This window comes from Flavobacterium hungaricum, assembly GCF_015182285.1.
Taxonomy (GTDB): Bacteria; Bacteroidota; Bacteroidia; order Flavobacteriales; family Flavobacteriaceae; genus Flavobacterium; species Flavobacterium hungaricum.
In genome coordinates this window covers 1-461,373 of record NZ_PRDM01000003.1, presented here as the reverse complement: position 1 = coordinate 461,373, position 461,373 = coordinate 1, and the positions used below count along the sequence as shown (strand labels likewise).

Annotated in this window: 349 protein-coding genes, 3 tRNA genes, 3 rRNA genes and 2 pseudogenes (1 of these 357 only partly in view); 151 read left to right on the top strand and 206 right to left on the bottom strand. The window is 36.2% G+C overall.

Annotation, left to right across the window (positions count from 1 at the left end):
• From C4F50_RS15075 to C4F50_RS15040, 8 genes are all read right to left on the bottom strand, one after another.
• A protein-coding gene (locus C4F50_RS15075) for a beta-galactosidase (protein ID WP_194139481.1) crosses the window boundary here: on the bottom strand, nt 1–831 show its 5' portion. 1,020 nt of this gene lie to the left of the window's left edge; the window shows 831 of its 1,851 coding nt (coding positions 1–831); it begins with the start codon at nt 829–831; its stop codon lies off the left edge, out of view.
• A gap of 10 nt (nt 832–841) precedes the next feature.
• Nucleotides 842–3,154, bottom strand: coding sequence for a beta-N-acetylhexosaminidase (locus tag C4F50_RS15070; protein WP_194139480.1), 2,313 nt, complete (start codon nt 3,152–3,154; stop codon nt 842–844).
• Nucleotides 3,155–3,393: 239 nt separating this feature from the next.
• Nucleotides 3,394–4,413: a glycosylasparaginase gene (locus tag C4F50_RS15065; protein ID WP_194139479.1), complete on the bottom strand. Its 1,020-nt coding sequence runs from the start codon at nt 4,411–4,413 to the stop codon at nt 3,394–3,396.
• A gap of 93 nt (nt 4,414–4,506) precedes the next feature.
• Nucleotides 4,507–5,625 carry a putative glycoside hydrolase gene (locus C4F50_RS15060; protein WP_194139478.1) on the bottom strand — a complete coding sequence of 373 codons (1,119 nt, stop codon included), beginning with the start codon at nt 5,623–5,625 and terminating at the stop codon, nt 4,507–4,509.
• Entirely contained in the window at nt 5,600–6,667 is a 1,068-nt protein-coding gene (locus C4F50_RS15055; protein WP_194139477.1) for a carbohydrate-binding family 9-like protein, read from the bottom strand. Before C4F50_RS15055 ends, C4F50_RS15060 begins: the two co-directional genes overlap by 26 nt.
• Nucleotides 6,668–6,674: 7 nt before the next feature.
• Nucleotides 6,675–7,640, bottom strand: a complete 966-nt coding sequence (locus C4F50_RS15050; protein ID WP_194139476.1) for a glycoside hydrolase family 130 protein — start codon at nt 7,638–7,640, stop codon at nt 6,675–6,677.
• 133 nt (nt 7,641–7,773) lie between these two features.
• Nucleotides 7,774–9,651, bottom strand: coding sequence for a sodium:solute symporter family protein (locus tag C4F50_RS15045; RefSeq protein ID WP_194139475.1), 1,878 nt, complete (start codon nt 9,649–9,651; stop codon nt 7,774–7,776).
• A 44-nt stretch (nt 9,652–9,695) separates the two neighbouring features.
• On the bottom strand, nt 9,696–11,921 hold the full coding sequence (locus C4F50_RS15040; protein ID WP_194139474.1) for a GH92 family glycosyl hydrolase: 2,226 nt from the start codon (nt 11,919–11,921) through the stop codon (nt 9,696–9,698).
• Between the two features lie 130 nt (nt 11,922–12,051).
• On the opposite strand from C4F50_RS15040, the gene C4F50_RS15035 reads away from it, so the two are divergent.
• The gene (locus tag C4F50_RS15035; protein ID WP_194139473.1) at nt 12,052–13,110 is read left to right on the top strand and encodes a sensor histidine kinase; all 1,059 of its coding nucleotides are present in this window, start codon (nt 12,052–12,054) and stop codon (nt 13,108–13,110) included.
• A 69-nt stretch (nt 13,111–13,179) separates the two neighbouring features.
• A complete protein-coding gene (locus C4F50_RS15030) occupies nt 13,180–13,893 on the top strand; it encodes a LytR/AlgR family response regulator transcription factor (RefSeq protein WP_194139472.1) in 714 nt (237 codons plus the stop codon).
• Between the two features lie 231 nt (nt 13,894–14,124).
• Here the strand turns inward: C4F50_RS15030 and nagB are convergent, their stop codons facing one another.
• From nagB to C4F50_RS14840, 38 genes are all read right to left on the bottom strand, one after another.
• Nucleotides 14,125–16,038 (bottom strand): glucosamine-6-phosphate deaminase, encoded by a 1,914-nt coding sequence (gene nagB, locus C4F50_RS15025; protein WP_194139471.1) that lies wholly within the window; start codon nt 16,036–16,038, stop codon nt 14,125–14,127.
• A gap of 144 nt (nt 16,039–16,182) precedes the next feature.
• The gene (locus C4F50_RS15020) at nt 16,183–18,276 is read right to left on the bottom strand and encodes an alpha-L-fucosidase (protein ID WP_194139470.1); all 2,094 of its coding nucleotides are present in this window, start codon (nt 18,274–18,276) and stop codon (nt 16,183–16,185) included.
• A gap of 118 nt (nt 18,277–18,394) precedes the next feature.
• Nucleotides 18,395–19,060 (bottom strand): Pr6Pr family membrane protein, encoded by a 666-nt coding sequence (locus tag C4F50_RS15015; RefSeq protein WP_194139469.1) that lies wholly within the window; start codon nt 19,058–19,060, stop codon nt 18,395–18,397.
• Nucleotides 19,061–19,107: 47 nt separating this feature from the next.
• Complete coding sequence (locus tag C4F50_RS15010) at nt 19,108–19,665, bottom strand: YdeI/OmpD-associated family protein (protein ID WP_194139468.1); 558 nt, start codon at nt 19,663–19,665, stop codon at nt 19,108–19,110.
• Nucleotides 19,666–19,805: 140 nt separating this feature from the next.
• Nucleotides 19,806–21,200, bottom strand: coding sequence for a hypothetical protein (locus C4F50_RS15005; RefSeq protein ID WP_194139467.1), 1,395 nt, complete (start codon nt 21,198–21,200; stop codon nt 19,806–19,808).
• Nucleotides 21,201–22,087: 887 nt separating this feature from the next.
• The gene (locus C4F50_RS15000) at nt 22,088–24,499 is read right to left on the bottom strand and encodes a glycoside hydrolase family 2 TIM barrel-domain containing protein (RefSeq protein WP_194139466.1); all 2,412 of its coding nucleotides are present in this window, start codon (nt 24,497–24,499) and stop codon (nt 22,088–22,090) included.
• Between the two features lie 672 nt (nt 24,500–25,171).
• On the bottom strand, nt 25,172–28,693 hold the full coding sequence (locus C4F50_RS14995; protein WP_194139465.1) for a malectin domain-containing carbohydrate-binding protein: 3,522 nt from the start codon (nt 28,691–28,693) through the stop codon (nt 25,172–25,174).
• 341 nt (nt 28,694–29,034) lie between these two features.
• Nucleotides 29,035–31,764 carry an alpha-d-galacturonidase gene (locus C4F50_RS14990; protein WP_194139464.1) on the bottom strand — a complete coding sequence of 910 codons (2,730 nt, stop codon included), beginning with the start codon at nt 31,762–31,764 and terminating at the stop codon, nt 29,035–29,037.
• A gap of 202 nt (nt 31,765–31,966) precedes the next feature.
• Entirely contained in the window at nt 31,967–32,854 is an 888-nt protein-coding gene (locus tag C4F50_RS14985; protein ID WP_194139463.1) for a sugar phosphate isomerase/epimerase family protein, read from the bottom strand.
• Nucleotides 32,855–32,944: 90 nt separating this feature from the next.
• Nucleotides 32,945–34,090 (bottom strand): sialidase family protein, encoded by a 1,146-nt coding sequence (locus C4F50_RS14980; RefSeq protein ID WP_194139462.1) that lies wholly within the window; start codon nt 34,088–34,090, stop codon nt 32,945–32,947.
• Nucleotides 34,091–34,327: 237 nt separating this feature from the next.
• Nucleotides 34,328–35,338 carry a virulence RhuM family protein gene (locus tag C4F50_RS14975; RefSeq protein WP_194139461.1) on the bottom strand — a complete coding sequence of 337 codons (1,011 nt, stop codon included), beginning with the start codon at nt 35,336–35,338 and terminating at the stop codon, nt 34,328–34,330.
• A 220-nt stretch (nt 35,339–35,558) separates the two neighbouring features.
• Complete coding sequence (locus C4F50_RS14970; protein ID WP_194139460.1) at nt 35,559–38,309, bottom strand: glycoside hydrolase family 78 protein; 2,751 nt, start codon at nt 38,307–38,309, stop codon at nt 35,559–35,561.
• 207 nt (nt 38,310–38,516) lie between these two features.
• Nucleotides 38,517–40,085 carry an MGH1-like glycoside hydrolase domain-containing protein gene (locus C4F50_RS14965; RefSeq protein WP_194139459.1) on the bottom strand — a complete coding sequence of 523 codons (1,569 nt, stop codon included), beginning with the start codon at nt 40,083–40,085 and terminating at the stop codon, nt 38,517–38,519.
• A 372-nt stretch (nt 40,086–40,457) separates the two neighbouring features.
• Nucleotides 40,458–42,908: a glycoside hydrolase family 95 protein gene (locus tag C4F50_RS14960; protein ID WP_194139458.1), complete on the bottom strand. Its 2,451-nt coding sequence runs from the start codon at nt 42,906–42,908 to the stop codon at nt 40,458–40,460.
• A gap of 254 nt (nt 42,909–43,162) precedes the next feature.
• Nucleotides 43,163–44,581, bottom strand: coding sequence for an acetylxylan esterase (locus C4F50_RS14955; protein ID WP_194139457.1), 1,419 nt, complete (start codon nt 44,579–44,581; stop codon nt 43,163–43,165).
• Nucleotides 44,582–44,724: 143 nt separating this feature from the next.
• The gene (locus C4F50_RS14950; RefSeq protein ID WP_194139456.1) at nt 44,725–47,499 is read right to left on the bottom strand and encodes a family 78 glycoside hydrolase catalytic domain; all 2,775 of its coding nucleotides are present in this window, start codon (nt 47,497–47,499) and stop codon (nt 44,725–44,727) included.
• A gap of 150 nt (nt 47,500–47,649) precedes the next feature.
• The gene (locus C4F50_RS14945; protein ID WP_194139455.1) at nt 47,650–49,512 is read right to left on the bottom strand and encodes a sialidase/neuraminidase family protein; all 1,863 of its coding nucleotides are present in this window, start codon (nt 49,510–49,512) and stop codon (nt 47,650–47,652) included.
• Nucleotides 49,513–49,717: 205 nt separating this feature from the next.
• Nucleotides 49,718–50,635 carry a glycoside hydrolase family 43 protein gene (locus tag C4F50_RS14940; protein ID WP_194139454.1) on the bottom strand — a complete coding sequence of 306 codons (918 nt, stop codon included), beginning with the start codon at nt 50,633–50,635 and terminating at the stop codon, nt 49,718–49,720.
• Nucleotides 50,636–50,723: 88 nt separating this feature from the next.
• A complete protein-coding gene (locus C4F50_RS14935) occupies nt 50,724–52,292 on the bottom strand; it encodes a glycoside hydrolase family 28 protein (protein WP_194139453.1) in 1,569 nt (522 codons plus the stop codon).
• Between the two features lie 385 nt (nt 52,293–52,677).
• Nucleotides 52,678–54,084: a glycoside hydrolase family 140 protein gene (locus C4F50_RS14930; protein WP_194139452.1), complete on the bottom strand. Its 1,407-nt coding sequence runs from the start codon at nt 54,082–54,084 to the stop codon at nt 52,678–52,680.
• Nucleotides 54,085–54,354: 270 nt separating this feature from the next.
• Nucleotides 54,355–57,513 carry a DUF6298 domain-containing protein gene (locus C4F50_RS14925; RefSeq protein ID WP_194139451.1) on the bottom strand — a complete coding sequence of 1,053 codons (3,159 nt, stop codon included), beginning with the start codon at nt 57,511–57,513 and terminating at the stop codon, nt 54,355–54,357.
• Between the two features lie 211 nt (nt 57,514–57,724).
• The gene (locus C4F50_RS14920) at nt 57,725–59,431 is read right to left on the bottom strand and encodes a polysaccharide lyase (RefSeq protein WP_194139450.1); all 1,707 of its coding nucleotides are present in this window, start codon (nt 59,429–59,431) and stop codon (nt 57,725–57,727) included.
• Between the two features lie 54 nt (nt 59,432–59,485).
• The gene (locus tag C4F50_RS14915; RefSeq protein ID WP_194139449.1) at nt 59,486–60,175 is read right to left on the bottom strand and encodes a DUF3826 domain-containing protein; all 690 of its coding nucleotides are present in this window, start codon (nt 60,173–60,175) and stop codon (nt 59,486–59,488) included.
• A 72-nt stretch (nt 60,176–60,247) separates the two neighbouring features.
• Nucleotides 60,248–61,960, bottom strand: coding sequence for a polysaccharide lyase (locus C4F50_RS14910; protein WP_194139448.1), 1,713 nt, complete (start codon nt 61,958–61,960; stop codon nt 60,248–60,250).
• A gap of 123 nt (nt 61,961–62,083) precedes the next feature.
• Nucleotides 62,084–64,048 carry a RagB/SusD family nutrient uptake outer membrane protein gene (locus C4F50_RS14905; RefSeq protein ID WP_194139447.1) on the bottom strand — a complete coding sequence of 655 codons (1,965 nt, stop codon included), beginning with the start codon at nt 64,046–64,048 and terminating at the stop codon, nt 62,084–62,086.
• An 11-nt stretch (nt 64,049–64,059) separates the two neighbouring features.
• Nucleotides 64,060–67,431, bottom strand: a complete 3,372-nt coding sequence (locus tag C4F50_RS14900; RefSeq protein ID WP_194139446.1) for a SusC/RagA family TonB-linked outer membrane protein — start codon at nt 67,429–67,431, stop codon at nt 64,060–64,062.
• 657 nt (nt 67,432–68,088) lie between these two features.
• Nucleotides 68,089–68,871 (bottom strand): rhamnogalacturonan acetylesterase, encoded by a 783-nt coding sequence (locus C4F50_RS14895; RefSeq protein ID WP_194139445.1) that lies wholly within the window; start codon nt 68,869–68,871, stop codon nt 68,089–68,091.
• A 4-nt stretch (nt 68,872–68,875) separates the two neighbouring features.
• Nucleotides 68,876–69,862, bottom strand: a complete 987-nt coding sequence (locus tag C4F50_RS14890) for a pectinesterase family protein (protein ID WP_194139444.1) — start codon at nt 69,860–69,862, stop codon at nt 68,876–68,878.
• A 161-nt stretch (nt 69,863–70,023) separates the two neighbouring features.
• Entirely contained in the window at nt 70,024–72,042 is a 2,019-nt protein-coding gene (locus C4F50_RS14885; RefSeq protein ID WP_194139443.1) for an aceric acid hydrolase, read from the bottom strand.
• Nucleotides 72,043–72,249: 207 nt separating this feature from the next.
• Nucleotides 72,250–74,709, bottom strand: coding sequence for a pectate lyase family protein (locus C4F50_RS14880; protein WP_194139442.1), 2,460 nt, complete (start codon nt 74,707–74,709; stop codon nt 72,250–72,252).
• A 16-nt stretch (nt 74,710–74,725) separates the two neighbouring features.
• Nucleotides 74,726–77,053, bottom strand: a complete 2,328-nt coding sequence (locus C4F50_RS14875) for a DUF5703 domain-containing protein (RefSeq protein ID WP_194139441.1) — start codon at nt 77,051–77,053, stop codon at nt 74,726–74,728.
• A 214-nt stretch (nt 77,054–77,267) separates the two neighbouring features.
• On the bottom strand, nt 77,268–78,701 hold the full coding sequence (locus C4F50_RS14870; RefSeq protein ID WP_194139440.1) for a sialate O-acetylesterase: 1,434 nt from the start codon (nt 78,699–78,701) through the stop codon (nt 77,268–77,270).
• A gap of 432 nt (nt 78,702–79,133) precedes the next feature.
• On the bottom strand, nt 79,134–82,535 hold the full coding sequence (locus tag C4F50_RS14865; RefSeq protein ID WP_194139439.1) for a glycosyl hydrolase: 3,402 nt from the start codon (nt 82,533–82,535) through the stop codon (nt 79,134–79,136).
• 250 nt (nt 82,536–82,785) lie between these two features.
• The gene (locus tag C4F50_RS14860; protein WP_228012039.1) at nt 82,786–86,130 is read right to left on the bottom strand and encodes a glycoside hydrolase family 2 TIM barrel-domain containing protein; all 3,345 of its coding nucleotides are present in this window, start codon (nt 86,128–86,130) and stop codon (nt 82,786–82,788) included.
• A 148-nt stretch (nt 86,131–86,278) separates the two neighbouring features.
• Nucleotides 86,279–87,400 (bottom strand): glycoside hydrolase family protein, encoded by a 1,122-nt coding sequence (locus C4F50_RS14855; RefSeq protein ID WP_194139438.1) that lies wholly within the window; start codon nt 87,398–87,400, stop codon nt 86,279–86,281.
• Between the two features lie 153 nt (nt 87,401–87,553).
• Nucleotides 87,554–89,212: a glycoside hydrolase family protein gene (locus C4F50_RS14850; protein WP_194139437.1), complete on the bottom strand. Its 1,659-nt coding sequence runs from the start codon at nt 89,210–89,212 to the stop codon at nt 87,554–87,556.
• A 319-nt stretch (nt 89,213–89,531) separates the two neighbouring features.
• Entirely contained in the window at nt 89,532–91,718 is a 2,187-nt protein-coding gene (locus C4F50_RS14845) for an alpha-L-rhamnosidase-related protein (RefSeq protein ID WP_194139436.1), read from the bottom strand.
• 342 nt (nt 91,719–92,060) lie between these two features.
• On the bottom strand, nt 92,061–92,879 hold the full coding sequence (locus C4F50_RS14840) for an AraC family transcriptional regulator (protein WP_194139435.1): 819 nt from the start codon (nt 92,877–92,879) through the stop codon (nt 92,061–92,063).
• A 101-nt stretch (nt 92,880–92,980) separates the two neighbouring features.
• Between C4F50_RS14840 and C4F50_RS14835 the strand changes: the two genes are divergently transcribed.
• On the top strand, nt 92,981–94,195 hold the full coding sequence (locus C4F50_RS14835; protein ID WP_194139434.1) for an MFS transporter: 1,215 nt from the start codon (nt 92,981–92,983) through the stop codon (nt 94,193–94,195).
• Nucleotides 94,196–94,576: 381 nt separating this feature from the next.
• Nucleotides 94,577–95,947, top strand: coding sequence for a phosphatidylserine decarboxylase family protein (locus tag C4F50_RS14830; RefSeq protein WP_194139433.1), 1,371 nt, complete (start codon nt 94,577–94,579; stop codon nt 95,945–95,947).
• A gap of 58 nt (nt 95,948–96,005) precedes the next feature.
• Here C4F50_RS14830 and C4F50_RS14825 read toward each other — a convergent pair whose 3' ends face one another.
• Nucleotides 96,006–96,209 (bottom strand): SymE family type I addiction module toxin, encoded by a 204-nt coding sequence (locus C4F50_RS14825; protein WP_194139432.1) that lies wholly within the window; start codon nt 96,207–96,209, stop codon nt 96,006–96,008.
• Between the two features lie 163 nt (nt 96,210–96,372).
• Here C4F50_RS14825 and C4F50_RS14820 point away from each other — a divergent pair, with 163 nt between their 5' ends.
• Complete coding sequence (locus tag C4F50_RS14820; protein WP_228012038.1) at nt 96,373–96,582, top strand: helix-turn-helix transcriptional regulator; 210 nt, start codon at nt 96,373–96,375, stop codon at nt 96,580–96,582.
• Between the two features lie 38 nt (nt 96,583–96,620).
• On the opposite strand, the gene C4F50_RS14815 is transcribed toward C4F50_RS14820, so the two are convergent.
• The 5 genes from C4F50_RS14815 to C4F50_RS14795 all read right to left on the bottom strand — a co-directional run bounded on the left by C4F50_RS14815 (nt 96,621) and on the right by C4F50_RS14795 (nt 104,566).
• Nucleotides 96,621–98,540: a DUF4365 domain-containing protein gene (locus C4F50_RS14815; RefSeq protein ID WP_194139431.1), complete on the bottom strand. Its 1,920-nt coding sequence runs from the start codon at nt 98,538–98,540 to the stop codon at nt 96,621–96,623.
• 263 nt (nt 98,541–98,803) lie between these two features.
• The gene (locus tag C4F50_RS14810; protein WP_194139430.1) at nt 98,804–99,112 is read right to left on the bottom strand and encodes a hypothetical protein; all 309 of its coding nucleotides are present in this window, start codon (nt 99,110–99,112) and stop codon (nt 98,804–98,806) included.
• Between the two features lie 149 nt (nt 99,113–99,261).
• Nucleotides 99,262–100,842: a sodium:solute symporter gene (locus C4F50_RS14805; RefSeq protein ID WP_194139429.1), complete on the bottom strand. Its 1,581-nt coding sequence runs from the start codon at nt 100,840–100,842 to the stop codon at nt 99,262–99,264.
• The gene (locus tag C4F50_RS14800) at nt 100,839–101,903 is read right to left on the bottom strand and encodes a Gfo/Idh/MocA family protein (RefSeq protein ID WP_194139428.1); all 1,065 of its coding nucleotides are present in this window, start codon (nt 101,901–101,903) and stop codon (nt 100,839–100,841) included. Before C4F50_RS14800 ends, C4F50_RS14805 begins: the two co-directional genes overlap by 4 nt.
• A 158-nt stretch (nt 101,904–102,061) precedes the next feature.
• Complete coding sequence (locus tag C4F50_RS14795; RefSeq protein WP_194139427.1) at nt 102,062–104,566, bottom strand: L-rhamnose mutarotase; 2,505 nt, start codon at nt 104,564–104,566, stop codon at nt 102,062–102,064.
• Nucleotides 104,567–105,082: 516 nt separating this feature from the next.
• Here C4F50_RS14795 and C4F50_RS14790 point away from each other — a divergent pair.
• Nucleotides 105,083–106,759, top strand: a complete 1,677-nt coding sequence (locus C4F50_RS14790) for a glycoside hydrolase family 28 protein (RefSeq protein WP_194139426.1) — start codon at nt 105,083–105,085, stop codon at nt 106,757–106,759.
• A gap of 241 nt (nt 106,760–107,000) precedes the next feature.
• Here C4F50_RS14790 and C4F50_RS14785 read toward each other — a convergent pair whose 3' ends face one another.
• The 3 genes from C4F50_RS14785 to C4F50_RS14775 all read right to left on the bottom strand — a co-directional run bounded on the left by C4F50_RS14785 (nt 107,001) and on the right by C4F50_RS14775 (nt 109,890).
• Entirely contained in the window at nt 107,001–107,831 is an 831-nt protein-coding gene (locus tag C4F50_RS14785; RefSeq protein WP_194139425.1) for an amidohydrolase family protein, read from the bottom strand.
• A 6-nt stretch (nt 107,832–107,837) separates the two neighbouring features.
• Entirely contained in the window at nt 107,838–108,635 is a 798-nt protein-coding gene (locus C4F50_RS14780; RefSeq protein WP_194139424.1) for an SDR family oxidoreductase, read from the bottom strand.
• A 241-nt stretch (nt 108,636–108,876) separates the two neighbouring features.
• A complete protein-coding gene (locus C4F50_RS14775; RefSeq protein WP_194139423.1) occupies nt 108,877–109,890 on the bottom strand; it encodes a zinc-binding alcohol dehydrogenase family protein in 1,014 nt (337 codons plus the stop codon).
• A 363-nt stretch (nt 109,891–110,253) separates the two neighbouring features.
• Between C4F50_RS14775 and C4F50_RS14770 the strand changes: the two genes are divergently transcribed.
• The 7 genes from C4F50_RS14770 (at nt 110,254) to fucP (ending at nt 118,070) form a co-directional block, all read left to right on the top strand.
• Nucleotides 110,254–111,402 carry an ABC transporter substrate-binding protein gene (locus C4F50_RS14770; protein ID WP_194139422.1) on the top strand — a complete coding sequence of 383 codons (1,149 nt, stop codon included), beginning with the start codon at nt 110,254–110,256 and terminating at the stop codon, nt 111,400–111,402.
• Nucleotides 111,399–112,544, top strand: coding sequence for a CaiB/BaiF CoA transferase family protein (locus tag C4F50_RS14765; RefSeq protein ID WP_194139421.1), 1,146 nt, complete (start codon nt 111,399–111,401; stop codon nt 112,542–112,544). Before C4F50_RS14770 ends, C4F50_RS14765 begins: the two co-directional genes overlap by 4 nt.
• A 4-nt stretch (nt 112,545–112,548) precedes the next feature.
• Nucleotides 112,549–113,688 carry a CoA transferase gene (locus C4F50_RS14760; protein ID WP_194139420.1) on the top strand — a complete coding sequence of 380 codons (1,140 nt, stop codon included), beginning with the start codon at nt 112,549–112,551 and terminating at the stop codon, nt 113,686–113,688.
• Nucleotides 113,688–114,911, top strand: coding sequence for an extracellular solute-binding protein (locus C4F50_RS14755; protein ID WP_194139419.1), 1,224 nt, complete (start codon nt 113,688–113,690; stop codon nt 114,909–114,911). Before C4F50_RS14760 ends, C4F50_RS14755 begins: the two co-directional genes overlap by 1 nt.
• A gap of 62 nt (nt 114,912–114,973) precedes the next feature.
• The gene (locus tag C4F50_RS14750) at nt 114,974–116,047 is read left to right on the top strand and encodes a Gfo/Idh/MocA family protein (RefSeq protein WP_194139418.1); all 1,074 of its coding nucleotides are present in this window, start codon (nt 114,974–114,976) and stop codon (nt 116,045–116,047) included.
• Between the two features lie 114 nt (nt 116,048–116,161).
• A complete protein-coding gene (locus C4F50_RS14745) occupies nt 116,162–116,605 on the top strand; it encodes a MaoC/PaaZ C-terminal domain-containing protein (protein WP_194139417.1) in 444 nt (147 codons plus the stop codon).
• 160 nt (nt 116,606–116,765) lie between these two features.
• Complete coding sequence (gene fucP, locus C4F50_RS14740; RefSeq protein ID WP_194139416.1) at nt 116,766–118,070, top strand: L-fucose:H+ symporter permease; 1,305 nt, start codon at nt 116,766–116,768, stop codon at nt 118,068–118,070.
• Nucleotides 118,071–118,482: 412 nt separating this feature from the next.
• On the opposite strand, the gene C4F50_RS14735 is transcribed toward fucP, so the two are convergent.
• The 4 genes from C4F50_RS14735 to C4F50_RS14720 form a co-directional block, all read right to left on the bottom strand.
• Nucleotides 118,483–118,983, bottom strand: a complete 501-nt coding sequence (locus C4F50_RS14735; RefSeq protein ID WP_194139415.1) for a hypothetical protein — start codon at nt 118,981–118,983, stop codon at nt 118,483–118,485.
• 224 nt (nt 118,984–119,207) lie between these two features.
• A complete protein-coding gene (locus tag C4F50_RS14730; RefSeq protein WP_194139414.1) occupies nt 119,208–120,614 on the bottom strand; it encodes an efflux transporter outer membrane subunit in 1,407 nt (468 codons plus the stop codon).
• An 18-nt stretch (nt 120,615–120,632) separates the two neighbouring features.
• On the bottom strand, nt 120,633–123,803 hold the full coding sequence (locus tag C4F50_RS14725; protein ID WP_194139413.1) for an efflux RND transporter permease subunit: 3,171 nt from the start codon (nt 123,801–123,803) through the stop codon (nt 120,633–120,635).
• 6 nt (nt 123,804–123,809) lie between these two features.
• On the bottom strand, nt 123,810–124,970 hold the full coding sequence (locus tag C4F50_RS14720) for an efflux RND transporter periplasmic adaptor subunit (protein WP_194139412.1): 1,161 nt from the start codon (nt 124,968–124,970) through the stop codon (nt 123,810–123,812).
• Between the two features lie 265 nt (nt 124,971–125,235).
• Here C4F50_RS14720 and C4F50_RS14715 point away from each other — a divergent pair, with 265 nt between their 5' ends.
• The 4 genes from C4F50_RS14715 (at nt 125,236) to C4F50_RS14700 (ending at nt 128,975) form a co-directional block, all read left to right on the top strand.
• Complete coding sequence (locus tag C4F50_RS14715; RefSeq protein WP_194139411.1) at nt 125,236–126,285, top strand: sensor histidine kinase; 1,050 nt, start codon at nt 125,236–125,238, stop codon at nt 126,283–126,285.
• Nucleotides 126,282–127,016: a LytR/AlgR family response regulator transcription factor gene (locus tag C4F50_RS14710; protein ID WP_194139410.1), complete on the top strand. Its 735-nt coding sequence runs from the start codon at nt 126,282–126,284 to the stop codon at nt 127,014–127,016. Before C4F50_RS14715 ends, C4F50_RS14710 begins: the two co-directional genes overlap by 4 nt.
• Before the next feature lie 88 nt (nt 127,017–127,104).
• Nucleotides 127,105–127,398 carry a DUF3861 domain-containing protein gene (locus C4F50_RS14705; protein WP_194139409.1) on the top strand — a complete coding sequence of 98 codons (294 nt, stop codon included), beginning with the start codon at nt 127,105–127,107 and terminating at the stop codon, nt 127,396–127,398.
• A 350-nt stretch (nt 127,399–127,748) separates the two neighbouring features.
• Nucleotides 127,749–128,975 carry a PQQ-dependent sugar dehydrogenase gene (locus tag C4F50_RS14700; RefSeq protein ID WP_194139408.1) on the top strand — a complete coding sequence of 409 codons (1,227 nt, stop codon included), beginning with the start codon at nt 127,749–127,751 and terminating at the stop codon, nt 128,973–128,975.
• 201 nt (nt 128,976–129,176) lie between these two features.
• On the opposite strand, the gene C4F50_RS14695 is transcribed toward C4F50_RS14700, so the two are convergent.
• The 6 genes from C4F50_RS14695 to C4F50_RS14670 all read right to left on the bottom strand — a co-directional run bounded on the left by C4F50_RS14695 (nt 129,177) and on the right by C4F50_RS14670 (nt 134,230).
• A complete protein-coding gene (locus C4F50_RS14695; protein ID WP_194139407.1) occupies nt 129,177–129,791 on the bottom strand; it encodes a thioredoxin family protein in 615 nt (204 codons plus the stop codon).
• Nucleotides 129,792–129,797: 6 nt separating this feature from the next.
• Complete coding sequence (locus C4F50_RS14690; protein WP_194139406.1) at nt 129,798–130,277, bottom strand: TlpA family protein disulfide reductase; 480 nt, start codon at nt 130,275–130,277, stop codon at nt 129,798–129,800.
• Between the two features lie 112 nt (nt 130,278–130,389).
• A complete protein-coding gene (locus C4F50_RS14685) occupies nt 130,390–131,046 on the bottom strand; it encodes an Imm19 family immunity protein (RefSeq protein WP_194139405.1) in 657 nt (218 codons plus the stop codon).
• Between the two features lie 27 nt (nt 131,047–131,073).
• Entirely contained in the window at nt 131,074–131,661 is a 588-nt protein-coding gene (locus tag C4F50_RS14680; RefSeq protein ID WP_194139404.1) for a hypothetical protein, read from the bottom strand.
• 8 nt (nt 131,662–131,669) lie between these two features.
• Nucleotides 131,670–132,419: a DKNYY domain-containing protein gene (locus C4F50_RS14675; protein WP_194139403.1), complete on the bottom strand. Its 750-nt coding sequence runs from the start codon at nt 132,417–132,419 to the stop codon at nt 131,670–131,672.
• A 1,127-nt stretch (nt 132,420–133,546) separates the two neighbouring features.
• On the bottom strand, nt 133,547–134,230 hold the full coding sequence (locus C4F50_RS14670; RefSeq protein WP_194139402.1) for an SMI1/KNR4 family protein: 684 nt from the start codon (nt 134,228–134,230) through the stop codon (nt 133,547–133,549).
• Nucleotides 134,231–134,476: 246 nt separating this feature from the next.
• Here C4F50_RS14670 and C4F50_RS14665 point away from each other — a divergent pair, with 246 nt between their 5' ends.
• Nucleotides 134,477–135,394 carry a DsbA family protein gene (locus C4F50_RS14665; protein ID WP_194139401.1) on the top strand — a complete coding sequence of 306 codons (918 nt, stop codon included), beginning with the start codon at nt 134,477–134,479 and terminating at the stop codon, nt 135,392–135,394.
• A gap of 229 nt (nt 135,395–135,623) precedes the next feature.
• On the opposite strand, the gene tnpA is transcribed toward C4F50_RS14665, so the two are convergent.
• Nucleotides 135,624–136,085, bottom strand: coding sequence for an IS200/IS605 family transposase (tnpA, locus tag C4F50_RS14660; protein ID WP_194139400.1), 462 nt, complete (start codon nt 136,083–136,085; stop codon nt 135,624–135,626).
• 511 nt (nt 136,086–136,596) lie between these two features.
• Complete coding sequence (locus C4F50_RS14655; protein ID WP_194139399.1) at nt 136,597–137,076, bottom strand: CinA family protein; 480 nt, start codon at nt 137,074–137,076, stop codon at nt 136,597–136,599.
• A 343-nt stretch (nt 137,077–137,419) separates the two neighbouring features.
• Here C4F50_RS14655 and C4F50_RS14650 point away from each other — a divergent pair, with 343 nt between their 5' ends.
• The 3 genes from C4F50_RS14650 to C4F50_RS14640 are packed head-to-tail and all read left to right on the top strand — an operon-like array spanning nt 137,420 to nt 138,638.
• A complete protein-coding gene (locus tag C4F50_RS14650; RefSeq protein WP_194139398.1) occupies nt 137,420–137,923 on the top strand; it encodes a hypothetical protein in 504 nt (167 codons plus the stop codon).
• An 11-nt stretch (nt 137,924–137,934) separates the two neighbouring features.
• A complete protein-coding gene (locus C4F50_RS14645) occupies nt 137,935–138,327 on the top strand; it encodes a hypothetical protein (RefSeq protein ID WP_194139397.1) in 393 nt (130 codons plus the stop codon).
• Nucleotides 138,328–138,365: 38 nt separating this feature from the next.
• A complete protein-coding gene (locus C4F50_RS14640; RefSeq protein WP_194139396.1) occupies nt 138,366–138,638 on the top strand; it encodes a PrgI family protein in 273 nt (90 codons plus the stop codon).
• Nucleotides 138,639–138,708: 70 nt separating this feature from the next.
• Here C4F50_RS14640 and C4F50_RS14635 read toward each other — a convergent pair whose 3' ends face one another.
• The 12 genes from C4F50_RS14635 to C4F50_RS14580 form a co-directional block, all read right to left on the bottom strand.
• Nucleotides 138,709–139,077, bottom strand: coding sequence for a SpoIIAA family protein (locus tag C4F50_RS14635; protein ID WP_194139395.1), 369 nt, complete (start codon nt 139,075–139,077; stop codon nt 138,709–138,711).
• Between the two features lie 243 nt (nt 139,078–139,320).
• Entirely contained in the window at nt 139,321–141,237 is a 1,917-nt protein-coding gene (locus C4F50_RS14630; RefSeq protein WP_194139394.1) for a metallophosphoesterase family protein, read from the bottom strand.
• 319 nt (nt 141,238–141,556) lie between these two features.
• The gene (locus C4F50_RS25655) at nt 141,557–144,424 is read right to left on the bottom strand and encodes an RICIN domain-containing protein (protein WP_228012037.1); all 2,868 of its coding nucleotides are present in this window, start codon (nt 144,422–144,424) and stop codon (nt 141,557–141,559) included.
• Between the two features lie 224 nt (nt 144,425–144,648).
• Nucleotides 144,649–146,274: a glycosyl hydrolase family 18 protein gene (locus tag C4F50_RS14620; protein ID WP_194139393.1), complete on the bottom strand. Its 1,626-nt coding sequence runs from the start codon at nt 146,272–146,274 to the stop codon at nt 144,649–144,651.
• A gap of 151 nt (nt 146,275–146,425) precedes the next feature.
• Nucleotides 146,426–149,077 carry a beta-1,3-glucanase family protein gene (locus C4F50_RS14615; protein ID WP_194139392.1) on the bottom strand — a complete coding sequence of 884 codons (2,652 nt, stop codon included), beginning with the start codon at nt 149,075–149,077 and terminating at the stop codon, nt 146,426–146,428.
• Nucleotides 149,078–149,251: 174 nt separating this feature from the next.
• Nucleotides 149,252–153,214, bottom strand: a complete 3,963-nt coding sequence (locus tag C4F50_RS14610; RefSeq protein WP_194139391.1) for a family 16 glycosylhydrolase — start codon at nt 153,212–153,214, stop codon at nt 149,252–149,254.
• Nucleotides 153,215–153,760: 546 nt separating this feature from the next.
• Nucleotides 153,761–156,685 (bottom strand): triple tyrosine motif-containing protein, encoded by a 2,925-nt coding sequence (locus tag C4F50_RS14605; RefSeq protein WP_194139390.1) that lies wholly within the window; start codon nt 156,683–156,685, stop codon nt 153,761–153,763.
• 573 nt (nt 156,686–157,258) lie between these two features.
• On the bottom strand, nt 157,259–157,897 hold the full coding sequence (locus C4F50_RS14600; RefSeq protein WP_194139389.1) for an HAD family hydrolase: 639 nt from the start codon (nt 157,895–157,897) through the stop codon (nt 157,259–157,261).
• 91 nt (nt 157,898–157,988) lie between these two features.
• A complete protein-coding gene (locus tag C4F50_RS14595; protein ID WP_194139388.1) occupies nt 157,989–158,453 on the bottom strand; it encodes an NUDIX hydrolase in 465 nt (154 codons plus the stop codon).
• Nucleotides 158,454–158,516: 63 nt separating this feature from the next.
• The gene (locus tag C4F50_RS14590) at nt 158,517–159,440 is read right to left on the bottom strand and encodes a DUF4440 domain-containing protein (protein WP_194139387.1); all 924 of its coding nucleotides are present in this window, start codon (nt 159,438–159,440) and stop codon (nt 158,517–158,519) included.
• A 96-nt stretch (nt 159,441–159,536) separates the two neighbouring features.
• Nucleotides 159,537–160,616, bottom strand: coding sequence for a hypothetical protein (locus tag C4F50_RS14585; RefSeq protein ID WP_194139386.1), 1,080 nt, complete (start codon nt 160,614–160,616; stop codon nt 159,537–159,539).
• 2 nt (nt 160,617–160,618) lie between these two features.
• Nucleotides 160,619–161,554 carry a hypothetical protein gene (locus C4F50_RS14580; protein WP_194139385.1) on the bottom strand — a complete coding sequence of 312 codons (936 nt, stop codon included), beginning with the start codon at nt 161,552–161,554 and terminating at the stop codon, nt 160,619–160,621.
• A 229-nt stretch (nt 161,555–161,783) separates the two neighbouring features.
• Between C4F50_RS14580 and C4F50_RS14575 the strand changes: the two genes are divergently transcribed.
• Complete coding sequence (locus tag C4F50_RS14575) at nt 161,784–162,947, top strand: BT3233 family polysaccharide utilization protein (RefSeq protein ID WP_228012036.1); 1,164 nt, start codon at nt 161,784–161,786, stop codon at nt 162,945–162,947.
• Nucleotides 162,948–163,063: 116 nt separating this feature from the next.
• Here the strand turns inward: C4F50_RS14575 and C4F50_RS14570 are convergent, their stop codons facing one another.
• Nucleotides 163,064–164,071 carry a substrate-binding domain-containing protein gene (locus C4F50_RS14570; protein WP_194139706.1) on the bottom strand — a complete coding sequence of 336 codons (1,008 nt, stop codon included), beginning with the start codon at nt 164,069–164,071 and terminating at the stop codon, nt 163,064–163,066.
• Nucleotides 164,072–164,256: 185 nt separating this feature from the next.
• Between C4F50_RS14570 and C4F50_RS14565 the strand changes: the two genes are divergently transcribed.
• From C4F50_RS14565 to C4F50_RS14510, 12 genes are all read left to right on the top strand, one after another.
• Nucleotides 164,257–164,706, top strand: coding sequence for a NanQ anomerase/TabA/YiaL family protein (locus C4F50_RS14565; RefSeq protein ID WP_194139384.1), 450 nt, complete (start codon nt 164,257–164,259; stop codon nt 164,704–164,706).
• A 4-nt stretch (nt 164,707–164,710) separates the two neighbouring features.
• On the top strand, nt 164,711–165,376 hold the full coding sequence (locus C4F50_RS14560; protein ID WP_194139383.1) for a bifunctional 4-hydroxy-2-oxoglutarate aldolase/2-dehydro-3-deoxy-phosphogluconate aldolase: 666 nt from the start codon (nt 164,711–164,713) through the stop codon (nt 165,374–165,376).
• A 64-nt stretch (nt 165,377–165,440) separates the two neighbouring features.
• A complete protein-coding gene (locus C4F50_RS14555) occupies nt 165,441–166,253 on the top strand; it encodes an SDR family oxidoreductase (RefSeq protein ID WP_194139382.1) in 813 nt (270 codons plus the stop codon).
• A 120-nt stretch (nt 166,254–166,373) separates the two neighbouring features.
• Nucleotides 166,374–167,558 carry a mannonate dehydratase gene (gene uxuA, locus C4F50_RS14550; RefSeq protein WP_194139381.1) on the top strand — a complete coding sequence of 395 codons (1,185 nt, stop codon included), beginning with the start codon at nt 166,374–166,376 and terminating at the stop codon, nt 167,556–167,558.
• A 273-nt stretch (nt 167,559–167,831) separates the two neighbouring features.
• Nucleotides 167,832–169,460, top strand: coding sequence for a hypothetical protein (locus C4F50_RS14545; RefSeq protein ID WP_194139380.1), 1,629 nt, complete (start codon nt 167,832–167,834; stop codon nt 169,458–169,460).
• Between the two features lie 116 nt (nt 169,461–169,576).
• Entirely contained in the window at nt 169,577–173,671 is a 4,095-nt protein-coding gene (locus C4F50_RS14540) for a two-component regulator propeller domain-containing protein (protein WP_194139379.1), read from the top strand.
• Nucleotides 173,672–174,237: 566 nt separating this feature from the next.
• Nucleotides 174,238–177,240 carry a SusC/RagA family TonB-linked outer membrane protein gene (locus tag C4F50_RS14535; RefSeq protein WP_194139378.1) on the top strand — a complete coding sequence of 1,001 codons (3,003 nt, stop codon included), beginning with the start codon at nt 174,238–174,240 and terminating at the stop codon, nt 177,238–177,240.
• Between the two features lie 12 nt (nt 177,241–177,252).
• Complete coding sequence (locus C4F50_RS14530; RefSeq protein WP_194139377.1) at nt 177,253–178,773, top strand: RagB/SusD family nutrient uptake outer membrane protein; 1,521 nt, start codon at nt 177,253–177,255, stop codon at nt 178,771–178,773.
• Nucleotides 178,774–179,123: 350 nt separating this feature from the next.
• Nucleotides 179,124–180,296 (top strand): glycoside hydrolase family 88 protein, encoded by a 1,173-nt coding sequence (locus tag C4F50_RS14525; protein ID WP_194139376.1) that lies wholly within the window; start codon nt 179,124–179,126, stop codon nt 180,294–180,296.
• A 277-nt stretch (nt 180,297–180,573) separates the two neighbouring features.
• Entirely contained in the window at nt 180,574–182,982 is a 2,409-nt protein-coding gene (locus C4F50_RS14520; protein ID WP_194139375.1) for a glycoside hydrolase family 2 protein, read from the top strand.
• Between the two features lie 584 nt (nt 182,983–183,566).
• Nucleotides 183,567–185,390: a glycoside hydrolase family 2 protein gene (locus C4F50_RS14515; RefSeq protein WP_194139374.1), complete on the top strand. Its 1,824-nt coding sequence runs from the start codon at nt 183,567–183,569 to the stop codon at nt 185,388–185,390.
• A gap of 1,204 nt (nt 185,391–186,594) precedes the next feature.
• A complete protein-coding gene (locus C4F50_RS14510; protein ID WP_194139373.1) occupies nt 186,595–187,158 on the top strand; it encodes a DUF2911 domain-containing protein in 564 nt (187 codons plus the stop codon).
• Nucleotides 187,159–187,393: 235 nt separating this feature from the next.
• Here the strand turns inward: C4F50_RS14510 and C4F50_RS14505 are convergent, their stop codons facing one another.
• From C4F50_RS14505 to C4F50_RS14495, 3 genes are read right to left on the bottom strand one after another with little or no spacing between them, the layout of a single operon-like run.
• Nucleotides 187,394–189,598 (bottom strand): xanthine dehydrogenase family protein molybdopterin-binding subunit, encoded by a 2,205-nt coding sequence (locus C4F50_RS14505; RefSeq protein ID WP_194139372.1) that lies wholly within the window; start codon nt 189,596–189,598, stop codon nt 187,394–187,396.
• A gap of 8 nt (nt 189,599–189,606) precedes the next feature.
• On the bottom strand, nt 189,607–190,587 hold the full coding sequence (locus tag C4F50_RS14500; protein ID WP_194139371.1) for an FAD binding domain-containing protein: 981 nt from the start codon (nt 190,585–190,587) through the stop codon (nt 189,607–189,609).
• Nucleotides 190,584–191,222 (bottom strand): 2Fe-2S iron-sulfur cluster-binding protein, encoded by a 639-nt coding sequence (locus tag C4F50_RS14495; RefSeq protein WP_194139370.1) that lies wholly within the window; start codon nt 191,220–191,222, stop codon nt 190,584–190,586. The genes C4F50_RS14500 and C4F50_RS14495 overlap by 4 nt, the downstream gene beginning before the upstream one ends.
• 228 nt (nt 191,223–191,450) lie before the next feature.
• Between C4F50_RS14495 and C4F50_RS14490 the strand changes: the two genes are divergently transcribed.
• Nucleotides 191,451–192,590, top strand: coding sequence for a cysteine desulfurase family protein (locus tag C4F50_RS14490; RefSeq protein WP_194139369.1), 1,140 nt, complete (start codon nt 191,451–191,453; stop codon nt 192,588–192,590).
• 141 nt (nt 192,591–192,731) lie between these two features.
• Here the strand turns inward: C4F50_RS14490 and C4F50_RS14485 are convergent, their stop codons facing one another.
• Genes C4F50_RS14485 through C4F50_RS14475 form a run of 3 tightly spaced genes read right to left on the bottom strand, consistent with a single transcriptional unit; the run spans nt 192,732 to nt 195,257 of the window.
• The gene (locus tag C4F50_RS14485) at nt 192,732–193,334 is read right to left on the bottom strand and encodes a nucleotidyltransferase family protein (RefSeq protein WP_194139368.1); all 603 of its coding nucleotides are present in this window, start codon (nt 193,332–193,334) and stop codon (nt 192,732–192,734) included.
• The gene (locus tag C4F50_RS14480; protein WP_194139367.1) at nt 193,327–194,445 is read right to left on the bottom strand and encodes an XdhC family protein; all 1,119 of its coding nucleotides are present in this window, start codon (nt 194,443–194,445) and stop codon (nt 193,327–193,329) included. Before C4F50_RS14480 ends, C4F50_RS14485 begins: the two co-directional genes overlap by 8 nt.
• Nucleotides 194,446–194,480: 35 nt before the next feature.
• A complete protein-coding gene (locus C4F50_RS14475) occupies nt 194,481–195,257 on the bottom strand; it encodes a response regulator transcription factor (protein WP_194139366.1) in 777 nt (258 codons plus the stop codon).
• Between the two features lie 101 nt (nt 195,258–195,358).
• On the opposite strand from C4F50_RS14475, the gene C4F50_RS14470 reads away from it, so the two are divergent.
• On the top strand, nt 195,359–196,105 hold the full coding sequence (locus tag C4F50_RS14470; RefSeq protein WP_194139365.1) for a DUF1349 domain-containing protein: 747 nt from the start codon (nt 195,359–195,361) through the stop codon (nt 196,103–196,105).
• A gap of 340 nt (nt 196,106–196,445) precedes the next feature.
• On the top strand, nt 196,446–196,778 hold the full coding sequence (locus C4F50_RS14465; protein WP_194139364.1) for a YegP family protein: 333 nt from the start codon (nt 196,446–196,448) through the stop codon (nt 196,776–196,778).
• A gap of 55 nt (nt 196,779–196,833) precedes the next feature.
• Here C4F50_RS14465 and C4F50_RS14460 read toward each other — a convergent pair whose 3' ends face one another.
• The 8 genes from C4F50_RS14460 to rhaT form a co-directional block, all read right to left on the bottom strand.
• Complete coding sequence (locus C4F50_RS14460) at nt 196,834–197,328, bottom strand: hypothetical protein (RefSeq protein ID WP_194139363.1); 495 nt, start codon at nt 197,326–197,328, stop codon at nt 196,834–196,836.
• Between the two features lie 41 nt (nt 197,329–197,369).
• On the bottom strand, nt 197,370–197,957 hold the full coding sequence (locus C4F50_RS14455; protein WP_194139362.1) for a LutC/YkgG family protein: 588 nt from the start codon (nt 197,955–197,957) through the stop codon (nt 197,370–197,372).
• On the bottom strand, nt 197,947–199,350 hold the full coding sequence (locus C4F50_RS14450) for a lactate utilization protein B (protein WP_194139361.1): 1,404 nt from the start codon (nt 199,348–199,350) through the stop codon (nt 197,947–197,949). The genes C4F50_RS14455 and C4F50_RS14450 overlap by 11 nt, the downstream gene beginning before the upstream one ends.
• A gap of 173 nt (nt 199,351–199,523) precedes the next feature.
• On the bottom strand, nt 199,524–200,264 hold the full coding sequence (locus C4F50_RS14445; protein ID WP_194139360.1) for a (Fe-S)-binding protein: 741 nt from the start codon (nt 200,262–200,264) through the stop codon (nt 199,524–199,526).
• 94 nt (nt 200,265–200,358) lie between these two features.
• On the bottom strand, nt 200,359–201,720 hold the full coding sequence (locus C4F50_RS14440; protein WP_194139359.1) for an FGGY-family carbohydrate kinase: 1,362 nt from the start codon (nt 201,718–201,720) through the stop codon (nt 200,359–200,361).
• A 403-nt stretch (nt 201,721–202,123) separates the two neighbouring features.
• A complete protein-coding gene (locus C4F50_RS14435; RefSeq protein ID WP_194139358.1) occupies nt 202,124–203,398 on the bottom strand; it encodes a sugar isomerase in 1,275 nt (424 codons plus the stop codon).
• Between the two features lie 465 nt (nt 203,399–203,863).
• Nucleotides 203,864–206,005 (bottom strand): bifunctional aldolase/short-chain dehydrogenase, encoded by a 2,142-nt coding sequence (locus C4F50_RS14430; RefSeq protein WP_194139357.1) that lies wholly within the window; start codon nt 206,003–206,005, stop codon nt 203,864–203,866.
• A 29-nt stretch (nt 206,006–206,034) separates the two neighbouring features.
• Nucleotides 206,035–207,084: an L-rhamnose/proton symporter RhaT gene (rhaT, locus tag C4F50_RS14425; protein WP_194139356.1), complete on the bottom strand. Its 1,050-nt coding sequence runs from the start codon at nt 207,082–207,084 to the stop codon at nt 206,035–206,037.
• 388 nt (nt 207,085–207,472) lie between these two features.
• On the opposite strand from rhaT, the gene C4F50_RS14420 reads away from it, so the two are divergent.
• Nucleotides 207,473–208,513: a GntR family transcriptional regulator gene (locus C4F50_RS14420; protein WP_194139355.1), complete on the top strand. Its 1,041-nt coding sequence runs from the start codon at nt 207,473–207,475 to the stop codon at nt 208,511–208,513.
• A gap of 1,543 nt (nt 208,514–210,056) precedes the next feature.
• Here the strand turns inward: C4F50_RS14420 and C4F50_RS14415 are convergent.
• The 3 genes from C4F50_RS14415 to C4F50_RS14405 all read right to left on the bottom strand — a co-directional run bounded on the left by C4F50_RS14415 (nt 210,057) and on the right by C4F50_RS14405 (nt 219,522).
• A complete protein-coding gene (locus C4F50_RS14415; protein WP_026729959.1) occupies nt 210,057–210,233 on the bottom strand; it encodes a histone H1 in 177 nt (58 codons plus the stop codon).
• A gap of 307 nt (nt 210,234–210,540) precedes the next feature.
• Entirely contained in the window at nt 210,541–211,863 is a 1,323-nt protein-coding gene (locus C4F50_RS14410; protein WP_194139354.1) for a rhamnogalacturonidase, read from the bottom strand.
• A gap of 6 nt (nt 211,864–211,869) precedes the next feature.
• On the bottom strand, nt 211,870–219,522 hold the full coding sequence (locus C4F50_RS14405) for a DUF8202 domain-containing protein (RefSeq protein WP_194139353.1): 7,653 nt from the start codon (nt 219,520–219,522) through the stop codon (nt 211,870–211,872).
• 37 nt (nt 219,523–219,559) lie between these two features.
• Between C4F50_RS14405 and C4F50_RS25650 the strand changes: the two genes are divergently transcribed.
• Nucleotides 219,560–219,769: a hypothetical protein gene (locus C4F50_RS25650; protein WP_228012035.1), complete on the top strand. Its 210-nt coding sequence runs from the start codon at nt 219,560–219,562 to the stop codon at nt 219,767–219,769.
• A gap of 407 nt (nt 219,770–220,176) precedes the next feature.
• On the opposite strand, the gene C4F50_RS14400 is transcribed toward C4F50_RS25650, so the two are convergent.
• From C4F50_RS14400 to C4F50_RS14345, 12 genes are all read right to left on the bottom strand, one after another.
• Nucleotides 220,177–220,920, bottom strand: a complete 744-nt coding sequence (locus tag C4F50_RS14400) for a rhamnogalacturonan acetylesterase (RefSeq protein ID WP_194139352.1) — start codon at nt 220,918–220,920, stop codon at nt 220,177–220,179.
• Nucleotides 220,921–221,107: 187 nt separating this feature from the next.
• The gene (locus tag C4F50_RS14395) at nt 221,108–222,460 is read right to left on the bottom strand and encodes a glycoside hydrolase family 28 protein (RefSeq protein ID WP_194139351.1); all 1,353 of its coding nucleotides are present in this window, start codon (nt 222,458–222,460) and stop codon (nt 221,108–221,110) included.
• A 224-nt stretch (nt 222,461–222,684) separates the two neighbouring features.
• Nucleotides 222,685–224,685 carry a pectate lyase gene (pelA, locus tag C4F50_RS14390; protein WP_194139350.1) on the bottom strand — a complete coding sequence of 667 codons (2,001 nt, stop codon included), beginning with the start codon at nt 224,683–224,685 and terminating at the stop codon, nt 222,685–222,687.
• A 6-nt stretch (nt 224,686–224,691) separates the two neighbouring features.
• Nucleotides 224,692–226,287: a glycoside hydrolase family 43 protein gene (locus C4F50_RS14385; RefSeq protein ID WP_194139349.1), complete on the bottom strand. Its 1,596-nt coding sequence runs from the start codon at nt 226,285–226,287 to the stop codon at nt 224,692–224,694.
• A gap of 97 nt (nt 226,288–226,384) precedes the next feature.
• Complete coding sequence (locus tag C4F50_RS14380) at nt 226,385–227,611, bottom strand: glycoside hydrolase family 88/105 protein (protein ID WP_194139348.1); 1,227 nt, start codon at nt 227,609–227,611, stop codon at nt 226,385–226,387.
• A gap of 182 nt (nt 227,612–227,793) precedes the next feature.
• A complete protein-coding gene (locus C4F50_RS14375) occupies nt 227,794–229,011 on the bottom strand; it encodes a glycoside hydrolase family 88/105 protein (RefSeq protein WP_228012034.1) in 1,218 nt (405 codons plus the stop codon).
• An 18-nt stretch (nt 229,012–229,029) separates the two neighbouring features.
• Nucleotides 229,030–230,163, bottom strand: a complete 1,134-nt coding sequence (locus tag C4F50_RS14370) for a glycoside hydrolase family 88/105 protein (protein ID WP_228012033.1) — start codon at nt 230,161–230,163, stop codon at nt 229,030–229,032.
• A gap of 127 nt (nt 230,164–230,290) precedes the next feature.
• On the bottom strand, nt 230,291–231,256 hold the full coding sequence (locus C4F50_RS14365) for a DUF4861 family protein (RefSeq protein WP_194139346.1): 966 nt from the start codon (nt 231,254–231,256) through the stop codon (nt 230,291–230,293).
• A gap of 11 nt (nt 231,257–231,267) precedes the next feature.
• Nucleotides 231,268–232,206, bottom strand: coding sequence for an alpha/beta hydrolase (locus tag C4F50_RS14360; protein WP_194139345.1), 939 nt, complete (start codon nt 232,204–232,206; stop codon nt 231,268–231,270).
• 97 nt (nt 232,207–232,303) lie between these two features.
• The gene (locus C4F50_RS14355; protein WP_194139344.1) at nt 232,304–233,977 is read right to left on the bottom strand and encodes a RagB/SusD family nutrient uptake outer membrane protein; all 1,674 of its coding nucleotides are present in this window, start codon (nt 233,975–233,977) and stop codon (nt 232,304–232,306) included.
• A 15-nt stretch (nt 233,978–233,992) separates the two neighbouring features.
• Entirely contained in the window at nt 233,993–237,124 is a 3,132-nt protein-coding gene (locus C4F50_RS14350) for a SusC/RagA family TonB-linked outer membrane protein (protein ID WP_194139343.1), read from the bottom strand.
• 35 nt (nt 237,125–237,159) lie between these two features.
• Nucleotides 237,160–238,596 carry a glycoside hydrolase family 28 protein gene (locus C4F50_RS14345; RefSeq protein ID WP_194139342.1) on the bottom strand — a complete coding sequence of 479 codons (1,437 nt, stop codon included), beginning with the start codon at nt 238,594–238,596 and terminating at the stop codon, nt 237,160–237,162.
• A 284-nt stretch (nt 238,597–238,880) separates the two neighbouring features.
• On the opposite strand from C4F50_RS14345, the gene C4F50_RS14340 reads away from it, so the two are divergent.
• The gene (locus C4F50_RS14340; RefSeq protein ID WP_194139341.1) at nt 238,881–239,909 is read left to right on the top strand and encodes a LacI family DNA-binding transcriptional regulator; all 1,029 of its coding nucleotides are present in this window, start codon (nt 238,881–238,883) and stop codon (nt 239,907–239,909) included.
• 327 nt (nt 239,910–240,236) lie between these two features.
• Here the strand turns inward: C4F50_RS14340 and C4F50_RS14335 are convergent, their stop codons facing one another.
• The 9 genes from C4F50_RS14335 to C4F50_RS14295 form a co-directional block, all read right to left on the bottom strand.
• Complete coding sequence (locus tag C4F50_RS14335) at nt 240,237–241,859, bottom strand: UxaA family hydrolase (RefSeq protein WP_194139340.1); 1,623 nt, start codon at nt 241,857–241,859, stop codon at nt 240,237–240,239.
• A 36-nt stretch (nt 241,860–241,895) separates the two neighbouring features.
• Nucleotides 241,896–243,341, bottom strand: coding sequence for a tagaturonate reductase (locus C4F50_RS14330; RefSeq protein WP_194139339.1), 1,446 nt, complete (start codon nt 243,339–243,341; stop codon nt 241,896–241,898).
• A gap of 219 nt (nt 243,342–243,560) precedes the next feature.
• Nucleotides 243,561–244,229 carry a bifunctional 4-hydroxy-2-oxoglutarate aldolase/2-dehydro-3-deoxy-phosphogluconate aldolase gene (locus C4F50_RS14325; protein WP_194139338.1) on the bottom strand — a complete coding sequence of 223 codons (669 nt, stop codon included), beginning with the start codon at nt 244,227–244,229 and terminating at the stop codon, nt 243,561–243,563.
• Nucleotides 244,230–244,242: 13 nt separating this feature from the next.
• Entirely contained in the window at nt 244,243–245,265 is a 1,023-nt protein-coding gene (locus tag C4F50_RS14320) for a sugar kinase (RefSeq protein ID WP_194139337.1), read from the bottom strand.
• A gap of 153 nt (nt 245,266–245,418) precedes the next feature.
• Complete coding sequence (gene uxaC, locus C4F50_RS14315; protein ID WP_194139336.1) at nt 245,419–246,819, bottom strand: glucuronate isomerase; 1,401 nt, start codon at nt 246,817–246,819, stop codon at nt 245,419–245,421.
• A gap of 24 nt (nt 246,820–246,843) precedes the next feature.
• Nucleotides 246,844–247,635: a gluconate 5-dehydrogenase gene (locus C4F50_RS14310; RefSeq protein ID WP_194139335.1), complete on the bottom strand. Its 792-nt coding sequence runs from the start codon at nt 247,633–247,635 to the stop codon at nt 246,844–246,846.
• A gap of 4 nt (nt 247,636–247,639) precedes the next feature.
• A complete protein-coding gene (gene kduI, locus C4F50_RS14305) occupies nt 247,640–248,479 on the bottom strand; it encodes a 5-dehydro-4-deoxy-D-glucuronate isomerase (RefSeq protein ID WP_194139334.1) in 840 nt (279 codons plus the stop codon).
• A 100-nt stretch (nt 248,480–248,579) separates the two neighbouring features.
• The gene (locus C4F50_RS14300; protein WP_194139333.1) at nt 248,580–249,902 is read right to left on the bottom strand and encodes an MFS transporter; all 1,323 of its coding nucleotides are present in this window, start codon (nt 249,900–249,902) and stop codon (nt 248,580–248,582) included.
• 44 nt (nt 249,903–249,946) lie between these two features.
• Nucleotides 249,947–251,542 carry an MFS transporter gene (locus C4F50_RS14295; protein ID WP_194139332.1) on the bottom strand — a complete coding sequence of 532 codons (1,596 nt, stop codon included), beginning with the start codon at nt 251,540–251,542 and terminating at the stop codon, nt 249,947–249,949.
• A gap of 406 nt (nt 251,543–251,948) precedes the next feature.
• Here C4F50_RS14295 and C4F50_RS14290 point away from each other — a divergent pair, with 406 nt between their 5' ends.
• The 4 genes from C4F50_RS14290 (at nt 251,949) to C4F50_RS14275 (ending at nt 254,974) form a co-directional block, all read left to right on the top strand.
• Nucleotides 251,949–252,887: an alpha/beta hydrolase gene (locus tag C4F50_RS14290; RefSeq protein ID WP_194139331.1), complete on the top strand. Its 939-nt coding sequence runs from the start codon at nt 251,949–251,951 to the stop codon at nt 252,885–252,887.
• 598 nt (nt 252,888–253,485) lie between these two features.
• Nucleotides 253,486–253,800: a hypothetical protein gene (locus tag C4F50_RS14285; protein ID WP_194139330.1), complete on the top strand. Its 315-nt coding sequence runs from the start codon at nt 253,486–253,488 to the stop codon at nt 253,798–253,800.
• Between the two features lie 138 nt (nt 253,801–253,938).
• Entirely contained in the window at nt 253,939–254,364 is a 426-nt protein-coding gene (locus tag C4F50_RS14280) for a hypothetical protein (protein WP_194139329.1), read from the top strand.
• A 46-nt stretch (nt 254,365–254,410) separates the two neighbouring features.
• Nucleotides 254,411–254,974: a 2'-5' RNA ligase family protein gene (locus C4F50_RS14275; protein ID WP_194139328.1), complete on the top strand. Its 564-nt coding sequence runs from the start codon at nt 254,411–254,413 to the stop codon at nt 254,972–254,974.
• 37 nt (nt 254,975–255,011) lie between these two features.
• On the opposite strand, the gene C4F50_RS25645 is transcribed toward C4F50_RS14275, so the two are convergent.
• Complete coding sequence (locus C4F50_RS25645; protein WP_228012032.1) at nt 255,012–255,287, bottom strand: hypothetical protein; 276 nt, start codon at nt 255,285–255,287, stop codon at nt 255,012–255,014.
• A gap of 4 nt (nt 255,288–255,291) precedes the next feature.
• Between C4F50_RS25645 and C4F50_RS14270 the strand changes: the two genes are divergently transcribed.
• The 3 genes from C4F50_RS14270 (at nt 255,292) to C4F50_RS14260 (ending at nt 258,103) form a co-directional block, all read left to right on the top strand.
• Complete coding sequence (locus C4F50_RS14270) at nt 255,292–256,215, top strand: helix-turn-helix domain-containing protein (protein WP_194139327.1); 924 nt, start codon at nt 255,292–255,294, stop codon at nt 256,213–256,215.
• A 320-nt stretch (nt 256,216–256,535) separates the two neighbouring features.
• The gene (locus C4F50_RS14265; protein WP_194139326.1) at nt 256,536–257,258 is read left to right on the top strand and encodes an SDR family oxidoreductase; all 723 of its coding nucleotides are present in this window, start codon (nt 256,536–256,538) and stop codon (nt 257,256–257,258) included.
• Between the two features lie 80 nt (nt 257,259–257,338).
• On the top strand, nt 257,339–258,103 hold the full coding sequence (locus tag C4F50_RS14260; protein ID WP_194139325.1) for an SDR family oxidoreductase: 765 nt from the start codon (nt 257,339–257,341) through the stop codon (nt 258,101–258,103).
• Between the two features lie 111 nt (nt 258,104–258,214).
• Here C4F50_RS14260 and C4F50_RS14255 read toward each other — a convergent pair whose 3' ends face one another.
• The 4 genes from C4F50_RS14255 to C4F50_RS14240 all read right to left on the bottom strand — a co-directional run bounded on the left by C4F50_RS14255 (nt 258,215) and on the right by C4F50_RS14240 (nt 261,272).
• Entirely contained in the window at nt 258,215–258,688 is a 474-nt protein-coding gene (locus C4F50_RS14255) for a PepSY-like domain-containing protein (protein WP_228012031.1), read from the bottom strand.
• A 146-nt stretch (nt 258,689–258,834) separates the two neighbouring features.
• A complete protein-coding gene (locus C4F50_RS14250; protein ID WP_194139323.1) occupies nt 258,835–259,308 on the bottom strand; it encodes a hypothetical protein in 474 nt (157 codons plus the stop codon).
• Between the two features lie 234 nt (nt 259,309–259,542).
• Complete coding sequence (locus C4F50_RS14245) at nt 259,543–260,238, bottom strand: LytR/AlgR family response regulator transcription factor (RefSeq protein WP_194139322.1); 696 nt, start codon at nt 260,236–260,238, stop codon at nt 259,543–259,545.
• On the bottom strand, nt 260,235–261,272 hold the full coding sequence (locus C4F50_RS14240) for a sensor histidine kinase (protein WP_194139321.1): 1,038 nt from the start codon (nt 261,270–261,272) through the stop codon (nt 260,235–260,237). Before C4F50_RS14240 ends, C4F50_RS14245 begins: the two co-directional genes overlap by 4 nt.
• A gap of 174 nt (nt 261,273–261,446) precedes the next feature.
• Between C4F50_RS14240 and C4F50_RS14235 the strand changes: the two genes are divergently transcribed.
• The 5 genes from C4F50_RS14235 to C4F50_RS14215 all read left to right on the top strand — a co-directional run bounded on the left by C4F50_RS14235 (nt 261,447) and on the right by C4F50_RS14215 (nt 269,691).
• Nucleotides 261,447–262,832, top strand: coding sequence for a TolC family protein (locus C4F50_RS14235; RefSeq protein WP_194139320.1), 1,386 nt, complete (start codon nt 261,447–261,449; stop codon nt 262,830–262,832).
• A 12-nt stretch (nt 262,833–262,844) separates the two neighbouring features.
• Entirely contained in the window at nt 262,845–266,129 is a 3,285-nt protein-coding gene (locus tag C4F50_RS14230) for an efflux RND transporter permease subunit (RefSeq protein ID WP_194139319.1), read from the top strand.
• Entirely contained in the window at nt 266,119–267,207 is a 1,089-nt protein-coding gene (locus tag C4F50_RS14225; RefSeq protein ID WP_194139318.1) for an efflux RND transporter periplasmic adaptor subunit, read from the top strand. The genes C4F50_RS14230 and C4F50_RS14225 overlap by 11 nt, the downstream gene beginning before the upstream one ends.
• A gap of 238 nt (nt 267,208–267,445) precedes the next feature.
• The gene (locus tag C4F50_RS14220; protein ID WP_194139317.1) at nt 267,446–269,308 is read left to right on the top strand and encodes an AIPR family protein; all 1,863 of its coding nucleotides are present in this window, start codon (nt 267,446–267,448) and stop codon (nt 269,306–269,308) included.
• A gap of 14 nt (nt 269,309–269,322) precedes the next feature.
• Nucleotides 269,323–269,691, top strand: a complete 369-nt coding sequence (locus C4F50_RS14215; protein ID WP_194139316.1) for a hypothetical protein — start codon at nt 269,323–269,325, stop codon at nt 269,689–269,691.
• A 293-nt stretch (nt 269,692–269,984) separates the two neighbouring features.
• On the opposite strand, the gene C4F50_RS14210 is transcribed toward C4F50_RS14215, so the two are convergent.
• Nucleotides 269,985–272,621, bottom strand: coding sequence for a rhoptry family protein (locus tag C4F50_RS14210; RefSeq protein WP_194139315.1), 2,637 nt, complete (start codon nt 272,619–272,621; stop codon nt 269,985–269,987).
• A 4-nt stretch (nt 272,622–272,625) separates the two neighbouring features.
• Complete coding sequence (locus C4F50_RS14205; RefSeq protein ID WP_194139314.1) at nt 272,626–273,393, bottom strand: hypothetical protein; 768 nt, start codon at nt 273,391–273,393, stop codon at nt 272,626–272,628.
• Between the two features lie 554 nt (nt 273,394–273,947).
• Between C4F50_RS14205 and C4F50_RS14200 the strand changes: the two genes are divergently transcribed.
• Entirely contained in the window at nt 273,948–274,487 is a 540-nt protein-coding gene (locus tag C4F50_RS14200) for a hypothetical protein (RefSeq protein WP_194139313.1), read from the top strand.
• A 64-nt stretch (nt 274,488–274,551) separates the two neighbouring features.
• Here the strand turns inward: C4F50_RS14200 and C4F50_RS14195 are convergent, their stop codons facing one another.
• Nucleotides 274,552–274,785 carry a hypothetical protein gene (locus tag C4F50_RS14195; protein ID WP_194139312.1) on the bottom strand — a complete coding sequence of 78 codons (234 nt, stop codon included), beginning with the start codon at nt 274,783–274,785 and terminating at the stop codon, nt 274,552–274,554.
• Between the two features lie 926 nt (nt 274,786–275,711).
• Between C4F50_RS14195 and C4F50_RS14190 the strand changes: the two genes are divergently transcribed.
• Complete coding sequence (locus C4F50_RS14190) at nt 275,712–275,939, top strand: DUF2683 family protein (protein WP_194139311.1); 228 nt, start codon at nt 275,712–275,714, stop codon at nt 275,937–275,939.
• The gene (locus C4F50_RS14185) at nt 275,929–276,225 is read left to right on the top strand and encodes a type II toxin-antitoxin system RelE/ParE family toxin (protein WP_194139310.1); all 297 of its coding nucleotides are present in this window, start codon (nt 275,929–275,931) and stop codon (nt 276,223–276,225) included. Before C4F50_RS14190 ends, C4F50_RS14185 begins: the two co-directional genes overlap by 11 nt.
• 100 nt (nt 276,226–276,325) lie before the next feature.
• Here the strand turns inward: C4F50_RS14185 and C4F50_RS14180 are convergent, their stop codons facing one another.
• Nucleotides 276,326–276,874, bottom strand: coding sequence for a type 1 glutamine amidotransferase domain-containing protein (locus C4F50_RS14180; RefSeq protein ID WP_194139309.1), 549 nt, complete (start codon nt 276,872–276,874; stop codon nt 276,326–276,328).
• 909 nt (nt 276,875–277,783) lie between these two features.
• Here C4F50_RS14180 and C4F50_RS14175 point away from each other — a divergent pair.
• The 3 genes from C4F50_RS14175 to C4F50_RS14165 all read left to right on the top strand — a co-directional run bounded on the left by C4F50_RS14175 (nt 277,784) and on the right by C4F50_RS14165 (nt 279,617).
• Complete coding sequence (locus tag C4F50_RS14175; RefSeq protein ID WP_194139308.1) at nt 277,784–278,575, top strand: helix-turn-helix domain-containing protein; 792 nt, start codon at nt 277,784–277,786, stop codon at nt 278,573–278,575.
• Nucleotides 278,576–278,672: 97 nt separating this feature from the next.
• Nucleotides 278,673–279,017, top strand: coding sequence for a cupin domain-containing protein (locus tag C4F50_RS14170; protein ID WP_194139307.1), 345 nt, complete (start codon nt 278,673–278,675; stop codon nt 279,015–279,017).
• 72 nt (nt 279,018–279,089) lie between these two features.
• Nucleotides 279,090–279,617, top strand: coding sequence for a DUF1877 family protein (locus C4F50_RS14165; protein WP_194139306.1), 528 nt, complete (start codon nt 279,090–279,092; stop codon nt 279,615–279,617).
• Between the two features lie 9 nt (nt 279,618–279,626).
• On the opposite strand, the gene C4F50_RS14160 is transcribed toward C4F50_RS14165, so the two are convergent.
• From C4F50_RS14160 to C4F50_RS14150, 3 genes are all read right to left on the bottom strand, one after another.
• Entirely contained in the window at nt 279,627–280,064 is a 438-nt protein-coding gene (locus C4F50_RS14160; protein WP_194139305.1) for a cupin domain-containing protein, read from the bottom strand.
• Between the two features lie 323 nt (nt 280,065–280,387).
• Nucleotides 280,388–280,783: a type II toxin-antitoxin system HicB family antitoxin gene (locus C4F50_RS14155; protein ID WP_194139304.1), complete on the bottom strand. Its 396-nt coding sequence runs from the start codon at nt 280,781–280,783 to the stop codon at nt 280,388–280,390.
• 20 nt (nt 280,784–280,803) lie between these two features.
• A complete protein-coding gene (locus C4F50_RS14150; protein WP_194139303.1) occupies nt 280,804–280,983 on the bottom strand; it encodes a type II toxin-antitoxin system HicA family toxin in 180 nt (59 codons plus the stop codon).
• A 431-nt stretch (nt 280,984–281,414) separates the two neighbouring features.
• Between C4F50_RS14150 and C4F50_RS14145 the strand changes: the two genes are divergently transcribed.
• The 11 genes from C4F50_RS14145 (at nt 281,415) to C4F50_RS14095 (ending at nt 293,040) form a co-directional block, all read left to right on the top strand.
• Nucleotides 281,415–282,008, top strand: coding sequence for a TetR/AcrR family transcriptional regulator (locus C4F50_RS14145; RefSeq protein ID WP_194139302.1), 594 nt, complete (start codon nt 281,415–281,417; stop codon nt 282,006–282,008).
• Between the two features lie 249 nt (nt 282,009–282,257).
• On the top strand, nt 282,258–283,475 hold the full coding sequence (locus C4F50_RS14140) for an efflux RND transporter periplasmic adaptor subunit (RefSeq protein ID WP_194139301.1): 1,218 nt from the start codon (nt 282,258–282,260) through the stop codon (nt 283,473–283,475).
• A gap of 12 nt (nt 283,476–283,487) precedes the next feature.
• A complete protein-coding gene (locus C4F50_RS14135) occupies nt 283,488–286,652 on the top strand; it encodes an efflux RND transporter permease subunit (protein ID WP_194139300.1) in 3,165 nt (1,054 codons plus the stop codon).
• 127 nt (nt 286,653–286,779) lie between these two features.
• Nucleotides 286,780–288,198: a TolC family protein gene (locus tag C4F50_RS14130; RefSeq protein WP_194139299.1), complete on the top strand. Its 1,419-nt coding sequence runs from the start codon at nt 286,780–286,782 to the stop codon at nt 288,196–288,198.
• 1,057 nt (nt 288,199–289,255) lie between these two features.
• A complete protein-coding gene (locus C4F50_RS14125) occupies nt 289,256–289,861 on the top strand; it encodes a Crp/Fnr family transcriptional regulator (protein ID WP_194139298.1) in 606 nt (201 codons plus the stop codon).
• A gap of 72 nt (nt 289,862–289,933) precedes the next feature.
• Nucleotides 289,934–290,668, top strand: a complete 735-nt coding sequence (locus tag C4F50_RS14120) for a GNAT family N-acetyltransferase (protein ID WP_194139297.1) — start codon at nt 289,934–289,936, stop codon at nt 290,666–290,668.
• 246 nt (nt 290,669–290,914) lie between these two features.
• Entirely contained in the window at nt 290,915–291,295 is a 381-nt protein-coding gene (locus C4F50_RS14115; protein WP_194139296.1) for a DoxX family protein, read from the top strand.
• An 11-nt stretch (nt 291,296–291,306) separates the two neighbouring features.
• Nucleotides 291,307–291,516: a hypothetical protein gene (locus C4F50_RS14110; RefSeq protein ID WP_194139295.1), complete on the top strand. Its 210-nt coding sequence runs from the start codon at nt 291,307–291,309 to the stop codon at nt 291,514–291,516.
• A gap of 85 nt (nt 291,517–291,601) precedes the next feature.
• Complete coding sequence (locus C4F50_RS14105; RefSeq protein WP_194139294.1) at nt 291,602–291,979, top strand: VOC family protein; 378 nt, start codon at nt 291,602–291,604, stop codon at nt 291,977–291,979.
• 49 nt (nt 291,980–292,028) lie between these two features.
• Nucleotides 292,029–292,538 carry a DinB family protein gene (locus C4F50_RS14100; protein ID WP_194139293.1) on the top strand — a complete coding sequence of 170 codons (510 nt, stop codon included), beginning with the start codon at nt 292,029–292,031 and terminating at the stop codon, nt 292,536–292,538.
• Between the two features lie 34 nt (nt 292,539–292,572).
• The gene (locus C4F50_RS14095; protein ID WP_194139292.1) at nt 292,573–293,040 is read left to right on the top strand and encodes a DUF1440 domain-containing protein; all 468 of its coding nucleotides are present in this window, start codon (nt 292,573–292,575) and stop codon (nt 293,038–293,040) included.
• Between the two features lie 154 nt (nt 293,041–293,194).
• On the opposite strand, the gene C4F50_RS14090 is transcribed toward C4F50_RS14095, so the two are convergent.
• Nucleotides 293,195–293,356, bottom strand: coding sequence for a DUF1328 family protein (locus C4F50_RS14090; RefSeq protein ID WP_008467744.1), 162 nt, complete (start codon nt 293,354–293,356; stop codon nt 293,195–293,197).
• A gap of 375 nt (nt 293,357–293,731) precedes the next feature.
• On the opposite strand from C4F50_RS14090, the gene C4F50_RS14085 reads away from it, so the two are divergent.
• The 7 genes from C4F50_RS14085 (at nt 293,732) to C4F50_RS14055 (ending at nt 303,393) form a co-directional block, all read left to right on the top strand.
• Nucleotides 293,732–296,002, top strand: coding sequence for a glycosyltransferase (locus C4F50_RS14085; protein WP_194139291.1), 2,271 nt, complete (start codon nt 293,732–293,734; stop codon nt 296,000–296,002).
• A 274-nt stretch (nt 296,003–296,276) separates the two neighbouring features.
• Complete coding sequence (locus C4F50_RS14080) at nt 296,277–297,035, top strand: MlaE family ABC transporter permease (protein WP_194139290.1); 759 nt, start codon at nt 296,277–296,279, stop codon at nt 297,033–297,035.
• Nucleotide 297,036: 1 nt separating this feature from the next.
• Nucleotides 297,037–297,816, top strand: a complete 780-nt coding sequence (locus C4F50_RS14075) for an ABC transporter ATP-binding protein (protein ID WP_194139289.1) — start codon at nt 297,037–297,039, stop codon at nt 297,814–297,816.
• A 23-nt stretch (nt 297,817–297,839) separates the two neighbouring features.
• Complete coding sequence (locus C4F50_RS14070) at nt 297,840–298,664, top strand: MlaD family protein (protein ID WP_194139288.1); 825 nt, start codon at nt 297,840–297,842, stop codon at nt 298,662–298,664.
• A 194-nt stretch (nt 298,665–298,858) separates the two neighbouring features.
• The gene (locus C4F50_RS14065; RefSeq protein ID WP_194139287.1) at nt 298,859–301,672 is read left to right on the top strand and encodes an AsmA family protein; all 2,814 of its coding nucleotides are present in this window, start codon (nt 298,859–298,861) and stop codon (nt 301,670–301,672) included.
• Between the two features lie 6 nt (nt 301,673–301,678).
• Nucleotides 301,679–302,197 carry a low affinity iron permease family protein gene (locus tag C4F50_RS14060; RefSeq protein WP_194139286.1) on the top strand — a complete coding sequence of 173 codons (519 nt, stop codon included), beginning with the start codon at nt 301,679–301,681 and terminating at the stop codon, nt 302,195–302,197.
• A complete protein-coding gene (locus C4F50_RS14055; protein WP_194139285.1) occupies nt 302,194–303,393 on the top strand; it encodes an NAD(P)/FAD-dependent oxidoreductase in 1,200 nt (399 codons plus the stop codon). Before C4F50_RS14060 ends, C4F50_RS14055 begins: the two co-directional genes overlap by 4 nt.
• A gap of 63 nt (nt 303,394–303,456) precedes the next feature.
• On the opposite strand, the gene C4F50_RS14050 is transcribed toward C4F50_RS14055, so the two are convergent.
• The 3 genes from C4F50_RS14050 to C4F50_RS14040 form a co-directional block, all read right to left on the bottom strand.
• Nucleotides 303,457–303,681 carry a cupin domain-containing protein gene (locus C4F50_RS14050; protein WP_228012030.1) on the bottom strand — a complete coding sequence of 75 codons (225 nt, stop codon included), beginning with the start codon at nt 303,679–303,681 and terminating at the stop codon, nt 303,457–303,459.
• A gap of 92 nt (nt 303,682–303,773) precedes the next feature.
• Nucleotides 303,774–304,727 carry a bifunctional helix-turn-helix transcriptional regulator/GNAT family N-acetyltransferase gene (locus tag C4F50_RS14045; protein WP_194139284.1) on the bottom strand — a complete coding sequence of 318 codons (954 nt, stop codon included), beginning with the start codon at nt 304,725–304,727 and terminating at the stop codon, nt 303,774–303,776.
• Between the two features lie 237 nt (nt 304,728–304,964).
• On the bottom strand, nt 304,965–305,990 hold the full coding sequence (locus C4F50_RS14040) for a helix-turn-helix domain-containing protein (RefSeq protein ID WP_194139283.1): 1,026 nt from the start codon (nt 305,988–305,990) through the stop codon (nt 304,965–304,967).
• 202 nt (nt 305,991–306,192) lie between these two features.
• Here C4F50_RS14040 and C4F50_RS14035 point away from each other — a divergent pair, with 202 nt between their 5' ends.
• Nucleotides 306,193–306,678: a DNA-deoxyinosine glycosylase gene (locus tag C4F50_RS14035; protein WP_194139282.1), complete on the top strand. Its 486-nt coding sequence runs from the start codon at nt 306,193–306,195 to the stop codon at nt 306,676–306,678.
• 300 nt (nt 306,679–306,978) lie between these two features.
• Complete coding sequence (locus C4F50_RS14030; protein ID WP_194139281.1) at nt 306,979–307,413, top strand: DUF6526 family protein; 435 nt, start codon at nt 306,979–306,981, stop codon at nt 307,411–307,413.
• A gap of 774 nt (nt 307,414–308,187) precedes the next feature.
• Here the strand turns inward: C4F50_RS14030 and C4F50_RS14025 are convergent.
• Together C4F50_RS14025 and C4F50_RS14020 are read right to left on the bottom strand one after the other, a co-directional pair.
• Nucleotides 308,188–309,603 (bottom strand): MATE family efflux transporter, encoded by a 1,416-nt coding sequence (locus tag C4F50_RS14025; protein WP_194139280.1) that lies wholly within the window; start codon nt 309,601–309,603, stop codon nt 308,188–308,190.
• A gap of 62 nt (nt 309,604–309,665) precedes the next feature.
• Entirely contained in the window at nt 309,666–310,142 is a 477-nt protein-coding gene (locus C4F50_RS14020; protein ID WP_194139279.1) for a MarR family winged helix-turn-helix transcriptional regulator, read from the bottom strand.
• Between the two features lie 176 nt (nt 310,143–310,318).
• Here C4F50_RS14020 and C4F50_RS14015 point away from each other — a divergent pair, with 176 nt between their 5' ends.
• Nucleotides 310,319–311,230, top strand: coding sequence for a hypothetical protein (locus tag C4F50_RS14015; protein ID WP_194139278.1), 912 nt, complete (start codon nt 310,319–310,321; stop codon nt 311,228–311,230).
• A gap of 310 nt (nt 311,231–311,540) precedes the next feature.
• Here the strand turns inward: C4F50_RS14015 and C4F50_RS14010 are convergent, their stop codons facing one another.
• From C4F50_RS14010 to C4F50_RS13985, 6 genes are all read right to left on the bottom strand, one after another.
• Nucleotides 311,541–313,559: a glycoside hydrolase family 97 protein gene (locus tag C4F50_RS14010; RefSeq protein ID WP_194139277.1), complete on the bottom strand. Its 2,019-nt coding sequence runs from the start codon at nt 313,557–313,559 to the stop codon at nt 311,541–311,543.
• A 25-nt stretch (nt 313,560–313,584) separates the two neighbouring features.
• Complete coding sequence (locus C4F50_RS14005) at nt 313,585–314,829, bottom strand: glycoside hydrolase family 99 protein (RefSeq protein ID WP_194139276.1); 1,245 nt, start codon at nt 314,827–314,829, stop codon at nt 313,585–313,587.
• A 299-nt stretch (nt 314,830–315,128) separates the two neighbouring features.
• Nucleotides 315,129–316,631, bottom strand: coding sequence for a RagB/SusD family nutrient uptake outer membrane protein (locus tag C4F50_RS14000; RefSeq protein WP_194139275.1), 1,503 nt, complete (start codon nt 316,629–316,631; stop codon nt 315,129–315,131).
• A 29-nt stretch (nt 316,632–316,660) separates the two neighbouring features.
• Nucleotides 316,661–319,678, bottom strand: a complete 3,018-nt coding sequence (locus tag C4F50_RS13995) for a SusC/RagA family TonB-linked outer membrane protein (RefSeq protein ID WP_228012029.1) — start codon at nt 319,676–319,678, stop codon at nt 316,661–316,663.
• A 32-nt stretch (nt 319,679–319,710) separates the two neighbouring features.
• Nucleotides 319,711–320,790, bottom strand: a complete 1,080-nt coding sequence (locus C4F50_RS13990) for a hypothetical protein (protein ID WP_194139274.1) — start codon at nt 320,788–320,790, stop codon at nt 319,711–319,713.
• Between the two features lie 8 nt (nt 320,791–320,798).
• Entirely contained in the window at nt 320,799–321,320 is a 522-nt protein-coding gene (locus tag C4F50_RS13985) for a DUF5004 domain-containing protein (protein ID WP_194139273.1), read from the bottom strand.
• Between the two features lie 475 nt (nt 321,321–321,795).
• Here C4F50_RS13985 and susR point away from each other — a divergent pair, with 475 nt between their 5' ends.
• Complete coding sequence (susR, locus tag C4F50_RS13980) at nt 321,796–323,394, top strand: SusR family glycan utilization regulator (RefSeq protein WP_194139272.1); 1,599 nt, start codon at nt 321,796–321,798, stop codon at nt 323,392–323,394.
• 1,034 nt (nt 323,395–324,428) lie between these two features.
• Here the strand turns inward: susR and C4F50_RS13975 are convergent.
• The 9 genes from C4F50_RS13975 to C4F50_RS13935 form a co-directional block, all read right to left on the bottom strand.
• On the bottom strand, nt 324,429–325,652 hold the full coding sequence (locus tag C4F50_RS13975; RefSeq protein WP_194139271.1) for a sterol desaturase family protein: 1,224 nt from the start codon (nt 325,650–325,652) through the stop codon (nt 324,429–324,431).
• A 133-nt stretch (nt 325,653–325,785) separates the two neighbouring features.
• A complete protein-coding gene (locus tag C4F50_RS13970; protein ID WP_194139270.1) occupies nt 325,786–327,072 on the bottom strand; it encodes a Glu/Leu/Phe/Val family dehydrogenase in 1,287 nt (428 codons plus the stop codon).
• Nucleotides 327,073–327,505: 433 nt separating this feature from the next.
• Nucleotides 327,506–328,360 (bottom strand): DMT family transporter, encoded by an 855-nt coding sequence (locus C4F50_RS13965; RefSeq protein WP_194139269.1) that lies wholly within the window; start codon nt 328,358–328,360, stop codon nt 327,506–327,508.
• A gap of 225 nt (nt 328,361–328,585) precedes the next feature.
• A complete protein-coding gene (locus C4F50_RS13960) occupies nt 328,586–330,049 on the bottom strand; it encodes an AAA family ATPase (RefSeq protein WP_194139268.1) in 1,464 nt (487 codons plus the stop codon).
• Between the two features lie 103 nt (nt 330,050–330,152).
• Nucleotides 330,153–331,271 (bottom strand): vWA domain-containing protein, encoded by a 1,119-nt coding sequence (locus tag C4F50_RS13955; protein WP_194139267.1) that lies wholly within the window; start codon nt 331,269–331,271, stop codon nt 330,153–330,155.
• A gap of 106 nt (nt 331,272–331,377) precedes the next feature.
• Nucleotides 331,378–331,776 (bottom strand): YchJ family protein, encoded by a 399-nt coding sequence (locus tag C4F50_RS13950; protein ID WP_228012028.1) that lies wholly within the window; start codon nt 331,774–331,776, stop codon nt 331,378–331,380.
• Nucleotides 331,748–331,981, bottom strand: coding sequence for a hypothetical protein (locus C4F50_RS13945; RefSeq protein WP_194139266.1), 234 nt, complete (start codon nt 331,979–331,981; stop codon nt 331,748–331,750). Before C4F50_RS13945 ends, C4F50_RS13950 begins: the two co-directional genes overlap by 29 nt.
• A 143-nt stretch (nt 331,982–332,124) precedes the next feature.
• On the bottom strand, nt 332,125–332,265 hold the full coding sequence (locus C4F50_RS13940; protein WP_167511672.1) for a hypothetical protein: 141 nt from the start codon (nt 332,263–332,265) through the stop codon (nt 332,125–332,127).
• A complete protein-coding gene (locus tag C4F50_RS13935; protein WP_194139265.1) occupies nt 332,265–332,807 on the bottom strand; it encodes a hypothetical protein in 543 nt (180 codons plus the stop codon). The genes C4F50_RS13940 and C4F50_RS13935 overlap by 1 nt, the downstream gene beginning before the upstream one ends.
• An 85-nt stretch (nt 332,808–332,892) precedes the next feature.
• Between C4F50_RS13935 and C4F50_RS13930 the strand changes: the two genes are divergently transcribed.
• The 7 genes and pseudogenes from C4F50_RS13930 to C4F50_RS13900 all read left to right on the top strand — a co-directional run bounded on the left by C4F50_RS13930 (nt 332,893) and on the right by C4F50_RS13900 (nt 337,461).
• Nucleotides 332,893–333,138 carry a hypothetical protein gene (locus C4F50_RS13930; RefSeq protein WP_194139264.1) on the top strand — a complete coding sequence of 82 codons (246 nt, stop codon included), beginning with the start codon at nt 332,893–332,895 and terminating at the stop codon, nt 333,136–333,138.
• A gap of 427 nt (nt 333,139–333,565) precedes the next feature.
• Nucleotides 333,566–334,006, top strand: coding sequence for a KTSC domain-containing protein (locus C4F50_RS13925; RefSeq protein ID WP_053474414.1), 441 nt, complete (start codon nt 333,566–333,568; stop codon nt 334,004–334,006).
• Nucleotides 334,007–334,266: 260 nt separating this feature from the next.
• On the top strand, nt 334,267–335,028 hold the full coding sequence (locus tag C4F50_RS13920; RefSeq protein ID WP_194139263.1) for a DUF4369 domain-containing protein: 762 nt from the start codon (nt 334,267–334,269) through the stop codon (nt 335,026–335,028).
• 18 nt (nt 335,029–335,046) lie between these two features.
• Nucleotides 335,047–335,433, top strand: a pseudogene (locus tag C4F50_RS13915) (TlpA family protein disulfide reductase); the annotation flags it as partial.
• A 486-nt stretch (nt 335,434–335,919) separates the two neighbouring features.
• Nucleotides 335,920–336,000, top strand: a tRNA-Tyr gene (locus C4F50_RS13910).
• A 302-nt stretch (nt 336,001–336,302) separates the two neighbouring features.
• Nucleotides 336,303–336,593, top strand: coding sequence for a transposase (locus C4F50_RS13905; RefSeq protein WP_194139262.1), 291 nt, complete (start codon nt 336,303–336,305; stop codon nt 336,591–336,593).
• Between the two features lie 328 nt (nt 336,594–336,921).
• Nucleotides 336,922–337,461 (top strand): IS3 family transposase, encoded by a 540-nt coding sequence (locus C4F50_RS13900; protein WP_194139702.1) that lies wholly within the window; start codon nt 336,922–336,924, stop codon nt 337,459–337,461.
• A gap of 261 nt (nt 337,462–337,722) precedes the next feature.
• Here C4F50_RS13900 and C4F50_RS13895 read toward each other — a convergent pair whose 3' ends face one another.
• Entirely contained in the window at nt 337,723–340,167 is a 2,445-nt protein-coding gene (locus C4F50_RS13895) for an arylsulfatase (protein ID WP_228012027.1), read from the bottom strand.
• 910 nt (nt 340,168–341,077) lie between these two features.
• On the opposite strand from C4F50_RS13895, the gene C4F50_RS13890 reads away from it, so the two are divergent.
• From C4F50_RS13890 to C4F50_RS13875, 4 genes are all read left to right on the top strand, one after another.
• On the top strand, nt 341,078–342,787 hold the full coding sequence (locus C4F50_RS13890; RefSeq protein ID WP_194139260.1) for an amidohydrolase: 1,710 nt from the start codon (nt 341,078–341,080) through the stop codon (nt 342,785–342,787).
• A gap of 73 nt (nt 342,788–342,860) precedes the next feature.
• Entirely contained in the window at nt 342,861–343,982 is a 1,122-nt protein-coding gene (locus C4F50_RS13885; protein WP_194139259.1) for a DUF1214 domain-containing protein, read from the top strand.
• A 39-nt stretch (nt 343,983–344,021) separates the two neighbouring features.
• Nucleotides 344,022–345,761 (top strand): amidohydrolase, encoded by a 1,740-nt coding sequence (locus C4F50_RS13880; protein WP_194139258.1) that lies wholly within the window; start codon nt 344,022–344,024, stop codon nt 345,759–345,761.
• 10 nt (nt 345,762–345,771) lie between these two features.
• Nucleotides 345,772–346,680 (top strand): alpha/beta fold hydrolase, encoded by a 909-nt coding sequence (locus C4F50_RS13875; protein ID WP_194139257.1) that lies wholly within the window; start codon nt 345,772–345,774, stop codon nt 346,678–346,680.
• A gap of 335 nt (nt 346,681–347,015) precedes the next feature.
• On the opposite strand, the gene C4F50_RS13870 is transcribed toward C4F50_RS13875, so the two are convergent.
• Nucleotides 347,016–347,456 (bottom strand): hypothetical protein, encoded by a 441-nt coding sequence (locus tag C4F50_RS13870; RefSeq protein WP_194139256.1) that lies wholly within the window; start codon nt 347,454–347,456, stop codon nt 347,016–347,018.
• A 651-nt stretch (nt 347,457–348,107) separates the two neighbouring features.
• Between C4F50_RS13870 and C4F50_RS13865 the strand changes: the two genes are divergently transcribed.
• The 5 genes from C4F50_RS13865 to C4F50_RS13845 all read left to right on the top strand — a co-directional run bounded on the left by C4F50_RS13865 (nt 348,108) and on the right by C4F50_RS13845 (nt 353,864).
• Nucleotides 348,108–349,115, top strand: coding sequence for a PEP/pyruvate-binding domain-containing protein (locus tag C4F50_RS13865; protein ID WP_194139255.1), 1,008 nt, complete (start codon nt 348,108–348,110; stop codon nt 349,113–349,115).
• 205 nt (nt 349,116–349,320) lie between these two features.
• Nucleotides 349,321–350,508, top strand: a complete 1,188-nt coding sequence (locus C4F50_RS13860; RefSeq protein ID WP_194139254.1) for a PAS domain-containing sensor histidine kinase — start codon at nt 349,321–349,323, stop codon at nt 350,506–350,508.
• Complete coding sequence (locus C4F50_RS13855) at nt 350,505–351,554, top strand: response regulator (RefSeq protein WP_194139253.1); 1,050 nt, start codon at nt 350,505–350,507, stop codon at nt 351,552–351,554. The genes C4F50_RS13860 and C4F50_RS13855 overlap by 4 nt, the downstream gene beginning before the upstream one ends.
• Nucleotides 351,555–351,676: 122 nt before the next feature.
• Complete coding sequence (locus tag C4F50_RS13850; RefSeq protein WP_194139252.1) at nt 351,677–352,507, top strand: ATP cone domain-containing protein; 831 nt, start codon at nt 351,677–351,679, stop codon at nt 352,505–352,507.
• Between the two features lies 1 nt (nt 352,508).
• Nucleotides 352,509–353,864 carry an MBL fold metallo-hydrolase gene (locus C4F50_RS13845; RefSeq protein WP_194139251.1) on the top strand — a complete coding sequence of 452 codons (1,356 nt, stop codon included), beginning with the start codon at nt 352,509–352,511 and terminating at the stop codon, nt 353,862–353,864.
• Between the two features lie 3 nt (nt 353,865–353,867).
• Here C4F50_RS13845 and C4F50_RS13840 read toward each other — a convergent pair whose 3' ends face one another.
• Together C4F50_RS13840 and C4F50_RS13835 are read right to left on the bottom strand one after the other, a co-directional pair.
• Nucleotides 353,868–356,363 carry a cation-translocating P-type ATPase gene (locus C4F50_RS13840; RefSeq protein ID WP_194139250.1) on the bottom strand — a complete coding sequence of 832 codons (2,496 nt, stop codon included), beginning with the start codon at nt 356,361–356,363 and terminating at the stop codon, nt 353,868–353,870.
• A gap of 79 nt (nt 356,364–356,442) precedes the next feature.
• Nucleotides 356,443–356,880 (bottom strand): OsmC family protein, encoded by a 438-nt coding sequence (locus tag C4F50_RS13835; protein WP_194139249.1) that lies wholly within the window; start codon nt 356,878–356,880, stop codon nt 356,443–356,445.
• 292 nt (nt 356,881–357,172) lie between these two features.
• Between C4F50_RS13835 and C4F50_RS13830 the strand changes: the two genes are divergently transcribed.
• The 5 genes from C4F50_RS13830 (at nt 357,173) to C4F50_RS13810 (ending at nt 360,088) form a co-directional block, all read left to right on the top strand.
• The gene (locus C4F50_RS13830; RefSeq protein WP_194139248.1) at nt 357,173–357,703 is read left to right on the top strand and encodes a hypothetical protein; all 531 of its coding nucleotides are present in this window, start codon (nt 357,173–357,175) and stop codon (nt 357,701–357,703) included.
• A 39-nt stretch (nt 357,704–357,742) separates the two neighbouring features.
• Nucleotides 357,743–358,411 carry a BON domain-containing protein gene (locus C4F50_RS13825; protein ID WP_194139247.1) on the top strand — a complete coding sequence of 223 codons (669 nt, stop codon included), beginning with the start codon at nt 357,743–357,745 and terminating at the stop codon, nt 358,409–358,411.
• 131 nt (nt 358,412–358,542) lie between these two features.
• The gene (locus C4F50_RS13820) at nt 358,543–358,707 is read left to right on the top strand and encodes a hypothetical protein (RefSeq protein ID WP_194139246.1); all 165 of its coding nucleotides are present in this window, start codon (nt 358,543–358,545) and stop codon (nt 358,705–358,707) included.
• 52 nt (nt 358,708–358,759) lie between these two features.
• Entirely contained in the window at nt 358,760–359,236 is a 477-nt protein-coding gene (locus C4F50_RS13815) for a hypothetical protein (RefSeq protein ID WP_194139245.1), read from the top strand.
• A gap of 21 nt (nt 359,237–359,257) precedes the next feature.
• Nucleotides 359,258–360,088, top strand: coding sequence for a universal stress protein (locus C4F50_RS13810; RefSeq protein WP_194139244.1), 831 nt, complete (start codon nt 359,258–359,260; stop codon nt 360,086–360,088).
• A 62-nt stretch (nt 360,089–360,150) separates the two neighbouring features.
• Here the strand turns inward: C4F50_RS13810 and C4F50_RS13805 are convergent, their stop codons facing one another.
• Nucleotides 360,151–360,600: a hypothetical protein gene (locus C4F50_RS13805; RefSeq protein ID WP_194139243.1), complete on the bottom strand. Its 450-nt coding sequence runs from the start codon at nt 360,598–360,600 to the stop codon at nt 360,151–360,153.
• Nucleotides 360,601–360,753: 153 nt separating this feature from the next.
• Here C4F50_RS13805 and C4F50_RS13800 point away from each other — a divergent pair, with 153 nt between their 5' ends.
• Nucleotides 360,754–361,410, top strand: coding sequence for a hypothetical protein (locus C4F50_RS13800; protein WP_194139242.1), 657 nt, complete (start codon nt 360,754–360,756; stop codon nt 361,408–361,410).
• A 63-nt stretch (nt 361,411–361,473) separates the two neighbouring features.
• Here C4F50_RS13800 and C4F50_RS13795 read toward each other — a convergent pair whose 3' ends face one another.
• Genes C4F50_RS13795 through C4F50_RS13785 form a run of 3 tightly spaced genes read right to left on the bottom strand, consistent with a single transcriptional unit; the run spans nt 361,474 to nt 363,561 of the window.
• Nucleotides 361,474–362,184 carry an LOG family protein gene (locus C4F50_RS13795; RefSeq protein ID WP_194139241.1) on the bottom strand — a complete coding sequence of 237 codons (711 nt, stop codon included), beginning with the start codon at nt 362,182–362,184 and terminating at the stop codon, nt 361,474–361,476.
• A 20-nt stretch (nt 362,185–362,204) separates the two neighbouring features.
• Nucleotides 362,205–362,876, bottom strand: coding sequence for a BON domain-containing protein (locus C4F50_RS13790; RefSeq protein ID WP_194139240.1), 672 nt, complete (start codon nt 362,874–362,876; stop codon nt 362,205–362,207).
• 25 nt (nt 362,877–362,901) lie between these two features.
• Nucleotides 362,902–363,561, bottom strand: coding sequence for a BON domain-containing protein (locus tag C4F50_RS13785; protein WP_194139239.1), 660 nt, complete (start codon nt 363,559–363,561; stop codon nt 362,902–362,904).
• Between the two features lie 294 nt (nt 363,562–363,855).
• On the opposite strand from C4F50_RS13785, the gene C4F50_RS13780 reads away from it, so the two are divergent.
• The 9 genes from C4F50_RS13780 to C4F50_RS13740 all read left to right on the top strand — a co-directional run bounded on the left by C4F50_RS13780 (nt 363,856) and on the right by C4F50_RS13740 (nt 369,636).
• Entirely contained in the window at nt 363,856–364,290 is a 435-nt protein-coding gene (locus C4F50_RS13780) for a thioredoxin family protein (protein ID WP_194139238.1), read from the top strand.
• A 40-nt stretch (nt 364,291–364,330) separates the two neighbouring features.
• Nucleotides 364,331–365,224: an FAD:protein FMN transferase gene (locus C4F50_RS13775; protein ID WP_194139237.1), complete on the top strand. Its 894-nt coding sequence runs from the start codon at nt 364,331–364,333 to the stop codon at nt 365,222–365,224.
• Nucleotides 365,221–365,454, top strand: coding sequence for a DUF4266 domain-containing protein (locus C4F50_RS13770; protein ID WP_194139236.1), 234 nt, complete (start codon nt 365,221–365,223; stop codon nt 365,452–365,454). Before C4F50_RS13775 ends, C4F50_RS13770 begins: the two co-directional genes overlap by 4 nt.
• An 18-nt stretch (nt 365,455–365,472) precedes the next feature.
• Nucleotides 365,473–366,657, top strand: coding sequence for a DUF3570 domain-containing protein (locus tag C4F50_RS13765; protein ID WP_194139235.1), 1,185 nt, complete (start codon nt 365,473–365,475; stop codon nt 366,655–366,657).
• Between the two features lie 86 nt (nt 366,658–366,743).
• Nucleotides 366,744–367,220 carry a hypothetical protein gene (locus tag C4F50_RS13760; RefSeq protein ID WP_194139234.1) on the top strand — a complete coding sequence of 159 codons (477 nt, stop codon included), beginning with the start codon at nt 366,744–366,746 and terminating at the stop codon, nt 367,218–367,220.
• A 338-nt stretch (nt 367,221–367,558) separates the two neighbouring features.
• Nucleotides 367,559–368,125 (top strand): Crp/Fnr family transcriptional regulator, encoded by a 567-nt coding sequence (locus tag C4F50_RS13755; protein ID WP_194139233.1) that lies wholly within the window; start codon nt 367,559–367,561, stop codon nt 368,123–368,125.
• A 57-nt stretch (nt 368,126–368,182) separates the two neighbouring features.
• Nucleotides 368,183–368,635, top strand: coding sequence for a DoxX family protein (locus C4F50_RS13750; RefSeq protein WP_194139232.1), 453 nt, complete (start codon nt 368,183–368,185; stop codon nt 368,633–368,635).
• 484 nt (nt 368,636–369,119) lie between these two features.
• The gene (locus C4F50_RS13745; RefSeq protein ID WP_194139231.1) at nt 369,120–369,365 is read left to right on the top strand and encodes a ribbon-helix-helix domain-containing protein; all 246 of its coding nucleotides are present in this window, start codon (nt 369,120–369,122) and stop codon (nt 369,363–369,365) included.
• A complete protein-coding gene (locus C4F50_RS13740; protein ID WP_113679293.1) occupies nt 369,358–369,636 on the top strand; it encodes a type II toxin-antitoxin system RelE/ParE family toxin in 279 nt (92 codons plus the stop codon). Before C4F50_RS13745 ends, C4F50_RS13740 begins: the two co-directional genes overlap by 8 nt.
• Before the next feature lie 1,081 nt (nt 369,637–370,717).
• Here the strand turns inward: C4F50_RS13740 and C4F50_RS13735 are convergent.
• From C4F50_RS13735 to C4F50_RS13685, 11 genes are all read right to left on the bottom strand, one after another.
• A complete protein-coding gene (locus tag C4F50_RS13735; protein ID WP_194139230.1) occupies nt 370,718–371,344 on the bottom strand; it encodes a hypothetical protein in 627 nt (208 codons plus the stop codon).
• A gap of 408 nt (nt 371,345–371,752) precedes the next feature.
• Nucleotides 371,753–373,906, bottom strand: a complete 2,154-nt coding sequence (locus C4F50_RS13730; RefSeq protein WP_194139229.1) for a xanthine dehydrogenase family protein molybdopterin-binding subunit — start codon at nt 373,904–373,906, stop codon at nt 371,753–371,755.
• A 22-nt stretch (nt 373,907–373,928) separates the two neighbouring features.
• A complete protein-coding gene (locus tag C4F50_RS13725) occupies nt 373,929–374,573 on the bottom strand; it encodes a hypothetical protein (RefSeq protein ID WP_228012026.1) in 645 nt (214 codons plus the stop codon).
• 11 nt (nt 374,574–374,584) lie between these two features.
• A complete protein-coding gene (locus C4F50_RS13720) occupies nt 374,585–375,055 on the bottom strand; it encodes a (2Fe-2S)-binding protein (protein ID WP_194139228.1) in 471 nt (156 codons plus the stop codon).
• 134 nt (nt 375,056–375,189) lie between these two features.
• Nucleotides 375,190–375,945: an NUDIX hydrolase gene (locus C4F50_RS13715; protein WP_194139227.1), complete on the bottom strand. Its 756-nt coding sequence runs from the start codon at nt 375,943–375,945 to the stop codon at nt 375,190–375,192.
• Between the two features lie 48 nt (nt 375,946–375,993).
• Nucleotides 375,994–376,485, bottom strand: a complete 492-nt coding sequence (locus C4F50_RS13710; RefSeq protein ID WP_194139226.1) for a cupin domain-containing protein — start codon at nt 376,483–376,485, stop codon at nt 375,994–375,996.
• Between the two features lie 16 nt (nt 376,486–376,501).
• Nucleotides 376,502–377,212: a carboxymuconolactone decarboxylase family protein gene (locus C4F50_RS13705; protein ID WP_194139225.1), complete on the bottom strand. Its 711-nt coding sequence runs from the start codon at nt 377,210–377,212 to the stop codon at nt 376,502–376,504.
• Nucleotides 377,213–377,222: 10 nt separating this feature from the next.
• Nucleotides 377,223–377,849 carry a flavodoxin family protein gene (locus C4F50_RS13700; RefSeq protein ID WP_194139224.1) on the bottom strand — a complete coding sequence of 209 codons (627 nt, stop codon included), beginning with the start codon at nt 377,847–377,849 and terminating at the stop codon, nt 377,223–377,225.
• A gap of 18 nt (nt 377,850–377,867) precedes the next feature.
• Nucleotides 377,868–378,956, bottom strand: a complete 1,089-nt coding sequence (locus tag C4F50_RS13695; RefSeq protein ID WP_194139223.1) for an alpha/beta hydrolase — start codon at nt 378,954–378,956, stop codon at nt 377,868–377,870.
• Nucleotides 378,957–378,967: 11 nt separating this feature from the next.
• A complete protein-coding gene (locus tag C4F50_RS13690; protein ID WP_194139222.1) occupies nt 378,968–379,411 on the bottom strand; it encodes a nuclear transport factor 2 family protein in 444 nt (147 codons plus the stop codon).
• 106 nt (nt 379,412–379,517) lie between these two features.
• Nucleotides 379,518–380,369, bottom strand: a complete 852-nt coding sequence (locus tag C4F50_RS13685; protein ID WP_194139221.1) for an aldo/keto reductase — start codon at nt 380,367–380,369, stop codon at nt 379,518–379,520.
• A 164-nt stretch (nt 380,370–380,533) separates the two neighbouring features.
• Here C4F50_RS13685 and C4F50_RS13680 point away from each other — a divergent pair, with 164 nt between their 5' ends.
• On the top strand, nt 380,534–381,430 hold the full coding sequence (locus C4F50_RS13680) for a helix-turn-helix domain-containing protein (protein WP_194139220.1): 897 nt from the start codon (nt 380,534–380,536) through the stop codon (nt 381,428–381,430).
• Between the two features lie 51 nt (nt 381,431–381,481).
• On the opposite strand, the gene C4F50_RS13675 is transcribed toward C4F50_RS13680, so the two are convergent.
• The 3 genes from C4F50_RS13675 to C4F50_RS13665 form a co-directional block, all read right to left on the bottom strand.
• On the bottom strand, nt 381,482–381,895 hold the full coding sequence (locus tag C4F50_RS13675) for a hypothetical protein (protein ID WP_194139219.1): 414 nt from the start codon (nt 381,893–381,895) through the stop codon (nt 381,482–381,484).
• 176 nt (nt 381,896–382,071) lie between these two features.
• Nucleotides 382,072–382,566, bottom strand: coding sequence for a hypothetical protein (locus tag C4F50_RS13670; protein WP_194139218.1), 495 nt, complete (start codon nt 382,564–382,566; stop codon nt 382,072–382,074).
• A gap of 30 nt (nt 382,567–382,596) precedes the next feature.
• On the bottom strand, nt 382,597–383,316 hold the full coding sequence (locus tag C4F50_RS13665) for a hypothetical protein (protein ID WP_194139217.1): 720 nt from the start codon (nt 383,314–383,316) through the stop codon (nt 382,597–382,599).
• A 234-nt stretch (nt 383,317–383,550) separates the two neighbouring features.
• Between C4F50_RS13665 and C4F50_RS13660 the strand changes: the two genes are divergently transcribed.
• The gene (locus C4F50_RS13660) at nt 383,551–384,369 is read left to right on the top strand and encodes an SDR family NAD(P)-dependent oxidoreductase (protein WP_194139216.1); all 819 of its coding nucleotides are present in this window, start codon (nt 383,551–383,553) and stop codon (nt 384,367–384,369) included.
• A gap of 59 nt (nt 384,370–384,428) precedes the next feature.
• Nucleotides 384,429–385,325 (top strand): helix-turn-helix domain-containing protein, encoded by an 897-nt coding sequence (locus C4F50_RS13655; RefSeq protein ID WP_194139215.1) that lies wholly within the window; start codon nt 384,429–384,431, stop codon nt 385,323–385,325.
• 308 nt (nt 385,326–385,633) lie between these two features.
• On the opposite strand, the gene C4F50_RS13650 is transcribed toward C4F50_RS13655, so the two are convergent.
• On the bottom strand, nt 385,634–386,749 hold the full coding sequence (locus C4F50_RS13650; protein ID WP_194139214.1) for a ligand-binding sensor domain-containing protein: 1,116 nt from the start codon (nt 386,747–386,749) through the stop codon (nt 385,634–385,636).
• A 285-nt stretch (nt 386,750–387,034) separates the two neighbouring features.
• On the opposite strand from C4F50_RS13650, the gene C4F50_RS13645 reads away from it, so the two are divergent.
• From C4F50_RS13645 to C4F50_RS13635, 3 genes are all read left to right on the top strand, one after another.
• Nucleotides 387,035–389,317, top strand: a complete 2,283-nt coding sequence (locus tag C4F50_RS13645; protein WP_194139213.1) for a cation:proton antiporter domain-containing protein — start codon at nt 387,035–387,037, stop codon at nt 389,315–389,317.
• Between the two features lie 213 nt (nt 389,318–389,530).
• The gene (locus C4F50_RS13640) at nt 389,531–391,975 is read left to right on the top strand and encodes a TonB-dependent receptor (protein ID WP_194139212.1); all 2,445 of its coding nucleotides are present in this window, start codon (nt 389,531–389,533) and stop codon (nt 391,973–391,975) included.
• 38 nt (nt 391,976–392,013) lie between these two features.
• Nucleotides 392,014–393,120 carry a PepSY-associated TM helix domain-containing protein gene (locus tag C4F50_RS13635; protein WP_194139211.1) on the top strand — a complete coding sequence of 369 codons (1,107 nt, stop codon included), beginning with the start codon at nt 392,014–392,016 and terminating at the stop codon, nt 393,118–393,120.
• Nucleotides 393,121–393,314: 194 nt separating this feature from the next.
• Here C4F50_RS13635 and C4F50_RS13630 read toward each other — a convergent pair whose 3' ends face one another.
• Nucleotides 393,315–394,337, bottom strand: coding sequence for a hypothetical protein (locus C4F50_RS13630; protein WP_194139210.1), 1,023 nt, complete (start codon nt 394,335–394,337; stop codon nt 393,315–393,317).
• 197 nt (nt 394,338–394,534) lie between these two features.
• On the opposite strand from C4F50_RS13630, the gene C4F50_RS13625 reads away from it, so the two are divergent.
• From C4F50_RS13625 to C4F50_RS13585, 9 genes are all read left to right on the top strand, one after another.
• The gene (locus C4F50_RS13625) at nt 394,535–395,050 is read left to right on the top strand and encodes an RNA polymerase sigma factor (protein ID WP_194139209.1); all 516 of its coding nucleotides are present in this window, start codon (nt 394,535–394,537) and stop codon (nt 395,048–395,050) included.
• A 50-nt stretch (nt 395,051–395,100) separates the two neighbouring features.
• Nucleotides 395,101–396,000, top strand: a complete 900-nt coding sequence (locus tag C4F50_RS13620) for a FecR family protein (RefSeq protein ID WP_194139208.1) — start codon at nt 395,101–395,103, stop codon at nt 395,998–396,000.
• Nucleotides 396,001–396,084: 84 nt separating this feature from the next.
• On the top strand, nt 396,085–398,532 hold the full coding sequence (locus C4F50_RS13615; RefSeq protein ID WP_228012025.1) for a TonB-dependent receptor: 2,448 nt from the start codon (nt 396,085–396,087) through the stop codon (nt 398,530–398,532).
• A 127-nt stretch (nt 398,533–398,659) separates the two neighbouring features.
• Complete coding sequence (locus C4F50_RS13610) at nt 398,660–399,532, top strand: COG4315 family predicted lipoprotein (protein ID WP_194139206.1); 873 nt, start codon at nt 398,660–398,662, stop codon at nt 399,530–399,532.
• Between the two features lie 56 nt (nt 399,533–399,588).
• A complete protein-coding gene (locus C4F50_RS13605) occupies nt 399,589–399,993 on the top strand; it encodes an OB-fold protein (RefSeq protein WP_194139205.1) in 405 nt (134 codons plus the stop codon).
• Between the two features lie 8 nt (nt 399,994–400,001).
• Complete coding sequence (locus tag C4F50_RS13600) at nt 400,002–400,844, top strand: DUF5777 family beta-barrel protein (RefSeq protein ID WP_194139204.1); 843 nt, start codon at nt 400,002–400,004, stop codon at nt 400,842–400,844.
• An 11-nt stretch (nt 400,845–400,855) separates the two neighbouring features.
• On the top strand, nt 400,856–401,251 hold the full coding sequence (locus C4F50_RS13595; RefSeq protein ID WP_194139203.1) for a cytochrome c: 396 nt from the start codon (nt 400,856–400,858) through the stop codon (nt 401,249–401,251).
• Between the two features lie 5 nt (nt 401,252–401,256).
• On the top strand, nt 401,257–401,811 hold the full coding sequence (locus tag C4F50_RS13590) for a YceI family protein (protein ID WP_228012024.1): 555 nt from the start codon (nt 401,257–401,259) through the stop codon (nt 401,809–401,811).
• 161 nt (nt 401,812–401,972) lie between these two features.
• Nucleotides 401,973–402,350 carry a hypothetical protein gene (locus C4F50_RS13585; RefSeq protein WP_194139201.1) on the top strand — a complete coding sequence of 126 codons (378 nt, stop codon included), beginning with the start codon at nt 401,973–401,975 and terminating at the stop codon, nt 402,348–402,350.
• A 37-nt stretch (nt 402,351–402,387) separates the two neighbouring features.
• On the opposite strand, the gene C4F50_RS13580 is transcribed toward C4F50_RS13585, so the two are convergent.
• The 7 genes from C4F50_RS13580 to C4F50_RS13550 form a co-directional block, all read right to left on the bottom strand.
• Nucleotides 402,388–404,019, bottom strand: a complete 1,632-nt coding sequence (locus C4F50_RS13580) for a sensor histidine kinase (RefSeq protein WP_194139200.1) — start codon at nt 404,017–404,019, stop codon at nt 402,388–402,390.
• A gap of 6 nt (nt 404,020–404,025) precedes the next feature.
• Entirely contained in the window at nt 404,026–405,039 is a 1,014-nt protein-coding gene (locus tag C4F50_RS13575) for a SpoIIE family protein phosphatase (protein WP_194139199.1), read from the bottom strand.
• On the bottom strand, nt 405,032–405,445 hold the full coding sequence (locus tag C4F50_RS13570) for an anti-sigma regulatory factor (protein ID WP_194139198.1): 414 nt from the start codon (nt 405,443–405,445) through the stop codon (nt 405,032–405,034). Before C4F50_RS13570 ends, C4F50_RS13575 begins: the two co-directional genes overlap by 8 nt.
• Nucleotides 405,426–405,824: an STAS domain-containing protein gene (locus C4F50_RS13565; RefSeq protein WP_194139197.1), complete on the bottom strand. Its 399-nt coding sequence runs from the start codon at nt 405,822–405,824 to the stop codon at nt 405,426–405,428. Before C4F50_RS13565 ends, C4F50_RS13570 begins: the two co-directional genes overlap by 20 nt.
• Nucleotides 405,825–405,842: 18 nt before the next feature.
• Nucleotides 405,843–406,670, bottom strand: a complete 828-nt coding sequence (locus C4F50_RS13560; protein WP_194139196.1) for an STAS domain-containing protein — start codon at nt 406,668–406,670, stop codon at nt 405,843–405,845.
• A 130-nt stretch (nt 406,671–406,800) separates the two neighbouring features.
• On the bottom strand, nt 406,801–407,457 hold the full coding sequence (locus C4F50_RS13555; RefSeq protein WP_194139195.1) for a DUF6766 family protein: 657 nt from the start codon (nt 407,455–407,457) through the stop codon (nt 406,801–406,803).
• Between the two features lie 25 nt (nt 407,458–407,482).
• On the bottom strand, nt 407,483–407,668 hold the full coding sequence (locus C4F50_RS13550) for a hypothetical protein (protein ID WP_194139194.1): 186 nt from the start codon (nt 407,666–407,668) through the stop codon (nt 407,483–407,485).
• Nucleotides 407,669–408,154: 486 nt separating this feature from the next.
• On the opposite strand from C4F50_RS13550, the gene C4F50_RS13545 reads away from it, so the two are divergent.
• The 8 genes from C4F50_RS13545 (at nt 408,155) to C4F50_RS13510 (ending at nt 418,583) form a co-directional block, all read left to right on the top strand.
• A complete protein-coding gene (locus C4F50_RS13545; RefSeq protein ID WP_194139193.1) occupies nt 408,155–411,397 on the top strand; it encodes a CheR family methyltransferase in 3,243 nt (1,080 codons plus the stop codon).
• Nucleotides 411,398–411,613: 216 nt separating this feature from the next.
• A complete protein-coding gene (locus C4F50_RS13540) occupies nt 411,614–413,755 on the top strand; it encodes a catalase (protein WP_194139192.1) in 2,142 nt (713 codons plus the stop codon).
• A 12-nt stretch (nt 413,756–413,767) separates the two neighbouring features.
• The gene (locus C4F50_RS13535; RefSeq protein WP_194139191.1) at nt 413,768–414,337 is read left to right on the top strand and encodes a YciE/YciF ferroxidase family protein; all 570 of its coding nucleotides are present in this window, start codon (nt 413,768–413,770) and stop codon (nt 414,335–414,337) included.
• 228 nt (nt 414,338–414,565) lie between these two features.
• A complete protein-coding gene (locus C4F50_RS13530; RefSeq protein ID WP_194139190.1) occupies nt 414,566–415,702 on the top strand; it encodes a glycosyltransferase in 1,137 nt (378 codons plus the stop codon).
• Nucleotides 415,699–416,838 (top strand): UDP-galactopyranose mutase, encoded by a 1,140-nt coding sequence (gene glf / locus C4F50_RS13525; protein ID WP_194139189.1) that lies wholly within the window; start codon nt 415,699–415,701, stop codon nt 416,836–416,838. The genes C4F50_RS13530 and glf overlap by 4 nt, the downstream gene beginning before the upstream one ends.
• Entirely contained in the window at nt 416,838–417,977 is a 1,140-nt protein-coding gene (locus C4F50_RS13520) for a glycoside hydrolase family 5 protein (RefSeq protein WP_194139188.1), read from the top strand. Before glf ends, C4F50_RS13520 begins: the two co-directional genes overlap by 1 nt.
• A 166-nt stretch (nt 417,978–418,143) precedes the next feature.
• Nucleotides 418,144–418,299 carry a hypothetical protein gene (locus C4F50_RS13515; RefSeq protein ID WP_194139187.1) on the top strand — a complete coding sequence of 52 codons (156 nt, stop codon included), beginning with the start codon at nt 418,144–418,146 and terminating at the stop codon, nt 418,297–418,299.
• A gap of 5 nt (nt 418,300–418,304) precedes the next feature.
• Nucleotides 418,305–418,583 (top strand): hypothetical protein, encoded by a 279-nt coding sequence (locus tag C4F50_RS13510; protein WP_194139186.1) that lies wholly within the window; start codon nt 418,305–418,307, stop codon nt 418,581–418,583.
• Nucleotides 418,584–418,703: 120 nt separating this feature from the next.
• Here C4F50_RS13510 and C4F50_RS13505 read toward each other — a convergent pair whose 3' ends face one another.
• The 9 genes and pseudogenes from C4F50_RS13505 to C4F50_RS13465 form a co-directional block, all read right to left on the bottom strand.
• On the bottom strand, nt 418,704–418,943 hold the full coding sequence (locus C4F50_RS13505; RefSeq protein ID WP_194139185.1) for a hypothetical protein: 240 nt from the start codon (nt 418,941–418,943) through the stop codon (nt 418,704–418,706).
• A 377-nt stretch (nt 418,944–419,320) separates the two neighbouring features.
• Nucleotides 419,321–419,659: pseudogene (locus C4F50_RS13500) on the bottom strand (DUF1016 N-terminal domain-containing protein); the annotation flags it as partial.
• A gap of 133 nt (nt 419,660–419,792) precedes the next feature.
• Nucleotides 419,793–423,038 carry an AsmA family protein gene (locus tag C4F50_RS13495; protein ID WP_194139184.1) on the bottom strand — a complete coding sequence of 1,082 codons (3,246 nt, stop codon included), beginning with the start codon at nt 423,036–423,038 and terminating at the stop codon, nt 419,793–419,795.
• 235 nt (nt 423,039–423,273) lie between these two features.
• On the bottom strand, nt 423,274–424,896 hold the full coding sequence (locus C4F50_RS13490) for a sensor histidine kinase (protein ID WP_194139183.1): 1,623 nt from the start codon (nt 424,894–424,896) through the stop codon (nt 423,274–423,276).
• Between the two features lie 4 nt (nt 424,897–424,900).
• On the bottom strand, nt 424,901–425,911 hold the full coding sequence (locus tag C4F50_RS13485; RefSeq protein WP_194139182.1) for a SpoIIE family protein phosphatase: 1,011 nt from the start codon (nt 425,909–425,911) through the stop codon (nt 424,901–424,903).
• The gene (locus C4F50_RS13480) at nt 425,904–426,320 is read right to left on the bottom strand and encodes an anti-sigma regulatory factor (RefSeq protein ID WP_228012022.1); all 417 of its coding nucleotides are present in this window, start codon (nt 426,318–426,320) and stop codon (nt 425,904–425,906) included. The genes C4F50_RS13485 and C4F50_RS13480 overlap by 8 nt, the downstream gene beginning before the upstream one ends.
• Complete coding sequence (locus C4F50_RS13475) at nt 426,298–426,699, bottom strand: STAS domain-containing protein (RefSeq protein WP_194139181.1); 402 nt, start codon at nt 426,697–426,699, stop codon at nt 426,298–426,300. Before C4F50_RS13475 ends, C4F50_RS13480 begins: the two co-directional genes overlap by 23 nt.
• Nucleotides 426,700–426,720: 21 nt before the next feature.
• Nucleotides 426,721–427,554 (bottom strand): STAS domain-containing protein, encoded by an 834-nt coding sequence (locus C4F50_RS13470; protein WP_194139180.1) that lies wholly within the window; start codon nt 427,552–427,554, stop codon nt 426,721–426,723.
• A 328-nt stretch (nt 427,555–427,882) separates the two neighbouring features.
• Nucleotides 427,883–428,320: a hypothetical protein gene (locus tag C4F50_RS13465; RefSeq protein ID WP_194139179.1), complete on the bottom strand. Its 438-nt coding sequence runs from the start codon at nt 428,318–428,320 to the stop codon at nt 427,883–427,885.
• Between the two features lie 281 nt (nt 428,321–428,601).
• Here C4F50_RS13465 and C4F50_RS13460 point away from each other — a divergent pair, with 281 nt between their 5' ends.
• Nucleotides 428,602–429,240, top strand: a complete 639-nt coding sequence (locus tag C4F50_RS13460; RefSeq protein ID WP_194139178.1) for a DNA-3-methyladenine glycosylase — start codon at nt 428,602–428,604, stop codon at nt 429,238–429,240.
• A 95-nt stretch (nt 429,241–429,335) separates the two neighbouring features.
• Here the strand turns inward: C4F50_RS13460 and C4F50_RS13455 are convergent, their stop codons facing one another.
• Nucleotides 429,336–429,629 (bottom strand): hypothetical protein, encoded by a 294-nt coding sequence (locus C4F50_RS13455; protein ID WP_194139177.1) that lies wholly within the window; start codon nt 429,627–429,629, stop codon nt 429,336–429,338.
• Between the two features lie 246 nt (nt 429,630–429,875).
• Here C4F50_RS13455 and C4F50_RS13450 point away from each other — a divergent pair, with 246 nt between their 5' ends.
• Nucleotides 429,876–430,556, top strand: coding sequence for an SRPBCC family protein (locus tag C4F50_RS13450; protein WP_194139176.1), 681 nt, complete (start codon nt 429,876–429,878; stop codon nt 430,554–430,556).
• A gap of 261 nt (nt 430,557–430,817) precedes the next feature.
• On the opposite strand, the gene C4F50_RS13445 is transcribed toward C4F50_RS13450, so the two are convergent.
• Complete coding sequence (locus C4F50_RS13445; protein WP_194139175.1) at nt 430,818–433,049, bottom strand: DUF6055 domain-containing protein; 2,232 nt, start codon at nt 433,047–433,049, stop codon at nt 430,818–430,820.
• A gap of 592 nt (nt 433,050–433,641) precedes the next feature.
• Between C4F50_RS13445 and C4F50_RS13440 the strand changes: the two genes are divergently transcribed.
• From C4F50_RS13440 to C4F50_RS13405, 8 genes are all read left to right on the top strand, one after another.
• Nucleotides 433,642–434,769 (top strand): NAD(P)/FAD-dependent oxidoreductase, encoded by a 1,128-nt coding sequence (locus C4F50_RS13440; protein ID WP_194139174.1) that lies wholly within the window; start codon nt 433,642–433,644, stop codon nt 434,767–434,769.
• Entirely contained in the window at nt 434,770–435,483 is a 714-nt protein-coding gene (locus tag C4F50_RS13435) for a methyltransferase domain-containing protein (protein ID WP_194139173.1), read from the top strand.
• Entirely contained in the window at nt 435,480–436,532 is a 1,053-nt protein-coding gene (locus C4F50_RS13430; RefSeq protein WP_194139172.1) for a type III polyketide synthase, read from the top strand. The genes C4F50_RS13435 and C4F50_RS13430 overlap by 4 nt, the downstream gene beginning before the upstream one ends.
• Nucleotides 436,533–436,543: 11 nt before the next feature.
• Nucleotides 436,544–436,981 (top strand): 3-hydroxyacyl-ACP dehydratase FabZ family protein, encoded by a 438-nt coding sequence (locus C4F50_RS13425; RefSeq protein ID WP_194139171.1) that lies wholly within the window; start codon nt 436,544–436,546, stop codon nt 436,979–436,981.
• Nucleotides 436,978–438,246: a beta-ketoacyl-[acyl-carrier-protein] synthase family protein gene (locus C4F50_RS13420; RefSeq protein WP_194139170.1), complete on the top strand. Its 1,269-nt coding sequence runs from the start codon at nt 436,978–436,980 to the stop codon at nt 438,244–438,246. Before C4F50_RS13425 ends, C4F50_RS13420 begins: the two co-directional genes overlap by 4 nt.
• A gap of 1 nt (nt 438,247) precedes the next feature.
• On the top strand, nt 438,248–438,502 hold the full coding sequence (locus C4F50_RS13415) for an acyl carrier protein (RefSeq protein WP_194139169.1): 255 nt from the start codon (nt 438,248–438,250) through the stop codon (nt 438,500–438,502).
• Complete coding sequence (locus C4F50_RS13410) at nt 438,499–439,002, top strand: 4'-phosphopantetheinyl transferase superfamily protein (RefSeq protein WP_194139168.1); 504 nt, start codon at nt 438,499–438,501, stop codon at nt 439,000–439,002. Before C4F50_RS13415 ends, C4F50_RS13410 begins: the two co-directional genes overlap by 4 nt.
• 137 nt (nt 439,003–439,139) lie before the next feature.
• Entirely contained in the window at nt 439,140–439,403 is a 264-nt protein-coding gene (locus tag C4F50_RS13405; RefSeq protein ID WP_194139167.1) for a hypothetical protein, read from the top strand.
• An 88-nt stretch (nt 439,404–439,491) separates the two neighbouring features.
• On the opposite strand, the gene C4F50_RS13400 is transcribed toward C4F50_RS13405, so the two are convergent.
• The 5 genes from C4F50_RS13400 to C4F50_RS13380 all read right to left on the bottom strand — a co-directional run bounded on the left by C4F50_RS13400 (nt 439,492) and on the right by C4F50_RS13380 (nt 449,289).
• A complete protein-coding gene (locus tag C4F50_RS13400; protein ID WP_194139166.1) occupies nt 439,492–440,907 on the bottom strand; it encodes a sugar MFS transporter in 1,416 nt (471 codons plus the stop codon).
• A gap of 299 nt (nt 440,908–441,206) precedes the next feature.
• Complete coding sequence (locus C4F50_RS13395; RefSeq protein ID WP_194139165.1) at nt 441,207–443,654, bottom strand: glycoside hydrolase family 3 C-terminal domain-containing protein; 2,448 nt, start codon at nt 443,652–443,654, stop codon at nt 441,207–441,209.
• A 22-nt stretch (nt 443,655–443,676) separates the two neighbouring features.
• Entirely contained in the window at nt 443,677–444,564 is an 888-nt protein-coding gene (locus C4F50_RS13390) for an alpha/beta hydrolase (RefSeq protein ID WP_194139164.1), read from the bottom strand.
• Between the two features lie 144 nt (nt 444,565–444,708).
• Nucleotides 444,709–447,018, bottom strand: coding sequence for a glycoside hydrolase family 3 protein (locus C4F50_RS13385; protein ID WP_194139163.1), 2,310 nt, complete (start codon nt 447,016–447,018; stop codon nt 444,709–444,711).
• 12 nt (nt 447,019–447,030) lie between these two features.
• Complete coding sequence (locus tag C4F50_RS13380) at nt 447,031–449,289, bottom strand: TonB-dependent receptor (RefSeq protein ID WP_194139162.1); 2,259 nt, start codon at nt 449,287–449,289, stop codon at nt 447,031–447,033.
• 391 nt (nt 449,290–449,680) lie between these two features.
• On the opposite strand from C4F50_RS13380, the gene C4F50_RS13375 reads away from it, so the two are divergent.
• Both C4F50_RS13375 and C4F50_RS13370 read left to right on the top strand, forming a co-directional pair.
• On the top strand, nt 449,681–450,427 hold the full coding sequence (locus C4F50_RS13375; RefSeq protein WP_194139161.1) for an NUDIX hydrolase: 747 nt from the start codon (nt 449,681–449,683) through the stop codon (nt 450,425–450,427).
• 164 nt (nt 450,428–450,591) lie between these two features.
• Nucleotides 450,592–451,545: a hypothetical protein gene (locus tag C4F50_RS13370; RefSeq protein WP_194139160.1), complete on the top strand. Its 954-nt coding sequence runs from the start codon at nt 450,592–450,594 to the stop codon at nt 451,543–451,545.
• Nucleotides 451,546–451,669: 124 nt separating this feature from the next.
• On the opposite strand, the gene C4F50_RS13365 is transcribed toward C4F50_RS13370, so the two are convergent.
• Nucleotides 451,670–452,182, bottom strand: a complete 513-nt coding sequence (locus C4F50_RS13365; protein ID WP_194139159.1) for a PRC-barrel domain-containing protein — start codon at nt 452,180–452,182, stop codon at nt 451,670–451,672.
• Between the two features lie 62 nt (nt 452,183–452,244).
• On the bottom strand, nt 452,245–452,415 hold the full coding sequence (locus C4F50_RS13360) for a hypothetical protein (RefSeq protein ID WP_194139158.1): 171 nt from the start codon (nt 452,413–452,415) through the stop codon (nt 452,245–452,247).
• A 346-nt stretch (nt 452,416–452,761) separates the two neighbouring features.
• Here C4F50_RS13360 and kaiC point away from each other — a divergent pair, with 346 nt between their 5' ends.
• Genes kaiC through C4F50_RS13335 form a run of 5 tightly spaced genes read left to right on the top strand, consistent with a single transcriptional unit; the run spans nt 452,762 to nt 456,691 of the window.
• Nucleotides 452,762–454,438, top strand: a complete 1,677-nt coding sequence (kaiC, locus tag C4F50_RS13355; protein WP_194139157.1) for a circadian clock protein KaiC — start codon at nt 452,762–452,764, stop codon at nt 454,436–454,438.
• 3 nt (nt 454,439–454,441) lie between these two features.
• On the top strand, nt 454,442–454,735 hold the full coding sequence (locus C4F50_RS13350) for a circadian clock KaiB family protein (protein ID WP_194139156.1): 294 nt from the start codon (nt 454,442–454,444) through the stop codon (nt 454,733–454,735).
• Nucleotides 454,735–455,037: a circadian clock KaiB family protein gene (locus tag C4F50_RS13345; RefSeq protein ID WP_228012021.1), complete on the top strand. Its 303-nt coding sequence runs from the start codon at nt 454,735–454,737 to the stop codon at nt 455,035–455,037. The genes C4F50_RS13350 and C4F50_RS13345 overlap by 1 nt, the downstream gene beginning before the upstream one ends.
• Complete coding sequence (locus C4F50_RS13340) at nt 455,037–456,290, top strand: sensor histidine kinase (protein WP_194139155.1); 1,254 nt, start codon at nt 455,037–455,039, stop codon at nt 456,288–456,290. The genes C4F50_RS13345 and C4F50_RS13340 overlap by 1 nt, the downstream gene beginning before the upstream one ends.
• Entirely contained in the window at nt 456,287–456,691 is a 405-nt protein-coding gene (locus C4F50_RS13335; RefSeq protein ID WP_194139154.1) for a response regulator, read from the top strand. The genes C4F50_RS13340 and C4F50_RS13335 overlap by 4 nt, the downstream gene beginning before the upstream one ends.
• Nucleotides 456,692–456,697: 6 nt before the next feature.
• On the opposite strand, the gene C4F50_RS13330 is transcribed toward C4F50_RS13335, so the two are convergent.
• The 6 genes from C4F50_RS13330 to C4F50_RS13305 all read right to left on the bottom strand — a co-directional run.
• Nucleotides 456,698–457,273 (bottom strand): NAD(P)-binding domain-containing protein, encoded by a 576-nt coding sequence (locus C4F50_RS13330; protein ID WP_194139153.1) that lies wholly within the window; start codon nt 457,271–457,273, stop codon nt 456,698–456,700.
• Nucleotides 457,274–457,578: 305 nt separating this feature from the next.
• Nucleotides 457,579–457,688 (bottom strand): 5S ribosomal RNA (rrf, locus tag C4F50_RS13325).
• Between the two features lie 154 nt (nt 457,689–457,842).
• Nucleotides 457,843–460,723: ribosomal RNA gene (locus C4F50_RS13320) — 23S ribosomal RNA — on the bottom strand.
• 137 nt (nt 460,724–460,860) lie between these two features.
• Nucleotides 460,861–460,934, bottom strand: a tRNA-Ala gene (locus C4F50_RS13315).
• Between the two features lie 158 nt (nt 460,935–461,092).
• Nucleotides 461,093–461,166, bottom strand: a tRNA-Ile gene (locus C4F50_RS13310).
• 125 nt (nt 461,167–461,291) lie between these two features.
• Nucleotides 461,292–461,373 (bottom strand): 16S ribosomal RNA (locus C4F50_RS13305); the annotation flags it as partial.

Below are 461,373 nucleotides of genomic sequence, written 5' to 3'. Positions count from 1 at the left end.
TTCTGCCCAATGATCCAACCAGCCAGAATAAAACTCTGCGACCATATAAGGTCCTTGTCCTTTATGGTATTTATCAACCTGTTTTTTTAGATTATCTATATTGGATTCTCCATTTGCAGTCGGTAACGCGCCTTCTACCATACCACCTTCAAACAGCCAAGTACCGTCAGATGTAAAAAAAGGCTCTGGGAATCCCGTTTGTTTAAGCATATTGTAAATTGCAGTTTTGTAGGCTTTATGATCATCAGCACTAATATCGGTTCTTTGAGAAACATAAGAACCAAATTCATTTTCGGCCTGAACCATGATAATAGGTCCTCCTTGATTGGCAAAATTTCCTTTTACAGCTGCATACAAATGTTCTAGGTACGTTTTACAAGCTTCTAAAAATGCTTTGTTATTGGTACGAATTACTAAATCTGGATTATTTTGCAGCCACCACGGGTATCCTCCAAATTCCCATTCGCCACATGCATACGGACCTGGTCTAAGAATCACATATAGTCCTTCACTTTTAGCTATACGTAAAAACTCTGCTAAATCTCTATTTTCTGTTTTAAAATCCCATACACCTGGTGCTACTTCGTGATAATTCCAAAATACATAGGTTGCCACGGTGTTCATTCCCATCGCTTTAAGCATCTGCAATCGATGTCTCCAATACTCTTTAGGAATACGTGCATAATGCATTTCTCCCGAATGTATTTTAATTATCTTCCCGTCTTGCTGAAATTCTCCCTTAGATATAGAAAATCCTTTGGTTTGCGCCTTAGCCAAAAACGGCATCAAGCAAATCAATAATATCCCGAGCTTAAATAGTACCTTCTTCATTTTTTAATAATTAATCAATTAAAATTTCATCTACAAACAACCAAGAGCTTTCTCCTTTTGGACTTTTCTTTAAGTTGCCTGCAATAACTTTTACAAAACGTGCATTTTGTTTTTGAAAATTGATTTTGAAATCTTTCAATTCCGGAACCGCATTCACTGCATAAGGACGTGTTATTTTCCCTACCTGAGTATATTTAACTCCATCTGTAGAAATCAACACTTTAACTTGAATTGGGAAATTAACTCCTGCTCCTTGACTCTCTAAAGCTCCAACTTTTACTTGCTCGATACTTTCTTCTTTTTCAAGATCGATAACCAATTCCATATCGTTTACCAACCACGCCTGCCACTGTCCGTCATGGAAATTTTTGCTGCCGCGAATGGTGTTAATCATGGTATTTGCATCTCCTTTATAATTAGAATTATAAGGCGTCAAATATTTTACTTTCTTCGCTACTGCCTTGTGAAAAATAATCGTATCTGTAAATGTTTTTCCAACTGGTTTTTCATCTTGAAACAACGAAGCTTTTAAAATTGTAGTTTCTTTAATCTCAATCGGACTCACATACTTCACTGCATGGTGATCGATATTTTTATCTCCTAAAACATAACGAATATCCGGATTTGGAAACTCATTTTTCAATTCTACTTTTACTTGTTTATTGGCTAAATCTGCTGTAGAAGAAGCTGTTACCAAATAAGCGCTTTTCGCATAATTGATTCCAATATAATCGTAACGTTTTAATAAAGAAAATAATCTCGTTGTAAAATCATTCCAGTTGCGTTTGTCTTTCGGACTCCATAAAGTTTCTGATAATGCTGCCAATCTTGGAAAAATCATGTATTCTGAATCTTTTGGCCCTGCAATATGTTCTGCCCACAAATTCGCTTGTCCTCCTAAAACGTGTCCCGCTTCCTGAGGTGTCATTGTTGCCACTACAGGATCAAATTTGTACACTTCACTTAACGGATTATAAGCATCAAAAGCTAAAGGTTCTTCGTTTTGCGGTCCTTGATAAAAGTTGAAATAACAAGGCGTTTCCGGTGTCATAATTACGTCATGTCCTTGATCTGCAGCTTCGATTCCGCCTTTCATTCCTCTCCAGCTCATTACCGTCGCATCTGGAGCCAAACCGCCTTCTAAAATTTCGTCCCAGCCGATCACTCTTTTACCTTTTGAGTTGATGTATTTTTCCATACGTTTTACAAAGTAGCTTTGCAATTCGTTGACATCTTTTAATTTCTCGTCTTTTATTCTTTTTTGGCAGTGCGGACATTTAGCCCAATTGGTTTTAGTCGCTTCGTCGCCGCCAATATGAATGTATTTTGAAGGAAAAATCGTGATTACTTCATCAATTACATTTTGCAAAAATTCAAAAGTCGTTTCTTTTCCTGCACAATAGATATCAGTCAAAGGCCAAACTCCGCCTGACGGAACACCAATTCTCTGATTAAAGCAAGCCAATTCTGGATACGCCGCAATCGCACTGCTCACGTGTGCCGGCATTTCAATTTCAGGAATAATTTCAATTCCTTTTGTCGAAGCATATTTTACAATTTCTCTTAATTCATCTTGCGTAAAGAAGCCTCCGTAAGTTCCTTTTTCGTCAGGATTTGTCGTCAATCTGGCATTCCAGCTAGTGTTTTCTTGATCGACTCTCCAAGCGCCGACTTCTGTAAGTTTTGGATATTTTTTAATTTCAATTCTCCAGCCTTGATCGTCAACCAAATGCATGTGCAGTACATTCATTTTGTGCATCGCCAAACGATCGATTGTAGCCAGAACATAATTTTTATCAAAGAAATGACGCGATAAATCGAGCATTAAACCTCTCCATTTAAAACGCGGCTCGTCTGTAATAGTCAAACTAGGAATCTCCCATTTTTCTGTAGAAATAGAAAATTTACTTTCAATCGCTTCTGGAAGTAATTGGCGAACGCTTTCTAATCCATATAGAAATCCAACATTTCCTTTTGCAGAAATCACAATATTTGTTGGATTTACATCTAAAATATACGCTTCATTTTTTAGGTTCGAATCTACTTTAAACTGCACAAAATTTCCAGCTGGAATTGTATTTGAGATTTCTGGACGAAATCCTGCTGCAAGTTCAAATTTAGAAATCAAAGCATTGGCAGCATCTTTCTGAAAATCACCATTTACAACAAACTTTGTGTCTTTTGTAAAAGTAAAAACACCACTTTTAATAAAAGTCTGACTCGGTTTCGGAATGATGCGAATATCACTTTCTGTGTACACTTTCTGCGCATGAGCCGAAAAAATTGAAGTGATTAGGGTTAATAGGAATACTAATTTTTTCATTCTTTGTTTTTTGGTTTCTTTAATTGTTTGTTCAAACATTTAAAGATGTAGTTTTTAGGTTTAGTTTGTCATTTCGATCCCGACTCTTCGGGAGAGAAATCTCCGTAAGTAGCTCCTCATAGTGACTCGCCAATCTTTATAGAGTTTCTTGTGGAGATTTGCTTCGCCTGTTCGCTATCGCTCGGGTCTCCTTCGTCGAAATGACAAATATTGCGTTTAATCTCTTCAACGGATTAATACTATTTATCCCAAGACATTTTAAATTTGGCATCTTCCATTCTGTGGCCTTTTACGTCATCAGAAACGGCAAAATTGAAACCAGATCTTAAACTATACCCTGCATATTCTCCGTTTTTATTTAAAGCAATAAAACCAACCTGCAGGTATTCCATGTCTTTGTGATTTTTGTGTTTGTTGTAAATACGCTCTGTAATTTCTTTACAGGCATCAAAAGGCGATTTTCCCTGACGCATTAATTCGACTACCATTGCGCTTCCAGCAGTTCTGATAACTGCTTCGCCTAAACCAGTAGCTGCAGCAGCTCCTACTTCGTTATCAAGAAAAAGACCCGCGCCGATTATTGGGGAGTCACCGACGCGGCCGTGCATCTTCCAGGCAGCACCACTAGTGGTACACCCTCCCGAAAGGTTTCCGTCTTTATCTAACATTAGCATACTTATGGTATCGTGATTTTCTATATTGATAACTGGTTTGTATTTGGATTCTTCCAGCCATTTTTTCCAGTCTTTTTCAGATTCGGGAGTCAATAAATTTTCTTCTTTAAAACCTTCTGATAAAGCAAATTGTAATGCTCCTTGTCCCGCTAACATAACGTGAGGGGTGTTTTGAAGTACTTTTTTGGCAACAGAAATCGGGTGTTTGATTCCCTGCAGAAAACAAACAGAACCGCAGTTGCTGTTATGATCCATAATACAGGCATCAAGGGTTACTTTTCCTTCGCGGTCAGGATAACCTCCATAACCCACGCTGCGGACATTAGGATCGGCTTCTGGTATTTTCATTCCGGCTTCGATAGCATCCAAAGCTGGTTTTCCTTCTTGTAAATTTTTCCAAGATTCTTTATTGGCAGGCAGACCATGATTCCATGTCGAAATAATGACGGGTTTCTGCTGTTTTTTCTCTTTTACTTCTTCAACTTCATTTTCATGATTTGCAGCAAATCCGCTTACGCCCAAAACAGAACTTACGGCTAGCGTACCTAAGGCTGTTTTCTTGATAAAATCTCTTCTATTTGACATGTGGTTTTTGTTTTTTGGTTCAACATTAAGAATTCAATTTGTTCTTGATGCTGCAATTTACTTAGTAAAAAAATTTAATCCGAGTAAAATCGGTTATAAGCTTGCTTTTACTGCTTTTATTGTCTTTAAATTACTATCTGATAAAGCATTTCCGTCAAAAAATGACACGCCTTTTGCTCCGTTTTTCTTAGCTTGAAGAATTGCTTCTTTCAATTCTGCATCCGATTTTAATCCCGGAATATAAATTCCTGTATTTACTTTTGTTTCTTTTCCTTCTAAATCGGCAACGCCTTGTTTGGTCGCATAACCTACCCAGTCAATTTCTTCATCGTAAAAACTATGGTAAATCATTGGATAAACTTCGTCAATAGTCCATTTATCCCAGCGCTGGCGCACCATGTGATCTGCCATTTCTGGATAAGGAAAAACCGCTGCTGTTAATTTTACATTGTGTTTATGAGCAATTTTATAAGCATCATCTACAACTGCTTTTACGGCATTTAATCTGAAGTTTTTCCACTCCATATCGATAGAAGTGTTATGGCTTTTCTTTGGATTTTTATGATGTTCTTTTTCGAATTTAGAAACGCAGGCATCGCAATAGCAGAAGTCAAATTGCGGTAATTCTGTATCCTGAACTAAATTGTATTTTGGCAATAAACTGATTGGCAAAAAGATATCCGGGAAACGAATGTAATCTAAATGTACACTTTCGATTCCTTCTACTTTTGCCAAACCTTCTACCAAACCTAAAACGTGATTTCTAGATTCTTCTTTAGTCGGGCAAAGCCATTGGTAATAATCTACATACGGACGATTGTCAAAACAAGATTTTCCTTCTTTACTAACTTGGTACCAATCTGGATGCTGTAACGCTACTGAATCGTTCGGGCGGTTCATTGCCATAATCCAAGCATGTACTTTTAAACCTTCTTTTTTAGCTAAAGGCACTAATCTTCCTAAAAGTTTCGGATCGGTATTGGTGTTGATTAAAACTTCATCAATCCCGCCGTCTTTGTATTTTTTGAATTCTTTGGTATAATCTGCATCCGATTTTTTCGCGTCAGCAGTTGTCCAAACGCCGAAATTGAATTTTCCATTTTCTTCTGTTTTATTTTCTTTTTGTCCACATGAAAATAAAGTCAGCGAAAGCGCGAGAACTAAAATTTTCGATAGTTTTTGAAACTTATTCGTTCGTAATAATCTTACCATCTTCTTTAATTATTAAGGTTTTGTTTGAAAAAGGACTTTTTACTGCGATATTAAATCCTGATAAATGATTCTCTAATATCGGCTTTAAAACTTTTCCATCAACAATTATATTTTTTTTACTGATATTCTGAAGGGATTTTGCCCAGGTTTTGTTCTTGTCAAAATATCTTTTTTGAGCTCTGTATAAAGTATACAATTCCCATTTTACTTTTTCTTCCTGCGGAATTGTGAATTTATCTTCGTTTTCTTTTGAAGAGAAGTATACATAAGCCCATTTTTCGGGCTCATGCATATTTATGACTCCCATAGGCGACCAAACCCAATTGTATTCAGGGAGAAATTTTCCTTCTTTATCTTTTTTACGTTCGTATTTACCGTCAACAATATCGTGCTGCCAATTCACTCGAGAGAAATTGACTTTCCAAAATTTATCTTTTGGAACAATATCGTCAAAATATGATGTTTTATAAACCGACCACGGAATGGCGATTTCTAAAGTCCAGCCTTTATCAATATCCGAAGCATTATTTAAAGTTCCGTTTACTTTCACTGCCGATTTTAGTCCGTCGATATTCCAATCGTTTAAAACCGTATTTTTTTCGCGGTACGGTTTATTAATAAATAAATCCCAAGCGGTGTTTAAAGCATTTATTTCTAATTCATAATAATTGTGTGTATCATTATCCGGATCGATAAAAACCTCAAAATCATTATTATAAAAAATAATGGTATCGCGTTGTTTTAGGTTTGCCCAAACGTGGGGCTCTTCCATTTTAGCAAGAATATAGTAGTAATTATCGTCCCAGAGCATTTTGACCTGAGTTTTGTATTTTGGAGTTTCAACGCCTTCTATGTCGACAAAAGGTGTTGTCCAAGATGCTTTTTCCCAAGCTTTATCTGCTTCATCGCCGTCGATAACAATTTCTTTTGACGTTTTATACGCAATATAACTTTTTGGTGTAACCTCTTTTTCAGATTGCGCATACCCTGTCAAACCAACAAAAAATACGGCAAGGGACAATAATTTACTTCTACTATGCATCTTCTTATTATAAACTATTCTCTTTTGTAAACTGAATCACTTCACTTAATTTTCCGAATGCAATTGCAACCGCAGTATCTGCAGCTCCATAATAAACTGCCAGTTTATCTTCTTCAATATCGTGTAAAGCAGCACATGGGAAAACAACGTTTGGTACGTCACCTACCATTTCATACGTCTCAGCAGGTCCTAATAAATAAGGCTGTGTTCTGTATTTTACCTGATCTGGCGCGTCCGTTTCTAACAAAGCGGATCCCATTGCATAACGGAAACCGTTGCAGGTATTGATAACTCCGTGGTAAATCATTAACCAGCCTTCGTCAGTTAAAATCGGAATTGGTCCAGCTCCTACTTTGGTACACTGCCAAGCACTTTGCTCAAACGGAGACGGTTTCATCACCAATCTGTGTTCTCCCCAGTATTTCATGTCTGGGCTGTAGCTGATCCAGATATCTCCAAAAGGTGTATGCCCGTTATCACTTGGACGGCTTAACATCGCGTATTTTCCGTTGATTTTCTGCGGGAACAAAACTCCGTTTCTGTTGAAAGGAAGGAATGCATTTTCGCATTGAAAAAACTCTTTAAAATCAAAAGTATATCCAATACCAATTGTGGGCCCGTTGTAACCATTACACCATGTAATCCAGTAACGGTCTTCGATCCAAACGACACGCGGATCGTATTTATAAGCAGATTCGATCATTTCTGTATTTCCAGCTTTCATCTCGATTGGTTCGTGGTTGATGTCCCAATTGATACCATCTTTACTGAAACCAGCAAAAATATTCATCTGAACTGCTTTATTATCACATCTAAAAACCCCAGCATATCCGTCTCCAAAAGGTACTACTGCACTATTGAATATACTGTTTGAAGTAGGAATCGCATATCTGTCGATAATTGGATTCTCAGAATATCTCCACATTACATCTTTACTGTTTTCGGGTCTGTCTTGCCAAGGAATAGTACTCATTTTTTATTCTTTTTATTTATTAGTTTTTTTGTGTTTTTATTTGTTTTGAGGCTTTCTATTAAAATTCCCTCTCAGTTTTTGAGGAAATTCTCTATTCTAAAATCCTGTTTCTATTATCTTGCTTCTATTTTCTCTACTCTTCTATCTTCCTAACTCGGTCTAACCAAGTAAATTTCAATATTGTCGTGGTCACTAAAAAGATAACCAAAGCCACTGCTGCTTTTGGATAATCTCTGATAATGAAATAAATCGGAAGCAGAATCATGCTTGACTGCCAAACAATTCCGATAATACAATTCATCATATCTAAATAGAAATCATTATTTTTTTGGAAAGATTGATCTTCGGCTTTTAATTGTTTGTAAACCGGACCCCAGAATCCCCAAGGTCTTACATTAGTGTAGAACGATTTTAAAACTTCTATGTCTGTTGGTTTGCTTAAATACGTTCCGAGAAGACAGCCTAAAATCGACATTCCGAAAATTAATGGGAATAAGTAAATCGATGGTACTTGTGAAAGGTCGTGCAGGAACGTTCCCGCTTCTAAACTTCCTTTACTCTGATCTAAAACAAATTGAAGAGAAGCTGCGATAAGTCCGCCTACCATTCCCCAGAAATATCCCCAGCCGTTAAAACGCCACCAGATCCATTTTAAGAAATTGGCTGCAACGTAACCTCCATAAAGAGCACTTGTAATCCAAAGTGTCAGTGAGTTGATAGAATCTGCAAAGAATCCCATAAAAACTCCAAGACCAACTACTAAGAAAGAAGAAATCTGGCTTACCTTAATATAATGCTGATTGGTTGCAACTGGTTTGAAGTATTTTTTATAAATATCATTTACGATATAAGCTGGTCCTGCGTTTACGAAAGCAGAGAATCCAGACATAAAAGCGGCTAAAAGTCCTGCCAAAAGAATTCCTTTTATTCCAACCGGAATATAAAGATTCACTACTTTAGGCATTAATAATTCCAGATCCGCGCCTGTTAAGTTTACGTTTGCATTTAATTCTGGAGCAAGATTTACTAAAGCAATAACCACGATTCCTGTAATTAGTAAATATCTTGGTATAAATAAAATCAAGTTAGTAAAACCGCTCATGTAAGCTGCTTCTTTAACCGACTTTGTAGACAAAACTCTTTGTAAATCATAACTTGGAGTTGGTCCTGCAACACTCGCGAAGAATCCTTTGAACAAAGTCATCCCGATAAAAGCACCAAACATTTTATAGCCCTCTGTATCGATTAATTTATTGAACGTTTCGAATTTATCGCCCCATTGTGTTTCAAATTCCCAGCCGAAGAAAACATTTTTCCATTCTGGTGTAATAACCGAATTGATTTGAATATCAGTATAATTAATGAATGCATAACCCGCGATTAAAACACCCGCAACAATCATAATAATGTATTGCACTACTTCTGTCGCAACTACCGAAAACATACCGCCTTTTACGGTATAAATTGTAGTTAAGAAAATGATTAACAATGCATAAGCCTGCTCTGATGTTAAGAAAACAGAACCATTTAAATGAACTGTCAAATCCCAAGGAAGAATAATGGTTACAAATTTTCCGATTCCGACGAAGAAATAAGCAATGAAACCAATTGTAGAGATTATGGCAAAAATGGCCACAATAATATGAGATGCTTTACCCGCTTTGTCGCTTCCAAAACGCGTTAGAATCCATTCAGATCCCGTCATTACCTTGGATCTTCTGATCCAGACTGCGAGGAACATCATCACGAAAATCTGGTTCCAAATCGGCCAAAGCCACATAAACATAAAGCTTTTTACTCCATATAAAAACAGAACACCAATCATCCAGGAAGTCCCAGAAACATCAAACATTCCAGAGCCGTTACTCAACCCTAAAAAATACCATTTGATTGATTTTCCTCCCAAGAAATAGTCATCTAAGCCTTTGGATGCTTTTCTTGAAATCCAGATTCCGATACCGACCGAGAGGACGATATAAATTAAAATGATTGATACGTCGATAATGTTCATTAATACTTATTTATTATTAGTTAGTTACGCTATGTTTAGTTTTTTTATAATCCCCAGTTTTTGTTTGGAGCTGCTCCCATTACAAAATGCAATACACCGCCGTTAAGCATTTCTTGGTGTTTGATTGCTGTTTTATTGAATGGTTTTCCGTTTAAAGTTGCAGATTGGATGTAGAAATTCTTTTTCGAAACATTCTCTGCTTCAATTACAAAAGTTTTTCCGTTTGGAAGATTTAAGGTCGCTTTCTCAAAAATCGGACTTCCAATTTCGTATTCGCCAGAAGCTGGATTCATTGGGTATAATCCCATAGAGCTGAACACATACCAAGCCGACATTTGGCCGCAGTCTTCGTTTCCGCTCAATCCGTTTGCTGTTGTATTGTATTGTGTATCTAAAATATGTCGTACCCAATATTGTGTTCTCCAAGGCTGTTTGGCATGGTTGAACATATAAGCAATGTGGTGACTTGGCTCGTTTCCGTGCGCATATTGTCCAATCAATCCAGAAATATCTGCCGAAACATTGTTTCCTGTAATCTCAGAACTTTCGGTAAATAACTGCTCCAAACGTTTGGTAAAGATTTCGTTACTACCGTGAAGTTTAATAAAATCATCTACATTATGAGGTACAAACCAGCTGTGCTGCCAAGCATTTCCTTCTGTATAATCGGTATGTTCTCTGTGGTTCGAGTGTTTCGGATCAAAAGGTTCGTTCCAAGATTTACCATCTTGAGATTTTCCTCTCATAAAACCAGATTTCGAATCAAATAAATGTTCGTACGCTTTAGATCGTTTAGAGAAAAACTCATAATCGGCTTGTTTTCCTAAAGCTTTTGCCATTTGCGCTACGCACCAATCGTCGTATGCATATTCTAAAGTAATTGTAACCGACTCATCTAATAAATTGTATGGAATAAAACCGTATTGTTTGTAGAAATTCAAGCCGCGTTCGTCCTGCATCATCGTTGCTTTCATGGCTTCAAAAGCTTTTTCGGCATCAAAACCTTTTATACCTTTTAAATACGCATCTGCAATAACTGGAATCGAGTGATATCCCGTCATCGTATTGGTTTCATTTGCATACAATGTCCAAACGGGAAGTATTTTTTTTGTTTCGTAATAAGCCAGCATTGAGTTGACTAAATCTGAAACTTTTGTTGGTTCTAAAATTGTCAGTAAAGGATTTTCTGCTCTAAAAGTATCCCAAAGCGATAATGTAGAATAGGCCGTATAATCTTTTGCAGTGACAATTTTGTCGTCTTCAGTTCTAAATTGTCCGTTTTTATCGCTGTAGGTTACAGGCGCAACTTGAGCGTGATACAATGCTGTGTAGAAAATAGTTTTTAAAGAATCTACTGGAGTTTCAATAGTAATTTTGCTTAAAGCTTTGTCCCAAAGTGCTGCTGCATTAGATTTTACTTCTTCAAAATCTTGCTTTTCGGTATCTAAATTGCCTTTTGCATTTTCTACGCTTACAGACGAAAGTGCTACTTTTACGTTTAATTCATTAGAATCTTTCGAATCAAAAAACAATTGTAACGCTGTATTTTCGCCCTCGGCATTTTTGCCTGAAACTACTTTTTTATCATTCGTTAAGATAGATTCTGTAATCGGTTTCGAAAATTTAGCCACAAAAAATACTTTCTGATTTTTTGCCCAGCCTGTGCTGTAACGAAAACCGCTTATTGTAAATTCATCTTCAATTTTGATGGCTGTTTTGGTCGCTTTGTCCCAATTAATAGCAAAACCTAAATCGACAATCAAAGATTGTGTGTCGTTACTATTATAGGTATACTTGTGGTAGGCGGTTCTTTGCGTAGATGTTAATTCTACATTGATTTTAGGATCTTCAAGAAAAACTTGGTAATAACCCGGTACTGCTTTTTCGTTAGCATGACTATATTTTGATTTATACGGAAGGAAATCGCGTGAAGCGGCTTTGGCGGTTAAGTCTAATTTTTTGTTTGTCGGCATAAATAAAATATCTGCCAAATCACCGATTCCTGTTCCGCTTAAATGTAAGTGACTAAATCCAGAAACTATAGAGTCCGAATAATGATAACCAGAACACCAGTCCCAGTCTGAAACTCCATTATCAGGGCTCACCTGCAGCATCCCAAACGGAACTGTCGCACCAGGATACGTATGTCCGTGACCGCCAGTACCTATAAAAGGATCTACATAATTTGTTGCAAAACTTTGTTGCTCTTTGTTTATTTTGCAACTTGCAATAAAAATTACCGTTAGAGAGAGCAGTGTAATTTTCCTCATATCAAAACAATATTAATTTAACTTTAAATTTAGATAAATTCAACTTTTACCAAAATATTTTTAGACGGACGACATTTAAACAGCCCTAAACATCAAAAAACAGTAACAAACGACATATTAAAATAGCCTTATGATTTTTAATACCAACAAACCTTACAGCCTGCCTATACGTTATCATGTATATTTCTGGCTTACCTATTTTTTGTTTAATACTTTCCGCTGGGGAAGCTATTTTAACGACTATGTCTATTCCTTAAAAACCACTTTATTAGGCTTTCCCATTCACATGGCTTTATGTTATCTTAATATTTTGGTTTTAATGCCCCATTTGGTTTACCGAAAAAAATACTTCTTATATATTATAAGTGTATTGTCGGCTATATTTATAATGGTGGTCATCAAATTTAATTTGACTTATTTATTAATCACCCACAACGTCTGGCCAGAAGGCCCGCAAACAATCAACACACTCACTCTAAATTATACGATAGACATGATGATGGGCGAATTGTATGTGATGACATTTGTTACGGCGATTAAAATTACTTTAGATTTCTTAAAAGAACAAAGACGTGTAACCGATTTGGAAAAATCACAATTAGAAACAGAATTATTGTTTTTGAAGTCGCAGATTTCACCGCACTTTTTCTTTAATACCTTAAATAATATCTATTCGCTTTCTGTCGAAAAATCGAACAAAACCCCAAAAATAGTTTTAAAGCTATCAGAATTAATGCGTTATATGCTGTATGAAACCAAAGGCAAAAAGCAGAGTTTGGAGAATGAAATCATGTGCATTCAGAACTATCTTGATTTGGAACGCATTCGAAACGGAGAACGGCTTGAAGTTAATATGGGAATTTCGGGAGATATTCACGATAAAGAAATCTCCCCTGTTTTATTATTAACTTTTATTGAAAATGCTTTTAAGCACGGGGTCAATAAAAACACTGGAAATGTAGTCATTGACATCAACTTTAAAGTAAAAGGAGATTTTTTACATTTCACAGTTTCAAACCCAACACCAGAAATTACCGTACATAAAGATAATTTTAACAAGTCAAGTGGTATAGGTATAGAAAACGTGAAAAAAAGACTCGAATTAGGATACAATAAAAGCGACTATAAGCTTTCATTTAAAAATAAAAAGAATATTTTTGTTGTCAAACTAGTCATAAAAGTCACTTAGCTGCAGCTTTAAACTTTTTCTCAAACTATACCTACAAAAACATATCGGCCTAAATAATACAGATAAAAAATGAAAATAAAGTGTTTAATTATCGATGATGAGCCATTGGCGATTAATGTTATTAAGAATTATATTGAGCAGATTGAAGAATTAGAATTAATAAACACTTTCAGCAATTCTATTGAAGGTCTTAATTTTTTAAAGAACAATACTATTGATGTAATTTTCCTTGACATTAATATGCCTGTTTTAGACGGTATTAATTTTATCAAAAGTTTAGACAATCCGCCGCTCTTAATTATTACAAGTGCGTATGATCAATTTGCTATAGAAACTTACGAGCTGGATGTTTTAGATTATCTGGTAAAACCAATTGAGTTTCCGAGGCTGATGAAAGCTGTGAATAAAATAAGCAAACGCTTAAATAACAACACTAAAACGCCGATAGAAAATAACAAAGAAAATCCTTTTATATTCGTTAAGATTGATAAAAAGAAAATGAAGAAAATTTTCTTGAACGAAATTTTAGTGATCGAAAGTTTAAAGGATTATTTAAAAATAAGCACCACTTCTGGTAAATTTATCATTCACAGCACTTTATCCGATTTTACAAATTTGCTCCCAGAACGAGATTTTATCAGAATACATCGATCCTACACGATTGCCATTGATAAAATTGACGCTGTAGAAGGAAACAGCATTGAAATTGAAGGACTTAGATACGTAATCGGCAGATCTTATATTGATGAAGTAAAACAGAAAATTTTGAATTCTTCGATTTAGTGAGAAGAGATTAGTGAAAAGTAAGAATTAGTGAAAAGTAAGAAGTAAGAAGTTAGATGTAAAATGTCTGACTTTTTTCATTTCTCAAATAACATTTCACCTTTTACAATTAACATTTCACAAAACAATAAAAAACAAAAATGCAGCCAACCACGGCTGCATTTTCCTCAATTATAGGTAACTAACCAAATAAACCATGAAATAGTCTATTATCTTTATTGCTGCAAAAAACTAGAAATAATAACGCTTAAAAGCTTCTATAGCCGAATAATCTGCTAAGCCCAGGTTGTGATATTTTTCTGCAGTCAATCTATTTCTGTCTTCTACGCGTACCCAAAACTCCCTGCTGTCATCACCTTGAAACATTACGCCGTCTTTTTGAGACTGGTGATAAAAAATTGCATGTCGTTTTTTAAGAACCTGGTCTGGACTCATTGGTACAGCCATTTCAATTTGGTACGATTCCCACTCATGCCAAGCGCCTCGGTAAAGCCAAACCCAGCAGTCATCCATATAAGATTGGTGTTTTAGTCGTTTCAAAGCTTCGAACAAACTATCTAAACACACTTTATGAGTTCCGTGCGGATCTGCCAAATCTCCAGCAGCATAAATTTGATGGGGTTTTATTCTCTCAATGATATTGCACATAATTTCAATATCTGCTTCACCAAGATTATTTTTCTTTACTGTTCCTGTTTCATAAAAAGGAAGATCTAAAAAATTAACATTAGAATCCGGAAGACCTAAATAACGTGTCGCCGCCAAAGATTCACTTCTTCTAATTAATCCTTTCAATTTTCTAACTTCTAATGAGTCAATCTCATTTCCAGTTCTATTTTTAAGAAAATCAATTATTTCTTGCGATTTAACCGAATCTCCATTCAATGCTTTTGAAATTTCAGCAAACTTTAAAGCTTCTTCATTAGAAACTGCAATGTTCCCAGAAGTTTGATAAGCAATATGAACATCGTGACCCTGCTCTACTAATCGGTCAAATGTTCCTCCCATCGAGATAACGTCATCATCTGGGTGCGGGCTGAAAATAATGATTCTCTTTCTCTCCGGCGTGGAACGCTCCGGTCTATAAGTATCATCAGCGTTTGGTTTTCCGCCCGGCCAGCCAGTGATTGTTTGCTGCATTTTATTAAACATCTTGATATTTAAATCATAAGCAGTTCCTTCTTCTGTCAATAAACTTGACATGCCGCTATCATTGTAATCTTTGTCAGTAAGCTTAAGGAAAGGTTTTTTCGTCAATTCGCTCAACCAAGCTACTGCTTTCAATTTTAATTCGTCTGTCCAAATTACAGATTTAACCAGCCAAGGCGTTTTAACTCTAGTTAATTCAGACGATGCTTCTGTGTCCAGAACAAATGTTGTGTTGTTATGCTCCTGCAGATACGTCGCAGGCACTCGTGAAGAAACTTCTCCTTCAATAGTTTTTTTTATGATTCCCGCCTTACTGATTCCCCAGCCTAACAAAACGATTCTTTTGGCATTTCTAACGGTTCCGATTCCCATTGTGATGGCTTTTCTCGGAACATTATCAATACCTAAAAACGAAGATGCTGCATCAATACGCGTTAAATGATCCAGTGTAATACTTCTGGTTCCAGAATTTACGTGAGAACCTGGTTCGTTAAAACCGATATGTCCCGTTCTTCCTATTCCCAAAAGCTGAAAATCCAATCCGCCGTAAGACTTGATTTTCATTTCATAATCAATGCAATATTGTTGTAATTCCTCGGCACTCACCTGCCCATCTGGAATATTAATGTTTGCCGGAACAATATTGACGTGATTGAATAAATGCTCGTGCATAAAATGATAATAACTCTGAATGTCATTTTTATCCATCGGATAATATTCATCCAAGTTAAAGGTTACTACGTTTTCAAAACTAAGTCCTTCTTCTTTATGCATTCTTACAAGTTCCTCATAAACCTTTATCGGCGAAGAACCTGTAGCCAAACCTAAAACACAAGGTTCGTTCAGCTCATTTTTTCTCTGAATTAAATTGGCAATTTCCTGCGCTACCAAAAAAGACGCCTCTTCCGACGATTCGAAAATTACATTGTGAATTTTCTCAAAACGAGTTTCTTCAAACTTTCCTGCTTCTCTAAAACCAATGTCTTCTCTAATCATTTTTGGCTGGCCATTTAATTAATGTAAGATAAAAGTAGAATTTATAAATCTCCAAACATCAAAAATTCGACTAATAACGACTGCGCTTCGGCAAAAGACAAAATAGCAGCTATAAGTCATTTTAAGAAGCTGTCAAAAAAACCTTTATTCTACTATACCAATTTCGGCAATCGAAACACTTTGTGATTTTCCTACGCCGCCTGTTGCAACAAATTTTAAAAATTTTGCTTTTACTGCATTAAAACTCTTAAATTGTTCAATTGGATTATGTTTGATATTTGAAAACTCTCCCTCAGACTGTTTAACCCAGGTACTATTATCTTCGCTGGTAAAGAATTCGTAATTAGAAATCAGATTTAAATTATTTCCCACTTGCTGCGGAATATAAGTAAACCCTTTTATCTCAACGATTTCCCCCATATCGATCACAACTTCTTGCGGCAGTTTGTTTTTATCGTTTCCAAATCCCCAATCCGTATTGGCATCGCCGTCAATAATTCGTTCTACTGTTTTAGCATCCCCGCTTGAAACAGAGATTACTTTCCATTTTTCTTTAGAAACACCGTATTTAGCCGATTTGATTCCGCTGTTGATTTTTTCTTTTGTATCTCTTGAAATAGCTTTAATTTCTACCGCTTTATTATAAACAAATGGATTCTTGTATAAAATACTTTTCTCCGAAGGATTTTTTCCGTCAAGCGAATAGTAAACTGCATTTCCCGCTTCCGATTTGATTGTAACCAAACCATTTTTATCTCGCGAAATCTGTGGTTCTTTTACAAAAGTTGGTGCGTTGTAAGCTTGAATTGTGCTGATTACAAAACCAGCCTTAGCATCCAAAATATTAATTCGAAGCGCCGAAGCCGTAACACGATCCAAACGAAGAATTCTTTTGTAACCTATTGTGGTTTCATTGGCAATTGTTTTCCAATTCCCGTCAACTTTAGCTTCAACAGAAAAAGATTTCACTCTTTGACCTAATTTGATATATTCCTGAAGTAAGATTCTATTTAAGGCTTTAGGCTTTTTGAATGTAAATTCTATAGTAGCTTGTTTTACTTTATCGTCTGTTGCCCAATACGTATTTTTATTTCCGTCAGTTACATTCTGAGGCCCAAAATTAGAATCTGAAGACCTAGTATTTGAAGCCTGAATTTTAGAATCTGCCAAAAGTTCTGTCTTAAAATCGGCTTTTATTACAGCAACTAATTCTTTTAATCTCGCTTCATCATTTTCATGAACCAAGCCGCGTCTGTCAACCGGAAGATTCAATAGTAAAGTTGCATTTCTTCCTATAGATTCATAATAGATATCAACCATTTCGTCCAGCGAACGCACCTTATCATCTTCAACAGAATGGTAAAACCAACCTGGTCTAATCGAAACATCTGCTTCTCCCGGAACCCATTTTTCGCCGTCTTCATGCCCTGACATAAATTCAGAATAATGTACTTTTCCGGCCAATTCATCTTTCTGGCGAAGGAGCGACCAGTTGGTTTTTCCGGCACGTCCCTCTTCATTTCCAATCCATCTCGCTTCAGAAGGTCCAACACCCCAGACCAACGTTTTTGGAGCCAGATTATAAATTAATTTATAAGTCTCGTCCCAATTATAATATGTCAGTGTGTTTATTTTTCTAGTTTCGTTTGCACCGCCGTAATAACCGTCGCCGCCGTTGGCTCCATCAAACCACATCTCGAAAACATCGCCGTAATTGGTTAACAATTCTTTTAACTGATTTCTGAAATAAGTTACATACTCTAGTTTTCCGTATTGCGGATGATTTCTGTCCCAAGGCGAAAGATACAATCCTAATTTTAAATTGTATTCTTTACAAGCTGCTGCCAATTCTTTTACCAAATCCCCTTTTCCGTTTTCCCAAGGCGAATTCTTTACCGAACGTTCTGTATAAGCCGACGGCCATAAGCAGAAACCATCGTGATGTTTTGCAACCAGAATAATACCTTTCATGCCGGCTTCTTTGACCACGCGCGCCCATTGACGCACATCTAATTGCGATGGATTAAAAAGTTCTGCTGATTCGTCTCCATAACCCCATTCTTTATTGGTAAATGTGTTTAATGAAAAATGCACAAAAGCATAGAATTCCATTTCCTGCCAATCCACTTGTTTCTGCGTTGGAAGCGGTCCAAAAGGTTTGGGCGCATTGGGAAATTCTTGACTAATACTGCTTGAAACTGCACCGAAAAGACAAAGCGAAAGGAAAATATTTTTCATTATGGTTACTTTAAAATAGTCTGAACCATAAATGTAATAGAATTAAAGATTGAAAATGATAGAAATTCGACCAATGACAAATTTCGAAGTGCTTTGGAGAAAATCTCATTTTTAGCTCTCAAAGCAGTTTGAAGTGTAACCTCCTAACTCTAGTTCTAATTTTTACAACAGCTATTAAAACAGAAGAAAGAATTACAAACGCCAATAAAACCAATAAACCATTTTCGATCGCTGTCGGAAATCCTAGTTTGGTAACATCTATAAAAGGGTAAGGATAAAAGTCGGTAAAAATACCGTGAAGTAAAGTATAGATTATATAAACAATTGGATAAATCAACCAGACCCCAATGAGTGTAAAAGACAGTCTTTCGACTTTTGCATAAAAAAACCAAAAGAACAAAAACAACACTGGCACTATACTGTGAAAAATTTCACTAACAATTAAATGCAGTCCTTGTAAATTAACAATCTTACGAAGGAAAAAATTAAATACGATTCCGACAATTAGAATGTAAACTGTAATTGCTGTAATAGTAGCCGTTTTATTAAAAAAATAAGTAAGTTTAAATTTTCCGCCAAACAAAATAACAGCACTGGCAAAAGCGACCAAAGTATTGGTCAGAATAGTAAAGAAACTGAAAAACCGAATTGCAGCGCCAAAAAAAGAAAATTCGGATTCATTAATGAGTAAGTAAAACTGCATTGGCAGTGCATACAATTCAAGAGCGAAAATAATACCCAGTAGAATCTCGCCTCCTATTTTTGTGGTATTTTCCTTTTCCATAGTTTACTAAAAATCAGCACACTAATATAGGAATTTTATTTCAAACATTACAATACTCTTTTTTGTTTTTCGCTTTCCAAAATTGTTTTTGCAAGACGCGATTGTCTTGTTTTTTCCTGTTTGGCACTCATAATCCAATGTATCATGACTTTTTTGTAGGATGGTGCTTGTTTTTCGAAAAATTCCCAAGCTATGGTATTGCTTTTAAATTCTTTTTCATAAACCAAATCTAAAGGAACGGGTTCTTTTTCGTGCGAGTAAATTTTGGATTTATTTTCGGTTCTAAAACTAAAAGCTTTTAAACCTTCTTCTTTCATTAAACCTGCTTTTGTGAGGTCTTCCATTTTTTGAATATTAATCGCGCTCCAAATACTCGATTTTTTTCTAGGGGTAAACCGAATCGTATAACTCTCTGTATCAATTGACTTGCGGACACCGTCTATCCATCCAAAACAGAGTGCCTGATCTACAGATTCTGACCAGCTCATAGAGGCTTTCTTACTTGTAACTTTGTAGAAACCAACCAAAAGCTCTTTTTCGTTTTTGTGGTTTTTCTCCAGCCAAATCCTGAAGTCCTTTTGATCTGCGAAAAAAGTGGGGTTCATCTTCTTAAAAGTTTTAAAACAATCTCGCAGACGCGAAATCACAAAGTTTAAAATTAAAAAAAATAAACCATATAACTTCCTATAAGCTTAATTAAGCAAAAACTTAAATTGACTTAGATAACTTAAATGGTTCAGAAAAATTAATCCCCGCCACAGCCACCGCAGGAACTTCCGCACGAAGATCCGCAGGAACTGCCACACGAACTGCCTCCCGAGGAACCGCAAGAGCTAACATCACTCGAGCTAAAATAACTTCCCGATGATGTCGCTGGTGCATGATTTATTATTGGAACAAAAGAATTCGCTAGAACAAGATTTCCGTATAAAAAATAATCCCATTCCCAATGCCTCCTACTTTCTCCTTTATTCAGAACATTCTCTTTAACTATAGAAGGGATTATGTTTACAAACATTAATTGCATTACCTGATTAATATAATAGAATGCTACTGCAACAAGCGGAACCATTGCAAACAACAAGAATATTACAGGTTTACCCCTCCAGATTCCTGTTATAAATCTGCTGAATCCAATACTTAATAAAAATCCTAAAACAACCATCACCACGATTATGACTCGGGTAAACTCTTTTGAATTAAAAATCCTGCTTTTTATTCTATACATAGCTTTTTGCAGTTGTTCAAAAATGGGTTTCTGCATCGCGGTTCTGCAGAGTTCTTTATAACCCATTGGATCTAAACCTTTCATGATTTCGACAATACAATTCTCATATCGATTTTCAACAAATTTATCGTCAATTAGTTCTAACCTGTCATTTATAAGAACCTTAATTTTGTGATTTAAGATCAAATTATTCACCACACCATGAATAACAACTTCCAGTTTTTCTTCTTTAAAAAACACCAATTCCAGCGCAGTAAGATTTTGCAAAATTGGGTTAGCTTTTATTTTATTGTATAATGAAATAAAACTTCTTCCAACATAAAATTTCAAGAACAATATTCCGAGAACAAAAAGCAGCAGATATCCTATAAGGAAATAGGGATTTCTAATCTTTATTAAAAGGGAATAAAGCACCAGACAGACCGGAAAAGAGAGTAAAATGGTATACGTTAAAAAGTTTTTGGTAAGTTTTGAAACTTCATATTTACTTTTCTCCAGCGGTAAAGAATCTAATTCATCTTTATAATGCCAGATTTCCGCCGGCTGTGTTCCGAAATTAATTTCATACAATTCTTTCGTTCGTTCTTTTGCGGTTTGAAATTTATCAAATTCCGACCGATTATGAGTTGACGGAATATGTTCGATTTTCTTTCCTAACAAATCACAGAAATCAGAATAGGAATTCGTAAAAATTAAATGCTGATGCCAGACAATATCGACAATTTCTGAAGGTGAAACCATTTCACTATTTGTCGCTGCCAAGAAAAGGAACTTCTTGTATTCGAGTATGGCATTCTGGGTAAAATTTATGGTCCAATGATTTTCAAGAGCTAATCTGGTTGAAAATCCATATTGATCATTTGGATGATCAAAACTAAATGCTAAAGCTTTTTCCCAAAGTGTTTTATTCATAAAATCACTTATATTTAGTTATATTATTGTCGGCTAAAATCTATTAATTAACACGACAAATCTTCAGCTAAAATAGTATTATTTCTTTCACAAAAAACATGTTTACAAAAAATTAAACTATATAAGTTATATAAATTCAGTTGAGTTTTTTTACGTCGTTCTCAAAATGCGCCTCAACAAACTTTACGAGCAAAATAATAAGTCCTATAAGTACATTTAAGCAAAAATAAAATGACCGTATAAAAACTTAAACTTTCGCTCCTCTGGAGCTTTTTATTTGTGTGTACATTATTTTCTATAAATATTTAGCTCTTCCAGAGATGCACTCTTTTTCTATATTTCGCGAAAAGCATTTTCCATAAAAAAAGCTCTAACGGAGTTTAATATTTATTGAAAAATAAGTTGTTAATCAAAAGTTCCAGCTTGAAAAACTATTTAATTTCTCTACCTATTTTCCATAAAAAAAGCTCCAGCGGAGCTTAATATTTATAGAAAAAATAAGGTGTTAATCAAAAGCCCCAGCAGTATGCTCTTCCAGAACTGAAACCTATATAATTTCTCTATCCATTTCCCAATAAAAAAAGCTCCAGCGGAGCTTAATATTTATAGAAAAAATAAGGTGTTAATCAAAAGCCCAGCAGTATGCTCTTCCGGAGCTGAAAACCTATTTAATTTCTTTATCCATTTTCCATAAAAAAAGCTCCAGCGGAGCTTAATATTTATAGAAAAAACGAGATGTTAATCAAAAGCCCCATAGAGATCTCTTTTAGAACTGAAAAACTATTTAATTCTCTATACATTTCCCAATAAAAAAGCTCCAGAGGAGCTTAATATTTATAGAAAAAAATGAGCTGTTAATCAAAAGCCCCAGCGGGGCGGCATATAAATTAATCCACCTTTATCTGAATCGACGAAACCGGAATTCCATTTCCTGTCGTCGCTTTTAACTGAATATTTTCTTTCTTACCGTTTGATTGAATAATCGCAATACATTTTCCGTTAAACAACTTACAGGAATTCGCTTTAAACGAATCCAAATTAGCCTGATAACCATTATCAACCCCAACTAATTTTCCGCCGCCAATAACTTCAAAATTGATTAAATCCATTGCATTTGGAAGAAGATTTCCATCTTTATCAACAATTGAAACGGTTACGTAAACCAAATCGTACGTATCGTTTTTGATTGTCGTTTTTTCTGCTTTCAAATCTATTTTTGAAGCTTCTCCCGCTGTGCGAATTTCCTTTTCTAAAACTACTTTTCCGTTCTTTCTTGAAATCGCTTTTAATGTTCCCGGTTCAAATTTCACTTTCCATGAAATATGCAGATCATCATTTTGTTTTGATTTTGTTCCGAGAGATTTTCCGTTTAAGAATAATTCTACTTCATCGGCATTATTGTAATATGCCCAAACTTCTACATCCTGATTTTTTTTCCAGTTCCAATGCGGAAAAATATGCAGCATTGTTTTGTTCAACCATTCACTTTGGTACATATAATACACATCTTTTGGAAGTCCAGCCAAATCCACAATTCCGAAATAAGAACTTCTCGCCGGATACGGATACGGATCTGGTTCGCCGATATAATCAAAACCGGTCCAGATAAAAGTTCCCGCCATGAAATCCTGTTTTTTAATAGTTTTCCAATTTTCTTCGTGCGTTGCGCCCCAGTACGATTTCACCTGATCGTAAGCCGAAACCGTCCAATCTGCGTTACCGTCAAACGGAGCGCCGTGTTTGGTTGGCCACGCTTTAATTCCGTCTGGAAAATCATAATGACCGCGCGTTTCTAAAGCCGAAACACTCTCTGAAGCTAATATTTTTTGTCCTTTAAAACGAGTTGGAAAATCTTTATAATCTTCGTGTTTGTAATTGAATCCCAAAAGATCCAAAGCACCCGATTGGTAAATAAAATTCTTCTCAATAACATTTTCGGTCAAAGCCGAAGTTACTGGACGAGTCGTATCTAACGATTTCACGATTTTAGCCAATTCTTTGGTAATCGCAATTCCTGTCGAATCAAATTGTTCTCTAATTTCATTCCCAATACTCCACATCATAACCGATGGGTGATTGCGGTCTCTTTTAATAAAATCTTCTAAATCCTGTTTGTGCCACGCATCCCAATCTTTGTGATAGTCATTGGTTACTTTTTTCTTTTTCCAAACGTCAAAAGCTTCGTCCTGAACAATGAAACCCATTTCGTCGCACAATTGCATCATTTCTAAAGAATGCGGATTATGTGACATTCTAATGGCATTTGCACCCATTTCTTTCATCAAAGTCAGTTTTCTTCTCACCGCATGAATATTTTCAACTGCTCCCAAAGCGCCGTTATCATGATGCAGGCAGACTCCCAGAATCTTCGTTGGTTTTCCGTTTAAAGAAAATCCTTTCTCTGAATCAAAACTAAAGAAACGGAAACCCAGCGGTGTTTCGTAATTGTCAACTAATTTCGATTTCTCATAAATTTTAGTAACCACTTTATACAAATACGGGTTTTCAGTATCCCACAATTTTGGCTGATTTAAAACCAAATCGTGAATCTTTTTCTCTGAAGTTTTAGCCGATATTTTTTCTGTTGAAGTGAAATTAGCAACCTCTTTATTATCCCCATTTAAAACTGATGTAACAAGTTTAAATTCTTTCGGAGTCTCATTGTCATTATCAATCGTAACTTCTAAACAAATCTTAGATTTTGCTGCAGAAACTTCAGGCGTGGTTACAAAAGTTCCCCACTTCCCAACATGCAATTTTTCAGTCGCAACCAAGCGTACATTCCTGTAAATTCCAGAACCTGTGTACCACCTTGAATTGGGTTGTGCATCGTTATCGACTTTTACCGCGATTACATTCTCTTTTCCAAAGTTGATATATCTTGATAAATCATACCCAAATGAAATATACCCGTTTGGACGCATTCCCAATGCTTTGCCATTTATGAAAACTTCACTGTTCTTAAAAACACCGTCAAATTCTATTGAAACTGTTTTGTTTTTCCAATTTGTAGGAACAGTGAATACTTTACGATACCAGCCTTTCCCAGCTGGCAGAAATCCCTGCGCTTGTTTGGTTTTAGCATCTTTGTCAAAAGCACCTTCAATACTCCAGTCATGAGGCAGTTGAAGCATTCTCCAATCAGAAGTACCGAAACCAGCTTGCGGAGCCGATGGATAATCTCCTAATTTGAAGTTCCAGTTTTTATTGAAATCTTCGACAATTCTGGCTTGTTTTTGCGCAAAAATTGAAACCGAAAACAGTATTGTTAAAGCAATTATTATCTTTTTTAAAATCATAATATATTTAAATAATCATTTTTAAAAATTAGCATTTTCTCCAATCTTGTCATTTCGACGAAGGAGACTCGAGCGACAGCGAATAGGCGAAGCAAATCTTCGCTAGTAACTCCACAACGTTAATTACCAATCTTTGTCGAGCTTCTTGCGAAGATTTCTCTCCCGAAGCATCGGGATCGAAATGACAAACTGGACGTATAACATTGATCTTGTTTATTTGCGTGGGCTTCGACTCCGCTCAGCCTGACAATTGCAACGTAGACGCACTGCTGTGCGCCTCTACAATGAAATCCTAAAAAAAAACCTCTGTCCCTTTGCGCCTCTGCCTCTTTGAACCTCAAAAAACTAATATGTTTTTTAATCTAATAAAATTTCTACACGTTTCTTCTGTAGAGGCGCACTGCAGTGCGTCTAACACACAGTATGGAAAATTGGAACGTAGACGCACTGCTGTGCGCCTCTACAATGAAATCCTGAAAAAAAACTGTGTCCCTTTGAACCTCTGCCTCTTTGAACCTCAAAAAACTAATATGTTTTTTTTAAAAATCTAATAAAATTTTTCCGCACGTTTCAATTGGAACGTAGACGCACTGCTGTGCACCTCTACAATGAAATCCTGAAAAAAAATCTCTGTCCCTCTGCACCTCTGCCCCTTTGAACCTCCAAAAAAACCTATTGAAATTCAAAATTATCCAGCATCAATCCTTTCAAATCATCGCCTTCTAATGTAATTTTATACGTTCCCGCATTAATATAACCACCGGATGTTGTATTTAAAATCTTCCATTTTTCTGGTGCTGTAAAAAACTCAATGGTATCGTTTCGCATTAAAATTCCGTATGCATCTTCCATTTTAAATTTGACTTTTAAAGGCGTTTCATTTCTGTTCATGAATTTAAAACGCATCAAATAAATTCCCGCAACACCAGGTTTTACTTCAAACTGAATGCTGTTTGCTGTTTTTTTGGTAAACTCAATATAATCGGCTTTTTTGAAATTTCCTTTTTCAATTCCCGTTCCTGTAGTTTTAGCATTTTCAGCTTCAATGATTACAACAGGCCTTGAATCGTCTTTTTCGCCCATATCGTAAACCGGAACAACTGCAATTGTGCTTATCGACTCAGCATTATCAAAAAGAACTTTTTCACCTTTTTTCACCTTTTTATTGAAGACCGTAAACGAAACTTCATTGCTGTTTTTCGCTTTTTCGTCTATTTTTTTATAATCAGAAAACGAAGCCGATTCTTTGATTTTACTGTCAACTAAAACATAAATATTCGAATCTTCTTTGGCAGTAAACGAACCTTTATTTTTAGAAGCAACTGAAAATTGTAAATAATCAGCACCAAATAATTCAGAAGGCAATTCGGTAAAAACAACATCAGAATCTGAAAATTGTTTTGAATTGATGTCCATCCACGAAGCTATTCTGTTGGTTTTCTCATAAGAATCTAAAACTAGATTCTGAATATTTTTTGGAGATGCATCTGCAGGTCTTAGTTTTCGATCTTTAGTTCCGATGGCAATTGCAGAAATGATAGCCTGCCCTGCTTTTACATTCGGAAAGGAAATCACAATTTTTCCGTCTTTGCTTTTTACTGTAAAAGTTTTCTTTAAAGCTTTATCATGTCCCGCTTCTGCCCAAATATCAAAATCTTTTAAAACGACATTTTCGTTGATGGCAACGTCAAACAAACGCCAGCCTTTACAATCCATTCCGCCTCCCGTTCCGTACCACGGTTCTGTGAAGTATAATTCTACTAAATATTCTCCGTCGGGAACAGGAAATTCGTAACGCAATTTGTCAACACCATATCTAAAACTTTGGAATAATTCGGGATCTTTTGTACCGTTTATCGGATCAAAAGTCGTTCTCTGACTCGCGAAGAAATCCGGAAGTTTTTCAAAATTATCTGTCCATGATGACGAACCCCAAGTATATTTTCCACTTTTGTGTATATCTGTAAACCAAGTATTTCCTGAACTATCAGTGAATTCAGATCCACCGCAATTTACTCTGTAGATGTAATTGTATCCTTTTTTATCTTTTACTAAATCTGTTTTTTCAGGAGTTAAATCGGCTAAATTTGGCGCTTTCGGCAGGGTGTTTAAAACCACATAATCTTTAGCAACCGTCACTCCGTTTACATATCCAACAGCGTATAAAACATTGTATTGTATATTGACATTGTTGAACTGAAAATGTTTTCCGATTCCCGGATTTTTTAATTTTCCTAAAGAAGATTTATTCACGTCATTAAACAATTCTACTTCGTCACAATTGGAATAAATATCGATTCCGTTTTTGATTCCGGGTTTATCCCAACGGCTTGGCCAGGTATGCGAAACGATATACACCATCGGATTGGTTTTGTTCGAAACGTAATTGGCGCGGTACAAATAAAACGCATCCAAAGGTTCGCCCCAAATTGTAAAAAGTCCTTTGTAATTTACTGGACCGACTTTGTCAATATCTCGAAATCCTTCTCCGTTTTGTACTCGTCCCGGATTTTCGTGCGAAGCAAAAAGCCAGTTGAACTGCCCCGCAATTTTATCTTTAACCGATTCGGCTTCGCGGACTTTAATTTCCATTAATTGAGAAAAACGGTTTTCGCTCAAAGTTCCTTTTTGGTCAAACTCGCCTTCGGTATGTAAATCGGCTGAACGCCAAGCACCGTATTCACCGTTTAATAACTGCGTGCTCATTTCCAAATGATATTTTAACGGGTCTCCGCCATACGTTCCTGACCAGTTTTGAACGACATTCCAATCTGTTCCTTCTCCTCCGTTACAAGTCGTCACGATTCGTTGAGAAGCTGATAACGGATCCATTTCACGGATAATCTGAGTACATTCTTCTGCAAATTCCTTCGGAATGGTACTTTCGTTCTGTAAGCCCCACATCACCACCGACGGACTGTTTCTGCGTTCCTTAATCCATTCGCGTAATAAGGTTTTGAAGTTTTCTTTAAACTCCGGCGTGTCGTACCAAATATGTGCTGAAAACTGACTCCAAAATAAAATTCCGTTTTCGTCTAATTCTTTTTGGTACAATAAATTATGAGGCTGATGCGCTTCTCTAAAAGCGTTAAATCCGCCTGCTTTGATTTGCTCGATTCTCGAATGAATCATTTCGTCTGAAAACGAATGACTGTTTCCAATTAAATGCTCGTATTCGCAGGTTCCGTTGATGAATAAGGGTTCGTCATTGATAAAAAAACGATTGTCTTTTCCGTCACGGCTAACCGGCCAGCTCACCCAGCGGATTCCGTAAGGCGTTGTTAACTGATCAATTATTTTTCCGTTTTCATAAACTGAAGTCACCAATTTGTACAAATACGGATTGGACGGCGACCATAATTTCGGATTTACAATCTCTGGAAGTGTTTGTGTTATTTCTTTTGTTTCTCCTGAAACGTATTTGATATCGCTTTTTGTAATGACAGTTTTCTTTCCAGAAGCATCAAAAAGGATGTTTTCGATCGTTAAATTTCGGTTTAAAGTGCCGTAATTCTTGATTTCTGTTGCAGTATGCAGAATCGCTTTTTGTTTGGAAACCGATTTATCATTCCAGATATGAACGCCAAATGGCTGAATTCTGACATCCTTTGTTACAACTAAAGAAACTGGCCTGAAAATCCCCATTGGCTGAGAACCTTCTGAAAATCCCCATTCTCCGGAACAGCCTCCACAAACCCACGGAAGATCTGCAATAAAAGAGGGATGCGCAGCTTTAATCAAAATCTGGTTTTCTTTATCGAAAGAAACGGCTTTTGTTATGTTTAATGTGAAAGTGGTTCTGCCGCCTTTGTGTTCGCCGACTTTTTGGCCGTTTACCCAAACGGTCGCATATGAACTTACGCCTTCAAAATATAGAAAAAGCTGTTTTGAAACGTCTTTTTTATCGAGTTTTAAAGTTTTTTTATACCAGGCGGTACCGTGTAAATTTCCATGTTTTGTTCTTCTGAAACCATAATACTGATCCCAATTGTGAGGCACACTTACCTTTTGCCAATTGGAATCAGTTTTTGGATTTTCTACAAAATCTTCTTCTTTCAGCGGAAGATTATCCAGCATTACGGTCTCCCAAGATGAATTCAGCGAAATTTCTTTACGTACTGAACTTTTGCCCTGACTCCAAACAGTGCAAAAACTTGAGAAAAAACAAAAAATAAAAAAAACTATTCTTTTCATATTTTTAAACCATATAAGTGATATAAGGCTGTTTCTTATTTAATTATTATGAAAGCCTTTATTCGACTTTTTTGTCATTTCGACGAAGGAGAAATCTCCGCGAGTAGCTCTACAAAGTATGTCGCCAATCTTTGTCGAGTTTCTTGTGGAGATCCCTCGTTCCTCGGGATGACAAGATTGTGTTTATAATCTTCAGTTTTGAAAACCTTGCAGGAGACGAAACGTTCTTGTAAACCCGTTCGCGTGAGGGATGGTAGTGGAGCTCTTTTTTGAGGCGATTTTTCTTCGCCTCAAAAAAAGCGGGAACGTACAGCCCGACCCGGAGGGACACGCCCAAATTATTAATAAAACAACCAGTCAATAGCAGCTTTTTCTCCTGCATCGATATACCCAACATCGCGCGGTGTGATGGTTTGATCTGCATCGATGAAACCTAAAATCAATACTTTTCCTTTTCCTAAATCTAATTTATTTTCGCCTGGCTGGAAAGTATAGGTATGAATATTTACACGTGGCAGCTCTTTTAAATTCATGGCACTTGCCAGAATTACTTCGGCCTGACCGTGCGCATTTCCTGCTGCATCTGTTTCTAAACTTGGCGGTAACAAAAATCTCTTTTGATCTGAATTGAAATAACCAACTACTAATTTAACCGCTTTTGTGTTTCTAAACTTCAAATGCGTTCCTTTTTCGTTTTGGTCATTTTCTACAAACGAAAATCCTCTTAAGTTTTGAAGTTCAGGAGCAATTTTGGTTAATTCAGAAATATCGGTTCCGTAAACTTTTGTTCCTGTTTTTACTAAATACGTTCCCGGTTTTTCGTCTATGAAAGTAACTTCGGCCGGTTTCCACGGTTTTCCTTCTTTGGTTTCTATTTTACCGTCTTTTGAAGCTTTTAATTTCTCCAGATTTCTTTTGAAATTCGCCAATTCACGTTCGTAATGCGGCAATAATTCAGCCCAAGTTTTGTTATTTCCGTCATCGCCTCCAATTGGAATTCGGCGTTGAGCGGTTTGCATACTGTTGGCATAATAGTATGTGTCTTTTGTCAGTTTTACCAATAATTCGTAATACTCGATACTTTTTTCTAAATGAGGCATTGCTTTGTCTAAATCGCTGATATCGTTTGAATAACTGTATCTTAAAACTAACAACGCTGCTTTTACTTTTTCTGAAAAGAAATCGGCGAACGCTTTATAGGCATGCATATCGTTTTTAAGGCGTGCAAATTCTTCTTTGTCTTTGGTTACGCTCGCTTCGGCTTTGTCGATGGCTTCAACTGCTAATCTTCCGTGTTCCGTTATTTCAGCAATAATCTGCGTTGGAAGTTCGCCCGAATGCGGTTCTTTATTCCATTCTTTTTTAGCATATTCTAAAAGCAATTCGCCTGCAGGACCACACGATTCGTGGAAACCTGGATACACACGCCATTTCGACGGATTGACCAATTGGCTTTCGAACATTCCTAATAATAAGGTTTGACGGTTTCCTTCGGTAATTCCGAAACGTCTTAATGTTTTTGGAGCAATTTCTCCTGTTTCTTCGTAAGCTTTTAAAATGTTATTGGCAGCTTCCTGACTAGTTCCAAATTTAGCAGCTAAATCATTATCCCAGAATTTCACCTCTTCATTTCGGTCTCTTTTGCTGTCCCACGCATATCTTGCCCATGCTTTGTACCAGATCCAATCGCGATCCATTTCTAATAAACGCTCGCCTGATTTAGTTTTATCTGCCGAATAAGGCCAATCCCAATAGGATGCCTGCGGATACAAGTGTAATGCATTGGCACCGTGAACGCTGTGCATGGCTTTAACCGTTTTTTGGATGAAGTCCGGCGAACCGTATCTGAAAGGTTCTAAGTTGGCCAAAATATGCACGTTTTCAATATGAATTGACTTTAAAGCGCTCAATTGTTTATGCGTTTCGCCCCAAGGTCCTCCCGGCGTATAAGTCGTTAAAGATTCTCCCGTATATTTACTTTCTGTATATAAATTTTTGTATAATGGAAGTGATTTTTCCATAACCAAAGGACCGTCTGTATCGTGAGAACGTAGAATAATTGGCGGTTCGTCTGTTCTTCCCAAAGCTTTTAATCCATCCTGAACGCCTGGAATAATCGTTTTGGTAAACCATTCTACGTCATCATCAATGGTGTTGATGGCTTCTCCTAAACAAACTAATAATCCAACATTTGGGTATTTTTCGATAAAAGCAGCGATCGATTTTCTGGTATAATCTGAAAGTAATGGCGTAATTGGACGCGAACGATCCTGTGTTTTTATGTTGTAATGTTCTGCAAAAGGCTTAGAAACGATAATATTATAGAACATCTGAATGACCCAGATTCCTCTTTTGTTTGCTTCAACGGTTAGGAATTTATAGATTTCTTCGTTTTTTTTGAAATCTTCATCGCTTACTTCTACAGCAAACGGATATTCTTTTAGTTTTACTAAAGAAGCAAATGGGTGTCCGTTCCATAAATACAAAGAATTCATGCGGTTTTCAACCAGCATATCCAAATACTTTATCCATAAAGCTTTATCATAAAACCAAGGAAAAGTTTCTGGTGTGTACGGATATTCGTAAACGTCACGACCCGGAAGATAAACCGGTTTCTGCATTCCGATACAGGCTCCTCTTAAAACCATTTCCGGACTGTCATCCAAATTAATTTCTGACGGAAGTTTTCCTGAACTTTTAATACGGTCTGCTAACTCTAAAGCACCATACAAAGCTCCAGAAGCATCTGTTCCTTCAATATAAATGATATTTTTTTGTGTGCGAATTTGAAAACCTTCTTTTTTAGTCAGTTTACTATCGTCGATTTTGGCGCTTTTAGCATTTTGTTTCCAGAAATCGGTTCCTTTTTCTCCAATAACAATTACCTGATCTTTTGATTTTGTAATTTTATTAGAAGAAGTGATTTTTAAACCTTTTGAAGTAAGGGTTTCTGATAGTTTTTCAGCTCCAAATTTTGCTCTTGGCGAATTGGCATCACTAACAATTGTGACATTCTGCGCTGTCGCAAAAGTGACGTAGAAACCTAAAAAAAGTAAGCTTAAATATTTCATTACATTATAATTTTATACTGGAAAATTTCCCGATTTAATCTGCTAAATCTGCTAAATCTGCGAGAGTTTATTTTTCACGCAGATTTAGCAGATCAAGCAGATTTATTTTGCTTTTTTGGCACAGATTAAAAAATTTCCACAGATTGAAAAAATCTTTTTAATCCTTTATCCCGATAGCTATCGAGAGTGGCTAAATATTTTTTTAATTCTGAAAAATCTTTTTCAAGTACGCCACATTCGCACCGTAATTGGCTTTTACATTATGCACCTGCGTCACGTCGCGTGAACGCTCTACAATTAACCAGCCGCTCCACTTCATTTCATCAAGCGTTTTTTTGATTGCAGGCATATTGATTGCGGTGTCATTTTCCAGCCAGACTTTATCAGTATTTGAAGCGTGAATTTGTGCTAAATGTTTCTTTCCTAAAATCTTTAATTCAGATACGATATCTCTTCCGTTATCAACCGCATTTGCAAAATTGAAAGAGCTTTTGATGTATTTTGAATCGATTTCTTCTAAAAGTTTTTTCTCTTCTGTCGCGCTCAATGAAGTTTCAATCGCTATAACGCCGCCAATTTTCCCGACTTGTTTTCCCGCCCATTTTAAACGTTCAACAACCACGGGACGTAATTCTGGATTTTTAACTAAATCGCTTTCTGTTCCCAAAGGCAGGTAAGCCATTTTTACCTTCATGTCTTTCATTGCTTTTACGCAATCTTCGATCATCGGTACTATCGTTTCTCTTTTCGCAAAAGACTGTGCGTAAAATCCAGACATGGCGATAGAACTGATTCCAATGCCGGTTTCTTTTGATTTATCTAGGAATTTTTGTCTCTCAACTGGATCGCCTAATTTGCTGTCAAAAGTGGGTCTGTTTCCTAGACCTCCCATGTCCAGTTCGATTCCGTCTGCTTTTAATTCGGCTGCTAGACCAAAAGCGCCCAGTTTTTGTCTTTTTAAAATCATCCAATCGCAAACTGCTACTTTGTATTTTTGCTTTTTATTGGAAGACTGAGCTGTTGCACAACTGTTGAATGTTGTTGATACTGCAACGAACATAGCAATTAATAAATGTTTATTATATATCATGTGTATATTTTTTTGCCACGAATTACACGAATTCACACTAATTTTTTAATCTTAATTCGTGGAAATTGGTGCAATTCGTGGCGAAATATTTTACTCTTCTTCAGCCTTAACAGCTGTTACTACTTTTCCTTCTTCGCCCGGCCAGATTCCGTTTTTGATTGGAAGTGCTTTTAACTTACTTGGATCGATTTTTACGTATTTCAGTTTTTCTCTTCTCCAAGTGTAAACGATATGCACCATTCCATCAGAACTCTGAATCATAGATGGATACGAATACTGGCTGATTTTTGAATCTTCTAAAACTAAAGTTGCTTTCCAGTTAATTCCGTCATCCGAAATCGAAACATTCAAAGGCGTTCTTGGGCCTTTTGCTTCTTTCCCTGGAGGTAAAACGTGATTGTAAACTAATAAATGTTTGCCGTTTTTAAGGGTTACGGCATCTGTTCCTGAGTTGTTATTTGGAAGTCCGATTAATTCTACATCCGACCAGGTTTTTCCGTTGTCTTTTGAGAAAGTACTGAAAATAGCTCTGTTTCTGGTTCTTCCGATGGCCTGAATACTTCCGTCTTTATGAAATAAAATACTGGGCTGAATCGCATTGATTTTTTGTTTCCCTCTTGGAAGCGTGTCGCCCATTACCCAGGTTTTTCCGAAGTCAGGAGTCGATTCCATACGCAATCTCCAGCCATCGCCTTCGATACTTGACGGACATAATAATGTTCCGTTGCTTAATAAAACAGGTTTATTTTTGATTGGTCCTAAGAAACCATCAGGCATTTTTTGTGCCTCAGACCAGGTTTTTCCGCCGTCAGATGAAGTTCTGATTACGCCCCACCATTCTGATGGTTTTGGTCCGATTTTGTAGAAAAGCATTAAATCGCCACCCGGAATTTGGTACAAAACCGGATTCCATGTTGGTAATCTCGGGCCTTCTTTCATTACGCCGTCGGCCACTTTTACGCCTTCACCCCACTTATCACTTCCTTTCGGTTTAATGCTTACATAAATACAAACATCAGGATGTCTTTCGTGAGTTCCTCCAAACCAAGATGAAACTAAATCACCATTTGTCGCTTCGACAATTGTAACAGCGTGGCAAGACGGATAAGGCGCTTTATCATAAATAAATTCATCTACTAAAATACCTTCTTTCCAAGTCTTTTTTTCTAAAGCCGACTTACAACTTCCTAAAAGGAAAAGTCCAAACAAGACAAATGCTAATTTTGTTATTTTCATTCTCAATTTTATTATGAATTAAAATTTTCGATTATAAATACATACCTAACATTTTTTTAGGCAAAAATATTTATTAAGTGTAAAAATAACACTAAAAAATCAACAATGTATCCTGTACTGTCCCGAATTATTAAAAATGCAGCTTATTTAACGTTTAAAATATAGGTTCCTGATGAAAGTGTAATAGCAAGATTACTTTTATGTTATAAATAAAATGGTAATTTTTATTCAAATCAATTAACTGTTTAATCTTTTGTTCAATTCTTTATCAAAATCTGAAATAAAGTTTTCGTCTTGTATAACTCTAAATTTATCATATTCAGATTCGGCTTTTAATTTTGCCTCCAGCATTGTTACTTTTCCAGTATTAGTAAGAATTGGATAATCTGCTAACTCTAAAAATTGGTTCAAAAATTTTTCCCAATCTTCCATATTCATAACTTTTTTATTTATGGCCCTGCTTTCAGCCAAGTCTAAATACGCAGTCACAATACGCTGCAACGCCTTGATATGTTCTTCGTTGAGATAATTCTTAGCAATAACAACATCACTTTTTAATATTTTTCCGTCAGGTGCATGTTTCCACGCTTTTAGTCCCATAAATAATTTTGCAGCATCCGCTTCGGTATAAATTATTTCAGCAGCCGTTTTTCCTGTAATTGCCCAATGCAATTTATTTTGAACTGTAGCAAAAAAATGTTGTGTGATAGTCGATTGATTATTATAATCAGCCGAAAGAGCAAAAATATCTGTTACTTTTTGATAGAGTCTTCTTTCGCTCAATCTAATTTCTCGCACGCGTTCCAACATTTCGTCAAAATAATCCTGACCAAAATGTTTCATTTGCTTTAAGCGATCATCATCCATAGCAAAACCTTTGATGATGTATTCGTGCAAAATTTCTGTCGCCCATTTTCTAAATTCAATAGCACGCTCTGAATTTACTCTATAACCAACAGCTGTTATTACCCTTAAATTATAAAATTTAGAAGTATATACTTTTCCATCTTCCGCAGTATGTCGGAAATTCCGACATACTGAATTTTCTTCTAATTCTGCATCTGAAAAAATATTTTTTAGATGTTCTGTAATTGTAGAACGACCTTTCTGAAATAGTTCGGCTATTCTTTTTTGTGATAGCCAAAGTGTTTGATCTTGAAAATAAACATCGATATTTACTTTACCGTTTCCTGTTTTGAAAATAACAAAATTAGAAAGTAACTGAAGATTTTGTTCCTGATTCTCCATAACTTAATATTCTTTACTCGTTTTATTTTCTTTTTGCAACAAATCATTTTCAGTTGTCATTCTCATATCCTTTTTAAACAAATACTCTAAATCAATTACCATTTTGCATCCTTAAAGTTTAGCATTTGAATCTTGCTTTTTTATTAAAAATAGTCTTTCAAATCTACTATTTTAAAACAGTTCTCACAACAAATCGAAGATTTACAAATACAAAACTTTTTTATTTAACGTTTAAAGTATAAGTTCCTGATGAAAGTGTAATAGCAAGATTACTTTTTTCAATTTTATGCGAATACGAAGTTTTATCTAATTTTATTTTATTGATTGAAACCCCAGAAATTTCTGTTGCTGGCAGGTACACAACAGCAGAAGTATTCGCTGGAATTGTAATATTCCAAACCAAAGCTTTCTTATCTTTTTTCCAATCACTTTTAATTGTTCCATAAATCGATTCGTAAGAAGCATTTACATAAGTTAATCCCGCATTAAAATCTGGTTTCATAATAACTTGTTTGAAACCCGGAGTTTCAGGATTGCTTTTGATTCCGGCCATATTTTCGTAATACCAAATCAGTAAATCACCCAAAAGCATTACGTGATTTTGCGAATTCATAGCTGGATCTGCAGTGTTACCGTTCCAAAGTTCCCAAATGGTGGTTGCACCGTTTTCGACCATATAACCCCAGCTAGGATAGGTTTTATTGGATGCCAATTTAAAAGCCAAATCACCTCGCCCGAAGTTAGTTAATGTTCGCATTAAAAACTGCGTTCCGATAACTCCTGTGCTTACATGACCATTTTTAGTGACTTCAACCTCGTGCACCAGATTTTCAAATACTTTTTGCTGTAATTCTTCTGGAACCATTCCGAAAGTCAACGGCAAAAGATTGGCTGTTACGGTATTGTTGGCGTAAGTTTTTTGTGATGCATTAAAATATTTCGCATTAAACGCTTTTTTGATTCTTGAAGCCAGATCCTCATAATGTGCAATGTCTTTTTCAGCATTAGCAATTACCGCAAACTTTTTCATCGTATTTAAAAGCTGGTAGAAAAAGGCACTCGAGATCAATTCTCCATCTGTTAAACGAGCAGGATCTTTAGAACGAATTAACTCCAAAGATTCTGGCGGAACACACCAATCTCCGTATTTATCTTTGGTCATGATGTCATCAACCAAATAATTTTCTTCCATATAATCCATCCATTTTTTCATAGACGGATATTGTTTTTCAATTACTTTTTTGTCTCCAAACTGATTATATAGCATATCTGCCACCGTAATATACGTTCCCGGCCAAGTTACATTATCCCCGTAATAACGCCAAAATGCAGGCGCAACATCCGGAATTCCGCCGTCGATAGTCTGTGCGTTTTTAATATCGTCGAGCCATTTTGCATATAAAGTCTGATTATCAAATAAAAAACTTTCTCCATAAGCTCCCGTTGTTCTGTCTCCCAACCAAGGCTGACGCTCGTTTCGTTGCGGACAGTCAATTGGCATTCCTTTATAATTTCCGCTGATTCCCCACCACGCATTCTTAAAAATCTGATTCATTATCGAGTTGGAAGAATCAAAAGTTCCTGTCGTCGCAATATCATCATAAACCACTTTTCCAACAAAATTCTCTAAACTTGGTTTGGTTTTAAAACCTGAAATTTCAACAAATCTAAAACCGTGAAAAATAAAACGAGGTTCCCAAACTTCTTCTCCTTCACCTTTTAAAATGTAAATATCTGTCGTTTTAGCATCGCGCAGATTGGCAATATATAAAGAACCATCCGGCTGTAAAGATTCTGCAAACTTCATCGTGATTTTATCACCCGCATTTCCTTTCACTTTCAATTGCAGCCAGCCTACCATATTCTGTCCCATATCTAAGATATAAGTTCCTTTTGGTGTCTGTTTAATCGAAATAGGTTTTACTTCGCGTTTAATTTTCATATTCGCCGACATCTGTCCTTCATAGAATCCGCCTGGTTCCTGAACATATTCTGCCGAAAACCATTTTTTATCATCAAAATTAATGGTATTCCAGCCTTTCATTTCTTTACGCGCATCGTATTCCTCTCCGTCGTATTCGTTGTTCGACAAGATTGGTCCGTCTGTTGCTATTTTCCAGGTATCGTCTGTGCGAATAACGTCTTTGCTTCCATCGGTATATTCTACAAACAACTGCAAAGCCATTTTCGGATACCCAAAAGTTTTAATTTTATAAGGTTTATAATCCTGACGCATCGTAAAAAAACGTCCGTTTCCTAAAATCGTCCCCAATGCATTTTTCCCTTCTTTCAATTGCGAAGTAACATCAAAAACATTGTATTTCACATTCTTCGTGTAATCCGTAGGAACGGGAGCCAAAACCTGATCGCCAATTTTATTTCCGTTAATGTACAGCTCGTACAAGCCCATTCCCATGATATAAACTTTGGCATTTTTGACTTTCTTTTTCAAGTCAATTTCTTTTCTTAAATATCTGGCTGATAATCGAGAATACTGCGAAATACTATCGCCCGGAGAAGTTTTTTCATACCCAATCCAACGAGTCGATTTCCAGTCGGCATAAGTCAAAATCCCGATGCTGAAATGAGCCGATTCTACTGATTTTACTTCACCTTTATTGGTAGAAACAATTATTTTCCAGTAAACATCTTGTCTGTCTTTTAGCTTTTTTCCGTTGTAAATTACGTTTACAGATTCGTCACTTTGTACTTTTCCGCTATCCCATAAATCACCGGTTCCAGCGTTTAGTTTCTCTAAAGTTGAAGCTGCTAAAATTTGATAATGGCTTTGTCTGACATCATTTACGTTTGCTTTTATTTTCCAGCTCAATCTTGGCTGTAAAACGTCAATTCCTTCCGGATTCGTCAGCATTTCGCATTTTAAATCCACAACACTTATTTTATTTTGGGCTTTCGCCGAAAGTGTAAAAAGTGAGAGGATTATGGTTAGATGTAAAAAAAACTTTTTCATGATTTTTTATTAAAGTCAATGTTGGAAGTCCCAAAGGGACGATATATTTATAGATCTTATAAAGTACGTTCATTAAGCCCCAGCGGGGCGGCATAATTTACAATATGTATCGCTCCGCTGGAGCTTTAAATAATACGGGATCTAATCTGGCTATAAATATTATGCTTCTCCGAAGCATTTTTAGACAAGATATTTATTCTAATTTATTTACTCAGAAACCAACTTCTCCAATCTCTCAGAAAAAGCAATTTCCTTTCCGTTTTTAAAGATCCTGAAGCCTTTTCCTTTTTTATATTTTTCTCCTGTTTTATCCCAAAGAATCGTAATAATATTGCCGTGATACAAAACATTATCCAGACAAAACCAATCCCATTTTTCCTGCGGAATCAACGGATTCACTTCAATCTTTTCATCTGCTCTCGGGCGCAAACCAACCAATCCTGTAATCATCAAATCGTTAAAAGTCGAGTGATTATAATAACGGCTTCTTTCTCTGTCGCCCATTAGCCAATAACCTGTCGTTTCGTCCAAATACTCACCAACATACGGCTTCCCTCTGTAATATTGTGACTGCACATACAAATCCATTTGTTTGAAATAATCCGTCTTAGCCACAAAATTCTGATCATAATTATTCAAAACATTCGCTAATGCCGTTAACGTCTGCGAACTTGCAAAAGGCCATATCGCTCCGTCCCACTCGCAGGTTCCGGTTCCGTGAGTTCTAAAACGCGGACTTCTTCTTTCGGCCGTTGTCAAACCAAATGGTGCCGAAAATCCTTTTTCGTCCTTAATTTGTTCCCACGCTTTTTCAAAACCTTTCCCTTTTTCAGGAAGATTAAAATACCACGGAATAAATCCGATCGCTTCTCTAACCTGTGCTAATGTATCTTTTTCTGTTAAAGTTTCGAAGAACTCGCTTTTAGCGTTCCATAATTTGGTTTCGACTAATTGCTGCAAAACAGCAGCTCTAGCTTTGAATACTATTTCTCCTGCTTTATCGCCTTTCATAGCCGCCATTTTAGACAACGCTACTGCATTTCCAAACATATAACTATTAATTGTTGGGCGGGCATTTCTAAATTTTCTAGCTCCGCTAAGCGATTCTTCCATTCCATCTTTTACATCATATTGCCAAAACAAACCATCTTTTCGTTGTCTGTCTTCTTCCCAAGCTATATATTCTGCAAATAAATCAGGATACATATCCAATAAAAACTTTTCGTCTTTATTTACTAAATATCTATTATACAAAGCATCAGCCGTCCAACTGCTAAAAGTTCGCAATTTTTTCATTGGTTTACCATCATTCCCTCTAAACCATAAATGAACGTCCTGCTCAATATATTTAGGATCATGAACCCATCTGAATTCGTTAATATGATGCCCCAAAGCACAACTGATCATGTTGTATTTATCTGCATACGAACGATCTACCAAAAACTCGGTAATCGCAAATCCCTGTGGCGTTTTTTTAATATGCTTTCTCGCACTCCACCAACGGAAATAATAAATCTCCTCAAAATTCTGCTGCGGACATTCAAACAACGGAATATTCTTTTCCATCCAAGTCCACGCACTGTCATTCGGAATCGCAAATTTCAAATTTTCATCTTCCATCGTGTTGAAATAATCAACATAATGTTTGAAGTTTTTTTCTTTTAAAATAACTGCATTTCCTTTTTGAGAATGCTCTGCACCCGATTTACAACTTATATTTAAAGTTGAGACTAAGATAAATAAAGCAATTATTTTGTATTTAAAATGATGTAACATATTTAAAATCTAATTATAAAATTCATTATTTGGGCGTGTCCCTCCGGGCCGGGCTGTCCGTTCCCGCTTCCCGATGAAAAATCGGGAGAGCTCCACTTCCATCCCTCACGCGAGAGAACTTTGCGGTTTCCCACTCCTCCAAGGTTTTCAGGTTTCTCACTCCCGCAAGGTTTCCAAGACCTTGTAGGTATTTCTGATAATTCAATTTTCCTCATTTTTGTCATTTCGACGAAGGAGAAATCTTCGTTAGAGGCTCGACAAAGATTGGCGATTCTCTTTAAGGAGTTACTCGCGGAGATTCCTCGTTCCTCGGAATGACAAAACTGACGTAATAGTTGTAAAACTTATATTACTTATATGGTTTCAAAAAAATCAATTCCCCGTAAAAGTATACGTCTGCCCTGCTTTCATATTCACATCGTAAATAGTGTAATTTGGCAGTTTTACTTTTCCTAGTTTCGCCTCATCAGAAATAATCGGTTTCTTTACTTCCACATCATAAAACAGCGGATTTCGATTTTTGCCTTTTGCTTTTTTAAGCGAATTTCCTTTTAAAGTATTTTCAACTTTCAATCTACAGTTTCCTCCAATTTTCGAATAGATTTTCAACTCCGAAACCTTATTGTTTTTCCAAGTCATATCAATTACAAATCCGCCTCTGGCCACCAGACCTTTTATACTTCCGTCTTTCCACACGTTTGGTAAAGCCGGCAATAAATGTATCGCATCTTCCTGACTCTGCATTAACATTTCTGCAAAACCGGCTGTGCATCCAAAGTTACCATCAATTTGAAACGGCTGATGTGCATCTAACATATTCGGATACGTTCCGCCGCCTTTTCTTTGATCGGCTGTTACCAAATGTAATTGATCCTGAATTAATTTATAAGCGTGATTTCCGTCTAAAAGTCGGGCCCACAAATTTACTTTCCATCCCATCGACCAGCCTGTAGATTCGTCTGTTCTGTAAATCAACGATTGTTTGGCTGCTTCAAACAATTCAGGCGTTTTAATCGCCGAAATCTGATTACTCGGATACAATCCGTATAAATGCGAAACGTGTCGGTGATTGTCTTTTGGATTATCCCAATCCTCCTGCCATTCTTGTAACTGACTGTGTTTTCCAATTTTCATTGGAGGCATTTTTGCCAAAGCATCACTTACTTTTTTCACATAAGCTGCATCCGGAGAAACCAATTTTGAAGCCTCAATAACATGCGTAAACAAATCAAAAATCAGCTGATTGTCCATTGTAGTTCCAGAGGCAATTGTCGCTTTTCCTGTTCCGCCTGCATGTGTGTTTTCGGGAGAACTTGAAGGAACAACCACCAAATATTTTGTATTCGGATCGATCACCATAAAATCAAGGAAGAAATCGGCAGCACCTTTCATAATAGGATAAATTTCTGCCAGATATTTTTTATCACCTGTATACAAATATCTTTCCCATAAATCCTGACAAACCCACGCACCGCCTGTCGGCCACATTCCCGATGCCGCAGAATCTACCGGAGCCGTTACACGCCAGATATCGGTATTGTGGTGTAAAACCCAACCGCTGGCATTGTACATCATTTTCGCAGTTTCTGCGCCCGTAATACTTAATTCTTTTGCCATTTGAACAAAAGGTTCGTGCATTTCCTGAAGATTGGTTACCTGTGCAGGCCAGTAATTCATTTCGGCATTGATGTTTGTCGTGTATTTACTATCCCAGGGCGGCGTCACCATATCATTCCAAATTCCCTGCAAATTCGCCGGCTGACCGCCCGGCTGTGAACTCGAAATTAAAAGATAACGTCCAAACTGAAAATACAATGCAGCCAATTGCGGATCAAATTGTTTCGAGAAGTCGCGGATTCTTTCGTTTGTTGGCTGCTTCACTAAATCATTCGAGCCTAAATTTAAAGACACTCTGTTGAAGAACTTTTGATAAAAATCAACGTGGGCTTTCTTTATCCTTTCAAAATCTTTTGCTTCGGCTTTGGCCAAATAGTCTTTGCTTTTTGCAATTTCATCACCCGATATATCCTGATAATTTTTAAAATTAGTTGCAATCGAAATATACAAAGTCACTTCATCGGCTTTGTTAATACTTAAGATTCCGTTGCTGGCGTTAATTTCGCCGCCTTTATTTTTAGCGGTTAAACGGCCCTGAAATTTTACTTTTCCTTTTACACCTTCAAAATTAGTCCCTAAACCCGAAAGTATAATTTGGTTCCCTTCTGTCGAAGCCACTGTTTTATCAATCGGACTGTTCATGAAAACATTGCAGGTAATCTGTCCCGGCTGACTCGCCGAAAGTTTTACCACAATAACCTGATCTGAAAATGCGGTTAGAATTTCTCTTGTAAATTCGACACCGTTTACCTTGTATTTTACTTTTGCAGTTGCGTTGCTGATATCTAAATCACGGTAATAATCGGTATATTTTTGATGTCCTGCGAATGAAATATAAACGCTCCCAAAAGTTTGGTACGGCATTCCGTCATTGGTTTGCGACATAATATCTCTTGTTGCCAAATCCTGCGCTTCATCAAATTTGCCGTCAAAAATAAGCTGTCTTACTTTTGGCAAAGCCTCGATTGATTTGGAATGTGCATTGCTGTTTGGAGAACCTGCCCAAATAGTTTCTTCATTCAATTGCAAACGCTCCACCGCCGGATCACCAAAAACCATCGCCCCCAAACGACCATTTCCTAATGGCAAAGCTTCGTTCCAGATTGCAGCCGGTTTATCGTACCATAATTTGAGATCGCTTTGCGCTGTTGCTGTAAGCGAAAAAATCCCAAAACAAATCGCCGTAATTTTAATTTTTAATTTCATCTTGATATATTTTTTGCCACGAATTACACGAATTGGCACTAATTTCTTTTTTAATTTTTATTTCAATTTCTCTAATTTTTTGCCACAGATCAAAACGATTAAAATGATTTTTTTATCTGCATAATCTGCTAAATCTGCAAGAGTAATTTTTTCCCGCAGATTTAGCAGATCGGGCAGATTTTTAATCTATGGAAATCACATTAATCTGTGGCAAAAAAATTCGTGCCAATTAGTGAAATTCGTGGCAACTTATTTTACTTCTTAACCTCGTAAACTTTCAGATTTTTTTCTCCGAACATTTCATATAATTTGTTGATGTCTTTCAAAGCATTTTTAGGCAGATTTTCGCCTTTATCTCCAAAAACAAACAGCTTTTCTTTTGGCTCAATCACACAAGTCGATTCGTCGATTTCGCCTTTATCATTCTTCACTTTATTCAAATCTAGATTTAAATATTTCGCCATAAACGGATACAAAGCCATACGTTTTGAAACTCCAAAATCATGTCCTTCTTTTGCAAAATGAGCATTTTCGACTAAATCTTTCTTACCGTACAATTCATACGTTCTTTGGATAAAAGGAAATTCCAGTTCTGGAACTGCCAAGGTCCAGTCTTTTCCATCTGAAACAATTAATTGTGGTTTTGGCGCCATCATTGCTGAGATCTCAGCATTGTTTGTTCCGTTGCCGCATAAGTGAATCCCGCGACCGCTTTCACAAGGACAACCGCCTGAGAAATGAGATGAAACCATTACAACAGGAGCAGAAACTTTTACCCTGTCATCAATTGCAGCTAAAAACATCGTATGCGAACCTCCGCCAGAACCACCTGTAACACCAACTCTTGACATATCAGCATTTTTTACCGTTGCCAAATAATCCAGAAAACGTATTCCGGTTAAAACCTGAACTGTCGATGCAATACTGTTTCTGTGCGTTTCTTCCGGAAATTGAAGCAATGATTCTCCCCATGCAAATAAATCATACGCCACAACAATTGCGCCCATTTTAGCCATAATTGCACAACGGTACTGCTCGTCTTTTCTATATCTTCCGTCGCCAAAATGTCCGTCAGGAGTTAAAATAACTGCTGCTTTTTTATTTAGCGGATACGGTTTGTATATCGAACCCGTTGCATAAACACCCGGCAAGATTTCCAAAGCGATATTTTCTACGCTGTAATCTTTATAAATTCTCTTTGGAGTTAAAAGTGGTTTAGATTTTGGCATTGGGGGAGCCTTTTCTAATCCAAATGAGGTTATCATACAAGCTTTTAACTCCGTTTTACGTTTTTCCCATTGTTCTTTAGTCGAATAAAGGCTTTCTAAGTAGAACAAACGTTCTTTTCCTTTATCAACTGAAACTTTATGGTTTTCATATTTACGAATAATGTAGGTTCCATCCGGCTGTTTGAAATACATCAATTCAAACGGAGCCAGAATGTTAGTTAACGAAATAGCTAGATTTCCGGGTTCAATTCTCCAGTCGGCATAATCGAGTTCTTTTCCTTTTAACAGACCTCGGTCGTCGTTAATCGTGACATTAAAAACGGTTTCGATTTTCTTTAAAGTTTCTGAAACCGGTTTTCTAAAATTAGTATCAGAAGTGCTTTGTGCATTGGCAAATGTCAAAGCAAAAATGGAAACTAAGAAGATGTATTTTATTCTTTTCATTTTGATATTGTTGTAATTGGCACACGGATGACACGGATTCGCTATCGCGAAAACGCTGATTTAAGCGGATTTTTTTTTATTTTCTTTCAAAATAATCCGTTTTTATCCGCGTCTTTACGAAGTAAATCCGTTTCATCCGCGTTCTATAGTGTGCATTCTATTGTATATTTTCCTGAACCTAATTCTAAAGTCGGTTTCGTTCCATCAAAACCTGCTCTAACTTTTTTATTATCAATCTTTATTTCCGAATTTTTAGAAACGGGTAATTTTATTGTTGCCGTTGTATTCACCGGAATTTCAACATTCAGAATAAATTTACCATCTTTCTTTTCCCAAGACGAAACAATTTTTCCGTAAACCGATTGATAATCCGCTTTCGCGAAAGTCATATCGCCCACTACTTCCGGCTGAATAAAGAAATGTTTGAAGCCCGGTTTTTCTGGATCGGCCATAATTCCGGCTAAACTTTGATAAAACCATTCTTCAATCTGACCCAGCATAAAATGATTCCACGAATTTCCTTTTCTCGGATCCCATTGTTCCGTTAAAGTCGTTAAACCAAATTTAATCTGAAAACCATAACCCGGCGCATCGTAATGATTGTGCATTTTGTACATGGTTTCGTTCTCGCCGTTTCTCGCCAGAGTCTGGAATAAATAACGATTTCCAACATCTCCTGTTGTCAAACGATCCCCTTTTTCTTTGATGTCAGCCAATAAATTCTGCATTACAGCCTCTTTATATTGCGATTCTACGATATTCATAAAAACCGGAACAGCATTACTAAACTGACTGTTTGTGCCGTATTGTTTGGTTTCTGGATTGAAAAATTTTGCATTAAAAGCCGTTTTGATTTCAGAAGCCAAGGTTTCGTATTTAGATATATCTTCTGTTTTTCCCAACATTTTAGCTGCTTTTGCCACTAAATAAGCGCCATAATAATAATGCGAAGTAGCCGAAAGCGCAATCGGACTGTTTTTTGAATATCCCGCTGCATGCGTTCCGTAATCGTACCAGTCGCCTAATCCGTGCGATACAATATGATTTTCTGCTTTTGTTCCTAGATAATCTACATACTTTTTCATTACAGGAAAATATTTTTCCAATAAAGAAGCATCGCCGTAATATTCATAATACATCCAAGGGAGAATTACGCCTGTTACGCCCCATTCCGGTGAATCGGTAAAGTCACCGCCAAAAATTACATATTCAGGAACGATGGTCGGAATTAATCCGTTATCGCGTTGTGAATCAGAAATATTGTGCATCGTTGCAGGAATGAAAGTCTGCAAATTATAATTGAACATTAAACCCGGACCATTTAAATGAATTTCTTCCAGCCAGCCTAATTTTTCACGCTGCGGACAATCGGTAAAAACGCTTTGGAAATTACTTTTTATCGAATTATTAATCAGCTCGTGTGTTTTATTGAAAATCTCATTCGAACAGGCAAAACTTCCTGCTTCTCCCGCCGAATTATAAATGAAATTCGATTTTAACTCTACTAAAGTTGGAAGTTCCTTATTCTTATCTTCTTTATAATTAATGTTTTCAATCTGAACATATTGATAACCGTAGAAACTGAATTTTGGTGTCCATTCTTCTACGTCTTTTCCTTTTAAAGTATAATCGTAATAGTATGGTTTTCCGGATCTTCCCTGAGCAATTGTTCCTTCTTCATTTAAACCTTCGGCAACCCAAACCCGAATCGTCTGTCCTTTTTTTCCTTTTACTTTGATAGTTGGAAATCCAGAAAGATTCTGTCCCATATCAAAAACATAGAAATTCGGTTTTAACTCTTTTACGGTTTTTACTTCGTATTGCTTCTGAATTGTAACCGGCCGTGCTGTCTGCGGTATTAAAACTCCTTTTGGGGCTTCCTGAATTACAACTTTTTTCCAGTCTGCATCTTTGAAACCTTTTCTGTTCCAGCCTTTTTGTTCTAAATTGGCGTTGTAATCTTCTCCCCCAAAAATACTGTTGTAGGTAATCGGACTTTTACTGTATTTCCAGCTTCTGTCTGAATTTATAATTTCTTCTGAACCATCATTATAACTAATTTTCATTTTGAAGAATAAAGTAGGCGGGCCAAAACTCACGAAGAATTTGGTATATCTTTCGGCAAGTGTATTGTACATTCCGTTTCCTAACAAAACACCAATTACGTTATCGCCTTTTTGAAATTCTTTTGCGCTTAATTCGTAAACATTGTAATTGATCGTTTTATCATAATCTGTCCATAAAGGTGCAAATTGGCTGTTTCCAACTTTTTTACCATTGATAGTCAATTCATAATGTCCTAAACCTGAAATATAAACAACCGCTTCCTTGATTTCTTTTTTTACTTCAAAAGGTTTACGAAGCATGATACTTCTGCGCGACAGCGAATCTGAAGCATTGATAAACGAATTCTTTTTTTCTCTGTTGAAAGTGGCTGTGTGGTAATTTCTTCCTTCCGGTAAATGACTGTCGGCTTTGGTAATCGCACCAATCCAAATCGGATTCAAATCTGATTCTAATGAAGCGGTTCTAAAAGAAGCCGTTCTACTCCATTTTGAAACTTTTCCTGATTGATTCCAAACTTTCACTTTCCAGAAATATTTGGTTTCGCTTTTTAATGGCTTTCCGCTATAAATAATATGCAGATTTTTATCTGTATTTACTCTTCCCGTATTCCAGATATCTCCATCATCATTATTTAGTTTTTCCTCCGAAGAAGCAACCAAAATCAAATAAGCAATCTGTGATGCATCGGATTCTTTTGAAACCAGCTTCCAGCTCAATCTCGGCTGATTCTGAATTACGGCTAATGGATTGTCAGCCATTTCTGTTGTTAAATGTACAGGCAAAATTTGTCCTTTAGAAACTAAGGTTACTAAAAGACAAATTGCTAATACTATATTTTTAAAAAACTTCACTTTATATATTTTTTTGCCACGAATTCACAAATTAACTCTAATTTATCTTTGTGTTTAATAATTCGAATTATCAGTGAAATCATATCAACCTGCTGCAAATAAATTACACCCACATTGATAAATAATTCGTGAATTCGTGGCTATTTTGTTTTATAACTTTTTCGTTATCAACGATTCAATATTGAATACAGCTTCCGGGATTAATTTTCCCGTTTGAGGCAGATCGTCGTAATCATCTGTATCTGGTGCTGTGTCCGGATTTGGCGTATATCTTTGCTCGCCTGTGCGGAACATAATTCGCTCAAAACCATCAACCGGAGCATAAAAAATTCTCGTTGATTCTTTTTCGTCGTTTACTTTTACAGTGTACGAACGGGTTTTAACGTTCAGTTTTACATTTACTTTATACTCTTTTCCAGCTTCGTATTTTGCAATCGTATTGAAACGCGCTCCCGTTTTTGTTTTCAACTGCCCATCCGAATCAAAAGTTAATCTTACGGCTGGCAATCCTTGTTTATTCTGAAATTCAACTTGTAATAAACCGTGATTATTCTGCTCTGGTTTAACTGTAAAAGTTACTTCCATTTTTTCTGCAAACGGAACAACACGTTCTGCACGCGCATAATCAAAATAATCCTGATCTCTTAAAGTCAGCCATTTTTTGCCGTCTTTCTTTTCGATTTTGGTTGAAGCCCAAGATAAATCATAGGTATTCCATAACTTTAATTCTTGTCCGTCAGGAAGATTACTGAAAACATCATTTGCATTTTCTGTCACAAGCGAAGTAACCGGGACCGGAATCGATGCTACCCAAATATCTTCTTTGTTTACACTGTAACTTACCCAAAGTTTTCCGTCAGGCGGACTTCCGTCACCTTCTGAAATACCTCGAACGTATTGAGGCCCTGCTGATTTGTAGTTGCCGCCATAACGCATCGGACTAATTTCGCCGTGAACTAATAGTAAATCTTTATAATTTAATCCGTCATCACTTGTTGAAATTGCCAAAGGCCAGCGGTATTCTGATGGATTGTAAACGGTCGCATAACGATTATCAGACGTTTTTTGTCCCCAGATTTTAGCATTGCTGTTTACAAAACCGGGAGCACGAACGGGAGTGTATTCCCATGTTTTTCCTCCATCTTTACTAATCGAAGTCAAAGCGTGCTTCCATAAACCTACAACATCACCGTTTGGCAGATGGTAAGAACTTAAAGCTTTATAAGGTTTCTTTAGCGGAATCAATTCGTCATCACGATCGGCTTCTTCTACCCATTGCTGTAAAACCAACGGATCAGATAAAATTTCTTCGCAGGCTTTTTTCAAACCTTTGTCTTTTGCCTGCGTATAGAATGGAAAAGCCGATTTCGATTTATCCCAGGATTTATTGTATCTGATGAAATAAATTTCGCCAAAACTGCCGTCTTTTTTGATTTCGCGAATTACACGTCCAATTCCTTTTCCGTCATTTGGATCGTCTTTTTCATCCATCGCAATTCCGTAATACGCCAAAGCAAAAAGTCGTTTGTCTTTTGAAGTATAAAAGCCCATTCTCTGGTGCATAATCGCGTCCAGATTTTTAGCAACGCCTTCGACGCCTTCTTTTTTCCATCCATCCGGAATATGATAAATTGGAAAAATTACTTTTGGCATTTTCCAGCTTACACCGTCTTTTGAAGTCATAATCAGCGTCTGGCTTGGCGGAATATGCTCGCCCGCAGGATCACTTAAATACTGTAAATAAAAAGTATCATTCCAATACGCCATTGTAGGCTGATGATTGTATGTCCAGCCAAAACCATCGGCTTTTTCCGGATGTTCTCTGCTCGCACGCATAATCTGCGTAGCGTGAACTCCTACTGCCGGACTTAACTGTCCGTGATGATAATCAACATTTGAAAGTGTTTTACCAACGTAACGAACGGTGTCATTCTGCGAATTTACAGCTGTACCAATCAATAGAATTGTGGCTGTAGTTAAGAGGTTGGTTTTTATTTTTAGGAAAGCAATCATTCTTTATGTTTTTTGTTTCACGCAGATTTGACAGATTCTGGCTGATTTAAAAAGATTTTTTTGTTTTTAAAATTAAAAAATCTGCTTCATCTGCTTAAATCATTTTAAATCTGCGTGAAATTTTTCTAACTATTTCTTTTATCTGCTAAATCTGCGGGAAAAAAATTTACTATCGCAGATTTAGCAGATTTGGCAGATTTTTTATTTATTTCTTTTCTTTCAAACCTTTTAAAACTTCTTCAGAGATTGTGGTAATCGTTCCATGTTTGTGTCCTTCTGGAAGACTAATTTTTGACGAAACATCTTCAAAATGAACAAAATCTGAAGTACTTAAGGCTTTATAATTTTTTGAACCGTAATTGTCATAATACAACATCCATTTTTTACCCACTTTCACCACCGTTGGTCCTTCTGATAAATATTCTGTCAAGGGTTCTGAACTTTTGCTGAATGGTCCTAAAGGAGATTTTCCGAAAGCTACTTTTATGTTTCGCATGGGTCTGGTGTTGTCTTTCAGAACCAAAACATAATCTTTTTTTCCTTTCTTTACAATCACACAGTCAATTACGCTGAAACCTGGTTCGTAATATAATTTTGTATCAGAGAATGTTTTGAAATCTTTTGTCGTTACATAATACATTCTGTGATTGTTTTTTTCTTCCTCAACACCTTTTTCAAATCGGAACGGAATTGTGGATGCCCAAATAATGATGTATTCCTTTTTGACATCATCGTAAAAAATTTCCGGCGCCCAAACGTTTACCACTTCCGGTTCGTTTTTCATTACCGGAATATATTCTTGCTTTGACCAATGAATTAAATCTTTAGAACTTGCATACCCAAAACCATTTCCGCCTTTCCAGTCGGTTGTCCAAACCATGTGATAGGTTCCGTCTGCTCCTTTTGTGATGGACGGATCACGCATAATTTTGCTTGCGCCGATTTCAGGTTTTAAGAATGAGCCTTCCAGACCTTTCCAGTTGTAACCGTCTTCGCTGTATGCCAGATATAAACCTTCTGTTGCTGGTTCACGAAATGACGTAAAAAGGTATAAATCTTTCTTTTTCTGCGAATAACTAATCGCAAAAAGGAAAAAGGTTACTATGATGACTATTTTTTTCATGTTGTCCAATTAAACACCAATTTCACTAATTAACACGAATTAAATTGGTGTAAATCCGTGAAATCTGTGTTATACTATTTTGATTTTTCTATTCTGTAATTGCTTTTTTTTCTAAATCTTTTCCTTTTTTAATCGATGTTGTTACATTGTTAAAAACATTATTTTTTAGGAAAACATTCTTTGTTTCTTTTCCGTTTGCTTCGATGAAAACATCCGTAGCATTGAATGGAAAATTATTATTAATCAACACATTAGAAACATTATCTAACTTGATAACCGGAACATTTTTAATTGGTGTTGAAGATCCAGCATTGTCTAAAATAACATTTTTTGAATCTGATATTTTGAAAGAAGAACCAATCGTTGCATTTACTTTTACATCATGAAATTCAACATCTGTCGCCGTGTTAACTGTAAAACCTTCTTTTCCGTCCATATTGATGTTGGAGAAAGTGATGTTTTGAATCGGCATTTCGGTAATTCCTAAAATTTGTCCTGCTTTGTTCACGTTTGAAGCTGTAATATTGCTCATGTGAATGTTTCTGAAAATCGGTGTTTTCTCGGTTACAGGTTCTACTTTGGTATCTTTATCGTAGAAAAGGCTTAGTACAATTGCTTCTTCTTTAATGTTTTTCATGACGATATTATCAACGCGAATATCTTCTACAACACCGCCGCGTCCACGTGCTGCTTTGATACGGATTCCTCGATCTGTTCCGTCGAAAACACAGTTTGAAATCGTAATTTTCTTGATTCCGCCAGACATTTCACTTCCAATAACAACGCCGCCATGACCGCTTAACATTGTACAATTGGTAATCGTAACATTTTCAGTCGCTTTTCCGTATTTACGTCCGTCGCCGTCTCTTCCAGATTTAATCGTAATACAATCGTCTCCAACGCTGATATGACAATTTGAAATATGAACATTGGTGCAAGACGAAGGATTGATCCCGTCTGTATTTGGCGAATGCGGATTAAAAATCGAAATTCCGGTTACCGTTACATTATCACAAAACTCAGGATTGATGGTCCAAAAAGGTGAATTTTGAAACGTAACGCCTTCTATTAAAATGTTTTTACAGTTGTAAGCCTGAAAAAAAGATGGTCTGAAGAATTTTTTATCAACGGTTCTTTTGTAATACGGCTCTGTGTACAGGCCTTTGTTTTGCTCTTCCCACATGGTTTGGTATTTGGTTGGAGGAAGCGGTTCTTTAGCTGTTTCGATTCGGTACACTTCATTCCACCACGCTTTTCCTTGTCCGTCGATTACGCCTCTTCCTTTAATGGTGATGTTTTCTACATCTTTAGCATAAAATAAAGGCTGGAAACTTTTCATTACAATTCCTTCGTAACGCATTTCTACATAAGGCAGATAGTCATCAAAATTTTCTGAAAACTTTAAAAGTGCGCCTGAATCCAAATGAATCGTGATGTTGCTTTTTAGAGTTAATGCTCCCGTAAGATATTCTCCCGCAGGGAAAAAGATCGTTCCGCCACCGTTTTTAGAGGCTTTTTCAATTGCATTTTGAATGGCTTGGGTGCATTTTATTCCTTTGTTGTTTCCTCCTTCGTTTAGGATGTTTAACCAACCGTCGTTTGCGAAAGCGGTATTAAGTCCGGTTATGAAGCAGAGGATAATTAGTATATTTTTCATGGTTATGTTGTTTTTGGTTTCACGCAGATTCTGCTGATTTTGGCAGATTAGCGCAGATAATTTAAAAATCTGTTTTATCTGCTTAAATCTTTTTAAATCTGCGTGCAATATTTTACTCTCGCAGATCTGGCAGATTGTGCAGATTTTTTTCTTTACAAATGATTTCGCAGATTAAAAGAATTCCATTTTATCTGCTTGATCTGCGAAATCTGCGAGAGTATTTTTGTTCTCATTTTTTGTCATTTCGACGAAGGAGAAATCTTCGCAAGAAACTCTACAAAGTAGCTCAATCATACGGAGCTACTAACGAAGATTTCTCCTTCGTCGAAATGACAAGATTGTGGTTATTGCCACGAATTCACTTTTTTTTTATGTATGAGTTTATTTATTCTTCAGATTCTAAAATAAGTACCCAATCGTTTCCATCAACTTTTTTCCCAATTGGTTGAAAATCTTTTACTCCTTTATTTTCGAAAGCTCCAATATTTTTTAGCTCACCGCTTCTTGGATTATACCAACTTGCATAAACATTATCACCTAATATTTTCCCCATATTTAGAGAAATTTTTCGGCCATTATAAGTATAAATCAAAGCGAAACTAGTGCCTCTTATTGCCGCTAAGTAATCATATTTTTCGCCTTGATTAGCAATTAAACTTTGATCTGGAATTCTATCTGGAGAGCTGTACCTTTCCATTAATTTCTTAATATAAACCATCTGCTTCGCGCCTGGTGCGTTAATCGCTGATGTCCATAATTCTTTGTTTCCGTATGCTGGTTTGTCGCCTTTCCTGAACATTTGCATTACAGCGTTGTGTCCGTACGTATAACCTGCAGCACCTGATAGAACTGACCAATATCCGTAACGGCGAATATCATTTGCGGTCCATTTTGGCTGTAAAGTGTCGTGTAAACCGTGCGGAATTGCTTCGTAAGATGGTTCTCCATCAAGTGTAGGTTTTGTTGGTTTTAAGTCGAAATCTCTAAGCACAAATTTGTAATTGTCTTCTTTGAAATTCGTTTTTATTGAATCCTGATCGTATCTTCTGTGTCCTGATTGAAACATATTGAAATCCAGCCATTTTGCGTTGTGGAAATTCTCCGAAGAATCGGTTCTTCCAAACGGGTGAAAAGTCACTAACTGGTTTGGATTATTGGTTTTTAAAGTATTCCCGATGGCATTCCAGATATCCTGAAATTCATTTCCGTGCGTATCGCCTCCGTTTAACCAGATTACGTTGGTTTTGTTTTTATATCTGTCAGCCAAGAATTTTGCATATACAATTGCTTGTTCTTTGCTTACTTTATTTCCTTTAGAAACGTTGGTTCCCCAAACCGGAACCATTGCTAAATAAATTCCGTTTTTGCGAGCGACTTCTAATGTATAATCTACGTGATCCCAATAATCGTATTGTTTTGCATCTTTAAAATCATTTCCTGCCGTAAGCAATGGTTTTGATACGTCTTCATTGATTAAAGCTGGATCGCCATACACGTTAACGGCATTGATATTGTGCAAAACCATCACCTGAACGACGTTGAAGCCTTTGTCTTTTCTGTCTTTAAAATATTTGTCTACTCCTGCTCTGTCTAATTTTCCGAATGCCAGCCAGCCTGTGTCGCCCAGCCAGAAAAATGGTTTTTCATCTCCGGTAACAAAATAATGCTGATTTTTAGAAATTTTGATTTCAGGCAGTTCGCCTTTTGTTTTGGCAGCTTGTGAAAATCCGCTTTGTGCTGTCAATAAAAAGCTTGCACTTAAGGCGTATAAATATTTAATTTTCAGATTCATTTTGGTTGTATTTTGAATTTATGTTTTTTGATGTTTGCCACAGATTTTACTGATTTAATGGATTTTTCCAAGCTTTGCGTTTAAATTTTTCTCGCAGATTGAGCAGATTAAATTTAAAAAATCTGTTTAATCTGCTTTGATCTTTTTAAATCTGCGTGAAAATTTTTTACTCTCGCAAATTTGCTTCGCCAGTTCGCTATCGCTCGTGTGGCAGATACCGCAGATTTAATTTAAAATTAATTCGTGCAATTCGTGGCAAACCTTTTTCTTTTATTTCTTCACTACAAAAAGTACTTTTTCTTTTATTTCAGCTTGTGGAATTGTTACTTGTTTTCCTCCGCTTATATTGGCTTTTTTGTTGAAAGTTCCTGTTGCTGCGTTTATTGCGTATACTTCAAAAGTTCCTTTTTCGTTTGATAAATCAATTGAAATATCCTGATCATTTTTCAGATAAAAAAGATAACTTTTTCCTTTGTTTTCTAGTTTCCAAAGATTGTCTGAAAACGTATTTCCGTCTACTAATTTCATTTCGCTTAAAGCGGCATAAAACTCAGGAAGTTCGATTTTCGGAACATTTGCCAATGAAGCGCCCGCCATTAAAGCCGGCCACCCAAATCTTGGCGAACCGTCGGTTGAATATAAAATTACCTTTTCAGGATATTTTTCTCGGTATTCACGCACGGCACGATATACCTGATTATCCGTTTCTTTTCCGGTTTTTAATTTTCTGGCGTGTTGTCTTGGTGCTAAATTTTTAGCACCTTCTGGTGCGTAAGCCGATCCGTCTTCCTTGTAATACCAATAACGAATGTCAATAGCATCTACTGTTTTGGCTCTATTGGCATCATTTAAAATAGCATCCTGAACGTCTTTTGTAGCACTTAAACCAATGATTGCTTTTTTACCCGTTTCGTCTTTCCATTTTTGAACTTCGTCCAGCCAAAACTCCATAAATTGCAGCGGACCTGTATATTCGGCGCTTGTTAACTGAATTACGTTGCTGTTTTCTGCAAAATTCTCCAGCGATTTTCTGATGAAACCTTGGTGCAATTTTCTTCTTGCAGTATTCGTAACATCATAAAACTGCTCTGCCATAAAAATACGTTTGTCTCCTGCGTAAGGCGGTGGTTCTGGAAAACCGGTGCTGTTTACATTGTTGGCCGAACGCCACGGTGAACTTGACCAGTGTGCTCCAGCTTCAATAATATTATGCTGAAAATATTGCTGATTGACTAACAATTGTCCATTCGCTTCTGCCACATTCGCAAAAAGCGACAAACGATCCCAGTACCAATCATTGAATTTTGTTAAATCGTATTTGCTTAATTGATCCCAAGCCAAATCCTGACCGCTTCTGGCAAATGGCTGTTCGTAAAACGGCGGCCACACATCGGCATCAAAACGGCGAACTCTTTCGTGATCGTCCATTCTTCTTTCATACCACAAACCATAATTGTGCTCTAAAGCAACCATATTATTGGTACTCAAATAATCTGATACTTCATTAATATTATCTGTAAATCCGGTTCCGGTTCTTCCGGGAACGAATCTTGTAACATCCGGAACTGATTTAGAAATATCACTGTCTCTAAGACTTCCGCGCCACCACGGCACGCTTAATCTATTTCCGGTGATTCCTTTATTGTCATAAGTAAGCCATCCATTTTTTGTGGTTACTTTTTTATCTGAAATTGTATTTTGCGCTGCATTTATTTTTAAATCATTCGCATTTTTAAGTCCTGAATTGTTTGTATTAATTGGATTTGCTTTTGAAACTTCTGCAATCCATTCTACTAAACTTTGCTTTGGAGCGACTGAACTTTTAGTTAATTCGGCCGCAACTTCCATTGTAGGACTTGAAGAAGGTTCTGAACCTAAATCATAAATATGCGGATTAACAGGAAGTTTTTCTAGTCTGTTTTCTAGTTGGGCATAAAATAAACTTCTTGGCGAAATATGGTTGTTTACGTCTTTCCAATGCCCGTCGCCAGCCATAATACCTCCCCAGGTTCCAAAAGCCCAGTTTTGCGCTGTTGGCGGATTGTAGCATTCTATTTTTGATGCTGATGTTTCCCAAATAACGCTGTTTGCTGCGGTCCATCCTGCTCCTCTTCCGTTTTGTTCTCTGTTATTGTAGCTTAAAGCGTGGCCGTCTACATAAGAAATTTCAAATAATACGCCTGTTGCCCAGCTTCCGATGGCACCGCTGTTATTGAATGGCAAAAATGATTCGCATTGAATAAATACATTTGGTCCTGTTGTCCCAAAGCCGCCTACCGCAAAATCGTGGTAGCCGTATTCTGAATAACAGCGTTGAAATAAGGTCTGCTGTCCTTCTGTATAAAAAGTATGACGTCTAAAACCTGCAATTTCAGAAACGGGTTCGGTGGCAATACAGTCTTCAACTGTAATTTGCTGTGCCGATTTTAATACCGAAACCGCTCCGCCGGCAAAATGCTTAAAAGTGACTTGTTTTACCCATGCATTTCTTGCGTTTTCAATGCTGATTCCGAACCATCTGTGTTCTTCGTCTTTTGGTTTTGAAGTATCATAAGCTGATTTCAACAAAATATTTTCGATTCCGATTTGCTCAATTCTTCCCGACCAGGAATAGGTGTTTACTTTTGCAGTTCCGTAAACATCATCTAAAGCCATTGTCAATGGAGCGTTTAGGGTTACTTCATTGCCATTGATTTTGGTTACAACTCTGTTCCAGGTAATATCCCAGTCATTTTTTTTCCAGCCAACCCAGCCTGTTTCTGCACCAAAATCGTCCATTTTTAACTCTTTAATCCAATTATCGGTTAAAGGTTTTGTGATGATAATTTCATCTGATGGTTTTAATTTTGAGGTATTTTTTAGTTGGATTGTTTTGGTTCCAAGCGGCGTATAATTTGTACTGAATTCAAAGGTTTCACCCAGTTTTTTATCGTCAATTCCTAAAATTCTAATTACAGCTTCTCTTTTTAATCCGGTTCCTAAAAGAATGGTTCCGTTTTCATTATTGCCGCTTCCGCGTAAAATAACGCCTGATTTTTTAATAAATAAAGTACCGCTGATTTTAAAAGTTCCTTTGTCTAAAAGTACTGCTCCGCGAAAACCTGATTTGTTTGGTTTTAAATTACTTACATAATCAATCGCAGCCTGAATTCTCTGAATTGCATCTTCTTCTTGTTTTGGAACAAAAATTTTATTCTCGACATTCGGAATTGCTTTTTCTGATGCCATGTATCCTGCATAAGAAAAATCAGGAATTTGGTTTCCTTTATTATCTGTTGTGAAAGAAAGTTTTCCTTCTTTGTTTTTGATAATGTCTGGGAAATTGGTTTGTGCTGTTCCGATATGAATGGTTAAAAGAATCGCGAAAGCAGATAAAATAATTTTATCTTTTTGAAGGGAGATTGTATTTTTAAATTGGGTAAAATTCAACTTAATAATTTTTAGGTTTATTATTTACATTCCTAATTTCCACAATCTTGTCATTTCGATTCCGAGGCTTCGGGAGAGAAATCTTCGTTAGTTGCTCCACTTGCTTGATAAACTTTGTGTTAGTTACTTGCGGAGATTTCTCCTTCGTCGAAATGACAAACTGGATGGTTATCTATTTCTTAAGAATATTCTTGTGACTAAATTTAAGACTTTATTGCAATAATCCTTTTAATTTCGCCAATGTATCCGTGTTATTTTCGGTTTTTGTCCAGTCAATTTTATTGTTTGGATCGATTCCGTTGAAATATTTTTCGATGTTGGTATATCCGTCTCCGTTTGAATCTTTAACCGCATCTGAAGCATCATTCGGGTTTAACCCAAATTTTTTCTCCCATGCATCCGGAATTCCGTCGTTATCAGAATCTTTGTATGCTTTTCCTTTGTATGTTGGATAACCTCCCACTTGGTCAGGATGTGTTATAATTCCTTTTTTATAAGAATCTGCAGGCAGTCTTCTTTTAATGTATTCCTTTCCAATTGCATTTTCTAAACCGTCTTTTACTTCGATTTTTCCGGTGCGGACTTGTTTAATGATTCTTTCATCAACTGCATCTCTTTTCGGAATTGTCGCTCCAACATTCGTCAAAACAAAATCATAAGCCTCTTCTGCCGACATGATAGTAAACTTTGGCATTGAGAAAGGTTTTGGCTGTTTGATTGCTGCTAAAAACTCTTTTGTTTGCGCTTCAGGAAGATCTTCTAATTGTATACCGCCATTCCAGTTATCTGCTGTAACTTCTGGAGAACCTACGATAAAGTTACCTGATACATAGGCTCTTCCGTATTGTTTTGGTTCGATATAACCAGATTCCGGTTTTACAATTCTGTAACGAATTGGCTGATCTGCTGGTGTTATTGGACCTGGTTTGAAGTAATTATTGATGATATTCAGCATCGAACGATAATCACCTCCGTCAAGGGTACGATTCCACCAATTGAATACTACGTTATTCACAAAATTAAAATCGCCGTACATTCCGATAGAAGCATTTCTTGAAATGTTATCTGCCCATAAATTGCGCATAAACGTACTGTTTAATCCACCGATTGTACTTCCAAAAGCATGATTATAAGTATCTAAACCTTCCGAAGAAATCGTATTTTGAATGGTAATATTACAAGCTGGTAATTTCTCCAGTTTTGATTTTGCATTAGCAGCGAATTGATGTCTGTATAGCGAAATATTCTCGTCTAATCCCCAGCTTACTGAGCAGTGGTCTACGATAATATTTCCCATCGGATTTCCGCCTAATGCATCGTCTCTTCTTGTTACTTCGGTTGCACCGCGTCTAAAACGCATGTGTCTGATAATAACGTCATGAGTATCAATTTCTAAAGTCTCTCCAGCAATGCAAATTCCGTCACCCGGTGCAGTCTGCCCGGCAATTGTAACGTAAGGCGCTCTCATGCTGATTCTTTTTTTCAATTGAATAATTCCCGAAACGTTAAAAACAATTGTTCTTGCTCCAACTGCCTCACAGGCTTCACGAAAAGTTCCTTTTCCGCTGTCTTCTAAACTCGTAACTACAAATATTTTTCCGCCACGTCCGCCTTGTGTGTATGCTCCACCGCCTTCCGCACCCGGAAAAGCCGGAATATCTGCCACCACAAAATCTTTAGGATAAGATGCCCAAGGTAAATACGGTTTTCCTTGTTTTGCCTGCTCCTGAATAATAGGATAGTTGCTTGTCCAGATTTCGTTTAGCCTTTTTTCTTCATCGGCTAAAATAGCATCTGCTTTTTCCTGAACTGGTTTTGGAATTACAGGATATTGCGCATAAGCAGATGACACAAGAGAACAAAATGACAACGCCATAAATGTTCTTTTTAAAGTACGGTTAGGGAAAATAGTATGCATTGAATTGTGTGTGGTTGTAGTTAATAGTTGTAACAGAAAATTTGATGGAAAAAATTATTCTTTTGCAGTAGAATCTTTTACTTTATTCTTTTCTCTTTGCTCAACGCGTTCGTGCCAATCTTTACTCTCTTTGTTTAGATCGTAACCTTGTTTTGATAAATAGTTGTTGATTCTTCCTTTGTATTTACCAAACCAGCCGTGTTTTTCTTTAGAAGAACCGCCATCCATGGCATGTTCTCTGGCTTCTACTAAAGCTTTGTAGATATAGTCTTTTTGTTCTGCTGTTAAATTTGGAAGCATATCGTTATAACCTGCAACTGTTATAGGAAGCACGCCGTAAGTCATTCCGTCTTTAACTTCAGTAATTTTGTCTTCTGATAATTCTTTGCCTAATTTTTTAAGGTAAGATTTGTGCAGTTTTGCAATTGATTCATCTGCTTTTGATTTCAGTTTATCAATTTTCTCGTTTTGTTTTTCTTTGGCTAAAGCAGTATCTTCTTTTACTTTTTTGATTTCGGCATCTCTCCCATCCTGAATTTCAGTTAAATCTCTAAACTGCTGTGCAATAATATTTGAAACTGCTTTTTCTTTTGTTTCGTTTTTTAAATCTAATTTGGTAACGATTTTTGCAGCTCTTTCGTTAGTAACCTTTACATATTCAGGATCTAAATGCTGTTGTGCATTTAAAGTTGAAAAGGCAAAAAGCAGCGATAATAAACCAGCATTTATTTTATTTAGTACCATGATTTTAATTTATTAGTTATTTAAAAACATTCTTGCTCATTACTAAACAAGAATGTTTTCAAAAATTATTCCTTATTTTAAATCTAGTAAAGGTCTAACTAATGTTTCTTTGTTATTAGCTAAATCTTTCCAGTTTACTTTTATTGCAGGGTTTACACCGTTGATGTAATCTTCAATATTGGTGTACCCGTCTCCGTTTAGATCTCCTTGTGCGTCTGATGGATCATTCGGATTTAAACCGTATTTTTTCTCCCAAGCATCCGGCATACCATCTTTGTCTGTATCTACATAAGGTTTTCCTTTGTATTCTGGATATCCTCCAACTTGAGAAATATCTGTAATGATTCCTTTTTTATAAGAATCCATCGGTAAACGTCTGTGCTCAAATTGATAGAATTCTTTTTTTTCTAATCCTTTTGCATATTCTGGAACACCTGTTTTTACAGTTCTTACGATTCTTTCGTCTACTTTATCTCTTATTGGCAGCGTTGCTCCAACATTTTTCAACACATATTCATACGATTCCTCTGCAGTCATTATTTTACCAAACCAAGGCATTGGAAATGGTCTGTCACTTTTCATTTTTGCAAAATAATCTTTGGCTTCGTCATACGTCATTAACTCGCCTTTTTTATTTTCAATTTGAATACCACCGTCCCAGTTGTCTTTAGTAACTTTTTCGTTGTTATTTACCACGTTTCCGTTTACATAAGCACGACCGAAAACCATATAAGGCAATTTACTTCTTCCTGATTCTGGTTTCAAGATTCTGTAGCTGATTGGCTGAGTCAAATCTGTAACTGGACCTGGTTTGTAAAAGTTGTTGATGATGTTGTAGTTTGCGGTGTAATCTCCACCATCTGTAGATCTGTTGTACCAGTTGAAAACTACATTGTTCACGAAATTGAAAATTCCGTTCCAGCCAATTGAAGGGTTTCTACCAGCATTATTTGCCCACATATTTCTCATAAAAGAGCAGTTTTCTCCTCCTAAAGTACTTCCGAAAGCGTGGTTGTAAGTATCTAATGCTTCTCCAAATAAACTGTTTTGGATTGTGATATTTACAGTTGGTTTCTTTTCGTCTGGGTAACCTGCACCCGGGCTGTACATGTGTCTGTAGATAGACATGTTTTCGTCTAATCCCCAAGTTGCTGATACGTGGTCGATCATAATGTTTCCAACAGGATTTCCTCCAATAGCATCGTCACGACGGCCTACGAAAGTTTCGCCGCGACGAAAACGTATGTGTCTGATAATTACGTCGTGTGTATCAATCCAAGTTGATTCTCCTGCGATACAGATTCCGTCTCCAGGAGCTGTCTGCCCAGCAATTGTAATGTAAGGCGCACGAATAATTAACGGACTCTTAAGTCTGATAATTCCGGCAACATTAAACACGATAATTCTCGCTCCTCCTTGTTCACAAGCTTCGCGTAAAGTTCCAGCGCCGCGGTCTTCAAGACTTGTAACGGTGTAAACTTTTCCTCCACGACCTCCATAAGTAAACATTCCTCCTCCTTCTGCTCCAGGAAAAGCAGGAATTTCTGCTTGTGGTAAATCATTTGGTCTTGATGCCCACGGAATATAAGGTTTTCCATGTTTTGCTTCTTCTTCAATAACAACTAAAGCTTTTGCCCAAGCTTCGTCAGAAAGTCTTGCTGCTTCTTCTTTAATTGCTTTTTCTTGTGCTTGAACTTCCGGGCTTATTTTAGGATATTGAGCAAAACATTTTGCACTTCCTAAAAAAAGCAGCGATGATGCGATAAATAATGCGGAGTTTTTCATGTTAATTTTTAATTGTGGTAATTCTTTTTAAACAAATCACCTGTATCTTTTGACGAATACAGGTGAAAAGCTTTATGTAATTTATAATGTTCTTTAGTGAATTTAATAAAAGTTCACTAAAATTTATTGTTGATAATTGTAATCTCCATCTCCTCCAGAAGCATCTTTCCAACCAATAGTTTGTTTTAACCATGGATTTTGTGCTAATACTGTATTTTGTAATCCTTGGATATAATAATTTGGATTGAATTTAATTTTAACTGCAACGTTATTTACCTGATCCATTGGTGTTGGCGGCGCCACAAGTACAAAGTTAGCTGTATAAAAAGCTGCCAATGTATTCAATTGGGTTTGGAAATTAGCCGAATCTGGATCTGCAGAAATACTAGCACGACTATTAGCTAAAGGGTCTGCAGATGTTGCTGTATTTTTATACTGCAGATAGTTACCAGTTCGCTGAGTTCCGTTAATAGGTTGTAAACCTAATTTACTTACAGTCCCGCCTGTAGTACCAGGAAGAGTGGCATTATCATAAAGCATCCATCTCTGAATATCCCAAAAACGTTTTCCTTCATAAGCTAACTCAACTCTGCGCTCATATAAAACTGCTTCAATAGCTGCATATTTATCTGCCGGCGTTCCAATTCCGTAATTATTACCTGATGGTATTCCAACACGGTTTCTTATTCTTCCCAAATAAGCAACAGAGTTACTTGTTTGTCCTAATGCAGCGTAACACTCTGCAATGTTTAGTAACAATTCTGCATAACGGTATTCTAAAATATCATTTGCTGAATATTGAAAACTACTTGCATTTGTTGCAGTAACATCAGTCATTTTTCTAACCAGTGCAGGGCTAGTTTCATTATTAGAATCACTGTAATACGGTTTGTTAGCATTATCTAACCATCTGTATGCCCAAACAACAGGTTTTGCATTTTCTTTATAATCCCATCTTACACCTGAAAAAGCAAATGTTCTGTAGAATCTAGGGTCACGTTTAAGAAAGAATAGAAACGAATCGTAGCCATTAGCTGCAGTTGGTCTTCTACCATCATCTAAAGGAAATAAATCGATCATTTCTTTTGGAGCTTCCATTCCGCTTACACCACCTTGGCTGAACAAGCGAATCCCTCTTTCCCAAGAATTATTTACTCCAAGGTTGGTATTATTAGCTGATAAAAGCTGCGTAGTAATTGCCTCAGAACAAAATGCATTATTTGCAAGTGCAAACATATTCTGCCAGTCTTTAGCCGAATTTCCATATAGTCCGTATCCTGCTGATGATAATTCTGTCTCTGCTGCTAAACCAGCCTGAAGCGCTGCATTCCAACGCTCATTAGAGCTATCCCAGTTTTTGTTAAACAATGGACTAGCATAAGTTAGTAATACTCTAGATTTTACAGCTAAAGCTGCACCTTTGGTTACACGTCCATATTCTCCTGGCCAGTTGCTTGGCAATAAACTTGCCGCCATATCTAAATCTTTAACAATCTGTTCTACAACCTCAGTAACAGTTCCTCTCGGAACTTTAATCGTTGGATCTACTGCACTTGGTGTTTGAACTTCAGTTACAATTGGCACTCCTCCATAAACGCGCAATAAATCAAAATACTGAACAGCACGAAGGTAGTACAACTGTCCTTTTGCCTGATCACGGAATGACTTAGGCAAATTAGCTCCTTTTACATCAACTTCTGCAATAAAAGAATTACAATCTCTAATTCTATTGTATGGATGGTTGTTAATTTTATCTTCTAATTTAGTACCAAAATACCCAGATGCATCTGCCGCATTAACATACGTAATGTTTGGATTGATAAGCGGCTGAATTCCTCCTATCTCTTCTGTCATTTTTGAATATACATCTGTAAATGAACCTACTAAACTTTGTCCAGGAGATTTAAAAGCAGAATAATAATCAAAATATACGTTGTTAACATACCATGTAGCACGTTCTTGACTTTCATAAAATGAATCGTCAACACTTCCAAAATTTTTCTTTTCTTCCAAAAAGTTATCACTGCAGGAAGTACTTAGCACTGCGAAAAGTGCTAAAGCTATATATTTATTTATTTGTCTTTTCATCTTTAATTGAATTAGAATGTAATGTTAAAAGTAACAGCCCATGTTCTAAGTGTTGGATAATTCTCAGAAGAACTATCGTACATATTACGATAATGATCAGGATAAGGATTGTATAAATCCCAAAGGTTGTTTCCAGTAACTCCAATTGACCATTTTGCAATTTTAATTTTATCTAAAAGCTCTTTAGGCATATCAAAACCAAGTGTCAAGTTTCTAACGGTACAACGGAAAGTATCCAGCATCCAGAAATCTGATGGTGCGGTAAGATAATCTTGACCTGTACTATTTAAGTTAGGATATCTACCATTTACATTATCGTCTGCATACATGTCATTCCAAAAAGTCTCACGAGCCCACATATTGTGTGTTGATCCTGTTCCTTGTTTTACTACATCGATAGCACGGTAACCGCCCCAAGATGTTCCAATTTGTGTTTTAATGAAAAATGACTTGTATCTTGCTCCTAAGTTAGTAGTAAAACCGTATGTTCTGGTATTATTAACTAATTTAATATAATCCTCATTTTTTTGAATTTGTCCGTTCGGTCCTGCCTGAGTTCCATCAGTACTATTAAATTGCCCTCCAACGTCTTGATAAGCCAGCATTCCTTTTCTCATATCTGCAACATTAGAAATTCCCATATAATTAGGCTGAACACCAGCTGCAGTAGCACGCTCTGTTAAGTAAGACCAATAGTTTGCCACATCCTGATCTGTACGTAAAATACCATCTCCAGTTGAAGTTTCTTTCCAAGTTCTGAATCCCCATTGAGGGAAAAACATAGATTGTCCTTCTTGTACTAAATTATTTGATGGATGCAATATAGCAGGCTCTGGGTATTTTTTAACTTTGTTATCAGATAGTCCGAAGTTAATACCTACGTTATAACTGAAGTTTTTATTAACATTATCTTTCCAGTTTACGCTTACCTCAGTTCCCCAAGAATCAACAGCTGCATAGTTTTCTTCTGCATAACCACCTCCCACAGAGATCGGCACACCAACCGTACCGGCCATTCCTGTAAGCATATCTTTTGATTGATCATAGTAAAATTCAGTAGTAAGCGATAATCTGTTTTTTAAGAACGCAAAATCAAGACCTAAGTTGTTTTTAATAGTTGTATCCCATCCAACATTTCTGTTAGGTTCTACTCTTGGTGTTACAGAACCTCCAAGAACTCCTCCATTGCTGCCAAACTGAAACCCTTTATCTGCCACTACATCATAAAGCTTCATCCATCTCCAAGCATTGATGTTGTCATTTCCTGTTTTACCAATAGAGTAACGAACTTTAAAGAAATCTACTGCTGGTACATTAAACCATTTTTCTTTAGAAACGATCCATCCAACTTGAAGTGATGGGAAGAATCCCCAGTAATTTTCTGGTGCAAATTTAGTAGAAGCATCACTTCTAAAAAGGAATTGCAGCATGTATCGAGACTTATAACTGTAATTAACACGTCCTAAATAAGATAAAGTTCCTTGTTCTCCTTTTAGAGCTTGTGAATTTGTACTTAAGGTACCAGCTGTCTGATAAGACCCTCCATAATCTTTTCCAGTATTTTCGTAAGCCAATCTAGTTGTATTAAATTCTGTTTCAGAACGTTCTACAGAGAACATTGCTCCAATCTCATGGTTGTCAAATGTTCTGTTATAGTCTGCAAAGAAGTTAGCCTGAATAGCTTTTGAAAGAGAAGTATTGTAATAAACTCTAGAACTACGAACATTCGTTTCAAGAGAATAATAATTATGAACTCCATCATTTACTGTTGTTGGCAGCGCAGCGCTTGCTAAGTGGTTATCCAATTTTTCGTAACCCATTATTCTCGCTAAATCATAAGGAAGCTGAATTTGCTCTGAACTGCTTGAACTTTGATTTCTAGAATATGTTCCTTTAAGAGACAATCCTTTAACAAAAGGAACTTTCCAGTTTAAAGACATATTTACGTTATAGGTAAAGTCACTAGATACTTGCTTAGAACCATTGTTGATAGCTGCAAAATAATTCCATCCTGCAATTGTATTATTAGCATTTGCAGATCCTAATGTACTAGTTGTACGAGCAAATGGAGACATATAATAGTCTTGTCCATTTACAACTGTCTGCCAAGGAATATACTTTGGCATGTGCAGCAGAAGTCCATAATCTGCTTGCTCACCACCAGCTGCAGAACCATAACTGCTGTCATTAATACCAGACGATGCTTTAGTAAATGATTTTTCAATATCACCAGAATTACCAGAAACAGAAGCAGAGAAGTCTAATGAAGTAGAAATTTTTGCTGTAATACCGGTACGGAAATTCCATTTATTATAATCTTGTCTTCCTAAGTTAGCTCCTTGTGTAAAGTAGTTGATACCTGCGAAATAAGTAGCTTTCTCAGTACCACCACTTACGTTCAGAGTATGTTTCTGCTGAATTGCAGGTTTCCAAGCTTCTTGTAACCAATCATAATCCAAACCTTTCATTTCTTCTAATTCACGATCCGAAAAAAGATTTGATCCATTGGTTCCTATATTATTGTTTCCTCTAAAATATCTATTAGAAAATACTCCATATTCATAAGCGCTCATTGTCTTACTATGGCTGACAGCGTCATTTACAGCAAACTGACTAAAGTATGAAAAAGTAGGAACACCGCTTTTTCCTCTTTTAGTCTTAATTACAATTGCTCCCTGAGATGCACGTGAACCGTAGATTGCCGCAGATGCATCTTTTAAAACAGTCATACTCTCAATCTCAGAAGGATCTAATCTATTAAATGCGTCCAATGAAGGTCTACCATTAACAGGGTCAACCTGAATCATGTCATCAATTACAATTAAGGGAGTTTTAGAACTACCATCTTTTGAGAAACCATATGTTTGACGAATTTCAATCGCACCTGCGTCTCCAGGACGACCGCCTCCATCAATAACTGTAAGACCAGGAACCTGACCTCTTAAAGCTTCTGATAAATTTGAAACCGGAAGATCTTGAATATCGGATGCACTAATTGTAGCAATAGCTCCAGTAAGCTTTTCCTTTTTCTGGCTTCCGTATCCAACTACTACAATGTTTTGAAGCTCATTGGAATCTTCAGCCAATTTAACATTTATAATTGTACTGGTTCCAATAGCTATTTCTTGTTTTTTCATTCCGATAAAAGAAAAAACTAAAGTTGCATTTGGTTTTACTTTAATTTGAAATTGACCATTAAAATCTGTTGTAACAGTATTCTTAGTAGATTTTTCTGTAACGTTTACTCCTGGCAGAAGTCCAGATACATTATCAGTTACAGCTCCCGTTATAGTTACTGTACCGCTAGAATTTTGAGCGTAGGTCAATACACTCATCATTGCAAACAAAAGAAAACTACATCTCTTTAAAAGTGCTTGTTTCATAAATGTCTTTTTTTGGTTAGTTTATTAGTGTTAGTTAGTCATGTTTTTAAATGTGATACTCTTAACAGATAAAAATTAAATAAATCTTAAATATATCTTATTAAATGTTTAATTCACATTTATTTTATTCTTCCAAAAATATGACGATACTAGATTACAACCGTCCTGCTCTATCCTGTTTTAATCGTATAATTTCAAAAAAAAACACTATAAAAAAACAATATTAATAAAAAATGAATGAAAAAAATATATGTAATCAAAAAATTGAAGTAAATGTTTGCATTAAATAAAATATCTAAAGCTGTTTGAATTAAAATATCGCAAGATTTTCATCAAAAAACAACTTCTTCTAAATATTCTGTAAAACACCTTTTTAGAAATACTGATACAGAAGCTCTTATAAATACGAAAACGTTATCAAAAATTAATTAAAAATTGTTAAAATCAAATTTATTTCCTATTAAAAAAACTTACAAAAATAAACACAAGACAGTATTAAAAAAGACAAATATTTTTTTAATATCAAAGCAATTTTAAAAGTAAATTCTGATCAATTAAAAATGAATTCATAAAAACAGCTGGGAATTGAGGCAAAAAAAAACACCAAAACTAAATTTTGGTGCTTTTTATAATTCTATTCTGTTTGAGTTTTTAAAATCAAAGTCCTTTCATTGCTTTAAAAACCAATCTTGCGACTTCAATACCGCCAAGCGTTTGAAAATGGGTATTGTCTTTTTGCCCTTCTGGAAAAGCAGGATATTTACCCGCTTCAAAATTCATAAAATAATTTGCAGTTACATATTCCTGTCCTTTGGATGAGAAGAAATTCATCGAAAGTTCATTCAAATCAATATACTTTACATTTAATTCTTTTGCCACAGCAATTGCTGCCTGAGGATAATCACCGTGCACATTAGTCAATTTACCATCTTTCCACGGATAATTTCTTGCAACTGGCGTGAGAACAATCGGAATCGCTCCTTTTTCTTTGGTCTGATTAATAAAAAGACGCAGAAACTCTTTATAGCCTTCAATGTTTACATAACGTTCTGTTTTTTCGACCGATGCATCATTGTGTCCAAACTGCATCATAACCACATCTCCTTTTTGAAGTGAATTGTAAACAGAAGCCCAGCGTCCTTCTTGAAAAAAAGTTCTAGTACTTCTGCCGCCCTTTGCCCGATCGTCAATTTTTACTTCTTTAACATTGCCTAAAATATTTTTGACCAGTTTTAAACTATCCTTCTGGAAAAAAGGCTGCAAAACCTGCCCCCAGCCCACTTGCGGAAATTTCTTGGTTTGATAATTTTCTTCTAATGAATAATCAGCAACGGTAGAATCTCCAATTAAATAAATGGTCGTTACTTTTTGTTTATAATTAAAAGCGCCCAGCACCAGCAAAGAGCACAGTCCGATTAATAAAATTCTAACGTTTTTCATCAATTTACTTATTTGGATTCCATCCGTTTAAAACTAAATCTTTACTATATTTTTTGAGGTCTTCTTTATTTAATTGATGCGACCATGACACTCTTTGAGAAATCTCTTTAGCGCTTAAACCTTTGCTTCCAAATTCTGCATAATAAGCCGTTTTATCTTTATCAGGAAACCTTGTATCAATCCATGCATTCCAACCCTCTGGAATAATATGCGAACCTAAATCTGTATTGATAAAAACAGTTTGAGCATAGGGTCTCCAAGGTCTTCCAAAAAATACTTTATCGACTGATTTGTCTTTGGCTGTAAGCTTACAATCAACAAAAACAAATCCGTAAGTCTGACCTTGCGGCGTTGAAGCAGCCGTAATATAAGAGTTCGTTAAACTTTCGATCGTACATTTATAAAAATAAGCCGTTGCAGCACCGAAAATAAAATCGGTTGTACCATTGATGAAACAGTTTTCAAAATAGATACGCGTTTTTTTTTCGGATAAATAAAGTGTATCCTGATTACCAAGAAGATTGCAGTTCTTTACTATAACACGATCACTTTTAATATGAAGTGCTACCGCCTGCCCTACTCTTCCTGCAGTATTTTCTACAGTAAGATTTTCGAGCGTGCAGTCATTTCCTTTAATCAAAAATGAATAAGATGTTCCCGTTCCAAAAGCAGTCTTTCCTGAGGGATCTTTTTCTCGAAGCGGTTTTCCCGAATAATCATCAAATGAAATAATGGTTTTATTTCGATCAGTTCCTTTTAAAGCGATAAATGCTTTTGAAGCCGGAATCTCCAATTTCTCAACATACTTTCCTGGCTTTATGGTTATTACAACGCGTTTCTCTGAATTGTCTTTTACATTGTTAACCGCTTCCTGAATGGTTTTAAAATCTCCTGAACCATCTTGGGCAACGGTTAAAGCCAATTTATTATCGAGCGTTTGGGCTGAAATTGAAAATGTTGTTAGTAAAAATAATGCTAGAATGTATTTCATAAAGTCTCATTTTAAAGTTTTAGATAAAGTGTATCTATAGAGACGCACCGCAGTGCGTCTACGCCATGTTGATTTTAATTGTTGCTAATAATTATTGATCCAAATGCGTAAGACGCACAGCAGTGCGCCTCTACCAAAAATAGGAATTTACTCTGTAATTTCTAATGCGACATCCAAACCGTCATTTCCCCTTTTCCTTTATTTCCCCATGCAAAATACGGAATCAATTTGACTGGTACTGCAGTTGCATCTTTGGAATTAAGCGGTTTGTACAAAGTTTTATTCCACGAATTATCAGATTTTATGACCGCTTCTGCATCAATGCTTACTAAATTTCTATTATTAAGGGTGAAATTGTTAGTCGTAAATTTCGAATTCACATTTAAAGCTATATCATTTACACTTGTTTTTGCAGGAAGCTGATCTGATTCTAAACAATAAACCAGCGGTCCTCTTTTTACAGCGATTTGATTTTTAACTTCTTCAACCAATGGATTGGCTTCCATTAATTCAACCGGCATTGGAAGATTTAATTCGATCACATCTCCTTTTTTCCACTTTTGATTTAATTTGAAATAAGTGCCGGAAACGATTTTGTCATTACTTTTTAAGTTATTAACTGAAACCGAAGCATTCTGGCTCCAGCCCGGAATTCTTAAAAAGAAATTCTGTAAATCTTTTGGTGCTTTTACAATTTTCAATGTTATTTTTCCGTCCCAAGGATAATTCGTCTGCTGTTCGATTTCGATTTCTTCTCCGTTTAACGATTTTGTTTTCAAAGAATTACTTCCGTATAAATTTACATACAAACCTTCTTTTGAAAGATTGTAAGCATAATTTCCAACTTCGGCAACTGTTCTCGTTACGTTTGGCGCACAACAGTTTGATAAGGCAATATAACCTTCACGTTCATTTCCCCATCTTTGGTGAAACGGCAGATCATTAGACACATTCAGCGGATTATTATAAAGGAATTTTTCTCCTTCCAAATCCATTCCGGAAAGTACGCTATTATAAAGTGCTAACTCTACAATATCAGCATATTTGGCATCTCCGGTAATTTGAAGCATTCTCCAGTTCCATAAAACATTTCCAATATTGGCACAGGTTTCGGTATGAGCCGTTGCATTTGGTAATTGAAAAGGACGGCCGTAAGCCTGGTGAATTTTCTGTACTACCGTTGGATCGTAAGAAGTTCCGTCTGGCGAAACGCCGTCGTATAAAGAACCACAGCCTCCTGTAATGTACATTTTACGGTACGTTACATCATCCCAAATCGATTCCAGATTGTCTAAGAGTTTCTTTTCTCCCGTTTCGGCATACAAATCGGCTACTCCAGCATATAGGTAATTCGCTCTAACAGCGTGACCCATTGCAGTGGTCTGCTGTCTAAACGGAATGCGATCCTGATTGTCATCGGTTCCATCATTTGTAGTTCCTCTAATGTCAATTAAATTATTGGCAAGTTCCAGATATTTCGGATTTTTGGTCGTTCTGTACATTTCGACAATTCCCATATAATGGGACGGACAAATCGCATTTCGAGCCAGTTCCGGTGATGCTTTTTTGTAGAAATCATATAAGAAATCGGCAACGCCTTTTGCAATATTCAAAAAGTTGGTTTTTCCTGTAGTACGATAATGAATACAGGCTGCAGTCATTAAATGTCCCATATTGTATTTCTCAAAACCCAGCTGTTTTTTTACTTCTTCCGGTCCTAAAGTCCCCCAGCGTTCATCAATTAAAACAGGTGTATGAATATAACCGTCTTTGCGCTGTACTTTCGCGAAAAGCGCAATAGCTTTGTCCATTTCCTGATCGAGTTTTTTATCTTTTGTAACCGCATAAGTGGCCGCCATTCCTTCAAAAATCTTGTAGAAATCACCATCATGAAACGAAGGACCTTTAAATGTTCCTTTGCTTACCCCTGCTGCAATTTCGAAGTTTTTGTAAGCATGCGAAATCTCATCGTTATGATACAAATCCCACATATAAGGCAGGGTGTTTTTGGTTTCTACATCAAATTGTTCTTTCCAGAAACCATTTGTCCATTTTACATCTTGTAAGCCAATGCTTTGCAGTTTTGAATACGGACTTTCTGAATTCGCAACCAAACCTTTGTTTTGTGCAAAGATTACTGTTGAAAGAAATAAAGAGGATAGGATGATGTTCTTTTTCATTTTGATTTATATTGTGTTATTGAAAACGCTAATGAAACGGATTTACTTCGTAAAAACGCGGATTATAACGGACTTTTTATCTTCATTCGCGATTTTTTTACGCAGATTTCTCAGATTTAAGCAGATCTGCGCAGATTTTTTTTTTTAGAAAATAGATCAAAAATATATCAGCTTAAATCTGCAAAATCTGCGTGAAATACTTTTATATTATTTTACAAAGAAATTAATTGTTCTGCTCATTGAATCTCCGTCGGCATCTTTTACGGTTAGTACGAAAGAAGCGAATCCTTTTTCAACGGTTGAAAACTGAATTTCTTTTCCTTTTAAAACTACTTTTCCATTTTTAAGATCAGAGAAAGTGTAAACAGGTTTGTTTTCATAACCTTTGAAAAAATTTCCTGCATTTAAAACTTTCTTATCTTCTGAATTCACAAAATAATGAGGCGTTGACAGCCAATCCAGATAATTGTCTAATTGCGTAAAACCATCCTTATCCGTATCTTGATTCGCATCTGAAAAATCTCCTGCTTTTGAATTTTCGTTTAAACCAAAAGCTTTTTCCCACCAGTTTGGCAATCCGTCATGATCGATATCCCAATCTGCTGGGCGGGTTTCTGAAGCAAAGTTTGGCCATCCACCTGCGTCCTGTTCGTTATCAATCATGCCGCCAAGACCACTTTTACTTCCCTTATAAGTAAAAGTTCCTTTTAAAGTTTCACCAATAATTCGGTTATCGTGTTTATCAAAAAACGGCTGATTCGCCCCAACATCTGAAAGTACGTTTTTATAAGCCGCTTTCGCTGACTGCGTTTCTACATAGGAAGGAAAAAATGGTTTATCTACAAAAGTTTCATATTCCACTTTCTCTTTATTTGTAACGGTAGATTTTCTGCCCTTATCCTGAGATTTTTCATCAAAATAACCCGGCATCACATTTCCATCAAAATAATAACGCTGCATTCCTTTTCCAACACCTTCGTGCTGTGCATTTAACGCTACAAAAATTGCTGTTGAAGCTCCCGGTTTATAATAATTATTGACAAAATTTACCTCGTTTGCACCACCGTCTGTTGTTCTTTTTCCCCAGTTGTAAACCACATTATTGGTGATATCCAATCTTCCTGTGTAAAATCCGTCACCGCTTAAACCACCGCCAATACTCCAGTTTCTACCGTAGTTATGAGCCAGTAAGTTATGATGAAAACTACCAATATCACCGCCAATTGTAGCTGCATATCCGTGCATTTTTCCTGCTTCGTATTTATCATGACCTGCCACATTCAACGCTTCAGAAATTAAAGTTCGCTGCAGCGTAATATGATGCGCACCACGAGAACTAAACGATTCGTCTATCGTCCAACTGATCGAACAGTGGTCAATAATACTGTAGTCAGCACCCGTTAATCCCATTCCGTCAAAAGTAGTACCGCCTCCAATTCTTACTTTTAAGAAGCGCACAACACCATCATTTCCAGTCAACCCAATTGGAGCTCTGCTGATGGTAATTCCTTCGCCCGGCGCTGTCTGCCCCGCAATAGTGATATAAGGCTGATTTGCCACTAATCGTGAAGCCAGTTTTATATTTCCTGAAACAGTAAAAACAATCGTTCTCGGCCCAATTTCCTGATTGATGGCATCACGTAAACTTCCAGGTCCGTCATCATTTAAATTGGTTACTTCAATTACTTTTCCCCCGCGTCCTCCAACAGCATAACGGCCGTAACCTTCTGCTCCCGGAAATGCCAATTGGGCAGGCTTAAACGACCACACATTTCCTAAAGTTACTTCGCCATTTGCATCCACTTCATCCACTCTCCAGTAATACGTTGTCCCTGAATATAAGTCAGAAACTGTAAAACTTTTATCTGTCAACTTTCCTTTAAATTCTTTTGAAGATTCTGTTGCATTTTCTACGGCATTTTTATCTTCGCCAAAATACAACTTATGAGCTGCCACATTTTTGATGGCATCCCATTTTAAAGTTAGAGTTTTCCCCACTTCAACATGTTCATCACGGTTTCTTGGTTCAGGAGTACGCGCCTGATTCATTAGGTTTGGCGTATCAATTTCAAAACCATTGATGACGATTTGTTTTACGACATCAGGATTTGAAGTCGGATCGATTTCAAAACGAACAATTACATCTTTGCCTTTTTCTGCATTAAAAGTGATATACGCCATCGCTGCATCAATTTTAGCATTGGCTCTCTGACTCGCATTTACCGTTTGCTGCAGTTTTCCGTTTACGAATATTTTTATCGGAGAAAAAGTTTTTCCTGTAATGACATCAAAAGCGTTATGAAAAGTTAAAAGCGTATGTTTTCCTGCTTTCAATCCGCTGATTTTCAATTCTAAATTTTCAGAAGTTACTAAACCGTCACTTCCTAATTTGTTGTAATGCGGTGCACTCATTCCGACTTTGTACCACTTAGAAGTAAAATTTCCTTTTAACTTAAATGCCACATTATTAAATGATTTTTCAGCTTCTTTTCCTTCGTTGATTACCCAAGAATCATAACTCGGATCGTGAACTTCTTCCAGTCTTCTTTGGAAAAAGTCAAAATCGACTTTTACTATTTGTTTATCAGTATGCTGCGCTGATTGTGCTTGCCCGTTTGTGGTCAAAATGAGCGACAAAAAAGCAGCGCTAATTAATTTCTTTATCATTTTTGTTTGGTAATAGTTAGTTTAATTTTGTTTTTGCTGCTTCAGATTTTCCTAACAGATTTATAATGTCTTTTTTTCTTTCTTCCGGAATAACTTTTAAAACCTTCAATTCTCCATTCAGGAGTTCGGCTTCAACCGTTGTATTTTGTTTCGCATGTAATTTAAAATGAACGTTCCAATCTTTTGGCCAGGCTGGAAAAAGATATATCTTTCCATCAGTTTCCTGCAAAAGCATTTCCTGCATGCCAATCATTCCCGAACCGCCCCAATTATGATCTGGAACCCAGTCAAATCCTGGTCCCCAAAAGGCAGGAAAACGTCGGTCTGAATTCGCCATTTTTAAGGTATTGTATTTCGCGGCTTCTTCTGTTAATCCCAAACGCGCTGCAAAAATATTGTCTTGTTTCCATCCAATATGACTTCTAAATTTTAGAGCATCAGGATCGTATTTCCAAGTGTTTAAAGCCGTTTCTAAATCAGGTTTTCCAATGCTGTAAATTCCCCACGGATAAACTGGATATAATTGCGGCACTTCCGAATTATTCACTCTTTCCCAAGATTTTGCAGGAAGTAAAACTCTATGGTTTTCAATCTGTCCAAAATTTAAAGGCGGAATTCTGTTTTGAAATGCTTTTAAATATTCGGCTTCTTCTTTGGACAATTCTTTTGCAGAAAGGTTTAAAAGATTGGCTGTAATAACTTGCAAAGCCGAAATGGTACTATTGGCATTATTTGCCATTTTATAGGTTTCTGCTCCCGAACCCGGAAAAAGAACCAGTTTGCCGTTTCCGTCCAATGCTTTCCTCCCTCTTTGTTTCGCTAAATATTGATAATGTTCATCAAAAAAACGAAGGCAGCTGATTATGAAAGCATTGTATATCTGAATATCTTCTCCAGCATATTCTTTTTGCTGTAACATCATTTGGCAGAATTCAAAAACCGTGTCCCATTCATATTCCAGCCACGCATTGTATTCCATTCCGGGATCGTAATCTGCCGGACGTTTCCATTCGTATTCTGCAGGATTTGGCAACCCGAAATTTTCCAATTGTTCTGTAAACGAAGCGCCATGATGATTCCAATATACTTTGCTTCTTAATTCGGCATTTTTCTGGAGACTCAAATAATAATCCAGCTGTGATTTCATCATATCAAAATCACCGCTTTTTACCATCGGAAAATAAACCAATCTTTGATTTTGAGCCGTCATGGTTCCTCCTCCCCAATTCCTGAAATCAGGTGTAAAATCTAAATCGGGATTCGTAAAAACGGGATCAACGGTAAACAATCCGCCGTTGAATTTTGTTGGATATTTTCCATAGGCATTACAGCCGAGCATAAATCGAAACAGCTGATAATTTTGTCCGATTTGATAAACCGAATCTTTGGCATTCGATTGCTTTTTCTGAGTAAAAATAAAACTGCGGTTCCAGAAATTATTCCACCATTTTATCGTGTTTTTTTCTGCTTGTTTTGCTGTGTTCTTGTTTACAGAAATCAGACTTTTCAATCCATTATCCCAAGTCGAAAAAGCAGATTGATTGGTATTTAAATAAATTTCTAATGCATGTTTTTTAGATGGTTTTATACTGGACAAATTAAAACCTTTAAAATCTGTCGATTGGTATTTTCCTAGATACGTTCCGTCAGGTTTTAGATTATCGCCCGTCATAAAGCCGCCGAAAGTTAAATTTTTAAGCGGATTTAGCATTTGCTCTTTAACCAATTCCATTTTCTGCTGTTTTACAGCCACATCAAAAACGGTATTTTCCCTGTTTCTATGGTAAAATTTTATGCCGTTATTTTCAAATGAAATCGAATCTTTATAAGTCACAATATCTCCCTGAGGCGCCCATTTATAGGAATTGGCATTATTAGCTTTTCCTTTTGAATCGCGGTTTTTATAACGCCAGCTTTCATAAGAAGCCGTCATTTTTAATGCATTTTTACTTTCTAAATCAACGTGAATTATCGGTTTAAAAACATCTACCCAAAGTTTGATTTTAGTGTCATTCTGCCCGACTAAAACATATCCGTCTTTTAGTTTCAATTCCTGATGAAAACCTGCTGCTCCCTCAAAAGGATTCGGTGTTAACGTCACCTTTACCCTTCCTAATTTCAGCAAAGTATTGTGTTCGTCAAAAGTCCCGCTTCGCGAAAAATAAAAGTACAAATCGCCTTTTTCTACCCATACATTCATACCAATATCTCCGCCTCCCAATGGCATTGATTCTGATGAATTATTGCTCTGCGTTGTCCAAACCTGATTGTAATTTTCGAGCACAGGAACTTGCGCTTTAAGGAAAAGCGTAGTGAAGAGAAGTATGTATTTTATGTATTTCATTTTTTTTTTCTTTCCTGCAAGGCTATTAAATTTTCTCTCTCGCAGATTTAGCTGATTGAGCAGATTTACCGTGATTTTTGTCATTTCGACGAAGGAGAAATCTTCACAAGTAGCTCCGCAATCTTTGTCGATCTTGCAACGAAGATTTCTCTCCCGAAGCCTCGGGATCGAAATGACAAACTAGACGCCAAAACTCATAACTCATAACTCATAATTACCATTCATCTGTTCTAAAAGAAGAAACCGGCAAACCGCCCGCACTAAACAATTCCGCTTTTACAAAATCCTTCCATAAATAACGGATAGCAACTGGCTTCTTTACTTTATCCGAAGTTAAAACCACTGATTTTCTTCTCACTACCGTTTTTGCCGGATAGAAAACTTTATCTTCTCCCGCTATTTCAAAACCTGTTACTTCTTTATCATAAGAGGTAATTCCGTTGGCAACATCATCAAAAGAAACGGTGACCGAACCGTCTTTTATTTCCATTGATTTGTATTTCGGACTTTCGAATTCGAAACCTTCGATTCCGTATGTTTTTGCCAAAGCCTGAAACGCCAGTCGGTTTCCTCCTTTTTCTTTGTCCATTGGGTGAATGTTATTTTCTTCTCCAACGTCCATTAAAACCGCCATTCCCGAATTCGGAATTTCCTTTGAAGCTTTAAACTGCGCCTCTCTCAAATAAGCCGAATTGTATTTCTCCAAATAATCTTTTGGATGAAAAGAGGCATAATTAAACGGCGCTATCTGAGCGTAGTAAAAAGGGAAATCTCCCTGTTTCCACAAAGCTCTCCAGCTTGAAACCATTTTTTTCATTAAAGCAGTGTATTCAGATGCTCTTTCGTAATTCGATTCTCCCTGATACCAGATACAGCCTTTTATTCCGTAACCAATTACAGGCGAAAGCATTCCGTTAAACAAAGTTGTAGGCACACGATTTGGATCTTTTGCCAATTCTTCTTTTGTTGTTGGAATTTTAGCGCTGGCGAAATCTTTCAGCATTTCCTGATTCATCCACGCTTCCATGCTTGAACCTCCGTAAGAAACATGAATCAATCCAACCGGAACGTCTAAAACTTCCTGTAAAAGCGATCCAAAATACCAAGCCGTAGCGCTAAAATTAGAAGTTGATTTTGGCGAAGCTACTTCCCATTTTCCTTCAAAATCCTGCAAAGGTTCTAAAACAGTCGCACGCGGAATGGTGATTAACCGAATGTTTTTATTGGCTGCTCTTACGATGATTTCGTTTCCGTTTTTAACCGGCTGTCCCTGAAAACCTTTCAAAGGCATTTCCATATTCGATTGCCCGGAACACAACCAAACTTCGCCGATTAAAACATTTTTAACGATCACTTTTTCGCTTCCTTCAACAACTTCAATTGTAAACGGACCACCAAATGACGGCGTTTGCAAAGCTGTATTCCATTTACCGGAGTTGTCTGCTTTTATCTTGTAGGTTTTAGAATCCCACGAAGTTTTTACTGTAACATTAGTGTTCTTTTCTGCCCAGCCCCAAATTGGCGCATTTGACTTTTGCTGCAGCATCATGTTATCTGTAAACAATGCCGGCAGTTTGATTTTGGCATTCATTTGAATGGTTGCCAGAAATGCAATTACAACAACAAAAATGTTCTTTAAATTTTTCATTTTACCTTATGCTTTTAATTCTAAAAATTTGTGCCGCTCCTCTGGAGCTAAATTATTCTTATATATTATTTTCTATAAATATTTCGCTCTTCCAGAGCTTGTCTTTGTCTCGAAAAAAGTCATGTCTTTTTAAAATAAAAACATGTCTTTAAATATTCTACAAATATTTTAACCTTCCTAAATAAGTCCCAGAGGGACTAAACATTTATAGAAAAAACGATACCATCACACAAAAGCTCCATCGGAGCGACATCTTTATCTGATTTCAAAACAATTAAAAAATGCTTTTTTTGCCATTTTTCAATTGCCTCCAGCTTTAGCTGGAGGTTTTCAGATTTTCTCTATCTAGGGCTTTAGCCAAACTAATTAATTGAATAAAGCCCAATCCGAATTTTCTACTAAATCTCCAGCTAAAGCTGGAGGCAATTGCTTTTATTTTTCTTTTACAAACTTAACCGGCCCGAACAACCCTGCTTTAAGCAATGGCTCTCCTTCTAAACGATATGCTGCATTTGTCCACGTTAATCGCTCTTCTTTTGGCAATTTTTGATCGCCCGTTAATCGGTTTGCCCAAGTGTTTGTAACCTTTATTTCTATTGTGTTTTTTCCTTTTTTTAATGCCGATGAAATATCTGTTCTTAAAGGAAATGTCCAAATGGTACCGCAATCTTTTCCGTTGATTGTAATCTCGGCGATATTAGAAATTTCACCTAACTCTATCCAGATTTTATCTGACGTTTTTCCTTTCCAGATAAAATCTTTTTTATAACTGACAGTTCCTGAATAATATTTAATTTGTTCATTTTCAGAAGTACTCCAGTCAAAAAGCTTATCGATTTTGATCGTTTCTTTCGGGCCTTTAAATGCTGGATCAAATTGCAGATTCCAGTATTCATCTAAAGTCTGAACCGTTTCAAATTCTGAATTCTTTTGATCGGATTTTGCTGCAACTTCCTTTGTTACTTCTTTAAAAATCACAAAACCAGATTCATTTTCATTTAAGTTAATTGAGACAATTGTTCTGCCGTTTTCGATTTTCCAATTGGCCGTTGTTGAAGTCTTATCGGTTACAGGATTGTACCAAACCGGAACTTTTCCCTCAACTCTAAACGAAGCTTCAAAAGACCTTTTTTCTCCTTTTTGATTGGAAATAAAGTACACATCTTCCGTATCCGATTTGCGGTGCGTCCATGCAATTGTTTCAGAATCGACTCTGTTTAAATTCGGGAAATAAACGTCCTGCGTGATTCCAATGGAAGCAAAATCATTTTCTAAATAAGGCAGTTTAATAACCGTTCCTTTTCCGATTTTCCAAGATGATGCGTTTGAATTCCAAATTTCATCTACTACCTGCTGCCATTTTTTATAATCTTCATTCGATTGTAAACCAGGTTGCAAATTCGGTTTTTCATCTATAAAAATGGTGGCGCCGTCTTTTACTAATTGCACTATTTTTTCGGCGGAAGCCAAAGAAATCATTTTGTTTGGTGCCATTTTATGACTTCCCGGAAACAATAAAGCACCGTATTCGATTCCACCTCCAAAAGAGATTTTTCCGTTCTCCATTTTGGCACGATTTATCAAAACATCCGAATTGAATGAATCGTATTGATACCCATTCAACGCATTTATCCATTGCGATAAATCGGTTAAATTTTTAGAATACGATACTTCTTTCGGCATTTTAGCGCTTGGCTGTCCTTCATTTTTTAACCTGATTTCTTCGCTTGCAACACGTTCTTTTCCAAAAACATTCGGAATAAATGGCACTAAACGATCAGGCAAAACAGAACGAGAAGGCAGCTCTTCGCCGATAAAAACAGCCAGATCCACTACAGGTTTTCCTTTTTGCAATTGGAATTGTACTCTTTGGCAATACTCAAACCACGCTTTTCCGGGTTCCCACCAAGTCTGGTCTCTTTGAAAATAACTTCCAATTCCGTCTAAAGTCATTCCCGGTTTCCTGTCAATCCACGGATTATGAACAAAAACGTGATAGAAAAAACGGTTAATTCCTAGCGCATAATTTCTGTCGGCAATCACTTTTAAATTTCCGGGATGCTCGTCCCAATCCATTTTTAAAGCCGTAAAAGCCTCGGCCTGAATAATATCTTTTCCATAAATATGTCCGCCAGAAATAGCGTCTAACATATCATTTGGTTTGTCGTGCGTTGGGCTTTTCAGCCAAAATTCACCGCTTGGATAATCGATATATTTAAAATGCAGAAGTCCGTCGCTCATCATTGTTGGCGCGACATTTTCTGAACTGAATTTGACATTCGAATCATCCGCAATTTTTCTTAAAGTCCCGAAGAAATTCTCTGCAACTAATTCTGAAATCGTTTTTCGAACATCGTATAAAACCTTTTCTGAAGTCTGAATATCTTTTACTGGAATCCCAGCCATAACCGGAAGATAATCAACAATATCGTAACCTCTTCTGGTTTTAAATTCGACTCTAAAAACAGGCGACCAGTTTTGACTGCCGCATTCCCAGCTGTCCATGTGCAGAATTTTAACCACTTTTGAAGCCAATTCAGGTCCGGCAACGCGAAGCATTTCTCCAAACCAATGATCCAGCTGAAAACGAATCGCTTCCGAATTAAATTTGTCCACTTCCAGACCTCTTCCTCCGCCTGCTGTAGCATTTTCGTGACCTGTAGAAGTGTGTCCAAAACGGATTATTCTCCAATTCGCTTTCGCGGCAGCTTTCCAATTCAAAACCCCGTCTGCGTTCACAAACTGTGAAATATTGATCATTTTTGATGGATCAATACAGTCTGAAGTGGTAATTTCTTTCTCTGTAACCTGCGGACTCAATCTCCAAATCGCAGCTGATTTTCCCTGATAATTATCGATTAAAGGTTCGTTTGACAAATAGATTTTTGCCACTTTTAAACCTTGATTCCATTTGGCAGGATCTAAATCTTCTGCGCCTGGTTCTGTACCTTCCGGATCGTAAACGAATCTAAAATATTTAGCTTTTGTGGGTACAATGCTGTGGGTATAAAACGCATCAACATCCTGCCAGCCGTGGCGCGGTGTTGTTAATCTTCCTAAACTTTTAAAATTCACTCCGTCATCGCTGTATTCTACTATTAAACGATGCGCCTGATAATTATTTCCTTTGGTTTCAATCTGGATTGATTTACACAAAAACGGCTTGTCAAATTCGTATTGAATCCAGCCTTTTTTGGGCATTCTGAATTGTCCGTCTTTTTCTGATGAACTTAAAATCGAAGCATCTGATTCCGGATTTGTAGATGTTATTTTTGGACGTTTTTTATTCGAAGTAATAAAGCTTTCTTTTACCGGAATGGCAAACGTTGCAATATCTTTATAATAGTCTTTGTAATGATTTGGAACCGCTAATTTTACGTTTTTAAAACTGTTTCCGCTTACGATTGTATCTTTCCACACCACTTTTTGCATTGACATTTCCGGCGTAATCCAAGGCCCTCCGGCAACGGCAAAACCATCGGCGGGATGAAAGGCGATTTTTACTCCTATTCGGTCTGCTTCGGTTAAGGCAAAACGAATTAACTCCCAGAATTCTTTGCTCAACTGCAAAACCGGCGGCTCCATCAATGGCGGATTTGCAGGCCCTTTGATGGTCATTAAATATGCACCTTCGATCCCGCCTTTTTTCATCGCTTCCAGATCAGCTGTAATTCCTTTTTTAGAATACGCGCTTTGCATCCAATACCAATATACCCAAGGTTTTGAGGATTCGATTGTAGGCTGAAAAAAGCTGTTTTCTTTTTTATGGATTTCCTGTGCGGAGACGAAGCTCGCAAGGAGAAGGATAAAAAAGAGGTGTTTTTTTTGAAACATTTTTATTGTTTTATTACAATCTGCCAAATCTGCTAAATCTGCGGGAAAAATTTACTCTCGCAGATTTGGCTGATTTAGCAGATTTTTTGATTTTTCATCTTTTTGTCATTTCGATCCCGAGGCTTCGGGAGAGAAATCTCCGTTAGGAGCTCGACAAAGATTGGCTTTTCTTTGCGGAGTTTCTTACGAAGGTTTCTCCTTCGTCGAAATGACAAACTGTACTTTTTAATTCTTAATTTTTAATTATCAATTAATATTTAAACTTTTTTAAACTATTTTCTAATTCATTTTTTGAACCGCTGAAAGGCGTCAAATAAAAACTATATTGATAATCTCCTGACTTAATTTGATATTGTTCTATTGGCTGTGCAACCAATGTCCAGCTGTCATTTCCTCCCACTCCCATCTGCATTAAATCAATATTTAGAGTTAAGAATCCCGGATCTTTCAGATCGTACGTATGACCTGAAGAACTTAAGTTTTCCTGTGTATACGGCCACGCGCTCATGCTTAAAACTTTGGTATCGTTTACCACTAGAAATCCGTTGTTTTTCTGCGGAGTTGTCAGCGCCATCCATCTTACATCGCATCGGTTTCCGTTTTCCTGTGGTTTTGGGTAATGCTCGATAAAATCATTTATTGGAAGTGAATATTTCCCAACAAACGAGCCAAAACTTCTGTCGCTGTAATTTTCCAATTCTCCTTTTCCGTACCACGAAATCTGATCGAATTTTCTTTGCACTCCCATCTGCATTCCGATTTTTGGAATGTTTGGCAGTTTGTTCGATGCTTTTAAACTGTAATCTACTTTTATCAATCCGTTTGGTAAAATATTATAGACCACATTTACGCTTGCGCTGTCTTTTATAATTTCGTAATCACTTGTAATTTTAATTTCTGAAGCCGATTTGTCTATTGTAATGTTTACCAATTTTGGTTTTGCTTTGTACCATTGTTTCAACAGCTTTTGCGATTTCCAACCTCTTTTATCATTGTCTGTAAGCGGTCTTACGAAATTAGGCAGCAATGGAGCAAAAACCTGTTCTTCACCATTAAAAATATACGAACTCAAAGCTCCGTTTGCTTTGTTGATGTTAATGTCGAAATTTTTTCCTTTGATTTTAAAATCAGAATCGGATTCTGAAACGTTTAAAGCCTCTTTTTTAGTTTCAGGCGAAACTGCTGCTTTCTTTTGCAGCACAAATTGATCTTCCGCGACAGCGTAACCTTTTGAAGCCCAAAGTTCTTCTTTTGAAAGCTGGAATTCTATATTCAAAATATACTCGGCATCGGCTTTCATTTTTGGCAGATACTGGCTCACATTTAAAGTTGTGGATTGCCCAGCTTCTAATTTGAATGGTTTTAATATTTGTGTTTTGATTACATTTCCGTTTTCCAAAACTTTTAAAACCGGAATATAATCTTCTAAAGATTTAACGGCCTGACGGTTTTTGATTTCTAACTGATTTCCGTTTAAAGTGGAAACCGCTGGCTGATAGACCCATTTATTCTCAAAAATCGATCCTTTTGGTTTTCCGTTAGAATCTACAATTCCTTTTGTATTGAAGTTTCCGTCATGGTATTTTTCGCCAAAATCTCCTCCATGGGCAAAATAATTCTGACCTGATCTTGAATCGAATTTTACCAATCCCTGATCTTTAAATTCCCAGATGCAACCGCCGATAACTCTTGGAAGCGAACGGAATTCATCCCATAATTCTTTTAAATTTCCAACTGAATTCCCCATCGCATGAGAATATTCAACAAAAATAATCGGACGCGTATCTTTCTTTTGATCTACTAAAAATTTTGGTGTGAAAACGCCCGGATAAAAACGGCTGACCATATCTACATACGAATCATCCTGCGGATTTTCGAATCGGTAAGCGTGATCGATTGTTTTAGGATATCCTGGATCCAGCGGATCGATGTAACCGTCTAATTTTGCATTTCCCTGCGCTGGTTCGTAATGCACCGGACGCGTAATGTCGAAATCGTGAACCCAGCCCGACATGGCGGCGTGATTTGGCCCTTTTCCGCCTTCGTTACCTAAACTCCACATCACAACTGACGGATGATTTTTATCTCTTTCCACCATTCGGATCATACGCTCCATATAAGCATTTGTCCAAAGCGGATCGTTGCTTAATTTTCCGCCAATTCCATGTGTTTCCTGATTGGCTTCGTCCATGACCATGATTCCGTATTGATCGCATAATTCGTAAAAATACGGATCGTTTGGATAATGACTTGTACGTATAAAATTGAAATTGAACTTTTTAATCGTGGTAATATCTTGTTTGATATCTTCTCTCGTAACGGCTTTTCCTCTTGTTGGATGATGATCGTGACGGTTTACGCCATACACATAAGTTTCTTTTCCGTTGATGAGCATTTTACCATTTTCTTTTGAAAATTCAATCGAACGGAAACCTACTTTACAGCTTTTGGCTTCGGTAATAGTTCCGTTTTTATCTTTTATGGAAATGACCATTGTGTATAAATTCGGTTCTTCTGAACTCCATTTCTTCGGATTTTTGATGGTTTCCTGAAAGAATCCAAAACGCACATTGTCGAGACGAGGATAACTTTCGTTGATTAAATCGATTACGGGTCTTTGAAGCGGTTCTTTGAAAACAGCCTGGTTATTAGCATCGTATAATTGAACATTCATCGTGTAATCTTTGACTTTTTCTCCTGTAAGATTCTCCACTTTCGGACGCAGTTTGAAAATCGCATCGGTATATTGTTTGTCTAATTTGGTTTGAACAAAGAAATCCTGAATGCGTAATTTCGGCTCTGCCATAATGAAAACTTCACGCTGGATGCCGCTCATGCGCCAGTGATCCTGATCTTCCAGATAAGAACCATCTGCCCAGCGAATTACCTGAACCGAAACAACATTTTCTCCTTCTTTTAAATAAGGCGTAATATCAAATTCTGATGGCAGAAAACTGTCTTCTCCATAGCCTAAAAATTCTCCGTTAAGCCAAACCTGAAAACCAGAACTTACGGCTCCAAAATGCAATGTAACTGTCATGTCTTTCCAGTTTGCCGGAACGGTAAAACTGCGTTGATAAGAACCAATTCCGTTATAATCTTTAGGAATATAAGGCGGATTTATTGGTCGAAACGGATAAACGGCACTTTTGTAGATTGGATTGTCATAGCCTTTCATTTCCCAATTGGAAGGCACTTCGATTTTATCCCAGCCCGAAACGGTACTTTTATAGAAATCTTTTGAAGCTTCTTTAAGGTTTACGGCATATTTAAAATCCCAATCGCCGTTCAGCATTTGGATTCGGCTTTTGGTTCTGTCGCCTTTTAGAGCGTCTTCAACAGAGGTATACGAATAAGCAGTTGCTCTCGAAGGCTGCCTGTTGATGCTGGTAACCGTTGGGTCTTCCCATGGTGCAAATTGGTATTTTTTATGCAATTCAGGAACTCCTGCCGGTTCTCCTGTAACGGATTGGGCTTGAGTTGTGTAAGATGCTAGAACTAAAATGTAAAATGCATACGTCAAAAATCGTAATCTGAAAAATGGATTATTGTAATTTGATTTTGATGCTAACATTGTTTTTATATTGTTTTTCATTATTATTAATTCAATTGTCCCTACAGGACAAAATTTCCTTTGCGATAATTTGTTTTTTCTACCGACCAGTGCCTCCTAACGGAGTCTTTTTTGATTTTTGGTTAAGAGTATTATGTTTTTCTCATAACGCATAACGCATAACTCATAACTACTTTTTAACCTTCACTGGCGGAGCCACAAAATTCAATTTGCTTTTTCCTAAATCTTTAGAAGTTGCGATTGCGATTCCTCTTTGTTCTGCTTTGTTTACTGCGCAATAGAAATGATACACAACACCATCATGTTTTACTACGAACGATTTATGCGCAAACATATCATCGTAAGGTTCAGAGGATTTAACCAAATCGTCGCCTTTCCAATCGGTCCAGTTTACTAAATCATTTGAAACTGCAAAACGGTTAAATGCACCTTGATTCCACCCTGTCCAAAAAGCTCCAAAATAGAACATCACCCAAGTATCATTTATACGCTGAATATAGGCATCTCCAGAGATTCCTTTATGATGATTGATTAATGGTTTATCGCCATAACGTTTCCATTCTTTCATATCGTTTGATACTGCCATAGCAATACGTTCTGCACCTTTAGCCGGATTTATACTATCACCGCGGGCATTATAATACATGATAAAATTATGTCCTGTCAGTTTATCTTTATCACGAATCACACTGTTTTTGTACATCGTACTATTATCCCACCATTTTGCGTCTTTGTCTTTTGGCGTTAAAACGGGATTTTCTAATCTTTGAAATTCGTGCGGTTTTGTCGGTGCTTCTTTCGTATACGCCATTCCAATTGATAGAACACCTGCTTCGTAACCTTTGCTGTCTCCGCCAAAATAGCTCATCCAATATTTGTCATCGTATTTTTCCCATTCGTAGCTACCGCCCCAAGTTGGATCTTGCAACGAAATATATCCTGCTTTTTGGTTGACATCCCAATGTTTTTCATTTTCTGAGAACGACATTACTTTTCCTAAATGTTTCCAGTCTAACAAATTATCGCTTTCTGCTAGCCAGGTTTCATATCCTCTTCCATCGTAAATTAAATACGTCATATACCATTTTCCGTCTTTTCTGAATACGCTCGGGCAATCCATTTTATAGGAGTTGTCTGTTGGAACCATCACCAAACCGTATTTATAAGGCGTTTTGATTTCTTCGTAAATCTCCTGCATTACGGTGTCGTTGATTTCTCTTTTCTTGTATTTGGTTGCACAGCTGGTTATGGCAAGTGCTGAAATAGTTAGAATTAGGTATTTAAGTTTCATTTTTTATGTGTGTTTATGGCACGCGGATGACGCGGATTAAACTGATTTACACTGGTTTTATTTTTTGTTTCACGCAGATTTAAAAAGAATTTTGGCAGATTTTAAATTAAATAATCTGCGTCAATCCGTTTAATCTGTACAATCTGTGGGCTATTATTTCAACTCTTTCAAACGCGACTCCATCACGTCTTTGTTCAGTTTTACTTTTACCATTCCTGTTGGATGAAATCTTCTCTTTAAATCGATTGCATTGTACACTATTGTATAAACATCATTTCCTTCTGGGATTAAGCATAAAGGCGTTCTCATAATATCCCACCATTTATCAACTTTGGTTTCTATTGGAAGATAATGCGCTTCTGACCATTTAACGCCGTCTGCTGATAATGAATAGGCAATCATATTTGGTAAATGATGTCCCCAACCGTCTGGGCCTCCGTCAAAAATAGCGATGTACAAACCGTTTGGTAATTGACTTACGATTGGATTTTCAACAAATTGCGGATGCATCGTTTTAATAGGTTCCAAACCTTTGTTCATTCTTTTCCAGGGTCCTTCTAAACTTTTAGATTCGGCTAAAGCCACAAACCAGCCTTTGCCGGATTTCTTTGGATAATCGGCCCACGAGTTAAACGGATACGCACCGCTGTAAAACCCGAAATATTTATCGCCGACTTTATACGGAAAAAACGAAGCAACTCCCTGACGGCCTTCCCACGGCTGAGAATCCAATCCCGGTTCCATGATAATTCCCATATCTTTATAAGGGCCGCCAATTCCGTTGATACCTTCAACAGTTGATTCGCATCTCCAAATTCTTCCAAATGAATGATTTGGTTCTATTTCTTTACTTACCGTATAAGCCAAATAATAGCCGTACCATTTATTAGCTTTTTCGTTAAAAACAGGCATATACGACCAAATGGCTGCACGGCGATCGTTCATCGGGTTATCATCTTCGGTTACGGCGTAAGTTCCGCTCGCTTGATAGATTGTAGATTCTCTTTTCCATGTGATTGCATCTTTACTTGTCCAATGTCCGATTCTGGTTTTTACACGATCGTAGTAATAATCTACACCAATTTCTCCCGCTCTTTCGGTTGGAAACATATGATAGGTATCGCCTACTTTCACCACACGTCCGCCCTCAAAACCTCCCTGAATTCCTTCTGTCCCAGACATTCCTTCATCAATGACGGGTTTGTTTTCTCCGCCGATAATTTCGAATAGCGGTTTTTCATCTGAAAATCCTTCGACAATAAAAGTTGGGTTCCAAAGTTTTCCGTCTGGCATTTCTGCATTTCGAGAAACTAAATTTTGATTCTGTTTTATTACTCCTAAAATGACGAATGGCTGGTATATTGGAGTGATTGTATGCGTTCCTTTAGGATAAGAAACCGCATAAACATTTATAGGCGATAAACCTGTTATAGTTAGACCATTTTCAAGTACTAATTTGACAGCGTTTCTAGGCGTAAATTCAGCTGTATCTATACGCTCGTAAATACCAACCAAGACCTGAACTGGTTCTTTGAATTTTAATTGTAATGGAGCATTCTTTCCCGTAGTACTTAAGGGAAGTTCAATTCCTGTTAAACCCTGTAATTCCGGAGCTAAACGAACAATATTGTGTTTACTTTCTGAGAATACATGCGCATATTGAGCTGTTTTAAACGTTTTGTAATTGGATTTTACAATTTCGAATGAAGCTGGTTTCCATGCTGTTTGGGCATTTGTTTGTAAGCATAAAAGAAACAGCGCTAGAAAAGCAGTTTTTAATTTGAAATTGTATTTGTTATTTTTTGAAAACATTGGTTTTTTATTTTTTATTGATTCTAAATTTTCTTCAATCTTATCATTTCGACGAAGGAGACCCGAGCGATAGCGAACAGGCGAAGCAAATCTCCGTAAGTAGCTCTGCAAAGTATTTCCTCTCTTTATCGAATATTGTCGCGGAGATTTCTCCTCCGTCGAAATGACAAAACTGACGTTACAATCTTTGTGGTTACGAGTGTGATTTCTCTCCCGAAGCCTCGGGATCGAAATGACAAACTGGACGTTACAAACTAAGAACTATTTACTATTTACCATTTACTAGTCACTAATTACTAATTACTAATTCACTAAGAACTCAAATCGCTTTATAACTCACTTTATATTCTACATTCGGTTTTACAATCAACTGGTATTTATTTTTTGCTAATGCTGTAATCGTTCCTGAGTTTGTTTTTGGTTTGCTGGCACTTTCAAAAATTAATTTTCCTTCTCCTTCACCTGCTTTTACTTTAATTTCTTTGGTACTGCAATACAATGAAACTTCCCCATTTGGTGTTGGCACTTTTCCTTCCATCCATTGTAAACCTCCCAGATTTGGTTTGATTTCATATTCTGAATATCCCGGAGCGGTTGGTTTTACACCTAAATAATATTTTCCTAATAAATAAATCGGACTTGCTCCCCAAGCGTGGCAAAGGCTTTTCCCGTAAGGACGACCATACATCGTTAAATGTTCCGTTCCTTTTTTATTTGGATTGTACTCTTCCCAAAAAGATGTCGCACCCTCATTCAGCATGCCGCCCCAGTAGTCCTTCATTTCTTTTAAAACGTAATCCTGTTCGCCCATCGCACACAACGCTTCCAACTCGTAAAAACGCATATATGGAGTTGTGATTTGAAGAACATCTTTATTGAGCAAAACCTTATTTTTTACGCTTTGTTTTTGTTCTTCATTAAAATAATTGAAGAAAATACCGAACATATTAGCGTATCTGGTTACAATATCCTGCATTTTACCGTCGATACGCTGGTGTTTCATCACGTTTTCTTTTTTATCCCAAAATACCTCAAATAACTTTGTTTTTAAATCTTCGGCTAATTTTTCATACTGTTTTTGGTCTTCCTTTTCTCCTGCAATTTTAGCACTCACCGCCATCGCTTCTAAACTTCTGGCTAAAAGCATTTGCTCAAAACTAACCTCGCCGGTTTTGGGTAATCCGTTGGCCCAATCAATAAAAACCCAGTCGCCTTCTAATGGTTCCAGAAATCCGTTTTTGTTTCTTCTTTCTAAACAAAACTCCATCAGCGATTTCATTCTCGGATAAAAAGTTTGAATAAATTTTGTGTCGCCCGTGTGCAAATAATAATCGTAAACGCCAACAAACCAATACAGTGAATAATCCATTATGATATTAATATGAGCGGTCACAGGTTCTTTACCACGAAGTGCCAGCAGCGTACGTTCTACAGAAGCCGAATCAAAGAATAAATAATAATTCATTAAATAACTTTGATAAGCGTCGCCAGACCAAACCCAGCGGTCGCGTTTAATTCCGTCTATAAAAAATTCACGAGAGGTTAAATGCATCGTGTACGCCGAAACATCCCAAATTTTATTCAATTGTTGATCTGATGATTTGAATGCACCACGATAGTCTAATGGCAGATATTCATAAAGCATTGAAATTGAATCATACTTTACTCCTGCATCTGCCTGAACCTGAACATAACGAAATGCCTTTGAACCATCATGCGTGTAGGTTTCCGATTGTTTTCCATCAAAAGATAAATGATCCAGTGTTTCGCATTTGACAGAATCCAGTGCTTCTTCACGAGATTCACCATAATACAATGCTACTTTGCCTTTGCCTTTTAAGCCGTGAATTTTAATATAACCAAAGGTTTCTTTTCCAAAATCTATTAATTGACCGGCTCCTGCTTTTTCTGTTTTAACTGCACTCAAAGGTTTGGTCGTCAGTCTAAATTCAGAAGGTTTGTTTTCTGGCGAATAAAAATTCCAGGAACCAACTGGTACCCATGGAGTTCCAGACTGCTGTGCTTTTCCGGCTTCGTCAATCCAAAGTTTATCTTCGTTGGTTACTTTCCAAGAAGCATTAGATTTAACATATTTACCATTAATAAAAATAGCCGGCAATACTTCCTGATTGTAAACTTTAAAAGAAATTTTGTGTTTTCCTGCAGGAATTTTTATTGATTTTGGCTGTCCGTAAATCTGGACACCATCTAAAAGCAATTGAAAAGATCCTTCTGAAAAGATTTTTGCCTCGTCCGGTTCCGGAATATCAACTTCTGTCTGAAAAGTTACCAATGCATACGGACTGTAATATTGCCAAAGCGGCGGAAATACCGCTTCGCGTTCTGTACGTCTTACCTGCATTTTATTGCTCAACCAAATTTCGAAATCGCCTGGATACCAGATCCATGTCGCTTCTTTTGATTTTTCTTGCGCTAATAGGAAAGTCGAAGGAAATAAAATAACACAGAAAAACAAAAATCTAAAAATGGAAAATCGGCTTTGCATATCTTTTTTTTTGGAGCTAAAGATAAGTGTTATTTTTACATTTCACAACCTGCTGTGTCCTGTTATTTTATAAAAGATTGCGATGTTTGATAATTTTTAAGGAAAAAATTACGAGTTATAACTTTTTTAGTACTAAAAAAAACGATCTGCCAATTTTTTATTGAACACTGATGAAACGGATTTTAATAATTTAGGATTTTTGTCATTTCGATTCCGAGGCTTCGGGAGAGAAATCTCCACAAGAAGCTCGACAAAGATTGGACTTTCGTTGCGGAGTTACTTGCGAAGATTTCTCCTTCGTCGAAATGACAATGATTGTGGCTATTTTGTATAAAAACTAATCTAAGCAATCATTTTCTCGGAATCATTTTCATCTTCTAAAATATAATTAGAAGGTGTTTTGCCTAAATGCTTCTTAAACATATAGATAAAAGCACTGGTAGTTTCGTAACCTAAATTGAAAGCAATTTCTTTAATAGATTGTTTTTCGCCCAAACGTTTTATGGCTTCCAACAATTTTAAGCGCGTGCGCCAATCGCTGAAATTCATTCCCAATTCTTTAATAAACAAACGCGATAAAGTTCTGGTGCTCATAAAAGATATTTCGGCGTAATAGTCGATTGTATTTTTGCTCGCAACATCGTCCATTAAAAGTTCGACTACTTTTTGTAATCTTTCGTGATTGGTTGTTGGCAAAAAGGTTGCACTTGGTTCAATTAAAGCTAATTCATCTAAAAAAACACCCACAATTCTGCTTTGAGAAGGCGTAAGATTTCCTTCTGTTCCAAAAGAAATGATTTTAAACACCAACTGTTTTAAAAACATCGGAATATCAAAAGAAAAACTATTTGTTGATAATCCTTCCATGGCAGACGGATCTATAAAAACGCTGTAATAATTAACGTCTTTCTGAAACGTAACCTGATGTTCTACTCCGCCCGGAAGCCATAAGCCCTGCAACGGATTCACAACCCAAATGTGGTTGCCCACTACAACGTTCATTACGCCACGAGTTGCATAGATTAACTGGCCTCTTGGATGTGAGTGCGAAATACACATTTCGTTGGTTACCATTTCGGTGTAGCCAATAACAGGAATCGAAGGATCAATTCTGTATCCATGCTCCTGCGCCATTCGATATGTCCGAATCTGGTTATTCATTGTCCAAATATAGCAATTCTGACATTACTATTCTTTTGATCTTTGTAAAAAATAATACAGCTGTTGTTTTTAAACCTAATTTAAGAATCAAAAATTACCAAATGGACACTATTAAAGCAAACCCCGAAATAGTTAAAAAAACCACCTACTCGATCTTATTCATTATAAGTTTTTCGCATCTGATCAATGATCTTTTACAGGCTGTAGTGCCTTCGATTTATCCGCTTATAAAAGAAAATTTTAGTTTAAATTTCACACAAATCGGAATTATTACTTTGACCTATCAAATGGTGGCTTCTATTTTACAGCCGTTTGTGGGAATGTATACCGATAAAAACTCAAAACCTTATTCTTTAATAGTCGGAATGTGTTTTACCATGGTTGGCCTTTTTCTGGTTTCAATCGCTTCCAGCTTTGTTTACTTATTGCTATCAGTAAGTTTAATCGGAATTGGATCTTCGATTTTTCATCCGGAATCTTCACGTGTGGCGCATTTGGCTTCTGGTGGCAAGAGAGGTTTGGCGCAGTCTATTTTTCAATTGGGGGGAAATGCCGGAAGTGCTGTCGGACCTTTATTAGCAGCGTTTATCGTAATTCCGCACGGACAATCTTACATCGCTTGGTTTTGTATTATTGCTCTAGTTGGAATTTTTGCTTTGTATAAAATTGCGATTTGGTATACGGCACATTTATCTGAAAGAATGGCTAATAAATCGGCGCACCAAATCGAAACGCATCATTTATCTAAAAACCGTGTAATTGCTTCGCTGATTATTTTATTGGTACTGATTTTCTCTAAATACTTCTATATGAGCAGTATCACGAGTTATTATACTTTCTTTTTGATTGATAAGTTTCACATTACAATTCAGCAGTCACAAGTATATTTATTTCTGTTCTCAGGTGCTGTTGCCGCAGGAACTTTGATCGGCGGACCAATTGGAGACCGATACGGAAGAAAATATGTAATCTGGGTTTCGATTCTTGGAGTTGCTCCTTTTACAATGTTACTGCCTTATGTTTCTTTATTTTGGGTTGGAACTTTATCTGTAATCATCGGATTGATTCTTTCTTCTGCATTCTCTGCAATTTTAGTTTATGCAACTGAATTAATGCCCGGAAAAGTTGGACTTGTCGCTGGTCTTTTCTTCGGATTTGCTTTCGGAATGGGCGGTTTAGGTTCTGCTATTTTAGGAAAAATCGCCGATGCTACAAGTATTGAATATGTATTTAAGATTTGTGCGTTCCTGCCTTTGATTGGGATCATTACAGGATTCTTGCCTAATTTGGAGAAGAAAAAATCTGTTGAGAAATAATTTTAATCTCGCAAAGTCACAAAGACGCAAAGGTTTATTTTTAATTTAGGATTTTAATTGCGTCCCGCTGAAGCGGGATGAGAAATAATAGAAAGCTCAAAAGGCTTTAGCCAAAACATCTACAATTTGGCTAAAGCCTTTTTCTATTCTTGCTTTACCTCCAGTTAAAACTGGAGGCAATTCATAAAAAAACTTTGTGCCATAGTCGGATAACTATCAGAATACGTTATAACTAGAAGTATTAATAAAAAACTTTGAGCCTTAGCGCCTTCGCGGCAGAAAAAAAGTTCTTCGTAACACAAAAATAAGCTCTTGTAACTATTTTAAATTTTTGAATCACTTTCTAAAATAACTTCGGTATTAATTTAACCGAAAAAAATTATGGAAGCAACTACATTCAACAAAGCAAAACAATTATTGGGAAGCTGGTTACCCCAAGATCCGCAAATTATAGAAAACTGGACACTTAAAATAAAGGAATTTGCCAAAAAAAATCCATCACCGCTGATTCCTGAAATTTCGGAATTTCAAAATCTGGTATATTCAGACCCTGTTTTGTATGCGAATGTACAGGGAATGTTTGCCGAAGCTCATTTTTTAAAACAACAAACTCCCTTATCTTGGGAACCAGAACCAATGACATTTGAAGATTTCCTTGTTTTACTAAACGGAATCATGCAAACCGCGCCCGAAGCTTACCAAACTGGCTCGATCGGAAGTCAATCGCCTGCAGGCATGATTGGTTTTCCTATTAATGCACTTTTGGCCTGGCCTATGGCGACCAATTTTGGGTATGATGTTTTTTCAAACGCATTGGTCAATCAGCAGTTAAAGAAAATATTAAACTATTGGTCTAAATTTTTGGTTACAGAAGATTCCAGATATGTTTTGATAGAAAATGACCCTTCTGAGAACGTAATTGCATGGCTGAGCGAATTAGCACAATCCGAAATGATGCAAGTTGCTCAAGGAGCTTTAGGTTTAGAAGCAAATCCTATTGCGCCGAACGCCACATTTTCTGATGTTTTTCAGTCTGATCCTTCAGATGTATATTATGGTTTCAAAAGCTGGGATGATTTTTTTACAAGATTGTTCTGCTCAAATGTACGTCCTGTAACTGCGCCAAATGATGATTCGATTATTGTAAATGCTTGTGAATCGGCACCATTACAAATAGCCAAAAATGTAGCTTTGTCAGATCAGTTTTGGTTAAAAGGACAGCCTTATTCGTTAGAAAACATGCTGAATTTTGATCAATTAGCACCTCAATTTGACGGCGGAACAGTTTATCAGGCTTTTTTGAGTGCCTTGAGCTACCACCGCTGGCACAGTCCTGTAAACGGTAAAATCGTAAAAACGGCTATTGTAAACGGTTCTTATTATTTAGAAAATCTGTATCAGGGTTTCTACAATCCAGAAGGAGCCGATTCGAGTGCACCCAACAATTCGCAGGCGTTTTTAACAGCAGTGGCCACCAGAGCCCTTATATTTATTGAGGCAGATAATCCTGCTATTGGACTTATGTGCGTAATGCCGGTAGGTATGGCAGAAGTTTCTAGCTGCGAAATAAAAGTGCAAGCCGGCGATGTTGTCAAAAAAGGAGACGAATTGGGAATGTTCCATTTTGGAGGTTCAACACATTGTCTAATTTTTAGACCGGGTGTTAATTTAGAGTTCACCTCTTATGAAACACCAGGTTTGGACGCTCCTAATAATATTCGTGTAAATACACAAATAGCAAAAGTCGTTTAAAGGGCTTTTGATTTCATAATAAAACACATAGTTTTCCAGATTGAAAGCTATGTGTTTTTTATTTTGTTTCAACCTCATTATGGGTTGTAATGATGATTTTATTTCGCTGATGTTCAACTGTTACAAAATTCCCGCATTTAAAACCGATTTCCTGAAGCCATTTTCCGCAAAGACGAATTTCGGGGAATATTACATATCGATGATACGATCTTGCCATGAATTTTGGCTGAATTTTTAATCGTCTTTTTGCTGATTGTTTCATTTTATTATTTCTTATCCAAAGCAAATATAGTAATATTTTTATTACAAATAGTAAAGTAATCTAATTAAAGTATAATTTTGTAGCACTTTTGTGTAATTTTATTATACTATTTATTATATTTAAAATACATCATATTTGCATAAAAAAGCAATAAATCAACATTATGTCGCAATTAAATTTAAATAGAATAAAGGTTGTTTTAGTTGAAAACAATAGAAGTAATAAGGAATTAGCCAAACATTTAGGTAAAACGGTTTCGACTGTTTCGCGTTGGTGTACGAATGATTACCAACCTTCTATTGAAACACTTTATGAGATTTCGAAATATTTAAAGGTTGATATTCGGGAGTTGTTGGTTTCGACTGGGAAGTAAAGGAATATAAAATACTTAAATTAAAATAGTTTTAATTCTTAACCATTAGAATTCATAGTAATTTCTATAAATTCATTTTCATTGAAGAAATTCCTTAATAAAAAAGGCTCTTCAATTCTTTCTTCAACTGTATTATCTATTAATTCAATAATAGTATTTAAAACTTCTGGTTTCAAATTCTTCTTTTGCATAGACTCATAAACATAATTTATATATTCCTGTCCATTATAAAAATAAGCTGTACGTATAACATTTACCAAAAGTGAAAAATCTATTTCCTCTATAAAACCTGAAAAAGTTGCATTTGTCCACGCTTCACAATCTCTATTATCTAATAGTGCGCTTATAGAGAAAAACAAAAATGCTGTAATGTTATTACTTTGTTTAATTTCTGTAACAGCCAAATTGTACCAAGCCAAACTATCAAGCAAATCAAACTCTAAAGCTTTCTCGCATTCTCCTTTTTCAACAAAATCATTAGCTTTCATTGAATCTCTTGTTTGAGTTTCTGGATAGCCATTTTGTAAAATTGTTTTTAAACAAGAATATTTTAAAAACCATTCATCTGGATTTGGACAATCTACTGAAATTTCGTTGAGAAATTCATCATACTTCTCTAAAGCTTGTAAATACTTACCAGAATAAAGTAAAGCATCAGCCAAAAGTGCCTTAGCCAAAGGATGATTTGTTTTTAATTCAATTGCCTTTTGATAAAATCTAGATGCATAACTTGGCTTTCCTTTAAGAAAAAGCAGTCCTCCGATCTCAAACAAATAATATGAATGTTTTTTATATGAAGCATTGTATTTCCTAACTTCAATATAATGAGTTAAAGCTTTATCAATCTCTCCCACACTTCTATAGAAATTGCCTAAATTATATAAAGTTCCTGCAATACTTAAATTATTCTCACGTAATTTTGCTATTGCAAGTTGCTCTTCCAAAAAATTTTCAATAATTAAAAGTTTTTCATCATCAAAGCTTTTCCTTTTAGAAAGAAGAAGAATACTCATCATTGTCTCTAAAATATTATCATGCTTATTCTCTTTAAAATATTGCGATAATTCATTTACAGTTGTCGAGAAGTATTCTCCTTCGAGCAAATGTGATAAAATTGAACTAAGATAATCTTCGTTATTTTTAAGAAATGATAATAAATTGTTTTTAAAGATAAGCTGATTCCCTAAATCTCCCTTTCCAACATCAAACAAGCATTGCGTAATAGTCACTAAAATATGCTTTACAAGTAAGTCAGAATTTATATTATTTACATCTTGAAAAGTAATCTTCATCCGTGCTAATGATAAATCACATAAACTAGATACTAATCCTTGACTATCAACATAAATTTGCAAAAAAGAGTCTTCTGATCTTTGAACTAATGAAAAATACTTTTTATGATTTGCCAAACAACTTTTAATAATTGTCAAATATGAATGAGGGGCAATAAACTTTGGATTATTTAACTCTTTTGATATTGATACAGTAATTGGAAATTGGAGCCTTCCTTGCTTAATTAATATTTGATTTTTTAAGTATTTAATAATTTCAATATGACTATTTGATGTCCAAACATCTGTATCAGAAAATTTAAAATTTACTGATTTCTTAGACGGTTGCATGTCTCTAACATTTTTTGCCCATCGAAAAAATAAATTTTGATTATAACTAGAGTAGCGTACAATTAATACAGGTATATCATATGCTAAAAACTGAGTCATTTTTTCGGAACTGAAATTGATGCTTTTTATAAGGTTTTGATCTTTGGAATCGGTTCCTTTTAATTGTACCCAAAATACAGTACCTGTGGGGTTTCCTTGCTCATCGAAGATCTCTATCTCACAATCTATTCCATAATCATCATGCTTATCTCTATAAACCCACATTTGAGGAATAGATTTTTTAAAAAACATTCTTGATTCTTCTTCAATAATATGATTTCTTGTTCTTTGACTCATCAATTTTTTAATTCCAATTTTTAAACTTTATTTAAAATCTGTTAAACAAAACCATACACTGCTTTTATTTAGACAAATTTACATACAATTATTGTTCCTTTTGCAATAATAAAATATCATAAAAAAACGCTTCTTTTAGCTAAGAAGCGTTATGATTATGATAGAGATTAAATTTTTCTAATTCCCATTAAAAACCAAATACACAACCAAAATCGCCAGTCCCAATAACCCGAATAACAACTTCACTTTTTTTACTTGTTTTTCTATTCTTTGAGTTTCTTTCTAATTATTTGTTTTCTATTTTCACGAAATAATCTCTCTAATTCGGCTATACGCTCAGATTTGTCACTTTCTAAAAGCTTTCGATCATCAATTTTATCGACATCATTCCATTCAACATTTTCATATTTCTCAATTATTTCACGAAGCTTAGATCTTAAGTTTTTAAAATGAACACTATCCTTCGCCAAAAGTCTTAGTTTTCGATCAGAGATAAGTGCTCTTTCATAATCCAGTTCGTTTGTAATTATCCCACTTTCTATTATTTTTTCTAAATCAAAATGTGTTTTCATTTATTCTACTTAAATCATTTAAGCAAATCTATTAATTATTAAAATATAATTCTTACAAATTAAATTTCACAACTATTTTACCTTCATTTATTAAAACTTAAAAAGCTTCCTTAAAGAAAGCTTTTTAAATTATAATATTTTAGTAAAATTTAATTCCCATTAAAAACCAAATACAAAACCAAAATCGCCAATCCCAACATCCCAAACAAAAGTTTCACCTTTTTGCTTGTTTTAGGAATATCCGTTTCATCTGAAAAATTAACTTCAGGATTTTTATCGGTTAAAGAAATGATTACTGCAGCAACTAAAAGCACAGCAAAAATGTAAAACGAAATCAATAAAAAGTGAGGCCAGGCCGGATATTTATCTGCAGGGAAAATCCATAAGTATAAAACCCCAACAAATAAACTAAAGGCAGAACCCCAAGAAAGTGTTGCATTTACGGCTTTTTTTGTAGTGCGTTTCCAGAAAACACTCAGCAAAAACACAACCGATAAAGATGGCGCCAAGAAACCTAAAACCGCCTGAAAAATATTGAATAAATTCTGTCCTTTAATATTGTCAATTGCAACGGCAATCAGAATCGCAAAGACACAACCAGCAGCAATCGTTAAACGTCCAATTTTAATTTGATCTTTGATAGTTGCCGTCGGGTTGATTTTTTTCACGTAAATGTCATTCGTAAAAACAGTGCTCAAAGCGTTTAGAGAAGAACCAATTGTTCCCACCAAAACCGCAATCATCACGCAGATTACCAAACCGTTCATGCCGCTTGGAAAAAGATTCGTAACCATTGTCATATAAGCCAAATCGGAATTGCTTCCTAATTCGGGATATAAAGCATAACACAAAATTCCCGGAAGAATAAACAACGGCAGCGCCATAACTTTTAACCAGCCAATAAAGTTTACACCCAATTGTCCTTGTTCCAAATTTTTAGCTCCCAAAACACTCTGCACCATCGATTGATCGGTACAGAAAAAAGCAACTGCTGCAACAGGATATCCTAATAAAATAGCCGGCCACGGATAATGCGCATCATCTGAAGGTCGGATTAAATTCCAGAAGTTTGAAGGTGTTTTAGCAATTAAGACATCGATCCCGCCTAGTTTTTGCAAACCTAAAAACGAAAGCGTCAGCGAAACTACAATCAGCAGAATCATCTGAAAAACATTCACTTTTGCAATCGCTTTTAAACCTCCGGCAAACGTAAATATTCCAGAGAAAATTACTAAAACCGTAACACTCTGCCACATCGGAATTCCTAAAATCTGACGTACTAAAACGCCTCCGCTGAACAATCCTAAAGACAGCCAGCTTACTAATATTTTTACTAAAGCATACCACGCTAGAATGTTCTGCGTACTGTCGCCGTAGCGTTTCCCCATATATTCGGGCATGGTGCTCACTTTACTCGCAATATATCTTGGTGCAAAAACCATCGCCAAAAGCAGTAAAAACACAAAAGCGTACCACTCAAAATTTCCTGCTACAATTCCCGTAGCATAACCAATACTCGCAAAAGCCAATAAAGACGAAGGTCCAACGTTGGTTCCCCACATATTAAACCCGATGCTGTACCAATTTAAGGAATTGGAAGCCAGAAAAAGTGTTTCGTTTTTCTTGCTCTGCTTCACGCTCACCACATAACCAATGACTAATAAAGTCACCAAATAAACAGCTACAATTATAAAATCGAGCGTCGTTAATTTATCGTAGATGCTGTTCATAGTCCGTATTCGTTAAGAATATCGGCAATTTTAACCGGCATTCCAGTTTGCAGTGATTTGTCCATTGCCTGCAATAAAGCCACCGTTCCAATTCCTTCTTCCATGTTTGGATAGGCTTCGAAACCCTGCTCAATACTGTCTACAAAATATTCTAAATAATTCTGATATTCCCCGCCGTGATGACTTTGTCCTTCAAAACGGAAATAATATTTTATCGTGCTGTCGCCCCAGGTAATTACTTTTTCTTCGCCCGTTTTATCTGTAACTGCATAACGCAATTCGTGATAATCGGCCTGACTTGCTCCTTCTGTTGCTCTTAAAATCGTACTCATTCCGCTGTCACGTTGCGCTGGCTGAGTCGGTGACGTATAAACACCGCTTACACGGGCAATTCTTCCGTCGGTTGCTTTAAAGATAAAGTGCATCGTATCTTCGTTTTTCAATCCTGCTGCTTGTCCGTTACTGCTGATCATTCCGTAACCCATTACTTCCTGAATGTTTGGCAGATACCATCTGATGAAATCTACAGGATGGCTCAAACCTCCGTACAGCCATTTAAATGATTGCAAAAGCGACCATTCTTTCTTTAAAAACCATCTGTGATCGGCGTGATATTGTGCTTCGATTGTAATTAAATCCCCAATTAAACCTGCTTCATAATCGGCTCTTTGTCTTTTGGCTGGTTCGAAGAAACGGGAACTTTGACCAATGAAAACTTTTTTTCCTGTTTTTTCGCTTAATTCTAACAATTCTTTAGCATCCGAAAGATCATCGATAAAAGGTTTTGTACAAACCACATGTTTTCCGTGCAATAAAGCTTCTTTTACGTGCTGCGCATGCAAATGATCTGGCGTGTAAATAGCTATAATGTCAATTGACGCATCGTTTAATAAATCTTCGTAATTGGTGGTGTACGAATGAAAATCGAATTCTTTTGCGCGCTGTTTGCACAAGTCTTCGTTTCTGTCGCATATTTTTACAAGCTCTAATTTTGAACTTTCTATAGCGGCCGACATGGTGCTTCGTCCTTCTCCAAGTCCTAGAATGGCTATTTTTAGCATGGGGTGTGGTTATTTTAGATTGTTGATGTTAGTTTTTTTAGCCACGAATTCACGAATTTTCTTTTTAAAATCTTTGCGATTATTTTTTTCGAATTAATTCGAATAATATCAGATAAAGTATTTCAAAAAATAATTCGTGAATTCGTGGCTAATAATATTTATTTCGTTTCTACTTTGTTCAAGAAAATCCAGGTTTCGTCTGGTTTTGCGCCTTCAATTCCAGATTGGTATTTCTTCATTAAAGCGTTCCATTCGTCTACACGAGGATTATTTTCGGTTGTTTTCGGATTTAGTTTGTCCAGATTTTCACCTTTCGGAATACTGATTACCAAGATCAATTGTCTGTCTTTTTTGAAAACCTGTAACTGTTGAAAATCGGCGTTGCAGAAACCTTTTGCTACTTCCGGCCATTTTTCAAATTGCGTTTTGTGGTACTCAACATATTCTTTCTGCCCTTTTTCATCAGCAGGAAGATTTGCTGTTAGAACAACATTTTCCCAATCCGATGCCGGTTTCGAATCTTTACATCTTTCGAAGTTTTGAAAATCGTAAACCAAATCGTCATAGATTTTAATTTCTAAAGAAGGAAAAGCACCCGCCAGTTTACGCTTCGTTCTTTCCGGCTGATTCATTTTTCCGTAAATCACCAAATGGTTTTTCCATTGGTACAATTCCTGCCCCACAATTCTAAAACCGACTAATGTCGATTTGATTTTTTCGATGTCAAAATCATTACCTATTAACTCGATTGCATAAGGTTTTGGCATTTCCTGCAATCCCCATTTCTCATCGATTACGACTTCTTTTTCTAAATCTTTATAAGGCGCTCTAATTCCGGCTGCCTCTTTAATTTTTGTACTTACATACGGATCATTATGTTCCCAGATGTTTCCTTTTGGACCGTTATGGTTTTTTAGGATTTTCTTTTCGGCAATCCAGTTGTTTTTAATCGTAAAACCTTCAGAACCTTCATCAGTATACAAGTACAGCCATAAAAACGGATCGTGCGCATACGGACTGTTGTAAACTTTGTCTATGTAATTTTCCTCAATTCGGCTGTTGGGTTGTGCCGAAAGCGTATAAATTCCTGCTACATCATGTAAATGTTTCGCATAATGATGAATTTTGTTTCCTAAAATTTTGTTGTTCTGCATTACGTTTGGCGTATGCGTCCATCCCCAGCCCATCGCCATTCCAGAATACGATACGTCTGAAATTTCGTTGTGTTCAATAGTAATATTTCTAACAAAACCAGCACTGATTCCCAAAGTTCCCCAATCTTCATTGGTTGCATTTGTGATTAAATTATCGGCAATGACTTCATCAGAGCACATTTCTCTTTCGTCTTTTATAATTAAAGGCAAATGCGCTTCAAAAGCTTCTTCAGAAAAAATGCCGACATTGATGGCACTTCCGCCAATATCTTTAAATAAATTTCCTTTTACGGTATTGTGATTCGTTCCTTTATTTAAATCCAAACCAGTCGAAGCCAAATGCTCAAAACGGCAGGATTCAAACTGAATATTATTAGCATAATTAACTTCAACCGTCGCACGAGGTCTTCCTACCCACGCCTGATTTTCTAAACTCGCCTGATTTGGCGTTCCCGGCTGTTTCAATTTATAAGCATCCAACAAATACAAACCCGATTGCAGCGGCACATGACCTTGTTCTGAAGGGCGAAGCCAATTGCTGTATTGAAACGAAATTCCTTTAAATCTAAAATGACTTACAGGCGAATCAATGGTTCCTTTTACTTCCACCAGATTTTCTAAAACCGGAACGGTCACTTTTGCCGAATTGATCTCTTCGCCCTGACGCGGAATATAATAGATTTTGGCATTTTTCTTGTCCAAAAACCATTCGCCTGGTTCGTTCAGCATGGAAATTCCGTTATTTAAATAGAAAGCAGAATTTCCGTTGTTTTTAGAAATCCACGGCGCAGGCCAAGGGTGTTCACTCTGAATACGGCTTTCAGGCTCTTCAAACGAAAGTCTGGCGCTGTCTTTCTGTACTTCAATATTTTTGATTCGGAGATTGGCAATTGACCACCATTGTACGATAAACATTTCCATTCCCGGCTCAAACTTTATCGATTTGTCTTTAAACGGAATCCAGCAGGTTTGCGACTGATGATCCCAGGATAAAATTCGGTCCATTGCATTTCCGGCAGTGCTTTTGGCTCTCACGGCTTTTTTTCCGTTGACCCATAATTGTCTGTAATTGATAATTGAACCTGCTTTTTGAGGAGCATCGGCCACCCAAAATGTTCCTTTTTTACCATTTAAAACGCTGGTTTTTTTCCAGTTTTTAATTTCGATTCCACCGCTGATAATTGGCTTTGCATTTGCATCGGCTTCAATTATTGTGGGACTTTCCGGCGTTCCCGAATCTTCTGGTCTTACAAACAAAGGTTCGTTTAAATAATACGTTCCGTTCATTACTATGATTCGGATTCCGTCTTTTATGGATGGATCTTTTAGTCGGCGCAGTTCTCTGGCTTTTCGCATTGCCATGTGAACCGTTGCCAGCGGATTATCTTTTGTGCCCAAGTTTTTGTCATTTCCTTTTGTAGAAACCCATATTTCAGCTGCATTTATCGAAAACGAAACGCAGATGATCAAAAATAAGCTCAGGATTTTAGTAATTGTATTCAAACGCATTATTTAATATTTTGATTTTTTTCTGGGTAAAAAATTATTGGGCAGTCAATTTTAAGCATATATAATCTACAAATAAATGTATTTTTAACACTTTTTACCAAATAATTCGTCCAATTTACTTGAACATAAAGTTATATGTATCCTGTACCCTCCTGTTTGTAGTTTTTGGTTTAGCCACGAATTACACGAATTGCACTAAATTTTTTATTTCATTAACTTCGATTGCCTCTGCTTTAGATGGAGGTTTATAATGTAAAGAGTAAAGGTTTTAGCCAAATTTTGAAGTTTGGCTAAAGCCTAGAAAGGTGTAAAATATAACCAGTAGTTAAAGCTGGAGGCAATTCATATCAATAGTATTAACTACTATAGAAAGAAAAATTAGTGCAATTCGTGTAATTCGCGGCGAACATTAAACTTTTTTTAATAGATTTGTGTAATCGATTACATTTTACTATTATTATTTATGTGTAAAATAATTTTCACATCTATAAAAATAACATCCAAAAATTACTAACAATGAAAACCAACCGACAACATTTTTTCACTTTAGCACTGGCATTTATTTTATGCTGTGGTTCTAAAAATCTAATTGCCCAAAACGCTGCTTACGATACTTATAAGAATATCGAGTTTAAAATGCCAAAAGTAAACGAACCCGTTATTCCAAATAATGTGGTGAATTTAAAGGATTTTGGAGCAGTCAACGGCGGTTATGTATTGAATACGAAAGCTTTTGAAGATGCTATTAATGCGCTTTCTAAAAAAGGCGGCGGCAAATTAATTATTCCGCCTGGAATCTGGTTAACGGGTCCAATCATTTTAAAAAGTAATATTGAACTGCATGCCGAAACAGGCGCTTTAATCAAATTTTCTACAGACAAATCTTTATACCCAATTATTGAAACTAGTTTTGAAGGTTTAAATACCTGGCGCTGTATCTCTCCTATTTATGGTAAAAACTTAGAAAATATAGCTTTTACCGGAAGTGGAGTTTGGGACGGTTCCGGCGAAGCGTGGAGACAAGTTAAAAAAAGTAAATTGACCAATGATCAATGGAAAAGTTTTGTGGCTTCTGGCGGGGTTTTAAACGAAAAGAAAGACAGCTGGTATCCTTCTGAGCAATATTTAAAAGGGGCTAATGGCGCTGATCAAAACATTCGACATGACCTTAAAACAAAAGAAGATTTTGAAGCGATTCATGATTTTCTGCGTCCAGTTTTGGTAAGTATTCAGAATAGTAAAAGAGTGCTTTTTGACGGACCTGTTTTTCAAAATTCACCAGCTTGGAATATTCACCCATTAATGATTGAGGATTTAATTGTTCGAAACATAACGGTTAGAAATCCGTGGTTCTCTCAAAACGGTGACGGATTGGATGTGGAATCGTGTAAAAATGTAATCATCGAAAACTCTAGTTTTGATGTTGGTGACGATGCTATCTGCATTAAATCTGGAAAAGATAAAGACGGACGCGATCGTGGTGTTCCTTGCGAAAATATCATTGTAAAAAACAATATTGTCTATCACGGACACGGCGGTGTAACGGTGGGTAGCGAAATGTCGGGCGGTGTAAAAAACCTGCATGTTTCGAACTGTACTTTTATGGGAACTGATGTCGGACTGCGTTTCAAAAGTACTCGCGGACGCGGCGGTGTGGTAGAAAATATTTATATTTCTGATGTTTTTATGACCGATATTCCGTCTCAGGCAATTTCTTTTGATTTGTACTATGGAGGAAAATCGATCGCTGAAACGCTGGCCGAAGGCGGTAATACCGTAAGTACTAAAGCGGTTCCTGTAAATGAAGAAACCCCACAGTTTAAAAATATTGTAATCAAAAATATTACGATTAAAGGCGCTCAGCAAGCGGTATTCCTGCAAGGGCTTCCTGAAATGAATTTAGAGAATATTGAAATTTCAAACCTTATTGCAAAATCTCAAAAAGGTTTTTCTATAATTGATGCTAACGGAATCAAAATCAGCAATGCACAATTGGATATTGAGGCTAAAAATGCATTTGAAATTTACAATACGCAAAACCTTTCCTTGAAAAACATCGAGTTTAATTCTGGTTCTTCTAACACGATTACAATCAACGGTCAGGTGAGTAAAAATATTGATTTGAGCGGTTCTAATTTATCGAAAACTACTACAATTGGAAAGGATGTTCCTAAGAAAGCCGTTAAGTTTTAATTTCTGTAAAAGGTTAAATGTAAAAGGTTAAATGTAAAAGGTTAGCTCTTTTATAAAATAGAAAAGAGGATGTTCAACATGAATATCCTCTTTTTTTTTTGCGTCTGATTTGTCATTTCGACGAAGGAGAAATCTTCGTAAGAAACTCCGCAAAGATTTACTTTGATTGTCGAGCTACTTACGAAGATTTCTCCTTCGTCGAAATGACAATATGCGTCAAATATAGTAGCTTTCATTGCACTCATAACTCATAAAACCCATTCGCATTCTCAAACCAAACTTTATTCTGGTCTTCAATTGAAAACTTCGAAATATAATCTTCCAAAGTTTTTACAACCTCGTTATAATCCGAAGCCACGTTTAAAACCGGCCAATCGGAACCGTACATTAATTTATCGATCGGAAAATTTTCAAAAATAACATCCAAATACGGTTTCAAATCTTCTGGTTTCCAGTTTTTCCAGTCTGCTTCGGTGACCATTCCTGAGATTTTACACCATACATTATCGTATTTTGCAATTTCTTCGATGCCGCTTTTCCAAGAATAAATAGTTTCTGATTTGATATTTGGCTTTGCTATATGATCGATTACAAACTTTTGGTTTGGAAAATCTTTCACCAGACTTAGAGCTGCCGGCAATTGGCGTTCGAAGATCAATATATCGTAAGTATAATTGAATGGTTTTAAAGCTGCGATTCCTCTTCTAAAAGCTTCTCCATACATAAAATCATCTGGTTCGCCCTGCACGACATGTCTAAAACCTTTCAGCTTTTTTTGATCTGAAAAGAATTTCAAACGCTCATCGATATTTTCATTTCGTAAATCTACCCAGCCGACAACGCCTTTTATGAAATCATTTTTTGAAGCCAAATCCAATAAAAAATGCGTTTCCTCTTCAGACTGACTGGCTTGAACTGCCACACAGCCTTCAAATTGATTTTCGCTTAATAACGGCTCTAAATCTTCTGGTAGAAAATCCCGCTGAATGTTGCTCATACTTTCGTCAATCCAGCTGTCGCGAACGGGATCAAACTTCCAAAAATGCTGGTGCGAATCTATTCTTTTACTCATAATTTCTTAATTAACATCGCTGATTAATGCGCGGTCTAAATGTACGTAACCTCCATCCACAAAAACAAATTGTCCAGTAGTATGAGACGATTTTTCTGAAATGATGAAAAGAGCCGTATCGGCAATTTCTACTGTTTTGGTCATTCGGTTTTCAAACGGAATGCTTTTGTTGATTTTCTTTAAAACCGATTCACCGTCTTCTAATGTTTTTATCCAGTCTTCGTATGCCGGCGTGTAGCTTTCGGCAATAATAATCGCATTAGAACGAATTCCGTATTGAATCAAATCTACTGCCCATTCTCTGGTAAGTCCCAAAACTCCGCCTTTCGCGGCAGCGTAACCAGAAGTACCGCCCTGACCTGTTAAAGCTACTTTTGAACCAATATTTAAGATATTTCCTTTGGACTCTTTCAAATACGGAAGCGCATATTTAGCCAATAAAAAATAACTTACTACGTTCAATTTCAATGAATTCATAAAATCTTCGTAGCTTGATTCTAAACCAGCACCATCGTTAACGCCGACATTATTGATTATCGCATCGATTCTTCCGTATTTTGCAGCAATTGTTTTTACTGCATTTTCCATTTCAACAGGATCAGTAACATCTGTCTGTACAAACAACGAATCGATACCTTTTTGCTGCAGTTTTTCCGCGTAAGCAAAACCTCTTGCATTTCTATCGACCAAAACCGGAATCGCGCCCTCGTCTGCCAATCTGTTGATTATGGTTTCGCCAATGCTGCCTTCTTTTCCAGCCGAACCAGAAACAACAACTATTTTATTTTTTAAGTTTAAATCCATTTCTTTTGTGTTAGATGTGATTTGTAAAATGTGTCTTTTGTGAAAAGTGATTTGTGAAAAGTGATTTGTGAAATGTAAAATGTGAAAAGTGAAATTTAAAATCAGGGCGATTTGTGTTTTTACAATGAAAATTGCATTTTCACATATTACTTTTCACATTTTACATTTCACTTTTTCACTTTTTACTTTTTTACATTTTACTTTTTTACATTTTACTTTTTTACATTTTACTTTTCACAAATTAATCAATTTCAATTAACGCTTTAATTACATTATTCTTCGGATCAATTAATTGTCCGAAATCAGTAATCATTTCTGAGAAACTCGTTCTGTGCGTAATGTATTTTTTAGGGTCTATTTTGCCTTCTTTCAAGCATTTCATTACATATTCAAAATCTTCAATAGTAGCATTTCTGCTGCTCATTAAAGTCGATTCTCTTTTGTGGAAATCTGGATGGCTGAAACTCAATTCGCCTTTTTGAAGTCCGACTAAAACAAATCGTCCGCCGTGCGAAATATAATTGAAAGCACTGTTCATTACTTTCTGATTTCCAGTTGCATCAATTACTACATTTGCCATATCACCATTGGTCAATTCAGCCAATTTGGCCGCAACGTCATCGTTTAACGGATTGATGGTTTCGTCTGCATTCAATTCTGTTTTACAGAAATTTAATCGGTAATCGTTAATATCCATTACGATCACTTTTGCGCCAGCGATTTTAGCAAATTGAATCAATCCAATTCCGATTGGTCCAGCGCCCATCACCAAAACCGTGTCCGTTGGCTTAACAGCGGCTCTGCGTACGCCGTGTGCTGCAATTGCTAAAGGTTCTACCAAAGCCAGTTCATCATAATCCAGACCTTGACCGTGCAGTAAATATTGTTCTGGAATCGCTACATATTCTGCCATACCGCCGTCAATATGAACACCAAAAACTTTAATATTTACACAGCAGTTTGTCAATCCGTTTCTGCAGGCCACACATTTACCACAATTAAAATAGGGAATAAAAGTTACTTTATCTCCTGGATTAAAACCTGCTGCATTTCCTTTTACATATTCAGCAGCCAGTTCGTGACCCAAAATTCTTGGATATTCAAAATAAGGCTGTGTTCCGCCAAAAGCGTGAATGTCTGTACCGCAGATTCCAATTCTTTTTATTTTCAATAAAACTTCTCCTTCTTTTGGTTCTGGTACAGCAGTTTCTTTTAATAGAAATTCTTGTGGTTTTTCGCAAACAATATATTTCATCTGTTTTGTTTTCTTTTATTATAAATACTTCTTTTTCTTAATTTTATTCTTTCGATTTCCAGCCGTTAAATAACGAGCTAAAATAATAAATGTAAAAAATACAATTACAAAAATACTTTTTAAAAATTAATAATCGCGATATATTTTTCCATGTTTCATTACAAATGATTATCGATTCGATTATTATCACATTTTTAGACTGATTTGTATAAATAACTTTGTAAATATTCGATATATTCAAAAAAGTATCTTAATAAATACAGTATCTCTTGTGAATTTGAATCTTATTTATATTTTTGTAATTGTATTTTTTACATTTATTTTTTTTAACTTACACTACTACCAAAATAAATCCTATAAACAATGATAAAACTTAAAGGTATAACTTGGAATCACACGAGAGGTCTGCTTCCAATGGTGGCCACATCACAGCGTTTTACAGAGTTACATCCTGAAATTGAAATTTCGTGGGAAAAAAGAAGTTTACAAGAATTTGCCGATGCTTCAATTGAAGATCTGGCCAAAAGATTTGACTTATTGGTAATTGATCATCCTTGGACAGGATTTGGCGCACAGACCAAAGCAATCCTGCCTTTGTCTGATTATTTATCGAACGAATATATTAAAGATCAAGAACATAATACGGTTGGAAAATCTTACGGAAGTTATGTTTTCCATCATAAATTATGGGCGCTTCCTATAGATGCGGCAACTCCTGTGGCCTCTGCGAGACTGGATCTTTTAGAAAAAAACAACTTAGAAGTGCCTGCTACTTACCAGGATTTATTAGAATTGGCCAAAAAAGGATTGGTTGCTTTTGCCGGAATTCCTGTAGACGTTCTAATGAGTTTTTATATGTATTGCTGCAGTTTGGGCGAAGCTCCTTTTCTTTCTGAAGAAAAAGTAATTTCTGAAATTACAGGAAAAAAAGCCCTTTTAATGTTTCGCGAATTAGCGCAATTAATTGATCCTGTAAACTTTAACCGAAATCCAATTCAAGTTTATGAGGCAATGGTAAATACTGATGAAATTGCCTACTGCCCTTTTGCTTACGGATATTCGAATTATTCCAGAGCGGGTTATAGTAAAAATCTGCTGCACTTTTTTGATTTAGTAAGTTTGGATGACAAACCTATGATTTCTTCTTTGGGCGGGACTGGTCTGGCTGTTTCCTCTTTCAGTGAACATATTGGCGAAGCGATTCGTTATGCCGATTTTACAGGCTCTTCTGAGATACAACAGAATTTATACACCGACAACGGCGGTCAGCCGGGACATTTAGAAGCTTGGAAAAGCGACCGATTGAATGAACTCACACACGATTATTTCAAGAATACTTTACCAGCCTTACAGCGTGCATTTTTACGTCCGAGATATTATGGCCATATGTATTTTCAAGATCATGCCGGTGATGTAGTCCGCAACTATTTAATGTACGGCGGGGATGAAGATAAAGTTTTAGAAGAACTGAATGCGCTTTATGCAGAATCTCTAAAAATTCAGACCATATGAGACCTTTAGAAGGATTAATTGTCCTTGAATTCTGCCAGTTTCTCGCAGGCCCGTCAGCTGGTTTAAAACTTGCTGATCTGGGTGCGCGCGTGATCAAAATCGAGCGTCCTGTAAAAGGAGAAGCCTGCAGACAACTGAGCATCAAAGATTTGTTTGTAGACGACAGCAGTCTGCTTTTTCATACCATAAATAGAAATAAAGAATCTTTTGCTGCCGATTTAAAAAATCCGGATGATTTGGTTTTAATTAAAAAACTAATCGAAAAAGCGGACATTATGACCCATAATTTCAGACCGGGCGTGATGGAAAAAATCGGTTTGGATTTTGAAAATTCTTTAGCCATTAATCCGCAGATTATTTACGGAACCATAACCGGGTACGGCAATGAAGGTCCGTGGGCGAAAAAACCGGGACAAGATTTATTATTGCAATCCCTTTCGGGTTTAAGCTGGCTGAGCGGTCGAAAAAGCCAAGAACCTGTTCCTTTTGGCTTGGCTGCAGCCGATTTAATGTGCGGGAACCATTTTGTACAGGGAATTTTGGCTGCACTTTTAAAAAGAGCCAAAACCAAAAAAGGCGTTTTGGTAGAAGTAAGTTTATTAGAATCTATTCTGGATGTGCAGTTTGAAGCGATTACTTCTTTCTTAAACGACGGCGGACAACTGCCTGAAAGAGGTGATATCAAAGGAAGCGCACATGCTTTCTTGAGCGCTCCGTACGGTGTTTATCAAACCCAGGACGGTTATTTGTCACTGGCTATGGGAGATCTGATTTTTATTGGAAAAACACTAGGTTTAGATTTAAGTCAATACGCTGATAAAAATTTGTGGTTTGAAAAACGCGATGAAATTAGAACAATTTTAAGCGAAAAAATCGAAACCCAAACTTCTGATTATTGGATTGAAAAATTACAGAAAGAAGGTATTTGGTGCGGTAAAGTTTTCAATTACGAAGAATTGGATCAGCAGCCGTTTGTTGCAGAATTAAAACTGAAACAGACCGTAAAAAATACCGAAGGCGAAACTTTGGTTACAACCAGAAGCCCGATTCAATTAGACGGTGAAATTCTGTTAAGTGAAAAAGCAGCGCCAAAAGTGGGTCAGGATAATTTAAATATACACGAACAATTTTTAAACGAATAAGAAAGTGAAACCATTAGAAGATTATTTAATTGTCGATTTCAGTCAGTTTCTTTCGGGTCCGTCAGCCAGTTTACGATTGGCCGATTTGGGCGCACGCGTTATAAAAATTGAAAAACCTGGAACGGGAGACATCTGCCGAACCTTATATACTTCAGACTTGATTATGAATGGCGAATCGTCTGTTTTTCATACCATCAACAGAAATAAAGAATCGTTTGCCATTGATTTTAAACAGCCTGAGGAACTTCAAAAATTGAAAAAATTATTGGCCAAAGCCGATGTTGTCATGCACAATTTCAGACCGGGCGTAATGGAACGTATTGGTTTGAGTTATGATGAAGTTAAAGCCTTAAATCCGAATGTAATTTACGGATCTATTTCTGGTTTTGGAGAACATCCCGATTTAAAAGATTTACCGGGACAAGATTTGCTTTTACAGTCTTTAACAGCTCTGACATGGCTGAGCGGTAATCAGGAGGACGGTCCAGTCCCAATGGGATTGTCAATTGTAGATATGCTGGCGGGTGCACATTTGGCACAGGGAATTTTAGCCGCTTTGTACAGAAAAGCCACTCACAATATTGGAGCGCAAGTTCAGGTAAGCATGCTGGAATCTGCTTTTGACTTTCAGTTTGAAACGATTACTACTTTTTTTAATGACGGCGGTGAATTACCTGTTCGAACAAAAACTAATAATGCGCACGCCTATTTGGGTGCTCCATACGGAATCTATAAAACTAAAAACGGGTATTTAGCTTTAGCAATGGGATCAATTCCTGTTTTGGCTTCACTTTTAAAATGTGACGCTTTACTCGCTTTTCCTGAAAATAAATTTACGCTTAGAGACGAAATCAAAAATATCCTTGCCGATCATCTGCAGACACAGGAAACACAATTTTGGCTGGATATTCTGGAACCTGCAGATATTTGGTGCGCTGGAGTTTTAAATTATCAGCAGCTTTTTGCAGAAGAGGGTTTTAAGGTATTGAATTTTACGCAGGAAGTAGAAATGCTGGATGGTTATGCGTATAAAACAACCCGATGTCCGATAAAAATTGACGGCGAATATTTGACTTCTGGTAAAGGTTCGCCAAAACTAGGTCAGGATAACGAACGAATTATTAAAGAATTTATAGACTGCTGATGGAAAAATTTAGAATCGCTGTTCGAAAATTCGATCCTTTCGAAAGTACCATGCAAAAACTTTGGGATGCTTTCTGTCTTGAAAACAACCTTCAGATCGAAGCTGAAATGATTCCAATGGAATTGCATGACCTATATGAAACTACAATTTCTAAAAAAGGCTTAAAAGAAGGGAAATGGGATATTGCGCACATTAATACGGATTGGATTTATGATGCGGTACACGAAAAAGCGGTTTTAGATCTATTTTCTTTCATAGCAGAAAATCCGCCCGAAAATTTTCCTCACGGCTGGCACAAATCACTTTTACAGTTACAACAGCTCGATAATGGTATTTACGGACTTCCATTTCATGATGGTCCAGAATGTCTGATTTACAGAAAAGATTTATTCGAAAACGAAACTGAAAAAGAGAATTTTAAAAAGCAGTTGGGTTACGAACTCGCCACACCAAAAACTTGGAAGCAGTTTATAGAAATAGCGGCATTTTTTAATAGACCCGAAGAAAATCTCTACGGCTGCATCTTTGCCAATTATCCCGACGGACACAATATGGTTTTTGATTTCTGCCTGCAATTATGGACACGCGGAGGCTCTTTAATCAATAACAAAAATCAAATCTGTATTAACAGCCAGCCAGCAATTGAAGCATTGGATTTTTATCGAACAATAGTCAATGATAAAAACGCTGTTCATCCAAAATCGGCGGTATTTGGTTCCGTTGAAGCAGGTATGGCTTTCGCCGAAGGACAAGCAGCAATGGCCATCAACTGGTTTGGATTTGCATCAATGGCCGAAGTGATTGAAGAATCGAAAGTGAAAGGAAAAATTGACATTACTTCTCTCCCATCCGATCCTGACCATAAAACGGCTTCTTTAAATGTATACTGGCTGTACACAATTGGTTCGGGAAGTCAACATAAAAAACTGGCTTACGATTTTTTACGTTTTGCCACAACTGCCGAAAGTGATAAATTATTGACTACCGAAGGCGGCATCGGCTGCAGGAAATCAACTTGGAAAGATCCTTCAATCAACACCTTAATTCCGTTTTATCATAAATTGGAAATGCTGCACGAAAATGCACTCACTTTACCTCAGACGCCAATCTGGCCCAAAGTATGCGAATTTATCGATCATATGGTTTTAAAAGCAATCAACAGTGATATTCCTTCGGCACAATTGCTAGAAGAAACACAAATCAATATTCAAAAAATAGAATAGAAAACAGTGTCAGCGTTTGAAACTTTGACAATGTTGCGATCAAACTTAAAAATAGTTACAAAATGAATATTCCCTATAAACCTTTACTGCCAGAAACAGAACAGCCCATTGTCATTATCGGAGCAAGCGGCATTGTAAAAGATGCGCATCTTCCGGCTTATGAAATGGCAGGCTTCAGAGTTTTTGGTCTTACCAATAGAACCATTTCAAAAGCATACGACTTACAGAAACAGTTTAAAATAGAGCATGTATTTGAAAATGTTGCCGAAGCAGTAAAACATGCTCCAAAAAATGCAGTTTACGACATAACGGTCTTACCTGATCAATACATTGAAATCTTGGAACAACTGCCAGACGGTGCTGCGGTTTTGATTCAGAAACCAATGGGGAATGATTTGGCGCAGGCAAGAGAAATTGTGGCGGTATGCGAAAGAAAAAACCTTGTTGCTGCTATAAACTTTCAGCTTCGCTTTTCGTCATTTGTAAGTGCAGCAAGATATCTGATTTCTGAAGGGATTATTGGCGAATTATATGATTTAGAATTTAAAGTTACGGTCAATACCCCTTGGGAATTATTTCCGCTTATTAAAGAACATCCTAGATTGGAAATTCTTTTTCACTCTGTGCATTATATCGACTGTATTCGCTCTTTCCTAGGAAATCCGAAAAGTGTCTACGCCAAAACAGCCAAACATCCGCTAAAAAAACTATCTTCGAGCCGATCAACTATTATTTTGGATTATGGCGAAGATAAACATGTTGTGATTAATACGAATCACGATCATCATTTTGGCCCAAAACACGAAGAAAGTTACATCAAATGGGAAGGAACAAAGGGCGCAATCAAAGCCAAAATGGGCTTATTAATGAATTATCCCGACGGCCTGCCAGACGTTTTTGAATATGCACTGCCTAAAAAAGACATGGAAAATGAATATGAATGGACAGAAGTAAAATTGGAAGGCTCTTGGTTTCCAGAAGCTTTTGTTGGTGCAATGTCTAATTTGATGCGATTCAAAGAAGGTTCAGACAAAGTATTATCTGCCAGCGTTCAAGATGTTCTCGGAACTATGAAAGTTGTGGAAGCTTGTTATATAAGCAGTAATGGCGGCGGCGTTACACTAGACGAATTGTAAAAAATTAATTTAAACCATAAATGAATTAAGGTTTTTAAGACTAGAACATTAAGTATTTCTAACAGAAAACGTAATTCTCTTAATACCTAAATGGTAAAAACAAAAAATAAACTTATGTTTTTTAAATCTACATTTTTCGAAGATTATACAATTGACGACAAACGAGTTACGGTGGGCAGAACCATCACAGAAACAGATTTTGTGGTTCATGCGGGACACACGGGAGATTTCTTCCCACATCATATGGACGCAGAATGGTGCAAAACACAGCCATTTGGACAACGTATTGCACACGGAACTATGATTTTCAGTATCGGAATCGGCTTAACTGCTTCTGAGATAAATCCTGAAGCTTTTTCTAGAGGTTACGACAAAATGCGTTTTGTAAAACCGGTTCACATTGGCGATACCATTCACTCTGAAATTACTATTTCTGAAAAAGGCGAAGCTAAAAATCCAGAAATGGGTGCAGTAACCGAACATGTTGAAATTATTAATCAGCGAGGTGAAGTCGTACTTGTCTGCGATCATCTTTTGTTTGTAAAGAGAAAATCCTAGGCAAAGATTCTGAGATGCTAAGGTTTTTCTCAGCTTCTTTAAAATAATCTCCCGCAATACCGATAGTTTTCGGCAGGCGAAGCCGCAAAACAATTAAACTTTATATCTTAGTGCCTTCGCGGCAAAAAAACTCCAAACTTATTAACTAAAAAACACACTAATGCAAATTACAAACCAAGCCGGTGATCAACGCGAAGTACCGACAGAAGGCGGTAACCAAAAACAATATCTGCTGCCTTTTATTCTAGTTACATGCCTATTTTTTCTATGGGGAATGGCCCATAATCTTGACTCTGTATTAATTCCGCACTTAAAGAAAGCGTGCGAATTAAATAACCGCCAATCTACTCTTATTGATACTTCGGTTTTCTTTGCTTATTTTATAATGGCTATTCCTGCGGGAATGCTGATTAAAAGGTTCGGGTATAAAAACAGTATTATAACTGGTTTATTAGTTTTTGCTATCGGAGCATTTTTATTTGTTCCTGCAGCTAATACGAGAACTTATGAATTGTTTTTGTTCGCTTTGTTCGTAATAGGCTGCGGACTGACAATTTTAGAAACAAGTGCAAATCCATACGCTGCAATTTTAGGGCCAGCGGAATCTTCTTCAAAAAGATTGAATTTGGCAGCATCTTTTAATGGTTTAGCTGCAATGGTTGCTCCAATTGTAGGTTCGTTATTTATTCTTTCTGGAACTAATCATACGCCCGAACAAATGGCTGCGATGCCGGATGCTGAAAGATCTGCTTACTTGTTAGGCGAAGCTGCTTCTGTAAAAATGCCTTATATAGTACTAGGAAGCATTTTGGTTTTGGTTGCGATCGTATTTTACTTCGTACAATTACCATCTATGAAAGCAAATCATACAGAGGCTGAAATCAAACCTGGTTTTTTCTCTGTTTTAAAGTTTAGACATTTAAGCTGGGGAGTTGTGGCGCAATTTTTCTATGTTGGCGCGCAGGTTTGTATTACGAGTTTCTTTATTCGAATTGCTCAGCAAGGCGCAGGATTGGATGAAAAAACCGCTGGATATTATTTAGGTATTTACGGTTTTCTTTTTATGGCAGGACGCTTTATTGGAACTTTCTTTTTACGCTTTGTAAAAGATTACGTTTTACTTTCTATTTACTGTGTAATGAGCGTTTTATTATGTCTAGTAGCTATTTACGGTTCAGGAATAGTAGTTATTTATGCGCTTGGGGGAATAGGATTCTTTATGTCAATTATGTTCCCGACTATTTTCTCTTTAGGAATTAAAGGCTTAAAATCGAATACTGAAACAGGCTCTTCTTGGCTGGTAATGTCGATTGTCGGCGGTGCTATTATTCCGTACGGAATGGGGACTTTAATCGATATGAATCATGATGATATTCAGTCGGGATATATTATTCCGCTGGTGTGTTTCTTGATTATTCTTTCGTTTGGCGCTTTTGGCCATAAAGTAAAAAATACTGCTGTATAACTTCCAAAAATAATATAAAGCAATTTTAAAAATTATCGCAAAGTCTTTTGCCGCAAACTGCGCAAATTTTCGCAAATTTATTTTTTAAGAAATTATTCTAAATATGAATTGCCTCCAGCTTCAGCTGGAGGTTTTTTATTGAAGTGTCTAAAAGACTTTAGTCACACTTTATGTTAGTTTGGCTAAAGCCGATAAAAACAGCATGAATTGCCTCCAGCTTCAGCTGGAGGCAATTCATGCTGTTTTTTGTCACAGATTAAAGGGATAAAAAGATTTTTCTAGTCGCAATTTTCACAACATTTCCACAAATTTTATTGTTGAATTTTGATAATTCGTGTAATTATTTAATTCGTGTTTAAAAAACAAAAAGCGCCTCCAATTGGAGGCGCTTTTCTTTAGTCATGTTTAAGAATTAACGGCGATTGCCATTACCGTGATCGTGGTTTTTGTCTGACTGTTGTTTGGAGTTTTTGTCTTTATTATTTCCTTTGTTACCAGACTTATGCTGTCCTTTACCGTTATTGCTTTTTGCTGGTTTTTCTCCTCTGTTTTTTTGAGGTTTCCCTTGATAGCCTTTTGGATAATTGGATCTGTGTTTTGCGTGATAATTATAAGGTGTGTCTCCTTTATAATCGGTCAAAACTACTTTGTAGCCAGAGTAAAAATCATAGTTTCTGTATCGTGCAGGCAGCCTGCTTTCGCGAACCCACTTACCGTTGTTATCAGAAATATACTGACTCTTTACAACGTCATAATAAATATCAATGTCTGGAAGATAATAATACCTGTCATCATCATATCCTTGTGGTCCCCAACTTGGAGGTGTGCCAATATTTACATTGATTGAAACTTGCTGCGCTTGAGCGAAAAATACACTCATAAAAAGCACTGAGGCGAATACTAATTTTTTCATGTCTTTAGAATTTAAATTATTAATTTTAGTAGATATGAATCTAAAGTAATGCCAATATCTAAGGCTTTCGAATTGATTATACGGAAAGACGAAACTAATCGACGAATAGTGTTTTTCTACCGATATAAATTTAAATAAAAAAACGCCTCACAGGAAAGAGGCGTTTTTCGTTTGTAACAATTTTAATTAATAGTGAATACTAAAAATCGATTCTAAAAAAGAATTTATTTCCAGCCTCCACCCAACGCACGGTACAGATTTACTACAGCTTGTAATTTCTGCAGGTTATCGTTTACGCCGCTTAACTGCGCAGCTAAAAGGTTTTGCTGCGATGTCAATACATCGGTGTAATTCGTTGCCGAACTGTATTCTAAAAGCTGTTCTGTATAGTCAACTGCTTTTTCTAAAGCTGCAATTTGTTTTGCTCTTGAATCTTCTTTTGCAACAGCCATTTCGTAAGCATACAAAGAGTTTGAAACTTCCTGCCCCGCTGTTAAAAGGCTTTGCTGGAAATTATTATACGCTTGTAATTGCTGTGACTGCGCTGTTGTCAATCTTAATTTATTTTTTCCCTGATTGAAAATCGGCTGTGTTAATCCGCCAATAATCGAATAAAAGATGGAATTATCGAAGAAATCTTTTAACTGTAAATTTGAAAATCCGCCGCTTGCAGTCAAAGTTAAACTTGGATAAAAATAGGTTTTAGCCAGATTAGTACTTTCAAAAGCCACTCTGAAATTGAATTCCGCTTGACGGACATCAGGGCGATTTTCTAACAACTGAGAAGGCATTCCGATTGCGATATTTTCTGGAATAATCTGTGATCCTAATTCTCCTCTTTCAATTGGTCCTGAACCTTGTCCTAACAAAACATTTATAGCATTTTCGGTCTCGCGAATGCTTTGTTTCAAATCTGGAATCAAGACTTCTGCTGCATGCTGGTTGGCTTCACTCTGTACGACAGCCGCCCCGGTTACAATAGCACCTTCTTTCAGATCTTTAATCGTTTCAACATTTTTGATACGGGCTTCCAAAGTTTCTTCAGTAATTTTCAATTGTTTGTCATACGCCAATAAAAGAAAATAATTATTCGCAATATCCGAAATCAATTGCGTCTGAACTGCTTGTTTCGCAGCATCGGTAGCCAAATAGGTTGCTAAAGCGGCTCTTTTAGAACTGCTTAATTTTCCCCAGATATCGGCTTCCCAAGAAGTACTTAGACCTAACTTATACGTAGTGGTCAAAGTATTGATGTTGATTCCTGCCGGAAAGTTTAATCCTGCTTCTGACTGCTTGGTGTGTGTTGCATTGGCATCCAGTTGTAATGTTGGATAATAAGCCAATTTACTCTGACGAAGCGAAGCTCTTGCCTGCACAATATTCTCAATCGCATTCTTAAGGTTTAGATTTTGGTCTAAACCTTTTTGGATTAATGCATTTAACTTTTCGTCTTTAAAAACACTCTGCCAAGGCATATCGGCAATTGTCGTGGTATCCGATGCGTTTTGATCGCGGTACAGCTGCTCTGTTTTTAAAGTTGTGGGGCGCTCGTATTTGCTGGTAACGGAGCACGCACTCAGCAGTGCTGCCGTCATTATCAATACAATATATTTATTTGAACTATGAGTCATTTTTTCTTAATTAAATTATTACTCTTTATGAGCTTCTAGTAAATGAATTTCGTCTTCATCATCATCTTCGTCATCATAACCATCTTTGGCAGGACCGCTTACTTTTTCTTGTAAAGTCTGGAAAATGATAAACAATACCGGAATTACAAAAACTCCTAATATGGTTCCGATCAACATTCCTCCTACTGCACCGGTTCCGATTGATTTGTTTCCTACAGCACCAGCCCCAGAAGCAAACATCAACGGCACTAATCCTAAAATAAAGGCAAAAGAGGTCATCAAAATTGGTCGAAGACGTGCTACAGCTCCTTCAATCGCCGCTTGTACAATCGGAAGTCCTTTTTTTCTTCGGTCTAAAGCAAACTCAACAATCAAAATACCATTCTTCGCCAAAAGTCCGATAAGCATGATTAAGGAAATCTGCAGGTAAATATTACTATTCAATTTGAAAATAATCGAGAATAAATACGCTCCAGCCAATCCAAACGGAATTGAAAATAATACGGCAAAAGGCAAAATATAACTTTCGTACTGTGCACTTAACAAGAAGTAAACGAAAACCAGACACAAAATAAAAATAAATATGGTCTCGCTTCCCGAAGCTAATTCCTCACGTGTTAAACCAGAAAACTCATAACCATAACCTGCTGGAAGATTTTCTGCCGCCACTTCCTGAATGGCTTTAATAGCATCTCCTGAACTAAATCCTGGTTTTGGAGCTCCTGTAATAGAAATAGACGTAAATAAGTTAAATCTAGAAATGGATTCTGGTCCAAAAACTCTTGTCATTTTTACAAACTCGGTAATGGGTGCCATTGTTCCTGCACTATTTCGAACAAAGATTTTGTTAAGACCTTCTGTATTGGCTCTATATTCTGGAGAAGCCTGAATCATGACACGATATTGTTTTCCGAATTTATTGAAATTCGAAGCATATAATCCACCATAATAACCTTGCATCGTAGACAAGATTGTATTTACAGAAACTCCTGCATCTTTGGCTTTTGCCAGATTGACTTCCATCATATACTGCGGGAAACCAGGGTTAAACGGCGTTGTTGCGTATTGAATTTCTGGACGCTCCGCTAATTTTGCTAAAAATTCATTATTAACTTTAAAGAATTCAGCTGTGGTATGCCCTCCTTTATCTTGTAATTGAAATTCGAATCCGCCGCTTTGTCCAAAACCTTGAATAGTTGGAGGCGAAATAAAGAAAATACTCGCTTCGCGAATGCCGCTTGTTTTGGCAAAAAGCTGACCGATAACGTCGTCTACGCTCAAATCACGTTTTTCCCAAGACTCTAATTTTACAATAACCATACTGTAAGCACTACCTGCTCCAGCGGTAAAGTTTTGTCCGACAATACGAAGTGTATTTTTAACCCCCGGAATCGTTTTGGCAATACTGTCTACTCTTTTGGCAATAATATCTGAACGTTCCATAGAAGCCGATGGCGGCAAACTGATATTGGCAAAGACAGTTCCTTGATCTTCTGCAGGTACGAAAGCTGAAGGCGTGGTTTTCATCATATAAAATAATGCCAGACCTGCTATTACAATCGAAGCTAAAACAATCCATTTTTTTACAGAAAGAAAACTTACAGAACGCTTGTATCTTTGCGTAACATTGTCAAAAGCAACGTTAAATGAAGTATAAAATCTTTGTAGAAAACTTTTATGTTTGTGATCGTCTGCATGAGGTTTTAACAATAAAGCACATAACGCAGGGCTTAACGTCAAGGCGTTTACTGCCGAAAGAATAATCGCTACTGCTAATGTAATACCAAATTGTTTGTAGAAAACTCCTGTAGATCCTGTAATAAAGGTTACCGGAATAAATACCGCCGCCATTACCAGCGTGATCGAAATAATCGCACCCGAAATTTCATCCATGGCATGAATGGTCGCTTTTTTAGCCGATTTGTAACCGTGGTCGAGCTTGGCGTGTACGGCTTCAACAACCACAATCGCATCATCGACGACAATACCAATGGCGAGAACCATTGCAAAAAGGGTCAATAAGTTAATCGTAAATCCGAATAAATTCAGGAAGAAAAACGTTCCTACAATCGCAACCGGAACCGCAATTGCCGGAATTAATGTCGATCTAAAATCTTGAAGGAATATAAAAACTACGATAAAAACTAATATAAATGCTTCTATTAAAGTATGAATTACTTTTTCGATAGAGGCATCCAAATTTTCATTAACATCCACCATAATGGTATATTTCATACCTTTTGGAAAATTCTTTGCTGCTTCTTCAATCAGTTTTTTAGAATTGATGATTACATCACGTGCATTAGATCCAGGTGTCTGACTAATTGCCATTGCTGCAGATTCTACACCATTTGTTTTAATAGTAGAAGCATAACTCAAAGATCCTAATTCTACTTTTGCCACATCTTTTAAACGAAGCATCTGCCCGTTTCCAACCGATTTAATGATGATTTCACCAAATTCTTTGTCGCTGGTTAAACGTCCTTTGTATTTGATTACGTATTGAAAAGCCTGATTTCCGTTTTCACCAAATTTACCTGGCGCCGCTTCAATATTTTGTTCTGCCAAAGCAGCCGAAATGTCGCTCGGAATCAGTTTGTATTGCTGCATTACATCTGGTTTCAGCCAGATTCTCATAGAGTAATCTTTGGCACCAAAAACGGTAACATCTCCCACACCCACTACACGCTGAATTTGCGGCACAAGATTGATCTTAGCATAATTTTGAAGGAAAGTCTGGTCGTAAGCTTTGTCGTCACTATATAGAGAGAAAATCAACAAGTTACTACTCTGGCTCTTGGTTACCGTTACACCGGCCTGAGTTACCTCTACAGGCAGTAAACTGGTCGCTCTCGAAACCCTGTTCTGCACATTTACTGCTGCTAAATCTGGGTTGGTTCCTACTTTAAAGAAAATTTTGATAGAAGCATTTCCATCATTGGTTGCTGTAGAAGTCATGTACGTCATGTTTTCTACACCATTAATTTGTTCTTCCAGCGGAATTACGATACTTTTAAGTACCACATCGGCATTGGCTCCTGTATAACTTGCCGAAACGTTTACCGTTGGCGGTGCAATATCGGGATACTGAGAAATAGGCAGTTCTATTAAACCTAAAACTCCTAAGATGACAATAATAACAGATATTACTGTCGAAAGTACAGGTCTTTGTATGAATATTTTAAACATTTTTTCTTATTTTAAATCGGCGTATACTGTTGCTGCGCTTACATTGTTTGCTTTTATTTGAGAACCGTCTTTAAGAGAAGCAACTCCTTCTAATACGATCTGATCTCCAGCTTTTAAACCTTCTGTTACTACATAATAATTGCCTGCGGTGTTTTCTAATTTCGCAATATTGACATTTTTGGTTTTTCCATCTTTACCTACAGTAACGGCAAATATTTTATCCTGAAGCTCAAATGTCGCACTTTGAGGTACGATTAGACCTTGATTTACTTGCTGCGGAATTCTTACTGTGGTACTGCTGCCGCTTCTGATAATTCCTTTTGGATTAGAGAAGCGCGCTCTAATATTTACGGTACCTGTTTCTGTATTAATTAATCCGTTTACGGTTTCAATTCTTCCTTTTTCTCCGTAAGTAGTTCCATCAGAAAGGACCAAAATTACTTCTGGCATTTTCTTGATTTTTTGTGCTAAAGGAGCCCCCTCATTTTCTTGAGTGAAGTTCAGAAGCATTTTTTCATTCATAGCAAAATAAGCATACACATTTCCGATGCTCGAAACGGTTGTCATTGGCTCGGTTGTATTGGAGCTTACCAAACTTCCTAAACGGAAAGGAATAGAACCTACAACTCCGTTAACAGGACTTGTTACAGTTGTATACCCCAGATTAACTCTAGCATTTACCAAAGCGGCATTGGCTTGCGCTAAACTAGCCATTGCTGACTCATATGTATATTGGGCAGATTCTAAATCGTATTTGCTGATAATTCCTTTTTCTACCAAAGGTTTTACTTTGTTTACAGCCAATTTTGCTGTACTAACTTCTGCCTGAGCACTTTTGATGCTTGCTGTAGCAGTACGAACCTGTTGTTCGTATTCTGGTGCACTAATTTTAAATAAAGGCTGTCCCGCTTTTACAACTGCACCTTCATCAACAAAAATTTTATCAATGTATCCTTCTACTCTAGGTCTGATTTCTATATTCTGCTGTCCTTGAATACTAGCTGGAAAGTCTGTATATAAGGTTGCAGATTCTGGCTGCAATACCAGTGTTTTATATTCTTTAATTTGCGGCGCTCCGCCGGCCTGAGCCGCTTTATCATCTTTTTTACCACAAGATGCGATAACTATTGATGCTGCTAGGATACTTAAAAATGATTGCTTATTCATTGTAAAAAATGTGTAATTATCGATTATATACTGACAAAAGAACTAAATTAAAAGGTACGAAATTTTTTCAATAGACGAAGAGGGGCAAATAATCGATAAAGACAACTTAACACCCGATGGACTTTTTTAAAATATTAAACAAGTGTTTAATTTTATCTCGTCGGCTGTAAATTGCTGTCTAAAGACTCTAAATCCGTTTTGAGCGATTGCCTTTAAATGATGTTTAAATAAAATGTAATATTGCCATTATAAATCACAAATTACCATGTCAATAAACTTTTTTAGACCCTATTTATTCACTGGAGTACATATTCTGGGATGGTTTTTATTGGGGTACCTTATGCTGTTTTACATTCCGCTGACCTGGAAAGTAATTCTGCCGTCGGCTTTCTGGCTTTGGCAGATTATTGTATTGTTTTTACTGATCGTTTTATTCTACTCTACAGCCAAAGTGATAGTGCCGAGAACAATCTTTAAGGACAATACTTCGCCGTTTTTACTTTGGGCATTTCTTGCTACTCTTACCATGCAGATAATCGCCTATTTTTATACTTCCCAAACCGATCTGCACAATCAAATTAGTAAAGCGATTGGTTTTACAAAATACAGAAACCCTTATTTTGACAATTACGTTTTTACCCTGACGCTGCTTGTTTTAGGAATAAGCACCAGCTGGGCCATGCTGCAATATTGGCAGAAAGCGGCACAGCACAAACAAAAGCTGGAGCAGGATAAAACAATGGCAGAACTGGCAATGCTTAAAGCACAGATTAATCCGCATTTTTTCTTTAATTCGCTCAATAGCATTTATTCTTTAACGTATACTAATATTGAAGATTCCCGAAATGCACTGCATACTTTAAGCAGAATGATGCGCTACCTTTTGTATAGTACTGAAGGAGAAAGAACTACTTTGTTTAAAGAAGTAGAATTCTTAAAAGACTTTATCGCTTTAATGAAACTCCGTGCCAACAGTAAATTGAAGATCACAACAGAGATTCCAGAAAAACTACATGACTATCCTATTGTCCCGATGTTATTACTACCTTTAGTAGAAAATGCTTTTAAACACGGTGTACATGCCACAGATAAAAGCGAGATCTTCATTAAACTTACACAGCAAAATGCTGATCTTGAATTTGAAGTTGAAAATACTTTCTTCGAAAAAACAACAATCCCTGATGTCGGCGGTATCGGACTAACAAATACCAAACGCAGATTGCAGCTTATATATCCAAATCATCATTTTATGACATTTGGTATTACAGAGGACAAAAAATATAGAATAAAACTAAAAATAATTTTAGAGCAATGACAGTATTAAAATGTATAGCAGTAGATGATGAACCATTAGCTTTAAAACTGGTCGAAACGTTTATACATCAAACTCCTTTTTTAGAATTAATAGATACCTGCGACAATGCTGTAGATGCTATGGGCATTATTCGCGAAAAACAGCCTGATGTTGTTTTCTTAGACATTAATATGCCTAATCTAACAGGAATGGAACTGGCCAGGCTTTTGCAGGATCAATCGGGTCCGCTGCCAAAAATTGTTTTTACTACAGCTTACAATCATTATGCTATTGAGGGCTATCGCGTAAATGCGGTAGATTATCTGCTGAAACCTTTTAGTTATGAAGAATTTCTTCGAGCTTCTAATAAAGTTTTACAGCTTCATGAAGAATCAAACAATCAGCAGTTTCAGAGTGTTACCGTTGAAGACGAGTTTATCTTTTTGAAAGTAGAATACCAATGGGTCCGCATTTCGCTCAAAGACATTACGTATATCGAAAGTCTAAAAGATTATGTAAAAGTTCATCTGGAAGATTCGCAGAAAGCCTTGTTATCGCTCATTTCGCTTAAAGCTTTAGAAGAAAAACTTCCTTCATCAAAATTCATGCGCGTTCACCGTTCTTTTATCATCGCTTTGGACAAAATAAGTGCGATAAGCAAGAATTCTATTTTTATTGATAAAATAGAAATTACTGTTGGAGAACAATACAAAGAAGCCTTCAAAATTATGGTCGATAAATGGCTGAAATAAAGCGAGTATAAAGCTACCTTAAACTTCACCTTAAAATTACGAGAAACTTATATTTTCTAGTTTATTATAAAAAAATAGTACAAAAAAAATGGAAAAGAGATCAAACAAATATTACCTGACTTTGAGTTTGAAAGAATATGCAAACGGCGACACCGAACCTGCAAGAGAACTCGGAATTGAATTTGACAATCACGATGAAATTTTCGGAATTATTGAAAGAATCAAACAAAAGAATATTTTTAAAGACGAGTCTGAAGCTGTTCAGTTTGCTTTGGGATTGAAATTGTTCAGTGAAATCAAGTTAAAAAACAGAAAAAATCCACTTTTTGAAGAATTAAATGAAGTTTTTCCTGTTTTTATGAAAAAATTAAAAAGTCTTTAAGATCTCTTTGATAATAAGGCTTTAAGCTGTTTTTTGCTAAATACTGATACGTTAAAATTTTCCTAAGAAAATAATAATACAATTCTTACCAGCAATATTTTATAACAATTCTCCGTTCAAAACAATGCATGTCCCACTAAGTGCATTTTCAAAAATGATTTAACCTACTTCAGAATTTCTTCTGTTTCAGGCAGTCAAAAAATCACTTAGGCGATCTTCATTGAATGTGAAACTGGAGAATTTCATTAAAACAGCAATCTTTCATTTTAGTGTGTCTCTAGAAATACGATTCTACTTCGATCTGTTCGATCATGCAAAACCTATTTTCTAACCATTAAAAATGAAACATTATGATAATCAAAAAAAGCATTTTTTTACTCGCCGGAATCATCGCTCTAAGCAGCTGTTCTAATAATGATCCAGAAGGCGATCCAGATGTTGGTACAACCGGACCACCAGTAGAAACAAATCCAGCAAACACCACTTATACGCCTGCATTTGCAGGACAAACCCGCGCAGGAAGCATTCAGACTACAACCGAAATCGAATCTAAAATTATCACCAGCGGCTTAAGCGCTCCTTGGGGCGTTGCTTATCTTCCTGACGGACGTCTTTTGGTTACTGAAAAAGCAGGTGCGATGAAAATTGTCACACAAGCCGGCGCTGTTGGAAGTGCTATAACAGGAATTCCTGCCGTAAATCCAGGATCTCAAGGCGGTTTATTGGGGCTTTGTCTAGATCCTGCTTTTGAAACAAACCGAATGATTTATTGGGTGTTTTCCGAAAGCGTTGCTGGCGGCAATATTACCGCTGTAGCGAAAGGAAGATTGGCTAACAACGATGCGTCTATTGAAAATGCAACTGTAATTTACCGTTCGAATACGCCAAATGCCAGCACATTACACTACGGCGGAAGAGTTTTGTTTGATAAAACAGGAAATTTAGTTGTTAGTATCGGGGAACGTTCTGTGATAGAAACACGTCCGTTAGCGCAGGCAGTAAACAGCAGTTTAGGAAAAATTGTCCGCATTACTACAAGCGGTCAGGCTGCATCTGGAAATCCAAGTTTTACTGCTGGAGGAGCTTTACCAGAACTTTATACGATTGGACATAGAAATCCGCAGGGATTGGCAGTTCACCCCACTACGGGAGAAATATGGCAAAGTGAGCATGGGCCAAGAGGCGGTGACGAAATTAACAGACTTACTGCCGGAAAAAATTATGGCTGGCCGACAATTACCTACGGAATTGAATATGGCGGTGCCAAAATTGGAGAAGGTATTACACAAAAAGAAGGTCTTGAACAGCCTGTTTATTATTGGGATCCTGTTGTTTCGCCAAGCGGTATGACATTTTATTCAGGAAAACGTGTTCCAGAATGGCAGAATAACTTATTTATAGGTTCGTTGAGTGCTACACATATTGTTCGTCTAGCGTTTAAAGACAATAAGGTCGCTGGAGAAGAACGATTATTAGCCGGAGAAGGACAACGATTTAGAGATATTACACAAGGAAAAGATGAAGCATTATACGCCGTAACCGATCAAGGAAGACTTTATAGAATAGATAAAAAGTAAACTTGTTCACTTATACTAGCCAAAAACGCCCCGTAATCGGGGCGTTTCGTATTTTAGGTTGTTTGCTTGAGGTTTGAAGTTTCAGGTTTCAGGTTTCAGGTTTCAAGTTTGAAGTTTCAAGTTTGAAGTTTCAAGTTTGAAGTTTCAAGTTTTACGATTGCGTTAACCTGTACCTTGAAACCTAAAACCTCAAACTTCATATTAAGCTTTTGCTTTTCTCTTCACAGTACAGCCAATTTCTTTTGTTTGTGTAACAGCAGGTTTTTGACCGCTTTTTAAAGAAGCAATAACCTCTTCTGCATATTTTGTTTTTTGAGGATTATTTCCTTCTGGATCATTATCAATGGCTCCCACATATTCAACAACATTCCCTTTTGAAGTTTTAGAGACAATAAAAATATGAGGTGTACGCTTTGCACCGTATTGGTCTGTAATTTTTTGCCCTGCATCAAATAAATAAGGGAAAGGATATTTTTTCTCTTTTGCTAATTCTTGCATTTTTGCAAAAGTATCTGCCGTAGAAGCTTCTGGATCGTTTGGATTAATAGCAATTACTGGATAGCCCTGTGGTCTGAATTTTTTATCTAAATCGATAATTCTTTGCTCATAACCTACTGCGTACGGGCAGGTATTACAAGTAAAAACTACGATATACCCTTTTGCATCTTTAAAAGTTCCAAAAGATACTTCTTTGTTGTCTACATTTTTTAGTTTAAAATCTGGTGCTGTATCGCCTGCTTTGAGGGTTACTGCATTTTGAGCTTGCGCTAAAAACGCCGAAAATGCTAACGCTAATAATAAGATTATTTTTTTCATAATGGTTTACAGTTTTTTATATTCAGTTAATAATTGTTCATAGGTAAATTCGCTTTCGACAAATTTTCGTTTGTCATTTTTAATGAAAAGTGTTGCGGGAATACTTCCTGACCAGCTTGGATCAATACGGTCAATAAATTCCTGCGGACTGCTTTCATTTAAAAGAAATACTTCTTTTTTAAGATTTTTTCTCTTTACAAACGGAATGACGTTTGACTCTAGTTTAGATTTAAAATCAAGACTTACCAGTAAAACTGCTAATTTGTCTGATTTATTTTCTGCGCCTAATTTCTCGAAATGCGGTAATTCTTTTATGCAAGGCGCGCACCAAGTTGCCCAAAAGTTGACTACATAGGTACTGTCTTTTCCGTTTTTAATTCTTTCCTGTAATTGGTTAATAGTCAAAAGTTTTACATTCTGACTAAAACCGCTGATAGAAAAAAACAGGGTAAAAAAAAGAGTGGTTTTAAAAAATATATTTTTCATATAGATTTTTGATTCTAATTTGTTTCTTACAAATATAAACTAATGCTCAATTAGATTTTGTTAATGAAAATTTAATGAGTTTTTTTGAAGAATATAAGTTCAGCGGTTCCACTTATTTCAATGCAAAAGAATTCAAAATTTTATTTAATTGTATTATATCTTCTTTGTAACGAGGGTAAGCTTCCAAATTTCTTACGCTGTGATTTTCATTATTGGTTAAGCCAATTCCTTCTATTTCGTTAAAAGGAGCTTGCATAATTAATCCGTTTAAAAGGCAATCTGCAATATAAATGGAATGTTCATCAAACTTCGGAATTGTATTCAAATATTTTACAATAATGGGTTTTAAAATCGCTTTTTGATCTTCAGAAATCCCTGTCATTGGCAGGAAAAGAAGCAACAGATTGGGATATTTTTCAAAAGCTAATAATTCATTCAATGTAAAAAACCAAGCTTCAAAATGTCCACCTAGATTTCCGATGTAAATATCATTCAGAAAAAAATTGATTTCATATTCTGCAAACTCAACAGCAAAATTTAAATTATCTTTTATGCTTCCTGCAACATATCTTGGATTTTCTTCAATATCATCATAATTAAAAAATTCCCTTTCCCATTCGTAAGCTTCCGTTTCGTTGGTTTCTACAACTTCTAGAACCTCGTCAATATTTATTTCTTCTTTTTCATCATAACCGCGTGACCAGCAGAAATAATATTTCCAGAAAAAAGTATTGTTGTTGAGTTCGTCTATTTGTATTGATTTATTCATGTTATCTTGTTTCAAATAGTTGAAATTCTAAAATTCTATTCTAAATGGATATGAAAAATCAGCTGTAAAATCTGGTTTTTCTGCCGAAGGTTTTATAATAAATTCAAATGTTGGTTCCATATCTTCTATCTGTTCCATTTCACCAGATTCTGTTTTGATTTCTAAAGTCTGTTTTGTTAAACCAGCTAAAATCGAAACACTGTAAAAACCATTTGGAAGTTCTATTGTGGCATGTTTGTACTTTTTCAGCAAATCGACTTTCTCTTTTGTAAAATCTTTTAAATACGGAATTGTATACAAATAAATCCTGCCGTTTACAACCGTCAAACAATATCCATCGCGTTTGTGCTGAAGTTCGTTTCCAGGTTTTAATAATTCAGGAACATCATCTGACAGATTAAAATAAACGGTATACGGATAGTTCACGATTCCAATCATCGGTACAATTACTCCTTCTTCTACAACTTGATCTCCGGTTTCTTCTGTTGTAAATTCCGTAAGAAGATCATCTGGTAAATCATTTTCGATTTTATACTGCATTAAACCATCTACATCGCCTAGAATGAAATAATCCATTAGATCGTTTAGTACTTCATTGAATTTATATATTGCCATGTGTTTCTTTATAATCTAGTTCGTTTTCCCATATAATAACTGTATTCTTTATCAAAAGCATATCCTCTTTCATCAATTACTTTAAAATGAAAATTGTCTAAACTTTTAGTCTTAATGATCTTCACTTCATCGCTGATTGTTCGCACAAAATAGGCTTGCTTATCATCTTTGGCATAGAAAGCATTATCACATTCGAGATAATAAGTTCCATCCAGACAAGACTCCAGAATTTTAAAAGTCTCTGGATCGGCATCTTGAATTATTTTTCCTTTAAAAAACACATGGTTTTTATCCATCCCCAGATTTCCAATTAATTCAGGATTTGGAATTTTGAAAGATTCAATATCAGCATTTTCAACAAGAATGGTATCTCCAAAGTACAGTTTGTTTCCCACTGCAGCGTAAAAATCATTTAGATAATTGGCTTTGCTAAAATCAAAAGGCATTTTATCATTGTGTCTGTAATAATTTTTGTTTGAAAATGTATATCCTTTTTGAATATCGAGTATTTTAAAGTCCTGCGGAAGGGCATCTTCTAAAATACCAAACCTGCAAAATGCACTTTGCAGGTAAATATGATTTTTATCTGCAAAATAAATTGTCGAAGCGTAATCGTCTTTTGTTTCTGCATTTGTTGCTATAATTTGAAAGTTTTCAAAATCTATTATTTTATAAAATTTCTTAAAGACTTCACTTTCATAAAAAAGAATAAATTCGTTGTCAATGATTTTATAACCTTGTCCTAATTCCTTAATCATAATCTATTTTTTTTACAATGAGACGTTCCTAACTGAACATTTTTTCAGCATTTTAAACTACTCAAAAATTACTCTTTAATAAAAGGCGGATGTCGCGTTTCGATATGTTTTAATTGTTTTGGAGTTCTAAATCTCATACTGACTTTTGCCTCAAAAACATTTTTTCGCTTGTTCTACCGACGAGATGTTCCTAACGGAACATGATTTTACAATCGCTTATTTATCACCTTTTTTGAATTCACTTTACCTCTATGCTACAGAGCAACATTTCGTTGGTAACTAACATAGACACACCCTCAAATATCGTCCCGTAGGCACGGCTGGGCATATTAATCTATAATCAAAACGTTCTACAGACGAGATGTTCCTAACGGAACATGATTTTACAATCGCTTATTTACTACCTTTTTTGAATGTACTTTACCTCTATGTTGCAGAGCAACATTTCGTTGGTAACGAACATAAACACACCCTCAAATATCGTCCCGTAGGGACGGCTGGGGCATATTAATCTATAATCAAACGTTCTACAGACGAGATGTTCCTAACGGAACATGATTTTACAATCGCTTATTTGCCCCCTTTTTTGAATGCCCTTTATCTCTATGCTGCAGAGCAACATTTCGTTGGTAACTAACATAAACACACCCTCAAATATCGTCCCGTAGGGACGGCTGGGGCATATTAATCTATAATCAAACGTTATACAGACGAGATGTTCCTAACGGAACATGATTTTACAATCGCTTATTTACCACCTTTTTTGAATGCACTTTACCTCTATGCTGCAGAGCAACATTTCGTTGGTAACGAATACCACACCCTCAAATATCGTCCCGTAGGCACGGCTGGGGCATATTTATCTATAATCAAAACGTTCTACAGACGAGATGTTCCTAACGGAACATGATTTTACAATCGCTTATTTGCTCCCTTTTTTGAATGCACTTTACCTCTATGCTGCAGAGCAACATTTCGTTGGTAACTAACATACACACACCCTCAAATATCGTCCCGTAGGGACGGCTGGGGCATATTAACCTATAATCAAACGTTCTACCGACGAGATGTTCCTAACGGAACATGATTTTACAATCGCTTATTTATGAGCCGTTTTGATATTGTTTTTAATCTTCCTCGTCATAGTCTTCATCGTCGTACGAAAGATAGTCCCAATTTACGTCTACACTCTCTATAAGATCATCAAAACGTTCTTGGTCGTAAGTTCCTATAAATGCCGCGGTGCAATTATTTTCTTTATCAAATGAAAGACTGATTACATCCTGATAATCATCGGTATAAATCTTTTGATTGTTACGACTGATTTCATCAATTAATGTAAAATTATCTTCGATAAAAAATACATCATTGGCGCTAACCGATCCGATAAAATTTCCGTTATAAGGCAATCCGCCAAAAGTGCCGTTGTAAATCGCCATCATTAATAAAAAACCTTCTATTGTCTGAGTTTCGATTATCCAATCTGACTTTTCGATTGTATCGTAATTTGCATAAACTGGAGGATTATCAAGTATTAAATCTTCTTTTTTAATTCCCCAGATTACAACACCTTGGTTTTCTTCGTATATAAGTAAAAAACCATCTTCAGAAAAAGTAATTTCTTCTGGCTTAAAAAGGGTATTATAACTGTAATTGATATTTTCTTCTTTTCCTAATACCAGATAATATTCTCGTAGTTTGGCCGGAAGCGTAATCTCTAATCTTTTTTCAAGTTCAGAAATTTCTTTTTCTGAAAAACCAAAGTTTTCATTTTCAAGGAGATTGTAAAGGCGCTTAATATGCTGTATCATTCTTGTAATTTTAAATTCTCTTAAGTGCTAAAATACACAATTACTATAAGATTATAACTACTCTTTTGGCATAAGTGTTCCTTAAAACAAACATTTTTTATAGTCACATTTAGTTGACTAATTGACTTATGCTGCATAAACAAAGACCTTTGCAGAGGCTGCGAGAAATACAAAATCATGAAAATACGAGCGCTTTTATTAATCCTGATGATCAGTGCAAGCTGTCAGTCACAAACAAATTCAAAAATGAATGAAGAAAAAACAAATCCTTTATTGTGTGATCCTGTTAGCGGTATGTGCGAAATGCCTGCCGGTAAAAATTCTAATGAAACTGTTTCTATTGTGACAGAACACAAACCGATAAAAATTATATACTATACCGATCCTATTTGTTCTTCTTGCTGGGGAATTGAACCACAGCTTAGAAAATTAAAATTAGAATACGGTGCTTATTTTGAAATGGATTACAAAATGGGTGGCTTACTTCCTGATTGGAATTATAATAGCGGCGGTATCAGCAAACCGTCTGACGTAGCGCATCATTGGGATGAAGCCAGTCTTTATTATGAAATGCCAATTGATGGTGATGTCTGGCTTGAAGATCCGTTAGAATCTTCATATCCGTCCTGTATTGCCATGAAGGCTGCGCAGCTTCAGAGCACAGAAAAAGCGGTAAAGTTTATGCGTATCGTGCGTGAAAAACTTTATTTAGAAAAAAAGAATATCACCAAATGGGAAAATATTGAAGACGCTGCTCAAATGGCAGGTCTGGACATTCAAAAACTAAAAGCAGACTTTGAGGGCGACGCAAAAAAACTTTTTCAAGATGATTTGGCTTTTGCAAAAAATCTTGGTGTAAGAGGTTTTCCAACATTATTTTTTGCTGATAGAAATCAGAATCAATTGACCGTTTATGGTTCTAAACCTTACAGCTCGTACGAAAATACCATTTTGGCATTATTTCCTGAAGCTAAGAAGAAAAAAATCTCGAACGAAAATCCGTTAGCAATTTTTGAAATTTATCCAACTTTGGCACCAAAGGAATATGCCGTAATTTTTGATATTTCTCTGAATGAAGCTGCGATTATTTTAGAAGAATTGTTCCGAAAAGGAAAATTAGAACAACAAAAAATAAAAAATGGAATCCTTTATTTAAAAAAATAAAACCGCAATTTTAATGTTTAACGGAACATATTATCCGTAATTTTCTTTTGTACGCATAACATCAAACGTTCCTACGGAACGAAAAATCTTATCTAATTCCTTGGAAGCTACCAATGAAATGTTCCGCTGGAACATTGAAATTTTGACATTGTAAACCAATGTTCCAGCGGAACATTTCATCGGTAGAAAAAAAAAATAGCGTGCATCGTCCCATCGGGACGTTTGACAATTACAGAATGGGTTCTTTAAAAATATACAGCTCATCATATTCTATGTCAAATGCTTTTAATTGCATTTTATATTCTTCCAAAAATGTTTGCTTTTTATGATGCTGTTCTTGATTTTGAATGTAACGAATAACATTTGGAACATGACTTCTGGAATACGAAAAAGCTCCATAACCTTCCTGCCACGCAAAATTAGATGACAATTTTTGTTGTTTAATCCATTTACTGGTTTCGGTCTTTATATTTTGAATTAGCGAAGAAATAGATTGTGTTGGTCGCATTCCGATAAAAAGATGTATATGATCCGGCATACTATTTATGCAAAGCATTTTATGTTGATTGGATTGAACTATTCCAGTTATATATTGATGTAATCTATCTTTCCAGTCGTTTTCAATTAATGCTTTTCTGTATTTTACAGCAAAAACAAATTGGATATGTAATTGTGTATAGGTATTACCCATTGTGGTTAATTCTTTTTCAATATTTATTTTTCAATCTTATAATTAAGAAGGCTAATTTATAAAAAAAGAAAGAATTTTAATACATTTTATTAAGGTCAAATGATTTTAATTTGAAAAAAAATTAGAAAAATGAATACCATCCTCAAACGTTCCTACGGAACGTCAAAGCTACCAATGAAATGTTCCGCTGGAACATTGAAATTTTTGGACATTGTAAACCAATGTTCCGGCGGAACATCTCATCGGTAAATTTCGTCGTGTATGGGACGAATAAATCAAACGTTCCAATGGAACGTCAAAATCTTTATCTTGGAAAAGCTACCGATGAATTGTTCCTACGGAACATAACCATAATAGGAAACATTGCTTTACAATGTTCCAGCGGAACATCTCATCGGTAGAAAAACAAATAGCCCGCATATCGTCCCATCGGGACGTTTGAAAATGCCAAATCGACGTGTTTTTATATTCCAAAAATGGTCTTTACCTATTTAAAAAATTAGTTCTAAGCTTAATTTTCAACCTCCTTCAAAATCAAATCGGCTACCACATCGATTGCCTGATTTATGATACTTTTTTGAGTTCCTGTAAATTCAAAACGTTTGGCAATTTCTTTATGGGCAAAAACAATATGTATAAAAATAGTCCCTACAGGTTTAGACTCGCTTTCACTTCCTCCTGGGGTTGTGAGCCCTGTCAATCCCACGCAAATGTCTGAATTAACATAGCGTCCAAAATTCTGCGCCATCAATTTGGTTACTTCGGCAGATTCTGCTGTGTATTTTTCGATAGTTCCCCACGGAATGTGCAATAGATCTTCTTTCATAGAAATATGATAACACACAATTCCTCCGATTAAAATTCTTCCTGAATTAAAAACAGAAGCAAATTCATAACACAATTTGCCTGCAGAGGCACTTTCTGCAAATGATATCGTCAGGTTTTTTTCTATTAACGCTTGACAGCAGGCGGTTACAATATCTGAGGCCATAGGATTTAAATTTAATTAGAGATTTTTTTTAAAATCAAATTTAAAAATGGATCTGTTTTTTAAACTTATAGAATTAATTACAATAATTACATTATAAGTAACTGTTAATTATACAACTATAATTAGTTTTCTTGTAAGAAAGAGCTTTTTTATACTTGGTAAATTTGTAAAACACAACATTTGAAATTATATAAGCCTAAAAGAATTTTTAAAATTCTACACATTTACACGCAGAAAAACAAATGAGTACACAACAACAATTGCAGAAAAGTATATTTTAAATTTCTGCAAGAGAACAAATGGAAAGATTAATTTTTGAACAACAATCTTAAAAACAAGTATTATGGAAAAGCTAAACAACCCTGATTACGGTCAGTTTGACCCTGATTATATAGATCAAAATACTCTTGTTGATGGTACTTACTCTGTTGAAGACCAATACAAACAAGAATTGAAAAAAAACGACGAAAAAGAATTTGGTGAAAGTGATCCCGATCACTATGAACAAAATACTTTGATTGATAATGATAACTACGCTAGAGATGAGGATCCGTATCAATACCAAGAGGAATTTATTGAAGATCCTAAGCATCCACTAGGTGATTTTGAACCCAATACCAATATCCGTTCAGAAAATATTCCAAATGAGGAGCGAATTATCAACGAAGATGATGCCATCACAAATGATGATACCGAAGAAGATTTAAAAGACAGTTATGATTCTGAATCTGAAGTGGATTATGACAATGATCTGGAAAAAGACGGCGATCTAGACAATAACGATGAACCAGAGGATATGGACGATTTTGAAGCAGAACATTATCCTGAAAATCATCCGAGAGAATAACAGTATTGACTATGGAAATTGTAACACAAATTATATGGCTGTTTGTTTTGGCAGTGCCTATTGCGTGCATAAGCTGGACAGTTACACATGAAGAAATTTTTAGAGAACCGCACGAATGGTGCGTCAGTCGTTCTAAAAATGACAGATACATACTTTCTCGAAAGTTCTTTTATCTGCTGACTTGCGAGTATTGCTTCAGTCATTACGTTACAATCTTCTTTTTGTTCTTTACCAATTATAAACTTTTGTTAATTGACTGGAGAGGCTATATTTTGGCAGGCTTTTCGCTGGTTTTTGTAGCAAACGTCTATATGAGTCTTTTTGCTCTTTTGCGACAGGCGATTAAAAAAGAAAAGGTCGAAATAGAAAAAATTGAGACCGAAACAACTGATTTAAAAAATTAAAATAATTAAAATAAGTATAACTAAATAAATTGACTATCATGGAAAATTTAAATTTCATTGACCCTCTATTACACGGAATCACACCTCAGTTACAGAATAAAAATCTATCAGTAAAACAAATGGCATGCGCAGGAGTTGGTGCGCTTTTAGCTGCTGCCGTTTTGAAAAAAACAGGACATGCTAAAATCGGAGCTGTTGTTGGCGGTTTAGCTTTGCCATTATTAGCATCTGCAGGTTATAAAAAATTCTGCGAGATCAAAAAAGAAAAAAATGATGCCAAAGCCAGCAGCGGTATCGAATACAATCATTAATTGAATGATATCTTTTAAAAAAAACAGCGCTTTCGTAGCGCTGTTTTTTTTGTCTCAAGTTTTGGATTTTCTAAGAAATATTTCCCTCTACCCAATTCAATGCTTTATTGAAATCTACTTTTTTGTACCCACGAAATTCTCCTGGAACGATATAACTAAAACCGTTTGTAAAAGAGATAATTTCTTCGGTATCGGTTACAATAGCGGCACGATTCCATTTTCCTAAATGTTTTAGCCCTAGGAGTGCATCTTCAAGCCAAGCACCTGCCGTAAAGTTTTTAATATCCGTATCTAAAACCAATAGAAAATTGATTTCGTTTGTTTGTTTGATCAAATGTTCGACAGCAGGGACAACTGCTGTTAAAAAATCTTCTTTGGTAACTTCAGCCAAGGCTCTAAAGGCAACAATATTATCTGTTGTATCTATTTGATGTATCATGGTATATTTTTTTGAAATTATTTTTTTTTATAATACACTTATTACTAATGCATTAAAACATAAAAACTCAACTCAAATATACTCATTTACTGTAAGTTAAAATTTATCTTTTAGCAACCGTTTTTTATATATTTTTAATGTTGCGTAACAATCAAATTGAAACCATTTCTAATTTTAACGCATAAGTCAAAGTTTTTATAAATTTTAGTTCGTAAATCTTTCTGCCCTGCGGTTAAAAAAAAATCATCTCAAACTTTTAACCGCTCCATTTTTCAAATCAACAGTAAAATGATCCGCAGGAACTTCATGCATAAACTTGCTTAAAATAGTCAGGAATAATTGCATTTGTTTTTGCAAAGGAGTTTCTGGAACTTTGTTTTCTAAAAACAACTTCGACAGCACTTTATATGATTTTGCCTTTTCCATTCCAACATCTTGTAACGCTAGTTCATCAGCACTTCTAAAACGGTAAAAATCAATTAATAAATCTTGTCCGTTCCAATTCAAACTTTGCTTTTTGATTTTATTTTCGGCTAAAATGTGCTCCAATTTTACAGCCGCTGCTGACCATTCTTTTGAATGAACTTCTTTATTTTGAAGCAATTCATTGAAATCTTTATCCGAATTCATATTGGCCAGAAGAAACAAATCTGCGGCCGAAACATTCAATAAAAAAGCAGCATAATCAGCAGGCCAATCGTCTTTTAAGAAACGCAGACGCACTAATTCCTTTAGATGAAAATCGGTAAAATTGTGGTAACTTTTAGTTTCTAAAATCGCTTTATTCCAAATGTCTTTAGTATTTTGACTTTCTAAAAAATGATATTCTGTTTTATACAAATCAAAAAGCTCGTTATAACGGGGAACCTCATCAATAGTGATCGTCTGAATATCCACTACATTATCTTTCTTTAAAGTCAATAATTTGTACGCGGGAATATACGCCGCCAAAGACGGGGTCTGAACATTGACCAGCGTATTTCCTTTTACAGTGGTACGAACTCCAGTATCGTTGATGTGCATGTGTCCGCCAAAATGAATTTTTAATCCGGCATCGGCAAAAACCTGAGCCACTTCTTCTACCGGAACTCTGTTTAACTGCCATTTATTGGGTCCCAAAAGCTCTTTTATCTCGGCGGAAGCGTCATCATTAAAATCAATCATTGGAAAATGGCTGAAAGCAACCAAAGTTTTGCCTTGCTTTTTGGCTTGCGCCGAAATGTCTTCAACCCATTTTATAAGATGTTTTTTATTTGAAAGTACATTATTGTAACCTGTACTCGCTTCTGAATAATTTTTAGAATCTTTTTCAGTTGAAGCATTTTTCTTGGGAATGTAAACATTTCCATCAATTGCCATTAACCAAAGTCCATCGATTGGTTCTACCACATAACTTACGTCTGGAACTTCGAAGCCCGGTGCAACTTCATACACTCTATTGTTAAGTTTGGCACTTTCTGCTGCTTTTTCAAAAGTATAGTTCTCACTTGTATATTTGGAGAACGGCGTTGCCCAGAATTTATACTTTGAATTCGGGTGAAAACCGAAATCTTTAAGATGATCGGTAATACCCAAATAACCCATTTTAGCAATATCGGCGCTGACAACTACGGGCTGTTCGATGTTTAAATTGGGCTTATAAAGGCCTTCTTTGCTATAAATGGGCTGGCTTTTTCCGTCTTTTCCTAAAAAATCTTCTTTCCCTGATTTTTGTGCAAAAGGTCCGACTGGATCATGGTTTCCTGTGGTAATAAAAAATTCTATTCCGTATTTTTTGGTGTATTGTTCTAATATATTGGCTAAGCCGCGAACATGAATCGGCTGTCCATCGTCTGTATAATCGCCGGGAAGCGCCACGTATTTGATCTTTCGCTTGACGATATCTTCTAATGCTGCCAAAAATGCAAAATAATTTTCGTTGAAGATTCTAGTAGAATGCAATTGCGAAGACATGGTTCTAATTAAAACATATTGGCCATTTTTCGGATTCAGAACGCCTTTGTAATTGGTATCCGAAAAGGTTCCGAATAAATCCTGTAAATGAACATCAGATAAAAAAGCGATTTGTATTCCGTTTAGATTTTTTGTTTTTTGTGCCGAAAGTGTATAATTGAAAAGAATGAAGAACAATAAAAATCGAGAGATAAACTTTGGATTCATGGGCGGGTAACTTTTTACACCGCAATTTTATTGATTTAATATCGAAAGGAGTTTATGCTATTGTTATCGAATGATAATTTAATTTTTTCAGTTGTCCACGCCAATTCTAAACTTCTAACGGAATTTTTAAAATTACCTCGCTATACATAAATGATCGGTCGAACGTTGGTCGAAAAAACAGGATTTATAAATCATTGTCCTTTAGGGACAATTGAACCGTAAACAAAAAAGGCCGTCAAAAAAATTGACAGCCTTTTCATCACATTAAAAACCTAAAAATTTAATGCATTTAAAACCATTATGGCAAATGGGTTACTCTTTATTTCTTTATAAAACGTTTTATAGTTTGTTTACCGTCTTTTTCAAGGATCAGGAAATAAATCCCTTGTTTTAATTGACTTACCTCTAAACTATTTTCATTTATTTTTTGAGAGGCAACAATTGTCCCTTGAGCATCTATAATAGTGGTTTTTCCGCCGATTACATCAGTAGTAAACGATAATAAGTCTGCTACAGGATTTGGATATACAATTAATACATTATTAGCAGCTTTAGCCGCAATTTCTGAAGTTACAGCCGTTGGTGCTGCATTGCCTATTTTAGTAATTCTAATCCAGTTAATATTCATTCCGGTATTCTGAATATAGATCCCAAAATTGTACGTTCCTGCATTTACGTTTACCGTTTGTGTAACCGTCTGCCAATTCTGCCAGCCTTCTGTATTTGGAATATCAACGTTTCCTAAAACTATTGTACCACCATTTAAATCAGAAGATAATCTGCCGCCTGTTACGCCGCTCGCGACACGGTATTCGATTAAATACGAGCCCGTTGTCGGGAAATTAATATTATTATAAGCCAGCCAGTCGCCCGTTTCGGTATAACCCACATTAGAACCTCCTCCGGTGTCTGTCGTTGCTTCGACCTGAATACCATTCATAGCAGCATAATCTTCGGCTTGAATCAAAGTTGATGTCTGCGAGGTTGTTGTGGCAACCAGTTTCCATTGTCCGCAGGTTTGATTGTTATTGTCCCATTGTTGTACAATAGCTCCCGAAGCAGTACTTGCGCCCGCAACCTCAACAATTCTACCGCTGTGGCGGGCAACAATTTTATAAAATCCGTCTCCTGTTGCAACTAGAATATACTGCTGATTTGTGGTTCCGTTATACGGATATTGTTCCACACGTGCCCCATTGGCTTTATTAAAATTATTGACATCCATAGACTGACCGCTGTGGTTGGCAATAATTTTATACATTCCGTCTCCTAAATGGGTAAAGGTAAATTTCTGGTTATTTCCAGAAGTCAAACCGCCTTGATTAATTCCTGCTCCGTTGGACATACTTGCAGTCCATACATCCATATACAAACCGCTGTTTCTGTTTTGCAAAAAGAAAGTCTGATTTCCTAAAGAAGTGATTCCGTTTGCTATAATCCTGATCGAACTTACTTTATCATTCCAAGTGGTATTCAAGCATGAATTATCCGAATTAATTACCGTTGAAGCACCAGCAAAATTATCATCCTGATATAAAATGGCCTGATAACCTTGCGTAACTTTAAGCGAAGAAATGTCATCGTTTAAAATCCCAATCGAATTTAAACGCGCCAAATTGTAATCTCCAATAGTTAAACCTCCAGAGAAGCCGGTATAATTACAATCTTTGTAAACGGTGATTACGTCTGTCGAAGCGGCAATGGCTCCTCCCGGCGGAATGGTTCCGGTAATCGAATAACTTCCGATAGAACCGTAAGCAGAATAGCCTCCAGCTCCTGTATTTCCGGCTCCGTTTCCGTCAACACCAATAAAGTATTTTCCAGCAGGAAGATTGACATTCATAGAAGCATTCAAAGCAAACGGATCCGAATTCCAATACGTTCCCATTTCTGCTCCCGCTGCATTATACAATCGGATTAAAAGATGGAGATTTCCGTCTCTCGAAACGGTATTCGCATTAATAGAAACGTTACCGCCACCTGTTGTAAACGTAAAAAAATCATAATCAGCTTCACTCGAAATAATTCCGTTTTTCTGATTGATTTGTCCGCTCGCGTTATAGTCTAAAGCTGCCGCAGAAGCCGTAGTATTTCCGTAATCATCGCCGCGGTATCCCACTCCAAATTTGGCACTGGCAATAATGGCGACATCATCTTGTTTGTTGTTGGCATAATTGTATTCGCCTTTACTCCACTGTACAACCGGTCTGTAATAACCTGCACCCATGATCGGCGCCCACGAAGTTCCGTCCAAGCCAAGAAAATAATCTTCGGCAGGATTAGTACGTCCGTCATGACCTAAGTCAAAAGTATGCCCAACTTCGTGCGAAGAAGCATCTCCGCCCGACTTTCCAGAAGTGATAAATACCCAGCAAGGCACATCGTTATCCCAATTAAAAGAGCCTATGTAAGCCACTCCTCCCGCTCCCGGCGCTGCGGTATTGGTGGGAGTAACCACAACGCGCATTCTTCTGTTTCTTGGGTATGAATTAAAAACGGCTTCGTTTGTGGTAACATTTACATTAAAAGGACGGTAATCTTCTGAAACTACTTCCCAATGCTGCTGCACTGCCGCATCATTCATTCCAGAAGCGGCTGCATTTATGGCGTTTCCGTTGTTCCAAAGATTTCCTGCCGGCATGTAATAACCGTCAAAATCCAGCATGATACAGCCTGCGGCCCCCGGCAGACTCTGCAGATTCAGCAGTGCCTGAGCAATTTCTGGAGCTGCTGCAGTTTTACTGGCAGCATTATCCTTTGCCGGTACATTTTTGTAATCGATACACACCAGGGTATTGATGTCTACTTTTTTTACAAATGCATTTCCCTGTGCATCAGAAAAGTATTTATACGCTTCTCTGCTTTTCTTTAAAAGAATATGACCTTCCAGCGATTTGTCTTTTACTTTGATGTAAAAAGAAGATTCTGGAATGTTTTTAATTTCTCCAATCAAAAACTCGGTGGATTCGTTGGATTCTTTGTAGTTTATTTTTGCATTGAAACTTGCTTTTTCTGCTTGAAGTACAATTGTTTTTTCAGCACTTTTTGAAGTGGCAGCAACTGCGAGTCCTTTTTTTAAGTTGTTCATAAAGGTTTTACTCGATCCTAATGAAGTTTGTGCAATAGCAAAACTTCCGAAGGCGAGAAACAGTACTATACTAAATCGAAATTTGTAATTGTTTTTCATAAAATTTGGGGTTATAAAATTGAAATACTGTTTATTAAATTTTAACGCTAAGTTTTTTTTCAATTTGAAGCGCAAGCGAGATCTAAATATTAAGTTCGCAAAGCTGTGTGTAAACCCAGCTTTGTGAACTTTTTCAATTTATGAAGTCTCCTATACAAAAACTCTTTGCGAACTTTGCGTAAATCTTTGCTCCCGATAGCTATCGGGATTGCGGTTTAAAAAACTTACTTTTTAATAAAACGTCTCACGGTTTTAATTCCGTTTTTCTCTACTAAAATCAGATAAATTCCGGATTTTAAAGTCGAAACATCGATACTGTTATTGTTTACGGTTTGAGAAGAAACAGTAGCACCGCCTTCTGTATTAATGATGTTCACACTTCCGCCCGAAACTTCGGCTGTAAAGAAAAGTTCGCTTTCTGCTGGATTTGGATAAATACTCAAACTTTCAATCTTATCTGCTGGTGCTGCTTTTGCTGCCAAAGCCGAAGCCGATTTTGTAATTCGAAACCAGTTTATATTAAAACCTGTATTTTGAACATATATTCCGAAATTATACGTTCCTGCATTTACATTTACGGTTTGTGTCACCGTCTGCCAGTTTTGCCAGCCTCCAGTATTTGGAATGTTTACATTTCCGAGCTGAATCGTTCCTGCATTTAAATCTGATGATAATCTTCCGCCTGTAACGGCACTTGCAACTCTGTATTCAATTATATAAGAACCCGAAGTTGGAAAATTGACGTTATAATAAGCCATCCAATCACCTGTATCGCAGTACCCTACATTTAAGCCTCCGCCAGTATCGGTTGTCGCTTCTGTCTGAACACCGCTCATGGTATTGTAATTTTCTGCCTGAATCAGAGTTCCAGTTCCTGTTGGCGGATTACTTCCTTTTACCACCTGATCGACAGCTGTCAATAATGATTTTGAACCTGTTGCATCCTGAGATAATTCCCAAATCATAACTCCGGCCGCATTTTGAATGGCAAAAGTTGTTTTTTGTTTAATAGTCGGAATTCCGTTATAATAAATGGTATTCCCCACTTGATCCTGATTTTCTGAGCCTGGATATTGTGCTACGATATTGGCAAACGAAATTCCCTGATTGGCCGAAGCTCCAAATCCGTAACCATAAAACGGAAGTCCGATAACGGCTTTGCTTGCCGGTAATCCTCTTCCTGTCCAATAATTAAACTGATTTACGGCCATACTGTACGGAGAATGCTGTCCTGGATTTCCTGGTGCCCAAGGTCCTGTTGCATCATACGCCATAATATTGATCCAGTCATAAGCCGCGAAAGTAGATGCAGGTACATTGGCACCGCCATATCCTTCAGAAAGTGCCGCTGTAATCAATTTTCCATTAGCATGCAGTTTATTTGCCAGAGCAATTACAAAGCCTCCGTAATCGCCGTTAATAGCAGGACCTTCTAAATCTACATCGACACCATCAAAATTATGGGCTACCACATAATCGTATATTTTTTGTACGAATGCTGTTCTGTTGGCGGGTGTAATGAGATTAAAATAATTGTCACGAATAGCACCGCCTTCTGAAATAGCACCACCGCCAAGTGAGACAAAAACTTTTACATTATTGGCATGGGCTGTATTAATAATCGCATTATTTCCTGAGTTAAAAGTCAGATAACCATTGGCATCGGGATTTTCAAATGCAATATTAATATGCGTTAATTTACTGTATTGAATGGTACTCGAAAAAGCATTCAAATCGATCCAGTTCGGGATATAAGCGATTACTTTTTTCTGGGCAATGGACAAATTGAAAAAGCCCAAAACAAAAATAAGCATCCATTTTAGCGGCATTCTTTGGTAATTGTTTTTCATAATGATTTGTTTTAACAGATTAATAATTTGTAAATAAGGGGTTGGAATATTAGATTGCAGATTTTAGATTCGGTTGAATTAAACTCAGTCCAATTCAACCGAAAATTGTTTACAACTAACAGTAAATCAATCTAAAATCTATATTTTAAAATTATTTTTTGATGAAACGTTTGATCACTTTTTTACCACTCTGATCAAAAACCACAAAATAAATTCCGGTTCTTAATCGCGATACATCAATACTATTGTCATTGATTTTTTGCTGCGAAACTTCAGTTCCAGTCTGATCTATAATGCTCACTCTTTCGCCACTTACAGCCGTTGTTACATACAGCGTGCTTTCTGCCGGACTTGGATATACTGTAAGTTCCGTCACTGCCGATTCTTCTTCAATCGTTTCTACAGAAGCCGTTTTAGCACTCGCTCCAGCACCTATTTTTGTAATTTTAATCCAATTGAGGTTCATTCCAGTACTTTGAATATAGATTCCGAAATTGTAGGTTCCAGCGTTTACATTAACGGTCTGCGAAACGGTCTGCCAATTTTGCCATCCACCCGTATTAGGAACAGTGACATTTCCTAAAACAATAGCACCCGCATTTAAATCGGAAGAAAGAACACCGCCCGAAGCACTTGCTACTCGGTATTCGATTAAATAAGAACCTGTTGTTGGGAAATTGATACTGTTATACGCCAGCCAATCACCTGTTTCGGTGTACCCCACATTAGAACCTCCGCCTGTATCTGTAGTAGCTTCTACCTGAATACCGCTCATTGAGGAGTAATCTTCTGCCTGAATCAAAACGGAAGTTTGAGAAGAAGCCGCTGGAACCAGCTTCCATTGTCCGCAAGTTTGGTTGTTATTATCCCATTGCTGTACAATGGCTCCCGAAGCTGTACTTGCTCCAGCAACCTCAACAATTTTACCGCTGTGACGGGCAACAATTTTATAGAATCCGCTTCCGGCATCTACCAAAATAAACTGCTGATTGGTTGTCGCATTGTACGGATATTGCTCTACACGCGCACCATTGGCTTTATTGAAATTATTCACATCCATAGACATACCACTGTGATTGACTATGATTTTGTACAGTCCGTCTCCTAAGTGGGTCAAAGTAAACTTCTGATTATTTCCAGAAGTCAGAGCACCTTGATTGATTCCGGCTCCGTTGGACATACTTGCTGTCCAAACATCCATGTAGAGATTACTGTTTCTGTTTTGAAGAAAGAAAGTCTGGCTTCCTAAAGTTGTGGTTCCGTTAGGAAGAATTCGTATAGAAGTTACTTTGTCGTTCCAGGTGGTATTCAAACAATTATTATCAGAAGTAATTACGGTCGAAGTTCCCGTAAAATTATCATCCATAAATAAAATTGCCTTATAACCCTGAGCTACTTTTAATGAAGAAATATCATCGTTTAAAACTCCCAGCGAATTTAAACGTGCCAGATTATAATCACCAATGGTTAATCCTCCAGAAAATCCGGCGTAGTTGCAATCTTTGTAAACCGTAATCACATCTGTCGAAGCCGGAACAGAAGGAACCGTTCCTGCATAACCTCCAAAAACAGCAATTACTTTTGTCGGCTGAGGCGAATGCAGCGACGGCGATTGATCTGCAACATCGTCATAAGCAAATCCGTATGCCAGATTATCAATATTGATTCCTGGTAAATGCCAGAATTTAGAATAATGATTGGTTGGGTTTACCTGATAGTATTTTGAGGCATCGTACCAGTTTTGCTGTCCAGGATTTGCGGTTGTAGTGTTGACAACGTGGCGGTTAATGGCAGCGGTTAACTGTGCCTGAATTACAAGATCCAGATCTCCGTCAACCAGTCTTCTGTCGAGAACGCCTTTTCCTTCAAGCGCTTCTTGTGTTGTCGGTCTGTTTTGCACGCGTCCCGTTCTGCCTACAAAAGCGCCAGACTGCCCTACCATTTCTAATTGTTCTCCAATAACTCTTCCTTTAAAAACTCCTGCGTCTCCGGCATAAAAGATCAAATCTTCGTTTTTATATTTGTTCCAAATCGCATCGATGTACGATTTTAAGTAGTTTGCGTATTGTCCTGATCCTTGAGCGTAAGCTGCCGTTTTAGAAGGTGCTGTAATTTCGCCCGTTGCATCGTTTACACAGCCTTGAAATTCTGCTGGAACATTGGCTTTAAAAGCGGCAACAATATCGGCATGCTTTTTTAAGTCTCCTACTTTTTTCTGATAGCCATTGGCACCGAACAATTCTAATCCCATTGGATATTTATAAGAATCTACACGAGTTGGATTTCCGAAGAATCCGTGCTGATTATTCGTCAGCTCGATCATTTCATACAAAATCCCCTGATTCGGATCTGTTGTATTCTGCGGATTTGGCGATGCATATCCCGAAGGCGCTCCATTTGCACCAAAGAAATAAAAGTACAATTGCGAGCCTTTAGAAATAAAAACACGGCAGCCTGCAATTAAAGGCAAAGTAAAAGTTTTGTTCGGAATCTCACTCAGCTTTGTAAAACAAGCCGCATATTTTGAATTTTGTCCCGGTCCTGTATTACCGCCGTATGTGGGTCCAGTAACGGTATTATAAGAAGCACTCATTGGAAAGACCTGGCTTGTTTTGGCGTTTACCCAAACATGGTTTCCTGTGGTGTAATCGATCCCGACAATGGCAACATACAATTCATTATCGTTAAAAGGCGATGTATTGCTAATTGTAAACGGAATGGCGCCTTGTCCGTACATTAGATTTGAAAACACTAAAAATAGTGTCGTCAAAAAGGATAATTTTTGAAGTCTAATTAATTTCATATCTCAATAATTTTGGGGTTACGTAAATAGATTTTAAAACAAAAATCATTTTCAAAATAGTGACTTAATGATCCGTCAGGTGAAATTTTGGTGCTATCCTTTAAATTTAATTCCAGCTATTCTTTTCTTTGGGGGATTTATTTTTAAAACAAATGACACCCAACGGATTTTTTATTATTTCTTAATCAATTTTTTGGTCCAGCTTTTTTGATCTGATTTGAAGTTCAGAATGTAAATTCCTCTTTCTAATCTGCTGATATCAATCAAGCTTTCATTGGCATCATTTTCAAGTTTGTTCTGAAGAATCAACGTTCCTGAATTATCATAAATCGAGATGATTTTGTTGTCCAGTTTTTCAGGTATTGCAACTTGAATATAGTTACTCGCCGGATTTGGATACATCGCAAAAACCACTTCTTGTTCTTGAGACGCTGTTTCGGTATTCAAAGCCATTTTAGCTGTTGATGCCGATCCGTAGGCTTCTATTTCATACAATGAATATCCATAAGGTGCTAAAGCTTTTGCAGTACATAAAATTCTCAAATATCTTCCTGAGCCGCTTACCGCTAAATCATCAGTACCGCCGTCAGAAGCAGTTTGTGTCGTAATGGTTTCATTTTCTGTGAAAACAGTATCTGTAGAAAGCTGTATTTTATATTGGGTCGCAAAAGCAGCTTCCCATTTTAAAACCACACGGTTAAGGTTGTAATTACTTCCTAAATCAACATAAATCCATTCGGTTGCATTGGCAAAAGAACTTGCCCATCTTGTAGCGGTGCTGTCTCCATCAGTTGCTTTTGATGCCGAAAGTGCGGCATTTTCTTCTGTAGATGCCGTCGCTGTTTTAGCTAAAGCTAAATTCACATTCGGGTTTGCAGTAATATTTCTAACAATAACATCGCTGAAAACACCTGTTGCCAAAGTCCCGTTGTTATGAGACGTTACAGCCATTCCGACATAAATCGTATTCGCCATAGTGATGGTTCTTGCCGTACCAATTGGAGTCCAAGTTGTACCATTGTCTGAGGTATAAGACGTAAATGTATTTCCTGATCTTACAATTCGCAGCCATTTTGGAAAAGTTCCCGCCGCTCCCTGTTGAATCGTTGGCACCGAAACTGCATCTCTTGACAAAAACTCCACTCCCGCTGCTGCTGTAATAGTCGTCATGGCATGCTTAGAAGTCGGTGTCAATGTTTCGCGGAACATTACGCCCGCTTTTGCGTACGTATTCGTATTTGTAAGCGAAGTAACTCTTGCAATAATTTCGGCATCGCCAGTAATCGGCTGATACACATATTGAAACTGATCGCTGGATTCCCAAATGTCGGTTCCAGAACCTTTGATAGTAAAAGTTCCGTTAGCATGCGAAGCTTCTCCAGCAGGTGTTACCGCTCCTAAATCGGTGCTAATCCAAGGTGCTGGCAATCCTGCTGGTGTTTCTGTCGAAACCAGATTTAAAGCTCTCAGATTATCAAAATAATAAGTGTTTCCAGAATTGGTTCCCGGTTCAAATAAGAAAACAAAACGGTTTACTTCGCTGTTTAAAGTCGATGCGTCTGGCGAACTTACATACGTAAAGGTTACCGTATGCCAAGCATTAGTCTGTTTAACGACACCTTGGTAAATACTATGTCTTCCGGCCGGATAATTGGATGGAATTGAAGCACTGCTTTCTGCCTGCCATGAAATAATAGATCCAACCGGAGCTGAAGTATACACATCCATTGCGAATTTTTTCGTTCCGCCTTTAAAGTCTCCGATATTGGTTAATGTAGTATTGAATGAAAAGTTATCATACAATTCTGTTGATTTACGAACGTACTTTCCAACGTTTGTAGAAGTATTGATTCCCGATGCGCTTGGATTTGCCGTGTTCGGTGTATACGTGCCGATCGCATCTCTAAAGGTGATATTGTGTGTATTTTGATAATCTTCATAAACAACGCCAGGCGTAAAGGTGTCTGGCAATTTAGTAGAACCGATTCTAATATTATCGAAATAATAGGTGTCGTTTGTATACGAGCCAGAATTAAACAATAAAACCATTTGATTTACAGCCAAGTTTGAAGTTCCGGCATCTGGACTTGAATTGTAATAGAAAGTCAATGTTTCCCATTGGTTTTGTTTCGTCGTGATAGCAACATAATTACTATTTCTTCCCGTTGGATAATTGGCCGGAAGCGATGCAGCACTGTTTTCTAAATTCACACTTACAACCGTCCCTATTGGCGCAGAAGTATACACATCGATCATGATTTTATTGGTCTGATTTTTAAGCAAACCTGCATCTTCAATCGTGCTTTGCGTATTGAAAAACAAAACATCGTATTGTTCTGTCACGTTTCTAACGTACTTCGCCACATTCGCGGAAGCGTTAACCGAATTACTTCCCGGATTTGCCGCAACAGAATACACTCCAGTCGTAGTTCCTTTTATAATTTTATTGATGCCGTCGTAGTTTTGTAAAACGTCAGTTGCAATAATTGGTTTTTCTGGTGCTGCTTTTGTGAGCAGATTGTCAAAATAATACGTCGCTCCAGAATTGGAATTCGATTCAAAAAGAACCACCACATTATTGATCGTTAAAGCGCTGGTATTGGGATCGATTATTTTTTCGAATTCAAACTCAATGGTTTCCCATTTGTTTTGAACAGTTGTTACAGCCTTAAAACCGCTGTGTCTTCCCGACGGATAATTGGTTGCCGTTGTTACATTGCTGTTTTCTAACTGCATCGAAATTTTGGTTCCAACGGGCGCCGAAGTGTAAATATCAAATGAAAGTCTTTTTCGTCCGTATACATAATCATTAGCGTTTGTAATAGAAACATTTCGGATATTCAAAACATCATACAATTCAGAAGAATTCCGAACATATCTTCCCACCAAAGCCGACGTATTGATTCCCGTTGCAGAAGGATTAGCAACGGCTTCTGTCAATACTCCCGTTTTTACAGGATACAATACATTTCTATTGGTTTGAAAATCCTCGTGTATTTTTTCTACAGGTAAAGCCGCTTCTGTCGCAACTGCCAGTTTATAAGTAGTAACAACACAACCCGAAACCGAAGCTGTAACCGAAACATCTCCGCCTGTTGTTCCCCAATTTACTGTAATAGCGTTTGTTCCTTGTCCAGAAGCAATTGCGGCACCTGCGGGAACTGTCCAATTGTATGACGCTCCTGCAATGGCATTTATAGAATAAGTTTTGCTGGTTTCATTTTGATATACTTTGTTATCTCCCGTTACGGTGTATTTAAAACTTCCGTCGTAAACACGCACATAATCGACTTGTAATTTGGCTGGAAAATCTCCTGGAACTGGAGCCACTCCTGCCCCATTTACACTTGTATAAGGTGTCCCTGCACTTCCAACAGCCAGATTCAGAATAATATAAAAGTTGTTATCATTAAAAGGCCATCCGCCGTTGACAGTTGTATTTGGGGTTGCCGTATGAAAGAGAACGTCGTCTACAAACCATTTAATGATATTGGGTCCCCATTCTACAGCATACACATGAAAACCTGCCGACAAATCTACTGGAGAAGAATAACTTCTTCCGGTAAAATGATAACCGCCTCCATCATAATGAATCGTTCCATCGATCGACTGCGGATTTCGGTGTTTGGCTTCCATAATATCAATTTCGCCCGTATACGGCCAGTTTCCTGTACCATTTGCAGGAAGCATCCAGAATGCCGGCCAAGCACCTTGTCCATTAGAGAGTTTCATGCGAGCTTCTACTCTTCCGTACTTTAAAGAATACTTGCCGTCTGTGGTTAACTTTGCAGAGCTATACGGTTGATCTGGAAATTGTGAATTGGGCAGGTATTTTGCCTCAATGTTTAAATAACTATTGGTTCCTTCTTTTACAATCGTTGCCTGATTAGGATCGTAGCGCTGTGCCTCTGCATTTCCGAATCCGCAGAGTGACGGACAGCCGTTGCCAGAAATGCTCTGCCATTTGGTTAAATCTACTGTTGTGCCATTAAATTCGTCTGACCAAACCAGCGTATTACACTGCGCCTGAATCTCGAACATGGGAAATAAAAACAGTAAAAATGCAATACAGCATTTTTTAAATAAAGAGAAATTGTCTTTCGGTGGTCGGCCGAAAATAGAGTCTTTTTGATTCATTTTTTTTAGTTTTTTGTTAGTAAGTTTCCTGATGAAAAACGAAGAGCCGTTTGTAAAAAATAGCTGATCATTTTACCATTGGGAGGGACAATATTAACTAAAAAATCAGGCAAGACTTACATTTTAGAGTACGGTTTGACTACGGTGTTTTAAAAAAAATGTAAAAAATAGCCCGCAAAAACCGTAAAACTACTTAGGAGAATACGTCATAAGAAAAGATCTAAAATTGATTCTGGATAAACCAAAATTGATAATGCAGAACCAAAAAACAGATTTTACTACAAATTAAAAATCCGTAAAAATCAGCGTCTTCGCGAAAGCGAATCAGTTTCATCCGCTTTCAAACTAAATAAAGCTTTCGCGAAAGCAAATCTGTTCCATCCGCGTTCAAACTAAATTAGCGCTTTCGCGAAAGCAAATCAGTTTCATCCGCGTTCAAACTAAATAGCGTCTTCGCGAAAGCAAATCTGTTCCATCCGCGCTCAAACTAAATTAGCGCTTTCGCGAAAGCCAATCAGTTTCATCAGCGTACCATAATTCATCTTATTAAAAATTAAGAATGAATTCGGTTATGTTAGCATCCGACGGAAGCTGGAGTTTTTTTCGAATACGGTATCGGGTATCCTCTACACCGCGAACAGAAATTCCTAAAAGCGGTGCAATTTCTTTTGTATTAAAGTTCATTCGCAGATAAGCACACAATCGCATATCGCGCGGCGTCAGTTCTGGGTAACTTGATTTTAAACGCTGCATAAAATTATCGTGCAGCTGATTAAAGATTTCTTCGAATTCGTTCCAATGTTTATCGCCCTGTAATTCATGATCGATCAGTTTGTTGATTTTAGTTAACAAACTAAAATTTACATTCGCATCGTTCTTCTTATCAATCTGCGTAATCAGTTCTTTGATCGAAAGTAAAATTTCATTTAAATGAATCATGTTCACAGCATTCGAAGCTACCTTGGCGTTTTTTAAGTTAATAGTCGCTTCGAGATTTTCACGCATAATATTCATATTTTCCTGCTCCAGTGTCAACCGCTGTTCGTTAAGTTCTGCGCGGCTGCGAAGTAATTCTATTTCCTGATTCTCAATCAACTGCTGCCGTTGTCGTCCCGCAACCGATTTTTGATATTTGACAATCAAATAAATGACAACACTGTACAGTAAAAAATACAAAATATAAGCCCAAACTGTTCTGTACCAAGGCGGTAAAACTTTAAAACTAAAAACAGCTTCTTCACTTACAACATCATAGATGTTTTTGGCTCTTACATGAAAAACATATTCGTTTTCAGGCAGATTGGTATATTCTTTTTCGGTTTGAAGACTGTAATCTGACCAGCCCGGTTCAAAACCTTCCAACCAATATTCATATTGTGTGGCTTCGGCATCATCAAAAAAAAGCGAGGCAAAAGAAAAATGAAGCGCATTATTGGAATAAGATAAGACAGCCGGCATTTTTTTAAGAGAACCCGTTTTGTTCGGCAGCACATCATATCGGCTTGAAAACAATAAACTGTCTTTTGGAAAAATACTTTTTACTTCAGAAATGACCGTCCTGTATTTTGTGGCATACTTTTTACTTTTTACCGCACTGTAATGAATCAGTCCATCTTGTGTTCCGAAAAAGACATCGCCGTCCGAAGTTGTTTGTATGTTTTCAAAACCTGGAATATATAAATATCTGAGTTTTCTAAATGGCAGTTCTTCTGCTTGAAAATTACGATTTCTAGTTTCGATTATTCTTCCCGTATTTTCACCAGAAACGTACCAAATATTATCCTGATGATCTGCTTTAAGAAGCCGAATGTGATTTTCCTGTCCAAGGTATTTCTTAAAAATCGGATCCAGAATCATTTTTTTTGAAGCTGTATTCTGCCTGTAAACCCCCTTTGTCGTTCCAAAAAGTATCTCATCATGAATCTTGAAAACATTCAAAAACAAACTCGACGGAAAACCGTTTTTATCATTATAAAACTCAATAGAAGCAACAGCATCAAAAGCTGGGTTAAATTTTAGTTTGAAAATTCCTTTATATCCGTGCGCGATCCAAATATTTCCCTCTTTGTCCGTTTCTATAATCCTGCTGCTTTCATCAAAACCTTTTATTTTATGCTGATAAACCCAGGTTCCGTTTATATTTTTCAAAAGATACAATCCCGTATAACCGCCGGCAAGCAATAAATCAGAATGGTTTGGAACTAAAACCCCTTTCCACGCCCCGTCAATTTTGGCTATCGCTTTTGCGGCATTCCCATTGATCTCAAATATTCCATTTTTTTCAAAAGCCAGAAGTGAGTTTCCAAAAACACCGACATTCCAAACATTTTCAGTCATTCCAGAGATATGTTTGAAATTTGCATTTTCTCTTTTTCCATTTTTGTAATCGTCCCAATCCAGCCAAAACAAACCATTATCGGTCGCGATATATAATTTATTCTGATAAATCTGGCTGCAGTATATTTTAGTTTCAGCATTTGAATTGTCAATGATTTTTGACAAAGGAGACGAAATCTGAATCTGAGAAATACCGCCTTTGAGCGTTACCCACAAATTTCCTTCTTTGTCCCTTTTAAAATTTGTCACATATTCATTCTGAAGCCCTATCTGCTTATTAATATGCTGGATCAAATGCCCCGAACTATCTATAACTATCAAACCAGATTGCCGCGTTCCGATTCCGAAATATCCATCCGAAAGTTGAATTCCCGCCGAGATCTGATTTTGCTTCAATAAATGATCTGCTTCGGTCACAAACGGCTTCATTTGATTTTCTTCGTAAATAAAAAGTCCCTGTTTTTGGGTAAACAACAAAAAGCCTTTTTTTGTTTTAAAAATTTTTCTAATCTGCAGTCCTGCAAATTTCTCACTATCCTTAATCGGAACTAATTGATCTTCCTTTAGTTCTAAAAGCCCTTTTTCATTATCGGTAACGTATATTTTTTTCCCTACTTCAAAAAAATCGTCAAAATTGGTTTTAGACTTTAATACTTTTATTTTATTGTTTTTATAAATAAAAATTTCTTCATAAGAAAAAAAGATAATTTCATTCTTGTGAATCACAGTATGCAGTACATCACCAAAATTTCTAGCTGCAGCCGGCAGCAATTTTACCAAAGAAGTGTATTGATACTGCCCGTTTGGAAGCTGCATCGTGTAACCAAAATCGCCCTGAGCGCCCACATATATTTTATCGTTTTTATCAATCGCCATAGAACGAACCATACTGCGGTTATCAGGCTGTGTAACAATATTCCACCGCACACCGTCAAACTGCATGATCCCGAAATGATTGGCAAAAAACATCATGCCTTTTGAATCCTGAATTACATCCCAGTTTTCGGAGGCAGCTTTGTATGTTTTCGGACTGTAATTGGTAATAAACGGAACACCAATTTTTTTAATTTGGGCTTTGACTGGAAAAACGAGTAATAGTGATAGAACTAAAATTCTAATTATAAATTTCGTCATTTTGTTTCGGTCTGTAGGTTATGGCGTGATTTTTTTGGGAAATCACAACTTCAAAAATAACTCTTTGGGAAAGTTACTTTCTAGGCAAAAACATCCATTTTTTTAAATGTACTAATAACAATTATTCATTATTATTACACCAAAAAAGAGAATGTCGGAATTCAAATATATAAAATTTTATTTTAATGCAACAAATTACATTTAGATTAAAGAATTTGTTAATTAGAGAATTTGATAATTAGAGAATTTGACAATTAGATAATGAGGTAATTAAGCTTTGTCAAAGTTTGAAACTTTGACAAAGCTGTAAAACTAGTTTCATCCATTATATTTCGTCACTATATTATTCATTCCGAAGGAATGTTTGGTTGGTAGATTTTAAATGGATTCGCTGTTGAACGTTCCGTAGGAACGTTTGAATTATGCACATAACATTCATTTCGTAAAACATGCTACCGACCAGATATTCCTAACGGAATATTTAATCGTTAACCAAACCCGAAACCTGAAACTTGAAACTTGAAACCTGAAACCTGAAACCTGAAACAAAATACCCCGAAACCTGAACCAAAATCAAACTCCCAGTATCCCGCTCAACTCCTCATAAGTATAAAACAGCATTGCGCCTTCTTCCTCTAAATCTGGATTATTATAACCGTTGGCAAGACCAAATACTCTAAATCCGCCTTGAATTCCAGCTTTTACGCCTGCTTTGCTGTCTTCCACAACAATACATTCATTTACTTCAAAGCCCATTTCATTTGCAGCATATAAAAATATTCCCGGATCTGGTTTCCAGCTGTTGATTTGATACGAACTAAAGATTTTATTTTCGAATTTATCCAATAAACCTGCCACTTCCAGATTTAATCTGATCTTCTCAACCGGTCCGCTTGATGCTACGCAATACGGAATTTTCAGGTTCTCTATAAATGAGACTACACCTTCCATTGGTTTTACCTGTGTCTTAAAAGCTTCGAAACTTTTTTCACGGTATTCGGCTTCAAAAGATTCCGGCAGTTTTGCCTGAATTGCTTCTTCGATATGATGAAAACACTCTTTTAACTTACGGCCGTTAAAATCGCGGTAGGCATCTTCAATTTCCATTTTAAATCCGTACTTCGATGCCATTTCAAGTAATATTCCGTTACCTATTTTTTCCGTATCTACTAAAACTCCATCGCAGTCGAAAATAATACATTTCACTTCCATAATCTTTATTTACATTTTAATTAATCTGATAAACTGAATCAGATGACAAGAATGTAAATTACAAAAATTATCTCATAAAGAGGTCATCGTTTTAAAGGGAAGCCGAAATTTTAGAAACCATTTGAATAATAAAATCGGCCTGTGCAGGGTTTATTTTCTTTAAAGCATCGTCTGTTTGAAACCATTCTCCTTTGTCAACTTCGGGGAAACTTTCTAATTTTCCTGATTTCGGAGGCCATTCCATTTCAAAATTATTGCTTTTTAGTAAGGCTTCATCCAAATCAAAATCAACCGCCCAGGCATGAACAATTTTACCTGATTTAAGCTTGACATGTTCGAGTTTGATAAAATCACCATCGACCTCAAAACCGGTTTCTTCCTTAAATTCACGGATCGCAGCATCAAGCGGCTCCTCGTCGTCTGTAAATTCTCCTTTTGGAATCGACCAGCTTTCTAAATCTTTGTTCTTCCAAAATGGTCCGCCTGGATGAACCAAAAAGAAAAAAACCGTTTTGTCTACAAACTTATACAGTAATATGCCGGCGCTTTGTTTCATGAGGTGTTGTTGTTTTTTTTTAACTCAATATAAATGTCGTTATACTTTTTGGAATATCCGCCATTAATTATGATTAACCATTTGACGATACAACATCAGAATTCCGTTTTCATCCCTTTTCCAGAGATTGGTGCTTTTTCCGGTAACAATCGCCCTTCCTTTTTTATTATCCCACGAAACATCTACATAATAATAACCGTACTCAACAACAAAATTATTGAGCGGAATCATCATGCTGGCTTTAATAGATATAGAATCAATCGATACTCCGTTTGGCTTTTCATGCTCTGTAAAATACGGCTTGATATTTTCCATTCCAACCAGCATAGACGTATCATAAGTTAGGTATATGGCATCTTTGGTAAAGAGCTCCAGGGCGTGTTTCTCTCCTTCTCTATTTCTTACGAGCTCTGCAATGCGATCGTTACGTTTACTTACTTCATTTTCTAAAGCTTTGTTTATTTTTGGCTTTGGAGTTTCTCGTCGTTTTGTTTTTATAAATGAAAAATTAGAACCCTCTATCGCTTTATTCGCGCCCCAGATTTCAGATACTAAAGTGAGTCTGCCTGCTTTTTCAATTCTCCAGACATTCAAATATTTTCCGTCGTAAACCAGTGATGCACCTTTATGATTAATCGAATTAATACTAAAAGTGCCTATTTCAACAGCATAGTTTTCAATTAACTGAACTTCGTAAATATCCCGTTTATAGGCGCTTATTTTAAAACCCGAAAGCCATTGCTGATAATAGGATTTTATATCTTCTTTGGTATATAATGCTTTATGATATTCGGGCATACAGACCGGTTCTTTATCGTCATAATATTTCAGAATAACACTACTGTCATTACGCAGAAAAGAAGCTTCAATTTGACTGTTTACAGCTTTTAGTTTTTCTTTTAACTGCGCTGCATTTTTAATTGTCTGCCCATTTGTAATGCTAAAGGCCAAAAAGCCAATCATAATCAATAAATAGCTCTTTTTCATATTGTTACAATATTAAATTGATGAAATAAAAGTAGAAAAAGATTATAAAAGTTTATAACTTTTATATATAAACAAATTATATTTTTTACAATAGATTTATTTAATAATTATTAACTTGTTTAAAATTAAAGAAAATTCATCTGCTTTATTTGTAAGCTGAATGAAGGCTGATTTAATTGTATCCTTCTCAACTTCAATTCCGTCTAATTGCGGAGTTAATCTTAAAATTTTTTCAAATCTGATATTTATATTTTTATTTCTTCCAATAAAAATAATTCTTTTATTCGTTAAATATAAACTACCAGAATCAACATATTTAATGTAAGGGTTATTATTATTTGCTCCCTGGGAGTTTAAATTCAAATAAAACTCTTTTAAAACTTTAAAATTAGAGATATAATTGGTTGGTTTTTGTCTTAAACTTTTAAATTCGTACCATTTTACTGAATTTGCCCTGAAATAACATGTCTCAGACTTTTGAATCAAAATATCAGCTTCAATAGTTTGTAAATCTAGGTTTTCAATTTTCCAATATAATTTAAGATTTTCGATTTGTTTTGTTATGTCCTTTGTAAAAACTAAATCGATTCTTAAACTTTCACTGATATTATTTATTTCTTTTTCAATATCAGGTGAAAGTTCTTTGTTATTAATAACATTTCTTACATAATCTTGAAGAAAATTATTCTTCATTTCATAAGAAATCTTATTTACTAATGTTTTAGGAAGATTCATTTCATTTTCAATTTTCTCTAAAAATTCTTCTTCTCTCCTTATTAATCTTCCGTTAGAAATTGCTTTTGTAAAAAATTTTCTGTAAACTATTTCTCCAATTTTTAAAACCAGCATTTCTACAGAATCCTTCTTAAGTGATAAAATATAACTTAAATGATTTAAATTTTCAAAATCTGAGTCCTTTAAAATTCCATCTTTTAAATAATGATTTAAATATACCGCATAAAATTCTTCAAGATTAAGTTTGAACTCTTTTTCAAGATTAATTTGATACTTCTCTTCTATCTCGTTAATATGTTCTTTAGGAATATCCTTTATTGAATATGATGCTAATAAATTATTTACCTCAATCACACTATTCTCTATAGGTAATTGCTTAAATATTTTTTGAAAAAAACTTGGACGTACCAATGGTACAATTTGGAAAATATTTTCTCTCATAATTATTCGTATTTTCTGTATTCTTCATATACTGGTTCGCTCCAATTACAAACTCCCCCGTGATGTGAGCAAGTTCCACGACCGCTTGAACTTGAAGTTGTTCCATCACAACATCGGGTAACGTAATATGCAATTCGTCTCTTTACAGGATTAATTTTATTGTATAATTTATCTGCTCTTATATCTCCAAGTTTCATTGCTTTTAGGCAATCACTAACTGCTTCTCCAATTTTCCCTGTTTTGCTAAAACAAAGAGCTCTATTATAATATAGATTGGAATTATTATCTGTTTCAGAAATTAATGTATTTAAATCTGATAAAGCTAATTTGTATTTCTCAGCTTTAACAAGATCATAGGCTCTAATTGTTGATATTTTCCTTTTCTCAATTGAAATTCTCTCTATATCTTCAGGCAATTTTGAAAACAATGATGCCGCTTTTAATTGTTTGAATGCATCATCTGTTTTATGTTTTAGTGCAAATTGAGAACTTATATTTAAATAATATGTTAAACTATCATTTCTAATCTTTTCTTTTCGTTCTAATTCTATCCTTTCCCTTTTTTCTTTTTCAAACTTTAAACTTAACATCTCAGCTTTTTTATTATCTATTGTGTTATAGTGGACTAGAAGAGGAAAAGAGAAAAGTAAAATTATAATCGCACTAAAAGACTTTATTTTTTTAGTTAAACGAAATTTAAACTTTTTTTCGAGCCAAACATGTCCAAAAGGCGAAATCATAAATCCTATAAAGCCGAACAACAAAGTTATTAATGGATGTTTCAAAGACAGTAAGGCAAAAAGTATAAAAAACGACGCCAAAAGCCATCTTAAAAATTTCTGAAAAACTTTAATTTTTTTTGTTTCGTAAATATTTCCTTTAAAATAATATTCTAATACCCGCGATTTTTCTGGAATTAGATTTGAGACATACTTCATTTTTATATTCTTTTTTATTATTCAAACATATTAAATGTGTTAAACCTGATTTTACTGTTTTCCGTAAACATACTGCCTTTTTTTAAATTAACAAATAAAAAACTACAATTACATGTCAGATAGCTAATTTCAAACTTTTGTACATAATTACCCCTTTTGTGTATTTATACCTGCTTTTAGATTTGTATTTTTATGGAAATAAAAAAGCAACAATTAAAAAATAGTTATTTTGAAAAAACAACTTTTATTCAGCGTAATTCTGGCGGTCAGTTTTACAGTTCAGTCTCAAAATAAAATCATCACAATCAGTAATAATTTAAAAGTTGACCGGGAATTTGAAACGGTAGAGCTAACTAAAAAATCTTTGGGTTTACCTGTTACTGCAAAACTTGAAAACTATGTTATTAAAGCAAACAACACTTTTCTTGAAACACAAACCGTAGATAATGACGGCGACGGAATTGCAGATTTACTTTTGTTTCAGCCAAAAATAAAAGCTTCATCTAAACAGGATTTTGAAGTTTTTGTTGGAACCAATCCATCGACATCTAAAGTTTTAAATTGTTATTCTCGTTTTGTTCCCGAACGAACCGACGATTATGCATGGGAAAATAATAAAGTTGCTTTTAGAACGTACGGCCCTGTAGCGCAAAAAATGGTTGAAGACAAAATTCCGGGCGGTACTTTAACCAGCGGTATCGATGCCTGGCTAAAAAGAGTCGATTATCCGATCATTAACAAATGGTATGAAAAAGCCACAAACGGAACGGGAACTTATCATAAAGATACCGGCGAAGGTTTGGATAATTTTCACGTAGGCGACAGTCGCGGTGTGGGCGGTATTGCTGTAAATGTAGAGGGTAAATACTATTTCTCGAAAAATTTTATCAACTGGAAAACCATTACGAACGGTCCGATCAGAACGAGTTTTATTTTAACTTATGCCGACTGGGATGCCAACGGCAATAAAATAACCGAATCAAAAATAATCAGCTTAGATTACGGGAGCCAGCTTTCCCGATTTGAAATCAACATTACAGGTACAAAAACAATCGCTGCAGGTTTGACTCTTCACGAGAAAAAAGGAACAACGGGAACCAATTTAAAAGAAGGCTGGTTAAGTTATTGGGAACCTATAGACGATTCTGAAATTGGAACGGGTCTGGTTGCTCCAAAAAACACTTTACTAAGTTTTGACAATCACGTTACAGAAGAAAAAGACCTTAGTAATCTTTACGGAAATATCGCAGTGAAAAACGGAAAAGCCATTTATTACGTTGGTTTTGGATGGAAAAAAGGAAGCCCGTTTCAAACTAAACAAGAATGGGAAGCCTATTTAAGTTCTTTTGCTGAAAAAGTAAATAACCCTTTGATTGTAAAGGTTAAGAAATAGTTGGGACATGGCGCCCACGGGTTTTACGGATAAAACGGGTTTACACTGGTTTATTTTAAATTATCAGTATCAATCAGTACAATCAGTACAATCCGTAAAACCAGTGGCCAATTTTTTTATTTCTTAGCTGGAAAATAATTCTCTTTTAAAATAATTTCCAGCGGAATATAATTCGTCTGCTCCACTGCTTCCTGTAAAACCAATTTTTTGTAGAGATAATTAATCCCTAAATAACCTTGCTGTTCGGGTCTTTGGTTGATCAAGAAATCGATAACGCCTTTATTTAAATATTCGATATTTTCGTTTAATAAATCATAGCCGATAATTCGAACACCTTTGATATTATTTTCATCCAAAAATTTTGCGACGATATACGCTCTCGAATTGGGTACAAAAACACTGTTAATTCCAGAAAACATCTCGAGATTCAGTTTATCAATACCCGAATCTTTAATTGTAATTTCCGAGAACTTAAAATTCGTAAGTTCATTATGGTCTTTAAAATAAGAATAAAAACCATCTATGCGCTGCAGGTAAACCGAAGTACTTTCGATTTCGCGCGTGATTTTAAAAATCAAAACCTGTCTTTCGTTTTTTACAGCAAAACTGATTAATCTCCCAGCCAGATAACCGCTCTGAAAAGCATCCTGTCCCACATAAGCGTGTTCATTTTTATCTGATATATTAGAATCGATCATCACAACCGGAATATTTTTCTTTTGGTATTCATTCAAAAACTGAACAGAATCTTCATAAAAAATGGGTGCAAAAAGCAAACCGTCACCCTCAAACTGCATGACTTTTTTAACGGTTTCTTTAAATGAAATCAGTGTATAATCATAAAAAAAATACTCCAAAGCAATTCCGAATTTACTAAACTCTAAAGCTGCTTTTTCAATACCGCTAACTTGGCTTTTCCAATATTCCAGCGTTTCAGATTTTGGGAGGAAAACTGCAAAACGAAACTTTTTGTTTAAGGCCAGATTACTCGCCAGAATATTTCGCTTATAACCAAACTGCTCAATTATCGCATTGACTTTATCCACAGTTTCCTGTGCTGCTTGTCCGCGGTTGTGTATAATCCTGTCAACAGTTCCAGGAGAAATATTGGCTAGTTCGGCAATTTTTTTAATTGTTATGATATTGATTCTTTTTAAGTTAAAAAAATAAAGGCTATGCAGTAAATTTAATTTATTTTATTAAAAACAGCTTGTTTTAAATCTCATTTTACATACATTTGTAAAACTACCGTGTACGCACACGCAAATATACACATTACATTAAAAAACCAAAATAATAACGATAGAAAATGATAATAGATTCATTACAAAACGCGGCCAAGTATTACAGTCTTCATCCTAATTTTCAAAAAGCTTTTGATTACGTCAACCAAAACGATATTAATTCTCTTGAAGCGGGAACGTTTGAAATTACCGAAGGCTTAAAAATGATTGTAATTATTGGCGGAGGAAGTACGAGAGAAGAAAGCATCAAAGGTTTTGAATGTCATGATAAAAACATCGATATTCAAATTTCGATCAAAGGTCCTGAAACTTTTGCCTGGAAACCTAGAGAAAAATGTGTCCATCCAAATGGTGATTATAGTGACGAACGTGATGTTCGTTTCTTTCATGATGCGCCCGATATGTTTTTTGAATTACAGGAAAAACAATTCGCTATTTTATATCCAGAAGATGTACACGCTGCCATGATCGGCGAAGGACTGCTTAAAAAAATTGTCTTTAAAGTAAAAATATAAAACCATGAGTACGATCCAAAATACCATAGATACGATTGTCAGCCAAGGAACTCTTCCGCTCTACTTTAATAGTGATGAAGATAAAACCATCGCTGTTTTAAGAACGCTGTACAAAGCAGGAATTAAAGCGGTCGAATACACCAGTAGAGGTCCTGAGGCTTTTTCGAATTTCAAGAAAATGATTGCAGTTCGAAATGCCGAAATGCCGGATTTACTTTTGGGTATCGGCACTATTAAAAATCTAAAACAAGCAGAAAGCTACTATGAAATTGGAGCTGATTTTTTTATCAGTCCCGGTTTTGTTCCAGAAGTTGCTGCCTTTCTAATCAGTAAAGAAGTGTTGTATGCTCCCGGCTGTATGACGCCAACCGAAATTATCGCGGCAGAAAATGCAGGAGTACAATTTATCAAGCTTTTTCCAGGCAACATTTTAGGGCCCGACTTTATGAGTGGAATTAAAGATATTTTTCCGAATCTAACTTTTATGCCAACGGGCGGAGTCGATACTACTAAAACCAGTATTCAAAGCTGGTTTGACGCTGGTGTTTCGGCAGTTGGAATGGGAAGCAAACTCATCAGTAAAAAAGTGATGGAATATGAAGAATACGACACCATCGAAAGGGAAACTAAAAATGTTTTGGAAATTATTGAAAACCTTAGAAAAGGTTAATTCCAAATCTAAAATTCCAAATCCCAATAAAAATAAACATAAATACAAGCATATTTTAAAAAGAATGGATTCAATATTTAATTTAAAAGGAAAAATAGCCCTAATTACGGGCGGTGCAGGCGTTTTAGGAAGCCGTTTTGCAAATGTTCTGGCGCAGCAAGGCGTAGTTGTCGGGATCGTTTCTCAGTCACTTGAAAAAGCTGAAAATACGGTAAAAACAATCGAAGCAAACGGCGGACAGGGTTTTGCTGTTCAGGCGAATGTTTTAAATAAAGAAGAAGTAGAAAAAGCCAAAGATTTTATTGTTGAAAAATACGGTCGTCTTGATATTTTGATAAACGCAGCAGGCGGTAATATGCCGGGCGCAACTATTCAGCCTGATCAATCGGTTTATGATATGAAAAGTGATGACTTACAAAAAGTTATTGATTTGAATATTATTGGAACCATGCTTCCAACTCAGGTTTTTGCAGCACTTTTTGCCAAACAAAAATCGGGAAATATCATCAATATATCGTCGGCATCAGCACAGAGACCTTTAACAAGAGTTGTGGGGTACTCGGCTTCAAAAGCGGCAATCGATAATTTTACCCAATGGATGGCGGTCGAACTGGCTCAAAAATACGGCGAAGGAATTCGTGTAAACGCCATTTCACCTGGCTTTTTTATCGGCGAACAAAACCGTGCTTTATTGCTTACTCCAGAAGGAAAACTAACGCCAAGAGGCGAAAAAATCATTGATCACACGCCAATGGGACGATTTGGAACTCCGGAAGATATTGACGGTGCTTTATTGTTCCTATGCAGTGATATGTCAAAATTCGTAACGGGAACCATCTTAAAAGTGGATGGCGGCTTTGCTGCAACAAGCATTTAAGATTTAACTCAGCCTTTCCTGCAAGGTTTCCAAAACCTTGCAGGTTTAAATTATCATCTCTTTAAACAAACATACCTGCAAGATTTTGAAAACCCTGCAGGAAAAAATAAAACATAAAACATGGAACAAACATTAAGATGGTTCGGACCAAATGATCCTGTTTCTTTACAAGATATTGCACAAACCGGAGCAACGGGAATTGTAACCGCTTTACACCACATTCCAAACGGAGAAGTTTGGACAATTGAAGAAATTTTAAAAAGAAAAGTCGAAATCGAACACCAAGACGGCGATCCTAAAAAAGGGGCTTCTGGCTTGAATTGGTCGGTTGTAGAGAGTATTCCGGTTCACGAAGACATCAAAAAACAGACTGGAAATTATCTTCAATACATTGAAAATTACAAAGAAAGCATTCGCAATCTGGCCTTATGCGGGATTACCTGCGTGTGCTACAACTTCATGCCGGTTTTAGATTGGTCAAGAACCGATTTAGCTTATACTGTTGAAGACGGCTCTAAAGCCCTGCGTTTTGATATTAATGCTTTTGCAGCGTTTGAATTATTCATTTTGAAAAGACCAGGAGCTGAAAAAGAATACTCGTTGGAACAGATTCAGAAAGCACGAAATTATTTTGATGCGATGAATGAGGATGATAAAATCAAATTGCAGCGCAATATTCTGGCTGGGCTTCCGGGCGCAGAAGAAGCTTATACGGTTGAAGATTTCTTAGTGACTTTAGGCGCTTACAATCATATTGACAGACAGGCTTTGAAGGATAATTTGTTTTTCTTTTTAAAAGAAATCATTCCTGTCGCAGAAAGTGAAGGGGTTTTAATGGCGATTCACCCAGACGATCCGCCCTACCCGATTTTAGGTTTGCCAAGAGTTGTAAGTACAGAAGAAGATTTGATTGAATTAATGAATGCTGCACCGTCAAAATCTAATGGATTTACTATGTGTACAGGTTCGTACGGTGTTCGTGCCGATAATGATTTACCGGGAATCGTAAGACGTCACGGCGATAAAATGAATTTTATTCACCTAAGAAGTACCCAGCGCGACGAAGAAGGCAGTTTTTACGAAGCCAATCACCTGGAAGGCGATGTTGATATGTACGAAGTTGTAAAAGCGATTTTGGAAGTCGAAAAAAGAAACAACAGCAAATTACCAATGCGTCCCGATCACGGACACCAAATGCTGGACGATTTAAAGAAAAAAACCAATCCGGGTTATTCTGCAATTGGCCGTTTGAGAGGACTAGCAGAACTACGCGGACTTGAATTAGGGATCAAGCGATCTTTATAAAAGGTTTACCGCGAAGGTACTAAGACGCGAAGTTTTTTTAAAGCTTTATGTTTTTAATCTCGTAAAGCCGCAGAGATTTTTATTTTAACCACAGATTAAAGAGATTGTATTTCACGCAGATTTTAAAAGATTTAAGCAGAGCAGCGCAGCTATTTATCATATCGAATCTGATATAATCTGCCCAATCTGCGTGAAATAAAAAATAAAAACCTTTGCGTCTTAGTGCCTTAGCGGTAAAACCAAAAAACTAACTAACCACAAACCACAAAAACCATGATTCGTCCAGCCATAACTATTTTTTGCAGCCTCGTTGTAAATATTACAATGGCGCAGGAAATCCCTAAAATCCTTTCTCAAAAAACAAACTACCTTCCTGATTTTAGTTATGCGGGATATCACTTCGGCGAAAGCCAAATTCCTAAATCACAGGGAAAAATAATTAACGCTGTTGATTTTGGCGTAAAAGCTAATGACGAATTAGACGATTCGAAAGCGCTTTTAAAGGCTCTTAAAGCGGCCAATGAAGTTGAAGGAAATGTAATTCTGCAATTGCCCGCAGGGAAAATTATTCTAAGCGAAATTCTCTATATTGAAAGAAGTAATTTTGTCCTTCGCGGTTCTGGTTCGACCGAAAACGGAACCGAAATCTACTGCCCAAGACCGATGATGTATCTTAAAGATGCTCCTGTTTTGGCAGAACTTCGCGAATATCTGACCACTTTTGATAAAAGACAACGCGAACCCGAAAACAATATCGATCTTCCTTTTTCGCAGTATGCCTGGTCGGGCGGTTTTATCTGGACGCAGGTTCTGGGCGAACGTGTCAAATCTTATCTGGATAAATACGAACCCGAAACTATTGCTTTGGCAAAAGTGCATTCGGGGAAAATGGGCGAACATACAATTACCGTTTCTGATGTAAAAAACTTGAAAGCCGGCGATGTAGTCGAATTACAATTGTTTAATAAAGACGGTGAAAACGGCGAAATCATTAAAGATTTGTATCAAGGGGCGAACGTAAAACCAGGTTCGCATCATTGGAAATTTCCAAAACTGCCCATTGTGAGACAGCAGGTTGAAATCACTAAAATTTCTGGATCCAAAATTACTTTAAAAACGCCTTTAACTATTTCGATAAAACCAAGTTATCAGGCACAATTGATAGAATGGAAACACTTAAATGAAGTTGGAATAGAAAATTTACGATTTACTTTTCCTGATATTCCGAGAGTCGCACATCATGTCGAACCAGGAAACAATGCCATTTTCTTAACCCGAGTATTTAATTCCTGGGTTAGAGATGTTACAATCACAAATGCCGACAGCGGTATTCTCGCCGAAGAAACAGCCAATACAACCATTCAGGACATTACAACCGATGGATCGCATTTGGCGCATTATACGGTAACATTAGGCGGTGTCCATAATATTTTGGTAAAGAATCTTAAAATCTACAATGCAGCGGTTCATCCGTTAAGTTTCAACACCTTTGCGACCAAAAACGTCTATCAAAACTGCGAAATTTTTACAGATCCGCTTTTGGATCAGCATTCGGGAGCGAATCATCAAAATTTGTTTGATAATATAACCGTTCATTTAAAAGCCGGTAAAAATAATAGTTATCTATTGTTTGGCGGCGGCGGTGCCGATTATTGGAAACCTTCGCACGGGCCTTTTAGCACTTTTTGGAATCTGAATGTGCAGGTTGAAAATCCTGATCTTTCAAAACCAGTTTTGCTGTACGGAATGAAAGACGGCGCTTCAGCCAGAATCATCGGCGTACACGGAAATACGAAATTTGAAATCAAATATGATGTCGATCCTTATATTGAATTTTTGAATACGGAAATAGAAAAAATTCCGTCTTTGTACGATTATCAATTACAAAAGCGCTTAAGATAGGTTCAAAGGCTCAGAGGTACAAAGGCACAAAGTTTTTTTTGCCAGCCAATGAACCTCAGAACCTTTGCATCTTTGAACCTCTGAACCTTTGCCTCTTTGAACCTTAAAAAAACGCTATGAAATATAAAATAGCTTTTCTTGCAATTGTATTTGCTTTCGGGAATTTGTTTTCCCAAAATAAATACCGTCTTAAAAATATCTCCACCACCGACGGGCTTTCGCAGAGTTCTGTTATTGCGATTCATCAGGATAAATTTGGGCAGATGTGGTTTGGTACGCGCGACGGACTGAATAAATACGACGGAAGCCGATTTACTGTTTTTAGAAATGATGCCGCCGATAAATTTTCGATCAGCAACAATGATATTTTGGCTATTGATGAAGATGCTTCAGGGAAAATCTGGGTGGGAACTTATAACGGTTTAAATTGTTACGATCCTGTTTCCAACCGTTTTACGCGATATCTTCATACCAAAGCCAATCATACCATAAGCAACAATGCTGTTTGGAGCATTCGCGAAATTGGAGGCGAAATGTGGTTTGGAACTTCAAAAGGTTTGACGATTTACAATAAAAAATCGGGATTGTTTACCTCTGTTTTTCATTCAGATGAGGATCCTTCTACCCTTCCAAGCAATAACATTTTAAGCATTTTAAAAACCAAAAACGGTGAAATCTGGATTGGAACTACAAAAGGTTTATGCCAATTAAAGAGTAGAAAAAATGGAAAATTCAGCTTTAAAAATTATCCGCTAAATACAGCAGATTTACTAAATGTACAATCTATAATCGAAGAAAAAGAAGGCAGTTTATGGGTTGGAACCAAAAATAAAGGTCTTTTGAAATTTGATTTGAAAACAAAAGTTTTTGTTTCGTTTTTACCGAACGAAAAATACCGCGAGATCAATACCGACATTCGATCTTTGGTAATTGATAATCAAGGCGATTTATGGATTGGAGCCTATGACGGAATCTATATTTTAGGAAAAGATCAAAGTCTGCAGAAAATAAATAATAGTAATAACAGCAACGGAATCGACAAAGTAAAGTCGGTTTTTATGGATCAAAAAGGTTCTGTTTGGATTGGCTGTTATTACAAAGGCGTGAATCTTTGGGATGTTTCGAATGTTAATTTCTCGAATTACAATCAGAATTCTAAAAAGATTCCGATGAGTTTTGATGTGGTGAGTTCGATAATTGAAGATCAAAATCAAAATATTTATTTTGGAACAGAGGGCGGCGGTATCACGATTTACAATAAAAAAACAGAAGCAACAAGCTACATTAACAGCAAAACGGGACAAACCAATAAAAATGATATCAAAGCAATGTGTCTTTCTGAAGATCATATTTTATGGATTGGGACTTTCTCAAAAGGTTTATCGGCTTATAATACCCTTTCCAAAAGAATCGAAGACAACAGAATTGCATCAGACTTACTTGATTTATTGAAGGAAACCGGTGTTTATTCGCTAAAAACTGAAGGCAGTATTTTATGGATTGGGACTTTCGGAAAAGGATTAATCCGCTACAATACATCAAATAAGACTTTTCAAATTATTGGGAATGACAGCACAAAACCAATTTTCCTGACCAATAATATTATTAGAACTCTTTTAGTTGACAAACAAAACGTTCTTTGGGTTGGAACTCAAAATGGTTTGAACCGTATACCGCTGCGAAATTTTAATCCCCAAAAATATACCATTCAGCATTTCTTTTACGATCATTCCTCTTTATCTGGCGATGATATTTTGACTTTATTTCAGGATTCTCAAAATAAAATCTGGGTTGGAACAAAAGCAAAAGGGCTCCATTACTTTGATGGGAAAAAATTTAGCAGAATCAATCTAAAAATCGGAAATACGGTCATCACTTCTATTCATTCTATTTTAGAAGATGACGATCAAAACCTATGGATCAGTACCAATCAAGGTATTATTAAATACAATACCACCAAAAAATCTGTCGTGATTTACGACCAAAAAGACGGCTTGGCAAGTAATGAATTCAATGATAATTCGGCTTTAAAATTAGATTCTAATCAATTTTATTTTGGAAGCCCTTCGGGTGCTACTTTTTTTGATGCCGCAAAAATTTCCTTAAATCAATATGCGCCGCAGGTTTTAATTACCGATTTGAAAATCAAAAACGAAACTATAAATCCCAATGACAAAGACGGCATTTTAGAAAAAAGCATCGGTTTTACCAATACCATTACGCTGGATTACGACAAAGCTAATTTCTCGATAAACTTTGCCATCCCAAATTATATTCGATCAAAAAACAATCAATACAGTTATCGTTTAATTGGTTTGGAAAATAACTGGACCACGACAAAAAATTCTGAAGCCAATTTTGCCATTCAGAACCCGGGAACTTATGTTTTTGAAGTTCGGGGAGCCAATAATGACGGTATATGGAATAAAACCCCAGCAACGCTTACCGTAATTGTAAATCCGGCTCCGTGGCGCAGTATTTGGGCATTTTTATTATACGGAATCATAATTGGCTTAGGTTTGTACGGTTTGATTTGGATTATGAAATCGAAAGCCAGATTAAAACAAAAACTAGAACTGGAATATCTGGAAACACAGCGGATTGAAGAAAACAACAAATTAAAACTAGACTTTTTTACTAATATTTCGCATGAATTCAGAACACCTTTAACCCTGATTTTAGGTCCGTTACAGCAAATATTAGCCGATTATAACGGCACTAACGAAATGTACAAAAAGCTTTTGGTTATTGAAGGAAGCGCCAATCATTTGCTGAGTTTAATTAACCGTTTAATGGATTTTAGAAAACTTGAAAGCCACCAGGTTACGCTGGAATCGGCAAACGGGAATATTGTCAAATTCACCAAAGAAATCTTTTTGTCTTTTATTGAATATGCCAAAGACGGCGGTTACGACTATACGTTTGAAACTGAAAATGAAGAAATTCTGGTGTATTTTGACCGCTACAAACTCGAACGTGTTTTTTATAATTTGATCTCAAATGCCTTTAGATATACTCCAAAAGGCGGCACAATTACTATCAAAATAAACCACGATCAGGAGAATCTATTTATTGCAGTTGAAGATTCGGGTGTAGGAATTGCTGAGGAGCATATTGATAAAATTTTTGATTTGTTTTTTGAAGTCCCAACGCACAATCAGGTTCAGAAAAACTATAATAAAGGAACCGGAATCGGACTTTCGATTGTAAAAAACATTGTCGAACTGCACAAAGGAAAAATTGATGTCACGAATAAAACTTCTGGCGGCGTTATTTTTACAGTGACTTTACCGCTTGGGCGCGAACATCTTTTAGACAGCGAAATTATTTCGGACTTTAAAATCAGTGATGATATTGCTCAATATACGGCTCAGTTAGAACCTTCGGAAATTATCGAAAATGATGATCTAGAAGATTTAATTGTTAATGAAGAAAAGCAGACGATTTTATTGGTTGAAGATCATAAAGTGTTGCGGAAATTCATGAAAAACCTGCTCAAAAAAGAGTACAATATTATTGAAGCCGAAAATGGAAAAATTGCATTAGAAAAAGCTTTAAAATTTGTTCCGAATTTAATTATTTCTGATGTTATTATGCCCGAAATGGTAGGAACTGAATTGTGTTCCAAAATCAAAGAGAACCTCAAAACCAGCCATATTCCGGTTATTCTCCTGACTTCGAGATCTTCATTGGTTTACAAATTTGAAGGGCTGGAAAGCGGTGCCGACGATTACATCAGTAAACCATTTAATTTAATGGAATTCAGACTTCGGGTTAAAAACCTATTAAACACAACGGAACGTTTAAAAATCAAATTTTCCAGCGAAGACAGTTTTATTCCGTCAGAAATCACGGTTTCTTCGCTTGATGAAGAACTTTTGAAAAAGGCTTTTAAAATTGTCGAAGAAAACATTTCAAACGAGCAATTTGATATTCCGTTTTTCTGCTCCGAATTAGGCGTCAGCCGAACAATGTTATTTCTAAAAATTAAAGCTTGGACGAATTGCACGCCAAACGAATTCATTCACGAAATCAGATTGAAACGTGCAGCGCAATTATTAGAACAAAATAAATTAAACGTTTCAGAAATCAGTTATAAAGTGGGTTTCAACAATCCGAAATACTTTAGCAAATGCTTTCAAAAAAAGTACGGCGAAACTCCGTCGCAATATGCTGACAAATTTTATAAATCTTCAACTATTAAATTGTGAGAGGTGAGAATGTGAGAATGTGAGATGTGAAAATGTGAGATGTGAAATGTTAGATGTTAGATGTGAAATGTCAGATGTGAGATGTGAGAATGTGAAATGTCGAATGTGAGATGTCAGATGTGAGAATGCGAATTGCTAGATGTGACCATACTTTTCACTTTTTACATTTCACTTTTTACTTTTCACTTTTCACTTTTCACTTTTCACTTTTCACTTTTTACTTTTTACTTTTTGCATCTCACATTTCACTTTTCACTTTTTACATTTCCCATTTCACATTTCCCATTTCACATTTTACATTTCCCATTTCACTTTTCACTTTTCACATTTTCTCACATTTCACATTTTACTTAAATAGTCCGCATTTTAAAGGCTTTAAAAAGGGTATCTGTATTTTTAGATACCCTTTTTTGTATTTCTATTTCTTTTTTGGCTTCTACATTTGCGATATGAAAATCAAAAAAACACATTTTATTGTACTCCAGATTTTATTTGTGATCATCATCATCGGAATGAGTTTATTGGTTTTCTACTTTCTAACTTATTAACCTAAAACCAAAAAATGAATGTTCACTAACCCAAAAAACAAACCGTTTAAATGGTGTTTACTCGTATCTTTTTTACTGGTAAATTTCATGATGAATGCACAGGAAAAAAAAGTCACCGGAAAAATTGTTTCCAGCGAGGATCAACTCGGACTTCCTGGTGCCAATGTTTATATTAAAAATTCTTCTGTCGGTGCTTCTGCCGATATGGACGGAAACTACACCGTAATTGTTAATGAAAAAAATGCCGTTTTAGTTTTCAATTTCGTAGGATTTCAAACTGTAGAAATTCCAGTTGGAACTAAATCTGTAATTAATGTTAGTCTAAAACCAGACACCAAAGCACTAGACGAAGTAATTGTAGTGGGATACGGAACGCGTAAAAAGAGCGATATTACCGGTTCTGTATCTTCTGTTACGGCAAAAGAATTAACAGCTTATCCGCTCTTAAATGCAGAACAAGCTTTGCAAGGCCGTGCGGCGGGGGTTTCTGTTATGACGAATAACGGAGGCGAGCCAGGCGCGCCAGTTAAAATCAGGGTTCGCGGGGGAACTTCTATTAATGCCAGCGGCGATGCTTTGATCGTAGTTGACGGTTTTGCAGGCGTTTCTATGCCGGCACCGCAGGATATTGCGTCTATCGAAGTTTTAAAAGATGCTTCGGCAACAGCGATTTACGGATCAAGGGGTTCTAACGGGGTTATCATGGTAACGACCAAAAAAGGGAAACCCGGAAAACCAGTTATTGAATTCAGCAACTCGACTTCAGTACAATCAGTAAATAACAAACTGCATTTATTAAATGCCGATCAATTTGCGGCGTATCGCAAAAGTTTTACAACACATACGCAGGGTCCTGCAAACACAGACTGGCAGGATGTGATTTACAGAGACGGAATGATTTCGAATACGCAGCTGTCATTTTCCGGCGGATCTGAAAACGTTCGTTATTATGTTTCTGGAACCTATTTTAACCAAAATGGAGTTGTAATTAATTCTGGTATTGACAAATACACGATTGTAAGCAATCTGGAAGCTGATTTAAGTCCGAAATTTAAAGTAGGTTTAAATACTTTTACGAGCAAACAAAACAAAGACGGAATCGTAAGCCAGACGGGAGCTGGAGGAACTGGAGCTGCAGGTGTAATTGCATCGGCTTACCGATTTATGCCAGACAAAGGAATTTATAATCCTGACGGAAGTTTTACTACCACAGCGCCAATTGGTGATGATATTGACAACCCGTACGCCACGGCTATGGAAAATATTTTGGAAACGACGTCTATCGTAAACCGCAATAATTTCTTTGCGCAGTATCAAATCACAAAAGATCTTGATTTTAAAACTACTTTAGGTTTAACTGATAATAATTCGCAGACCGGAAGATTTATTCCTTCTACTTTAATTGCCGGGAAAAATATCAAAGGAGAAGCTTCTGTAAACAACACGAGATTTTCTTCTTTCCTGACAGAGAATTATTTGACTTTTAAACGTGAAATTATCGACCGCGGAATTCTGACCGTTCTTGGCGGCTATTCTTATCAAAAAAACAAAAATGAAAATTCGTATGCCGCTTCAAGAGGATTTTTAACGAATACGAACTCTTACAGAAATTTAGGGGCTGGAACGGTATTTTTAAAACCAGATTCAGGTTTGTCTGAAACCGAACTGATTTCTGCTTTTGGAAGGTTGAATTTTGATTATGCCGATAAATATTTACTAACATTTACGGCCAGACGAGACGGTTCTTCGAGCTTTAGTAAAAATTATAAATACGGAACGTTTCCGTCTGGAGCAATTGGTTGGAATGTGGCGAAAGAAAACTTCTTAAAAGACAGCAAAACTATTTCGAACCTTAAATTAAGAGCGAGTTATGGTGCAACAGGAAACCCTTCAATCGGCGCTTACTCTACCCTTTCTCGTTTTTCTGAAATCTATGATGTGAGCGGTGACGTGATCGTAAATGCAGTGCAGCTGACTTCTTTAGACAATCCGAATTTGAAATGGGAAACTTCTTATCAGCAGGATTATGGTATTGATCTGGGTTTATTTGATAACCGAATCAGTATTACGGCAGATTATTATAAAACGATTACCAAAGATTTGTTGTTTAACCGTCCGCTTCCGGGAGTTTCGGGAATCGCTTCACAGCTTCAAAATGTGGGCGAATTGGAAAATAAAGGATGGGAACTGGGGATCAATACTAGAAACTTTACTGGTCCAGATTTTACTTGGTCTACAAGTTTTAATATTTCGTCTAACAAAAATAAAGTGTTGAAACTGGCTGATAACAAAGACCTTTTAATCAACTCTGCTCCAGGTCATTTCCTGGCAACAGAATCTCAGATTTTGAGAGTCGGACAACCGGTTGGTTCTTTCTTTGGTTTTATTTATGATGGTGTGATTCAGCAGGGCGAAACCGTTTTACCAGGGAATTTTGAAACTGCAGCAGGAGGAGAAAAATTCAGAGATTATAATGGCGACGGAAAACTGGATTCTCAGGATAAAACGATTATTGGAAATCCAAATCCTGATTTCATTTTTGGTTTTAATAATGATTTCACGTATAAAAATCTGGATTTAAATATCTTCTTTCAAGGCTCGCAAGGCAATCAAATTTTGAATTATACTTTGATGGAACTGGCTTCTGGAAACAACAATGCGACAACAGAAGTTTTGGATGCCTGGACACCGACCAATACGGATACTGATGTTCCTGCAAATGCAGCAAGAACGAAAAGAATTACCTCAAGATTTGTTTACGACGGCAGTTATATTCGTTTGAAAAACGTTTCTATCGGCTATAGTTTGGATGAAAAAGTAGTATCGAAAATGGGATTGAGTAAAATTCGTTTTTACATCAGTGCACAAAACCTTTGGACGATTACGGATTATCCGGGAACCGATCCTGAAACGAATTACTTAAACGACACCAACTCGAGAAGTAATACCAATCTGGGATTGGATTACGGCGGTTATCCAAACGTAAGAACATTCACTTTTGGATTTAATGTAAAATTCTAATTAAGCAAAAACATGAAAAAATATATCGCTTTTCTATTTGTCGGAACACTCGCTTTTTTCAGCTGTTCTGATCTGGAAGAAAAACCAACGGGAATCATTCGTCCAGACAATTTCTTCAACAATACAGACGATTTGCAAGCAGCGGTAAACGGAGCGTTTGCCAATATTGCGCACAACAATTATTGGGGAAGAGAATTTACCATTGCCTTAATGCTGCGTGATGACATGTCTGACATTGGGGACAGAACTACTCAAGCAGCGCGTATCGATGTAAACGATATGAGTATGAACGATACCAATGCATTGGTAGCCAACTTCTGGCCGCAGTCTTATGTGATTATTACGGCCGCAAATCAGGCGATTGAAGGTGCTAAAAAGACACCTGGAGATCCTGCAAAAGTCAATGCAATTGTCGCGCAGGCTTACTTTGCAAGAGCCTTTACTTATTATCATTTGGTGCGTCTTTTTGGCGATATTCCGTACATTGATTTTGTAGTCAATGATGTGAAACAGATCAATACCATCAGCAAAACAAAAGAGGCCGATGTGTACCCAAAAATCATTGCTGATTTAGAATTTGCGAAGCAATGGCTGGAAGACAAACCAAAAGTAAAAGCTGTCCCTGGAAAAGGAACGGCTGCGGGTTATCTCGCTTCGGTTTATTTGACTTTAGGCCAATACCAAAAAGCCTATGACGAAGCGAAATATGTAATTACAAACGAAGCCAAATTTGGTTTGGGTCTGGATGCCGATTTTCAGGATTTGTTTAATGCCAACAAAACCGCTGCATTAAAAGAACCTCTATTTACTATTGATTTTAACAACTTAACTTCTGGAAATTACGGTCAGGATTATACGGCATTTTTTACTGGTTCGCTAAAAGATGACAGTTACAGCTACGGACAGGGATTTTCTGTGGCGGTTCCGTCTTTAAAAGTATTTCAAACTTGGGATCAAAGAGATTACAGGAGAGCGGTAAGTTTTGATACGATTATTAGAAAAAAAACAGGTCCGGGAGGCTCCTTACAGGTTTTTCCGTCAAGCGATAACGAAAAAGCACCGCGTCCGCATATTGCAAAATATTTCCGCTTTCCGGGAAAAGCCGGTGCAAACGGAAGAACCTCGCAGCACAATTACATTACGATGCGTTTTGCAGAAGTTTTGTTGACTGCCGCCGAAGCTCTAAACGAAATCAGTCCGGGAACTACAGAAGCAGACGGATATGTAAACCGAGTACGCGCCAGAGCCAGAAACAAAGCTGGAAAACTGGTTTCGTTTCCGGCAAATGTAACGCCGGGATTGTCTCAATCAGATTTCAGAAAAATGGTTATTGACGAAAGAAGATTGGAATTGGCTTTTGAATACATCAGATGGTACGATATTAAAAGGCTTAAAAATGGTCCAGAAGTTTTTGGTCCGAACGGTTTGGAACCGCATGCTAATTTTGATCCGAACAAGGATTATTTATGGCCACTGCCGGGAACTGAATTGGCGATTAATCCAAATTTAAAACCTAATAATCCTGGGTATTAATTAAACGCAGATGAAACGGATTTGCTATCGCAAAGACACGGATTTTTTTATGTGCTTTTTGAAATTTGGTTTCACGCGGATTTTTAAAAGATTTTCACATAGACCGCTGCTTTTAGGTTTCTCGCAGATCTTGCAGATTGAGCAGATTGATTTAAAAAAGTAATCTTTTAAAATCTGAATAAAAAAATCTGCCTAATCTGCTTAATCTGCGGGAGAATAAAAAATGGTTCCCGCAGCTATTTCAAATTGAGAGATTAAATAAAAAATCCGCATCAATCCGTGTCTTCGCGAAAGCGAATCGGCTAAATCCGCGTTCAAAAATTACTAGATCAAAAAATTTACCTACCAACATGAATAAAGTTAGTTTTATTTTTTTAATTCTTGGTTTTGCATCGCTGGTAACGGCATGCAGAACCGGGATTAATTCACAGCCGCAAAATACAGCTGCAAATAACATCCTCGAAACGCGTTACAAAATGCTACTCGATTATCCGGTAGATTCGATGTCGATGCCCAGAAGTATGAACATCAAAACCAATGAAATTCGTAAAGTACCTTCAAGAGACTGGACAAGCGGCTTTTTCGCCGGAAATCTTTGGCAATTGTACCGTCTTACAGGCGATTCCCGATACAAAGAACAAGCTCAGAAATGGACGCCTTTCAGCAAAAAAGAAAGCGTCAATAGTAATTCGCATGACGTAGGTTTTAAAGTGTTTTGCAGTTTTGGAGAAGCGCTGAAAGTGGAAAACAAGAAAGAACACGAAGCCGTAATTATTAAAGGCGCAGAGACTTTATGCACAAGGTTTAATCCAAAAGTGGGTTCGATTCGTTCTTGGGATTTCAACAAGGAAATCTGGGATTATCCGGTAATTATCGATAATATGATGAATCTGGAACTGCTTTTTGAGGCTTCAAAAATATCTGGAAATCCAAAATATCGTGACGTTGCCGTTCAGCATGCTAATACGACTTTAAAAAATCAATTTAGAGCAGACAATTCGTGTTACCATGTTATCGACTATAACCCAAATACAGGCGAAGTCAGAAAGAAAACCACTTTGCAGGGTTATAATGATGACTCGGTTTGGGCACGCGGTCAGGCTTGGGCCGTTTACGGATTTACGATGTCCTACCGCTATACCAAAGATCCTGCTTATCTAAAACAAGCCGAAGGAACAGCGCAGTTTTTTATGACGAATAAAAACCTGCCGGAAGATGGGATTCCGTATTGGGATTTTAAAGATCCAAGCATTCCGAACTCGCCTCGTGATGTTTCTGCTGCTATGGTTATGGCTTCAGGATTATATGAATTGTATGGGTATACCAAAAATAAAAGTTATCGCGCTTTCGCGGATAAACTAATAGCTTCTGTTCAATCTGATAAATATATCATCAATACAGCAATAAAAGCACCTTTCCTACTTGATCACAGCACGGGAAACTGGCCCAAAAACGACGAAATTGACGAACCAATAATCTATGCCGATTATTATTATCTGGAAGCTTTACTGAGAAAGAAGTAATTTAAGGTGCTAAGGGACTGAGGTTCTGAGGTTCTAAGGTTCTGAGGGACAAAGGGACAAAGGTTTTCAACCTTGGAAACTTTAAAAAAAGTAACAAAGGTGCAAAGTGACAAAGCAACAGAGGTTTTCAGCTCTTGGACCTCAGCCTCAGCACCTCAAAACCTTTGAAACTAAAAGCTTTTGAACCTCAGAACCTTAGAACCTTAGAACCTTAGAACCTCAGAACATTTGAGCCAGAAAAGCCTTTGAACCTTTGTAACTATGAACCTTTGTACCTATGAATAAAACGAATAAAACTTTTTCAATTTTTGCACTTTTTGTTTTGTTTCAGATTTGTCTGGGCAGCAGTTTTGCTCAGACAAAGATGAATATTAACGACAATTGGCTGTATTTAGAAAACCATACCGTAAACCTCAACGAAGCAATAAGATCTTCAAATTGGACAGCTTTAAACCTTCCGCACACTTGGAATGCCGAAGATGCAACCGATCTTAATCCGGGTTACAGGCGCGATGCCAGCTGGTATCAAAAACAGCTTACTATTTCTAAAATCGATCCAAACCAAGTTTATTCTTTGTATTTTGAAGGATCAAATGTGACGACAAAGGTGTACATAAACGGCAAGGAAGCGGGATCGCATATTGGCGGTTATATTGGTTTTTCTGTTGATATTACCAAATTTATAAAGGAAGGAAATAATGCTGTCTTTGTTCGTGTAGATAATAGCTATGATATTGAAATTATTCCGTCCCAAAAAAGTGATTTCTTTATTTACGGCGGCATTACGCGCGATGTCTGGCTGGTTTCGAAATACAAAAATCATATTGAAAATATTAAGATTACAACTCCGGAAGTTTCGGCAAAAAAAGCTTCGGTGCAGATTGTTTCCTCAATTGTAAATCCTGACAATTCTAAAGATTTATCATTAACGGTAACTTTAAAAAATCCGAAAGGAAAAAAAGTCGCGAGCAAAACAATTTTGGTTTCGGATAAAACTTTGTCTTTAACTTTCGAAAATATCAAAAACCCTGAACTTTGGGATACCGAAAAACCTAATTTATACAAACTTACAGCTGTATTGTCAGAAAAAAATCAAGCAAAAGACAGCGTATCCGAAAAAGTCGGTTTTAGATGGTTTGAGTTTAAAGATCACGGTCCGTTTTACCTCAACGGAAAACGTTTATTAATTCGAGGAACACATCGTCATGAAGAACAAGCGGGCGTTGGTGCTGCGATGAGCAACGAGCGGCATTGGGCCGATATGAAATCGATCAAAGAAATGGGCGCCAATTTTGTCCGTCTGGCGCATTATCCGCAAGATCCTGAGGTTTACAAAGCCTGCGATGAATTGGGTTTATTGGTTTGGGATGAACTGCCCTGGTGCCGCGGCGGTATCGGAAATGAAGTTTGGAAAACCAATACCAAAAATATGCTGGCAGAAATCATCAATCAAAATTACAATCATCCGAGTATTATAATCTGGTCGCTTGGAAATGAAATGAACTGGCTTCCTGATTTTCCGGACGGCGATAATGCGGAAAAAACAAATTTATTTTTAACGGAATTGAATGACATCGCACACAAACTCGACCCAACGAGAAAAACGGCTATCAGAAAGTATTATGAAGGTTCGCATATCGTAGATGTCTTCTCTCCTTCTATCTGGTCGGGCTGGTATTCTGGAAGTTACAAAAGCTACCAAAAAGCGATTGATGTTTATAAAAAAGAATATCAACACTTTATTCACGCAGAATATGGCGGTGACAGTCACGTAGGCCGTCACAGCGAAAATCCAATTACAGGCGAAAACGTAATAAAAGCCGAGGGCTGGGAAGAAGCGATTGTGCAGACCAAAGTGGCGAATATTGCACAGATTGGCGACTGGAGCGAAAATTACATCGTCGATTTGTTTGACTGGCATTTGCATGTATCTGAGAATGACCCAACTTTTGTCGGAAATATTCAGTGGGCATTTAAGGATTTTGCAACGCCTTTACGTCCAGAAGATGATATTCCGTACATGAACCAAAAAGGTTTGACGGATCGAAACGGAAATCCGAAAGATGCGTATTATGTTTTTAAAAGTTATTGGGCAAAAGAGCCTTTTGCATACATCGAATCGCATACTTGGACAGAGCGCCAAGGTCCAGAAAATACCCCGAGAACGTTGAGCGTTTTTAGTAATTGCGATAAAGTGACTTTATCTCATAACGGAAAATCATTGGGAGAAAAACAACGAAACCTTTCATTATATCCTGCAAATGGCTTAACTTGGGATGTCCCTTTTACTAAAGGTGAGAATGTTATAATTGCTGTTGGAAAAACGAAAGAAGGCAGAACTGTTTCGGATACGCTTAAAATACACTATCGTTTTACTAAAAATGATACGGCAGTTTCGCTGCAATTAGCAGCAGAAAAACTAAAAAACGGCAATTATTTGGTTACGGCAATTGCAGTTGACCATAATAATTTACGTTGTCTGGATTATGAGGCAAGCGTTTATTTTCAATGTCTGAAAGGCGGTAAAACCTTAAAAAATCAGGGAACTCCAACAGGAAGTGAATCTATCAGAATGGCGAATGGAAAGGCTGCTATTGAAGTTATTCCCGATGGTTCTGGTTTGCCAATTGAAATGACGGCGCTGAACCAGAGTTTTAAAGGGGAATATTTAAAAATTGAACCTTGATATACAGCTTGATTTAACCGCAAAGAGCGCGAAGTAAAAAACGTAAAGTTCGCAGAGCTTTTTAAACTTTGCGAACTTTGCGTAAACCTTAGCGGTCTTTGCGACTAAAAAACATTACTATTTTAACCCCAAAGAGCGCGAAGTAAAAAACGTAAAGTTCGCAGAGCTTTTTTAAAGTTTGCGGACTTTGCGTAAACCTTAGCGGTCTTTGCGACTAAAAACACTACTATTTTAACCGCAAAGAGCGCGAAGTAAAAAACGTAAAGTTCGCAGAGCTTTTTAAACTTTGCCAACTTTGCGTAAACCTTAGCGGTCTTTGCAGTTAAAAAAACATTACTATTTTAACCGTAAAGAGCGCGAAGTAGAAAACGCAAAGTTCGCAGAGCTTTTTAAACTTTGCGGACTTTGCGTAAACCTTAGCGGTCTTTGCGACTAAAAAACATTACTATTTTAACCCCAAAGAGCACGAAGTAAAAAACTAAAGTTCGCAGAGCTTTTTAAACTTTGCGAACTTTGCGTAAACCTTAGCGGTCTTTGCGGTTAAAAAACACTCCTATTTTACAACAAATACAAAAAACAAAATAATGAAAAAACTAATAACCACATTACTCCTAGGCTTTTCCATTTTCGGACAGGCACAAAATATCAATCTAATCTCAAACGTTCCAAACCGAAATACCACTTCGTTAAACGGTATTTGGAATTACATTGTGGACCCTTATGAAACGGGGTATTACAGTTTTCATCATGATGTGTATGACCAGCAGAAAAAACCATCCAATGCAGCTTATTTTAATAATTACCATGCGGTGAATAAACAGGAATTGGTGGAATATGATTTTGATAAATCACCGAAAATTACCATTCCAGGGGATTGGACTTCTCAGGTTCCGGAACTGAAATATTATGAGGGAAATGTATGGTTCAAGAAATCTTTTGATTACAATCTCAAAGATAAAAAACGTCTTTTTGTTTATATCGGAGCGGTCAATTATAAGGCTGATGTGTATTTGAACGGGAAAAAACTCGGAACTCATGAAGGCGGTTTTACTCCGTTCAATTACGAAGTGACTTCGATCGTAAAACCAAAAGATAATTATTTGGTTTTAAAAGTTGATAATACACGCCATAAAGAAGATGTACCGACTCTTAATACCGATTGGTGGAATTACGGCGGTATAACGCGAGACGTGACGCTGATTGAAGAAGAAGCTTCTTTTGTGGAAGATTATACGATTCAGCTGAAAAAAAATAATGCAGCGGTAATTTCGGGTTTCATCAAAATCAATAATTTTAATCCGGCACAAAATCAGGTTTCGATTGCTATTCCGGAATTAAAAATCAATTACAAAGGAAAAATTGGTGCCGACGGGATTTTGAATTTTGAAATTCCGGCGAAAAAAATCTCCTATTGGTCGCCAGAAAATCCAAAATTATATGAGGTTTCGATCGATTTTAACGGACAAAAACTAAACGATAAAATTGGGTTTAGAACTATTGAAACCCAAGGTGATAAAATTGTATTAAACGGAAAACCAATCTTTTTACGCGGTATCTCGATTCATGAAGAAAATGCAAAAGGCGGCCGTGCGAATTCTGTTGAAGATGCTTTGCGTCTGTTAAACTGGGCAAAAGAATTGGGCTGTAATTATGTTCGTCTGGCGCATTATCCGCATAACGAAAACATTATTCGAGAAGCCGACAAGATGGGATTGATGGTTTGGGAAGAAATTCCGGTTTATTGGACAATCGAATTTACGCGAAAAGAAACGTATCAAAATGCCCAAGATCAATTGACTGCCGCAATTACGAGGGATAAAAACAGGGCTTGCATTATAATTTGGTCAATGGCAAATGAAACTCCAATTTCTGATGCTCGAAATGCTTTCATCAAAAAATTAGTAGATCATACAAAATCTCTGGACAGCACCCGATTAATCAGTGCTGCTTTACTAACACAAAGCGATTCTGAAGGTTTTGGAACTATTAACGATGCTATTGGCGATTATTTGGATATTATATCTTTTAATCAATATTTAGGCTGGTACGGAGGTAAACTTGAAGATGCGGAAAAAATTCTCTGGAAAACGAAATACAATAAACCAGTCATTGTTTCGGAATTTGGAGGTGATGCAAAAGCGGGTTTTCACGGAGAAAAAAACGAACGCTGGACAGAGGAATATCAGGAATATTTATACATCCAGAATTTAAAAATGATTGAAAAAATTCCGCACCTAAGTGGTTTAAGCCCTTGGATTTTAGTTGATTTCAGATCGCCGAGAAGATTGCTGCCAGGTATTCAGGACGAGTACAACCGTAAAGGTCTAGTATCAAATCAAGGCGAAAAGAAAAAAGCATTTTTTATTATGCAGGATTGGTACGCAAAAAAGAAAAAAGAACAAAATTGATGATTGTACCAACGTTCCAACGAAACGACACGGTTTTACCGACGAGATGTTCCAATGGAACATTTTTAAATCGATAAATATTTCAATTGTGTAACCGATGGAATGTTTCGATGGAATATATTTAAATCATTATAAACATTTCGATTGTGTACCGATCAAATGTTCCGATGGAACATATTTTTTTTGGAATCGTTAAGTTCTACCGACGAGATGTTCCGATGGAACATTTTTAAATCGATAAATATTTCAATTGTGCAACCGATCAAATATTCTGATGTAATATATTTTTTTTGGAAATCGTTAAATTATACCGACGAGATGTTCCGATGGAACATTTTTAAATCGATAAATATTTCAATTGTGTAACCTATCAAATATTCCGATGGAACATATTTTTTTGGAAATCGTTAAATTATACCGACGAGATATTCCGATGGAACATTTTTAAATCGATCTAAATTTCTCGATTGTGCAACCGATGGAATGTTTCGATGGAATATATTTAAATCATTATAAACATTTCGATTGTGTACCGATCAAATGTTCCGATGGAACATATTTTTTTTGGAATCGTCATATTCTACCGACGAGATGTTCCGATGGAACATTTTTTAAATCGATGTAAATATCTCGATTGTTCAACCGATGGAATGTTTCGATGGAATATATTTAAATCATTATAAACATTTCGATTGTGTACCGATCAAATGTTCCGATGGAACATATTCTTTTTGGAATCGTTATATTCTACCGACGAGATGTTCCGATGGAACATTTTTAAATGGAAAAATATTTCAATTGTGCAGCCGATCAAATATTCCGATGGAACATATCTTTTTGGAATCGTTATATTTTACCGACGAGATGTTCCGATGGAACATATTCGATTGAGCTGCCAACGAAATATCCTGATGGAATATATAATGTTCCGACGGAACCTATTTTTTTTAGAAACCGTTATTAAGATGTTCCGTCGGAACATTTCATCGGTAGAAAAAAAAATGTGTTTCAGGAAAAATGTTCCGTAGGAACATCTGATTTGTAATTTAACAATAGCTATTAAAGTTGATTAGTCGCCTAGAAATGTCTGAAATTTGGTTTTCTTTATCTGTTATCAATTCATTAACAAAAAACAAACTCGGAATTATATGATTTTTCTTCATTATTAACTTACTTTGTGGTAAAACTAAAAAATTGTAATCCTATGAAAAAATTATGTTTATTGGCAGTTGTTCTATTTACTGCTGTTACGGTTCAAGCGCAAGATGTGGTAAAATTTGCTCCACTAGATGCTAGTCCAGTTGATATTTCTTATTTCCCAAATAAAGCCGTGAAGTTTAAGAAAACTGATACTCCAAATCCGGTTATCAAAGTTACTTACGCAAGACCTTCTGTAAAGGGAAGAACTATTTTTGGCGATATTGTAAAATTCGGTGAAGTTTGGAGAGTGGGTGCTAATGAGAATACGGAAATAAAATTCTATAAAGACGTAACAATCAACGGTAAAAAAGTTCCTGCAGGATATTACAGTTTGTTTGCTATTCCAGAAAAAGATAAATGGACCATCATTATCAATAAAGAATTGGATTTATGGGGTGGTTACGCCTATGACGAAAAGAAAGATGTTGTAAGAGTTTCTGTTCCTGTTAAAAACGTTTCTGATGTTATCGAAGCTTTATCTATTGCTTTTACAACTAAAGATTCTGTAGCTAATCTTGTTATTGGATGGGATAAAACTACGGTTGAATTGCCAATTACGGTTAAATAAGTTTTAATGATATATGCCGAGAAGGCTCAAAGTCGTAAAGTTTTAAAAAACTTTGCGACTTTTTTTTTATTTAATCACAAAGAACAGATTTACGCAAGATCTCAAAGCTTAATCACGCAATCTTGTCATTTCGATCCCGAAGCCTCGGGATCGAAATGACAAAAATGAAGTTACTTCACAAAAAAATCCCTTTAATATCTTATTTTCAAAGGGATTATTGTAATTGTTTTTATGCCTAAACCTTAGCGGTTTCTATAATTTTATCCAACGTAATTGGTAAATCACGAACTCGTTTTCCGGTGGCGTTAAAGACCGCATTTGCGATTGCGGGCGCCATTCCTACCAAAGCAGTTTCACCCAACCCTTTTGTTCCCATTGGGTTGCTGATGGGGTCTTTTTTATTAACGAAAAACACTTCCTGTTTCTCAATATCTGCATTTACAGGAACATGATAATCGGCAAAATTATTATTAATCGGACGTCCAAAACGATGATCGATTTCTAACACTTCCATCAATCCCATTCCGATACCGCCGACAGCGCCGCCGAACATTTGCCCTGCTGATGTTTTTTGGCTGATTACGGTTCCAATATCCGCACAAGAAACCACATGTGCCAGTCTTATTTTACCCAATTTCGGATTCACTAAAACTTTAACAAAGTGCACTGAATACGAGTAAATCGAATATTTTTTGGCTTCTTCGTCTGCTTTTGATTGATTTTCTACTTCTAATTCCTGAAGTTTATTGGCTTCAAATAGCGAAACCAGAGAAATTCTTTTTGCAGTGTCTTTATTAGAAATTACATTTCCATCAACAAAAGACACATCAGCTGCTTTAGAATTTTTGAATACTGGATTTAACAATGCTAAATCAATTACTTTTTTTACTAATAGTTGACAAGAATCATTAACTGCAGATCCTACAGAAGAAGTGGTTGCTGATCCTCCTTGTGTAGGCCCTTTCGGAAGACCGCTTTTTCCCATTTCAATAATGACATTATCAGATGATACTCCAGTAACCTCAGCACCAATTGCGGTCATCATAGTTGCCGTTCCCGGTCCCATATCGTTTACACTGCATTGCAGTACTAAATTTCCATTAGCCAAAAGTTTTGCTTTTACCGAAGTCGGGCTTCTGTAACATCCAAAAGTTCCCGTTCCCATTCCGTAACCTACCAGCCATTCGCCTTCACGAACGGCACCCGGTTCGTTTTTACGGTTTTCCCAGCCAATTCGTTCCATACCTCCTTCATAACATTCTAAGAGATATTTACTGCTCCACGGTTTGTTTTGTTCCTGATCTTTTTCGGCATAATTTAATTTTCGAAACTCAATCGGATCCATGTTTAATTTATATGCCAATTCATCCATTGCACTTTCCAAAGCAAAAGAACCCGTTGCTTCTCCAGGACCTCGCATCCAGATTGGCGTACAAATATCAATAGGTACAATACGATATCTTGTCGTAACATTTTCGCAGTTGTACAAAAAGCGCGACATGTTTACGGTACCTTCCATAAAATCTTCATATGAAGAAGTCTGAGCCACTGCTTCATGTGTCAAGCCCACAATTTTACCTTCTTTAGTAGCTCCCAAACCAATTTTTTGAATGGTATACGGTCGATATCCCACATTGGTAAACATCTGCTCTCTATGCAAAACCAATTTTACCGGTTTTCCCAGCTTTTTAGAACCTATAAGCGCTGCAATTTCATAAGGCCAAGTATGAAGTCCCATTCCGAAAGCACCTCCTAAATATTCAGAATTTACCGAAACATCTTCTGGTGCAATTCCGAAAACCTTTCCAATACTTCTGCGAGTTCCCTCCACACCTTGACTTTTGGTATAAAGCGTTGGTTTATTGCCGTCCCATTTTGCAATTATATTAGCCAATTCCATTGGATTGTGCACTTCGGTCGGGATTGTATAATCTTCTTCTAAAACAATCGCTGCATTTTTGTAACCGTCTACAACACCACGATGGTAATCATCCCCTTTTTTGGTATCTACTTTTCGCTCTTTATCTTTTGCTTTATTTAAATCCGTTTGGTGTTCTTCTTTGATATATTCCGCTTTTATTAAACTTGCGGCATATTGCATGCGCTCAAAAGTATCGGCGATTACCAATGCGATCGGCTGGTCATAATAGACAATGCTGTCGTCTTTAAAAATCTGCAGAGGCTGTCCGAAATTATGCGGATCTTTAGCATCTTTATATCCAGCCGGTTTATCAACATTTAAATGGGTAATCACACTTAATACTCCCGGTGCCCATTCTGCTTTTTTGGTATCAATGCTTTTGATTCTGCCTTTTGCAATAGTACTTCCAACAAGGCATGCGTAAACCACTCCAGCAGTTTTGTATTCAGCCGAATAGGTAGCTGCTCCTGTAACCTTTGCAAATCCGTCAACTCTATTTATATTACTTGTTTTGCTCATAATTCAAATTATTTAGACGCTGCAATGGTTAATGCTTCTGCAATTGCATTTTTACCTAAAGTCAACTTAAAGTTATTATCTCCATACCCTACAGCTTCTTTCATCGCTAAGTCTGCAGCTTGTTTAAATACCGTTTCAGAAACCTCTTTGCCTTTTAGAAACTTTTCTGCTTCTGTTAATCGCCACGGTTTGTGTGCTACGCCGCCCATTGCCAGTCGAACATCGTTTATTTTTTTTCCTTTTAAATCTAAAGCTGCTGCAACAGAAACCAGAGCGAAAGCGTAACTGGTACGGTCGCGGATTTTTAAATAATGACTATTTTTTGCAAAGTTATTTTCAGGAATTTCTACTGAAGTAATGAGTTCTTTAGGATCTAAAACAGTATCTTTTTCAGGCGTATTTCCTGGAAGACGGTGAAAATCTTTGAAATCAATTTTTCTGCTGCCTTTTGGGCCTTCTACTGTAACAACAGCATCCAGCGCGGCCAATGCAACACACATATCGCTTGGGTGAACTGCAATACAACTTTCTGAGGCACCAAAAACAGCGCTCATTCTGTTGGAACCTCCAATCGCACCACAACCGCTTTTAGGAACTCTTTTGTTGCACGGCATGTCTGTATTGTAAAAATAAGAACAGCGCGTTCTCTGCAGCATGTTTCCTCCCACAGTAGCCATATTACGAATCTGCTGTGAAGCTCCTGCGGCCAAAGCCAAAGATAACAACGGAAAATGCTCTTTTATCTCTTTATCTGAAGCAACATCTGAGTTTTTTGCTAAAGCTCCTATAACCGTTTTTCCTTTCAGAAATTCAATTTTCTTTAAATCAAGTCCGTTGATATCGACCAATTTATCTGGAGCCGTGATATTTTTTTTCATCAAATCGACCAGATTGGTACCGCCGGCAATAAATTTTGCATCGGCTTCTTTACTCAAACTAGTTACCGCCGAGTTTGCAGATAATGCCTTTATTATTTGAAAGTTTTTCATATCAATTTCCCTCCTTCCTTAACCTCAATAATGGCATCAACAATATTATGATATGCCCCGCAGCGGCAGATATTACCGCTCATGTATTCACTTATTTCTTCTCTGCTGTTGGCATGGCCTTCTTTTATACACGCAATTCCAGACATGATCTGTCCGGGAGTGCAGTAACCGCATTGAAAACCGTCATTTTTAATAAAAGCTTCCTGCATTGGGTGCAGTTTTTTTCCTGAAGAAAGTCCTTCAATCGTTACCACTTTTGCATTTTGCTGCATGGAGGCTAAAGAAAGACAGGATAAAATTCTGATTCCGTCTACGTGAACCGTACAGGCACCGCATTGACCGTGGTCGCAGCCTTTTTTGGTTCCGGTAAGCTGTAGTTGTTCTCTAAGCAAATCGAGCAGCGTAGTTCTTGGCTCGATATTGAGATTGTGTTTTGCGCCATTTACTTCGATAGAAAGCGGCACTGTTTCTAAATATTCTGCTATTTTTTCATCCCATTTATTCTCAGAAGCCATCACCAATGAAGGCGGTGCCAAAGCGAGAGCGGTAAAAAGTCCAGATTTCTTTATAAAGTCACGACGGGAATTTGCATCTTCCGGTGTTACTTTATTCTCGTTTGTTTTTTTAGAAGCCATTCAGTCTATTTGTTAAATTAGCCAATTCACTTTTGTCATTCTAACAAAATTAACGATCTTAAATAACAAAAAATTATAAAATTCAAACATAACAGTTATTTAGAATGATTACAATTTTGCTTTTTTTAAACACAAATAACCCGATAGTATATCTTTTTAAGCAGATTTATGTAATTGATATTTCAATAGTATTTAAAATTGTATTTTTACCATATTAAGTTTCGTTTTATGCCAAATCAGCCCATTATTTATCTTGATAATAACGCCACAACTCGTGTTGACGAAGGTGTTGTAGAAGCCATGCTGCCCTACTTTACAGATTTATATGCAAATTCTTCCAGCAGTCATTTAGCCGGATTAACAATAAATGAAGCTGTTGAAAAAGCAGCCTGGCAGACAGCCAATTTGATTAATGCCGATTCGGATGAAATTACTTTTACTTCTGGCGCAACAGAAGCAATTAATTTAGCGATTAAAGGTTTAGCGAATGCAGCACGCAAACATATTGTAACCGTCGCTACAGAGCATAAAGCGGTTCTGGAGACCTGCCGTTTTATGGAAACTATTGGTTTTAACGTTACTTATCTTCCTACTGCTGCTGACGGGCTTTTAGATCTTAATCTTTTAAATGAAACAATTACAGCTAAAACATTGGTTTTCATTATGATGTTTTCTAATAATGAAACTGGTGTGCTTCAAAACATAAATGCCATTTCCTCATTATTAAAAAGCAAAGAGGTATTGTTTTTATGTGACGCAACTCAGACTGTGGGTAAAATACCAATTGATGTTAAGGCGTTGGGAATCGATCTTTTAGCATTGTCGGCGCACAAATTCCACGGACCAAAAGGAATTGGCGCATTGTATCTTTCGGCGAAAGCCAAAATAAAATTAGAACCGCAAATTCTGGGAGGAAATCAGCAGCGAAAATTACGCAGCGGTACTCTAAATGTTCCTGGAATAATTGGTTTAGGAAAATGCTGTGAAATTACTGTAACGGAACTGGATAAAAATCTGAATAGAGTAAAACTATTAAGAGACCAATTGGAAAAAGGATTACTTCAGTTTGAAGGGGCTTTTGTAAACGGCAGTCTCGAAAATCGAATTTACAATACTTCTAATATTTGTTTTCCCGGTGTTCATTCGCAGCAACTCATTATGGCTTTGGGAAATATTGCGGTTTCTAATGGCGCTTCTTGTTCGGCTGTGACTTCTACACCTTCTCATGTTTTAAAAGCAATGGGCTTGTCTGACGAAGAAGCATTGAGTTCAATACGTTTCAGTTTGAGTAAATACACGACTTTGGAGGAAATAGAAGAAACAATTGAGCGCGTTTTGGCTTTGTGTACAAAGTTACGCGGTGTTTAAAGAAATAACAAAAACTGCATCAAAACTTTGAAATCTGAAACTTTGCAACTTTGAACCTTCGTAATTTTGAACCTTTGTCGCTTTGAACCTTTGAACCTTTGTAACTCTGAACCTTTGAACCTTTGCAACTCAGCCCCTCTCCTAAGAAATCAACTTATTATAATCTTCTTCTGTATCGATATCGATGCTTCCTTTTTCGAAAGGAACGGAAACAAGATCATCCGAATACTTTTTGAGGAGTTTTTTAGCTCCTTCTTTTCCTTTTAAACCCAAAAGTTCGGTGAAATATTTTCGGTGAAATAAAACCGGGGTTCCTAAAATATCTGAATAAGCAGAGGCTATAATTCCTGAATTCGTTTTTTGAAATTCCGCAATCAATCTTTCAAAAATTGAAGTTGTTATAAATGGCTGATCACAGACCGCAAAAATACATTGCTCACAGTCTGGATCTAATTCTAATAATTTCGACAAACCTTTTACAATTGAACTTGCCATTCCGGATTCCCATTCAGAATTTAAAATCTTTGTAATTTCGGCGTCAGGAATTTCATTTTCAATCAATTCGTGATGCGATCCAAGCACTGCAACTACAATTGAATTGGCTGTTTTAGAGGCTTCTAAAATACTATTTTCTAACAGCGATTTCTCTCTAAATTTTAAAAGCTGTTTCGGCTGTCCCAGCCTTGAGGAATTTCCGGCTGCAAGAATAACTATTCCGACAGTATTTTTTTCAGAATTAAACATGAATTGTCGTGCTGTGAATTTTTCCCTGCTTGTGTTTTAAAGACGTTCCTTTAGTTCCAGACAGCACCGCTTTAATTTCGGCAACAATAGACAAAGCGATTTCTTCACCCGTCTCTGCCCCTAAATCCAATCCAATAGGGCCGTAAATTCTACTTAACTGCTCTTCTGTCACAACAATTCCGTTTTGCTGTAAATCCTGGAGCATTCGTTCTAATTTGGTTTTAGGCCCCAGAACTCCAATGTAAGGACAATCTTTTTCTAAAAGCTGTTTTAAAACCTGCAAATCGTATTGATAATTATGCGTCATCAAAACAAAATACGTCTGCGAATCGATTACCGTGTTTGCTAAAAAAGTTTCCGGTTTAGAAACCAAAACATTTTTGGCCTCTGGAAAACGTTTTGCAACGGCGTGTGTGCTCCTGCCGTCAATAACCGAAACTTCCCATCCTAAAATCGAAGTCATTGTAACCAAAGGCTGTACATCGTTTCCTGCGCCGGCTATAATAAGCGAAACAGGAGGATTTATATATTCGATTAAAGCTTCTGATCCATTTTCGGCATCGATAGTCTTGATGACAGTGCTTTTCTCTTTAAGCACTATTGCAACATCAGAAACTAATTCTAATGCGATTTTGTCAGGATGCAGAACTTGATTATCCCGATAGAATAAAACAGTTCCCAATTGAACTGCATATTTTTTTAGTGAAAACACAGATACCATTACAGCGGGTTTTCTTTCCTTTTCAAGCTGCTTTAAAAGTTCGATCGGATTATAAGCGGTTTCATCATCAATATATTCAAACAGAATATGAACAATGCCGTTGCATCCAAGCTGGAGTCCGATCTCAGCATCGTCTTCGTTGCTGGTGTTGTATGTAATGAGTTTATTCTCTTTTTGATGAATCGCAAGCAATGCTTTTTTTAGGGCATCTCCTTCTAAACAGCCGCCGCTTATCGCTCCGGTGAGCTGTCCCTCTTCTGTAACCAGCATACGGGCGCCCGGCTGCCTGTACGATGAGCCTTCGACTTTTACAACAGTTGCCAAGGCGCATTTTTTTCCCTCTTTTACTGCTTCTTTATATGCTTTTATGATGTCGCTGCTTTCTTTCATACTAATGATCTCTTAACAAAAATAAGGTAATTCTTTTAAAGTGAAATAATTCCCATTACCAAAGCAGTCTTAACAGCTTCGGCGGTATTAGTCACTTTCATTTTTTCAATTATATTTTGTCTATGTCTTCGGACAGTGTAAACCGAAATGTTCATTTCTGAAGCTATTTGTTCACTTTTATATCCTTTAGAAACATTCTGCAATACTTCAATCTCTCTTTTAGAAAGAATGGATGCTGCATTTTTATTGTATTGGGCCGCCTCTACCACTTCTCCCGTTTGAATATTAAAAATCCTGCCGTCAATACCCTGCCTTGGCTTTAAATCGGTTGACGGTGCATACAGACACAAGGCCAGCGAGATGCTCCCGTTACTAAAGGTTTTAAGGTATGTGGTGCGATGGTTAATGTAACGGCACTTTTCAATTTCTTTTTGAAGACGAATTCGGCTGAAGGTGCTGTACTGACTGTATTTTTCGTGTGGAATGTTTTTAAGGAACTGATAAAAATTAAGCTCGAGTATATGGCGTTCTACCAAATCATCTGCATTTAAATGAGCAAAAATACAATCTTCGAATGCCGAATCGATTACCATTTTTTTGTCTGACAAACCAAAAACAGAACCAAAACTTCCGGCAAAAATATAGCTTTTATCTGCTTGGTAATCGGATAAAACAGCTACACATTGTTCTATAGCAACATAATTAGCGACCGATTGCTTAAAAGATTCAATTTCGTTAGATTCTCCAATGTCGAAATTCTGTTTTAGAAAGGTTACGGTTAATTCGTTTTCTAGGGAAAGATTTGATGACATTGGAAACAAGAATTGGTTAATTTTACGTATTGCCCATTTTAAAAGGCCATGGTATTTTTGAAAAACTAAAAATATTACTTCTATTTTTAAAAACCCTATTTATGAAAACAAATTTATATACTGTCAGCATTTTTTTATGTTTGATCTTTTCTGCCTGCAATAAAAACAAAGAGACCGCTGCTGTCGATACTTCTGAAAAAGGAGTAAAAGACACTGCGGTGGTCAACGGGCAGCCTTGCGACATAAAGCTGGCTGGGATCCATTTTACAAAAGCGGTTAACGGCGCTGATACCCTGATTATTAAGGAAGCGAATGAAAAAATCATTTTTAAGGCGGGTGAAAAATCAGATTATTTTTCTGATCCCGACGGAAAGCTCTCTAATACTACTGCACCAATGCTTTTGTCGCAGGTAGACAATACAAAGCCGTTTACGCTTACCGCAAAAGTTACGCCTCAGTTTACAGCGAAAGGACTTTATAATGCGGGTGTTTTATACGTTTATGTGAATGATGGCTTCTACCAAAAATTTTGTTTTGAACAAGATGAAAGAGGCAATCACCGAATGGTTACGGTTCGTACTTTAGGAACTTCTGATGATAACAATCATGATGTTGTAAAAGAACCTTCTGTATACATGAAAATCTCTTCTGACACGAAAACTGTGGCAAGCTACTATTCTACTGATAAAAAGAACTGGCAGATGGTGAGATTGTATAAAAACAATTATCCTGCCCAAATCTGGATGGGAATTAGTACGCAATGCCCTGTTGACAAAGGAACTCAGAGTATTTTTGAAGAAATTAAATTAGAGGATAAAAGCGTGTCCGATTTCCGTTTAGGAGTTTAAATATTTTAGATTTTAGATTTTAGATTGTAGATTTTAGATTGTAGATTTTAGATTGTAGATTGTAGAATGTAGAGTGTAGATTGTAGATTGTAGATTGTAGATTGTAGATTGTAGATTGTAGATTGTAGATTGTAGATTGTAGATTGTAGATTTTAGATTTTAGATATTAGATTGTAGATTTTAGATTTTCAAGCGCGCTGCGTTACAAAACACAAGAGAGGGTGTCGCATTTTTTATTAATTACTTAATCATTTTTTTAAATCGACCGCTATTTTGTAAGACTAAGTTTTGTATTTTTATCAATAGCAAAATAATTAATACACCTTAAAATTTAAACTGCATGGGAAAATTTGTAATTACTACTAGAGCCAACGGAGAGTTTCAATTCAATTTAAAAGCTGGTAACGGCCAGACTATTTTAACAAGCGAAGGCTATAGTACAAAAGCAGCTTGTAATAATGGTATCGAATCGGTTAAAAAAAATGCAGCAGACGATGATCGTTACGATAGATTAGAGTCTAAAAGCGGGAAACCTTATTTCAATTTAAAAGCTGGAAACGGACAAATAATTGGTTCCAGCGAAATGTACGAAAGTACAGCAGCTAGAGAAAACGGAATCGAATCGGTTAAAAAGAATGCTCCAGATGCCGAAACTGATGATCAAACAGCATAAATAAATTATCCTATAAAAATAAAAACGAGGCTTATAAGGCCTCGTTTTATTTTTATCATTCTTTTCTTTTATCTAATTCTTTTACGATTTTCTCCATTACTTTTTTCTGAGTAAGATAGAAATAATCATGTTTATTAAAGTCAAACTTTTCTTTTCCTGCCTTTAATTTCTTAAGTACTTCGGGCTTACCTTGCGGGAAATTTATTATGGCTAATGGCGAATAGCCATTGGGTACCATATCAACTTCATAACTTCTGTTGTAGGATACATATTCTAAAATTGCCGAAACGCTTAGAAAATTTTCGACACCATTGTGTGGAAAAATAACATCGAATTCAGTACCTGTTAAAATATCCGTACCGTGAGAACAACATTCAACTATAATCTGATTTTCGGTTAATTTTAAGTCATTAAAACGATGCTCTGGATTTATACTATAATACTGTTTCATTCTTGCTTCGTCAGCAAGAGAGGACAGTATCAAAATAGGAAACAAACCTTTTGAAATTATTTCTGGTATTTGATGTTCAAGATCTGAAAATACTGCCATAATTTATTATAATCTACAAAATGTAGTTTTCTAGTTTATTTTTAATCCACTAAAAAAACAACCAAACCTCTCGCTCCATGCGCTCCGAGAACCAAAGACTGCTCAATATCGGCCGTTTTAGAAGGTCCCGCAATAAAAGTTCCGAAACCATAATCTTGGTTTCCGATTTTTTCATACGCTTGGTGCATTGTTGGGATAATGGTATTCTTATCTACAATAATGGATAAATATTGCGCTATAAAAGGTGCAGCTCGCTGTCCTAAAATTTCATCGGTTACCCAGATGGCGCTGTTTTCAGCTACTCCAAAATGGCCTTTTATAATCGTTAATTCAACATCTTGCAACGAATGCGGATCATCATTTTCCCAATCTAAACTTGCGATCTCCGAAAGTTCTGGAATTGTCGTGATTATTCGTTTTTCTAAAGCATAATTGTTTTTAATGTACGCTTTGACTTCTTCGATACCAGAAACCTCTACAAAATCTCCTCCAATACTTTTTAGAGTGGTTTTGTACTTTTCTAAAACATCAAACTGATCAGAACCCAAAACACTCAAATCCGGAAGTTCTGAAACAAACTCTGGTTTATTCTGCTTTATTTTATTTAAAATTGCTGCTTTACTGCTCATTGTCTTTTGCTTTAGATGCTCTCGAATTTTTCTTGTACCATTCTCTAAAAGATTCCTCTGGAACGGCTGGCATTTCGCGCTGATCGTACCACTTATTCATTTTATTATTGACTAAAGACGGAATATTTTTCATTACAAATCGGCCTGATTTTCCAGCGATATTAAAAACGGTTGGATTGGCCAGAACGGTCGCCATTGTTTTCATTGCGGCTGTTTTGGCTGTTGGCGTATGCCCTTCTTTTACCAAAACCTGACGCCATTTGTACAACTGATCGTGAATGTCGATTTTTACAGGACAAACGTTGGTGCAGGAACCGCAAAGTGTACTTGCAAAAGGCAGATCGGCATTTTTGCTCATGTCTAAGTTTGGTGCCAAAATAGAACCAATTGGTCCCGCAACAGCATTGTGATAACTGTGTCCGCCGCTTCGTCTGTAAACTGGGCAGGTATTCATACACGCGCCGCAGCGAATGCATTTCAGCGAATTTCTAAATTCTGGTCTTCCTAATTGGGTGCTTCTTCCGTTGTCTACAATTACAATATGTATTTCTTTCCCGTCTCTTGGTTTTTTAAAATGGCTCGAGAAAGTCGTAATTGGCTGTCCCGTTGCGCTTCTGGCCAATAATCTAAGGAAAACCCCTAAATGCTTTCTTTGCGGAATGAGTTTCTCAAATCCCATTGAGGCGATGTGAACGTCTGCTAAATGCGCACCCATATCGGCATTTCCTTCGTTGGTACAAACTACAAATTCACCCGTTTCTGCAATGGCAAAATTAACTCCGGTTAAAGCTGCTTTTCTGGTCAAAAAAGTATTTCGTAAGCTGTGACGTGCGGATTCTGTTAAATACTGCGGATTAAAATTTCCTTTTTCAGTACCCAAATGTTCGTGAAACGTCTCGCTTACATCTTCTTTTTTTAAGTGAATGGCCGGTAAAACAATATGACTCGGCGGTTCTTTACGAAGCTGCACAATATATTCTCCTAAATCCGAATCGATTACTTCTATGCCTTTTTCGGCCAGATAATCGTTAAGATGACATTCTTCGGTAAGCATCGATTTGGATTTCACCATCTGTGTTACCTTATGCTTTTCTAAAATCGAATGTACAATTTCGTTATGTTCTTTTCCATCGGCAGCCCAATGTACAATTACACCGTTTTTCAGGGCGTTTTCTTCAAACTGAACTAGATAATCGTGAATATTGGAGAGTACATTATTTTTGATTTTGGATGCTGTTTCACGTATCAATTCCCAATCCGGAATTTGATGCGCAGATCGATCGCGTTTTTCACGAACGAACCATAACGTTTCGTCGTGCCAGTTTACACGCTCCACATCTTTGTTGAACTTTGCTGCGGCTTCGCTGTGCGGTATTATTTTTTCTGATGACATTTTTAATTATTTAAAAGTCAATTTTGAAATCTTTATTATTGGTATGTTCGATTTAACCGCAAAGTTCGCAAGGTTTTTACGCAAGGTTCGCAAAGCTAATTTTTAATCTTAGCGTGCTTTGCGTATTTTTTCTTTGCGAACTTTGCGGTTAAAAAATACACTCAACATTTATTTTAGTTTTCGAGTGAATTTAATATCTCAGCAATATGAATGGTTTTGATGCGGCTGTTTTGTCTTTTTAGAATTCCTTCTAAATGCATTAAGCACGACATGTCTCCACCGGTTATAAAATCGACATCATGGCTTTCGTGATCTTTGATACGGTCTTTTCCCATTTTTACCGATACCGCTTCTTCGGTCACACAAAAAGTTCCTCCAAAACCGCAGCATTCATCCTTCCGCGAAAGCGAAACTAAATCTAATCCTTTGATGTTTTGAAGTAATTGTTGTGGTTTCGAGAAAAAAGGCGCATTTAATTCTGTCATCTGCGAAAGATGTAAACCGCGCTGTCCGTGACAACTTTGGTGCATTCCCACTTTAAAAGGAAAATTTCCGTCGATATGGTCAATTTTTAGAATATCGGTGATAAATTCGGTCAGTTCGTAAACTGTATTTCGAATCGCTGCCGCTTTTTCTTCCTGCTTTTCGTCGTGCAAATGGTCTTTTACATGCAGCACGCAGCTTCCAGAAGGGCAGACGATATAATCGAATCCGGTAAAATTGGCAATAAAATTGGCATCACAGCCTTTGGTTAAATGTGCATAACCGCTGTTTGCCATTGGTTGTCCGCAGCAGGTCTGCCCCATCGGAAACTCAACCTCACAACCTAATTTTTGAAGTAATTCGTAGGTTGCAATGGCAACTTTTGGGTAAAATTGGTCGACATAACAAGGTATAAAAAGTCCAATTTTCATGTTGTTGTATTTAGTGTGTTGTTCATTAGGCGTATACTGTAAAATGTAAAACTTACGTTTCTCAGCAAATTTACAACATACAGACCGTTTTTACCTAATGTTTATAGAATTTCAAGTCAATTAAATCGTTCTGGATTGGTTTTGGATTCCAATTATGATGAATTGCCAGCGCAGCACCCAAAGCACTCGCCTGAGCCATCGATGCGGCGTACACTTCTACATCTGGAAAAGCCTCGGCTAACAAATTCATATAAATTGAATTTTTACTGAAGCCGCCGTCTACAAAAATCTTTTTTACCGGACTGTTGTGAATCACCAAATTGGTCGAAAAATATTGTTGTTCTACCAAATCCAGCATCAATTGATGGTAGGCTGTTTCGTAATCTTTATAATAAGAGAGCTCTCTTTTTTGAAACGGACATTCTTTTAAAATATCAAAATCGTACTTTTTAGGATAAAAAATCTGATAGTTGAGCGAACGTAAGCTGGCCACTATTTTTTTATCAAAATACACTTCTTTGTACGTATCTAGGGCTACATTAAAATGTGCAGCCAATCGTTTGGTCTGTACTTCGTGTTCGTTTCCTGCAAACAAACGCGCGGCTTTTACAGGCTTTTCGGTGTATTGCATATAACACAAACAATCGTTTTGCAGCTCTTCAAAAGTCAATGGTTTATTGTTGAACGGATTGAGCGAAATACTCCAGGTTCCTGTAGACAATAAAACAAAAGGTTCTGTAAAATTGATCGTATACGGAATTATTGCAGAGGAACTGTCGTGAAGTCCAATACCGACAGCCAATCCGTCGTTGTTTTTAATAACGTCTTTACCAAAGTGAATTGGCGGTAATTTTGCTGCAATTCCTTCTTGTTTGAGCCATTTGTGGTATTTCATTTTTTTGAAATTCCATAAATTGGTATGACAGCCAATGCTGGTAATGTCTGCATACGCTTCATTGGTTAAAAGAAAACTTAAAAACTGAGGCAGATGCAGGCAGTAGCTCGTTTTTTCGAATATTTCTGGATTTTGTTCTTTTAATCGGTACAGCTGCATTCCAGAATTAAGGCTTCCCAAAACGGGAGAAGCCGTTTTTACCGCAAACTTTTCTTCTCCTTTATATTTTTCATAAAAGGCCGCTTTTAAATCCTCTGGATAATCCTTTAAATAATTATACAGAGGCGTTAAAACTTTTCCGTTTTTATCTACATACACAAAGCTGGCGCCGTAAGTACTGAAATTAACCGCTTTAAGAACGTACTCTTTTAAGTTTTTAATTTCATCTAAACGCTCTAAAATCCACTTTTGGAGCAATTCAATATCTTCACACGGAAAACCGTCTTCGTCTTTTGTTTCTTCTAAATTGATTGATTTCTCCCAGACAATTTTATAATTTTCATTAAATAAAAAAACCTTTTTGTTGGTCTTACCAATATCAAAAATCGCAACTACATTCATTCTAATTATAAGTTAGGGGTTGTAAGTTAGGGGTTAGGAGTTATGGGTTAAGGGTTAAGGGTTATGGGTTATGGGTTATGCGTTATGGGTTATGCGTTATGCGTTATGCGTTATGTGTTATGGGTTAGAAGTCATTCGTTATGAGTTAAGGGTTATGAGTTAAGGGTTATGGGTTATGGGTTATGGGTTATGGTTATAATTTTTGCCTCTAAATTGTTATTAAACGAAGTCTTTTAACTAATAGCTTCTAACTTCTAACTCTTAAATGCTAAGCCTAACTTCTAACGCCTAACTTCTAACTCCAAACTCTTAACTTCTAACGCATAACTCCTAACTCTTAACTCCTAACTCTTAACTCTTAACGCCTAACGCCTAACTCCTAACTCCTACGGCCTATCTCCTACTACAATCCCGTTGCTACTGTTTTTAAACCTCTTTCGTCGATTAGACTTTCTCTCACCTGAAGCGAACGATATAATGCAACTGGATTTAATGCTGATCCTGAACGTAAACGAGCTTCGGCAACCAAAGCACGAACGTCTGTACGGAAAGCATTTTGAAGAATTTCCTGTGCTTTTACCACATCATTTTCTTCTTGCGACTGCTCCAAAGCTTTTCTGTCTACAGAAAGTGCCTGTGCATACGCAATCATGATTGCTTCAACAGACTGCAATAAATCTTCTAACGGATCTTTGATGTTGTGAGAGGCGTCGATCATCCAGCCTAAATCTTTGGCATGGTTCATTCCTCTGGCATCCATTCCTTCAACCAATTCATTAAAAATTAAGAATAATTGATACGGTTTTAAAGCTCCGGCTGTCAAGTCGTCATCTCCGTATTTTGAATCATTGAAGTGGAAACCTCCCAGTTTGTTTTCCATTAATAAAATAGAAACAATCTGCTCGATATTGGCATTTGGAAGATGATGTCCTAAATCTACTAATGTCTGCGCTTTGTCACCTAACTTTTTAACGTACGAATACGATTGCCCCCAATCAGCCACAGTCGTCGAATAAAAGTTAGGCTCAGCACATTTGTATTCTAAAAATAATTTCCAGTTTGACGGCAGTGCATCGTAGATTTCTTCTAAACTTTCTAATGTATTCTGGTACGCTTTTCTAAAGTTTAACTGCCCTGGAAAATTAGAGCCATCTGCTAACCAAACCGTAAGTGATTCAGAACCTAATTCGATTCCGTGTTTGATTACTTCTATATTGTGAGCAATTGCTTGTTTGCGAACTGCTTTGTTTACATTTTGTAAAGAACCGTATTTATAAGTATGTGCTGCACTAGCCTGATCTTGAAAAGTATTCGAGTTCATGGCATCAAATTTTAATCCGTGCTGTGCGGCAAGTGTTTTGATTTCATTATAATTGGTTGGAATATCCCACGGAATATGAAGTGAGATTGCTCCAGAAGCATTGTTTAATTTGTGCAGCAAACCAACGTCTTCAATTTTTTCTTCTAATGAACGTGGTTCTCCGCCTCCTGCAAAACGTCCGAATCTTGTTCCTCCTGTTCCTAATGCCCAAGATGGAATGGCAATCTGAAAGTCTATTAGTTTTTGAATAATCGCTTCTGTATTATTTATTTCTGATGCAGTAAAAACTAATTTATTCTGATGTTTTTTTAATAAATCTTCGTTGTGAGATTCAATGTGGTTTGATGAGATTAACATAGTAATTTGATATTTTAATAGCGTTTACAAGATATATAATTTTATACTTTTAGTGTATTAATTTAACACAGAGTTCCAAATTTATACACGGATTAGACGGATTCGCTATCGCGAAAACGCTGCTCTACACGGATTTTTTGTTTTCTGATTTTTCGCAGATTTATTGAATTATATACTAATAAAAAATAAAATTAATAATCTGCCTAAATCTGTCTCAATCTGCGTGAAACAAAAAAATCCGTCTTCCCGATAGCGAATCCGTTTTAGCTGCGTTCTATGCGTTAAATACTTTTCAAAGTAAAATTTTATATCAACTAAACTCTTGTTATACTTCACTTTTTTTTTGTTTTTATACAGTTTAAAAGCGCTATGTCTAAAAAAATCTAACGTTCGAAATTATCGAACGCTAGACCACAAAAAACCACTTTTGCTTAAACAAACTTATATAAAAAACTTAAACATTCTTTATCTATAAAAGCCCATTGCTACGCCCCCGTCTACGTTTAAGGCATTTCCTGTAGATTTATTCAGGAAACCTCCAACAAACGCAAAACAAGCATTTGCGATATCATCAGGCAATATGATTTCATTTAATAACGTGCGTTTTGCATAATAAGCCGGAAGTTCTTCAACCGTTACTCCGTATGCTTTTGCACGACCTTCTGCCCATCCGCCAGACCAAATATTAGAGTCTGAGATTACTGCATCTGGATTTACTGTGTTTACACGAATTTTATCTGCTCCTAATTCGGCAGCCATTAAACGTGTAAGATGCGCCTGCGCTGCTTTTGCCGAACCATAACCAGGATTATTTGGACCCGCAACCACAGCATTTTTAGAAACGATATTTACAATATCTCCTCCAAAACCTTGTTTGCGCATTACTTCGATTCCGGCTTTAGAAACAATAAACTGTCCTTTTACCAAGATATCGTATAATCTGTCCCACTCTTCAAGAGTATGTTCTGCGATAGATTTAGAAATACTGATTCCAGCATTATTTACAATAATATCCACACCACCAAAAGCCAGAGAAGCTTCGTCTAATGCTTTTTCTGTACTTACTTCGTCTGTAACATTTAATAAAGTACTTGAAACAGCATCTTTACCAAACGCTTTTACAAACTCAGCAGATGCTCCTTCAAGGCGTTCTTCGTTAATATCATTAATGACTACACAAGCACCTTCCTGAGCGAATTTTTTAGCGATAGCTTTACCAATTCCGCCTGCAGAACCAGTAATTAGCGCTACTCTTCCAGACAATGCTTTTGGTTTTGGCATACGCTGTAATTTTGCTTCTTCTAACAACCAATATTCGATATCAAACGCTTCTTGGTGCGGTAAAGAAGTATATTCTGAAACGGCTTCAGCACCTTTCATTACGTTTACTGCATTGATATAATATTCAGAGGCTAAACGCGCCATTGTTTTATCTTTTGCAAAAGTGAACATACCCACTCCAGGATATAAAATTACCACAGGATTTGGATCACGCATTGCTGGTGAATTAGACTTTTTACAAGCGTTGTAATAGTCTTTGTACATCGCACGATAGGCTTCAAAAGCCGGCGCTAATTTTGCTTTAACAGCCTCTACGTCAGATAAATCTTCGTTTGGGTCTAATTCTAAAACCAGCGGACTGATTTTTGTTCTTAAAAAGTGATCCGGACAAGAAGTTCCTAATGGAGCTAATTTTGAAAGATCATTCGAATTAATGAATTCTAAAACTCTTGCATCATCGGTATAATGTCCGATCATCTGGCGCTCTGATGAACAGAAACCTCTTAAAATTGGAGCGACTTTTGCGGCTTTTAATTTACGGTCTGCTTCTGGAAGACTGTCGATTTTCTGACCTCCAAAAACGGGACGTTTTTTTCCGTAATTATCTTCTAAGTACGAAGCACATTTCTCGATTACTTCCAGCGTATTGATATAACTATCAAATGCAGTGTCTCCCCAAGTAAACAAACCATGAGACCCTAACATGATCCCGCGCAGTTTTTTACCGTTTTTTGCAGCTTCTTCAAGACAAGCTCTTAACTGAAGACCAAGGTCAAAACCGGGACGCTGCCAGCCTACCCAGCCGATTTCGCCGTTAAATAATTCTTCTGTGATTTTTTTTCCATCTTTTGCTGCAGCGATCGCAATTGCTGCATCTGGATGTAAATGATCGATATGTTTGAAAGGAAGAAAACCGTGTAAAGGCGTATCAATTGATGGTGCTTTTGAAGCCAAATCAAAAATACAGTGGTTGAATAATTCGACCATTTCATCTTCAAACTCGATTCCTCTGTAAACGTTTTCCAGATTACGAAGTCTGTCTAAATACAAAGCGGCACAACCTGATTTTGTTAATGTTCCGATATCTCCTCCAGAACCTTTAATCCACATTACTTCTGAAGATTCTCCTGTTAACGGATCTTTATCAGTAATTTTTACAGAAGTGTTACCGCCTCCGTAGTTGGTCAATCTTAAATCAGCTCCTAACAAGTTAGAACGATAAATAAAAAGCGCTACTTCATCTCCTGCCAGTGCTGCTGCCTTAGCTTCATCCCAAAGATAGCTTACGTGCTTAAAATTCATATTAATTGTGTTTGTATTCGACATATACTATTTGTATTATTTCTTGTATTTATTTATAATGAGTTACCAATTCCTACCAAAACGATTGCAAGCATAATCAGCCCAATCCCCCAGAAAAAAGTTCGTAATGTTTTTTTCGAAACTCCTTTCCATTCTTTCAAATAAAATCCCCAAAAGTTTGCTGTTAAAATGATGGTCGCCATGTGCAGAATCCAAGAACTGGCGCCATTTCCAAGTTTACTCTCTCCCATTCCGTAGAAGAAAAACTGTAAAAACCACATGGTTCCGGCAAGAGCAGAAAACAAAACATTTTTAGTGATCGGAGTAGTTTTATCTGTGTAATTTTTAATCGATTTATTTTTAAAATTCAAATAAAGACACCAAATAAAGTTGGTTGTCAAGCCGCCCCAAAGCAAAACAACATACGTTACATTGTTTTGAAATAACGGATTGGAACCGCTTAGTACCGCTTGCTCTGCCATTGATTTTCCTGCTTCGATTCCGTAATTAAAAAAGGAGCTTAAAATCCCAGAAATCACAGCGACAATCAACCCTTTTACCAAATTGAAATCTTTGTCTTTATCCTCATGCCCTGTTGCAAAATCTTTCTCTTTAAGCATTCCTGCTTTTCCAGAAATAGCAATTCCAATAAGATAGACCACCACTCCGAATAAAACGATCTGCCCGCCAGTATTAGAAAGCATGTGAGAAAACGAAACCTTACCTTCTGTTGGAACAAAATCATAATAAATTGAAGGCACTAAAGCGCCAAATGCAGAGCAGAATCCTAAAGTGATCGAATTCCCTAAAGACATTCCTAAGTAACGAACTCCCAAACCATAAGTCAATCCGCCAATTCCCCAGATTAATCCCATTGCATAAGTAAAGGCTTTAATGGATGGAGAAGCTGCAGCAATAATTTCGGCAAAATTCGGAATCGTTAAGTACGCTGCAATTGGGGGAACAATCAGCCAGGAGAAAAACCCTCCTACCAGCCAATAACTTTCCCAAGCCCAGTCTTTTACTTTCTTAAAAGGCATATAAAAACTACCTGAAGAAAAACCTCCGATAGAATGAAAAATAATTCCTAATAACGATTCCATTTAATAAATTTTAGTTTGTGTGGTTAGTTTGTCAGCAATTTGGTTTTGTAAAATAATAGAATGTAAAAAACAAAACTGTCCTGTACTATCCTTTATCGTTTTCGTATATTTTGTTAAATCTTACAGAATATTAGAAATAACCCGCTGTAATTATTGGTAAACTAAATAAAAAATGGCTATTTTAGCAATCGATTTCGCAATTATTGAATCCGCATTTTGAAGATAATTCATAAATCATAAAAAAAGTATTACAAGCCTTATAGAAAACCTCTTTTTTAGTGAATGTAAAAGTATCACGGCCGTAATCATTCCGATTGAGTGTTTTTTATTGACAAAGTTTTAATTAAAAATTCGTTTCGTTGAAATACGACACAAGTTTCCACTTATCATGATTAAACTTATTAAAATAGACGAAGATTCAAGAGTACCCAAATACAAACAAATTGTAGACTCTATTCTTCAAAACATCGCCAACGGAAATTTAAAGATCAACCAAAAAATTCCCTCAATTAATAGTTTTAGTGAAGAATTCTACATGTCTCGAGATACTGTAGAAAAGGCCTATAATATCCTTAAGGAACGCAAGATTATTTCTTCGATCAGGGGAAAAGGATACTATATTACCCGAACCAAGTTAGAATCTAAAGTCAATATTTTGTTTTTGACCAATAAACTGAGTTCGTATAAAATGAAAACTTACAGTTCATTTATCAATACTTTGGGAGCCAATGCCCATGTTGATCTGCAGATTTATCATTGCGACGAAACTTTGTTCCTCAACATCTTAGATAAGTTTGAAGGTGCTTATGATTACTATGTTATTACAACGCATTTTAAAACCGAAGAGCTGAAACACTTAAGTTTTACAGACGAAGTTGTGAGTGCCATTAGAAATATACCCGAAGATAAATTAGTCGTTCTGGATAATATTAAGTTAGGAACGGGCGGCGACGTAATTAAAATATATCAGGATTTTGAAAATGATATTTACAATGCCTTAAAAGAAGGTCTTTCTAAAGTGACCAAATACAAACGCCTGATTTTGGTTTATCCTGATAAGGCGGTTTATCCGTACCCGCGAAGAATACTTCACGGTTTTAGAAAATTCTGTGTGGAACACGAAATCAATTTTGAGATTTTGGGCGAAGTCTACGATGATATGATCTTAAAAAAGGGTGATTTATTTATTACAATCGAAGAGTCTGATCTGGTGAATTTAATGAAACAGATTCGCGATGAAGAATTTGTACTCGGAAAAGATATTGGCGTGATCTCTTATAATGATACGCCGCTAAAAGAATTGTTAGGTATTACGGTAATGTCAACTGACTTTAATGTAATGGGCGAAACGGCAGCCAGAATGATTTTGAATAAAGAAAAAGGACAGGTAAAAGTACCTTTTAATTTTATTGATCGAAATTCTATTTGAGGTTCTGAGGTTCTGAGGTGTTCAGGTGCAAAGGTACAAAGGTACAAAGGTTCTGAGGTTCTGAGGTTCTGAGGTTCTGAGGTTCTGAGGTTCTGAGGTTCTGAGGTGCCGCATAGGTCTTCGACTCCGCTCAGACTGACAGACGATAAAAACTTTGTGTCTTTGAGTCTTAGTGGCAAAAAAATATACTAAATAATTCGTGTAATTCGCTGCAGAAAAACTAACCGCATAGGTCTTCGACTCCGCTCAGACTGACAGACGTTTAAAAACTTTGTGTCTTTGAGTCTTCGCGGCAAAAAACTATGCTGAAAATTTGTGCAATTTGTGTAATTCGCGGCGGAAAAACCAACCGCATAGGTCTTCGACTCCGCTCAGACTGACAGACGTTAAAAACTTTGTGTCTTTGAGTCTTCGCGGCAAAAAAATATGCTAAAAAATTCGTGTAATTCGCGGCAGAAAAACTAACCGCATAGGTCTTCGACTCCGCTCAGACTGACAGACGATAAAAACTTTGTGTCTTTGAGTCTTAGTGGCAAAAAACTATCCTGAAAAATTCGTGTAATTCGCGGCAGAAAAACTAACCGCATAAGTCTTCGACTCCGTTCAGACTGACAAGCGGAAAAAACTTTGTGTATTTGAGTCTTAGTGGCAAAAAAATATACTAAAAAATTCGTGTAATTCGCGGCAGAAAAACTAACCGCATAGGTCTTCGACTCCGCTCAGACTGACAAGCGAAAAAAAACTTTGTGTCTTTGAGTCTTAGTGGCAAAAAACTATACTAAAGAATTCGTGTAATTCACGGCAGAAAAATCTATGCTAAAATTTTGTGTAATTTGTGTAATTCGTGGCGGAAAAACTAACCGCATAGGTCTTCGACTCCGCTCAGACTGACAGACGTTAAAAACTTTGTGTCTTTGAGTCTTCGTGGCGGAAAACTAACCGCATAGGTCTTCGACTCCGCTCAGACTGACAGACGTTTAAAAACTTTGTGCCTTTGAGTCTTAGTGGCAAAAAAATATACTAAAAAATTCGTGGAATTCGTGGCGGAAAAACCAACCGCACAGGTCTTCGACTCCGCTCAGACTGACAGACGTTTAAAAACTTTGTGTCTTTGAGTCTTCGCGGCAAAAAAATATACTAAATAATTCGTGTAATTCGTGGCAGAAAAACTAACCGCATAGGTCTTCGACTCCGCTCAGACTGACAGACGGTTAAAAACTTTGTGTCTTTGAGTCTGCGCGGCAAAAAAAATATACTAAAAAATTCGTGTAATTCACGGCGGAAAAACTAACCGCATAGGTCTTCGACTCCGCTCAGACTGACAGACGTTAAAAACTTTGTGTCTTTGAGTCTGCGCGGCAAAAAACTATGTTGGAAATTTGTGCAATTCGTGTAATTCGTGGCGGAAAAACTAACCGCATAGGTCTTCGACTCCGCTCAGACTGACAAACGGAAAAAACTTTGTGTCTTTGAGTCTTCGCGTCAAATTGAAATAAAAAAACCCCGCTTAGAGCGGGGTTTTTACTTTCCATAAAGGGAAGAATTATTTTTTTGATTCTTCGATAGAAACTTTTCTGAACTCTTTTAAAAGTTTTTCAATTTCTAAAGTAGCTTTACGTGCTCTTGGTCCTGCAGCTTTGATACCTTTTTCAGTTAAAGATTCAGCTTCTGCTTTAAATGTGTCAATTTCGGCGTTGATTTTTACTAATAAATCTTTCATGCTTATATATTGTTAAATTAAGCCACAAAAATAAAAGTTTGTGTGATAGTTACAACAAAAATGCTGTTAAATTTAATGCAGTTTTTCATTCATTTTATTTACAATAAATTGACCCTAAGTATTTAGCGAATCCCAGTAAACACAATCACTTAACAATCAAATACTTATTTCAAAAACAACAAATAACAACCGTTCTGATGCGCTGTGAATGAGTTTTTGCATATGTCAAAATTACTGACTCAAACGAATCAGATCTGTATGGTTTTCCTACATAAAAATGCCTCAATTTTGTCTTTAAGCACAAAAACTACTCTACAAGGGCTCCATTTAGAGTTACATTTTTAAAAATTATTCCTTTTATCAGGCTTTTATCCATCTTTGTTTTTTCAGATTCTACTATCAAATCTTCAAATCTAAAATTGCTCAATCGTACATTTGGGTCTTTTTCTATGCCATAAAAGTTTTTGCATTTTAGCGTACAATTCCTTAAAGTAATCTGGTCTGCGTAGGATAACGGAATGTCTTTACGGTCTTTTAAATCATAAAACTGACGCCAGGCAAATACGGCTATGCCCGTTTCTATTGTTCCTCTTATATTTTCCACCAAAATATATTCGTAAAGCTGTGGTGTATCGGGTCTCATTTTTAACCAAAGTAAACGGGAAGCGCCTTCAATTTTACTATTTCTAAAAATAATATTCCGATTGTGTAAAGCTTCACTTCCATTAGTCAAAGCCGAATGGCAGAAACCAAAAGTACAGTCTTCAATTATAATATTCTCATTAGGACCATTGTTTGTATCCTGATCTGCATAGGGTCCTTTGCCGCCTTTTAAAGCCACAGCATCGTCGTTTACCGACATATAACAGTCTTTAATTAAAACATTTTCGCAGACATCTAAATCTACAGCGTCTGTACTGGGCGCTTTTATCCCCAGATGCGGCGAAAAAATATACAATCCGATCAGTTTTATATTTTTACATTTATAGAAATGATTGGTCCAAAAACCAGAATTAATCAATTTTACATTCTCCAGCTGCACATTATTAGAATGCTGCACAAAAATCAATCTCGGACGGGAAACTTCCAGATTCGTACATTCAGGATTTTCACTGCGCCTTTTCCAAAACGCTTCCCAAAACTTTTTACCGTTTCCGTTTACAGTCCCGCCTCCCGAAATAGAAAAACCATCTACTCCGTAAGCATTTACCAGTGCGGGAAAGTAATCCAAATTCTGACCTTCCATCCGTGAAGGCCTTATAGGGTAATCCGCGATATTGTCAGATCCTTTTAGAACGCCTTCTTTTGCAATATACAAACAGGTTTTGGGACCAAAAAAGAGCGCGCCGCTTAGAAAAACACCTTTAGGAATCACGATTACTCCTCCTCCATTTCGGGATGCGTTATCAATTACAGATTGAATTGCTTGTGTCTGAACCCACGTACTGTCGATAACGACACCAAAGTCAGTAATCAAATACTGCTTTCCCAGATTTTGGAGTTCTAATTTTTTAGAATTAGTAAACCATTCCGAAATAGGTGTGCCATCCGGAAATGTTTTCTTTTCATTCTGCGAAAAAGAATCCTTTACCAAGCCTAGAAAGCATAACGTCAAGAGAAGTCGCAGCATCTTTTTTTATTTAATGTCCACTTTAATTTTAGCAGAAAGCTGTTTGGCCAGATTGGTCACATAGTTTGTAAAAAAAGCACTGTCCTTAAAACCTTTATCGGCACTAAGCTCCCAGGCGGCAATGGCATAATAACTTATTTTTTCATTATTTTCCAGCTTGAGTCTGGCTAAATAAGAATCTGTTAACTGCCCCGTTTTTGGTGCTTCAATATAACCTTGGTACTTATTTTTAGGAACCAGAATTGCTGTTCCCAAAATCCACTGGCGCTCGTAGGTCAGATAATCATGCTGTATCAGGCAGACCCAGTCGCCGGCTTCAATTACTTGCAGCGGATTTTTATTGTTCAAATTAGAAATTGCGGCTGCAAAAGTTTCTTTTCCTTTTAAGCCTTCAATCGAAACCGTATTTTTAAAACCGTACATTCCCGGCCAGATCGAAGTAGTTTCCTGTACTTGATACAAATTTCCTCCCGCTTTCCAGTTTTGATATTCATAACTTAAAACCGAATTTACCGGTCCTTCACTTACAATTTTAAAAATCGTTTTTTCGACATTATTTATAGTATCATTTCCTAATATTCCGAGTCTGTTTATCTTATCATCAATCAGCAGCGCATAACCGCCTAAGCCCGCAGAATTCCCGACAGGAAAAATATCCCTTCCCCAATCGTACATTACGTGGTAGTTGTCTTCTACCGCTCCTTTACTATTGATTCCAACATTCTCCGGTGTAATACCCGGTAATTTTTTTCCAAAAACATCTTTAGAATTTCTTCCGTCCAAATAATGTCTAAAACCCACTTTGTCATTTTCCCAAGTCGGTCCGTCGGTTTGATATTTTTGATATCCTAGTTTTTTATGTACTTGATTGGCCATCAAAACCTCTTGAGTATCAGGATGCACGGGCAGGTCTTTTGCTTCTCTCTTTCCAAACCTGACACTTGTCTTTATCGGAAATTTAGGATCTGTGTTTGAGGAGTGCAGCTCCAAACTTTTTTCTTCATTAGGCGTGATCGTTAATATTGCAGGCGTTACGGTCAAAGTTCCGTCTACATAATTGATGGTGTAATTGGTATTGACTGCTCCGCTGGCTGTTATGGGATACGTTCCTGCTGGACTTGTCGCATCGGCAGTTGTAGCAATCGTTGGCGCAGTAGTTAAACTCGCTTCCGTATCACCGTTGACAAATCCGCTGTAACTTGCCGTTAACGTCGGATTCGCTTCGCCGTAGACTTTCGTCTGGTTATCGGCCGTGATCGTTAAGATCGCAGGAGTTACCGTTAAAGTGCCGTCTACATAACTAATCGTGTAGTTTGATGAAACCGCTCCGCTGGCTGTAATCGGATACGTTCCTGCCGGACTTGTCCCATCGGCCGTTGTGGTAATTGTCGGAGGCGTAGTTAAACTCGCTTCGGTATCTCCGTTTACAAATCCGCTGTAACTCGCTGTTAAGGTCGGATTGGCTTCGCCGTAGACTTTCGTCTGATTATCGGCGGTGATCGTTAATATTGCAGGCGTTACGGTCAAAGTTCCGTCTACATAATTGATGGTGTAATTGGTATTGACTGCTCCGCTGGCTGTTATCGGATACGTTCCTGCTGGACTTGTAGTATCAGCAGTTGTCGTAATTGTCGGTGCAGTAGTTAAACTTGCTTCGGTATCTCCGTTTACAAAGCCGCTGTAACTTGCCGTTAACGTCGGATTGGCTTCGCCGTAGACTTTAGTCTGATTATCGGCGGTGATTGTTAAAGCAGCAGGGGTTACTGTGCTTAAAACCGTTGGCACATTTACATCTGCCGCGCCATCACTGGTTAACACTATATTTCCAGAATAATCTCCTACTGCATCTGTTTCTTTTAATCTTACATAAACTGGTACGTCTGTAATTGTGCTTGATCCTCCTATAGCAATGCTGACAGCGAAATTGATATTATCGCTGCTTACTTCAAATCCTGCAGGGGGCGAAATCACCACTCCTTCGAACATGTTGGTACCTGAAACGTTAAAAGTTGTAGAAGCAGAGGCTGTCCCGTAGGTTGTGGTTAAAGCAGACAAAGTCCCAGAAGTTGTGATAGTGGGTGGTGCTGTTCTGGTTACGGTTATTGTATACGTTCCTAAAGTTGTACCGTCCTGAGCGGTTACCACTGTAGTAATCACATTTGGGCCAACTGCTAAATTAATTGCGCTAGAAGCAGTCCCGCTCGTTACTGTTGTTCCGTTTACGGTTACCGTTGCATTAGAATCTGTCGTTGTTGGTGTTACGGTCAGACTTGTAACGGCATTAGCAACATTAGCGGTATAACTCGTTGTGCCTGTAGCAAAAACAGGTGTTAATGTTCCTTCACTAATACTTAAATTACTTAAAGTTGCATCATTGCTAAGAGTTGTCACTGCAGCAGGATTCCCTGCGGCTGGTGTGGTTAAGTATAACTCACTTCCTGCTGTTCCAGTATATTCAACCACCATTAACTGATAGGCTGTCGCTGGTGTCAAACCTGTTATATCTACAGTGGTTCCTGTTCCGTTATACACACAATACCAGCCTGATGTACCAATTTGCGCTCCTGTTCCAAAGGCTGTATCTGCCGTATAAGTGGTATTATTTACGGGAACTGGGCTGCCGCTTGCTCCTGCAAACATAAATACGGCTCTTGCTGTTCCGGTACCATTCGTCCAGCTCGCTGTGGTAGTTGTTCCTGTCGTATTGGTAAAAATAACATCCGTCGCCTGAACTGTCGGAGCCGCAAATGTCTGAAAAGTAAAGACTGCTCCTGTCGGCAGTGCTACACCATTAAAGGTAACTTTATTTGCGGTTAGAGATGCCGCTGGATATTTTACAACACTTCCTCCCGTAAAATCGCCCGTACCCGTTGGATCCACTAATAAAGCATAATCGCTAACACTTTGTGCAGTGTAAGTAAGTCCCGTTACATCATAGCTCAATGTTACGTTTCCGGGTGTACCGGTAGTTTGAGATTTCCAAAGTCTTTCTACTCTTTTTATAGGCAAACCTCCCGCAGCAGTTCCATTTATTTCTGTTAAAGGACCGGTATTATGCCCCACCATTAAAAATGAATTATTTGCTAAAGATGATGCATTACTGATTATAATATTTCCCTTTGCACTTTGTCCCGTACCCTCTCCACCGCCAGTATTCGAACTGTTGGATTGTATTTGCAGTAAGCCGGTAGTATCATCTTGTCCTATTCCGAATACATCATTATGATAGGCTGTATTAGCAGCCGCATCCCAAGTAATAGTACCGGAACTGTTAACATAACTGCCGATCTTATGAATACCGTATTTAAGTGCCAGATAACTTTCTATTTGGTTATGGCCGGCAAGAGAAGATTGATCTGCTTCATAAAAAATAACCTCGGCTATATCTCCATTTAAATAATCGTTAGCATTAAAGGTACTCTGACCTAATCGATAATAAGAAGCGTTGAATGCTGCTGCTGTATAGGCTGTACTAGTGAAAGAATTTCCATTTATTTCAGAAACCCATTGGTTATTCGTCTTAAAATGGGTAGACGCTATAACAGATGTACCTACAACAGGGCCTACAATGGGTCCTACTAAAGTATTTCTGTCACCTCTCATATTGTTCAGATTACGTCCTATCAAAGTAGCACCTGCCTGATTCTGCCAATCAGAGGTTGATGCATTCTGCGAAATCATAAAAATACGAGAAGATCCGCTGCTCAATGTAGAGTTCATTAAAAATACAGCGTAGACCGATATATTATTACTGGTTACTGCTGGAGATAAAGTTCCTCCTATTGCTGCAAAACTCGTATTGCTTGTTCCTGCAAAGCGGACTGTCGGATTAAAATTAAATGAATTTGACTGATAAGTAGGATTCAGTACGGTTTGTGAAAACATCGGAGTGGCGTAAACAGCATGATTACCGCCGCCGCTTAGATCATTCCATCCCGTTACGGCTGCGCCTTGAGTCGAAGGGCTAACATTCGAATTGGCTTTAAGCCATAATTTAAGATTGGCAGCAATCCCCCCCGGGCCTACAATGGCTGAAGTAGTTACTCCCGCAGGATTTCCTGTATCTGGTGTGGTTAAGTAAAGCTGACTTCCTGCTGCTCCCGTATATTCAACCACCATTAGCTGATAGGTCGTTGAGGGATTTAATCCCGTTACAATTGTTGTTGTTCCTGTACCATTATACACACAATACCAGCCTGTTGTTCCTATTTGCGTTCCTGTTCCAAAGACCGTATTTGCCGTATAAGTGGTATTATCTACCGGAACCGGACTGCCGCTTGTTCCGGCATACATAAATACGGTTCTTGCCGTTCCGTTACCATTGGTCCAGCTGGCTGTAGCGGTAGTTCCTGTCGTATTGGTAAAAGTAACATTTGTTGCCTGAACCGCAGGGGCTGCAAATGTCTGAAAAGTAAAGACCGCTCCTGTTGGCAGTGCTACAGCATTAAAGGTAACTTTATTTGCGGTTAGAGATGCAGCGTCATATTTTACCACACTTCCTCCGGTAAAATCGCCTGTACCTGTTGGATCCACTAATAGCTTATAATCGCTAAAACTTTGTGCGCTGTAACTAAGTCCCGTTACATCATAGCTCAATGTTACGTTTCCGGGTGTACCGGTAGTTTGAGATTTCCAAAGTCTCTCTACTCTTTTTATAGCAGCACCTCCCGCAGCAGTTCCATTTATTTCTGTTAACGGCCCCGTATTATGCCCCACAATTAAAAATGAATTATTTACTAAAGAAGATGGATTGCTGATTATAATATTTCCCTTTGCACTTTGTCCCGTACCATCTCCGCTGCCGGTATTGGTACTGTTAGAAATGGCTTGCAGCAAAATGGAATCATCATCCTGTGCTATTCCAAATACATCATTATGATAGGTGGTATTTACTGCAGCATCCCAAACTACAGTACCTGCGCTGTTAAGATAGTCACCAGTTTTATGAATACCATATTTAAGCGCCAGATAAGATTCTACACTGGCTGCCGCAGTACCTGAAATTAACGAAGGATATAAAATTATTTCTGCAATATTTCCTCTCCATATTTCTACTCCAGAATTTACAAAAGCGCCTATTCTCCCACTATTAGCAGTAATTAATGTATTATACGCAGCCTGAGTTGCAGTACCAATAGGAGCACCAGCATCAAAAAAAGATACTGTTGGCGAATTATAAGTAACTGCCCCTAATTTGGGTACATTGGCAGTCCAGAAATTAGCTGAAGATTGTGTATCAATACTAAACCCACTTAAAAACAAAGTCGTTGTGGCTGCTACTTTACCTACGTTAAAGGCTCTGCCTATGCTTCCTGAACCATAGCCATAAACCCAGCTGGCAGTAGGCTGCGTATTGCTAGAAGCTGCGACAACAAATATAGAACGTGCACTAGTACCCGCAGGTAAATTGTTTACTGGTGCATTTAAATAGTTGGTGCCCGAGAAAGTAAGAGACTGATTAAAATTGATGCTGTTAGTCGTGTAAGCGGGCTGCGCGGCAGCAGTTGCTTGTATGGCATTATTAGCATTGCCGCTAGAATCATTCCATTGTGATACATTCGTAGTATTCAGAGTGATTCCTTCATTTGCTTTATACCATATTACTTCACCCGATACACCTCCAGGCGCAATCAGGTTAGCTCTAGATATTGTAGTTGTGTAAGTTTGTGTTGTTACGCCGTCTTGAGCCGTTACAACTGTGGTAATCACATTGGGGCCAACTGCTAAATTAATTGCTCCCGAGGCACTGCCACTCGTCACTGCTTGACCGTTTACCATTACCGTTGCGCCGGCGTTTGCGGTAGTAGGTGTAACTGTAAGACTTGTCACGGCGTTCGTTACGGTTGCGGTGTAAGAAGTAGTACCGCTTGCAAAAACAGGATTGAGCGTGCCCTGACTTATACTGAAATTACTTAAGGTGGCATCGGTACTCAAAGTAGTTACTCCCGCAGGATTTCCTGTACCCGCTGTAGTTAAATACGTCTCGTAACCTGCTGCTCCCGTATATTCCAACGCCATCAACTGATAAGTGGTGAGGGGAGTCAAACCTGTTATGTTTACAGTCGTTCCCGTACCGTTATAAACACAATACCAGCCTGTAGTTCCTATTTGCGTTCCTGTTCCAAAGACCGTATTTGCAGTATAAGTGGTATTATTTACCGGAACCGGACTGCCGCTTGCTCCAGCATATAGAAATACGGCTCTTGACGAGCCATTTCCGTTTGTCCAGCTGGCTGTAGTAGTTGTTCCTGTGGTATTGGTAAAACTAACATTTGTCGCCTGAACGGTAGGAGCTGCTAATGTTTGGAAAGTAAATAAAGCACCTGTTGGCAGGTCTACGGTATTAAAAGTAACTTTATTATTTATAATGGAAGCTGCTGTGTATTTTATCACACTTCCTGAGGTAAAATCGCCGGCACCAGTAGGATCTACCAAAAGTACATAATCGCTTGCACTCTGCCCGGAGTATGTGAGTCCTGTTATATCGTAACTTAAGGTTATGGTGCCGGGCGTACCGGTAGTTTGGGCTTTCCAGACTCTCTGCACTCTTTTTGTGGTGGTGCCTCCAAACACAACGTCTGTTTCTGTAAGGGCACCGCCATCATTACCAATCATTAAAAAGGTATTGTCGTTAGTTAATGACGAAGGATTACTGATTACAATATTTCCTTTTCCGGATTGCCCCGTACCATCACCACTGCCAGAATTGGCACTATTGGCCTGTACCTGCAGCAAACCGCTGCCATCATCGCGCCCGATCCCACATACATCAAGGCGATAGTTATAGTTAGTCGTTCCAGTCCATATAGTTGTACCCGAACTATTTACATAGCTGCCTTGTTTTTGGATGCCATATTTCAGCCCAAGGTAACTTTGTATTTGTTCTAAATTGCCTGCTTGATCTGCATCGTATACAATCACTTCTGCAACATCCCCATTCAGCCAATCGTTGTTTCCTAACGTACCCAGACCCAGACGGTAATAACCCGCATTAAAGGCGCTGGCTGTATAAGCCGTTTGTGGCGCAGGAGATCCATTTAAGGAAAAACTCCATACATTATTAACACTTCTAAAACTGGAACTTATAAAAACGGGGTTATCCAAAACAGGACCTACCGAAGGTGCTTGTACATTATTTCTTGAACCAGTTATGTTTGAACCGGTACGGTTGAATAAACTGGCACCATTTTGAGTTCCTAATTCAGATGTTGCTTCGTTTTCAGCGACTATCAGTACACGGCCTGACGGGCTGGTGGCACTTTTCATTAGAAAAACCGCAAAATAAGAGATATTGTCGCTTGTTAATGCCGGAGATAAAGTGCCTCCTAAGGCAGCAAAATTGGTATTACTTGATCCTTCAAACCGAACTGTCGGGTTAAAATTAATCCCATTTACCTGATACGTTGGGTTTATTGCCGCAGGAGTTACTGTTGGAACTGACGCATTGTTATTGCCCCCGCTTTGATCATTCCATGCCGTTACAGCGGCGCCTTGTACAGCAGGCGTAACACCTGAATCTGCTTTGAGCCATAATTTAAGATTAGCGGTAATCGCCCCTGGAGCTTCTTGGGCATTACTATTTTGAGAAACCAGCAGTACTAACAGCCAGAAAAACAGAAATGATATTTTCTTAAATGGAAAAGTAAATGTTCTATTCATACTAAATAGTTTTAAATGTTGAATCAAAAAAAACAAGGTGTATAAAAAAATAGAGGCTTATAAAACTTATCGCGAGGGTTTAAGAGCAAAAAAAAGCGCTGCTTTGTTATTTAGACTATCAGAAAATTGGAGATCGGGATACCAGTATGTTTTAAATACCTTTTATACAAAAAGTATCAATAGTTATGGAGCTGATTATGATTGTGGAGTATACTATAAAGAACACGAAAAAAGAGAAAAAGAATAAAATCTTACAAGACAGAAACTAAAACACTGATTATCAAAACATAAAATTATATCAAATATTCAGATTCAATCCAAATTGAGCGCTTTAAGTTGTTTCAAATTATAAAATGAAACAATTTTTTGTGTTTCATTTTCTTTAAAAACAGCTTTGGATAACGGTATGGAAACGCAAAAAAAAAGAGGAACCGTTACGTTCCTCTTTTTAAATCATAAAAATGTAAAATAAATCAATCCTGAGAATTTCACAACCAGCTTGCTGTTTACAAGAATAAATATCAAAGTATTAAAACAAGTACATCCCCCTAAAAAGTCTTAAAATGGCATTTTAAGATCTATTTTTACATTATACACTTTACATTTTACATTTTACATTTTACATTCTACATTTTACATCCTACATTTTACATTCTACTTAATCCCTTTTTTTAGTTTTTCTAAAGAAGCATCTTCTAAAAGTTTGATCTGATTTACAACAAGTTGCGCAATAGTTGTTGCTCCTAATAAGGAAAGATGCGTATCATCTGCTTTGTCTTTATCATAATAAGGATTCTCTCCTGCTTTAAAATGCAAATGCAGTTGTTTTGACTGCTCTGGTCCGTAGGATTGTTCCAGTAATTCTGTATAATATTCCAAGTCGATAAAAGGAACTTTATATTCTTGTGACACTAAACGGGTTTCTAACGGATAATCTCCATGAGTAGGAATCAATACGCCTTTTTCATTAAAATTACGTCTTGCGATCGATGTCAATAAAACCGGAATTGCACCTTTTGCTCTGCTCTCCTTTACAAACTTTATTAAATTATACCGATAAGCGGTATGCGGATTGGTATAACGTGTAGAATCTTCTATTTTTTCATCATTATGTCCAAATTCGATAAAAACGTAATCGCCTTTTTTCAGCTTTTTATAAATCGAATCCCATCTTTTTTCATTGATAAAACTTTTGGTGCTTCTGCCGTTTACTGCTTTGTTCACCACTACAATATCCTCTTTAAAAAAAGGCTGCAGCACCTGCGCCCATCCATGCTCCGGATTGCGGTCAGCATCTTTTTTGTTCGCCATTGTAGAATCGCCAATCGTGTATAAAGTCGTTTTCTGAGCAAAACAAACGGTAGAAATTAGAAATGTCAGGAAGATGTATTTTTTCATTTTTATATTTTTTATTTAACCGCGAAGCACGCAGTGTTTTTTTGTTTGTTGTTTTAATCCAATAGGTTCTAGAGACACACTGCGACCAGCCTCTACAATGACAAGACTCCAACAAAACCCTCAGAACCTGTACCTTTGTACCTTTGTACCTCTGAACCTCAGCACCTCAGCACCTTTAAAAAAAAACCTATTTAGCCGCCGTAGGCACAGTCGCTCTTTTACCAATAAAAACATCGGTCATTAAAACATTTGCTGCATTTTCATTGGACAAGGCATTTTTAGCCTCTTTAATTTCGATATTGTTTAAAGATATGTTTCGGATCTTTTTATCCGGAAATCCCTGAATGACAATTCCGGATTCTGATGCTTTATTGCAGGTAATATTTGAAAAATGAATGTTTGAAATATCAGATTGATATCCCTTTCCTTCTCCATGATAATTGGCCGTCATGTAAATACAGTCCTCTACCTCATCGAGCTGTATGTTTTGAACATACACATTTTTGATAAAACCTCCTCTGTCGGCATTGGTTTTCAAATAAATGCCTCTTTTTAAATAACCGATTGTTTTGCAGTTTTCTACAAATACATTTTGCACTCCAGCCGACATTTCACTGCCAATAACCACACCGTGAAGTCCTTTAAAATTACAGTTTCTAATCACGATGTTTTCACTTGGCGTTGCCGTATTTGCCCTGCCTTCGTGGTCACGGCCGGCTTTTATGGCTACGTTATCATCTCCGTTGTCAAAGTTTACCTTTTCTATTAAAACGTCTTTGGCGTACTCCGGATCAATTCCGTCATTATTGTGATTTAGCGATTTGTAGCTGATCCCGCGAATGGTTATACTTTGTGATTTTAAAAGATGGAGGCACCAGAAAGGCGAGTTTTCGATTCTAATATTTTCTACTAAAATATTTTTACTATTGAGAAACTGAATCATCTGAGGTCTTAAAAAATAACCCTCTCCAAATTTTCTGTTTTCAACAGGCACATTGGTATGATTCATTTCACGGCTTAATTCTTTGCCTTTTCCTTCTTTTGCTTTAAAGGTTTTCCAGGTTTTTCCTCCTTCACCGTCAAGAGTTCCTTCTCCAGAAATTGCGATATTGGTACAATTGGCAGCGTAAATAAGCGGACTGTAATTGTAGAGCATTGTTCCTTCCCAGCTGGTTAAAACCATCGGAAGATAATCTTTTGGATTGTCACTGAATTTAATTTTCGCCCCTTTCTCAATCTTTAAATTGACATTGCTTACAAAATGAATGGGACCGTTTATCTTGTAAATTCCCTTGGGTACGATAATAGTGCCGCCTTTTTTCTTTTGGCACAATGCCATGGCTTTGTCAAAAAACTTTTTATTATCGGTAACAGAGTCTCCTTTTGCCCCTAATTGAGTAATGTTTATTTGATACGAAGGAATTACAGGAAGCTGTATATTTTTAATAATCGAATCCGCTTTAGCTGTCGGAAATAAATTGTCCTGCGCAAAAGCGGCACTAGAAATTAAAACTAAAACCAAGTATTTAAGATTCCTCATTTGTTTGTTTATTTAATAGCATGATCTAAATTATCGCTGTTTTTGGACTAAAAAAAATCATAAACTTATTTTAAGACGTTTTAACCGGTTATTTATACCTCAATGGCACAAGATACCGATTTTTACTTTAAAATTATTCAGATTTAATTTACAGAAGTCAATTACAAAAGTTTTTAACTATCTGAAATATTCTTACAATAAATACAATCTATTATAATGAAAATCTATTTTAAAAACCAATTGTCTGTTTTATCTTTTAAAATAACAGCGTTTGTAAATGATGCCGCTTGTTTTTTAGAAAGCTGGTGCGACCATTTTACTCTTTTGGAGACAGCAGCGCCTTCTCCGGTATTGTTGTATTCTGCATAAAACGATTTTTTCTCTGCTTCTGGTTTCGACCAGTTTTCCCAGCCTTCCGATTTAATATGTTTACCCATTTCGCAGTTTAAGAAAATGGTTTTCGCATAAATACGCCAAGGCCTTCCGAGATACACTTCTTTTGCTTCTGGACTGGCCGTAAGTTTACAATCTTTAAAAACAAAACCAAAAGCGGTTCCTTCTGGAGTGGAAGCTGCTGTGATATACGAACTTTTAATACTGTGAATCACGCAGTTTTCAAACAATGCTGTCGCGCTTCCAAAGATAAAATCGGTTGTACCTTCTATGTAACAGTCTTTAAAATAATGTTTTGCTTCTTTACCCGATACATACAAAGTATCCTGATTTCCTAAAAGGTTACAATTTGAAACTTTAACCCTATTGCCCGTTACAGATAATGCAATGCCCTGACCGTGATCGCCCGAAGCATTTTTTATGGTGAGATTGGATACCAGACAGTCTTCTCCCTCTACTAATAAAGTGTAAGTATAAAAAGTACTGTTTCTTCCTAAAGCGATTTTAGAAAAATTATCATCAAAGGTAATGATGGTATTTTCTTTACTCTCTCCCTTCAAAATGACATTGGTATTCCATTCTGGAATTCTCACCTTTTCATTATAAATTCCGTTTTTTACGAATATGGTTACCGTTTCGTACGGAAATGCCGGACAGGCATAAACTGCGTCTTGAATTTTAGTAAAATCGCCAGAGCCGTCTTGCGCTACAGTAATCAAAGAAACATTCTTTTTTACCGCTGCTCCTACTTTTGTTCCGTTTTTGACTGCCCAGTCTGGAAATTTTTTCAATACTTCTTTTGCGGCATCAGAATACCAGGAATAACCGTTTCTTCTTTCTGCGCCAATTTGATCTATAGACGTCTTTCTGATTCCGTCTCGATCGCAGAAAAAAGGTTCGTTGGTTTCTAAATCCATAAATCGCGCCCAGATCGGCGGTGCATTTACTGCTGGAACCATTTTTTTATCGATAATTTTCCCAGCGTCATTCAGTACTCTTTCTTCTTCCAGAGTCGTAATTTTTGTTTTTTCAAACCAAGCTGCCGCATTTTTTACTGCCGTTACAATCGCTGCTGAAGGTTTTTCTATCGACATCAGCAGCAGTGTAATTTTTACCGATTCGTAACCACTCAGCGAAGCCAGTTCAAAAGCACGTGCGTTTGCCGGCAGCATCGTAACTTCATCATGCTGTGCGCACCACGCTGTTAAAACTCCGTTTTGTTTGTATTGCGTTTTTAAGATACAGTCTATTCCTTTATCAAAGGACTTTTTACATTTTTCGACTATATCATTAGACGGTTTGATACTATAATAATTGGTTTGGTCTGCGATATTTCTAATGACATTCAGAATGTTTACCATCGAATCATCATTGTAAGTAATGTGGGTATAATATCCTTTTTTTAACGGATAAAACTGCGGCCAGCCTCCGTTGGCATACTGCGCTTCTAAAAGATAATTTAAACCTCTTAAAAATGATTCTTTGTAACGTTCGTCTTGGGTCTGTGCAAACATTTTTGACATAAAAAGCATTTCCTGAGTGGTTGCGCCGTTGTCTGTGGTCGTTTCTACTCCCGTCTTTTTAAGCGTCAGTAAATCCCGCTTTTGTTTTTCGGTCAGTTCCTGCTGCATCTGGATGTTTTTTGGCCAGCCGCCAATATCTCTTTGGTACAACAAAACATTCTCTGCCACTTTTTTTGCTTCAGCTGTACCAAACCATGCAGGTTCGCTTTTGCGAATAATTTCTGACCAGTTTTTGTAGGGCTGCTGCGCCTGCAAGCTCCAGCTTAAACTGCAAAAAACGAGTAAAATGTATTTCTGAATGCCTTTCATTTTCTTTTATTTTGTTATTCTAAACCAATCTACAGCAGCATTACCGGAATCGTTTGTTACTTTTTCACCCAAGGCAAAAAGCCCTACTTTGGCTCCAATCCATTTCCCTTCTTTTGCCGTAAACTCAGTTCCGATTTTTTGGTAATTGGTATCGTCTGTGCTGTAATAGAAACTGCAGATTCCGCCTTTTTTAATTTTTACTCTTAAATAAATAGTACTTCCTGAAATGGCTGTCGGTTTTGATTCTGATTCTGAAACAGACTTATTAAAGGTTCCTGTTTTTTGACTGAGGTACAATTTTCCGTTTTCATTCTTAAAACACAAATAGCTGTAATCTAAGCCCATTACGATCAAACCAGTAGATTCTCCGCTTATTCTGGTATTAAAAGTCAGTTTTGCAGTTGCGGTAAATTCTTCTGCTGGAAACTTCTGCAGTAACAAATTAGGAGCATTAAAAATATTTTTAGAATCAACGGCTGTTACACAGTACAAATTGAGATATCCTAAACTCGTCGCCATTCCCCAATTGGTTTGTTTATTGGCCTGCCACTGCCATTGCAGCCCTAATTTTGGCGTATTAAATTCGTCTGATTCTGCTGGAGTTTCGATCGGGTATTTTTTGCCGACATTTGGTTTTTTAAAAGTCGTCACGGGTTCTCCTATTCCGTTTTTATCAAAATCCTGTCCCATTTCGGGCCAGTCGTTTACCCATTTCATCGGCTGCAGGTGTACGATTCTACCGTAAGCGCCTTTATCCTGAAAGTGAAAAAACCAGTCTTCTCCTGTTTGTGTTGTTACCCACGCACCTTGATGCGGCCCATTTACGGTTGTAGATCCTTGTTCCAGAACTTTTTTCTTTTCATAGGGACCAAAAACATTTTTAGATCTTAAAACGGTCTGCCAGCCTGTTGGTACACCGCCTGCGGGAGCAAAAATATAATAGTAATTATTTCGTTTGTAGAATTTTGGACCTTCAATCGTTCCTTCGCTTTCGTGTCCGTCAATTACCATCACTTCGTCATTATTTACTACAGTTCCGTCGGGTTTCATCGTGCAGACAACCAGCAGGCTTTTGATCTGTGCGCGGCTTCCTGCAAAGGCGTGTACGAGATACGCTTTTCCATCTGTATCCCAAAGCGGACTCGGATCTATCAATCCTTTTCCTGCTTTTACTAATAATGGCTCTGACCAAGGTCCTTCGACTTTTTTGGATTTGATCATATAAATTCCGAAATCGGGATCTGGATAGTAAATGTAAAATTCGTTATTGTGATAATTAATGCTCGGTGCCCAAACTCCATTGCCATGCTGTACCTGATCATAGGTCTCAAAAGGCGGCTGTTTTAGCAGCGCGTAGCTCAGAATCTTCCAACTTACCAAATCTTTAGAATGTAAAATTGGCAGTCCCGGAATACAGTTAAAAGACGAAGCAGTCATATAAAAATCATCTCCAACCCTAACTACATCGGGATCTGAATAATCGGCATGAATTATAGGGTTTGTATAGGTTCCGTCTCCGTTGTCTGGTATCCAGACTTGGGCAAAGTTATTTTGTATCAGGAATATACATAATAAGAGAAAGAAGGCTTTTATATTTTTCATTTTTTGGTAATTATGCTTTCCAATTAAATCCTACAGATAGTATCCCGATCCCAAAGCTTCGGGATCGGGACTCTTGTTTTTTTTGGAACTTATAAAATTATCTATTCAATTCTAAAGCAGCCAAAATAAATGGACCTGTTGCTTTAGGGTCGTTGTCTTTTTTTCTTTCGTTTACGTAATATTCGTAAGAACCGTCACGGTATGGAGTTCCTCCCAGACCTGCTACCTGGCAACAGTTTGTTAAGGTGATACCGCCGTCTTCATCTACTTTTTTGATTAAAATTTTAGTCAATCCGTCAAAAGCTTTGTTGGCTAGTTTTTTGTATTTTGATGGTAAATATCCTTTGTTGGCTCCTTTTGCAAAAGCATAAGCAAACATTGAAGATCCAGATGCTTCTAGATAATTGTCCTTATCACCGCCTCTGTCTGTCACCTGATACCATAATCCTGATGATTTATCCTGATATTTAGCCAAAGCTTCAGAAGTGTTGTTTAGATATTTTACTAATTCTTTTTGTTTTGGGTGGTCTTTTGGAAAATAATCTAAAACATCAACCAATGCCATAACATACCAGCCTAAAGCTCTTGACCAGAAGTTTGGCGAGTTTCCTGTTTCTTTATTTGCCCAAGGCATTTGTTTGCTCTCGTCCCAGCCGTGGTACAACAATCCTGTTTTTGGATCGGTTGCATGAAGCTGAATCAATTCAAATTGTTTGGCGATATCGTCTAAACTTTTTCCGTTTTCAAATGTCACAGTGTATTGTGTGTAAAATGGCTCTCCCATGTACAAACCGTCTAACCACATTTGATTCGGATAGATTTGTTTGTGCCAGAATCCGCCGCTGGCCGTTCTTGGCTGTTCTGCCAATTGTTTGCGAATCTGCTGTAATGCTTTTAAATATTTATCTTGTTTTGACTCTGCATAGATATCAAAAAGCAAACGTCCAGGCACCACCAAATCGATATTGTATTTATCAAATTCGTAGGTTTTGATTTCTCCGTCTGCCTGCACCAATTCATCCACATAACCTCTTACATACGCCTTGTATCTCGGATCTGGATTTTTTTTGTATAATTCTTCGATTGAATGTAAAACTAAAGCGTGTACATAATCCCATTTTGGCTTTTTAGCATCATCCAGCATATACGCTTCTGGATGGCGTTTCATCAAGGTCAAAGCCATTTTATCAGACCATTTTAAATTCTTTCCGATTACGATGTCTTTTTTTGCAGGCTCCTGAGAAGTTACTTTACAACTGGTAACCGTTATCAGGCAAACCAATAAAACCGACATGAAATAACTTTGTTTTTTACTCTTCTTCATTTCAAAATATATTTAAATTCTACTATTTTCTTTTTTTTTGTATTATCTATTTTCAATTTTCTAATTTCTCATGATCCAATTATCTAATTACCCAATTATCTAATTATCTAATTGCCCCAATTACCCAGTTTCCTAATTATCTAATTGTCTAATTATCTAATTGCCCCAATTACCCAATTACCCTAATTATCCAATTCCAATGCCGCCAAAATAAAAGGGCCTAACCCGTGTGAATTGTCCACTTTTATCTTTTCGTTTATATAATATTCATACGAACCATCTCTATATGGATTTCCTCCTAAACCTGCACTGGCACAGACTTGCGTAATGTGCAGTTCGCCATCTGGATCAACCGTAATTAATTTGTCTATAATTGCTTCAAAACCTTTTAAAGCCGCGTTGATATAACTGCTTGGCAAATACCCTTTGTTTGCCCCTTTAGCGAAAGCGTACACAAACATTTCAGATCCCGAAGCCTCCAGATAATTTCCTTTTTTGTTTCCAGCATCTGTTACCTGATACCATAATCCTGACTTGTCCTGATACTTTAAAACTGCTTTTGAAATATCAGTAAAATACACAATCAACTCTTTTCTTTTTGGATGCTCTTTTGGCATATAATCCAGCACATCGACCAAAGCCATCATGTACCAGCCAATAGACCGCGACCAAAAGTTTGGTGAAGTACCCGTTTTTTTATTGGCCCAAGCCATTTGTTTACTCTCGTCCCAAGCATGAAAAAGCAATCCCGTTTTAGGATCTAACGTGTGTTTGTGAATTTCTTCAAACTGTTTGACAATATCGTCAAAGGCTTTATTGTTTTCAAATTCGGCAGTGTAACGCGCGTAAAACGGTTCGCCCATGTATAAACCGTCAAGCCACATTTGGTTCGGATAAATCTTTTTGTGCCAAAACCCGCCCGAATTGGTTCTTGGATGCGTTTCTAACTGCTTTCTCAAGGTTTGCAAAGCCGTAAGATACCGTTTATCTTTGGTCGAATCGTAAAGATCAAAAAGTATTTTTCCGGCATTGATATTATCAATATTGTAATCTTCTAATTTATAATTGAGAATCTCACCCGATTCGTTAATCGTCGATTCTGCATAGCCTTTTGCATAATCAAAGTAAACAGGATTATGCGTTTTTTGATACAATTTTTGAAACGCCAGCATGGCCAGACCTATTTTATAATCCCATTTTGGTTTCTCGTTATTGTCGATCTGCCAGGCTTTGGGTGCACGTTTCATAATCGAAAGTGCCATTTTTTCGGACCATCTTAAATCTTTAGAAATCACAGCCGAAGAACCCGACTTTTCCTGCCCGGAAACTAGAACAGACAGCAAAAGAAATATCCCCGTCATTGCAACTAGAACAGTATTTTTATTCTTTCTGTAATTCATTTTATCCCTGTTAAACCGTTATTTATTCAATTCTACAGCGCTCAATAAAAAAGCACCGTAAGCAATCGCACCGTTTTCTTTTGGTTTGGCTGTTAAGTAATAATCATTGGTGCCGTCACGAAAAGGCTTGCCGCCCAAACCCACATTTGAGGAACTGTTTAGAATATTCACTTCCCCTTTTTTATCCACTTTTACGAACTCTTTTACAAAACTGTCAAAAGATTTTTTAGCGGTCGTTTTATAACTTGAAGGCAGATACCCTTTATCGGCACCTTTTGCAAAAGCATAAATAATCATTCCAGAAGCAGACGATTCTACGTAGTTCCCAAACTTTTCTGGTTTATCAGCAACCTGATACCAAAGCCCTGATTCACTTTTATACTGATTTACATTCTTAGCAATTTCATTCAAATACCCCACCAAAACTTTATATTTTGGATGTGACTTCGGAAAATAATCCAGCGTTTCTACCAAGGCAATCATGTACCAGCCAATCCCGCGCCCCCAGATGGTAGGCGAAGTTCCGGTTTGTTTGTCTGCCCAGGCAATTTCTTTACTTTCGTCCCAAGCCTGATATACCAATCCCGTTTTTGGATCTATCATATGATCGTGCACCAGCTCAAATTGTCTGGCAACATCATCTAAACTTTTTCCTTTTTCGTATTTTACCGTAAACTGCGTATAAAATGGTTCTGCCATATACAAACCGTCTATCCACATTTGATTTGGATAAATCTGTTTGTGCCAAAAACCGCCGCTCGCTGTTCTGGGATGCGTTTCAAGCTGATTTCTAACCTTACCGATAATCTGAAAATAACGGGAATCTTTAGTAACGTCATACAGATTAAACAACAGTTTTGTCGGATTCAAATAATCGATATTGTATTCTTTGAGATCGTATTTTTTGATGTTTCCCGTGCTGTCAATCATTTCATCCACATACGCTTTGGTATAATTGAAATACTTTTTGTCGTTTGTTTTCTGATACAATTTTTCAAAACCAGAAAGTACAAAACCCATTTTATAATCCCATTTTGGTTTTTCATTTCCGTCTAGCTGCCACGCTTTTGGATATTTATTCATAATAGAAACAGCAATTCGTTCTGACCATTTTAACTGATCTGAAATAACTGCCTGATCTTGTGCTGTCATTTTTAAGATTGCACAAAACAGGAAAAAAACAACATAACGGGTTTTAAGCATCATTTTTTGTTTTGGGTTTAGGATTTGTCGTTTTGGCTTCTGGTCTGAGTGCCGCTGCCCTGAAACATGAAACTTTTTAAATTTTTCCTTTCTTGTTCAGCACTTCCAATTGTTTATCCAAATATTTTTCAAACTCTTCTTTCGATTTAATTCCGTTAACTTCTTGTTCCCAAGCTCCCAAAAGATAAAAAGTTACTGCTTTGGTTGTGGGTTTAAAAACCAAAAGATAATCTAAATCAGTATCTTCCGTACTTTCTATCGTACTAATTTCATAAAAAATTGCCATTCCTAACTTATCCGGAACCAAAGATTGTTCTCCGTAAGTAGCCAGATAAGCCCATTTTTTGTTTTTACTTTCTTTTTTAAGCAAATCGGTATTTTTCTGTTTTACAATTCCCGTACAGATTCCTTTAATTTCTTTAGAAGCTTTAATGGTATGCTGCGTATACAGATTGTCAGGTTTAATCGTCAATTCTGAAACGAAATCAATATTGTCCGAAGCTGTTTTCCATCCGTAATAATTTACTTTTACCACCGATTCTTTTGCTTTATTAAAAACCGTTGCAATAGTAGAATCTACTTCACGAAAGTGTAATTTTTCTTTGTTTAAATAACGATCAATAGAACCAATTCCGATTCCTTTTCCTGCTTTTAAAATATCAGCCCCCCAATCACTCATATTGTGGTAGGAATCAAAATTATCCTGTCCTACTTTTGGCAGAATGTTTTCTGAGGTTTTCTTTCCGAAAATATCAATGGCGTTTCTCCAGTCCAAATACAAGCGGTAGCCAATTCTATTGTTTTCCCAGCCCGGTCCTTCATAACGAATATCAAACGAATGATCTGTATGTTCCGGTGCCAGTTTTAATCGATCCACATTTTTAAAAACCGTTCCTCCTTTATATTTTCTTCCTTCCCATTTTCCGTCTGTTTTGGCAGAGATTTCAGCATAAGTTTTATTGGTTTTAATATCGTATTTCTGCGCGTTGATGGCCGTAAGACCTGCAAAAAATAAAACTGCTGTGGTGATTTTTGTTTTCATTGTATTCTAAATTATTTAAAAATTCTATCTAAAAATTGTGTTGTGTACGAAATTGTCTGGCTAAACCAAGGTTCAAAAAACCAAAAAGAATGCGGTGAATCTTCGATTGTTTTGACTTCATTGTAAATCTTATTCGCATTCAAAATAGTTATCATATCGTCTCTGCCGGCATGAAATCTCGGAATACTGCTGCAGATAAAAAGTATCGGCGGTGTATTTTTATTGGTATGGCTCAAGGCCGAAGCATTTTTCCAATTTTCTGGAATTTCATCTGATTTACCGCCCAGCCAGAATGCTGCCATATCTCCTTCGCTCGATTCTGGATGTTTGAATGCCAGAACGCCGTCTACATCGACTATTGCATTTACTTTTGAAGACGATTTACTTTTAAAACCTTTGTCTTCAAAAATCGGATTGTTGTTTGTTGTACCAATCAAAGCTGCCATTTGTCCGCCCGAAGAGCATCCTAAAACCGCAATTTTGTCTGGATCTACCTTAAACTTTCCAGCATTGTCTTTTATAAACCTGATCGCATTTTTAACATCAATAACCGCTGTCGGATATTGAGCTTCTAATGATAATCTGTATTCTATTGTAAAGCAGGAATAGCCTTTCGCAGCGATTTCTCGAGCTAAAAACTGCAGCTGCTCTTTATTTCCGGATCTCCATCCGCCGCCGTGAATCATGACCACTGCCGGATTTCTTTTTTTCTTTTTATTAATGAAAGCATCAAAATGTAAAATACGATCCTGATCTTTATTGTAAACCAAATCAAATTGCTCCTCAACAGCAGTGTTTGGTTTAATTGCTGGAATGGTAATAAACGGATATTTCTTAATTAATTTAGTGTAAGTGCTTTTTACAGTATAAGAAGTATCCACCTTATACTGCTGACTATAAGCAAGTACACTATTTAAAAACACCAATAAAATTACACTTAATTTATGCATTTTAATTTTAACTTTTTAGTTAAGAAAGGAGTTCGACAAAAGTCAAACTCCTTTTTAACTTCTTCAAAAAACAAATAGTCTCAAAACTATTATCTCATTAATATCCTGGGTTTTGCGGGAAATCTTTATTTTGATTTAAATCCAATACTGATTGTGGTATTGGTCTTAAAATTTTAAGTTTTCCGTCTATCCCTGTAAAATTGGCCGCTTTTATTTTATAATTATGAGCTGAGGCTCTGGCTACCAAAGTTCCGGTACGTTTTAAGTCGAACCATCTTTTGTATTCTCCTAATAGCTCTCTTCCTCTTTCATCTAAAACATAATCGATAGTAAATTCTCCTGCAGTTGCGTTTGCTACTCCTGCTCTTCTTCTTACCTCGTTTAAACGGTCTAGTCCTGTTGCAGGCACTCCCGCTTTTAAATACGCTTCGGCTGCAATTAAATACGTTTCTCCTAATCTTGAAACAATAATATCTCTTGTACTTACAGGCCCTGTACTCGTAGGCGTAGTTGGATCTGGATCGTCAAATTTCTTAACCGGAATAGTATAGCAGTCTAAATTTTTAATTAAAGTGTGCGCCGCAGAATATTCTCCCCATGGATGGTACACAAATGTTGCCGCCAATCTAGAAGCATTTGCCGTCATCCAAGTAGTTTTATCGGCAGGAGTAAACCATTTTGGCTCATAAAAATGTCTCACTTTGATCACGCCTCCGCTTGTAGGTCTGTAATATGGGTAATACAGTGTTGTAGTCGCTTTTCCGTTTACTGTTACCGTTTCTTCTAAAATCTCGGTCATAAAAGTGGCTTCCCATCTTTTATCTCCTTTTTCATATAATCCTAAAGCATAATCTGTTGGACATAAATTGTAGCTTCTTAACGGAGCACCTGTTTCTGCACCTCCTAAATAAGAACTGAAATAGTAAAACTGATTGTTTCCTAATTTTGTTGGGTCTGTACTCGTAGAAGCTTTGTCATATTGTACCGAAAAAATAGTTTCTGCATTTAGATCATTTCCTGGTTTGAAAACATCTGCTGCAGCAACATTCAAGGCTTGACCAGCAATTGCAGCGTCAGCATATGCTGCGGCTTTAGAAAAATCATCTGCTTTACCAAAAGTTTCATATCCTCTTGTTAAGTATACTTTTGCCAATAAATCATTTACCGCTCTTTTGTTTACTTTTCCTGCCGTACTGTAAGCTGCAGTGCCAACATTCGCCAAAGCAAAATCTAAATCTGCAATAATCTGTGTGTAAACTTCCTCTGCAGTATTTCTGGTAAAAGATAAAACCGGCGTTGTAATATGTTCGTTTACAATAGGAACGCCTCCGTAGGTCTGTACCAACAAAAAGTAAGCCTGTGCTCTTAAAAATCTTGCCTCACCTACCTGAGTATTTAAAATTGAAGTCTGTTCTGTTACTGTTGAGTAATAAATGGTTTTATTAACAGACTGAATCAATTGATAACACGGATTATACAAATCTGCCACATTATCGGATGATGGTATTAAAAGTGTATACTGGCTCAAACCTGCAGGCTCTGGAGTTCTACCTTCTGCATACATATCAGTTCCAGATTCAAATAACCACGGATTACCTCCGTAAATACCTTTAAGCCATGCGTAGTTTGTGTTTACTAATAGTTGAAATCCAGATGCTGTTTTATAAGTCGCATCTGCTGGTACGTAAGAACGGCTGTCTTCTTCAATATAATCACTGCATGAACTTACAGACACAGCAATTATTCCTAACATTATTATTATTTTTTTCATTTGATATCTTCTTTATTAAAATTTAACACTTAACCCTAATTGCGTTGTCACAGATGCTGGACGGTTTACACCGAAAGGCGAACCTGCCCATTCTGGATCATATCCGTCAAATTTTGTAAATACAAATGGGTCTAAAACATTCACATATATTCTAAAATTGCTGATTTTAAGTTTCTTCAATAATTCAGAATTTAATGTGTAACCTAAAGATATATTTTTAATTTTTACGTAAGAAGCGTCTCTGTAATATCCAAATAAAGAAGTCCAATAAGCTCCTGCTCCCGTTGCAACTGGTCCTGGTCTTGGGTTGGTGTTGTTTGCATTGGCTTCAATTCCTGTTCCGTTGGTTGGAATAAAGTAATCCATTGCCAATTTTTGACGTCCTCTATCACTTACGTCTGCAAAGTTTTGGTGAAATGTACTCAAAACAGTCTGTCCCTGACTTGTAATTACAGAGAAATTAAAATCGAACTGACCCACATTTAATTTAGAGTAAAAACTTCCCTGCCACTCTGGATTCGGGTTTCCGATTACGGTTCTATCGTCTTGATTGAATTTTCCATCTCCGTTTAAGTCTTTCGGTCTTGCCTGTCCTGGCGCCATTCCGTAAGAAGCCGCTGCCGCTGCTTCGCTTTCCTGCCAAACACCGTCATAAACATAATTGTAATTTGGATTTAATGGCGCTCCAAGAATCAGCTTGTTACCAATATCACTTACCTTATCCTGATTGTAAATGGATTCTAATTTGTTTACGTTTTTAGTAAATGTAAAAGTAGTTTCCCAAGTTACCAGACGTGATTTGATGTTTTTGGTAGTTAACAAAACCTCTACCCCTTTGTTACTTACAGAACCCACATTGGCAAAAGTATTTTTCCATCCTGTTTCTGCTGGTAATTGTTGTTTGTAAATCAAATCTTCTGATAATCGGTCGTATACGTCAACAGAACCTGAAATTCTATTTCTTAAAAATCCGAAATCAAGACCTAAATTGTATTCTCTTGTTTTTTCCCAAGTCAAAGCAGGATTTGCAAGATTTTCTGACTGCCAGCCCGAAACTACATTGGCACCTGCAGCATAAAAAGTCTGCTGATTTAAAAGTGCTTGAGAAGTATAAGGTGCTACGTTGTCGTTTCCTGTATATCCGATACTGGCACGTAATTTCAAATCAGAAACTACTGAACTGTTTTCTAAAAACGATTCTTTGCTTAATTTCCATCCTAATGCTAAAGATGGGAAACTCTGCCATTTATTCCCCTCAGATAATACCGAAGAACCGTCCCATCTGGTAGAAGCCGTCACCAAATATTTATCTTTAAAAGCATAATTCAAACGAACAGCATATGAATTTAAAGTGTTTTTGGCAAAAGAAGACTTAACCACATAACTGCTCTGAACCCCAGAACCCATATTATCTGTACCCACATCAAAAGGCTGATTGTTAGAATACAATGAAGAAAATTCATCTGTATTAGAATACAAACTCTGCAATAACAGCAAACTAAAATCATGCACTTGATTAAAAGTGTGTTTGATGTCAATCTGATTATCCCAAGTATAATTGAAGTTGTTGGAATTTTCTAAAGTAGCTGAGTTTTTTCCGTTTAAGGTTACCCCGGCGTTGGTCTGTGCAGTGTAAGCTTTTGAATTTTGCGTATCCATAATTCCTGCAGCAAAAGTGGTTTTGAACGAAAGCCATTTTAAAGCCTGATACTGGAAATAAGCATTACCTACTGTCTGCCATGTTTTTTCTGTCTGAGAAGAATTTGCAATTTCCATTAACGGGTTCACTGTTGATGTTTTATTGATTGCCCAAGAACCGTCTGGATATGTTAATTTACCAGGAAGAAAAAATAAAGTTCCTACTCTCTCATTTCCTGCAGCATCTACTGCCCAAGGAGACATTAACGGACTTAATCTAAAGGCATCCTGCATTGCCAAATCACTACCTAATTGATTGTTTAATCTGGCAATAGTAACGTTTACTCCTGTAGAAAATTTGTCGTTTATTTTATGATTTAATCCTAATTTAAAAGAATATTTATCGGTCGCATCATTCTCGATCAACCCTCGGTCGCTCTGAATTCCGAAACCTAAATTATAGCTCATTCCCGATTCTGAACGGCCAGAAATATTCAGATAATTATTTTCTGTCATTCCCGATTTTAGAACGGCATCGTACCAGTCAAAGTTATAACCGCTGTTGGCACGAGATACCAACAATGGGCTCTGATTTCCTGCCAAAGATGCTAATTGTGCGGGAGTCTGTGTTTGAGGCGTTGCACTCATATAAGCTACTTGGTGAAATTTCCACCATTCTTCTCCTGACATCATTTTTGGTAATCTCGCTGCCGATTTGTTACCGTATGAAGTATCAAAAGTTACACTGATACCTGCCTTTGCACTTGTACCGCTTTTTGTTGTTACGATAATAACCCCATTAGATCCTCTGGAACCATAGATAGCAGCAGAAGAAGCATCTTTTAAAACGTCCATTCTGGCAATATCCTGCGGGTTTAAAAAATCGATTCCGTCCATTGGCACACCGTCTACAACGTATAATGGTGATGAACCTACTTGGCTCGGATTACTAGAATCGGCAATTAAAGAGTTATTTCCTCTAATTACTACCTTAAATCCGTCGCCTGCGCGTCCTGTAGAAGACGAAATCTGAACCCCAGGTGTACTACCCTGAATCGCCTCTAATGGACTAATAGTATTTCTTTCTGTAATCGTTGCAGCGCTGATCGTACTTACAGATCCTGTTAAATCTGTTTTTTTTACCGAGCCATACCCTACAACCACTACTTCTGTTAAAGCATTGGATTGTTCTGCTAAACTTACATTTATTTTTGATTTTCCGGCAACACTAATTTCTTGTGTTTGAAATCCTAAATAGCTGATTACTAAAACAGCTTTTGGATTGGTTACATTAAGCTTAAAACTTCCTTCAAAATCTGTTGAAGTTCCGTTTTTAGTTCCCTTTTCATTTATATTTACCCCTGGCAGCGATAATCCTGATGCATCGGTAATTTTCCCTTCGATAGAAGTTGACTGTGCGTTAGTGGTATTGCACAGCAGCAAATTCAGGAAAAACAAAAATACAATACTGTACTTTTCTTTTTTCTTAGATAGTTTTTTAAAGTTCATAATTTGGTTAAAATGGTTAAAGTGGTTAATAGTTACTAATTAATTGATTCTACTTTTTTGTCATTGATATAAGTATTTATAAATTTTATGTTTTTCACGTTTTTTAATAAATAGACAGAATCTACTTTTTCAATTTTTACATTTTTAAGAGTAATGTTTTCTACCGGAGATGCTTCGTATCCCTCTGCCCAGACACTGTATTTGCCACCATTTTTTACGGTAACATTTTCAAGGCTTACATTTCGTATTGTAGGAATAAAATTTCCGGTCTGCGAGCCGTATACATTATAAAACATATTCAGCTTTAAAACGCATTCTTTTACGACCCCGACTTCGAGATTTCGAACGTAAATGTCTTCGATCACGCCCCCTCTTTTGGAGTTTGTTTTGATACGAATGGCGCGATCTAAATTCGGACTGTCCATTACGCAGTTTTCTACAAAAACATTGTTTACGCCTGCCGAAATTTCGCTGCCGATCACCACCCCGCCGTGGCCGTCGATCATTTTACAGTTTTGTACAATAATGTTTTTACTTGGTATTGCTACACGTCTTCCGTCTGCATCGCGTCCGGCTTTAATGGCAATACAATCGTCACCTGTGTTAAACGTGCAGTTTTTGATTAAAATATTTCGAGAATATTCAGGATCACAGCCGTCATTGTTGGGTCCGTGGCTGTTAACCGTTACCCCGTCAATGATCATATTATTGGTTTTTATAGGATGCAAAATCCAGAAAGGAGCATTTATTACCGTGATATCTTTTACCAAAACGGTATTACATTCAAAAAACTCGATAAAATTCGGACGCAAATATCTGCCGTCACCAAAAACTCTTTCTGAAACCGGAACGTTTCTTTCGGCCATATCTACTAAAACTTCACGGTTTGCAGGGTCATTTTGAGACGGAATTCCTTTTTTCCATCCGTAGCCTTTTCCTCCTGACCAAATCCACCAATTGGTATTGTCCGCCTGACCATTCAAAACTCCTTTACCAGTAATGGCTACATTGGTTTTGTTTTTAGCATAAATAAGCGGCGAATAATTCATTACTTCTGTACCTTCCCAAGAAGTATGCACAATTGGATAATCTTTTGGATTTAAACTAAAAAGAATTTCGGCACCCGCTTCTAAATGCAGGTTTACATTACTTTCCAGATGAACAGCGCCTGTAAGGAATTTTCCGTTGGGAACAATTACTCTGCCTCCGCCATTTTTTGCACATTCTTTTATCGCTTTTTCAAATGCAGTTGTGTTTAAGGTTTTACCATCAGCAACAGCACCAAAATCTGTAATACTATACGTTTTGTCACTAAATTTTGTCTGAGGAATACTTTTGATTACCAGATCCATTTTTTTCCATGGATCATTAGAAGAAGCCGAGCCTGTTTTTTCTGCGCAAGAGGTAAGCAGCACCAGACCAGCAGTTAAAAATACAATCCAATTACATATTTGAGTCTTACGTATAATCATTATGAAGTATTTTTCTTATTTGACATCAAAAACACTTAAATTATGTAATCGATTACACGAAAGTAGAAAAATTGTTCTAACACACCAAATTTATTTAGAAAAAAAATGTACATTTAATTTTTATTGTAAAAAATAATTACATTTAATGCAAAAAATCATATAATTTATTATCATTGTAGAACTGAAAACGTTTTAGTAAATCCAGAAGGTAATCGATAACAATTTCTTATTGATAATAAAAAAAATGTATTTTTGTCTAAAAATAATCTGATAAACTTTTTTTAATGAGTGAAAAAGTAACTATTTACGATATTGCCGAAAAGCTAAATATCACTGCTGCTACCGTTTCTAGAGCGTTAAACAACAATCCGAAAATAAAAGAGGCAACACGTGAATTAGTTTTAAAAACTGCCGCTGCAATGAACTACAAGCAAAACAAACTTGCTTTAGCGCTTAAAAGCGGGCGTAGTAATAACATAGGAGTTATTGTACCGCGTATTGACAGTAATTTTTTCGCCTCTGTCATAAGGGGTATCGAAGAAGAACTTTATCCTCACGGTTATCAAGTCATTATCTGTCAGACTCACGAAAGCATTAAAAGAGAAAATGAAAATCTTCATACTCTTGTAGATGCTCAGGTTGACGGTATTATGATGTCGGTAACGGGCATTTCAGATGAAAATGACAGTGCTTTTAGACATGTTTTAGAAAAAAATGTACCCTTAATATTTTTTGACCGTAGTAAACATATAGACGGCGTAAGTTCTGTTACTATTAACGACTTTAAAGGCGGTTATCTGACAACCAAACACTTGATTGACGAAGGCTGTAAAGCTATTGCGCATTTTTCTGGAGATCAATCGCTGGATATCTTTAAAAACAGATTTTTAGGCTACAAACAAGCTTTACTAGACAATGGCCTGGAATTTAAAGAAGAATATGTTATTTATACTAAAAGTAGTGTAGATGCAGGAAAAGAGGCTGTTGACAATTTACTGAAATTAGATACTCCTCCCGATGCTGTATTCTCTTCGAGTGACTTTGCCGCTTTAGGCGCAATTCAGGAACTTCAGTCCAGAAACATCAGCATTCCAAAAGAATTTTGCGTGGCAGGATTTAGTAACGAACCTTTCACTAAGTTTATGGAGCTTTCGATCACTTCTGTTGACCAGTCTCCTTTAGAAATGGGCAAAATGTCTGCCCGTGTTTTCTTAGAACAGGTAGACAAAACTGATACCATTAAAATCGAAAAAAAGGTGGTTCTCGCACCAGAATTACACATTCGTAAATCTTCTAAAAAAACTAACTTCTAGATTTTTTTACCATATAAGTTATATAAGCTCATTTTAGAATGGGCTTTTTTTTGCAAGCTTCGGAGAAGCGAAATATTTATAGCAAGGAATAAAGATTCACAGCATCAAACAGAGGAGCGTTATATTTTTCTACAGCCTAGATTTATGTCGCTCCTCTGGAGCTTCTTTTGCCTGTCCTATTTTAATTCTATAACTATTTTGCTCCGCTGGAGCTCTCTCTAGAAAAAATAGACGCATAAACCTAACAAAAAAAAAAAGACGCACTATTGTGCGTCTTCTATATAAACCTTTGTCACTTTGCTCCTTAGAACCTTAGTACCTAAAAACTTATAGCGAAACCCCTCTTTTCCAAGGAATAAAATCGTTTTGATTCAATATTGCAGCTTTCGTTTTAATAGTACCGCTGGCAACGTCAATGATGAATTCTAACATTTCATCAGCCATTTCGTCGATTGATTTTTCTCCAGTGATAATTCCTCCTGTATCAATATCAATAATGTCCGACATCTTATTGGCTAATTGCGTATTAGAAGAAATCTTAACAACCGGCGCAATTGGGTTTCCTGTCGGAGTTCCTAAACCTGTTGTAAACAATACCATATTGGCTCCTGAACCTACCATTGCAGTTGTACATTCTACGTCGTTTCCTGGAGTACATAACAATGTAAAGCCTGCTTCGTTAATATATTCTCCATAATCGTAAACTCCTACAATTGGTGAAGTCCCTCCTTTTTTAGCCGCACCAGCCGATTTCATTGCATCTGTAATCAAACCGTCTTTAATGTTTCCTGGTGATGGATTCATGTCAAATCCTGAACCTGCATCTACAACTGTTTTTTCGTACCACTTCATTAAGTCTAAGAAACGTTTTCCATCTTCATCATCTACACAACGATTTACTAATTCTTGTTCTACTCCACATAATTCAGGAAATTCAGAAAGAATTGTAGTACCTCCTAGAGCAACTAAATGATCTGATAATACTCCCAGCGTTGGGTTTGCAGAAATTCCAGAGAATCCATCAGATCCACCGCACTCCAAACCAATTCTTAATTTAGATAATGGTGCTGGTTCTCTCTTAATTTCGTTTGCCTTTTTAATGGCTTCAAAAGTATCTTTTACTACACTGCTCAACATGGTTTCAATTGTACCAATAGACTGCTGATCGTAAATCAAAACCGGTTTTTTACTGTTTGGATTAATAGCATCTAAAGCTTCCTTGAAAATTGAAATTTGAAGATTCTGACATCCTAAACTCAAAACAGTTGCTCCAGCTACGTTTGGATTATTTACATAACCAGCCAAAAGCTTCGCTAAACTGTGAGAATCCTGACGAATTCCACCGCAGCCGCCTTGATGCGTAATAAACTTTACTTCGATGTTATTGAATAAGTTAGCATCATTAGAAGCTTCCTGATTACCGGCACCGCCTGTCTCTGATTTTACTAAAGAACGAAGCAGTAATTGATAATCATTTTCTTTTGGCTTCATCAATTCTTTCTCAAAAATATCTTTTAAGATCTCGATGTTTCTGTTTTCACAAAAAACCAACGGAAAAAACAACCACACATTCTCTGTTCCAACTTGTCCGTCTTCCCTGTGATAGCCCTGCCACGTTCTGTCTTTCCATTTATCAACATTTGGAGCATTCCAGCCAATAGTTTCTGTTTTACCAGTAACTTTATCACTTTCGTGTTTTACGTTTAAAGTAGAAAGCAGACCGCCTTTTTCAATTCTTGCACTTGCTTTTCCTACCAAAACACCGTACATAATGATTCTGTCTCCCACATTAAAAGGAACCATTGCAATCTTATGTTTCATTTTTACATCAGACTCAACAATAATTGATTCTCCTTCAAAATCAATAACTTCGCCCGCTGTAAGATTCACCAAAGCTACCGCAACATTGTCGGTAGGATGAACTTTTATTAGTTTTTTCTGCGCTGCCATAATTAACCTTTTGTTCTTTGTTCTTTTTGTCTTTTTTTATTTTATTCTTTCTTGAAACTTAGCAAAGCCAGCCTCAACGCCATTTGCATCAATTTCTTCTAATGCAATTGTGATCGCTTTTGTTAATCCAGGAATCTCTGTTAAGTCTTCTCCCCAGAAACCTTTATTTTGTAATGTTAAACGAGCAATTTTTTCGTAATCGTCCGACTTCCAAAGTCCGCTGAAGAACGTTATAATATCTTCACCATCTTTAACAGGCAATTCCTCTCCGTTCCATGTTCCTTTGTAAAAGCGAATTAAACTCGCTAATGAGAAAGTCAAATTAACAGGTAATTTTTTGTTGGCATTATAATATCCTAACAAACTAGGTAAAACTCTTACTTTGAATTTCGAGATAGAATTTAATGCGATATCAGCAAGTGCATGTTTGATAAATGGATTTTTAAATCGGTCCATCACTTCCTCACAATATGCAGTAATTTCATTTTTGTCCATATCCAGAGTTTCACTAATTTCACTAATAACGCTATTTACAAATTTTCCAGTAAAATCTCCGTTAACAGTTTCCATCACTAATTTGTTACCATACAAAAGTGAAAAAGGAACCATTGCCGTGTGAGAACCATTTAAAATACGAACTTTAATCATTTTAAAAGGACGTATATCATCAACAATTTTCACATTCAAATCCGTTTTATGAAAAGGCAATTTTGCTTTTAAAGCATCTCCACCTTCAATAGCCCAAAGGAAAAAAGGTTCAGCTGCAACAATTAAATTATCCTGATAATCTAATTTATTATTGTATTCTTCAATTTCAGCTCTTGGATACCCAGGAACAATTCTGTCAACCAAAGTACTGTGATATGTACAAGCATCTGATACCCAAGTTTTAAATGCATCCTCTAACTTCCATGTATCACAATATTGCAAAATATATTTTTTTAGTGTCTCTGAGTTATAATCAATCAATTCACAAGGAATGATTGTTACTCCTTTAGAAGCATCACCATTAAAATGTTTAAATCTTTCATACAATAAAACCGTCAGCTTTGCAGGAAATGACACCGGTGGCTGCATGTCTGGAGTATCACTTTCAATGAATTCAATTCCAGCTTCAGTAGTATTAGAAACAATAAACTGAAGCTCTTCTTCTTTAGCCAAAGCCAAATAATTTGCAAATTCAGTATAAGGGTTTATAGTTTTTACAATATTAGAAATTAACTCAATATTTTGTATTTTTTCACCTTTTTTAATTCCGTTCATGAACAAAGTATACAAACCGTCCTGATCATTGATCATGTTTACCATACCGTCTTTCAAAGGTTGAACTATTGCAATACCGGCATTAAAATCTACTTCATTATTTAGTTTGTGAAAAGCGTAATCTACAAAAGCTCTTAAAAAGTTACCTTCTCCAAACTGAACTACCTTAATTGGCTGTAACTTTTCTAATCCTGTATTTATTCTATTTAATTTTTTCATTTTAAAATTTCTTTAAAGTGTTTTTAAATAACCACTATAAAACCTTATCTCTTTTGCCTTTTTTCAAATTGTAAATGAAACATTACACCCGTTTTGAGTAAAACAAAACCTGCTGTGAGGAGTGACAGATTAAATTTTGCAAGCGTAATGTTCAATTACAATCTCTAAAAATCTAAAAAAAACTTATAAAATAAGGAGTTGGCATGATTACTCCTTAGTCTATTTTCTAATGTCTTTTATAATGTTAAGTACTTCGCTGACTTTTGCAGTCAAACCGTCAAAGTCTTTGTTTTCTAATAGGTCTTTTGAAATGAGCTGCGAGCCCAAACCAACACAAGTTGCACCGGCATTAAGCCAAGAACTTAAACTTTCTTTTGTCGGATAAACCCCGCCTGTCGGCATAATATTCGTCCAAGGACATGGCCCTTTTATCGCTTTAATAAATTCTGGTCCGTAAATATCTGCTGGGAACAATTTTACTATTTCGCATCCTAGTTCCTCTGCCCTTGCAATCTCCGTCAAGGTGCCGCAACCTGGAGACCATAACACTTTTCTGCGGTTACAGGCCATAGCGATATCTTCTCTAAAAACCGGAGTTACAATAAAATTCGCTCCTAAACTCATGTATAATGAAGCCGATGCCGCATCTGTAATAGAACCAACACCTAAGATCATTCCCGGAAGTTCTGCTAAAGCATATTTATTTAATGCCCCAAAAACTTCATGCGCAAAATCACCTCTGCTTGTAAATTCCATTAATCTAGAACCACCATCATAACAAGCTTTTAAAACCTTTTTACTTAATTCGATATCGGAATGAAAAAACAACGGAACCATGCCGTTTTCTTTCATCTGCGATGCCACTTCAATTCTTGAATATTTTGCCATTTCTATTTTAAAATTATCTTGATACTAATGCAGAACCATCACCATCAATCATATTTTCTACTTCTTTTAAGGTAACTAAATTGTAATCGCCTGCAATGGTATGTTTTAAACAACAAGCTGCCACTGCAAAATCTAATGCTCTCTGGCTATTATTTTGATATTGTAACAAACCGTAAATTAAACCGCCCATAAAAGCATCACCGCTTCCTACACGATCTACCACTGGCGTAACTTCTTTTACAGCAGCACTGTGAATTGCTTTTCCGTCGTACAAAATACCGCCGATTCTTTGGTGTGATGCACTTACAGAATAACGAAGTGTTGTCGCAGCAATTTTAAGGTTCGGAATCAATTCAAACAATTTATCATAAACAGCCGGAAGCGTTTTTTCATCCTGATAATTCGGATTTACTTTCGGAATTCCGAGCATAAAATAAGCTGTATCGATATCCCCTAAAATCACATTGCTGTATTGTAACATTTCTGGCATTACCTCACTTGGTGTTTTGCCATACTGCCACAATTTTGATCTGTAATTTAAATCGCAGGAAATTTTAATCCCTTTTTTATGAGCCGCTTTAATGGCTTCTAAACAAGCTTCACCAGCACTTTGAGAAATAGCAGGCGTAATACCACTCCAGTGAAACCACTCTGCTCCTTCTAAAACTTTATCCCAGTCTATCTGCCCTTTTTGAATAGTTGCCATAGAGCTGTGCGCACGGTCATAAACCACATTGCTGCCACGAGTTCCTGCACCGGTTTCTAAGAAATAAATCCCTAAACGCTCTCCTCCGTAAACAATGTTTTTAGATTCGACATTCATTTTTCGAATTTCTTTCAAAGCCGAAAAAGCAATTTCGTTTTCTGGCAATCGGGTTACAAACTCAGCATTTATACCATAATTTGCCAAAGAAACACAAACATTAAATTCGCCGCCGCCATAAGTAGCACCAAATTCTTTTGCCTGCGAAAAACGTAAATGTCTTTCTGTCGAAAGACGCAGCATGATTTCTCCAAATGCAACTACTCTACTCATATTTTTTTATTGTTTTTACCAGTAAAAATATTTTTTTTCACCATTAAGATACTAAGAGAATCAAGCCTTATAGACGAAGGCAGAATTCTTTATTTTCTTTTAAACACAAAGCCTTACACTTAATTTTCTTACTATCTTAATGTAAAAATTGATTTAAAATTTGAAATACTCTTTTGCGTTGTTGTATGAAATATCCGCAACTAATTTTCCGATCCATTCCATATCGTTTGGCAATTCTCCTCTTTTGATTTCATCACCCAATAAATTACATAAAATACGTCTGAAATATTCGTGTCTTGGGAACGATAAGAAACTTCTTGAATCTGTCAGCATTCCAACAAAACAGCTGATTAATCCCATGTTTGACAATGCATTTAATTGTTTTGTCATTCCGTCTTTTTGATCTAAGAACCACCATCCAGAACCAAATTGTACTTTTCCGCGAACGCTTCCGTCGTTAAAGTTTCCAATCATTGTTGCCATAACTTCGTTATCGGCAGGATTCAAATTATAAATAATGGTTTTAGTCAATTTATCTTTACTGTCTAAAGCATTTAAAAAAGCAGATAATTTTTGTGCCTGCGGATAATCTCCAATAGAATCCCAACCAGTATCTGGACCTAAGATTCTGTGCATACGCGCATTATTATTTCTTAAAGCTCCTAAGTGAAACTGCTGCACCCATCCAAACTCATGATAGGTTTCTGACAAGAAAATCAAAATAGCACTTTGGAATTTCAATGCTTCTTCTGGAGATAATTCGCCATTTTCTCTTTTCTTTTTGAAAATTGCTGTTACTTCACTTTCTGTATAGTTTTCAAAATCTATTTGATTTAGACCGTGATCGCTTAATTTACATCCGTTTGCGTTAAAGAATTCGATTCTGTTTCTTAAAGCCGTTTGTAAATCAGCATACGTATTAATTGCAACTCCGGACACATCCCCTAATGTGTCCAGATATGCATTATAACCATCATTAGCAATTAAGATGGCTTTATCAGGCCTAAAAGCTGTACTCATTTTGATCCCTGTTGTATTGTTTGCGAATTTTTGGTGAAATTCTAAACTATCAATCGGATCCTCTGTAGTACAAACCAATTCGGCATTAACTTTTTTAAGAAGATTCTGCGTGCTGTACGCCTGCGAATTTATTTTTTCTGAAGTTTCAGTATAAATTTTCTCAGCCGACTTTTCATTCAATAAATCATAAATATCAAAATAACGAGCCAACTCTAAATGTGTCCAGTGGTACAAAGGATTACGCATCGTGTACGGAACTGTTTTTGCCCAGTTTAAAAATTTATCTTTGTCTGAACCATTTCCTGTTACAAACTGCTCATTGATTCCTAATGTACGCATTGCACGCCATTTGTAATGATCTCCGTTAATCCAAACCTGAGTGATATTGTCAAAGATTTTATCTTCAGCAATAAACTGCGGGTTTAAGTGATTGTGGTAATCAATAATAGGCTGATTTTTAGAATAATTGTGATACAATTCTTCAGCGTATTTATTTTCTAATAAAAAATTATCGTTTATGAATGTCTGGCTCATGTCTTTTAAAATATAATTTGAAAATTATTCTTCGTTTGAAGGTTTTCCTATTGTAGCAAGAATTCCACCGTCAACATATAAAATGTGACCGTTAACAAAATCACTTGCTTTTGATGATAAAAATATTGCTGCTCCGGCTAAATCACTTGGATCTCCCCATTTTGCCGCTGGTGTTCTGCTGATGATAAAATCGTTAAACGGATGTCCATCTACGCGGATTGGTTTTGTCTGTTCTGTTGCAAAATATCCAGGACCGATTCCGTTGATTTGTACATTGTATTTTGCCCATTCTGTTGCCATGTTTTTAGTCAGCATTTTTAAGCCTCCTTTTGCAGCAGCGTAAGCCGAAACTGTATTTCTGCCTAATTCGCTCATCATAGAGCATATATTGATGATTTTTCCTTGTCTTCTTGCAATCATCCCTTTTGCAACATGCTTAGAAACGATAAACGGACTTACCAAATCAATATCTACTACTTCTCTAAAATCTGAAACTTCCATATCAAGCAATGGAATTCTTTTAATGATTCCAGCATTATTGATCAAGATATCGATTGGCCCGACTTCGCTTTCAATTTTTTGAACCGCAGTTTTAACCTCTTGTTCTTCGGTTACATTAAATTTGTAACCTACTGCATTGATTCCTTCACTTTTTAATGCCGCAACAGCGTCATCTATTTTTTGCTGAGAAGAATTTCCGTTTACTACAATTGTTGCACCCGCTTGACCTAATCCTTTTGCCATTGCCATTCCCAGTCCGTGTGTAGAACCTGTGATAAGGGCAACTTTTCCTTTTATATCAAATAAATTTGTCATTTTCTTATCTTAAATCAGTGATTTTACAAACATCCATATCTCCATAATCTAAATTTTCACCTGCCATTCCCCAGATAAAAGTATAGTTACTGGTTCCTGAACCTGAGTGAATAGACCAAGGCGGTGAAATTACAGCCTGATGATTGTTCATCCAAATATGTCTTGTTTCCTGCGGCTGTCCCATAAAATGACAAACTGCCTGATCTTGTGGAATATCCAAATAAAAATAAACTTCCATTCTGCGATCGTGAACGTGAGCCGGCATTGTATTCCAAACGCTTCCTGGTTTCAATTCTGTCATTCCCATCTGCAATTGGCAGGTTGTTACAACGCTTCCAATAATCATTTGGTTTACAGTTCTATGGTTTGCTGTTTCCATTGTTCCCAACTGTAATTTATTAGCTTCTGCTAAACTTACTTTTTTAGTTGGATAAGCCGTATGTGCTGGTGCCGAGTTCAAATAAAATTTAGCAGGATTACTGCTGTCGTCACTTTTAAAAATAACTTCTTTGTTTCCAGCTCCGACATACAAAGCATCTTTAAAACCTAATTCATAAGTAGTTCCTTCAACCACAACAGAACCGCTGCCGCCCACATTGATAATTCCTAATTCTCTTCTTTCTAAAAAGTAAGGAGCTTTAAGCGGATCAATTGTTTCTAAAACCACATCCCCTTTTACAGGAACTGCAGAACCTGCAATATATCGGTCATAATGCGAGTAAACCAATACGATTTCATCCTCTTGCATTAAGTCATCAATTAAGAATTCTTCTCTTAATTGCTGTGTATCATATTTTTTAACAGCTTCGGGGCTTGACGCGTATCTTGAACTATATTTTGTCATAATTTTTATTTTAATGTAATCGATTGCACAAAATTATATTTTTAATTTTAAAAACCATAATTGAAACAAAAAAATTATCTAATTTTTAGTTTTTAAAATATTACAATTCTACTTTTTTCATCCTCGGAACTAACAGATGCATAATCAGCCATGCTGACAAATAAGAAAAGCCGCAGATACAGAACATAATAAAATAGCCTGTTTCTATTTTTCCTATTTTAGTGTAATACACAAACATATTTTTCTGAATGAGCATTGTCAGTAAAATTCCTCCCAAAGCTCCGAACATGCCTCCAATACCTGTTACGGAAGCTGTTGTGTGTTTCGGAAACATATCTGAGACAGTCGTAAAAATATTAGCACTCCAAGCTTGGTGTGCCGAAACAGCCAAACCGATTACCAATATTGCCAGCCAAATATTTATTGCACCCAAATACTGCGAAAATAAAACTGGTAAAACTGCTATTGCATACAAAAGCATACTTACTTTACGTGCCTTATATGCGGGCCAATTGTTGTTTATTAATTTTAAAGGAAGCCAGCCTCCGCCAATACTTCCTACACTTCCAATCATGTAAACTAATGCGCAAGGCCAAATAATATCAGTTGCAGACAATTTATATTGTTTCATCAAAAAGTCTGGAAGCCAGAACAAATAAAACCACCATACTGGATCTGTCAGTAATTTACCAATTGCAAAAGCCCAAGTCTGACGAAACGAAAGCAGTTTGAACCACGAAACTTTTGCCGGTTTTTGATCTGTTTCGTCATTTTCAATAACCTGATCGGCAGTTATATATTCTAACTCTGCCTGCGATAAGCGTCTTTGTTTTTGAGGCACTTCATACAAAAGAAACCAGAGTCCCAGCCACACAAAACCCACAATTCCCGTAAGTATAAACGCCCATTGCCAGCCAAAATGCGAGGCAATATAAGGCACTGTCAACGGTACGATAATGGCTCCAATATTACTGCCGGAGTTGAATATTCCGGTAGCCAAAGCCCGCTCCTTCTGCGGAAACCATTCTGCCGTTGCTTTAATCGCTGCTGGAAAATTTCCCGCTTCGGTTATTCCTAAAAAAACTCTGGCTATTAAAAACCCTCCTGTTCCTGTAGCCAAGGCATGCCCAATAGCAGCCAAACTCCATAAACCTGTTGCAATCGCATAGCCGATTTTTGTTCCCAATTTATCAATGATCCCGCCCGCAACAAACATTCCGAGTGCATATGCAATTTTAAAAGCCAATTCGATATTCGAGTAATCAATAACTTCCTGTTCTGGTGTCCAATGAAAAGCTTCTGCCAGAAACGGACGGAGGTAACTTATTACATTTCTGTCTAAATAATTTACAGTTGTCGCAAAAAAGACCAGACTGCATATTGTCCAGCGGTATTTCCCAATTGCTGCGTTGGTTTGGTTCATAATTTAGTGGTTGGTTAGGTTGGTTAGTCAGCGTCAGATCTTGGTTAGAGATCTGTAATCGGTCGGTATTTCGGAACAAGTGTTTTCATTACTGCCCAGCCTATTAAGTAACAAACTGCACATATAGAAAAGATAATCATGTATCCCGAATTTATTCCATTTACCACATTTTCTCCAGCGGCAGAAAGTGATTTTAAAAACTCTTCTAAGTTTCCTAGTCCTTTTTCGGCCAAGAAAGCTTTTTCTGCTGCAGCATTTTGAAACTGAGGATATTTCTCTAATAATGGCTGGCCGTTTACGGTGCTCCAATTTCTTTGTGTAAAATCAAAAAGCACACCCGAACCTTTGTTTATTAATGTAGAACCCAGTCCACCTGCCAAACCTCCAATTCCGGTAATGGTTGCAATTGCTTTTTTAGGAAACATATCTCCAACAGTTGTAAAAATGTTTGCAGACCAAGATTGATGCGCCGCACCCGCGATTCCGATAATAATTACTGGAACCCAGTAACTAACATATCCTAATGGCTGTGCTAATAGCGCCAATAAAGGGAAAAAAGCAAAAATCAACATCGCTCTCATTCTTCCTTCATACGCATTCATTCCTTTTTTATCTACAAAATAAGTTGGCAGCCATCCTCCGATAATTGATAATAAAGTAATCATATAAAGAACAAACAATGGTAAAGCCGCTTGTGCAGAATCCATTCCGTAAACAGAACTTAGATACGCAGGAGTCCAGAATAAAAAGAACCACCAAACGCCGTCTGTCATAAATTTACCAAATGCAAAAGCCCATGTTTGTTTGTATTTAAAACAGTTTTTAAGAGAAACTTTAGAAGTCGTTTCAGGCACAAAACCTGTTATTTTACTGTCCAAAATATCATCTTGCTGAATATAAGCTAATTCTTCTGCTGATACTTTTGAATGTCTTTCTGGTTTATCGTACATAAACATCCAAAATCCCATCCATACAAATCCTAAAGCTCCAATGATAATAAAAGACATTTCCCAGCCAAAAGACTTAGCAATAAACGGAATACTCACTGGTGCTGCCAAAGCTCCAACAGTGGCTCCTGCATTAAAAATACTAGTTGCAAAAGCCCTGTCTTTTTTAGGAAAATATTCGGCTGTAGTTTTAATAGCCGCTGGAAAATTCCCTGCTTCTCCAACTGCCAGAACAAAACGAGCAAAAATGAACAAAGCCACACTGACATTAATAACCAAAGCAGTATCCTGCACCGTACTGATTACTTCTTTTGAACCATGAAATCCAACAAACCAGTCTCCGGTAATAATTCCAGAAGTTGCAATACCGCAAAAAGCGTGAAGACAAGCTCCTATTGACCAGATCCCTATTGCCCAAAGAAATCCTTTTTTAGTATCTAACCAATCTACAAATCTGCCTGCAAATAATAATGAAACGGCATAAAATATAGAAAACAAAGCTGTTATATCTCCATAATCACTATTAGTCCAATGAAATTCTGGCGCGATAAAATCTTTCCAGGTTAGAGAAAGCACTTGTCTGTCTAAATAATTGATGGTAGTTGCAAAAAACAACAATGCACAAATACTCCAGCGGTATTTTCCAGCAGATTGCACAGTTGGGTTCGTTGTCACAGCTTCGGTTTGATTCATAGTAAGCGAGTATTATAGTTTTGTAAATCTTGGTATTTTTTCGATTGTTTTGATCGCTCTTTAAAAAGATTAAAATCAATCTTTTAATACTCAAAAAGCAAATTAATGTAATCGATTGCACAAATATAGTTTTTAATCTGTATATACCAAATAAATTGTATATAAAATTATTTTACCATAGAAAATAAACACATCATTTAAAAAATAGCATTCAAAATTACACATTAAATAATATATTTGTTAAAAGCTATCAGGTCAAATTCATCCGAATTTAGGGATAAAAACGTCCCTCAAACAAATGGTTTTGAACGCTTTTTTTGCTTAATTTTAATTTTCTAAAAGAATCTTGAAACACTCTTTTTAAAACCTGCTTAATCTACTACTAAACAATTAATTACAAATAAAATTGAAAACTATCAAACCCTATTTTTTAACAAAAATCACTCTAGGTTTTCTGTTATTTACAGCAATTACAAGCAATTTAAATGCTCAAAATCAAACTATTCCGTTATGGAATAAAATTCCGGACGAAATAAAAGCTCCCGATTATAAAGAAAAACCCGATCTCAAAGAAGGAAATTTACAAAGCACCAGCCTTGTTTCTGTTCCAACTCTAAGCATTCATGTTCCAAAACAAGGAAATCAGGCTGCGGTGGTGATTTGTCCAGGAGGCGGTTACACTCATTTGGCTTTTGATAAAGAAGGCACCAAGATTGCGCAATGGCTGAATAGTCTGGGAATTACTGCTTTTGTTTTAAAATACAGACTTCCAAATGATCTTATTATGAAAAACAAAAACATTGGTCCGCTTCAAGATGCACAGGAAGCGATTCGATATGTGAGACATCATGCTGCGAAATGGAATTTAGATCCGAACAAAATCGGCATCATGGGATTTTCTGCAGGCGGACACTTGGCTTCAACATTATCAACACATTATGACGATAAAGTTTATGAAAGTGCCTACAAAGTAAGTGCAAGACCCGATTTTTCGCTGTTGATTTATCCTGTAATTTCGATGCAGAATGAAATTACACATAAAGGATCGCAGATCAATCTTTTGGGAGAAAAACCATCTCAAGAACTATTGGATTTTTATTCTAATGAAAAACAAGTCAACGCAAAAACACCTCCTGCGTTCTTAATTCACGCAACAGACGATACGGTGGTTATTCCAGAAAACAGTATTTATTATTATTTGGCTCTAAAGAAAAACGGTGTGGGTGCCGAAATGCACATTTATGAAAAAGGCGGCCACGGCTTTGGTTTAGGTGTAAAAGACACCAGCCAATTCTGGACAAAAGATTGCCAGGAATGGCTTAAAAATCACAATTACAGCAATTAGTTTGCTATTCAAGATTTATTGAATTTTGAATTATTATAATGAAAAAAGGGTTTTTAGATTAAGTCCGTCGACCAAATATAAAAACCCTTAAAAATTAGACATTCTTGTAAATATTTTAAATTTACCCCACGATCAAATGGTATATGTCAAACTTCAAATTAAAAAAATTGTTTCTCCAAAAACAGTTAACACTAAAAATTAAATCATAACATTTTAAAAAGGTAAAAAATGTTATTCCTTTCAACTTTCGGGGGCAAAATTAAACGCGCCATCCTTGATTTCCTTACGGCTTTCCACATTCCAAACGCAAAAAAAATCTTTTTAACAATTTCAAAAAAATAAAAGATTGTCTTTCATCAAGTTAATTATTTGACTTTAACATTTATTTTTTATTAAAAAATACCAGCACTATTAAAAACTGTAAAAAAACTCTTTCTTAATGTAGATTAAGCCTTATTTACATGGGATTCTAATACATTTGTATAAAGATTCAGAATTCATAGAAATGTTTAAAAATCTGCAAGCAAAATCATTTCTTGTTCTACATTAAGTTGAAAACCGTTTTATTAAAATAATTTTGTCTTATAAATTAGCGATCATGAAAACATTTGAATTCTTAATACTCGGAAAAAACCAAGCCATTCTCGAAATTCTAACGCGTCTTGTTAATGCTTATGAAGAATGGAATGCAGTACCGTTCAGCGACGAAAATACAGCACAAGAATATTTTCTTAATAACAAAATCGATATTGTACTTTTGAGTTCTGGAATTGAGGATGAAGTAGAGAAACAATTTACTTCTTTCTGCCTGAAAGCACAGCCAGATGTAGAAGTAATCGAACATTTTGGAGGCGGCAGCGGCTTACTGCGATCTGAAATTTTACATCGATTACACCTTACCGGAAAATTATAGTATTTTTTAAAAGTTTGAGAAAACGATTCCGTTTTATAAACGAGTTTATTTAATTATTTCTTTTTATCGAAAATTAAAATTGCGTCCTGCTGAAACTCTTTTTATAAATCCTAAATTTGTATGCAATCAAATCTTAAGATGAATAAAATAGTTCTAGCTCAAAGGATACTGAAAATTACAATTATAGTGACTTTCTGTACACTCTTCACACAGTGTTTCTACAAAGACTATACTTTTAAAGAAAGTTTAGATCGTAATTTTTACTTAATGGAAAGCGATATTTTACCCTCTAAATATATCAGCATAGAAAAAGACGGCGGCAGTCTGGTATTGCTATACGATATAATTGAAGTAATTGGCAATAAAAATATTGCATTGGTAAAAAACACAAATGATAAAAACAAAACGCAATACAACTTAATCAAAATACCAATCGTTGAATATCCTGAAGATATTAAAGTTCTGTCGGCTGCAGAATATTCTAAACTAAGGAAACAAATGGATTACGACTATTCGTATACTCAAAAAGAGGGTTTTTCACGAGAATACCGATTTCGAAAATAAATCCTGTAAATAGCTTTCTAAATTAGCATCAATCTAAATCGTAAAAATGGAAAAAAAATACTCTGCTGCCATTTATCCTTCGCAAGATGTTATTGATTCTGTCAAAACAATGAAAGATTATCTGAAAAGCAAAATCAATTGGTACAACAGCTGTAACTCGACTGCACATATCACCATTTGCGAATTTACGATTGATGATTCTCAAATTCATACCATCAAAAACAAGATCACAAAAACCTGCAATACACTAACTCCATTTCAGGTTTACTTAGATCATTTTGGCTCTTATGATAATGCCGGAGCCTTTTTTATTGCTCCAAATGAGACTTCTAAAAACCAACTGAAGCCTGTGATGAAAAAGATTCAGGAAATACTGCAATCTTTAAAACTTAAAAAAAGTGACGATCCGCACTTGTCAATCGGCCGAAAATTAATTCCTGAAAACCTCAAAATCGCATCTCAGCTTTTTACTACTATCGAAATTGATTTTCTGTGTAAAGAAATTGTTTTACGAGAATTGGATCCTATTAAAAAACAGTTTTTTGTAATCGATACTTTTGAATTTGGGAGCAATCCAGAGCCTGAGTTTGTTCAGGGAAGTTTGTTTTAACTGCAAAGTTCTTTCTAACCGCAAGGTTCGCAAAGATTTACGCAAAGCTCGCAAGGTTTTTTTTTGCGCTCTTTGCGAAAAACATAGCGCTCTTTGCGGTTAAATAAAAGTAAAGAAAACCCATTTCTTTGCGAACCTTGCGTAAATCTTTGCGCTCTTTGCGGTTAAATAAAAGTAAAGAACAACGAGCCTTGCGAAAAACATTGCGCCCTTTGCGGTTAAATAAACTCAAAGCAAAGCAACCTGAAACTAAAAAAACCTGAAACCTGAAACCTGAAACAAGATTTTCATATATTTGAATTTTACAATTCATCAATATGAAATCACTCGACTCCTTTTACAAAGACATTACCGAAGGTTCAGCTGTTGACCCCACTTCATTACTGCCAAACGACATTCAGAAAGAGATTGGTCATTTTAATGTTTTTGGTATAAAAGAACTTTTGGAGCGCCTTCAAGGAAAATCGCTGATGCCGTATGACCGAAGAGCGTATTACAAAATAAGTCTGATAAAAGGCCATAACAGAGCCGAATACGCTGATAAAATAATTGAAATCGAAAAACAGGGATTGTTATTTGCAACACCAAAAATTCCGTACAATTATTTACCGCAGGACACCAACCAGTCGGGGCAGTTTTGTGTTTTTACAAGTGAATTTTTATCCAAAAGTAAAAGCGGCATTGATTTGGACGAACTTCCGATTTTCGCTTCAGACGGTTATCCTATTTTTCAGCTTTCTGACGAAGAAGTTTTAGAAGTCGAATTGATTTTCAATAAAATACAAAAAGAAATCAATTCGGATTATACCTATAAATACGATCTGATTCGAAACTATGTGGCCGAATTAATTCACTTCGGGCAAAAATTACAACCCATCACAGCTTTGTATTCCAAACACAATTCTGCTGCGAGAGTATCATCTTTATTTGCTGAATTATTAGAAAGACAATTTCCTATAGAATCTCCAAATCAGCGTCTGCAATTAAGAACTGCAAAAGATTTTGCCGAAAGATTATCCGTTCATGTCAATCATTTAAATAAAGTATTAAAAGAAAATACGGGTAAAACCACAACCGAATTAATCAGCAGCCGTTTGATTAACGAAGCCAAAATCCTTCTTAAACAAACCGACTGGAACATCTCTGAAATCGCCTATTCACTTGGTTTTGAAGAACTAGCGCATTTTTCTAATTTCTTTAAAAAACAGACTTCATTTACGCCTATTGCTTTTAGGAGTTAGATTTTAGATTTTAGATTTTAGATTTTAGATTTTAGATTTTAGATTTTAGATTTTAGATTTTAGATTTTTAAACTTTTTCAAAGTTTGAAACTTTGAAAAAGTTTAGTTCATAGCTTGTCCTCTTTAACGAAATCGAAGGGCATCCATAACGTAAAGACCTTCCACTTCGATCAGGAAGACAATAAAATGGAATTTGGAATTTAAAGAAATTGAGATTTACCGTTTCTGATTTGAATTTCGCAAACATCGGTTTGATATTTACAATTTCCCAACGCTGTCTCGCTCCTACCTTTGTCTTATCAATTTAAAAGATTAAAAAGATGAATTTAGCAAACAACAAAATTTTGATAACCGGCGGTGCAAGCGGCATCGGGCTTGGGCTTACTGAGCGATTTATTCAGGAAAACAATACCGTAATAATCTGCGGCAGAAGAGAATCTGTTTTGAACGAAGTAAAGGCAAAATTCCCAACCGTAATTACAAAAGTGTGTGACTTATCTTTGGAAGAAGAACGAATCGAACTTTACAAATGGATTTCTGAAAATCACAGCGACTTAAATGTGTTAATCAATAATGCAGGAATTCAAAAATGGGTTTCTGTAACCGATTCTGATTTTTACGAAAGCATGAAATCTGAATTATCCACTAACATTGAAGCTCCATTACACTTAACGTCGCTTTTTATTAATTTACCTTCTTTAAAAACGGTGATGAATGTAACTTCTGGATTAGCATTTTCTCCTTTTGCAAAAATACCGGTTTACTCGGCTACAAAAGCTTTTTTTAGATCGTTTACAATTTCGCTTCGTCATTTATTAAAAGCCAAAAGCATTGAGGTAATTGAGATTATTCCGCCGGCATTAAACACCGATTTGGGTGGCATTGGTCTTCACGACGCACATCCAAGTGTAAGCAGTTTTATCGAATCTATTTTTGAACAATTAAAAGAAGGAAAACAAGAACTTACTTTCGGCACCAGTGCAGCAAGATTAAACGCAAGCGTACCAGAATTAAAAGCATCGTTTGACGCTCTGCATTCTTAATTGTTAGAGGTAAAAAAACTTTTTCCCATCTAACATTTACAAACTTACAGTTTTACAATCAACAACTAATAATTACAAATATGGCAGTAAATACAAAAATAGCCTTAGTAACAGGCGGCAGCAGAGGTTTAGGAAAAAACATGGCAATTGCAATTGCAAAAAAGGGACTAGACGTAATCATTACGTATAACAGTAAAAAAGAAGAGGCAGATGCTGTAGTGGCCGAAATTGAAAGTTTAGGCCAAAAAGCAGCTTCTTTACAATTAAACGTTGGAGAATCAGGAACTTTTGATGCTTTTTTTGAAGAAGTAAAAACAGTTTTAAAAAATACATTTAAAACAGATAAATTCGATTTTATAGTAAACAATGCGGGAATCGGAATTCACAATTCGTTTGAAGGAACTACAGAAGAAGAGTTTGATTTGTTAACTAAAATTCAGTTTAAAGGACCGTTTTTCTTAACTCAAAAAGCGCTGCACATTATGAACGACGGCGGCGGTATTGTAAATATTTCAACTGGTCTTGCGAGATTTTCTACTCCGGGTTACGTCGCCTATGCTTCTATGAAAGGCGCTATCGAAACGTTAACAAAATATCAGGCAAAAGAATTAGGCGCAAGAGGCATTAAAGCTAATGTGGTAGCTCCTGGCGCTATTGAAACTGATTTTGGCGGCGGCGTAGTTCGTGATAATGAGCAGTTAAACAAAATGCTTTCTTCAATTACAGCTTTAGGCCGTGTTGGACTTCCTGACGATATAGGCGGTGTAGTTGCCTTTTTGTGTACCGAAGATGCCCGCTGGGTAAACGCACAGAGAATTGAAGTTTCTGGCGGCATGAATTTGTAAAAATTAAATTTCTACAGGGTTTGCTTATAAAACTCAAAAACAAAACCCGATAAATTTAAAACTTATCGGGTTTGCACATTCAAATTTTATTTGAATTAGTAAACAATATTTTTATTGAATTTGACTTCTTTTAACAAACTCTCCTATTGAATCAAAGATTACATTATATGTTTTCCCTTCTTTCTGCACTTTTACTTCATATCTGTTTTGACCTTTGGCATCTACTACAGAAAAAAACTCAGTCGCACTTGAAGTTACCACCGTCGTTTTTGCTTTCGCTTTTGATTTCGATTTTGTCTTTGCTTTCGAAACAGTTTTTGCCGGATAGTTTTTAATCAGATAATCCAACGCGGTCTTAGGCAAAACTTTATTTGAAACTTGTTCTTTATACGATACAAAATTACCTTTCTGATCAAATAAGGCGTAGCCTTTTGCTTTTGCGTCTGTATTAAATTTTGCCTCAAAATATACATCGCTGCTATTACTGCTATATTCAATAGACCAGTACGCCGATTTTTTAGGATATTGCTTTTCAAAAGCTGTCGTCACAACTTCTGGCGGCACCAAAATCCCTGCTTGACTCATTAAAAAATTACTCCATAAAAAAGCAAAAAATAAAAAAGCTCTCTTCATATTACATTCATAAAAATTAGAGTGCAAAAATAGGTAATAAAATTACTACAATTTACAGCAACATGCTTTTTTAATGAATATTTAAAAAAAAAATATTTTTAGTTCTTTTCGATCAGTACATTAAAATCTCCATCCTTATCAAAGACCACATCATAAAATTTTCCTTTTAGTTGAATACCAACTTCATAGGTTGTTACTTTTTTATAATCGACTACTTTTGCAATTTCTTTAACTGCTTTTGCAGCATAATTTTTTTTCAGATATGCCTGTGCGGGCTGCGGCAGTTTGCTTAAAGGAATCTGAAGTTCGTAAGCCTTCAAAACGCCTAAATTATCATAAACCGCCAGCGCTTTTGTTTTGCTGTCTACATTGTATTTGGCTTCATAACGTATCTCATCATTGTCGTCTCCCACATATTCCTCAGACCAAACCGGCACTTTTCCGGGATATTCTTTTTCAAAAGCAAACTTTACCTTTTCTGGCGGCGTTACAACTTTCTTCATGTTGGTTCCTTCCTGTGCTATTAAAAAACTGCTGCATAAAAAAACAGCAATTAAAAATACGTTTTTCATGATTTCAACTTTTTAATTTGACTTCAAATAACGTATTAAAAGTACTACTTATTTATTAAGAATTGATGAATTAATCAAAATAAAATAATTATTTAAAAACCCTTACCTCTAAGACCGATGAGGAAAAAGCGTTCTAAATATTTTTCATAAAATGCAAAAGCCTGCAAGAGACTAAATTTCTTTGCAGGCTTTTTTTGAAAATAATTGAATTAGTAAGCAATCTTATTTTCGGCATTATTTTTTCAAGCGGTCAGTTAATTCTCTTTTATAAGTAATCCCGATCGGAAGTCTTTCATTTTTAATAACTACAAAATCTTTCTCGGTCGAATCTATTTTGTCCAAAGCGACAATGTAAGATTTATGAATTCGCATAAAATTCTTTTCTGGAAGGCATTTTTCTAACTCTGTTGTTGTTATAGAAGCCAGATAAGTACGCTTGGTTGTGTGAAGTTTTACGTAATTTCCGAAACTCTGCGCAAATAAAAGCTGCTCTAATTCTATTTCGATAAAATAACCGTCCACTTTTACACTTACAGAATTTATAATTTCTTCTGTTTTAGGTTTGTTGTTTTCTGTTCCAAAAAAGCGGTCAATAGCTTTTAAAAACCTTGGAAAATAAATAGGCTTCAGCAGATAATCAATTACACCGTAATCATAACTTTCCAGTGCAAATTCAGAATAAGCCGTTGTTAATATGGTTTTTGGATGTGCAGGCAGAATCTTAAGCAGTTCCATTCCAGAGATTTCCGGCATGTTGATATCGAGAAACATCAGGTCGACAGTATTTTCGCGAAGATAATTCATGGCTTCAATTCCGTTGTAACCTTGAAAAACCAATTCCAGCTGCGGATTCTGTTTGATATAATTGACCAAAACATAATGCGCTGCAGGCTCATCGTCTACGATTATACACTTTTTGGTTTCTTTCATCCTACAAACTTTTTAAGCTGTATTTCTAAATCCACAACATACGTTTGATTATCATCCTGAACGTCCAATTTATAATCTTTTCCATAAATCAAATTCAAACGCTCAATCGTATTCTTAAGACCAATTTTAGTCGAAATCACATCATTTTTTTTCGGAATCGAATTGGAAACATGCAAATGCAGCAAGCCGTTTTCTACTGTAATTTTAATGTCTACAAAACATTTTTCGATTGCGCAGGTTCCGTGTTTAAAGGCATTTTCTATAAAAGCGATTAACAGCATCGGCGAGATCTTATACGCATATTCACTATCAATTTTAGCATCATATTGAATATCACAACGATAACCGACACGTTCTTTTTCCAGCTGTACATAACTGTTTATAAACTCCAGTTCGTCTTCTAAAGAAACACATTGCTTGCTGTTACTTTCTAATTGATAACGCATTAACTGCGAAACCTTCATAATCAAATCGGGCGTTCTGTCTGGAAATTCCAAACTGATTCCATAAAGTGTATTAAAGGTATTAAAAAGAAAATGCGGATTTAATTGTCCTTTCAAAGAGTTTAACTGCATCTGATTGAACAATAAAGCCGCGTCGGTTTGTTTTCTGTGAATACGATAAAACTTAAACACAATTATCGGGCTCAGAATGCAGACCAAAGTTCCTAAAACACTCGCCAATTGATAGGCATAACTTCTCTGATGCGAATTTTGATACAAATGACATTTTGCAAACATATCCAGCATCGTGATTTCGTATAAAATCACAGAAAAGACAAAAACGCCAAACAGCGTTAAAATAATATACGTAAAAGGTTTATTGGCTTTGAATAAAATCGGCAGTAAAAAAAAGCGGTTAAACTGGGCGTGCATGTACAAAATGCAATAGAAAAAGATACCCATTAAAATAGAAACGAATGAACTAAATAACATCCAGTCATTTTTTAAGGTATAAATTGTAAATGAGAAAAGGACAACGGCGACTTCCTGCCACCATTTGTTATCCAATATGTTATCGATTTTTTTGTTCATTCTTAATTCTGAAATAGTTTACAAAGTACGAACAAATATTTAATAATTATTTCCATTAAATGACCAATTCAATTCGTCATTTACTAGTGCAGTACATCACTTAACCTGACTTTTATCAGTATAAGAGAAATAAATTTGTTTCATCAAAAACATTTTATATCACACCTTGAGTTTATGTATTTCAAAAAAATTACCTTATTATTTTTATTGATTTTTGCCTCAATCGGTTATGCTCAAACCCTGTCTTTAAAAGAAGCTGTTAAGACAGGACTTGAAAACTACGGTTCTATCCGAGCAAAAAACAATTACGCCAATGCATCAAAAGAGACTCTAAAACAATCCCGTCGTGATTATCTGCCCAACTTAAATTTATCGGCACAGCAGGATTACGGAACCGTAAACGGACAAAACGGACCGCTTTACGGATTTGGAGGTTTAGGAGTTGCTTCATCAGGTTTACCTCTTCCTGAACAAAACTGGAATTCAGCATTTGGAGCGCTTTATCTGGTCAACATGAACTGGGATTTTTTCACCTTCGGAAAAACGAAAGAAAAAATTAATTTGTCTAAAATTGATGTTCAGGCCAAAGAAAAAGATTTACAGCAGGAAAAATTCCAGCAGGAAATCAAAATCTCCGCTGCTTATTTAAATTTACTGGCAAGCCAAAGATTATTGATTTCGCAGCAAAAAAACCTTTCCCGTGCCGAAGTTTTCAAGAAAACCGCTGCCGCAAGAGTTAAAAACGGATTATTGGCCGGAGTTGATTCTACCTTGGCAACAGCCGAAGTTTCGAAAGCTAAAATCGCTTTAAATCTGGCAAAGAACTTCGTTAAAGAACAAAACAACAAATTGGTGGATTTAATGGGCGTTGCGCCACAGGATTTTGTTGCAGACACATTATTCGTTACGCAGATTCCGAAAGAATTGATAAAAAGCGAAGCTTCTACAGACAGCCTTCATCCCTTATTACAATTGTACAAAACGAGAATAGATTACAGCAACCAGCAGGTTAAATTGTACAAACGATTCTATTACCCAACCATGACCGCTTTTGGAGTTTTGCAGACCAGAGCTTCAGGATTTGAAAATTCATACGCAACAGATCAAACCGCTTTTAGCAGAAATTATTGGGACGGCGTAAATCCAGATCGTTCCAACTATTTAATTGGGGTTGGAATTACGTGGAATTTAACCACTCCTTTCCGTTCCAGCAAACAAGTAAGCGCTCAGAAATTTGTTTCGCAGGCAATTCAGGAAGAATACAATCAGGCAGATCGTGAACTAAAATCGCAGCTGAATTTTGCCGAAGATAAAATCCGAATTACTTTGGAGAATTATGCCGAAGCGCCGATTCAGGTTGATGCCGCAAAAAGAGCCTATCTTCAAAAATCGACTTTATACAAAAACGGCTTAACCGATTTAACCGATTTAACGCAGACAATGTATGTTTTAAACCGTGCCGAAATCGATCGCGATATTGTCAATAATAATGTGTGGCAGTCGTACTTATTGAAAGTTGCTGCAACAGGAAATTTTGACTTATTTATAAATGAATTTTAATTATAAATCCTAATGAATTTAATACGTTTTGCACTCCGCAAACCCATTTCCATATTAGTATTGGTGGCGGGTCTATTTTTCTTCGGAATTGGTGCCATCAAAGACATTAAGGTAGATATTTTACCGAAAATGAATTTGCCGGTTATCTACATCGCGCACCCGTTTGGAGGTTATACGCCCGACCAGATGGAAGCTTATTTTGCCAAAAACTACGTGAACGTTTTACCTTTTTCGAACGGTATCAAATCGGTAGAAACCAAAAATATTCAGGGGTTAATGATTATGAAATTAACCTATTATGAAGGAACGAACATGGCGCAGGCTGCTGCCGAGTTAAGTGCGCTTTCTAACAGGATCCAAGCGGCTTTTCCTCCGGGAACACAGCCTCCGTTTATCATTCGTTTTGATGCTTCTTCATTACCAATTGGTCAATTGGTTTTGAGTTCTAAAATCAGATCCAACAACGAATTACAGGATTTAGCCAACGTATATGTTCGTGCTTCGTTTACTTCAATTCCGGGTTTATTGTCTCCGGCTCCCTTTGGCGGAAGCCCAAGAACAATTGAGGTTAACGTAGATCCGGATTTATTGCGTTCTCATAATATGACGCCCGATCAAATCGTAGAAGCGATTCGTTTGAACAACCAAACGGCTCCTTCTGGAAACGTGAGAATGGGCGACAAAAACTATATTACTCCAACTAACAATACGATTAAAGAAGTTAAAGATTTTGAGCAGATTCCGTTATTCAAAGGCGGTGTTCAAAACTTAAAATTAGGCGATGTTGCGAGTGTAAAAGACGGTGCCGATATTACAGCGGGTTATGCTTTGGTAAACGGAAAACGTTCTGTTTATATCAGTATTGCAAAAGCGGGAGACGCTTCGACTTGGGATGTAGTTCAGAAATTAAAATCAGAACTTCCTAAAATTCAAAGTACGCTTCCGGAAGATGTGCAGTTATCGTACGAATTTGACCAGTCGGTTTATGTAATCAACTCGGTAAAAAGTTTGATTACAGAAGGAATTATTGGTGCGGTTTTGACCGGATTAATGGTTATGCTTTTCTTAGGCGACCGCCGCGCGGCTTTAATCGTAATTATGACCATTCCGATTTCGATTATTTCGGGAGTTTTATTCCTAAAATTATTCGGACAGACGATCAACTTAATGTCTTTGTCAGGATTGGCTTTGGCAATTGGTATTTTGGTGGATGAAAGTACGGTAACGATCGAAAATATTCACCAGCATCTCGACATGGGAAAACCCAAGGCACTCGCCATTTGGGACGCCTGTCAGGAAATTGCGCTGCCTAAATTATTGATCTTACTTTGTATCCTTGCCGTGTTTGCGCCTGCGTTTACCATGGTTGGTATTCCGGGAGCGTTGTTCCTGCCTTTGGCTCTGGCAATTGGATTTTCGATGGTGATTTCCTTTTTACTTTCGCAGACTTTTGTTCCTGTAATGGCAAACTGGATGATGAAAGGACACGCAAAACACGAACATCATCCTGAAATTACAGATGATGAAGCAGAATTTAACGCCTGCGGTTTGACACCAGAATCTGAGCAAGATTTAATTGCCCAGAAAAAGGAAATGGTCGAAAGAGAAGATTTTAACGATGACGGAAAAGTGAGCGGTTTCGAAAAATTCAGAAATCGATTCATGCGAACTTTAGACCGATTGTTTGTTCATAAAAAAATCACAACTATTACCTATTTAGTTGTTGCAACTGTTCTCGCTGTTCTTTTAATTGGTGCTATCGGAAAAGATGTTTTCCCAAAAACAAATGGAAGTCAGTTTCAGTTAAGAATGCGCGCCGTTGACGGAACGCGTTTGGAACGAACCGAAGAACAAGCCAGAATTGTTCTGAAAGAATTAGAAAAAATGGTCGGCAAAGAACATATCGGAATTTCTTCTGTTTATGTGGGGCAACACCCTTCTCTATTCTCAATCAACCCGATTTATTTGTTTATGGCCGGTTCTCACGAAGCTGTTTTTCAGGTAAGTTTGAAAGAATACCATGTCGATATGGATGATTTTAAAGATGATTTTAGAGCGAGAATCAAAAAAGTGCTTCCGGACACCAAACTTTCTTTTGAACCAATCGAGTTGACAGACAAAGTTTTGAGCCAGGGTTCTCCTACTCCAATCGAAGTTCGAATTGCTGGAAAAGACAAAAAACGAAATGAATTGTATGCCACTCAAATTGTAGAAAAACTAAAAGCGATTTCGTATTTCAGAGACGTACAGATTGGACAGCCGATTCATTATCCAGCTTTAAATATTGATATTGACAGAACACGCGCTGCCGAATTGGGCGTGGATATGAATGATATTTCGCGTTCGCTTGTAGCTTCGACCTCATCTTCCCGTTACACAGAAAAAAACAACTGGGTTGACGAAAGAGCCGGTTTATCCTACGCCGTTCAGGTTCAGGTTCCGCTGAATAAAATGAAAAGTAAAACCGATATGGGAGAAATTCCGGTATTAAAGAACTCGCTTCGTCCTGTTTTAAGTGACGTTGCCAAAATTACACCCGGATTTGTAAGCGGTGAAAATGACAATTTAGGGGCTATGCCATACATTACCGTTACCGCAAACATCAGCCAGACCGATTTAGGAACGGCATCAAAAGATGTTGCGTCAACAATTAGTTCATTGGGCGAATTGCCGCGTGGTTTGTTCATAACGCCTATTGGACTAAGTACTGTATTGAGCGAAACATTAAGCAGTTTGCAGACGGGGTTATTGGTTGCCGTTTTTGTAATCTTCTTAATGTTGGCCGCTAATTTCCAATCGTTCAAAGTTTCGTTAGTAATTTTAACGACAGTTCCGGCTGTAGTTTTAGGAGCCTTATTAATGCTGACCATTACCGGTTCTACGCTGAATTTACAATCTTATATGGGAATCATCATGTCGGTTGGGGTTTCTATCGCCAATGCCGTACTTTTGGTCACGAATGCAGAGCAGTTGCGAAAAATAAACGGAAATGCCTTAGAATCGGCTCGTGAAGCTGCTGCGCTGCGTCTTCGTCCGATTATCATGACTTCGGTTGCGATGATTGCGGGAATGCTGCCAATGGCAATTGGACACGGCGAAGGAGGCGATCAGGTTTCTCCATTAGGAAGAGCGGTAATCGGCGGACTATTATTTTCTACTTTTGCCGTATTATTGATCCTGCCGCAGATTTTTGCATGGGCACAAGAAAAAACATCGACACAATCTGTTTCTTTAGATCCTGAAGACGAAGAAAGCATCCATTATATCTCATCATTAAAACCAAAAAATGAACACTAAAATTATAAAATATAGCCCGCTGTTTCTAGCAGCAGTATTTTTCCTGAACAGCTGTAATTCTAAAAAAGAAGAAACAGTTAAAGCGGAAATTGAACCTAAAGTTGAAACTTTTCTTTTAGCAAAAGAAAAACTGACTACAGAATTGCGTTTACCAGCCGAATTAACCGGTTTTCAACAAGTTGATTTGTATGCCAAAGTGAGCAGTTTCGTAAAAACCTTAAAAGTTGATATTGGTACCAAAGTAAAAAAAGGACAGCTTTTGATTGTTTTAGAAGCGCCAGAAATCAGTTCGCAATTGGCTGCAGCCGAATCGAGATTAAAATCGATGGAAGCGATTTACGCTACCAGCAAAAGCACCTACAACCGTTTGTACGAAACGAGCAAGGTAGAAGGTACGATTTCTAAAAACGATTTGGAAATGGCAAGCGGTAAAAAGAATTCGGATTATGCGCAATACCAAGCCGCAATTGCAGCACACAAAGAAATCTCGATCATGAGAGGGTATCTTGAAATTCGCGCACCATTTGACGGCGTTGTAGCGGCAAGAAATGTCAATTTAGGAACATTTGTTGGTCCGGCAGGAAAAGGTTCTGATTTGCCTTTATTAACGATTCAGGAACAAAGTAAATTGCGTTTGGCGGTTTCTGTTCCGGAATTGTACACAGGATATTTACACCCAGGCGACGAAATGAGTTTTAACGTAAAATCGCTTCCAGAAACTTTTACGGCAAAAATCACCAGAATGTCCGGCGCACTAGATTTGAAATTACGTTCTGAAAGAGTCGAAATGGACGTTCACAACACCAAAGGAAATTTACTGCCTGGAATGGTTGCCGAAGTTTTGTTACCGCTTAACGCGAAAGATAGCACGTATGTAATCCCGAAAACGGCTTTAGTAAGTTCTGCAGAAGGTCTTTATGTGGTAAAAGTAGTTAACCACAAAGCGACAAGAGTTGACGTTAAAAAGGGAAGAGAAATCGAAGATAAAATTGAAATTTTCGGAGATTTGAACCCGAAAGATAAACTGGTGAAAATTGCCAGCGAAGAAACTAAGGAAGGCGATGTCATAAACGAATAACCTGCGTTTAAGTCTTCATTTTAGTGATTACCAAAAACTGTACGCATTCTTAGGAATGCAAATTTAAAATTTGCCTAAGGACAGCTCCTCTTTTTGAGGGGCTGTTTTTTTTTGTTTGATAAAAAAAACAGGTAAAAGTACGCGGTTGTTGAAATGAGTAAATTAATATTTTTGACCAACTATTTTCATATAGATTACAATTTATAATCAAAAAAATCCTTACAAACTAAATTATAGTATGAGTTTAAAAATATTACTAGACGACCAGATTGAGAAGTTATTTAAAGACAATCCAGAATTAAAATCAATAAAAAAAAATAAATTCGAAATTTCTGTAGCATCTTTTGCAAATCTTAAATATTTGAATGGTTTAGAATTTGACGATTTAGTTGACGGGATAATGGGTGAAGGTGGAGACGAAGGTATCGATCTCTGTTATGTTTATTGCAACGGTACTTTAGTGAAAGATGAACAGCATCCAATTACAAAAGATAGTACTTTAAAGGTAAAATTTTTTCAAGTAAAAAAAGAAGATGGATTTTCAACAGACGGATTCAGAAAACTAAAGGAAGGAATTGACGAAATTTTCAATCTCGATCTAGAACTTGATAAGCTACAAATAATTGGTGCTAATCAAGATATTTTAGAAATGGCTGATTTGATTAGAAAAATATTTAGAACATCAAGATTAGAACGTGCAAAGTTTTCATGTGAAGTTTTTTATGTTACTGCCTCACCAGAAATCAATATATCAGAAAAAATTAAGCACCTAGAAGAAGAACTTAAAAAAAATAGTTTAGCTATTCCTTTTGAATTTGAATATTTAGGTGCCCAGAAAATACTGGATTTGACTGGTAAAAATGATGAGCAAATTGAAATAAAATTTGACAGCCAACCTCTAAATATTTCTGAAAAAGATATTGAAGCTACTGGCTTTGCTGGATTTGTAAACGGAAATGAATTGATTAAAAGTTTATTAGATAAAGAAGAAAACTTTAGAAGTCATTTAACTGAAGGAAACATTAGGTTCTTTTTAGGAGAAGATAAAAAAATAAATTCTTCAATTATTGATTCTGCAAATGATCCGATTAAAGCCTCTAATTTCTGGGCCATGAATAATGGATTGACTATTATTGGTGATACAATTTCTCCTCTAAATGCTAAAGGTTATAACATAACGAATCCTCAAATTGTAAATGGATGTCAGACCATTCATTGTTTATATTTAGCTTATTCCGACCAAAATAAAAATACATTACCAGAAACCTTAAAAGTTTTCGTTAAACTTGTAAAAACGGAAAATACAGATACACAAACAGATATTATTAGTGCTACAAATTCTCAAAATCCAGTAAAATCAGCAAGTTTAAAAGCTAATGATCATATTCAAAGAAATATTGAAAAACATCTTCTTGAAGCAGGAATTTTATATGAACGAAGAGATAATTTTTATAAACGACAAGGATTTACAGGAAACAAAGTAATTGGTCTTTTAAAAATGGCACAAATAGTACATACTGTTGTTAATAAAGAAGCTGTAGTTGCTGTAAATGACACAACAACTTTATTTGATACTGAAACGAAATATAACTCAATTTTTAACGATAAAGCTGATTTTGATTTATATAAATTTTCTACTATACTTTATCAAAAAATATGGACAATTAAAAACTCTGACATCAGAGCTAATGACTATCAAAGTGAACAAAGAGATTTAATATCCAAAGGAGGTTTTATATTCTTACACATTATGAGTTCTTTACTTTTCTCTGATTCTGAATATATTGAAGAACAAAAAGCTAAAACGTCTAAATTAACGAAAAATATAGTAATTGAAACTCCTGCGAGAAAAAATGAATTCACTAAGCGTAAAAAATGGTTGTTCGAAAATATTGAAAAAGAAAATTTTCTAGAATTTTATTATGAGACAGCAAAAATAATTTTCTTCAATTCAGCAGATGAATATGTAAAAAATACTAATAAATCAAAGAATAGCCTTTTTAAATTTAGAGGTTTTGATAAAGATTATGTTCGACCAGAAATTGATAAATATATAATAGAAAAAGAATCTCAGCAATTATCCGAAACTAAAACTAACTAATATATCCTTTTAGAATGAAAGCTTCAGTACAATACAATGACAAAATAGGCCATGCTTCAGCAGATATTGCCGGAATTAATTATGAACAAATAGCTCAACGTTGTAATATTAGTGAAAGATATACAATAGTTGGAATTTCTCTTTACGGAACTAGAGAAATTAGTGTATCTTTTTTCTGTATAGACAATGAGGAAAGTACCCCAGGTAATGAAGTCTTGGTTAAGGTATTCCCTAATAGAGATCTTGAAGTTAGCAGCGTTCTTGAACGTCTTAATGTGACGATAAATATCACAGATAATGCTAGATACGATGATCCAAATCTTGACACAATAAGAGAAGTAACAATTGATGAAGATGAAGATGAAGATGAAGATGAGAATTAAATATTTCTTTTACTCATTCATAACAATTAACTAAAAAAAATAAAACAAAAAACCTCGATTGCTAAAAATCGAGGTTTTTCCATTTTATAAACCTTACTCCTCACTCAAATAAGGATTCAAAATTTCCGCCAATTCATTCAGCCAATAGTAATTGTCTTCAAAATTTGTTAATCCGATTTGGAGGGTCTCGTGTTGTCGGGTTAAGCCGAGCGCTAAAATGCAGTTTACTTGTCTTAATATTTTAGCCCTATTAGCGGTTGTGATTTAATAGACTTTTTACTGTATCAATTGCATTAAAACTTAAGATATACTAAATACCCCACTTGAAACTCACCATATCCATTGTTTTCCCAATCAGATGTATTGGTATAACGGTACCTAAAGAAAAACTTATTATCCCCTTTTGGAGAAGGTGCATAGTAAGTACCCAATTCAAAACGATGCAGCCAATTTGATGTAAGCTTTTGGTTTTCTACAAATTGTTTTTCTGAACTTACAGTATAAAACTCTTCATTATTGGGTACAATGGTATTAAAAGGTCTGTATCTTAAATAAGCACCAAAACGCTCTTCGGGTCTAATTCTTAAAATAAAATCTGGATATGCTCTTATTATATTAACGTTTTTATCAAATCGCCTGTTTACATCGGTTGCCAATGTATCTACTATATTTACTCTTCCATAATGTATACCGGCATTCAACTCAATACGTGCTTTGAGTAACGGAAAATCGAAGGAAGCGATATTCAAGTCAGCACCTACGGAAGTGTTTTCATACTTAATCATGTCTAAAAAAGTGACATATCTATCTGGACGATAGACATTATTCACATATCGATCAGCATATTTGACTTGTAATTGTTTGTTTTCATCACCTATTTTGGCCCAGGTAAGATTAAAATTAATGTAATTAACGAGTCCAAAATTAGAACTTCTTCCTGTTCCCAATACCATTCTTTTTGTCCAAAGTGGAATATTTTTTTCAACTTCAAATTGCAGCAATCCGTTCGGATTTCCTTCCTTAAGACCTAAAAAATCACTATAGATATTAACGTTTAATATTTTTGTCGAGGTTTCCTTTTTCAACTCAACTGCATTGCTTCTGGCAAAATCGTCAGATGGTAAACTCACCACTTGATCTTTTGGGCTAAAATCTAATCGGTCGTTTTGATGTCGTTGAACATATAGTGTTATGACATTCGTTACAGGCAAAGAGAATATTTTTTCAGCCCCTTCAAAAGCGTATAAGGTATATTTATGTAAATCGGCAAAATCTGACTTTGAGCTAAACCCTATTGGAAATTCATTTTCAAATTTTAATTCTTTGCCTATAATATTGTCGAAAATTTCTTTCACGATGCTTTCATTATAGAAGTTTTCTAGCATTTCTTTTAATGTGGATTCATCTCCTTCCGGGATTTGACAAACCTTTCTAATAAGGCTTTCATCAATAACTGGAAGCTTTACTTTTCCTAATGCCGTTATATGTTCTATAAAACCATCATTGATATCTACTTCAATAGACTCTACCTCAAAATTCCACAAAGGAAATTTTTTCATTTCATCTTTTTCTAAAGATATGCAATAATCAATTTCATTTTGCTTTATTCTAATTAATGCACTTTTCTCTTTTATTTCCTCTTCTTTTTTACTTTTAACTTGGTTTAAAGAACCTATTTCAAATTTTTTTTCGGTAATATTTTTATCAAATTTTTCAATATCATTTTTATCAATTGTGCTTTTTTGATAATTCATCAACGTCTTGATACGATTTTCAATATATGTTTTGTCAAGTTCATAAGCTTTTAAATCATTACTAAGTAACTGCAAGATTTGTTTTTCTTCATTTATTTTTTTAATTGAATCAGTTATTATTTTATTTGTTTCTATATCTGAAATTTTTAAAATTTTATTATGATAATTGATTTTTTCATTAGTTTCTTTAATTAATGCATTATTTTTAACTTCTTTTTTTTCAAAAAAGGTCAAATCATCATAGATAGCCCTTGATTCCTTAAGTTTTAATTCATCAATTTCTAAAGTTTGTTTAAGAGCTTTTATCGAATTTTCTATATCCGTTTTTGATGCTTTAAGGGAATCAAGTTCTTTATTTAACTTGATTAATTGTGTTTTATTTAATACATAATCACTAAATATTTCCTCTCTAATGAATTCTTCTAATTCATAAACATTATAAAGCTCTTTTAATTTTTTTTCTGCATAATGTTTAAATTTTACTTTGGCTCTATATGTTCCTGAACCTTTTGTGTTTTTATAAAAATCAGAGAATAATTTATTTTTTGTTTCAAACTTATTTACAAATCCCATAAATTTATCTCCGTTTTCTTTATTATCTTTATTGAAAATGGAATCCCTCAAATCTTTTGCACGTTTAGTAAAATAAACATCAGCATCAATTCCTTCAATATTCTTTTTAGCAATTGTAGTGTTTAAAGAATATTTTAAAACACCTGCAACAGGTTCTGTATCATACGCAAAAGCAGTAATGACTAATGCGTTAAAAAATTGATAAATGTTTCTGACATCCTGAACTGCAATTTTCTGTTCTTGAGAGATGGGATTATCTTTCAAATTTTTGATACGCTCTTTTATAATGCCATAGGTGTTTTCAGCATCATTCTCTTTTGGTTTAATACTGGTAATTGCATCAATAAGATGATTTCCAAAAGAAACTTCGGTAAAAGGGAACACCTGAAAACTTATTTCCTTACCCTCGTTGTTAATCAACACCTCATCTTTAGCGTTTTTTAATGTAAATGTTAAATTATTTACTGAACTGGCAGCAGCATAAATCATAATCGTTTCTGTTTTATCATTATCTGAAACAGAAAAATTATAGGGTTGTATTTGTTTTTGAGCATGTAAGCCTAATACTATAAAAAGAAAGAGAAAATGTAGTTTTAGTTTCATAAAATCAGTTTTGATGGGTTAGATTAAATTGTAGCATACGCTCATTACTTTCTTCAGTAAATGATACTTTCCCAGATAAGGTCGTTCCATTTAAATTTAAAAGGTCACTTGTAATATTTACTATTGGAGATAAATTGGTGCCATCACTTTTCAGAATTTTACCGGAAATCATATTTCCTGTGTTAATATTTCCTTGTAAAACCACTATATTATCCTCATCATCTTCTTCAACAAAAAACATGAATTTTCCTTGATAATCTATATACCCTGTACAGGTAAGGCTTTTTAAAAATTCATTGTCATCGGTGTAAATATTTAGTTCCCCTTTATAAAATCCGTTTAGTTTATGGTCAGAAATAGCATCATTAAAATTTAAAATCGATGCGACAACATTATCGTCTGAAAATAGCAGGTTTGTTTGTTCCATTTGAAAAGCCTGACTTTCATTTTTCCTTAAACTTAAAATATCTCCTCTCTTAATAAACGAGAGATTATGATAGTTTTTTTCATTGCTTTCAAATGAAAGTACAATAAATTCCCCTGAAATATTGGAATCACCTATATTCTTTAAAACCAAACCATTAGTATAAGGAATAATAGAGCTACTGTTTTCTGATTGTTGTGAAAAATCAAAGCTAATTTTGTTAGGAATGATGTAAGAATATTTTTTGGGGATTAATTGAGGCTCTGAATAATTATCATTTTGACAAGAACTAAAATAAATACATAATGATAGAAAAAACATAGTAACATATAGATGACTTTTACGCATAATTTAATTGATTAAGATTATTTATATCATTGCTAATATTGAAAATTAGAAACAAACTATCATTTATTACAGTTAATGTTAATTAAGAATAAACTTAATAAAAAAAATAATAATTTTAACACTATATCTTAAAAAAAACATAAAAATCTTACTATTTTGACGTATTGCCCCAATTGGTGCTGGTTTGCAAAGATTAATTACTTATATTATAAAGAGAAAATGTTAGGGTTTTAAAATGAAACTGCTATCCAATAGCAAGCATTTACAATCCATGTCCGCTAAGTAATAAACACATTATCTCAAAAAAACAAAAAAACCTCAATCCTAAAAAATCGAGGTTTTTCCATTTTATAAACCTTACTCCTCACTCAAATAAGGATTCAAAATCTCCGCCAATTCATTGAGCCAATAATAATTGTCTTCAAAATTTGCTAGTCCGATTTGGAGGGTTTCGTGTTGTCGCATTACGGCGACAGCTAAAATGCAGTTTACTTGTCTTAATAAAATTTTACATATTTTTGAAAGGCAGAACCACTCCACAAATAAAAAGTAAAATGAGATTATTAACTTTTTTTCTATTATTTTCTTGTCTTTCAAATGCACAAGGACTTGGATATGAAGCCGAAAAGAGAGAACTTTTAAGTGATATTATAAGACCAGAAGCATTTAAGTTAGAAACTTTTATTGCAACGAAAATTGATTCGGCAAATGTGGAACATTTATTAAAATTAATTCTTGAGAAACCTTATATAACAAACTTTAGTAATCAGGAAAGAGATTTTATAATAACAGGAGAAGAATTAGAATATTTTGCAAAGAATCTTCGAAAACAATATCAGCTTGAATGGAAAGAAGACGACTTTAATAATCGTAAAGTAATTCAGCAATCCGATATTCCAGAATGTCTTGATCAGGATATAAATCGTCAGGTGATGATGGTTTCTCATCCAATATATAAAAGTGATCAGACTATATTTGTATACCTCGCCAATTTATGCTGTTGTGGTGCCTATGGAAATTCTGGTCTCTTTCTTTACACAAAAAAAGATGGGATTTGGAAAAAGTCTTTTAAAATTATTGAAGAAGATTATTAAATACTATTACAAAAAATAAAAACCTCGATTCCTAAAAAATCGAGGTTTTTCCATCTTATAAACCTTACTCCTCACTCAAATAAGGATTCAAAATCTCTGCCAATTCATTGAGCCAAAAATAATTGTCTTCAAAATTGGTTAATCCGAGTTGGAGGGTTTCGTGTTGTTGGGTTACGCCGAGCGCTAAAATGCAGTTTACTTGTCTTAGTACTTTAGCCATATCTTCGGGATCGATAACATGGTTAAAAAAATCAATCAGCCTTGTTTCGGCTTCTTTGGAAAGGGTGTTTTTGTTCATTTCTTCCATTTAATGAATTTAAAGCCTTTTGGCAATGCATTTTTGCAATCCAAAACCATTAAAGGCAAATTTTACTTTATTTTAAATGTGAAGATTTAAGAACTTCAAATATAAGAAAACTTTTTTAAAGAAAGATTTTTCTTTCAATTAATATATTGCTTTTATCAATATAAGAAATCTATATTTCAGAAGGTATTTATCGCATTTTTGTCATTTCGACGGAGGAGAAATCTTAGCAAGAAACTCTACAAAGATTGGCGATCTAGATTGCGGAGCTACTTGCGGAGATTTCTCCCTTCGATCGAAATGACAAACTAGACGTAAGACGAGAACGTTAACAATAGCAAAAGGCAATAAAATCAAGACAAATTCCACAATTATTTTAAAACACAGCCTTTGGTTTTATGCACGGGTGGGACGCTCACGTCAGTAAATGAAAATATTGCATTTCTAATATATATATCGCTCCGCTGGAGCTTTTGGTACCGCACGCATAATGAATCTATAAATATTTCATTCCTCTGGAATTTTCTTTACAGATTTAAAACCACATTTTAATTAAAAGAATCAATTGCCTCCAGCTAAAGCTGGAGGTATAAATAAAGCTAGAAAGGGCTTTAGCCAAATGTGTATTTTGGCTAAAGCCTTATTACTATTGAATCTTTTAATCCCCTAGTTAAAACTAGGGGCTATTCAATAAAAAAATGCAAGACCAAATTGATCTTGCATTTTTGTTGCTTAATAAAAGACATTTTTACACTGTCTGACGCTCGTGTTTTATTAATCTATAAATATTTCATTCCTCCGGAATTTTTAATTCATTTTTATGAATAAATTCGATGCTAAAAAAATAATTTTAAAATCATTAACATGAAACCTAGACTTTTGCCTTAACTTTGTTTATCAACTTTAGTAAACTAAAAATCATGCAGGCAATCAACATCACAGCGTATACAGAAGATGCTTCACAAATTGAGGCTGTAAAAGCTTTTATGAAATCACTAAAGATCAAATTTGAAATCGCAAATGTAAAGCCTTACGATTTATCTGCCGAACAACAAGAGATATTAGACAGTCAAGCCAATTCAGACAAAAGCGAATACAAAGATGCAGAATCAATTTATACAGATTTAAAAAAGAAGTATGAATTATAAAATTATTGTTTCTCCAATTGCATTAAAAAATATTGAAGAAGCTGTTGAATACTACATTTTTAAAGCCAGTAAAAAAGTTGCTTTAGATTTTCTTAATGACTACAAGAAAGTATATAAGGCTTTACAAATAAATCCTTTTTGTCAAATTCACGATACTAATTATCGTTTCCTGCCTTTTAAAAAATTCCCTTATGTGGCTTTCTTTATGATAGACGAATTATCTAAAACCGTTTTTTTAAATGCTGTTTTTCATACTTCACAAAATCCTGAGAAATATCCAAAATAATAATTTTGAAAATAATTAAATCAGATTCAATCAGCGTGAAATAAAAAAATGCAAGACCAAAATTGATCTTGCATTTTTGTTGCTTAATAAAAGACATTTTTTAAACTGTCTGACGCTCGTGTTTTCCTTCTTTAATTTCTTCCACCATTTTTTTATTAAAAGCGGGCAAATCATCAGGGTTTCGGCTGGTTACTAATCCATTGTCTACGACAACTTCTGAGTCTTCCCATTGTGCGCCGGCATTTTTCAAATCGTTTTTAACAGAGAAGAACGAAGTTACTTTTCGACCTTGTAAAACATCGGCATCAACCAGAATTTGAGGTCCATGACAAATAGCTGCTACTGGTTTTTTACTTTCAAAAAAGGAACGTACAAAATTTACTGCAGCCTCTTCTCTTCTTAATAAATCAGGGTTTATAACTCCTCCCGGAAGAACCAATGCATCGTAATCGGCTTCATTTGCCTGATCTAATACGACATCAACATTATATTCCTTGCTCCAGTTTCCGTCTTTCCAGGATTTGATAGTTCCAGATTTCAAACTGACGATATCTGCGTTCCACCCTTGTTCTTCGAGATAAGCTTTTGGAGATGCTAATTCTGATTCTTCAAATCCGTTTGTGGCTAATATGGCGATATTCTTTTTCATAATTCTAAATATTTAAATGTTATTAATTTTGATTTACCTAAAATTAGTTATTTCAGACAGCCAGCGAAAACGGACTATGTTAAACCTTTCTTTAATAAAAGTTAATTAACTGAATTACAAATATTTATTAAAAATTAAATTGAAATTATATAAAATTAAGGTCAATTCAGTTTGCTATTTTATAGGATGACAGCGAAGAAATATGGTATAAATTAGTTAGTAGGAAATAAAAAGAAATTTCATCCAATTTCTAGAAAATCCCCGTGGGTTGAAATCTTATTTATCTATGTCGCTCCTCCGGAGCTTTGATGCGATGACATTAATTGTTTGCTATAAATATTTCATTCCTCCGGAATTTTCGATTTAATATTCTTCTGTAAAATTCAATCAAAAAAATATTATCCAATTTATAAAGAAAGTCCCATCTGGACGAAATGTTTATAGCAAACAATCCACCATTATAAAGAAACCACAGCGTGGTGAAATCCTATTTAAAATATATATCGCTCCTCTGGAGCTTTGATGCGATCACATTAATTATTCGCTATAAATATTTCATTCCTCCGGAATTTCGATTAATATTCTACTGTAAAATTTTAATAAAAATATTATCAGATTTCTGCAGAAAGTCCCAGCGGGACGAAATATTTATAGCAAACAATTTACCCTATTCCAAAGAACCCCAGCGGGGTGAAAACCTATTTACAATATATATCGCTCCGATGGAGCTTTAATTCATTCCTACGGAATTTTCGATTTAATATTCTTCTTTAAAATTCAATCAAAAAATATTATCCAATTTCTACGGAAAGTCCCAGCGGGACGAAATGTCTATAGCAAACAATTTAGCATGCCCAATTGAATTTAAACCTGAAACAAAATTTTCTTATATTTGATAATATGCAGGAAATGATCACTATAAAAACCTTTGATGAAGCAGAAGAACTTCAAAATCCGAGACGTGTTTTAAAATACGTCCTGATTTTCTGTACCGCTGGCGAAATCGCGGTTTCTGTAGATGAAAGCGAATATATTCTCATTCCGAACACGGTTTTAACCATTACTTCTGGGCAGATTCATTGTTTTACAAACAACAAATATGCACAAGGTTATGTTTTAGAATTCACTTATAATTTTTTCTGTAAAGACGATACCGACATGGAATTGATTTTTCATAACGGTTTGTTCTGCCATTTTGCAATGAATGAAATTATTTTGGTTGAAAACAGCCAAATCATTATCGACCAATTAGAAGAAATTACAAAGGAGTTAATCGAACAACCTTATCAATATTTAATTTCTGTTCACAGCCGAATCGAATTGATTCTTGTAGCTGTCAATCGAACCAAAATCAACCGCGGAGACGAAATATATAAGCCAGATGCTTTGTTTCTGCATTTTCTGGAAACTGTTTTAAGAAACTTCGATAAGAATCTTTCTGTTGCCGAAATCGCCGATTTAATTGGCACAACAGAATCTAAACTCAACGAACTGTCTAAACTTCACACGAACAAAACCGCCCAAAACGTAATCTTCGGATTAATTATTTCGGAGGCAAAACGTCTTTTTAATTATGAGAAACTTTCAGTAAAAGAAGCAGCGTATGCTTTGGGTTTTAACGATCCTTTTTACTTTTCGAATTTCTTTAAAAAGCATACTAATATTTCGCCTAAAGCTTATAAAGAGCATCTATTGATATAATTCTACATGCTTTTTCCAGAATTCTCTATTTTTTAAAAATTGCCACTCTCCCATCTTTGTATTGTTATTATTTAAATGAATTTAAAAGCAATAAAAAATGGAAAAACAAATCACAAGAACAAGTGAAATCAATTGGAAACCACTTATAGAAGAAGGAGTAAACACTAACGGAATTTCTGTAAAAACTTTATGTTTTGACCCAATCGCAAAAAGACCGACGGCATTTTTATCCAAGTTTGAAGCGGGAGCTTCGTATCCAAATCACGTTCATCCTGCAGGCGAACAAATTTATGTTCTGGAAGGCGAAGTCCGTTCGGGAAAAGACGAATTAAAACAAGGCGACTATTTGTATATGCCTCCCGGAAGTACGCATTCTGTATATTCTAAAACAGGCTGTATTTTATTGTTTATCGTTCCTGAAGAGGTTGTGATTTTGAAGTAGAAAAAAAACCTTATTTTCGTTTTACTTTTAAACTTCTTATATAAAATCTATCATTAACTTAACCAATTAAAAATGAGCCAAAGCCTAAATTTATATCAAATTAACAAAAGCAATTTCGAAGAATTATCTAAAAACTATCAATCTTATAATTTAGATTTTAGTGATCATAATTCTTCAATATTTGAGCAGAATTATGAAGGTTTAATTTTTCTTTTTTCCACTTATTATAATCAGGAATTACCCGAATCTTTGGAGAAACTATTTTATCCTCAGGATTTTATTGGTGAAGAAATGAATATCAGCGATATTGATTTTGATAATATAGATGATTTTCCAGAAGCTTCTTCTACCTATTATTTAAATCCAGAAACTATAAAAGAGATCGATACAATTCTAAATTCAATTGAAAATGACATTATTTTAAGTTTTTATGATGCTGACAATTTTAATGCAAATGATATTTACCCAAACGCATGGCATAATGACGAAAGCGAAGATCAAGCTTTTAATAAAAGGCATTTAGAAGAAGGTTTGCAACTATTAAAAGAAACCATTTCTAAAGCAAAAAAGAATCAAAATTATATCTTATTTTTTGGCTGATAAATTACCTTATTTCAAATCCTTCTTAATCACCAAATATTTCAAATTAGTATTTCCAGCATTACTGATTCCGTGTTCGGCATTTGGCGGGCAGTATAAACTCGTATTTGGACCAACGACAACCGTTTTTCCGTCAAGGAAAAAAGAAGCAGCGCCTTCGAGAATATAGAAAAACTCTTCCTCTGGATGCTGATGCGGTGCGTGTGTCGATTTTCCAGGTTCGACGATGCTCATTTTAAGCGTGTTTTCCTGAGTGAAGTTTTTGTCGCCAAACCAATATTGGTAACCCACTTTGGTTTTGGTGGCTTTGTCTAATTCGAAATGATTGACGCAGTTTTCGATCGTGTATTTTATTTCTGCTGCTTTCTCTTTCGTTTCTTGTGCAAAAGCGGTTTGCTGCAGCAATAAAATAGCAATGGCGGTTTTTAGGATAGTTAGTGGTTTCATTTTTTTATTGTAATGTTACGAAAAAATGAGATTGGTAAAATAATTAAATCTGTTTATACTGATTTAAAAAAAGAAATACGAATTATAAAATTATCGTTCTTTTCTATTTAAAATTTCTATAAACCGTATTTTTATTGTTGATGAATTATCAAAAACGGTATTTCTAAATGCTGTTTTTCATACTTCCCATAATCCCGAAAGATATCCGAAATGATTCTCTAATAAAATTTGCAATCCAGAATAATTGCAGCGCAGCTTTATCCTTTTCCCGAAACTTCAGCATAGATCAGAAGGACAAACCAGGCTCAAAAATTCAATAAAAATTATAATTCTACAGATAAAAGCTCTTTTCCTAACGCATGTAATGCATTTTCTATTTTTAAACGCTGTTCCTGTTTTGGATTTCTATGTCCAGAAGCGTAATGCTGTATTTGCTTCTGATTAATACCTGTAATACGCTCCAGAGCAGAGTTTGTAAATATACCTTTGTAATAGCTTAATAAACTTGCTGTGTCAAATTTATATAGTAGTTCATATTCTTTATTTAGAAAATCTGGTTTATTAGCTCCATCAAGTTCTTTCAGGGTTTCTATACAATCTAATATATCTTGTTTGCATTGCTGAACCGTTTCGCCGCCGCCAACGATTGCTTTTTCATTTTCAGCATGAGCCCAAAAACCATCTTCGTTTCTTTCTATAATAATTTTAATTGTTTTCATTTCTAAATTCATCTTTTAAATTATAGTCCCATTTCTTTTCTGAGCTTCATTTCTAATCCTTTTCCCAATTCTTTAGACCCATGATTAGGAATTACAACTTGCTTACCGTCCTTTTCATAGATTTCATGACTTCCCTTACCTTGTCTTAAGAATACCCAGCCGTTTCTAACAGCTTCTCTTATAAACTCTCTCGATTTCATTTACAACATTTACAAAGATAGTAAAATTACTATCATAATATTAAAATTAAAAAAGCTAATATAGAAACAAAAATGGATAATTGTAAGAAAATATTTAAAAACCATATCTCTTAAACTTTATAAAGTTTTAAATGAAAAAATAAACGTTCTCTCCTAGCCCCGATCGAAATGGCATCCTTTTATGTCTCGTTTTTTTCAAACGAGACATAAAAGATATAATGGAGAGCGGGACAAATGGTCTAACAAAACGAAAAAATACTGCTCCTTAAAAAAATTACAATGACTACAGCTTCAATAAAATAAGGAGCTCGCAAAGCATTTCAGAAACACTTATTGTACGATAAGAAAATATTATGATAAAAATATTTCATAATTAGAAAAACCACCATACATTTGCCTAACAGTGTTAAACAATTTAATACTCGAATAAAATGGCTAGCAAAGATCGAATTTTAAGACAAAAAGAAGAGACAAGAAATAATATTCTTGGCGCTGCTTATGATATCGTAAAAGAAGAAGGCTGGAATGGTTTGAGTATGCGTAAAATTGCCGACAAGATCGAATATACTGCTCCTATTATTTATGAATATTTTTCGAATAAAGAAGCTATACTAGAAGAATTGACCGGCAAAGGTTTTGTAAAACTGACCAAAGAACTGCAAACTGCAATTGATAAGTTTGAAAAACCCGAAGACCAATTAGAAGCCATGTGGATGACGTATTGGGACTTTGCTTTTACTAATACTGAAATGTATCAGTTAATGTTTGGTGTCCAGATGACCTGCTGCGCACAGCGATGTTCGGCTCAAGAGGGACCTTACAAATTATTCACTCAGGTAATTGCTGAAGTAATGAAAGACAGCAATCCGAGTCAGGATATCATAAAACAAAAGTACTTCACTTTCTTTTCTGTTATTCATGGTTTAATCGCCATCAATATCATTAACAAAAGTGACATTTTAGAAACAATTAATGCCCAAATTTTGAAAGATGCCATTGGCGGTATCATCAAATCAATACAATAAAATTTTTTCAAGTTTTACTTAACGGTGTAAAATGATTTAAACGGGATAATGTAAAATCCCTTTTTTTTGTAACATTCACTTAACACTGTTAGAAAATTTAATAAAGGTAATAAAAGCTCTTTTTTTAGACTTTTACTTAACACTGTTAAATATTTTAATACCGATTTAGAAATAGATTTGGAAAGTATTGCTGTATGGAAGTTTGCGCAATTTTACTTAACAATGTTAGACAATTTAATATAATTAAATATGAATCCCGAGAATGCCAGAATACCAAATGAATTAATCCGAGAAAATGTTCAACCAATTAAAACCATAATGAAAATGAAAAATGTAATTATAACCAGTTTTATTCTGGCCTTAGTTTTAAGCAGCTGTGCCGATAAAAATCAGGCACCAACTGCTCCTCCTCCACCGGTTTTGCCTGTGTTGGCGATCACAAGTGCAAATACAACTACTGATGCTGAATATCCTGCTTCTATACAAGGAACTGTAGATGTTGAAATTCGTCCGCAGGTAAGCGGTAATCTAGACCGAATTTTTGTAGATGAAGGTGCTTATGTGAGTAAAGGACAAACTTTATTTAAAATTAATGAGCGTCCGTTTCGTGAGCAGTTAAACAATGCTTTGGCGAGTCTTCACGCAGCAGAGGCCGCTTTGATTAACGCAAACTTAGAGGTGGATAAACTGACGCCTCTTGTACAAAACAAAGTTGTTTCTGACTACCAATTGAAAACGGCTAAAGCTTCTCAAAAAATTGCTGCTGCTAATATCGAGCAGGCAAAAGCAATGGTAGGTTCTGCTAAAATTAATTTGGGATATACCAATGTTACGGCTCCAGTAAGCGGTTACATCGGAAGGCTTCCTAAAAAACAAGGAAGTTTGGTTTCGGCATCTGATGTTGAGGCTTTAACGACTCTTTCTGATGTACATGAAGTTTTTGCTTATTTCTCTTTGAGCGAGACCGATTTCATCAACTTTAAATCAAAATATGCTGGAAATTCTTTAGGCGATAAAATCAAAAAATTACCTCCTGTTAATTTGATTTTGGCTGACAACACTGATTATCCAAAAACTGGAAAAATCGATATGGTTGACGGTCAGTTTGATAAAACTACAGGTGCGATTACACTTAGAGCAACTTTCCCAAATGCAAACGGAACACTTCGTTCTGGAAACACCGGAAGAATCCGTTTAGGTTTAAATCACGACGATGCGATTTTGGTACCGCAGTCGGCTACAATAGAAATGCAGGATAAAGTATTTGTATTCACTGTTGGAAAAGACAACAAAGTAACCAAAATGCCAATTACGGTTGTGGGTAAAAACGGCACCAATTATTTAATTAAAGAAGGTGTAAAAACGGGTGATCAAATCGTATTAAGCGGTATTGACAAATTACAGGACGGACAGGCGATCCAGCCAGAGAAAGCTGCTAAAGTTGCCGAAGTAACTAACAAAAAATAATCAAAAGAAATAATGTTCAAAATATTTATACAAAGACCAGTACTGGCAACCGTAATCTCCATTCTTTTGGTGATCTTAGGGGTACTGGGTTTAACGAAACTGCCTTTACAACAGTTTCCAGATATTGCGCCTCCATCGGTTTTGGTAACGGCGGTATATCCGGGAGCGAATGCAGAAACGGTTTTACGTTCTGTGGCACCTTCTATCGAAGAGTCTATAAATGGGGTAGAAAACATGACTTACATGAGTTCTACTGCGAGTAACGATGGTACTTTGGCGATTACTGTTTTCTTTAAATTAGGAACAGATGCCGATCAGGCTGCGGTAAACGTACAGAATCGTGTGGCGCAGGCTACGAGCCAGCTTCCTTCAGAGGTTGTACAGCAAGGTGTGATCACGGCAAAACAACAAAACTCTTTCATCATGGCGATTGGTATGTATACCGATGATGAATCGAAGTACGATCAGACTTTTGTTGCAAACTACGCTCAAATTAATATTATACCGGAGTTAAAACGTATTCCGGGTGTGGGTTCTGCCAGTATTTTTGGTGGTGTAAAAGATTACTCGATGCGTGTTTGGTTAAACCCAACACAAATGGCAACTCATAATGTTACGCCAAGCGAAGTAATGGGAGCGATTCAGGATAAAAGTTTGGAAGCGGCTCCAGGGAAATTTGGAGAGCGAAGCAAAGAGGTTTTTGAATATGTTATCAAGTACAAAGGTAAACTTACCAAACCAGAAGATTATCAAAATATTGCCATTCGTTCTAACGCAGACGGTTCTGTTCTTCGTTTAAAAGATGTAGCAAGAGTTGAATTGGGTGCTTATTCTTACAACAGTTTAACACGTTTAAATGGTAAAAAAGGTATCGTAATTGGAGTGATTCAGTTAGCGGGTTCTAACTCGAATGATATTCAGATTGCGATCAACAAAATGATGGAAAAGGCTTCTAAAGATTTTCCAAAAGGCATACATCACAATATCTTTTACAGTACAAAAGTTTCTTTAGATCAATCTATCGAACAAGTTGAGCATACTTTATTAGAAGCTTTTATACTTGTGTTTATTGTGGTATTTATTTTCCTTCAGGATTTTAGATCAACTTTAATCCCGGCTATTGCTGTACCTGTAGCAATTTTAGGAACGTTCTTCTTCATGCAGTTATTCGGATTCTCGATTAACCTTCTTACGCTTTTCGCATTAATTCTGGCGATTGGTATTGTGGTTGATGACGCCATTGTGGTGGTCGAAGCCGTGCATGCGAAAATGGAGCACAAGCGCTTGTCTCCAAAAATCGCAACTCATGAAGCAATGCACGAAATCACGGGTGCTATTATCTCGATTACGCTGGTAATGGCTGCTGTATTCCTGCCGGTTGGTTTTATGGAAGGCTCAACAGGGGTTTTCTACCGTCAGTTTGCTTTTACGATGGCAATTGCAATTGTAATTTCGGCTGTTAATGCTTTGACTTTGAGTCCGGCGCTTGCTGCTTTATTCTTAAAAGACAATCACGCAGCGCACGATCACAATGCGTCTTATGAGAAAAAAGGATTTAAAGAGAAATTCTTTACCGCTTTTAACAGCAGTTTTGAATCTTTGACCAACCGTTACGTAGGCGGATTGAAATTCTTAATCAGAAGAAAATGGTTGAGTTTAGGCGGATTGGCTTTAATTACTCTGGCAACTGTTTTATTGGTAAAAACAACTCCAGCAGGATTTATTCCGACAGAAGATCAAGGATTTATCGCGATTGCTGTGAATACGCCATCGGGAACTTCGCTTGACGGAACTCAAAAAGTAATGACCGAAGCTGAAAATACTTTAAGAGGTTTAGATGCTTCTCGATTTGTAACAGCGATTTCTGGTTTCAACTTATTGACCAATTCAACAAGTCCATCATCTGCAGTTGTTTTCGTATTGCTTAAACCAAATGAAGAACGCGGTGATATTAAAAACATTGACGAAATCATGAATCAGGTTCGCGGTAAACTGGGCGCTATTTCTGGCGGAAGTTTCTTCGTATTCAGTTTCCCAACCGTTCCTGGATTTAGTAACGTTGAAGCTTTGGATTTGGTTCTTCAAGATAAAACAGGAGGAAAGCTGGATAAATTCTCTGGAATCTCTCAGAATTTTATCGGCGAATTAATGAAACGTCCAGAGATTGCAGTTGCTTTTACCAGTTTCAAAGCAGATTATCCGCAATTACAATTGGATATCAATGATGAAAAAGCAAATCAATTGGGTGTTAATGTAAAAGACATTTTACAAACCATGCAGGCTTATTTTGGTAGTGCACAGGCTTCAGACTTTAACCGATTTGGTAAATATTACCGTGTCGTAGTTCAGGCTGATATTGCTGACAGAGCCGACCCAACCGCAATTGACCGTGTTTTTGTTAAAAATAAAAACGGCGAAATGGTGCCGATAAATACATTAGTAAAACTAACTCGTATTTACGGTTCAGAAACCGCTTCTCGATATAATTTGTTTAACTCAATTTCTATTAATGCGATTCCGAAACCAGGATTTAGTTCTGGAGATGCCATTAAAGCAATTGAAGAAGTAGCAGCACAACAATTGCCTGCAGGTTACGGGTTTGAATTCTCGGGCCAAACGCGTGAAGAGATTTCTTCTGGAGGACAGTCTGCAACTATATTTTTACTGTGTTTGATATTCATTTATTTCCTACTTGCTGCACAGTACGAAAGTTACATTCTGCCTCTGGCTGTAATCTTGTCAATCCCTGCAGGTATTTTTGGAGTATTTGTGGCAATTGGTTTAACTGGAATCGAAAACAACATTTACGTTCAGGTTGCCCTTGTCATGCTGATCGGATTGCTCGCTAAAAATGCCATCTTGATTGTGGAGTTTGCGGTTCAAAAACGAAAATCGGGACAAGCCTTAGTAAAAGCTTCTATCGACGCTGCAAAATTACGTTTGCGACCAATTATCATGACGTCTCTTGCTTTTATTGTTGGTCTAGTACCTATGATGAGCGCCAAAGGGCCATCTGCACAAGGAAATCACTCAATCAGTATTGGAGCTGCGGGAGGAATGATTTCGGGAGTAATCCTCGGATTATTTATCATCCCGGTATTATTTATCGTATTCCAATATTTACAAGAGAAATTCAGCGGCAAACCAATCGCTGTAATTCATAACGAAGAAAAATAAAAAATGGAAAATTATATAACGACAGCCCTAGTGGCAATAATAGTGGGCATCGCCTATATATCGTACAGAATTTCAAAAGATCTGGAAACCAGAAAAGAGCCTTGTACAGAAATTTAATAAAAAGACAATGAAAAATTATATAACCAAAATCGTGACCTTCGCCATTCTGATCACGACTTTAATATCCTGCAAAGTCTCGAAGGATGTTGAAACTCCAAAAGATGCATTTCCTGAAAATTTCAGGAATGCATCGGTTTCGAGTGATACAACAAGTATTGCCGATTTGGAGTGGAAGAACTTTTATACCGAACAAGATATTATCAAATTGATTGACAGCGCGATTGCCAGAAATAACGATCTGCAGATTGCCCAAAAGAATATCGAAATCGCGCAATACCGTTTTACGCAGTCTAAATGGGGAAATGTGCCTCAGGTTAATTTATTTGTAAATGCAAGCACCAGCAATCCGTCTGATAACAGTTTTACCGGAATGAACTTGAATCAGGCTTTGGGTCAAAAACACATTGACGATTATTCTGCCGGAGCTTCACTTTCTTGGGAAGCTGATATTTGGGGAAAGATCAGAAACCAAAAGAAAGGCGCTTATGCAGGATATCTTCAGTCTGAAGAAGTAAAAAAAGCATTGCAAACCAATATCATTGCTAATGTTTCAAGAGGATATTACAATCTTTTAATGCTGGATGCACAGTTAGAAATTGCCAGACAAAACCTGAAATTAAACGACAGTACAACCAACATTATTAAATTGAAGTACGATGCCGGTCAGGTTACTAGTTTAGCGATTCAACAGTCTGAAGCACAAAAATTAAATTCAGCGCAATTGATTCCCTTATTGGAGCAGAATATTGCGATTCAGGAAAATGCTTTGAGTGTTTTGACGGGTTCTTTTCCGAATTCGAAAGAAAGAACCATTCGTTTAAGCGCGATTGAAGTAAAACACAATACTGCAATCGGAGTTCCATCTTCATTAGTAAGCAGAAGACCTGACGTAAAAAGTGCCGAATTAGCGCTTCAAACTGCAAATGCAAACGTAGGAATCACAAAAGCAGATTTATATCCCGCTCTTAGAATTACAGCGCAGGGCGGTGTAAACTCTTTTGAAACCAGCAGCTGGTTTACTATACCGGCTTCATTATTCGGAACGGTTGCGGGCGGTTTAACACAGCCAATTTTGAACAATAAAAAAGTGAGAACGCAATATAATATCGCTGTAGCGGAAAGAGAAAAAGCAGTCTTGAGCTTTAGACAACAGGTTTTAATCGCTGTCAGCGAAGTTTCTGATGCTTTGGTTAAAGTAGAGAAATTACAGCAGCAGGAAACTTTTTTAAACGAAAAAGTAAAAACTTTACAACAGGCCATCAAGAATTCGAATCTGCTTTTCAAAAACGGAATGGCAGAATATCTTGAAGTGCTGACTGCACAGGCAAATTTATTGCAAAGCGAGTTGGAACTGGCAGACATAAAAAGACAACAATTAACAGCCAATACTGATTTGTACCGTGCTCTAGGCGGCGGCTGGAAATAATACCCGTTACCCGTTAATTATTTATTTTTTGAGATGAAAACGCTGTGAGACCTTCGGGTTTCATGGCGTTTTTTTAGTTTAACCGCAAAGAACGCAAGGGTTTACGCAAGGTCCGCTAAGTTTTTTTTAGCTCTCGCAGATTTTGCAGATTGAGCAGCTATTTTTCGCTGAGTCGCAAAGGTTTGTTTCACGCAGATTTAAAAAGATTTAAGCCGATTTAAGAAGATAATTTACTACGACTCAAAAAAAAAAATCTGCAAAATCTGCGAGAGTTTTTTTTATCTTACTTTATGTCATGCTGAGCGAAGTCGAAGCACTCCCAAAGTTATTAAGGTCTTCGACTTCGCTCAGACTGACAATCATATATATTTTGTAAAATCGGGAAGGATTATTTTCACGCAGTTTAAAAAGATGTAAGCAGATTTATGAAGATAATTTACTACGACTCAAAAAAAATCTGCTCAATCTGCAAAATCTGCGAGAGTTTTTTTTATCTTACTTTATGTCATGCTGAGCGAAGTCGAAGCACTCCCAAAGTTATTAAGGTCTTAGACTTCGCTCAGACTGCCAATCATATATATTTTGTAAAATCGGGAAGGTTTATTTTCACGCAGATTTAAAAAGATCTAAGCAGATTTATGAAGATAATTTACTACGACTCAAAAAAAATCTGCAAAATCTGCAAAATCTGCGAGAGTTTTTTTAAACTTATTTTATGTCATGTTTTGATGTCATGCTGAGCGAAGTCGAAGCACTCCCAAAGTTATTAAGGTCTTCGACCTCGCTCAGACTGACAATCATATATATATTGTAAAATCGGGAAGGTTTATTTTCACGCAGATTTAAAAAGATTTAAGCCGATTTTTGAAGATAATTTACTACGACTCAAAAAAAATCTGCTCAATCTGCAAAATCTGCGAGAGTTTTTTTTATCTCATTTTATGTCATTGAGAGGAACGAAGCAACCACACTAGCATCAAATGAATTTGCTTCATTCCTCAGAATAATAAATCTGACTCAAAATTTCGCTATTTTTGGTAAGTTTAAAAATTACATAATGATTTCTAACCAACAGAAATACCTCAATCAATTAAAACAAACCATCGAAAGCTACTCTCCTATTTCTCAAAATTCATGGCAATTAATTGAAAACATCACCGAATTTCAAACTTTAAAAAAAGGAGAAACGTTGTTGCAAAACGGAGAAATCGCTAAAAATCTTCATTTTATAGCAGAAGGAATTTTGAGAGCTTTTATCACAGACGAACAAGGAAATTTCTATAACAAAAACCTCTTTTTACAAAACTCGTTTGCAGGTTCTAAAGTGTCCTTACTACAAGAAACCCCTTCTCATTTTTCAATCGAAGCTTTAGAAGACTGTATTTTAATCAACCTCAATTATAAAAAATACATTGCGCTGGTTTATCAAAATGATGATCTCAAAAACTTCTATATTGCCCATTTAGAAAAAAACTGGATTATTGAAAAAGAACAAAGAGAAGTAGCTCTGGTCATGGAAAATGCGACCGAAAGATATGTCAGCCTTTTAGATAAACATCCTGATATTGCAGAACGCGTTCCGTTGCTGCATATTGCATCGCATTTAGGCATTACACCCACGCAGTTAAGCCGAATCAGAAAAAGTTTAGAAAAAGATTTGTAAATCAACATATGTAAAGGTTTTCCAGAAAAGCCGTCTTTATCTTTGCTGTATTATTTAAAATGAATCATCACAATGAAAAATACCAATCTCATCAAAGATAATATCGACAACCTTACTTCTTTTTGGAAAACTGTCGGAAATCCTTTCCTAGCTTATCACCAAAACAATTCTTTTGAATACTGTAAAATAGAAAATTCCGGCTGGCCCAATAAATTATGGTTTAAAGAAGATATAACCCCTGACGCTCTTCCGAAAATTATTGAAACTGTAGAAAGTAATTCAGGTTTAGTGATTCCGTATTGGGATATTTTTGAAAGTAATTCTAATACCCTTTTGAAAGAAAACGGATTTCAAATCAAAACCGAACAAGTGGGAATGTTTTTAAAACTCAATCAAAAATTTGAACTTCAAAAAGAGCTGCGTTTTAAAAAAGTATCAACCGAAGAAGACGCCAAAATTTGGTCTGCTATTTATCCAGATGCTTTTGGTTATGTCATCAGTAAAGAAATCTTAATTCAGGATTATCAAAATACTCATTTCTATTTGGTCTCTCTAGATAAAAAACCAATCGGAACTTTTATGCTTTATCAAACTAACAAAAACATGGGAATTCATGGCGTTGGCGTTATTCCCGAAATGAGAAGAAAAGGTTTTGCAGAAGAAATTATGAAATATGCTCTGAATCTTTCTATTGATTTGAATACTGAAACTGCACATTTACAAGCTTCTGCAATGGGAAAAGATATTTATACCAGATTGGGTTTCGAGGATTTATATTTGATTAAGAATTATTTTTTGAACGTGTAAGTTTCGGACGCCGATAAAACGGATTCGCTTTCGCGAAAGACACGGATGAAACGGATTTTTTTCTTACTTCACGTTTGAGTTCTTCTAAGCAAAGTTGAAGTATTCGAAGTAAACTCTTCCACAAACCAATAAACAAATCTTGTCCCAAATGCCCCCAAAATAGTCGTAAATGCGTATTTCTTTTCAATAGAACAATTAGTTACATTTGTAATACATTAACTAATAACCATTTAAAACAAATACCTAATGAAAACAACAAAAATCATTTTCTGGACTACTACTATTCTTATTTTCTTATTTGAAGGCGTTATGCCCGCATTTACCTCACAGACAGAAATGGCAAAAACGGGTATCAAACATTTGGGTTATCCAGAGTATTTTGGAAACGCTTTAGTCGTATTTAAGGTACTTGGTGCTTTGGTATTAATTATTCCAAATGTTTCTCGACGTGTCAAAGAATGGGCATATGCAGGATTTGCTTTCGATTTTATTTTTGCCTCAATAAGCCATTTTGCTGTTGACGGAATTGATATTCAAGGTTTCTTTCCTTTGATTGTTTTCGCTGTTCTAATCGCTTCTTATGTAACATATCATAAAATACAGCGTTATAAAAACATTGCACTCTAAAACAAAACTTTATGATTGAAGTTTTTAAAACCAATGTTCAGGAAGAATCTCAATGTAAAATAATCATTGAGAAACTTCTGGAGCATTTTCCAAACAGCGCTATCAATTTCGATTTAGAAGATTGTGATAAAATACTCCGTATTCATTCGTTATCAATTTCAAATCAAAAAATAATTGATCTCCTAACCTCTTACGGTTATCATTGTGAAGTATTGGATTAATTCCAAAACACTCTTAAATATTTGATTTTTAAATATTTAAAAAATATTGTATATTTGAGTATCTATCCTTTTCAAAAAATATACAATGAACTTACCCAACGAACATCAAACAATCATGCCTTATTTAATTTTACAAGGCGCTGCAAAATTCATCGATTTTACTAAAAATGTTTTTGACACTGTCGAAACCAATACAAAATCGATACGTTCTGACGGTTCTATAATGCATGCCGAAATTACGTTGAACGGCAGCACGATCATGGTTACCGACGAGATTACAGATTGGGGAAAACAAACTGCAAACTTATTTATTTACGTTCCGAATGCTGATAAAACCTATCAGAAGGCTTTAGAAAATGGAGCCGTAAGTTTAATGGAATTAAGCGATCAGGATTATGGCAGAACTTGTGGTGTAACAGATCCTTTTGGAAATGTTTGGTGGATTACATCGGTAATTAGTTAAACTATACATTGGTATTTGTCAAATGATCTAATTAATTAAATCGTTGAAAATGAAAAGCGCACTTCAAAATACTATTTTAGCAACTTATGATGCGTTGTGCGAAACTCTTTCTGGAGCTTCTCAGGAAGAAATTAATACCATCCTATTTGCAGGAAGCTGGACAGCTGCACAAACTGCACAGCATATTATACTGAGTTGTTCTGGTTTACCAACGCTTTTTGCTGGAAAAACCGAAAAAACAACTCGTAAAGCAGACGAAAATGTTAAACAGCTTGATGGTATTTTTTTGGATTTTAAAAAGAAATATCAGTCTCCTGAAAATATAAAACCTGCAGCAATTGATTATGATAAAGAGGCTTTACTTCTTTCAATAAAAAAAATACAAAGCGATCTGTTTCACGATGCAGCAAATTACGATCTTACGTTAACTTGCCTGGATGCAAAAATACCCGGATTTGAAAATTTTACCATTTACGAGTGGATTCATTTTGCTATTGTACACACACAAAGACATACCCGCCAATTAAAAAATATACTTGAAGAAATTAGAAAGTCCTAAATCAAAATTAATTTTTAATTTAAAACATCTTTCTATGAAATCAAAAGCTAGAACCGTTTTTTCATCTGGTTTGACCGCTGGAATTTTAGACATTACGGCCGCGATATTGGTTTACGCTGTAATTCTTCATAAAACTACGGCCGAAAAACTGCTGCAGTCTATTGCAAGCGGTATTTTTAAAAAAGAAGCCTATACCGGCGGTCCCGAAATGGCCGTCGTGGGTCTGGGGCTGCATTTTTTAATTGCATTTATTTTTGCTTGGTTTTATTTTAAGATATTCCCGTATATTCCGTTTTTCAAAATAAATACAGTTTTATCTGGAGTCACCTATGGCTTTTTTGTTTGGGTGGTAATGAATCTTATTGTGCTCCCTATTGTATTTCCTGTTCTTCCAGAAAAAAAACTTGACTTTCCGCTTTTACTTTCTATTTTAATAATTATCTGCTGTGTCGGGATGCCGATCGCTTTTATTACGCGAAAGTATTATGCAAAATGGATTTAAAACAAACACGTAAAATTTTTTTAAGGCGAGGTATTGCAGAAAGTTCACATAGCAGCTTTAAAACATCAAAAAGCCCAAAAATCAAACTGCATAACACAATCCAACCTTTGAGCTTTTGTTTTTTTAGAACTTGATCTAGTCCCTAATAGAAAGACTACACTTTTCTTCTTCCTGTTATCAGCGAAATAATAAATAACACTAAAAATATAAAGAATAAAACTTTTGCGATACTCGCGGCTCCGGCGGCTATTCCTCCAAAACCAAATATTCCAGCAATAATTGCCAAAATTATAAAGATAACTGTCCAGCGTAACATATATTTAGATTTAAGTTTGTAAATTAAGAGTTTTACACTCTCCTGTGATTTTTTCAAAAGTATTTTATTCCTACAAATCTTGTTAACTCAAAACCACATTCGATTAACTCAATAAACTAAAAATCAATTTAAAGCCTCAATATTGTAGAATTAATTCTTACACTTACAGAATTCCCACATTTATGCTTTTGAGTTAATTTTTTGATCGATTGGATTAATTGCAGCTTTATTCGTAAAGTAATTTAGTTGAAAATTTAAAGCATAGGCGTAAACTCTGTACGACCCGCTATCTATTATAATTACGATGCTAAAGATGATAAATCGAGGCAAATTTGAACCTTAACGAGTTATTAACCGAAATAAAACAGAATCTCCATGAAGACGATATCAAATAAATCTAAAATAGTATTTTTATCTACTTTCCCGCCGACACAATGCGGCATTGCAACTTATACACAAGACACCATTAAAGGTATTACAGATGTTTACGGCAAGTCTATATCTTGTGAAATCTGCGAATTGGTAAAAGAACCAGCAGCAGCACCTAAACATGCTTATACGCTCAACACCACAAATAGAGAAGAATATGCAAAAATTGCCGAAGAAATTAATGCAGATGAAAATGTAAAACTAGTTCATATTCAGCATGAATTTGGTTTGTTTTCTGGAAATTACGGAGACTATCTTTTAGATTTTTTAAATGTTCTTAAAAAGCCGGTTACGTACACTTTTCACAGTGTAATTCCGAATCCAAATAATGAATTAAGAGATTTTGTAAAGTTATTAATGAGCTACAGCAATGCTGGTTTTGTAATGACGAACAGATCTAAAGAAATATTAGTAAACGATTACGAAATTGATGAAAAAATAATTACTTGTGTGCCTCATGGAACCCATATTGTGATTTACGAAACTCCAGAAAATGCCAAAGAAAAATTTGGAATTCAGGACCGAATGGTTCTTTCTACTTTTGGTCTTTTGGGTGAAGGTAAAAATATCGAAACAGGACTTCAGGCTCTTCCAAAAATTATCGAAAAAGCACCAAACGCTTTATATCTTATTATCGGAAAAACACATCCTAATTTGATAAAAGACGGTGTTGATACTTATAGAGATAAACTAGAAGGCATTGTTGCAGATTTAAATCTTAAAGACAATGTTCGATTCATTAATGAATATTTAGATACAGACGAGCTTTTAGAATACTTAAAAGCGACAGACATCTATATGTTTACCTCAAAAGATCCTAATCAGGCAGTAAGCGGTACCTTTGCCTATGCCATGAGCTGTGCCTGCCCGATTGTAGCATCAAAAATCCCGCATACAAAAGAAGTTTTAACTCCAGATTCAGGTATTTTAGTTGATATCGGAGACGTCGATCAATTCGCGGAAGCGGCAATAAAATTAATTGCAGACGAAAACTTGAGAAACGAAATGGGTATTAACGGCTTTACCAAAATGCGTGCTTCGTCTTGGGAAAACGCTGCCATTACACACATGAATACCTATAAAAAATTAATCGAAAAGCCGGCAGAAATCAAACACAGTTATCCGCCGATTCAATTAAGACATGTTAAAAAAATGACTACCGATCTTGGAATCATTCAGTTTAGCAAAATATCAATTCCAGATTTAGATTCTGGCTATACGCTAGACGATAATGCACGTGCTTTAGTTGCTTTTTGTATGCATTATAAATTAACGCAAGACAAAGACGATCTAGGATATATTTTAATTTATCTTGATTTTATTCTGCGTTGTCAGAAACCAAAAGGAAACTTCATTAACTATGTTGATCAGGAAAACAGAGAACATATCGAACAAAATGCCGAAGTCAATCTTGAAGATTCAAATGCAAGAGCGATCTGGGCTTTAGGAACTGTAGTTTCTATGACGGATATTTTGCCAGAAGCGATTGTCAAAAAAGCGTCAAAATGTTTGTTGAACTCTTTAAAATGGGCAGAAAATATTCAATCGCCTCGTTCTATTGGTTTTGCAACAAAAGGATTGTATTTGTACCATACAGCAGTTCCAAATTTATACATTGCAGCGATCATCAATAAATTGAATGCAAAACTATTGGCGAATTATGAAGATCATGCTTCTGAAGAATGGAAATGGTTTGAAAATTATTTGACTTACGGAAACGGAGTATTACCAGAATCTATGCTTTATGCTTATTTGGTAACCAACAAACCTGTTTACAAAAAAGTAGCAATGGATTCTCTTGATTTCTTATTGTCTAAAACGTTTGTCAATAAAAATTTCAAGGTAATTTCTAACAACGGCTGGTACCATAAAGATTCAGAACCGCAGGAATACGGAGAACAGCCAATTGATGTTTCGTATACAATACAGACCTTAAACTCTTTTTACAAAGCATTCAGCATTCCAGAATACAAGCATAAAATGAAAAAAGCCTTTGATTGGTTTTTAGGTAAAAATCATTTAAATCAAATTATGTACAATCCTGTGAGCGGAGGCGGTTACGACGGCTTGGAAAAAGAAAATGTAAACTTGAACCAAGGTGCAGAATCAACTGTTTGTTATTTAACAGCACGATTGATTATGGAAAATCTTAAAATGTCAGATACGAAAGTGATTCCGCTGATAAAAAGCAGAAGCGGTGTTGCGATCAACTCATAAACAATATACTCCGAAAACTAGCCAAATACTTGTTTTTTAACCCGGAAAATCCCTTTCTTAATGAAAGGGATTTTTTGTTTACAGACGCCTCTAACGTAGGTTTCAGACATTTATTGTGTTGATTCGGTGAAAATTATATAACGTTCTAAAAAAATGGTGTAAGATTTTTAGTGTTTTATTAAGGTAACTTTCCTATACAAAATCGCAAAAGACGTTTTTTACATGACTTGCTGATTTTCACCAAAATAACATTCACGCTAAAAACATAAATATTTTGATTCTAAGTATAAAAAATATATTCGCCGAAATAGGAGAAACTACTTTGTTCGCAAAGAAGTTTTTTAAGGAGGTTTTTATCCCGCCTTATGAAACCAAAGAATTCTTAAAACAATGTTATGTTATTGGTTACAAATCCCTGCCTTTGGTAGCCATAACAGGGTTTATTATGGGTTTGGTGCTTACATTGCAATCCCGCCCTACGCTGGTCAAATTTGGCGCAGAATCCTGGCTTCCGGGAATGGTGGCTTTATCCTTAATCAGAGAAATAGCTCCCGTAATTACTGCATTGATCTGCGCAGGAAAAATTTCGTCTGGTATTGGAGCCGAATTAGGATCAATGAAAGTAACCGAACAAATTGATGCGATGGAAGTTGCAGCAATCAATCCTTACAATTATTTGGTTGTTACACGAGTTTTGGCCTGTACCTTAATGATTCCCATTTTAGTCTTTTTTGCAGATGCAGTCGGAATTATCGGAGGTTATGTTGGGATTAATATCCACGGCGATGTCAATTTTTACCGATTCTTAACTCAAATTATTCAGTCTCTGGAATTTCTTGATTTATTTCCAGCAACATTAAAAACTTTCTTTTTCGGTTTTTTTATCGGAATGATTGGCTGTTTTAAAGGTTTTAATGCCTCAAACGGAACAGAAAGTGTGGGACGCGCTGCAAACTCAGCAGTAGTTACAGCTTCATTAAGCATTTTTATTATTGACATGGTAGCAGTACAAATAACCGATTTATTCTTTTGAGATGATTAAAGAGAAAAAACATAAAGACCCAAGAACAAAAGAAATAGAACAGACTCCGATTATTGAAATCAAGGACCTGCATAAAACTTTTGGCACAGACAATACCGTATTAAAAGGTGTCAGTCTTACGCTGTACAAAGGCGAAGATCTAGTGGTTTTAGGACGCTCTGGATCTGGAAAATCTGTAACTATAAAATGTATTGTGGGATTGATTGAACCTGATAAAGGTGAAATAAAAGTATTTGATGAGAATGTTCTCAATATCCCTAAAAGTGAGCTGAATGCCATAAGGGTAAAAATTGGTTTCTTGTTTCAAAGCGGGGCCTTATACGATTCGATGTCAGTTCGAGAAAATCTGGCTTTTACTCTAACCAAACATAAACGAGATTTAACTGCTGAAGAAATTGAAAACGAAGTAATTGAAGCACTTGATAATGTAGGCTTAGCCGATGCAATTGATAAAATGCCATCAGAACTTTCGGGAGGAATGAAAAAGAGAATCGGCCTTGCCCGTACTTTAATTTTAAAACCTGAAATTATTCTGTATGATGAACCTACAACGGGGCTGGACACCATAACATCAAGAGAAATAAGCGAATTGATTTTGGACATTAAACACAAACAGAAAACCTCGTCGATTATCATTACACACGATATGGCTTGTGCCAAATTAACCGCCGACCGCATTGTTGTTTTAAAAGACGGTGTCATACATGCCGAAGGAACTTACGAAGAATTAGAAAAAAACGAAGACGAATGGGTACGCTCATTTTTTGAATAAAAGCAAAATAAATAATAGAAATCATGGAAAAGCAATCGGGATATACTTGGAAATTAGGAATGTTTGTAGCAATTGGCTTACTTCTTTTTATAATGGCCATATATTTTATAGGAAAACAAAAAAATCTCTTCGGTTCAACCTTTCATATTACTTCACAGTTTAAAACCGTAAGTGGTTTAGAAGTAGGAAATAATGTTCGTTTTTCGGGTATTAATGTGGGAACGGTAGAACAAATAAAACTAATCAACGACTCTTCTGTGGTAGTTGTTTTGGTTATGAAAGAAGATGTTCGAGAATTTATTAAATCAGACGCCACTGCCAGTATTGGTTCTGACGGATTAATGGGCGATAAAGTCCTGACTATTTCCCCTGGAACAAAATCAAAAAAAATAATCGAAGATAATGGGCAGATCGCTTCTGTCGACGGAATTGAAATGAATGATATTATGAAAAGCGTTAAGAAAAGCGTTGATAATGTCGGCGTAATTTCAGACGAACTTGCCATTTTCAGTCACAGTATGAATAATGGAAACGGTGCTTTAGCACGATTAGTCAAAGATGATAAGATGGCCAACAGCGTTTCTAATACACTTAATAATCTTGAAAGCGGGACAAAAGGTTTTAGCGACAATATGGAAGCCGCAAAAAGTAATTTCCTTTTAAGAGGTTACTACAAGAAAAAAGCAAAAGAAAAAGCTAAAAAACAAGAAGAAATAAAAGAGAAAAAAGAAGAGCAGCAAGAAAAAGCGGCTAAAGAAAAAGAACAAAAAGAAAAAGAGTTGAAGGAGCAGAAAGAAAAAGAAGAAAAAGAAAAACAGAAACAAGAAGAAGCTAAAAAGAAAGGATAGCATTCTAAATTCTAATCTTGAGTGATTTAGAAAGATTGAAAAAAATCTAAAATTAAGATTTTAAGAAACAGTTCTATTAAAATACAACCATTGCTTATAACTTATAACCAAAATGGTACCGCAGTTATTTTTATACTTTCAATCTTTAACCTCTAGCTTTTCTTGTTTACGTACAACAATAAAAACTTACCTATATGCCTAGTTCAATTAAACATACCGCCTTAAAAGTTTTAAAAATCACTGGAATTTCAATTGCAGTGATTTTGTTTTTGTTATTTATTATTCCCTTGCTTTTTCCCGGAAAAATTGCTTCTGAAGTAAAGAAGATAGCCAACGAACGTTTGGATGCTAAACTCGATTTTACCAATTCTAAACTTTCTTTTTTTACCCATTTTCCTTCGCTGACGGTTTCACTCGACAATTTGTCGCTTACAGGTTCGGCACCTTTTAGCAATGATCCTTTATTAAGAGCTGAGGAAGTGGCTTTTGGAATCAACTTAAAAAGATTGATTTTTGATAATGAAGTAAAAATTAACAAATTGTACGTTTCTGATGCTTTGATCAATGTCATGGTAAATGAAAAAGGTCAGGCCAATTACAATATTTATGTTGCTCCAGAAAAAAGAAAAGACGAGAAAGAAGAAAAACCAGAAGAAGGAACAGCAATTCGATTGGAACGAATCGACTTAAAAAACTGTCATGTGAAATACAACGATCGTTCAGCAAAAATTTTGGTTGATGCCCAAGGATTTAATTATGTTGGAAAAGGAAATCTCAGCGAAGATATTTTTGACCTTGCCACCGATGCTAAAATTGATGTTCTCGATTTTTATTACGATCGCACAGGTTATTTAAGAAAGAAAAAAGTACAAGCCGATTTGATCACGCGAATTAATACCAATGCGTTATCATTTATTCTGCAAAAAAATGAATTGCATATTAATAAACTGCCTTTAAAATTTACGGGACTTTTTACCATTTTAAGAGACGGTTATAAAATCAATATCAAAGCGGCGTCCGAAAATACAACCGTAAAAGATTTACTTTCGGTGATGCCTCCCGAATACCTTACTTGGCTTGAAAAAACCGAAATTTCTGGAAGAAGTGACTTAACACTTTCTTTTAAAGGAGATTATAATGTTTCCAAAAAACAAAAACCAAATTTAGCATTCAACCTAAAAATAAAAGAAGGCGCTGTAAATTATCAAAACGCTCCTGTACCATTGACCGATTTTCAAATGGATTTGAATGCGCTGCTTCCGTCCTTAGATACCGAACAATTATTAGTGAACCTAAGAACATTAAAGTTTAAAGTTGGAGAAAAAGACTATTTTAATGCGTATCTGCACAGCAAAGGTTTAAGCGAGATGTCGATAAATGCAAGTGTAAAGGGTGCATTAGATCTTGCTGTTGTAGATGCTGCATTAGGTTTAAACAATGTGGATGTAAAAGGAATTTTAAAAACCGATATTAAGGCCAGAGGTACATTCAGCAGCTCCAAAAAGTTATTTCCAAAAACCATTGGCGGTATTTCGCTTCGTGGCGGCTGGCTTAAAACAAAATATTATCCAAACCCGATCACCAATATCACTTTTATCGCCAATGTGCTCAACAAAGCTGGGACGTTTGAAGATTTAATTGTCGCTGTATCTCCTGCTTCTTTTGTATTTGAAGGAAATCCAGTTTACATCAATGCTGCATTGTCCGATTTCAGCGACTTGGCTTACAATGCCAAGATTAAAGGTGAATTGAACGTTGGGCGAATTTATCAGGTTTTCTCTCAAAAAGGCCTCGACGTTACGGGTTATGCCAAAGCCGATCTTTCGCTCAAAGGAAAACAAAGTTATGCCACTACAGGCCAATATAATAAACTCGACAATCGAGGTACTTTGATATTGAAAAATATTAAAGCAACCTCCGAATTATTTCCAAAGTCTTTCTTTATCAAACAGGGAAATTTCCGTTTTCAAAATGAAAAAATGTGGTTTGAAAAATTCAATGCTTCTTACGGAAAATCAGATTTTGATATCAATGGTTATCTGCTGAATACGATAAATTATTTCTTAGAATCTAACGGAACATTGAGCGGTAATTTCAACTTAAAATCAAAATTGATCAATGTGGACGAATTTATGGCGCTCGAAAAAGGCGAAAATAAAGATCGTACAAATGCGGTTGAATACGCCAAAGAAGATCATCCTAAAATGAGCGGTGTTGTTATTATTCCTAAAAACCTGAATGTGAGCTTAAATGCAAATGCAGACAAAGTAGAATACAACGGATTGACTATCAATAAGCTTACCGGAAAAACAATTGTTAAAAAAGAAGGATTTTCCTTAGAAAATGTTACCTTTAATATAATTGACTGTATTGTTGGAATTGATGCTTCATACAAAGACGAATCCCCCACTTCGGCACATTTTGATGCACACTTCCGTGCTAAAGATTTTGATGTACAACGCGCCTATAAAGAGATTCCGATGTTTCATGATATGGTTACCGCTGCTGAAAAAGCACACGGAATCATTTCTGTAGACTATAAAATTAAAGGAGATTTAGACGGAAACATGAGTCCTATTTATGCTTCGCTTGCAGGCGGCGGTACGCTCAATCTGCGCGATGTAAAAATACAAGGCTTAAAATTATTTGACGGAATCAGTTCTAAAACCGGCCAAAACGGTTTGAACAATCCAGACATGAAAGGAATCGAAATTAAATCGACGATTGATAACAATCTTATTCGTATCGAACCTTTTACGTTCACTGTGGCTGGCTTTAAACCTACTATAAAAGGCACCACTAGTTTTGACGGTCTTTTGGATCTAAGAATGCGTTTAGGACTTCCGTTGTTTGGTATTATCGGTTTTCCTATTGTAATTACAGGAACACACGAAGCGCCAAAAATTAAAATATTTAGTAAAACCGGCCAGGAAATAAACGAAGCTGTATACGACGAAAAACACAATAAAGTGATCAAGAAAGAAAAAGTCAGCAAGAAAACTAAATAAACTCTAATGAGTGATAAAAAACAAAATAGCAGTGCATTTGAAAAGTTTGCTTCGAAAGTCTCGAAAGCAGCCGGAAGTACTACAGCTTTTATAGGAGCATTTGTTATCGTGCTGGCTTGGGGAATTTCAGGACCTATCTTTGATTACTCCGAAACCTGGCAGCTGGTGATCAATACGGGAACTACCATCATCACTTTTTTAATGGTATTTCTTATTCAGAAAGCACAGAATAAAGATTCACTGGCCATTCAGCTAAAATTAAATGAGCTTGTGGCCTCAAACGAATTCTCGAGCAACAGCTTAGTAGATATCGAAAGTATGACCGAAGAAGAAATGATCATTGTACAAAAATACTACCACCGATTAAGCGAACTGGCTAAAAAAGAACAAAGCATCCGGACTTCGCATTCTATTGCAGAAGCACACGAATTACACGAACGCAAACAAAAAAATGTAAAACCCAAAACAACCAAAAAGAAAAATAACACAACCAAAACCATCCCTAAAAACACAACCAAAAAATGAAATTACGTTCTATAGAAACTTACTGGCCGATCAAAAACGCGCTGAAGCAAAGTTATCCTTCTCTGGAGTCTGATTTAAACACCGCCATACTCATTATTGGCGGTGGTATTACCGGCGCATTAATCGCCTACAAATTGATCAATGAAGGAAAAAAAATCATCTTAGTAGACCGCCGTGATGTAGCTGGAGGAAGTACAGCAGGAAGTACGGCGCTGCTGCAATACGAAATTGACGTTTCGCTGCATGACCTTATAAAACTTCGCGGCACAAAATGTGCCGTAGAAAGCTACAACAAAGGTAAAAAAGCCATTTTTGACCTGCGGACCATAATTGATACCGTAGAAAGTGACTGCGAATTTGAATTTAAAAAAAGCATTTATTTTACCTCATATAAAAAAGATATTCCGTTTCTAAAAAACGAATTCAAAACACGCAAACAGCACAATTTTGATGTAAGCTGGCTCAATAAATACGACCTCAATAAATTAGGATTAAATGCCATGGCCGCGCTCGAATCTAAAACCGCCGCCGTTATGGATCCGTACAAACTGGCACAAGATTTACTTGTGTACTGCCAAGAAAGAGGCATGCAGATTTTTGACCGAACCAATATTGCTTCTATACAAACTCAAAAGGGAAAAAGCATTGCCATAACCGACGAAAAATTTAGAATTACTGCCGATCATGTGATTCACTGCAGCGGGTACGAAAGCACCGAAACGCTCGAAGAAAAAGTAGTCGATCTAAAAAGCACTTATGTAATAACATCCGAAAGTGTACCAGATCTTTCCTCTTCATTTAAAAATGCTGTATTTTGGGACACATCCTCTCCGTATCACTATTTTAGGGCTACGGCAGACAATCGCATTATCATGGGAGGCGGTGATGAAAACTTTAAAGATTCACAAAAACGCGATAAATTATTACCCAAAAAAGAGGAGTATCTTTTAAAACAATTCAAAAAGAGATTTCCAGACCTCGATTTTAAAATGGATTATTCCTGGGCAGGCACTTTTGGAGAAACCAAAGACGGACTTCCCTATTTCGGAAAACCAAATCCAAAGAAAAACGAGCATTATGTACTCGGCTTTGGCGGCAACGGAATCACTTTCAGCGTGATCGGGATGAATTCGATACTGGATTCACTCAACAACAAAAAAAATATTGATTTAGAATATTACCGTTTTGGAAGATAAATCTAAGATGCTGTGATACTAATTTGCTAAGCCTGCTCAGAAACTTAGTATCACAGCACCTTATTATAAATAATCTTGTCTTATCGGTGTAAATACATCTACAACTTCACCAGATTCTATAATTTCAATCGAATGTTCCACATTGGCTGGAATTGAATAAGTATCACCTTCGTTTAGTAAAAATTCTTTTCCGTCGAATTTTAGTTTATAACTTCCCGAAATTACATAACCACTTTGTTCATTCGGATGTTGATGAAAAGGCACCGAATCAGTTATTTTATATAACATCTTTGTTACCATAGAATCTTTACCACAAAATCGACACCTAAAAATTGTCTTGCTACAGCATTTTCTTTTTTTACAATATTTTTCATTTTCTCTTATTCAATTATTAATTCCATTTGAATATTACAACGTTTGTAGGGAGTCGAAAGACCGAAAACTTTTTCGAAACCTAATTTGTAATATAAGTTTATTGCAGGTTTTAAGATCGTGTTGCTTTCTAGATAGACTTTCTTTGCCCCCATTTCTTTTGCCGTTTTTAAAATCTCCTTACCCAGCAGATAACCAATATTTTTACCCTGTGCTTTTGGTGAAACTGCCATTTTAGCCATTTCAAAATCATACTCAGAATCATTCATTTTAATGAGGGCGCAGACACCAACTGGTTCATTATCATACAATGCCACAAGTATTTTTCCTCCTTTGTTTAAAATATAATCTTCAGGATTATCGAGTGCTTTATAGTCGGCTTCTTCCATTTCAAAGTATTTCGAAATCCATTCTACATTCAATTCTTTAAATGCTTGTTTGTATTGCGGTTTGTATGCCGTAATTTCAACATCTTTACTTTCACGCTTTTTTTTCTGCTCACTCACTCTCTTCAGTAATGATTTTTGGCTTAATAAAAACTCCCATTCTTCCAGCGCTGCCCAAAGATTGTGTTTAGACTGCAAAATCATTTCTTCAATAGCAACATCAATATCCTGCAACTGATGTTTGAATACCTGCGAAATAGCCACTCCTTTCGGAGTTAAAATAATGTTGTTCTTACGTTTATCATCTGCTTTTTCAATTTCTTCCACCAAACCTGCTGCTATTAATTCCCGCATAATTTTACTTACAGAAGGTTGAGAATGACCAATCTCTAAAGCAATTTCAGTAATCGTAATTTCTCTTTCTTCTGCCAGCGTATAAAATACAGGGAACCATTTTGGAACAAACTCTACTCCATACAATTCATATATTTTAGATGCATCATCAGTAATCGCGGCAGTCATCAAACGAAGACGGCTTCCTAAAGCAGCCTTTCCAACTTTATTAAAAAATTCCATAACAATAATTAATTATATAACTAGTTATGTAAATGTATAAAAAATTTTGATTTATAGATAGTAAGGTGTTAAGAAACTTAATAAAAAATGTAAAGCTGCTAAGTTTTATCTTAGCAGCTTTCTATATATCTGGCTGTATAGCTAACGACATTATTTTTTAATGATTCCAAAAACTCAGAATCTCAGAATCTCAGAATCTCAGAACCTTAAAATCTCAGAACCTTAGAACCTCAAAAACTAAGCAGTCACCGCCATCGGAGTCAAATTAAATTTATACTCTTTCGGGCTGCAGTTGAATTTTTGTTTGAAAATCTTAGAAAAATAGCTTCTGCTCGTAAAACCGATACAGTACACTATTTCAGAAATATTTAAATCTGACGTTCTAATCAAGGTTTCAGCTTTCAGGACACGCATATGGGTAATATAATCATTGACCGTTCTGTTATGAATCATTTTGAAACCTTCCTGAAGTTTATTTGGCGAAAGTCCCGATTTTTTACTCAACGATTTTATTGTAAAAGCCTCTTCAGGATTAGATTTAATCAGTTCAGAAAGCTCTTTAATCTCTTCCATTTCTCTCAAGCTTAATCCGTTAGATTCATTTGCAAAAGCATGCAGATCATCAGAATGCTGTTGAATTTCCATCGCAAGAATAATTCTTATAATCCCTTCTTTAAGTAAATTTCTAACAATTCCGTTTTGTGTAATCGAATTCAGCTGTTCTATTTTTTCGGCAATCTGCAAGTTATAAGACCCAATATAAAAGAAATCCTGAGTGAGATTATTCTCGAAAAAAGTCTCCTTAACCTGATAATTCAAAGAATGGTTCTGATTGCTTCTTTCCACTTGAGTTCCAACAATAATCAGCGTCAGCTTTGTATTTTTACCTTTTTCAAAAAACAAAACATTATCCTGACTCTGTTTAGAAGTCACAATTGCAGTCTGAAAAGTTTTCAGTGTTCTTTCTTCATGCTGTTGTCCAAAACGATGAGAAACACTCCCTTTTGAACAATAAGCAAAATATATAGGTGACGATTTTAAGTTTAAAATTTCCAATCGCACATCTGTAGAAAAAACCATATCAAATTGTACGTACGAAATATTATCATTAAAAGAAGCACCAGAAATAGATCCTTCAGCAAAAGTATTTTTTACCTCAAGTGTATATTCTTCTAAGTCAAAAGTTACTTTTCCGCCAAAACTGGATTGAAGACCTTCAAATATATTTTGAGTTTTATCTGTGTTTAGAGTAACTATTTTCATCGTAATTGGATTTTAAATTCTATATTCTATAACTTGTGAAACAGATTTAAATAAAAAAAAGGCAACAACCGTACTTCCTAAAAATCTGCAAGTCAAAGTTCGTTTATAGGTACTCCAAAAATGTTATATAATTTTCTGCTTTTGTTTTATAATTACTTATAAATGATTATTTTAACTAGAACAAAAAAAAGACACCTCCTAAATGAAAAGTTACTCATTTCCTCCAATTACTTCTGACACAGCTAAAATCCTGATCCTAGGCACAATGCCAGGCACCAAATCATTAGAACTCAATCAATATTACGGTCATAATCAGAATAACTTTTGGAAAATAATGTTTACCATATTAAAGGAAGAATTCTCTAATGATTATCAAACTCGCAAAAACTTACTAGTAAATAACAATATTGCACTTTGGGATGTACTGCAATACTGCGATCGCGTAGGAAGTTTAGACAGCGCTATTAAAAACGAAATCGCCAATGATTTTGAAAACTTTTTAAAACAGCATCCCAAAATCACGACTATTTTTTTTAACGGACAAAAAGCTGCGGCTTTTTTCAAGAAATATATTCACTTACAAAAAGAATATCAGCTTATTACGCTTCCATCTACCAGTCCTGCCAATGCTGGCAAGACCTATCAATATAAATTGGACGAATGGAAAGTCCTCAAAACCTTTCTTTAAAACCTACATTTAAAAATCAAAAAAAGTTCAAATATTGGAATCATGTAACTTTTTCGTTTTAAAGTATAACAAATTAGAGCCGCTCTCAAAGTAATTTTACATCAAAGAAAAATAAGCCATATTGAAAGATTGGAATTACGAAAAGAGAAAAGGCTTTCTTCTTATCAGCATTACTTAACAAACTGTAAAAAGTTGAGATTATAAAGAGAACATTGGTTATGTTAGTTTATTTTTGGGAAAAAGCTGCTCTATTAATTTAGGGCAGCTTTGTTTTTTTACAGTTCATAAACAAAAAAAAGCATGAAGATTCAGACCTATTATAATCACATCCGTTTTTATACACCGCACCATTTTGTATACTATCCCATACTGATACTATTTCTTGGATTCAGTATCTATTTTGCCATTACAACACCAGACCAATTAATCTGGATATTCATCAGCGCTGCATTTATATTTTTATTTGCCCTGGCATTTATGCTTCGTCAGCATTACGCACTCACCTTGCAAAACCGAATTGTACGCCTCGAAATGCGTTATCGTTATTTTACGTTAACCGGTAAAAGATTCGAAGAATTTGAACACAAACTCACAGACGATCAAATATTTGCACTGCGTTTTGCTCCAGACAGCGAACTTATTCCGCTTCTAGAAGACGTCTTAAAAAACAACCTCAGCGGCGATGCTGTCAAAAAAGCCATCGTACATTGGAAAGCCGATTATCATAGGGTTTAAAAATTTTAAAATTCCAAATTATGAAATTCCAAATTCCAACCCTTTTGTGCTTGTAAAAAACCAACAATATCAAGCTGAGCAGAGTCAACAATGTCAGGCTGAGCGTCCCGACGCTTCGGGAGAAGCCCACGCAAAACAAAATCCGAAAATCTAAATTCCAAATTCCAACCCTTTTGCGTTTGTCAAGAACCCGCAATGTCAGGCTGAGCAGAGTCAGCAATGTCAGGCTGAGCGTCCCGACGCTTCGGGAGAAGCCCACGCAAAACAAAATCCGAAAATCCGAAAATCTAAAATCTAAAATCTAAAATCTAAAATCTAAAATCTAAAATCTAAAATAATCTGGGCGTGCCACCATCCCGACAAGAGGGCAAAATTACAATACGCATATACGCCCTCTTATCGGCATGCTGTCGGGCTGTACGAGCTGCTTCGGCAGCTTTCTCCCATCCCTCACGCGGCAATCGTTTTCAAAAAAATGTTTTTGTTTTTATTTCAGAAATAACAGCATTTTACCTGTGTGTTTTTTTTGCAAAAAATCCTTGCGAACCTCTGCGAAAAATCTTTGCGTCTCTTTGCGGTAAATACACCCCTTACACTACAGCATAATACAATATCTTTGCGAACCTCTGCGATAATTCTTTGCGTCTCTTTGCGATAAAATACACCCCTTAAACCACAGCACATAAAAAACTTAGCGAACCTCTGCGAAAAATCTTTGCGAATCTTTGCGGTAAAACCTCCAAAAACCTCCAAAAACCTCAAAACCTAAAAAACCTAAGAAGAAAACCCCTCCTTAACAATTTCGCTTTCCACCTTACCGATCAATTTATTCGTTTTACCCGTTAAACGTTCTTTTTTCCAATCCCCTTTTACATAAAGAATCACCGTAATCAAAGCCGTTACAACCGAAGCAATTGGAAAAGCCCACCAAATACCCACTTTACCCAAAGAAGTATTATGAGATAAAATAAACGCCAGTGGAAACTGAATGACCCATTGCGACACCAAAGTCAAAATCATCGGCAGTTTGGTATTTCCAACCGCACGAAAGACACCAGTCAAACACAACTGCAGTCCCAAAAATCCCCAAGAAAGACACGTAATTCGAAGTAATTCTGTCCCCCCTTGAATAACCGCTTGATCTCTTGGAACAAAAAAAGCAATCAAATATGGCGCAAAAATAAAAGCGATTATTCCAAGCCCCGTCAAAAGTCCAAAACCGAGGTAAGCACCTAATTTTGAGATTTCGGCAGCGCGATCTACTTTTCCCGCACCAATATTCTGCCCAACCAAAGTTGCAATAGCCATTGACAATCCTAAAGCCGGAATCAAAATAAGCTGAATTAAATTAGAACCAGCACCGTAAGAAGCAACTGTAGTCGTTCCGAAACGAACAATCAAAAATGTAATCGCCATCATGCCTAAGGCGCGCATCGACTGCTCAATCGAAGACGGAAAACCAATTTCAAATGCTTTCTTGATATGCTTATAATCAGGCTTAAAATCAGAAATACGCAAATGAATTCCGTGTTTTCCTCTAAACAGGATAGCAAAACCTATAATAATTGCCAAAAACTGTGTCGATAAAGTAGCCAGAGCAGCACCTTTTACTCCCATTGCCGGAATAAATTTCCATCCATAAATAAATAACGGATCTAAGGCGAAGTTCAAAATCACTGTTCCCAGCACAATATAAACCGGAAGCGTCACACGCCCCACACCACGCATAATGGATTGAAAAATCATGAATCCGAAACTAAAAACCAAACCTACAAACGCCACCCTCATAAATCCCAATGCGTCTATATAAACCTGAGGTTCCACCTTTAGCAGGTATAAAAAATATGGACTCAATATATATCCGATTATAGATAAAACTATCGAAACTATAATCACCATTGACAAAGTCTGCGCGGCAACATGGTTAACCATTTCCTGATTTCCGGCACCAAAATATTGTGCAATTAAAATAGAACCTGCAATGGCAAGTCCAGTTCCTAATGCAATAGTTAAAAATATCACAGGTGTACTTATCGAAACGGCAGCAACGGCATCACCACCCAAACGCCCAACCCAAAAAGCATCCACCAATTGGTATGCAGCCTGCAGCAGATTAGCAATCATAATCGGAACCGCTAATTTTAATAACGAAGAAAGGATCGGCCCTTCTAACAATTCGCTTTTTTTCATTTATTTTTTAAATAATATTGTACAATTAAGTTGACATATCAACTTTTATAGTTCAAAAAAAATTAAAGTAATTCCAGCTTATCAGCATAAGATCTGACTGCATTCAAAGCTTCCATTTTTTCTTTTGGCGTAAAAACAGACATCACTTCTTCTTCCGCCTTTTTCATCAAAGTCCTAATGCTTTTTGCTAATGTAATGCCTTCACTTGTTAAACTGACAATATTTTTGCGTTTATCCGATTTATCTTTTACAACCTCAACCAAATTCTTTTTTTCAAGCGCTGTAATACTTCTCAGAATAGACGATTTATCCCGCATGGTTTTATCTGATAATTCACGCTGCGAAAGACTGTTATGATGCAAAATCATCAATAATGGCAATTGCTCTAACTGCAGTGTAATTCCTGCATCATTCATTAATGCATTGGTGCGCCTGAAGATCGCTCGCTTAATACGATGAATCTGAAAGAAAAAACTATCTGATATTTCTTCCTTCCAAAAATTTGAAAAACTTTCTTTATCGCTGTGTTTTAGTTCCATGTGGCAAAGTTACAAAAAAGAGTGATATGTCAACTATTTTTTTTACTCACTTATATATTTATCTCACAACCAGATTCTTAACTATAACATTTTAATGCAAAAAAGAAAAATGAAAGATAATTTTTACTAACTTTAATTGCTAAAACTTTCCTAATCAACAACTTAAAACCACTCTGATGAAAAAAATATTCGCTTTTTGGATACTAACGCTTTTTTGGATTCCGATAAAAGCGCAAACTGCTGCAGATAATATGCTGAGCGAAAGCTTATCAACCAACAATGCAGCCAATGACGATTTTCAAGATCAATATGCAGAAGATCTGCCTTGGCACGCCAGAAGGTTTAAAGTAACTGCAGGCGCTTTTTTTCCTGTAAACAACACGCAGGTACAAGTGGCAAGAAACGGAAATTCGGGAACCATGATTGATCTTGAGGATGATTTAGGATTTAATAAATCCAGCACTTCTTTTATGGGAACTTTTGACTGGAGAATTTCAAGAAGATCCCGATTGGGTACCGAATATTTTGTTTTAAACAGAAGTTCGAGCAAGAGATTGGAAAAAGAAATTGTTTTTAAAGACCATACGTACAATGTTGATGTTTTGGTAACCGCTTTTTTTGATGTTCAGATCGCTAGGATTTACTACGGATATGCTTTTTTATCTAAACCTAAATACGAAGCGGGATTACTTATAGGAGCGCATGTCCTTTTTGGTGATCTCGGCCTTCGAACAGAAACCCAACAGGGAAGCGGAGAAATCAGAGATAATTTTGCTTTTACAGCACCGCTGCCAGATGTTGGAATTTGGGGAGAATTTGTTCTGGCGCCAAAGTTCGGCTTATTTGTCAATGCCAATTACCTTTCGGCCAAAGTAGATAACATCAGCGGACGTATTATCAGTTACAACCTTTCTGTTTTATATAATGTATATCAAAACTTTAGCTTAACGGCAGGATACACCGGTCTGAATTTTAGAATAGACGATCAGGAAGAAAGATTAAACGGATTCTTAAAATGGGGATATAATGGTCCGACAATTACCGCAACCTATACGTTTGGAAACCATGTGAAGCTTTATAAGCATTAAGTTTTAAGATGCAAGATGCTTAGGTTCTGAGATACTAAGATACTAAGGTTCTGAGTTTTTTTTAACGCAAAGTTCGCAAAGCTTTATCTAGACAAAGCTTTGCGAACTTTGCGTTTTCTATGCATTTAATTAAATAGTACTTTGCGTACTTTGCGGTTATAAAAAAATCCGCATAAAAAAAACAAACCCGACATCGTAATCGACATCGGGTTTGCTGATCAAACTTAAACTTAACTCAAAATAAACTATTTAACTTAAAATAAGAACTACGTTTCTTAGGAACTTACAATCTTAGAGCCTCAAAAAAAAACTATTTCTCAATTGGTGAAAATTTTATTGCTGTTCCGCCTCCAGCGGCCAATTTTAGGTTTAATGTGGTTTTGTTATTTACTTTTTGTTTAGAGATTGTAACCGGATACGGATTGGTTTTGTAATTTGCTCCTGCTCCATCGGCATAAATTTCGGCTTCGTATTCTTTGTTCTTATCTAAAAATGACAATGTCACTTTTAAGTCGCGCGCATTTCTGTTTGTGATGGAACCTAAATACCAATTTTTCTCGTCCCAGTCTTGACGCACAATTGTGGTATATTCTCCAATTTTAGAATCTAAAACTTTAGTGTCTGACCAAGTACACGGAACTTCTTTTACAAATTGAAATTCATGCTTACCCTCATAATTTTCTGGTAAATCGGATGCCATTTGCAGCGGACTAAAAATAATGACATACAATGCCAATTGATTGGCCAAAGTAGTCTGTACTTTTGCCCCAGACGGTGTCTTATAATCAAAATTGAAATTTCCCGGCGTGTAATCAAAAGGACCGGAAAGCATTCTGGTAAAAGGCAACGTGGTTAAATGTTCTGGTGTATTGCCTCCGTCTGCAGACCATGCATTATATTCCTGTCCGCGTCCGCCTTCTTGCGACATAAAGTTGGGGTAGGTACGCTGTAAACCTGTTCCTTTCATTGGTTCGTGATTGTCGATCATAATGTGATACTTCGCAGCAGTTTCGATTACTTTTCTATAATGACGTGCTCCATATTGACTGTCGTGCCATTCTTTTTTATCTAAATATTTATTGACATAACCCGTTTTTACCGAGTTTACGCCCATTTTCTGATACAGCTTAAAAGCATCTTCCAACTGATTTTCATAATTTTTGGTTGCTCCCGCCGTTTCATGGTGGCCAATTAAACGAACATTTTTAATGGCGGCATATTTGGTTATTTCTTCCAGATTAAAATCTGGATAGGCTTTTGTAAAACTAAACGCAGCACCATCAGCAGTCCAGTCGCCATCCCAGCCTTCGTTCCATCCTTCTACCAAAACACCGTCGAAATTATTCTTTGCAGCAAAATCAATATATTCTTTGGTGTTTTTGGTTGTTGCACCATGTTTGGGTCCTTGTCCCCAAGTGAATTTTTCCAAGTGCATTCCCCACCAGATTCCGATATATTTTGATGGCGTAATCCAAGAAAGGTCTTCAATTTTTGAAGGTTCGTTCAGATTAAGCATAATAGTCGAAGTCGCTACCTGACCAGGATTTTTACCCACTACAATTGTCCTCCACGGAGTTTTAAAAGGTGTTTCGGCATATACTTTTACACCGTCTGCCCAAGGCACCAAATCGCTTTTGTATTGTTTATCGGTAGTTTTTAATAACGTCATTGAGGCAAAATCGGTTAAATTGGCTTCATGAATCGCAACATACAATTGGTCTTTGGTTTCAAAAGTAGCAGGGGTATTAATAGTATCTGTTTTACTCATCAGCGTTTTACGGTATTCACTTTCGTAATAACTGTTTTCGCGATGCACCGGAATCCACCAAACTTCATTATTATCCTTAAAAGTAAACTGCGTCACTTCGTTAGAAATTTTTACTTTTCCTAAATGAGGCTGTTTCGGAAATTCATATCGAAATCCCACGCCATCATCAAAAACCCTAAAGATGATATCCACCAAACGCTCCTCGCCTTTTGATTCTTTTAGGTGAACAATGAATTCGTTATGATGATCTCTTACTTTTTTAAATTCTCCCCAAGGCTGTTCCCAAGTCTCATCAGCTGCTTTTTCTTCGGTAGAAACAACTTCAAAACCATCGGTCATTTTTGCAATTCCTTGAAATTCAAATCCCATTAAAGAGGGTTCTATAACCGATTTTCCGCTTGACGAAAAACGATATTGCGGCTGACCAGATGGCGTTAATTCAAAAGTAAGTTCTGTAATTTTACCAGGCGAACTGATTTTATACGTTTTTTTAGTACTGCAGGCAAAAAGCAGCATTGATGCCAGTGCTATTAGACAGTATCTATATTTTCTGTTTCTCATTATTTAATTGTATTGATTACAACTCTTATTTTATTTCGCTTAGTAACTGTTTTGCTTTTGCTGGCTGCATCGAAACAAAATAATTAAAGACCTGATCGAGTTTTTGCTGTGCAGCGGCATTTCCTTTTTTCTGTACACGCAAATCATACAATTTACTTATATCCGGAAACGCACTTTCTGTATTTTTTACAGCCGAAAAAGCTTTAATTTTTTCGATATAAGAGTAACCGAATTCGACCGTAGGTTCGATCATGGTCCCTTCACCGAAATCATTCCAAGTAATTAATTGTAAATAATTTACATTGGCATTTTTAGCTAAAGCTAAAGTTTCATCCAAAGCAGCTCCATTATTATGTTCGATTGTCCAGCCGATTGCTGCACCGCCGCCGCCTTCAGCATAAAAATCTTTAAAACCAGGATAAGCAGCTCCCATTGCCACGCTTAATTTTGGTTTTGTATTGGTATAGAAATTAGTTAGATAACTGCTGTTTTTATAAACCCAGGCGTATTCTCCAGATGCATTTTCACCTGCTTTTACAGAATGGTCCCAAAGGGTCAAGAATGTTGGTTTTGCGGTTAAAGTATTAAAGACGTTTGTCCACTCTGCTGGTGTCTGTAAAGTAATTGGACCAAAATTCATTAATAAAGGCCTGCCATTAATTTTGATATAATTAGCATCAGTAAAATAATTATTTTGTACATAAGCGAGATCTGTTTTTGCTGCACTGGTTACTGAGATTGCTTTTCCTGCGTTTACCACATTAGTCAAAAAACGGTCTTCATAAACAATTGCATATTCTAAGCCCACTTTTTCCAGCATATCGATAAGCTGTTCTGTATTTTCTTTGACCATTCTGTAATCATTCACATCATAAGTGCCGTACCAATCGATAAGAACTCCGTCTATTCCTGCATATTTCATCAATAATAAATGGTTTTCGATCACATTCTTATCGCCTGAGTGATAGGGTCCAATCAGCGGATAATAATACGATGCAATTTCTCTTCGGCCGTTTGCTCCTACATTGTTCGGATTTTTATTTGCCATTGTCCAATGGTATCCCCATTTTTTATCGGCACTGCTTTCATTGGTTTCAAACCACGGCATGTAGTGCATATAAATTTTGGTGCTGTTGGTTTTCTCAATCGCAACAGCTGCTATTTTCTCTGGTTCTACGGGTTTGTCCGAGCCTTTGTCATCGCTGCTGCATCCAGCGGCCATCACAATGGTCATCAAACCCAAAACCATCGATGTGATATATTTTTTCATACTGATGTATTAGTTATTATTTTATATTTTTTGCCGCTTCTTAAAAGATTCTCTTTGATTTTGTATTCCTTTTTTAATCCTTCTGGTGACTAAAATTATTTCACGCAGATTTTCGAGATCTGGCCCATTTTTTTTCACCGATTCACAAGTTTCATGAAAATTTTGAATCATTTTGCATTAAAATAATTCTGCAAAATCTGCGTGAAAAAAAAAATATCCAGTAATTCTTAGACCCAAAAAAAACAAAAACAGGTCAGCCTTCCACGACTAACCAACATGGAAGACTGACAGTAAAGAACCTAATACCCAGGATTTTGTTTTAGGTTTTTATTAGTCGTTAAGACCGTGCTCGGAATTGGAAATATCGCTCTATAAGCCGGCGTTGTTCCTTTTTCCCACCATTCGCCAAAGAACGTTCCGAATCGGATGTTATCTGTTCTTCTTCTTCCTTCAAACGCAAATTCTTTAAGAAGCTCTTTATCAATAAAATCAAGATCGATAGCTGCCGGCATTTCTTCTCCTGCACGTGCTGTTACTAGCTGTAAAAATGGTCTGGCTAATTCTGGCGAACCCAAGCGCACGTAACATTCTGCCTGCATCATCAAAATTTCTGCGTATCGAATCAATACAAAATCATGATCGCGTTCCCATTGTTCTCCTGCTTTCATTTCATATTTAGCTAGACGAACTCCCTCATTTTCTTTGGCATCAGTTAAACTGGTCAAATTTTCTGTGTAGGTAAGCGGTTCCCCGTTGTCCATCATAATTACAGAACCCGTTGCTAAGTTGATCTGATCGCCTTGCAGCATGCATTTTTTTCTTTTGTCTGTATCTGCAAAAGCCGAATATACGCCTGGCTGCGCGCACATTCCGTTGGCGCTCCAAGGATAGTTTCCTATTGCAGAAATAGCCAATTTTTGATTGTAATGTGCAGACATCGAGTTCATATAGTTTCCAACCGTTCCCGCTTTAGAATCGTACGGAATCGCAAAAATGATTTCAGTTGAAGTCTGGTTTTCTGTAGCAAAATTGGCAAAGAAATCAGGTGTCAAAGTATATCCAGAAATTTTTTGGCACATATCAATACAGTCCTGCCAGCGTGCTGTTCCTATAAACGCTTGCGAGTTGAGATACAATCTTGCCAGAATAGAATAAGCTACATTTTTGGTCAGTTTAGAATACACTACATTCGAAGTAAGATATGGAATGGCGTCTGTCAATTCTTTTTCGACAAAATCATAGACTTGTTTTTTGGTTGAATTTGTCGGAAGATCGGTATCTTCAAAATTGGTTACGATTGGCACATTTCCAAATAAATCTAAAAGATTGTAATAGTAATAGGCTCTCAGTGCTTTTAACTCTGCAAAAATCGGCGCTTTTGCAGTTTCTGACAAAGACGATTTATTGATTTGATAAATGATCGCATTGATCTTTGCAATTCCAGTATAATTGTAACGCCAAGCCGAAAGAATCATTCTGTTATCGGCTTTCCAAGTATGTCTTTGCGCATCTTGGTATTGTCCGCCGTCGTACCAGTTGGTTCCTCTTGTAGGGATGGTTGCTTCGTCTGAAACAACTTCATTCAAAAAGAAAACATATTCGCAGGTTGGAAAGTTATTTGATATCGCATCAGAAAATCCTCTTAACGAAGAGTACGCACCTCCTACAAGCGCATCGACCTCCTTTGTTGTGTTTCCAAAATTCCCGTCTTCTACCTGATCATACAGCTGTTCATCCAAATCTGTACATGATACCGTAAAAAGCATACTTAAAAGTAGTGCTGCTGTTATTTTGATTTTCATTTTTAATATTTTATGGTTATCAATTCGCCTTAATTATTCAGCGTAAAATTTAGTCCAACAGAAATAGTAGTTGGTCGAGGATAGTTGTTGTATCTGTCAATTCCAGGAGCTGCCAATCCGGTTGTGTCCATTTTACCAGTTTGATTAATTCCGTCCTGAGCATTTAAACCAATCTCCGGATCTACTCCTTTGTAACTTGTAAATACAAATAGATTTTCTCCCATTACATAAAACCTGACTTTAGAGTTTTTATATTTTAATGGCAGCGTATAACCCAGAGATACTGTTTGAATTCTAAACAAAGATGCATCTTCGATCCAATAATCAGAATACTTTGGCGAAGAAGTGATACCGCTTGACAAGAAATCATCCGGAACATTAAAGGCCGGTAATCTGTTCGGATCGTTCAACATCATATTGGTTGCATTTAAAGCTTTTTGACCAAACATTCCGTAACCCGAAATTCCTAAATCAAATTTTTCATATGTAAAATTCATTCCGATACCTAAAGTCAAATCAGGCTGGATATTGCCTAAATCTCTTTTGTCTGCATCTACCAAAGCACTTTCAGCAACTACTTCATTGGCTGCGTTGTAATACTGAATTTTTCCATCGGCATCTAAGCCCGCATTTTTGAATCCCCAGAAAGTTCCAACAGGATAGCCTTCGGCAATAATCTGAGAATATTGTCCCGACATACCTGCCAGACCATGAAGAGATCCGCTGTAGATTACATCTGTTTTATAAGTTGGGTTTGAAAGTTTTTCGATTTTTTGAACGTTATGACCCAGTGTCAAATTGGCATTCCAATTAAATTTATCGCCTTTTACAATATCCGCATTCAAAGTTAATTCTACTCCTTTGTTTGACATTTCACCAACGTTTGCCAGCATTGTTCCTACTAAATAAGGAGGCTGAGGCACTTCGTACGTGTACAATAAATCTTTTGTTGTTTTAGAATAATATTCGAATGATCCTGTAATTCTGTTAAACAAACCGAAATCAAAACCAACATTGATTTGTTCTGTAGATTCCCATTTTAGATCAGGATTCGGATTTTGTTTTGGAGAATAAGCCAAACTCCAGGTTTTGGTAATTGGGTCATAATAACTGTCGTTTCCAACTCCTAGAATAGAAAGCGATTTGTATTCTCCAATTCCGTCTTGATTCCCAGTAACTCCGTAACCTACTCTTAGTTTTAAATTGTCTAGCCAGCCTTTTGAAGATTCCATAAATCCTTCGTTAGAAATTCTCCATGCTGCAGACGCCGAGGGAAAAGTTCCCCATTTATTATTTTCTCCAAAACGGCTTGATCCGTCACGTCTTACAGTTGCAGTCAATAAATATTTTCCGTCGTAACCATAGTTAGCACGGGCATAAAAAGACACTAAATTTGATTTTCCTTTGTATGAATACACATCGCCCAAACGATAATTGTAACCTGCACCTAAATTGTTGTAGCTAAAAGCATCTGTTACAAAACCGCCTCTCTGCGCTCCAAAACCTTCATAGATATTTTCGAGATAAGAATATCCGGCCAAAGCACTAATGTTGTGTTTGCCAATTACTTTATTATAATTTACATAAAGTTCGCCTTGTGCGTTGGTAAACTCAGCATAACTTCTTTGCGCAAAACCGCCTTCTGTCTGTCCTTCCATCACAGCATAAGAAGGTTTGTACGTACCGCCTTTTACAGCATTATGTTCTAGTGAAATATTAGCTGTAGCTGTAAAATCTTTTAAAAATTTAACCTCTGTTTTAAAGTATCCTAAGAGTCGGTGTCTTTCGTTATCAAAGGTTCTATTGGTTAAAATCTCAACTGGATTTTGGTAAATATTTCCTGTTACAGAAGAAAATGATCCATCTTCATTGTAAACCGGAATGGTTGGGTTTAAGTTATACGCTCTTTCAAAAATTCTATAATCGATTGGATGCCATTTGTCAATATTGGCAAATAATCCCATATCAAATTTTACCTCTTTGTTGTCGCCCAAAAATTGGTAGCCGCTTACATTACCGCTGATTCTTTCTAAACCCGATTTTTTGATAACGCCTTCGTTGTTAAGGTAAGAAATCGAAGTCCTGAAACCGCTGTCGGCTTTCCCAGAATTAATGCTTAAAGTATGAGACTGCGAAATTGCCGTTTGCTCAATAGCTTTTTGCCAATTGGTATTGCCGCCGTAATCTACTGCGTCCATATTATTGGTCTGACGAACGTAACCGCGCCATTGATTGGCTGATAAAAGATCTAAATTATCAGTAACATAACCGACACTCGACAAACCGCTGTAAGTAACCGAAACTCCTTTTGTTCCCGATTTAGTGGTAATCATGATCACACCGTTTGCTCCTCTGGATCCATAGATTGCAGTTGCCGAAGCGTCTTTAAGAACATCAACCGATTTAATATCGGCCGGCTGTACAACATTGATGTCTACTCCTGCAATACCGTCTACTACAATAAGCGGACTGTTGCTTGCTGTTAAAGAAGTACCGCCGCGCAGACGAATGGTTGAACCCGCCGCAGGATCTCCAGAAGGACGAATAATATTTAAACCTGCCACTTTTCCTTGTAAAACCTGTTCTGTAGACGAAATGGTTCCTTTTACCAAATCATCTGCTCCAACGGTAGAAACAGCTCCCGTTAAGTCTGATTTTTTTACTTTTCCATACCCTACAGAAACTACCTGTACTTCTGCCAAGGCATAGCCGTCGTTTTGCAGACGTACTTCGATATTGTTACTGTTGGCAGTTATCTGTATTTTTTGTGTTGTCGAACCAATAAACGAAACTTCGATTGCACCACCTACAGCTACCTGCAAGCTGAATTTACCATCAAAATCGGTTGTTGTTCCGTTTTTAGTTCCAACTTCAATAACAGAAGCTCCCGGCAAAACACTGCCTGTATTATCATAAACGGTTCCTGATACCTGCTTTTTTCCCTGCGCGAATATTCCAGCAGAAAGAAAAAGCATGAAAATCAACAATACCGCTCCTTTAGCAGTCCACATTTGATGCAGGACGCCTTTTGTATTTTTACTATTCATTAGAATTGGTGTTTTAATTTAATAGTGAATTATTAGTCTAAAGTTTTAAGCGGAATTGTAGTGTCCGAAATAGTCTTGTCTTTATTGTCTTTAACTAAAACATGAATTTCAGACAAACTTGGAATTCCGTTTAATTCTGAAACTAAATTGACAAACCCTTTAATTTCTGCGGTTCCTCCTGTAAACTCTCCAGAAATTACTTTAGAACCAGCTGTTATGGTGTAGATCAGTTTGTTTACACCAGACTCATTGTTTTTTCTAGACATTCCCAGAAAATCTCTCTGACTAATCTGCAGAGGGAAAAAAGCAAAAACCGGCGGCGGCGGCGGAATAAATTCTCCGGCATAAATAATTTGATCACCAGAATTTGCTGCCCAGTCTTTTGCAACCATCAGGAAAGTGATATTTTCCATTACAAAACCTGGTTCGGTATTGTAATATTGCTGCGGAATTATGTCCATTTTATAAAAACCATTTCCTAGATCTTTTAGTTTAGTTTTCTCAGAAACATCCGGAAGCCAAGCTTGATATTCCTGCAAAACAGCCCAATTGTTTAATCCACTATGAAAATGCACACTCTCAACACCTTCAAAACCAGCTTTTAAATTAGAATTGAACAATATACTTACTGGTTTGTCAATTAATGGTTTTGCAGGATAGGATCTAATGACTTCATTAGCCGTGTAGAAAGAAGAAAAATCGGTGTAAGCCATATTGGCAACATCACTTTGTTTTGATCCGTTTTTGTTTTTAAGTCTAAACCAAAAACCGGCACTTGCCGCAATTTCGGCTGGAGTTTTAGAAAAATAAACAGTCGGTGTCAAAGTAAAACTCCAGATTTTATTGCCTTCGTATTTTAATTTGGCAAAATCGGATGAGTTTTCCCAATTTCCAGCGTCTGGTTCAGATGGAGACCAAATCCAGATGTACAAATCTTCTGTTTCGGCAAATGTAGTTCCAGACATGTCAAAGAACCACGTTACCTTTTCATCATACTTATAAACGACAGGCGATGATGACATAGGCCCGACAGCTCCAGCATTTTCCTGCGCCGTCATCAAATTAGGCACCGTTAAAAAAGCTAGTAAAATTGTATAGATAAACTTTTTCATATCACTCATTAGTTAATAGCAGTTAATTTGAATATGTAAGACACAAAAGGGGTTCCGCCAGAAGAGCGTACCAATTGAAGCTGCATTTCTTCATTTTTACCTGGAACTGAGATCAATCTGAGTTCATCTGTTTTTTGTGTTTTTTGAGCGTCGCTGTACAAGTAGATTCTTGTTGCTGTTCCGCTAGTCTGCTGGAAATCTGAGCTTAGCTGCCAATATCCTTTTGGCGCGAATAATGGAGGAACATTTCCAGTTACTTGATAACTTGTAGGTTTGTTGTTTTCGTCTACGCTTAAGTTGATTTTAAAATCTTCGTAGTTAAAATAGGTGCTCAAGTTTTCTTCACTTGGTTCGATTTTATTTGCTTTCGCAACTTCATCAACCATTTTCAAATTTGTTAATCCCCAATTGCCATTTACTTTTTCATAAATAGTAATCGGATTTACGTAGCTTCCGTCTTCTGTGTTGTCGCAGCTAATCGCAAAAAAACACATGAAAAGAGCTAACCAATAAACAGTTTTACATCTCATAAATTTTTGGTTTTTGTTAGTATGTTACCCTTCAAAAGGATAGAACGAAGCTAGAAGTTAAATAAATCTTAAAAAAAATATCTGATAAAAATCAAGACTAAATACAACTATTTTTAAAACCAAAACATTGAATATCAAATAATTAAAATTATTTTTACATTCAAAAAATCAAGATGCTGTTTAGATGAAATGAGGCCTTTTTTAAATGGTAAAAATGACAATATGAAAAATATTGAGCATAATTTTTTCACTATACACACATATAACTTCTTTTTATTGTATAATTGCAAATAAATCAACTATTTTTAACATTTATAGCTTGATTTTACGCTAAAAAGCACTTTCAAAGCGATGTTATTACACTGACTAGAAATTTCAAAAACAGAAAATTTCAAAACTCTCAAACGTATTTTAAATTTTAACGAATTAGACTAACTATATCAAAAACCAACCTTTACTTAAACCAAAAAAAATCATGCAAAGAATATTGATGCTGCTTTTCTTTATAATCGGTTCGTCTTTAACTGCGAAAGAGACAAATCCGTATTTAGAAGAATTAGATCAGGTGCTCTTAAAAAAGGACGTATATCTGAAACAGAAATATCGCAAAATAGAAGCTTTAAAAAAGAATATATCTAAGTTTACACTCAATCAAAATAATGAAGAACTGTACAATTGTTACATTTCGCTGTTTGACGAATACAAATCGTTTAAATACGATTCTGCTTATTATTATTTAGAAGAAGCCAAAATCAAGGCAAAAGTTTTAAAAGATCCCAGATTTTTATCCAAAAGCCGTATCAAAGAAGGTTTTGTACTTCTTTCGTCTGGACTTTTTAAAGAAGCTATTGATACACTAAATGTCATAGATGATTCTAAATTAGATCTTAAAAACAAATTTGAATATTACAACATAAAAGCCCGTGCTTATTATGATCTCGCCGACTACAATCGTGATCAGCGTTTTAACATTCATTATGTACAGCAGGGAAATCATTTTTTAAAAAAGGCATTAGAATTAATTGGAACCAATACTAATGAATATTGGGCCGCCGAAAGCTTAAAGCGCTTGAAACAGCAGGATTGGCGCGGTGCTGAATTTGCTTTCAGTTATTGGATAAACAACTATAATTTACCACCTGATTATTACGGAATTGCAACTTCGAGTCTGGGCTATATTTATTCGGAACGCGGTTATACCAAAAAAGCAATTCAGTACCTCGCGCTTGCGGCCATTGCCGACGTTAAAAATGCCACAAAAGAAACTGTTGCTTTACGAAATTTAGCCAACGAACTCTTTAAAATGGGATATTTGGATAAAGCCAACGAATACATTAATATCGCAATGGACGATGCTACATTTTATAATGCAAGACACCGAAAAATTGAGATTTCGTCTATACTGCCCATTATCGAAAAAGCACAGTTAAATAATGTAAAAGATAAAAACGATAAACTGGAAAAGATCATTATTCTTTTGACTATTCTTACTGTGATTATTTTTGTTTTCCTAGGAATCATTTTCAAACAATTAAAAGAAAAGAATAAAGCCCGAAAAATAATGGCTTCTTCGTATGTGCAGCTGCAGGAAATGAACGTGAGCTTGAGTGAAGCGAATGCTATTAAAGAAGAATACATTACCTATTTTATAAAGGCAACCTCAGCTTTCATCAATAAAATAGATCATATTCAAAAAAGCACACTGCATAAAATAATCACCAAAAAAACAGATGAAGTTATTGCGAGTTTGAAACGTTATAATGTAAAAGAAGAGCGAGAAAATCTATTTCATCAATTTGACGAAATCTTCTTGAGATTGTTTCCCACTTTTGTGACCGAGTTTAACAAACTTTTTCCAAGCGATCATAAATGCATCGTTAAAAAAGGCGAACTTTTAAATACTGAATTGCGCATTTTTGCTTTGTATCGTTTGGGGATTCAGGACAGCAGTCAAATGGCAGAATTCTTAGAACTGTCTGTAGCTACCATTTATACGTACAAAACCAGAATTAAAAGTAAATCTGATTTTAAAGATACTTTTGAAGAGAAGATTATGGCGATAAAGACTATTTAAGGTTCTATTTTTTTCGCCACGAAGTCACGAATTATTTTAAAATCTATGCGGATAGAATTAGTTTAATTCGGGAATTCGTGGCTGTTTCTTATTCTTATTTAAGTTTTTTTTTCGCCACGAATTCACGAATTTTTATTTAAAAAATAATACGTGAAATTTATGCGCGATAATTACACGAATTAAAAGAAAAAATAATTCGGGAATTCGTGGCTGATTCTTATTACTATTTAAGTTTTTTTTCGCCACGAATTCACGAATTTTTATTTAAAAAAATACGTGAAATTTATGCGCGATAATTACACGAATTAAAAGAAAAAAATAATTCGGGAATTCGTGGCTGTTTCTTATTCTATTTAAGTTTTTTTTTCGCCACGAAGTCACAAATTATTTTAAAATCTATGCGGATAGAATTAGTTTAATTCGTGAATTCGTGGCGATTAATTACACGGATTGATAACTTTTTATTCAATCAATTCGCGAAACTATTCAGCGCGTATTTCACCAAGTGTGTTGCATAAAATTCGTGAATTCGTGGCTGTTTCTTATTCTTATTTAAGTTTTTTTCGCCACCAATTCACGAATTTTTATTTAAAAAATAATACGTGAAATTTATGCGCGATAATTACACGAATTAAAAGAAAAAATAATTCGGGAATTCGTAGCTGTTTCTTATTACTATTTAAGTTGTTTTCGCCACGAATTCACGAATTAGTTTAAAATCTATGCGGATAGAATTAGTTTAATTCGGGAATTCGTGGCCGTTTCTTATTCTTATTTAAGTTTTTTTTCGCCACGAAGTCACGAATTTTTATTTAAAAAAACAAGTGAAATTTATGCGCGATAATTACACGAATTAAAAGAAAAAATAATTCGGGAATTCGTGGCTGATTCTTATTCCTATTTAAGTTCTTTTCGCCACGAAGTCACGAATTATTTTAAAATCTATGCGGATAGAATTAGTTTAATTCGTGAATTCGTGGCGATTAATTACACGGATTGATAGAAAAGAAAATTCGGGAATTCGTGGTTATTTCTCATTCTGTAGTCTCCAACTGCAAAACAACATTTTGGTACCGTTTACTCAAAGAGAATAACTGCTCAGCAAAAATCATAATCGCAATCGGAACAAAGAAAAATACAATCAAATCTTCTTCATACAAAAAGTAAGTTGTCAGTATAAAAATCCGGGTGTATTCTAAATAATAGATCCATTTGCGTTGTTCTAAAAGAGCGCCGCAGTTGACCAAAGTAATAAGGATAAACAAAAGCACAAATACCTTATCATACAATTCTAAATAATCAAAATAATAGGTAAAAGCCGTTAGAAACAAAGTGCAGATCCCGAGCTGGATATACAGGTAATTTTTGAAGCGCAATCTTTGATTTGGACACGCTTTATCCTGGAGGAAACGTTTTTCCAAGATGGGGCGAATATCCTGATCCATATGTGCCGGGCTTCCAAAAACGGCTTTCCATTTTTCTTTAAAACCTTTAGAACGTTTCATCAATTCATAGATTTCGAAGTAATAATGAAAGTGCTGCCATAAAAAACTATAGCTTTTGAGCGGATGTGTTAATCCGTATTTTGGTTTTTCTTCTTCGGTTTGAAAAGTACCAAAAAGACGATCCCAAAAGGTAAACATATCGCCGTAATTTTTGTCCAGATATTTTTCGTCAGAAGCATGATGAACGCCGTGGACAGAAGGCGTTACAAAAACGTATTCGAGCCATTTTATTTTACCAATTAACTGTGTATGTGTAAAGAACGAATAAGCGCCGTGCACAACGAGCATCGTAATAACCATTGTGGGATGAAAACCGATAAGCGGCAATACACACCAGAATCCCGTTCGAATAATGGCCTGAAAAGTAGTAATCCTGGCGGCGGCTGTAAAATTAAATTCTTCGCTGTGATGGTGTACTATATGTGCTGCCCATAAAAAATTGACCTCATGTCCCAATCGATGGTACCAATACCAGACAAAATCGGTTGCCAGAATTAAGGCAAACCAAATAAAAGCATTTTTCGGAATCTCAAATATCCTGTAATTATCATAAATAAAGTAATACAACTGATAAAAACTGGCGGCAATAAATAAGTTGATCAAACGCTCTGCAATTCCAATACTGATATTTGAAACAGAACTTTCGTAATTAAAAATTTCTGGTCTTTTCTTGCGCTGCGCAAGTTTATATTCTAAAAATAAAAAAAGAAAAAAGGCCGGCATGGCAAAGGCTAGGAAATTGATATTCTTCATCTTTTCAACACTTTACGATTCTAAAATTTATATTCATTTAATAAAACGAAAAGACATTTCCACCAATTACGTTTTTAAAGGGAGAAAAAAAACGTAACTAATGAAAATGATCTTTACCAAGTAAACCTGATTTTTAATTCTGTTTATACTGAGGCGCTTCGATCGCAAATTCTTTTACAGACTGCGTTTCGGCTACTTTTTTCAAAGCAATAATATAAGCAGCAATACGAGGCGTTACGTTGTGTTTTACTGCAACTCTAAAAACAGTATTAAAACCTTTTTCTAAAATATCTTCCAAACGCGTATTGATTTGGCTAATTCTCCAAGACTCCAAAAGCGAATTCTGAAGCCATTCGAAATAAGAAACGGTAACACCGCCAGCATTGGCCAAAATATCAGGAACAACTAATATATTTTTATCGTGCAGAATTTGATCTGCATCTGAAGAAACCGGACCATTGGCGCCTTCGACAATAATCCTGGCTTGAATATCTGCAGCATTTTTTTGTGTAATAACATCTTCCTTTGCTGCCGGAATCAATAAATCTACTTCTAAAAGCAGCAAATCTTCATGTTTGATTGCTACCGAATTCGGATAGCCTTTTATGGTTTTATTATTTAAATTATAATATAAAATCAATTCTGGGATATTCAATCCGTTTGGATTGTAAAAAGCTTCAGAGACATCGCTTACGGCAACAATTTTTACCCCTTTTTCATATAGAAATAAGGCAGAGTGCAGTCCAACATTGCCAAAACCTTGAATCGCGGCAGTAGCTCTTGCAGGTCTGATTTTTAATTTTTGAAGAGCCAAAAGACTAATAATGCTCACTCCTCTTCCTGTTGCTTCTACTCTTCCCAGCGAACCACCAGAATGCAGGTGTTTTCCTGTTACTACGGCATGAATTGGTTTTCCGTGCAGTAATGAAAATTCATCCATCAGCCAGCCCATTTCGTCTGGACCCGTTCCCATATCTGGAGCCGGAACATCTTTTTCTGGTCCGAAAATATCTGCTAATGTTTTAGTATATGCTCTGGTAATTTTTTCTAATTCTTTTTTAGAATGATTTCTTGGATCACAGATAATGCCGCCTTTTGCTCCTCCAAACGGAATTCCGGTTACAGCAGATTTCCAAGTCATCCAGGCGGCAAGTGCTTTCACTTCGTCCAAATTTACAGCAGTGTCATAACGAATACCGCCTTTTGACGGCCCTAACGCAGTATTGTGGATAACGCGATATCCTTCAAAGTTTTGAACGTTTCCATTATCCAAAACAATAGAAAAATTTACAGTGATTTGTTTTTCTGGACGCTGCAGTTTTTGTTTAATTGATTCGTCTAAATTTAAAATGTCTGCAGCAATATTAAAGCGATCAATCATAGATTGAAACGGATTCTGTTTTATAATTTCTGAACTCATAATATATAGTTTTTAGGTTTGGGTTACTTTATAGTTTTTAGAATTACTTCTGTTTTTGCATTTGAACAAATTCAACACGGAATTTTTCTAAGACAGCAGCGCATCATAATGTTTATATTTCTATTGGTTCTCATATTTTGATGTTTTAGTAATTCAAAAAAAAGCCTTTCATGGTGCAATGAAAGGCTAAAAAAAAAAATAACTAACAAGTACTTTCTCTATTAACGCCATTTCATAACGTGATTCATCATGCAGCACATCGCAAAGCTGCAGTTGAAAGACGTTATCATATTTCGGCTATAGTTTTTCATTGTTGAAGCAAAGCTACAAATTAAATTTATAAATTCTATAGAATTAGTAGAGTTAATTTTCATAAAAACAAAAACATAATACTAAATCAACTGTAAATTAAAGGATTATGCTTTAAAAAAAATTACTGTAATTGCGAAAAAACAATCAAAACAATGGCCATTAAAGCCAAAAACAATCCTAAAATATTAGTTTTAGAAAGTTTTTCTTTGAAGAAAAAAGCCCCCACCAAAGTTCCTAGAATAATTACGCCCATATTCATTCCGGCAAAAACAGTTGAAGGATTTTCTGCAAATGCCTTATGCGCTTTTAAATAAAATAAAATATTGCAGAAATTGAAAATTCCAACCAAAGCCCCAAACAGAAGATTTTGAACCGCCGGTTTTTCTTTCGCAATAAAAACTTTATACAGGACAATCAATATTGAAACTGCAAAGGAAATTATAAATACAAAAAATAAGGATGTTGTGTAAGGAACAACAGTATAAAGTGCAATTTTCTTAAAAAGTATATCAATAACTCCAAAACCAAACAAAACCGCTGCAGGATAAATCCATTTGTTTTCCTGATTATCTGTCGGTTTTCTTAAAATAAATAAAAGCGCCGTAAAACCAATTAAAACCCCAATTGTTTTATAGGTATTAAAATCTTCGCCAAACAATAACCAAGCTGCCAAAATGGGAATAAAAAGGGACAATCGCTGCGCCGCATCTGTTTTGGCAATTCCCATAAATTTCATTGAAAACGCCAGAAACAAAAAAACTATTGGAAGCAGCATTCCAACCGCTGTATAAATTCCCCAAGGTGCTTGATCGTCAAATTCCTGAAGATTTGGACTGAAAGTGAAATAACAAAGCGCGATTGCAGCTGCATAATTAAAAGAAATAATTTGTGACGGATTACTATTATATTTTCTGGAAATCTTGAAAATCACACCAACAATGACACTGCAAAGAATACTTAATATAAGGAATAACATAAATTTATTTTTGGATTGTAAAAGTACACTATTGTCAAATAAAAAGATTCGACCGGTTTAAAAAAACTAGCTAGACCAGATTGATTTTTTGTTTTCCTTCCTTGCTCAAAATGACAAATAGTATGGGCGTCTGTGTGTTTAAAATTATTCATCTAAAAAAGCAAACCCGACAGGTTTTAAAAACTTGTCGGGTCTGACACCATATTACACTATATATTATAAGAATTAGAACTTACTAATATAACTTCCGTAAATATCTCTAAACTGATTTCCTTTTGCAAATCTGTCTTTGCTTAGTTTTTTATACTCGACCAATCCCCACAATACAAATTCCTTCATAAAGTACTGATCTTCTTTTGGTAATTGAGGCTGGTATTTTTTTAATAAAACATCCAACGGCGTTACCTCATCCAGAATATTTCTATATTCAGCGTCAGAGGCATCGTCTAACAATTCGAAACCGCTTTCTGCAAAAAACCATTCTACTATATCCGAATAAGGTGTTTTCTCATCTGGCTTTTCTAATTTTTCAATTTTAGGAAAATATTCTGGGAACAATGTTCTAATTGCAGATCCTATAAGGCTTTCGGCAACAACATCGGCTCCCTCCTGCTCTCCTTCGTAAACCAATTCTACTTTTCCTGTAATTGCTGGAATGATTCCGACAAAATCCGACAAACGTAAAGCTGTTTTTTCAACACCAGAAAGTAATGCACGACGCTCGGCTGTACTTATTAAGTTTTCAAAAGCTGTAATACTCATTCTGGCACTTACACCGCTTTTGTTGTCTATATATTCGCTTTCACGCGCTTCAAAACTGATCTGTTCTAAAATATCTCTGGCCAGACTTGGCACATAAACCAAATCGCTTTGATTTTGATCGAGTTTTGATTCCTGCTCTGTAATAGTTCTGGCAATCTGGATATTTTCAGGATAATGCGTTAAAATCTGAGAACCAATTCTATCTTTTAAAGGGGTAACGATACTTCCTCTATTGGTATAATCTTCTGGATTTGCTGTAAAAACAAACTGCATGTCTAATGGCATTCTCAATTTGAAACCGCGAATCTGGATATCGCCTTCCTGCAAAATATTAAATAAAGCTACCTGAATTCTGGCCTGTAAATCGGGTAATTCGTTGATTACAAAAATACAACGATTGGCTCTCGGAATCATTCCAAAATGAATTACACGATCGTCAGCATAAGATAATTTTAAATTAGCGGCTTTTATCGGGTCAACGTCTCCAATTAAATCGGCAACGGTTACATCGGGTGTTGCTAATTTTTCAAAGAAACGATCGTTTCTGTGCAGCCATGAGATTGGCGTTTGATAGCCTCTTTCTGCAATTAAATCTTTTGCAAATCTTGAAATTGGATTAAATGGATCGTCATTAATCTCTGAACCTTCTACAAAGGGAATATATTCGTCTAATAATTCAACCATTTTACGCGCCAAACGAGTTTTTGCCTGTCCGCGCAATCCCAATAAGTTAATATTATGACGAGATAGAATAGCGCGTTCTAGTTCGGGAATTACCGTGTTTTCAAATCCGTGCACCCCTTCAAAAACCGGTTTCCCCGATTTGATTTTCTCACGCAGGTTTTCTCTTAATTCGTCTTTGATCGATTTGGTTTTATATCCAGCGTCTTGTAATTGGCCTAATGTTTTTATGTCAAGTATATTCATTGTATATTTTTTTAAGGTTCTAAAGGTATTTAGTGACAAAGATTGGCATGTCTACAGAAAAACTTTGTCATTTTGTTACTATGAACCTTTGTCGCTTTAAGTCTTATTTAATTCTTTTTTTTCTGTTCGTTTCATAATCTTCAAAAATCATTTCACCCAAACCTTTCAGTCCGGTGTAAAACGCTTTTCCCTGATTGGCTTCTGTAAACTGATTCACAAATCGCTGCAGATACGGATCTTTGGCAATCATAAAAGTTGTAATCGGAATATGGAGTTTTCTGGCCTGTTGCGCCTGCGTGTAACATTTGTCTACGATATATTCGTCGAGGCCGTTACTGTTCATATAATAAGAACCGTCGCGTTCGCGGACACAGCTTGGTTTTCCGTCGGTAATCATAAAGATTTGCTTGTTGGTATTTCGCTTTCTTCGCAAAATATCCATTGCCAACTGCAGACCGGCAACTGTGTTGGTATGATAAGGACCAACTTGTAAATAAGGCAAGTCCTTTATAGGAATGGTCCAGGCATCATTACCAAAAACCAAAATATCTAATGTGTCTTTAGGATAACGGGTTGTGATTAATTCTGCCAGCGCCATTGCCACTTTTTTGGCCGGCGTAATACGGTCTTCACCATACAAAATCATACTGTGGCTGATGTCGATCATCAAGACCGTACTCATCTGGGCTTTGTACTGCGTTTCTTCGACAACCAGATCGTTTTCAGTGAGCATAAAACTTTCAACACCATTGTTGATTTGAGCATTTCGAAGACTTTCTGTTAGTGAAATTCTTTCTAATCCGTCGCCAAAATTAAACTCACGGAATTCTCCCGTATGTTCGTCGCCATTTCCGGCATGTTTTGTTTTATGATTCCCGTTTCCGGAGCGTTTCAAATTTCCAAAAATCTGATCCAAAGCTTGCTGCCTGATCGCTCGTTCTGTTTTTGCGGTTATTCCTAATCCGGAACTTCCGTCGCCTTTAACTTCATCTCTGATATAGCCTTTTTTCTTAAGGTCTTCGATAAAATCGTCAATGGTGTAGTTTTCGTCGGTCAGTTTATATTCTATATCCAGTTCTCGAAGCCAGCTGATTGCTTCGTCAAAATCACCCGAAGTATGGGTGATTAACTCTTTAAATATGGTAAAAAGTTTGTCAAACGGAGACTGAAAAGGAGCTTCGTAAGTCTTAAAATAAAAGCCTTTTTTAAATTCGTTTTTCATAATTCTAAAATTACATCTTTTTAGAATTACGAAAAAAGAATCGTTTATTAATTTTTAGTTAAAATATTTAAGCAAAACTAACCGCTAACAGCGTTAGATTTAATAATTATTCAAACTTTCCGTCGACATAAAACCAAGCGTTATTTTCGGTTTTAAAAGTTGAAAATTCGTAGTGAACCTGCGGTTGATTAGCTGCATCTAAAAAGTAAGCTTTAAATTCGACCGTATGCTCTGTAAAACCCAAAATCTCCAATTTCTGCCATTTATTTGACACTGCCCATTTCAAAATTTCAGGTTTCGAATAGTATTTTCTCTCAGAAACATGAGTAGTTTCCATAAGGTAATCGGCATTATGAGTCGCATAAGCCGAATATCTAGAACGCATTAACGCTAATGCGGAAGGCGCTTTTTGATTACCGCTTAAATACAAATTACAGCAGTCTTCAAAAAGCACTCCTGTATCACAAAAACATTTTTTATTCTCCATCAACTGGTTCTTCTCCATTAATCTTCACATGAAGCTGATTCAGCAAAACCTGATAACGAGTTATTTCTCTCACTTCTTCATCTTCTTCAGCAAAATCAATCATTTCGTCTAATTTTTCGCTTACCTCTAACAATTTATTGTTTGCTTCTCTATCGTTTTTCGCAGCGATCAAATCGATTATTTCTTGTACGTCTGCTTTTAAAGTTTCAAATTTAGTATTCATATATTTTTTTTGTTTCAGGTTTTAGGTGTCAGGTTTCAAGTTTCAAGTTTCAAGTTTCAAGTTTCAAGTTTCAAGTTTCAGGTTTCAGGTTTCAGGTTTTGTTATAACATGAAACTTCAAACCTGAAACTTGAAACTATCTTATTACTCTTTACTTTCGTTGTATTTCTTTACAATTTCTTTCAGTTTTTCTTTTCTTGCAATTTCAGCTTGTTTGGCTTTTGCCTGGGCTTTGTGCAGCTTATCGTTATGCTTTTTGATATTCTTTTCGTTATTGCGTCCCATTATAATTCTCTTTTAATTTGCTCTAAACTTTTTTCGGTATAGATTAATTCGTTGATTAATTCCTTTCTCAAATCCCCTATATCATCATAATCAAAATGTTTTGCCCAATTGGTCAGCTGCTGCAGGTTTCGAATTTGTTTCAATCTTTTAGTGGTTTCAAAACTGGTTCTTAAAACAGCTTTTCCGTCATAATTCACATTCTTTTTATGCTGATAGTTAGCGAGATTTTTTTCGAAATCGGCTTCTATATAGTATAATTTTTCTTCTGGATTATCAGGATAAAATTCTTCCCATTTTGCAAAACCAATCTTGGTTTTTGAATCTGTTTCTGGTTCACGGGCAGTAAGACGCCATTTGCTATTTGCGAGTCTTCCCCAATGATTCGAAACGCGGTACATTCCTTCTTCGGTATAATAATAAGCGCTTCCGGCTTTACTTTCAAACTGTTTCTTCAAACCTTCAATTTCGTTTGAAAGCACTTCATTAAAAACACAAAATGTATTTTTAAAAGAATTAGGATGTGGCTTAAAGTTTTTCTGCATGTGCAAATATACTCAGATTCGACCGAACTCCCTAAAACAAACATTAAATGCTTACCTTTGCTTTTTAATTTTAAAACAAAAAGTCATGTCTAAAGATATAGAGCAAAAAATGCCGCAAAAAGGAGTTTTCACTGGTATTATAGAAAAGGATGAAAATAATAATTATTTCTGCGGTGAATATCTTTTGGATTACAAAACGGTACAGTCAAAATTTAATGTCGGAGATTGGATCACTATAAAATCCATTATAGAAAACCCAAGCGATATAAGTTTTAAACAGTATCCAAAAAAATCTAGAAACTTCGATAAAGCCAATCATAAGCCGGAATAAAGGTTATTTGTTTCAGGATTATTTTGTTTCAGGTTTTAAGTTTCAGGTTTCAAGTTTTTTTTGTTTCAGGTTTCAGGTTTCAAGTTGGAATTACTGTGAAAAACGCTGAAAATTACGCTATGGTTCGCAAAGTTTAAGACAGAGCTTTGCGAACCTTACTGTTTAATAAAGTTTTATTAAGGAGAAACTTTGCAAGCATTTCGGTTATTAAGCACAACACCAAACCTAAAACGTGAAACGTGAAACAAAAAAACCTGAAACAAAAAAAACTTGAAACCTGAAACAACAAAACCTACACAAACTTGAAACATTTTTTTTGGGCTCAAAACTAAAAAGTTAAAAAAAAGTGTACCTTTGCAAAAAATTTGTCGATTTGAACTAATTAATATCGATTTCAAACTAATAGACAAGTAGTTACCTTTTATTTATGAAAAAAATAGTTGAATACCGCAAGTTACTAAATGTAGAGAAAACTGCAGAATTAAAAGATTTAAAGACAATTTATCGTAATGCGATGAAAGAATCTCATCCTGATAAATTTGTAGGAGATGACGCTGGTTTAAAAGAAGCTGAGGAAAAAAGTAAAACAATTATCGAAGCTTACCACTTTTTAGTAAGCATTCATCCTGATACTATCAAACTTAATTTACCAGAGTACACAGAAACAATTTCAACTTGTACTATTACAGATTACAAATTTGTTGAAGGCCGTTTAATTATCGACTTTTCTAACGGAAGTGTTTACGAATACATTAGTGTTCCAAAAGCAACTTACGTGAAAATGGTCAATGCAGACTCTCCTGGACGTTTTGCTAAAAGACATATTCTTAACTCTTTTACTTGGAGAAAGAAAACAAATCAAGAATAGTTTTACCGCTATATTCTACCAAAGCACTCTTATAACAGGGTGCTTTTTTTATGCCTGATAAATACAAAATAAAAAAAAAGGCTTTGAAATAAATTTACAATTAAGAGTTTTAAATCAAATAAAACCAACAAAACCACTGATTACAGGATAATTAGCTTCAAAAAAACTATAACAAAATTTTAGGTTGCAAAATTCTGTATGTTTTATATTTTTAGATACTTTTGTTGCACAAATCAATTAACTAATTTTAATTTTTTATAATGAAAAAAATACTTTTTGTACTTACTGCTTCTGCAGCGATCATTTCTTGCAGCAAAGTTAAAGACGGAGAATACCTTATTACAGGAACTGCAACTGGGGTTGAAAATGGAAAAACAATTATCTTACAAGGACAAGATCCTGCTACAAGAATGACTGTTTCTCTTGATACAGTAAAAGTTGAAAACGGAAAATTTGAAATAAAAGGAAAAGTAACTGAACCAGCTTTCCATACTTTAATTCTTCAAGGTGCTAATGCTCCTTTCCCATTTATTCTAGAAACAGGAGAAATTAATGTTGCAATTGATAAAGACAGTATCCATAAATCTAAAGCTACTGGAACTTACAATAACGAAGAATATGCAAAATTCAACGAAGATTTGACTAAGACTCAAAAAAGCTTAATTGATTTTCAGAAAAAGAATAACCAAAAAATGCAGCAAGCTCAACAAGCTCAAGATACAGCAACTATCAATAGCTTGATGAAACAATACATGACTATTCAGACAGAAGTTCAAGAGAATAGTAAAAAGAAATACTTAGCTTACGCTGAAGGACATCCAAAATCTTATATTACTGTTTTAATTGTTCAAAGCATGTTGAACGATCCAAGCACAGATGTTAAAAAAGCAGAAGCTCTTTACAATTCTTTGGATGAGTCTGTAAAAAACACTACTCCTGGAAAAGAAATTAAAACAAGATTAGGTCAAGCAAAAATGCCTGCAGTTGGTGCATCAGCAGCTCCTGTTGGCAGCGCGAAATGAAGAGCAGATTTTTCAGCTCCAAATCCAGAAGGAAAAGTAGTATCGCTTAAAGAAAGTTTAGGAAAAGTTACTATTGTTGATTTTTGGGCATCTTGGTGCGGGCCATGCAGAAAAGAAAATCCTAATGTTGTAGCAATTTACAAAGAGCTACATTCAAAAGGTTTAAACATAATCGGAGTTTCTTTGGATAAAGAAGCAGCTGCTTGGAAAGAAGCGATTGCGAAAGATGGTTTAACCTGGACACATGTTTCTAATTTGAAATATTGGGACGAGCCTATTGCAAAACAATATCAAGTTGAATCTATTCCGGCAACCTTTATTCTTGACGCGAGCGGAAACGTAGTGGCACAAGACTTAAGAGGCCCAGAATTGAAAGCTAAAATCTTAGAACTGCTTGCGAAATAATGCTGCAGTTAGAAATAAGTAAAAAATCTCCTTCGGGAGATTTTTTTTTGTTTTCAACGTATCCAAAGAAGCAAAAACAGTACTTCATAAAAGAAAACTAAAAACGCTGCTTTGAAAAAAAATATCGCGATCAGCTCATTAACTGTTCTCGTGTCTAAAAATTCCAGAAAAAGTCAATTCCGCAAAATAATACTAAAAGATATTTTGTCACTATTTTGGCCGCAAAGCAACAAAACCAGCCACTGCCAACTTTTATTGAAGACTAAATTTAAAATAAAACCATATTTTAACCATAAAACTAATCCTACTTTTTGAAATAAATTAAAAAATAACGCTTTTTAAAACATTTTTATTTTATTCAATTTCAATGAATTAAAAAATAACTTTAAAATAACTTAAAATTAAGTTCTTTTTTTGCTTGTAAATCTAGAAAACGTTGCTATCTTTGCCACCGCTAAGAACAACAAAGCACAACAAGCTGAGATCGGGGAGATACTCAAGCGGCCAACGAGGGCAGACTGTAAATCTGCTGTGTGAACTTCGCAGGTTCGAATCCTGCTCTCCCCACGGAAAGGCCGAAAAGCCGGAAAACTTAAAGTTTTCAATCTTTTTAAAAAGCCTTAAAAAATGTCTTAAAGCCAGTAAATCCGATGATTTACTGGCTTTTTTGCTTTATGGGCTGTTTTCAATATTTATAAATGCTCACAAAATTAAAGGTGCAGAATCGGTGCACTTTCTGGCGTGGAGTTGATACCATTTTTGCGACTAAAAGCTTAGGCAGTATCTACCAGATTTAGTAAAAAATGAAGTATATATTGCCTACAATTTCTGAATGGCCGCTAACTTTATGAGTGCTAATTTTCACAGGCATGAAAAATACTAGGAGAACCTTTACTTTAGGCTTCAAGATTCTGGCCGCCACGATGAGCATCCACTGCGGAAGAGTCTGTGATGTGGCAAAAGAACTCAATATCAGCACAAGTACCCTGCAGCACTGGAAGAAGCTCTATCAGGAAGGCAGATTTTCCACAAAGAAGACCTCAGCTGAAATACACCATAAAAATGAGCAGCAGAAACTGCGGAAACAGATAAAAGAATTAGAAATTGAAAGGGACATCCTAAAAAAGGCTCAAAATATCTTCTCCAAGAGCGGCGGGTGAAATATGAATTTATCAGAGAAAACTCGAAAATATTTCCCGTTGAGAAGATGTGCCGGATATTTCAAATCCACAAAAGCAGTTTCTTCCGATGGCGCAAAAGAACACCCATCGCAAGGGCAGAACGAAAAACCCTCATCATAAGCGAAATTATAAGAATTTATCATTGGAGCCAATGCCGATACGGAAGCCCGAGAATTGCTAAAGAATTGGATTCCATCGGGATAAAAGTTTCCAGAAAATTTGTCGGATAGATTATGAAGGAAAACCATCTGAGAAGCATTGCAAAATCTAAATATAAAAAGACTACAAGCCCACCCCGTAATAACAGATTAGCAGAAAACAGATTAGAACAGATTTTAAAGCAGGCAGAAGAAATGAAATTTGGGTTTCTGATATAACCTACATCGAAACAGATGAAGGCTGGATCTATCTCACTGTGGTGATAGATCTTTTTGACCGTAAAGTGATCGGCTGGTCAATCAGCGAAACAATGAGAGCAAAAGATACCAGCATCACCTCTTTAACGAAAGCTCTTTTAAATCGTCCATTGCAGAACAATCAGGAACTACTCTTTCACTCAGACCAAGGAAAGCAATATGCCTGCTGTGAGTTTATTGCTTTATTAGCCACAAATAAAATAACCCAAAGCATGAGCCGTAAAGGAAACTGCTACGATAACGCAGTAGCAGAAAGCTTTTTCAATACCTTAAAGGTAGAATTGGTATACCAGAATAAATATAAGACCAAAGAGAAAGCGGAAAAATCTATTACTGATTATATAGAAAACTTTTACAATACCTGCAGAAGACATTCTGCACTCGGAAACTTAACGATCGAAGAGTTTCAGAATCAGCAGGCAATTAAATAATAGCTTTTCTTATGATGCTAGAGTTAAACTGGGAGCACAATCGATGCATTTAGATTAACAAGAACTTATAATACTGTATTAAAACAATTTGAAGGCTCAAGTTCGAAATATTACTCCAATTAAGTTTATAATACAACTCTAAGTAGAAAAATCTTTTTACAAGACACATAAAAAGCAAATATTTACACATCAATTAAAAAAAACTTTAAAATCAAATGATTCTAAAGTTTTTCTTATTTTATATCAGTTAAAAAAATATTGTTAATCTTTATTCAAGGCCCTTTGTGCTTCTTTTTGAAAATCAATATATTCTATTTTCTCTACAGAAATGCCAACTCCTAAAATTGTACCTCCTTTAAAAGTTCCCGGTGTTTTGTATTCGTTGCTTACAGCATCACCACTATCATATCCTATGCATAAACCGTCTCCTGAAAGAGTAAATTTACCAGCTTGTGTCCTCATTGGTCCTTCTGCAACAATTTTTTCATTGACGTACATTTTCATCTTTCCAATTTGTTCACCATGATCTCCGGTTTTTTCTCTAATAAATTCCATTCCCAGCGTATATTTTCCAGGTTTTAGAATTTCCAATGAGGTGAATTTTTGCTCTGGAGCAATTCCTAAAAAATTATAGATATAATTTAATTTTCCATCTTTAATAAATAAAGTATGACCGCCAAAACGCGAACCGTGTGCAAATATAACCCCTGATACAGAAGCTTCTTTGATCTCTACATCAGCAATTATTTTGTATGATCTTCCACGAATATTTACAGCTACACCTTCTGGTACCGGGGCTGTCCCCGGGTAATAAATATATCTTTCTCTCGTTTTTTCCTCAGATGGCCTTACTGTTGCTAAGACTTCTACAGCTGTCCTGTCATCTAAAGGAAGTACCAGATTTTTATCGGCTTCATCGATCCATGTAGCAATTAATTCTTTTAATTTATCTGGATTTTTTTTAGCTAAATTATCAGACTCTGAACGGTCTATATTCACATTGTATAATTCCCATTCATCCTTATCAAAATTTCCTTTTCCCGACAAGGGTGCATGAAGTGCCACAGCTTTCCAGCCATCTTTCCAGATTGCTCTTGAGCCTAACATCGAATAATATTGAATGTGTTTTTGAGTGAGATCATTTGGTTTACCATCAAAACTATAACGCATTGATACTCCAGAAATAGGATATTGTCCAATACCATTATGTACTTTTGGCATTTCAAGTCCACAAATGTCTAAAATTGTAGGAACAATATCTGTTGAATGGTGGTATTGATTACGTACTTCGCCTTTGGCTTTTATTCCTTTTGTCCATGAAATTACTAAAGGATCGCAAGTTCCACCAGCATATTCGCTGTATCTTTTAAACATTTTGTAGGGTGTTGAAAATGCCGCAGCCCATCCTGTAGGATAGTGCTCATATGTATCAGGACTTCCAAGCTTATCGATGTATTTCATATTTTCGGATAACTCGTCGGGATACCCGTTAAAAAATTTATTTTCATTGACAGAACCTGATGGTGAACCTTCTCCTGAAGCACCGTTATCAGCAGCATAAATTACAACCGTATTCTCTAACTGACCGCTTTTTTCTAAGTAGTCTATTACACGCCCTACCTGAGCATCTGTATATTCAGAAAATGCAGCATATACTTCAGCTAATCTCGAGAACAGCTTTTTCTCATCTGGATTCAAAGTATTCCACGGTTTTACATAATCACCTGGATTAGAAACATCTGGAGGCAATGGATTTAAATCGGTTAGTTTAGTATCAGCAGGAACGATTCCTTTTGAAATCATCCGAGGTAAAACCCATTTACGGTAAGCATCATAACCTTCATCAAATTTACCTTTATATTTATCAATATATTCCTGAGGTGCCTGATGAGGCGCATGGTTTGCACCCGGGCAATACCATAAAAACCATGGTTTTGAAGGATTTGTAGCTTTTTGATCACGAATATATTCAATTGATTTATCCGCTAAATCTTTAGATAAGTGGTACCCTTGTTCAGGACCATAAGAAGCTTCTGTAAAATGATTATCTTCTACTAAATCAGGATACCACTGATTTGTTTCTCCACCAAGAAAGCCATAGTATCGATCAAAACCTAATTGTGTAGGCCATTGTTTCCGACTTGCGCCAGAGGCAACGTCCTGTTCTGGTACATTATGATTTTTTCCAATCCAAAAAGTACTCCAGCCATTTTCTTGTAAAACTTGAGCTATAGTGGCACATTGTTCAGGAATACGGCCGTGCGCACCCGGAAATCCATCCGCACCTTCAGTAATAGAGGCATTCCCTGTTAGATGATGATTTCTACCCGTTAAAAGTGTTGATCGTGTTGGAGAACATAAAGCGGTAGTATGCCATTGTGTATAAATTAAACCATTATCAGCTAATTTTTGCAATGTTGGCATGTTAATTCCTCCTCCAAAGGGAGACCAAGCTGCCTGTCCTGTATCATCAAATAATATAAAAAGAATATTTGGTGCAGCTGCTGGCGCCGCTTTAGGTGTGTAAGGTCCCCAATCTGCTTTTGAATCACGAATATCTAAATTAATTACGCCGTGAAAATTTTCTTTTCTGACTTCTCTAGGATCAGCTTGGGCTGATAATTTATTTGATATGTTGGCGAAAAATAAACATAAGATAAAAAGCGATACACTTTTTTTTAGAATAGCATTTTTTTGATCATCCATAATTCCATATTTATTAATGATTATTGTTTTTTGAACCATATTCTTAGGTCATCTTAACTAAAGAAAGAAAGAAAGAAAGAAAACTACTAAATCAAAGCATTCAATGATTTATCAGATTTATCAAACAAAATTGGAACAAGAACCCCTAAAAAAAAATGATCCTTATCACGATGAAAAGTGATAGGGATCATTTTTTCTTTATATTCTAATTTTTGGGATTCCCTTCTTATTTCCTACAAAATTTAAAGCAGTTTTTTAGCATTTTTCACAAGTATAAATTTTGTGGCAGAATCGTGGCGCATGAAGCATATTAAAAATAGAAAGTCAACAAAATCAAGCCCTATCAAGTTTAGGTTCGAAACTTTTAGAAACTTCATTAATTATCATTTTATTTAGGATACTGAATTTCTTTCCACATTTGAGCAACAGATTCATTGAAATCTCAATAACTTTTTTTTATTTCTCATTTAAATTGTTTTCGCAATATGCTTCCAATTCAGTTGACGCTAGAATTTGGTTTATTTCTTAGTTGATATATGAGAGGATTTAAAATAGCAAAGTGTGAAAAAATGCCACTTAACTATGTCTCCAATTTTCGTTAGCATATCCAAAACAATGAATAATAAACAAATTTAAGTAATATAACAGTATTAAAAATGATCCTGATCAATTTGAAAAGTGATAAAAAACATTTTTATATGCAGTGGAAATTCTTACTTTTAAACATAGTTAAAGGAACCCATTTAGGTATTAGCAAAACAAAAAACACCAAGGTATCTTTCCGATTTTCAATCCATTAATTAGATAAACAAAGACATAATATCAAAATTTCCAGTTATAATTATTAAACATAACCCAATTTAGAAAGCACATGAAAAACTTGATTTTATTGCTTGCTTTTTCCATTTTTATGGTTTCTTGCAGAGAAGAAGTAAAAAAAATTGATAATACTGGCAAACCCTCATCTATCAGTACAGTATATTACAACGGAGATATTCTAACCATGGAAGGCGAAAACGCTACTTACATCGAAGCAGTAGTGGTAAAAGACGGAAAAATTACTTTCACAGGAAGTAAAGACGAGGCGATGAAACAAGCCGGCGAAGGCCATACCATGGTCGATTTAGAAGGGAAAACGATGATGCCGGGTCTGATAGACCCGCACTTGCATCCCAATCTTGGTGCTATGATTTTGAACACCAAATTTGCTGCACCTTTTGACTGGGTTTTTCCTTGGGGAAATGTAAAAGCCGTGAGAGGACATGAAGCATTCATAGCCAAAGTAAAAGAATATGAAGCTGAGTTAAAAGCCCCTAAAGAACCTCTTGTCGTTTGGGGTTTTATGGAGCCTTTTCACGGAGACATTTCACGTAAAGAATTGGATGGAATTTCTACAACACGACCGATTATGATTTGGCAATATTCTGCACATGTAATGTGGTTGAACACCGCAGGTTTGAAGTATTTGAATATTACCAAGAAAGATACCAAAGGAAACAGCCAAATTGATTATGCTGCCGGAAAATTTGTAGAAGCTGGATTTTTCAATGTCGTTGTTCCTAAATGGGCACCGACCATTAGAAATGATGAAGTTATGAAGACCAATATGTTAAAACTTCGTGACCTTGTACATATGGGCGGACTAACTACCATTGGCGATATGGGTACAGGTTCATCGGGAGAACTTTGGGGCGATTTTAAATACATGAAGAATAATCTGGAAAACGATAAGACACCTTTCCGTATGCAATTTACCCCCGATGTAAATACATTGAACTTGGTAAATGGCGGTGATTTTGAAAAAACGTTTGCCGATGTAAAGGAGTTTGGCAAAAAGACTTCGCCACATATTATAATAGATCATGCCGTAAAACTTTATGCTGATGGTGCATTTTTTGGTCAGAATTTTCAAGTTTTACCCCCAGGATATTTGGACGGGCATAGCGGTGAATGGATTATGACCCCTGAAAATTTAAACAAAGCCATGAAATTTTGGTGGAAGAAAGGTTATCCTATCCATATTCATTGCAATGGCAGCATGGGATTAGAAACCATCTTGGATGAACTAGAAAAATTACAAAAAGAATTGCCACAATTAAAACAAAGACTCACCATAGAGCATTTTGGAGAATCTAAACCTGAGCAGTCTGCTCGTATTGCAAAATTAGGAGCGGTGGTGTCTGCTAATCCCTACTATCTCTATTCTATGGGTGATAAATATGCAGCCAATACTGTTCTTGGTAAAGAAAGAGGTTCAGAAATGGTTCGTTTGGGCTCATTGGTTAAAAATAAAGTGAAGTTTGCCCTGCATTCCGATTTCACGATGGCTCCTATTCAGCCATTGCTCCTGGCTTGGATAGCGACTAATCGTGTAACGGCCGATGGTACTTTGATGGCACCGCAAGAAAGAGTATCGGCTTATGATGCATTGAAAGGCATCACGATTAATGCGGCTACTTTAATGCAACTGGATAAAATTACGGGATCCATAAAAGTGGGTAAAAAAGCGGATTTCGTCATACTTGCTGAAAACCCTTTAAAGATAGACCCTATAAAAATGAAAGACATTAAAGTGTTAGAAACTGTCTTTGAAGGCAAATCATTTCCCTTAGGAGAGTAGTTAACAGATTATTTAAATAATAATTTTTAATCATTTGCATACAGATTTTTAATCAATTAAACAGTTAAATAGTATGAAAATCTTAACATCTATCCTTTTATCATCGTGCATAGTATTATTCACTAGTGCTTACAGCCAGAATACTAATAAAAGTAAAACAATTGAAAAATTGAGTCTCACAATTAACACCTTTAGCAAACCACCCAAAAAGAACACCCAAAAGCTGTTTGATCCAATTACCCTGCCCAATGGAAAACAAAAAGTAACAATCGATAATTTTGTCCGTGCCGAAACTGATAACTATTTTAAAATCAGAACAAATGACGGATGCTTTGGTAAATTATGCCACAACAGTGGTCCGGCGGATGTTAATCATCAATCCATAATTCGCACCAATCGCGATACGAGATATTCTTATGGGATTTTTGATCTCAGCTCACCGCTCACCATCACCATACCCGACACCAAAGGACGTTTTATATCGATGATGGTGATCAGCGAAGATTCCTATATCCGGGTATTTTATGAACCGGGCAATTATACCTTGACCAGAGAAAATGTTGGTACCCGATTTATTCATATAACCATTAGAACTTTGGCAGACCCCAATAGTCCCGAAGACAATAAAATAGTCACAGCAATACAAGAATCCATTGTTGTCAAACAAGCAAGTACGGGCAAGTTGGAAATTCCCGATTGGGATGAGGAGAGTCTTACAAAAACGCGTAATTTACTTTTGGCATTGGCCAAAGATTTACCTAACAGTAAAGCCGCTTTTGGCACAGAATGGGAAGTAACCCAAGTACGACAACTGTTAGGAACAGCGGGAGGTTACGGTGGAAATCCAGAAAAAGATGCTGTTTATCTTAATTTAAATCCACCTAAAGATGATGGTGTAACTGCTTATACCCTGACTCTGAAAGATGTTCCTGTTGATGCTTTTTGGTCTGTTTCTTTATACAATGAAAAAGGATACTATGAAGTAAATAAATACAATAGCTATAATTTCAATTCGATAACATCCAAGAAGAATCCGGATGGCAGCGTAACCATAAATTTTGGAGGAGATCCAAACCAGCCCAACTTTTTATACATTACAAAGGGATGGAATTATATGATTCGCCTCTACAGGCCTCACAAAGAAATTTTGAATGGAACTTGGAAATGCCCGGAATTAGTAGAAGTGAAACAATAAAAATCAAATGATTTACTATTTTAATTAACTAATAAGCTTATGAAAAATTCAATCTTATCAATATTGGCATTTGCAATGTTGATGGTCTCCTGCAAAAAAGACGAAAAATTGGCAGCAGATCAAAGTTCAGGCAATAAAGCTACCGTTTATTACAATGGAGACATCATCACCATGGAAGGAAAAACGCCCACCTATGCCGAGGCGATTGTAGTTAAAGACGGCAAAGTTCTTTTTGTAGGAAATCAAGCCGAAGCCATGAAACAAGCAGGATCCGGACACATTATGGTAGATCTGAAAGGAAAAACGATGCTCCCGGCATTTTTAGATGCCCATAGCCATTTTCTTAATGTTGGTTTTACCGCATCGGTCGCTAATTTACTGCCGCCTCCGGATGGTCCCGGTGCCGATTTTGCTTCAATTATCAATGCAGTGAACCAATATAAAAATTCAGAAGACGGTAAAACGATGCTTAAAAAATTTGGCTGGATTTTAGGAAATGGCTACGATGATTCCCAGCTCAAAGAAGCGGACCACCCAAAAGCTGCTGATTTGGATAAAATAAGTACCACTGAACCAGTAGTTATCGTACATCAATCAGGACATTTAGGAGTGCTTAACTCCTATGCGATGAAAACATTAGGCATCAATAAGGACACCAAAGATCCCGTAGGTGGAAAATATCGTAGAAATGCTGATGGTACACCAAACGGTGTATTGGAAGAAGGTGCTTTTTTTGCCGTTCTATTTCCAATTTTAGGAAAAGGAGATGCAGAAGCCAATAGTATATTTATTGATAAAGCCTTGGTTGAATATGCTAAAAATGGTTATTTGACGGTACAAGAAGGCAGAGCTACTCTGCAGCAAATGTCACAGTTACAAGATGGAGCAAACAGCAAAAAGTTCTATTTAGATATTGTTTCCTATCCTGATGTTGCGCTGGGTGTAGAAAAAATTATGAAAAGCCCTTATTACAGCCCCACGCATCACTATAAAAATAAATACAGAATTGGCGGTGTAAAATTAACGCTGGATGGTTCGCCGCAAGGTAAAACTGCATGGCTCTCCCACCCTTACCATATTCCGCCTGCAGGTGAAAAGGCAGATTATAAAGGACAAGGCGTAATGACCGATCAACAGGCGGATGATTATGTAGCACTTGCCTTCAAAAATAAATGGCAGCTATTGTGCCATACCAATGGCGATGCTGCAATTGACCAGTATCTAAAAGCAATTGATCTCGCGGAAAAAAAATACAATTATCCCGATCACAGAACAGTACTTATTCATGGACAAACATTGCGTAAAGATCAAATTCCTGAATTGGTCCGCCTAAAAGTGATCCCGTCATTATTCCCAATGCACACTTTTTATTGGGGCGATTGGCATGCCCAATCCGTTTTGGGACATCCAAGAGCCGATTATATCTCGCCGATGAGAGATGCAATAGATGCAGGACTTATCACCACTTCCCATCATGATGCACCGGTTACTTTCCCTAATTCGATGCGAGTACTGGATGCAACGGTTAACAGGGTCACCAGAAGCGGAAAAATATTGGGGCCAAACCAACGAATTACTCCTTACGAAGGATTGAAAACACTGACAGAATGGGCTGCAATACAATATTTCGAAGAAAACTCAAAGGGTACATTAACGAAAGGAAAGCTGGCCGATTTGGTGATTTTGGATAAAAATCCATTGAAAATTAATTCTATGGATATTAACACCATTCAAATATTAGAATCCATTAAAGAAGGAAAAACGATATTTAAAAAGTAAAAAAAGTAAAATGAAAAATTTATATCACAGTGCCTCAAAGCCTTTGCTGACATTATATATTTTGTTGACAATAACATTTGGATACTCCCAAAAAAACAATACAAAGGGGATCAGAAAGCTAATACAAGCAAATGGTATTCAAATCGAAACCTTTGTTTTTGGTGATGGTCCGGCCGCTTTAATTATGGCTGCCGGTAATGGCAGGCCGGCAATCCAGCTCGATGAACTCGCTCAGGCAATTGCATCAAAAGGAATCAAAGTTGTTACCTACAATTACCGGACCTTAGGGGCCAGCACTGGAAAAATTGAGGAACTAACACTCCATGATTATGCAGATGATCTTTGGAAAGTGGCAGACGGCCTCGGTCTGAAAGAAGTTTACCTGGCTGGAAAAACGTATGGAAATCGCGTGGTGAGAACCGCTTCACAAGATCACCCCGAACGTGTTTTGGGTATTGTTTTAATTGGTGCCGGCGGTGAAGCACAGCCATCTGCAGAGACTATGGCGCTGTATCAACGCTACATGGATCCCTCAATCAGCAAAGAAGAATGGCTTAAATTACAAGGACAGCTTATGTATGCTCCAGGTAACGAGCATTTGGCATTGCTGGATCAGGCACAAGGCGAGTTTCCAACCTTAGCTGGACAACAAGCTAAGTCTAGTGATGCCACACCAAAAGAACAGTGGTCTACGGGCGGTACAGCGCCAATGTTAGTCATAACTTGTTTATTAGATCGGGTTGCAGTCCCTGAAAGCGCTTTAAATATAGCCAAAGAGAGACCTAAAACATGGTTAGTAGGATTGCCTTTATGCGGTCATAATATGCTGAACGAAAAAGGGAATGATATCAAACGCCTAATAGTAGAATTTATACTTAACACTCCTTCTGATGAAGTAAAATCACCAAAACAAGATTAATCATAAAATATTCAAGATGTAAAAACAGAATTAAATTACTGTCTTTACTGTTTAAAGTAATAACTCCCTTTCTTTATTTTACTAATCCGGCAATGATTAAAATAGCCGAAAACAATGATGCTAAAAGCATATTAAGATGTGGCTACGTCAATGGTCGAAAAATTAAAATAGTATATAACTACGAAAATAATCCCTTCAAAAAGACATAAAGACTCTTAAATTACTGAAAATTCAGATAATTCAATATTAGTTTTACTTCAGGAATCTAAAAAACAAATTCATAAATTATAAATGAATCCCAAAATAACTACTCTGAATTTTGTGGGCAATACGCACTATTTCAACTGTTTTAATGCATCTTCCAGTTTATATTTCTCCCGCATATAGTCTTCTTCCAATGAGTCAATGGTAAACTGCAGAGATGGGTCATACTGTTTAATACCACCTGCAAATTCTTTAGTAAATTTTACTTTTTTCTTCAATAGGTCAAGCTGCTGCTGAGCCTCTTCAATGCATGTATTCAGGTACTCGCGCTCATCCGGCGGATGAGTTTCTATTAGTATTCGCTGTTGTTGAATAATCAGCTGTGCCGATTTAATTATACTGTCAGATTCTCTGTTTAATAAGAGCCACTTTCTAAGCAGATTATCATTTATGCCAGAGGTTTCATATTTATCTATATCGATACCATTTTCACTTGAGTCTGTCCAGTCCTTCTGCTGGCAGCAATAAAGAAGTACTGCCAAAGCAGCTGTTATGTAGAATCTTGTTTTCATATTGATTGCTTATTTAATTTTTGCTCCGATTATTATTGTAAAAGCTCATTGCCGGCCAGTCTCATTCCTTAATTTAAAAAAAGAAATCTTTCTATAATTATTTTCTATTTCGCAGCCACTGACCTACTGGTTCAAGAACTTTAGTGCAATCATCACACAGAGATGTTATCAAGCTAAAATATCTAAAATGTATTTCTGTTTCCTGCCCAGCATTAATACAAACTGCTCTTGCCTTATCCAATACCTTCAAAAACAAACTCTATTTAGGATACCCCAGCAGTTTAGAAAGTTCCTTAGCACTCCAATATTCATTAACATTTTTGTCTTTTTTTCGAAGTTTTACAAAAACTGATATACTTTTCTGTTGTGTCTTTTGTTGTTTTTATATTGCAAATTTTTCAATTATAAAAAATAGAACGTAACTAGTTATAATAGGATCCAATTCTAACTTTATTTTTATACATAATCCCCTATTCTACAAATGTCATGTATTATTTAGCGATGTAAAATGATATGCATCACATATCTGCATATCATAAATAGTTAAAAAAAATTAATAGATGATTGCCGTCATTTCCAATAATTACACATCAACTTATTTTTATTAAATAAATAAAAGCCATTAATACGAGTGTCTAAAAACAATTAAAAATGGAAAAATATATTTTAAAATTTAATCAGATAGGGATAAATGATATTAGTAAAGTAGGTGGCAAAAATGCTTCTTTGGGTGAAATGTATAACAATCTTATTCCGCAGGGAATTAGAATTCCAAATGGTTTTGCAATCACCACAACTGCTTATAAAGATTTTATAAAGTATAATAATCTAAATGCCCGATTAGATGAGCTGATGAAACTTCTGGATAAGAAAGATTTTATGAACTTAAATGAAATCGGTTCAAAAGCCCGAAAGTTATTGCTGGATGCAAAATTCCCGCTGGATCTTCAAACTGCCATTTCATCTGCTTATACAGACTTATCCAAAGATAATGAAATGACCGTCGCCGTACGAAGCAGTGCTACGGCAGAAGATCTGGCCAATGCTAGTTTTGCTGGACAACATGATTCATTTTTAAATATAAAAGGAACTATGCCGCTTATATATGCCGTTAAATGCTGTTTTGCATCCCTTTATACAGACAGAGCAATCAAATACAGACTTGATAAAGGTTTTGATCATGATAAAGTATTTCTTTCTGTAGGAATACAGCAGATGGTTCGCTCAGATCTGGCTTGTTCTGGTATAGGCTTTACTGTTTCATCTGAGCCAAGATTATCAAGAGTTCTCTACATTGCAGGTACTTGGGGCTTGGGCAGAACTATAGTAAAAACCATGGTAGATCCTGATGAGTTTCTCATTTGTAAATCTTCGATTGAAAATAACTGCAAAACAATAATCGAAAAAAGTCTCGGCGCAAAGAATAAAATGCTGGTATACCATGATAATCCTGCTGGTATTAATTCAACCGCTTTAAAAATTACTCCAGGAAAATGCTGCCTCAAATTTGTTCTAGAGGATCATGAAATTGAAAAACTTTTCAGCTGGGCGATTATCATGGAAAATTACTACCAAAAACCCATCAGCTTTGAATGGGCTAAAGATGGTATTGACCAAACACTTTACATTGTTCAAACCAGTACTGAAAAGGTTCATTGAAAGACCAAACCGCTATCGATGACTTCTAAGAGCTGCTTACAAATGGATTCTGATTATGCCAGCTAGTAAAAATTAGAAAATCCATATATTGGTTAATAATAATTTTCAATCACAGACAAATATTTTCTTTAGTAAAATTAAGCAGTAATAGATTGGTTATCAAAAACATTTTGCGACATTTGTTAGACCAAAAACCGATTGCAACATGAAAAATCAAGCACTTTTAAAGGCAATTATTGATAATGCAATCGACGGTATCATTACAATTAACGAAAAGGGAATTGTAGAATCTATAAATCCTTCTGCCTGCCGGCTTTTTTTATATGATCCCGAAGAAGTAATCGGCAAAAACATTTCACTTTTGATGCCTTCTCCCGACCGGGAAAAACACGATTCCTACATAGAAAGTTATAAATCTTCCGGAATTCCTCACATTATTGGCCATGACAGAGATGTGCTCGGCCGAAAAAAAGACGGCAATATTTTCCCCTTCCGACTTGGAGTGAGCGAAGTGAAATTTGAAGGAGAAAGAATTTTTGCGGGTTTCATTCACGACATGAGCCACCAAAAAGAAGCCGAAAACAGGCTCATGCAGTACACGCAGCATTTGGAGGAACTGGTAAAAGACCGCACCCATTCGCTAAATGAAACAATTGCCGCATTAACCCAGACTAAGGAAGAGGTCAGCAGTACACTGGAAAAAGAAAAAGAACTCGGTAAAATTAAAAGCCGCCTATTATCAATGGCTTCCCATGAATTCAGGACACCACTAAGTACCATTCATCTTTCTACTTCTTTGATTCAGCGCTATTCAGAAGATTTAAATAACCCCAAAATTGAAACACACATAAGGAAAATTAAAAGCGCCGTTTCAAACCTAACCACTATTCTGGATGATTTTCTACTTCTTGAAAAAGCGGAATCTAATAAAATTACACTCCAGATATCCTGTTTTGATCTTCAGGATTTTATAAAGGAAATCATAGGTGAATTAAAGCTTCTTACCAAAAAAAGGCAAAAAATAATAAGCATTCCCAACACAGCAGTCACTTTAGTAAAATTAGATAAAAACCTGCTCAAAAACTGTATTATCAATTTGGTTTCTAATGCGATTAAATATTCTGGTGAAGAAACTGAAATTGAACTTTCGACAGCAATGACTCCCAATGAGATCATTATAAATGTAAAGGATAACGGCATTGGCATACCCAAAGAAGATCATGAACACTTATTTGAAGCTTTCTTTAGGGCTCATAATACAGGAAATATACCTGGAACAGGTCTTGGACTGCACATTGTTTCACGATATGTATCCCTGATGAATGGTACCATTTCTTTTGAAAGTGCAATTAACAAAGGAACTTTATTTACTATTGAACTGCCGCGTTTATGACTAAAATACTTATTATCGAAGACAATGACAATATTAGAGAAAATGTTGTTGAAATACTGGAACTATCCGGATATGAGGTTTATGCAGCCGACAATGGAAAAGCCGGAGTAGAAACAGCCCTAAAAATAAAACCTGATATTGTACTATGTGACATCATGATGCCCGAACTGGATGGCTATGGAGTATTACATATTCTTCAGAAGAATCCCGAAACACAGACAACACCTGTAATATTTTTAACCGCAAAAGCAGAGAGAGCCGATATTCGTAAAGGTATGGAACTCGGAGTAGACGATTACCTCACTAAACCTTTTGACGATTTAGAACTTTTACGGGCTATAGAAGCGAGGTTGAAAAAACAAGAATTACAGCAGCTGTTTTACGGACAAACGGCTGAAAACCTCAACACTCTTATTTCTAAAGAAGATGGACTGGTAAAACTCAAGGAAATAATGCTGGAACGAAGTACAAGGCATTATAAAAAAAACCAGTATATTCATTATGAGGGAGATCATGTAACAGGCATTTATTACATTATAAGCGGTAAAGTAAAGACTGTAAAATTAACCGAAGACGGGCGCGAACTCATAACAGGGGTATATAAAGAAAATGATTACCTGGACATCAGTATTTTATTTTCTAATGACACTTATAATGATACCACAATAGCTTTAGAGGAAACCGTTTTGAGCTTTCTTCCAACCGAACAGCTCGATAAACTCCTTTTTATTTATCCGGATGTAGGCGCAAAATTCATTAAAATTCTAGCCAATGATATGAGAGAGAAAGAGGTTCGCCTCTTGCAGATCGCTTATATGTCAGTGCGTAAGAGAATAGCCCAGGGTATTGTCCATTTAGTAGTACAGCACGGGATGGATGGCTCCAGCATCAAGTTCAGCAGGGATGACCTTGCGGCATTTTCAGGAACTTCTCCTGAAACGGTAAGTCGTACTTTAAGCGACTTTAGAGAAGAAGGACTGATCGAGAAAACAGCCAGTACCATTCATGTACTTAACTTAGATAAACTCAGCAAAATAAAAAACTAATCTTTCATTATGATCAAAATCATTTTTTTAAGTGATTTTGATCATCCCTTCTCGAGATAATCTGCTATAATTTTGGTTGAACAATCCTATACTTTTTACGTAATGGGATCAACTAAAAATTTATGAAAGTAATTAAGCACTCAGGGCATGTTGTTCCTTTCGACATAGAAAAATTAAGGCTTTCTCTTCAAAAATCGGGTGCTGCCCCAGAACTCATTAAAGAATCGCTGGCTCAAATACAGAGCCAAATGTACGAGGGAATAACGACCAAACAGATATACAAAATGGCTTTTGTTATTTTAAAAAAAGCTTCGAATGGCCATGCTGCGCGGTATAACCTCCGTTCTGCCTTACAGATGCTCGGTCCGGCTGGTTTTTTCTTTGAAAAATTTATTGCACGATTATATGCTGCCGAAGGTTTTAAAACCAGGACCAACTTAACGCTGCAGGGAAAATGTGTCTCGCATGAAGTAGATGTAATGATAAAAAAAGAGAATCTAATTTCGATGATTGAATGTAAATTTCACAGCAGCAGAGAAGGTTCTTCTGATGTAAAAGTTCCGATGTACATTCTTTCTCGTTTTAATGACCTTAAAGTGAAAACGCATACTATTTTTTCTAACAGCGAAACTATTAATTCCTGTATTATAGTGACCAATAACCGCTTTACTAAAGATGCTGAAAACTTCGCAAACTGCAGCGGCATAAACCTTTTAAGCTGGGACTATCCAAAAGATAATAACATCAAAAGTAAAATTGATAAAGCGGCGCTCTACCCTATTACCTGCCTCACAACCTTATCAATGGTAGAAAAGGAAAAATTATTAATTCTGGATCAGCTGCTTGTAAAAGATCTTATTAACGATTCTCATAGTATTCATAAAATTGGGCTTAGCGAAAACCGGGTTCGAAATGTATTGAAAGAAGCTTCACAAATTTGTAAACTTATCTAAAATGAAAATTAAATTTATAGGAGGTTCTGGAACTGTAACAGGCTCCAAAACACTGATAGAAAGCAATGGTGTTAGAATATTAGTTGACTGCGGTCTCTTTCAGGGGCTTAAAGCACTTAGGGAACTCAATTGGGAACCGCTGCCAATTTTACCCTCAACTATAGATTATGTGCTGCTAACACATGGTCATCTGGATCATTGCGGCTGGCTTCCGAGGCTGGTCGCTCAGGGATTTGCTGGGAAAATTTACTGCACCAGCCCAACTAAAGCAGTAGCACAGCTCGTTCTTTTAGACAGTGCAAAGATTCAGGAAGAAGAAGCTGATAAAGCCAACAAAGAGTATTATTCTAAACATGAAAAAGCAGAACCTCTTTACACAGTAGTTCAGGCAAAAAATGTTCTTCCCTTTTTTAAAGTAATACAGCCCAATCTATCAATTGTTGTAGCGAATAATATTACTGCCGTTTTTTCAATTGCCGGACATATTATTGGTGCCTGCAGTATTACACTGACTCTGGAGGGGAAAACCTTAATTTTTTCGGGCGATATTGGGCGGGATGATGACGTATTAATGTTTCCGCCAACAAAACCTTCAAAGGCCGATTACATTTTTTTAGAAAGCACTTACGGCAATCGCCTGCATCCAGATCTCGATGTAAAAAAAGAGCTGGAAACCTATATCAATAGTACTATTGACCAAAACGGAACCGTAATTATTCCAGGATTTGCTGTCGAGAGAGCACAATCCATAATGTATCTTTTATGGGAACTTAAAACAGAAGGAAGAATACCTAAGATCCCTTACATCCTTGACACTCCTATGGGGGCCAGCGTACTTGATATTTTTCTGGAAAATATGCAGTGGCATAAACTCTCTGCCAATGATTGCCATGAAATGTTCAAAATGTTCAGAATCGTTTCTGAATTCGATCAAACCATGCGCATTATTGAAGATCCTCAGCCAAAAGTAATTATTGCCGCAAGCGGTATGGTTACCGGTGGCCGCGTACTGTCTTATTTTGAAAAATATATAGGTATTAAAAAAACTACTGTTATAATTGTGGGTTATCAGGCAGAAGGCACTCGCGGAAGAAAACTTCTTGATGGAGCTGATGAAATTAAAATTTATGGAAAATATTATCCTGTAAAAGCTAAAATTACACAAATTGAAGGAATGTCTGCGCATGGCGATCAGGAAGATTTGGTAAACTGGCTTTCTGCTCTTAAAAACAATCCAAAATGTATTTATTTAGTTCACGGAGAAAACCTTCCGGCAGAAGAACTAAGAATTAAAATCCAGGATAGATATGGTTTTAAATGCACTGTTCCGTTTATGGGAAGTGAAATAGAAATTTAGAAATCATTTATTTCTCCTAAGATATTTTATTCCCTCAAACCATAAAACAGATACTGAACCCACTAAAATGCATAACAGCAGCCGATAAAAAGTAATCAATTCAAAACTAAACAAAGAACGCAGAAAAGGCACGGCAAATAATACGATCGCTAAAAGCACTGTAATACTTATTATCACAGCAACCAGTTTGTTTTTATACAGCAGGGTAACCCAGATTGAATAATAAAAAGATCTATTTACCAGTGTCAGCACAATGTTTGCTGTAATTAACGTCAGAAAAACCATGCTTCGGGTTGTCTGTTCGTTTCCCTGATTATGAATGGACCATTGATAGATAAACAGCAGACCTAAAGTTATAGCGATACCCTGAAAAATGCTTACAGCAAGTTCTTTTGCATTAAAAAATGTTGCTGTTAGAGACCTTGGGCCTCTCTGCATGGTATCTGCTTCTGCGGGTTCATTTTCATAAATTATGGAGCAGGTTGGCCCCATGATAAGTTCCAGCAGAATTACATGAAGCGGAGTGAATATATTGGGATAAATCCATCCCAGCGCAAGCGGCAGAAATACAATCAGGATTATAGGGATATGAATGGAAATAATATACTGAATTGCCTTTTTTAGATTTGTATAGATTTTTCTTCCCATAGCAACAGCATCAACCATTTTAGAAAGGTCGTCTTCTGCCAGAATTAGCGAAGCGGCATCTTTTGCTATTGAAGTTCCCTTTTTCCCCATTGCAATCCCTATATGTGCCGCCTTGAGCGAAGGACCGTCATTTACGCCGTCTCCTGTCATGGCAACAATCTGCCCGTTTGCTTTCAGAGCGTTTACGATTCGCAGTTTGGCATCGGGAAACATCCTGCTAAAGATGTTAATATGCATTACCTTATTTTGAAGTTCAGCATCACTCAATCTCATAAGTTCATCCCCCGTAATAGACTTATCCCCTCCCTTAAAACCGATTTGCTGAGCAATCGCATTAGTGGTTTTTACATTGTCTCCTGTAATAATTTTTACTGCTATGCCAGCTTTATAAAATGATTGCAGGACCTCATTAATATTCTCTTTCGGAGGATCGTAAAAAGCAATTAAACCTTTAAAATCAAATGGAATTTCCTGCTGTGTTTCCGGATAATTATTCCCCTGCAGATTTCCCGCCGCAACGCCAAGCACTCTATAACCTTTCTCGGTCAGTTTATTCATCGCAGCCGTTACCCTTTCTTTTTCTTCATTTGTAAGATGGCAAACTTCTAATATGGCTTCTGGCGCTCCTTTTGCCGCAATAATTCGATTGCCAGATTCATCCTCAAAAATATGCGTCATCATAGGCGGTTTGCCTGATAAAGGATATTCATGAATCATTTTAAAACTGACTCTCCTATCCTTGTCGGTAAATTTTTTATAACTGTTGTGAAGTGCTGTTTCCATAGGATCAAAAGCAATGGGTTCGCTTGCCCACATGGCAGTAGCAACCAGTTCTTTTGTTTCCTCTAACTGCGTAAAAGTATCAGCATTAACTTCTGAACCTGAAGGCAGATAAAGCTTTGCAAGTTCCATTTTATTCTGCGTAATGGTACCGGTCTTATCCGTACATATCACTGTGGCACTGCCTAATGTTTCGACTGTTTTCATTTGTTTGACAACAATACCCATTTTCATAAGCCTGCGGGCTCCTAATGCCATGAATGTTGTAAAAGCAACCGGAATTTCTTCTGGTAAAATACTCATAGCCAGAGTTAGTGCCATCAAAAGACTTTCTAAAACACTGCCTATTCTGGAATAATTAATACTCCATACCAAAATAAAAACTACTGCCCCGGCAAAAACCATTTTTTTTACAAAATTTCCAATTTGAAGTTCCAATGGTGTTTTTTCTTCGGCAATAGCTTCCAGACTGCTCCCTATTTTACCCAGCCTTGTCTGGTCTCCTATTTCTGTTATTTTTACTATTGCAAGACCACCGGCCACATTGGTTCCTGAAAAAACCTTATTATCTTCCTTTTCCGAATCTTTAAAAACAGCCATAGATTCACCTGTCAGTATCGATTCATTTACAGAAAAATCATTAGACCGCACAATAATTCCGTCAGCAGGCACCAAACCGCCTTCTTCGACAATTACAAAATCTCCCACCACAATATCCTGTGTTTTGATATTTTGCTGCTGCCCTTCTCTAATCACTTTACATAAAGGCTGTGTAAATTCTTGAAGCTTTGCCAGAGCATTCCGGCTTCTTTTTTCCTGATACAATGAAATGGCAACAATTAATAAAATTGAAGCTGAAAGAAATACAGCATCACTGTATTGTTTATTTATGAAATAAATTCCTGAAGCAGCGAGTAATAAAAGAACCATTGGTTCTCCAAATATACTTTTTAAAAAAGCCAGGAACCTGTTATCTTTTTTGTAACTATAAGTATTGGTTCCAAATTTTTCTCTTAAATTTATTACTTCATTAAAACTTAGTCCTTTTAACTCCTTTTCGTTTGTATTCATACTATCGTGAGATAAAATTAGGCTGGAATTCAGTATTATATATATTAAAGATCCTAATAAATTATCATTTAAAAATATATTAGGATATTATAACTGAAGGAAATATGTGCAGTCTAACTTTTAGAGCCTTTAAAACTAAACTATGATCCCTGCAGATCGACAATATTTTCAAAACTCTATTAATCTTATTCTTTTCTGCGATCACTACTATTGGTTTAATTACAATATCTGTAATCTCTGAAAATTCATCAGATATAAGTATAGAAGCCCGGGCTGTACTTGTATAATTTTTAAATGTAAGACCTTTGTTTTTTGCTGCTCTAAAAAATCCTGTCATATACGAACTAGCTACAGAAGCAATAAATAAATGCTCTGCCGACCACGCAGCTTCATCTGATTTTTTTAAACAAGAATACGAAGCCACTTCTATAGCATCATTAAATATAACAGCACTTAAGATTGCTTTTTGATTTTCGTGCCAATGCAAATCTACCTGAAATTCCTGTGAAGCTTCCATTTTACTTTTTTTCCTCTTATATATATATTTCTTTAGAGGCATGTGTTCTACTAAATTAAACTATTAGCATACTATAAAAAATGATTCTAGTCACATTCTCCACTACCAGACATTAAATAATTTAAACAACAAATAGTTTCGTGAATGACTAAGATCATTTTACTTTTTAATGTTTTTATGCACTTTTACTAAACAAAATCAAACTATTCGAAAAAGTATTTTTAACAGTTTTGAAATTGCAAAACAGTTTTTACAATACTAGCTGTCGTTACTAACTAAAAAATAAAAAACCATGAAAAATCAAAAACTTTTTATTGCGCATTATCAAACACAGCAACAGACTGAGGAGGCCATAAAAACACTCAAAAAAAATGGTTATGATATTACAAAGCTCTCTATTATAGGAATGGATTGTTACACAGAACAAAATGTTTTAGGTTATCATAATATTTATGACCGAATGGAAAAATGGAGTGTCACAGGATTATTTGCCATTGGTCTGTCGGGTCTCATATTTGGCACTTTATTATTTTTTAACCTGATTGTTAGACTGCCTTATCTCAGAGTTCCAATTATAGCGGCCTGCTTAATTATACTTATACTCTCAATAATACCACTAATAATTGCAGCGTTTTCAAAAAACACAACCATAAAATATCATACTCAGATAAAAGCCAGAAAGTTTATGCTCTGTGCAAATGAAACTGTTGCTGAAATAGATAAAATGCGTGTATTGCTGCAAATACATATTCCAAAAGAAAATTCTCCAGGTGAAAAAGAAAATCAAATTCTTTTAGATAATGAAACACTGGAGTTTTATTAGCGGAAAATAAAATTATCTAACACTCTAATTAACAACACCATGAAAACAAATGAAGAATTACAAAGAGACGTGCAAAACGCTATCAAATGGGAACCTCAGCTCCAGGCGGCAGAAATTGGCGTAACTGCCAGGGACGGGATTGTGACTCTTATGGGAACAGTCGATGCGTACTATAAAAAAATCGAAGCTGAAAACGCCGCCAAAAATGTCGATGGCGTAAAAGCTGTTGTAGAGGAAATTGAAATAAAATACTCCAACAGCATAAGAACAGATGAGGATATTGCCGTTGATGCCTTAAAAGCTTTAACGGACAACTGGAATGTTCCTCAGGAAAAAATTCAGATTAAAGTAGAGAAAGGATGGGTTACCCTTGAGGGACATGTTACCTGGAACTATCAAAAAGAAGCCGCCGAAAAATCTATTGGACATCTTTCAGGGGTTAGAGGTCTGACAAATCATATCAAGATAAAAGCCGAAATACAAAACGAAATCGAGAAACACAATATAAAAAGAGCCTTGTCAAGTAACTGGACCTTACATTCTGAAAACATTCTCATTAAGGTAGAGGGCACAAAAGTCATCTTGACGGGCTCAGTATCTTCCATTTACCAGAAAGATCTGGCGGAAAAAATAGTATGGAAAACGCCCGGTATATGGGCTGTGGATAATCAGCTGGCTGTAGAACATAAATATACTCCAGTACTGTAAAAAATTGAAAGAATCTCTGCTATCTATATCTTACTTTTTTATAGATTGAGAAGATACAGGTTCTCCCGAACAGACTACATTATTTCGATAATCGTACTACAAGCGAAAATTAACTTAAAAAAATCAATATCATGGAACCAAGCTGGATTATACTAACAGTCAGCGGTGCTGTTGTACTCATTATGATGATTTATGTTTTCAGACTAAACAGCAAAGCCAAAAAAGCTTTTGAGAAAGATCTAAACAGCTCTTCTGATCTTTTAGAGGAGGAGTCTGATGTAAATAATGTTCATTAATTTTTAAAGACAGTTTTGTGTTTTTACTTTATTTCTTTTACTATAACAGACAATGAAAACTTTGCTTTATACCGTATTTCTATTTACATCGGTTTTACTGCTTATGAATCGCTATACAGATTTATATATCAATAATTCTATTATACATTTTGTAATATTATTAACCGCCGCAATTTCATTTATTTTTATAGCAGGTCAGCTTTTTGGAAAATTAAAAACTATAAAGTCAAGAGTATTCACAATCTTACTTGTTGGATGTCTGTGTTACATACAATCTTTTCTAACTTGGGGAGGCGACTGGAAAACGCAGACCGTTCTTTACCAAAACAGAGGCAACCGCAACAAAACTATAGAATTCCAGATGCGCGGGGATCGTTTTGCGTTTGGATACAAAAAACGCGTCATCAACCGGTTAAAATTATTTCCTGGATTAGACTGGACTACGGACGTTGATACGGCTAAAATTAGCCGCAGACAATGGAAGAAAGTAAACTTATATGTAAATGAAATGGAATTTGATTCCAATTAACAACATTAATCATTAGAAAACATGAAAAAAATACTAGTCACAACAGACTTATCCTATAATTCCAAACCGGCAGTACGCTTTGCCATACAGCTTGCTGCACAAGCAGGTTACGAACTTACATTTCTTTATGTAAACAGTTCATTTATCATTGACCCTTTTTCAGCTGTTACTTTTGTCGGCCTTCCGGAACCTGACACTAAAATGCAAGAACAAAGCTTAAAAAGATTTATACATACTCTTTACAGGCAAACCCATAAACAACCAGAAAATATTAATTATATAGTCGAAAATAAGCTGGCGGTAAATGAAGCAATTTTGGACTGTGCAAAAAGAATCAGAGCCGATTATATTTGCATGAGCACCAGAGGCGGTGGTCTGGCCAATAAGCTATTAGGCAGCCATACCAGCAAAATTTTACACGATTCTACTATTCCTATTCTTGTTGTACCAAGACATTACCGAATGAAGCAATTAAATTCTGTCTTATATCCATCTGATATTGAAGACATAAAAATTGAATTGCCGTTAATTAAAAAGTTTGCTGCAGAATTTAATGCTCCGATTTCTATATATCATTATGATTACTTTACAGAAGAGGAAGAAATCAATAAAAAACTACATGAAATAGAAAATCAATATAAATCCAATACTCTACATTTTCATTTTAAAAAGCTAAATCCTGAAGTATCATTACTTCGTCACCTTCAAATTGATATTATGAGAGCCAAACCCTCCATCATAACCATGTTTGCCAAAGAAGACCGAAGCTGGTTTGAACAGCTTTTTCAATCTATTAAAACTTCAGAAAAGGGCTTTGACACCAAAACCCCTATGCTGGTGTTTAGAAAATAAAAGGAAGATCAAAAACAATCTGATATCTGATCTTCCTGCAGCTGTTTAACCAGATAACCGATTCACGGCATAGTAAACTCTTGAAATTCACATAAAGAAGCTTCAAGTTTAAGTTTTTCCTGGAGATAATCTAATTGCAGTGAATCTAACGTATGTACAACTGAGGAATTAAAACTTTCAGTGCTAATTTCATACTCCTTAATATAATTAACTCTTCTTTTTAATTCTTCAAGGTGGTATTTCGCTTCATGCAGTCTCTTCTCTCTGCTTTTATTTTTTCCTTGTATCTCCTCCATACCTTTCTCTTGATCGATGATAATTAACTCAGCTGATGTAATTATACTATCTGATTCTCTATTAAATGAAAACCATTTTTGGAGAGTCTGCTGGTCTATGTTTTTTGTTTTCATTAATGAATCTGTATTAGGGACTTCTCCACTTAAAGAGTTTTTATTCTGGCAGGAATATAACAATAAAGTTATAGCACCCAAGATGTTAAATTTTGCATTCATTCTTTTGCTGTTTAAAATTTATATAATATTCATTGAAGCAGTATTCCACCGTGTTAAAATTTATATTCTCAAATGGTGATTGTGGTCATATTTTGATCGAGCTGGAAATCGTAATTTTATCTTATTGAAACAAATTCTAATACTAAAAACGATATGAAACCACCTGCATGGAATCTTTTAATACTCTCAGTCTTTTTTGTTCAATGTTCCAGTTCAAATATCACCGGCAGCTGGCACTCGACAGAAACATCATCTAGTCTGCAGCATGGCCGGATTATAGTAGTTGGGTTAATACCAGAATCTGATAAAAGACTCCAGCAGAAAATGGAAAATCATCTGGCTGACGAATTGTGTAATCTTGGCTACGATGCTGCTGCATCCACCGATATTTATAATTTTGAAACATATGAGGGCCAGGATCAAAAAGAGATAATAAAAGAGTTAAAGCAAAATGGAATTATTGCTGTTTTAACCATTGTACTGCTTGACAAACAAAAAGAAAACTACCATGCCCCTAAAAGCATGTTTGACGCTGCAGAAACCGATACTAATAATTTTGATGTTTATTATAATGCCATATATAGTAAAATAAATGAACACGGATATTATGTAAATAACACTTATTATTTTTGGGAAAGCAGCCTGTTTGTAATGCCAAATCAAGAATTAGTATATTCAGCCAAGACCCAGTCTTTTAATCCTTTTAGTGCTCCAGCTCTTGCACATGAATATGGCAGATTAATAATAAATGATATGCTGGAACATAATGTAATCATCAATCTTTATAAACAAAAGGACAAAAAACTGTAGCAGTTACAAATCTCTGCTAGCACTGTAGAATTTGATTTAAACTGTTTTAAAAGATATAAAAATTTAAATTTGAAGTTTTGGTTTCAGACCGTAATGTTTAATACTATGCTCCATTATAAAAAGTCTAGCTTCTTCAATATCGTCTGTTATCAAGAATAATTTGGAATCTAGTTCGTTTATAGTTCCCTGCTGTTTCATAAGGTTAATATGTTCAATTAGATTTTTATGATATTCTTTGTTGAATATAATAATAGGAAAGTTTTTAATCTTTCCGGTCTGTATCAACGTAAGCGCTTCAAAATATTCATCCAGCGTTCCAAAACCACCTGGCATCACTACAAAGGCAAAGGAATATTTTACTAAAAGTATTTTACGAATGAAAAAATGTTTTGCCACAACCCACTTGTCGAGGTACGAATTTGGCATCTGATCAATAGGAAGTTTTATATTGCAGCCTACCGATTTTCCCCCAACCTGTTTTGCTCCCAAGTTTGCAGCTTCCATAAGACCTGGTCCACCTCCTGTCATTATAGTAAAACCAAGTTTAGCAAACTCACCGGCGGCTTTTCTTGTAAATTCATAATAAGGATGATCTTCTTTAAAACGAGCAGATCCAAAAAAAGTAATACAAGGACCAACAGTGTACAATTTTCTGAAGCATCTCACTAGTTCCCACAAAATAACTAAAATAAATTTCAGCTCGATTAACCTCGACTGCGGGCCTTCTAAAAACTGAATTTCTGACAAATCGATGCGAGGTTTTGCATTTTTCATGGTTTATATCTTTAAATTTCTTAACATAAATAAGGCTGTTCCAGGTTGACTTTTAAATGATTTATCACTTTGATTACTCCCGGAGTTTTGTAAGCTATTTTTTCAGCTTCTTCTTTTTGAAAAAGAGAGTCCACAATTCCAGATAATTGAACCGTCGCTCCTGCAACCTCAATATTTATTTCATCAACATCAAGAGCCCAATGTCTTTGAAGTGCTTTCTCTAGTAACTCTTTTTCTACAGGATGAAATGTTTCCCTCTTAAGTTTAATATTATTTGTTATTCCTGCTATTCCTTTTTGATTTTCGACAAGTTCCGCAGCGATATCTCTTTGAAAATTCCAAGGTAAAATTCCGTCAAGAGTAACCCATCCGCTTTCTACTGTAATGCAGACAGCTTTTTTAGGTATAATACGATTTTCATTAAAAACACTAACAACCTGCTCAGCAATCTTTTGATCTGAAATCACAGCAGACTTTTCAATAAAAACCTTGATTTCATCTACAATTGCACCCACACCTTTAATTTTCCTGGCAGCATGCAGGGCCTCTTTTTTCTTCACAAGTGAATCAACATTTCCTGTAAGAGTCACTATTGCTTCTTTTACTATCACGCCAATTTCTGCTGGATGCAGCAACGGTTCTGATTTAATTGCTTCCTGCACCTCTCTTTGTAAAACTTCATTACTTTTCATATCTGAGGTATTAGTTTTTTGGCTATTAATTAAACTCCACCACAATCTCATTATCTACATACCATACACCAGGCGTATTCCATGCAATTCTTTCTGCTTCATCCTTTTGAAAAAGAGAATCAACAATACCGCTCAGATATATTGTTTTGCCTTCAACCCTTACTTTAATGTTATCAAAGTCAAGAATCCAGCTCAGGCGGAAAGCTTTCTCAACTATTTCTTTTGTCATTTCGTCTTTTATTTCAGCTTCTATTTTTATATTATCAATCACCCCTCTTACTCCTGCCAGATATCGAATAGCATTATCAGCTGCTTTTCTTTGAAAATTCCAATGTAGAATCCCATCTAGTGTAACCCATCCATTCTCTACACTAACTTTTATCTTATGATCAGGCACAGCCCAATTTTCATGCAGCGCTTTGCTAACAGTAGCATTAATTTCGGTGTCGCTTTTAATAGCTGAAAAAAATAAATCAACTTTAATATCGTCTACTACTCCCCTTACACCTGCAATATTTTTAACTGCCTGCTCCGCCTCTTTTTTTTGAGTATAGTTATCCACGATACCACCAAGAGTAACAATACCATCTTGAACAGTAACATCAATTTCATTTGAGCGCAACAAAGGCTCCCATTTGATAGCCTCCACTACTTCTTTGCGTAAAACATCATTATTTTTTTTCATGACAAAAATTTTTAAATTTTACTGAAACTAAATTCCAAACCATTTTAAGGCCTGGATCATTAAGCAAATTTGAAGTAATAAAACAGAATTAAAAATGATCCTGATCAATTTGAAAAGTGATAAAAAACATTTTGAAATTAAATGCCAGCACGTACTTTTAAACTGAACTTAAAGAATTAAATTCAGAAAAAAAGAACTATATAACTTCGAAATATTAATCAAATCTTAAGCGATAAAAAAAAATAAGATTCCTGACTATTCGTTATTTCGTATATAATTAAAACAAATTCCAAAATGAAGCTAATTACATTATTCCTGTTATTAACTGTGCTTCCTATAAATTGGGAACCTGACTTTAATAACGCCAAAAAAACGGCAAAGGAAAAGCACGAATTAATTCTTTTGAACTTCTCTGGTTCAGACTGGTGCGGCCCCTGTATTGTAACACGCAGAGACTACCTTGAAAGCCAAACATTCACAGAGATGGCAAATGAAAATCTGATACTCGTTAATGCTGATTTTCCAAGAAAAAAGAAAAACATTGGAACTCCCGAACAGGTAAAAAGAAACGAAGATTTAGCCGAGATTTATAATAAAGAAGGTAGTTTTCCTCTAACACTTCTTCTGGATGCTGACGGCAAAATAATCAAAACCTGGCACGGAAAACCTGAAACTTCACCTGAACAATGGACTGCCGAAATAAAAGCGATCTGTGAAAGCCGAAAATAACATATCAAAAAAGCAAAAATATTCGCAGTCCCTAAAACTCATGGGAAACAACTTTACCATTACAGTTGTAGATGAAAATGAGAAAAAAGGAAATGAGAATATTAATCTCGCTATTGAAGAAATCAGGCGCATTGAAAAACTTTTGACTACTTATAAACCAGATAGCCAGACGAACCTAATTAATGAAAATGCAGGATTTAAGCCCGTAGAAGTAGATTTGGAAGTTTTTAATCTTATCGAACGGTCTATTGGAATTTCAAAAATTACACAAGGTGCATTTGATATTTCTTATGGAAGTATTGACAAAAGTCTTTGGAATTTTGACAAAACAATGACCACGCTGCCAGACGCCGAAACGGCCTTAAAAATGGTACATCTTATTGATTACAGAAATATCATTCTGGACAAAGAAAACACAACTGTATTTCTAAAAGAAAAAGGAATGCGGATTGGTTTTGGAGGAATCGGAAAAGGTTATGCGGCTGAAATGGCAAAACAAATCCTAATCAGAAACAATGTTGAAAGCGGCATTATAAATGCGAGCGGGGATCTTTCAGCCTGGGGACTGCAGCCTGATGGAAAAAAATGGACCATTGGTGTGGCAAATCCTGACGCTCCAAATGGAGCATTCTCGTATATGGAAATATCCAATAAAGCAGTGGCAACCTCTGGCAATTATGAAAAGTTTGTCACAATTAAGGGGAAAAAATATTCGCATACCATAGACCCAAAAACAGGGCTGCCCATAACCGGAATAAAAAGTGTTACCATTATTGCTTCTAATGCAGAATTTGCAGATGCAATGGCAACTCCTATAGCGGTTATGGGAATTAAGGCGGGCCTGTTTTTAATAGACCAGATACCGGATCTATATTGTATAATAATAGACGACAACAACAAAATTTACACTTCAAAAAACATCAACCTGAAATGAAAAAGCCAAAACAAAAAGCGCTCGTACTATGCTGCAGCATTGCTTTTACAGGCATTCTGCTCACCTCCTGCACATCGGTAAAAGAATACCAGAAAGGAAAAATCAACGATTCTGAAATGGTGCTTTCCAACAGGAAAATCGAAAAAACAGAACTCAGTTTTCAATCCTACCGTGAAGGAGCTTCCGGAGCCAATTCAGGAAAAAGCGGCGGCGGCTGCGGGTGTAACTAATTTTCATGCGATAAAAAAATGAAAAGAATATTCATAACAGGGTTTGCTTTATTGGCACTATTTCAAACAAGAGCACAAAATGTTCCTGCTGATTCAACTAGTTACAAAAGCAAAAAATTAAAGCTGGAAGAAGTAAATCTGGTTTCCAGTTATTATAAACAGGACGGAAATAATTCGGCTGTTACCGGAGGAATTGGTTCTGAACATCTTACTGATATTGCCAATACCATTGATGTTAAACTGGTAAAATACGGAGAAACTGGAATTAAACATACTTTTGATATTGAAGCCGGTATTGATCATTATACCTCAGCATCATCAGATATGATTGATTTGAGTGCCAATTCATCTGCATCTTCTTCAGACAACCGCTTCTATCCTTCTTTAACTTATTTGAGAGAGAATGAAGAAAAAGGAAGAACATTGGGGATTGGGGTTTCATCATCAACTGAGTTCGATTATCAGTCTTTTGGAGGAAACATCAGCTTCTCACAAAAATCAAAAGACAGAAACGGAGAGTTTACAGCTAAATTTCAGACCTTTATAGATCAGTTAAAATTAATTGAACCAGTCGAACTCCGTCCTCCAGGCCAGGAAGGCTACGGCAGCGCCAACCGTAATACTTTTGCAGGAACTTTAAGCTACTCGCAGGTTGTAAACAAGAACCTTCAGGTAATGCTTGTAGGCGATATAATCAGCCAAAATGGATATTTAAGTCTTCCGTTCCACAGAGTTTATTTTGCAGATGGATCGGTGCATCAGGAAAAAATGCCGGATACCAGACTCAAAATTCCATTGGGAATCAGGGCTAGTTATTTCTTGGGAGACAATATAATTATTCGTGCTTATTACAGATATTACACTGATGACTGGAGCTTAAAAGCGCATACTGCCGATCTTGAAATTCCTGTGAAATTAACCCAAGCGTTTTCACTTAGTCCGTTTTACAGATTTTATACCCAGACAGGAACGAAGTATTTTAAACCATACGGAGAACATACCGCAGCTGATGAATACTATACCAGCAATTATGATTTATCGAAGTTTGACAGCAGTTTCTTTGGAATGGGAATGAAATTTACACCTCTAAACGGAATTTTTGGCCTTAAACACTGGAATACTCTAGAGATACGTTATGGTCATTATACTAGAACTACAAATATGACTTCGGATATTATCAGCATTAACATCAAATACAAATAAAAGATAATCAAACACTTAAAACTAAAAATAATTTTTAGGCACGTTTCTTGTTCTATCAAATATATTAATGAATAAAGAGTAATATTATGAAAACTATTAAATATTTTTTGATTGGAATATTATTCCTTTCTTTTAGTTATACACAGGCTCAGGTATCAGTAAACGTTAATATTGGAACTCCTCCTGAATGGGGACCTGCCGGTTATACAGATGTTCGTTATTATTACCTGCCGGATCTTGAAACCTACTATGATATCAGCACATCAAATTATATGTACTTAAACAACGGAAGGTGGGTCAGAACCAGATCACTTCCCTCTGCTTACAGAAATTATGATCTTTACAACGAATACAAAGTAGTCTTAACCGATTATAGAGGTGACAGACCTTATGATAATTTTAAAACCCATAAAGTAAAATATGGAAAAGGTTATCAAGGCCAGCCCCAAAAAACAATTGGCCAAAAGCCTCGTAAAGGAAACAATAAAGGAAAAGACAATGGACACCACGATAATGGGAACCATAATGGAAATGGTAAAGGAAAAGGAAACGGGAAACATTAATCCAAAAGAGGCTTAAAAGCCTCTTTTTTATTTATTTTCAGTACGAATTGATAAAATTATTGAGGGAGAAATAATCTTTCTTAGAAAGAATTGTTTACAAGATTGATTACCGATTAATTCGACTTCATACTTTTTCTCACAAAAAGCTAAATCCATTTTTTAACAGTCGTTTGCCTTTCTAAAAAAGACACAGTATAAATAAGGCATAAAAATGCCCCCCTTATCTTTGTCTCCCATTTTCTATAGCGAATCCAGAAATGAAGAAATTTGTATTTTTGTGGTTATAAATTTCTTCTTAAATTTATTAAAGCCTAACATATATCAAGAAATAAGCGGCAATGGAACAAATACGGCAATATTTAGAAAAGACAGCTAACCTGACTGACAGAGATTGGAACTTTTTCTGTTCAAGGCTTATAAGAGAGGAATTCCCTAAAAAGCACCATATCCTCAAGGCAGGACAAACAGAAAACCATCTTTCCTTCATTGAAACGGGTATGGTTCGTTTCTATATGCCAAAAGAAGAAAATGAACTCACTTTCTCCTTTGTATTTGAGCACAGTTTTGTAAGCGGCTACAATTCGTTTCTTACCCAATCCCCTTCTGCCTACAATATAGAAACGCTCACAAAAACAACGCTTTGGAGATTGACATATAATGACCTGCAGAGCATTTACAGCGAAACAGAAATCGGCAATACCATAGGACGGAAAGCAGGTGAAGATCTGTTTCTCAAAAAGTCATTAAGGGAGCTTTCTCTTCTCAACGAATCTGCTGAACAGCGCTATCTGAATCTATTTGCCGAACAGCCTAAATTGATAAAAGAAATTCCTCTCAAATATATTGCTTCCTATATTGGCATCACCCCCCAGGCTTTAAGCAGAATCAGGAAACGGATTTCTTAACTTAGGTTCATTGTTTCATTGTTTCACTAATCCGATCTTTGCTGAAAAATAGTAAACATGAAACCATTAATAGTATTGCTTTCAGCATTTGCAGTTTCGCTTTTGATCACCAGAATTTTTCGCGGCAATTATGACTTTTATTTCTCTGCAAGAACAGCAATGTCCGTCATGCTGCTTTTCACCGCTATGGCACACTTCATCTTTACTAAAGGCATGGCGATGATGCTGCCGGGTTTTATTCCGTTTAAAATACAGACTGTTTATGTGACGGGAATTATTGAAATTGCCGCGGCTATTGGCCTCTTTATTCCAGATTTCAGAATAAGTACGGCTTGGCTGCTGATCGCATTTTTCATAATGGTATTTCCTGCAAATATTTACGCATCAATAAAGCATATTGACTATCAAAATGGGACTTTTGAAGGAAGCGGTCTGAGATATCTATGGTTTAGAGCCCCGTTACAAATTCTTTTTATCGTTTGGATATATCTTTCATCTATAAAATATTAACAGGCTAATTTGGATTTGATGCTATTTCTAAACTAATATTTGTTCAAAAAAATTGCTTAAAATCGAGGTACACTTTTTTTCTGTGCCTGCTCTTAAATAGCATATAAACCTAGTATTTACTGGGGTTTAACAATTCAAACCAGAACCTCTTTCTCCGCGGATGGAGTAAAAGCAAACTTTTCAAATTCTACAAAAAAGCAAAAATTCACGGAAACTCTGCATTTCAAATATCTATAACATATTTGTAAAACAAAAAGAATAATACTACTGTCTGTTAATTCGCTAGTACTTAAAATTTTGAGTGTTTTTAATATTGAAAAAGTAAAATTTGAATTTGGTGCAGAATCGGTGCACTTTGGCTATGGAGTTGATACCTTTTTTGCAAGTAAAAGCTAAGGCGGTTTTTGTATTTAAGTTTTTTACCGAATCTCTTTCTATTTTCAAAGTTTTGGTGTAAATTTACACCAAAATAACTTTTATTATTATGACACGACAAAGTATATCATTAACCGCACCTAATGAAGAATGGTTAAAAAAACAGGTAAATGCAGAAGAGTTTAGCAGTAAAAGTGAAGCCATTAACTTTTTAATAAAAAAAGCACGTTCACAAGAAGAGTTCTATGACTTTGTAAGAGCTAAATTAGATAAGGGAGAAAAAAGTGGCTTTGTAAAAAAACAAACTAAAGAAGAAATGTTAGCGGAGTTTAAAAAGGATTTGGGAGATGTATAGCTATTATTTAAGTAGCGAAGCCAAAGAAGATTTAAAAAGAATTTATTACTACGGTGTCGGTAAGTTCGGAATGGATCAGGCCGATCACTATTTCAATATGTTTTACGATTGTTTTGACAAAATAGAGCAAAATCCACTTTTATTTCCATCTGCCGACCACATCAAAAAAGGATATCGTTATTGTGTTTGCGGTGTCGATACTATTTACTACCGAATAAATGGAGATGAGCGAATAGAGATTATTACCATTATTGGGAGGCAAGACTTTTAGATCTGGTGTTGTTATCTTTTTACAACAAAAAGCCAAGGAATTTTCAAAAGACTTTCCATCTGAAAAGCATCTAAATTTAAATTTATCAATAATAAAAAATATTGATATCTTTACAATCAAATTATCCAGAATAATACCACTGAATATCAATTAGTTAAATATCAAAAAAGCGACAATTAAAGTTCGGGTGCAGAATCGGTGCACTTAGGTTTAAGACATCATAAAAACGTAGCATAGATTCGGGTTTGAGCGGTAAAGTTCGAATCCTGCTCTCCCCACGGAAAGTCCTGAAGAAATTCAGGACTTTTTTTATGGGTAAAATCGAAATTTTTCAATTCAGGGATTCTCGGATTAATACGAAAAACCTGTGGAGCAGCAAAAAACAAAGATATCTTTGATGCGCCTATAACTTGGTATTAAGGTTTGCTCAAATTCTTTATCATGAATTAAAAACTTTAATTGATCTGGACAGAAAGTACAAAAATTTCAATTTCTTCTTTCGGACATAAAACAAACGCTGAAAATCAGCTGTATTTATATCTTTGTCATTTTTTAGATAATTAAAAAATACACGGATCACTTTGAATATTGGCTCCAACATAATTATCATGACAGTCTTTCTGATATAAAAAATCAGTAAATTTTTGATAGAATTTTTTCCAATAATTTTTTTTCGAAGCTAATTCTCGTTTATCAAGTTTAGGTGCATCACAAATACGCAATTAAAATTTGTACTACTAGAAAACTGAATAATATTATTTAATACCTATTTGTAGTTTTGTATGGAATAGAGTTTTACTCTTTCTCCATTTTTTTTTGAGTCGCTTTCCTTTCTCAGTTTCTTTTATGAATTGCTTGAATAATGGGATAATTTGACTCGGTTTTTCATGGTTCTAGTTTATGTAAAAAATACCATTTTAGGTAAAAGTTAGGTAAGAGGTATGCTTTGAATTATAAAAAATGATAAAGAAAACCTCACATGGAGGTGATGCATTCTCTAGTTTTTCTTTTTTATCAAGATCCTTAAGCCAACGATACATTATTTTAGCAATATAATTAACATAAAATTCACTATTTATTACTAATAATATTTATCAAATATCAAAACTAAAAAATCTTTATTTTTAAATATCAAGAAGCTATCATCCTTAGAAAAAAGTAAATTTCTATCATATTCTTCATCAAGCAAAGTATTACAATTTTCATCAATCAATTTGATAGAATATTTTTTTGCTTCATTATCTTCAGAGACTAATGAATGTGTTAAAAAGAATGATTTCAAAAGAAGTACATTATTAAATCTATTTTCATTACAATCAAAAACTGTTCTTACTGAAGGTATCTTTTTAAAGACTATCTTATTTAAATCTCTTGAGTCTATTCTTTTATTAACTACAATATTAATAAGTTTAAAACTGTTCTCGATGGTATCTTTTTGATAAGTTTCTTTTAATAAATAACTATATCTATTTTTTGTGCTTGAAATCTTTTTCACAGTCACTGAATCATTCATATTGAATTGACCTAATTTTAATTCATCAGAGGAATACACTTTTGAAAAAAAAACCAAGTTTCCCTTTTGATCTTTATAGCAATTATCAGCTGAGTAATTTAATTTTTGAATAAAAATATTATGTAATATTAAATTTTGAGAATATAATTTTGTAACAGCATACATACAAAACAAAATAAATAATGCTTTTTTCATAACTTTTTTAATTAAACTGCATAATAAGATTTGTGCCCGAATCTTTTTCAGATCTGATATAAACCCATAACGGTAGTGATCCGCAGACTTATGTCTGTTTGGCACCAGCAATCCAAAAGGATAGTAATCGCATTGATCTCCATGCCAATAAATATATGAACTTACCGCAGCGTATAATCAATCAGAAATTGCTTTTTATGAAATTTTCAATAATTCAAATATATTCATTATTACACAAATATTGAGGTTCAAGACAAAAATAAAGGTGGCATTTACAGCGGGTTCAAGCTTAAAGTTCGAATCCTGCTCTTCCCACGAAAGTCCTGAAGAAATTCAGGACTTTTTTTTTGTAATAAATTGAAAATTTTCAATTCAGGGATTCTCCAAGTCTGCTATTTTGATTCCCAATTAAATCTGAGCAAGATTAAAAGGCAGTTTTCTGATTCTTTTTCCTGTAAGGTCAAAAATCGCGTTGGTCAGTGCCGGTGCTAATGGCGGCAATCCAGGTTCTCCAACTCCACCAGCGTCTTCACTATTTTCCATTATATAAACTTCGATTGGCGGAATATCATTGATACGGGGCATTTGGTAATCGTAAAAGTTTTTTTGATTGGTAATACCGTCTTTAAATGTTATTTCATGAAAAGCCGCTGCACCAATTCCCATCACGATCGAACCTTCTACCTGTGCTCTGATAATATCTGGATTTACATACCAGCCACAATCCATTACAGCCCAGACTTTGTCTATTTTTACTCCCCCGTTCTTTTTTGATACTTTTACGATATGACCAACAGTAGATGAAAAACATTCTGTTATGGCGACGCCAAAACCTTCATTTTTTTTACGCTTTTTCCATCCCGAAACTTCTTCGAGTTTGTCAATAAGTTTATGGATTCTTTCATCCAGATATTCCCGTCTAAAATCAAGCGGATCCTTATTGGCTTCATGCGCCATTTCATCCATAAAACTTTCGTAAGCAAAACCGTTTGTAGAGGCATATACAGAACGCCACCACATACTTGGAATAGGAGTTTCGAAAAGTACCTCAGCAAAACTTACATTTTTTACCGTATCAAAATAAGGTTTTAAGAATCCTTCACTCGTACTGCGATTGGCACTTGTTTTTGTAGCAGGATCCCGCCAGTGATCGTTATTCTGACCTGACATTCTAAATTTCAGTGCCTCAATTTTCCCATTATTTACAACACCTTCACATCTGTACGTAATACCCGGACGATACGGTCCCTGCGTAGCATCATCTTCTCTTGTCCATACGACCTGCACCGGTGAATTGATTTCTCTCGAAATTACAGCAGCTTCGTGAGGATAGTCCATAAAAGCTTTACGGCCGAATCCGCCTCCGAGAAAAGTCATGTTTACAATCACGTTTTCACGGGGCATTTTCAATTCTTCACTCAGCGCATCCTGAACCCAGTCCGGCGCCTGAATTGGTCCCCATATTTCTACTTTACCATCTTTAAAATCAGCAATACAATTCAGTGGTTCCATGCAATAATGGGACTGGTAAGGTGTCTGGTAAATTAAATCCAGCTTTTTTACAGAATTTGCAATAACACTCGTCGGATTGCCCTGCTCTTTAAAAGACAGTCCTTCTTGGTTCATTACATTTTCTAACTGCTTCTTATAAATATCGGCGGTATTGATGTGTTCAAATCCCGAATCGTCCCACTCTACTTTTAGCAGTTTCTTTCCCTGAAAAGCGGCCCATGTGCTGTCAGCCACAACTGCTACACCCTCCCGATAGGTTTTGAAAACAAGCATTTTTATTTTGAATACTTTTTTTACGCCGGGCACTTTTAAAGCCGCTGCCGCATCAAAGCTTTTTACTTTTCCTCTAAATCTTGGATTTCTCTCAACGGCTGCATACACCATTCCGGGAATCCTTTTATCTAATCCGAATATTAGTTTTCCGTTTGTTTTTGGCAGTGTATCAATACGGCGAAGCGACTTACCGATTAATTTATAATCAGAACGGTTTTTAAGTTTTACATTCTGCGGAATTTCCAGTTTTGAAGCTGCTGTGACCAATTCTCCATAATGTGCTTTTTTGCCTGAATTGCGATGTATCACATGCCCCAGTTCGGCATAACATTCCTCATGAGGAACTTTCCACTGAGTTGCGGCTGCGGCAATCAGCATTTCTCTCGCAGTAGCAGTAAGTTTAAGGAATTTTTTATAATTGGAACGAATGGTTGAACTTCCGCCTGTAACCTGATTTCCATATTTTTTATCACCTTTTCCAAAGATGACATTGATATCATTAAGGCCTACTTCTAATTCTTCTGCAAGAATCTGCGGAACAGAATGAAAAGATCCCTGTCCCATTTCGGCACGGTGATCTACAAGTGTAACCTTGCCTGAGGTATCAATAATAACCCACGCATTCAATTCTACTGACTTTGCTTCTTCTGCCAGTTTTAATGGATTTATAACGCTGGCGGTAGAATCTGATGAAAAAATACCAAGGTAAAGTGCTGTTCCTCCTAAACCTGCAATTTTTAAAAAATTTCTTCTGGATGTATTGTTAATTGAAGACATACTCGACTGACTTTAGTTAATGTTAAGGTTTAGGAGCGTAAGCCCCGTTTTCTAACCACGTTATCCATGCTTTTTTAAATTCTTTGTGGCTCAAAGGCGGTAATTTCAGTCCTTGTGCAGGTTTCCAGCCTGTAAGTACAAGCCCGTCATCAGCATGCTCAATTAATTTTTGAAGATCTTTATTTCCGTTTTGTTTTGGATCTACTAACTGTTTTGCCAACTGATGTGCAGTCCTGCCTTCAAAAACCATTTTCATATCTACCGGCGGTAAATGCCATTCGGGATGTCCGGGAGGTGAATGCAGACCCGGCGTATTTTCCAGCTGATGGCAGTTGGAACATTTCATGGCATAAATTCCTTTCCCGTCTTTTCCTCGTTTTGGAGACATTTGATGCAGATGGCTGTCGTCTCCCTGCAAAGGGATATCTCCTGCAGGATGACAGTTCATACAACGAGGGCTCATTAGTACGGCATAGACTTTTTCAAAAGCTTTTACCGAAGCAATACTATCCTTTTTAACAAACGGAATTGCGACATACTGGCGATCGTTGATTTTTTCTTTGATTCCAAAAGCCAGTAAAGTACTGGTTAGCAGAAGAAAAAAACCGCCGAAAAGCATCCATTTTCGAGCTGGTATTTTTTTTGCCGAATAAAATATTTTTTTCATCTGATATCAAATTAGGATTTAACTGAATTACGCTGTATTTCAGCTGCCAAATGAATTGCTTTGCGAATTCTTGGATACGTGCCGCATCTGCATATATTTCCAGACATGGCGTTATCGATATCCTCATCTGTTGGATTTGGATTTTCTCTCAAAAGAACAGCAGCCGACATGATCTGACCAGAGTGGCAGTAACCACATTGGGGTACATCTATTTCCTGCCAGGCCTTTTGTGCAGGATGATCATTGTTTTGTGAAAGTCCTTCAATGGTAGTAATTTTTTTACCCTCTGCCCTTTTTATTTTTGTGACACATGATCTAACGGCTTCACCATCGAGGTGTACTACACAAGCTCCGCACTGCGCCACCCCGCATCCGTATTTAGTACCCGTCAGGTTCAGAATATCGCGGACCACCCACAGTATCGGCATTTCAGGATCAGCATCAAACTGATGGATTTGTCCATTTACATTTAATGATATCATACATCTAAAATTTAAAAATTATTCAAAATCAATCCTTTACCTAAAAATACAAATTCTATCTGTAAGAATCCGTATAGTTTCAATATTTTTATACAATCTGCTAACAGTAAACTTACGGTGAAGTTATACTGAAATTACCAGCCTTCTTTAAGCCCATTTTGAAGCGCATTATTGTATTTCTCCAGATTAAACCTGTAAACATTTGGTGCCTTATGCGCTTTGCCTTCCATTCTTGGCTCGTCCATCTTATCTAAAATATCATAACCGATCATTTTTCTGTAAAAATTGCCTCTGTTCAATTTCTTGTTCAGTATTATTTCGTAAAGTCTTTGCAATTCAGGCATTGTGAATTCAAGAGGCAGAAGATTGTAACCAATGGGTTTGTAATTAAGTTCTCTTCGCAGCGTGTATAAAGCTTCATTTAAAATATTCCTGTGATCCATCATCATTGGCGGTAAATCATCAATATCAACCCACTGACATATACTTGAAAAAATATCAACAACAGGATTTACTGCTGCGAAGTCTGCAAGAGCGTAAAAACCTAAAGTAATAAAACGCTGTTTATGCCATAAACCGTCATCATAATCCGTAAAAAAATCTTCACTCCTGCCCATCTCAGCAAAAAAACGGAACTGCTGAAGGTATATATTATCCCCTCCGGTTCTGTCATTCAATATCCTTTTGGCTGCATCTTTCGTATCTTCATCTTTTTTAATATACCCCCCAGGTAATGACCATAGTTCTTGATCTTTTAGTTTTAAAAGCAGTACTTTCATATTGCCTGCATTGTAGCCAAAAACCACGCAGTCCAGGGATAAATGTGGTAAGTATTCTTTCCATGCTGTTTTGGAAAATTCCAAAATGAGTTCTTTCAATCTTTTTTCCATTTATTTTATTTTCCTGCTTTGAAAAAAATCAAAGCCTGAAACATCTTTTTATTTATTATACGCAGCATCACTCACATGCTCCAACCAAACCACAGAACCTTTATCCGTATTAGGGCTTATGGCAACATGAACAAGAGTATCCTTTGAAGAAGCTCCATGCCAATGAATTATATTAGGAGGACATTTAACCACATCGCCTTTCTGGATTATTTCTTTCTGTTTTCCCTTTTCCTGATAATACCCTCTGCCTTTTGTCACCAATAAAATCTGTCCGCCTTTATGATAATGCCATTTTGTTCTGGCTCCGGGTTCAAAAGTTACATTTCCAATCTGTATATTGTACAAGGTGTCGCTTTGCATCAGCATAGTTAAAAAAGCCGACCCTTTAAAATTGCCGTTTGTTACTTCTTTACCTTTTGGGAAAATCACATCTTTACTTGTTACACTGGTCTGCTTTTGATTAGAATCATTACAAGACAAAACTGTCATGACAATGAAGAATGAAGAAGCAGTAAGTATATTTAATTTTATTTTTTTCATTTTCACCTCTTTAATTTTACTTCTGTCTTAAAACCTGATCTACTATCTTTTGTGCCGCAAAAGCTTCTTTCGCGCCAATCGTTGTTTTGATAATTTCAACAAATTCCTGGAGCTGTTTTGGCGTTAAACCCACATTCAGGCAGATATTCAAATGTGATTGCAGCATAGGTTCTGCCTCTCCTATACTGGCTATTACAGAAACCGTTACCAATTCTCTTTCGGAATACGTTAAAACATCACGTTCAAAAATATCTGCAAAAAGATGTTCTTTCAAAAAAACATCAATTTCCGGTGCAAAGGCAGAATAGCCTGTTTTTGGTCCGTCCTTTGATGTCTTGGTAAGCTCTGCCAGTACTGCTTTACCACGATCATATTTCGAACGTTCGTCTTTTATGGGTGATGCCTCTGCTCCAATTGTATCGGTTATTCCTTTTGCTTTACGTTCTTCTAGTACAGCCATAAAAGTCTGCAGTCCGCGAATGCTTCTTGGAAATCCGCAGTAGGCGTATAAATGCACTAGTGTTTCCTTAATCTGATTAACGGTCAAACCTGCGTCAAGTCCCTGATTTAATTCCGTTTTCAATTTTACTAAATCCCCTTTGGCTGTAAGTGCTCCAATTTTTACAATTGCCTGCTGCTGCCTGCTTAAATTCTGATTTTGATCAGTCTGCGAATTTCCTTCTGCACAAGCAAATACAATCATTATAAGTATCGAGAGTGTTTTCATTTTTCTTTATTTAATTAAAACCAATTTTCTTAAGCCAGTTTTGAACTTCAGTCTGAACCTCTTTCTCCTTGCTGCCTTCCATCACAAATAAAACTCCGTCTCTTTCTATTCCGCCTTTTGTAGAAAAACCTTCTAAAAAAGTACTTTTATGACATAACTCTTTTACAGTTTGAAAGGTGCTTCCTATTCCATAACCTGCATTGGTATTGAACGGGATAACTGTTTTCCCTTCCAAATTGTATTGCTTCAAAAAACTTTTCATAGGCGGTGGCAGCTGCATTCCCCATGTTGGAAAGCCTACAAATACAACATCAAATTTTTCAATATGGTCTATCTTGGTTTTAAGCGGAGGAAGAAATCCTGTTTCGTTTTCTTTGGCAACCTGGCTGACTATTGTTTTATAATCTTCAGGGTAAGGATTCTGTAATTCCAGTGCTGTCAATGTGCCTCCCACATTCTTATGAATCATCTCGGCAACTGCTTTGGTGTTTTTGGTTCTTGATAAATATACGATCAGTATATTTTTATCAGTTTGTACCGCTGTCTTATCCTGAGATGCTTCCTGCGCTTTACTGCAGCCTGAAAACATACAGGCAGCTGTTGTAAGCATAAAGCAGATTGCTGTTAGTTTTTTCATTTTCTTGTCTCTTTCCTGTTACTTATCCAGTCCTTTTCCTTTTAACCAGTCAGACATAAGATCTGCAATCTGAATGTTATTTAAATCTGAAAATGGAAAGTGCGTATTTCCCTTAATTCCAATTTCAGGAAGATGCACCACCGTTACATCGCCGCCTTTTTTGTTTACGGCATCTCGCCATAGTCTTGCCATTTCCAAACGTGCACGCCATCCATCGGCACCTGAATTTTTAGATGGTTTATCGGGAATATTATCTCCGTAATAAATTATGATCGGAATTTTGGTCAACTTCATAAAATCGTTAAGAGGAATGCCGGCGGCTTCAAGTGCTCCCGCAGAACTCGCTATGGGCGACGGAACCTCTCCTTCGGGAAATAAAAATCCGCTTCCTGGTTCATAAGATACAATGGCTTTTACATTCTGGTTTTTAATTGCTGTCATCCAGCCCATTCCGCCTGAATGGGAATGCGTAACCAGAATTGCAGGGCCTGTTTTTGTAAACAGCGCAGCAGCCGCATCTGTAGTAACATTCAAATCAATTGTACCTAAATTTGGAGTCATCGATCGGAAGTACTGGTTAAGTGTTTCTTCATCCCTGGCAAACTGTACTCCATCAAAATAGTCCGGCCAGATTCCCACGCGGAAAACGCCAAACCATTGCTGCTCATCCGGAACTGGTTTTATAGAAGCCTCCGCAGTACTTCTGCCTGCATTTCCTCTTCTGGGCTGATCGATCAGATAAACAGGATATTTTTTGCGAAGAAAAATATTCTGAAACCCTTCACGCCCGTCCGGTGTGGATTCCCAAGTCTTGGAAAACTGGCCTATGCCGTGCCACATGACCAACGGATATTTGTGCGCATTGGCTGGAATTTGATAAAAAACATAAGCATGATCTCCACGAAAGGTCTGTCCTGCCGGCGTAATATTATAAGGCTCAAAAGTTCCCGGGTTTTCAATTATGGTTCCGCCAACAGCGAAGCTTCCCTGCTCTTCTATAAGTATTGGCTTTTGTTTTACTTTTTTCTGTGCTGTAAGTGATGAGCCTGCCGTTATTAACGACAGACATAAAACGATCCAATAGTTAATGATTTTGTTATCCATCATATTTTAGTTATTTATTTTTCAGGCGACATTACTTTAGTGAAAGACAATGATCCCAGCTTCCAGCCATTAATGCCTTTTACATATACTTCTGTTACTATAAAAGGATTGGTTACTTCATTGCCTCCCACTACAGCCAATAGTGTAATTTTGTTTAAAAGTATGGCTGTATTATCGATAATGTTTACTGAAACTTCATGAACATCAGCTTTCTTATAATGAATTCCGCCGCTTTTAATTACATTGATTTCCTGCGTCTTTCCCCAACTTCCTCCCATATGAACAAAGACAGATTTATTATCAAACAATGGTGTAAGCTTATTGACATTCTTATCAGCCATCCATTGCCATTTTTGTTTTGAAAGCTGTATTACTTCCTCTTCAGAAGCAGTATTTTGAGCAAAAGAACTGTTTATCATCACAATGAATATCAGCAGTTTAAAAAATGATTTTTTCATACTATTTTTAATTTTTAATTACTTTTTTTGTTTTCCTACTCTATCCTGCAATTGCTGTGTTTTTTAATATTGATCTTCTATCCATTTTAAATTTTTCTCTAGTTAGTTATCTGTTTAATGTTCGCTCACTCAGCCATTTTACCATGTTGGGATCTCTGTGATCAAAAAACAGGCTTGCGTTGGTATCTAAAGTTTTGATCGAAGCCATGTCTTCATCTGTTAGTTCAAAATCAAAAATTTTGAAGTTTTCTGCCATTCTTTCTTTACGAACTGATTTCGGAATTGCCACTACTCCTCTTTGAGTCAGCCATTTTAGGATAACCTGCGCCGTAGATTTATGATACTTGGATGCAATTGCTGTGAGAAGTTCGTTTATGAAGATATCATTCTTCCCTTCTGCAAACGGCCCCCAGGATTCGATCTGAATATTATTGTCCTGAAGAAATTGCTGCGATTCATTCTGCTGATGAAAAGGGTGCGTTTCAATCTGGTTTACTGCAGGCGTAAAGCCAGTATTCGACACTAAGTCCATAACTCTGTCCGGATGAAAATTAGAAACACCAATAGCTTTTACTTTTCCTGCTTGGTATAATTCCTGCATGGCGCGCCACGATCCGTAAATATCGCCATAAGGCTGATGGATAAGATATAGATCCAGATAATCCAATTGCAGCAGGTCCAACGATTTCTGAAAAGCTTTTAAGGTATTTTCATAACCTGCATCGCTTACCCAGAGTTTTGTTGTAATAAAAAGTTCTTCCCTTGCAATGCCGCTTCGTTTAATTCCGTTTCCAACAGCCTGTTCATTCATATACGACGCTGCCGTATCAATTAGTCTGTAACCTGTTTCGATAGCATCAACCACAGCTTGTTCACATTCTGCCTGATCCTGCATTTGAAAAACACCAAACCCTAAAATGGGCATTTCAACTCCGTTGTTTAATTTTATAGTATGCATTGTAACACGATTTTATAATTCTATTATTACAAATCTCCGAACTAAATACATGGGTTTTGGTATACGGATTACGGAATCTCCTACCAAGATTACTGATTCAGAGTATACTGCTGTTAAAACTGTACTTAAATAGCTAAATTTGTTTAACAAACAACGATGAAGACATGGGACAGGTATTTAACTTCGAGACTATTAATGAGTATAATGATTTTAATAATCATGAAACATTACATCCTTTAGTTAGTATAATTGATTTTAATAAAGCAAAACCAAGAACAGGTTCAAGGATGAATTTTGAACTTTACTGCATTTTTTTGAAAGATGTAAAATGCGGGGATTTGAAATATGGGCGTAATTATTATGACTATCAGGAAGGAACCTTAGTTTTCGTATCGCCAGGACAGACCATTGATGTAGAAAACAAAGTAGATTATTACCAGCCCGCAGGACATGGATTGGTTTTTCATCCCGATTTAATTCGCGGTACCACGCTTGCTAAAACTATTAGTGACTATAACTTTTTCAGCTATAATACAAGTGAAGCCCTGCACTTATCAGAGAAAGAAAAACAGCTTGTCTTTGACTGTTTTGCGAAAATAGAAACAGAATTAAAGCAGTCTATTGACAAACACAGCAAAAAACTTATTGCTTCAAATATTGAATTATTTTTGAATTACTGCGAAAGGTTCTACGACCGCCAGTTCATAACCAGAGACACAACCAACAAAGGAATTGTTGAAAAATTTGAGGAACTTTTAAACAGTTATTTTTCATCAGATAAACCAAATATCTTAGGACTGCCTTCCGTAGCGTATTACGCTGGCGAACTAAACTTATCTCCTAATTATTTTGGTGACCTTATTAAAAAAGAAACAGGGAAATCTGCCCAGGAATACATTCAGAATAAAATAATAGATACTGCTAAAAATAAGATATTCGATTCGACAAAAACCATTAACGAAGTCGCTTATGAATTAGGTTTTAAATACCCGCAGCACTTCACGCGTTTTTTCAAACAGCATGTTGGAAGCACTCCTAATGAATATCGAATTTTGAATTAAAAAATGGTGGTCTTTACGAAGCATTTCAAATTTGGAGTTCTTAAGAGATAACTAATTTGGATTAATTTCAATGTAATCTCTTTTTCCATACTGTAGTTCAAAAGGTCCATCTTGAAAACTAAATTTCTTTAAAGCTATCTTTTTGTGAATACTGCCATATTCGTTTGTATCAAACTCATACATTTCACCTGTAAATAAATTTTCAAGAAAAAGAAGTCCTCCCTTTCTATCCAAATACAAATGCTTATCGGATCTATAATCCTTAGTATCATGGTACAAACATTTATAGACTGTTATTGATTCACCTTTACTGCTGATTTTCTTTTGATCAATTATTTTCAAAAGTTTACTGTTAAAATACAAATTACTATTTGTAAATCGAATCGTGTCTATGTGTTTGTCAAACTCATAGATAAATGTTTTTTCTTTGCTTTGATCAATCGAAGTTTTCTTTGATGTAAACATTTCGATTCTATTGTTTGCAAAATTAAATGTTCTTACTTGTAAAGCATCCTTATTAATCTCGATTTTAAACCTAAAGAACTCTGGAAAGTTTTGAGATATAAAACCACTTATATAATCATTTACAAAATCTTGTTTTTTTATTCATTTATACCTGATATTTTGAAAAACCGTTGTCACTAAATCATTTCTTCAAGCTTATAAACTTCTCCCCATCTATTTAGTAAGCGACTATCATAAATGTTAAAGGGAATAATTGAACTATCTTTTTCGGTAGACAACCCGGTAAATGTCCAAAACAAATCCTCAAACTTACAAACCAAATATCCTCTATCATTAAATGAGTAGTCTCCAACAATCTTATAATTTTGTAAATTGTTAACTTCATGCTCATCCATAGGACGAAAGGCATCAACGACCTTTTTTGTCAGCTCAACTTTACCATTCTCAAAGAACTCTAGCTGATTTTGGTAGATTATACAAAAAAACAAACCACCTGCATGAAGATCAGTATTTGCGATTAAAGTTGACTGATACTTTTTATTAATTTCTATTTTCATTAGTAAATTATTATTGAGCGTATTCAATTGTAAAGTTTTAGCGATAATAGCGCCCGCTTGGCATGGGGCACCATCATTAGTCGAAGGGTTGAAATCATTTGGAGTTTTCTCCAAAAGTGCCACAAAAAGTTAAGGTGAATTTTTTCATAATACTATCGAAAAGCCTTTAGTATATTTTGTAAATAAGTCTACTGCCAGTAGGATTATCAAAACCAAAAGAAAAACTAATAAGTACGTAATTATTTGGGCTTTTTTATTGAATTTAAAAGTGTCGGGGTCGATAAAATAATCAGCGAACACCGCCGGAGAAATTTTGATATGCGGGCAAAATAAAGTGACACCTTCCAAAAAATGTCCAATAAGATTGTATTTGTTTTTTGGGATATAAGTCATCCCATTATCAGGTTTAGAAAAATGAATGGGAATCTGTTTATTATCTTTGAAACCAAAAATATATCCCGGAGAATATTTTGTTCCGATTTTTCTATCAATATCACCTACATAAGCTTCTGTACTTCTTTCCAGCTCTTTGTATAAAATACTCTGTACAATGCCATCGTATTGGTGATAATGTATACCAGACTGATCTACAGAAATGAGAATAATTTTTCGAAGTTTTTGACGCTTGTAATCTTTATAAAAAATCCAAAGAACCCAAAACAGAATGGGAAAATATATTAGGTTGAAGATTATCTCACCCTTAGATAAGCTGCTATTATGTTCGAGCTGCATACTTAAAGGAATTCCAATAAATAAAGCAAGCATTGCAATAAACAAAATTCCAAACAGCGTAAACACTACTATAGTAGAAACTAGATTGCGTTGAGAATACAATTCCGGAAAATTTTCCTTGTTATAAGTCATTAATGGTTTATATGGTTTTAACTTAAAAATCAAATATAACTATTTCAATCTTCACCCCTATTATCTGTTCTGCAAAAAAACTGATTTTAAAATAGCAGCATCAAAATAAAGAATTAAAGACCATGTGATTTTTTAGTTTTGTAAAAATGTTTCATTATTGCCCACTTTTGTTTCATAACTGCCTAGAGAAATCAACGGAGATTTGCCATACTATTAAACAATAATAAAAGTGTAATGAAAAAAACAATATTTATAACAGGAGCTTCACGTGGATTGGGAAAAATTTGGACGGAGGCTTTTTTAAAACGTGGTGATAACGTTGCTGCAGCGGTAAGAAATACAGATTCGCTAAAAGAATTGTCGGCACAATTTCCAGAAAACTTATTGGTTATTCCCTTGGATGTGACCAACAAAAACGAGGCATTTGAAGCAGCTGCAAAGGTAAAGAGTCATTTTGGCGTAATCGATGTATTGATTAATAATGCTGGTTACGGACATCTTGGAGCTATTGAAGAGTTACAAGAACAGGAAATCCGTCAACAGTTCGAAACCAATGTATTTGGTCTAATCTGGCTCACTCAGGCCGTTATCCCCATAATGCGCGAACAGCAATTCGGTCATATCATTCAAATTTCCAGCGTTTTGGGTGTTATTGCATTTCCTACTTTAGGAATCTACAGTGCTTCTAAATTTGCTGTTGAAGGTCTGACAGAATCCTTAAGTGCCGAGGTTGCTGGATTTGGCATCAAAGTCACACTGGTAGAACCAAATGGTTACGAAACTGATTTTGGAGCTTCGTCTGCGGTCTACAGTAAACCTTTAGCACAATATGATGCTGTAAGAACTGCACTTCAGGAAGGAAATAAACAGGAAGATTATGGTGTGCCTGAAGCCACTTCAGAAGCTGTTTTAAAACTGATAGATTCAGAAAATCCACCATTAAGACTTCTCTTAGGCAAAGCAGGTGTTCAATGGGTTAAATATGCCTATAGCGAACGCATGAAAACTTGGGAAGAATGGCAGACTGTCTCTGAAGCAGCACACGGAAAATAAAATGTATATTTGCAGAATCCGACGTATCGGGTTCTGCTTTTCTTTTTAAAATTAAACAGATGAATCATTTCAGTAAAATAAGCAGTTATAATGAGGCTATTGGACTTAAGGCTCCAGAACATCCGCTTTTTTACATAGCTAAAGGAGATCCAGAGAGCTGCAGTACCGGGGATGACACCCCATTTACAGCTGACTTCTATGTTATTGTTTTCAAGAAAATCGAATCAGGAAGCATACAATATGGAAAAACAAACTACGATCATAATAATGGCAACCTGTCTTTCGTCAAGCCCAGACAGATTCTTGCATGCAAAGATGTCCGCTTAAAGGAAGAATCTTTTCTTATTCTCATTCACGAGGATTTCTTATCCGGTACAGTTCTGCACAAGGAAATCAAGAAATACGCCTATTTTGAGTATGATGTAAATGAAGCCCTGCACCTTTCTCCTAATGAAAAAGAAACCATTTGGAATCTGGTAAATGCAATGGAAAAAGAATACCATAATAACGTTGATGATTATAGTAAAACTATTATTCTAAGTCATCTTGATACAATGCTTAAATATTCCCAGCGTTTTTACAAAAGACAATTTATCGACCGTTTGGATTTAACAGGCGCTGTATTTACAAGATTTAACGACTTACTCTCGCATTACTTTGAAAATAAAAAAAATACTGATTTAGGCTTGCCTACTGTGAGCTATATGGCAGAGAAACTGAATGTTTCACCACGTTATCTCACGGATCTGCTTAAACAGGAAACGGGAAAGACTGCATTAGAACTTATTCATCTTTATTTAATTTCTGAAGCAAAAAATTTACTTAAAGAAGGAAAACTCAATATTACCGAAATTTCTGTTTCTCTAGGTTTTGACAATCTCACCTATTTTTCTCGTTTATTCAAAAAAGAGGTCGGAATATCACCACATCTGTTTAAAGAGCAAAATTTGAATTAGTCTATTATAATTCATCTTTTACCTCCTGACTATGTGCTCTTAAGCAACACAATTTTTCGATTGCCTATTAAACAAAAACTAGAAATTTAATTTTATCTGCCGCAAAAAATAATAAGTATTAAATATAACCACTGCACTATAAAAACAAATTCACGTATGTGTTTTAACAATGAGCAAAATCAGGTATTTCGACCTGATTTTTTTATTTGAATAAGTGCGAATTTTGCACCGCTTAGAATCAGTATTTTTTCCAGTGAAAAATTGTTTTCTAAATCCGTAGCAGCAATTATTGTTCTTCATGCTTCTAATTAATATTTTCTTTCAAAAGACTTGCCATTGAATCGATATACCCCACTTGGACTTGCCCCTCCCAACCACAATTCTCCTTGTTTGCTTTTATATATAGTCCAAATCTGTTTGCTGTCAAGTCCGTCGTCTTTGGTAAAATTTTTAACCGAATTGCCATCATATCTCCATACCCCAGATTCTACAGTTCCAATCCAAATATTCCCTAAAGTATCCTCTCCAATAGAGAAAGCCCTCTCCAGTGAATTGCCTTTAGTGTGTTCCTTTTTCAATTTTTGTAGTGTTGTGAAATTAATTGTTTTTTTTCCATCATACCTTAAAACACCGCTGCCATTATTAGCAATCCAAAGATTTCCTTTGCTGTCTTCTAAAAAGCCTCTAATATGTAAATAATCTTCTTCTTTTAGCTCAAGATATTCATCTGTTATTATTTTAAAATCTGAGCCATTATATCCAATTAACGCTTTGTAGGCTCCAAACCAAATTGTGCCATTTTTACCTTTAAAAAAAGGTGTTGAAATCGCATAATGAAACCTACGCTCATTTTCAGATTTTAATGTAACAGGAAATGTGCGATAGAAAAGTTTTTTTCCATCATATTGGTACACTCCCGGAGTCTTTTCAAGTTGGTTATAGCCCTCTAATTCATCACCTTTAAACCAAATGTCTTTATCTCCTAATTTCCATTGTGTTCTTGAATCATAATTTCTTTCTTTGTAAATAGACATTTTTTGCCCATCATATATACTTAATCCTTTGCCGCATTCAAACCATATGATGCCGTTTTTATCTTCATAAATATTTCTTACCTGATTGTGGCTTAATCCATTTTCTGTTGTGAAATATTGAAATTTGCCATTATGAAGCAGACAAACGCCTTCATTAAAACTGCCAAACCAAGTATTTCCTTTACTATCTTCCAAAATTGCACGAACTCCTGTTGTGTATTTTAATTTTAGCGGGTTGATTTCTCTCTCAAGGTTTAGAATACTTTTTTCAGCATTTACTTTCTTATTCTCCTCTTTTGGCTGCCTTTTATTATTACAAGAGATTGTTACAGCAATAAAAAATGTGCAATAAAAGATCAATGAATTTTGACAATGTAATTTTACTTTCATACTGTTGCTTTCTAATTTAAATTCCATCAAATTTATGGTATATGGATTATTGTAAAAATAAAAAATCCATATTAATAAGGGCAGCCCGATTAAGTGCCAATCTAATCTTAAATTCTGTTTCATTACAGTTTTTTTCCTTGTTATTACAAAATCAAATAATGCCTTTGGGAGGCCGTAAATTTTGTTTTAAAATTGCACGATTTATAAATTATTTGATCCCAAAAATGTCACAGAATAATCTGTATTCTGCCGCATTTAATCAGGAAAAATTTTAAAGCAGCACAAATGAAAAAATTTAGAAACGGTATTTTTTACGTTGGTATTATCGGCGGATTCTCCATCCTTATGTATTGGATTATCTTAATGGGCGTAAAACTAGAAACAGGACGAAATCTTAAAATCCCAACCTCAGACAAAAGTCAATGGAGTGAATTTCTTGACTCACTAATCAAAAACCTGCACCACCCTTTAGCGCTTTTACTGGCACAGATTGTTACTATAATTTTTGTTGCCCGTATTTTTGGCTGGATCTGTATCAAAATAAAACAGCCCGCCGTAATTGGGGAAATGATTGCCGGAATTGTAATGGGGCCGTCACTCGTTGGTATGTACCTTCCTGAATTTTCAGCTGCCTTGTTTCCAACAGAATCATTAGGAAATCTTCAGTTTCTGAGCCAGATTGGTTTGATTCTCTTTATGTATATCGTGGGTATGGAGATTGATATGAAAATTCTCCGAAATAAAGCCCATGACGCAGTTGTAATCAGCCACGCCAGTATTATAATTCCTTTTGTATTAGGAATGGGACTTGCTTATTTCATTTACGATGAATTTGCCCCTGCTGATGTACAATTTACCTCTTTCGGTCTTTTTGCCGGAATAGCTATGAGTATCACGGCTTTCCCAGTTTTGGCACGAATCGTTCAGGAACGAGGCATTCATAAAACAAAACTGGGCACCATTGTAATTACCTGCGCCGCTGCAGACGATATTACCGCATGGTGTATTCTTGCGGTAGTGATTGCCATTGTAAAAGCGGGTTCTTTTGGAAGTGCAATTTATACGGTCCTTTTAGCACTTGGATATGTGTTTTTGATGATAAAAGTAGTGCGTCCTTTCCTTAAAAGAATTGGTGATTTATATGCCAAAAACGATAAAATCAGCAAGCCGATTGTGGCTATCTTTTTCCTTACCCTTGTGGTTTCCTCTTATCTAACTGAGGTAATCGGAATTCATGCTTTATTCGGAGCTTTTATTGCAGGAGCTATTATGCCTGAAAATATCCGTTTTAGAAATCTTTTTATCGAAAAAGTAGAAGATGTTGCATTGGTTCTTTTACTGCCTCTTTTCTTTGTATTTACCGGACTAAGAACGCAGATTGGACTTCTTAATGAGCCGTATTTATGGCAGATTGCAGGACTGATATTTGCAGTTGCCGTTGTCGGAAAATTTGTGAGCAGTACGCTGGCCGCTAAATTTGTGGGTCAGAACTGGAAAGACAGTTTGTCTATCGGTGCCCTTATGAATACAAGAGGACTGACCGAATTAGTAGCTCTGAATATAGGTTACGATCTTGGCGTATTAAGTCCTGAATTATTTTCTATGATGGTCATTATGGCCCTTGCTACAACTTTTATGACAGGACCTACACTTGATTTAATCAACTGGTTGTTTAAATCTGACAGTAACGAAAATGAAGAAACTACCGCATTAAAAAACAAATACAGGATTCTATTGTCATTTGACAGACCTGAATCGGGAAAAGCCCTGCTTAAAGTAGCTGATGGATTATCTAATAAAAGAGCAGAAAGTTCTGAAATTACAGCAATGCATTTCCTGCCTACTGAAGAACTGCACCACTACAACACCGATACTTATGAAACTGAAAGATTCAGAGATGTAATTCAGGAATCAGTAGATCTGAACAGAAATATTACAACCATGTTCAAAGCCTCATCAGATATTGACAATGAGATTGTAAATGTGGCTAATAAAAGCAATAGTGATCTGCTGTTAATCGGACTTGGACGATCGATATATGAAGGCAGTTTACTAGGTAAAGTTTTAGGGTTTACTACCCGTATAATCAATCCTGAAAAATTAATCAATACGGTTACTGGAAAGGAAAACATTTTAGAATCGGCTGTTTTTGATGATGGCACAAGACAAATTATAAGCAGATCTAAAATACCGGTAGGTATCTTAATTGACAAGGATTTATCTGATCTATCGGCCATATTTATACCGTTGTTCGAAATAAAAGATTGGGAACTGATTCAAAATTATGTGCAGAAGTTTCTTCAGAACACAAACGCCAGAATTACGCTTTTGGACGTTCACGGAAAAATCACGGCTGATCTGGATACGAAAGAAAATATCAGACATATGGAGCATGCAGCGCCAAGCCAGCTCTCTTTAACAAGTGAAAGAGCAATAGAAAAAGATTTTCTGGAACAGCACAGTCTTATGCTTATATCCATTGATGGATGGAAACAGCTGGTAGATTCAAAAAGCAGCTGGCTGCCGAATATCCCTTCAACTTTAATCATTTCTGAAGAGAAAAATTAAATTTAAAATATACCGTAAACGCCTCTTTAAATGAGGCGTTTTTTTTACTTTGATTTCTATATTAAACATTTCGATCTTTTTACAAATATTTACCAAATTGAGTTTAACATCAGAATCGCGTTACAATTTATTGGAATAATCGAACAGTATTACATTATTATTTGTAATTAATCTAAATAAACATATATTTGCGGTCAAAAATAAATAACCGCCATGAAGTTTATATTCTCCCTAGTCTTGTTAGGCCTTTTTAATATGGGTCTTGCACAAAATGCCACCATTACCGGAAAAATCAGTTCCGAAAATAATGAAGCTGTTTCTTATGCTTCTATCTCCATCAAAACCCTCAAAAAAAACACTGTTTCCGATGATAAAGGAAATTTTGAAATCACCAACCTTGCTCCTGGAAAATACACTGTTTATTTCTCGGCAATGGGATTTACAGTGGAAGAAAGAACTGTAGAACTGACTGAAAGTCAAAATCTGGATCTTTCTGTTGTTTTAAAGGAAAACATTAATACTCTGCAGACTGTAGAAATTACGGGACGTAAAGAGAAATCGTACCGAAATACAAAATCTTTTATTGGGGCAAAAACAGAAATTGCTTTAAAAGATTTGCCGCAAGCGGTATCGTATGCAACCAAAGAATTAATAGCCGATCAGGGTTCCATCCGCGTAGGCGAAGTAGTTAAAAACTTCAGCGGGGTAAGCCAGTTTACGTTCTACGACGATATTTCGATTAGAGGTTTTAGAATAAACGGTGGCAGTAACACTCAGCTGCTGAATGGTATGCGAACCTCTACAGGATTTTGGAAACAGCCGCTTGCCAATTATCTGGAACGTGTTGAAGTTTTAAAAGGTCCCTCTTCTGCTTTGTTTGGAAACGCTTCTCCTGGAGGAGTTATCAACAGAGTAACCAAAAAACCCTTGGATCAGGCTGCCAACAGCGTGAGTTTTTCTACCGGAAGTTTCAACACTTTGAGAGCTTTAGCCGATTTTACAGGTCCGTTAACAGAAGATAAATCACTTTTATACCGATTGAATTTAGGATATGAAAATGCCAACTCTTTCAGGGATTTACAATTCGATAAAAATATTGTCCTTGCTCCTTCGCTGTCTTTTCTTCCAAATGACAAAACAAGTGTCAATTTTGATTTGATTTATACAAGTTCAAAAAGCATATTAGACCGCGGCCAATCGACATACGAAGACAATTTGTATTCTACTAAAATTTCCAACTCCTTAAATTCTACCAACGATTATTTAAATGAGGAAACATACATTGTAACAACTTCATTAAACCATCAATTTACAGATCGTTTGTCATTTTCTGGATCGTACATCCGTACAGGTTATACAGAAGATCTTTTGGAGCATCGAGGTGCCAATAAATATGCATCTGCCGGTGACGGAACTACAATCCCGACTTCTATAGAAATGCAGGTTTTTATGCGTAAACGTAAACGTTATATCGATAACCTTTCGGCTTTCTTTAAATACGAAGCCAAAACCGGATCATTAGACCATAACTTAATCCTGGGTTACGATTATGCGCAGGAACAAGTACCCGCAGGAGGTTCTCAATTACAGGCTACAGGATATCGAAATGCGACTAATACAGGATCAATTGCTACCTATAACCCTGCCAATAAAGCTAATTATTTATTGGATGCTAAAGGAAATCCAGTGCCAAACGTGGCGCATTTTGACCTCACAAACCCGTCTGCGTCGCAGCAGTTAAAAGACATGAGCAAGTATTTTTATGCTGCCCGTCCTTTTGATCCAACTTTTTATTCTTTGTATGGAGTTTATCTTCAGGATCATATTAAATTTGGCGCTTTTCAGGCCTTAATTGGAGTGCGTTACGACGAATACACCGATAAGGAAAACTACAAAAAAGCTGCAGAAAAGAAAGTAAAACAACATTCGTTTTTACCGCGTTTTGGACTGACTTACACTCTTAACCCTAACATTAATTTGTACGGAACTTACGTAAAAGGTTACAACCCGCAGACCGCTTCTTCTTTATCAAATCCAAATGCGGGCGGGCCTTTTGATCCGTTAGAAAGTAATATGATTGAATTTGGAGGAAAATCTTCATGGTTCAAAGAAAAGCTTTTTGTAACGGTTGCCGTTTTCAAAATTCAACAAAAAAACACGCTTTATCCAGCAAACGATACTGCAAATCCAGACTTGATGCGAGCAATTGGAGAAGAAGAATCGAAAGGTATTGAAATTGATTTGAATGGAAATATCACACGAAACTGGAGTATTTCTGCTGCTTATTCGTATAATGAAGCTGCAATTTCTGAAAGTCCGATTGAATCTGAAATTGGAAGACAAAAACCCAACACACCACGCCAGCAAGGTAACTTATGGACACGTTACAATTTTACAAACGGAGCTTTGAAAGATTTTGGACTTGCCTTTGGAACTAATTTTGCCACTACGCGCACACTAAGCCAGACTGACACTCAAACCTTACCAGGCTATACTTTATTTAATGCTGCATTATATTACAACATTAATAAATTTAAGATTCAGGTAAATGCCAATAATATACTGAACAAAACGTATTGGGTCGGCGGTTACGATTTTATCCGTTTGTTCCCTGGCGCACCTTCAAACTGGCTTTTAACCTTGGGATACTCTTTTTAAAAGCTCATTATATTGGGAAACTATTTCCTTCCTCCTACATGAATAAAACATTTAAAAAAAATATTGGATTTTTACATTTATGGCTCGGACTTGCGTCCGGGCTTATTGTACTTATAGTTGCACTTACCGGAAGCATTTTAGTTTTTGAAAAAGAGATTGATGCTTTTGTCAATCCCGAATTTTATGAGGTTTCTAGTATTGGAACAACGAAATTGCCTGTTGACCTTTATGTCAATGCCATCAGGAAACAATATGCGATCACAGAATTAGATCGTATTCAGACTTATCAAGATCCCAAAAGAACTGTCATTATTTCTGGAACCGATGCCGATAAAAATGACCAGATTTTTTCTGTCGATCCATACACTGGAAAAGTTTTGGGCCAAACTGCCGAAGAAAGCAGTTTTTTTTCTGTCGTATTGGACTTACATCGTCATTTAATTTTAGGTGATGCTGGAAAATTCATTACAGGCTGCAGCTGTCTTATTTTTGTTTTTCTGCTCATTTCGGGTCTTATTTTATGGTGGCCGAAAAAAATGAAAAATCTAAAGCAGAGATTAACCGTAAAATGGAGCGCTTCTTTTAAAAGAGTCAATTGGGATTTTCATTCCACATTTGGATTCTACAGCTTTTTGTTTCTTCTCACAATATCGCTTACTGGACTAACCTGGTCTTTTAAATGGTTTGAAAGCGGTATTTATTTATTTGCGGATGGAACCACAAAAAAACCTTCGGCTAAAGTTGAAAACCCGACAAAAGTTGACCCTAAACTGGATAAAACCTATTTCTATCAAACCATCTTTTCAAAAACTGACAGTATTTATAAATACAAAGGAGATACTCAAATCAGAATCCCTTCTGATACGATAAACAGTATTATGGTCATTAAACTAAATCTCGAAAAATCAATACCCAACATTTCGAGTATGGCTTATTTTGATAAATATACGGGCGAACTTTTAAAAACAAAACCTTACGAATCTTTTAGCAATGGCGATAAAGTAAGGCGTCTTATTTATCCCATTCATACAGGAAGTATCTATGGTTATCCCACCAAAATTCTAGCTTTTTTGGTCTGTCTTTTTGCGGCGACACTGCCTATTACGGGTTTGTTGATATGGCTGGGAAGGAAGAAGAAAAAGTAACCCTTTTTTTTAACTGCTCATTAGTTTTTTACCGCAAAGAGCGCTAAGGTTTTTTCTAAAATAAGATATAATTAAAGGTCGCAAAGCTTGTTGAATACAAAACTTTGCGACCTTTACCATTATATAAAACTTTGCGAACCTTGCGAAAAACCTTTGCGCTCTTTGCGGTAAAAAATCACACTTCTAGTAGTAACTTATTTTTTCTGAAAGTACAGATAATCAGTTGCAGCACCTACATCTCTTAATCGTATCTGAGAATTATTAAACTCAAATAATTTCCAGTTAAAATTCAATTTACCAAGTAATTCGCTCGTAAAATGCAGCTTCAGTTCTCGCACGCCATATTGAAGGGTACTTTCCCATTGACCGGTTTCGTAAACTCCGCCTTTAACTGCCACAACAGATTTATCACTTTTAAAAACAAAAGAGTAACCGCTGTAGTTTGAGGTTTTTACAGTATCGTCAAAATAATACGGAATTTCCCAGGAACCGTTTGTTAGGGTTTGTTCAAAATCTAATGCTGTAATATTATTTTCCGGACAATAATCGATGGCATATTTAATAGCATTTTCAAACTCTAAATTATTAGTAATCGATTTTGTCTGATCGTTATAATCTGCTATCGTGATAGGATATCTTAAAGAAATATACTGACTGTCATTTAAATTTTTAATAAAATTAAAAAATGCCTGATCGCTTATAATCGATTGCGAACTTGCTATCTGACTAGCGCTGTTGTAAATATTAATTGTTATGGGATAATTGATTTTTAATCCATTAATTTTAGATAAAAGATCTGGATAAAGGTTCCAGTAATCAATCAAAGAATCAAAATCTGCCTGATTAGGAATCAATTTTTCAATGTAATTATAGTATACCATAGTTACAGGAAAATCAATTTTTACAATATCATCATCATAACTACTGGCATTAATATTATCTAATACCTTTTGATAATCGGCAGTAGTATTCACTGCTATCTGCTCGTTGTTTACAGTAACCGTGTAAGGGAGTTTTATAGTACAATAGCTAGATCCGTCGATAACATTATCCTGAACGGTCTGTACCATTGCAACGCGCTGCAGATATGTAGTCAGCGGGGAAACATTTGTAATTGTTCCCTGTGCATTATTATTTTGTTCTTCTGTTTCACTTTGACAGGAAAACAGCAGGAACAGGAAAGCTGCGATTGATAAATATTTTTTCAAAAGGAACATATTTATGTTTTTACAAAGGTAATAAATTTAAGAGACTGTTTTTTCAATAAAGTAACAACAAGGATTTCAGTATGTTCTTCTATACTAAATTATCAAAAGCCGATACCATTTTATTCTTCTATTAAACAATCGTCTTTGCTTTTACCCTACTTCAATTAAAAACAAATACTTTTGCGTCGTACAAACTGAGAACCTACATGCCAGATAAAAACCAATCCAATACTTGTGATGAAATAATTTTTTCGTCTTTCTTCAAAAGTCATATCAAAGCGCTTCGGAATTTTCTTTTATACAAATTTGGCAATGCAGAACAAGCAGAAGATGCCGCTCAGGAAGCATTTGTAAAACTTTGGCAGAACTGTGCTTCGGTGCCGTTAGAAAAAGCCAAATCATACATTTACACGATTGCGAACAACACTACTCTAAACCAGATTGCACATCAGAAAGTTGTTCTTAAATATGAAAAAAACTTTACGGGTTTAGATAAAACAAATCAAAGTCCCGAATATCTTCTGGAAGAAAAGCAGTTTCAGTCCAAACTTTTAAAAGCCATAGAAAACTTAAACGAAAAACAGCGTACTGCTTTTTTAATGCATCGAATAGACGGCAAAAAATACAGCGAAATTGCCTTAGAACTCAATATCAGCGTAAAGGCAGTAGAAAAACGCATTCATTTAGCCCTTTTAAGTTTGCGCAAAGAAATTGATATCTAAAAAGTAGGGTAAATTTAGTTCTAATTGTTTTAATTAAATAATACGATAAAATGAAAAAAGATCGCTTATTAGGAAAATGGCTCAACGATGATTTGTCTCCGGATGAATTGGCGGAATTTGAGGCGGGCCCTGATTTTGAAAAATACCAAAAGATAAAGAAATATACAGCTCATCTAGAGACAGATGACTTTGATGAAAATGCTATGCTTTCTAACATTTTAAGCCAGAAAAAACCAGCTCCAAAAGTTGTTCCGTTATACAGAAAATGGATGTTTCGAGCTGCTGCCCTATTTGTCCTCGCACTTGGCGTTAGCTTTGCGATGAAAGTTTTTATGTCTGAAACAGAGACTGCCGCTTTTGGAAAACAAACCACTTTTTCGTTACCAGATCATTCTGAAGTAGTCTTAAACTCCGGCTCCGAAATAAACTATAAAAAGTGGAATTGGGACAATCACAGACATCTTGAGTTAAAAGGAGAAGCGTATTTCAAGGTTGCAAAAGGCCGACGATTTGAAGTGGAAACAAACTTGGGAAAAGTAACCGTTTTAGGAACACAGTTTAATGTTAAAAACAGAAAAAACAGGTTTGATGTGGTGTGTTATGAAGGACGTGTAAAAGTAAATTATGCGTCGACTCAAATTCTGTTAACCCACGGACAAAGCGTGAGTTTTGAAAACGGAAAGCAGATTAAAATGACTGTAAATTCATCGAAACCAGAATGGATGAACAATCAGATATGCTTTTATCAGGAAAACATACAAAGCCTTTTGGAAGAGGTTGAAAGACAATACAATATTAAGATCGAGTTAAACGCCAAAGACACGATCTCTTTATTTACAGGAAAGTTACCTGCAAAAGACTTAAATACAGCTTTGCAGATTATCAGTACAACGTATCATCTAAAAGCCAAAAAAGTCTCTGAAAACAAAATAATTTTTGACGAAAAATAAATGCTCCGCCCCAGACAATTTCATTTTTTGTTTATTCTAATGCTCCTTGCCCTGAATCTTTCTGCTCAGGACAAGAGCAAGTTAATGCCTTTCAAAAAAATAATACTTGACATTGAAAAACAACATGATGTCAATTTTAATTACACAGAGGATAACATTGCAGGACTGGAAATCAATCCTCCAAAAAGATCCCTTTCGTTAGAACAAAAACTGGAATATCTGGGTAAAAAAACGAATTTATCTTTTGAAAATATAGGAAACAAATTCATCAATATCTATAAAAAAGATAACGCACCAGAAATGATCTGCGGTTATGTTATTGCAGCAGATAAAAAACCTATTGAAAACGCAAATATTAGTTTGCCTGACAAAACTCAGTTTACCACCGATTCAGAAGGTTATTTTGAATTTATAAAAGAAGACAAAACGACGTTTACAATTAGTCACGTAGGCTTTGTTTCCAAAAGAATTGCAGTCGGTAATTTAGATTCTAAAAATTGTCCACAGATATTTCTGGAGCCTGAAATCACCGAACTGCACGAGATAAAAGCCAATGCAATTTTAGCATCAGGAATCTCCAAAAACAACGACGGATCGTTTGAAATTAAACCTAAAAAATTTGGTATACTTCCTGGACTTATCGAACCTGATGCTTTACAGACTATGCAGCAGATTCCTGGTGTAAACAGTCTCGACGAAAGTGTTTCCAGCATTAATGTTAGAGGCGGTACACACGACCAGAATTTATTTTTATGGAATGGAATCCGAATGTTTCAAACGGGACATTTTTTTGGTTTGATATCCGTTTTCAATCCCAACTTAGCACATACAATTTCTATCTATAAAAACGGAAGTTCTGCTTTTTATGGTGAAAGTGTATCCAGTGTTGTGGCTATTTCTTCTACTGCTGAAACAGCAGAAAAAAACTCGTTTAGCGCAGGAATCAATATGATTAATGCAGATGTTTATGCCAAATACAATCTTTCTAAAAAAAGCTACATTGAAATTTCTGCCCGTAAATCGATTACTGATTTTGTAGAAACTCCTACTTACAAAGAATATTTCAATAAGGTTTTTCAAAACACCACCATCACAGATTTCTCTCAGAATCAAAACGTAAATTATCAAAGCGACAAAAAATTTGGTTTCTACGATGCTACACTCAAATATGCCCAAAAAATAGGCTCAAAAGATCAAATAGTACTGGATTTAATTACCATAAAAGACAATCTGGAGGTTTTTCAAAGTGCCACTGTTTACAACACTATTAAATCAGAAGACAATGTACTGCGCCAGCAGAATTATGGAGGAAATTTATCATGGAGAAGGAACTGGAACAGCTTTAACACCACTAAAATTAATTTCTACAATTCTTCTTATGAACTTCTAGCCAATCAAAAAATGACTTTAGGAGATCAAGCAGCTATTCAGGAAAATACAGTTAACAATAACGGAATTAACTTAGAAAACAATCATATCCTTAATTCTAAGTTTAGTTTTAATGAAGGCTATCAGTTTAATGAAATTGGTATCACTAATCTGGAACAAGTAACGAATCCGGATTTTTATCGCAGGGTAAAAGATGTACTGCGAACTCACGCTTTGATTGTAGAAGGAAAGTATAACGATACAATCTCCAAAATCTATTTTAAAGCCGGAATGCGGATTAACTATATTGAAAAATTTAAAAAATACATTGCAGAACCTAGAATACAATTGGCCTACGGGATCAGTAAAAGTGTAAATCTGGAGCTTTTGGGTGAGATCAAAAGTCAAAACTCACAACAGATTATAGATTTGCAGAAAGATTATTTTGGGATTGAAAAAAGACGCTGGATCATTTCAAACAATACTACAATTCCCATTCAAAAAAGCAGACAGTTATCTTTAAATTTATTTTATAAAAAGAACAACTGGCTTATCGACATTGAAAATTTTTATAAAAAAGTAAACGGTATCACAACTTCCAGCCAAGGTTTTCAGAACCAATTAGAATTTGTGCGAACTACCGGCGATTATGAAGTTTGGGGAACAGAAATGCTTATTCAAAAAAAAATAAATCAGTTTCTAACTTGGTTTAGCTATACTTACAATGAAAACAATTATCATTTCCCAAATTACGAATATCCTACTTTTCCAAATAACTTTGAGCTCACGCATACTTTATCATGGGCGGGGATTTACGAGAAAAATAATTTCAAAATTGCTTTGGGAACAAAATGGTCTTCAGGCCGTCCAAAGACCTCTCCCGATTTTGCGCAAATAGATCCTTCCGATCCTGTTTTGTTTTATAACAGACCGAATAATACCAATCTGCATATTTTCTCACAGGTCAATATTTCTTCGACTTATAAGTGGGAAACATCAAATGGAATTCAGTACAAAATAGGAATCTCCATCTTAAATATTCTGAACCGAAAAAATGAAATCAGCGAATATTACAGAATTAGTTCGCTAACCAATTCTATAGAAGAAGTGGATACGTTTTCGCTGCAGCGAACTCCAAATGTGAGCTTTAGAGTTTCTTTGTAGTACTATTTTCAAGGTTTTAAAAATAATTATACCCTTTTTTTTATTTTTTTTTATAAAATAACAATTCTTTGGTAGGGTAATAACGATCAAGGCTGTTTTACTATTGAACCTTATCAAAAGTAAAACAATGAAATCGAATCAAATTAAATTAGCTTTAGCTGCTCTTATAGGAGCAACTTTTCTTGTAAACTGCAGCAGTGACAACAGCGACTCTCCTGCTCCCGAAACAAAAAAAGAAATTAGTCTTTCTACCAGTACCACACTAGGTTCTTATCTTTCTGATAAAGACGGAAAATCGTTATACTTTTTTGCATTAGATGCAAAAGGACAAGCCTCTTGTTCAGGAGGATGTGAAGCTGTCTGGCCGCCATTTTATGTAGACAATTTAACCGCTGAAAAATTAAGTACAGGGCTGACGTTTACAGATTTTGCAACGATAACAACTACATCGGGCAAAAAACAGCTTACTTATAAAGGCTGGCCTTTGTATTATTACGCTCCAAACGTAAACGGAACCAATACACAAGAAGAGGCGGGTAAAACAACCGGTGACGGAGTTGGCGGCGTTTGGTTTATAGCAAAACCGGATTATTCTGTTATGCTGGTAAGCAGTCAGCTTGTAGGGCACGATGGCAAAAACTACAAATCAGATTATACTGCTGGCGATGGATCGACTACTTATTTTACAGATGCCAAAGGACTAACGCTGTACACTTTCAAGAATGATAATTTCAAGAAAAACAATTTTACAAAAGCAGATTTTTCAAACAATGCAGTGTGGCCCATCTACGAAACAGACAAAATAGTAGTTCCTTCTACTCTAGACAAATCTAAGTTTTCGGTTATTACTGTATTTGGCAAATCACAATTGGTTTACAACGGCTGGCCTTTGTATTATTTTGGTCAGGATGCTGGCGTAAGAGGTGCCAATAAAGGAATCAGTTTTCCTAGTCCTGCTGTTTGGCCGGTACCTGTAAAAGACCTGCCTCTTGCAATCTAAAGATTCCAAGAAACTGCTATTGTACTTCATTCGTTCCTGAAAAATTAAGCATCCACATGAAAAGAAAAAAAACAGCACTTGTAATTGCCGTCTTATTGTTACTGGTTTCGGCGGGCATTTATTTTTATTACGGTTTTCTCTTTAAAGAAGCCCGTAATATAGCATCTGAAACACCCGATTTTACTATAACGGCAACAAAATTACTCAGCGATTACGACGCAGATCCGCAAAAAGCAGATGCTCTGTATCTTAATAAAACAGTAGAAATCACTGGTACAGTAACCAAACAAACAGATTCTGTGATTACGCTTGAAAACACTGTTTTTTGCCTGTTTGCTCAAAAACCAAATAAGCAAAGCATTAATAATAAAATAACAGTTAAAGGCAAATGCATTGGTTATGATGAGCTTTTTCAAGAGGTTAAATTAGACCAATGCACCCTTACTAATCCAAACAATTAATCAATTTTATGAAGAAATTTTTAGTCCCTATCTGCCTCTTTCTGGCTACCATGGCCTATTCGCAGGATGATCTGCTCAAGGATCTTGATTCTACACAGGTAGAAGACAGTTATTCTGCGGCAACTTTTAAAGCTTTACAGCTGGTAACTTTACAAACCACCAAAATGGCTGCGAAAAAAGAATTTTATTTTGTGGTATCTCACCGTTTTGGTTCTGTTAAAGATGGTTTTGACAGCTTTTTTGGTCTTGATAACGCTACTACAAAATTGGGCGGTATTTATGGCGTTACAGATTGGCTGTCGGTTAGTCTCTCCAGACATACCTTAAACAAAATGTACGAAACGGGTTTGAAATACCGAATGATGAGACAAAATGCCAATTTTCCTGTTGACATTGTCGGTTACAGCGTTGCGGATATCAATACCTTTTTGGAAAAAGAACAATATCCCGGCTTAGAATTCAAGCACCGTATGACTTATGTACAACAATTACTGATTTCCAGAAAAGTAAGCGAAAAACTTTCCTTAGAATTAGTACCGTCATTTATTCATAAAAACCTTTATAATCCGGCAATCGAAAATGATAATCAGTTTTCTTTTGGAGGAGGAGGCCGTTATAAAATTACCAAAAGATTATCGGTCAACTTAGAGTATATGCACAATTTTAACAAGCCTGATTTTTATAAAGATCCATTGTCAGTCGGCTTGGACGTAGAAACCGGAGGACACGTTTTTCAATTAATATTTACCAATTCCCAATCCATGAGTGAAAGCGGTTACCTTACAAATGCCAGCGGCGACTGGGGTAAAGGAGATTTCTTTTTTGGATTTAATTTATATAGAGTATTTTAAAATTATCACTTATGAAAAAACTAATAGCATTCACGATTTTACTTGCTGCACTTTCGAGCTGCAGCGATTCTGATACTTATCAGGATATTGAGCCACCTGTAACGGTAACTCCTCCAGGAAACGAAACACCAGGTACAGACCCGCCGGCTGCCATAAGCTACAGCAAAAATGTAAAATCAATTATTGATGCCAATTGTATCGGTTGTCACCAAAGCGGCAGATCTGCTGGTTTCAGGCCTTTAACCACTTATGCTGAAGTAAAAGCCGCTGTTGAAAACGCAGGTTTATTAGGTCGAATTCAATTACAAACTGGACAGCAGGGTATCATGCCTCAGGCAGGAAGAATGGCACAAGCCAATATTGATATTATTGTAAAATGGAATACCGACGGCTTAAAAGAAAACTAATTATCATGAAAAAAACATTTATAAACTGCTGCGTATTACTCTTGCTTATTACCTTGGGCAGCAATGCATTTGCACAAAAGCTAATTACCAAAACAGGCAGTATAAAATTTCAGGCTTCGATGCCTAATTATGAAGAAGTGGCTGCCGAAAACAAATCTGTATCGGCAATTTTGGAGCAGTCAAACGGAGATTTCGCCGCTTTGGTTCTTATAAAAGGATTTCGTTTTAAAGTAGCCTTAATGGAAGAGCATTTCAACGAAAATTACATGGAATCTGAAAAATTTTCTAAAGCCACATTAAAAGGAAAAATAGAGGATTTTGATCTTTCTAAAATTACCAATACGCCTAAAAATTTTACTTTAAAAGGCGATCTTACCATTCACGGAAAAACCAAACCGGTAACCGTAACCATGAAAATTTCGAAGGCTGCCAACGGAGTTAATGCCATTGGTTCTTTTGAAGTTACACCAGAAGATTACGATATAGATATACCAACTCTGGTACGAAAAAAAATTGCTGATAAAATAAAAATCACTTACAATTTCTTATTAATAAAATGATCTTTTTCAAATGCATTACATCTTTAGACAATAGAAAATCTCCACCTCTATTCGCTAAAGAAATCTCTTTTTGATTTGGAAGATCAAATAAACATGACTAATGTTATGAGGTCAGTTTGCTATAAACTGACCTCTTTTTTTTAACCTAAACAATATTTAAAATGATTTGTAAAAATTATACTGTTGCCGGAGAGGACGTAGATGATTTTATGGTTATGGAAGACAGCGCGTACATTTCATATACGCTTCGATTATTGTATCATTTTTTATTTGCCAACGGATTTTCTAAAGAGAAGCTAAAAATGCTGCATCTTGATTTGCATGAAGGAAATCAGGTTTTGGTTAAGCATCAGAATCTAATGTTTACCGAATCTTTTTTTGTTGAAATGAAACATTGTTATATAGGTGGAAAAATCAATATTAAAAGCTGTTTTTTCAACTCCAAAAACCAGTGCTGCGCAGAAGTTACTAAAGAAATTGCGTGGTTTGATTCGATCCGCAAAGAAGTATCATTTATTAATTCAAAAATGGTGAATTAGGTGAAATGTACAGCAGTATAGCAATAAAAATAAAGTGCTAATTATTGGGCAGATAAATCCAAAAAGTTGTTCCCTCTCCTGGTATACTGCTAAAATTAATGGTGCCATTATGGTTTTCAATAATACGCTTGCACAAGGCTAATCCTATGCCATTCCCGCTGTATTGATCTTTTTGGTGCAGCCGCTGGAACATATCAAAGATACGGCCTGAATATTCACTATTCATTCCAATTCCATTATCTTGAATTGATATTACATGAAAATTGCCCGAGGGCGCTGCAGGATCAAAAGCGGTGTCGCTTTGAGCTGAAATTATACTGCTGGATATATTTATTGCCGGCTGTGCTGCATTAAATTTTAACGCATTATTGATTAAATTATAAAACAACTGGCGCAGCTGGGTATCAATTCCTTTTACAGTTGGCAGCGGACTAAAATTTATAACTGCTTTTTTTTCTTCGATAATGAGACTCAGGTCGTCCAAGGTTTGTGCGACAACATCATTAAGATTGACTTTTGTGGTAAATTTATCGTGATTATTGACACGCGAATAATTAAGCACATCTGAAATCAAATTGGATAATCTTCCGGCTGCTAAAGTAATTTTATCAAAATAATAAAGCGTTTTTTGATGCTCGGTTAAATTTTCTGCTGCTCTTGAAATCATGATCATGATTTTTCGGAGCGGTTCCTGCAGATCATGACTGGTTATAAAAGCAAATTGTTCCAGTTCCTTGTTTTTGAATTTTAGCTTTGAGTTTGCACTTTCCAGCTCAAGCTTAATTTTTCGCAGCTCTGAGTTGTCCTTCAGCGCTTCAACAATCATTTTCTGGGCATTATTATTTACAAAATAAATAAGCCAGCTGCTGATAGTGCCGTCTTCAGATTTATTCGGCATAATAGAAACATTATGCCAGATATAAGCATCCTCCTTTTTAATTCTAATATCGGCAGAAAAATCCCTCTTGTTTTTTTTTGTGGCACTCCATCCGTCAATAATCAGATGTACATCATCATTATGTATAAATGCTGCTAGGCTTTTTTTATCAAAAACAATCAAAGGCGTTTTTAGATAAACTTCAAATGCATGATTTGCCAGCAGTACGTTGCTGCGGTCATTGACAATACAGATTAAAACAGGAATGGTATCTACTAGATTTCTATATCGGTTCTCACTTTCTCCAAGCTTTTCTGAAAGCGCTACAAGCTCAATATTCTTTTTTCTGATTTCATCATAAGCAGAAATCGGCGGTTCATATTTGAAGTAATCCGCCAGAGTATTTATTTTAGCATCTGAAAGAAGTCCCGGTGATGGAACCTGATGGTTTAAAGTGGTTACAGATTGGTTGTCAGAAAAAGTATATTCTATATTACCTGATATTTTGGCCGCATATTTATAAGCTTCGGGATTGCACTTTTTAAGATCAACTTTATCTGTAAGCACAGCCAGTATTTCTTTATGGCTCGCTCTTAAAGTATTGATTCCTAAAACAAGCACAGAATTTTTTCCACTGGCAATTGAGCATCTTGCCACTTCTGAAACTGCAGTAGAAAAACGGGTCTGCGACGGTACAGGCAGGCCGCACATTTCGGCAATTTTCATGGAGCGCTTATGAGCCAGTATGAGGTCCATTTCATTGTCAAGATTAATTTTTACAATTTCCTTCATAAAGCTTTAAATTATTTTTCCAACCAAAATTGTAGCATCATCAGTTCCTCTCACATTATCTTTATACAAAGCCGAAGCTATAATTCCCGGACTGTGTTTAATTATAGAAGTCAGCTCATTCAGATTCCATCTCGTACGCAGTCCGTCACTGTGCATGATAATAACCTGATGTTTTTGATAGGGAACAATAGTGCTGTTTATAGTGCGCGGAATATTATGACCTATAATGCCATTATATGGCGTATACGTTTTGCTGTCAAGTCCGTTATAGATCCGTGTATTGATATTGCCTATCCCGCAGATATTCCAAGTTTCTGCCTCATAATCAACAATGGCAATAGTAGCGACAAGTCCCCTGCTTTTTTTAACGTGTTCATGAACATGGCGGAGCACTGCTTCAGGATCAGTTTCTGCACATTGCTTAAAAGCCTTGACTGCCTGTTCAACTGCTTCGTGAGCTTTTGCCCCATGACCTAATCCATCTCCAAGAAAAATCTGAAAACCCTTTCTGGAATATTTAATATGATATCCATCTCCACATAATCGCTCACCTGGATAATTTACACTTACTCCTGCTATATCCAATCCTGTAGTTGAATTTGGGACTGTAACATCCGCCTTATCACAGATTTTAATATATTGAACAGTTCCCCACCCGCGCATCGAATAGATCTGAAAATCATTGCTTAATCTCTTAATAGCGCCAATTCCCTGTCCTAATGTACTCGAGGTAGAATAACCGTCTTTCATTATCTTGGCAACATTATCAATACCAGTTCCTTTATCAAGACAGTATATTTCTATCACATTACAGCTTCCATTATGATGTGCCCTGTAAAGAAGGTCTCCGCCGTCTGCATACTTAATAAGATTAGAAGTAAGCTCTGCGATAATGATGTCAGTTTCAGCGGCTCTGTGCGCTTTGAAACCTAACTGAAGTGCTAGGTTGTGTATCTCTCTTTTAATGAAAGCGATAAGACTCCTATCGTCAATTTTATAAACGGAAAAAGTATTATCCATTTTTCCATTTTATTATAGTTACGGTTGTACCGTTTCCTAATTCTGTTTGAATATCAAATTCATTCACCAGCCTTTTTGTGCCCGGAAGACCAAGCCCCAGACTTTTTCCGGTGCTGTAACCGTCCTGCATGGCCAGATTGATATCTTTTATCCCTGGTCCTTTATCAATAAAAATGACACGTACACCAAGATCACGTCCGTTGGTTACCGATTCTATGATCACCCTTCCTCCTCCTCCATATTTAAGAAGATTACGGACAAGCTCGCTTGTGGCAGTAATCAACTTGGTCTGGTTTAAAATACTCATTCCAATTTTTACGCCGTATTCCTTTACGCGGTTGCGTAACGGAACTACATCCTGTTCTTTTACTATAAACAGTTCTTCTTTATTGGTTGCTGTCGTCATACGTCTGCTCCTCCTTATCGCCATTGTACATTTTCGCGCGAAGCAAATCCATGCCTTTTTCAACATTTAAGGCACTTATAACACCATTTAAAGACAATCCAAGTTCAACAAGTGTAATAGCTACAGCAGGCTGCATACCGACCACTACAGTCTGTGCATCCATAATTTTTGACATAACGGCAATGTTTCCTAAAATTCTTCCCATAAAGGAATCGATAATAGAAACCGCTGATATATCAATCAAAACACCTTTTGAATTATGTTTATTAATAGTATTTATTAAATCAGATTCAAGATTTTCAGCCAATTGATCATACAGATCTACCTGTATGGTTACCAGCAGAAAATCCCCCATCTTGAGTATTGGAATTCTTTCCATTTCAGTAATCTTAGTTCGTTATTTTCTTTTCACAACCGTAAGCTGGAGCATGTCAAAAGCCGTTTGAAGTGCGCTTGCCAATGATGCTTTAGTAATGATTCCCGTAAGATCTATCCCTAAATGAACCACCGTCTGTGCAATTTCAGGGCGTATGCCGCTTATAATACATTCTGCGCCCATTAATCGGGTTGCACTTACCGTTTTTATAAGATGCTGCGCTACAAGAGAATCTACTGCCGGCACGCCTGAAATATCAAGTATGGCGATAGAACTTCCTGTATCCACAATCTGCTGCAATAAATTTTCCATTACCACCTGGGTTCTGGAACTGTCCAATGTCCCAATGATAGGAAGTGCCACAACACCATCCCAAACGCGGATAACAGGAGTCGAAATCTCACTGATCTCATCAATCTGTCTTGAAATGACATCTTCACGTCCTTTCATATACGATTCAAAAGTGAGGATTGTCATATTATTCAGCAGTGTGCTCAGCTCTAAATTAGCGCTGTATAATTTTACAGGATCAGATTCTATTTCTGAAAGAATACTAGAAGCTGCTTCCTTAAAAGCTATCAGGTATTGGGCATTTTCACGAGGTGAAAAACCACGTCTCCCTCTCGAACTTGAAATTCCGATTAACAGATCGTAAACCTTTTCGAATTCGTCTGAATCAGTATTTCCATTTGAATGCTGTAAAGCATCAAGTAAAAGGGCTGCGAACTCCTTTGATTCTTCTTCTTCTGTTACTCCGTCAGTAGAACCGTTTGCTTGTAAAAGCTGAGACCATGTAGTCAATAATTTGTTTTGGTGCTCTTTCAAGCTTGCCAGGAGATTGTTCTGCATTTGTAGTGATATTTGGATATTCGTGTAAATGTAGACAATTAATGTTAGCAACAGCCTCTAAATTCAGAAAATACTTGTAAAAATCAATCCGTTAATTCTTTGATATACAATCTGTTTTTCAAAGCTGCAACTATTCTCCTGTCTGCACATGCGGAGCGTCTACCGGTTTGGATTGAGAAGACCCAATTTGTCTCAGATAAATCGAAAAAATGACTATCGCAAATACCGACAGAAATTCGCTCTGCCAATTCTGAAAAGACTCAAACCAAAATCGAGAATCTCCCATATATGTCCAAGCAGTTTCAAGCGGCAGCCCTTTTAATGCCAGTTTTTCATTTTCATCTTTCAAACTCCCATAAAAATGAGCGCCAAAAGAAATAAAAAACAATAAAAACAAGGCAATACTTAAAGAATGCTTGTACAGAGATAATATCCATCCTCCTTTTTTCACCGGCCAGGGAACATCTTTTCTTGCAGCCGATGGTTCTCTGTCGACCTCTTCCTCTTTATCAAAATCTTTAGACTCTGAAGAACCTTTCTGCTGTAAAAAAATAGTCAATACTACTAATAAACCCATCTGAAGAAATTCACTTTCCCAGTTTTCAAATGTAGATTCTAAAAAATGTCCTGTTGAAAAATAAGCAGCCAAACTGATTTGTGAGGCTCCGTCTTCTAAAAGATCTTTATTGTGTTCTACAAATCCAAATAAAACCTGTCCTGCAAAAGAGATTACAAATAATAGAAAGAAACAAATCGAAAGCCCATTATTGCGCAAAAAATTTTTCATGATCTTAGGTGTAACATATTGCAAACTATTTTTTCTCTACTTCATCTTCCGCAGGCATTAACTGAGATTCCATAAATTTTCCTTTTATAATAGTTCCTGCCTCATCTTCCCATTCTGTTATAACTTCCTCTATCAATTCGGGTTCAAAGCCAACAACTTTCATCACCTGTGTGCCAAATTCCTGCTTCACGTGTTGTCCTTTTTTATACATAAGATTTATATTTAATAATTAAAAAATGTTTTTACCCCTTAAGAGCAGACAATTTTGCTGCTTAATTTCAAAAATAAAGGTATAGAAGCTTTATCGGAGTACTTTACATTATTGTTATACTTTATTTATATTATTCCCCTTAAACACAAATAAACTACTATATTTCAATTACTTAAAATTTACAAATTCAATAACGATCTGTTATATAGTAAAGGTAAATTTTATGCAGGAATAAGAATTGCCGCTCTTAGTAGGCAACAGCATTTCAACGGGCGCAATTTTCTCACTTACAACAATTTAAAACATTAACATCCAGCATGTTAATTATAAAAAACAAGCCGCTCAATTGTATAAAAACAACTTGAGTATATTGCTTAAGTTTACGGGTTATGTCCTAATAATAAATAGCTGGATTTCTAAAAGAGATTTCGGTATAATTTTTTTAAGCATAATGAAATATTTTCATTTAAAAAAAACTTAAAATGCATGAAGACATCTAATGAAACAGAAACAATAACTTCACCGTTATTCCCTGTTGTTGGTATTGGCTCTACAGCCGCAGAAATTGAAATATTAAAGAAGATCATTTTTGAAATTCCTGAAGCGTCAGGAATGAGTTACATAATTATAGAAAATTTATATTTCCCGCAATCCCAAAAACTAGTCGAGCAGCTCGCAGAATATTCTAAAATTCCTATTGCCGAAATTGTCCATGATATAGCATTACTTCCCGATCATATTTATATTATTCCCGAAAACAATTTTTTGTTTTTAGAAAATGGAATATTAAAACTTAAACCCCGAACACGCAGCAGTAATGTAAACAGCTGTATGGATTTATTTTTTGAATCTCTTTCTTCTGTTTATAAAAGCTATGCCTTTGGAGTAATCCTTTCTTCAAATCAACTAGATGGTGCGGCAGGACTTAAAAAACTAAAAGAATTTGGCGGTGCCACTCTTGCTGTTTTGCAAAATAAAAATCAGAACGACAGCACAGCAGAATACATAGATTATTTTGCGGCACCCGAAAAAATTGTTTCTAAATTACTTGAAATACAAAATAGTTATTTAGCCGCTCACGCTTATTTTGAAGAAGAAACGTCAGAAAATGAACAAAAGCTGTTAGAAGAAATTATTGCTCTTGTGTCTGTAAAATCCGGCACCGATTTTTATCATTATAAATATCAAACCCTTCGAAGACGTATCGCCAAAAGAATGGTAAATACCAGCCAGAACACCATCGAAAGGTATTTGAATTTACTTAAAACCAACCTGCAGGAACAAGATCTTTTGTTTTATGATTTCCTTATCCCGGTAACTTATTTTTTCAGAGATCAATTGTATTTTGATAATCTGGCTTCGACCGTTTTTCCGTCTCTAATTGAGAATGTAAGCAATCAGAGTTTAAGAATCTGGTCTGCTGGATGTTCGACCGGCGAAGAAGTGTATTCGCTGGCCATTTGTATTGATGAATATCTTAAAAAAATAAATAATAAGGATATAAAGGTTCAGATTTTTGCTTCGGATTTGTCTGAAAAATGCATCGCAAAAGCCCGTTCGGGGGTCTATACTATGCAGGATGTGAAAAATATAAGTGAAGAAAGAATCGAACAATACTTTACTAAAAGAGACAGCGCTTATCATGTCAATAAAAATATCCGCAATAAATGTGTCTTTGCCCTGCATGATCTGACTAAAGATGCGCCTTTTGCAAAGATTGATTTAATATCGTGCCGAAATGTACTGATATACTTTGATTCACATTTACAAAATCAAATCTTTGAATCCTTTCATTATGCGCTCAAAGACAAGGGATATTTGTTTTTGGGCCGATCGGAATCAGCAAACAATGTTCCAAATTTGTTTAACATAATAGAAAAACAGGATAAGATTTACATTCGGAAACAGGAGGATATTAAAAATAAAATCTTCCGCCCTGATTTTATTTTTCCAGGCAGCAGAACAAAAAATACTCCATTGGTAAAAGGTATTGAAACAGATTATAGAAAAATTGCTTCAGATATTCTTTTAGAGCAGTATTCTCCTGCCGCTGTAATCATTAACGAAGACTTAGAAATAGTTCATTTTCATGGAGATACCAGTCCTTTTTTACAGCCTCCTGTTGGAAAACCAAGCTTCAATATTTTAAGTATGGTGTCTGAAGAGATTGGTTTCGAATTGAGAAATGCGATTTTAAAAGCCCGTAACGAGAAAAAAAACTTTTCTGGAGAAAGTATCAGCGTAAAAAAACAATCTTTTTTAACCTCTTTTGAGGTTATATTTCTTCCTTCTAATATCGAATTATTATTGATTATTTTTTGCAAAAAAAAGGTCTTGCCTCCCGAACAAAATCGAACCAGCGAAAATCGAACCGAAGAATTAGAAAAGGAACTGCTCCAGCTGCGAGGTGATTTTAAAAGAGTTACCGAAGAACAACAGATTTATTTTGAAGAACTGCAGACCACAAATGAAGAACTGCTGAGCAGCACTGATGAACTGCAGCTTATAAATGAGCAGCTCGAAATTTCGACAGAAGAACTTCAATCCAATAACAAAGAATTATCCTATATTAATTTTGAACTTCAGGACGGTCGTGATGAACTCGCCTCGATGCGGAATTTTTACGAATCGATTGTAAGAACCATACGAGAACCTTTAATTATTATTGATAAAAATTTTATTGTCAAAAATGCTAATCCTGCTTTTTACAAATATTTTAAAACCCAGGAAGAAAATACAGAAGGTTTTTCAATTTTTGAAATAATAAAAGGGCAATGGAATGAACCGCAATTTAAAGAAACAATTCTAAAAAAACTGTCTCAAAACAATATAGTAGAAAATATTAAAATAGAATTACAATCTTCTGCCGGTGAGAAGCAGATCATGATTTTAAACGCATCTCCCATTTTAAACTCCATTCCCGAAGGCATGATTCTTATTGCTTTGGAAGATATTACAGAATTAGAACACAGCGGGGAATCTTTAAAAAGCAAAAACATAGAACTTCTAGACTATAACAGGCAATTAGAATCTTTTACGGATGCCGCCAGCAGTAACTTACTGGAGCCCATTAGAAAGATATACATGTTTGGAGAAAAAATTTTAGATAATGAAAAAAATCTAAGTGAATCTGGCAGACATACTGTAAAAAGATTACTAAGCGCGGCAGTAAATATGAATCAGCTGATTGAAGATCTTTTAGATTATTCCAAAATATATTTTTCTAAAAAAGAATTTAAAAAAACAGATCTTACCGTCCTTCTCAAAAAAACACTAAGTGATTTAAAAACCATAATTACAGACTATAATGCTGTTATCATAAGCGCTCCCCTTCCGACAATTAAAATTATAGCGCCTCAAATACAGCTGCTGTTGACCCATTTAATTTCAAATTCAATAAAATATACCAAAAAGGACACTGTACCCGAAATAAAAATCGGAATTTCTTATCCTGAACCTGAAGAAATTACCGAATTAGGCGCTGACTCCAAAATAAACTTCATCAGGCTGTATGTAAGTGATAATGGAATAGGATTTAATGAGGATTTTGAGAAATTGATCTTTACACCTTTCTATAAACTTGACAGTAATGACCTGCACTATGGAAGCGGACTTGGACTGGCGTTGGTACAAAAAATAGTTTCCAATCATGGCGGTTTTATTAAAGTATCCAGCAAGCCTTCTGTAGGAACCACAGTAAACTTATATCTTCCTTTATTTAGTTCCTAATAGGGGAAATTTAAACATTACCGTTGTCATTATTTCTTAATCAATTGAAATGCTGGTAATTGTGAAACTATATCGCACAATATTATAAAAACGCCTTGTTAGTATAATTTACTTTTGATGGAAAGAACAAACATAACTTTTACCGGCGGTAAAACTGCAAGTGAGAGTTCTGTTTGCTTTTTTAAAATTTAAAAATATTAACTAATAAGATATTTTATGAAAAATTTTCAAGAAGAAAAACAACGCGATTTATCCATCAACAAATCAGATGGCACAAACAAATTCCTGACTACAGATCAGGGCCTCCGTATTAATGATGATAATAATTCGCTGAAAGCAGGAGAAAGAGGACCTTCTCTACTCGAGGATTTTATACTGAGAGAAAAAATAACGCATTTTGACCACGAAAGAATTCCTGAACGTATTGTGCACGCACGCGGTTCGGGAGCCCATGGATTTTTTGAAGTGACTACTCCAATTCCAGAATTGACCAAAGCAGATTTCTTAAAAGAAAAAGGACTTAAAACTCCTGTATTTACACGTTTTTCTACGGTTGCAGGATCAAGAGGTTCTACAGATCTTGCCAGAGATGCCAGAGGATTTGCCGTTAAATTTTATACTCAAGAAGGTATTTACGATTTAGTGGCGAACAATATTCCGGTATTTTTTATACAAGATGCTGCTAAATTTCCAGATCTTATCCATGCGGTAAAACCAGAACCGCATAATGAAATACCACAGGCAGCCTCTGCGCACGATACCTTTTGGGATTTTATTTCGCTGATGCCCGAATCAATGCACATGATTATGTGGGTAATGTCGGATCGCGCTATTCCAAGAAGTTACAGAATGATGGAAGGTTTCGGAGTACACACTTTTAGATTAATCAACGAACAGGAAGAATCTGTTTTTGTAAAATTCCATTGGAAACCCAAATTAGGAACCCACGCCGTTGCCTGGGACGAAGCTCAGAAAATTTCAGGAAAAAATCCAGATTTTCACAGACAGGATTTATGGGAAGCTATCGAAATGGGGAACTTTCCAGAATGGGAATTGGGTGTTCAGGTCATTCCAGCTGCAGATGAAAACAAGTACGAATTTGATCTTCTTGACCCGACCAAACTGGTTCCAGAAGAACTAGTTCCGGTTACTATTGTCGGCCGTATGGTTCTGAACAAAAACCCTGATAATTTCTTTGCAGAAACAGAGCAGATTGCTTTTCATCCGGGGCATATTGTACCGGGAATCGATTTTAGTAATGATCCCCTTTTACAAGGAAGGTTGTTTTCTTATACCGATACACAGCTTTCCAGATTAGGAAGTCCGAATTTCCACGAAATTCCAATTAACAGAAGTGTAGCGCCTGTGCACAACAACCAGCGCGACGGACATATGCGTCAGGAAATCAATAAAGGCCGTGTAAGTTATCATCCCAATTCACTTGGAGGCGGTTGTCCGTATCAGGCAAAAATTGAAGAAGGAGGTTTTGCCAGTTTTAACGAACGAGTTGATGCCCACAAAGTAAGAGAAAGAAGTGAAAGTTTTAACGATCATTTCGGACAGGCAAAATTATTTTTTAACAGCCAGACGCCAGAAGAAAAAAGCCATATCGTAAAAGCACTTCGTTTTGAACTTGGAAAAGTAGAAACAACAGCCATACGAGTAAGAGTGTTAGGACTGCTTTCGCAAATTGACACTACTCTTGCTGAAAAAGTAGCTCTTGGACTGGGAGCAACTGTACCGCCAATTTTGGAAACGCCGATTAACAAAGGGGTGTCTCCAGAAAACGAAGGCGGACCGCAGGAACCGCAGACCGTAGAATCTTCTGTTTCTTCTTCAGATGCATTAAGCATGATTAAAAACCCAACCAATTCACCAACGATTGCTTCGAGAAAAATAGCTATTATTTGTTCTGACGGTGTTTCTGAAGCTGCTGTGCTGAATATGAAAAAAGCACTTAAAAAAGAAGATGCCAAAGGTTGCATTATTGCACCTCATCTAGGATCTGTCTTAACTGATGCTGACGGTGCAATTGCAGCCGAATTTAGTTTCTTAACTGCTTCATCAGTATTATTTGATGCTGTTTATATTCCACACGGATTAGGATTGAATGCACTGGCAGAAAACGACGATTTGTTCGAATTCCTTAATGACGCCTACAAACACTGTAAAGTAATAGGCGCAGATGGCGAAGCTTCAGAAATCATCAGCAGCGCTCCTTTTGCCTCAAAAATAACAAATGAAGATGGGGGAATTGTTGTAAACAGTGCCATCGCATCTGAAGAATTTGCCCAAGATTTTATTAATGCCATGACCCAGCACCGTTTTTGGCAGCGTGAACCAAACTTATACAATTAAATAAAAAAACATATGAAAAATTCAGAAAAACCCACAGAAAACAAAGAAGTTAAAAACAACTCTGCCAAGAATTTTGTTCAGCCGGCATCAGACGCGGCAACAGACCTGAAAGAACTTTTTATTGACAGTCTTAAAGACATTTACTGGGCAGAAAATGCATTAACAACAGCCCTTCCGAAAATGGCTGACAACACCACTTCTCCCGAACTGGCAACCGCCATTTTAGAACATTTGGAAGTTACTAAAAATCAAATCAAAAGACTTGAGGATATTTTTGATCTTTTAGGCGAAAAAGCCGAAGGCAAAAAATGTGAAGCAATGGCAGGCTTACTTAAAGAAGGCGACAGTATACTGTTAGAAACAACTCCGGGAGCGGTTAGAGATGCGGGCATAATTGCAGCATCGCAAAAAATTGAACACTATGAAATTGCTACATACGGCACCTTAGTGGCTTTTGCCAAAACATTGGGCGAAAACGATGCGGCAAAACTATTAACACAAACCCTTGCAGAAGAGAAAGAAGCCGACTGCATACTAAACGACACAGCATTAAATAAAATAAATACTGTGGCTGCCGAATAGATTTATTAGCATATTTTAAATCTCATTTTTCGATAAAACCTAAAACATCTGTACCCCATACAGATGTTTTTTTTTTGCTTTTAACAAACATAAGTATCTGACTGTGAATTATGTAACTCTCATGATTCTGTATATAAAAATGGTCCATTCCTGCCCTATACATTTGCCGTGATCGTTTTCATACACATACTAACAAGTCATAAAAAAGACTTACTTAATTTAAATCACATGATGAATCCTTTAAAAAAAACAAAAACGACTAACGATTTAGAAATAAATCATTTAGAACAAGAATCCCAATATTATGATATGATTGTCTTTTGTCATTTAAGATGGCAGTTTGTATATCAGCGTCCGCAGCATATCATCAGTCGAATGGCGCAGACTTTAAAAGTTTTACTTATAGAAGAACCTCTTTATAATAAGGAGCTTAACCATACAGGAAATCTAATTGTAGTGAATGACATGCTGCATGTACTGCAGCCCAATGTAAAAGAGATCGAATCCATTGCCGGAATTATTCCGCATTATGTAAAAAATAAAAATAGTGCTATTGGCTGGTTTTACTCTCCTTCATTTTGTCCTTTGCTAGAATCGCTTGATTTTGATATCATTGTTTACGATTGTATGGATGAACTATCTTTATTTAAAGGTGCTCCAGCTCATTTGATTAATCAGGAAAAATATTTAATAGCCAATGCCGATATTATTTTTACCGGCGGTAAATCATTATATGAATCTAAAAAACAATTTCATGCTAATGTGCATTGTTTTCCAAGTTCTGTAGATGTGCAGCATTTTGCACAAGCTCAGAACGGAATTGCTCCAGCAGCGGATATTTCGAATTTACAATCCCCAATAGTGGGTTACTACGGCGTTATCGACGAGCGAATTGATTTAGAATTGCTGCACGAAACCGCAAAAAAAATGCCTGATGCTTCTTTTGTAATGATCGGACCTTTGGCAAAAATAGAAGAAGCCGATCTTCCTAAAGAACCTAATATTCATTATTTAGGAATGAAATCCTATAATGAACTCCCGCATTACTTAAAAGTATTTGATATTGCCATGATGCCTTTTGCCTTAAACGATGCTACAAAATACATCAGCCCGACTAAGACTTTAGAATATATGGCGGCAGGAAAACCTATTATTTCCACTAAAATTACCGACGTAGTGCGCGATTATATGCTCTGCGTAAATTTAGTGGAGACGTCAGATGAATTTTGCGAAAAAATCACACAGATCACCAATGATAAAGATCTTTTTACTATGGAATTACAGTATCTCAAAATTCTCAATAAAACCTCGTGGGATCATACCGTGAATCAAATGCAGTCCATCCTTAAAATTTATGCAAAATGAAAAATATAGACATTTTAATTATAGGCGCAGGCATCTCGGGAGCTGTCTTGGCAGAGCGTTATGCCTCAATCGGAAAAAAAGTTTTAATTATTGAAAAACGAGATCATATTGCAGGCAACTGCTACGATTATATTGATGAAAATAAAATATTAGTTTCCAAATACGGTGCACATTTATTTCATACTAATGAAGCAGCAGTCTGGAAATATGTCAATCAGTTTTCTGATTGGTATTCGTGGGAACACAAGGTAATTGCAAGAGTAGATGATAAAACGGTTCCTATTCCTGTAAACATTACCACTGTCAATGAATTGTTTAACATCAACATTACGACCGAAGATGAAATGAAAACCTGGCTGGAAGAAAATCGTACACCTTTAGAAAAACCAGCCAACGGCGAAGAAGCAGTTTTAAATCGCGTGGGTCCCGTTTTGTACGAGAAAATGTTTAAGCATTATACCAAAAAACAATGGGACAAATATCCCGCAGAACTAGATGCTTCTGTTTTAGAACGGATTCCAGTAAGAACCAATTACGATGACCGCTATTTTTCAGATACCTATCAGGCATTACCCAAGGGAGGTTATACACAGTTGTTTGAAAAAATATTAGACAATCCAAACATCGAAGTACTTTTAGAAACCGATTATTTTGAGGTAAAAGAGCAGTATGCCCAGTATGAAAAACTCTTTTATACCGGTCCTGTCGATCGTTTCTTTGAATTCAAACACAGTCTGGAGGAAAAGCTGGAATACCGTTCTATCAATTTTGTAAGCGAATCGTATGATACCGAATTTTATCAGGAAAACTCCGTTGTAAATTATCCAGGAACAGAAGTTGATTTTACCCGAATTATTGAATACAAGCATTTTGGAAATCAAATTTCAGACAAAACCACTGTTGTAAAAGAATTTACAGTAGACGAAGGAGAACCGTACTATCCGGTTCCAAATCCGAAAAATCAGAAAATTTACGACCGATACCAAAGTGAAGCTGCTAAACTTATTGATATTTATTTTGTCGGAAGACTGGCCAATTACAAATACTTCAATATGGATCAGGCTTTTAAAAATGCGCTCGATCTTTTTGATACGCTTGAAAAAAACAGCACATCACATTATAAAACTGCCGTATAATGGAAATCTTTAATACATTTTTTATGGGAGGCTTTGAATGTGCCGACCATATCAACCGCTCGGGCAGAAGGGTTAATCTGTTAAAAGAAACCCAGCACGACACCCGCTGTTATGAAGATTATGAAGCATTAGCCGCACTTGGTATAAAAACAGTACGAGAAGGCATCTGCTGGAGTGACGTCGATACAAATTCTAATTTTTTCAATTTTTCTACCGTTCTGACCCGCATCAGGGCAGCAGAAAAACACGGAATACAGCTCATTTGGGATTTGATTCATTTCGGTTATCCAGATGATTTGTCTCCTACTCATCCCCTTTTCTGTTCCCGTTTCGAACAGCTGTGCCGCGCTTTTGCGGTTTTGCATAAAGAAAACTCCAAACAGAAATTATTTGTGGTTCCCATAAATGAAATCAGCTTTTTATCCTGGCATTCGGGAGATGTAAGAGGTACGGTACCTTTTACGATAAACAGCGGCTGGGATATAAAATACCATTTGTGCAAAGCCGCAATTGCGGGTATCAAAATGCTGAAAAAAACGGATCCTGACTGCACCATTATTCTGGTAGAACCGCTTGTAAAAATTCATGGAGAAACCCTGCTGGATGATGTACAGCTGTTAAACGAACCGCAGTTTCAGGCCATGGATATTATCGCTGGAAGAATGTGTCCTGAACTTGGAGGTTCGGAGGATTTTCTGGAAATTCTCGGTTTTAACTACTATTGGAATTGTCAATGGAAAGGCAATGGAGAATCTTTTGAATGGCCAGATTACCAGAATTTAAGAGTTCCGTTTTCGCAGGTGCTGCAGGAAGCTTACAAACGCTACAAAAAACCCATACTGATTACTGAAACCGGACATTTCGGAAAACTGCGTGCTGAGTGGCTTGAAGAAATTACGGCACAATGCGTACTGGCAAGAAGAAATGGTGTAGATCTGCAGGGAATCTGCATTTATCCCGTTACAGACCGTCCTGACTGGGATGATTTAACCAGCTATTCCAATTGCGGCATTTTTGATTTAGATGAAAACTGTAACCGTATTCCCAATCAGCAGTATATTGAGGCCCTGAGCAAAGCCCAGACTAGTTTTAAAGAAAAGAAATATAGAATCCATCACCTAATGGAATTTTTTAGATAAACACAGGCATAAAATAATATTGTAGAAAATAGTAAGCATCTAATGCCTTAAGTACAAAGCCTCTAACCTACTGTTAATTATATAATTACAAGCAGTCTTATATATAAATTCAAACCATATATCAACTGTACATTTACCTCAATAAACAATTTAAATATAAATAGATATGAAAAATTCAAACGGAAAAAAAACCGCTAAGACATCAGATAAAAAAACTGATACAAAAGAAAGTGCCTCTAAAACTGATTCTAAAAAAGATACAAAAGAGGACTCAAAAACTGCTACTGATACAAAAAAAGGAAACAGCACCAATAAAAAATAATTATTATGAGTACAGATGAAAGAGAAAATATTGGTCAGGAAGACCAGTATTTACAAAATGACAGAAGAGAATATGAAGATCCTGATATTGATTCACCTCCAGCAGATCATTCTATAACAAAAAATGCGGAACCCGACTATAGCAATGATCTGGTTTTAAATGAAAGGGATGATCAATTCGATGATGATGAAAATCAAGATGAAGATAACGATCTCGAAGACGACGATGACAACGACGACGATGATGATATTGAAGAGGAAAGAGACACTTATGATAAAGAATAGTTGATACTCATCTTCAAAAGGAAGCTGCCTAGATCTAGGCGGCTTTTTTTAGTTTTTAATTCAAACAAAAACCTAAGACACCTAACAGAATTTGAAAACTGGAATACAGCAGAAATTAAGTTACCTCCTTCTAATTAAGTAAATTAAAATTTCTTCTTCCAGTTCCTTTGATAAATTTTCATATGCAAGCTGATCCGCCAAATCCCTACGTAGTTTTTCTGATGCTTTGCCGGCCTTGTTTTTAGTGACACAATATTCATCACAAACTGCTTTAAAATTTTCATCATAAAAATATAAAGCCTTTAAATCCTCTATATATTCAGCAAATTTTATATTGAGTAATTCCTGAGGAAGAGCCATTGCATACCTGTATTGGTTAGAAGGACCAATTTACGAATTTATTACACCGGAGATTTAATCAATAAGTTTCATATTATAAATTGAAACATAATTTATGATCTGGCCGATTGCTTCAAAATAAAAAAAACAGAGTAACTAAAACTGTTTGTTTTCGGCTGTTTTAATTTATACGCTCCCTCAAAAAACCAGTGAAGTAAATGAATTTTTTCAATAAAGATTGTTGCAGATTATAATCTGCAACATCATACCCATTGTCTTGCAGCTTTATTTTATCGATATCGTTTGCAGGTACTTGAGAAGAAATTTAATAATGGAATTTGTTGTGAATAAAACATTTTCCATTTGTTACACCACATGGAATTAGAATTGTGTCATTCTTATCTTTTTATGAAATGCAGTGTTTTTAATGATTTTCCATTTGGAAAAATAAATTCTTCCTGATCATTAAGTTTTAATTTCATTTCCGATGCTTTACTTACCAGAATTTCCTGCTCAATAACCTGATTAGCATAAAACATTTTAGCTTCGATGTTTTTAATAGATAATATTGCTAAAAAATGGGACCAGCTTAATTGTCGTGACAGTGTCACGACAATTTCTTTTTCTGTAAACTGATCAGCAAACTGCATCATTCTGCGAAGATTTTTTTCCTCGAAATTTCTGCCGTATTTATTCTCTAACTGCACCGACAATGCAAGGACAATTTGTTTTCCGTATTCTGCACTTTGATCCTAAAAACATTTCGAATCGCGTCCGCACTGTAGACGCAATTAGAAATAATAAACCTGTAATATGAAGCGGGACAAAAACACTTGACAATACTGTGGCTAAATGTTATTGAACTTTTTACTAATTTAAACCTCTTTGATTTAAGCTATCTTTTTCTCTTGGCCTCCTGCGCTCAGGCTGCAGATTTTTAAGTTCTGTTTCTTCAGCGAAAGTTTTATCTTCTTTGAATTTACCAGTGGAAATTTCAAAATCATCGGCTGTTCCGGTAATTTTCATCGGAATATTAATGAGTCCCATTGGAGGCAGGCCTAAACGAAAACCAACATTTAACTTACCATCCATGGTAACCTGGCCTTCAAGCTTACCTCTGAATCCTGCCATTTTCATTGTTGTAGGCGTGATAGTCATTACATTATTCTTGATGACTGAATGAATGGCAATTTTATTGAATGACGCTTTTTCTAAATCAGCAGCATTTGCTTTTTTGGCTACATTATTTAAAAGTTTAAAATTTTTAAATTTAATATCTTCCAACGTCAGCGTTCCTTCTCCGTCAATAGACTTAAAATCTATATCCATATTTTGGTCAATGCTTCCTCCCAGCTGATAATCAACAGAAACCAAACCATAGGCATCTTTCGCCATACTTACCAGTTCGGCAAAAATTGGAATCTCTGCATAAGCACGCTGAATATCAAAATTACTGGCTTTAAAATTGGCATTGTATTTCGCTAGTCGTCGATGCTGTGCTTTATAGTCTCCCGTCATTTCTATTTTGGTTCCGGCCATATTAAAAGCCGCTTCAGTTACTTGAACTTTTCGATCATTAACCACCAGACTTCCAACAAAATCTTTAATCTTATAGGTGTCAAATTGAAGATTATTAACTTTTGCAGCGATTTTTAAATCGGCAGTACTTGGAATTCTAATGACGTAATTTTTGTTTTTAGCACCGCTGTTTTTAGCAATTGCACTGGTAGCAATAGAATCTGTTTTCTGCGCTGCTTCTTCTTCGGCTTTCTGGTCTGTATATTTTGCAACCATATCAAAAAACTCTTTCGCATCAATCTGATTGCTTAAAAGCTCAATATCAGCTTTAAGTTTTTCATTGGATTGGCGCAGGTACTTTCGATTAAAAAGGTATCGTAAGATGTTATGGATATAGCCATTCAGCACAACATCTGATTTTCCATACGTAAGGTTAAAATCCTCAAAACGCATCTTATCTTTAAAAAACTTAAAGGTTCCTTTAGAAATCTGAAACGGCTCTGGAAACATGGTGCTTTTAATTACTAAATTTCTGGCTTCGAGTTTTCCGCCGTTTTTAATATTCTCGTAATTTTTGGCATCGATATCTTTTTTAGAACCTTTGGCAATAAGGTTGGTCTGGATAATTCCAGAAATGCTGATGTCTTTGACCGGGAATATCTGGGTTAATTTTCCAACGTCTAAAGTTCCCTGAGTTTTAATATTATAAACCAAATCGTAAAGGTTACTCACTTCGCCCTGGACTTTAAAAGGCGATCCCGCTAAAACAAATTCAGCCGGCTGTAATTTTACATTTAAGTCTTCTCCAGTGCCATTAATACTGGTTACCGCAGCAGCTATATTTATATTTTCAATGGGTAAGTTTGGAAATTTGAGCGATTTTAAATAGCCGTTCTTAATTTTTACTACTGTTTTTGATGATGGATATTTTTTTTGTTTACGGCTTAAAATCCCATGCAGGCTTACTTTTAAATTTAAATCTCCTTTTACTTCTAAACTGTCTAAAGGATAAATTTTATGTACGTCTGCCAAATTGATTTTAGATTCTAATTCGGTATCTACCGTAAAAGGATATAATTTATGAAGTTCAAAGCGTCCACGGACATAATTGCTCAGCGCCTCTGCATTCAAATTGGTTATTTTACCCGAAACGTTGCTTATAATACTATCTCTGGCTGTTAGATTCAGATTAAGGTTAACGTTTTTTACGGCGTCTTCTTTCTTTATATTTTTAATATATCCATTTTTTAAGCTGACGTTTAACTGAAACTTTGGAATACTTTTAATTATGGTATCCACTTTATTTAGACGCTGGCTAAAACCTAAATCTCTTAAAAATATACCATCGGCTTTTAAATCTAAAGCAATATCGCCGCGAATATCATTGTCGTTCAGGTTTAAGGCTTCTTTTAATTTTGCCAAATCTAAAGCAGCTTTTACAGCGGTTTTAATTTTCAGTTTTTTAAAACCTTCTGAATGAAAAGTAACGGTTGTTTTCTTTTTATCGAGATTAAATGACAGGTTGTCTAAATCAAATTTTAATTTATTAATATCTAAATCACTAACCTGTGCTTTGGCCGAGATCGTGATATCTTTTACAGGATCTTTAATTCTTTTATAAGCAATGGCTCCGTTATTAATCTGTAAATCAGCAGAAACAACTGGTTTCTCTGACTGATCCTGCATGTATTTTCCTTTTGCAAAAATTCTAAAATCAATATTACCCGTAATTGTCATTTGTTCACGCCACTGGTCATAAGCGGGCGGTACAAGCGAAAGCATTTCTTCTAAGGTAGAATTTTTAGACTGCATTCGTAAATCAAAATCGTAGCCTCCTTTTATAAAAGCAAAATGCCCGTTAAATGAGAATGGAAAATTTTTAATGCGAATCACATTTCGTTCAAACTTAAATTTAAGCGCTTTAGCATCTATGTAGGTGATAATTTCAGCGTTGATTGGTTTATTTCGCACATAATCAACACCCGCTAAGCTAAAATCAAATGACTTTATTTTTACGTTAGAATCAAGATCGAACAATTGTGCACTTAAATCTCCAATCCCTTTGTAGTTAAGATCCTGAACCTTAAATTTTAAAAGCGCACTTCGGTCATTATACGATATGTTGGTTTGTTTTATAACAACCCGTTTAATATTAAATTCTGTCTGGGCAGTATCTGCAGAATTGGAGGGTTTTACAATATTAAAATTAGCATTTCCTTTAGAATCTATTTCAAGGTTTAAATCGGCCTCATCCAGGTAAACAGCATCTAAAACAATTTTACCTTTTAATAAACTATAAAAATTTATTCCAGCAGATACTCTTTCTGCTTTCACAACATTTGCCGAAGTAAATTGAATCTTTTTATTAATTACACTGACATTTTTAGCATAAACAGTTAATGCCGGAAAATGTTTGAAAACGGAAAGTCCGATTTCATCAAAACGTACTTTTGCGTCCAGTTTTTCATTAGCTATGCTTTCTATTTTATCTCTTATTTCATCCTTAAACACATAAGGAATAGTGGTCAAAATAATTATTAAAAAAATAAATAAGCCTGTAATGGTAATTGCAGTTTTCTTTAAGAACTTCCTGGTCATGTTTTAAAAGATATCGTTTTAAGATTTTAAAAATATAGATTTACCTGTCAAGAAAAAACCTTGAATGAGATATTAACTCAAAAATAACAGTATGAGACCTGAAATCCATTTATGAGCCAGTCAATTACTTTTAAATCCATTTTAGATGCAGGCAGATGTACCAATATCAGAATTTAAAGCGGTAAAATTCTGTGCTAAAAGTAAAAATCAAATACAAGTATTGGTGGTTTAAATTCTAATATTTTGGAAGATAAATATAAAAAATAGTGCCTTTTCCTAGTTCGCTTGTAAAATTGAGAACGCCGTTATGGTTTTCGATAATTTTTTTACAAAGAGCCAAACCAATTCCGTTTCCGCCATATTGGTCTCTTTGATGAAGGCGCTGAAACATATCGAAAATACGATCAGAATAATTGCTGTCCATTCCTATTCCGTTATCCGCAATAGTAATAAGGTGGTAATTCCCTTCTGGTTTATAAGCATCTATCGGTTCTGTGCTTTCTTCATCTGCAGCAATTGTTATCACTGGTTCTTCCGAATTAAATTTTAATGCATTGTTAACCAGATTAAAAAATAATTGGCGGAGCTGCGTATTAAGCCCCGAAACTGTTGGCAGCGGACTGATGTTGATTACGGCATTTTTTTCTTCAATTATCAAACTCAAATCGTTGATCGTTTCATGCAGAATTTCGTTGAGATCTATAGGCAGAAAAGTTTGTAAATTATTATCTACTCTCGAATAGTTTAGTACGTCTGAAATCAGGTCTGACATTCTTCCTGCCGCGCTGGTAATTTTATCAAAATAAAAATGATTTTTCTGTTCTTCGCTCAGGTCTTCTCCTGCGCGCGAAAGCATAATCCTAATTTTGCGAAGCGGTTCCTGCAAATCATGACTGGCAATATAGGCAAATTGCTGCAGCTCTTTATTTTTAAAAGTCAATTTAGAATTTGCATGCTCTAATTCACGTTGAATTAGTTTCAATTCAGAATTGTTTTTTAAAGTTTCTTCTACCGTTTTTTGATCGTTGATATCGACAAAATAGACCAGCCAATTGGTAAAATTTCCATCTTCAGTCTTATTTGGAATTATAGATATCAAAAACCATCTGTACGAATCTCCTTTTTTAATTCGGGTTTCGCCAGAATACTCTGTTTTATTCTTTTTGATTCTTGACCAGTTTTCTAATATGTGATCGACATCTTCGGGATGAATGAAAAGGCTGAGTTCTTTTTTTTCAAAAACAGTAAACGAAGATTTTACGATTACCTGCAGCGATTCGTTGGTCAGTAATACATGATTGCGTTCATTGATGATGCAAATCAAAATCGGAATTGTATTGGCAAGCTGTCTGTATCGATTTTCGCTTTCTCCCAGTTTTTCAGAAAGCGCAATAAGTTCTATATTTTTCTTTCGGATTTCATCATAAGGTGAAAGCGGTGATTCGTATTTAAAATAATCTGCCAGACTTTTTATTTTTGCTTCTGAAAGAAGACCTGGAGAAGGCACTTTGAGACTGAATTGTGTTACCGAATAATCTTCTCCGGCATCATATTCAATAGTACCAGACAGCTTGGCAGCATATTTAAAAGCTTCAGGATTGCATTTTTTAAGATCAACACTGTCATTAAGAATGGCAACAATTTCTTTATTCGTATTCTTTACAACATTGATCCCCAATCTTAATTCTGAGTTTTGCCCATTGGCAATCGAGCACCTCGCAACTTCTGATACAGCTGTGGCAAATCTCGTTTGCAAGGACGAAGGCATGCCGCACATTTCAGCTATTTTCATAGATCGCTTGTGGGCCAGAATCAGGTCCATCTCATTATCCAGATTAATCTTTACAATCTCTTTCATAATCCTAAATTATTTTCCCCACTAATATCGTGGCATCATCGGTTCCTCTGATATTTTCTTTAAACAAAGATGCAGCAATAACACCAGAATTCTGTTTTATAATTCCCATCATATCGTTTAAATTCCATCTTGTTCGTAATCCATCACTGTGCATTACAATTATTTGATGCTTTAAAAAAGGAACCACGGTACTTTTCATAGTCCTTGGGATATTCAAGCCTATAATTCCGTTATAAGGAGTATACGTTTTGTTTTCCAGACCTCTATAGATACGAGTGTTGATATTCCCTATTCCGCAGATGTTCCAAGTCTGCGACTTATAATCAACAACTGCAATGGAGGCTACCAATCCCCTGCTTCTTTTTACAGCTTCATGAATATCTTTGAGTATCAGGGCAGCGTCTTCGGCTGTCGCTCTTTTAAAAGCTTGTATTGCGAGTTGAACTGCTTCATGTGCATGTTCGCCGTGACCTAATCCGTCCCCCACAAAAATTTGAAATCCTTTTGACGTATGTTTAATATAATAACCATCACCACAGACTTTTTCGCCTGGATAATTAACGCTTACTACAGAAAAAATAGAATCGTCTGTTACGGGGGCAATAAAATCCGGCGCCGCACAAATCTTCACATATTGAACCGTTCCCCAATCTCTTAAGGAGTAAATCTGAAAATCGTTGCTCAATCTTTTTATGGCTCCTAAACCGTGTCCAAGTGTATTAGAAGTGGAGTAACCGTCGTGCATTATTTTAGTCACATTATCGATTCCTTTGCCATTATCAAGGCAATAGATTTCGATTTCTTGATGACCATGTAGCTCCCGGCTCCGGTATAAGAATTCACCGCCATTTGCATACTTTATAAGATTAGAAGTTAATTCGGCGACAATAATATCGGTCTCTGCTGCACGATGCGCAGTAAATCCCGACTTCAAAGCCAGATTGTGTATTTCTCTTTTTATAAAAGGTATAAGACTTCGGTCTTCAATTTTGTAACTGGAAAAAGTATTATCCATTTTTCCATTTTATTATAGTAACAGTAGTTCCAACTCCCATTTCTGTTTTTATATCAAATTCATTTACGAGTCTTTTAGTTCCGGGCAAACCCAGTCCCAGACTCTTTCCTGTGCTGTATCCGTCTTTCATAGCAAGATCAATATCTGCTATTCCGGGGCCATTATCGGTAAAAGTAACCCGAACACCTTTTTCGCGTCCGTTGCTTACTTCTTCTACAATAACCTTTCCACCGCCTCCATATTTTAGAAGGTTACGAACGAGTTCACTAGTGGCGGTAATCAGTTTGGTTTGGTTCAAAATACTCATACCAGCCTTAACACCATAGTCTTTCACGCGGTTACGCAAAGGCACCACATCTTGTTCTCGTATTATTGCAACTTCTTCTCTATTGGCCGTCGTTATCATCATCGATCTGGTCTTCGTTACCGCCGTTATACATTTTCGCGCGAAGCAGATCCATACCTTTTTCAACATTTAAGGCACTGATAACACCATTTAAAGACAATCCAAGTTCCACAAGCGTAATTGCAACAGCAGGCTGCATCCCTACAACCACTGTCTGCGCGTCCAATATTTTGGCCATTACTGCAATATTACCCAAGATACGTCCCATAAACGAGTCAATTATGGAAACAGCTGATATATCAATAAGAACACCTTTAGATCTATGTTTATTGATTGTATTAATTAAGTCAGATTCAAGATTTTCTGCCAATTGGTCGTACAAATCTACTTGTATTGTTACCAATAGAAAATCACCCATCTTTAGTATAGGAATTCTTTCCATATCATTCAAAAATCAAGTCGATTATTTTCTTTTTACAACAGTTAATTGCAGCATCTCAAAAGCCGTCTGAAGAGCGCTGGCAAGTGTAGCTTTAGTTATTATTCCTGTAAGATCTATACCTAAATGCACTACAGTCTGAGCAATTTCTGGACGAATCCCGCTGATGATACATTCTGCCCCCATCAAACGTGTTGCACTAACCGTTTTTATTAAATGCTGTGCTACAAGAGAATCTACCGCAGGTACTCCCGAAATATCTAAAATAGCGATAGAACTTTCAGTGTCTACAATCTGCTGTAATAAATTTTCCATTACAATCTGTGTACGCGAACTGTCCAAAGTACCAATAATTGGTAATGCTACAACTCCATCCCAAACACGAATAACAGGAGTCGAAATTTCGCTGATCTCATCTGTTTGTCTTGCAATTACATCTTCGCGTCCTTTCATGAAAGACTCAAAAGTCATAATAGTCAAATTATCTACAATTCCATTTAGTTCCAGGTTTGCAGTATATAGTTTTGCCGGATCGCTTTCTATTTCTGATAAAATAGATGAGGCCGCTTCTTTAAATAAAATGATATATTGTGCAGTTTCGCGAGGAGAAAAGCCGCGTTTTGCTCTCGAGATTGAGATGCCGGCTAATAAATCATACAACTTTTCAAACTTACTTGAGTTTAAGTTTTCACTAGTAGCGCCGTTTTTTAAAGCGTCTAAGAAAAGTGACGTAAATTCTTTGGATTCTTCTTCTTCTGTTGCTCCGTCAGTCGATCCTTTATCCAGAAGATTTTTTGTCCAGATAGTATTTAATTTATTTTCGTAATTTTTTAATCCTGCTAAAATGTCATTTTGCATTTGTCGTGGTATTTGGGTTTCTCTAACAAATATAACAAATAAAAAAGGCGATTTATTAAAAACATTCATAATTTCCTAACAACACTTATTCCTCCTGCTGCAATCAGAATACGAGCAGCTATTCCGCTGTAAAGAAGCCCGGGCTGGGACTTGTCTCAAATGAATTCAAAACCAGATCATGGCAATAAAAATGAGGATTGTAGTTATTAAACGATCCTTTTCAAATACATTTTTTCTCTTAATTAAATTCAAAAATAAATCCTTAAAAAGAGCCTGTTCCTTTTAAGGATTTATTTTGATATCTTCTTTAATGGAGTTTTATGAAGAATTAATCTGCTGCGTATTTGTTATTCCAATACAGCATTAACAAAAAGGAAACGATAATACAGGAAGCCGTTCCTTCAAAAAATAAAGAAAGACAATAAGACGTAACTGAAGGTTCACCTCCAAACATAAAAGCTTCTGATAAAGATTTTACATATTGGTTGCCTCCTTTTGCATAACTGTAAATAAGCAGTGCCACAATACTTACTACCACAGCCGTAAAAGAAGTAATCATAGCAGATATAAAGTTGGGCACAAATTCATTTTTTCCTTCAGCCAGATTCATCTGAAGCGTTCTGTTGACTCCATAAAAAATGAAAAGGACGTTTAAAAGCCTTAAATAAAATAGATTGGAAAGGTTTAAAACTTCCATTAGGATAAAGAACACTGCAATTCCTGCAAAGATCAAAAAGCCGTTTATAATTTCTTTAGGTAATTTCATAATTATAATTTTAGTTAAACAACAAATACTTGTTTTACAAAGCATTACAAGTTAACTAAGATATAATCAGCAGGATTTTAAGATTGTCTTTTTTACTTACAAAATATCCATTTTATTAGAGTGTTTATTTTTATTTTTTAATCTTGAAAAATTGCTAACAATGTCGCGACAATTATTAAAATGTTTTAGAAAAAATATTTGGGTCTTTTAAGATTTAATAGCTAGAAAAAATATTTTCACAGCTTTTTGTATTAGTCCGTTTTTATCTTTAAATTACTAAAATGAAAAATCCCAATAATTTTACACCTGTAACTTTACCATTCTCCTATTATCAAAATCCCGATGTACTATTCGTAGCCAAAGATCTTCTTGGCAAAGTGCTTTATACTCGGATTAACGGAAAACAAACTGCGGGCATAATTGTCGAAACTGAGGCTTATATGGGTGAAGTTGACAAAGCATCACACGCTTATGGCGGGAGAAGAACCAACAGAACCGAAACGCTTTACAGCGACGGCGGTATTTCGTACGTGTATTTGTGTTACGGAATTCATTATTTATTCAATATTGTCACTGCATCTGAAGGGGTGCCGCATGCTGTTTTAATTCGTGCTGTTGAACCCTTTGACGGGTTAGAAGATATTGAAAACAGACGCAGCCTGAGTGCTGTAAATTCCCGAATTTCATCTGGACCAGGCTCAGCAGCAAAAGCTTTGGGAATCGACAGCAGTTTTAATAAAAAAGAATTGGACGGAGACGAGATCTGGGTTGAAGATCATGGATTTCGTTATACCGATGAACAAATAGCCAGTGTGCCGCGCGTTGGTGTAGATTACGCGGGAGATCATGCGCTTTTGCCTTGGCGCTATTTTATTAAAGACAATAAATATGTCAGCAAACCGAATAAATACGAAAAATAATTTACCTAATGCAATACCTTTTGTCTCTTGTAATTATTTTAGAAAAAAAACTCTTAACATAAGGTCAAGAGCTTTTTTTGAATGCAGTTAGATTATTATTTGATAGAATCTGTCCTCACACTTTGATTTCCTTTTTGAGTAGATCCATCGGTTCCAGAACCAGTTGATCCTTCGCCTGTTGCACCCGTAGTACCGTTTTTACCATTTTCATCGGAGTTTAAAGTCGCAGCCGAATCTAATGCCGGCCCTACTGTATCCACAGACATATCCATTGAATCTGTTTGATTCACAGCTGGATCTACAGTGTTATTTTCATTCTTTTTACATGAAAATACAAAGGCTGTTATTACAACCAGTATCGCAATTTTTGTTTTCAAAATATTTTTCATAATTAAAGTATTTCGGTTAATAGTATTCCAAAATTAAAATTCTGATTTACAGCATACTTACATAATTTACTAAAGTATTTACAGAAATAAGGGAATATCTCTTTTACAACTCATGTAAAATCTATAAATCAAAGATTTAATCCTGTAAAAAAATAATTATTGAAGTGTCCGAAATTTGTTATGAATTAGAATCAAAAACGGATTCCTATCAAAATCTAAAAAATTACACTATTTAAATCAACAGCTATGGACACTACGATATTTACAAAACAAAATCAGGCAGCAAAACCTTTCTTAAAAAATAATGTTTCCACATTAGAAAGAGTTCTGATGATCACGAGCGGTGCTTATCTGCTTTATAATGCTTTATCAAAAGAAAGTAAAAGTGTCACTCAGGCAGGTGCCGGAGGCGCAATGCTTTTAAGAGGAATTTCAGGCTATTGTCCGGTATATGATGCAGCAGATCATTTAATGAACGACAAAGCATCAAATGTGAACATTAGAATCACCAGCGTTATTAACAAACCGGTGAGCGAGGTATACAATTTCTGGAGAAATCTAGAAAACTTGCCTAAGTTTATGAATCACTTAGAGTCAGTAAAAACGATAAGTTCTACCATCTCTGAATGGACAGCAAAAGGTCCGGCTGGAATCGGAAAAATATCTTGGAAAGCCGAAATCATCAAAGATGATAAAAATGCACTTTTAAGCTGGAATTCTATCGAAGGATCAACCATTAAAAATGCTGGAAAAGTAGTTTTTAAATCAAAAGGACAAGCTACAGAAATAGATGTAACTATTTCGTATCACGCACCGCTGGGAATTGCCGGCGAAAGCACAGCAAAACTATTAAACCCTTATTTCGAGAAATTAGTTAAAGATGATATTTCGAATTTAAAAGTATATCTGGAAACAGGACAAGCATAATATTAAAATCTCTCATTTTTTGTATTATTTTTTTGGATGAGACGTCTTCATTTTATGGAGACGTCTTTTTATTTATAAAATAATACCAAAATTAAAAAATGACAAGCCCACAGACTTCGCCGGCAGGTATCGTAGAAATAGTGGATTTAGTTATTGTTTGAATTATAATTTTATTTACTAAAATTGAGAGTTGAAATTTCAAAAAAATCCCTGCCTGATCAGATCAGACAGGGATTTTAATAACTAAAAAAACAAAAAATCTTACTGCTTCACAAATGATTTGTTTACGGTTTTATTTCCTGATTCAATACGCAGTAAATAAACTCCTTGCGCCAAATGACTGCAATTATACGGAATATCAATTCTTCCTATTTCATAGATCTGATTGGCAATAACACCTAATTTTCGTCCGTTCATATCAAACAATGAGATCGATACTTTTTCCTGTTCAGTCTGCATAAAAGAAATGGTTAAATTTCCTCCTGTTGGATTTGGAAAAATACTTAAATTAACTTCAGTCTCCTCAATACTCCTGTTTGTAGAAAGTGTTGGACTTGTACAAGTTGGTGTTACGCTGAATGCCATCGATGCTGCCGAAAAGTTGGTAAACGCCGGATTAATATCAACATTCGAGACATCGTTTGCGCCTTTTCCATCACATTCACTTCTTCCATTTCTCCAATAGGGAAATTGCAGATAAACACCTGCGGTAGAACAGCTTCCAATTTCTGCATCACCGCCTACAACAACAGATCCGCCAAAGTTTCCAGCAAAAAGCATCGCATTTCCTTTTATATTAGCCGTATTGGTTACAGAACCGCCTTCCATCCAGGCATTTCCCTCTACAATGGCATTGCTGGACAATGTCGTATTGTAGACACAGCCATTATCTCTGACAATAGCATTACCGCTAATATTACCGCCTTCAACCATTGCATAACCTTCTATACGGGCATTTCCAGAAATAGTCCCGCCTCTTACTACTGCATACGGCCCAACATATACCGTTGACGCCACATTGGCATTATTAGATACCCATCCGCCGCCGTTAGCATGAATACGTCCGTTGGTTTTAAGAAATTTTCTAAAATCAGCAGCCGGCTGAAAACCTTCGGGATTGGCATTGGCGATTTTAAGTTCGTACGGATACCTTCTTTGTTTAGGATAACCTACGTCCATGTTGTAATTGACGTGTACTTTTGGAGCCGAAAAAACGACAAGATAAATACCCGTTTCTGTTGCTGTATTCAGACTAAAAGAGGCTTCTCCGTCTGTGGTATACATAGGGCTGTAACGCGAAACCGTACCATCTGCTTTTGTAGTCACAAAGCCGTAGCGCCATCCTGCCTGCGTTGGATTTACTTCTGTATGTCCTTTAAATTTTATGTTAACTTTCTTTTCTGTACCGGTACAAGTTGGGTATAACGGGATAATATTCATTCCATAATCCTGCGGTGCCCAATCATCATTGGTATAAAACTGGTCGGTAGTTCCGGCAACTTTTGTCAACAGGGTAAACTGCCTGCTTGTGTAACGCGGCATATAAGTCTGAATTGACTTATAAACTTCTCTGATTTTCTTGCCGAAGTTGCTGGTTGTATTGATTTGAGAAGTCCACTGGATTGGATAATCAAATGCAGGCTGACGCTGTGCATAGCTCCATAAATAATCGTTTAACTGTTCTTGTGTAAATCCTTTCAGTCTTTTGATCGTTTCCAGCGGATGTTCTTGATTTTTAGATTCTGCCCACATTCTACGAGTAAAATCAAAACCTTCTTTTTCCTGCACATAATACATCAAATGAAAATTGGTATAATGATGACGGTTAGACGACCACATAAAATTTCGGGTCTGAATCCATCGTGTCAGTGTTCCGTCAATTTCTGCCCATTTCGAATACGCTTGTGCCCGCATAAAATTGGCATGTCCCTCAAAGAACGGTCCAGCCCAATCATAACCCGAAAAAGCAGTTCCGTTACCAGGATTTTCCTGAATTCGCATCATCATCTGGAGCGTGTGAGCAAACTCGTGAGACAAAGCACCGCCATCTCTCGTTGCTTCGGGGTGTACAAACATGGCGCCAATAGTATTACTAAAAGAGCTTGCCTGTGCAAAAGCCTGCAAACGCGGATCTGTAGAATTCCAAGTATTCATCATCATAATAATGATTTTATACTTTCCTAAATTTTTTGTAGACGCGTTGCTTACAAATTTCAAATCGGTTATAAAACGTTTAAAACTCGTTTCTAAAGTATCTGCAACCGATTTTGGCGTAAACCGTAAAGATGCATCAGCATATGTAGCTGGATTGGTACCTACTTTATCTCCCCAATAAAGTACAAAGTTTGTAGACTCGTACATTCTAGAGGTTGAGACGTTATTATAAAATTCGTTGCTGGGATTACTCCACTCCGTGGGAGTAAAAAGTGTTTTCTGCCCTACTGCCAAATAGCTGCAGAGAAAAAGGGCGGCCTGTAATAAAAGTGTTTTCATATAATAAAGAATTTGGGGTTTCAACAGCTGCTATCAGTAAGACTTGAACTTACCTTAATTAAAAATGCCTTTACATTTATAATCTGGCTAAACTATTACCCAAACTACCTCATCCAAAAAAAACAAAAAATGTGTGATTTTTACACTATTCAATTTTTATGCGAATATATATATTAATTTTAAATTACAAACTCAAAATAATCGACTAAATGTATATTTTATCCGATTAAGTGCATTTTATTAGTATTAATAGGATCTCAAAAAAATATATTTTTATTTCTAACCAATGCCTTTTTTTACCAAAATTCTATTTAAATAATACGCAGTTCTAAAGCAAATTTTCATTTAAAAAAAACAATTCAAAAAACTGATTATGAATTAATTGTCTATAAAAAACGAAACAAAAAGAGCACTACGTTTTGCACAGGCATTTTTCAATCATTCGGAACTTATTTTTTTATTCCTGTTAACTAAAAGCAGCACAAGTTTTTAAGTTAAAACTTAGAGTTTATTACCGTATTTATTTTTTGTTTAAAAGAATATTAATGATTGAAAGACGCTGTTATTTCAGATTTTATATTTAAATTTCTGTATGAAAACAAATTGGGATGTAATTATTATCGGAGGGGGACTCGCAGGTCTTGCAGGCGCTCTTCATCTCTCTCGTAACGGGCTAAAGGTAGTCCTTATCGAAAAATCGGACTACCCGAGGCATAAAGTCTGTGGAGAATATATCTCTAATGAAATACTTCCATATTTGTCCTGGCTCGGCGTAAACGTTGCAGAGCTTCATCCTGCCGAAATAACGAAATTTGAATTCAGTTCTAATAATGGCAGGGCTGCCTTATCACAACTTCCTTTAGGCGGTTTCGGTGTCAGCCGACATGCCCTCGATTATTTTTTATATAAAAAAGCGGCTTCAGAAGGCTGTACTATTATTAAAGAAACAGTCACAGATGTTGTTTTTAAAAATGATTTGTTTACGGTTACAGCCGGAGACACTGTCCTGTCAGCCGGATTAGTCTTAGGTGCTTATGGAAAACGCTCTAATATCGATCATGCATTATCACGCAGTTTTATAACTAAAAAATCTCCGTGGCTGGCTGTCAAAGCGCATTATTCTGGAAATTTTTCAAACAACGTTGTAGCACTTCATAACTTTAACGGTGGTTACTGCGGGGTTTCAAAAGTAGAGAACAATATTATAAACATTTGTTATCTGGCCGATTATGATACTTTTAAAAAATATAAAAATATTGAGGACTATCAGGTAAATGTCCTTTACAAAAACAAACATCTGAAATCTATTTTTGAAAACAGCACGCTCCTATTTGAAAAACCTCTCACCATCAGCCAGATCAATTTTGATAAAAAAGAACCGGTTGAAAATCATGTTCTCATGATCGGCGACACTGCGGGTCTTATTCATCCTTTATGCGGTAACGGTATGGCTATGGCAATTCACAGCGCCAAAATAGCTTCAGAACTTTTTTTGGATTTTTACAGCGGTAAGATCCCATCACGAGAGCTTTTAGAAAAAACCTATACTCAAGAATGGAAAAAACATTTTGGACAACGCCTGAGGACGGGCAGGATTCTCGCCGAAATTTTAAAAAATAAAACAACAGCCAATGTTTTGACTTTACTCGCAGGGACTTTTCCTGCGCTGCTTCCTAAAATCATCAAGCTTACGCACGGAAAACCAATTATAATTGCCTAAATGAAAATAGATACTAAGTACAGGACGCAGGAAACTGAAATTATGGATGATTTTTCGCTTCAAGGCGAAGAACTCCGTAATACACTAGATCAGATTGCAGGTATAAATCGGATGCTGGGCGGGAATTCTATCATCATTAAGGGGCTTAGAAAATTGTTAAAAGATGCGGATATTTCTAAACCAATAAAAATTGCTGATATTGGCTGTGGCAGCGGTGATATGCTGCGCATGCTGGCAAAATATGGGAGAGACAAAAATATTACTTTCAGGCTCACTGGCATTGATGCCAATCTTTACACCATCAATTACGCAAAAACACTATCAAAAGATTATCCAGAGATAGCATACATCTGTACAGATATTTTTAATGCTGAAGCGCCTGATTTTGATTACGATATTATTTTATGCACCCTCACCCTTCACCACTTTTCAGACCAGCAGATCATGAATATAATGCCTGCCTTAACCCGCAGTGCCAAAATTGGTGTTATCATCAATGATTTACACCGCAGTAAAACCGCTTACAGGCTTTTTAAAATAATCAGTTTTGTATTTAACTTAAACCAAATGTCCCGCGAGGATGGACTCATCTCGATACTGCGCGGTTTTAAAAAGAGTGAATTGGAGCATTTTTCAAAAAAACTAAATTTAAGTCACTATACAATTAAATGGAAATGGGCTTTTCGATACCAATGGATAATTACTAAAAAATGAGTGTAAAAATAATAACAGCCGCAAAACAGTTACCACAGTATTCACGCCGAACCGAAGATATACTCCCTTTTCTGGATGTATGGCTCCAGAATCAGGACGAACGTTTTATACGAAAAGTAAAAAAAATATTTGAAAGCGCCGCCGTAGAAAAGCGCTACTCCATAATGGATCCTGTTGAAGTATTTACTGCTTCTTCATTTGAAGAAAAAAATGATATCTACAGCCGTGAAGTCATTATTCTGGGAGAAAAAGTTCTTGAAAAAGCACTTAAAAAAGCCGGCTGGGAGCCGCAGGATCTGGATTATATCATTACCGTAAGCTGCACCGGAATTATGATTCCATCATTGGATGCGTATCTTATTAATAAAATGAAATTAAGACCAGATATTGTCCGTCTGCCCGTAACCGAAATGGGATGTGCCGCAGGAATTTCTGGAATTATATATGCAAAGAATTTTCTAAAATCAAATCCAGGGAAACGTGCTGCTGTAATTGCAGTAGAATCACCAACAGCCACTTTTCAGCTACATGATTTTTCGATGCCCAATATTGTGAGCGCTGCTATTTTTGGTGATGGAGCATCCTGCTGTTTAGTATCGTCAAGCGAAGAAGATAGCGGACCCGAAATTCTGGACGAACAGATGTATCATTTTTATGATGCTGAACACATGATGGGATTTAAATTGACGAACAGCGGTCTGCAAATGGTATTAGACATAGAAGTTCCAGATACGATTGCTTCTCATTTCGGGGATATTATTCACCCCTTTTTAAAACAAAACAATTTAGAAATCAAAGATATAGATCACATGATATTTCATCCCGGCGGCAAAAAAATAGTCACAACCGTAGAATCGCTTTTTGCCGGACTGGATAAAAATATTGATGATACAAAAGAAATCCTCAAACAATACGGCAATATGTCGAGTGCAACTGTTTTGTATGTTTTGGAAAGTATTATGGACCGTAAACCTCAAAAAGGAGAAAAAGGTTTAATGCTGAGTTTTGGCCCCGGATTTTCGGCCCAGAGAGTTTTATTGCAATGGTAATTTAAAAGCTTATGAAATTAAATGATATTATAAAGCAGCTTCCGTACAGCGAACCTTTTTTATTTGTGGATGAATTGCTTCATGCCGATGAAAATGGTGTAACGGGAACTTACACTTTCAAAGAAGATCTTGATTTTTATAAAGGACATTTCAAGGACAATCCTGTAACTCCGGGCGTGATTTTAACCGAAACAATGGCGCAGATCGGAATGGTTTGTCTGGGAATTTTTCTATTAGGAAATGATCTTGGAGAAAACACCGTAATTGCTTTTACTTCTGCCGAAATGGAATTTCTAAAACCAGTGTATCCAAACGAAAAAGTAACGGTCACTTCTGAGAAATTGTTCTTTCGTTTTGGAAAATTAAAATGCAGAGCGGTCATGAAAAATGAAGCCGGACAAGAAGTCTGCAGAGGCGTTCTGGCAGGAATGATAACAAAAAAATTATGAAAAAACGAGTCGTAATAACTGGTCTTGGAGTTGCTGCGCCAAATGGTGTCGGTATTCCTGCATTTACTCATGCAATTCAAAACGGCCTCTCGGGTATACGCCATGATAAGCAGTTAGAGGAATTACAATTTTCCTGTCAGATTGCAGGACAGCCCCAGATAACGGACGATTTAAAAGCTGCCTATTTTACAGAACTCGAACTCCGCGGCTTTAACAGCACGGGGATTCTATACGGCGTTATCGCGGGTATAGAAGCCTGGAACAATTCTGGATTAGCCATCAATGAAGATCCCGATTGGGACAGCGGCTGTATTTTTGGAGCTGGAACTTCTGGTATTGATAAATTTCGGGAAAGTATTTATAAAATTGATGATCTTCAAACCAGAAGACTCGGAAGTACGGTTGTTGCCCAAACCATGAACAGCGGTATAAGTGCTTATTTGGGCGGTAAAATCGGACTCGGAAATCAGGTTACCACCAATTCGTCTGCCTGTACAACCGGTACAGAAGCTGTCTTAATGGCTTATGACCGCATACAATCTGGTCAGGCAAAACGAATATTGGCAGGAAGCACTTCAGACAGCGGCCCGTATATCTGGGGAGGATTTGATGCTCTTCGTGTCTGTTCTTCCCAATTTAATGACCATCCCGAAAAAGGTTCAAGACCTATGAGTGCTTCTGCAGCGGGATTTGTACCGGGAAGCGGTGCCGGGGCTTTTGTGATTGAGGATTTAGAAAGTGCCTTAGAACGCAGCGCGACTATTTATGGCGAAATATTAGGCGGTAACTGCAATTCGGGCGGACAGCGCAACAGCGGTACGATGACGGCTCCTAACAGCACAGCGGTTCAAAGATGCATTCAAAAAGCTGTTGAAAATGCAGGAATTGATCCAAATCAGATTGATGCCGTAAACGGTCATTTGACCGCTACGACTAAAGACAGTCTGGAAATAGAAAACTGGACAAAAGCACTGGGAAGATCTGGTTCTGATTTTCCTTATATCAATTCGTTGAAAAGCCTAACCGGACATTGCTTAAGTGCTTCCGGAAGTATTGAATGTGTGGCTTCGGTGTTACAGCTTTATGAAGGCTTTTTGTTTGGAAACCTCAACTGCTCTGATCTGCATCCTGAAATTGCTGCACTAATAGATCCTTCAAAAGTGCTGCAGCAGACGATTAAAAGTAATCCTAAAATAATAGCTAAAGCCAGTTTTGGTTTTGGCGATGTAAACGCATGCGTAATCTTAAAAAAATATAACGACTAAAATGGACAAAAAAGAACTAATTGAAAAACTTAAAGTAATTATAAAGCCTTTTACAACTAATACAGAAGCCTTTAATAATTTAACTGAAGAAACTGATTTTATCAAAGATCTTAATATCAACTCGGCTAATCTGGTTGATATTGTACTGGATATTGAAGAGAACTTTGATATCGTAATCGACAATGCAGATATGGAAAGAATGCTTGATGTTAAAACCGCTGTTGAAATCATCGAAACAAAACTTGCCGCAAAATGATTGGTAATGATGTAATAGATCTTGCGCAGTCACGCATTGAGAGCAGATGGCAGCGCAGGGGCTTTCTTGAAAAACTCTTTACCACCCCGGAACAGCTTTTAATAAAGCAAAGTTCTGAACCTGAAATCATGGTATGGATGCTCTGGAGTATGAAAGAAGCTGCCTATAAAATATACAACAGACAGACCAAAATAAGACAGTACATTCCGAAAAAGCTTGACTGTACTATACTCATTCAAGAAAATGCTCAGGCAAAAGGACTGGTCTCCTGTGGTGAAAATATTTATTACACCAATACAATTATTGACAAAGACAGCATCTATACGACAGCCGTCTGCACTTTGGCAGATTTAGACCATATTACTGCAGTAGAAAATAAAAACATCTTCAAAGACGTTAACGGTATTCCCTACTTGTATAATGCTGCAGCCAATTCTTATCAGGATGTCTCCATAACTCATCATGGGCGTTTTGAAAAATTGGCAGTGATAATGAAATAAGCTGCCGATTTCTCTCATAGGATCTCCCAGCAGTTAAAGAGGTTTCTAACCCCACAAACAACTGCACGATAGATCATTATAAAACCAGATTAAAACTAAGTACAGGCAAATTTCGTATATGAAATAAAACCTGCATCATGACTGTAAATTCACTTCGATTGCCAGCAGTAACATACAGCTGTCTTTACAAAAACTACGGAAGGGCTATACCCTTTGAAGAGTTGTGCGAATATATTAGTGCTTCTTTTAAAGAAGACGAGCTTGCATCTGGAATTTTTTCGACGGAAAGGGAATATCAGACCCGTATCATGGACACATTAGTATTTCTTTCAGATCTTAAACTGATCATCTTAAACCAGCTTACAGATGAAAGCTGTATCAATCTGTCAATTTTAAATTAAACAAATATTTAGCCTGTTCTGCTCATAAAAAAATCCTGAAGAAATTCAGGATTTTAAATTGTACAGGTAAAGGCATACCTCAAGACAGCTAATGTCCCGATACGTTTTTGCTGTGCGCTACAAATTTTAATTTCTTAGCGCAGTACAACCCAAAGAAAAGAATGTAACCATAACAGATTACAGGAATAATAAAAGATTTTTGCACGCCAAATTCAGAATCTGCCAATACGCCTTGTACTAATGGAATTAGTGCGCCTCCTAAAATTGCCATAACCAAAAGTGAGGATCCCTGACTAGTATGACTTCCTAATCCTGAAATGCTTAAGGTATAGATATTAGAAAACATTATAGAATTAAAAATTCCGATTCCTAAGATACTGTACATTGCCATTGCGCCCGAACTAAAAATCGCTGCAAGCAGTAAAATAATATTGATTGAAGCAAATACCGCCAAAGTTCTTGCTGGAGCCGATTTTCCCACCATAAAAGCCAGAAAATTTAAAACCAGAAATACGATAAAGAAACTCATCTGATCAAACGTTAAGTTAACAATACTGTAAATCAGTAAGAAAACTGCTGCTGCTGTTAGGATCATGTAAACAGCTTTTTTTCCCTGACTGATCCCATGATTCAAAGAAATGGCACCTAAGAAACGTCCAATCATAGCACCGCCCCAATACATGGCCAGGTAGTTTTTACTGACTGCTTCTGTAAGTCCCATTACGTTTTCTAATTCTAAAAAACTAATTATAAAACTCCCTACAGCTACTTCTCCGCCTACATAACAGAAAATCCCAAGGATTCCCAAACGCAATTGCGGAAAGGTTAAAGCTCCTAATCCTTTCTGCTCTGTTTCTTCGGTTTGAAAAGAGGGCAGTTTTACATTATAAATCAAAACAGCCACCAAAAGCAATATTCCTGCAAATACAAGATACGGAACGCGAGTAGCTTCTGCCGTAATATTATGATCGCCTCCTGGCCCAAAAACAAGATAACCGCCTAATATTGGTGCAATCGTTGTTCCAAAAGCATTAAAGGCCTGTGTCATATTTAAACGTCCCGAAGCACTTTCTTCTGATCCTAAAAGTGAAACATACGCATTGGCCGTAATCTGCAGGATCGTAAATCCTAAACCGAGGACAAACAGTGCTCCAAGAAACAATCCGTAAACTGAAAAAGTCGCAGCAGGATAAAACAAAACACAGCCCGCTGCAGATAAAATAATTCCAGACAAAATGCCTTTTTTATAGCCCACTTTATTAATCGGATCTCCTTTATAATACGAAACCGCAAAATAAGCCAGCGAGCCCAAAAAGTAAGCTCCAAAGAAACAAAACTGAACCAGCATCGATTCTACAAAAGTAAGAGCAAATAATTTCTTTAAATAAGGAATTAAAATGTCGTTCATGCAGGTAATAAATCCCCACATAAAAAAAAGCAGCGTAATGGTAATCAGCGGAACGGTGTAATTTGGCTTCGCTTGATTGGCAGTATTGGTATTCATAACTAAATCATAATTTAAACCCGTTGGGGGTAATTCGAAAAATAAATATTTTGACACGGATTTCACGGATTCGTTACCACGAAGACGCGGATTTTCACAGATTTTTTTTCTTATTCGATATGTAAATCTCCGAAAATCCGCGGTTTTGCAAAGCAAATCTGTTTTATCCGCGTTTTAATTTAGGCCGTTTCTATTTTTAAATTATTGAACCCAATGGGTTAATTTTATAAAAAAATAAAAAAATCGAGAAAACCGCCCCGGTTGAACGAGGCGGTTTTCAAAAATAAAACTAACTAAATTTAAGGTTTAAGTTCTGTGAACTTTGTATCTAATTCAAAAGCTTTCTTTACTTTCTCAGCAGTGATTTCGCTGCCTACAGTAAATGACGCTGTTTGTTTAATGTCTTGTGAAGATGCTCCAACGAGAACATTGTACTTTCCTGCTTCGGCAATCCAGGCACTTTTACTTTCTAAGAACGAGGCCAGATCTTTTGGAGCCAATGTAAAAGTTAAAGTCTGGCTTTCACCCGGTTTTAATTCTTTTGTTTTTCCAAAAGCTTTCAATTCTTCTTTTGGTTTGTCAATAGATTTAGACGGAGCGTTTAAATACAGCTGCACTACCTCTTTTCCAGCCGCTTTTCCTGTATTTTTTACCGTAACCGAAACCGTTAATTTATCTTTAAAAGCTGGTGAACTTACTTTAATACCTGAATATTCAAAAGTCGTATAAGAGCTTCCAAAACCAAACTCGTAAGACGGTTTAATGTTGAAAGTGCTAAAATAACGGTATCCAACATAAACTCCCTCTTCGTAAGTTACTTCTCTTGGATTATCTGCCGGAACTCCAGGGAAATTTTTAGCCGAAGAATTATCGGCATATTTCACAGGAAATGTCATCGTTAATTTTCCAGACGGATTTACTTTTCCAGAAATTACATCTGCTACAGAATGACCGCCTTCCTGTCCTGGCTGCCATGCTAATAAAATGGCATCTACTTTATCTTTCCAAGAAGCTGTTTCGATTACTCCTCCAATATTTAAAATAACTACTACTTTTTTTCCTTTGGCATGAAAGGCTTTTGAGATTTTATCCAGCATTACAATTTCTTCTTCTGCCAGATTAAAATCATTGTCTACAACTCGATCTCCGCCTTCTCCAGAATTTCTGCCCAAAGTTACAAAAGCAATTTCAGATGTTTCTGCTTTTTTCTGAATCAATGCGTCATCCATTTTCAATTCAGGAAGTCTTTCCGGCAAAGCCAAAACACCTCTTTTCTTTCTGTTTTCTTTTTCTGCCGCTTGTTCTTTTTCAGCAAAGGGAGTATATAAATCAGTTAGTTCTTTATCTAATTTATAACCCGCCGCATTTAATCCTTCTAATAGAGAAACAGTATGTTTGTTGTTTACAGCCCCGCTTCCAGTTCCACCCGTAATCCATGCGTATGAAGTTACCCCAAATAACGAAACCTCTTTCTGCTTGTCAGCAAAAGGCAGTGCATTTTTTTCATTTTTAAGCAAAACCATTCCTTCTGTTGCCGCACTTCTCGTTACAGCAGCATTTTGAGTTAAGTTGGGTTTGTCGCTGTATTTGTATTTAGCAAAAGTCGGTGTACGGAAAACGTATTCTAAAATTCTTCTCACATTCGTATTGGCCGCTTCCTGAGATAATTTACCCGAATTTAAAGCTTCTAATAATGCTTTTTTCTGAGCAGGAATTCCCGGCATCAAAAGATCGTTTCCGGCATTCATTTGTTTGACCACATCAGAAATACCGCCTTTTTGAATCGATTCAAAACCTGGAAAACCTCCAAACCAATCCGTCATTACAATTCCTTTAAAACCCCATTCTTCTCTTAAAACCTGAGTTAAAAGATCTCTTCGGTCAGAAGTATATTGGCCATTTAATTTATTGTATGAAGACATAACCGTCCAAGGCTGTGATTCTTTAACCGTGATTTCAAAACCTTTTAAATACAATTCCCTAATCGCTCTTTCAGAAACATGTGCGTTAATTGTTAAGCGGTTGGTTTCTTCATTATTCACGGCATAATGTTTAATAGAAGTTCCAACACCTTGGGACTGAATTCCGTTTACAATTGCTGCCGCGGTTTTCCCTGAAATTAACGGATCTTCAGAATAATATTCGAAGTTTCTTCCGTTTAAGGGATTTCTCTGAATATTCAAAGCCGGTGCCAGTAAAACATCTACGCCGTACTCTTTCACTTCATTTCCCATTGCTTTTCCAACTTCTTCCAACAAAGCTTTATTCCAAGTTGAAGCCAAAGCTGTTCCCACCGGAAAAGCGGTTGCATAATAAGTTTTAGAATCGTTTTCTCTAGTCGGTGCAATTCTTAAACCAGCAGGACCGTCGGCCACAACTGTTGCAGGAATTCCGAAACGCTCAAAAGAAGCAGTACCACCTGCAGCTCCAGGAACCAAACCTTGTTTCGAATCTCCAACAGGCCCCGTCAGCACTTCGATACCAGGCATTCCCGTTCCGATTAATAATTCTACTTTTTCGGCATTGGTCATTTCTTTAATAATCGCTTCAATTCTCTGATTCACAGTCAGACGTGTATCTTCCCATAAATCTAATTTTCCGTTTTTATTAAAATCGGTAAACGTAAATCCGTTAATCGTAATTATAGGATCTTTTTCGTTTTTTGGTAGCGTATTAAAAGACAGACTTGAAAGTACAAGCGCTGTTAAAAGCGTTACCCTTACTGTTTTTGTAATTGTATGTTTCATAATATTGATAATTTTAAAAGTCCTAGTTTAAAAATCCTTCTAGCTGCAGCCATTCTTCGAATCGCGTTTCCCAAGAATCAACTGGAAGATTTTGTTTTCCTGTTCCAAAACCGTGGCCTCCTTTTGAGTACATGTGCAATTCTACAGTCTGCCCGGCATCAAGCCACTTATTGTACATCTGAATACTTCTTGGAGCCAATTTTAACTGATCGTCACTGGCTGCACAGACAAACATTGGAATCTTTTTGTCTGGAACGGGAATGCTTAATAATTCTGGTCTTGGGCCGCCGTAAATATTAGCGGCAAAATCGGGTAATTGGTCTTTCGCATTATCCAAAACGGTTTCCATCGCAACTGTACTTCCGGCAGAAAAACCAATTATTCCGACTTTCTTAATATTAATTCCATATTTTGAGGCATTTGCCCGAACGTATTTCAAAGCATTTTTTCCGTCCTGCGCTGCTAACTGAATAGTTGCTATAGAATTTTTTTCAAAAGCAGCTCTGTCTTTCAGTTTGTCCATCATTTCTCTTGCAGGATCGTTTGTTTCTGTTTTGTTCAAGCGGTATTTTAAAACAAAAGCAGTAATTCCTTTTTTACTTAAAATCTCTGCTAATTCTTTTCCTTCTCTGTTAATCGATAAACTCTGGAAACCTCCGCCCGGAGCAATCACGATTGCAGTTCCAGTATTTTTAACTCCTTTTGGAACCTGATAAACCAACAATGACGGATCGGTAACATTATAAACGACTTCTGTCTTAAAAAGATCCGAATACATTTGTGCTTCTGTCTGTGTCCAGTCTTCAGATCCTGGAGCTTTGCCTTGGTATAATTTTATGCTTTCCTGCGCTTTTACCCCGCTTGCGAGTAATGTGAAGAAGGCAGAAAATAGGATTATTTTGTTTTTCATATTGTTGTTTTACTTTTTAAGTAATTGTTATTAACTGAAATGCAATTTCTCGCAAAGCCGCAAGGACGCAAAGTTTTAAAGTCAGACTTAAAAAAATCACTTTGTGACTTTGCGTCTTTGCGAGATTAAAAATTACAGTACAACTTATTTCTTATAAGCTTCTGTTCTGGCATCTTTAATAACACCTTTCCAGTTCAATCCGTAAGCGAAATCATAAACATTTCCTTCGCTGTCTTTGTGCGGGATCATATCAAACGGAACGTCTTCAAATTGTTTTTCAACCGTTTCCATATTCGCCGGCATCTGAACCGGAAGTAATCCTGACGGTTCTGTTTTTCCAGAAATAATGTCTAAAACAGCCTGAGAAGAAACACCGAAATTCAATACAATTCCATCCACTTGTTTTTCAAATTCATTAAAAATCATTGGCTTTGAAGCTGTAACCGAAACAATAACCGGTTTTCCGTTCATCATGTCTTTAGTATCCAGAATTGTTCTCAAATCCATAGTGTTTGCTGCGGTAACCGTTTTGTTTTTATAAGTTCTGTCTTTGATTGTCGGGTCAATAACCTGATCTCCGGCAGCAATACTTTTTGCTCTGGCTTCTGTTGCAGTATAAGTTCCGTATTGAAGTGAAATTGGCACATAACCATTGCTTCCGTTTTGTCTGTCTTTTAAATCATAACCGCCTTCTAAGCTCTGCGGGCTGGTAACAAAAACTATCGCAAAATCAGCTTTAGAAGGATCTTCAGTCACATTATAATATTTCTTAACCAAATCTAAATTTACCGGATAATCTAGTTTTGGCTGACTCGCAACGCCCCACCAGTCTTTGGTTGAAGCGGTATAAATCTTCGGAATAAAAACGGTTTTCTTTTCTTTTAAAGGCAGTACAGAAGCTTTGTTTTTCAATAAAACGATCGATTTCAACTGCGCATCGTAACCTGCTTTCATAAACTCAGGGTTTCCAACAACAGCTTTCGTTTCGGCAACATTTAAATATGGATTTTCAAAAAGACCGACTCTAAAAATATTCTTTAACAAACGCACTGCTGATCTTTCAAATCTGGCTCTCATAAAAGATTCACCAAATTCTTTGATTCCCATTTGATACGCCGCTAAAACAGGTTTTTTATCGTTGTTTCCTCCAAACTGATCTGCACCGGCAATAATCGCCTTGTAATGTCTCTCATCGATAGAGAGATTTTCGACTCCCCAAGGTTTTCCGGCAAAGATGTTTGGTGTTTTTCCTTCATCTCCCGTAACAAGCCAATCGGTGCAGACCACGCCGTCGTAACCGTATTTATCTCTTAGTAAATCTGTAATGATGTATTTGCTGTAACCATTGGCTACGTTTTCATTGTATTTTTTATCCTGATCAAAAGTGATGGTGTAATAAGGCATTACTGCCGAAGCTTTGCTGGTTTTTCCTTTTAATTTGAAAGCGCCGTTAATAAACGGATCAATATGCTGCTCGAGATTATTTCCTGGATAAACGGCAAATTTTCCGTATGCCCAATGTCCGTCTCGTCCGCCTTCTTCAGCCCCGCCGCTTGGCCAGTGTTTTACCATTGCGTTGACACTTTTGTAACCCCAGCCGTCTTTGATTTCATCTTTTCCGTAAGAAGTCTGAAATCCGTCAATATAGGCTCTTCCCATATCTCTGGTTAAGGCCGGGCTTTCGCCAAAAGTCATTGAGATTCTATACCATCTTGGTTCCGAACCCAAATCTATCTGCGGAGAAAGTGCCGTTGCAATTCCGAGTGCACGGTATTCTTTGGCTGCAATCTGTCCAAACTGTTCTACAATTTTTGGGTCAAAAGTGGATGCCATTCCCAAACCATCCGGCCACATTGAGATGGTTCCTCCTGCTCCTGCATTAAATTCTGAAGTTACATTGGCCGTATGACGCGGATCTGTACTGGTATTGCTCGGAATTCCCAATCCAATTCCTTCTACAAAAGCCTGCATTTGGTTGTTCCATAATGCCGCAACTTCAGGAGTTTCGACACTTGTAATTAATACATGTCGAAGATTATCTTCTTTTAAAAATGCTTTTTGTTCATCAGTCAGCTGCCACGGTGCTGCGCCGCTTTCGCTAAATATTTTTCCGTTGTAATGCCCTGCTCTATATCCGTCTGCAGGAGCTGGAAGTGCCTGATGACGGCTGTAAAGCATCAATCCTGCAATTTGTTCTACCGACATTTTTGAAGCTAGATCTTTGGCTCGTTCATCTGCCGAAAGGCGCCAGTCTTCGTATTTATCAAGCTTTCCGTTTTTATTTAAATCTTTAAATTTCTTTCCGTTAACGGTTAGAATTTTGATGCCGGATTCGGGAGAATATCCCAAATCTGCACCTTTATTGTTTTTAATTACAGTAAAATTTTCTTGTTGTGCCTGCATGGCAACACTAAGCAAAAAAGCGAAACTGACAGTTATGATATTTTTTTTCATGTGAAATAAATATTAGAATCTGAAATTAAGAGAAGCTTCTAAAGTAAATGGACGGATATAAGATCCTACCAAAAGCTGATCGTAATAAGCAGAAGCATCTGTAATTAACTCTGCTCCGTTAATCGTTCCCTTAGCACCAGTCTGGTTCAGGAAGTTTACAGCAGTTAAACCAATATCAAAATGCTTGTTGATTTTATAGTTTACCCCTCCAAAAGTTTCCCATCTTGGCGCAAAATATAGGGCGTTTGTTAAGTTTGCATACTGTTTACTGAAATAACGGAAACTCGCCCAGACTTTGAAATCTCCATAAGTATAACTCGGATCAATTTCCATTAAAACCTTAGAAATTTCTAATACGTTTTTATCGTTGTAAGAATAGCTGTTTCCAAAAGCATTAAAATCATAATTTTTGTAAACGGGATCTTGGAACGTAATTAAATAGTGAAGATTAAAACCTTTAAAAGGTGTCGCCACAATATCTGTCGTCCATCCTAAAGTCTGAATATCGTAGAACACGGTTGCAACTTGTGACTGTGTCGCGTCTGAAGGATTTACAAGATTTAATCTCGCTAAATAATTGTTTCTTGTTAAATAAGTCGCTTGAGAAACGATACTGAAATTTTTATTATTGTAATACAGTCCAAATGCCGCTAACGGACTTTTTGATTTTGCATTGTTTGGCACTGCAGCTCCAGAATAACTTTCTAACTGGCCGTTCTTTTCTGTATACGTGAAATCTGCAAGGATTCCAGCGCTTTTTGTCACTTTGTAAACGGCATTAATAGAACCTCCTAAATGAAACCAGTTGTTGTCAAAATAAGTTTTCTGAGTTGGATCCAGCACTAAATCTGGTGTTCTTGGGGTTAAATAATAATCTCCCTTTAGTTTGTGGTATCTTAAATTGATTCCGTATGCTAAGCTGAAACGATCACTAATCGTCCAATTATCTGAGAAGTAACCGGATAATTTATTTTCAAAACCATTGTGGTATTCACCGCCGACATTGTAATTGTAAAATCCGTCAGCATCTGTATTTGAAGTACCGCCTGGTGTATTGCGAACCAATTTATCTGGATTGGCACTTACTGTCTGGTTAAAGAATGAACGGCTTGAAGTAAAATCATCAACTTGGTAATAATATTCTAAAAGACCAAATCTCCATTTGTGTTTTTCTACGTTCTTTTTAATTTCAAATCTTGAAAGTGCTGTTTTGGTTGGAACTCCATCTGTGTACAATCCTAACATCGAATTTACGTTTCCAACATAAGCATTTCCGTTAGATTTGTAGGTAAAATTATCCGATGCGGATGCCTGAAAAATTCCAAGCGGAATAGCAATCAGCTGTGAAGCTTCGGTGTAACGAAAACGAGTAGAGAAATTGAATTTCCAATCATTGGCCAGATCGTAATTTCCTAAAATATCAAAAGTATGAGAAGTCGTTGCGGCATCGCTTCCGCCCATGTCTGCAAATTTTGTCTCACCCGTCATGATATCTTTAAATTTCATGATTCCGTCATTTACGATATACGAATCACGTCCGATTTTAAAATCGTTGTATTCTTCTACTTTTCCGCCTTCTTTGTATCTGAAAACGGCATAGTTGGTTAATGACGCAGAATTGGCATATTTGTACAAAAAGCTGATCTGCCCTCTGCCGTTATTGAACTTCTTGGTTAATCCTGCTCTGTAGATCTGTGTTCTGTCTGAATAATTAGCGAATTTTAAATCAAACGAATTCGGATCAAAATTGGCATACGCGCCCATTGTATACGACCAGCCTTTTGCCAGCGGCCCCGAAACGTTTATGTCGCCTTTCATCCATCCAAAACTGGAACCTGAAAGATTTCCAACAATTTCTAGTTTGTCTGTTCCCAATTTTGTGTAGGAGTTAACAGCAAAACCTAAATCTCCAGTTGTAATGGCAGCTTCTCCTACTTTAAGTAAACCGGTTCTTTCTAAACTGGTGCTTTGTCTCCAGGTTCTGTTTGGTAATTCCGGCCAGAAATAATAAACAACCGGCAGATCATTTTCCTGAATGGTAATTCCTCCAACAGATGAAGGCAGTCCGATGTTCACTTCACGCGGTCCCGTATTGTTGGCTGCATTAAGCATTACATTTCTATTTTTTTCTTCTTTGGTATCCGTTTCTACAATTTTGGTTTTGGTTTTAATAGAATCTACGGGTTTTCCTTGTTTTTTATCTTCTTGAGAAAAAGCATCTATTGATGGGAAAAAAGCCATGCAAAATGCTGCGATTAGTAATTTTTTCATGTGGATTTAAGTTAGTGATAATTACCATGAATTTTCATTGCTTCATAATGAAGCAATATTAAATACTATTTCTCATTTCAACAAATAAATGATGTTATAATTTTTATTTTCACATAAATCAGAGCTTATAAATCACATAAAAACAATAAAGTACGTTTATTGCTAAATCTTCAAAATAAAATGCAAAAACTACTACCTCGTTTGCGTAAAACATCGCATTTACTAAAAAATGAGTTGTTTTTGTCTAAAAAACCTATGACAGGTTTTGAATAAAAAACCTAAAAAATCACCTTAATTTATTTTTTTTAAGGAATAACAATAAATCAGAAAAAACTGAAACTATTTGACTCGTAATTATTAAAAAGATTAAATTTGGAAATAAAACACCTTCATGGAATTCAAAAAACTACTTGAAAAACGGTCTGCAGATCATTGGAAAAATTTTATTCCAACACTTTCTATTGACTGTGTCATTTTCAGTTTTCACAACTCAAAACTTCAGGTTTTAGTTCTTAAAATGAAAGAACAAGAGCATTGGGGACTTCCGGGAGGTTATGTTAAAAAGGAAGAAAATGTAGATGATGCCGCAATACGCATCTTAAAAGACAGAACCGGAACAGAAAATATATACCTGCAGCAATTTTATACTTTTGGTAATTTGAAACGTTCTGAGAGTGCTTTTGAAGACTACAGCGACGATTTATGGCACAAACAGCGTTTTGTTTCTATTGGTTATTATGCCTTGGCAGAATATAATGATGTAAGCTTAGTTGTAGATGAATACTCGGATAGTGTAGAATGGAAATCTATAGAAGATCTTCCTGATTTTATGATGGATCATAAAACCATTTTTGATAAAGCACTTGTTACTCTCCGAGAACAGCTTAACAATCACCCGATTGGTTACAATCTTCTCCCTGAAAAATTTACAATGCCTGAACTTCAAAAACTTTATGAAGGCATTTTAGATAAAAAATTAAACCGCGGTAATTTTTACAGAAAGATTCTTCGTTACGATATCCTTAATAAATTGGATGAATCTCGTAAAGGCGGTGCGCACAAATCTCCTGATTTATACAGTTTTGATCTGAAAAAATACAATGCTGCTCTGAAAGAGGGATTACAGGGCAACTGGTAATCTAAAGCATCATGTAGCACATTTCAGGCAGGACAATTTTGTATAATTTGGCATTCAAATTCTAATTTCTTGATGCAAATTGTATAAGCTCATGCCAAAATTATATAAAATAGTGTTCAAAAACTTTTGACATATTTGATGTAACCTCAATCCATCAATTAACCATGTCAAGAATTTTTTATATTTTATATTTACTATTTCCTGTAATCTGTTACTCGCAAAATGGTCAATACAATTCAAAAGTCGCATTTGCTGTTGAAACGTATGCTTTTTTAAAAGGACAGAATGCCGCATTGGCAAAAGTGGCGGCACAGTTTCCTCACCTTAAACCAAATGTTGCTGCAGCAGAGAAAAGTTTAAAGATTGTTTTTGGAAGAGCCGAGAAAAATATTCAGCAATTTTTAAAAGAAGAACTCAATACTGTCCAGCTCCATTCACTTCAGAACCAGATTGATTCTCTTTTAAATCAACAGCTGGTCCATCCAATTGAAGAAGAAAAACACGCACATGACTTTCTTTTAAAACTAAAAGAGAGATCTACTAACCTTAATAATGAAATGCTGTCTAAAGGCATTTTATCTTTCAAATACCACGATGCACCACATCAGGAAATTGCCGACGGTCATGTTGATTTTTTCAGCACTGAAAATCATCCTAAAGCAGAAAAGATTTCTTTAAAAATTCCGATACCCAAAAGCTGGCTTGCGCAAGAGGCTCAGATGCCGGAAACAATTCAGCAGTTTACAAGTTATCATGGAAATGGCAATGAAAAAATCCTGATTGTGGTTTATGATTTACCAGAGGAGCTGCATGGAATTACACTCACAGAAAAATCGGTTGCTGCGCTACTGCCGCCACAAACAAAGCTGCTGCGTACTGAACCGCTGGCTATTGATAATCTGCCTGCGTTTATGATCGAGGTAGAAGAATCAATAAAACATCAAAACGATAGTATGAAGGTACGAATGCTGCAGTTTATGTTTCTCCAAAACCAAAAATTATATTGTCTGCAGGGAAGTATCGGACCAGTAAAAGCAGATGAAGACATGGGATTGGAGATCAAAAAATACGAACCGCTTTTCCGCCTTATTGCTTCTAAAGCAGAATTGGATAATTAAACGGAAGACAGCTTTCAATCAATATAGAATTAAGAACTCTACTCATAAAAAAGGATCAAACATTTTTAAACGTTTGATCCTTTTTAATTTATTTTTATTAAGTGTAACTTTCTCCAGAGCAGTATCAATGGCCGTCAAATTCTCTACGGTTGTAAAAACTGTCATCATCGCTCTCCGATCTCAAACGGGATTCACTATCAGGATAATAAGAATCTAAAACTCTTCTTTCATACTCTCTGTCAAAATTGTGCTGTGCATTGTATCGGCTTGTTTTTCTAAAGGTATTGTATCCTATACTGTTGGCCATGACAATTTTCGTGTCTTTATTTATGCTGACAGATCCAATTGGTATGATAATATGGCTGTCTCCGTCTTTGTATACAAACTCTCTTGCATTGTCATTAGCGATTACATCATGCACTTCATTTCGGCTGTCTTCGATCAATCCTTTATCTACATTTACATCCAGATACACAACACGCTGCATGTCTTTATTAACCCACAGATTGTCTATTTTACCAATAGTTCGGTTGTCAGCGTCAACTATTTTCCATCCTCTTACATCCGAATAGTTTGAAGCAATTTTATAATCAGAGAGTTCGTCTAATCTGTATAAATTTCTATCTTTATTTTCCATACTTTTTAATATTACATTTTTCTTCTAAGTCTTTACAAACTTATTTTTTTGATACAAGTTTCTTAATTAGTTGTCGTGGTATCAGTGCTTGCAGCGTTTTCGATTGTTGCATTATTTTCAACCGAAGTCACATTATCTCTAAAATAGACAAAGTATACAACTGCTGCAATTAACAGTAATACTATAATCCAAGGCCAAATCGGCTTCTTTTTCTCAATTTTAATTTCTGCCATAATTTCTTTCTTTTATTAATAAACATTTTAAGTGATATTAAAGGTACAAAGGACAATGGAGTAAGAAGTATTGAATTTCAATGAGAATTTATAGAATTCCCAGCAGACTAAAATTCTAATCTAAAGCTTTTTATAGAATAACTTTTAGAATATTAAGCTTTCTAAATAGACAGAACTGGATTATAAAATTCCATACAGAATGGAGTAATTAAATATTAGATAACGTATGATTAGATGATCAAAAAAAAATCTATAAATTTCTATAAACATCTGTTAAATCTTAAGAATATCATTTAAACTTCTGCTGGAAAAAACGTATATTTGGTAAAATAGAACTTAGAAAAACGTGCAGAAAGAAACAATACCACCTACTTTTATTTTTCCTAAAGCTCCAACTGGAGTTGACGGTCTTGATGAAATTACTGACGGCGGATTCCCAAAAGGGAGGCCGACTTTAATTTGTGGCGGCGCGGGCTGCGGAAAAACACTGCTCTCTATGCAGTTTCTCATAAAAGGAATTACCGACTATAATGAACCCGGAGTTTTCATGTCTTTTGAAGAACCATCGGATGATCTTACATTAAATGTAAAATCACTTGGTTTTGACCTTGAAAAACTTAAAGCGGATAAAATGCTGATAGTAGATCATGTAAGGGTAGAAAGATCTGAAATTGAGGAAGCGGGAGAATATGATCTCGACGGATTATTTATCCGCTTGGGACATGCTATTGACTCTATAAAGGCAACGAGAGTTGTTTTAGATACCATAGAAACTTTATTTTCAGGTCTGGATAATCAGGCTATACTAAGAGCTGAGTTGAGAAGATTATTTCATTGGCTTAAGCAGAAAGGCGTCACCGCAGTTATTACGGGCGAACGCGGTGAAGCTACGCTTACACGTCAGGGATTAGAAGAATATGTTTCTGACTGTGTTATTGTATTAGACCACAGGGTTATTGAACAGGTTTCTACCCGAAGGCTGCGTATCGTTAAATACCGAGGTTCAACACACGGTACAAACGAATATCCTTTTCTTATTGATGAAAACGGTATTTCTGTCCTGCCTATTACCTCTTTAAAATTAGACAACGAAGTTTCATCAGACATTGTATCTACAGGATTTGCCGGACTCGATGAAATGTTTAATATGGGAGGTTTCTACCGCGGCAGCAATATCTTGGTGTCTGGAACTGCCGGAACTGCAAAAACAACAATTGGAAGCTATTTTGCTACGGAACAGTGCAAAAATAACGAAAAAACAATTTATTTTGCTTTTGAAGAATCGCCGCAGCAACTGGTTCGAAATATGAAATCAATCGGGGTTGATCTTCAGAAATATTTAGATAATGGAACCCTGCAGATTCATTCTTCTCGACCTTCGCTAAACGGATTAGAACTGCATCTGCTGACACTCAGAAAATTAATTAAAGAGTTTGAGCCCACTACCATAATCATCGATCCGATTAGTAATCTGATTTCTGTGGGAAGTGATCATGAAGTACGCTCCATGCTCGTAAGACTGATTGACATGCTAAAAGTCAATAATATAACGGCACTTTTCACATCACTCAATAAACAACATACAGACACTCTACGTCCGGATCTGGCAGAAGAATCTGTATCGTCTCTAGTGGACACCTGGATAACTGTTCGTGATATGGAAGGGATCGGAGAACGCAACCGAGGGATTTTTATTATAAAAGCACGAGGCATGGGACATTCTAATCAGGTTCGTGAATTTATAATTACCAATAATGGACTTGAATTGTTAGATGTAGAAATGGGACCTCAGGGAATACTTACCGGGGCTGCCAGACAGAGCTTTAAGAATAAAAAAACAATATCGGATATTAAACTGCAGAATGAGATCAGCAGGAAAGACCGTGAGATCGAACGCAAACGCAAAGTTCTGGAAGCAAATATAGAAGCTTTAAAAAATGAATTTGAATCAGCAGAAGAAGAATTAAGCATCCTTAAAGCAACAGAAGAATTGCAGAAAGAAATGTCTTCTAAAAAGAAGTAATACATGGAAAATGAAGTTGCCGAATGGCAGTTACTGCTTTATATAGCGGGACAGACCCCAAAGTCGACCAAGGCATTGGAGAACATAAAAAAATATGCTGAAGAACATTTAGCAGGTAAATACAGTATCGAAATTATCGATCTTCTTAAAAATCCACAGCTGGCAGAAGGAGATCAGATATTGGCTGTGCCGACATTGGTCAGAAGATTTCCAGAACCAATACGCAAAATTATTGGCGATCTGTCTAACAAAGAAAGAGTACTGGTCGGTCTAAATATTAAACCTGTAACTATCTAATGATGAACGAACTGTCTGAAGATACAAATACAGCGAGACATAAATTTACCCTTTTTGTCTCGGGTATGTCTGTTAATTCAGGACATGCGATAGAGAATCTGCGAAGAATCTGCGATCAATATTTAAAAGATAATTACGATCTTGAAATTATAGATATAAATCGGGATAAAGAACAAGCCGGCATACATCAAATTGTTGCCATTCCTACACTTATCAAACACGAACCGCTTCCAAAAAGAACAATCATAGGGGATTTATCTGATAGTGAGAAAGTATTAAAAATACTAACCCTAATTGAATAATGGAAGATAAAAATAAAAATATTGAGTCCCTGCATGCAGAAATAGCCTCTTTAAGAGAAGAACTGCAAGAATCCAACGGCATGATTAACGCCATCAGGAACGGGGATATTGATGCATTGGTGCTAAATAAAAATGGAGCGAGTGAAATTTATTCACTGCAGACCGCCGATTATACTTTCAGACTGCTTATAGAAAAAATAAGCCAGGGTGCGCTCAGCATATCACGCGACGGCCTTATATTATTCTGCAATGAACATTTTGCACTGCTGGTTGGAAGCTCCTGCGAAAAAGTTACAGGAAATTATCTTTCAGAATTTTTAAGCCAGCCCGATCATTTTATTCAAATTATAGAATCATTAAAATACGGAGTCAATGCGCATGAAACGTTCTTTAAAGCGGCATCGGGGCAGAAAATTCCAGTTCAGATCACTTTAACCGATCTTGAACCTGGAGCTCATGGAATCGGAATAATCGTTATTGACCTGACTGAAAAGAAGAAACATGAGAATGCCTTAATTTACCACCAGAAAATTCTTGAAAATAAAGTTCAGGAACTAAATAGCATCAATAAAAATCTGGAAGAGTTCATTCACGTAATCTCTCATGACCTTAAGGAACCTTTACGTAAAATTTTAATGTATAGTGATCGCATTAATGATGAGAATCTTCAAGAATCTGATGCCAAAGCAATCGTAACTATGAAATCTTCTGCAGCTAGGCTAAACTCGCTTGTAGATGATCTGGTAAGCTATTCTTCGCATACGATGAAAGAAGAGTTTTCTAAAGTTAATGTGGTTGAAATAATCTCGGAGGTAATTACAGATTATGAATTAATAATAAATGATAAAAAAGCTGTTATTCAAGTTGGAGAACTGCCGGAACTATATGCTTCAAAAGGCCAGATAAGACAACTTTTTTCCAATTTGATTTCCAATGCGATAAAATACAGCAGAGAAGACACAACGCCTATTATTAAGATAACAGAAGTAGATCGCTCTGAATCGGATCCGAAAAATAATATACCGTCAGTAAAAATCGAGATCAAGGATAATGGAATCGGTATGGAAAAAAACCATCTCACAAAAATTTTTACTATCTTTCAGAGACTTCATGCCAAAAATCAATATTCCGGAAACGGGATTGGACTTGCGATCTGCAAAAAAATAATGGAAAACCATTCCGGATATATTACCGTCGATAGTTTACCCAATCAAGGCACAACATTTAACCTTTACTTTCCAGCTGCTCAATGATAAAAAAATCTCAATTAAATATAATTATTGCCGAAGACGATATTGACGATGCGGATGTAATCTTAGATGTCTTTAACCGAAATTCGAATTTTGAAAATATCACAATAGTTTCAAATGGCGAAGAACTGTTGCATTACTTAAATGATCCTGCAAATGTAACCCCTGATATTATTTTAACGGATATCAACATGCCTATTATGAATGGTATAGAAGCCATTCAAAAGATAGCAGAAACAAACAGCTTGAAGAATATTCCATGTTTCGTTTATTCAACCGGACTAAATCCGATTTACAAACAAAAATGCGATCTGCTGGGTGTTAAAGCTTGTTTGATTAAACCATATTCTATTTCAGAATTTGAAGAAATTCCAAACGATATCATCAAAATTCTACAATCATAAATAAAATTAATTAGGATTGATTCTAGCTTCCAGATTAATCACGCTCCTATGCAGACGCAATCGCCCCGAAAGATCAATTGGCTGAAAATTCAGTTTTTTCAAAAACATTTTTAAAGAATCTTTTGACTGTGCGTGATCTGCAATAAAATATATTTCGTCACGCTTTTCATACTGATTCAAAATAGCAGCTTCAAGTCTTACGGGATTGAACAGCTTTATCACATGCGCGCTTGGAAGCAGTGATGCTGTAATTTGATATGTAAGTGCATTAGATATACTCGAAAGAAGTGTATGCGGATTGAAAATAAGACAACTAGTATGTACAATTATTTTTCCTGTCATATCCGGCAGGTTTTTAAGTACTGTTTCTAAATTTTCTTTAGGAATAAACAACAAGATTATATCTGCAGCTGCGGCTTCATCCAGCGAACCCAAATGTATATTAGAGCTCATTTTTAAAACTGCATCATGCACAAGGCTGTTTCCTCTAGGATTGTTTATAACAACTCTAAAACCAGCTGCAGCAGCTCTTCGGGCTAATTCTAACGTAAGTGTTCCAATTCCAATAATTCCGATTTCCATATAATAATGATTTAAATTATGGCCAGTAAATTAAAATAAGCATCTGTTTGAGATGTTAAGCTTTACTGCCTTTTTGAACACTTTTAACTCACCGTTAAATTAGAATTATTTTCTTACAACATTTCAAGTATAAATACCTGTTTTTAAATAATATGCATTTTAAATACTTATATTGTTTATTGTTAGCGCGGATTTGCAATCCGTGCCCGTAAATCTTTTTAGATGATCCCAAAAACCACATGCGCCTGTTTTGCAACCCGTTTAAAACAAAAAACCCTGTTTCAATAGAAACAGGGTTTTAAAAAGAAAGGCGACGACATACTCTCCCACATAACTGCAGTACCATCTGCGCAGGCGGGCTTAACTTCTCTGTTCGGGATGGGAAGAGGTGAGCCCCGCCGCAATAACCACCTTAAGAAGTTATAATTGCTTTGGGCAATCTGTTTTAATTAACAATTGATAATTGACAATTCATAATTAAAACCAATATCTTAACATACTGAGATAAAGAAATACAATAAATTTGGTTAGAAAGTTTCCTCCCGGGTCTTTGGACCCGGGAAAAGGGTGTACATAAGCTTACGGATTATTAGTACTACTCGACTATGACATTACTGCCTTTACATCTATAGCCTATCAACGTGGTCATCTTCCACGATCCTTAAAAGAAATCTCATCTTGTGGTGGGTTTCGCGCTTATATGCTTTCAGCGCTTATCCCTTCCCAACGTAGCTACTCTGCGGTGCCCCTGGCGGGACAACAGATACACCAGCGGTTAGTCCAATTCGGTCCTCTCGTACTAGAATCAGATCCACTCAAATTTCTAACGCCCGCAGTAGATAGAGACCGAACTGTCTCACGACGTTCTGAACCCAGCTCGCGTGCCACTTTAATGGGCGAACAGCCCAACCCTTGGGACCTTCTCCAGCCCCAGGATGTGACGAGCCGACATCGAGGTGCCAAACCCCCCCGTCGATATGAGCTCTTGGGGGAGATCAGCCTGTTATCCCCGGCGTACCTTTTATCCTTTGAGCGATGGCCCTTCCATGCGGAACCACCGGATCACTATGCTCTACTTTCGTACCTGATCGACCTGTATGTCTCTCAGTCAAGCTCCCTTATGCCATTGCACTCTACGCACGGTTACCAAGCGTACTGAGGGAACCTTTAGAAGCCTCCGTTACTCTTTTGGAGGCGACCACCCCAGTCAAACTACCCACCAAGCAATGTCCCCCACAATATGGGGTTAGGCCTCAGATAAACAAAGGGTTGTATTTCAACAATGACTCCACAACGCCTGGCGACGCCGCTTCATAGTCTCCAACCTATCCTACACATCATTTATCCAAGGTCAATACTAAGCTATAGTAAAGGTGCACAGGGTCTTTTCGTCCCACTGCGGGTAAACGGCATCTTCACCGTTACTACAATTTCACCGAGCTCATGGCTGAGACAGTGTCCAGATCGTTACACCATTCGTGCAGGTCGGAACTTACCCGACAAGGAATTTCGCTACCTTAGGACCGTTATAGTTACGGCCGCCGTTTACTGGGGCTTCAATTCAATGCTTCTCCGAAGATAACATCTCCTCTTAACCTTCCAGCACCGGGCAGGTGTCAGGCCCTATACTTCATCTTACGATTTTGCAGAGCCCTGTGTTTTTGATAAACAGTCGCCTGGACCTCTTCACTGCGGCCCCGATTGCTCGGGGCGACCTTTCTCCCGAAGTTACAGGTCTATTTTGCCTAATTCCTTAGCCATGAATCTCTCGAGCACCTTAGGATTCTCTCCTCAACTACCTGTGTCGGTTTACGGTACTGGTGCTTATTACCTGAAGTTTAGAGGTTTTTCTTGGAAGCCCTTAGGCGCACTATCTCTTTGTCCGAAGACTCCGAGTACTATCGTATTTCACCAAGCTCTACGGATTTGCCTGTAGAGCCTATAGTTAGGTACTTTAACGAACTATTCCGTCAGTTCGCGGCGCTTTCATCACTCCGTCACCCCATCACAGTAATAAGCAGTACGGGAATATTAACCCGTTGGCCATCGACTGTCCCTTTCGGGTTCGCCTTAGGTCCAGACTAACCCACAGCTGATTAGCATAGCTGTGGAAACCTTAGTTTTTCGGTGTGCGGGTTTCTCGCCCGCATTATCGTTACTTATGCCTACATTTTCTTTTCTGACCAGTCCAGCATCCCTTACGGAACACCTTCAGCCCTGTCAGAATGCTCCCCTACCACTTACAGTAAACTGTAAATCCATAGCTTCGGTAATATGTTTATGCCCGATTATTATCCATGCTCGTCCGCTCGACTAGTGAGCTGTTACGCACTCTTTAAATGAATGGCTGCTTCCAAGCCAACATCCTAGCTGTCTGGGCAGACAAACCTCGTTCTTTCAACTTAACATATATTTGGGGACCTTAGCTGATGGTCTGGGTTCTTTCCCTCTCGGACTTGGACCTTAGCACCCAAGCCCTCACTGTTATCAATCATTATACAGCATTCGGAGTTTGTCAGGAATTGGTAGGCGGTGAAGCCCCCGCATCCAATCAGTAGCTCTACCTCTGTATAACTAAAATAACGCTGCACCTAAATGCATTTCGGGGAGTACGAGCTATTTCCGAGTTTGATTGGCCTTTCACCCCTACCCACAGGTCATCCGAAGACTTTTCAACGTCAACCGGTTCGGTCCTCCACTGTGTGTTACCACAGCTTCAACCTGCCCATGGGTAGATCACACGGTTTCGCGTCTAACACTACTGACTAAAGCGCCCTATTCAGACTCGCTTTCGCTGCGGATCCATACCTGAAGTACTTATCCTTGCCAGCAGCGTTAACTCGTAGGCTCATTATGCAAAAGGCACGCCGTCACCCCACGAAAGGGCTCCGACCGCTTGTAAGCGTATGGTTTCAGGATCTATTTCACTCCGTTATTCACGGTTCTTTTCACCTTTCCCTCACGGTACTGGTTCACTATCGGTCTCTCAGGAGTATTTAGCCTTAGCGGATGGTCCCGCCAAATTCAGACAGGGTTTCACGTGCCCCGCCCTACTCAGGATACCACTATCTATTACACTTGTTGCCCATACGGGGCTTTCACCCTCTGCGGCGTCACTTTCCAGCAACTTCCGGTTCCTTGTGCATAAAATATCGTGGTCCTACAACCCCAGTCAGGCCGTAACAAGACTGGTTTGGGCTGTTCCGCGTTCGCTCGCCACTACTTACGGAATCACTTTTGTTTTCTTCTCCTCCGCCTACTTAGATGTTTCAGTTCAGCGGGTTTGCCCACCTATCGGTGTGTTATGTCTTCAACATAACGGGTTGCCCCATTCAGGTATCTGCGGATCAATCGGTGTGTGCCCGTCCCCGCAGCTTTTCGCAGCTTATCACGCCTTTCATCGCCTCTGAGAGCCTAGGCATCCCCCATACGCCCTTATTTTGCTTATTGTACCCAGTCATAAAATTAATTACGACCGTTTTTTTTTGTTCTTTACAATAAAATTGTAAAAAACGCTTTCTACTTTTATTATTTTCTTATCTCAATATGTCAATGAACTTTTATTTACTATGCTTATAGTAAACCAGTGGAGAATAACGGAGTCGAACCGTTGACCTCCTGCGTGCAAGGCAGGCGCTCTAGCCAGCTGAGCTAATCCCCCATTTTTAAATCTTAGATTTTAGAATTCAGATTTTAGATTACTGATTCTGATCTAATTTCCTTTGGTGAATCCCAGCTTCCAGAATTTCCTTTAAATCAAGCTTTTCAGTCTATTGTTTTAAATCTAAAATCTGAGATCTTAAATCTAAAGTCAAATAGTAGTCCCGGGCAGACTCGAACTGCCGACCCCTACATTATCAGTGTAGTACTCTAACCAGCTGAGCTACGAGACTCTGTTTTACTTAATTTTCATTTTTTTTCAAATTAACAGCAAGAGTAATACAGTCTTGGAATTCCAAAACATCAAATATCCATCTTATTTCCAAGGCGTGTCCGAAGACTAACACCAAGGCTCTAGAAAGGAGGTGTTCCAGCCGCACCTTCCGGTACGGCTACCTTGTTACGACTTAGCCCTAGTTACCAGTTTTACCCTAGGCAGC

Coding starts and splice junctions, on each gene's coding strand:
- C4F50_RS15070 (WP_194139480.1), bottom strand. CDS start 3,154: ATGAAAAAATTAGTATTCCTATTAACCCTAATCACTTCAATTTTTTCG.
- C4F50_RS15065 (WP_194139479.1), bottom strand. CDS start 4,413: ATGTCAAATAGAAGAGATTTTATCAAGAAAACAGCCTTAGGTACGCTA.
- C4F50_RS15060 (WP_194139478.1), bottom strand. CDS start 5,625: ATGGTAAGATTATTACGAACGAATAAGTTTCAAAAACTATCGAAAATT.
- C4F50_RS15055 (WP_194139477.1), bottom strand. CDS start 6,667: ATGCATAGTAGAAGTAAATTATTGTCCCTTGCCGTATTTTTTGTTGGT.
- C4F50_RS15050 (WP_194139476.1), bottom strand. CDS start 7,640: ATGAGTACTATTCCTTGGCAAGACAGACCCGAAAACAGTAAAGATGTA.
- C4F50_RS15045 (WP_194139475.1), bottom strand. CDS start 9,651: ATGAACATTATCGACGTATCAATCATTTTAATTTATATCGTCCTCTCG.
- C4F50_RS15040 (WP_194139474.1), bottom strand. CDS start 11,921: ATGAGGAAAATTACACTGCTCTCTCTAACGGTAATTTTTATTGCAAGT.
- C4F50_RS15035 (WP_194139473.1), top strand. CDS start 12,052: ATGATTTTTAATACCAACAAACCTTACAGCCTGCCTATACGTTATCAT.
- C4F50_RS15030 (WP_194139472.1), top strand. CDS start 13,180: ATGAAAATAAAGTGTTTAATTATCGATGATGAGCCATTGGCGATTAAT.
- nagB (WP_194139471.1), bottom strand. CDS start 16,038: ATGATTAGAGAAGACATTGGTTTTAGAGAAGCAGGAAAGTTTGAAGAA.
- C4F50_RS15020 (WP_194139470.1), bottom strand. CDS start 18,276: ATGAAAAATATTTTCCTTTCGCTTTGTCTTTTCGGTGCAGTTTCAAGC.
- C4F50_RS15015 (WP_194139469.1), bottom strand. CDS start 19,060: ATGGAAAAGGAAAATACCACAAAAATAGGAGGCGAGATTCTACTGGGT.
- C4F50_RS15010 (WP_194139468.1), bottom strand. CDS start 19,665: ATGAACCCCACTTTTTTCGCAGATCAAAAGGACTTCAGGATTTGGCTG.
- C4F50_RS15005 (WP_194139467.1), bottom strand. CDS start 21,200: ATGAATAAAACACTTTGGGAAAAAGCTTTAGCATTTAGTTTTGATCAT.
- C4F50_RS15000 (WP_194139466.1), bottom strand. CDS start 24,499: ATGATTTTAAAAAAGATAATAATTGCTTTAACAATACTGTTTTCGGTT.
- C4F50_RS14995 (WP_194139465.1), bottom strand. CDS start 28,693: ATGAAAAGAATAGTTTTTTTTATTTTTTGTTTTTTCTCAAGTTTTTGC.
- C4F50_RS14990 (WP_194139464.1), bottom strand. CDS start 31,764: ATGAAATATTTAAGCTTACTTTTTTTAGGTTTCTACGTCACTTTTGCG.
- C4F50_RS14985 (WP_194139463.1), bottom strand. CDS start 32,854: ATGATATATAATAAACATTTATTAATTGCTATGTTCGTTGCAGTATCA.
- C4F50_RS14980 (WP_194139462.1), bottom strand. CDS start 34,090: ATGAAAATAACAAAATTAGCATTTGTCTTGTTTGGACTTTTCCTTTTA.
- C4F50_RS14975 (WP_194139461.1), bottom strand. CDS start 35,338: ATGGAGAATCAGGAACAAAATCTTCAGTTACTTTCTAATTTTGTTATT.
- C4F50_RS14970 (WP_194139460.1), bottom strand. CDS start 38,309: ATGAAAAAGTTTTTTTTACATCTAACCATAATCCTCTCACTTTTTACA.
- C4F50_RS14965 (WP_194139459.1), bottom strand. CDS start 40,085: ATGTTACATCATTTTAAATACAAAATAATTGCTTTATTTATCTTAGTC.
- C4F50_RS14960 (WP_194139458.1), bottom strand. CDS start 42,908: ATGAAATTAAAAATTAAAATTACGGCGATTTGTTTTGGGATTTTTTCG.
- C4F50_RS14955 (WP_194139457.1), bottom strand. CDS start 44,581: ATGAAAAGAATAAAATACATCTTCTTAGTTTCCATTTTTGCTTTGACA.
- C4F50_RS14945 (WP_194139455.1), bottom strand. CDS start 49,512: ATGATTGCTTTCCTAAAAATAAAAACCAACCTCTTAACTACAGCCACA.
- C4F50_RS14940 (WP_194139454.1), bottom strand. CDS start 50,635: ATGAAAAAAATAGTCATCATAGTAACCTTTTTCCTTTTTGCGATTAGT.
- C4F50_RS14935 (WP_194139453.1), bottom strand. CDS start 52,292: ATGAAAAATATACTAATTATCCTCTGCTTCATAACCGGACTTAATACC.
- C4F50_RS14930 (WP_194139452.1), bottom strand. CDS start 54,084: ATGAATCTGAAAATTAAATATTTATACGCCTTAAGTGCAAGCTTTTTA.
- C4F50_RS14920 (WP_194139450.1), bottom strand. CDS start 59,431: ATGCATACTATTTTCCCTAACCGTACTTTAAAAAGAACATTTATGGCG.
- C4F50_RS14915 (WP_194139449.1), bottom strand. CDS start 60,175: ATGGTACTAAATAAAATAAATGCTGGTTTATTATCGCTGCTTTTTGCC.
- C4F50_RS14910 (WP_194139448.1), bottom strand. CDS start 61,960: ATGAAAAACTCCGCATTATTTATCGCATCATCGCTGCTTTTTTTAGGA.
- C4F50_RS14905 (WP_194139447.1), bottom strand. CDS start 64,048: ATGAAAAGACAAATAAATAAATATATAGCTTTAGCACTTTTCGCAGTG.
- C4F50_RS14900 (WP_194139446.1), bottom strand. CDS start 67,431: ATGAAACAAGCACTTTTAAAGAGATGTAGTTTTCTTTTGTTTGCAATG.
- C4F50_RS14895 (WP_194139445.1), bottom strand. CDS start 68,871: ATGAAAAACGTTAGAATTTTATTAATCGGACTGTGCTCTTTGCTGGTG.
- C4F50_RS14890 (WP_194139444.1), bottom strand. CDS start 69,862: ATGAAATACATTCTAGCATTATTTTTACTAACAACATTTTCAATTTCA.
- C4F50_RS14885 (WP_194139443.1), bottom strand. CDS start 72,042: ATGAAAAAGAACATCATCCTATCCTCTTTATTTCTTTCAACAGTAATC.
- C4F50_RS14880 (WP_194139442.1), bottom strand. CDS start 74,709: ATGATAAAGAAATTAATTAGCGCTGCTTTTTTGTCGCTCATTTTGACC.
- C4F50_RS14875 (WP_194139441.1), bottom strand. CDS start 77,053: ATGAAATACATAAAATACATACTTCTCTTCACTACGCTTTTCCTTAAA.
- C4F50_RS14870 (WP_194139440.1), bottom strand. CDS start 78,701: ATGAAAAATTTAAAGAACATTTTTGTTGTTGTAATTGCATTTCTGGCA.
- C4F50_RS14865 (WP_194139439.1), bottom strand. CDS start 82,535: ATGTTTCAAAAAAAACACCTCTTTTTTATCCTTCTCCTTGCGAGCTTC.
- C4F50_RS14860 (WP_228012039.1), bottom strand. CDS start 86,130: ATGAAAAACAATATAAAAACAATGTTAGCATCAAAATCAAATTACAAT.
- C4F50_RS14855 (WP_194139438.1), bottom strand. CDS start 87,400: ATGAAACTTAAATACCTAATTCTAACTATTTCAGCACTTGCCATAACC.
- C4F50_RS14850 (WP_194139437.1), bottom strand. CDS start 89,212: ATGTTTTCAAAAAATAACAAATACAATTTCAAATTAAAAACTGCTTTT.
- C4F50_RS14845 (WP_194139436.1), bottom strand. CDS start 91,718: ATGCAAAGCCGATTTTCCATTTTTAGATTTTTGTTTTTCTGTGTTATT.
- C4F50_RS14840 (WP_194139435.1), bottom strand. CDS start 92,879: ATGAATAACCAGATTCGGACATATCGAATGGCGCAGGAGCATGGATAC.
- C4F50_RS14835 (WP_194139434.1), top strand. CDS start 92,981: ATGGACACTATTAAAGCAAACCCCGAAATAGTTAAAAAAACCACCTAC.
- C4F50_RS14830 (WP_194139433.1), top strand. CDS start 94,577: ATGGAAGCAACTACATTCAACAAAGCAAAACAATTATTGGGAAGCTGG.
- C4F50_RS14825 (WP_194139432.1), bottom strand. CDS start 96,209: ATGAAACAATCAGCAAAAAGACGATTAAAAATTCAGCCAAAATTCATG.
- C4F50_RS14820 (WP_228012038.1), top strand. CDS start 96,373: ATGTCGCAATTAAATTTAAATAGAATAAAGGTTGTTTTAGTTGAAAAC.
- C4F50_RS14815 (WP_194139431.1), bottom strand. CDS start 98,540: ATGAGTCAAAGAACAAGAAATCATATTATTGAAGAAGAATCAAGAATG.
- C4F50_RS14810 (WP_194139430.1), bottom strand. CDS start 99,112: ATGAAAACACATTTTGATTTAGAAAAAATAATAGAAAGTGGGATAATT.
- C4F50_RS14805 (WP_194139429.1), bottom strand. CDS start 100,842: ATGAACAGCATCTACGATAAATTAACGACGCTCGATTTTATAATTGTA.
- C4F50_RS14800 (WP_194139428.1), bottom strand. CDS start 101,903: ATGCTAAAAATAGCCATTCTAGGACTTGGAGAAGGACGAAGCACCATG.
- C4F50_RS14795 (WP_194139427.1), bottom strand. CDS start 104,566: ATGCGTTTGAATACAATTACTAAAATCCTGAGCTTATTTTTGATCATC.
- C4F50_RS14790 (WP_194139426.1), top strand. CDS start 105,083: ATGAAAACCAACCGACAACATTTTTTCACTTTAGCACTGGCATTTATT.
- C4F50_RS14785 (WP_194139425.1), bottom strand. CDS start 107,831: ATGAGTAAAAGAATAGATTCGCACCAGCATTTTTGGAAGTTTGATCCC.
- C4F50_RS14780 (WP_194139424.1), bottom strand. CDS start 108,635: ATGGATTTAAACTTAAAAAATAAAATAGTTGTTGTTTCTGGTTCGGCT.
- C4F50_RS14775 (WP_194139423.1), bottom strand. CDS start 109,890: ATGAAATATATTGTTTGCGAAAAACCACAAGAATTTCTATTAAAAGAA.
- C4F50_RS14770 (WP_194139422.1), top strand. CDS start 110,254: ATGATAAAACTTAAAGGTATAACTTGGAATCACACGAGAGGTCTGCTT.
- C4F50_RS14765 (WP_194139421.1), top strand. CDS start 111,399: ATGAGACCTTTAGAAGGATTAATTGTCCTTGAATTCTGCCAGTTTCTC.
- C4F50_RS14755 (WP_194139419.1), top strand. CDS start 113,688: ATGGAAAAATTTAGAATCGCTGTTCGAAAATTCGATCCTTTCGAAAGT.
- C4F50_RS14750 (WP_194139418.1), top strand. CDS start 114,974: ATGAATATTCCCTATAAACCTTTACTGCCAGAAACAGAACAGCCCATT.
- C4F50_RS14745 (WP_194139417.1), top strand. CDS start 116,162: ATGTTTTTTAAATCTACATTTTTCGAAGATTATACAATTGACGACAAA.
- fucP (WP_194139416.1), top strand. CDS start 116,766: ATGCAAATTACAAACCAAGCCGGTGATCAACGCGAAGTACCGACAGAA.
- C4F50_RS14735 (WP_194139415.1), bottom strand. CDS start 118,983: ATGAAAAAATTAGTATTCGCCTCAGTGCTTTTTATGAGTGTATTTTTC.
- C4F50_RS14730 (WP_194139414.1), bottom strand. CDS start 120,614: ATGACTCATAGTTCAAATAAATATATTGTATTGATAATGACGGCAGCA.
- C4F50_RS14725 (WP_194139413.1), bottom strand. CDS start 123,803: ATGTTTAAAATATTCATACAAAGACCTGTACTTTCGACAGTAATATCT.
- C4F50_RS14720 (WP_194139412.1), bottom strand. CDS start 124,970: ATGAATAAGCAATCATTTTTAAGTATCCTAGCAGCATCAATAGTTATC.
- C4F50_RS14715 (WP_194139411.1), top strand. CDS start 125,236: ATGTCAATAAACTTTTTTAGACCCTATTTATTCACTGGAGTACATATT.
- C4F50_RS14710 (WP_194139410.1), top strand. CDS start 126,282: ATGACAGTATTAAAATGTATAGCAGTAGATGATGAACCATTAGCTTTA.
- C4F50_RS14705 (WP_194139409.1), top strand. CDS start 127,105: ATGGAAAAGAGATCAAACAAATATTACCTGACTTTGAGTTTGAAAGAA.
- C4F50_RS14700 (WP_194139408.1), top strand. CDS start 127,749: ATGATAATCAAAAAAAGCATTTTTTTACTCGCCGGAATCATCGCTCTA.
- C4F50_RS14695 (WP_194139407.1), bottom strand. CDS start 129,791: ATGAAAAAAATAATCTTATTATTAGCGTTAGCATTTTCGGCGTTTTTA.
- C4F50_RS14690 (WP_194139406.1), bottom strand. CDS start 130,277: ATGAAAAATATATTTTTTAAAACCACTCTTTTTTTTACCCTGTTTTTT.
- C4F50_RS14685 (WP_194139405.1), bottom strand. CDS start 131,046: ATGAATAAATCAATACAAATAGACGAACTCAACAACAATACTTTTTTC.
- C4F50_RS14680 (WP_194139404.1), bottom strand. CDS start 131,661: ATGGCAATATATAAATTCAATGAAGTACTAAACGATCTAATGGATTAT.
- C4F50_RS14675 (WP_194139403.1), bottom strand. CDS start 132,419: ATGATTAAGGAATTAGGACAAGGTTATAAAATCATTGACAACGAATTT.
- C4F50_RS14670 (WP_194139402.1), bottom strand. CDS start 134,230: ATGATACAGCATATTAAGCGCCTTTACAATCTCCTTGAAAATGAAAAC.
- C4F50_RS14665 (WP_194139401.1), top strand. CDS start 134,477: ATGAATGAAGAAAAAACAAATCCTTTATTGTGTGATCCTGTTAGCGGT.
- tnpA (WP_194139400.1), bottom strand. CDS start 136,085: ATGGGTAATACCTATACACAATTACATATCCAATTTGTTTTTGCTGTA.
- C4F50_RS14655 (WP_194139399.1), bottom strand. CDS start 137,076: ATGGCCTCAGATATTGTAACCGCCTGCTGTCAAGCGTTAATAGAAAAA.
- C4F50_RS14650 (WP_194139398.1), top strand. CDS start 137,420: ATGGAAAAGCTAAACAACCCTGATTACGGTCAGTTTGACCCTGATTAT.
- C4F50_RS14645 (WP_194139397.1), top strand. CDS start 137,935: ATGGAAATTGTAACACAAATTATATGGCTGTTTGTTTTGGCAGTGCCT.
- C4F50_RS14640 (WP_194139396.1), top strand. CDS start 138,366: ATGGAAAATTTAAATTTCATTGACCCTCTATTACACGGAATCACACCT.
- C4F50_RS14635 (WP_194139395.1), bottom strand. CDS start 139,077: ATGATACATCAAATAGATACAACAGATAATATTGTTGCCTTTAGAGCC.
- C4F50_RS14630 (WP_194139394.1), bottom strand. CDS start 141,237: ATGAATCCAAAGTTTATCTCTCGATTTTTATTGTTCTTCATTCTTTTC.
- C4F50_RS25655 (WP_228012037.1), bottom strand. CDS start 144,424: ATGAAAAACAATTACAAATTTCGATTTAGTATAGTACTGTTTCTCGCC.
- C4F50_RS14620 (WP_194139393.1), bottom strand. CDS start 146,274: ATGAAAAACAATTACCAAAGAATGCCGCTAAAATGGATGCTTATTTTT.
- C4F50_RS14615 (WP_194139392.1), bottom strand. CDS start 149,077: ATGAAATTAATTAGACTTCAAAAATTATCCTTTTTGACGACACTATTT.
- C4F50_RS14610 (WP_194139391.1), bottom strand. CDS start 153,214: ATGAATCAAAAAGACTCTATTTTCGGCCGACCACCGAAAGACAATTTC.
- C4F50_RS14605 (WP_194139390.1), bottom strand. CDS start 156,685: ATGACGAAATTTATAATTAGAATTTTAGTTCTATCACTATTACTCGTT.
- C4F50_RS14600 (WP_194139389.1), bottom strand. CDS start 157,897: ATGGAAGTGAAATGTATTATTTTCGACTGCGATGGAGTTTTAGTAGAT.
- C4F50_RS14595 (WP_194139388.1), bottom strand. CDS start 158,453: ATGAAACAAAGCGCCGGCATATTACTGTATAAGTTTGTAGACAAAACG.
- C4F50_RS14590 (WP_194139387.1), bottom strand. CDS start 159,440: ATGAAAAAGAGCTATTTATTGATTATGATTGGCTTTTTGGCCTTTAGC.
- C4F50_RS14585 (WP_194139386.1), bottom strand. CDS start 160,616: ATGAGAGAAAATATTTTCCAAATTGTACCATTGGTACGTCCAAGTTTT.
- C4F50_RS14580 (WP_194139385.1), bottom strand. CDS start 161,554: ATGAAGTATGTCTCAAATCTAATTCCAGAAAAATCGCGGGTATTAGAA.
- C4F50_RS14565 (WP_194139384.1), top strand. CDS start 164,257: ATGATAATAGATTCATTACAAAACGCGGCCAAGTATTACAGTCTTCAT.
- C4F50_RS14560 (WP_194139383.1), top strand. CDS start 164,711: ATGAGTACGATCCAAAATACCATAGATACGATTGTCAGCCAAGGAACT.
- C4F50_RS14555 (WP_194139382.1), top strand. CDS start 165,441: ATGGATTCAATATTTAATTTAAAAGGAAAAATAGCCCTAATTACGGGC.
- uxuA (WP_194139381.1), top strand. CDS start 166,374: ATGGAACAAACATTAAGATGGTTCGGACCAAATGATCCTGTTTCTTTA.
- C4F50_RS14545 (WP_194139380.1), top strand. CDS start 167,832: ATGATTCGTCCAGCCATAACTATTTTTTGCAGCCTCGTTGTAAATATT.
- C4F50_RS14540 (WP_194139379.1), top strand. CDS start 169,577: ATGAAATATAAAATAGCTTTTCTTGCAATTGTATTTGCTTTCGGGAAT.
- C4F50_RS14535 (WP_194139378.1), top strand. CDS start 174,238: ATGTTCACTAACCCAAAAAACAAACCGTTTAAATGGTGTTTACTCGTA.
- C4F50_RS14530 (WP_194139377.1), top strand. CDS start 177,253: ATGAAAAAATATATCGCTTTTCTATTTGTCGGAACACTCGCTTTTTTC.
- C4F50_RS14525 (WP_194139376.1), top strand. CDS start 179,124: ATGAATAAAGTTAGTTTTATTTTTTTAATTCTTGGTTTTGCATCGCTG.
- C4F50_RS14520 (WP_194139375.1), top strand. CDS start 180,574: ATGAATAAAACGAATAAAACTTTTTCAATTTTTGCACTTTTTGTTTTG.
- C4F50_RS14515 (WP_194139374.1), top strand. CDS start 183,567: ATGAAAAAACTAATAACCACATTACTCCTAGGCTTTTCCATTTTCGGA.
- C4F50_RS14510 (WP_194139373.1), top strand. CDS start 186,595: ATGAAAAAATTATGTTTATTGGCAGTTGTTCTATTTACTGCTGTTACG.
- C4F50_RS14505 (WP_194139372.1), bottom strand. CDS start 189,598: ATGAGCAAAACAAGTAATATAAATAGAGTTGACGGATTTGCAAAGGTT.
- C4F50_RS14500 (WP_194139371.1), bottom strand. CDS start 190,587: ATGAAAAACTTTCAAATAATAAAGGCATTATCTGCAAACTCGGCGGTA.
- C4F50_RS14495 (WP_194139370.1), bottom strand. CDS start 191,222: ATGGCTTCTAAAAAAACAAACGAGAATAAAGTAACACCGGAAGATGCA.
- C4F50_RS14490 (WP_194139369.1), top strand. CDS start 191,451: ATGCCAAATCAGCCCATTATTTATCTTGATAATAACGCCACAACTCGT.
- C4F50_RS14485 (WP_194139368.1), bottom strand. CDS start 193,334: ATGTTTAATTCTGAAAAAAATACTGTCGGAATAGTTATTCTTGCAGCC.
- C4F50_RS14480 (WP_194139367.1), bottom strand. CDS start 194,445: ATGAAAGAAAGCAGCGACATCATAAAAGCATATAAAGAAGCAGTAAAA.
- C4F50_RS14475 (WP_194139366.1), bottom strand. CDS start 195,257: ATGTCATCAAATCTTTCCCTAGAAAACGAATTAACCGTAACCTTTCTA.
- C4F50_RS14470 (WP_194139365.1), top strand. CDS start 195,359: ATGAAAACAAATTTATATACTGTCAGCATTTTTTTATGTTTGATCTTT.
- C4F50_RS14465 (WP_194139364.1), top strand. CDS start 196,446: ATGGGAAAATTTGTAATTACTACTAGAGCCAACGGAGAGTTTCAATTC.
- C4F50_RS14460 (WP_194139363.1), bottom strand. CDS start 197,328: ATGGCAGTATTTTCAGATCTTGAACATCAAATACCAGAAATAATTTCA.
- C4F50_RS14455 (WP_194139362.1), bottom strand. CDS start 197,957: ATGAGCAGTAAAGCAGCAATTTTAAATAAAATAAAGCAGAATAAACCA.
- C4F50_RS14450 (WP_194139361.1), bottom strand. CDS start 199,350: ATGTCATCAGAAAAAATAATACCGCACAGCGAAGCCGCAGCAAAGTTC.
- C4F50_RS14445 (WP_194139360.1), bottom strand. CDS start 200,264: ATGAAAATTGGACTTTTTATACCTTGTTATGTCGACCAATTTTACCCA.
- C4F50_RS14440 (WP_194139359.1), bottom strand. CDS start 201,720: ATGAATGTAGTTGCGATTTTTGATATTGGTAAGACCAACAAAAAGGTT.
- C4F50_RS14435 (WP_194139358.1), bottom strand. CDS start 203,398: ATGTTAATCTCATCAAACCACATTGAATCTCACAACGAAGATTTATTA.
- C4F50_RS14430 (WP_194139357.1), bottom strand. CDS start 206,005: ATGTCGAATACAAACACAATTAATATGAATTTTAAGCACGTAAGCTAT.
- rhaT (WP_194139356.1), bottom strand. CDS start 207,084: ATGGAATCGTTATTAGGAATTATTTTTCATTCTATCGGAGGTTTTTCT.
- C4F50_RS14420 (WP_194139355.1), top strand. CDS start 207,473: ATGATTAAACTTATTAAAATAGACGAAGATTCAAGAGTACCCAAATAC.
- C4F50_RS14415 (WP_026729959.1), bottom strand. CDS start 210,233: ATGAAAGATTTATTAGTAAAAATCAACGCCGAAATTGACACATTTAAA.
- C4F50_RS14410 (WP_194139354.1), bottom strand. CDS start 211,863: ATGCTGCGACTTCTCTTGACGTTATGCTTTCTAGGCTTGGTAAAGGAT.
- C4F50_RS14405 (WP_194139353.1), bottom strand. CDS start 219,522: ATGAATAGAACATTTACTTTTCCATTTAAGAAAATATCATTTCTGTTT.
- C4F50_RS14400 (WP_194139352.1), bottom strand. CDS start 220,920: ATGAAAAAATACATCTTCCTGACATTTCTAATTTCTACCGTTTGTTTT.
- C4F50_RS14395 (WP_194139351.1), bottom strand. CDS start 222,460: ATGAGGAATCTTAAATACTTGGTTTTAGTTTTAATTTCTAGTGCCGCT.
- pelA (WP_194139350.1), bottom strand. CDS start 224,685: ATGAAAGGCATTCAGAAATACATTTTACTCGTTTTTTGCAGTTTAAGC.
- C4F50_RS14385 (WP_194139349.1), bottom strand. CDS start 226,287: ATGAAAAATATAAAAGCCTTCTTTCTCTTATTATGTATATTCCTGATA.
- C4F50_RS14380 (WP_194139348.1), bottom strand. CDS start 227,611: ATGAAGAAGAGTAAAAAACAAAGTTATTTCATGTCGGTTTTATTGGTT.
- C4F50_RS14375 (WP_228012034.1), bottom strand. CDS start 229,011: ATGAATTACAGAAAGAATAAAAATACTGTTCTAGTTGCAATGACGGGG.
- C4F50_RS14370 (WP_228012033.1), bottom strand. CDS start 230,163: ATGACAGCACAAGATCAGGCAGTTATTTCAGATCAGTTAAAATGGTCA.
- C4F50_RS14365 (WP_194139346.1), bottom strand. CDS start 231,256: ATGAAAACAAAAATCACCACAGCAGTTTTATTTTTTGCAGGTCTTACG.
- C4F50_RS14360 (WP_194139345.1), bottom strand. CDS start 232,206: ATGCATAAATTAAGTGTAATTTTATTGGTGTTTTTAAATAGTGTACTT.
- C4F50_RS14355 (WP_194139344.1), bottom strand. CDS start 233,977: ATGAAAAAAATAATAATAATGTTAGGAATAATTGCTGTGTCTGTAAGT.
- C4F50_RS14350 (WP_194139343.1), bottom strand. CDS start 237,124: ATGAACTTTAAAAAACTATCTAAGAAAAAAGAAAAGTACAGTATTGTA.
- C4F50_RS14345 (WP_194139342.1), bottom strand. CDS start 238,596: ATGATTATACGTAAGACTCAAATATGTAATTGGATTGTATTTTTAACT.
- C4F50_RS14340 (WP_194139341.1), top strand. CDS start 238,881: ATGAGTGAAAAAGTAACTATTTACGATATTGCCGAAAAGCTAAATATC.
- C4F50_RS14335 (WP_194139340.1), bottom strand. CDS start 241,859: ATGGCAGCGCAGAAAAAACTAATAAAAGTTCATCCTACCGACAATGTT.
- C4F50_RS14330 (WP_194139339.1), bottom strand. CDS start 243,341: ATGAAAAAATTAAATAGAATAAATACAGGATTAGAAAAGTTACAGCCA.
- C4F50_RS14325 (WP_194139338.1), bottom strand. CDS start 244,229: ATGGCAAAATATTCAAGAATTGAAGTGGCATCGCAGATGAAAGAAAAC.
- C4F50_RS14320 (WP_194139337.1), bottom strand. CDS start 245,265: ATGAGTAGAGTAGTTGCATTTGGAGAAATCATGCTGCGTCTTTCGACA.
- uxaC (WP_194139336.1), bottom strand. CDS start 246,819: ATGAGCCAGACATTCATAAACGATAATTTTTTATTAGAAAATAAATAC.
- C4F50_RS14310 (WP_194139335.1), bottom strand. CDS start 247,635: ATGACAAATTTATTTGATATAAAAGGAAAAGTTGCCCTTATCACAGGT.
- kduI (WP_194139334.1), bottom strand. CDS start 248,479: ATGACAAAATATAGTTCAAGATACGCGTCAAGCCCCGAAGCTGTTAAA.
- C4F50_RS14300 (WP_194139333.1), bottom strand. CDS start 249,902: ATGAACCAAACCAACGCAGCAATTGGGAAATACCGCTGGACAATATGC.
- C4F50_RS14295 (WP_194139332.1), bottom strand. CDS start 251,542: ATGAATCAAACCGAAGCTGTGACAACGAACCCAACTGTGCAATCTGCT.
- C4F50_RS14285 (WP_194139330.1), top strand. CDS start 253,486: ATGAAAACATTTGAATTCTTAATACTCGGAAAAAACCAAGCCATTCTC.
- C4F50_RS14280 (WP_194139329.1), top strand. CDS start 253,939: ATGAATAAAATAGTTCTAGCTCAAAGGATACTGAAAATTACAATTATA.
- C4F50_RS14275 (WP_194139328.1), top strand. CDS start 254,411: ATGGAAAAAAAATACTCTGCTGCCATTTATCCTTCGCAAGATGTTATT.
- C4F50_RS25645 (WP_228012032.1), bottom strand. CDS start 255,287: ATGAATTGTAAAATTCAAATATATGAAAATCTTGTTTCAGGTTTCAGG.
- C4F50_RS14270 (WP_194139327.1), top strand. CDS start 255,292: ATGAAATCACTCGACTCCTTTTACAAAGACATTACCGAAGGTTCAGCT.
- C4F50_RS14265 (WP_194139326.1), top strand. CDS start 256,536: ATGAATTTAGCAAACAACAAAATTTTGATAACCGGCGGTGCAAGCGGC.
- C4F50_RS14260 (WP_194139325.1), top strand. CDS start 257,339: ATGGCAGTAAATACAAAAATAGCCTTAGTAACAGGCGGCAGCAGAGGT.
- C4F50_RS14255 (WP_228012031.1), bottom strand. CDS start 258,688: ATGAGTCAAGCAGGGATTTTGGTGCCGCCAGAAGTTGTGACGACAGCT.
- C4F50_RS14250 (WP_194139323.1), bottom strand. CDS start 259,308: ATGAAAAACGTATTTTTAATTGCTGTTTTTTTATGCAGCAGTTTTTTA.
- C4F50_RS14245 (WP_194139322.1), bottom strand. CDS start 260,238: ATGAAAGAAACCAAAAAGTGTATAATCGTAGACGATGAGCCTGCAGCG.
- C4F50_RS14240 (WP_194139321.1), bottom strand. CDS start 261,272: ATGAACAAAAAAATCGATAACATATTGGATAACAAATGGTGGCAGGAA.
- C4F50_RS14235 (WP_194139320.1), top strand. CDS start 261,447: ATGTATTTCAAAAAAATTACCTTATTATTTTTATTGATTTTTGCCTCA.
- C4F50_RS14230 (WP_194139319.1), top strand. CDS start 262,845: ATGAATTTAATACGTTTTGCACTCCGCAAACCCATTTCCATATTAGTA.
- C4F50_RS14225 (WP_194139318.1), top strand. CDS start 266,119: ATGAACACTAAAATTATAAAATATAGCCCGCTGTTTCTAGCAGCAGTA.
- C4F50_RS14220 (WP_194139317.1), top strand. CDS start 267,446: ATGAGTTTAAAAATATTACTAGACGACCAGATTGAGAAGTTATTTAAA.
- C4F50_RS14215 (WP_194139316.1), top strand. CDS start 269,323: ATGAAAGCTTCAGTACAATACAATGACAAAATAGGCCATGCTTCAGCA.
- C4F50_RS14210 (WP_194139315.1), bottom strand. CDS start 272,621: ATGAAACTAAAACTACATTTTCTCTTTCTTTTTATAGTATTAGGCTTA.
- C4F50_RS14205 (WP_194139314.1), bottom strand. CDS start 273,393: ATGCGTAAAAGTCATCTATATGTTACTATGTTTTTTCTATCATTATGT.
- C4F50_RS14200 (WP_194139313.1), top strand. CDS start 273,948: ATGAGATTATTAACTTTTTTTCTATTATTTTCTTGTCTTTCAAATGCA.
- C4F50_RS14195 (WP_194139312.1), bottom strand. CDS start 274,785: ATGAACAAAAACACCCTTTCCAAAGAAGCCGAAACAAGGCTGATTGAT.
- C4F50_RS14190 (WP_194139311.1), top strand. CDS start 275,712: ATGCAGGCAATCAACATCACAGCGTATACAGAAGATGCTTCACAAATT.
- C4F50_RS14185 (WP_194139310.1), top strand. CDS start 275,929: ATGAATTATAAAATTATTGTTTCTCCAATTGCATTAAAAAATATTGAA.
- C4F50_RS14180 (WP_194139309.1), bottom strand. CDS start 276,874: ATGAAAAAGAATATCGCCATATTAGCCACAAACGGATTTGAAGAATCA.
- C4F50_RS14175 (WP_194139308.1), top strand. CDS start 277,784: ATGATCACTATAAAAACCTTTGATGAAGCAGAAGAACTTCAAAATCCG.
- C4F50_RS14170 (WP_194139307.1), top strand. CDS start 278,673: ATGGAAAAACAAATCACAAGAACAAGTGAAATCAATTGGAAACCACTT.
- C4F50_RS14165 (WP_194139306.1), top strand. CDS start 279,090: ATGAGCCAAAGCCTAAATTTATATCAAATTAACAAAAGCAATTTCGAA.
- C4F50_RS14160 (WP_194139305.1), bottom strand. CDS start 280,064: ATGAAACCACTAACTATCCTAAAAACCGCCATTGCTATTTTATTGCTG.
- C4F50_RS14155 (WP_194139304.1), bottom strand. CDS start 280,783: ATGAAAACAATTAAAATTATTATAGAAAGAAACGAAGATGGTTTTTGG.
- C4F50_RS14150 (WP_194139303.1), bottom strand. CDS start 280,983: ATGAAATCGAGAGAGTTTATAAGAGAAGCTGTTAGAAACGGCTGGGTA.
- C4F50_RS14145 (WP_194139302.1), top strand. CDS start 281,415: ATGGCTAGCAAAGATCGAATTTTAAGACAAAAAGAAGAGACAAGAAAT.
- C4F50_RS14140 (WP_194139301.1), top strand. CDS start 282,258: ATGAATCCCGAGAATGCCAGAATACCAAATGAATTAATCCGAGAAAAT.
- C4F50_RS14135 (WP_194139300.1), top strand. CDS start 283,488: ATGTTCAAAATATTTATACAAAGACCAGTACTGGCAACCGTAATCTCC.
- C4F50_RS14130 (WP_194139299.1), top strand. CDS start 286,780: ATGAAAAATTATATAACCAAAATCGTGACCTTCGCCATTCTGATCACG.
- C4F50_RS14125 (WP_194139298.1), top strand. CDS start 289,256: ATGATTTCTAACCAACAGAAATACCTCAATCAATTAAAACAAACCATC.
- C4F50_RS14120 (WP_194139297.1), top strand. CDS start 289,934: ATGAAAAATACCAATCTCATCAAAGATAATATCGACAACCTTACTTCT.
- C4F50_RS14115 (WP_194139296.1), top strand. CDS start 290,915: ATGAAAACAACAAAAATCATTTTCTGGACTACTACTATTCTTATTTTC.
- C4F50_RS14110 (WP_194139295.1), top strand. CDS start 291,307: ATGATTGAAGTTTTTAAAACCAATGTTCAGGAAGAATCTCAATGTAAA.
- C4F50_RS14105 (WP_194139294.1), top strand. CDS start 291,602: ATGAACTTACCCAACGAACATCAAACAATCATGCCTTATTTAATTTTA.
- C4F50_RS14100 (WP_194139293.1), top strand. CDS start 292,029: ATGAAAAGCGCACTTCAAAATACTATTTTAGCAACTTATGATGCGTTG.
- C4F50_RS14095 (WP_194139292.1), top strand. CDS start 292,573: ATGAAATCAAAAGCTAGAACCGTTTTTTCATCTGGTTTGACCGCTGGA.
- C4F50_RS14090 (WP_008467744.1), bottom strand. CDS start 293,356: ATGTTACGCTGGACAGTTATCTTTATAATTTTGGCAATTATTGCTGGA.
- C4F50_RS14085 (WP_194139291.1), top strand. CDS start 293,732: ATGAAGACGATATCAAATAAATCTAAAATAGTATTTTTATCTACTTTC.
- C4F50_RS14075 (WP_194139289.1), top strand. CDS start 297,037: ATGATTAAAGAGAAAAAACATAAAGACCCAAGAACAAAAGAAATAGAA.
- C4F50_RS14070 (WP_194139288.1), top strand. CDS start 297,840: ATGGAAAAGCAATCGGGATATACTTGGAAATTAGGAATGTTTGTAGCA.
- C4F50_RS14065 (WP_194139287.1), top strand. CDS start 298,859: ATGCCTAGTTCAATTAAACATACCGCCTTAAAAGTTTTAAAAATCACT.
- C4F50_RS14060 (WP_194139286.1), top strand. CDS start 301,679: ATGAGTGATAAAAAACAAAATAGCAGTGCATTTGAAAAGTTTGCTTCG.
- C4F50_RS14055 (WP_194139285.1), top strand. CDS start 302,194: ATGAAATTACGTTCTATAGAAACTTACTGGCCGATCAAAAACGCGCTG.
- C4F50_RS14050 (WP_228012030.1), bottom strand. CDS start 303,681: ATGTTATATAAAATAACTGATTCGGTGCCTTTTCATCAACATCCGAAT.
- C4F50_RS14045 (WP_194139284.1), bottom strand. CDS start 304,727: ATGGAATTTTTTAATAAAGTTGGAAAGGCTGCTTTAGGAAGCCGTCTT.
- C4F50_RS14040 (WP_194139283.1), bottom strand. CDS start 305,990: ATGAAAATAGTTACTCTAAACACAGATAAAACTCAAAATATATTTGAA.
- C4F50_RS14035 (WP_194139282.1), top strand. CDS start 306,193: ATGAAAAGTTACTCATTTCCTCCAATTACTTCTGACACAGCTAAAATC.
- C4F50_RS14030 (WP_194139281.1), top strand. CDS start 306,979: ATGAAGATTCAGACCTATTATAATCACATCCGTTTTTATACACCGCAC.
- C4F50_RS14025 (WP_194139280.1), bottom strand. CDS start 309,603: ATGAAAAAAAGCGAATTGTTAGAAGGGCCGATCCTTTCTTCGTTATTA.
- C4F50_RS14020 (WP_194139279.1), bottom strand. CDS start 310,142: ATGGAACTAAAACACAGCGATAAAGAAAGTTTTTCAAATTTTTGGAAG.
- C4F50_RS14015 (WP_194139278.1), top strand. CDS start 310,319: ATGAAAAAAATATTCGCTTTTTGGATACTAACGCTTTTTTGGATTCCG.
- C4F50_RS14010 (WP_194139277.1), bottom strand. CDS start 313,559: ATGAGAAACAGAAAATATAGATACTGTCTAATAGCACTGGCATCAATG.
- C4F50_RS14005 (WP_194139276.1), bottom strand. CDS start 314,829: ATGAAAAAATATATCACATCGATGGTTTTGGGTTTGATGACCATTGTG.
- C4F50_RS14000 (WP_194139275.1), bottom strand. CDS start 316,631: ATGAAAATCAAAATAACAGCAGCACTACTTTTAAGTATGCTTTTTACG.
- C4F50_RS13995 (WP_228012029.1), bottom strand. CDS start 319,678: ATGAATAGTAAAAATACAAAAGGCGTCCTGCATCAAATGTGGACTGCT.
- C4F50_RS13990 (WP_194139274.1), bottom strand. CDS start 320,790: ATGAAAAAGTTTATCTATACAATTTTACTAGCTTTTTTAACGGTGCCT.
- C4F50_RS13985 (WP_194139273.1), bottom strand. CDS start 321,320: ATGAGATGTAAAACTGTTTATTGGTTAGCTCTTTTCATGTGTTTTTTT.
- susR (WP_194139272.1), top strand. CDS start 321,796: ATGCAAAGAATATTGATGCTGCTTTTCTTTATAATCGGTTCGTCTTTA.
- C4F50_RS13975 (WP_194139271.1), bottom strand. CDS start 325,652: ATGAAGAATATCAATTTCCTAGCCTTTGCCATGCCGGCCTTTTTTCTT.
- C4F50_RS13970 (WP_194139270.1), bottom strand. CDS start 327,072: ATGAGTTCAGAAATTATAAAACAGAATCCGTTTCAATCTATGATTGAT.
- C4F50_RS13965 (WP_194139269.1), bottom strand. CDS start 328,360: ATGTTATTCCTTATATTAAGTATTCTTTGCAGTGTCATTGTTGGTGTG.
- C4F50_RS13960 (WP_194139268.1), bottom strand. CDS start 330,049: ATGAATATACTTGACATAAAAACATTAGGCCAATTACAAGACGCTGGA.
- C4F50_RS13955 (WP_194139267.1), bottom strand. CDS start 331,271: ATGAAAAACGAATTTAAAAAAGGCTTTTATTTTAAGACTTACGAAGCT.
- C4F50_RS13950 (WP_228012028.1), bottom strand. CDS start 331,776: ATGGAGAAGAACCAGTTGATGGAGAATAAAAAATGTTTTTGTGATACA.
- C4F50_RS13945 (WP_194139266.1), bottom strand. CDS start 331,981: ATGAATACTAAATTTGAAACTTTAAAAGCAGACGTACAAGAAATAATC.
- C4F50_RS13940 (WP_167511672.1), bottom strand. CDS start 332,265: ATGGGACGCAATAACGAAAAGAATATCAAAAAGCATAACGATAAGCTG.
- C4F50_RS13935 (WP_194139265.1), bottom strand. CDS start 332,807: ATGCAGAAAAACTTTAAGCCACATCCTAATTCTTTTAAAAATACATTT.
- C4F50_RS13930 (WP_194139264.1), top strand. CDS start 332,893: ATGTCTAAAGATATAGAGCAAAAAATGCCGCAAAAAGGAGTTTTCACT.
- C4F50_RS13925 (WP_053474414.1), top strand. CDS start 333,566: ATGAAAAAAATAGTTGAATACCGCAAGTTACTAAATGTAGAGAAAACT.
- C4F50_RS13920 (WP_194139263.1), top strand. CDS start 334,267: ATGAAAAAAATACTTTTTGTACTTACTGCTTCTGCAGCGATCATTTCT.
- C4F50_RS13905 (WP_194139262.1), top strand. CDS start 336,303: ATGAAAAATACTAGGAGAACCTTTACTTTAGGCTTCAAGATTCTGGCC.
- C4F50_RS13895 (WP_228012027.1), bottom strand. CDS start 340,167: ATGGATGATCAAAAAAATGCTATTCTAAAAAAAAGTGTATCGCTTTTT.
- C4F50_RS13890 (WP_194139260.1), top strand. CDS start 341,078: ATGGTTTCTTGCAGAGAAGAAGTAAAAAAAATTGATAATACTGGCAAA.
- C4F50_RS13885 (WP_194139259.1), top strand. CDS start 342,861: ATGAAAATCTTAACATCTATCCTTTTATCATCGTGCATAGTATTATTC.
- C4F50_RS13880 (WP_194139258.1), top strand. CDS start 344,022: ATGAAAAATTCAATCTTATCAATATTGGCATTTGCAATGTTGATGGTC.
- C4F50_RS13875 (WP_194139257.1), top strand. CDS start 345,772: ATGAAAAATTTATATCACAGTGCCTCAAAGCCTTTGCTGACATTATAT.
- C4F50_RS13870 (WP_194139256.1), bottom strand. CDS start 347,456: ATGAAAACAAGATTCTACATAACAGCTGCTTTGGCAGTACTTCTTTAT.
- C4F50_RS13865 (WP_194139255.1), top strand. CDS start 348,108: ATGGAAAAATATATTTTAAAATTTAATCAGATAGGGATAAATGATATT.
- C4F50_RS13860 (WP_194139254.1), top strand. CDS start 349,321: ATGAAAAATCAAGCACTTTTAAAGGCAATTATTGATAATGCAATCGAC.
- C4F50_RS13855 (WP_194139253.1), top strand. CDS start 350,505: ATGACTAAAATACTTATTATCGAAGACAATGACAATATTAGAGAAAAT.
- C4F50_RS13850 (WP_194139252.1), top strand. CDS start 351,677: ATGAAAGTAATTAAGCACTCAGGGCATGTTGTTCCTTTCGACATAGAA.
- C4F50_RS13845 (WP_194139251.1), top strand. CDS start 352,509: ATGAAAATTAAATTTATAGGAGGTTCTGGAACTGTAACAGGCTCCAAA.
- C4F50_RS13840 (WP_194139250.1), bottom strand. CDS start 356,363: ATGAATACAAACGAAAAGGAGTTAAAAGGACTAAGTTTTAATGAAGTA.
- C4F50_RS13835 (WP_194139249.1), bottom strand. CDS start 356,880: ATGGAAGCTTCACAGGAATTTCAGGTAGATTTGCATTGGCACGAAAAT.
- C4F50_RS13830 (WP_194139248.1), top strand. CDS start 357,173: ATGAAAAATCAAAAACTTTTTATTGCGCATTATCAAACACAGCAACAG.
- C4F50_RS13825 (WP_194139247.1), top strand. CDS start 357,743: ATGAAAACAAATGAAGAATTACAAAGAGACGTGCAAAACGCTATCAAA.
- C4F50_RS13820 (WP_194139246.1), top strand. CDS start 358,543: ATGGAACCAAGCTGGATTATACTAACAGTCAGCGGTGCTGTTGTACTC.
- C4F50_RS13815 (WP_194139245.1), top strand. CDS start 358,760: ATGAAAACTTTGCTTTATACCGTATTTCTATTTACATCGGTTTTACTG.
- C4F50_RS13810 (WP_194139244.1), top strand. CDS start 359,258: ATGAAAAAAATACTAGTCACAACAGACTTATCCTATAATTCCAAACCG.
- C4F50_RS13805 (WP_194139243.1), bottom strand. CDS start 360,600: ATGAATGCAAAATTTAACATCTTGGGTGCTATAACTTTATTGTTATAT.
- C4F50_RS13800 (WP_194139242.1), top strand. CDS start 360,754: ATGAAACCACCTGCATGGAATCTTTTAATACTCTCAGTCTTTTTTGTT.
- C4F50_RS13795 (WP_194139241.1), bottom strand. CDS start 362,184: ATGAAAAATGCAAAACCTCGCATCGATTTGTCAGAAATTCAGTTTTTA.
- C4F50_RS13790 (WP_194139240.1), bottom strand. CDS start 362,876: ATGAAAAGTAATGAAGTTTTACAAAGAGAGGTGCAGGAAGCAATTAAA.
- C4F50_RS13785 (WP_194139239.1), bottom strand. CDS start 363,561: ATGAAAAAAAATAATGATGTTTTACGCAAAGAAGTAGTGGAGGCTATC.
- C4F50_RS13780 (WP_194139238.1), top strand. CDS start 363,856: ATGAAGCTAATTACATTATTCCTGTTATTAACTGTGCTTCCTATAAAT.
- C4F50_RS13775 (WP_194139237.1), top strand. CDS start 364,331: ATGGGAAACAACTTTACCATTACAGTTGTAGATGAAAATGAGAAAAAA.
- C4F50_RS13770 (WP_194139236.1), top strand. CDS start 365,221: ATGAAAAAGCCAAAACAAAAAGCGCTCGTACTATGCTGCAGCATTGCT.
- C4F50_RS13765 (WP_194139235.1), top strand. CDS start 365,473: ATGAAAAGAATATTCATAACAGGGTTTGCTTTATTGGCACTATTTCAA.
- C4F50_RS13760 (WP_194139234.1), top strand. CDS start 366,744: ATGAAAACTATTAAATATTTTTTGATTGGAATATTATTCCTTTCTTTT.
- C4F50_RS13755 (WP_194139233.1), top strand. CDS start 367,559: ATGGAACAAATACGGCAATATTTAGAAAAGACAGCTAACCTGACTGAC.
- C4F50_RS13750 (WP_194139232.1), top strand. CDS start 368,183: ATGAAACCATTAATAGTATTGCTTTCAGCATTTGCAGTTTCGCTTTTG.
- C4F50_RS13745 (WP_194139231.1), top strand. CDS start 369,120: ATGACACGACAAAGTATATCATTAACCGCACCTAATGAAGAATGGTTA.
- C4F50_RS13740 (WP_113679293.1), top strand. CDS start 369,358: ATGTATAGCTATTATTTAAGTAGCGAAGCCAAAGAAGATTTAAAAAGA.
- C4F50_RS13735 (WP_194139230.1), bottom strand. CDS start 371,344: ATGAAAAAAGCATTATTTATTTTGTTTTGTATGTATGCTGTTACAAAA.
- C4F50_RS13730 (WP_194139229.1), bottom strand. CDS start 373,906: ATGTCTTCAATTAACAATACATCCAGAAGAAATTTTTTAAAAATTGCA.
- C4F50_RS13725 (WP_228012026.1), bottom strand. CDS start 374,573: ATGAAAAAAATATTTTATTCGGCAAAAAAAATACCAGCTCGAAAATGG.
- C4F50_RS13720 (WP_194139228.1), bottom strand. CDS start 375,055: ATGATATCATTAAATGTAAATGGACAAATCCATCAGTTTGATGCTGAT.
- C4F50_RS13715 (WP_194139227.1), bottom strand. CDS start 375,945: ATGGAAAAAAGATTGAAAGAACTCATTTTGGAATTTTCCAAAACAGCA.
- C4F50_RS13710 (WP_194139226.1), bottom strand. CDS start 376,485: ATGAAAAAAATAAAATTAAATATACTTACTGCTTCTTCATTCTTCATT.
- C4F50_RS13705 (WP_194139225.1), bottom strand. CDS start 377,212: ATGAAAACACTCTCGATACTTATAATGATTGTATTTGCTTGTGCAGAA.
- C4F50_RS13700 (WP_194139224.1), bottom strand. CDS start 377,849: ATGAAAAAACTAACAGCAATCTGCTTTATGCTTACAACAGCTGCCTGT.
- C4F50_RS13695 (WP_194139223.1), bottom strand. CDS start 378,956: ATGATGGATAACAAAATCATTAACTATTGGATCGTTTTATGTCTGTCG.
- C4F50_RS13690 (WP_194139222.1), bottom strand. CDS start 379,411: ATGAAAAAATCATTTTTTAAACTGCTGATATTCATTGTGATGATAAAC.
- C4F50_RS13685 (WP_194139221.1), bottom strand. CDS start 380,369: ATGCATACTATAAAATTAAACAACGGAGTTGAAATGCCCATTTTAGGG.
- C4F50_RS13680 (WP_194139220.1), top strand. CDS start 380,534: ATGGGACAGGTATTTAACTTCGAGACTATTAATGAGTATAATGATTTT.
- C4F50_RS13675 (WP_194139219.1), bottom strand. CDS start 381,895: ATGTTTACATCAAAGAAAACTTCGATTGATCAAAGCAAAGAAAAAACA.
- C4F50_RS13665 (WP_194139217.1), bottom strand. CDS start 383,316: ATGACTTATAACAAGGAAAATTTTCCGGAATTGTATTCTCAACGCAAT.
- C4F50_RS13660 (WP_194139216.1), top strand. CDS start 383,551: ATGAAAAAAACAATATTTATAACAGGAGCTTCACGTGGATTGGGAAAA.
- C4F50_RS13655 (WP_194139215.1), top strand. CDS start 384,429: ATGAATCATTTCAGTAAAATAAGCAGTTATAATGAGGCTATTGGACTT.
- C4F50_RS13650 (WP_194139214.1), bottom strand. CDS start 386,749: ATGAAAGTAAAATTACATTGTCAAAATTCATTGATCTTTTATTGCACA.
- C4F50_RS13645 (WP_194139213.1), top strand. CDS start 387,035: ATGAAAAAATTTAGAAACGGTATTTTTTACGTTGGTATTATCGGCGGA.
- C4F50_RS13640 (WP_194139212.1), top strand. CDS start 389,531: ATGAAGTTTATATTCTCCCTAGTCTTGTTAGGCCTTTTTAATATGGGT.
- C4F50_RS13635 (WP_194139211.1), top strand. CDS start 392,014: ATGAATAAAACATTTAAAAAAAATATTGGATTTTTACATTTATGGCTC.
- C4F50_RS13630 (WP_194139210.1), bottom strand. CDS start 394,337: ATGTTCCTTTTGAAAAAATATTTATCAATCGCAGCTTTCCTGTTCCTG.
- C4F50_RS13625 (WP_194139209.1), top strand. CDS start 394,535: ATGCCAGATAAAAACCAATCCAATACTTGTGATGAAATAATTTTTTCG.
- C4F50_RS13620 (WP_194139208.1), top strand. CDS start 395,101: ATGAAAAAAGATCGCTTATTAGGAAAATGGCTCAACGATGATTTGTCT.
- C4F50_RS13615 (WP_228012025.1), top strand. CDS start 396,085: ATGCCTTTCAAAAAAATAATACTTGACATTGAAAAACAACATGATGTC.
- C4F50_RS13610 (WP_194139206.1), top strand. CDS start 398,660: ATGAAATCGAATCAAATTAAATTAGCTTTAGCTGCTCTTATAGGAGCA.
- C4F50_RS13605 (WP_194139205.1), top strand. CDS start 399,589: ATGAAAAGAAAAAAAACAGCACTTGTAATTGCCGTCTTATTGTTACTG.
- C4F50_RS13600 (WP_194139204.1), top strand. CDS start 400,002: ATGAAGAAATTTTTAGTCCCTATCTGCCTCTTTCTGGCTACCATGGCC.
- C4F50_RS13595 (WP_194139203.1), top strand. CDS start 400,856: ATGAAAAAACTAATAGCATTCACGATTTTACTTGCTGCACTTTCGAGC.
- C4F50_RS13590 (WP_228012024.1), top strand. CDS start 401,257: ATGAAAAAAACATTTATAAACTGCTGCGTATTACTCTTGCTTATTACC.
- C4F50_RS13585 (WP_194139201.1), top strand. CDS start 401,973: ATGATTTGTAAAAATTATACTGTTGCCGGAGAGGACGTAGATGATTTT.
- C4F50_RS13580 (WP_194139200.1), bottom strand. CDS start 404,019: ATGAAGGAAATTGTAAAAATTAATCTTGACAATGAAATGGACCTCATA.
- C4F50_RS13575 (WP_194139199.1), bottom strand. CDS start 405,039: ATGGATAATACTTTTTCCGTTTATAAAATTGACGATAGGAGTCTTATC.
- C4F50_RS13570 (WP_194139198.1), bottom strand. CDS start 405,445: ATGACGACAGCAACCAATAAAGAAGAACTGTTTATAGTAAAAGAACAG.
- C4F50_RS13565 (WP_194139197.1), bottom strand. CDS start 405,824: ATGGAAAGAATTCCAATACTCAAGATGGGGGATTTTCTGCTGGTAACC.
- C4F50_RS13560 (WP_194139196.1), bottom strand. CDS start 406,670: ATGCAGAACAATCTCCTGGCAAGCTTGAAAGAGCACCAAAACAAATTA.
- C4F50_RS13555 (WP_194139195.1), bottom strand. CDS start 407,457: ATGAAAAATTTTTTGCGCAATAATGGGCTTTCGATTTGTTTCTTTCTA.
- C4F50_RS13550 (WP_194139194.1), bottom strand. CDS start 407,668: ATGTATAAAAAAGGACAACACGTGAAGCAGGAATTTGGCACACAGGTG.
- C4F50_RS13545 (WP_194139193.1), top strand. CDS start 408,155: ATGAAGACATCTAATGAAACAGAAACAATAACTTCACCGTTATTCCCT.
- C4F50_RS13540 (WP_194139192.1), top strand. CDS start 411,614: ATGAAAAATTTTCAAGAAGAAAAACAACGCGATTTATCCATCAACAAA.
- C4F50_RS13535 (WP_194139191.1), top strand. CDS start 413,768: ATGAAAAATTCAGAAAAACCCACAGAAAACAAAGAAGTTAAAAACAAC.
- C4F50_RS13530 (WP_194139190.1), top strand. CDS start 414,566: ATGATGAATCCTTTAAAAAAAACAAAAACGACTAACGATTTAGAAATA.
- glf (WP_194139189.1), top strand. CDS start 415,699: ATGAAAAATATAGACATTTTAATTATAGGCGCAGGCATCTCGGGAGCT.
- C4F50_RS13520 (WP_194139188.1), top strand. CDS start 416,838: ATGGAAATCTTTAATACATTTTTTATGGGAGGCTTTGAATGTGCCGAC.
- C4F50_RS13515 (WP_194139187.1), top strand. CDS start 418,144: ATGAAAAATTCAAACGGAAAAAAAACCGCTAAGACATCAGATAAAAAA.
- C4F50_RS13510 (WP_194139186.1), top strand. CDS start 418,305: ATGAGTACAGATGAAAGAGAAAATATTGGTCAGGAAGACCAGTATTTA.
- C4F50_RS13505 (WP_194139185.1), bottom strand. CDS start 418,943: ATGGCTCTTCCTCAGGAATTACTCAATATAAAATTTGCTGAATATATA.
- C4F50_RS13495 (WP_194139184.1), bottom strand. CDS start 423,038: ATGACCAGGAAGTTCTTAAAGAAAACTGCAATTACCATTACAGGCTTA.
- C4F50_RS13490 (WP_194139183.1), bottom strand. CDS start 424,896: ATGAAAGAGATTGTAAAGATTAATCTGGATAATGAGATGGACCTGATT.
- C4F50_RS13485 (WP_194139182.1), bottom strand. CDS start 425,911: ATGGATAATACTTTTTCCAGTTACAAAATTGAAGACCGAAGTCTTATA.
- C4F50_RS13480 (WP_228012022.1), bottom strand. CDS start 426,320: ATGATGATAACGACGGCCAATAGAGAAGAAGTTGCAATAATACGAGAA.
- C4F50_RS13475 (WP_194139181.1), bottom strand. CDS start 426,699: ATGGAAAGAATTCCTATACTAAAGATGGGTGATTTTCTATTGGTAACA.
- C4F50_RS13470 (WP_194139180.1), bottom strand. CDS start 427,554: ATGCAAAATGACATTTTAGCAGGATTAAAAAATTACGAAAATAAATTA.
- C4F50_RS13465 (WP_194139179.1), bottom strand. CDS start 428,320: ATGAAATTACCTAAAGAAATTATAAACGGCTTTTTGATCTTTGCAGGA.
- C4F50_RS13460 (WP_194139178.1), top strand. CDS start 428,602: ATGAAAAATCCCAATAATTTTACACCTGTAACTTTACCATTCTCCTAT.
- C4F50_RS13455 (WP_194139177.1), bottom strand. CDS start 429,629: ATGAAAAATATTTTGAAAACAAAAATTGCGATACTGGTTGTAATAACA.
- C4F50_RS13450 (WP_194139176.1), top strand. CDS start 429,876: ATGGACACTACGATATTTACAAAACAAAATCAGGCAGCAAAACCTTTC.
- C4F50_RS13445 (WP_194139175.1), bottom strand. CDS start 433,049: ATGAAAACACTTTTATTACAGGCCGCCCTTTTTCTCTGCAGCTATTTG.
- C4F50_RS13440 (WP_194139174.1), top strand. CDS start 433,642: ATGAAAACAAATTGGGATGTAATTATTATCGGAGGGGGACTCGCAGGT.
- C4F50_RS13435 (WP_194139173.1), top strand. CDS start 434,770: ATGAAAATAGATACTAAGTACAGGACGCAGGAAACTGAAATTATGGAT.
- C4F50_RS13430 (WP_194139172.1), top strand. CDS start 435,480: ATGAGTGTAAAAATAATAACAGCCGCAAAACAGTTACCACAGTATTCA.
- C4F50_RS13425 (WP_194139171.1), top strand. CDS start 436,544: ATGAAATTAAATGATATTATAAAGCAGCTTCCGTACAGCGAACCTTTT.
- C4F50_RS13420 (WP_194139170.1), top strand. CDS start 436,978: ATGAAAAAACGAGTCGTAATAACTGGTCTTGGAGTTGCTGCGCCAAAT.
- C4F50_RS13415 (WP_194139169.1), top strand. CDS start 438,248: ATGGACAAAAAAGAACTAATTGAAAAACTTAAAGTAATTATAAAGCCT.
- C4F50_RS13410 (WP_194139168.1), top strand. CDS start 438,499: ATGATTGGTAATGATGTAATAGATCTTGCGCAGTCACGCATTGAGAGC.
- C4F50_RS13405 (WP_194139167.1), top strand. CDS start 439,140: ATGACTGTAAATTCACTTCGATTGCCAGCAGTAACATACAGCTGTCTT.
- C4F50_RS13400 (WP_194139166.1), bottom strand. CDS start 440,907: ATGAATACCAATACTGCCAATCAAGCGAAGCCAAATTACACCGTTCCG.
- C4F50_RS13395 (WP_194139165.1), bottom strand. CDS start 443,654: ATGAAACATACAATTACAAAAACAGTAAGGGTAACGCTTTTAACAGCG.
- C4F50_RS13390 (WP_194139164.1), bottom strand. CDS start 444,564: ATGAAAAACAAAATAATCCTATTTTCTGCCTTCTTCACATTACTCGCA.
- C4F50_RS13385 (WP_194139163.1), bottom strand. CDS start 447,018: ATGAAAAAAAATATCATAACTGTCAGTTTCGCTTTTTTGCTTAGTGTT.
- C4F50_RS13380 (WP_194139162.1), bottom strand. CDS start 449,289: ATGAAAAAATTACTAATCGCAGCATTTTGCATGGCTTTTTTCCCATCA.
- C4F50_RS13375 (WP_194139161.1), top strand. CDS start 449,681: ATGGAATTCAAAAAACTACTTGAAAAACGGTCTGCAGATCATTGGAAA.
- C4F50_RS13370 (WP_194139160.1), top strand. CDS start 450,592: ATGTCAAGAATTTTTTATATTTTATATTTACTATTTCCTGTAATCTGT.
- C4F50_RS13365 (WP_194139159.1), bottom strand. CDS start 452,182: ATGGAAAATAAAGATAGAAATTTATACAGATTAGACGAACTCTCTGAT.
- C4F50_RS13360 (WP_194139158.1), bottom strand. CDS start 452,415: ATGGCAGAAATTAAAATTGAGAAAAAGAAGCCGATTTGGCCTTGGATT.
- C4F50_RS13350 (WP_194139156.1), top strand. CDS start 454,442: ATGGAAAATGAAGTTGCCGAATGGCAGTTACTGCTTTATATAGCGGGA.
- C4F50_RS13345 (WP_228012021.1), top strand. CDS start 454,735: ATGATGAACGAACTGTCTGAAGATACAAATACAGCGAGACATAAATTT.
- C4F50_RS13340 (WP_194139155.1), top strand. CDS start 455,037: ATGGAAGATAAAAATAAAAATATTGAGTCCCTGCATGCAGAAATAGCC.
- C4F50_RS13335 (WP_194139154.1), top strand. CDS start 456,287: ATGATAAAAAAATCTCAATTAAATATAATTATTGCCGAAGACGATATT.
- C4F50_RS13330 (WP_194139153.1), bottom strand. CDS start 457,273: ATGGAAATCGGAATTATTGGAATTGGAACACTTACGTTAGAATTAGCC.